Here is a 372477-nt window from a genome sequence, read left to right as displayed (position 1 = left end):
GTGGTGTGGAGTGTGTTGGGTACCGCCCACACTCTTTTACCCCCCCCCCCCCCCCCCCCCCCCCCCACCAAACCAAAACCGAAAATGGTAAACTAGAAGAAATGTGATGAAAAGAGGACGGAGGGACCTACCTTGATTAAGATTCTGCTTGTGGATGATCATGCGGTGGTGCGGCAGGGGCTCATGATGCTGCTGAACGCTCATCCGGATTTCGATGTAGCCGGGGAGGCATCGGAAGGTAACGAAGGGATTCAAAAAGCACTGGAACTCAAGCCGGATGTCGTCATCATGGATTTGAGCATGCCGCATGGCAAAGATGGGCTGTCGGCGACCTCTGAGTTAAAGAAGCAGCTTCCTGACTGTGCCATCTTGATTTTAACGATGCACAACGATGAGGAATATTTATTTCAGGCGATTCAGGCAGGTGCTTCAGGATGTATTTTGAAAAGTGCACCGCACGAAGAACTCATGGCAGCCATCCAGAGTGTCTATCATGGAAATGCTTATTTGAATCCGGCGGCTACCAAACGCCTTATGGAAGAATATTTAAATCATGTGAAACAGGGAACAACGGATACGTACAGGTTGCTGTCAGACCGTGAAAAGGAAGTATTGACCTTGATCGCCAAAGGCTATTCTAATAAAGAAATCGGTGAACAGCTGGTTATCAGTGTGAAGACGGTGGAGACCCATAAAGGCCATCTAATGGAGAAACTTAAATTGAAAACCAGGCCAGAACTGGTTGAATATGCTCTAAAAAAAGGACTCCTAGGGTATAAATAGCTCTTTTGAAAAGAGGGGATGAAAGTGGACCAAAAGGATATAGGGAGGAAAGGACAGATAATCATTGATTCCTCCGGTGCGGTTAAGTCAATGAATGAAGCGGCTCGAGATAGATTTGGATGGCCGAGTTTAGATGATGTTAAGATTGAAGAACTGGTTCCTGTCTTGAACATCGAGAAGCTGGAAGAGGAGAAATTGGTCCCCTGCTTTGGGAAAGAAAAGAGCGGCCGTGAATTTCCTCTTTTTATAAGAAAGAGTTCATTTGAGCTGGATGGGGGGACGTATTCTTTGCTGCTCCTTCAAGATATTGAGATCGAGGCAGAGGATGCTGCTGGCACTTATGCCCGCGAAAAGGAATTGGCCGACTTTAAATTTGCACTGGACGAGTCAGCGATCGTGGCGATTACCAACCGCAGGGGAATCATCACCTACGTGAATGATAAGTTTTGCAGCGTGTCCCAGTATCCGAGGGAGGAGCTGGTGGGCTGGGATCACCGTCTGATCAACTCGGGCTATCATCCTAAGGCGTTCATGCAGAACCTTTGGTCAACCATTTCAAGCGGCAAGGTATGGCGTGGTGAAGTGAAAAACCGGGCAAAGGATGGATCCTATTACTGGGTGGACACGACTATCGTCCCCTTTCTTGATGAAAGCGGAAGACCCTATCAGTACTTGGCCATCCGTTCTGAGATTACTGATAAAAAGCGGGTGGAGAAGGAGCTTCAGCATATGATGACTCGCTTGCTGGACGTACAGGAGGAAGAACGGAAGCGTCTGTCGCGGAATTTGCATGACGGCATCGGGCAAAATTTGTACAGTCACTTGATTACGATCAACCGGATGCGTTCGGAAAAGGAGCATCCACTGCTGGAGCAGATGCAGCAGGAGGCATCAGAACTGATTGAAGAAGTGCGCGATATTTCCTGGGAATTGCGCCCGTCCGTTCTGGACGATCTTGGACTTGTTCCTGCCATTCGTTCATTTTTGTCTCGTTTCGGTGAAAACTATGGGATTGACGTGAAGTTTGATTGCTCGCTTTTCGGAAGGCTGGGCATTGAAAAAGAAACGACAATTTACCGGGTTATTCAGGAGGCGCTAACGAATGTGCGGAAATACGCAGGTGTAACTGAAGCGGCGGTATCGATTCAGGGAACGGATACGGATGGGAGTGTCCATGTGAATGTGAGCGATAATGGCCGAGGGTTCGATGCTGAACATGATGAACCCGGTGTCGGTTTGTTCAGCATGGAAGAAAGAGCACGGGCTGTAGGCGGGACGCTGGAAGTTCATTCAGAGGTGGGAAAGGGAACAACGGTGTCGCTGGAACTGCCTGTATAGGAGTTTACATAATGGTGCCACTCTACTTGATGGTGCCCTTGATGGTGCCAGGCACCGCGTTTTGACATGTGTGTAAAAGGGGTGCCTGGCACCATAATCAAAACACCGAATAACTAAATCCCGCAACTGCGAGTCAATCGCAGTTGCGGGATTTTTATTTTTATATAGGAAACAGCCTATTGGTCTATGAACCGTAATCGGGCTTTACTCTAGAATAAGAACAGTCCCTTCGCCTGGGATTCTAGTAGAGGGCTTTAAGTTTATTGTTATATTAAAATTAATTTTCTTTTCGCATGAGGAATATATTGGGAAAAAGTTCAAGGGTTGGGGGGCTTCGTATGGTAAGAAGGATCCTATCAGAAGATGAAATGCTGAACGTGATCAGGAACGGGCTGAAACCTGCTGCAGCCCCAAAGAAAATAATAGTGGCCGGGGCTGGAATAGCAGGGCTGGTAGCAGGGACGCTGCTCCTGGATGCTGGCCATGATGTACGTATCCTGGAGGCGTCTCAGCGGGTCGGCGGACGAATTTACTCCGTCCGCTCACCCTTTTCGGATGGCCAGCATTTTGAGGCGGGAGCCATGCGAATACCCGAGACCCATAAGTTGGTGTTTGAATACCTCCATAAATTCAAACTGCCGTATAACCGGTTTATTAATGCCCTCCCGAATGATTTGTTTTACGTCAATGGAAGAAAGGTTCGATCCGATGTTTATGGCCGGCATCCGGATCTGCTTGGGTTCCCGGTTGCGGCGCATGAAAAAGGCCGAACGGCAGAGGACCTTTTGAGGTTTGCCATTCAGCCTCTCGTTGATTATGTGAATCAGGATCCTGTACGGCATTGGCCGGTGGTCATCGAACGCTTCGAAAACTACTCGGTCGATTCTTTCCTGAAACAGAATCCCTTCGGAAGGTCTTTATCTCCAGGTGCGGTAGATAAAATCAAGGTTCTCATTTCGCTGGAAGGATTTCCTGAGCTTTCTTTTCTTGAAACGTTCCGTGATATTCTGCTCATCTTTATTAAACCAGAGCTAAAATGGTATGAGGTTACAGGAGGAAATGATCAACTGCCGAAAGCTTTTGTGCCTAGGCTTGGTGAACGGCTGCAGATGGGTAAAAGATTGACCGGGATCATACAGAGCCCCAAAAATGTTATACTTTATACCGAAAATCCGTCCAGCAGAGAAAGAGAAACTTTTGAAGCAGACCGTGCCATCATCACCCTGCCTTTTTCAGTTCTGAACTTTGTGAGGATCGAACCTGAGCAATCGCTGTCCTATTATAAAAGAAGAGCGATCCGTGAGCTTCATTATGTGCCTTCCACAAAAGTGGGACTGCAATTTAAAAGGCGATTTTGGGAAGATGAGGGTTTGCGGGGAGGAAAAGCAGTATCTGACCAGGCATCACGGTTTACGTATTACCCGAGCCACTATCCAAACGGCAGCCAGGCTGGAGTGGTGCTTGGAAGCTATACGTGGGAGGATGATTCCAACCTTTGGAGCTGTCTGCCGAACAAGACAAGAGTTCAGGAAACCCTGCGGTGCTTGTCCTTTTTTCACGGATCTCAAGTGTTTCGGGAGTTTTTAACCGGTGCATCCTATTCCTGGACGAATAACCAGTATGCCGGCGGGGCGTTTACGATGTTCAAGCCATATCAGGAAAAAGAGTTCGGGGAGGCGATATCCTCACCAGAAGGGAGACTCCATTTTGCAGGAGAGCATGCGACCAAGACCCACGGCTGGATTCAAGGCTCAATTGAATCCGCTATACGTGCGGCTCACGAGGTGCACCAGGAGTTAACATAATGGTGTCAGGCACCGCGTTTTGACATATGTCAAAAGCCGGTGCCTGGCACCACTTTTTTCACGAAAATACTTCTAAATCGCACGGAACTTTCATATCCTCTGTACCATGTCCATCTTTTTAAAGGTGTAGTGGGACTGCCTTTCATTTGCATTTATTTTTATGATATGTATAATCTTTGTATAATTGCTGAATGACTTGATGGCCGTAAAGAAAGGGGGCTAATATGACAGCTGCTGATATTCTAAAGAAGCTCGCCAACCGCTTTTTTACGCTGAGAGTATATGATTTGTCTGCCCAGATGGCCTATTACTTTTTGATGTCTGTGTTTCCGTTTTTATTGGTGATTTATTCTTTATTGTCCTACATGCCCATACAAGAAGAAAACATCTTGGAACTAGCAAAACCATACGCTCCTGAAAATACGTATCACTTGATCGAGAAGACCCTGACGTACACCGTTACGAACCAGCAGGGAAATCTGTTGTCATTCAGTTTGATTTTCACCTTATGGCTCTCTTCCATGGGTTTTCAATGTATCAAACGTGTATTGAATGATGCCTATGTCATTGAGGTGAAAGAAAGTTTTATAAAACAAATACTAGAAGGAATCGTACTTACGATTGGCTTTATGATCGCAATCTTGTTCTCCGTTTTCGTTCCGATCATTGAACAGCTGATGAAGCATTATTTAAACGATGTTTTTTCATTAGATGGCTATCATAAATTATGGATTTTCATACAATGGGGATTAGGCAGTCTCTTCTTATTTCTATTCTTCATCGGACTCTATTATTTTGCACCGAACGTGAAGCTGAACGTGACGAAAGTGATTCCGGGCGCCTTTTTTTCCATGATCGGCTGGCAGCTCGTTTCCATGGGATTTGCCGCTTATGTCAGGGGAAACAACTATTCGGCGCTCTATGGCCAACTCGGCGGAATTGTCGTTCTGATGCTTTGGTTTTACTTGTCCGCCATGATCATCATCATTGGCGCCTTATTGAATACCATCGTCTATCCCATCAATGGACACAGAAAGGACTAAAGAATATGAAAGCACAAGGTTACTTGCTTTTTGGTTTGCTGTTCGCTGTGTTGATCGCCGTTTTTGCGGTCGTCAACGGCAATAATGTAGAATTTAACTATATTTTTGGAAGTGTCAAATGGCCGCTTGTTCTCATTATTTTAGGCTCTGCTGCCATTGGGGGACTGGCTGTTGGACTTCTTGGATTCATTAAGATCATTCAATTAAAAAATGCCGTAAAACGCCTGGAGAGGGAGCGTCCAGTGAAAGTGGAAACTGCAGAGGTGCAGCATCATTCACCTGTAGATACTGACGTAGACACATCCCGATCCCGTTTTCCGGAATAAAAAATTTGGACGCACTGGGTTCCTTGGATGGTAACTGAGCCAAATTCAGCGATAAATCCTTGAGATGAGCGGTTTTTAAATAAAAATAACTGACCGCTCCCTCCGCCAGCCTGAGAACCGCGGAATTTGACTTTAGCACAAAACGTATAGAAACCTGTTCGCGTTGCTGTGAATTCAGAAGCAAATACGTTAAATTCGTTGTTTCGGTCAAAAATTACGTCATTAAACGTGACGACATCGATAAAATTCGCCATGAATGGCTGCGGCGTTGTCTTTAAAGCTTGAAAATATGTGAATCCTGGCGGTCCAGGGTTCAACGGGATAATAGGGCCCGGATTGTTGCAGTTGATTCCCGGTTTGTTCCGGCTGGAACTGCTAGAACTGGAGCTTGAGCTGCTGCTCTCATGTTTTTTACTCATAATTTTCTCCACCATACATTATGAAACTAAACACATGATGTGCGTGTTCTAGCAGTATATGCGAACAAGCATAATCCGCTTGGGACAATCCCCAGTGAAAAGATAAACTCTAATGCACGATTGAAAGGCTAGAAATAAAGCTAGTTTGCAGTTTGATTATGAATAGAGTGGAAATCATTTCCTGCAACCAAGATCCTTGTGCTTTTCCCGGGAAATATGTCGAAATTATAGACATATGCATCCTGCAGAGACGCCTCATGACACTACAAGCGTGCAGGGTTTGTAAAGTCTAATGAAAAACCTATGAAGAGATTGCAACTACATAAACCGCCGTTTTTGCTGCAGCCTTGCAGTGTGTTCATTTTTAACTCTAGTTCGTAGAGCTATTTTAATAAACAAAGTGTAAAGGGGAGGGGTGAACTAGTTAAATCAATTAGCCATTAGTATTACAAGATGTTATTAAGTGGTGTTTAATAATGTTGAGGTATGATGAAATTTCATCTGTGCGGTGCCAGGCACCGCAGTCCAAATCCTCAAAAATAGTTTTTATGAACAAAACAGTTATGATATAGAATAAAAAATGGTAAACTATTATAATGTGGTAATAGAAAAATTAATTGTTATAGATAAGGTGGTTTCATGGATAATTTATTGGTAAATCTCTTGGAAATCCTCCTTATAAATATTGTGTTGAGCGGAGATAACGCGGTTGTTATCGCACTCGCCTGCCGTAACCTAGAGGAGCGGCACAGAAACAAGGCGATTTTCTTTGGTACGTTTGGGGCGGTATTTCTAAGGGTCGTTTTAACATTTGTTGCAGTATACTTACTGAAGATCCCTTTCTTGAACTTTGCTGGCGGACTGCTGCTTTTATGGATCGCCATCAGCCTTTTAAAGGGAGAAGAAGATGAAGACATTGAGGCAAATTCCAGCTTGTCCGGGGCCATCAAAACGATTATTATCGCTGACTTGGTCATGAGTCTGGATAACATTGTAGCCGTGGCGGGAGCAGCGAACGGAAACATTGTACTCATCATACTTGGTTTGATCATCAGTATTCCGTTAATCATTTGGGGAAGCCAGCTGCTTATGAAGATCATGGCGAAATTCCCAATCATCATCATCATTGGTGCTGCACTCTTAGGCTACACAGCTGGCGAAATGATGTTAAAGGACAAGGCTGTCGGTCATTACTTAGAGGGAGTTCATTTTAACCTTCATCTCGTCTTGCCGATTGCACTCGCTATTCTTGTTGTAGCGGTAGGCAAGTTCAGTGGCAGGCGCGCGAATAGCTAAAAATAACACAAATAGTGCCGAGTAAAATAAAGGGCTCTTTCTCATTGAGAAAGGGCCCTTTATTTTATATTGGCTTCCGCTTTTGAACTTTATCAAAGAGCGGTGCCTGGCACTGCCATACTACCAAGGACTTACACCACATGACATGATTAAATTTTTGTCAAAATGAGAGAAGCGAGCAAACCGATGGAGGCGAGCAGGCCAACGAGTGAGCCTCCTTCTTCAAAAGCTTCAGGCAGCATTGTCGAGCCGACCATGGTGATGATGCCGCCTGCTGCAAAGGAAGCGATGATAGCCATGAGTTCTTCAGAAGCACCTTCCAGAAATAGATATCCCGCCCATGAACAGAAGGCTGAGATCACCAGCACCGTAATCCAGAGGACGAGGATCTTCTGTTTGCTCACATTGCTATTCAGCATCCCGGACGTACTCGACAGCCCCTCAGGTATATTACTGATAAAGATAGCGATGACGAGCAGCCAGCTGACACTGTTATTTTCAATGAGACTGGCCCCGATAATAATGGATTCAGGTATGGCGTCCATCACGGTTCCGATAAAGATCGCAAGGCCGGAGCCGCTGGGTGCTCCATCCTGGCCGGCAGACCGTTTCCTTTTGTGTGCCCCTTTCCGGGAAACAATGAGATCCAGCACCGTAAACACAACCGCACCGGTTACAAATCCCATCGATGTTGGAAACAAACCTCCAGAATGAACGGATTCTCCCAGCAGTTCATATGTGGCTGCGCCGATCAACACACCCGTCCCAAACGCCATGATGAAGCCGATGATTTTCTTTTTGATGGGGAATGCCATAGCTGCTATAGCACCCAGTAAAACAGCAGAGCCGGAAATGCCTCCCCACATGGCTGCACTCCACATACAACAACCTCCCTTAAACGGTGCCTGACACCGCAATTACACAAGTATGTAACGCCGGTGCCTGGCACCGACTATGTGGCACCGGCTATGAAACTCTTCCCCGCCGCACCCTTGCATAAACCGCCACGACCAGACCGCCCGCCATGCCGAAGATGATATCGAGCATCGTGTCTTTGTTTCCGCCCATCTGCATCGTGTGGGTGAAGAACTGATCGCCCACGAACTCATAGGTCTCCCAAAACACGGTCGCAATCACGGGAAGGGAAAAGACGAAGAGAAAAAGCAGCCAAGGAGAGGCTTCCTGCCGTACCCGTCCCGGCAATAAAACGTGATATAACGTTATGGCGGCGAAACCGACATAAACTCCTTTATAAAGGTGAAGCGTCGAATCCCACCATTTGAAATGCAGATAAAAACTCGCAATAGAGCCCAAATACGTAGTACAAAAAAGAAACAGATAATATCCAATAATAAGGGCGGTATTAAAAGGAATCTGTTTTAACCGCAGCAGCAAAAGCGGCAGCGCACTAACCGCGACACCACCTAAAGCGACCTGCCAGCGAGACGAATCTCCCTTGATGAGGTAAACGATGAACAGGACAAGCATGAAGATCATAAAGAGTATGCTTAACACCCAGATAGTTTTTCGCCTCACAACCTCACCCCCTCATTTCTAGAATCCTTACCATTATGGCCAAAGAGAAGGGCGGCGAACCATTCGATTCTGTCATCCAAAGTCAAAGTACCATCCGCCCAGTCTTTTCATATACTGCCTAAGAAACATTACGCTCACTCATCCATTGGAGGAGGCAGAACATGAAGTTTACCGTGCAATACATCCCTCTGAGCAGCATCAAACCCGGCATCTCCATAAAAATAACGGAGCATTTAAAGAAGCTCCGTACAATCATGTGGGACTGCATGCATGTGCTCGTGGTCCAAAAGAGTAAAAAAGACGGTCATTATGTAGTGGTTAGCGGACAGGACCGGCTGGATTATCTGAAAAAACATACGAAAAACAAATACGCTCCGTGCATTATCGATGAACCATCCAGCCTCAAAACGTGGCTCACACGTTTCAGCGGCCGGCAGCCGATCGATGATTTTCCAATGCATCCGAAAAGCTGGTCCATCGTCCGATCTTTTTTAATGAAGGAACCTCGCTTTAAAAAACTGTCGCGGCCCCAGCAGATCAAAGTTTTGCTGCTTGCTGTCAAGTACAAGAAAACCGTCATCGCATCCATGCAAAACAGAGTCAGCCAAATCCTAAACAAGTAGAGCGGCGAATTGATTAAATTTCGTCGTTTTTTTTTGTGGACTATAATATCAAAAAATAGGGAATGAAAAAGCTGGTTATTGTTTCTATATTTTTACATAATAAAAAGTCATACAGCATACGATGGAACGATAAGGCATGTCCATACCAAACCTTAAGGGAGGAAAAATCCGGCATGAAAAAGGGCTTTCTAAAAATCGTAGTGATTCTATTGCTGGCCATCGGGCTCGTCACTTCTCTTTTTCCGTCCCAAATTGCGCAAGCCTCACCTGCAAAAATCGCCTATGTGGATGTTACATCAGGCAAGCTAAACGTCAGAAGCGGACCAGGAACACAGTATAAAGTGATCGGGTCCCATAAAGACAACACCAGGCTGACCATCTATTCCCAAACGAAAAGCGGATGGTCCAAGATCAAATAAATACAACAAGAAAAACGGCTATGTTGCCACAAAATACTTGAGGTTCTACCACACGATGTTCCGTACAGAAGCAAAAAACATCACAGACAAAGCCATCAGCCTGCAGAACAAGATAGCAAGCAACAAAGCGTATACGAAAAAGCAGATTCATCAGATACTGTCACCCACCCACACGTCTGCCTACATCGACAAACTCATAAAATATGACATGGCGTCCTACAAAAAAGATAAAAAAGGCAACAAACTCTATGAGTGGCTCGCGACAGACTTTCCAGCGTACAGAATCTGGGGATTTGACTGGAGCGGGAAAGAGGCGCCTAAAAAGCCTTCCGTTACGTATTATTCGAAGAACGGCAAGTGGTATTTGAAAGTCTATCAATATCACAAAGATGATATGAACACCTACCGCCAAGCTCTCTATCTCTCAAAATCCAGTTCCAAAGCCGCTTGGAAAATTTACAATTATAAATGGTAAAAGAAACCGCGAGCATCAGTGCTTGCGGCTTTTTTCATTATTAGTTATTCTTGTTGGAGTGTAATTAATTGGTAAACAAGTTAATTAAGTACAGGGGGGGGATACGTATCATGATCGTTAGCAAAAAAGAATTTCATGTTAAGGGGTTAGATTACACGATCAGGTCTGCAATGGATAAGGATGCAAAAGAACTCTCTGATTTAAGAGTGCAGATTGATGGAGAGACCGAAAATTTAGACAGAGAAAAAGGCGAGGCATTCATCGATGCATCAGGATTTGAACAAATCATTCAAACAGATCGTGAAAATAAAACGAGCTTATTTTTAGTTGCGGCAGTTGATGATCGAATCGTCGGGTTTTCAAGGTGCGAGGGAAATCCGTTAACTCGTTTCTCCCATAAAGTCGAATTTGGAATATGCATTTTAAAAGAGTTTTGGGGATATGGTATTGGAAGAAATCTTTTAAAAGAATCGATAGCCTGGGCGGACTCCAATGAAATTAAAAAAATCACATTGAATGTATTAGAAACAAATGAGAACGCCGTTCATCTTTATGAAAAACTTGGCTTTGAAATAGAAGGAGTATTAAAAAATGACAAGATCCTTTCTGATGGTAAATACTATAACACCATTATGATGGGAAGATTTAATGGCTGATTCCGTACAACCCAGCGTTGTATGGTTTCTTTTATCTTATTCCGTTTCCTTTCACCCTTTTTCACAGCGACTTTGTAAAAATCGTAAACATTTTCGTTTTTAGGATTAAACAAAGGATAGAAGAGGAAAGTAGCCCATAAAGAAGGAGGCCGACCCATGACAGAGAATTTCCCATTGCCCATCGGATCAGTGATCACCCTGGAAAACACCGACCGGCCGGTGATGATCTACGGAAGGCTTCAATCCGCCGGAGAAGGTGAAGTGCTTTTTGATTACATCGGTTGTTTTTACCCTGGCGGACATATCGACGGCAACAACACCATCTATTTTCAGCACCATAAAATCAACTCCCTCCTTCATAAAGGCTATGTTTCAGAGGAAGAAGAGGAGCTGCACAGAAAGCTGGCGGAAAAGAAAAGTGAGTTTCCTGAATAAATGAAGCTTGCAGTCCCGAATCAAAAGGGCTGCAGGCTTTTTTTATGTTGCGGGGTGTCGTTGATAAACCGTTCGATAATAAAAGTGGACTTTTCGATAATATATCGGTGTTTTCAATAATAAAATCAGAATTTCGATAATAAATTCCTGTTTTCGATAATAAAAAGATCTGGCAGAGCATTCTGCCTAAGTTTTTTGTGGAAATCAACGCAACCGGGAAGCAATAGGCTCTTTTATGAATGATTTTGAGTAAATTTTACCTCAGTGGTTACTCTTGCGGCGAAAGCGAGCACTGAATCGGCTCTTTTTACATGCGAAGTCTTCGCCCCAGATATTTTATTTTCAAATTTATAGGGTTTTTGTTCAAAAATGACTCATTTATTTTCAAACCGTTTATGAGCGACACCAAACGACAGGATTCGCCCCATTTATTTCAAAAGAACTGTGGAGCCAGTAAAGCTCTCCAGTCTGACAGTCCTGTCCTATTTACTCCTTCGAAAAGCAACGGTTTAACTGAAAAAGGCCGCCACGGAGATCTTCCCGGAGCGGCTTTCGTCATTATCTAAAATAGTACTGATCCTGGATACTGATCCACCAGTGATCGGGGGAGGACTCGGTAAAACGTACGAGGTAGTCCCCTCTAAGATAATCCAATGTTTTTTTCGATTGCTCGTTTGGCTTTTTTTCATAGCCTTTAGAATATCCTCACGCGTGCTGTCGTACTGGACCTGAATCCTTGAAACCCGGCGATTGAAGCCGGAAGAAAGGATAATCTGGTAACCGTCTTCTTTATAATAGTAGTCCGTTCGCTTCTCATATTCTTTTGTTTTTATGGGTTTGCCATATCCCCACTTTAGCGTGTCGCGATCCAAAAATGAACCAACATAATATAAATCCTTTACACCATTCATTTCCCCGTCTTCAAACCTGTCCAGAGTTTCTTTGTCCAATTCCACAATTGGAATCTTCACGACCGGCTTTTTCTGTGCGGCAGCGATTGCTTTTTTTTCCGTAAAATCATCAGAAAACTTGTGGACGGCAAAGTAACAAAAGACGACAGCAACAGCTACAATCACGATAGAAGCGGGATGGAAAAATTTCTTTCGTCCCCACTGAAGATCTTCGATTGCTTTTTTCAGCCCTTCCAGCATGAGGTTAACCCCAATAATGGCAACGGCAAAAAACACAACAGGGATAATGATAAGATACGGACGCAGCAGCATCTGTCGGTAATAGGAACCGATCAGTCCCGACCATTCGTTGGACATGGAAATCGGGATATAGTCGCCGCCCTGCATCGTATATTCTTCCAGAACCGTTCCCCCGAAGAACATTTGCAGAAGCCCAAGATGTGCGAACAAGATCAAGACGTACATGATCTGCTGGATGTAGATGAAAGAGAGCTTTGGCAGCATATGCGGGAGGAGATGCTTGTAAAAAACATGAAAACGGCCCCCGCCCAAAACACGCGCACTTGAAACAAATTCTTTATTGGAGATCAGCTCCAATTCTGAACCGATCATTACTGAAATAGCAGGCACTGCCACCAGAGTAAGAATCATGATATGGAACATGCCTTTTTGCCAAAATGTCAGTCCTTCAGAAAGTACGACCGGAAACAAAATGAAGTAGCAGAGCAGGGCAACAGGTACATAGTGGGTGGAATCGACTATACCTTTCAGCCACTCTTTAAACCTGGGATTCATCGCAAAAAACAGATAGCCGCCAGCAAACGAGAACAAGAGCCGGGTCAGACTGATGAAAAAGGCAAGCCCGAGCGTGTACTTCGCGCCTGACACGATTTTATACAGAAGTTCGCTGCCGAATTGATCGGTACCGAACCAAAACTGCGAAGAAGGCTCAAAGGGTGATCTTCCTAGAGCTGTAATTCCGTCCTTTGCATACAGCACTTGTGTTTTCGGAATCTCGTTATCAAACGCATAATTGTGAATCATACTCAGGGCGAGCAAGGACCCAATGATACAAAAACCGGTAACAAACAGTGGCTGAGCTCCAATATACCGAAGCGGGCTCACTATTCGCAGCAAAAAGCGCTTGATGATCAGCCAGTAGGGCTGGAAGCTAAAAGAAGATTGTACTGCGGCGGTGGCGGCCATTTCGTTTTGAACGGCCCATTTATTCGTCCACATGGAGCCAAGGACAAAAAAGGCATACATCGGGATGAACACCAGCATCGAAGCAATCGTAAAGACCGCAGGATTTCCGTGCCGGTAAACAAAATTCGTTATGCCGTAAATGTTAAATAATATCTCAATGACGAGCAGGTTGGAGAGCATGAACCAAAGAATCATCTTGGACTGATGAAAAAAGTGAACCAATGTGTTGGGAAGGACGTGATGCAGCAGTATGTATAGCCTTGTCAGACCTTTTGACTTTGCGTTTTCAATATAAGGCTCCTCCCATTCCTCCTCCATATGAAACAGCAAGATCCGCAAAGAGAGGATGATCGGCAATACGCTCAGACAGAGAATGGGCAGGGTATAAGGCTGCTCATTGCCCCAGGAAGCAATATTAAACAGCAAGATATTCGTTTTTTTATAAAACCAGATGATCAAGAACTGCACAAGAACTGCGATCAGAACATCGGGCAAAGATTCAAAGATAAACAAAACAGCTTTAGACGCTTTATACAGTGGCTTTGGAAGCAGTGAGATCAGGATGCTGAGGGCGAGCGCCACAATAATGGCGAGAAAAAGCGCTGAAAAAAGGACAATCATCGAGTAAATGTAGGGTTCTAAAATATCTGGGAAGAGGGTTCGTGATGTGGCTTCGGCTGGATACATGATATTAAAGGGATGGGTCAGGCTGCTGAGCAGCATCTTCAACCCCTCGCTGTATGACGAGATCTTAAACGATGTCCCGTTAAAAGCAAACGGGATGGCGCCCATCAGCAAAATGCCGAGAAGGGACGTGAATAAAGTTATGAAAATACGTTTCATCCGTTTTCAATGGCCTCCGATCAAAAGAAGAATAAATAAGGAGGCACATCTGGTACCTCATTACTACAATTTATTCCATAAATTTACATGTAAATCCTTCTTTTGACAGAAGTTCTTTAGGAAAGCTGTTTTCGTAACCTTTGTTGCTTTTGAGAGTGGTTGATTTCCGTTTCAGGATGCTCGCTTTCCGCGGGGCGGGCGGTGAGCCTTACCGGCGCCAGCGCCGGTGGGTCTCACCTGTCCCGCTAGTCCCACAGGAGTCTCGCACCTTGCACTCCAATCAACTTGTCAATGAAGCCTATTTACAAAAAGATTCCCAAAGCAACAATCTTTTAGAAAAGAGCCTTAGGGAAAGACCTATTCCGAAATACCTGGATCACGATACAGTTTCTCAAACAAGCTCAACAGGCATGGAAAAGCAAGTCGTTTTTTCGTTTCGCCAGTACGTCGTCAAAACCACTTGATTGCCTTTGTGTTCAGCTTCAAATAAGGCATTTTCTTCTTTATCCCGGACTTTAATGTAGCTGGTTCCGTTTCGTTTTTCTTTTTGTTTGTAGTCATAGTTTAAATGCATGAGAGGCACCCCTTTTGTAAAATATTTCTATATAAATAGTTTAGCATAAAAAAAGCAGCGACCCTCCTGCAAGGATCACTGCTGTCATCTTAAAGTTCGAGCTGTTCTTTTAACGTGGTTTGAATCTTGGTTTTCTCGTCTTCCGGCACGATGAGGTAGTAAATGCCGCCGATTCGCTGGCCTTGGCCTTTGATCTCGATGTTTTCTACATTTTTACGTGCGCCTTTATACTTCGATTGAATGTCTTTCATTTCGTCAAACGTCATGTTTGTTTTTACATTAGTGCCGACTACGTCCAGAATGTCGCCCATCTTTGTAACCGAAGAAATTTGAGCTCCTTCGTTGATGATTGCGCTGATCACCTGGCGCTGGCGTTCGTTACGGCCAAAGTCACCCTGTGGATCCTGTTTTCTCATACGGGTATAAGCAAGCGCTTCTTTTCCGGACAGCTTCAGCTCGCCTTTAGGGAACGAGTAGCCATCGTAATTAAACGCCAGACGTTCGTTATCTACAGTGACGCCTCCAAGGGCATCCACGATTCCTTTGAAGCTTTCCATGTTTACTTTTACGAAATAATCGACGGGCACGTCCAGGAAGTTTTCAACGGTCTTGATCGCCATTTTTGTTCCGCCAAATGCATACGCATGGTTGATTTTATCTTCTCGGCCTTTTCCAATGATATCTGTTCGAGTATCACGAGGGATGCTGGTCATAACCATTTTGTTCGTATTCGGGTTCACTGTGACAAGGATGAGTGTATCGGATCGGCCGCGGTCACCTTGCCGTTCATCGACACCCAAAATCAAGATGGAAAGCGGGTCCCCTTTAGAAGGAGTAAGCTCTTCCTTTCGTTTGGAGGAACCGTCCCACGCAGAATTATCATGCATTTTGTTGGCCGTATTTTTCACCGAACCATAAACATAGTAGAATCCGCCTGCTCCAATGAGCAAGAGAACTCCAAGTATAATCAGTGTAACTTTTAAGCCCGTGCGCTTTTTCTTGCGCTGCTGTTTTGCTGAACGTCTGTCCATTTCATCAACCTCTTCTTTATAATAAAAAGCCATTAATGATCGTATTTTATCCAATTTCAATATCTTTTTTAATATAACAGAAAATGACAGGTTTGTTTAAAAATATTTTAAAATTTACACATTCCTCAGGATTGGTTGGAGCCTAAGGTTGGGCACTTCATTAGGCTGGTTGCCTTCAATTTACAAGTTTCCACAAATGACATGCATTATTTGCCATTTATTTTCAGTATAAACCGAACATATATTCGCATATAATAGGGTGAGGAAGGTGATGAATATGCTTCGTGACCGCGGAAAGATGAAATGGCAAGGGATGTTTATGCCTGAGCATGTGAAGGGTTTAAGGGAGTTTGACTGGGATCAGAAAAAGAAGACAAAACCGGAACTGGATGAACAGCAATACGAGCTGATGGAAGAGACGATCTGTGAAGCGATGGCTGAGGATTTGGATCTGTGTATGACCATTTTTGAAAAAGGGGACTTTCATTTATTGATCGGGAAGGTCCATTATGTAGATTCCTATAAAAAAGAGCTGCGCATCGTAGATTTCCACCACGAGGTCCATCGAGTGAAGATGTCTGATCTGGTGGATGTGAAAGTAAAATAAGGGGGAGTAAATTTGGTGCCAGGCACCGCTCTTTGACATATGTCAAAAGCGGGTGCCTGGCACCAATTTTTTATTTCGTTAATGCGTTATAGATGTTGGCTTCTCCAGACCCGAATAGTGGATCCTGTCCCACTTTTCCGAGATCGACAGCTGTCTGGCGCAGCTTGGCCTGAACTTGTGCTGGCGAATATTCAGGATGCTGTGATTTGATGACCGCTGCGATACCGGCTACTTTCGGTGCAGCCATGGAAGTACCGTGAAGAAGGGCATAACCTTTTAAGTTTCCTGTTACATAGGGTGCCAGATAGGTTGGCCAAGTTGAGAATGCGCGGTACATAAAGTCACGCTTATCAAGATAGTTTCCTTTTGGATCCTGGCGATATAGGGCATCGTATTTCGGGCCGTTGTCACCGCCAGGAGCTGCTACATCAATCACACTTCCATAGTTGGAATAGAACGCAATTTTGTCCTTAGACCACTCGTTGGAAGAGGATACTGTTACGACTCCAGGAACCTGTGCAGGTGCTACACGGGATGGCCCTTTAATATCCAATCCGTACGTTTCCTTCCAGTAAGCTTGCATATCATGGATGTCGTTCAAGTTGCGGGAGTCATTGCCGGCAGAAACGACAACCGTCACACCTTTTTGCGTAGCGTACTGCATGGCACGGTGATAAGCAACCATGGAAGCGGAATCGCCTTTGTCGCCAAGATTGTTTGCCATCCAGCGCCATCCGCCAAGGCTCATGTTGATGACCTCAACTCCATCGTTCGCTGCAGACACGATCGCATCGATAATCCATGATTGCTGGGCACCGCCTGTAGCACCGAAAACCCGGTACGAACGTACGGTTAAGTTCGGGCCAACGCCGTATACTTTACCGTTACCAGCAATGGAACCGGCTACGTGTGTTCCATGGCCGTTTTGGTCCCGGGCATCTTTCGTGCCAGGCACAAAGGTTTTACTGCCGGCAAGATCTGCATTTTCTTTTAAATCAGGGTGATTGAAGTCCATTCCGGTGTCGATGATCCCGACGACCGTGTTATGGTTTCCTTTGTTGATTTTATAGGATTTAAAATCGTTCGTGATCTTCTTTATATCCCACTGGAGATCATGGTAGTTTTGGCTAGGATCGTTCCAGTCGGGCTGCGGAATGGATGTAATGGGTTGTCCGTCAGCTGGATTTGGATCGTCTTCCAAATAAACTTCCAATTCTTTGTCCGCGGCTTGTACATTTGAATCTGCCTTCACTTTGGCAAGAAAATCAGGGGAGGATGATTTGGCTTCTACAACACCAATTTCCTCAACGACACGTTCCACAGAACCGCCGGCTTGTTCAATTTTTGCAGAAAGGTTGGAAGGGACGTTGTTGCCTTTATACGTTAGAAGATAATGCACCTGTGAGGCTGATTCCTCAGCGCTGGCAGGCTGGGAAACAAGTCCCGAAAACAGTGAGAATGACAGGGCTGAGCACATTGAAAGTACAGCAAGCTTTTTCTTCAAATTTCTATCCCCTTTTCATCAATATTAGACTGCAGTTAATAATTTATCAAAAAATATCAGAAAATTGTGTCGAATTACTTTGTAATAAAAAATTTTATTTCGACAATACGAAAAGTGGGGTTACAAAATTGGTGCCTGGCACCAAAATATTATTTAGCAAATATATGATTGCCGATTCGGGTAACGCTTGGGCGTGAAAAGATCCAGTTGTTCGATGCAAGGTGAGGATTGTAATAGAAAATAGAACCGTGTGTAGGGTCCCAGCCTTTCATGGCATCAATGGCAGCACGATAGGCGGAAGAGTTAGGAGAGATATTATACTGTCCATCATGGACGGCAGTGAAAGCGTTGGTCTGGTAGACGACATTAAACGTATCTTTTGGAAAACGTGAATCTTCAAGGCGGTTTAGGATGACCGCAGCTACGGCGACTTTCCCAAGGTAGGATTCCCCGCGCGCTTCTCCGTTGACTACCCTTGCCATAATTTCGACATCGTTTAACTTACCGAATGTGCGCGGGCCGGCAACTCCGTCAGGTACAATGCCAGTGGCCAGCTGAAAATTAGCAACAGCATACTTTGTGAGAGGTCCATAATAGCCGGTAACAGGACCATGAAAGTAGCCTGCATTCTTCATGCGGCTCTGCAGGGTCTTGACCTCATTGCCTGTACTTCCCTTACCCAGCGTTTGTGCGTACGATAAACTTGGTGTTGCGGCTAGCGTGAATACCATAACAATCAGAATCAGCATTTTTTTTACCATCTTCATCAAAACACATCACCTCTCGCTATTTTTTGCACTACCATTTTACAGTAACAAACAAATAGGAAAATATTATCCATCAATGGGTTTATTTTATAGTAAGCAAGAAGTATGCTTTTTAAAAAATTGGTGCCAGGCACCACAAATTACACAAGTGTGTAATTGAGGTGCCTGGCACTGTTTACCGTTTACAGCATGATGCCGCTTTTTAGTTCCTGGACAATATTTGGAGGCTCGTTTCCGGTAACTGCAGCGACCAGGTTTTTGGCAGCGAGCATGGCCATATCGAACCTCGTCTGGTGAGTCGCTGAACCGATATGAGGCAGGGTCACCACGTTAGGAAGCTTCAACAGCGGATTGCTTGTTGAGACGGGTTCCTGGTCAAATACATCGAGACCGGCAGCCAGGATTTCTTTGTTTTGAAGAGCTTGGATCAAGGCGTTTTCATCGACCGTCTGTCCGCGTGAAGTGTTGATGAAGATGGCGGATTTTTTCATGAGTGCAAATTGCTCTTGACCCATAAGGTGCTTCGTCTCCTGAGTAAAAGGAACCATTAACAGTACGAAGTCTGAAGTTTGCAGCAATTCCTCCAGCGGGACATAGTCAGCATCCAGAATCTTTTCTGATCCAGGTTTCCTGTGCCGGTTATGATACTGAATGTTCATATTAAAGCCGAATTTGGCGCGCTTTCCAATAGCCTCGCCAATTCTGCCCATGCCGATGATACCCAATGTTTTTCCGTGAACATCGACACCGAAGAGCGGTTCATCGTCTTGATCCTCCCACTTCCCGTCCTTCACCAGCTTGTCCAGCTCGGGGATGCGCCGTGCTGCGGAAAGCATTAAGGCCAGAGCCAGATCAGCCACCGTTTCATTGAGAACATCAGGGGTATTCGTACCCATAATGTTCCTTCTTTTCATGGACTCAAGGTCAAAATTGTTATAACCGACGGAAATATTACTGATGACTCTTAGCTTTGGGGCATGATCCAGCAGTTCATCATCAATCTTTTCCCCGGTAATGAGCAGCCCTTCTGCATCCTCCAACCTTTCTAGCAGTTCACTTCTCGTTATCGGTGCAGAACCTTGCCATTTTTCGTATATGCAATGCTCTGAAATATACGCTTCTGCCTCAGCAGGGATAGGTCTTGCGAGAAAAACTTTCGGTTTCAATAGCGCTCCTCCTTATCCTTATTCTTGAATAGGATTCTTGACGATAAACCAATAACATAATGCCGCACAGCCTGCGATCAGACCGCCGGAGATAAAAGCAAGGGAGTAGGAGCCTGTAGCATCTACAATCATTCCTGCTATGACAGGGGAAAAGGCTCCTCCAAAATAGCCGCCGAAATTTTGAATGGCACCGACTGATGCAACCATGGAAGGCGGTGCGATATCACCCGCAAGCGCCCATGCACTTCCCGTCATTGCTGAAATAAAACAAAGAGCAAGCGTTAACAGTGTGAGCGTCATGGCAAGTCCTGTCACGAACGGAACGGCACAAACCACTATGGCCGCAGAGATGGCACTGATACTTATGAGAGCACGCTTTGCTTTAATGGGTGAAGTAACTTCTTTATCCACGAGCTTTTTCGTAAGGTATCCCCCGAAAATATTTCCGAAAATCCCGCCAAGCCATGGAATCCCGGCATAGATCCCCAGTTCTTTCAATGAGACATGATGGACGTTTGTTAAAAAGAGAGGAAGAAAGACAAGGAAGATATTCCAGATCCAAATGGTACAGAAAAAGCCAAGGATCATCCCCCAAACGCTTCGATACTTGAATAATTCTCCCCATTTAATTTTGGATGTTTGAATGCTATGTTCCGAACCAGCGCCTTCCGATTGTATATATTCCAGCTCCATCTCGGAAAGCTTGCGGCTTTTGTCCGGATTTTTATAAAAGATGAAAAATCCGATGGCAAAAACTATGCCGATGGCACCCGTGATATAAAAGAGGGCTCTCCAGCCAAAAGTTACCATGAGAAAAACGAGTAATGGCGGTGCTATAGCGGGTCCCCACTTGGAGGACGAGTCCCATATCCCAGTCGCAAGCCCTCTTTCCTTTTTCGGAAACCAATAAGAAGTAATCTTGGCCATGGTCGGAAAACATGGAGCTTCACCGACGCCAAGCAAAACCCGTGCCATGATAAAGGTAGACATTTTATGTACTGCCCCAGTCAGCATGGTAGCGCCGCTCCACCAAATCAATGCGATTGTATAGACCCTTTTCGTTCCGAAACGGTCGATCAGCCAGCCGGAAGGGAGCTGCATCAGCGCATAACTCCAAGAAAAAACGGTTCCCAGCAATCCGATGTCTGTGGCAGTAAGCCCGAGTTCTTTCATCATTTCTGGAGCTGCTATGGAAAGATTCGCCCGGTCAAGATAGTTGATGATACCCCCGATCAACAACCAAACAACAACCGTCCAGCGAAACTTCCGTGCGAAATTCACCGGCTTAGCTTGCTTTGTCTCAAGTCTTGCTTCCATACCCAATCCCTCCTTGTTTTTTATAAAACGCCAAAATGGCAGCGCTTTCAAAAGATAAAAAGTAGAGCGTAAAATCTGGCTTTTATGTATAAACAAAGAGGTAAATGATTTATTTGTTTTATAATATAAAACTAAGTTTTGGAATAGGAACAAAAAATAAACAGATAATTCTATCTATTCTGTCAGTTATCTTATTATGATGATGAGCTCTTGTCAATAGGGATAAAGTTTGGCAGTGAAAGTTTGATGTTAAAAGATTGGTAGGGTGTCGTTGATGTGGTGCCATTGATGTGGTGCCAGGCACCGCCTTTACATACTTGTGTAACGACAGTGCCTGGCACCTAAAAAAATTTCCCTTTGACATCTTAATTAGGAGGAATTATACTGTGTGTAACCGGTTACACAAGATTGACGATTTTTTATTACAACAGTATGTAACCGGTTACACATATGAGTAGACATTCAAAACATAACTTTCTTTATAAATAGCATTTTATCGGAGTGTTTGATTATGGCAACCATTAAAGACGTCGCGAAACAGGCAGGTGTTTCAGTTGCGACGGTGTCCAGGGTGATGAACAGCAATGGGTACGTGAATGAAAATACGAAGAAAAAGGTTGATGCAGCGATCCAGCAGCTGAATTACAAGCCAAACGCGGTAGCCCGAAGCCTTTACAAAAAAACATCGAAAACCATCGGGTTAATTGTGCCAGATATAGTTAACCCATTTTTCCCGGAGCTTGCTAGGGCAGTGGAAGACACGGCCCATAAGCTGGGCTATAACGTTGTCTTCTGCAATACCGATGAAAACGCAGAAAAAGAAGAAGACTATCTTGAGATTCTGCTTCAAAAGTATGTTGACGGCCTTATTGTCGCTTCCAATACGCTGACTGCTGAAAAAGTGAAACAGCTGAACATTCCGGTTGTTAGCATCGACCGTAAAATCAACGCAGACATTCCTACTGTAGTTGTTAAAAACAAAAGCGGTGCACAAAAAGCGGCTAGCTTTTTGAAGGGAATGGGATGTAAACGAATCGCCCATCTGAGCGGACCTGAGCATATTGATAACGCGATGGAGCGGCGTGCCGGATATCTCGAAGAAGTTGGAAGCGAACTGTGGTTCGACAGCAGCTATATCGAGGACGGCAACTATGATATGAAGACAGCGATTAAGGCGACACTTCAGCTGCTGAACCGCCACCCTGAGATCGACGGAATCTTTGCAGGCAACGATGTGATGGCCATCGGCGCGATCAAAGCAGCCCATCAGTTCGGAAAGAAGGTACCCGAGGAGTTGGCCATTATCGGCTTTGACGGTATTGCATTATCAGAAGCAACAACGCCAGAGCTGACCACTGTTGGGCAGCCGATTTACGACATGGGAACAATCGTTGCTGATCTTCTTGTGAAGCTCATTGAGAAAAAGCCAGTGGAAAATACCTTCTATGAATTGGATGTTGAACTAATCGAACGAGAATCAACGCGGAAGGTCTAGGATGGTGCCAGGCACCGAATCAATGACACCGAAACAAACACAATCAAACAAAAAGGTGGGCTAGCAATGGCAGCTAAGATTACGGTAGTGGGAAGCATCAACATGGATCTGGTGACGATTTCGAACAAGGTTCCGAAAATGGGGGAGACGCTCCTCGGGCAGGAGTTTAAAACGATTCCTGGCGGAAAAGGGGCAAACCAGGCGGTGGCTGCCGCAAGACTTGGAGCTGATGTCCGAATGGTGGGCTGTGTAGGTGACGATGTTTTCGGCTCTGAGCTTGTGAATCACCTTAATAAGCAGGGTGTAGACGTAACAGATGTAGAGCAGGTCTCCGGATCCACGGGAACAGCCACCATCCTTGTATCAGAAGGTGATAACAGCATCATCGTCGTGCCGGCCGCCAATCATCAAGTGACGCCTGAATTTGTCGAGAAGAAGCGTGAGATAATAGCCGGCAGTGATTTTCTCCTTGTTCAGCTTGAAATACCGCTGGAAAGCGTTCAGAAAGCAGTGAGCATCGCCAAGGAAAACGGCGTAAAGGTAGTCCTGAATCCTGCTCCTATTCAGGAGTTGCCTGAAGAACTCCTTCGGGAAGTCGACTACATCACACCGAATGAACACGAGCTCGAATTGCTGCTTCAAGGCCGCGATGAGCAGCTCATCAAGGAAAAGGTCATCGTAACGAAGGGCTCAAATGGCCTTACTTTTTATAAAGATGGAGAAGAAATCAACGTCCGTTCTTACAAGGTGGATGTTAAAGATACGACAGGTGCTGGCGATTCCTTCAACGGCGGATTAGCAGTTGGGTTAAGCCAAGGATTGTCACTGAAAGCAGCCTGTAAATTTGGCAATGCGGTTGCTGCCCTTTCGACAACAAAGCTCGGTGCACAGACCGGCATGCCAACCAAATCAGAGGTAGAGCAGTTCATCGCAGTTAACGGCTGAACCGGAATTTTTTCTAATCAAAAGACAGCATGAGGAAGAGGTGGTGCAGATGAAAAAACAAGGGATATTGAACAGCGAGATTGCTTCGGTTCTCGCACGAATGGGCCACACAGATACGATTGTCATCGCAGACTGCGGCTTACCGATTCCGGACGATGTTAAACGCATCGACATCGCCCTGACGATGGGTACACCAGGCTTTTTGGAAACGCTGCAGGCGGTCGCGGATGACATGCAGGTGGAGGAAGTAACGCTGGCTCAGGAATTGAAGGAGAACGAAGCGTATCTCAGCAAGGTCCTCGAAGCGGTGCCTGGCACCGCGCAAAATATGGTCTCTCATGAAACGTTCAAGGAATTAACGAAGAATGCGAAAGCGGTCATCCGTACGGGTGAAACAACGCCTTATGCCAACATCATTTTACATGCGGGGGTGATTTTCTAATGAGTGACAAGACACTTGTTCATTTAACAGGTATCTATAAATCATTTTCAGATGTTCATGTGCTGAAAAATGTGAGCTTTGACGTGCAGACTGGCGAAGTTCATGCTCTCATGGGAGAAAACGGCGCAGGCAAATCAACACTGATGAAAATTATGGCCGGCATCTATGAACGAGACAAAGGGACAATCACAGTAAAAGGGAAGGACGTACATTTCTCCAATCCGAAAGAGGCAGAGGAGATGGGGATCGGCGTCGTGCACCAGGAGCTGAATATCATTCCTTACCTGACCGTGACGGAAAATCTTTTCCTGGGAAAAGAGCTGACGTACGGCAAGACTGGCATTTTACGGACGTCCGATATGCGAAAACGAACGAAAAAAGCACTGCAGCAGCTCGGAGTGGAAATCAATCCTGATGCGGTTGCCGGCGAGCTTTCGGTCGGACAGCAGCAGATGATCGAGATCGCCAAAGTGCTTGAAACAAATTCGGACTGCATCATCATGGACGAACCGACAGCCGCACTTACCGACCGTGAAATCGAAGCGCTTTTTGCCGTGATTGAAAAGCTGAAAAAGCAAGGCGTCGGCATCGTCTACATCTCCCACCGGATGGAGGAAATCTTCCAGATGTGTGACCGGATCTCAGTTCTTCGTGACGGTGATTTTATCGGTACGAAAATCGTTAAAGAAACGAATTTTGATGAGATTGTTTCAATGATGGTCGGCCGACAGCTTGGCGAGCGGTTTCCTGAGCGGAAGGCGAAGATCGGCCCGGAACGGCTGAGAGTGGAAGGACTTTCTAGAAAAGAGCACTTCGAAGACATTCACTTTGATGTCAAACAGGGAGAAATTTTGGGTGTAGCAGGCTTGATGGGTGCGGGCCGGACCGAGATCATGGAAGCCATCTTCGGCTATAAGAAAAAGGATGGCGGCAGCGTTTATCTCGACGGCAAACCGATGAACATCTCGAAGCCATCAGATGCGATTGAGGCCGGATTGGCCTTTGTCACAGAGGACCGCAAAGATAAAGGGCTTGTTGTAGGGATGACCGTTCGTGAAAATTTCACGCTAACCAATTTGAAAGCGGTGTCAAACGGCGGTGTGATCTCCGCAAGTGCCGAACAGAAAGAAACGGAGCGGCTCATTAAAAAACTCCACGTGAAAACGTCCGGCGGGGAACAGATCGTCAAATCGCTGAGTGGTGGAAATCAGCAAAAGATCGTCATCGGAAAATGGGTGAACAATCAGCCGAAAGTGTTGATCTTGGACGAGCCGACCCGTGGTGTGGACGTTGGTGCGAAAAAAGAAATCTATCAGATTATGAATGAACTGACGGAGCAGGGAGTGTCCATCATTATGGTATCCTCCGAGCTCCCGGAAATTTTAGGAATGAGTGACCGGATCCTCGTCATTCATGAAGGAAAAATCAGCAGGATTCACAACCGCGAAGAAGCGGATCAGGAAAAAATCATGCATGCTGCAACAGGAGGGATGTAACATGTCAGCCTCAACACGAAAGATTAGTATATTTCAGAAGCTCGGTCCGCTCATTGGACTCGTCATTATCTTAATTGTTCTATCCATCTTAAGTCCGGAGTTCTTCACGTTAACGAATATCCTCAACGTGCTTCGGCAGGTCTCCATTAACGCGCTCATTGCGTTTGGACTGACGTTCGTCATCTTAACGGGAGGCATCGACCTTTCCGTTGGTTCGATGCTGGCACTGTCCGGAGCGATCACAGCCGGACTGATGGCTGGCGGAACAGACCCAGTTCTCGCAATGCTGGCAGGTCTGGCTGCGGGTACTGTAATGGGAGCCATCAACGGAATCATTATCAGCAAAGGGAAAGTGGCGCCGTTCATCGCGACACTTGCGACGATGACCATTTTCCGAGGTTTGACGCTCGTTTATACCGAGGGAAAACCGATCACCGGCCTCTCGGATGATATGAGCTTTGTCTTGATGGGACGTGGGTATTTCCTTGGAATTCCTTTCCCGGTCATCTGGATGCTGCTCGCGTTCGCGGTCCTCTGGTTCATCCTGAAAAAGACGACCTTTGGAAGAAGAACGTACGCAATCGGTGGAAACGAGGAAGCATCATTGCTTTCAGGTATTAAAGTCGGCCGAATCAAAGTCATGATCTACTCGCTGACAGGGTTGCTGTCCGCGTTTGCCGGCATCATTTTAACGTCACGTCTGAATTCTGCACAGCCAACGGCAGGTACAGCGTATGAACTCGATGCCATCGCAGCTGTTGTACTGGGCGGGACAAGCCTTTCCGGTGGTAAGGGATGGATTTTCGGTACATTAGTCGGTGCCCTCATCATTGGTGTACTTAACAACGGCTTGAACCTATTAAACGTTTCATCCTTCTATCAGCAGGTGGTTAAAGGCGGAGTAATTCTGCTCGCAGTGCTGATCGATCGGAAGAAGGCGGCTTAGATTATTCGAGGAGGTTCGGTGCCAGAGGTTCGGTGCCAGGCACCGCAATTACACACTTGTGTAACGCCGGTGCCTGGCACCAAACAAACTGCAAACAAAAAAAAGGGAGGATTTACGATGAAAAATATGTTTAAGGGTTTAATTATTCTCGTCATTGGGGCTTTGATGCTTACGGCTTGTTCCACAAAAGCGCCGGGAACAGATGACAACAAGAAAAAGGGCAAGGGTGATCTAAAGATTGGTCTTTCCGTTTCAACATTAAATAACCCATTCTTTGTTACGTTAAAAGAAGGGGCTGAAAAAGAAGCAAAGAAAGCTGGCGTACAGCTGAAAACAGTAGATGCACAGGATGATTCTGCCAAGCAGGTCAATGACATCGAAGATTTGATCCAGCAAGGCGTGGATGTGCTTCTAGTGAACCCAACAGATTCAGCAGCGATCTCTTCAGCGATTGAATCAGCGAACAGCGCCAACATTCCGGTCATCACGGTTGACCGCAGTGCAGAAGGCGGAAAAGTCGTTTCTCACATTGCATCAGATAACGTTAAAGGCGGCCAAATGGCCGGCGACTATATCGCGAAGCAGCTTAAAGGAAAAGGTAATGTAGTAGAGCTTGAAGGAATCTCTGGATCTTCTGCAGCGCGCGAGCGTGGAGAAGGCTTCCATAAAGCAGTCGATAAAGAAAAAGGCATTAAAGTTGTAGCAAAACAAACAGCAAGCTTTGACCGTGCTAAAGGATTGAACGTAATGGAAAACATCCTGCAAGGCAACAAAAAAGTAGATGCGGTGTTTGCTCATAACGATGAGATGGCGCTCGGAGCGCTTCAGGCATTGGAAGCGGCCGGTTTGAAAGACGTCGTTGTTGTCGGATTTGATGCAACGGACGATGCGCAAAAAGCAATCAAAGAAGGCAAGATGGCGGCAACTGTTGCACAGAAGCCTGACATGATCGGTTCCGAGGCGGTTCAAACAGCGGTCAAAGTGAACAAGGACGAAAAGGTAGAGAAGTTCGTTCCAGTCGATTTGGATCTAATTACGAAATAACAAAAAACGGTGCCAGGCACTCCAATTACACAAGTGTGTAATGGAGGTGCCTGGCACCACTACTTTTATCCCCAAACTTTTTCTCGCTATTTCCGGGGAAATTCCCCGAATTTTGCAGGAAAACAGTCCTTCATTTTCGTATATTACTATATTAGATGACATGGAAAGTGAGTGGGTTGTGTATGGCTATCGGGAGAATCATTTATTATCATCGCAGAAAACAGAACAAGACACAGGAACAGCTATGCCGGGGATCGGTTGTGCCTTTGCCGTCATAACCAGCTGACCACGCTTCAGAAAAAAGACGCTGAAGAATTCCTGCATTTGAGCAGCGGCCGCCTCAAACTCTGGAAGGCGATTGTTGAGCAATAAATATCGAAGCCCGCATAGTTCATACAAATAGATCATGTCCGTACACTGTATGTAATCCTTCTGCTTCTCCAGCACACTGAAGAGCTGATCGGCCGTGTCTTTTTGCAGCCGTTCCTTGTGCTGGCCGTCACTGATCAAGGTTTCTGCGATGTGTTTTGCAAGTAATCCTTGTGAAATCGCAAGTAAACTATGTCGAACCGCAAGTAACGGGGCCAATATCGCAAGTAAATTCCTCATTTTCGCAAGTAAAGCGTGTCGAACCGCAAGTAACCAAAAAGCCAGCCTGTCATTTACCCGGCTGGCCCCATATTTAATAAGTAAATTAGCTGCTGGCATCACTTTTAGACCTGAAAAGTTACTCATCTACTAAAATAACGAACTTTTGCTGCATCAATCCAAGCTATTTTAGCTTATTACTGCCCTTTAACAAGTTTCGCTCCAGCTTAAATGTCTTTCCTTCACTCTTAAACACTGCTGATTCAACAGCTGGCCGAATTACCAGGTTATCAAGAAGCAGTTCGTGTCCCTTAAATGGCACACTCAGCTCATGCACGCCCTTACTTACATAAAATGGAGTATCAAAGTTTACGAGAGTGAGGAAATCGCTGTCTGGAGAAGGTTTAACTGACGCTGCACTCACAGTTCTGCCATCAATCTTCGCTCCTAGCTTACCGGCATGACCAGCCTCTCTTACTAAAGCACTGGACAATAGAAAGACACCAGCCTTATCAACAGATATTTTCTTACTTACCACATCTTGATTATCCAGTTTCATCAGCTTCGCGCTATAAGAAGCATCACCGGTCCATGGACTTTCCGGTGTCACAATCTCCGGCTTACCCAATACAGACTCAAAACTCTCGGCTTCCTCAACAACCGCGGTATGTCTATCCACCGTCTTCGCATCCAGCAATTTCGCGGCCAATGGTATTTCATTTACCGTCTGAATCGCCATCAAGGCTTCAATGGTAGATTCCGCACCGGAGTTCCAGTTCACTTTTCCGGTCACGCCGTTCAAGCCATCATATCCACGGCCGGTCGCAGGATCATACATAACAGCGCCGGCATCATTATTCCCGGTGAACCACGAGGCGGTTAAGCCAGCATATTTCGCGTACTTCGGATCTTTCGTCGCATGGTACACTGCGGCGAACCCTTGCGTCAGCATGTTCACGCCATAAGCAATCTGTTCATCCTTTGCCATTGTCGGTGCCATTTCCTTGATCATGCCCGTAACGAGGAGGTGGGTGAAGAACTGATCGGCTTCCTGTTTGGCCGAAGCGATCCATTTCTTCTCGCCGAGAACCATGCCGGCTTTTGCCAGGGCGTAGGTTTGCCCGCTGCCGTATGCGTGCCAGAGGGTAGGGGAGCCTTCCCAATCCATGTGCGCGCCGTATGGATATTGAGTATACGAGCCATATTGGAACTCGTCCAAACCGCGGCCCACTTTTTTCATCGAATCTTTCACATCAGCTCTCGGCTCAACCTCATAAAACTCAGCCAGGCCCAGCAGTGCATTGGACATCGCATCAAAGCCGCCAATCCAGGCTGGTATTTTGTAACCGTGTACATTTTTGTACTCGCCATAAGGCTCGTTCACTTTATTCTGTAAAGCCTTGTTGGCAAGAAGGAAGCTGTCCTTCAATTCCTTCGCGTAAGCAGAATCAACATCCTTAAACACACCATATCCCTGGCCGAGCGACCACATCGCACGTGCAGCCCACCAGTCAAACGACTTCTTGCTCGTCGGTCCGTCCGTATTGATCGAGAGGTCCTTATTTACGAAGTTATAAAACTCGCCGTCATCTGCCTGCATGTGCATAACAAAATTCAACGCTTTCTTAGCGCTTTTCAACGATTGAGCGTTCTTATTCTGCTCATAATCGTTCAGATACACGACTGCTGCGCGGGCCACATCATCCACGCAGGCGATTCCTTCACCAGAAGCGTCCACCCATTTGTATACGGGGTACTCGGAGTAAATGTGGGTGATCAACATGTCCTTTCCGTCAATCGTAACATCCTCATTCAAAAAATCGAGGTGCTCCAGGTTAACCGGTGATTTTTCCTTTACCGGTGCCTCTGCATAAGCCGGCGTCATAAAGCAAAACATCAGAACAAAGGATAAAAGCATTCTTGCAGTCTTCATAATCATCCTCCTTTTTGTATATAAAATTGGTGCCAGGCACCGCAATTACACACTTGTGTAACGCCGGTGCCTGGCACCAAAAAGATGGCACCAAAAAGAACTACCTTTTTGCCGTCGACTCCCGCACAATCAACTCTGCCGGAAGCAGCAGCTCAATAATCGGTTCATTCTTATGCTGCATGCGCCATGTGAGCTGCTCGACGGCTTTCCGGCCATACAGCTCCAAATCAATATTCATCGTGGTGATCTTCGGGGTAGACAAGCGAGAAAGCATTCCGTTGTCAAAACTGCACACAGAAGCCTCACCCGGAACAGCAATGCCGTGCTGCTGCAGGGCAGACCTCACAAAAAAGCCAAACCCATCATTCACGCAAAACCAGGCACTGGGCTGAACATCCAGCCCCTGCATGAGCCTGGTCACATCCTGATCATCCTCAAGAACGTCACTAAACACAAACTCCTCATTAAGCTCGATCCCATGCTCCTGAAGCGCGAGCCTGTAGCCTTCCAAACGCTCCTGATAACTCGGTGACAGCCTGACGTTTCCAACATAGGCGATGTCCCGGTGGCCAAGCTCGATCAGATGCTTGACCGCGGTATAAGCGCCGAACCGGTTGTTCGTCAGGATGGCATCCGCCTGAATCAAGGGGTGGTGATGGTCAATAATGACCGTCGGAATACCGGTCGCGATGACGGCGTTACTATACTCTGTGCTGATGTGCGAGAGAATCAAGACACCATCGACCTTGCCCTCTGCTATAAAGGAAGGAAGGACTAGATTGTCACGCGCCACAGTATTGATCGACTGAATGAGCAGGTTCATCCCGCGTTCGGTCACTTCTTTTTCCACACTCAAATAAATTTCCCCGAAAAAGCTTTTCAGCGAGAAGGCATAATCCGAAGCGATCAGCCCGATGTTGCCTGTGCCGCCCCCTACCACACCAGCAGACACAGACGACTTCCTCACACTGTATCCCATCTCCTGGGCTGTTTTTTCAACAAGTAGCCGAGTTGCTTCACTTACACCCGGTTTCCCCGACAGCGCTTGGGAGACGGAGTTTTTCGATATATTCAATGCATCTGCAATGTCCTGCATGGAGACTTTTTTCGCCATTGTTATTCAAACCTTTCACATAAAATCATCATAAGGATTACACGTTATTTGTTTTGTCACGTTACAAATTAACTATAACCTAATCAATAACCCTCGTAAACCACAACAAGAAAATTATCCCTATTAATTTTCTGACAATGCTCTTTTCTATGCTTTGTGCTATTTTTGTAACTAGACTTCATTGATTGTTGATTGGAGTGCAAGGTGCGAGACTCCTGCGGGGGTAGCGTGACAGGTGAGACCCAAAGGCGCTTGCACCGTGGGGCTCAGCGCACGCCCCGCGGAAAGCGAGCATCCTGAAACAGAGATCAACTACTCTCAAAGGCAACAACGTTTGCGAAAACAGCTTCAGGCAAAAAGAATTGACAGAACTTTTGTAATGATGTAAAACTGTAATTGTAAAGTTATTAATTACATTACAAAGTTACAAATAGAATAAAATGTAATGTTTTCCATCCGAGCGAGCGTAAATTTTTTTTTGCAGGAAATGATAGCGCTTACTCAAACTATCGTATTGGGGGATATTGTGATGAAAATGAAGAAGGCCGCCTCACTTTTGCTTGGAGCATCATTAACAGTTTCTGCTCTGTCAGCTTGTTCGACCGGAAACCCGGCAAGTGAAGATTCATCCAAGAACGGAACGACCACGATCGAATTCTGGGCCGCACCAAACCCGCCGCAGCAAGCGTACTGGAAAGAAACAGCCAAAGCGTTTGAAAAAGATCACCCGAAAATCAAGATCAAAGTAAGCCCGATCAAGGAAAGCCCGACGTCTGAAGCGAGCATCCAATCCGCGATCGCCGGTAAGGAAGCACCGACGATGTCCGAGAACATCAACCGCGGATTCGCGGCACAGCTGGCGGAAAGCAAAGCTATCGAACCGCTGAACAAGCTGGATGGCTACAATGACATCATCAAATCACGCAATATGAACAACACGATCAAAGGCTGGAAGTTCTCTGACGGCAACCAATACGTACTGCCAATCTACTCCAACGCCATGCTGTTCGGCTGGAGACTCGATATCCTGAAAAAGCTGGGGTACAACGAGCCGCCAAAAACATACAGCGAAGTACTCGATGTAACGAAAAAACTAAAAGCGAAATACCCGGATAAATACTTGTGGGCAAAGCCTGACCTTGCCGATCCGACCGCCTGGAAGCGCTGGTTCGACTTCTTCATGCTTTATGACGCTGCGTCACAAGGCAACAATTTTATAGAAGGAAGCAAGCTTGTGGCTGACGATAAAGCCGGAGTGGATGTTCTGAACTTCATGAACGACATCCGCAAGGAAAAAGGCATCCTTACCAAGCAGTCGAAGGATCCGTTCGAAACAGGACTCGGCGTCTTCACTGACATCGGACCGTGGACACTTTCTTACTGGGCAGAGAAGTTCCCGGAGATGAAATACAATGAAACGTTCGCTTTATCTACACCGCCAGTGCCGGACGGAGCCAGCACAAAAGATGTATCCACGTTTGCTGATACAAAAGGTCTTGTGATCTATTCCTCCGCTCCTGAAAACGAGAAAAAAGCAGCGATGGAATTCATGAAATGGGTGTATTCGAAACCTGAAAATGATGTGAAATGGATGGAGAAAACGAACCTTCCGCCTGCACGCGACGATTTGGCGTCCAACGATTCATTCAAAGCGATCTTTGACAAGAATCCTGCGCTCAAGCCCTATGCAGAGGCCATTCCGAACGCCGTGCCGTCCATTGATAACGCGAAATACAACGAACTTCAAACCTATATTGGCCAATATGCCGTCAACCCTGTAGTAAAAGGGGAAGTACAGCCGAAGAAAGGCTGGGAAAAGATGAAGCAGGCCATTGAGGGGGATCTCAAGTAATGAGAACCAAGCATAATAACAGATTGGGCTGGCTATTCGCCAGTCCTTACCTTTTATATGGGCTGATCTTTTTCCTGATTCCGCTCGGCTGGTCGTTCTATCTGTCGATCACCGACTGGAATTTGATCGCTCCCGTTTTTCATCATGTCGGCTTTGACAACTTCATTAAAGCACTGCAAAGCCCCGGCGTTCATGCCGCATTCATTGTCACGTTCAAGTTCATGATCGTGTTCGTGCCGATGGTCATCGCGTCCTCATTAATCGTGGCGCTCGTCGTTCACGGTTTGCCGCGGTTCAAAGGCTTGTTCCTGATCGGCTTCTTCCTTCCGTACCTGGCATCCGGCGTTGTATCCTCCTTTATCGTCAAAGGATTTCTTTCGTACAACAGCCCGGTCAACACGTTCTTGCGCAGCTCGTTCGGCCTTGACGTAAACTGGCTCGGAACACCGTTTTCAGCCCTCCTGGTCGTTTCCATAATCATGGCCTGGAAGTTTACCGGCTACTACGCGCTCATCTTAACGTCAGGATTTGAATCCATCTCCAAAGAAATATACGAAGCGGCAGCCATCGATGGCGTAAACGGATGGCAGCGCTTTTGGAGAATTACCTTGCCGCTGCTCTACCCGGCTCTTTTCACAACACTCATCCTTTCAATCGGCGTGACCTTCGGGATTTTTACCGAGGTATACCAGCTGACAGGCGGAGGGCCGAACTTCGCGACCAACACGTGGCAGATGGAGATCTACAAGCAGGCGTTCCAGAATCTGTCCGCCGGCTATGCATCCGCCGTTGCGCTTATCGCGTCCGTCGTTACGTTCATCTCGATCTTTATCATTCGAAAATTTTTAGAAATGTGGGGGAAACGAAATGGTTGGACATAAGAAAAATACGCTCATCATCCGTTATATCATCGCGTTTCTGCTCTTGTTCGTCATGGTTTTTCCGTATCTCTATATGGTCCTGAACTCGTTCGCCGACTGGAACCAGGTGGACCGGACACTTATTCCGTCTCACTTCTCGCTCCGGTCATATGAATGGCTGCTGGGCGGGGGCCAGTCCGCTGAACCGCGTCCATGGATCCGTGCCTTTTTCAACAGTTTGATCGTTTCAACCGGCTCCACGGCTCTCATGATGGTGACCGGTATCATCGTGGCTTACTCGCTCGCCAAGCTTCAGTTCCGCGGGCGGAATTTCCTGAACAACGCCATCCTGTTTCAAATGTTTTTCCCGGCGATCATCCTGCTTGTGCCGACGTTCCTCATCATCCAGCGCTTGGGGCTGTACGACTCCTACTGGGCGATGATCCTGCCGAAAGCACTGAGTCTGTGGGCTGTCTTCATGTACACGAACTTTTTCCGGGCGATCCCCGACACGTTTATTGAAGCGGCAAAACTGGACGGCGCGTCCGACTGGCAGATCATCTTCCGGATCATCCTGCCGATGTCGAAGTCGATCACGATCGTTGTCTTTCTCTTCCTGTTCATGGAACGCTGGACCGAGCTCCTCTGGGACATGCTCGTCGTCAAAAGCGACAACATGCTGACCCTGAACGTGCTTCTGTCGCAGATGTTTGGGCCGTACGGCGGCTATCCGGGACCAATGTATGCGGCATCCGTGATCCTGACCGTGCCGATCATCATCCTGTTCCTGTTCTTTGCCAAAAAGTTTAAAGAAGGCATGCAATTCACACTGAAATAAGGAGGGACAATCCTTTGAAACTAGTTAAATCCAACGTAAAAACATGCAGCGAACTGCTTTCCGACTACGAGAAAAAAGATAAGCCCGGAGATCCCGAAAAACTGCTAATTGAGGGCGTCGGTGCAAAAGATGTCTACAACATTACCGCACCGTTTGAAGACGATGGCGAGCTGGTCATCGCCGGCAGAGTGGAGGCACGTGACAGTGAGAAATCGGAAGTTCATTTTTTCATAAAAGCAGGGGAGACATGGGTTCCGAGAGAGGGAGCACCGATCTATCAGCTTCAGGATCCATTCATCACACGCATCGCTGGCGATCTCGTCCTAGGCGGCGTGCAGACCTTTCCACATCCAAGTATCGAAAACGCCCTCGGCTGGCGGACTGTTTTTTATAAAGGAAGCAGCATCAATACTCTTCAAGAGTTCTTCAAAGGGCCGGATGGCATGAAGGACTTGCGGATCGCCGAGCTGTTGAACGGCTCCATCGCTGTTTTCACAAGGCCACAAGGCGAAAAAGGCGGAAGAGGGAAGATCGGCTTCACGGTTGTTCCCGCGCTTAGCGACTTAACACTAGAGTCCATCGAAAACGCACCGCTCTTGGAAAATCAGTTTACAGACGAGGAGTGGGGAGGGGCGAACGAGCTGCATGTCCTCTCCAGCGGATTGATTGGCGTGCTTGGCCACATCGCGAGCTTTGATTCGGAAGGCAACCGCCATTATTACCCGATGCGATTTGTCGTGAATCCGAAAACAGGAGCTTATTCCGATATCGAACTGATCGCCGTAAGAGATGACTTTTTGGAAGGAGCGTCAAAGCGCCCTGACCTGGTGGATGTGGTGTTCAGCGGCGGTTTGGTGCGGAAGGAAGACGGCACCGCTGACTTGTACGCCGGCATCAGTGACGCAGAGGCTCATAAGCTAACGATTCAAGACCCGTTCCTACCCTATGAGAGATAAGGAGACTGCAACATGAATGTATATCGATATGAACAGAACCCCTTAGTAACACCTAGTGATGTTAAACCTCACCGTCCGGACTTTGAAGTGATCGGTGCCTTTAACGCCGGCATCGCCCAGCACAAGGATGAAGTCATCATGCTGCTGCGTGTAGCCGAACGCCCGGTGAGCGAGGACCCTGAGATCGTGAAAGCTCCCGTTTTTAATTTGGAAAAAAATGAACTCGAGATCCTTGAGCTTCAGCTGTCTGATGAAAGGTATGATTTCGAAGATCCGCGTGTGATTCGGAAAGCCGGCTCGGAGCAATTTGTCTACTTAACTTCTTTATCCTATTTAAGGATTGCAAGGAGTAAGGACGGGCGGGAGTTCACCATCGATCCCGAGCCGTTCATCTATCCATCCAACGACCTCGAAACGTTCGGCATTGAAGACCCGAGGATCACAAAGATCGAGGACACGTACTACATCTATTACAGTGCGGTTTCACCTGTCGGAGTAGGAGAATCGCTCGTCTCTACGAAAGATTTTAAAAACGTGGAGCACCATGGCATGATCTTTGCGCCGGAAAATAAGGATGTCCTCATTTTCCCGGAAAAAGTGAACGGAAAATACTACGCCCTTCACCGCCCGGTACCTAAAAGCACAGGAGCGCCGGAGATTTGGATCGCTGAGTCGCCAGATCTCCTCCACTGGGGCAACCATAAATACTTGCTCGGATTGCGTGATGGCATGTGGGATGATGGACGAATCGGCGGAGGCGCCGTTCCGATCAAGACGGAAAAAGGCTGGCTCGAACTGTACCATGGCGCAACAACAGACAACCGCTACTGCATGGGTGCCGTTCTGCTCGACCTCAACGACCCGTCCAAAGTCATCGCCCGTTCAGAAACCCCTATCCTTGAGCCAGAAGCAGATTACGAAGTGAACGGCTTCTTCGGCAATGTCGTATTCTCGTGCGGGGCATTAGTGGAAGGCGACACCATGAAAATGTATTATGGCGTCTCCGATACCTCGATGGCGTGTGCGGAGCTCAGTTTGAGTGAGATTTTGGCATCACTAACTGAAGTGTAAAGTAAAAACGGCCCTGAAGATGTTCAGGGCCGTTCTTTCATTTAACGAATTTATACATAAGAATATCATCAACATAGTCGTTTTCATTCATCTTAAACTCTTTAATTTTACGGCCTTCTTCAAGGAACCCCATCTTTTTGTACAGTGAGATGGCCCTATGATTGGTTGAGAAAACCCCTAAACTTACCTTCTCGATCAAAGGATTTTTCTCCGCCCAGTCTAATAAAGCTTTCAGCAGCATACTTCCAATTCCCATTTCTCTGTAACCTTTACTGATCATCATCCCTAAAGCACCTGTATGAGACAATCGCTTTCGATTTGGGGCAGCTTGAAATACGATCCAGCCAACAACTTCACCATCTCTTTCAGCGACAATTAAGATTTCATTTACATTCTCCAATAGGCTCTGTACCCATTCTCTTTGTTGAGACAACGTTTTATTAAACTCTTCGGATAACGAAATTAGAAACTCGCCTTCGGATACGACGGATCTCTGTATGGTTAAAACGGCCTCGGTATCCTCAATTTTTCCAGTACGAACAACGTAACTAATATCTTTGGAAATGGACAACGATATCTCCCCCAAATAGAATATTTAGTTACTATTCCATCTCTCTTTATAAAATCCTTCCTGCCGAATTAAAATGCAAAAGCAGTAATTCTCGAACCTGAAGCAGAAGTGAACGGCTCCTTCGGCAACGCCGTATTACTATACTTTCGTGGGCTTCAGGAAATAAACAAAAGTAAATAAAAAGAAAATTTTCTTAATATAAGGTAATTCTTCAAAAATATGATTCACAAATGATAGTTTAGGTGTAAAATTATTCAGATACAATTTAATAGTCATCAGGGGGAATACAGACGATGTTTACTTTTTTTACAACCATTAGTGTTATGGTTGGAATATTATTTTTATTTTTAGCTATTAAAGCTTATATGGGTGACAATGGGTTTATGAAATGGGTAGGTTATATGATTCTATCCTTTGTTATTGCCTTCATTTTTTCATGTATGAGCATCAGTACAGTGCCGGTAAGTGGAACAGATCATAAACAGGCTTCCAAGAAAGAGGTGAAGCCTGTGAAAAAGAAAACTTTATATATAAAGCAAGAGCAGGTGACCTATGATAAAGTAAAGATACCGTTGTGTTTTCTGGAAAAACGAATTTGAATGACGGTACAGAGGTCGGTGTAGGTATTGAAGACAAAAATACGGATGAAAGTTATGGAGGAGGGGGGAAAGTTAAAGACGGGAAACTTGTTGTAAATATGGGAGAAGAATATTATCTGATTGAAAATGGAAACTATGAAGTATCGGCTACTGTTTATGTTGATACAGCAAACAACCTGAAGTTTCCGGAAAAATACGGTCATTACGATACATTCCATCAAAATTATCAAGTATCAAAGGGCGAAATTGTCCCTGATGGCAAGCACTATGATATCGAGTTTTATCATTTGGGTAAAATAAAAGTTACAAATGCCCATAAGAAAGAAGAAGTAGAAAAGTATGATGAAAACCTTAAAAAGCAGGAAGAGCAAGAAAGAAAGCAAAGTGCCAAAACGATACGGTACGGCGAACTGGAGAAGAATCCTGATGCCTTTAAAGGGGATTTTGTTAAATTCCAAGGTCAAATTGTTCAAATAATGGAGAAAGATGGCTCCACTGAGATCCGTTTAGCCGTTACGAAAGCTTCTTATGGATATGATATTAATGATATAGTCTATGTAACCTACTCGGGCACAACACCTTTTATAGAAGATGATACAGTTACAGTGTATGGGACGATTGAAGGTTCATTAACCTATAAATCCCAGGCTGGCTTTGAAATTACCGTCCCTCATTTAGAAGCTGAAACGGTTGAGTAAATTACTTAAAAAATGAAGGAGGCTGATCCTAATGCTCACATAAAATGAGTCTCGGGTGTCAGCCTCCTTTTAAGGATGTCTATTTAGCTTTAAACTAAATCAAGTCCCGCAATACGTCTTATAGCACTGCCCATCATCCGGCGGCAGGGTCGCGTACTCCGCCTGTTCAGCCGTGTGAGCATAAGGATCGGAAAGAACGTCAAGAAGCTTCTCCATCACGCTGTAATCCCTATGATTCACGGCAGCCTCCAGCGCTTCCTCCACTCGGTGGTTCCGAGGAATAACGGCAGGATTGCTGTCCTTCATCAACTGAAGGGAATCAGCCATTGATTCAGACTGCCTTTCCCGCCTCGCCTGCCATTTTTCCCGCCACTTAGTAAAGTCCAGGTGATTGAAAAGAGCATGATCTTCCTTCCGATCGAAGGTTAAAGCGAGGAACGTATTGGTGTAGTCCGCACGGTGCTTTTCCATTAGATGAAGCAATTCACCAATCAAAGCTTCATCCTGCTTCTCTTCACCGAACAATCCGAGCTTGGCCCTCATCCCGTACTGCCAGTGGTTATGAAACCAATCTTTAAATGTCGAAAGGGCATTCTCTGCCAGCTCGATCGCTTTCTCTTGCTCTTCATGCAGAAGGGGAAGCAGAGTTTCCGCAAAACGTGCAAGGTTCCATACGCCAATGCTCGGCTGATTGCCATAAGCATAGCGGCCTTGAATGTCAATCGAGCTGAAGACCGTATCCGAAGCAAAATCATCCATAAAGGCGCAAGGGCCATAATCGATCGTTTCTCCGCAGATGGACATGTTGTCGGTGTTCATCACGCCATGGATGAAGCCGGCCAGCTGCCATTGGGCGATCAGCTTGGCCTGGCGCTTGATCACTTCTTCAAGCAGGGTAAGATAAGTGTTTTCCTTTTTCTCGACCTCTGAAAAATGACGCTCCAGGGCATAGTCCGCCAATGCTTTAATGTCCGCAGGCATACCCCAGTGATACGCATATTCAAAAGTGCCCACGCGCAGATGGCTCGAAGCCACACGGGTCATGATCGCACCGGGCAGTTCGGTCTCGCGATAGATCGTCTCACCGGTCGTTACGACAGCCAGACTTCGGGTCGTCGGGATGCCTAGTCCGTGCATGGCTTCACTGATGATGTATTCCCGCAGCATCGGTCCAAGTGCCGCTCGGCCATCGCCCCCGCGGGAGTACGGTGTTCTGCCGGATCCTTTAAGCTGGATATCAAACCGCTCACCATTCGGAGTCAATTGCTCACCGATGAGCAAAGCCCGGCCATCCCCAAGACGAGTAAAGTTGCCGAACTGATGACCTGCATAAGCCTGGGCGAGCGGCAAAGAGCCTTCCGGTACCCGATTGCCGGCAAGTATATCAACTCCATCTTCAGCTCTTAGTGCATCAGCATTCAAGCCTAGCGATTCTGCCAGAGGTTGATTCAAAATGACAAGGTTCGGCGAGCGGACGGGATTCGGCTCGATCAAGGAAAAGAACAGCTCTGGCAGACGGGCATAACTGTTCTCCAAGTTCCATCCTGCTTTTTGATTCATCATAAAAAAACTCCTTTTTAGAAAGTGGCCATGGACTGTTCATGGCCATTATTTTAGGTTAGTTTCTTGATCACATTAATCCTCTCCAAATGCATGCCCTCATGATACAGGCAGCAGCTTAAAAACTCTTCAACAGTGGAGAGGTGCAGCCCCATGGATGTAGTATAGGGTTCTGTCTTTTCTTTTAACCGGTCCTTGAATGTGGATTCAATCCGGTCGATCTGATTTTCCATTAAATGCACGATCTCTGAAAGGTCTACCGGCATCCTTTGGCCGTTTTCCGGCTTTGTCCCAGGGCTGAACAACGACGGAAAGGACTCAGGCATGATCCAATCTTCCTTTTCCTTTACGAATTGAAAAGCATTCCTCTCGTGGATGAAATAAATATGTCCAAGATTCCATTTGATATGGTTGTTCAAGGGAGCTGGAATGATTTCGGAACGTTCATCCTCCAGACCTTCAACCAATTTCAGCGTGTTTGACCTGACAAAACGCAATTGATCAAAAAGATAAGAACTCATACAAACGCCTCCTCATGGAACGAGTTTTTCTTTTAGTCTAACACCAAAAGCCCGGGGACCATAACGTTAGTACTTAAATAATCGTTGTTTCGATCCAATGGTTTAGGTTTTTTCAAAAGGGGGTACTTTTTGTCCTAGGGAGGCTGATTTAATTGAATCCTAAATTTAAAATATTCCACAATGATGAACATTTGAGTGAATCGATTGACAAGCTTAGAAACAATGGAATTCGAGATGATGATATTTACATTCTTGCTCATGACAATGATCATGTCAGACGCGACAGGAAGGAAACAGATGCCAATAAGATTGGGGTTAACGTCACTGGGTTAGGCACTGCGACGAAAAATGTGTTCAAAAGCAAAGGTGATAAATTAAGGTCCAAAATGACGGAAATTGGATTTGACCAATCAAAGGCTGAACAACTAGAAGAAGAATTAGACAAGGGAAAAGCGTTATTAGTTGTAACCAATCAAGATGAAGTTCATTTTTAATGCATGAAATCTACCTCTGTTAGCAAGCAAAAAAGCAGAACTCCAATAGGAATTCTGCTTTTTTGTACCGAGTTCCAGTTGTTCTTTACGGGAACCTGGCACCATTACATTAGCACTAACAAAACCAAAATCCCTTATCGGCATGTAACGACAAATCTTTGGCTGTTTTTCTTGGGAAAATCGGATAAGCTAACCTCCATCATTCGACACTGAGATCTATCTATTTTCCCAATACATCTTTCCTAAATTATTAGCAAAAACGTCCGATATATAGATTATCAACCTTGATATAAGTTGATCTAAACGAGGTTACATATATTGAATTAAGGAATGGAGAAATGAGAGATGATAGAAGAAATCGGTTTTATTAAAGGTTGTATGTGGGGGCTGGGATTATCACTCCCGATATGGGCCTTAGTAATCATTGTTGCGATATACATCAATCGTGCAGCGGTATAAATTTTTGGTGAATAATTTACAGTAACGTCCGATAAATAGATTATCAAGGGAGTTTAAGGTGATGATCTAAATGAAGACATGCAAGATAAAAGAGTGTAAAAAAAAAGTTGCAGCCAGGGACCTCTGTCACATGCATTATAAAAGGTGGGCAAGACATGGAAATCCGGAGATAACAAAAGTTATTAATGTTTGCCAAATGATAGGCTGTGAAAAACCGCACTTTTGTAAAGGATACTGTGAGAACCACTACCGCCAGATGCGCAGGCAGGTCATAAAGCAGGCTGCTCCATAAAAGAACATAATAAAAGAAGGTGCGGCCAGGCACCTCCTAAACGTTTTATGTCAACTTCGTTTCATTCAGCGGTTAAATGGTAGTATTGGATTTAAAGATTCTTTTACTTCCACTTCTTCATTTTAGCTTTTAAGACATCTTTAATTTCTTCCGTTTCTGCATCACTCAAGCTTTCAAACTGACCCTGATATTTGGCAATAAAAAAGGTGCTGGCAGGCGCCTTTTTATTGTATGTAAGGTCGTAACCTTCATCAATGTTGCAAACAATTTTGTAATGTTGCCGATGAAAACTTAAGATATCGACTGGACCGCCTACGATTTCCTCAAACTGTTTCGTTGAATTGGGGATTGCAGTAATGTGCGGTCTTTTTTTGGGCATGATCATAACTACTTGTATATCCGGCATTATATGTCCTCCCATCGACCTAAAATTTGGAAAATAATTGTTTTGTCCATTAAACCATAGTCCCTATAAAAAGGGAATATATTCCCTAAAATAAGACAAAAAGTTACACAGACCGAACGATTTAACTACCTATCCTTTAGTAGTATAAAGCTTTTGCTAAATAATGAAAAGAGGAATACTAGTTTACTAGGGTTATCACCCATCACAAGGGATGAAATTATTTTCTATAGAGTATTTATATGTAACTGGTAACAGCAGTCTATAGACCCATAGTTATCTCAAAATAACATTAACTTATAAATTTTTACAAAAAATCTTAATTCATGTCTTTATCTGCCAAATTACTATGCTATAATACATCGTATGTAAATTTTTACTTTGGAGGGTGCCATGGAAGAAACGATTAGTTTAAAAGATATATATCAAACGATTAGAAAACGGCTGCTGATCATTGTATTCATTACAATCGTGGCTGTAGCCATAAGCGGAGTGGTTTCCTATTTTGTATTAACCCCTGTCTACCAATCTTCCACACAGATTCTTGTCAACCAAGAAAAATCAAATAAAAACGGTCCAGATTACAATCAGGTTCAAACGAATGTACAGATGGTCAATACCTATAGTGTGATTATTAAAAGTCCCGCCATTCTTTCTAAAGTGATCAATAACCTTAATCTAAATACAACGGTTGAAGGTCTCACCAATAAACTTACCATTAACAGTGAACAGGAATCACAGGTATTTAACGTAACAGTTCAAGACCCCGATCCGGCCATGGCGGTCAAAATTGCCAACAACATTGCTGATACCTTCAAGGATGAAATACCTTCCATCATGAATATAAATAACGTAAGTGTCTTGTCCAAAGCGGAACTGAAAGAGAATCCATCTCCAGTCAAACCAAATCCAATGCTGAACATGGCAATTGCACTGGTTGTCGGATTGATGACAGGTGTAGGACTTGCCTTCTTACTAGAATACCTCGATAACACGCTGAAAACAGAACAGGATATCGAAAATTTCCTCGAACTGCCGGTGCTAGGAACGATACCGAAAATGACCGTAAACGAAGAGAAAGATCCATCATATCGAAGAAAAGCAGTATAAATACTGTAGGAGGAACGACCATTGAGCCGTAAATTGCGTAAAACCATCAGTAATCTCACACAGAGAAGTTTAATCACTCACAATAATCCAATGTCGCCGATTTCTGAGCAATACCGCACAATCCGTACCAATATTCAGTTTTCATCCATTGACAAACAGTATAAAACGTTACTCGTAACATCTGCTGGACAGGGAGAAGGAAAGTCAACGACAGTAGCCAATCTTGCTGTTGTGCTCGCCCAGCAAGGAAAAAGGGTTCTCCTAGTCGATGGAGATTTACGAAAGCCGACCGTTCATTATACGTTCAGGGTGAGTAACATTCAGGGAATGACCAGTGTCCTGACGAAGCAACTCACTTTTGGGGATGCGGTTCAAAAGACAAATGTAGAGCATCTGTATGTATTGCCAAGCGGACCGATCCCGCCAAACCCTTCTGAACTGTTAAATTCCAAAGCGATGGAAGCTCTTGTAGAAGACGCGAACAGTAAGTATGATTATGTACTGTTTGATTCGCCGCCAGTACTAGCTGTAACCGACGCTCAAATCTTATCGAATCGCTGTGACGGAGTAGTACTTGTAGCAAGCAGTGGAAGAACGGAGAAAGAAGAAGCGTTAAAAGCGAAGGAACTGCTCGAAAATGCAAATGCAAAGATTTTAGGTGTCGTATTGAACGGAAAAGAAACGAACGATAGCAGCTATTACTACTATTACGGCAGTAAATAACAAAAAAAATTAATACATTTCGACAAAATAAGCCCCTTGATGGATTGTACAGTTATGCTACCATAGGAAACGTATTAGTTTTATGGTAAAAAGAACCAGAAGTGTGTACGTTGGTTCTTTCACCTTTTTTTATGAAGGGAGTGTAGGTATTTTGATTGATGTCCATAGTCACGTCTTACCAGGTATTGATGACGGAGCACCAGATCTGACTGCGAGTTTCGACATGGCCAAACGAGCAGTCGAAGATGGCATTACAACATTATTTGCAACACCTCATCACCGCAACGGTAAATATGAAAATAGCAAACAGGACATTCTGCTCCAAACGGAACGCCTGAACGAAGCGCTATTACACAATCAAATTCCTCTAACCATACTTCCAGGACAGGAAATACGCATCTATGCAGAATTTCTAGCTGATTTGGCAAACGATCAATTGCTGACGTTAAATAACCTGGGTAAGTACATACTGATCGAACTTCCATCCAACGCTGTACCCAACTACACCCGTCAAATAATTTATGAGTGCAAGCTTCAGGAGATCACGCCCATCATCGTTCATCCGGAACGCAATAGTGAATTAATCGAAAATCCACACCTTTTATACAACCTCGTCAAAGAGGGGGCTTTAACCCAAGTAACAGCCAATAGTATTATCGGCGGGTTTGGGAAGAATATTAAGTCTTTTTCACTAAAATTAGTAGAAAATCATTTAACACACTTTATAGCTTCTGATGCTCATAATATTTCGTCCCGTGGCTTTAATTTAAGGGAGGCGTTTGACGAAATAAGCAAAAAGTACGGTAATCATATGATCTATTACCTGCAAGAAAATACGCAGCTAATAGTTAACAATCAGAGCATTTATATAGAAGAACCAAAACCAATAAGGAAGAAGAAGCTTCTAGGTATTTTTTAATGAAAAATACTAGAAAAGGGGATGATAGGGATGAAAAAAGTACGAAAAGCAATTATACCAGCTGCGGGATTAGGGACCCGCTTCCTTCCAGCAACAAAAGCAATGCCAAAAGAAATGCTGCCAATCGTGGACAAACCAACCATTCAATACATAGTTGAAGAGGCAATCGAATCTGGTATTGAAGACATCATTATTGTAACCGGTAAAGGAAAACGTGCCATTGAAGATCATTTTGACCATGCATTTGAACTGGAACAAAATCTTTTTGAAAAAGGGAAAATCGATTTACTAAATAAGGTTCAGCAATCCTCCAAGATGGCAGATATTCATTACATTCGCCAAAAGGAACCAAAGGGATTGGGACATGCCGTATGGTGTGCACGCAAGTTTATTGGTGACGAACCATTCGCGGTATTACTTGGTGATGACATTGTTCAGGCAGACAAGCCTTGCTTAAAGCAGCTGATTGAGCAATATGAAGAGATTGGATCATCAGTAATTGGAGTACAGACCGTTCCCGAAAATGAAACACACCGTTATGGAATAGTAGATTCATCGTTTCAAGTAGGCAGGTTATATGGCGTAGAAAATTTTGTTGAAAAGCCTGCATTAGGAACAGCGCCATCAAACTTAGCGATCATGGGCCGTTACATTTTATCACCTGAGATCTTTAATTACTTGGATAAACAGGAACAAGGAGCTGGCGGTGAAATTCAACTGACAGATGCCATCCAAAAACTCAATCAGTACCAGCGAGTTTTTGCCTATGATTTCGAAGGTACCCGTTATGACGTTGGTGAGAAGCTCGGATTTATCATGACAACCATTGAATTTGCATTAAAAGACAAAGAAATTAGCCAACAATTACTACCTGAGCTAGAACGACTTTTAAAAGGAATAGAAATAAACCACTAGGCCGATAAAGTTTACTTTGTCAAAACTCAATGAAAAGAAGGGATAAATTTTGAGCTATCAAAAGCGAGTATCGATGTTGATTGTACTTGATTCACTTATTGTTTTAACAGCCATTTATATCGGTTATTTCACTCTTCATCCATACTTCAACATCTATACCTTAAAAACCATTGTTATCAGTTCTGTAGCCTTACTTGTTAGTCATCATGTCTTTGCCTTTAAATTCCGTTTATATCAAAAAGCATGGGAGTACGCAAGCGTAGGAGAAATCATCGGAATTTTGCGGGCGGTTACTCTATCCATTATAACGACAGGGATTATACAGCTTCTAGTCAACGGGAATGTCTACGTAAGAGTATTAGGGATTACTTGGATGCTTCATGTCCTATTGATTGGAGGTTCGCGTTTTTCTTGGAGAATGCTTAGAGATTATTATATACAGCCCCAACAGGAAAAGAAACGCACGTTAATCATTGGAGCTGGCTCAGCAGGTTCCATGCTTGTCCGTCAGTTAATCAAGAGCCGTGATACTGATCTAATTCCTGTGGGCTTTGTAGATGACGATCCTAGGAAATCGAAATTGCAAATTTACGGGGTTACTGTTTATGGGAAAACAGAAGATATTCCAAAAATTGCAACAAATCTGAACGTGGAAAACATTATTATTGCTATTCCTTCTCTTAGTAAGAAAGATGTTCAAAAGATCTACCAGGAATGCAGCAAGACGAACGCTAAAACACAAATTATGCCGATGATTGAAGATATTGTATCCGGAAAGGTATCAGTAAATCAGTTCCGGGATGTTCGAGTGGAAGACTTGCTTGGCCGTGAACCGGTTGAATTGGATATGGAAAGCATTTCTAAAAATCTAACGGATAAAACGATACTGGTTACCGGAGCGGGCGGTTCAATTGGCTCGGAAATCTGCCGCCAAGTAAGTAAATTCAAACCAAAAAAATTGCTCTTGCTGGGTCATGGAGAAAACTCCATTTACCTTATCGATATGGAACTAAAAAACAAGTATGGTTCTCAATTTGAAATTATTCCGATTATCGCCGATGTACAAGACCGAGATCGTATTTTTGAAGTGATGAGCCTCCATGCACCAGATGTTGTTTATCATGCAGCTGCCCATAAACATGTTCCGTTAATGGAATATAACCCAAAGGAAGCTGTAAAAAACAATGTAATTGGTACTAAATATGTGGCTGAAGCAGCAAATGTCTTTGGAGTCAAAACGTTTGTTTTAATTTCTTCAGACAAGGCTGTTAACCCTACGAACGTAATGGGATCAACCAAGCGGATAGCTGAAATGGTTATTCAACAACTAGATAAAACGAGCCTTACTAATTATGTAGCGGTTCGATTTGGAAATGTATTAGGCAGCCGTGGATCTGTTATTCCACTCTTTAAAAAGCAAATTCAAAACGGTGGACCTGTTACGGTAACCCATCCGGATATGACTCGTTATTTCATGACCATTCCAGAAGCTTCACGATTAGTCATGCAAGCGGGTGCGTTAGCTCGTGGTGGAGAAATCTTCGTATTGGATATGGGGGAACCGGTTAAGATTGTAGACTTAGCGAAGAACCTCATTCACCTTTCAGGTTATACGACTGATGAAATTGGAATTAAGTTTGCAGGGATTCGTCCTGGTGAGAAAATGTATGAAGAGCTGCTTGGAGAGAATGAAGTTCATAAGAAAGAGGTTTTTCCTAAGATTTTTATTGGGAAAACGGTGGCATTTGATTATGAAAGAGTAGCTAATCTTATTGCGAATCATCAGTCGTTTGATGGTGGTTATTTGTCGGATTATGTTTTGGGGTTAGCTAATAAAAAAGAACAGTTGTTAGTAAAAAGTGTAAATTAAATAGATAAGTGGGTCTCTTTTTTAAGGGACCCGCTTGTATGTTTAATGGTTAAAAGATATATATAACTCGCTTTTCTTAGTGGTTTATTAGTTGGTTAGAGAGATTTCTAATTAAGTCCTAAGCTACTAAAGTATTAACCTAACAGAGGAAGGAAGACTTGAAGATGGCAACAACAAAAGTAAACGAAAGAATTTTTCTTTCATCACCACACATGAGTGATGAAGGTTTTGAAATGGAATATGTTAAGGAAGCTTTTGATACAAACTGGATTGCCCCCCTTGGTGAAAACGTAAATGGATTTGAAAAAGAGCTTGCTGAGAAGGTTGGTTCTAAAGCTGCTGCAGCACTGTCTTCAGGAACAGCTGCCATTCATCTAGCTCTTAAAGCAGCAGGAGTCGGAGAAGGGGATATTGTATTCTGTCCAACACTTACTTTCTCTGCTACTGCAAATCCAATCATCTATCAAAATGCTATTCCTGTATTTATCGATAGTGATTATGAAACTTGGAATATGAGCCCAAAAGCATTAGAAGAAGCTTTTCAAAAGTATCCAGAAGTAAAGGCGGTACTGGTCGTTCATCTATATGGTTTGTCAGCAGATATGGACAAAATTATGGTGATTTGTAAGAGTCATAACGTAGCGGTTATTGAAGATGCGGCTGAGTCACTGGGTACTTACTATAAAGGTAAGCATACTGGAACTTTTGGTGATTATGGCATCTTCTCATTTAATGGAAATAAGATTATCACTACATCTGGTGGGGGGATGCTTGTTTCTAATAATGAAGAACGAATCGCTAAGGCTAGATTCTGGGCGACTCAATCGAGAGATCAGGCAAGACATTATCAACACAGCGAATTAGGGTTTAATTACCGGATGAGCAATGTGGTTGCTGGGATTGGTAGAGGGCAGCTTAAGGTATTAGATCAGAGAGTTGCGAAGAAGAATTATATCTTAGAGTTTTATAAGAGAGAGCTTGGTGGGCTAGAAGGTGTTGAATTCATGCCTAATAATGAATGGGATGAACCAAATTATTGGTTAAGCTCGATAACATTGTCTGGTAAAGTGAGACCAATCGATATATTTGATGCACTGGAAGCTGAGAATATCGAATCAAGACCGGTTTGGAAACCGATGCATATGCAGCCGTTCTTTGAGAAATTTGATTTTGTTGGAACGGATGTATCAGAGAAGTTGTTTGAGAATGGTGTGTGTTTGCCGTCTGATACGAAGATGACGGATGGGGACTTAAAAAGAGTTGTGAAGACTATTAAGGGGTTGTGGTTGAAGTAATGGGAAATTCTAAAGGTGGAATTTATAAAAGGTTTATAAAAAGACCAATGGATTTTTTACTTTCTTTGATTGCTATTTTAGTGCTTAGCCCAGTCTTATTGTTAGTAGCTATCCTTGTGAGAACTAAGTTAGGTAGTCCGGTACTGTTTAAACAAAAACGGCCGGGACTTAATGGGAAGATTTTTATGATGTATAAGTTTAGAACAATGACTGATGAAAGAGATGAGAATGGAGAATTGCTTCCAGACAGTGTTAGGTTAACTAAATTTGGAAGGCTACTTCGATCCACATCACTTGATGAACTACCAGAACTTCTTAATATTCTTAAGGGAGATATGTCAATTATAGGTCCAAGGCCATTATTGGTTCAGTATCTTTCTCTTTATAATGACCATCAAAAACGTCGCCATGAGGTTAGACCAGGTTTATCTGGCTTAGCTCAGATAAGTGGTAGAAATGCTATTAGCTGGGAAGATAAATTTAATCTAGATGTGAAATATGTAGACAATGTGAGTTTTATTAATGATTGGAAGATTATTTTTTCTACAAATAAGAAGGTTTTTGTTAGGGAAGGAATTAATTCAGATTCTGCGGCAACAATGGAGCCCTTTAAAGGAAATAAAAAGGAAAGATTAGAGCTATGAAATACAAACTTCTAATAATAGGTGCTAGTGGCCATGGTAAGGTCGTGGCTGATATAGCATTAAACATGAACAAATGGGAAAATATAGCTTTTTTGGATGATAATGAAACAATTCAGTCTTCTATGGGGATAGATATAATAGGAAAGTTAGAGGATGCATATGCTCTTAAGAATGATTACGATATTTTCGTTGCTATAGGGGATAACCTTATTAGAGCAAATGTTCAAGCTAAACTTGAAGCAGAAGGTGCAACAATTCCTACATTGATACATCCTACTGCTGCTATTGGACGTCAAGTAGAGCTTTCTCCTGGAACAGTCGTTATGGCTGGAGCTATCATAAATTGCTGCACAAATGTTTCCAAGGGTTGCATTATTAACACTGGCGCTACAGTAGACCATGATTCTTTTATTGAAGAATATGTCCATGTATCTCCTGGGTCTCATATTGCAGGTACGGTAAGGGTAGGACGAGGTACATGGTTAGGGGCTGGTAGTGTAGTGAGTAATAATATATATATCAAACAGTGGTGTATTATTGGTGCGGGTACCGTCGTTGTTAAGGATATAAATGAAACAGGAACTTATGTTGGTGTTCCTGCGAGAAAAATAGAAAAGTAAGTATAAGACTGGAGAGTTTAAAATTGAAGATATTATATGTATCAACCATTTCCAATACGGTGAATGCATTTTTAATCCCACATATAAAATATTTATTAAAAGAAGGTCATCAAGTCGATATCGCCTCGAACGTCATTCAGGAAGTAAGTTCAGAGTTAAGTAGACTTGGCTGTAATATCCACAATATTGAATTTCAAAGGTCTCCCCTAAAAAAAGAAAACTTTTCCGCATACAAAAAATTAAAGGATTTAGTTTTGTTTGGAAAGTATGACATAATTCATACACATACACCTATTGCGTCCTTCATAGCAAGAATTGCTTGTAGAAACATATCTAATATAAAAATACTATATACAGCTCACGGCTTTCACTTTTTCAAAGGTGCTCCTTTAAAAAACTGGTTAATATACTACCCAATGGAAAAGTTTGCTGCAAACTATACTGATGCAATAATAACAATCAATAGCGAAGATTATAATTCTGCTAATAAATTGAAAAACACAAGACTAAAATCAGTCTTTAAGGTGCATGGTGTCGGGATTGACTTTAAAAAATTCACATACAATAATTCTCAACAGAAAAATATCCTTCGTTCAAAATATGGTTATAATAGTGAAGATTTTATATTATTTTATGCTGCCGAATTAAATTACAATAAACATCAAGACCTGCTTATAGAAGTGATTAATAAACTAAAGACAAAAATACCTAACATAAAGTTATTACTTGCTGGGGAAGGCTCACTCAAAGAGAAATATGAAGAACAAGTAAATAAGTATGATCTAGGGACTAATATCGAATTTTTAGGTTTTAGAAATGATATACCAAACTTATTAAAATTATCAGATGTTGCTGTTTCAGCATCAAGAAGGGAAGGTCTCCCGGTAAATGTGATGGAAGCTATGGCAACGGGTTTGCCGCTTATTGTGACAAATTGTAGAGGAAATCGCGATTTAGTTACAAATGGTAAAAACGGGTACGTAACAGGGGTTAATAATATCGACGAGTTTACTAGAGTAGTAGAAGAACTTTACAATTCACATGAATTGAGAATTAAATTGAGTGAAAATAGTATTGAGTTAATCAAAGATTATTCAACAGAAAATGTAATAAAGGAACTGGAACAAATTTATTTGAATTATTTTAAATAACACTTTGGAAGAATAAGTGATTTTATGTCAAGGAGATAAGTGAGGACGGTTTTATAATGCCACGAGTATCAGTAATAATGGGTATATATAATACTAATAATGAAACATTAGTAAAGCCAGCAATTGACTCAATCCTAAATCAGACCTACACTGATTTCGAATTCATCATATGTGATGATGGATCAAATGATGGTACGTTAGAGTTAGTAAGAAAAATTACAAATCATGATAGTAGGGTGAAAATAATTGAAAATATCACTAATAAGGGGTTAGCATCAACTCTCAATAATTGTTTAGAAATTTCTAAGGGAGATTATATAGCAAGAATGGATGCTGATGATATTTCTTTGCCCCACAGGCTAGAAAAGCAAGTTGAGTTTTTAGATAATAACCTTGAATATGATTTAGTAGGTTGTAATGCAGTTTTATTTGATGAAAATGGTGATTGGGGTTATAGAAGAACAGAGGAATACCCTAAAAGAAATCACTTTTTGTTTGGTACACCATTTATTCACCCATCAATACTTATTAGAAGTGCCACAATAAAGGAGATGAATGGTTACAAAGTAGCAAAAGAAACTCTTCGCTGTGAGGATTATGAATTATTTATGAGACTATATTCAAAGGAAAAGAAGGGTTATAACCTTCAAGAACATCTTTTTAAATTCCGGGAAAACCAAGAAGCATATAACCGACGAAAATTAAAATTTCGTTTAGATGAAGCTAAGGTGAGATACAGAGGGTTTAAAATGCTAGATTTAATGCCAATTGGTTTAATATATACAATTAAACCTTTAATAGTGGGCCTTGTACCACAAAAAGTTTTAGCCTTTTTAAGGCAAGAAAGATAAAATATGAAGGCTAATAAAGCTTGTATATATTTGACTTAAGATAAATATTAAAATGATGAAGAATTAAAGGGGTGATTTTATTTAATATGAAGAAACCTTCTATTTTAATAATATCGTATTATTTTGCTCCCAAAAATGAAGTTGCTGCAATAAGATTGACTAAACTTGCAAAATTTTTAGTAAGAAACGGTTGGAAAGTAAGTGTCTTAACATTCGAAGGAAATCCCTTCAATTCATATGAAAATAAAAAGGATGAAACTTTATTATCTCCTGAGTTAGAGGAAATTGAAATTGAGTATGTAAATTTGCCCAAGCTGTGGTTAAAAGTTATTAGTATGAAAACTATGCTTAAAGCGAGGAAAATAAATAGGAATAGTAGTGAAGAAACTTTAGAATCACCTAAGGGCACTAAGTCGGGAGGCTCGATTAAAAAGAAAAGTGCAATTAAGAAACAGCTTTTTTACATGGCTTATTATGCTTATGATGTATTTTTTAACTATTTGCTCACTCAGGGAGCACGAAAACATATAGACAAGTTAATATATAATAACAATCCCGATGTTATCTTTTCTTCTTTTGGACCTATTTCTTCTGTTAACATCGGTAAATATGCAAAAAAACAATCAAAAAGCAGTCATTGGTTGTTGGACTTACGTGATTCTATTATAAGGTTATCAGATTATGAAGTGCCTCCTATCTACGGAATAAAAAAGAGGTTTGAAAGAAAAAATCTTATTAAAGCAGACTCTGTATCTGTAGTATCAAAAGGAATGAAGGAAGGCATACTTGATAGGCATAAGGATCTAAAGAATGAAATGATTGGCAAAGTCCAAATTTTTACAAATGGTTATGATTTAGAAGATCTAAATTTGGTGAATGACCGTGAAAAAATTATTGAAAAGGATAATAATTTGCATATATGTTACGTTGGGCGCCTTTATCCAGATAGGTCGAGGGTTCAGATGCTAGCAGAAGCAATTCAAGAATTAACACAAGAAAGGTCAATAGATTTAGACAGAATAAAAATACATTATGCGGGCTCAAGTTTTAGTATTTTCAAATCACAATTGGTTGAATACGGGATTAGTGATATCTTAATAAATCATGGGGTGATTTCTAGAAGCCAATCATTACAATTACAAAAAGAATGTCATCTTCTTTTGATGCTTACTTGGAATGATAAACATGATAAAGGCATAATAACCGGTAAACTTCTTGAATATATGATGACGAAACGCCCAATTTTAGCATTAGTTTCTGGAGATGTGAAAAATAGTGAAGCTAAAAGTATAATTGAGTCTTGTCGAATTGGAATGGCATTTGAGGAAGCAACTTATCATGATGATATTAAATCATTAAAAAAATTTATAGTTGATTCTTTTAATCAAGTAAGTACCAAAGGGGATATTTTATATAATCCAAATGAAGAAGAACTGGAAGCTTTTAACTATGAAAAAATAACTGACCGTCTCACTGAACATCTAATAAATAAGAAACTAATGTAATTCCTTATAGTAAAAACAAACATCATTGCGAACTTTGCGAATATATGTTTAGGAGGTGGAAAAACTGCTAGAGTTTGATCCAATCTATTTATTTATTATAGTAATGGGTACTTTCTTTATTTGGATTTTCACTAATATATTATTACGAGATTTATATAGTAAGCTTACAATACATGTTTTTACAATTGGATTTTTATTTTATTCGGGTATTGGACTTTCTTTAATATATGCTAATAAACAATATATAATATCGTATTTTACTTACTACTTGGCATTTTGTATAGTCATCCTCTCTATTTCACGAATTAGATTTAAAGATAATGTAAATGAATATGGGATTTTTGATGAAATAATTATAAAAAATTGGTCTATATTTAGAGTTTTGGGATTTGTATATCCATTTTCATTATTTCTATTGTTATTCTTTCCTAATATTCATTTAATAGATCTTTTTAAGCCCTGGATACTATTTTCGGACGCAAATTCTTTAGATGTATTTAACAAGCGTCTTTCTTTAAGTAATAATTATTTCTATATTATCATTGGATGGATAACAGTTCTTACAAGACCTTTTTACTTTATCTCTCTTTTTAAATATAAGAAAAAACCTTTTGTTTTTATATTGTGGGTTCTTGTACCATTCTACATTGATATTATAGCGAAAGGTAGTCTAGGTAGAGACGATTTTATTTTTCCGATAGTTTTAATTATTTTCTATTTATATACTGAGAAATATATAACTAAAACAAAGCTAATTGGATTAATAGGAATTTTTTGCATCATAGGTGTACCCCTTATGAACAAGTTATACTTTTTACGAAAGGGCGAAAGTTATGCTACAGCAACCTTTGGTGGGATGTTTAGTGAATTTCTAAATCAGGAAGCAACTTTTCCTCTTTACTATGATTTAACTGTAAATATTTCAAATTTTTTAAACCCAAGTGATTTTCTATTATGGTTATTTACACTACCAATACCTAATTTTTTACTACCAAATTATAACCCACCATTAGTAAATGAAATATACACATATGCTCGTCTTGGAATGGAAATGGGAGATCCCGGATATTATATAGTTGTACCTAGTTGGCTAGGTGAAGCTTTTATGTTCTATGGTGGTAATTTAAGTTGGTTACACGGTATTTTAATAGCTATTATCATAGGGATCTTTATTAAGTTCTTTAAAAGTAATTTAGTTCTTAAGTTTTGGTTTATTTATTTTCTGATTGATATGTTAAGGTATCTAAGAAGTGTTAGCCAAGAGTTTCTAGCACAGTCTATTAACAGTTCGATTTTGTTTTTTGCTGTTGTTTTTGCACTGGTAATAATAAGAAAACAAAAAATATTTGGTAGGGATAAGATAAACGTTAATGATGTTGAATTCTAATTTTTTAAAAAATTTGGTTTTGAGCATAAACTACCTAATGACTTCACCCCTTAAGGAGGTTGTATAATTGCTGAAAGTAAATCTGAACTCTTTTGATGATCTTGAATGCAGTGGCAAAAAAGATAGTCTAAGTTTCAAGGGGCATGTTTTTAAGGAATCAGGTAATGTTATGGCTAAGCATGAACTTAAAGAAGCTCTTAATAATTTAAAGTATGAAAATGATATAATTAGCTTTTTAAAAAGCTTAAATGGCTTCTTTTCAATAATAGTAGAAAATGAAAGATATGTCCTAGCATCAGTTGATAGGGTTCGTAGTACTCCTTTATTTTACTTTATTAATAATGAAAATATATATATTAGTGATAAAGCTCATTGGATAAGTTCACAAATAAGTTTTAGGGATAGAGATGAAAACGGCGGAATAGAATTTCTATTAACTGGTTATACAACAGAAAATAGAACGCTTTTTAAAAATATTAAACAACTTCAGCCAGGTGAATTTCTTCTAATTGATAAAGAAACTAACCTTGTTAAAGTATCCAATTATTTTACTTTTGAACATATTTCTCTCGAAAATAAGTCTATCGATGAACTTGTTCAAGAACTTGACGAAATAACACTGGCAGCTTTTAAACGATTAATAGGAATGCTAAATGGCAGGACTGCTATAATACCTCTGAGTGGAGGACAGGATTCTAGACTAATTGCTACAATGTTTAAACGCCTTAAATACCAAGATGTTATCTGTTTTACATACGGAAGTGAATCTGATGAAGAAGCAAAGATTTCGAAAGAAATCGCCCGTGAATTTGGCTACCCATGGTATTTCGTAGAGTACAATCCCACAAAGTGGAGGGAAATACGTAAAGATGGTTTGTTTGATGAATATATTAGGAACTCTGGAAACTATAGTTCACTTCCTCATATTCAAGATTTTTTAGCAGTAGCAGAATTGAAAAATAAAGAGATCATCCCTGATGATGCTGTGTTTATCCCGGGGCATGCAGGTGACTTTACAGCAGGAAGTCATATACCAGATTTTTTAGATAAAAGTAGAGAACCCACTTTAACTGAACTTTCAAATTATATTTTTAAGGTTCACTATACTCTATGGCCAACAAGTAAGAATAATTCTAGAAAGATGAAGGAATCTATATTAGAAAGTTTAAAAGTTAATAATCAATTACATCAAAGCAATATTTTAACTAGAGAAGAGTGGGCAAACCATTTAGAAAAATGGGTGTGGAGAGAAAGGCAGTCAAAATTTATTTGTAATTCAGTAAGAGTTTATGACTTTTTTGGTTATACATGGTCTTTACCTTTATGGGATAAGGATCTAATAGAGTTTTGGCTCAATATACCATTTGAGCTACGCTTGAAAAGAAGATTATATTTTGAGTACACAAAAATTCATGTGTACCCATATTTGGACGTTTTGGGTGACAATTTATTAGAAAAAGAGAAAGATAACTTTAGAATTAAAGATTATGCAGGCATTAACAATGTTAAAAAAAGCCCATTATTAATTCCGGTGAAATATCTTTACCATTTGTTTGCTTCTTTCCAGCATGTTTCCAAGAATAGGTTCAGTTTCTACTCATTATATAGTAGAAAGGATAAAGGGAAATATATAGTAAGCGGTGGAGGGAATATAAACTCCCTAATCGCTAAGGAATACCTTAAAGTATATAAGGAGTTATAGATTAACAGATTAACAAAGTAATTGTAGATAAGTTAAAGAAAGGAAATTATATATGGAGTTAACTATTTCGTGAATAAATTAAGGATATGGCTAGATAGAAAAATCCCTTCTGGGGGGTTTCTGAGAAGTGTTGTCACCTTAATGACTGGAACAACTTTTGCACAATTGTTGCTAGTAATTATTGCACCAATTCTAACAAGACTATATGAACCTGAGTATTTTGGAACATTTACAATGTTCTCTTCAATTTTAGCAATAATGGCGATAATTTCTTGCTTGAGGTATGAATTAGCTATCGTTCTTCCAAAAAGTGAAGAGGATGCTGCTAACTTATTGGCATTATCTTTTCTGATATGTAGTGTTGTAAGTATATTTTCATTCGTCCTAATAGTATTCTTTCGAGGACCAATTTCTGTCTTGCTTGGTGCACCAGAACTTAAATACTTACTATGGTTTATTCCTATAAGTATTTTAACATTAGGTTTTTTCCAAGCACTTAATTATTGGAACATAAGAGGAAAAAGATTTAATCGTTTGGCTATACGACAGATTACACAAAGTGGTGTTACGGCTTCAACACAGGTTTCTTATGGGACAATCATAAATGCTCAAGCTGGAGGGTTAATTGGAGGTCAATTTGCTGGCCAAATAGCAGCAACTGGTTGGCTTTTATGGCAGACTTGGAAAGAAAACGGGAAACAAATACTATCCTACCTAAGTACTCGGAATATTAGGAAAAATATAGTTGAATATAGAAACTTCCCTATATATTCTTTATGGTCGGGCTTACTTAATACAGCCTCGGTAATGATACCGCCGTTAGTCCTAGGGTATTTTTTTACACCTGCAGTTGTTGGATTTTATGCTCTTGGACAGAGGACAATTAATCTTCCAATGAGTATTGTAGGTGATGCGGTAGCTCAAGTGTTCTTCCCTTATGCAACTGAAGCGAATAGGAATGGTAATTTAGATAGTGTAACACTTGATGTATTTAAGAATCTATTATCTATTGCTTTGGTACCTATATCACTGATATCTTTAGTTGCTCCTGAGCTATTTTCATTTGTTTTCGGAGAAAATTGGTATGAAGCTGGACAATATGTAAGATGGATGAGTATTTGGCTTATTTTTGTATTTATTTCATCTCCACTTTCAAATTTATATTTAGTTATGGAAAGACAGCGGTTAGGATTATTCATTGATATCCTTTTATTTAGCAGTAGGTTAGCGGTTCTAATTATTGGTGGAATATTCGGGGATCCATTATTCACCATAGCGTTATTTGCAGTAGTAAGTGCTGTCTTATGGATGACAAACTGTACACTTATTCTCTTTCTTGCAGGTTTGTCCCTTTATAAAGTATTAAGAGAATTAGTTTTAGAAATTCTTAAAGCACTACCTTATACTGGGTTAACATTTTTCATATTATTTTCATATGACAATTCCTTTATATTAATCATGTCTGCTATATTATCAGGGATTATCTTTATATTACTTCAATATAAAAAAATTAAAAAAATATTTGCATGATATAATAAAATATTTAACAATAACTATTTTTAGCAGGCAGTCAAATAACTCTATTTGAGTAAGCAAGGTGAATACATGAAATGAATATACTAGTAACTGGTGGTGCAGGATATTCGAAGAGTGTCTTTTATTATCTATGAGAAGCAAGGAAGATGGTTCTAAAGGTGATTTACCAATTCTCCTCTAGATTCAAGGCTGTCATTAAAACTTTTTCATTATTATTCTGTAAAAACAAAGGAGAATTAAAGGCAATGCATGTTGATAAATTATTAAATATGTTTAAGAACAAAGAGGCAGTAATCGGAGTAGTAGGACTAGGTTATGTTGGATTACCACTTGCGGTTGAAAAAGCAAAAGCAGGCTATAAAGTAATCGGTTTTGACATTCAAGAAAGCCGTGTTGAACAAGTAAACATGGCTATTAATTATATTGGTGATGTAGTAAACGCTGATTTAGAAGAAATGATTAATAGTGGTCAATTACAAGCAACAACTGACTACGGTCGTATTGCCGAAGTTGATGCTGTAGCAATCTGTGTACCTACACCACTTGATATTTACCAACAGCCAGATACCTCTTATGTAAAAAGTTCTGCAATTGAAATTGCAAAATACGCACAGGAAGGTATGTTAGTTGTTCTTGAGTCTACTACGTATCCTGGTACGACTGAAGAAATCGTAAAACCTGCGTTAGAAGCAAAAGGGTTAATTACTGGTGAAACAGTATTCGTTGCTTACTCACCAGAACGTGTTGATCCAGGAAACAAGCAATTTAAAACGAAGAATACACCAAAGGTCGTTGGTGGTATTACTGCAAACTGTACGAAAGTAGCTGCATCTATGTATCGCTCTGTACTAGAAGGAGACGTTCATGAAGTTTCTAGCCCAGCGATTGCTGAAATGGAGAAAATTTTTGAAAATACATTCCGTCATATTAATATTGCACTAGCTAATGAAATGGCGATTCTATGTGAACGTATGGGAATCGATGTGTGGGAAGTTATTGATGCGGCTAAAAGTAAGCCGTACGGGTTTATGGCATTCTACCCTGGACCAGGTCTTGGCGGACACTGTATCCCTATCGATCCGTTCTACTTAACATGGAAAGCACGTGAATATAATTACCATACTCGTTTAATCGAGCTGGCTGGTGAAATTAATAATGCAATGCCTGAGTATGTAGTGAATCGTACAATGCACATTTTAAATGAAGATGGAAAAGCACTAAGAGGTTCAAATGTTGTTGTTCTTGGAGCAGCATACAAAAAAGATATCGATGATGTGCGTGAATCTCCAGTGTTAAAAATATTAGAATTATTTGGTGAGCAGGGAGCTACTTTCTCAGTTGTTGATCCTTATGTCAAGCATTTCCGTTTGTCTGATATTTCTATAGAAACGGTTGAGTTAACTGAAGAGTTATTAGAAAATGCTGATGTGGTGTTATTAACAACAGACCATTCTGATTTTGATTATGATTTCATTGCTCAGAACTCAGCGGTTATTTTTGATACAAGGAATGCATTTAAAGATGTTGCGAAGCCAAATAAATATTTCAAACTCTAACTAAAAGAACGCTTCCTTATTATAAATTTTGTCGATTTATCTGTTTTAGTTAATTTTTTAAGTCATTGATAAGAGTGTTCCACTTTAAAAATGTTACTATCTAAGCAAACTGTATCATCTATTCTGGAGCAAGGAGCGGTTTTAAACTAGCTCATAGAACATGCCATTATAAATGCGGATCATATAGTGATGAGTTGTGCCCCTTATACAGCAGTATACAAAGGCTATTTTAATACAAAAAATGCAAAGAAAGATAATAGAGAAAATAATTAGTTGCTGTAGAAAGGGTGCCAATGGGACCTCTTCCTTAATCAATTATTTCAAGGAAAAGATAAGGAGAAGTTATGATGCAGTATTTTGTACATGAAAGTAGTTACATTGATGATGATGTTAAGATTGGAGAAGGAACAAAAGTATGGCATTTTAGTCACATCCATTCTGGTGCGGAAATTGGAAAAAAATGTTCAATTGGACAGAATGTAAATATATCAAACAACGTGAAAATTGGTAACGGAGTAAAGATTCAAAATAATGTTTCAGTATATGAGGGTGTAGAATTAGAGGACTATGTGTTTTGTGGTCCATCTATGGTATTTACCAATGATTTAACTCCAAGAAGTAAATACCCTAAAGGTAGTGCTGCATATAAAAGAACATTAGTTAAATGTGGCGCTTCTATAGGAGCAAACGCAACGATTGTATGTGGCAATACCATCGGTTCCTGGGCTATGATTGCTTCTGGAGCCGTTGTAACAAAAGATGTTCTAGACTATGCATTAATGGCTGGAGTTCCGGCAAAACAAATTGGTTGGGTTTGTGAATGCGGTGTTCCTTTAAAGGAAGATTATAATTGTAAAGAATGTAATAGATCTTATGAATTAAAAGATGGTAATTTAATTGAAACTAAATAAAGGGAAAGAGGTAAAGTATGCAGTTTCGTGACTTAAAAGCTCAATATACTCAGTATAAATCAGCTATTGATGATGCTATTCAAAATGTGCTAAACACTGGCCAATATATAGGTGGGAAACCAGTAAATGAACTTGAAAAAGAATTAGCTGAATATGTAGGTGTTAAGCACTGTATTACATGTGCTAATGGAACAGATGCTTTGTCATTGGTTTTAATGGCTTGGGATGTAAAAGAGGGTGACGCTGTATTCGTACCTGATTTTACATTCTTCTCAACAGGAGAAGTAGTTTCCTTTAATGGAGCTACACCGGTTTTTGTAGACGTTGATGAAAAGACTTTCAATATAGATCCTGATAAGCTTGTAAAATCAATTGAAAAAGTGAAAAAAGAAAGAAAATTAAATCCTAAAGTAGTTATACCAGTTGATTTGTTTGGACTCCCGGCTAATTATAATGAGCTCGAGAAGATTGCTAAACAGTATGATTTGCTTGTATTAGAAGACGGTGCACAAGGGTTTGGTGGAAATATTAATGGTAAAATGGCCTGTAGTTTTGGTGACGCTGCAACTACTTCCTTTTTCCCAGCTAAGCCTCTTGGTTGTTATGGAGACGGTGGAGCAATCTTTACGAATAATGATGAAACAGCTGAATTGCTTCGTTCCTATAAAGTTCATGGAAAAGGTGTAAATAAATATGACAACGTTAGAATTGGTGTTAATTCCAGACTAGATACGATACAAGCAGCTATCTTGCAAGTAAAATTGCATGCATTTAAAGAACATGAGCTAGATGGAGTAAATAAAGCATATCAACTGTATAGTGAAAAACTGCAAGATATTGTAGAAACACCTTATATTCCAGAAGGTTATTATTCTAGTTTTGCCCAATATACAATCAAACTTAATTCAAAAGAACAACGGGATGCACTACAGGCCAAGCTGAAGGAAAATGAGATACCTAGTATGATTTACTACACTAAACCAATGCATCTTCAACTGGCATTCGCAGATCTACCATTTGTTGAGGAAGATTTTGCTGTTACAAACAAGCTTTGTGATACTGTTCTTTCACTCCCAATGCATCCATATTTAAAAGAGGAAGAAATTACAAAGGTATGTGATGTAATACAAGAATTTATGAATGCTTAAGATCAATATATGAAAAGGGAAGAGGTTTCGTTATGAATTTTGCAATTGTCGGATGTGGCTTTATAGCAAAAAAGCATGCAGCAGCAATTGATAAAATTGATGCTGCAAGGCTCGTTGCAGTCTGTGATAAAGTTCCGGCTACAATGGAATTTTACAAAGAAGAATATGATGCAGAACCTTATACTGATTTACAACAAATGCTTGAAAAAGAGGATATTGATATAGTTTGTATTTGTACTCCAAGTGGTTTCCATGCTTCCATTGCAGTTCAAATAGCGGAAGCAAAAAAGCATATTATTGTAGAAAAACCAATTGCGATGTCAATCGAAGATACCGATAAAATCATAGGTGCGTGTAACTTCAATAATGTGAAATTAGCGGTGGTTCATCCGAATCGTTTTAGACCGGTTGTTCAAGAGTTGAGAAAAATTTTGGACCAGGGCTTATTAGGAAAGATTAGCCATGCAAGCTGTATAGTGAATTGGAACAGAAATCAGGAATATTATGACCAAGCCCCTTGGAGAGGAACTAAACAGCATGATGGTGGAGTACTAATGAATCAAGCAATTCACAATCTTGATTTATTGTTATGGTTTATGGGAACTCCTAAACAAGTGTTTAGTATGGAGGCAACAAGATTTAGGCATATAGAAGCTGAAGACGTGTCTGTAGGAATAATAAAATTTGATTTAGGCGCACTTGGAACAGTAGAAGCTTCAACTACTGTGTATCCTAAGAACTATGAAGAGTCTATTACAATATTCGGTGAAAAAGGTACCGTGAAAATTGGTGGTACAAACGCATTATATTTCGAGCATCTTGATATAATGGATATGTCGGATAACGAAATAGAAGATTTGAAAGAAAGTATTAAAGCTGATCCTTGGGGAACCCCAGGTCACCAGTGGATTATTGAAAACATGGTTAATGCTATTAATGACGGTCGAGAGCCAGCAGTTACTGGCGAAGACGGTAAAAATGCTCTTAAGCTAGTATTATCTTTATACGAATCTGCTAAGTTAAACTGTCCAATTACTTATAGACGATAACGATAGTTATTCCTATTGTTTTTAATAAATTCATAATAAGAGCCTAGTTATTAAATGCATGAGGAGAGGGGCAACCTATGAACATACTGGTTACTGGCGGTGCTGGATATATAGGTTCACATACCTGTATTGCTTTATTGGAAGCGGGGCACTCAGTGATAATTGCTGATAATCTTTGCAATAGTAAGCGTGAGATGATTGGAAAGATTATGGATATTGCTGATAAAGAAGTTACTTTCTATGAAATTGATGTATCGAGTGCAGAAGCTGTTAATATAATTTTTGAAAATTATAAGGTTGATGGTATTATTCATTTTGCCGGTCTTAAGGCAGTAGGAGAATCTGTAGAAAAGCCATTGAATTATTACTACAACAACATTGTTAGCACCATGGTTCTTGCTAAAGTCTGTCAGAAATATGGTGTGAATCGGCTTGTCTTTAGTTCATCGGCAACCGTGTATGGGAATAATAAAGTGCCATTTGTAGAGACAATGGATCTCCTACCAACGACGAATCCTTATGGTGAAACAAAAGCCATAAGTGAGCGTATTCTAACGGATATTGCTATTGCAAATCCTGCTTATTCAGTATCACTTCTTCGATATTTCAATCCAGTAGGTGCACATGAAAGTGGTTTAATTGGTGAGGCACCTAACGGAATCCCCAACAACTTAATGCCGTATGTAACTCAAGTAGCAAAAGGTAAACTTGAGAAACTACGTATATTTGGAAATGACTATCCAACAGTGGACGGCACTGGGGTTCGTGATTATATTCATGTGGTAGACCTTGCTGAAGGTCATGTTGCTGCATTGGAAAACCTTACTGAGGGAGTCCATGTTTATAATTTGGGTACCGGAAAAGGTACTAGTGTACTAGAATTAGTGAAGGCGTTTGAAGAAGCAAATGCCATTGAAGTACCTTATGAAATCGTAGATCGAAGACCCGGGGATATTGCTTCATGCTACGCTGATGCTTCAAAAGCAAAGCGGGAACTAGGATGGACTGCTAAACGCGATCTTCTATCCATGTGCCGAGATGCTTGGCAATTTGAGAAGAAATATAAGGAATAGGAAATTTACCCGCTGGACTATTAGTGACTCGGGGGCATATTTGACTAACCTTTATATACACTTCAAAAATTGATCCCCATGATTTAATATGGAATTGGAAAAAGAATAATGTTCATGGTTTTAAAAAAGAAGTTATGAAATGAAGTTAGAAGGACAATAATGAATGCATGAATACTATTAAATTACTTTCTGTCATTGCCTGGGCTCTATTTTTAGGACTGCATACTTTTACAGACAGCCTGGAAGCTTTGCTTTATCATCAAAAAGTTAATTTCACTTGGGATGCTTCGCCAGACTTACTATCTTTTTTCAACCTATCGGATTTGACCATGATTCATCAATACTTCTACATTGTGAAGTTTGGCCATTTTGCTGGTTTTGCTATTATGGATCTGTTGCTTTTTTCATTATTGAGAAAGCATAGGCCAGCTCTGGTTCTTTCCGTTGGATTCGCTGTATTTACTGAGACTGTGCAGCTGTATATGGGAAGGGATGGCCGATTGTATGATGTTGTAATTGATTCCTTAGGGATTTTAATTGTATACCTCTTGCTGAAACCTTCGATGACGAATAAAGAATACAAGGAAAGCTCATACCTGTAAGTGTGAGCTTTTTTTGATGCCCCCATTTATTATCATTTCCAGTAGTGTTTAATGATTAAAAAACCTAAAGAAAAGAAGATACCAATGAAAAATAATACAACTGAAATCGCTCAGGCGATCTATATCCTGAACAAGCATGCCAAGAATGCTCCCGAGCTTTATGCGATGAAGAAGCGGGCTATTGAGAAGCTGATGAAGCAGGGAAAGGCGAAGAAGGTCGGGCTGAATTATTCTCCGAATCCGGGCAAGGCTTTGCAGCGGCTGGATGTTTTGATCCAGGTGGAAGAGTATTTGTTCCATTTGCCTTCCTCAAGGGGAGACCGCAAGACGCTGGAAATCCTGGAGTATGATGCGGACAGCCGCAATCCGAAAGTGATGATGCCTTTAAAAAGGGCAAAGGAAATTCTCGAGCAGTATGCCCCCTCACCTAAACCCACAGTACCCAACAAGCCAAAGCCGAAACCGAAGCCGCCCCAAAAATATGTTGGCCTGTCCTCCTATTTGAACGGCTCTCCGAAGAAATATTAAAGTCCTCGCTGGAGGGCTTTTTATTTTGGTTCAAAAAGTGGTTGATTTTGTAAAATAACTAAATAATATAAATCATTTTGCCGATTATATATATACGGAAAAGCTTTAGGAGGCAGATGAAACATTAATAAGTATAGCCGGCATTTGAATGAACTGTTAGTAAAGCTAGAGTATGTCAAGGACCGTGTGGACCCTATCAAAGATTTGGATTTGACGCGTTTGGAAAAGGCGAAAGAGAATCTTCTGGGCAATGATTATGTCATTTCCATAATGGGAGCCATGAAGTCAGGGAAGTCCACCTTTATTAATGCCTTATTGGGTGCCGACTTAATGCCGAATGAGAATGAAGCCTGTACCTTGACCACGACTGAGATTGTCCTTGGGGATCAAGCAAACCATATAGAAAAACGTTTTGAAGGTGGGTCTTCTGAAATCATTCAAGGCCCTGAATTAGCTGCTGAATTTTTGAAAGAAGTCAGGAAATCAAGAAGAGAAAAAATAAACAAGCATTTTACCTATCATTTATCTCATCCTCTTTATTCATTGGATATAAAAGATGGAATCTCTGAAAAGTCCTTGATCATCATGGATACACCCGGTATCAATGAAATGGAAAATGCCGGCGCTGATAAAGAAGTAATCATGAGCAGTTTCCGGCGTTCCGTTTTTCGGACGGATCTTCTGGTCTATGTCATTGATTATCAATACTTCAAGGCTGAAGAAAATGAGATGATCTTGAATCTGATAAAAGAGTTGAGGCCGCAGCTTCTTAAAAAGGCTGTTTTTGTTATTAATAAGATCGATAAGCATGGCCACAAGGACCATTCGATTGAACAGGTAACAGAGGATGTCCGTTCCGCATTACAGTACTGGGGAATTGAAGATCCGGAATTGTTTCCTGTCAGTGCGAAAAAGGCGCTTTTAGGGAGAGTGCTGAAAGCCGATCCCGAAGATGCAGAATATAAAAGTCAGATCGATCCTTACCTTAAAGTTTCTGAGATTGAAATTGGTGGTGTTTTATGTGCTGTCAAAGCCCACACTGAAGAAGCTTACGAAGAGGTTGTACAAGAAAGTGGCATTAAGCGGTTTGAAAAAGAAGTGCTTCTTGATTCCCATGATCACTTCGGCAGCCTACAGGAAAAAAAGCAAATAGATCGTGTAAAGGAAAACATAGATGAAGTGGTCGAGCAGTTGGACCAAAAAAAGATGGAAATGAAGGAAAGATTTGCGCTATTGCAAAAAGCCGCCGATCAGCTCAAAGGCCAATCCCGATCATTGGAAAAGCTGATGGATCACAATCTAAAACGGTTTGAGGAAGCCAACGTTTACCTTAAAAACAAATCTCAATTAGAGAAGCTGCTTCCGACGGACATGTTAGTGCCAGAAATCCCTTCTCTACATGTTGAGTCCGACAAAATAAAATACAAAAGTGAATATAGCGCAGAAAGAGCTGCAGGAAGCATTTTAGAAAGAGCTTTAAAAAGCGTTTATGCGAAAACAGCCAGCAGTATCTACGATCATTATTCCAAAGAGCTCATGTCAAATTCCACTCACCAATTCTATTATGCTGTCATTGAAAACATGAAGAAAAAAACGAAAATTATCAATCAAATGCTTGAGAAATACAATAATGAATTTCAGGGAAACTTGCAGCCGCTTAATGAAGAGTTTTTCTTTTCGCCGGGACATATCTCCAACAGCCAATCAACAGCATCAGCATTGGGTTTTAACGAAAAGAAACTTAAAAGATTCACCCGAAAAATCAAGCTGCATACCCACACGAAAACGGTAACTGAATATGTACTGCTCTTTTTTCCGACGACCAGCTATAAATATACATACTCTCAGGATTTTTCAAACGTAATCAAAGACTTCAAAGATATTTTTGCCAACGACGTGGATGACTATAATCAGGCTCTCTATAGAAAAGTGAACAGAATAAAATATGAAGATTTCCCCGAAGTTCTCTCAGGAATCTTCGCTCAGAAAGTCAAAGATTCCAATGTGCAGATCAAAGAACGGTATTTGCAAATCGGGAAAAAGATAAATAAAATTGAACATCAGCAAAAAAGGATAAAGGAACACCTGATTGAAGTTACCCTTTTGAGCCGGCTGCTTAGAGAACGGACCGATTTTATAACATTATCAAATACTGTCTTTCCTGAATCCCTTGATATTACTGAACAGTTATTGAAAAGCAAACCGGGAGCGACCATTGTTCTTTCAAAAGGTGTTTATGAAATTAAAGGTAATTTAAAACTGAACAAACCTATCTTCATAAAAGGAAATGGAGCAGATACCGTTATTTACTGTTATGGTTCTATAACACTTCCAGAGGCTCATTGTTTTATGATGGAAGGCGTTGTTTTCATCCAACATAACGATCAGTCTATTGAATTAAACAACCAGCTCTATATTTCACTATCAGATTGTGTATTTGAACGAAGCAGCATTTTAATTAGCGGGAGCCCGCTTGGCTCTATTCATGCTTGTTCTTTCTTGAATAGTAAAACCGCTTTGGAAATGGATACGTCCGACTTAATGGCCATAGAATCTAGCCGGTTTGAGAAAAACGAAATCGGCATCAAACTGATTAACCAATCTGGAACAAGAATTCTCAACAATTATTTTCGGCATCAAAAGTACGGAATTGTCAGCAGCGGCTTTTCGCGGGCAGACATTTCTGATAATGAGTTTGAGAATCATCATAATGCAGCTGTGTGGAGCATAAACAATGCCAGCCCGTACATAAAAAACAATCGCTTCTCTAATAACCATAAGGCGCTTATTTTCGATGACAGAGCTTCTGGTACTGCCTTTAAAAATACGTTTGATGGCAATTATGACGGTATTCTTTTATTGGGCGAGGCTTCCCCGGTTATTAAAAAAAACCGTATAGAAAGTTCATTGAACAACGGCATTCGGGTTGAGGATCATGCAGTGGCAAATATCACTCAAAATCATATTACGGGGTGCCACTCATCGGGACTCCAAATGTCACACAACAGTAAAATTGTTAAGTTAAACGGCAATTTCCTCAGCCATAACCAAGCACATGGTATTTCGGTGGATGATCAAGTAAACGGGCAGATTCTGAAGAATCACTGTACCCATAACCAAAAGTCAGGAATCCATGTGAACAGCAGTGAAGAGTTTCATGTTCTTTATAACCAATTGGAAAATAATGAAGAGCAAGGTGTTTTCCTTTCAGGCAATGGTGTATATAGGGTAAGCCAAAACAGCTGTTTAGAGAATAATAGCGGAATAGAGGTTAACGGCGATTCATTCGTGACACTTGAGAAGAATGATAGCAACCACAATCGTATGTACGGAATCACTCTTCATCGGTTGAACAGGGCAAAAATAGCAGGAAATGTGTCTGAACAAAACGGTTTGCTTTCCGTTTATTTTAAGACAGGATTTAACGCAAAGATGGCCGATAATCAGTTTGAAGAAAAACGGTTCGCTGTCTTTTACGCCCGATACTGGATCATGAAGATGAGACGATTTCAATCACATCGTATATATAAAAAGGGGATAAGGAAATGAGTAAAGATCAAATTCATCAAATGGCCAATCTGTCCAAAGAGCTGCTGGATTTCATTCAGGAGGACCATTTTTTACAGGATGACACCAAATCGAAGGAAATCCTCCATAAGACCATTACCAATTTGAATGAGCGCCGTTTTGTCGTATCGGTTATTGCAGCAATGAAAGCTGGAAAGTCAACCACATTCAACGCATTTCTGGGAAGAGATTTACTTCCCAATGAAAATGAAGCTTGTACAACAGCCATCACGGAAATCAAACATGCGCCAGAACCCGTTGAAGTGGTCCACAAGGTTTATAAAAATGGCGACATTGAAATGATAAGGGCAACGGATGAAGCTACTCTTGAAGAAAATTTTCATAAGAGCGTAAGGGAGACAAGAAAAAGAAATGAAGTTTCCGAACTTGAAAAATACTATTTGGAAACGCCGATTAAATCATTGGAAGAATCCGAATACGGTGAATTTGTTCAGAATTTCATTCTAGTGGATACCCCTGGGCCGAATGAAGCAAAGGTGGAGGAATTTGAAGTAGCAGAACTTCAGCGTGTTGCTTTGGAACAGCTGAAATACTCGGATGCCCTCATTATGCTGCTGGATTATCAAACGTATAAATCCGAAACCAATGCTGGAATCTTGAGAAGCATATTTGAGAACAGAGACGATTTGGCAGAGGATCAAGACAAGATCGTATTCCTTGTCAACAAGATCGATGCCATGACAGCGCGGGACGGTTCAGTGGAGGATGTTATCGAGCGGGTGAAACAATTGATCCGCACGTATGCTCCTGTTATCGAGGATCCAGAGGTGTATGCTTTTTCTGCAAAGCAGGCAATTCTATCGAGAGCCGTACTAAACGGAAACGCGACAGATGCAATGAAGCAGGAAATGAAGACCAATTACGGCGTCAATTTTCAAAAAGAAATTGTTCATGAAGGAATCAAGTATTCCGTCGTGCCCGAGCCGGAAATGTTTGCCGGGGACCTGCTGCAAACCAGCAAGATCACCGAAATTGAAAAGTCGATTATTGAAAAAATGTTTAACCAGGCGAGTGAAAAAATGATTCAAAACGGAGAGGAACGCTTCCGCCAGGTTGTACAAAATATCATATATGCGGCAGAAGCACAAATTGAGCTTTCATCCGAAAATGAACATGAGCTGATCAGCGCTGTAACCGAAAATAAAAAGAAGATTGATAAGCTTAGAAGAGAAGGGGAAGGGCTAAAAACATTTGCCCAAACCCACCTTGCCCAACTGCAGGATTCCACAAAAGATTTGATTGCAAACCTTCCGAAGGAGCTGGAGGCGATCATTTCCAAACATATTGGGGGAGAGGTTCTCGAAAGCCCGGATAAGGACGATTTAAAACGCCAGGCCAAAGAAATTCAATCGTTTATCATAGAAAATGTTCAAATGAAGATTAATCAGGAGTTTGATAAGATCCAGCGCCTCGTTATGAACAAACAGATCGAAATTAATTCAGGGCTTAACCAAAAGTTCTATGATCTGTCCGACAAAGCAAATGAAATTATTGGAAAGCGGTTTGCTATTCAGTTTCAGACATTTTCAATGGAAGATATCGCAGTGAACAAGTCGGATTTCAAACTGAATGAAGAGGCTTCTATTAAAGCGGATACGATCTCCGATGGATCCGACGATGATTTTGGCAGAATACTGAAGAAAACCCTGACAGCTGCCGGTACCGGATTCGGGGCAGGAGTCATATTGCCTGGAATCGGCAACCTGGCTGGTGCAGTAGTAGGAGGGATAGCGGGTTTCCTTAACGCTATATTTACTGAAGAGAGCGGAAAAACACAGGAATATTATACCCTGGACCTTAACTCGATGAAAAAGGACATGATCAAACAAGTGAAAAAGGATGTGGACTCTATCGTAAAAGATATGGATAAATCTTTGAATCAAGCAAGCAAACAGCATATGAAATTCATTGAAAACCAGATGGAAGCCTTTATCTCTAACCTGAAAGGACAGCTTGATCTAATTATCAAAGAATACCAAAAGAACAAAGGAAACATTGCTAAACATGTGGCTCATATGGAGGAAATTAAACACCAGATTAATGAATTCTCGGTAAGACAGGAGAATATTTTAAGGGTACAAGAAGAGGCAGCGTTAGTATAAAAACCGGAAAAGAGAGACTGGAGAATCCTCTTCAGTCTTTTTTTGAATTTGGACAAATTGTGATGACGAGGAGCCGTGTGAATGGGAACCATCAGAAAAATAAGCAAAGGATTTGGTCAGGCTAGCGGTGGTTTTATAGGAGGTACCGTAAAATATACAGGAAAAAAGCTGAATAATGAATGGGTTCAAGAGGTGGGTGAAAGTATTATAACAGCGTCCGCCTCAGCCATGGACAATGCAGGGCAAATGATCGATGGCACGGCAAAGGGACTCTATGGCCTCGTAACAAAGGATAAGAAGTATCAGCAGGAAGGACTTGATGATCTCAAGGATTCCGCAAAAAGAACGGTCAAAGGAATAGGAAGCACACTTATTTATACTGCCCAAAATGCCGGAACAACGGTAAAAGGAATGGCGAGCGGGAATAATGGCCAGACACTGCAAGGGCTGAAAAACCTTGGTAAAGTAGCCGCTGTTTCAATGCTGGCAGTGGGAGTGCTGGACTTTATAGACGGACCCGATATCGCTGAAACAGAAGACATCGATACACGAAATGCAGTGCTTGATGGTGCTGTCCATCCGGAAACGGGAGTGCCTTTTGAGGATAATGTGGTGATTCTCCCGAACGGTGATGTAGTGGAAGGAACCTTTCCTGTATTTAATGCAGCCTTTGAAGCGGAAATACCAGAAGAAAGCTATCTGGAGAGCGATCAATTTCAATTTTCGGTGGCCAATGAACAGCTTTATCAAGGGATAATGGCAAACCCTGAATTAGCAAATGAGCTGCATTTATCAACTGCGGATGTTCAGAGTCTCCTGCATGGAGAAACACCAGAAGGATACACATGGCATCACCATGAAGAGCCTGGGTTAATGCAGCTGGTTAACGAGGACGAACATAAAAACACCGGACATACAGGCGGCCGGGAAATCTGGGGTGGAGGGGCGGAACACCGTTAAATCAATACTGAAACTGGCTCATAACTTATTGGAAGTCCTCGCTGGAGGGCTTTTTTATTTCGCCTTAATCATTCAGCCAATCATACCCCAGGACGCTTTCATACCTCTCCCTGCGCCGTTCCACTGTCAGCACGCCGTAAACCGTGCCATAGAAGTATTGGGCAAAGCTTGTCCGGATCTTCCGCAGCTTGTACTGGTAGACGGTGATTTTGAAGGCTTGGATGACTTCTGCCAGGAGCTGCTCGAGTGGCCGGTCAAACTGCAGCTTCTTGTAGGCGGTCCGTGCTTTTTGCCAGAGGGAACAGATCTCTGCAGCGGTTGTGAAAAAAGGTTTGACAGCCTTGATGAAGTCTTGTGGAATGTATTCGGGAAGATATGAATAATCCAATGTGCTATATGGAACCTCTTCTTTACGCAGGATTTTGGTTTTTGTTGTTTTTATCGTTTTTAAAGATTCAGTTTCCGGCTCGTTTTTTGCCGGTTCTTCCTTAGGTACGGCTGGGGTTTCAGCGGAAGGCCGCTCTGTCAAAATTTCGCTTGGCGCTATGTCAAAACGATGGAAAACAAAAACATTGTGCGCGTAGCCGCCTTTGCTGCGGAGGGTATGATGGACGGAGAGGATCCCAAGTTTTCTTGCTTTGCGCAGCATGCGCTCCACCGTGGAACGGGAAATCCCGCCCTTTTTGTAGCACGCCGAAACAAGCGTGCCGATCTTCGCATTGCACACCCCGATCACTTTCACACTATACCGGGTCAGCTGTTGAAAAGCGACCAGCTCCCCCTTCGTAAACTCCTTCTTATGTACCTCCATGAACCGCTTATTCGACTCATTGAACTCCTTCACCGTCCCAAACTCACTCAGCTCTTTAAAACTCGTAATCCTTCCAGGCTCCATCTTCCCATTCCTCTCCATTCATAGAATCCTTCACACTATAAATAGAGAAAAATGGCGAAAAAGGGGCATGGGTAAAAAATATTTTTAAACGGTTGTTTAAGTAATCAAATTAGATATTGGAAAATGCGTCAACTGCAGGAGCTATCAAAATTCCTCATCTTGAAACAAGGCTTTATAACATTAAATGAACGGAAAAAAGCGACCCTTTTGTGGCTCGCTTTTTTATATGCTTTTATTAGATTCTCATGCTGGCATGTATAGCTGCTAGCTTGTTTTCTATCAGCAGCTTTTATCTTCCGCCAAGATATATCTTAACAATGCCATTGGTAGGTACTTCTCGGTAATTTAAATAGCCTTTCTCCCTTTTATTTCTGCCGCCATAACCGTAGCCCAGCTCTTTGAGAATATGATCCAGCCGAATTTCTAAAGGAGTATAATTTTCATTATTGAATTTCGCTAATTCAATCTTCCTTTTGACTATATGCATCTCTTCATGTAATCGCTGATGTGTTAATAATTGCTTCCGTAATTGAATAACTGATTGAACCATATCATCACTTAAATGAGCCAATTCTTTAATCACATTGTTCGGTTCCACCTGGTGAACTTTTAAAACCATCACTGCTGAAGGGTCTCTTAGCCCATTTGGCTTGCCTATGTAAATAGTATTTGGTTTTTTGACAGGGGTTTTGTTTTTCTGTTTCTTCCGGGTTGGTTCCTCTTTCATTTGTGCTGCCATTGCATCCTGTTTATTGGCAGTTCTGATTTGAGCTGCTAATAAGTTACCGCTTTTTTGAATGGAAATGCACAAGGCGGGAACCACTTTGTCTTCACTCGTTTTAACTAAATATATTTTTCCAATCATTGGATCCTCCGTTAGATTATAATATTCAATAAATAACCATATAAGGTAAATAATTATCCCTAATTAACATTATACACTTTAGAAAAGACGAGGGTGGTAAAGATCTGTCACCCGAATACTGGAAACTTATAAAAGTCCCTTATTCGGTTTTGTTGTGTTTGTTTTCGAAAAAACCACCAAAATATTCTTAACTGTAAATTTGTTCAAAAGCCAGGTATGGTTTTATTACAGACATCACTTACTTATATTTAAAGATTTCAGCGTAAAAGATGGGACAACCCATTAGTATATAGGATATAAGACCTTAGACCGTTTAAACGAGGCTTTTCGGTAATGGGCACCCTGAAGCTCTTTTGCATTCTGATCAAGGCGGCCATTATACACACTGGAAGTATCAAAGAAGAGTGAAAGAACTAGGCATTACTCAATTGATGTCAAGCAAAGGAAATTGCTTAGATAATACTTCGATCGAACCATTCTTTGGTCATTTCAAAGATGAAGTTGAGGATTAAATATTACAATTCTGCTCGCTATCAATGGGAATGAAAAAGGATGAATACCGTAGTCATCTTCTAGCTGATTAAAAGGTCCTTCTATAAACTGTCTAATATCTTGGTGATAGTTCACTAGGGCAAAAAGTAAGTAAGACAGGGTACGGTTCTCGCGCTTCCATATGTTTATGTTTTAAATTAACATTATTGAATTTTATTCCAATATATACATAAATAAGGTAAAATTGAATGGGGAATAAAAAAAAACTAGGATTTGATTTGGTATTTAAGACATTAATTAAAAACTATAATGTATTAGCTTCACTGTAAATACGGCTAAGAAGAAATTAAAGCATCAAGTTGTCACAATATATAAGAAAAATTGTATAAAAAGGAGAATGGTTATGGCTAGAAAAACGAGAAGTGATTGTACAGTAGGCACGTTTGAAAAAAAACATGGCCTACCTGCTGGCACGATAAGAAACTCTAATGGAAGAGATACTAGAAGTGATAAGAAAATAGGCACAATTAGAAAAGAAGCTGAATTAAAAAAATAACGAGTTAGGAAGCACGGGCCGGTTCTTGCGCTTCCTTTTTTGTTTTATCAGAGTTAAGTTGGTTTTTAATAGTAGTATAAAAATTTCTTGTCAACATAGAGAGTAACTAGGCTTATTAGCTTGAGTTCCTATCGTTTATATCGGTAAGAATTGTTATATGTAAATAGGTTACCTAAATAAATTCACCCCTCATGGCCAGCATTCAACCAATCATAAGTGTGAACCTCGGCATAGCGCTCTCTACTGCGCTCAACAGTCAGGATCCCATAAAGAACACCATAAAAATATTGCGGGAACGTTGATTTGATCTTTCGTAGCTTGTACTGGTAAACCGTGATCTTAAAGGCTTGAATCACAACTGGAACCAATATCTCCAGTGGTCGTTCCATCTGCAGTTTTTTATAGACGATCCTCGCCTTCTGCCAAAGTGAACAGATCTCTGCAGCGGTTGTGAAGAAGGGTGTGACCGCCTGAATAAAGTCCCTCGGTATGTAATCAGGAAGATAAGAATAATCCAATGTTGGCGAATACGCGGGCTGCTTACGTAGGATTTTGGTTTTTATTTTTTCTTTTGTTTCTATGTTTTTAGTTTCCGATGCCGGAATGTCGGGATTTTTCATAGAACTGCAAGTTGTTTCGGGGCTTTGCCGGTCCGTCAATTTTTCCTGGATCAGTCTGTCAAAACGATGGAACACAAAAATGTTGTGGGCATATCCGCCCTTGTTCCGGATGGTGTGGTGAATGGATATGATCCCAAACTTTCTTGCTTTGCGAAGCATGCGTTCAACCGTGGAACGGGAAATACCGCCTTTTTCATGACAGGCAGAAACAAGCGTACCGATTCTTGCATTGCATACGCCGATAACTTTGACACTATATCGTGTGAGCTGGTTAAAGGCGATCAACTCCCCCTTCGTAAACTTCTCCCCATGTACCTCCAAGAATCGTTTGTTTGATTCATTGAACTCCTTCACAGTTTGAAACTCACTCAACTCTTTAAAATTCGTAACCTTTCCAGGCACCATGTGGCTCTTCCTCTCTATAAAAAGCTCTTCACTCTTTAAATAGAGAAAAGAGGGGAAAAGGAGGCATCACTTTGTAAATTTTTGACCACGATTAAACGAATCTGCTATAAGCGCAGCTATTTAGCGGTTTTTTCCTTTTTTTGTGTCAATCGCTATAAAATATCTCTTATACTTATAAGGTGAGAAAAAAGAAAAAGGAATGCAACAACACTTACAATAATCCACTCTAAATAATACGGAGGTAACTTAATAATGAGCATTGCTACATACTCTAAATTTCAACAATATAAATCCATGATCCACTCTTCCCCTACTCTTCCATCTGAAGAATTTCTTAAAAGCGAAGAATTTTTAGTGGAGCGGGACGAAAAGAAAGGGCTCGATATCTATTATGCTCCATTCGAACACGTGAATGAAAAGGCTAAAGTAGTTATTGTTGGCATAACCCCTGGCCTGTTTCAAATGATGAAATCCTATCAGACGGTATACAATGCCAAAGACAGCGGATTATCTGATGAAGAGATCCTACAGCAAGTGAAGAATAATTCTAGCTTCGAAGGAACAATGAGAAAAAACCTGGTGTCAATGTTGGACCAGCTTAATCTTCACACGTACTTAAACCTCTCTTCTACACTCGAGTTATTCAGTACTGCGAATCATTTGGTTCACACCACCTCCGTGATTGCCTATCCTGTATTTTACAAGGGTAAAAACTACAGCGGCTCGACTCCGAGCATAGTAAAGACTCCTTTGCTCAATCACTATGTTCGGAACTGCTTTGTTTCAGAGCTTAACTCCCTTGAGCCGTCACTCATCATTCCTTTGGGGGTTAATGTGGGAAATGCAATCAACCAATTAGTTGATCGGCAGGTCCTTGATAAACACACCTTGCTTTCTGGCTTCCCTCATCCTTCTGGCGGGAATGGACATCGTGTAAAACAATTTGAAGCTCATAAAGAAAAAATGCGATCTGATCTTCAGCAGCACTTTAGCTCGCTCGTTACGCTCTAAATGATTTAAACACTCAATAAGGCTCTTGTTGAGTGTTTTTTGGTGTTTACCGTAATCTTGGTAAAAGGACATATCCTACACTTATTAATAGAGAAAATGTCGGGCCAATAATCGCATTTAAGAATAATAGAAGAATCAAGAGATTATTTAATAGATGAAGAGGTTTTTTTATTTGGAGTACTTTGGACGTTGCGTGTGTCAAAAGCCCTAGTTAACGATAGGAAGGTTGGTAAAAAGGATAGAGTTAAAGGTTTAACAGAATAAGGTAAAATATTATGGTGACTAACTTTTATAGGGATTTGTACGGTGAGGATCTAAGGACGAAAGGAGGATTCCTGCAATGCTTGGTTTTATGGACGGTGTACGTGTACAAAGGCAGTTTGAAAATATCAATCGGGATATACAGCAAATTAAAGAGGTACAGCAAGGGCTTCTTACCTTGCAAAAAGAGACAAATACGCTCTCGCAAAATATTGCGCGTGATGTGACACAGGAAACGCGAGAAGACCACTGGAAGGGAAAGAAGCAACAGGAATATAAGGAAATGTATGAGTCGTTGAACCAGACCTTCTCAAGTTTTAAAGGAGACATTGGGCAGCAAGTTTATTACATGGATGAGTGGATCTCTTATTTGGAGGGCGAACGGTCCAGGTTAATGGTGCTCCTCCAAGAAATTAAAGAAGCACTGAAGAAGCAGGAATCAACCAAATAAGGCAGGAGGGACTTCATGGAAATCAAAATAGAACCTAATCGGCTGGCGAACCTGTCCAAACGGATGCTGGAGCATCAAAACCGGGCGAAGAATCTTCAGTATAGTTTGGAAAGAGAAACTGGAAAAATCAGTTCTATTCTTGGTCAATCTGAATTTCCGCCGCCGTTTTCAGGACAACTTTCCGCCACGAATGATAGTATAAAGGAAACGAGCAAAACGGTTGTACGTACCCTCGAATACCAGGCGGCCTGGCTGTCTTATTTTGCCCACAAGGCCTCTGGTGCCGACAACGTTCCGCTCTCGCTCACTCAGGCCACGGCCATCCTTGCAAAGTACGATGACCGGTTTAAGGATTCTGGCAAAACAGACGGCATTGACGCAGGCAAGCTGGCAAAAGACGCTGCCGGAGAATTAACAGGAGTATACGATGCCCAGCGAGCATTAACAGGAATTGATCCCGCGACCGGAGAAAGAGTATCCGGATGGGGTAGAGTTCTTGCCAGCGGGATGTTTGTGTTTGGTCTTACCCCTCTCGGAAAGGGAGTAAAGGCATTCAAGCTAGTGAGAACGGCTGATAAAGTGATAGGGGTGGCGAAGGAAGGGCAGGCTGCGAGAAGGGTTATCAGGTCCACGGATGTTGTTAAGGGTGCGGATAATATAATTAGAGATGGAAGCCATATTGGTAAAAATGGTATATTAAAACCGAATCTAAGATACCAAACTGGTGAATATGATTATCATTACAAAACAGATCAACTGGGAAGACTTAATGACTTTAAAGCAGAGGATTTAAAATTAACAGAACGTAATAGTAGATTGCCACATAAAACTAATACACCTGGTAAAAAGCCTGGAGACCACGCAGGGCACTTAGCTGCAGACAGGTTTGGAGGATCTTCGGATTTAGATAACCTTGTGTCCCAATCAAGTAGTGTGAATTTGAGTAAGTATAAAAAGCTAGAGAACCAATGGGCTGCAGCTATAAAAGAAGGAAAAAAGGTTTCTGTAAATGTAAAAGTAAATTATGATGAAGCTGGTTTAAGGCCGGCGAGTTTTGAAATAAAATATGTTATCGATGGTGTTATGAAGAAAAGGGTTCTGAAAAATTAGAGGTGAAAATAATGAGTAAATTATTTGAAGATTATTTATCTGAACTTCAGACAGACATGGTAGCTATCTGTTTAGAGTACGTTGAAAATAAGGCTGAAGACATCTATATCTATTGTTCATATGAACCGGAAATGTATGCATTTGACGTATTTTATAGAATTAATGGTCAAGTTGTACTTAAAAACAATGTAAATACTGCAATTAATGAAGACGATACTTCTTATGATACATCAGAAGAAAGACAAGAAGCAGTTTTAGATATTGGGCTTAAAGATTTAGAAGAAATACATGCTAAGTGTAAAGAATATGGAAGAGATATGCCGACTGAAATAAAAATGCATTATAATGTACAGCAAAACAGTCTAAAAGCACAGTATAAATATGATTTGATCTATTCAGAAGACGAAGAGTTATTACCTGATGATATCTTTGATTTTTGGTTCGAAGAAATAAAAAAGAGTAGCTGAAAATTAACCTTGAATGGCATTGTGCTTTTCAAGGTTTTCTTATGTTAAATATTTGATAAGAACTATGAGTGGATAAAAACTTTTTAGAATCCTTTACTCTTTAATTAACCCCATTTTTTTGGAAACCTTCACCTTTCTTTGCCATCCTTGCCAACCAACATAAATACCAAGCAGCATGAACATCCCAATATGGGTTAATGCTGATTTTAAAAGGTGTTTGTCTTGAAAGTCGTCCGAAAAAATCCCGGTAACGTAGCCGACAAATACACCCCACGAAATAATTCCATACATGATAATATAATGGGCCTTTCCTTTCTCCCTTTGTTAATTAAACCATTTTCGCACCTGGTTTTCTGAAGAAATATTGCTTTCTATAAAACATAAAATGCCCACGCCTAACCAAATCAAAGCAGCTAAAATCCTCAACAGAGCGGGTAAAATTCCCTCATGAGTGACAACCGATTTATAATCAAATAGTGCAGCAAAGCCCAATGATAAGAAACCGAGTAAGATATTCACGGTTTTACGCATACATTTCACCTTCCTCTAGTGCCTCTTTTCCATCATTTCTTTATACAAACCTACTATGTTTTTTGTCTTTCCATTTGAAGAAGGGGAGTATATTTTTATTATATAAAATTTTCCAATAAAATGGAGTAATATATAATTGAACTAAATAACAAATAATGCTTATTGTTTATTAACATTATTTGATTTTGGGAGTGAGAAACAATGGCAGTTACCCTAATAACAGAAGATTTATTTGATCAGTTTAATGAACTGTTAGATACAACCGAAAAAGAAATAAACATAATATCTCCTTTTATTGGAAGGAAAACGTCATTACAACTGGCAAAATGGTTAACAATCAACAAAGGAATAAATTGTAATTTAATAACACGTTTCTATCGAGAAGAATTTATTGAAAATGTTAGCAGTTTATCTGGAATAGAAGTACTAATGAATGCTGGTGTGAACATTTATGCATTAGTTGACTTACATACTAAGCTATATGTATTTGATAATCATTCAGCAATAATTGGTTCAGCAAATTTCACTCAGGGTGGCTTTGTTTCAAATCATGAATTGTGCATATTACTTAATAATGAAAGAGAAATTGCCGAGCGTTCTAACAAATACTTTTATGATTTATTAGGTAGAATTATAGATATTGGAGAGGGCAAGGTTACCCAAGAATGGATAGAAACAGAAATAGAAATGGCTCGAAAAACTGCTCCTTTTAGAAAAGCAAAAAATACTACTTACACTAATGTCTTTAAAAGAGGGGCAGTACTTCCAAAGTTAAAAAAAGTAGATTTATTTGAAGAAATACTTGAAAACACTCCCACAAACAATATAGATTCGAATTCTTCCGCATGGTTCAAGTTTGAAGGTACGGGAGAAGATCGTATACCAAATTATATGAACTATCGAGAGATGAAAGGTGTAAGAAAAAGAGATTTAAATCAAACATTTTTTCCTAGAAGGCCAAGTGGTATAGAAAAGGGAGATATATTATTTTTAACCATAGTTAGTATGGATGATAAAGATGTCCCAACACCAATGATTGTAGGGTATGCAGAAACGGAAGGGTATATTGCTCAGAACATAGCGAATGCTAACGAGATAAAGGAAACTCCTTGGAAAGACCGTTTTCCTTATTTTGTTGAGTTTACGAGAGGGAAAGCTATAAATGCACCCATTAAGCGTGGTATAAGACTAATAGACTTATACAATAGTTTAGGAAAGGATACGTATCCTTCCCTTCAACAGAAGTCAGATATCAGTTTAAAAAACTTGCATACTATGCATTTTAGAAGATCTCACATAAGGATTACTCATGATGCAAAGAATCATCTCAAAAGTGAACTTGATAAGTTATTTGTTAAATATGGATCGATTGACTTGGGTTAGTGGGAATTTTAAAAGATGATCTCAGTTATCTGATATGCTCCCCTTAAGGTAAAACAGATTTTTTATTTAATCTGTCTACCTTAAGGGGAGCATTTTTTTATCTTTATTTAATTTGGGGGCAAAGACTTCCATTCATTAATTGTATTTATGTGAGAGAAACCAAATTTTGCTCCCCAACTATGAGTACTGTTTACAGAAATAATATTATTTGATTTTAATATTGGTCCACCACTCATTCCACCAGTTACATAAGAAGAGTGAATAATTGCGTTAGACTGTACATCTGTTATTTTCCCATAAGTTTTATATAGGTAGTAGTAACCGGTGGTTGCAAATTTGGAAATTACACCTACTAAGAAAGCCAAAACACTGACTATCGATTTGGATAAAGAGTAACTCTTTTGTTCTAATTTAACAAAGGAATGAATAAAAAACCAATGCCCACGCGCATTGGTTTTCTTATTTCTAATCTATACTTGTACAGGCAGCAAGGAAGCATAAATCGAACGAATCTCATCATCTTTAAAATGGTCAGGGCTAAAAAGGGGAAGATTTAGTTTTTCTCTATCCTCCAAATCATCACGGAAATAGCGGATTACTTCGTCTTTAAATCGGGCTTTTAATCTTTCTTCATCATCTCCCATGACATCCGTGAGAGTTCGTAAAAGCTCTTTCACCTGCAGGAACAATGGCCAATGCCAGAGGAACACGTTTGCCAGCCAATAAGGGAGAGGGAACGTCTCACCCCACGGCTTGATTAGTCCATGTGTAAGAATGGCACCGACAATCGATACCAGTGCAATGCCCCCTCCAGCCCATACCGCACCTGAATCCTGTAAACTTTGAAATAGTTCCTTTTCAGTTCCCAGCGGAATGCCTAGCAGTCATGCAATGCGGGTAATATCATAATAAGCGGGGGCAAGGATCGCCACAAGAGTCACCCATCTTCCCCAACGCATCGCAGTGCTTGTAGGCCTGCCGCTGCTCGAATTGTTCTTGCCCCCGCAATATTTGCAAGCATCTCTGGAATGGCGCTGGAAGGCCAAAGCCGCTGCTGCCCATAGGAAACCGCCTGTGAGACAAATCAACTGGTGTACCACCGGCCAAGTGATGAAATCGAAATAATGCAATGATTTTCCAAAAAGTGACCCAATCAAGCTTATAGGAGCGTAAGCGACCGCAATGAGTATGCGTGCGTCTGGAATAAAGAAGCAGAGAATCGCAGCTGCACTCCAAGCGTAAAAGCTCAGCAGAATTCGCATAAACCCTCGAACTTTGAACTTATACAGACAGAGCACGATTACGCCCAAAAAACAAAGACTAGCGATGCTTACGCCTCCAGCAATGGGGCCGTTCGATAAGCCTAAAGGATAACCTGGTCCCTCAAGCGACCAATACATCCCTAAAATGCCGTAGACGCACGTCCAAACGATCGCTGCGCATCTTACCCATTCCGGCCAGCGCCTCAACCAATTCAATGCGGAAGGCTTTGATTTATTTATTTCTGGATGGAATAGGGTATTCATATCATCACAGCTCCTTATACATTATTTTCTTTAGTATAAGGAGCTCAGGTAAGCAGGGGGTAAACGGATGACAAACATCCCCCTAACATTACGGCATCATCAGCTTGATAGAAAGACAAGTTCCTTCGTTCGGCTTGCTGATGATCGTCAACTCTCCGTTATGAGCTTCAATCAGCTGCTGGGCAATGAATAGTCCCAGGCCCGAACGTTCAGAGGTGGTTAGGGCTGAATTGCTTTTTATAAGCGTTTTGCTGAATCCAATCCCATTGTCTTCTATCCTGATCTCCATGACCCGGTCTTGAAGCTGCGAAACATGAACCGCAATCCTGGTGCCCTTAGGATTGTGCACGACGGCATTGACGAGCAAATTTCGAATAGCACGCGTCAGCAATTTCTGATCGCAGAAAACACGAATTTGGTCAGGCTTCGAATTCATGATGAAAACGTAATCGGCTGCCCAAGGGGCACTGCTGACATCTGCAACAGTTCTGCGCACGAGTTCAATGATATCTGCTTCCTTGGATTTAAGAGGAATTTCTCCCTCAATCGTTTCATTAAGGTCCTGTACCAGCTCTTGGAGATGAGCTGCTTTTTGCTGAATCAAAGATAGAAATTCCCTCTGTTCCTCTTTACTCCACCGATACTCGGCATTGATCAGCATCGTCGAATAACCGGATATATAGGTTAAAGGTGTTTTTAAATCGTGTGAAATCCCTTGAATCCATTCCCGTTTTGCTCTTTCAGAATTCTGAAGATCCTTTTCATTTTTTTGCAGTGTGTTACCAAGCAGCCTTAAATGCTCGAACAATTCCTTGTAGACCGAATACGGCATTTTTAATTTTTCTTTTTCGCGGGAGTGGATTTCGTGCCATCGTAAGGGGTCATCATATTGACCGCTTGCGAGGCGTCTGATCCAAACAACGATAAAATAAACGGGCTTTCCAAGATACCAGCCTATTAGAAGCAAGGTAAGAAGAAAAAGGACGGCGCACAAGATAACCGCATAGATTTCATAAGTTCCTGAACTTTTGCCATCCGTGATCATTTGCGGCCAAAATAACCATGCCGTTACGATAACAATCACTTGAATGCAGACAAACAAGAAAAAGAAAGCCAGAAGCAGCTGCAACGCTATACGAAGCATAAAGTTCATTGGCCTACTTCCCCGAGGATGGAACGAACTTGTACCCAATTCCTCTCAAAGTAACAATGAGTTTAGGATGGGATGGATCGTCCTCCAGTTTCTTTCTGAGTCTCGAGATATGGATGACTACCGTTTTCTCATCTCCTTGCACCATGGTGCCCCACACTTGCTCATATAATTGCTGCGCTGTAAAAACTCGGTTCGGATGTTTGCAAAAATAGAGCAGCAGTTCAAACTCTTTGGCCGGACAAGAAATAACAACATTATTGACGATAAGCTGCCCTGTGGTCCGGTTAGCCGTAAAAGTATCATATCGGTAGATCTCTTCAGTGCTTGAATCGTGTGATGCGTATAAAGAACTCCGTCTCAAATGCGCCTGTATACGTGCGACTACTTCCATCGGATTGAACGGTTTCGTTACATAATCATCACCACCTAAATATAGGCCCTGGAGTTTATCCAAATCACTGGAGCGGGCGGTAAGGAACAGAATAGGAGTACTTATCGTCTTGCGCATTTCCCTGCACAAAGAAAATCCGTCCATATCCGGAAGCATGACATCAAGCACTATCATTTCAAAGCATTTCGTTCGTACAGCAGTGAGCGCCTCAGCGGCAGATCCAGCTTTTGTTATATGGGAATACCCTTCATTGCGAAGTAGGCTGTCCAGCATATTCAGAATGCCCGCTTCGTCATCAACCAGCAATATCGATTCGTTCCGCAAATTATCGATCCCCTTTGAACATGAAGAAAAATAGGCCTCTGCCCTGTTTAACTAGAATAATACCATAATAGCCCATACAAACAACGCCGTTAAGAGAATAACAAAGCTTATAAAAAAGATGGCGATTCGTCTTATTACGGAGCGCGGCATAGAGGAGGCTTGCGCATAATGAAAGGCCGCCATACCGGCAAGAACGCCTATGACGATAAACCACGGCTCGTAAAACAACATATCCCACAAAATAAGACGGTGAACGTCGACGACCTCCCATCCCTGAAAATGAATGGTCATCATGCCCGCCAAATCGAGCGCTTTGGTGATGAACCCGCTGACGCCGTGCGCCACTGCGAATGCGCTGCCGAGGAGTGCAGGCACGAACAGAATGCCGGGCCGGACCCTCCGCCCTCCTATCCACGGCATCGACGCTGGAACGACCTTGCCCCAAGGCTTGACGAGCGCCAGCATGACAAAGCCGGCGAACAGGACTACGACACCTGCGACGTAACTTGCCATGTAGAACGTTTCCGGCTTCTCAAGCCGGCCAGGCAATCCGATCGTCCCGCCCGCAGCTTGATAAAATCTAACAAAAACCGCATATATCAACGCCCAAAGGAACCCGACATAACCCGGCCATGCCGGAATCGCTCTCTGTGCCCAAGCCTGCTGACGGTCTGCCGTCGTATTCATCATTCAATCAACCTCCTTCAAGTTATTCGCCTTGCTCGCCGCAATTCTTGCGGAACGGCTCGTTCGAATGCCGTAAGATAGAGCGGCCATGCTGATCGTTACTCCCCACGTAAGGAAGCCTCCATATACCGGAAGCAGCACCCATGGACTGAATTCCGGATTATCGGAAAAATCAACGGCGCCGACGATCAGCCAATAGAAAGTCACGAGACCGATGCCAATAAAAAATAAGCCGCCTAAACAGGACGGGATGAGCAATAGCCAGCGCGAAACCTTCCGCCCCCAATCCCGGACCAAGGCAAGCGCCAGCAAAGAGGCAATCAGCGCCAATAGAGCGGTAATGTCGATGCCGCAGGCATACAGAAATTTGCTGACGGGATCGGCTTCGGCGTTCATGGAGGCATGAAGCTCCGCGATGCCTTTACCGGAAGCGAGAAGGACGACTCCATTCGCCCAAAGCGTCTTTAAAATCGCATACGGAACGAGCGCCGCGGCTGCGGTATTGCCCCATTTTTTCGATAAAAGCCAGGGCCTCCTTCTGTTCATAGCAACCCTCCTTCCTGAACCGTCGTTACAGCTATTTTAGAAAACTCAAGTAAACAGAAGGTTGCCGGCCGATCAATTTCATCTTAACTTTTCGAAATATGGTTAGTAAGCGTGACTCGGTCCAGTGTCGTTCAGTTGAGCGGCGCGCATGAGCGAGAGCATGAAATCCATGAGAAAAAGAGCCGGTGCGCCACTTGAACAAGTAGCTTCCGGCTCTTATTTGTTTCATTGCGCTCGCTTGGCGGCTTGTTAGTTGCAGTTACTCCCAGTACGGAGTGCCAGAGAATAAGAATGGTTCTTCGCTGATATAATGCTTAAATTCTCTGCTATATATTCGGCAATAAGCAGTTGGAATAATTTTCTGGACATCTAGTTAGAGCTTCGTATAAAAATCGAATAGGTACTACCAATCGTCCCTCTCTAATTTCTCCATCAATAGTCCAATGAGGCATTTTTCTTCTTATCTCCATATGGAGGAAATTATAAGGAAGGCACGATATATGAACTGTTTACAGAAATCCTTTGGAAAGCTGGAATTTCCCATAGTGGAAGAGGACCGAGACTCCATGATTTAAGACATTCATTTGCCGTCCACTGTTAAAAAATGGGTCTTAAATGAAGATGATCCATTATTCGGTGACAGTTCAATTTTCCGAGGGGTTGTTTTTTAAAAGTAAAATATACAAAAAGTATCCAATTATATCTTAAACATAAAAATATCTAGATAGCTATAATTTTTGACTTGGTTTACTACATAAAAAGGATAATTTTGGAAAAATCGATTTCTATGTGCTAAGGAATCGATTTTTTTTATTTAAAGAGCGAATAATATTTTGGCTAATAACAAAAAATATTGCTGTTCAAAATAATTTAGGAGTGTGAAAGAGATGTCATTAATACCTTATGAGCCATTTAGACAATTATCTAATATGAGAAGAGATTTTGAGCGAATTTTTGCTGAATCCCCTTTTGATTTAGGAGCTGAAGGCGGGCACTTTGGAAACATACGAGTAGATATACATGAAACAGATAGTGAGGTAGTGGCAACTTGTGATATTCCTGGATTGGAGAAAAAAGAAGATATAAATATACATATTGAGAAGAATATATTAAGCATTAGTGGATCAATGAATAAAACACATGAAGTTAAGCAAGAGAATATGCATAGGAAAGAGAGATATAGCGGCAGCTTTCACAGAGCTATAACGCTTCCAGCTTCAGTGTCTAACGAAGGTGTAAAGGCTACTTACAAAAATGGTGTTCTTGAAATAACAATGCCAAAAACAGCTCAAAATAATACCAAGAAAATAGATGTGGAATTTCATTAAAAATGACAAATTATTATCTGTTATGAAAGAGTTTAACAGGAACTACCTTCAAGAAATTGCTGAAGTGCAACCTGATTTGGTAAATTTACTAATTTTAAGTTGTCACCTGCCACAGCAAAAAAAGAAAATGATTTTAAAACAATTGACAATGTATATTAAAGATCATATCAGCAGATTTGATAACAAAGTTGTTAGTTAGTGCATTACTTCTATTTGAGGTAATGCTTTTTCTTTGTTGATATAGGGCCCTTTTTTCGCTAAGATAATGTCCACTAATGCTTATTTCGTGATTTGGTTCCATTGCTACACAAACCCCAATTGTAAGTAAAGATTGAAGATAGTTTACATAATGGTAGTTCCCGGAACCCAGCCAGCAAAAAAAAACCTGAATTTGGCCAAATCAGCCGAAATTCAAGGTTTTGCGTTGTGCTAAAGAGAGGGAACACTTTGTACCCGATGCAGATATTATCTCGGCGAAAAAGACAGCTGTTGCGCGCTTAGCAAAACAAAAATCAAAAAGCCTTCAAACCTTTTTAAATCTATGTTGAAGGCTTTTTTTAAAATGTAACATAATGTGATTGTGTTACACTTTTGGGCTTGTTAACTTAGAATCAAGAGAGTTACACGATGCCTGTACACTCGCAATTGTTCCCGTCATCGTCGCAGCAACAAACTTCCCAGTTGCCATTCGTACCCAATTCAAAGCAGGTATCACGGGGCTGGGGTTCTTTATCCTGATTATTTTTCTTTTTCGGATCTTGTTCACGAGAGTCATTGTTGTTTAGTGTATTCACATATATTTCCCCCATTCTTTATTATGTCTGCGATACCGTAAGCGATTCTGTACGAATAAAAACAGACAATATTAGGGTAACCTGTTAAAGAGCAAAATAGATATTCCTATTTTTGGGTTCGATGTTGGTGTTCGTGCAATTATGTGTTATAAAAATCAAATGGAAGAATTGTACAAATTAAAAAATACAAATACGTACCGGTTTACCGGAACGCACGTGTACTATTTAAGGATAGCGAGAATAATAAAAAGAAGGTTACATGTGACTGTTGTCCATGATAAGCGCACTGTAGGGAGCATTTAGGAATGGACAACCTCTCAATCCCAGACCCTCTTGGTAATGAACAAACGACCGTTTGTTCCTGCCAACCGGAGAGGACGACCAGAAAAATCCGGATAGACGCGGGCATGTTGTATTCGTTCCTGATCACGTTAGACAAGCCGTTCTTTGATTCCTTGACAGCTGACGAGGAAAAGCGATTTTTCAAAGAAAGCCTGGCATTCTTTCAAGACCGGTATGGTACAGAAAACATCGTGTATGCGACGGTGCACAAAGACGAGAAAACCCCTCATATGCATGTCGGCATGATCCCCATCACCGAAGACGGCCGGCTGGCCGCCAAATCGTTTTTTGGCAAGAAGACCGAACTGAAACAAGTGCAGGATCAATTCCACCATCACCTCACTCGGGCCTGGTTTTCACTGGAACGGGGCCTCTCCAGCGACCGGAAGCATATCGAGACGGCCCGGTTCAAAGCCCAGACCACACGAGATGAAATTCAAGCCTTAGAATCGACCTTAACCGACAAACAGCACCAAAAAAGGGAATTGGAAACCACCATTCAAGAAATCGAGGAACGCTTGCGACCTGGAAGGCGATTTAAAACACGTTTCGGAACACGGACAACACCCTAAAAAACGAAAACAGCAAACTAAAGACCATGCTCAATAAAGTTCAACAATTCTTTAAGGAGCATGATCTCTTTTCAAAATTTGATGAATTTTTACAGCGTTTCTCAAAAGAAAAAGATCAAAAAATTGATCTTGATCGTTAACGGTTAAAGATCCTAGCCCAGAAACCTTTCTTATCACAGTGGCTACTCGCGGCCATGGCTTTTTTTTTGCTCTAAAAATTGCATCATAGATTCCATTAGTCGTTCATCCCGTTGCTTCAGCGTTTCTTCTACAAACCGCTTTTGTTCCACAACTTGTTTTCGAAGCTCCGTAATCTCTTCTTTTTGATCAGCCATAATCTGCATAGCATTCCCCATCTGCTCCATGGCTGTCTGAAGCTGCAGCGCATATTGATTAAGCTCATTATTTGACTGCTGTTGCGCTACTGCGATTGCTGCGGTTTCTTCGTTAACCTCAATATTCCTAGAAAAATCAAGGCTTAATCCGTTCTCAATCTCCGTTGCGGTTAAATCCTTCGCAATGAACCGCAACACTTCCACAGTTTCTGGACGATAACGTTTTTTCGTCCTTCGCCATTTCTTCAAGGGTTAACAATTTATTCATTGTAAAGCCTCCAGATCTTATCTGTTTCTACAAGTCTTCGCTAATTCCTATAGGATTCTGCTGTTGCGATTCACTGCTTATATATTGCGGTTTACTTCTTAACCCAGTAATAGCAAGGGTTCCAGTTACTGCGTTTATCTTGCGGTTAATACAATGGCTTCGCCAGGTCTCCACCAATTCCAATGAAAAAGTTCAAATTATCGCTTAAAAATTTAAATTCCCTCTTGTTTCAGAGGAAATTTAATGGCTGAATGGTGGGGGGATTTGGAAATGGCTGGAGGCAGACTTTTTCCCTTCTCACGCTCATTAAGTGATATCTAACAAGCATGAAAAGGGGGGAAGCTGCACGTTTTATGTATGTGTGTACTGAATGTAGGGTCAATTTGGGATCCGTATGTATGACCCTTCTTTAGCTTTCGATTATCCATCGTCCAGGGCTTTCTACATACAAAATCGCCCCTGTATGCGTATTCTCCCCTGGATCCCTGTGCCGAAGCACAACGATTACCACCCGAACCGTTTGCTTTCGTTGGAGTGCCAAAAAATCTTAGGAATTCCCTTTAAGAAGAGAGAAAAAAAGACAGTTGAATTTCTTCCACAGGAATGCCTGAAGTATATATTGGAAGTTCCTTTCCGTAAAAAATGGCTGGTTTTTTTAATGGTTATTTTACATCGGTTGCTCTTGTAAGAGGGATTGTTCCTGTAACCACTTTTCTGTTTCTTTCATTCGGTAAGAAGCTCCAATCATGTTGACAATGTAAGCCTGGTGAGTCAACCGGTCAATCATCGCAGCGGTCATGACGGGATCTTGAAATATCTCTCCCCATCTTTCAAAGGACAGGTTGGTAGTAATAATCGTTGATTTTTGATGCGCCCGCAAAGAGAGATGGGTAAATAATAATTCTGCCCCTTCTTTACCAAAAGAGATATACCCCAACTCATCGGCGATGACTAAGTCATATTTCTCATACCGATTCTGAAAAACACGAAGTGTTAACTTTTTGAACTATCGAGGCAGTTAAAGGAATTATTAACCATTTTAACGAATTGTTTAGTAAAATATCAGGCATTGATGTAGATGTGATAGGAAGAGGAGAGATTTTATAGTGAATAAAATTTCTAAAAGTAAGTTTAAAAAAACAAAAACATTCATAACTTCAAAAGGTCGAGAATTAGAACTTGCTCGGTTTGAATTTTCATTTGGAAATGGCAGCAAGGAAAATGTTATGACACAGCTAAAAACTTACCAAAACGAGGACGGTGGCTTTGGAAATGGTATAGAGCCTGATTTTTGGTTGCCGAATTCATCTCCAATGGCTACATGGGCAGCAGGACAAATTTTGATGGAAATAGGTGCAGATGCAAATGAACCAATGGTTAAGTCGATGATTTCTTATTTGATAAATACAAATGATATTGAAACAGGAATGTGGAATTCTGTACTACCTGAGAATAATGATTATCCACACGCACCTTGGTGGCATTGGCAAGAAGGTGTTCAGGAAAATTGGATGTTTAATCCTAGTGTAGAACTTGCTGCGTTTCTTGTGCATTGGTCTTCCGAGCAAAGCAAAGCTGGGGAAATAGGTTGGATTTCAATAGGAAAAGCAATAAATCATTTAATGAATAAGACTGAAATGGACAGGCATGAAATCAACAACTATCTGCAATTAATTAAAATAATAAAACCTAATGAATCCACTTTTAACACTAAACTTCAATATTCATTGAATAGCGTTTCTAAAAAAATTATGGTGCTAGCCGAGCAATGCGCGGATAAGGATATTTCTACTTGGACAAAAGGCTATAAAGCTCTTCCTTTAGATTTTATTGATAATCCCAAACACCCTCTTTGTGAAAGGTTTGGTCCATTAGTTGAACAAAATCTAGATCTTTATGTTGAACAAATGTCTGAAGAAGGTATTTGGGACATTTCTTGGAGTTGGGGGAGTTATCCAGAAGAATTTGAAGTTGCAAGAAGATATTGGAAAGGGATTCTTGCCGTTAATAGATATAAGCATCTAAAGGCGTTTGGCTATTTGGAATAGAAGCTCTATGCCTTTAAGTTGTAGTATTGTAAGACTATCGGTTTAGTGCAAAAAGTGAAAGCAGGTTCCTCAGCCCTTAATGATATTGCTAATCTTCCGTAATCGGGCACTTATATGTAATAAGCGGCTGCGTATTTTTTGCGGAAATAAGATGGAGTTGAACGCCTGATTTTGAAATAATTGGTATTAAGCAAACTTGGCCAAAATTTCTAGAAAATACAAGGAGGAATAACTATGATAAAAACAAATCAAAAAATCGTTCCGCATTTATGGTTTGACAAGGAGGCAAAAGAAGCAGCTGAGTTTTACGCTTCCGTATTCCCGGACTCAAAAATTACGAATGTAACAACACTCCACGACACACCTTCAGGCGACTCCGATTTGGTCTCTTTTAAGTGTTGGGGGCAGAAGTTCAAGGCAATCAGCGCAGGGCCTTTGTTCAAGTTCAATCCGTCGGTGTCTTTCATCGTTAATTTTTACCCATCGCGAGAAGTAGAGGCAAGAGAAAAAATAAATGAGGTTTGGAACAAATTGTCCGAAGGTGGCACAGTTTTAATGCAGCTTGATAAGTATCCGTTCAGTGAAAGGTATGGCTGGGTTCAAGATAAGTATGGTTTGTCTTGGCAGTTAATCTTTACCAATCCAGAAGGTGAAGAGCGGCCTACGATAGTGCCGTCGTTTTTGTTTGTCGGTGATAAATGCGGTAAAGCGGAAGAGGCGATTAATTTTTATTTATCAGTATTTAAGAACTCAAAGCAGGGACTTATTGCCCACTACCCTAAGGGCATGGAACCTGACAAAGAAGGAACAATCATGTTCACTGATTTCATGCTTGAAAATCAGTGGTTTGCCGCAATGGACAGCGCGCGAGAGCATAAATTCAGTTTTAACGAGGCAATCTCATTTATGGTGTATTGCGACACACAAGAAGAGATTGATTACTACTGGGAAAAGCTCTCTGCAGTTCCTGAAGCCGAGCAATGCGGCTGGCTGAAAGATAAGTATGGCGTGTCCTGGCAGATTGTGCCGAGTGAGATGGACGAGATGATAAGCAAGAGCACACCGGAGCAAATTGCACACGTAACGCAGGAATTTCTTAAAATGAAGAAATTTGATCTTGCGGAATTACAGAAAGCATATAAGGGACGATGAGAATATAGCCCCCTACTTGATCCTAAGGACACATTTAATAGCCCTTCTCCAAATGAGAGCTAAAGTTCAATAAATGTAAGCTGTCTTTAACAGTCTTTGATCTTTAACAATCGGGCGCCGATCGACTGACAGGTTATGGGGTTTGAAGTACAGGTAGATTCGGCAGAACGAAGGCTGAAGCCATTCTTTAAGAAAAGGTATGCCAACGGATATGCCGCACGGCTGAAAAACTAGACATAAAATCAATCTTAGCAACTGTGGCGGTTTTTTTTCTTCTTTTTACATTTAAAAATGAAACTTGATGAACTAGATAAACGTCTACGTTTTGAGGATCGATTAGAGGAACGCTTGTGATGAGAAGAGGAGCTTCTTTTTCTAGATCTTTTTGGCATGTGTCTTCCCTCCTTAAAAGAACAGAAAATATAGTAAGTTACTTATTCGGGTTTATAACAAAAAGGCATACTTATTCAGACAGGGAGATATAGAAATTTAGGAATGAATAAGAGCCTGGTCGTTATTGAAGATAGTGGGGAATACGCTTATTGTTTAGATACAACTCATATGAGAAATAATGAATGCCCGGTAATAGTGTGGAATAGACAAGGGGGGCTTGATGACGACAATACAGCAAAGAACTTTTAAATATTTCTATTTCTGAGGTTATTAGATGCGAAAGAAGCATGGGAAGAAGATCTTTAAGAGAGGGTTATTATGGACAAACAATATGATTTCATATACGAGTTTAAAGATGTTTTATATGGGATTTTTTACCAATATATTAACTCCCCTGAAGAGGCTTTAGATTACGAGCGCAATCCAATGCTTTAGAATTCCGCCCTAAAGCGTATACACAAATTATTCTCGCTCCTTTGGCCAAGAGCCTTGTTGTTTACGAATTAATACAATTTGTCCGATGTGGTACACATTGTGCAAGATTTGACGAGCCAGACCCCCAACAAGTTCCTCATCCAGCTGACTGTCATTCACTTGTGCCAGTGATTTACGCAAGTTTTCACAAATTAGGTGTGTTTCTGCCAAGGCTGCCTTCCATTTTTCAGAATCTGCTGGATCTCCGCTATCCCCAAAGGTATTCTCTGCCAAGATTGCCTGCCATTTAGAATTTGGTGGTTCTCCAATATCTCCAAATGTAGCTTTGTTATCAGATGCCTCTTTTTTAGACGTTGTATCATTGATTTTTCTAACAAGCAGGGCGTTGTAATAATTCAGATGGTTCACAGTTTGCCAAATTGTATTCCCTCCTCCAGGAGGTTGCCAGCTTGCATCTGTGGAATTTAAACCCTCAAGAGCAGATTCTAAAGGTAAAAACCAGGTCTCAGTATCCCAACTAAAGTCAAATTCCATGCGAAAAATATCCATCAGTTCTAGGTTCATTTGCTTTCTCCCTTCACCTCAAGTTATTTTAATATTTAATATTCAGATATCATTTTTATTTAACAGAGCCTTTCAATTAAGAATAAATCACCCTCATTAAAATATCCTGTGGATAATCACCTAATTGATTTCCAAACAGGTTGATCCCCCCAATGTTCGGAGCATCTGATTTAATACCAATCCTGAAATTCAGATGTTTTTGTTTATCGACAAGTATATCATTTAACGTAGTATTAGAAACCTGTATTTCATCTAAATAGCTTCCATCCTCGGTAATTTTCCATGATTTTAAAAGACCATACTGAGTGTGCCCCTCTGTCGGAAACCACACAGGGTTTAAATTCCCTTTCCTTTCACCAAAATCACCGGGACATGTCCACGTACAAATTTCTTGATCATTGATCCATATCGTAATATCTGAAAGCCAATTATGGTCATAGTGAGGTGCCTCTGAACAGAGTTCCATTGAAAATTGAACAGATTGAATTTTTGCATTGGACGGTAGTTGCAATGGGAATCGATAGTCGATATACCCCTTGCGAAACCAGATCAGTTGAGCATTCATTCTTTCTGGATGGTAAAATAATACAGGTTCATCCAAGGGATCCAGTACCCCATTCTTCGTAATGATTCCGCAGGTTGGCGAAATATTAGCATCAAAGTAATGACCAATCGGCATTTCCAGTTGATACATATTTTCTTTATTGCCATAACCCAGATCCATCCTTAAATCCATATGGATATCTTCAAAAACCCGCGAACAAACCTTCATTGTCCCCCTCGTTGCAGGAAGCAGTTCAGTATAAATGATCCCAGCAGTCTCTAAGACCCGTATGTTTAAAGCAATTGTAGAAACTGGCAGATTTAATTGTTCTGCAATTTCATTGATGTTCATTTTTTTCGCATTTAGTAATTTTAGAATATCGATTCTTACCTTTGAAGAGAGCGCGTGAGCTACCTTAATCAAAGCGTCTGATTCATCAATTGTGAGTTCTAGCAAGAAAATGCAACCCCTATCTTATTTTTATGAGGAGAACGTATGGTTTCATAATAAAGGAATATCTGGAAATGTAAAAAGATATTGACTTATCAAAATGAAAGCGTTATCTTAACAATTAATACAACAATACTGTTTCAAACATAATATTTGTATTAAATACTACAGTATTGGTTTCGAAAAAAACAGTATTTTTCTTAGAGCATCGGTGAGTAGTAACATAAATTTTCAGAATGTTTAAACTTTTTATCAGGAAGGAGGAACTATCGGTTTTAAGTGATCAAGCAGGTCATAGTTTTCTGTTTTTCCAACTGCCTTAACTAATTAACGAGGGGGAGATTCAAGATGTATAAGAAAATCAAGGTAATGATCAGCTGTATGATCATCGTTATTTTTATTCTTTCCTTGGGGGCGTGCAGCCAAAGTTCATCTTCTGATAAGGTGGGAAAAAATGAAATTGTGTTTTGGAATCCGTTTGTAGGTCCAGATGGCAAAAACATGCAGATGATGGTCGATGCCTATAACAAAACGAATCCGAAGTTTAAAGTGAGAAATATCTCACTAAAAGAAGCCGATATGTACGCAAAGATCCCTACAGTTGTCAATTCGGGCAGAAATATCCCTGATTTAAACATTGTTCATGCTGAGCGAATCAAACAATTTGTGGACAAAGACATGCTGATTCCAATGGATGATTCCCTTGCAAAATATCCTGAAATTAAAGCTGAAAATTATGTAAAAGCGGGCTGGGATATTGGCAGCCTGGACAATAAGCGATATAGCGTCCCTTTGGATGTGCATAGCTTTGTTATGTACTACAACAAAGATCTGGCAGCCAAATATGCGCCTCATGCCCTTGATGATCATATCGTTACATTTGATGAAATAAAAGAAGCAGGCTTAAAAGCGAAAAAAGATGGTATTATAGCGACCCCTGTTACTTGGATGAAGCCTGCCTTCTTGTCGGTGTACAGCCAAATGGGTGGAAGCATTACGAGTGATGGTACGAAGCCGACTTTAAACACGGAACAAGCTGTAGACACGTTAAAACTCTACAATGGTTTTGTAAAATCAGGCATCACCAATAAAGATGGCCAGGATGCTGGTCAAGTCTTTAAATCCGGAAAAGCGATCTTCTACCCCGAAGGAATCTGGATGCAAAATGATATTAAGAAGGCAAAAAATCTGAATTGGGGAATGACAAACTTCCCTCAGCTAAGTGATGACAAGAACAAAATGGTGAACTGGAGTTCTTCCCACCAATTTGTACTTCTTAAAAATCCTGAAAGAAACAAGAAGAAAACAGAGGGCGTCATAAAGTTTATTAACTGGGTAAGGGATAACTCCCTTCCATGGGCAGAAGCGGGTCAAAACCCGGCAGCATTAGCTACATTGGATAATCCTAAATATCAAAAGATGCCTCAATCGTTCTTGATTAAAGATGCGACAGAACAAAAATCGTTAAAAATCTTTGACTACAAGTACAACGGCTATATCTCTGAACAGCTGGACAAGATCGGCAACGATACGGTATTTGGAAAGCTCGATATTAAAAAGGCTCTAAAGGATTCCCAAAAAACCGTAGAGGATAAGATCGCTCAGGATAAGTAAGAGGAACCAGGTCTCCAGCAGAATGGATAGAAGGCAGTGGGAGCGATTTCTTCTATTGCCTTCTACTAAAAGAGAAGGAGAAAAAATATGGATCTTAAACTGACAGAAAAAAAGAGAGTAGACGTGCTTTCACCAGCCATGGGTAAGCCGCATCGGAAAGGAATCAATTTTTCGCCCATGATTTTTATCGGGCCGCATCTTTTGTTGTTTGCTCTATTTTTTCTTATCCCTATATTTTTTGGTGTGTACATTTCTTTTACGAACTGGGATTTGGTCAATACTCCCGAGTTTGTTGGGTTGGATAACTATAAGGAAATTTTATTAAATAAAGAATCAACGTTCTACACCCAGCTGCATACCGGACTGGGAAATACTTTTAAATTTGTTTCTTTTACGGTTCCTGCCTGCATCATTATCCCCTTGCTTTTAGCTGCTGCACTCCATGTGAAACCAAAAGGGATGAAGATCTTTCAAGCGATTTTCTACTTGCCCGTATTGTTTTCCATTTCAGCTGTCATGATTATCTGGTCCATGATGTTCAACGTTTCGTTTGGACCTATAAACCATTATTTCACTTCCTCACCCAACTGGCTGGGCACACAGCCTTACGCATGGATCGCACTCGTCGTTGTAACAGTCTGGTGGGGAATCGGCGGGAACATGATCATTTACCAGGCAGCATTAAACGGAGTATCCAAAGAATACTATGAAGCTGCGTCACTGGACGGGGCAGGCAGACTGCAAAAGTTTTTCCACATCACTCTTCCAAGTATAAAGAATCAGCTGCTGTTCACGATCGTCATTACAACCATCGCCCAGTTTAATATCTATGGACAGGCGCTCATGCTCACAAAGGGAGGTCCTTCCAGTTCAACCACCGTGCTACTTATGTATATCCAGCAGAATGCCTTTGGATCGGGTCAATCCATCGCAGGAATTGCGTCCGCAATGGCGGTTATCCTTGGTCTGTGTATCATGGCTGTCTCGGTTATTCAATTTTTCTTATTAAGAGAGAGGAAGTAGGAGGCGGGTACCATTGAAAAAAGTAAACATCTCCACCTTGATTTCATTCATTTTTCTGTTATGCATGACTTTAATTTGGATATTCCCTCTCGCCTGGTCACTTTTCACATCCTTTAAAGATGAGATTGATATCCAAACCTTTGGTTTTACGATGCTGCCCATCCACTGGGTCATCGCCAATTACCAGGACGTTCTTTTTAATAACACAAGTGCACCTGTAGCCAAGTGGTTTATGAATTCAATGATCATTTCTGTCACACAGACCATTCTTGTATTGGTTGTTGTTTCAATGGCAGCGTATGGATATACCCGGCTGCGATTTAAGGGAAGGGACTGGCTTTTTTCCTTTTTACTGGCAACCATGATGTTCCCTGCCGTTGTGAACCTGATTCCGTTGTATAAAATTGTTGATACCCTCGGCTGGGTCAATAGTTATTGGGCGGCGATCGTTCCAGGAGCTGCAGCGGTGTTTAATGTTTTTTTAGTAAGACAGTTTATGATCGGAATTCCGATTGAACTGGATGAATCGGCACGGATCGACGGAGCCAACGATTTTCAAATTTATACGAAGGTTACCCTTCCGCTTATCAAACCCGTATTAACCGTTGTGGCGTTATTTACATTTACGAGTTCATGGAATGACTTTTTGTGGCCTTCCATCGTGTTCAATGATATTGATAAAATGCCGATCACACCAGGGTTGCAGCTTTTGCAAGGAATGTATGTCACAGATATCGGACATGCGATGGCTGCCGCTATTATTGCGATCGTCCCAACCTTTATTTTGTATTTGTTTACTCAGCGTTATTTCTTACAATCGATGTCTTTATCTTCTGGAGTAAAAGGATAGGGGGGAAACGCTTTGAATAGAAAACTGGAAAGAAAACTGATCATCATCGGATCGGCATGGCAAATGCTTTCCGGTCTGCTTACCATCTTTGTCTATGGATCTTATATCAAATCTCAAAGTAACGGTATTCATGAAACGCAATTTGCACAAATGAAAGCGATGGAATCTTTGTTTGGCAGTTTATATAGCTTTGCTGTAACATTCGGCCTCTTTTTTGTAGCTATAGGGTTATTGAATCTTTATCTGGCAAGAAACTTTAAAGATGACAAGGTCGAAGTAAAACTATCATTCTGGTTTATTTTATTAGGTGCTGCCTCCTACTTTTTTATGGATTTTTTGAGTACTGTTCTTTTTCTTTCGGGCGGAATATTGGCCTTGGCAAAAAATAAAACGATTTCGAAGTTACATAGTCAGGCAGAGCCAACCCACTAATTTATCAAGGAGCTGTTGATCATGGAAGTGAACATTCGCAAGGAATATCCCAGACCGCAATTTGAAAGAAAAGAATGGTTAAATCTCAATGGAGAATGGGATTTTCAGTTCGATCAGACGAATGTCGGTGAAAAAGAGCAATGGTACAAACAAACAAAATTAAATCAAAAAATAAGGGTCCCCTTTACTTATGAAACCAAGGCCAGCGGTATTCATGAGGAAACCTTTTGCCCCTATATTTGGTATCAAAGGTTAGTTACTGTGCCTGAAGAGTATTCCCATAAAAAAACCATTCTGCACTTTCAAGCAGCCGATTATGTGACCAAACTATGGGTGAATGGTATTTTTGCCGGCCAGCATAAAGGGGGATATACGGCATTTTCCTTTGACATTACGAACTATATCAATGCAGGAAAAGAAAATAACGTAGTAGTCAAAATAGAAGATAGCCACAATGAACATCAACCAAGAGGAAAACAGAGATGGATCGATCAGAACTTTGGCTGCTGGTATGTACAATCCACCGGTATATGGCAGACCGTATGGCTGGAATTCTTAAATCAAACGAGTATTCATTCGGTTAAAATAACTCCAGATCTGGATACGGAGTCTGTAGAGTTTGACTATAAATTAGCGAATATTCAACAAGATCAAAAGGAGCTTTCGTTAAGAACTTCGATTACATTTAATGGCCAGCCTGTAAAGGAATTTAGCTTGAAGGCTGATCGTGAAAATGCAAGGATGAAAGTTAATCTGGCTAGTGAGATCCACGAATGGAAGGTCATGCAATGGAGTCCGCAGAATCCTCATTTGTACGATGTGGAATTCACCCTTTACCATGGGGAACAAGAGATGGATCGGGTACAGTCCTATTTCGGTATGAGAAAAGTATCGATAAAGAATGGCAATATTTTATTGAATAATGTACCCATTTATCAAAAACTGCTGTTAGATCAAGGATATTGGGAAGATTCCCATCTTACACCGCCTTCAGAAGAAGCGATCATTTTAGATATCGAGAAGACATTCGAAATGGGCTTTAACGGGGTAAGGAAACATATGAAAGTTGAAGATCAGCGTTTTCTATATTGGGCGGATAAGAAAGGCCTGTTAGTTTGGTCTGAAATGGCCGCAGCCTATCAGTTTTCGGATGAGGCGATCCAAAATTTCACGGAGGAATGGATGACCGTTGTCCAGCAGCACTATAATCACCCAAGTATTATCACGTGGACACCGTTCAATGAATCGTGGGGAGTAAAGAATATTTACACGAATGAACAGCAGCAAAAGTTTACGGAGGGAATCTATCATCTAACGAAATCAATGGATCCTATGAGGCCTGTCATCGTAAACGACGGTTGGGAACATACGGTTTCAGATATCATTACCCTTCATGACTATGTGGAATATGGTGACGAATTCCTAAACCGCTATAAGGAAAAAGAAAAAGTCGTGGATAATAAGATTGCCTTTAATAATTTTAAGCATGCCATGGCACAGGGATATGAGTATAAAGGCCAGCCGATTATTATAAGTGAATACGGGGGAATTGCATTTAACTCAGAAGAAGGCTGGGGATATGGGAACCAGGTAAAAGACGAGCAGGAATTTTTAGATCGTTATGAATCCATTACGAAAGCGATCATGAGCCTGGACTACATTTGCGGCTTTTGTTATACCCAAATTACCGATGTTCAGCAAGAAGTCAACGGATTGTTAACCGAAAGCAGAAAACCTAAAGTGAACCTATCTAAAATTAAACAAATTAATGATCATTAATGATTAAAGGAAAGCACCCATCCGGTTAGACTATAGGGTTCGTTTTGGGTGCTTTCTTAATAAATGACATAAGAAATGACGTATGAATGAGCATACGTCATTTTCTTTATTTGGAACCAACTATTTCCTTATCTAAATAATAGTCACAAAGTTTTAATCCTCTTATTTTAATTTTATTTTTGGGCCTTTTTTACCTTTTTTGTACGGGGAAAAAGAATTACTATATTAGTATAGAATTCTATATTATGTAATAAAGTCTAATATTTGGGGGATTACAGCTTGAGAAGTATGTGCATAAAGAGAAAGAGTTTTATTCTATCAACGGTTTTTGCTTTTTTATTTTCGGTATTCTTTATAGGTATTGAGGCCCAGGCCGCGGCAGGGGATAACACATTTATTAAGCCGGCAGAAGGAACGTTTACTTCTTATTTCGGACCTAGAAACGGTACGAATCACTATGGTGCAGATATCGCTAAAAGCGGATATGTTAAAGTCGTTGCATCAGCTCCAGGAACGGTCAGCAGATCCTACCTATCTAGTTCCTATGGAAATGTAATTTTTATTAAACATACGATTAACAGCGTGCCATACGAAACGGTTTACGCTCATTTGAATACTAGAAATGTAGGTGTTGGTGCTACTGTCTATCAGGGTCAAGTGATAGGATCAATGGGGAACACGGGGTCTTCGTCCGGACAGCATTTGCATTTTGAAGTTCACCAACCCTACTGGACATCTGCAAAAACATATGCGATGAACCCGATGAACTTTATCCCTACTTGGGAAGGGAAATATAGAACGGGCAGTTTCTTGTATAATGTAGGAACGGATACCATCTATCCAATCTCATATAATGGCGACAATGATATTATTGTAAAAGTAGATTCCACAAGTACAACGGTCGGGAAATACAAAGTATATCTGCAAAAAACCATAAATGGAGTCTGGACAAGTGTTGGACAAGCTGATGCTCCTAAAACAGGGGCTCAAACAGTCACTTTCACACAGGAGAACAGCAGCACGGCATTATCTCCATATACTCAATACCGGATTCTTTTAAAGAACTCTGATACCACCAGGGTCTACTACAAAGTTTGGTATAAATAAGAATCAATAGCCTATCTCTTTGATGAGACAGGCTTTTTTTGTAAGGAACGGTTAAAAGTTTGGTTAAAAAACAAACTGTGGCGAGTACTATAAATTGGGATATAGCTGCATGTGTTTTTGCGCTTTTTATAAATCCATTGCTGGCTATATCTCTCTCGTGTCAGTTTTAGGTGCAGGAATGCAGACGTGCCGAGCGCTCATTGAGCAAGGCTCAATTGGCCAGCCGGTTGCCGCCACGGCCTTTATGTTAAAGCGCGAACCTGAGAACTGGCATCCAAATCCTGCGTTCTTTTACCAGGTGGGCGGCGGTCCGATGTATGATATGGGACCTTACTATTTAACGGCATTCATTACGCTTATGGGTTCGGTGAAGCGGGTAACCGCATCTGCGGGCATTCCGTTTTTGGAACGGACGATCATGACGGGGGAGGATGCAGGAAAGAAGATTCCTGTACAGACTCCGACTCATATTTCCGGCAATGTGGAATTTGATAGCGGAGCAATCGGTACGATTATTACGAGCTTTGATGTGCAGGCAACCCGGACACCGTTTATTGAAATCTACGGTACGGAAGGATCCATTTCGGTACCGGATCCGAACACGTTTGGCGGGCCTGTGTTGTTGAATCGTAAGGGATCGGATGAATGGGTGGAGCAGGAGCTGTTCTCGGATGCGGTAGACAATCTGCGAGGCCTTGGTATTGCGGATATGGCGGATGCTTTATTAAATGGCCGGCCACACCGCGCGTCCGGAGATCTTGCCCTTCATGTCCTGGAAATAATGCATGGCTTTCATGAGTCGTCTTCTCTTGGCAAGCATTATGAGATGCAGAGCACCTGCAGCCAGCCTGCAAGGGTAAACGAAACACTATTTTCAGGAGGTAATTGAGAGATGAGTACATTGCGAGTTGGAGTCATCGGCTGTGGCAGCATTGCGAGAAAACGTCACCTTCCGGAATATGAAGCAAACGAACAGGTGGAAATTGTTGCGGTGTGTGATCTTATTCCTGAAAGAGCAGAGGAAACAGCCCAGCAATATGGAGCAGCGAGCTATACCGACTATGAAGAGCTGTTGAAAAATCCGGATATCGAAGCAGTTAGCGTGTGCTTGCCAAACTACCTGCACGCCCCCGTTACGATTGCGGCATTAGAAGCGGGTAAGCATGTGCTCTGCGAAAAACCGATGGCTACGTCCAAAGAGGAAGCAGAGGCAATGAACAAGGCGGCACAGGAAAATAGCAAAACCTTGATGATTGCGCATAACCAGCGCTTTGTAGCCTCACATGCCAAAGCGAAGCAACTGATCGACAGCGGCGAGATCGGTAAAATCTACAGCTTCCGGACGACCTTCGGGCATCCCGGCCCGGAACGATGGAGCATCGACGGCCGAAACAGCTGGTTCTTTGATAAAGAGAAAGCCTTCATTGGTGCGATGGGAGACCTTGGCGTACATAAAACCGACCTCATGCGCTACCTGCTCGGAGAGATTACTGAAGTCGGCTCGTTCATTGATACAAGCGCCAAGGAAAATACAGACGTGGATGACAATGCGGTTTGTATTTTAAAAACAGAAAACGGCGTCATCGGTACACTTGCTGCCAGCTGGTCCTATGTGTCAGGTGGCGATAATTCCACGGTGATCTATGGTGAGAAAGGGATTCTCCGCTTAGAGGATGACCCGAATTACTCTCTTGTGGTTCATTACAAAACCGGTGAAGTCGTCAACTACAAACTGGAACGAATACAGTCCAACGATAAAGGCGGCCAGACGAAGTCGCATGTCATTGACCATTTTACAGACTGTGTTCTGAATGGGAAAACTCCTCTCATTACCGGAGAGGAAGGCATGAAGTCGCTGGATGTCATCCTGGCTGCAATTGAGTCGAACAAGATGAAGCAGATTGTGAAGGTTGGGGTTAGTGAGGGAAAGGTAGGAGTGAATTAAATTCTCCAAAAGTTGAGGAGCTAACAATAAATTGTTAGCTCCTTTTCTCGTGTATCCTTTATTTGTCTTCCCTTAATAAATAATCATTGCCATCTTGATCTTTGAATGAAAACATGTTCCCAAAAGGCAATCTTAGCATTTCATCTACTTCCACACCACGTTGTTTCATTTCTTCATAAGCGGATTCTATATCAGTCGTACTGAATAAAACGGACGGATGTGCAACTTTAGATGGTTTTTGCTGTTCCATTGCTGCCTTTGAATAAAGAACTAAGGTGGTAAATTCGTCTTCACTTGGTCCCACTTCGATCCAAGATGCGTTTGGCCCCATAGGCTGGTCCGCTTTTAAAACAAAGTTCATTTTATTTAGCCAAAAATCTTTAGCTTCTTCTTGATCTTGGACATACACCGTTATTTTCCCAATTTTATTAATCATATAAATCTCCTTTTTATCAAATCGTTATATAAATTGAGTTTATCAACATTTTTAGTATATTCAAGAGAGTTTATACATCCTGTAGTTCAGCACGCAGTTTTATGAAAATGATGTGTTTTGCAAGTAAACCTTGTCGAACCGCAAGTAAAGTCCGACTTTTCGCAAGTAATGAAGGCAAAATCGCAAGTAATGAGAACATTTCCGCAAGTAAACCTTGTCGAATCGCAAGTAACGCCTCAGAAAGAGGAAAATGAGCCACCCTCTAAACATTTTTTTTGAAAGAATAAAATTAGTAGACTATTTTTCCCCCTAGTAAACATAGGATGTAAAGAGAGAATGGATTATTGGCAGAGTGTGGAGGGATCTATGGGTAAAAGAGAGCCTATAATCATTTTCATGTTGATGGTCGTGACGGGTTTATATGTTGGTTTTAAAGTGAATGATGCGCTGTTTGCAAAATACGTGCAGGCGGCACCGGTTTCATCAAATCTCGGACAAGAAAAGCCCTATGATTCAGTCAGCCAGCAAAGAGAAGCCAGAAACCAAACGAAAAAGGAGATAGAGTCAGCGTTTAATAAGTATATGTCCTACAACTTCGGAGACTTAAATCGGTATCACGCCGTTCTTGATACGCAAGCCATTATCGCGAAGGAAGAAAAGTTCTTTATCATTCAATCAAAAAAGGCTGCCTATAATCAACAGGTAAAGAGCTTTTTTGATGTATGTGTGGCGCAGCACTTCAGTGGTACAGAAAGTGATCCGGGGAGCCGAGTGAACCAAGTTTGGTTGGTAGACAAGGATTTTACGGTTCTTGAGAAGGATAGAGTGGACTAGTTAGGACGCTTTGCGTTGCTTGATTACCGCGTCCGGCAATTCCATTATTGATATAAAGCCGAAGCTGTCATTTTTGACAGCTTTTCCTATTGAGCCCTATACTTTTAACTAATAAATAGAAGAGGCAGGAGTGGTGTTTCATGTTCATAAAACAAGCGTTTGATCAATTTTTGGAGCTTGAGTATGAAAGAGTGGATCAGAAAACGGTTAAAGTGAGCTTACCCGTAAAATCGATGTATCGTAATAGTCTGGGAGTCGTTCATGGGGGCATTATCTCTTCATTGGCGGATGTAGCCATGTGCAATACGATTGAACCCAACGAAAACAATCAGCAAAAGGTGGTAACTGTCGACCTAAATGTTTCCTTTTTAAAAGGAGGAAAAGGTGATTTATTAGTTGCGCATGCACAGGTTGTAAAAGAGGGTAGAACACTGACCCATACCGAATGCCAAGTCTTTAATGATCAAAAGGAAATGGTTGCTAAAGCAAGTGCCGTCCTTTTTAATGTTGAAGGGACATAACATGTTCATTCAACATCCTTTTACCCTTTATCCCTGTAAAGGACAGGGATTTATGTTATAATGGAATTATGACGCTTTTTCAGGCAGCTGCTTTCTACATAAATAGGCTGACTACATAGTGCCAGACCCCCCCACACGAGTAGCGTTTGTGGAGGAGTCGGGCATTTTCTTTTTTAGAAAGCACCGCTGTGTTCTGTTGTTTTTCAGGAGTTTCATCATAGAAGAAAGCTGCACCAAGAATTTTGAGGAGGAAGCAATGTGATTTCAAAAAAACAGATTTTTCATACTCAATCCGTTTCTAAGCCTGGAGTATGGCTGCTCATCCTGGGCATCGTTTTTGCAGGTGCTAATTTAAGGGCACCGTTAACCTGTGTAGGTCCAATCATCGAAATCATTCGTAAAAATACTGGAATGTCCAATACATTAGCAGGAATGCTGACTACGCTGCCACTGCTTGCCTTTGCCCTGATCTCACCGGTCGCCCCAAAAATCGCCCGGAGGTTTGGATTGGAGCATACCCTGTTTGGAGCTTTACTTTTATTGGGAGCAGGTATTCTTTTGCGTTCTGTTCCTTTTACACCAGGTTTGTTCAGCGGGACGATTTTGCTCGGAATTGCCATTGCGGTGTGTAACGTATTGTTGCCAAGCTTAATCAAAAGAGAATTTCCAAACAAAGTAGGATTAATGACAGGTACTTATTCCGTTTCAATGAATATGTGGGCTGCTATTGCCTCTGGCGTCAGTATTCCGATTACAAAAGGGTTGGGGTATGGCTGGCGCTTTTCCCTCGTATGCTGGGCACTCATTTCTCTCGTATCCATTATTGTGTGGATCCCTCAGCTTCTTCAAAAACAGCATGTTCCTAAATCTTCTTCTTCAGGGACGCACCTTTGGGGTTCCGGGCTTGCATGGAAGGTTACCTTGTTTATGGGGCTGCAATCAACCGTCTTTTATGCCATCATTACCTGGCTCCCGGCTATTTTGCATCAACAGGGGGTTAACCCGACAAAAGCAGGCTGGCTTTTATCATTAACTCAATTTGCAAGCCTTCCGCCTACTTTTATTGTGCCGATTTTAGCAGGAAGAAGTGCTAACCAGCGAAAATTAGTAGCTTTCACTGTCATCTTTTTGCTCTTGGGCTATGCGGGTATTCTTAGTGGAATGACATGGCTCGCACCTGTTTATGTCATCCTGATTGGAATCGGAATCGGATCAGGGTTCGGCCTTGCTACCATGTTTTTTGTACTGCGAACGCAGAATGCTCATCAAGCTGCAGAGCTTTCAGGGATGGCACAATCTGTCGGGTATTTGCTGGCTGCCATAGGACCGGCTCTTTTCGGCTTCCTGCATGATCAGACCCATAGCTGGACGGTTCCGCTTATCATTTTAGTCGTTGCGGCCATACTTCTCTATGTAGTAGGGATGGGTGCAGGAAGCAACAGCTTTGTTAGAGAAGAAAATGAAAATGATAATGACAATTCCCAGCTTAAACAGAAAGCCTTATAAGCGATGGGTAAAAAAACAGGCTGTTAACCTCACAAGTTCAACAGCCTGTTTTTATATATAATTTTTTAAAATTCTTATGGCAATAAATACACCTCATAATGTGGATAATCGTTCAATTTCTCCCGTTTTAATCTCCCTTCATCCACCAGTGCATTCAGTCCCTGTTCAATTTCCATTGGCTTTACCCCATAGAGATCAGCAACCTTCACTGTGGATACCGCCATACATTTCGGCACTTTCGTAGATGAAACAATCATCGATTTGACATGCGAAAACAATGCGTCATTCTCCATCCATCTAACACTCCTTCTTGAATCCTGTCTATAAAAATAGTAACCAATCCTGCTATCTCATATGCAGTTTCCTTTTAATTACTTTCATTTTTGGAAATGCTATGCAAAGGAAATGAAATAATGAAAAGAGGGAAGACCATCCAATGGAAGAAAAAAATTTTTCAATAAAGATCAATGGCAAAGACTTTGCTGCCACTCAGGGAGAAACCATTCTGGAAGTTGCCAAATCTCAGGATTACGAGATACCGAGTATTTGTTACCATCCTGATCTTGGCACCATTCAAACATGCGATACCTGCTTTGTTCAAGTAGAAGGAGAGCTTGTACGGGCTTGTTCAACAAAAGCCAAGCCAGGAATGGAAGTAGATACGTTATCGAAGACGGTAAAGGATGCACAATATGAAGCGATGTCCCGGATCTTGAAAAACCATGAGCTCTATTGCACCGTCTGCGATAACAACAATGGTAATTGTGTGGTTCATAACACCGCGGAATATTTGGAGATTGAACATCAAAAATATAAATTCGAAGCAAAGCCCTATCCGCCGGATAACTCTCATCCCTTCTACCGCTATGAACCAGATCAGTGCATTTTATGCGGGAGATGCGTCGAAGCATGCCAGGATCTGCAGGTAAATGAGACGCTGACGATCGATTGGGAACGTGAAGCTCCGCGTGTGATTTGGGATAACGATGTACCGATCGATGAATCTTCATGTGTTTCTTGCGGTCATTGTGTGACGGTTTGTCCATGCAATGCGCTGATGGAGAAATCCATGCTGGGAGAAGCGGGTTATCTGACAGGGATTCCAGCAAACATGCTGGGGCCAATGATCGATCTTACGAAAGAAGTAGAACCGGGGTATAACGAAATTTTCGCGATTTCTGAAATGGAAGCAGCCATGCGGAAAGCCCGGATCAAAAGGACCAAAACGGTTTGTACGTATTGTGGAGTAGGCTGCAGCTTTGAAGTATGGACAAAAGGAAGGGATATTCTAAAAATTGAACCAAGTGAGGAAGCTCCTGTCAATGGCATTTCAACTTGTGTAAAAGGGAAATGGGGCTGGGATTTTGTCAACAGTGAAGAACGATTGACAAAACCTTTAATCCGTCAGGGAGAAGAATTTGTTGAAGCGACCTGGGAAGAAGCACTGAAATTAATCGCGAGCAAGCTGACAGAGATTAAAGATCAGCATGGTCCAAATTCCATTGGCTATATCGCCTCTTCCAAATGCTCCAATGAAGAGAATTTCCTTTTTCAAAAATTTGTGCGTGCCATCATGGGATCCAATAATGTGGACAACTGCTCAAGATACTGCCAGTCCCCAGCCACAGCTGGTTTAATGCGGACGGTGGGTATTGGCGGTGATGCCGGGACAATAAAAGATATCGCGGCCGCAGAGCTTGTGATCGTTGTCGGGGCCAATCCAGCTGAATCTCATCCTGTGCTGGCTACAAGGATCAAGAGAGCGCATAAACTGCACGGCCAAAAATTGATTGTAGCCGACCTGAGGAAAAATGAACTGGCAGAGCGGGCTGATATACACTTTCATCCAAAACCGGGTTCAGATTTGATTTGGCTTTCAGCGATTACGAAATATATCATCGATCAAGGATGGGAAGATCAAGAGTTCTTGAAAAACCGGGTGAATGGGCTGGACGATTATCGATCATCCCTGCAAAAATTCACGCTGGAATATGCCGAAGAAAAAACAGGCATAAAGAAAGATGAATTGATTCGAATCGCGACCACAATTCATGAGGCGAAATCCGTTTGTGCATTATGGGCAATGGGTGTGACCCAGCACATGGGAGCGACGGACACGAGTACAGCGATCTCCAATCTGCTGTTGATCACAGGAAACTACGGACGAACTGGGACCGGCGCCTATCCATTAAGAGGACATAACAATGTGCAGGGTGCTTGTGATTTCGGAACCATGCCTGCATGGTTTCCTGGGTATGAGCCTGTACAGGACAAGCAGGTGCGTGAACGCTACGAAAAAGCATGGGGAGTTACACTGTCCGAAGAGCCCGGGTTGGATAATCACCAAATGGTAGAGGCGATTCATAAAGGCACACTAAAAGCGCTCTATTTGTTTGGAGAGGATATGTCATTGGTGGATTCCAATTCAAATTTCGTGGATGCCGGCTTTGAAAAACTGGACTTTTTTGTGGTACAGGATATTTTCTTCAGTAAAACGGCACAATTCGCAGATGTCATCTTGCCTGCCGCGCCAAGTCTTGAAAAGGATGGAACCTTCGTGAATACCGAACGCCGCATTCAGCGGTTTTATAAAGTATTGGAACCGCTTGGACAGTCAAAGGCGGATTGGGAAATCTTTCGGGATCTTGCCAACGTTTTAGGGGCGAATTGGAACTATACTCATCCAGGTGAAATTATGGCAGAGGCAGCGAGCCTTGCGAAAATGTTCGCGGGTGTAAGCTATGAAAGACTGGAAGGGTGGAAAAGCCAGCTTTGGCCTGTGGCGGCAGATGGAACAGATTCTCCTCTGTTATACCAGGAACGGTTTGCATTTCCTGACGGCAAGGCGAGACTGGTCGCTGTTCAGTGGACAGAGCCCTTTAAACCGGGAGAAGAGTATGACCTGCATTTAAACAACGGCCGTTTGCTGGAGCACTTCCACGAAGGAAACATGACGTATAAATCGGATGGCCTGACACACAAAGTTCCTCATCCTTGGGTGGAAATTTCTCCTCAGCTTGCTCTTGAGCGAAAGATCGAGGACGGTGCGTTAGTCAGCCTGACTTCTCCGTATGGAAATGTGGAAGTACGGGCTATGGTTACCGACCGGGTAAAAGGCAATGAGCTTTATTTAACCATGAACACAAGGGAAGACATTGAAGCCGTTAATAAGCTAACGAGCAGCTACCATGACATTGTTACACATACACCGGCCTACAAAGAAATGGATGTCAGGATGGAAGTACTGGAGGCGTCAGGAGAACCGCCGCTTCCGAAAGTGAATCACCGTTTTGGCAACCGCATTCCCCAGATCAGTGTTCGCGTAGAAGGCAAGTGGAAGCGTTCGGATTTTACGCCAATCCAAGATTTAATAAGGGGGGACGAATATGGCGAAAGCAATCAAGCAAATTAAAAAGGACATCCGCAGTCGGGAAGAAGTGCAGGCAGAAGCGGTTTCAGGCATTGTCAATGAGCTTGCAAACAACAGCGAGGCCATTCTGACCATGATAGGAATCGTGAAAAACCTCCATGAAATGGGTGCCCTGGATACGCTTTCGGCACTGATTGAAAAACGCAATGATGTGGGAGTGATCGCCGTTCAACAATTGAATAAGCCTGAGATGCACAAGACGATAAAAAATGGAATCAACGCTTTTAATTTTTTAGGCACCTTAAACCCGGATCAACTGAAAACCATGCTGTCGGGACTCAGCAAAGGGCTGGAACGGGCGGCCGAATCCGTTGAAAAACAGGAAAAGCCAAGCCTCTGGGAATTAGGCAAAAGGATGAGAAACCCTGAAACGAGGGCAACGATGTCGATGATGACGGAGTTTTTGCAGGGCATGGGTGAAGGTATTTCGGATGTACCAAGACATAATAAATAAAGGGTGAAGCCAGGATTGGAAACAAAAATTATAAAAATCAATGATATCGTAAATGAACAGGATGCCGATAAAATTGCCCATGCGCTTCAGCACGTGTGGGGGATTGGACAGCTTGATGTAAATATAAAACGGGGAGAGGCAAGCATAAGTTTCGATGAAAAAATGGCTTCCTATGAGGACTTTGTTCAAGCCATCCATGAAAGCGGCTATGCTGTTGAAGATGGTGAGCTTCAATAATTCTGATAGGCTAAAGGAGAAGGCACATCATGAAGAAATGTGAAATCTGTGGAATGGAAGAACAGAGGGAAAACGACCAAACCAGTATTCCTGCTAAAATCCTGCACATATGTGAAAACTGCCAAAATGACCGTAAGCTGGATATGTATGATGGAATCGTATAAGAGCGCGATAAACGGGGCTGTCCAAGAAGTCTGTAAGCTGTTGATTTCCGTTCCAGGCTGCTCGCTTTCCGCGGGGCGTGCGGTGAGCCTCTTGGTGCAAGCACCGGCGGGAGTCTCACCTGTCACGCTAGTCCCGCAGGAGTCTCGCATCTTCCACTTCAATTAACTTTTCGTTGAAGATTTTTCAAGCCAAAAAGGGGCTGCCTGAAGGTCAATTTTCGACTTTCTGGACAGCCCCGCTTTTTTAGCATGTACCATACGTTTTTTATTCTTCCAAACTTAACGCCGTATTTACATCATCTAGTTAAGGCTTTTTTTATTTTCAACCTAATACTAACCTAATCCGATCAACCGTTAAAACCATTTGGATAAAACTGCATCTCCGGAACATAATAAAAAGCAGAAACTATCCGAGGAATTTGTCAGGTGGGATTTAATGATGTTTTGGAAAAAGAAGAAGGCAGCAACCAGCCAAGAAGAAAAAGAACAGAAGACGAGTGTTCCACATGAAGCCGTTACACTGGAAGCATTTAAAAAAATTACGGCAAAAATGGATGATGCCGAAATCGTTCAACGGCAAACCAACAGTGGCATTCCCTTTTCTCTTGTCTACATACAAACCTTAATCGATCATGAGAGGTTGAATGAATCAATCGTCAATCCGATCATTCATAGCACGAACAAACAATTTGTCCAATGTATCGCTACGTGCAAAGTAATAAAGATGAGTTCGATGGAAGAAGCAAAGAATCATTTGCTGATTGGGTGTGTCCTTGTCCAGGATGTGGAGAAGAACGAGTGGTGGGCCATTAAACTGGAGAACCCGTTAAGCAGGGCCATCGAAAATTCGGAAACTGAAACGATCATGTATGGACCGAAAGACAGTTTTACGGAAAGAGTTGAGCATAATCTATTCATGATCCGCAGGCGGCTGCCTCTGACTGAACTGAAGACAGAAAAATTTCAAGTGGGTTCCCTGACAAAAACACAAGTTCAATTGTTGTACATAGAGGGGATTGCCAATCCGGATATTGTAGATATTGCAAGGAAAAATATTTCGGAAGTGAATTTTGATCTTATTCTGGAGTCATCGAACCTTTCAGCTTTTATGGATGATCATACAAATAGCTTGTTTCCTCAGTTTATGCAGACGGACCGTCCAGATTCATGTGCTTATTCTCTCGGGCTTGGTAAACTCGTCATTTTGCTTGGCAATACACCATTTGCCCTCATTGCTCCCATTACTTTTTTTCATCTTTTCCAATCACCAGAAGATTATGTTCACCGCTGGGTCATTGCTAGTTTCTTAAGAACCCTTCGCTATTTAAGTTTCCTTATCGCCATTTTACTCATCCCGCTTTATGTAGCGGTAGCGACCCATCATTATCAGATGATCCCGCTCCAAATTCTATATGTGCTGATGGAATCGCGGACCAAATTGCCGTTTACTCCGTTTTGGGAAGCGTTGATCATGATAGTTATCATTGAAATCATTAAAGAAGCCAGTTTGCGGATGCCGACCAAAACGAGCCAGACGATCGGGATCATTGGCGGTATTGTTATCGGACAGGCTGCAGTAGAAGCAGGGTTTGCAAGTAAGGTATTGATTGTTCTTGTGGGAATATCTGCGATTGCTTCCTTTTTGGTGCCAAATTATTTAGTAACAAAAGCTACAACGGTCATACAATTCCTATTTCTAATTTTATCGTCGTTTATCGGTATTTTGGGAATTGCGCTCGGGTTAATTCTCCTATTGGCCCATCTGAATGGACTATCTTCCCTTAAACAGCCTTTTTTTGCTCCCGTTGCACCTCTTCATTGGAAGGATTGGAATGACCTTTTTGTTAGAATACCGTTACCCTGGATAAAGCAGCGGCCGCAATATTTACAGCCACTGCAAAAATGGAGGGTGAAAAGAAGGAGGGGATCGAATGAGCAGTAGGTTTGTCTTATTCGATAATACGGCCATCACGGGAACCGGCTATATATTTGCCATGGTGAACCGGATGCAAATGCTGTATTATATTATCATTTTGCCGAAACACTTAGTGCATCCCTATATGATTTTAGGAATTATCGGAGTGGGGATCCTTTCGCAGATTAACCTTTTGATCTTGTCTAACTATTTAAAATCAAACTATTCCTCTCAAGGTTATTTTGGCTTTGTACAGTTATTTGGTGAGAGGCTCGTCCGTTTGTTTGCATTTTTTGGTCTTTTTGTCATTTTAGTAAAAGTAATTGTAACAGCATTGGGCTATGTTGAGATTATTCACCAATTTATGTTTCCCTCCATGAAGACGAGCTGGCTCATTTTCTTCTTGATGGCCACAAGCTTTTACATTGCCTCTCAAGGAATGGAGAAGACCATCCGGCTTGGCCTTATTGCTTTTTTAGCAACGATCTGGATTATTGTCCTTTATGTCCCTTATTTCCTGCCTCCCATTGCCGAGATACATCACCTGTATCCATTGGTACCTGGAGAGATTTCGATTCATTCCTGGTATGGGTTTCTAATGATTTGGTCAGCTCTTTCCGGACCGGAATATTTAATCTGTTTAGGCCCATGGATTGGACCGAAGGAAAAGATTTTAAAAGGGTTAAGTATTGGGAATGCTCTCTCTGTCATTGAATATCTCATTCTATTTGTCGCTTGTTTTTTATTTTTTGGTTCTAATTATCTCGAGAAAATCAGTTTTCCTGTTGTAAACATGCTCCGCTATTTGCAGTCACCGGTGTTTGAGCGCATTGATCTGCTAATAATTTCTCTCATCATGATTTACGTTTTATTTTTGATCGCTCTCTTATTATTGTATTTCTATGGTGCAGTAAGAATTGCAGCAGGGAGAATAAAGGTTCCCACGAATCGTAAAGGCTTTTTGGGAAGTGCTGCCGCCATTTTTATTTGCATGCTGATTATTAATGGCTGGTACTGGAGGGAAGGGAAAGAGCTGAATATATGGACAACACTGCAGCTCTGGCTGGGTGCGATTACTTATTTTCTCGTGCCTTCATTCCTTCTTATTGCAATGAAATGGAAGAGAGGTAGCTCCTAGTATGAGATATATAAAGAGGGTTATTTTGTCGCTGCTTTGTTGTGTACTGGTTCTTTCGGGCTGCTCCTCACCATTTGTTGAGGATAATACGGTTGAAGAAGTTGCTCCGGTAACCTTTTGGTCGCTGAATAAAGGGGAAAATGGCAAATTGGAAATTACTACACTTGTTCCTCCCGTTATGAATGAGAAAAAGCGGCTATTTACACTGGATGTGGATTTATTAAAGCAGGGAAAAAAGGATTTCAACTTAAAGTTTTACCGGGAACTAAAGCTTGGTCAGCTCCGAATGCTGTTAATCAATGAAAATCTGGCGAAGAAAGAAGTCATTTCTTTAATTAACACCATCCTTTCAGATCCGGATGTATCCCCTCGTCTATACCTTGTGCTGGTCAAAGGGAACTTTGAGAAGTACTTAGAGAAGGAAAAGAACGAACAGAAGAACTTGGATTATTTTCTATATCGGATGTTCAGGCATTATGAAAGAAGAAATCAGGGAGAAATGACGATTGTCAATATTCATGAGTTTATGGAAAAGGTCTATTCTCCTTATTCGGATCCTGTGCTGCCGATATTTAAAGTGAATGAAAAAAAATTTACGTACGAAGGAACAGCCTTTTTTAAAAATAATGATTATGTGGGCTCCGTTAAGGATAGTGAAGATCAGATGTTCCAGCTGTTAGCCAACGACCATTACTTAAAAAATCTTCCTCTTTCTCCTTTGAAGGTTTCCTTAGGCCAAGTACGTTCGAGGGTTCATATGAAGGTGGACAGGAATTATAAAACGTTATCCATCAAGGTACATGTGAAAGGAAGAATAGATGAATACAGAGGACATCGAAATATACTCAGCAGCAGTGATATGAGAAAGCTTAACAAAGACATCGAGTCCTATTTGCAAGGACAATCAATGGATTTGGTGAAGAAAACACAAAAATTAAAGGCAGAGCCTCTTGAAGTAGGAGCACATACTCTTTCTCCATTGCTGCAGCCGATGAGCCGAAAAGAATGGCTGAATTATTATGAGAACATGAAAGTCAAAGTGGATTATATTGTGAAAATGGAACCGTTGAGTTTATAAAGCAACAGGAAGAGGAGGGCTAATAAAAAGACCCTTATTATTAAGAGAAATTCTTTGATTTTTAAGGATTTCTTTTTTTTGCATACAAAAATCTTAGTAAAATGGTAATTGACAATGATTATCATTAACAATATAATTTGAAAGTGAGTACTGATAATGAATTTCATTAACTAAAGATAGATAAAAGTTAGTTTATTGAGAAGTGAGGGGATTACAGTGAAGAATAAGTTTCAAATCATACTTGCCATACTTCTAGTTGGAGTCTTGATTATACCTTTACATAGCTTTGCGAAGGGTAATGCAAAAGGCGATATGACAGATGCAAACAAGTTGGTTACAGAAGCTATGAATGCATCTCAGCAAGGGGATATCACCAAGGCATCCAGCAAGTTCAAAAAGTTTTCAAGCACTTGGTTGTCCATTGAGGATGGAGTAAAGGATCAATCGACAACTGCTTATCATGATATTGAGGATGCGATGGGACAAGTTCAGTTCGCTCTCGCTCAACAGCCTGTAAATAAGAAAAATGTAACCGTTGGGCTGGAACAATTAAAGCAAACGAACCAAAAGTTCATCGACGGGAAGTTTCCTGCTGCATCCAAGGATAAAAAAAGCGGTTCAAGTAAAGAGGGAGACGTGGCTGGCCTAGTTTCCTTACTGGACCACTCATTGAAGAATATCGATCAAAACAATATTCAAGGGGCTAAAGCCGACATTGAAAGGTTTAGAAAATCCTGGTTAAATGCAGAAGGTGCTGTACTTACCCAATCTTCAAAAGTTTATAGCAGCGCTGAACGGGATATGGTTACTTCTTATGCCCAGCTATCATCAAACAATATAGACGGTGCTAAAAAAACCATTCAGGATATGCGGGATTATCTGGCTCCCATCGCCATGAAAACAAGCTATAACATGATGGATGCCACAACGATTCTGCTTCGTGAAGGACTTGAGGCTTTGCTGGTAGTAGTCGCACTGCTTGGTTTCTTGAAAAAAGCCGGGCACGAAGACAAAAAACAATGGATCTGGATGGGTGTAGGTTCAGGAATTGGCGTCAGTATTATCCTGGGTGTCATTGTGAATCTCCTCTTTTCAGCAGGAGCCTTCGGAAGCAATAATTTCTTGATTGCAGGCTGGACAGGAGTTTTTGCGGCTGCGATGCTGCTATACATGAGTTATTGGCTTCACAGTAAATCCAGTCTTGCGGAATGGCAGCGATATATTCGCACAAAAAGTACAAATGCACTGAACACTGGAAGTTTATTTTCACTAGCCGCCCTGTCTTTCCTTGCCGTTTTCCGTGAAGGAACAGAAACGGTATTGTTTTTCATAGGAATGGCGAATTCAATCAAGCTGCCTTCGTTATTAACAGGTATTGGTATTGGTGTCCTGGTTCTTGTTATCCTTTCTTATTTCATTCTTAAGCTAGGGTTAAGAATTCCGATGCGCCCGTTCTTCTTAGTATCCAGTGTTCTCATGTTTTACCTCTGCTTCAAGTTTACAGGTATGGGGATTCACGGATTGCAGCTTGCTGGATTATTGCCTGTGACACAAGTAAATTCTTTAACAACTATTGATTTTCTTGCGTTTTACCCAACGCTCGAAAGCATGATTCCACAGGCTTTTCTTATTTTGGTCGCCATAGTGGCAGCAATTTTGAATAGAAAAAAAGATATCAAATTAAAAATCGAACTCAAACATCAGGGGGAACTTCGAAATGCAAACTAAAAAATACATCGTACCTATCGTACTGGCAGCTTCTCTTACATTATCAGCTTGTGGAACTAAAGATAACGGATCAGAAAAACCGAAAGAACCGACGATCGCTGAAGGATCCAAAGAAATGAAACAAACACTGACCGACCTCAAATCACAATTAAAAGCGAACGAAGCAGATAAAGTGAAAGAATCTGGAGAACAATTAGAGGAATCATGGGGAAAATTCGAAGACGGCGTTAAAGAAAAAGACGCCGATCTTTATGAAAAAGTAGAAACGCCGCTGCACACAATTGAAGCGGGTGCAAAATCAAAGCCTTTGGATGCAAAGACTTTAACCAAGGCATCTGATGAATTAAATAGTGTATTATCAGAAGTTGAAAAACTGAAGTAAAGCAAAAAAGCCCATTGAATGATTACTCATTCTTGGGCTTTTTTTCATGGTTGGTTTTATTGAAGATGAAGAGTAAAAGCATAGCCGAAAGTATTGAAGCAACCCTTATCAACGTTTTGGACAGAAGCAAGTAACGATTTTAAGCCACTTTCTCTAAATGGAGGGTGGCTTATGGTGCAGTTCCTTTTTGGAAAGGGTGCCAGGCACCGGTTTTACACACTTGTGTAATCTCGGTGCCTGGCACCTATGTTCCTTTTTATTCCTTTTTAGCCTATAATGGTTAAAAATAAGGGGGGCTACAACATGCGAGAATTGCAGACCGAAAGATTATTATTGAGACCTTGGAAGGAATCAGACTTCAAGGACTTGTACGATTACGCGAAAAGTGACTTAGTGGGCCCGAATGCCGGCTGGAAACCGCATAAGGATGAGGAAGAAAGCAAAGAGATCATTCAAATGTTCCTTGAGAGCAATGATGTGTTGTATGCCATTGAACTTCTCTCTGAACATAAGGTGATCGGCAGTATCGGACTGCATGACCGAAAACCGGATGAAACCTTGTCCCACTTGAATCAAAAGGAAATCGGCTATGTTCTCAATCCAGCCTATTGGGGGAAGGGCTATGTTCCTGAAGCGGTAAACCGAGTACTGGAGCACGGGTTTGAAGATCTGAATTTAGATATCGTTTGGTGTGGACATTATGATTTTAATCATAATTCCAAGAGAGTGAATGAAAAATGCGGATTCAACTACAGATTTAGTGAAAATAAGATATTAGAGCGATTGGATGGGCAGGAAGTTGTCTGTCTGTACTATAGTATTTTGAAGTCGGAGTACCTTAATGGAAAGAATGTTACGGATGCATCTTGATAGAAAATGCCGTTGAGAGACGGTGTTTTTTTGTGGCGTTTTAACTGATTTTATAGGGCGAAGCATGATCTCGAAGTCTATGCTGGCGTGCAGTTTTTATGAAAATGATTTGTTTTGCAAGTAAGTGGTGTCGAACCGCAAGTAAAGTCGGAGTTTTCGCAAGTAATGCATGCAGAATCGCAAGTAACGAGGGCATTTCCGCAAGTAATTCATGTCGAATCGCAAGTAACAGCCAGCAGGAGGGTTTCACTACCCCAGAAACGGGTTATTGATGAAGGTTTGGACAAGCTGGAGGCCGGCTAAGCCCGAGAAACCAATATAATTAGTTAAATACAAGATCAATCGCGGGCTAGGATACATAATTTCAACTCATTTTTGCACCATGAGCAGGAAAATCCTTCCCGCAATTCGAATTTCCTTCTTATTAAGAAAGGGAGTTGATAGAATTTGATTGTAAAAGAACGAAAAGTTCCTATTTCGGTACGTAAATTGGAGGCTTTGCTGAGAAGGCTGCCTCCGGATCACCGTAAACGGCCCGATATTAGTGACCAATTAGCAAGGCGGATGGCGGGTTACAGAGGGGAGCTTGCCATAGACTATCATTTGGGTTATCTCCTCAAGAAAGACTACCTTATTTTTAATGATCTCCGGCTTACGGTTGGCGAACGCTTTTTCCAGATAGATACGCTCATCCTTTCTCCTCATTACTTTCTCATTTTAGAGGTGAAAAACATCTCAGGAACACTTGTTTTTGATCACAATTATAAACAGCTCATTCGTGTCTCTGGTGAAAAAGAGGAAGGCTTCGCAGACCCAGTTTTGCAGGTCGAACGTCATCGTGTACAGCTGCAGGATTGGCTATCTGCACAAAAACTCCCACAGGTTCCCATTGAAATGCTTGTTGTCATGAGCAACCCTAACACGGTAATTAAAAATACCCTCCTGAATTTGGATCCCTCCACATCCAAACGAGTCATTCATGGTGCAAATCTCCCCTTGAAAATAAAAATATATGAAAAGATGCATGCCAAAGAGCTCCTGAATCCCCAGCAAATAAAGAAGCTTTCTCGAAAATTAGTGAACAGCCACACTCCATCTGATCCTCAAATCCTTCAGCAGTTCCAAATCCCTAAAGAAGAAATTTTGACCGGTGTAGAGTGCCCGGAATGTTCCGCTCTCCCGATGGTTCGACTGCATGCGAAGTGGGTTTGCACATGGTGCGGTTCGTTTTCAAAGGACGCTCATTTTGCTGCCATTACCGATTATAAACTGCTTATCGGTCTCTCCGTCTCAAATTCCGAGCTTAGATCCTTTTTGCATCTGTCATCTGTTTCTGTTTCCTCTCGTATCCTTCAATCCATGAATCTCTCTTATACTGGCACATATAGAAATCGAAATTATTTGATGACATTAGATGAATGACGATTTATTAGGCTCGTTTTTTTGAAAATGATTTGTTGTGTAAGTAAGCTTTGTCGAACCGCAAGTAAAGTCAGAGTTTTCGCAAGTAACGAGTATAGAACCGCAAGTAAAGTCTAAGTTTCCGGGAGTAACCACAAAGAATTCGTAAGTAAACTCCCGACAAGTAACAAAAATCATGCAGGTCTCCCCGTTAAAACAGGGAATCTATATAAAAAGTCCTTTGAAAGGAGTGCCAGCTGTGAAAATTGTTATTTTGGGATACGGCTTTATCGGAAGCATCCACTTGAACGCGTATCTGCAGATGAAGGATGTGGAAGTAGCAGGGATTTATTCTACGACCCAAACAGGGAATATACAAGGGATTCCCGTTTATAACGATTTGGAGAAGTGCCTGGAGCTCGGGGATGTGGTTGACGTTTGTCTTCCTACATTTATGCACCGGGATGTTTTTGAAAAAGCGGTGGAGAAAGGCAAGCATGTTTTTCTCGAAAAACCGATGGCGCATACCGATGAAGACTGCCGGCGCATGCTGGAGCTGGAAAAGCGCTGCAGCTCAAAAGTGATGGTCGGGCAGGTGCTGCGCTATTTTCCTGAATACCGTAAGCTGAAGGAATGCATTGATCCGGATAAGCCTGCGTCCACTTTACTTTCAAGGCGCTCTCAATTACCTGTGGGCGCAAAAAACTGGTCTCTCGACCGCAGCAACAGCGGCGGGGTTATTTTGGATCTCAGCCTGCATGATATCGACTTCGCTCGGTGGGCGTTCGGGCCGGTAACGCGGGTTTTTGCACAGACGGATCCCGATTATTACTATGCTCTCATCACATTGCGCCACGAGAATGGGTCTATCAGCCGTATTGAAGGCAGCTGGAGATATGACGGCGGATTCGCGCAGGAAGTGGAGATCGCGCAGGAAAATGAACTGTTTACGTTTAACAGTCAGGAGGTTTCTCCGCTCTCTGTTCACCGGAGTATTTCGCTTAAAAAAGATTCCACAGAGGTTCCGCCAGTCCTGCTGCGGGATGACCCTTGGTCTCTCGAATTGAGAGATTTTATTGATAGCATTCGAAATAATGAGCCGGCTCCTGTCACGCTGCAGGATGCCTATGAGAGTACGAAACTTGGACTTCTGGCATTACAGTCTGCAGAGGAAAAGCGGCCGATTTCCTTAGAAAAGGAGCTGTACACACGATGAGAATCTCCATTTTATCAGCGGCTCATGTTCATTTAGATGCGTTTGCAGCTGCCGTGAAACTGTGTCCAGGCACAGAATTGGCGGGTATCTATGACGATGATGCTCATCGCGGAAAGAAGAAAGCAGCAGAGCATTCCACAATTTTTTATGATGATTTGGGAGCTGCGTTGAACGAATGTGAAGCGGTGATCGTCTGCTCAGAGAATGTCAAACATGATGAGTTGGTACTGGCAGCTTTAGAGGCGAACAAGCATGTCCTTTGTGAAAAACCGTTGGCTGTATCAACAAAAAGTGCCACCATCATGGCGCAAAAGGCTATTGAGCAGGATGTTGTTTTGGCCACTGCTTTTCCGTTGAGGTTCAATACGCCGGCTGTTCAAATGAAACGGGTCATCGATCAAAAACAAATTGGTGATGTTCTGGCTTTTCACGGCAAGAATCCGGGGCAATGCCCGAAAGGATGGTTTATTGATAAGAACCTGTCCGGCGGGGGCGCACTGATGGATCATATCGTTCATCTCGCAGATTTGATGCGATGGCTGACCGGAGCTGAAGTGACGAGGGTGTTTGCAGAAGCTGATTCCTTCTTGGTCCCGTGCATCACCATTGATGACGTCGGCCACGTGCAGCTGGAGTTTGAGAATGGAATCATCGCTGACATCGACCCGAGCTGGTCACGGCCGGTGGGCTATCCGACGTGGGGTGGCATTGATCTTCGGGCGACAGGAACGGAAGGGGCGATCGACTTAAAAGCGTATGCCCAGAACATCATTCAGCATAACAGCACGAAAACGATTCATCATAACTTAGGTGACTTTGAATATCTTCATATGATGAATGCATTTGTTGAGACGATACGGAAAAATCCGACAGAGCTGGCCACTGCTTGGGACGGGGTGGCGGCGACAAAGATTGTTGAAGCGGCGTATCTTTCGGCGAGGGAGCATGAGGTCGTAGAAATATGAAGGGAATGAGTAAGTCCTCAGAGGGGGCTTACTTTTTTATTAAAGAATTTAAAGGTATAAATTTTAACTTTTATTGTAATTCTTCTTAAAAGCTGCCCCTGATGGAAGCTTTTCTTTTTGAACGTAAATTTCATTTTCTTGAGTGCACCTTGTCCATTAAAAAAAAGATGCCCAACAGGACATCTTTTTTGTGCGTATTGCGGCGAGAGACAGCACTCCACATAGTGCATTGCCTTAAAGGCGCGTCAATCTCGTCTTATGCAAATTAGCTCATCGCTTAAATAGTATACCACAGTTCGTGTTGAAAGAGTAGTTGAAATCATAAGGGTTCAAAACGAAAAAATTATTTGAAATTGGGGGGTGATGCAAGTGCAAGATATAACAATTTATTAAATATTCTAAATTATAAAACAAGTTTAAAAGTGATATAATTTTAAGAAAGTGGACAAGGGAGTGAAATAAATGATTAATAAGGTCGGTCAAATTATGCTGTATGTAAATAATCAAGATGAGGCAGTGAATTTTTGGACGGAAAAAGTAGGATTTTGTGTTATTTCTGAAGAAGATAACGGTCAAGGAATGAGATGGATTGAAATTGCTCCAGCAAAGGATGCAGAAACAAGTATCATTCTGCATAATAAGGAATTCGTTGCAAAAATGTCGCCTGAATTAAATCTTGGTACACCTTCTTTAATGTTTTTCTCGGAAAATTTCGATCAATTACGTAGCGACTTATCAAATAAAAATGTCACTGTCGGAGAAATTGTAAATATGCCTTCTGGCAGAGTATTTAACTTTGCAGATAGTGAAGAAAATTACTTTGCAGTAATGGAAAAAAAGTAAATGACAATCATGCAGTTTAAGCACCATCCGTTGTTGGATGGTGTATTTCAATTTCCTGGTTAGTTGTAGAAGACAATACTTATCCAAATGCTTCTTTTATCACATAAAATGGCCCCTCTTAAAGAGGGACTGGATCACATCAAAAGTTCTCTAGCAAAGTCATCGATATTTCTCGATTAAACTAAATCCTCTTCTTAATCATGAAATGTTTGTCAAATATTAGCTTTTAAAGTCGCTTATGCCCCATTCAAATAGAATCTATGTTAAGGTTGATTCAAGATCTATTTAAGATCTATTTATCTAGGGATTTTCGACTTCTCTTAGTCACCCCTTTATAAGGGAAGGAGTCTGAAATGGGTAATATTAGCGTTTTCTTAGATGACTACCGGACTGCACCTGAAGGCTATGTTTTAACGGAGACGATTGACGAGTGTTTAGAGCTGCTGCGAAATTGCACTATCGAACATCTTTCTTTGGATCACGATTTAGTAAATAAAGACAGGAATGGATTAATGCTTGTTCAAATGATGGTGGAAGAAAAACGATTTGCTAACCGCATTACCATTCATTCTGCCAATTCAGTTGGCGGCAAAGCGATGTACAACTGTCTAAGACAGGCACAACAGGATTCGATCCTTTCCCCCTCCACCATTGTATCCTTAAGACCCCTGCCCCTGAAATATTTCCCGCCAAGGGTTCTGCAGCATTATTTAGACGTACAGTAGGCCCAACTGAAGAACAAACCTGTTCAGAAATCATTTTGATGGAGAGGTTCAGTTTATTACAAAGGTAATCTCAAATTGGGGAGTTGATGGTTATTAATGACTACAACTATGAACTAATGTTTGAGAACCAAAGAATTTTTGAAGGAAATGGACAAGCCCTGTCATTATTTGTTTCCAGCGAAGATATTACAATAGGACAAATCTTATATATAAACAGTTATGTTTATTTTATTAAAAGAGGAGAATTAATAAATAAGAAGAATGAAATGAATCTTATTAAGTTTTATCTAGAGGCATCTAATTAATTGGGTGCCTCTTTATTTTGGATAATAAAGGAATATGTATCCTTTTCCCATAGGTAATGCATTCAGAATCCCTTTTTTCCAGAAATATTTTCTCTCTTTACGATGTTTGCTCTTCATCGAGGTCCAAATCCCATCGTTCTTCCATCAATAACGTTTCGGTCCAATCTTCATTTGGTTTTTCTTCCGTTAATTTAAAATTGTATTTTTGGTAAAGGTAGCGAGCTGCGGCAAGTATATTTACTGTCCATAAGAAAATATGTTGATAGTGTTGCTCCTTACAAAACTTGATGGCTGTTTCCATAAGTTTCTTTCCTATGCCCATCCCTTGATAATGTTCATCTAAAATAAACCATCGCAGCTGAGCCAACGTATCAGAGGATTTAGTAATAGCAATGGAACCAACGATTTGCCCATTTACTTCAGCAACCCATAAATCTCCCCCATTGGTATTATTCATAAATTCCGTTAATCCCTTCATTACGTAATATTCAAACATCCGTCCAAACTTATAAGTTTCATCATAAAGTCGTCCATGAAGGTGTGCCACGAATCCAACATCACCCGGTTGAAAGGAGCGAATTGTTACTTCGGAATGAGAAGAATGATCCTTTGATAAGATGTCCTGTATGGTTGCCATGGAGGTTAGCAGCTTGGAAAGTAAAGGTTCCGGTATATCTTCAATCATTCTACCTACTTCCCGGCTCGCGTGTTCAACCAATCCATTATAGATTTCTTTACCATAATCCGTTAGGTAGAGCAAGTATTGACGTTTATCATTTGATGATTGCTTTTTAACGACAATATTTTCTTCTTCAAATCGCTGAACCATCCTACTCATATAACCTCGGTCAATACCCAGAGTTTCTCTGACTTCAGTCGCTGTACAACCACTTTTCGATTGAATTTCAGTGATTACGCGAGCTTCTGTTAAAGGAAAAGACTGGTTATAGATTTCTTGATCTATTCTTCCTAAGATGTTTGCATAATACCTGTTAAATTTTCTTATTTTGTCTATTTCGTTAAATGAACTCATAAAAATTCTCCTCCTTAGATAAATGTTGACTAAGTCAGCCATATTATAAAATCATATAGTTGATTGAGTCAACTATATGATTCAATCTTTTGTTCATACAAAGAGAAAAGGGGACTTGAAACCCATTTAAAACAAGTATTGGGTACACCTTCGAAATAGAAAAAGTGGGCTACTAATACCGCAGCCCACGAAAAAATCAACGTCTCGTCTTTAGACCTCCTCATTCGTTATCTCATAATCAATTTCATCTTTATTGGTAAACCATCCAATTCAAATAACGGGTACATTACTTGAAGATCCAGCTGCCAATTTGGGCAGCTTTTCTTATTGCGCTAAAGGGGAGGTTAGTTGAACAACGTGGTGAATTTCTAATAAGAATAAATTTAAACCTTAAAGCGGAACAATGTCAGGAGGATAGAATATGAAAGAATCTCTTTACGACCAAATGAATAAATGGGATAAAGATGATGACTTTTTTGTTCAATTGGTTAAAAAAATCAGACCAACATACATAGCTGATTTAGGCTGTGGAACTGGAAGAATAGCCTTGTATTTAGGGGAAGAAGGTTATGAAATATTGGGGATTGATCCAGATCCTAATGCGATAGAAACTGCTAAACAAAAAGATAAAAAACTATTAGTTGAATGGAAGATAGGAACTTCAGAAGAATTAATGGATGCATCTTTTGATTTAGTTATGATGACATCCAACGTAGCACAAGTTTTTTTAAAAGATATTGATTGGAATAAAACATTATTAGATATTTATAATTCATTAAATAATGGCGGATATTTAATATTTGATACAAGAAATCCTCTTCAGCGTGCTTGGGAACAATGGACAAAAGAGAAAACAAAAAAGTTTATTCAAGATCCGATAACAGGAAATCCGATGATGGTTTGGCATGAGTTTTTGGAAATAAACGAATCTGTGGTCAAATATAAAACAGTCTATCAAAATGAGAATTTACAAAATAATGTTGAAGAGAGTGCTTTGATTTTTAGAACAAAAGAACAAATTGGAAATGATTTGACCAAAGCAGGATTTATTGATATTAAAGTTTATGGAGATTGGGGATTTGATGAAGCGATTGAAAATGTGAATTCTTTTATATTTACAGCCAAAAAGAGATAATGAAAAATGAAAACTATCCTAAAACTGAAACTGATACATTAAGAGAACATAGATTTATGTGCTGTCAATCAAATTGGAACTAAAAGGGGTGCTAAGGGGGAATAGAAATGGTTAAAATGGTGGTTTTACTTTGTGGAATAGTTTTTATTCTAACAATTTATACCGCGATTTCACACAATTTCAAGGTTATTCCGTGTTCTCAATTTTTTTCGGGGTGCATGCTTTTTGTATTAGGAGTAGCATATAAAAGAGAAAAGGAATGGGAAATTTATTCTTTATTGCAGCTGGATTTACGCTTATAGCTGACATTATAACCAACCTTCTTTAACAATAGTGAAAATCCAAGAAACAAGTAAAGTTCCTGCATGTTGCAAAGTACAGCAAAATTACATATTCACAAAAAAAGTAACACTAAAGACTTGGTCCTTTGTGTTACTTTTTGTACTCGATATATCCAAATCTCAAAGCGGAGTCTTTTTGTTTTTTCGTTCGGGTCAGCGGTGGGAAGGCCAGGATCCTTGCATTTTTCTGATTTGAATAATTTGGCCTGTATGGTAAGCGTCATGAAGCATTATGTCCAGTAACTTTCCCTCAAGGGAATTTTGGTCAAGCTCTTCGACGGAAGTTTTACTCAGTATCTGTCTTAAACTGCGTTGTACGTTTTCGGCACGTTCAACGACTTTCTTCCATTCCTTATCGTCATTTGATTGTTCGGTGAGATAGAAGGTTTCATTACCGTCGAGATTATGTGTCCATTCACGGCCTTCCATGTTTGCTGCAAGTCTCTCTTTGTAATAAATGAGATGATTAACGTTCTCCCAAATTGTTTTAGTTGCCTCTCCAGTTGGTCGCCAGTTAGCCTGTTCTGCCGTGATTCCTTCTAATGCATGCTTGAACGGTGCATACCAACTCTCCTTGTCGAAGGTTGTATCCAGCACGTTTAGGAGCAAGCCAATTCGATTCAAAGTCATCTCCTCCTCGAATATATAATCTAAATTTATTGTTACATGGGAAGTGTATCATTACATAAAAGAATTTGGCAATATTTTCATGGGGGAGAGGCGATTTAGCTGCGGGGGTCTTTTCTCTTATCGATGTAAATTAACAGGTTTTACATTCCAATCTGTCTGTTGCTGTCGAATGATAAATGGTATAGTTTTAAAAAAGAAGCTCTGTTAGTCAATGTTGTTGTTTTCTAGTGGGGTGTGATTGAAACGCCTTGTGAAAAGCAGAAGGGTATAAGCAAGCTTACTCTCTTCTGCTTTTCAGGCGCTTCATTTGTTTCACAAAACAGCCGGATAAAAAACTTGAGGGCCTCTTTCAATCATCAGTATGCGATGCCCACTTGGAAAGAAAATCAACAATATGCTTTAGCAAAGCCAAAAAAGAAAGCGGTTTCAGGTAGTATCAAAGCTTGTGAGTGTTGACGGAGTCAATAAACCGAGTGTCTAACACTGGCACATCGTGAGGAGGATTTAACAATGTCTCAATCTATTGATCGCGCAAAGACGCGGCGCATTACGGGAAACATCTTCAAGGGTTCGGTTGGAAATCTGATCGAATGGTACGACTGGTACGTCTATTCTGCTTTTGCCGTGTATTTCTCTGCAAATTTCTTCCCTAAGGGAGACCCGACCAGCCAACTGCTCAACACTGCGGCGATCTTCGCCGTCGGATTCCTGATGCGGCCGATTGGGAGTTTGCTGATGGGCCGCTACGCCGATCGACATGGCCGGCGTGCAGCGCTGACGCTTTCCATCACCATCATGGCCGGTGGGTCTCTGATCATTGCCTGTACCCCAGGTTATAGTACTATTGGTATACTAGCACCTATTATTCTGATTCTCGCCCGCCTGCTCCAAGGGTTGTCGTTAGGTGGAGAGTATGGAACCTCGGCAACGTATCTGTCCGAGATGGCCAGCTCCGGTCGTCGCGGCTTCTACTCGAGCTTCCAGTACGTGACACTTGTTGCCGGACAGTTAGTGGCTCTGGGTGTTCAGATCATCCTCCAGCAAGTGCTCAGCGAATCCGATATGATGTCCTGGGGCTGGCGTATTCCGTTCGTCATTGGAGCAATGGGAGCATTGGCTGTATTGTGGCTGCGCCGCACGATGGACGAATCGGAGCAGTTCGAAAAAATGGGTTCTGAAAACCGGGCGAACGCAGGGACCGTTAAGGCTTTAATGAAACACCCCAAGGCGGTGCTGACAGTGGTAGGACTAACGCTCGGCGGAACCGTAGCCTTCTATACCTACACGACGTATTTACAGAAATTCATGGTGAATACTGTGGGCCTCCAAAAGGAGGTCGTCAGCTGGATCAACTTTATTGCTCTGCTGGTATTCGTCGTGCTTCAACCGCTCGCCGGCATGCTGTCTGACCGTATAGGACGGCGCCCTCTATTGATCAGTTTCGGTATCCTTGGTACATTGCTGACTGTGCCGCTGTTTATGATCATGGAGCAGATGAAGAACCCTATTGTTGCTTTCTTGCTCATGATGGTGGGTCTCATCATTGTCACCGGTTACACTTCCATCAATGCGATCGTGAAAGCCGAGTTATTCCCGACAGAAATCCGTGCCCTTGGCGTGGGTTTCCCCTACGCACTCACTGTCGCTGTGTTCGGCGGGACGGCGGAGTTCATCGCGTTATGGCTGAAGAGCATTGGAGCCGAGTCGCTCTTCTACTTCTACGTAGCTGCTTGCATTGCCGTAAGCTTCATCACCTACTGGCGTATGGGTGAGTCTTCGAAGGTCTCTCACATCGAAGCCGAGCTGGTCGGTGAAAATGACCAGCTGTCCGTGAAGGGCAGATCACAGCACTCTTAAGTATCATGAGTACAATGGAAAAGCATAATTAGGTGCAATACTTTAAGACCCAGCTGCCTTTTTAGGTGGCTTTTTTTATTGAGCTATCGGGCAGATTAGCTCAATAAAAAAACGCTATATATATTGTTAATCAAAGTGAATTTTTTTTGGCAGGGAGGGGAATAGTAATGGCTTGGTAGATGCCTGATGTATGGGTACCTGCTCGTAGGCTTTCTTCTTTACCAGGCAGTATAGTAAATTAGAGATTAAAAGATAGAGGAGCAAAAAAGCTTCTCTATTTTTATTGGATTTCTATTGGTTGCGCTTTCATAAAAAGAATATTCTAAATTTACAATAAATTTGTTGACGTGGCATTTTGAAGCTGTTAATCTTAGTTTTAAAATCTAACACGAAAGTCGATGACGAGAACAGTAGGATAATATTTTTGTTCCAAAGAGAGTCGGATGTGGTGAGAGCCGATGAACAAACATTATCTGAAAATCATCTCTGAGATACAAAGCTGAAATGAGAGTAAGCTTTGTCGGGTAGTCCGTTAACAAGTCTTTTTGACTAAAGTGCCGGAGTTTTTTGCTTCGGAACTAGGGTGGTAACGCGAGCTGACTCGTCCCTATTATGGGAGGAGTTTTTTTATTGGAGTAAAAAAATGAGATTTTTTTTATTGAAAAGGCTCTTTTCTAAAAGATTGTTGCTTTGGGAACATTTTTGTAATGAACTTCATCAACCACTCCCAAGAGCAGCAAAGGTTACGAAAACAGCCATTTTAAAAAAATGATTATAGGAAGGAAGAGGAACATGGAACAGGTACAGCAACAGCAAAAAACGGTGCTCGTCGAAGACATCATGATCGCCAATCAACGAATCAAAGATGTGGTCCTCCATACGCCGCTGCAGTTTAATCCGCTTTTGTCCGCGCAGTATGACTGTAAACTCTATTTGAAACGGGAGGACTTGCAGGTCGTCCGTTCCTTTAAGATCCGCGGTGCGTACAATCGGATCAAAAAGCTGAGCCAGCAGGAACTTGAGAACGGCATCACGTGTGCGAGTGCAGGAAACCACGCACAAGGTGTCGCTTATTCCTGTCATCTGCTGAAAAGCAAAGGGAAGATCTTTATGCCTACGACAACACCAAAGCAAAAAGTGAATCAGGTGAAGTTTTTTGGCGGAGAACATGTGGAGATCGTTTTAGTCGGGGATACATTTGATGATGCGTATGAAGAAGCGATCGTTTGCAGCCAAGCCGAAAATCGGACGTTCATCCATCCATATGATAATGAGGATGTGATCGCGGGTCAAGGCACTGTGGCAGTGGAGGTTTTAAACGACTGCGACGAGAACATTGATTATGTGTTTGTTCCGATCGGAGGCGGAGGACTTGCTGCCGGAATCGGAACGTATTTGAAGAGTGTTTCTCCGCAAACGAAGGTGATCGGTGCTGAACCAGCGGGTGCACCGGCGATGAATGAATGCATGCTTCAGGGAAAACATGTATGTCTCGACCGCATCGACCCGTTCGTCGACGGCGCGGCTGTAAAAAATGTCGGGGCGATCACGTACCAGATCTGTCAGGAGATTCTGGATGACATTGTTGTTGTACCAGAAGGAAAAGTATGTTCCACGCTGCTGGCGCTGTACAATCAAAACGCGATTGTCGCTGAACCGACCGGCTCTCTTTCTCTCGCTGCTCTTGATGAGTATGCCGATCAAATTAAGGGAAAAACAGTAGTATGTATCGTGAGCGGCGGCAACAATGATATTGGCCGTATGCAGGAGATCAAGGAACGTTCCATGATCTACGAGGGTTTGCAGCATTATTTCATCGTTCATTTTCCTCAGCGTGCCGGTGCGCTTCGTGAGTTTTTGGATGAAGTGCTCGGACCGGAAGATGACATCAACAGGTTTGAATATACGAAGAAAAATAACAAAGAAACCGGGCCGGTGCTGGTCGGCATCGAGTTGAAGCATAAAGAGGATTATCCGGAGCTGATCCAGCGCATGAACCGAAAGGGCTTTGCGTATCAGGAAGTGAATAAAGACAAGACACTGTTTCAGCTGTTGATTTAATGGTAAAGACGATGTGCGAGTGGGCACGTCGTTTTTTTTCGAGTTGCCTCAGCAACCCCTTTAGCAATAGGCCACAAATAACATAATTAAGTTAAAATTCAATACTGTTTTTTTAAGAAGATGTTCTATTATACAAAGAGGACAGCGAGAAATTGTTATCTGTCATAAAATATTTATGTGCTTGTCTTAAAAGAATGCTCAATTCAGAAGTTAAACGTTCAGAAGGGTATGCGCATACCGACAGTGTATTTTTCTGTAAGACAAATTCATCTGCGATTGTTTCAAAATCGTTGAGCAACTCAGCATCCGGTTCAGAGGTATACCATTCAACATGTGCCCAAGTCCGAATAGGTAAATTGCGATTCTTTAAAGCGGATAAATCACTTTCAAAGTGGTTCACTATTGTAGTTGTATTAAAATCTCCGTTTGAAAGGTAATAATCAAAATTATTAACCATTCGCACATATGTTAGTTTTTCTTTGGTTAATAACACGTTAAGCTTCTCTTTTAATTTGGGAAGAACTTTCATGTTTTCAATAACTAGAATAATTTGATGATTCTCTAAGCCAGAGAGTATATAAGATATTAAATTTTCTAGATAAGTATCTTCGTCATTAAAACTATAAAAAATATGTCCTTCGGTAATTTTTTCATCTGAATAGTTCATAAGTCACCTCTAAGTTTAAACTTATCAAACATTATATCAAAGGTACATAAATTCGAACTGTTTCAAGAACGAGAAGCATCCATAACGGCCAGCAGTGATTTGCAATACTTGTGCCGATCAGTCAGACCGTTGATATTCTTTAATTCAAGAAGAAAAGCGATTCTGATTAAAGAATCGCGACCAGTAGTTAAAGAAATAATATTACCACTGTACAGATTTCTCTTGATTGGCCTAAATAAATGGGACGTAGTCACTTTCCGTAAAAGCTGCCATGTTTAATTACGAACGAAAAGCAGAATATTTGAACTTTCAAAAACGACCCGAAAGTTATTTCTTAAAAGACAACTTTCAGCATGTACTACATCTTCCCCTATTTTTAGAAACTCCTTACATCGGCCTGCACTGCCGATGATGGCAAAATCAGAAATTCGAAATCGTCTCGTTCTTGGAACGCTTTCAAACACAATAAGGACTACATCATTTGTTCGAGGTGACAATAGCTTACCTCCTTATAGTTGATACATTATAGGATGCGGTGATCTGACGAACCGCAATGGACAAACATGGAGTATTATCAATTATATTATAGTGATTAGTCTGATTCGCTTCCTATGGCCAGACTGTTGATGAGTCACTAGTACAATCAATCAGCTTTAGGACTCACCTGCTGGACCTAAAGAAATTAAAAAAGGAGAAGGGCATATCCCTTCTCCTAAGAATTTTTTATTTGTACACAGACCTGGGTATGTCTACTGTTGGAGTTCCTGCTGCATAAGGGGCAACAGAATACTCCCCGAATTTTAAGGTAATGCCGTTAAAGTTAAAATAAAACTGGGCATCACGTTTTATGTTCACATCACTTTGGCTGGTTACATAAAAAATATCTTTATGCTTTTTCATATAGTTATACGCATATTTTTGTACGGCCTTGTATTTCGCATCACTTGTAAGAATGTTGTTCAGTTTCAATTCTTTGCCGTCGCTGATCGTAAAGTTATACCCTTCGAGGGATGACATTCCGTGTGCACCGCCGGTATATTCATAGTCTTGAAAAAGGATACTCAGCTGCTTGCCATCATTGTATTTTACGGAATAACTGGATGAGTAATCATAATCACAGGAAAAAGGATATTCCTTGCACATTTTATCTCCCTGAATTTCCTTTTCATCTTTCAGCAATTGTAAATATTCATTATACGATTCTTTCGCATGGCTCAGCAGAGCGGCGTTGATTTTATCCTGAGCTTTTTTGCTTTTTAGTCCCTTCACTTGAGGATAGGACACAGCCTTTGTATTTTTATACTGATGCTTACTGATCGTTACACCCGTGAAAAATTTAAGATACTTGGTAGAGACATAAGCCTTCTTGCTTTTGTAGCGGATTTCAGACCAGCCGGATTTGGTTTTTGAATAAACGGATACGGTGGCGCCGGATTTTAAAGAGCCGATGATTGTAGCTTTCTCACTTGGAGCATTTCTGACATTCAGCGATGTTTTAACATTTACAAAAGCTGTCAGTACGGATGCGGCCTTTGCTTCACTATTCACAAAAAATACGGAAGCAATCAAGGCAATAGCAATGGTAACCATGGTTAGGCGGAAAATTGATTTTTTCATAAAGACTCCTTTTCTTTTTTTGATTAATGATAGAATGCGAACTTTAGTCGGTCATTGATATGTTACATTTATGTTACAGTGATTACATTGAAATTACAACAGGTATTTTAGATTCATTTTCCAGAATAGCATGATCCATTATTACTCGGTCATTTGTCACAATAGAACACCTTAACGAAGGTTTCCTTAAGCAAACGTCAGGGTAGACCTCTTTTAGGGAAGCTTTACGCTCAAACCTTCGAATATTCCAACTAACACAAGGGATAATATGGAAGAGGGTTGAGGCAATAACTAAAAAGGAGACTACATAATGAAGAAAACCGTTGCTGATCTACTGGTCGATTCGTTGAGACATGCTGGAATTGAGCGGATCTACGGGATTGTGGGCGATTCACTGAACGCGGTGCTGGATTCCATCCGCCGTTCCGGAAAAATTGAATGGATCTCGGTCCGCCATGAAGAGGTAGCGGCCTTTGCTGCAGGTTCGGATGCGATTTTAAGCAATAGTATCGCCGTCTGTGCGGGAAGCAGCGGTCCAGGTAACCTGCATCTGATCAATGGATTGTACGACTGCCATCGAAATCGGATTCCGGTGCTGGCCATTGCGGCGCACATTCCAAGCAATGAGCTCGGCGGAGAATACTTTCAGCAGACCCGTCCGGAGATGCTGTTCAGGGATTGCAGCCATTATTGCGAGGTACTGACTCGTTCGGAGCAGATGCCGCGCATGGTTACGATGGCGATGCAGCATGCGATCGGCCGCAAAGGCGTTTCAGTGATTGTATTGCCGGGCGATGTGGCTTCTCTTCATGATGAACAGACTGTGCCGGAACAAGTCATACACGTGACAGAGCCAGTCATCCGTCCATCAGAAAACGAGCTGCAAAAGCTTGCTGATTACTTGAATAAAGGAAAGAAAGTAACGCTGTTGTGCGGAGCGGGGTGTGAAGGAGCACATACCGAGGTGATGGCTCTTTGTGATGCGCTCAAATCACCGATGGTCATCGCGCTTAGAGGGAAGGAGCATCTGGAGTACGACAATCCTTACTCTGTCGGACTGACGGGGCTCATCGGCTATTCGTCCGGTTATCATGCCATGATGGACTGCGATGTGCTGCTCATGCTCGGGACAGATTTCCCGTACCGCCAGTTCTTCCCGGAGAAAGCGGTTATTTTACAGGTTGATATCCGGGCCGAGCACCTTGGCCGCCGGGCTGCGTTAACGTATGGGCTATGCGGGGATGTGAAGCATACGGTGGAGTCGCTGCTTCCATTAATAAAAGTGAAGAAAAGCACGAGTCATCTGGACAAGCATGTGAAGGACTATGCGAAAGTACGGAAGGATTTGGACAAGCTGGCCACCGGGAAAAAAGGGAAGGCACCCATCCATCCGCAGTATTTAACAAAAGTGGTCAGTGACCTCGCAACTGAGGATGCGATCTTTACCTGTGATGTGGGAAGCCCAACCTTATGGGCGGCGCGTTATCTGGAGATGAACGGAAAACGCCGGCTGTTGGGATCGTTCAATCATGGCACGATGGCCAATGCGATGCCTCAAGCGATAGGGGCCCAGGTTTCAAAAAGAAATAAACAAGTCATTGCCCTTTCCGGGGATGGCGGGCTCTCGATGCTGATGGGTGATCTTTTGACCATCAAGCAGCATCAATTGCCGGTAAAAGTTGTCGTGTTCAACAATGAGGCACTTGCTTTTGTGGAGCTGGAAATGAAAGCGGCGGGATACTTGGAAACCGGTACGGGCCTTGGACAAACCAACTATGCCGCAATCGCCGAAGGCATGGGGATCCAGGGTATACGTGTTGAAGACCCGGGTGACCTGGAGGGTGCCGTTAAACAAGCGTTTAAACATAATGGCCCCGTGCTGCTTGATGTGGTCGTCAACCGTCAGGAATTAGCTCTGCCGCCAAAAATCGAGTTCGAACAGGCGCACGGATTTACGCTCTGGATGCTCAAAACCGTGCTCAACGGCAAGGGAGACGATCTGATCGATCTGGCGAAGACGAATCTATTTAGATAGCTTATATGAAAAGAAGTGACATGCGGTGTTAGCGCATGTCACTTTTTTTAATTTCATGAAAAAGATTCCCCATCAATAGAACAGGTAGAAATATCCAGAAATAGAGAGTGTAATCCAACGTTATTAATTATGTTGGAGTTGCAGTTTTCTGTCTTACTGTCCTTTTTCTTTATTATATTCAAACCTCGGCTTGATGCCAATTACAAAGCAGAAAAGCTTTACTATCAAATCAAAAAGCACCCGTTTGGATGAAGCAGATGGGTGCTTTGTTTGTTGGCTTTGTGGTGATACTCTTTTTTTGAAAATGACATGTTTTGCAAGTAAATCTTGTCGAATCGCAAGTAACGGAAGCATTTCCGCAAGTAATTGGTGTCGAACTGCAAGTAATGGATGAACTTTCGCAAGTAAACGATGTCGAACCGCAAGTAAAATTCCACCAGGGTATATCAATCACCGGGAAAGAGGGTCCTGAGAGGTCTTTTTTGAAGTTTGCTATAATAAAAGCAAAAACACAGAGGATTATCATGAAAAAACGAATAGGAATCACCGTGTCTGTACTTCTCGTTATCATTTTTATATTATTCGGCACCTATAAATTAATGAACGCCCGCAATTTCCAGTTGTTCGGCGGGCTGACAAGCCATGTTGAAACGAAGCAAAAAGCGGTCGCTGTCACGTTTGATGACGGTCCGACAAACAAGGTGGATAAGCTGTTGCCGGTACTGGAACGATACCACGCCAAAGGGACCTTTTTTCTGATTGGAAACGAACTTCGGAAGAACATGGAGGAAGGGAAGAAGCTTGCACAAGCTGGCCATCAGATCGGCAATCATACCTATTCCCATAAGCGGATGGTGTTCAAGTCGCCTTCCTTTATCAAGCAGGAACTGAAGAAAACGAATGCGCTGATCCGCCAGACGGGTTATGAAGGGACGATCGACTTCCGGCCGCCTAACGGTAAGAAGCTGATCGGACTGCCTTACTATACTAATAAATTGCACATGGATACGATCACGTGGAGCCTCGAACCAGATACGTACTATACGTCTGTTTCGGATAAGGTTCGTTATGTTACGAAAAATGTAAAACCGGGCTCGATCATTCTGTTCCATCCGATGTATGACAAAACCGGCAATGAGCTGGAGTCGATTGATAAAACACTGTCTGCTCTGAGCAAAAAAGGCTACAAGTTCGTGACGGTAAACGAACTTCAGAAATACGAGTAAAGAGCAATAAGGGGCTGTTCAAGAAGTCTGGTAGCTGTTGATCTCCGCTCCAGGCTGCTCGCTTTCCGCGGGGCGTGCGGTGAGCCTCTTGGCGCAAGCGCCTGCGGGAGTCTCACCTGTCACGCTAGTCCCGCAGGAGTCTCGCACCTTGCACTCCAATCAACTTTTCATTGAAGATTTTTCACGTCAAAGGAGCTGCCTGAAGGTCAATTTTCAACTTTCAGGACAGCCCTTTTCTATTTATTCAGTATTTTTATGGCAAGGTTTACTGTTTGGATTGGATAAGATGCGCTGTGCCTTCTCGATATTTGACACGTCCATATATAAGGTATTGTCTTCTCCGATATAAAAAGCATTAATGGTCACCCTGCACCACAGTAGATTATATACAGCGCTAAACTGGCCGGGTACGTCTGGTGTGAAAATAAACTGAATGACGGTTTTCTGCTTATAATATACACCAAGCTTTTTTAGTATCTTTTTCAAGGTGCGGAGATCATCGCTGTTTTCACCTTCATCATTTCCAATGACCAGCCTCACCGTATTCAGGAATGTCCGGTTTCCTGCCGCACGTGTCTGTTCAAAAGCCGTGATGTTTCCGCCTTTGTCAGCGAGTGCACTTAACATACAAGCAACGGTTTCGTCACTGGCGGCAAAAAGGAACTGTTCCCTCAATCGATAATTAAACATTTTGTTGTCCCCCCTAGGATGCTATAGTATATGCCAGCATTCAGAACTTGTCCTAGGACAGATCAACTAAAGAAAATCGGCCCCGGAGATGGGAGCCGATTTTTCAATTATGCTTGTAATTCAAACTGCTTGGAATACAGGTGCGCATACGCGCCACCGCGGGCAAGCAACGCCTCGTGTGTGCCTTCTTCCTCAATGCCATCCTCTGTTAAGACGATAATCCGCTCTGCATTGCGAATGGTGGAAAGGCGGTGGGCGATGACAATCGTTGTGCGCCCTTTTGCCAAGTATTCCAGTGAGTCTTTAATGATGCTCTCACTCTCGTTATCCAGTGCACTCGTTGCCTCATCCAAAATGAGAACGGGCGGGTTCTTTAAGAATACCCGAGCGATGCTTAGCCGCTGCTTTTGGCCTCCGGAAAGCATGACACCCCGCTGTCCGATTTCGGAGTGGTAGCCGTTGGGCAGACTCATGATAAAGTCATGGGCATTGGCATGTTTGGCTGCCGCCATAATTTCCTCATCACTCGCTTCTGGACTGCCGTAGCGGATATTATCCATCACGGTTCCCGCAAAGAGATATACATCCTGCTGAACGATACCGATCTGATTACGTAACGACTTCAGGTCAAGTTCCCGGACACTCCATCCGTCGAGCAGCACATCGCCGTCCGTCACATCATAAAAGCGGGGGATGAGCGAGCATAATGTCGTTTTTCCCGCGCCGGAGGGACCGACCAATGCAACATATTCTCCCGGACATACATGAAGCGACAGATTAACGAAGACAGGGTCCAGATGGCCTTCGTAACGGAAAGAAACGTGCTTGAACTCAATGTCGCCATGTACCTTTGTTAGTGTCAGGGCATCCGGCTTGCTTTCAATAGCCGGTTGTAAGTTCATGATTTCCATAAAGCGCTGGAAGCCGGTTATTCCTTCCTGTAACTGGGTACTCATATGGGTCAGCTTTTGAATCGGTTCGACCATATAACCGATATAGAGAAAAAACGTGATCAAATCCGCCAGATCCAGCGTGTGGTGGACGATACTGGCACTGCCGAAGACGATTACCGTGATCGTAATCAGCTGAATGAGCGTCTCAACGCCATCGTAATAGATGGCCTCAGCTTTGTACGTACTCTTTCGGCTTTCGAAGAACCGCTGATTTTCCTGGTTGAACTTCCTGACTTCTACATGTTCATTGGCAAACGATTTGACGACCCGGATTCCGGAAAGGCTATCCTCAACCTGTGCGTTCACGTCTGCGATCCGCTCTTTGTTTCTTTTAAATAACCGGTTAAGCTTTTTATTGAGAACCAAAGAAAAGATACCGATGACCGGCAAGAAACAGAAAACGGCGAGCGTTAATGGCGCATTGATCATAAACAGGATCACAAAGGCTCCAAGAAAACGGACGAGATACTTCATGTAGTCCTCAGGACCGTGATGGTACAGCTCGGAAAGCAGCAGCAGGTCGTTCGTTATGCGGGACATGAGCTGGCCTGTCTTTTCCTTATCGTAAAAGCTGAAGGAAAGCTTTTGCATATGCGCGAACAGCTCACTGCGCATATCACGTTCCATCCGGCCGCCGACTTCATGGCCCTTGTAGTCCACAAAGTAGTTTCCGATATTCTGAATGGCGGCTAAAAAGAGCATCAGCCCGCCGATCCAGTACACTTTACTCAGTGCAATGGACAAGTCTCCTTCGAGAACATCCTTCGTAATGTACCGAACGAGCAGCGGAAGAATCAGAGTCACAGCGGACGCGATAAAGGCACAAGCCAATACCGAAAGAAACAAACGTAAATACGGTCTGTAATAGGAGAGAAATTTTTTTATTGGAAAATGCATGATTTACCCCTTTGTGTTTTTAGCTAGGCACACATTAGGGGGCACGCCGTTTACATTTAAGAACGTGTTCCACCCTTATATGTTTGGAGTGTTTGAGTTCTCATGTTTTTCATTTGAATTCCTCCTTATTCTTAGTTGCCTTTATTGTAAGCGATTTCCTGAAAAAGTGAAATAGCTTGTCTGCCAGCTTGCAGTCATTTATTCTGAAAATATAGTCAATTTACATAAGGGGTGTGTTTGGTATGGAAATGAAAAATTTGAAAGATACGATGCTGGGAGCACTGGGAATTGAAATTGTGGAACTGTCCGACGACCAAGCGGTAGCCACCATGCCGGTGCACTCAGCGACCCATCAGCCGTTTGGTTTGCTGCACGGCGGGGCGTCTGTCGCACTGGCAGAAACGATCGCCAGTATCGGAACCTATCATTTTATCGATGAGGAAACGGAGATGGCAGTCGGAATGGAGATCAACGCCAACCATCTGCGAGGCAAGAGGGACGGGATCGTTACAGCTACAGCCACACCGTTGCATAAAGGCAGAACGTCCATGGTCTGGGACATCAGAATTACGGATGAGGAAGGGAAGCTTGTTTGTGTTTCCCGGTGTACGATGGCGATTATGAAGAAGAAATAGATATGATCAAAAAGAGGCTTCCTGGAAGTCTCTTTTTATTGATTTCAAGTTTAAAAAGTTGATAGAAAAATAATGATTGCATTTGTAAGGGTTTTCATTTAGAATTCTACTAAACCGGTTTACCAAACCGATTTAGTAATTTTTTAATACCCTTACAGCAAGCTCTTCTTGCCGTAATTAGAAAAAGAAAGGGGTATGAATTTGTCATTGAACTATGGAATCCTAACTTTAGGTGACGCAATGATCACCTTAAATCCAGCAAGCACTGGACCATTACGATTTGTTTCGACCTTTGAAAGAAAAGTAGGAGGGGCAGAACTGAACTTTGCCATCGGCTGTGCCAGACTGGATCTTCGTTCAAAATGGATCAGCCGGCTCGGAAAGGATGAGTTTGGAAGAGTTATTTATAACTTTGCCAAAGGTGAAGGGGTGGATGTGGATGATGTTGCCTTTGTGGAAGGGTATCCCACTTCTTTAAATGTAAAGGAAATCCGTGAAGATGGTTCAGGAAAAACCTTTTACTACCGCCATCAATCACCTGTTTTAACCCTTGAACCTGATGATATAAAGGAGGAAATGTTTGAAGACATTGATGTTGTTCACCTGACAGGTGTCTTTCTGGCGATTCACCAAAAAAATATGCATATTGTCCAAAAGGTGATCGCTATAGCCAAAGAAAAAGAATTACTGATTTCCTTTGATCCGAACATACGGTTAAAGCTGTGGAGCCTAGATGAAGCAAGAGCGGCGTATCAAACGCTATTTCCAGACATCGATATTTTGCTGACAGGCCGTGATGAGATCAAGAGCATTATCGGAAGTGATAAGGAAGAGGAATTAACCTCATTTGCTGAACGTTATTCCATCAGCCAGCTGGTCATTAAGGACGGAGCCCGTGGTTCGGCGCTTTATTCCAATCATCAATGGCTGCATCAGGAGGCATTCCCGGTAAATCCTGTCGATACAGTTGGGGCTGGGGACGGATTTGATGCCGGATATTTGTACGCTCTTCTTCATGGATTTGAACCGGAAAGACGACTGGAATTTGCCAATGCTGTGGGAGCTCTTGTCACCACGGTTTCCGGTGATAATGAAGGCTTGCCGCTATTGGAAGAAGTTTTTTCTTTTATCAACAAGGAAGCAGTGGTTGAACGCTAAATGACGAAAGGAGGAGAAAAGATGCTGCCAAAATACTCAGTTTTTCAGAAGCTGATGGAATCACAGGTCGTTGCAGTCATCCGCGGCAAAGATAGCCATGAAGCTGTACAAGTGTCTAAAGCGGCCATCGAGGGAGGAATTAGGGCTATTGAGCTTACCTATACGACCCCTCAAGTAGAAGAGGTATTTAAGGAACTAAGACAGTTGAATGTTCTATTGGGAGCAGGCTCTGTCATGGATTCAGAAACAGCTCGCCATGCCATTCTCTCGGGAGCTCAGTTTATTGTCAGTTCCCATTTCGTGAAAGAAATTGCAGCACTCTGTAACCGGTACAGTGTTCCATATCTGCCGGGCTGCATGAACATTGGAGATATGGCAAAAGCGCTTGAAGCTGGGTGTGACGTGCTAAAGCTGTTTCCGGCAAATGCTTTTGATCCTTCTTTTATCCGCTCGGTTAATGGTCCACTGCCGAATGTGCGCATCATGCCTACCGGTGGAATATCGCTGAACAATATGAATGAATGGCTCAATGCAGGAGCAGTTGCTGTCGGTGTTGGCAGCGATCTGACAAAAGCCTATCAGAAGGGCGGCTATGCAGAAGCTGTGTCGCTAAGCAGAAAGTATATCCATACATTAAATCAATTCTCGGAGGTGGCGGCGGATAGGTGAGACCCATCAAAATCCCCGATTGTAAAGCACTTTCAGGTGTCTTATAATGTTTGAATTGAATGAATAAGACAGGGATGATGACATGAAAAACATTACGATAGCTGATGTAGCCAAACATGCGGGAGTATCAAAAAGCACCGTATCTCAATTCTTAAATAACAGATTTGATTATATGAGTGAAAAAACAAAAAGAAAAATTGAAGCAACCATTGAAGAATTAAACTATCAGCCTAATATTGTAGCCCGAAGTTTAAAGCAAAAAGCAACGTTCACTGTCGGAGTAGTAGTTGCCAATATTCTTCACACCTTTTCCACGCAAATTATAAGGGCAATGGAAGATGCGTTTCACGAACAAGGCTATCAGATTATTGTGTGCAATGCAGACGACGAGCCGGAAAAAGAAAAGAAGTATATTGAGATGCTTCTGGCCAAGCAAGTGGATGGAATCATGATTTTCCCGACAGGCAGCAACCTCGATCTGTATGAACGAATGAAGCAAATGCAATTTCCGGTTGTTTTTGTGGACCGAACGATTAAGGATTTGAACATTGCCACGGTTATGCTCGATAACCATATGGCAGCAAAACTGGCTGTTGATCAATTGGTGAAAAATGACCGCAAGCGAATATCGCTGGTTACCACATCGATTATTCGCAGCATAACCCCGCGAATCGAACGCCTTGAGGGGTATAGGAATGCTTTGAATGCCCACGGCCTTCCGGTAAAAGAAGAGTATGTGAAGAGTGCAGCTGCCGATCAGCTGCCGGCAGTACTTGAGGAAATGTTTAACCTTCCTGCACCCCCGGACGCAATATTGGCCGGAAATGATATTGTCCTGAATGAAGTGCTGAGATTTATGAAGGGGCGGAACTTAAGCATCCCGGACGACGCAGCAGTGATTGGCATTGATGAAGTGCCGTTCGCAAGCTTTTTTACGCCTCCTATTACAACAGTAGCGCAGCCAGCGGTTGAAATGGCGGGAAAAGCCGTTGACCTGCTGCTGAGCCAGATCAAAAACAAAGACGAGCGGGATTTAGGGGTCTTTCGCTATAAGCCAAGTCTTATCGAAAGAGATTCAGACTGATCCCTCGGGTAAGGGGGAATATATGCAGAATGCCTTTATTACATTAAATTCCTTTCAGGCTGAAGAAGTCTTAGAGAAGGGACAGGGGCACTTCCTTCCGCTTATTGCTCAAGCAGGGGCCCACGGTGCGGAGATCAGAAGAGAACTTTTTACTGGCGATTCGTTCTCTTTGCAAGAACTTCGCACCCAATTGGAGGAGTATCATTTAACCTCCGTTTATTCGGCACCTGTTGAATTATTTAATGAGTCAGGATCGTTAAATAAAGAGGCGGTTGCATTGACTATTATGGAAGCGATTACAATTGGTGCCTCCATTGTGAAATTCTCACTCGGCCATTACAGCATGCAAACATCAAGGGTCATGGAGTTAAAAGTATGGCTTGCTTCATTAAAAATAGAGAATCTCGATTTGCAAATTACGATTGAAAATGATCAGACGGCACATGGCGGTTCCATTAAAAAAATCCACCATTTCCTTAAGGAATCAAAGACACTGCAGGTTCCTGTAAAAATGACATTTGATATTGGGAATTGGGCGTTTACAGGGGAAGACGTTTTGTCTGCCGCAAAATTACTATCTGAATATGTCGTCTATCTGCATTTTAAATACGTAGACCAACGGAATGATAGACTTGTAACCCTGCCATTGCCCAAGGATGATGCTTCCGAATGGAAGAACCTCATTCGGTATTTTTCAACTGATATTCCGAGAGCCATTGAGTTTCCTTTAACGGATGGTGATGAAGCGTTAAATTATACTTCTCTTCTTGCTGAAGCGTGAGGAACTTAACAAAAAATGACGATAAAGGAGTGTTTCCAATGATGAAGAATAGTGATCCATTAGCAAGTAGAAAGCGCTGGATGATCTTAATTCCAATCGCTTTTATTACCTATAGCTTAGCGTATCTTGATCGTGCGAACTATGGTTTTGGTGTTGCAGGTGGAATGGGTGAAGATTTGAATATTACGACCTCTGTTTCATCCCTCCTGGCTTCCTTATTCTTTTTAGGTTATTTCTTTTTTCAGATTCCCGGAGCGATCTATGCTGAAAAGAAAAGTGCAAAGAAGCTCGTCTTCTGGTCATTGATTCTTTGGGGAGGTCTTGCAACAGCTACCGGTTTTGCAACCCATGTCACCTGGCTTTATCCTATCCGTTTCTTTCTGGGGGTTGTTGAAAGCGCTGTTATGCCGGCGATGCTCGTCTTTTTAAGCGGCTGGTTCTTAAAGGCTGAGCGTTCTCGTGCCAACACATTTCTAATTTTAGGAAACCCGGTTACGGTTTTATGGATGTCTATTTTATCCGGTTATTTGTTAAAAGCGTTCGATTGGCGTACAATGTTTATTTTTGAAGGGGCTCCTGCCATTCTATGGGCGTTTATCTGGTGGAAACTTGTGAATGACCGTCCTAAGGAAGCGAAATGGCTGACGGCTGAGCAGAAAAAGAACTTGGAAACTGAGCTTCAAAAAGAACAAACAGGGATGAAACCTGTGAAAAATTACCGTGAAGCCTTTAAAACAAAGAAAGTCATTTATCTTTCTCTCCAATATTTCTTCTGGAGCATTGGTGTTTATGGTTTTGTGATGTGGCTTCCTTCCATTATTTCAAAAGCGTCCAAAATGGACATCGTGGCCACAGGCTGGCTTTCAGCTGCCCCTTATGTTCTTGCGGTAATTGGAATGCTGCTCGTTTCCTATTACTCTGATAAAACCCTCAATCGTAAAAGCTTTGTATGGGTTTCACTGCTGATCGGTGCCCTCGCATTTTATGGTTCCTATGCAGTAGGCACGTCAAACTTCTGGGTATCGTTTGGTCTCTTAGTGATCGCTGGCGGGGCAATGTATGCACCATATGGGCCGTTCTTTGCCATCATTCCAGAGATTCTGCCGCGAAACGTTGCAGGAGGAGCCATGGCCTTGATCAATAGCATGGGTGCTTTAGGATCATTTGTAGGCAGTTATTTTGTAGGCTACCTGAACGGAGCGACGGGCGGACCAAGCGCATCCTATATCTTTATGGCAGGTTCCCTTGTGCTATCGGTCATCTTTACGTTGCTTGTGAAAATCAACAATGAGCATAGCGTTCAAAAAATGGAGGCTCAGTCCCTGTGAATATTCAACTTGCTCTGGATCGGTTATCGATTGAAGAAGCTTTGTCCATAGCTGAAAAAGTGGAGCCGTATATCGACTGGATTGAGGTAGGCACTTCGTTGATTAAAGAATTCGGTATGGAAAGTGTACGGAGTTTAAAGGAAGCTTTTCCTCATAAAACGATCGTGGCAGACAGTAAGACGTTTGATAATGCCGTTTATGAATTTGAGCTTTGTTTTGCAGCAGGTGCCGATGTGGCAACGGTGCTCGGAACAGCCCCTCTTGTCTCTATTGAAGCCTGTATGGAGACCGCTAAAAAGCATGGCAAACAGGTCATGATTGATCTGCTTAACACATCAGAGGAACAAGTAAAGATGTGCAGTCAATTGGAGGATGCTATCCTTTGTACACATGTAAGTAAAGATCAGCAGGAAAGCGGAGAAGATCATGGCCGGTTGCATGTCCCGTCTTTTTCTGGCCAGCAAGTAAATACAGCGGTCGCCGGCGGGATTTCGATTGATTCCTTTTCTGACACAGCAAAATATGATCCTCACGTTGTCATTATCGGGTCTGGCATCACAAAGGCTGAGGATCCAGCGCTTGCTGCTAAAACCTTTTATGAGATGGCAAAACAGCATAAGGAGAATGCTCATGAATGATTTGAACAGCATATTGCTTGAGATACAAGGTGTGTTGAACCAGGTTGAGCCCAATCTCGTAGAGTCTGTTTCGGAGCAGATAGGATTGGGTGAACGTATTTTTGTAACAGGTGAGGGCAGATCAGGATTTATGGCGAAATCTTTCGCTATGAGATTAATGCATTTAGGCGCATCCGTTTTCGTGGTGGGGGAGACGATTACTCCGGCTTTGGAATCGGGTGATGTGGTTGTAGCAGTGTCCGGATCAGGAACAACCAAAAGTGTTGTGAATACGGCTGAAAAGGCAAGAGAGCTTGGATGCCCGGTCATTGCCATTACAACAAAAACGGATTCTGAATTAGCTGGGCATGCAACCCTTGTGGCGTACCTTCCTGCAGCTACAAAGTACAGAGGAGATAACGAAGCAGCAAGCATTCAGCCTTTGGGTTCTCTTTTCGATCAATGTGTACACGTTTTTTGCGACGCGGTTTGCTTGAGCTATGGAGCAAGGCAAACAGAAGATAATGAATCGGCTTTTATGCGTCATAGTAATTTGGAATAGTGCTGATTAAAACTAAATCGATTTAGTGAGTGTTTTGAACCTCGAAGTCTTGGTGACTTCGGGGTTCTTTTTTGTAAGGAGGGATTATTGCTTGTGCGGAGAAGTCTGAATTTTCAGACCGGAACAATTAATTGCCAGTTAGGCTCAATTATTTTGAATTAGAATCAATTAATTCTCCGTTAGACTCAATTATTTCAATTTCGGCTCAATTCCGTCCTCAAGCCACTCCAGATTCAGCTGAAATTTTCCAAAAAAACTGTATAGGACAAATTTGGTGCCGGGGAGACTGAAAATAAAGGAGGCGATGTTAATGAACACATTCGAAGTCATCTCGTTAATGCTTAGTTTTGGAATGTTTGTTATCGCTGTTCTCGATTTTCATAACCATGATAAGAAGTCCTAGTATGCTGCGGCGGAGAAACATAAAGGTAAAATAAAGATAGAAGCCGATTCTATGATAGAGTTGGCTTCTTTGGTTACGCTTTTCTCAATAACCGTTTTATAGAATCCTGAATATGGCTGGAAACAGCATTTTCTGCTCTTAAAACATCTCGCGTTCGAATGGCTTCGATAATCTCCAAATGTTCAGAAGGGGCCTCCCTTTGATCAACCTCACCTCTTACATAATAAAAACGGCCGATATGAAGATGACAATGCATTCCTTCGTATGCCTTGCACAGAAAATTGTTTCCGCCGGCTTCCATTAAGGCAATATGAAATTGTTGATCTAAATGCGTGAAGTCGAGTATTTTTTTATTGGGTATGTCCGAATGGATTGAAAACATTTGTTCAGTGAGCCTGGTCATTTCTTCCGCTACAGACAGATTATTGGTTCGGATAATGTTTTGGATGGCATGAGTCTCCATCAAAACACGTGCTTCTAACATCTTGGACATGTTGTCGTTATCTAGGATATCACTGACCCGATACCCTTTATTTGGTTCTAAAACGACTAATTTCTCGGAATGAAGGCGAGACAAGGCTTCTCTTAAAGGTATGGCGCTAATACTGATTTCCCGAGTTAAATTTCTAATGTTTATTTTTTCTCCAGGAGATAAACTCCAATCGAAAATTCTCTCTTTTAACAAATTATAGACATATTCCGTTGTCTCTCCTCGTTCTTTCTCTCTTATCATTGAAAGTCTCCTATCTTACTACATTTTCATTATATCAAGATTACCATTTTGTAATGTGTCACAGCAAAGTAATATAATATCTCATTAAAATTATATATTATTTTTTTGGCTAATTTCATTCAAGGGAATAAAAAATAATTTAGAAATATAATACTGCATTTTTGTAAAACTTGATTAAATCAGGATTTTTAATAGTCTAACTTAATTTATACTATTTTTTCTTATTTTGAATATTTACACAATAATATATTATGTGATATATTCTTAAAAAATAATATATTATTTAGAATGAAATCATCTTCAGTAAGAAAAAGAAATGAACATGTGATTTATTGTCCTGATGGAGCAACAGATTGATGGTAATTAAATTACATGTTATTTGAAAGCGCTTTATTTTTAAAATACGTCTTCTAGGAGGAATGGAAGTGAGAACAACAATAAATACATCAAGCGCATTTTTTGGACATTTTATAAATGGAGAATGGATTACTGATCAAAATACAATCCCTGTAGTTAACAAATATACGTATGAAGAGATTTCACGGATCGGCAGTGCATCCAGGAAGACAGTTACTGAAGCTGTTACTAATGCATTACATACTTTTCAGACAAAGAAACTGGATTCCAATCAAAGATATGAGATTTTAATGCGGGCTGCAGAAATAGTAAGAGAGAGAAAAGAAGAACTGGCTATGATTCTTGTAAGTGAAGTAGGTAAAGTATTAAAAGATGCCCGGGGGGAAATCGATAGAGGAATTCAAACGCTGATTACTTCTGCTGAAGAAGCTAAACGGATTGCTGGCAAAGGTGTGCCTTTAGGGCAGCCGGGAAATGAAAATAAAATGGCGTATACGATACGTGTTCCAGTAGGGGTTATTGGTGCTATAACACCGTTTAACTTTCCATTTAATCTAACTTTACATAAAGTTGCACCAGCGATTGCCGCAGGAAACACAGTAGTTTTAAAACCGGCTGAAGTAACTCCCCTTATTGTGTGCAAGATTACAGAAATACTAACAGAAGCTGGATTACCTGCAGGGTTTCTGAATGTTGTCAACGGACGTGGCCAAGAAACGGGCCAATATCTTTTAGAAGATGAGCGCATCGCAATGTATACATTTACAGGCAGTGCAGCCGTTGGGCGTCAAATTAAAAGTAAGACGGGAATCCGAAAGGTTACATTGGAGTTAGGTAACAATTCACCCAATATTATTCACAAAGATGTATCTGATATCGACAGAGCTGCAGATTTATGTATTACGAGGGGTTTTTCAAATGCAGGACAGGCCTGTATTTCCGTACAACGCGTCTATGTCCTATCGTGACATTTATCATTCATTTGTAGCAAAAGCTATAAAAGTTGCCGAGTCTTTGAAGATTGGGGATCCTGCCGATTCTGCGACCGATATAGGGCCGATGATATCAGAAAAAGAAGCAAGAAGAGCAGAAGAATGGATTCAGGAAGCCGTTCATCAGGGGGCAAAAGTGATATACGGCGGGGAAAGGCAAGGGGCTATTCTTAAACCAACCATTTTAGTAGATGTCACTGAAAAGATGAAGGTGGTATGTGAAGAGGTTTTTGCACCTGTCATAAGCATTATTCCTTTTGACCAAATTGAAAAGGCATTCGAACAAGCGAATCATTCGGCATTTGGCTTGCAGGCCGGTCTGTTTACATCCGATCTCCATTTAGCGATGCGAGCCACAAGGGAGCTCCATTTTGGCGGGGTCATTATCAATGATGTGTCTACATATCGCGCTGATGTTATGCCCTATGGTGGTGTAAAGGACAGTGGAATTGGTAAAGAAGGTCCTCATTTTGCTATTCAGGAAATGACAGATGAAAAGCTTGTTGTGATCAATTTGTAAGGAGGGGTGAAAGGTATGAGAACTACATGGGATTTTTATTCTACAGAGAGAATTGTATTTGGGAATGGGGCAATTCAGCAACTGGGTGAAATTCTTCAAAGGCTTGGAGCAAAAAATGTTCTGCTTATTTCTGATCCTGGAATTAAACAGGCCGGCATTGTTGATAAAGTTTTAGCTCTTTTAGAGCAGGCCAACTACCATGCTGTTGTTTATGATCAAGTTATACCAGAACCCCCAATAGATTCAGCCTTGGAGTGCTATGAGTTTGCCAAGTCACAAAATACCGATGCCGTTATTGGGTTGGGGGGAGGCAGCAGCATAGATATGGCAAAGATTGTTGCCCTTCTGGTCGCGCATGGAGGACATCCGCTTGATTATTATGGAGGGGAAAATCAGGTTCCAGGACCAATTGCTCCTTTAGTAGCAATTCCAACGACAGCCGGAACCGGTTCTGAGGTCACATCGGTTTCAGTATTGACTGATGTTAAGAACAATCTAAAAGTGGGAATTTCGGATAATTATCTTCGGCCCACTGTTGCGTTGCTTGATCCCGAGTTAACCATTGGCCTTCCTTCATACGTAACAGCTTGCTCAGGAATAGATGCCTTATCCCATGCCATTGAGGCATACACAGCTAACCATTTTCATTTATCCAAGCAGAAGGCCGTATTTTGTTTCAAGGTTCAATTCCCATTAGTGATGCTCTTGCTTACAGGGCAATTGAATTAATTTCCAAGAATCTTCCGCTCGCGGTACAGCAAGGGACAAATCTTGAAGCACGCTCAAATATGTTATTGGGCAGTCTGCTTGCTGGAATGGCTTTCTCAAATGCTGGAACTGCGGCAGCCCATGCGTTAGCTTATCCCATTGGGGGACTTGTAAAATCCCCACATGGAGAAGTGACAGGGCTCCTGCTGCCATATGTAATGGAATTTAATACGGCAGTAGAAACAGAAAAAATGGTGAAAATTTTAAAAGCTTTTGACATCAACCCTGATGGTTTATCCAGAAAGGAAGCGGCATTGGCTGCTTCAAAAGCTGTCTTTAACTTACTTGAGACGATTGGATTGCCTACACACCTTTCAGATATAGGAATAAAAGAAGAAGATGTTTCCGAAATTGCGGAGAAAACTTTGCAGATTGACCGTTTGGTCCGAAATAATCCGAGGGTCCCCACTCTCCATGGTTTGGAAGAATTGCTTCGAAAAGCCTTATAAAAGATCAAAGTGGCATTTGATTTAAGAAAGTGAAACAGAAAGGGGTTCAAACATTGTCGTTTACTTATTTTATGCCTACCCGAGTGGAATGCGGAAACGGTATGTCTAAAAAGACAGGAGAATTAGTTAATGAACTGGATGTTTCCAGGGTTTTAATTGTAACTGATAAAGGGGTAAGGTCAGCGAATCTGTTAGAAGGAATCATGAAGTCGCTCCATGCAGTTAATTTGGTATATGAAATCTATGATGAGGTAGAGCCGAACCCATCCGCTGACACTATTCGAAGAGGTACCGAGGTTCTTAGGCGAAGAAATTGTGATGCAGTACTTGGTGTCGGTGGCGGAAGCAGTATTGATACCGCAAAGGCAATAGCAGTAATGGCTGTGAATCCCGGTGATATCCTTGATTATGAGGGTGTGGGCATGATTAAGATTCCCCCACTGCCAATTATTGCGATCCCTACTACAGCAGGAACCGGCAGTGAAGCCACAAATTCGTCAGTAGTGACCAACAAAGAAACTTCCTTTAAGCTGGGTGTGCTAAGTTCCTATTTATTTTCAGATCTAGCGATACTTGATCCAGCTCTTACCCTCCAGCTGCCACAGGAAATTACAGCCTCGACCGGAATGGATGCTTTAACGCATGCCATTGAGTCTTATACATCTAAAACTGCTAATCCGGTTAGCCAGGGATATGCTATACAAGCTATTAAAATGATTGGTGAGCATTTGCCAAAGGCGTATTTTAGGGGAACGGATATTGAAAGCAGGGAAAAGATGCTTGTTGCTGCAATGCTTGCTGGAGTTGCGTTTTCCCAATCACGTCTGGGAAATGTGCATGCCATATCGCATACGCTGGGTGGCACGTTTGATATTCCTCATGGCATTGCAAATGCAGCATTACTGCCTTTTGTGATGAAATTTAACTTGCCGGCATGTGCTGCGCAATATAAAGATATTGCCATTGCTTTAGGTAGAGAAGTCAATGGTCTTCCTGAGATGGAGGCTGCCAAAGAGGCGATTGAAACGGTTATCAGAATGAATGAGTCAATGAATATCCCCCTCAATATAAAGGACTTGGGCGTTTCGTTACAATTAATGGAAAAGCTTGTGGAAGACTCAATGAGAAGCGGGAATGTACATGTGAATCCAAGGCTTACAAGGCCTGCTGATATTCAGGCGATCATTGAAAAGGCTTATCATGGTGATCTGGAAGACAGCTATAACGAACACAATAAAATGAGCGTACTTTGACTTAGTTTTTGGAAGCGTATTCAACTTATAAATGAAAAATAAGAGGTGAGCGTATGAAGAAAACGAATGGAAGATGGCTGGTAGTTGTCCTTCTTTTCATTGCTACAACAGTGAACTATATGGACCGGGCCATTCTGGGAATTGCAGGGCCTTCGATGATGAAAGATCTTTCTCTTTCAACCGTTCAATTTGGCATCTTAGGATCCGCATTTTTTTGGTCGTATGCTTTAATGCAAATTCCAGTGGGGATGATTGTAGACAAATTAGGGGCACGAGTAACGTATTCAATTGCTATTGTTTGGTGGTCTTTATGTACGGTATTCACGGGACTGGGCCGGTCTATCGGTACATTGATCGGAATCCGTGTCCTGATGGGAATTGGAGAAGCACCTGCATTTCCAACAAATACTAGAGTAATCTCTGATTGGCTGCCTGCGAATGAACGGGGGGTTGCAAACGGAATATTTAACTCAGGAACAGCAATTGGAATTGGAATTACAACTCCGGTACTGGCATGGATCATTGAAAAATGGGGCTGGCAGATGGCTTTTGTCGTCATCGGATCCATTGGGTTTATCTGGCTGGCGTTCTGGCTTTTCTTTTTCCGAAATCAACCAAGCCAAAGTGCCATTGCGAATAAAGCCGAGGTTAATTATATTGCAGCGGGACAAACAGAAACAAAAAGTGAGCTTGCTATTAAAGTCTCACCATTAAAATTTCTAAGGTATAGAAATGTATGGCCCATGCTATATGGCTTATTCGCACATAATTACTTGACCTATTTAATGATGACCTGGCTGCCTACTTATCTAGTAGTAGAAAGGCATATGACCCTGTTAAAGGCCGGATTTTTTACAATGCTTCCATGGATTATGTCTTTCCTGGGGAACATTCTTGGCGGTGTTCTATCTGACTGGTTAATCAGAAGAGGATGGAATTCTATTAAAGCCAGAAAAACGATTTTGGCGATCGGTATGCTTTTTCCGTTATTTATTATTCCGACCATATATACAAAAGATGCGATGACAGCACTTATCTTTATCTCTATTGCCATTGGCGGTGAGGGGTTGGCAGCGGGTATTTTATGGGCAACTGTTTCGGATGTCGCTCCGATTGGGGCTGAAGGAAAGCTGGCAGGATTGCAAAACTTTGTAGGAAATCTAGCTGGATGGCTCGCTCCTGTAGTAACCGGGCTGCTCATTTCTCAATTTAAAAATTTTACCATTGCGCTGATTATACCAATAGTCATTTGTGGAATTGCTTCATTAGCCTATACATTCATTATTAAAAATCAGAGAATATCGTTCAACGAAGAAAACACAGAGGAAAAAAATGTCGCAACCGGCATGTAACCCATTAATAAGAGGAGGATTTATATGTTAAAAGTAGACTCATTAGTTAACTTAAGTGAACTAAAAATGTTTATAAATGGGGAATGGACAAGCGCTCATGGCGGAGAAACGTTCTCAGTTACTAATCCATCCAACGGTCAAGTCGTCGCCCAAGTTCCAAAAGGAGGACGCTTCGAAACAAAGCAGGCCATCGAATCTGCTGGTGAAGCGTTTAAGTCTTGGTCGAAATTAACCGCAGGAGAACGTGGTAAATATCTATTGAAAATTCGTGATCTTATGCATGAATACAAAGATGAATTAGCTGAAATTATGAGCATGGAAATGGGAAAACCATTTAAGGAAGCACAGGGGGAAGTGTTCTTTGCGGCCAGTTATTTGGAGTGGTTTGCTGAAGAAGGACGCAGGATCTATGGGGAAACCATTCCTGCTTCCGCACCTGATAAAAGATTAATGGTGATTCGTCAACCGATCGGAGTAGTTGCTGCCATTACCCCTTGGAATTTCCCGCTAGCCATGATGACTCGAAAAATCGGCCCGGCGATGGCTGCAGGATGTACAGGGATTGTGAAGCCAGCCAAACAATCTCCTATCAGTGCCATAGCATTTGGTAAATTGGTGGAAATGGCGGGAGTTCCTCGTGGTGTTGTGAATGTGGTAACCGGGGATTCTGGTCCTATTTCAGACGAGATTTTTGATAATCAGGTGGTTAAGAAGATATCTTTCACAGGTTCTACTGAGGTGGGGAAACTTTTGGTCGCCAAATCTGCTTCCCAATTAAAGAGATTGTCACTAGAGCTTGGCGGGCATGCTCCATTTATCGTTTTTGATGATGCTGATCTGGAAGAAGCTGCTGCAGGGGCCGTTGCCAGTAAATTCAGAAACACAGGACAGACGTGTGTTTGTGCGAATCGGATTTATGTTCAGCGTTCAGTTATTAAGGAGTTCTCAAAACTATTGGTGGAAAAAACAAAAGCTCTTAAAGTCGGTAATAGCCTGGATTCAACCGTTGAGGTAGGGCCTCTGGTAAGCCGTGATGGGTTATCAAAGGTAGAAGAGCACGTACAAGACGCTTTAGATAAAGGAGCTCGTCTTCTTTGCGGCGGGAAAAGGCTGAAGGGGGAACTTTCCAATGGATTGTTCTATGAACCTACCATTTTGGATGAAGTAACGAATGAAATGCTGATTACCAATGAGGAAACATTCGGACCTGTGGCTCCCATTATACCTTTTGACACAGAAGAAGAAGTGATTCAACAAGCAAATAATACGGTTTATGGTTTAGCGGCGTACTTTTATACACAGAATGCCAGTCGGTCCGTCAGAGTTTCAGAAGCTTTGGAATTTGGAATCATTGGTATGAACGATGCAATACCGACTGTAGCCCAAGCTCCGTTCGGAGGGATAAAAGAGAGTGGAATGGGTCGTGAAGGCGGTCACCAGGGAATTGATGATTATTTAGAGGATAAGTATCTTTCGATGAAGATTCAAACCAAATAAAAAGTAGGCAGGGCAAAGGTCATGGTGATCTTTGCCCTCTTGTGCAAGTATGTAAAAGTGAACGGCCCAGCTCTACAATGGCGGGAATTAAAACCTAGCATCTAAATTACCATTAAAAAAGAGGGATATTATGTATGATTTTTCAATTGTAGGGGGAGGAATCGTTGGTTTATCAGCAGGCATGGCGCTTACGAAGCAATACCCAGGCTCAAAAATTATCGTCATCGAAAAGGAAGAGGACTTGGCCCATCATCAAACGGGTCATAACAGTGGGGTCATTCATTCGGGTATTTATTATAAACCAGGGAGTTTCAAGGCACGTTTTGCCCGTGAAGGGAGTAAAGCAATGGTGCATTTCTGCAAGGAACATGGAATTAAATATGATGTGTGCGGGAAAGTCATCGTGGCGACCGAACGGAAAGAACTGCCGTTGTTAGAGCATCTATATGAGCGGGGCTTGCAGAATCAGCTGGATGTTATGAAAATTGTGCCAGAAGAACTTCGGGAGATAGAGCCGCATGTAAAAGGAGTAGGTGCGATCCGGGTGCCAAGTACAGGAATTGTAGATTATAAAGGTGTATCCCTTACTTTTGCCCATATCATTGAAGAAGGTGGAGGCGAAATCCGTCTTGGTACGAAAGTGGAAAACGTAGCTGAAGAGAAGGAGGGTGTATCACTTGAGACAACCCGAGGTACGATAAAAGCACGCTTTTTAATCAATTGCGCGGGTTTGCACAGTGATCGCGTGGCTAAAATGGCCGATTTAAATACCGGTATGAAAATTGTGCCATTCCGAGGTGAGTATTATGAATTGACACCTGAAAAAAGGCATCTCGTAAAACATTTAATTTATCCGGTACCTAATCCTGATTTCCCATTTCTTGGCGTCCATTTTACTCGGATGATTAATGGGGATGTCCATGCAGGACCCAACGCTGTATTGGCTTTTAAACGTGAGGGTTATACTAAAAAGGACATTAATGTGAAAGAGCTTTTGGAGGTATTGACCTATCCGGGCTTCTGGAAGATGGCAATGCCTAATATGAAAGAAGGCCTGAAAGAGTACATGCGTTCCTTCAGCAAGCAGGCGTTTTTACATAGTTTGCAGCAACTGATTCCGGAGTTAACAGAAAAGGATATTGTTCCAACCCACGCGGGCGTTCGAGCACAGGCAATTAAGTATGACGGCAGCATGGTAGATGATTTTGCCATCTTCTCTGGAGTACGTTCATTGCATGTTTGCAATGCTCCATCTCCTGCGGCTACTGCATCCATTCAAATAGGTAACGCAATAGTTGAGCAGATTGCTAAACGTTTTGAACTAAATGGAAAACTCGCTTAAAGAAAATAGATGTGAGTAGAAGGGGGAGGTAAACTTCCCTTTTTATGTTTAGACAAATCACACTTCATTGGTTATTGGATGAAACGTGTGGTGGATATAGCAACAGCTTTATCATCTGTCAGAGTAATGGGACTCATCGTTTTATTTGATTAGCTGTCCTATCTTTTGAACGAAAAGGAAAATATAGATAGTTGGAAAATTTAAAGGGTTAGAATGGTTGTTAGTCAAGGAGGAACTATGAAATTCGTATTACTATTTGGTCCGCAGGCGGTCGGGAAGATGACCGTTGGACACGAATTAACTAAATTAACAGATTTAAAGCTGTTTCACAATCATATGACGATTGAATTAGTGCATCATTTTTTTGATTACGGTACGAAAGAGGGAAGCCGGCTCGTCCATTCTTTTCGGGAGCAGATCTTTGAGGAAGTAGCCAAAAGCGACTTGTACGGCTTGATCTTCACGTATGTGTGGGCGTTTAACGAGCAGGGTGACTGGGACTATGTGGAGAAGGTTTGCAGGATATTCGAGGCACAGGGTGCTGAAGTGTACTTGGTTGAGCTGGAGGCCAATGTGGAAGAACGCCGGGAGCGAAACAAGAGCGAGTTCAGGCTGGAGCAAAAGCCGACAAAGCGCAACCTGGAGTGGTCGGATAACGAACTTATCACTTCCATGGATAAATACCGGCTGAACTCTCTGGATGGCGAGATCAAGAGGAAGAACTATTTGAGGATCAATAACACACATCTGAGTGCGAAAGAGATGGCCCGGATGATTAAGGAGAAGTTTAGTCTTTAAAAAACTAGTTACGGAACCCACCCGGCAAAGGCCGTGTGGGTTGTTTTTTTACCTTGGAAGCAATTATTGTCCGAGGTGCAGGATTTACTGTCCAATCCACAATACTCATCCAAAAAAACCCTTCTTTTTACCTAGGAATATCTTCCAATGGATGATTGCAATATGATGTCGGTAAATATATCATTATCTTTAATATATTGTTAGAAAATTCAATTTATTGAAAAGAGGTGTAACTATTTGTCAGACAAAACCAACTCGGATTCAACTGGCCCATTGACCGATCAGCAAGACCCCTTACTCTCCCTATCCAACATCTCGCCGAACATTGAAGTGTATCCTTACTATTACCACATGAATCTGCCTGGATCAGAAAATGACTGTTTTTTGCGAAAAGGAACGGTCGAAAAACTCATCAAAGCAGCCAATTACTTACCTCAAAACTTAAAACTGGTCGTCCTCGACGGCTGGCGATCCTATGAAACTCAGCTGTCCATCTATCAAGCTATTAAAGCAGACCTTGAAGAACAAAACCTCACCCAGGAAAAAATCCAGGAAGAAATCTCAAAGTATGTAGCGATTCCGACTCGTGATCTTACGAAGCCTTCGCCGCACCTTACGGGTGGAGCGGTGGATTTGACGATTGCGGACGAGAACGGCTGGGTCGACATGGGGACGGACTTTGATGATTTTACTGAAAAGGCAGAGCTTGAGTGGTATGAAAAAAAGGATAAGCTGACTCAGCAGGAAGAAACCATTCGGGATAACCGCAGACTGCTGCGGAAGGTGATGGAGGAAGCTGGCTTTGTGTCGAATTCAGTAGAGTGGTGGCACTATGATTATGGAAATCGGAGATGGGCGAACGCCACAGGGAACAGCACCATCTATTTTGGTATTTTAAAAAACTAAGGGTTATGGAGGAGAACGATGAAAAAGAAACTTAGTTTGTTACTCATTGCTGTAATGATTCTTGCTTTGCTATCGGCCTGTGTGAAGAATTCAAACGCAACACCATCCAATGGTGAGGATTCGAAGGATTCAAAAGCCACAAGCGGAAAGGATGTCCTGACGATTGCGACGACTGCTGACCAAGGTACCATTGATCCCGCAGTAACAATGGATAATTCCGCATGGAAACTTACATATCCGGCATATGAACGCCTTGTGGAGTATGACGGAGGAAGCACGAAAGTAAAACCCGGACTCGCGAAGAAATGGAAAGTAAGCAAAGACGGCAAGACTTGGACGTTTACCCTGAACGAAGGACACAAGTTTGCTGACGGAATCCCTGTGGACGCACAAGCCGTCCAAAAAAGCTTTGAGCGCCTCAAGAAAATTGCAAAAGGCCCCTCAGAAGTTTACAGCCTCGTATCAGAAATTAAGGCAGAAAACTCTACAACCATCACGTTTAAACTGAAAGAAAATTTCCCTCCCTTTTTATCAACACTGGCAGCGAACTACGGAAGCATTGTAAACCCAAAAGTCATGGAGCATGAACAGAACGGTGACTCAGGGCAAAACTATCTTGCGACAACAACGATGGGAAGCGGCCCTTATAAACTCGCAAAATGGAAGAAAGGCGAGTATGTGAGACTGGATCAGAACAAGTATGCCGCTAAAAAACCAGCGTTTAAGAAGGTTTATTTTAAAATTGTTGCCGATCCATCCGCACAGCGTCTTCAACTGGAAAAAGGCGAGATTGATATCGCGGAGGGCATTCCTGTAGATCAAATCAACAGCGTGAAAAAGATGAAAAACGCCAAGCTGCTTCAGGAGCCGAGCCTGCTCGTGGAATATGTATATGTTAACTCCAGCAAAGGCAATAAAGCCCTTCAGAACAAGAAAGTACGTCAGGCTTTGAACTATGCTATCGACTACAATAAATTGATCGACGCGGTACAGCAAGGGTACGGAACGCAGATGCGAGGACCGATTCCTAAGGGATTATGGGGCCATGACGACCAAGCACAGCAGTACAAGTATGACAAAGCAAAAGCGAAATCGCTGTTAAAAGAAGCGGGTGTGTCCAACATAAGCCTTGATCTTCTGTATTCCGACAACAAAACCTGGTGGGAGACGGAGGCATTAACCATTCAGTCGAACCTGAAGGATATTGGGATTAAAGTGAACCTGAAAAAAGTAGCGTATGCGACCTCAAGGGAAATGATCGACAAAGGTGACTTTGATCTGGCGCTCGGTATGTGGAGCCCTGACTTCGGTGATCCGTACGCGTTCATGAACTACTGGTTTGATTCCAAGAACTTCGGGCTTGCGGGTAACCGTGCGTTTTACAAAAGTGATGCCGTCGATCAGAAGCTGAGGAAAGCGGCCACGTTAAACGATGAAAAGAAGCGTGAGGCCCTGTATCAGGAGGCTCAGAACATGGTCATTGATGATGCACCTTACATTCTTCTGTATCAGAAGGACTTCCTGCTTCCGATGAACAAAAACGTAAAAGGTTTCGTGTACAATCCGATGCTCGAGAGCATGTACAATCTTGCAGATATGTCCAAATAACAGACAAGTGGAGTGTTGAAACATGAAGAAGATGATTCTAAACCGAATGGGCCTCCTTCTCTTCGTCGTGTTTGGCGTCACTTTGGTCTCCTTTCTGCTGTCACACGTCATTCCGGGTGATCCTGCCCGGATGATGGTGGGTCAGCGGGCGAATCAGGAAACGCTTCAGCAAGTACGCCAGCAGCTCGGGTTGGACAAGCCCCTCTGGGTTCAATATGAAACGTACATGAAAGGGATATTGAGCGGTGACCTCGGCACATCGATCCGTACGCAAAAACCGGTCCTGGATGATCTGGAAGCCTTTTTCCCTGCCACGATGGAGCTGGCGGTGATTGCTTTTATCTTTGCTTTAGGCATCGGGATTCCGCTCGGCGTGCTGGCGGCTGTGAAAAAGAACAGCATCTGGGATCATGCCAGCCGAATCTTTTCTATCAGCGGGGTCTCTACACCGGTGTTTTGGAGCGGGCTAGTTATTATCTTGATTTTTTACGGCTATCTGGGATGGTTTCCCGCCAACGGACGTTTGGACATCAACATCCATCCGCCGACGCACATCACAGGCTTTTATCTTTTGGACAGCCTGCTGAGCGGAGATATGGTCGCACTGAAAAGCAGCCTTCATCATATTCTGCTGCCGGCCATCGTGCTGTCTTACGCGCAATTAGCGGTCATTACGCGGCAGGTGCGGGCAAGCATGCTTGAAATTATGGAGCAGGAATACATTCGTACAGCGATTGCCAATGGCATTCATGGGCCTTTCTTGTTCTTCCGTTACGCACTAAGAAATGCTTTGATTCCCACTATTACCGTCGTCGGCATTTCCTTTGGCTCACTCTTAGGGGGAGCCGTGGTGACTGAAACGATTTTTGGCTGGCCGGGCATGGGGAAATACGTGGTCGATTCGATCGCTTATCTTGATTTTCCGGCCATGATGGGCTTTACCCTGCTGATCGCCGTCGGATACGTCATCATCAATCTCATTGTGGATCTCACCTATTACGTGCTTGATCCGCAAATTAAAGGATAGGGGGGAGGACATGGAAACACCTCTGCACAGAGAAACCAACCAGATCCAGCCGGTTAAGGCGGTTCACCCTTTCTGGTACAAGCTGAAACAAAACCAGATGACATGGGTGGGTGTAAGTATTCTGGCATTCATCGTCATCTGTTCCTTGCTGGCGCCGGTCTTGACTTCCTATGACCCAACGCAAATTGATATCTCGCAAAAGTTTCAGGCCCCGTCTTTTCATCACTGGTTTGGGACGGATGAAGTAGGGAGGGATATTCTAACGAGGATCTTGTACGGAGCAAGGATCTCACTTGGCGTCGGGATCACCGTCATCATCATTGCGAGTATCATCGGAATTCTGATCGGAACCGTTTCCGGTTATTTTGGCGGCGTACTGGATTTAATCATCATGCGGATTATGGATATGGTCATGGCCTTTCCGACGTTGATCCTGGCGATGGCTCTTGCTGCTGCTCTTGGACCGAGCCTGCAAAACGCGATGCTCGCCATAGCGATCGTGAAGATACCAGTCTATGTCCGGCTTGCTCGGGGCGAGTCGCTCGTTATTAAGGAAAAATTGTTCGTGAAATCTGCAGAATCGTTCGGGATTAACCCATGGCGGATCATTGTGAAACACATCGTTCCAAACTCCGTGTCACCGGTCATCATTCAAGCGACTCTTGATGTCGGCGATGCCATCCTCATGATCGCTACGCTCGGTTTTCTCGGTTTGGGAGCTCAGCCACCCACACCGGAATGGGGCGCGATGATCAGCATTGGCTGGAAATACTTATTGGATTATTGGTGGTACCCGGCGTTTCCTGGATTGTTCCTCTTCCTGTCTGCAGGTTCGTTAAATTTAATCGGTGACGGGATCCGTGACATTCTGGATCCCAAGGCCGGACGTTAGGAGGGGTGCATCATGGTATTGGAGATGAAAGATTTATGTGTGGATTTTACAGGCATGAGAGGAAAGGTTCAGGCCCTCCGCAATGTCAGCCTTTCGATTGATAAAGGAGAAATTTTAGGGGTTGTGGGGGAGTCGGGTTCCGGTAAATCGGTGACCGCTCTATCCATTTTAGGGCTGCTCGGCTCCAACGCTCACATCTCAAACGGCGAGATCTCCTATCTGGGACAGAACCTTATGAGGCTTGGAAAAAAAGAGATGCAGAGCCTTCGGGGCAAGAAGATCGGCATGGTGTTTCAGGAGCCGATGACCGCCCTGCATCCAACGATGAAAGTTGGGAATCAGCTCGCAGAAGTGATGAAGCGCCATCGCGGCGTCTCGAAAAAAGAAGCGTACCGGCTGGCCGTTCAAGCCTTGCGTGATGTGCATATCCATGATCCTGAGTTTGTGGCTAAAAAGTATCCGTTTGAATTGAGCGGAGGCATGCGCCAGCGGATTGTGATTGCACTTGCGATGTCTGCACCACCCGATCTGCTGATCGCCGATGAGCCAACAACTGCCCTTGATGTTACCATTCAGCAGGAAATTTTACAGTTGATCAAGGAGCTGAATGCCAAAAGAGGGACGTCCGTCCTTTTGATCACGCATGATTTAGGTGTTGTGTCCAAGGTGTGCGAACGGGTCATGGTCATGTATGCCGGAGAGGTGGTGGAGGAAGGGAAGACAGATGAGGTCTTGAACGCGCCTTCTCATCCGTATACGGAAGCACTGCTTCACGCCCTTCCTGATCTGGCGGATCCCGGCCATCCGTTAAAAGCGATTCCAGGTGAAGTTCCAGATCTTCAGAACCGGCCGGCCGGCTGTGCATTTGCTTCAAGGTGCAGCAAAGCTATCGACATTTGCGGTGTTTCTGCGCCTGCTCTTGAACCGGTCTCAGATAACCGTTCAGCAGCCTGCTGGTTGAGGGGGACAAGCCATTGAGCACACTCATTCAATTTGAAAAAGTGGAGAAGTCGTTTTCTAAAGGGAAGCATGTGATTCAGGCGGTCAGTGACGCTAATCTTCGTGTTAAAAAAGGAAGTGTTCTCGGACTTGTCGGTGAATCAGGCTCCGGGAAGAGCACGCTCGGAAAGATGCTGATCGGCCTGGAAGTGCCATCAAATGGAATAATTCATTACCAAGGGAACCCTTTATGGAAAAAGAACAAATTTAAGCGTCCCCGACCGGGCGAAATCCAAACCGTGTTTCAGGATCCGCAGTCTTCACTCGATCCGCGAATGCGGGTGAAGGATATTATTCTCGAGCCGCTGCTGGCACTGGATAGCAAGCAGCGAAAAGAAAAAGGAGAGCGCTTGCGCCTTATTTCTCTGATGAAACGGGTCGGATTAAAAGCGGAGCACCTTGACCGCTATCCGCATGAATTCAGCGGCGGGCAGCGTCAGCGGATTGCGATTGCCCGTGCACTCATCACTGATCCTTCGTTTATCGTGCTGGATGAACCAACCTCTGCACTGGATGTCTCGGTTCAGGCCCAGGTGCTGAACTTGCTGAAGGAGCTGAAGAGAGAACGTAATTTAACGTATCTGTTCATTTCCCACAACATGTCTGTGATTCGATACATGTGTGATCAGATAGCGGTCATGTACAAAGGCAGAATTGTGGAGCTGGGCCCTTCAGCTGAGCTCTTTGAACGGCCGCGCCATCCGTATACAAAAATATTGCTTTCGTCTTTGCCGAGTATTTTTGAGTCAGAGGATGCGGAAAAGTTAAGTTTTGCACAGCCTGCTGAAGTGAAAGCGGGGAATGAGGCGTGTGTGTTTTATGATCGCTGTCCTTTCCGGATGGAAGTTTGCCTGAAGGCTCCCCCGTTTGAAAATAAGACAGAGGAGCATGGCTTTGCCTGTCATCTCCAAGAATAAGGAGGAATAGCTTTGATTCAGGGAGAGCGGCTTCGAGAACTGCGGAAGCAGCGCAACTTCACGCTGCAGGAATTCGCATTGCAAACCGGATTAAGCCCCAGCCTGCTGTCTCAGATTGAGCGAGGACTGGTCGATCCCACGGTCAGCACGTTTTGGAAAATCTGCAGCAGTCTGAGTGTTCCTCTGCATTACTTTTTTGAAGGTGTGGAAGAAGATGAGCTCGTCGTACGGAAACAGCAGCGCCGGTTGATCCAGCTTTCTGATGAAAAGGTAAAGTACCATGAGCTGACGCCAAACCGCGGTGGGAAACTCAATTTTCTGATGGTCGAGATCGAGCCGGGGGAAATGAGTGAAGCAGAGCTTGTTTCTCACCAGGGTGAAGAGTGCGGGATTGTGCTGAAGGGTGAACTGAAGGTTATTTTGGGAGAAAAAGAGATTCATCTTCATGAAGGAGACAGCATACATTTCTCTAGCACGACGCCTCACCGGTATATTAATTCTGGAGAGGGTGTGTCGGTGTCGATTTGGGCGATGACGTCGATGTAAGTAAATTAGGAAACCCACCCGGCTAAGGCCGCGTGGGTTGTTTTGTGATGTGTGAGGGAAAATACTGTCCGAAATACAGGATTTACTGTCCAGAATGAGAGAAATACTGTCCAAAGTGAAGGAAATACTGTCCAAACTCAGACATTTACTGTCCAAACCTCAATTATGGTAAACTACCAGCCGTCTTACTTCTTCAATATCCCCAAATATTCAATCCACGGCCCAACATCTGTCCTGTACCTTTCCGCCATCACACGCACGATTTGAGCGATGTGCGTCATATCATGAACGACCCACGTAGAAATGAGTTCCCGCGCTTTTACCGGTCCAAATGCAGGGTGGCTGCCTTTCGATTCAAGAAGAGATTCGTCTTGGATCAGTTTCTTCAGTTGGGTGATATTTTGTTCTCTAATCGTTTTAAACTCAGCCAGCTTTTGTTCAATCGGCGTCTCAGGTTCATCATTTATATGAGCATAGCGATCAAACGGGGGAAAAGGTTTACTTTCACCGTCCCTAAGAATCATCTCCAGCCTTGGGATCCAGTTGCTTTTCTCTCCCCCAATGAGATGATCGATTACTTCATCTGCATTGCACGTTCCTTCGCCTTCATTGCATTGCAGCCAGCCAGGCGATAAATCGGACAAAAAATACGCTAATGATTGCGGGGTGCGCTCCAGAATTTCTATCGCTTCTGTCATACTAAAATTCATCATGCCACTCCTTTCTGTAAATGAAATTCAACTAAACGATCAGAAAATCCTCTAGCCATAAAACCGCAAAAACCCCACCCTCCAGCCAGCAAACTAGCAAAAGGGCGGGGCTTCCTTATTTAATCAATCATCGGGCTCGCCGTTTTTTCTTCATAACGGCTTCTCGCGGCTTCATTTCTCTTTTTCAATAAGAAATAGGAAGCGATGACCGCTGCTGTTACGAGCAAGGTAAGGAGCAGCTGTGAGCGCATGGAGCTGATAAATGCCATCGACACGAGAATGACGACGATGCTTGCGATCACGAAGTACGATAAGCCCGGGAAGAGCCACATTTTCAATTCAAGGGCTTCGCCTTTAGCTTCTGCTCGACGCCGGATCACGATGTGCGAGATGGCAATCGCCAGGTATACGATCAAGGCGATGGCACCGGATGCGTTGACGAGGAACTGAAACAGCTTGTCCGGTGATACAAAGTTAAAGATGGCAGCGATAAAGGCAACGATGGTTCCTGCCCAAACTGCCCGGACCGGAACGCCTTGCTTGCTCAGCTTAAGGAATCCTTTTGGTGCATCTCCACGCTGAGCGAGAGAATAAATCATGCGTGAGTTCGTATAGAGTGCTGAGTTCAAACAGGAAAGCACAGACGTGAGGACGACGATGTTCATAATTAGTCCTGCACCTGGAATGTTGACCATCTTCAGCATCGTTACATACGGGCTTTCCAGCGCGGTTGTTGAGTTCCACGGCAGCAAGGTAACGAGAATGGCGACGGAACCGATGTAGAAAATGAGAATACGCCAGACAACACTTTTGATGGCGATCCGGATCGTCTTTTTCGGATCTTCTGATTCGCCTGCCGCAATGGCCGCAATCTCGGCCCCAAAGTAGGCGAAGATGACGGTTGCTACCCCAAGGAAAATAGAGCTTAATCCGTTCGGAGCAAAACCGCCTCTTCCGACCAGGTTGGCTGTGTCCGGAGATTTAATGCCCGGAAACAGATGGAAGATGATCGCCAATCCGATTCCCATAAATAGCGTGATGGCGACAATTTTGATCAATGCGAACCAGTATTCGAACTCTCCGAATGATTTGACGGAGAAGATGTTGGTCATGGTAAGCAAGACGGTTAAGATGAGGCTCCATGTCCAGATCGGAATGGAAGGAATCCATCCGTGAACAATCGCTCCGCCGGCTACAGCCTCGATGGCGATGACGATGACCCAGAAGAACCAGTAGAGCCAGCCGATGGTGTATCCTGCCCATGGCCCGATGGCTTCGCGGGCGTAGGTGGCAAATGAGCCGCTGTCCGGATTGCGGGCAGCCATCTCGCCAAGCATCCGCATTAGGAACACGACGAGTATGCCGGCAAATGCATACGACATGACGGCGGCCGGTCCGGTGGAGTTGATGACGGAGCCTGCGCCGACAAACAGCCCTGCTCCGATAATGCCTCCTAAGGAGATCATCGTGATGTGCCTTGTTTTAAGTTGTTTCTGCAGTCCTTCTTTATTCTTCAATCGTTTTCGCCTCCCTGACCTTTTTTAGTGAAAGTGTGGTTCAAGCAGTTACAAGCCGATGGAAACGTATTTCACTTCCAAATACTCCTCGATTCCAAAATGGCCGCCTTCCCGGCCCAATCCGCTTTGCTTCGTTCCGCCAAATGGTGCCTGAGCGACGGATGGCAAGGCATCGTTCAATCCGACGATGCCATACTCGAGCTCTTCGGAAAGGGTGAGTGCCTGGCTTAGGTTTTCTGTATAAACATAAGCTGCAAGGCCATAAGGTGTGTTGTTGGCCCGCTCGATGACTTCCTCTGCCGTTTTGAACGTGGCGATTGGTGCCAGCGGTCCAAACGTTTCTTCGTTCATGCAGAGCATGTCGTCGGTTGCGCTTGTGATGACGGTCGGCTCCATGAACAGGGAGCCCTCATGAGATGATCCGCCGCAAGCCAGCGTTCCGCCTTTCTCCAGAGCGTCCTGCACATGCTGCTGTACTTTTTCAACAGCGTTTAGATCAATTAACGGCCCGATATCCGTTCCGTCTTCCAGGCCGTTTCCTATTTTTAGCGCTGAAACAGCTTTTACAAAAGCGGTGCTGAACCCCTCAGCAATCGAATCCTGAACATACACGCGGTTTGTACATACGCACGTTTGGCCGGCGTTTCGGTATTTGGAAGCGAGCAATCCCTGTACGGCTTTTTCAATATTGGCATCCTCCATCACGATAAAAGGAGCGTGTCCGCCAAGCTCCAGGGAAATCTTTTTCACGGTATCTGCAGCTTTCCGCATGAGCAGCTTGCCGACTTCAGTAGAACCTGTAAACGAGATCTTTCGCACGCGTGTGTCTTCCATCCAGGCGTCCGAGATCTCAGCTGCTTCTCCGGTTACGACCTGCAGCACGCCTTTTGGTATGCCGGCTTCCACAGCAAGTTCAGCCAGCCGGATGGCCGTTAAAGGTGTTTGTTCCGCTGGCTTGACGACCGCCGTACATCCTGCAGCAAGAGCAGGAGCCACTTTTCTCGTAATCATGGCGGCCGGGAAGTTCCATGGCGTAATCGCGGCGATCACACCGACGGGCTGCTTCTGCACGAGGATTCGCTTGTCTGGATGGGAAGCGGGAATGGTTTGCCCATACACCCGTCTTCCTTCCTCCGCATACCAGGAAATGAAGCTGTTGGCGTAGGTGATCTCGCCGATCGCTTCTTTTAACGGTTTTCCTTGTTCACTTGTCATGAGTTCGGCCAGTTCCAGCTTGGATTCTTCAATGAGCTGGTGCCATTTCATAAGCAGGGCAGCGCGGTCTTCAGCGGTCCGTTTCGACCAGCTTTTAAACGCAATATAAGCGGCATCCGCTGACGCACGGGCTTCTTCTCGTCCTCCGTTCGGTACGGTATCGACTACGGCGTTTGTTGCCGGGTTGGTTACTTCGATCAGTGATAGCATGAAATCCCTCCTGTCGTTTCTAGTTAAATGTTGAAACGGCTTTGCTTTCTACCGCTTCGATCGCTTCGTTTAAAATCTGGATGAGTTCGCTGATTTCCTGTTTATTGATGATCAGCGGCGGTGCGAATACGAGCGTATCCTGGTTATCGAACGTAACAGAACGCATGATGAGCCCGCGTTTCGCCGCTTCTGCCAATACTTTTGGAGCGAGTGGCTCTGGGAATCGTTCGTTGGTATCTTTGTTCTTCACGAGTTCAACCGCTCCTATGAGGCCGAGTGCTCTGACGTCACCGATAATCGAGCGTTCTGACTGGATCTGTTTAAAGCCTTTCAGCAATTCTTCACCCATCACACGGGCATTATCGATTAAGTTCTCTCGTTCAAGGATCTCCAGATTCTTCAATGCAACGGCACAGGCCATCGGATGTCCGCTGTACGTGTAGCCGTGAAGAAGCGTTCCTTCTGACAGCTCGATAAAATCGTTGTGCATCGTTTCTGAGATCATGACACCGCCGAGCTGGGCATAGCCGCTTGTGATCCCTTTTGCGAAGCACATCATGTCAGGCGCAACATCATAATGGTCGATTCCGAAATACGTACCGGTACGGCCGAATGCAGTAATCACTTCGTCCGTGATAAAAAGGATGCCAAACTCGTCACAGATGCTTCTGATTTCTTTAAAATAACCATCCGGTGCGATATGAACGCCGCCAGCTCCTTGAACCGGTTCCGCGATATAAGCAGCAACCGTTTCAGGGCCCTCTTCCTGAATCTTGTCTCTGAGTGCTTGCGGTGAAAAATGATCCACATAATAAAAGTCCGGAGCCAAGGAGTTCGTGAAATCACGGAACGGCTTGAGGCCAGTCGCGCTTGTCGCTCCCATCGCTACGCCATGATAAGACTGTGATCGAGAGATGATTTTCTTGCGCTCCGGCTGGCCTTTTAAGATCCAATAGTGGCGTGCGAGCTTATAGGCCGTGTCGTTGGATTCAGATCCGCCTGATGTAAAGAAGGTCGCGGTCAGATTGCCTGGTGCGATTTCAGCCAGTTTTGCGGCCAGTTTGATCGCGGGCTCGTTGCTGAAGGTCGCAAAGCAAGAGCTGTAGCCGAGTGTTTTCATCTGCTCGTAAGCGACTTGAGCGATTTCCTCGCGCCCATGCCCGATGTTCACGTTCCAAAGAGAGGAGAGGCCGTCGATGGCGCTTCTTCCTTTTAGATCATAAAGGCGGATGCCTTCGCCCTTCGTTAAAATAAAATCAGGCCCAGTTGCCTGCTGCTGCTTGATTGCTGTTGTTGGATGCAAAAAATGCTTTTTATCAAGTTCTGCCAATTGTTCATAGGATTTTTGAGTTTCCATCATAACCACCCTTTGCCAGTATGTTTGCACTTTTCAGATTTATAAGCGCTTTCAAAAGATAGTTGCAAGTTCCGTGCCAAACAGTGATATAAGGTTTTGAACAAGTGTTTAATTCACTTGTGAATTAAACATTACGTATCTTGATTCGTTTCAGAATCAATGATTCGTTTTTGAATCGATATTGTATTTTTTAAGACGGCGAACGACAGTCGGCTGGCTCAGCCCCAGATAGTCTGCCATTTCATAGGTGGACTTGCAGTCTCGGCAGGCACGAAGCAGCCAGTTTCTTTCCACATGTTCCAACGCCTCCTGCAGGGAAGAGCTCTGTGCATCGTATTCTGGAACGCCATCTTCCTCCACTTTTTGCGTAAACGGCAGATGGTCAGGCAGGATCGTCTTGTTTTCGAGCGTGACGACGAGCCGTTCCATTAAGTTCTCCAGCTCTCTCACATTGCCCGGCCAATCATGCTGCCAGAAGGCTTTAAGCGCAGATGGGTGCATCGTTTTATCGGTATCATACTTTTCGTTGAATTTGTCCAAGAAGGTTTCAGTCAGCTGATGGATTTCTTCTTTTCGATCCCGGAGCGGGGGAATGCTGATCGGCACCACATTCAATCGGTAAAATAGGTCATCTCGGAAGGTACCGGCCTTCACCATCGCTTGGAGATCACGGTTTGTTGCCGCTACGAGCCGGAAGTTTACGGTGCGGCTCTTCGTGCTTCCCATTCTGGTTACCTTCTTTTCCTGCAGCACTTTGAGCAGTTTGACCTGAATGGAAAACGGCAGTTCTCCGACTTCATCTAAAAAGAGTGTTCCTTGATCGGCGAGTTCGATGAGCCCCATTTTTCCTTTGCTGGCCGCCCCGGTAAAGGCGCCTGCTTCATATCCAAACATCTCGGATTCAAAGAGGCTCTCAGGGATCGCCCCGCAGTTTACCTCGATCATCGGCTTGTCTTTCCGGTCACTTCCGTTATGAAGCGCTTTAGCGAATACCGTTTTTCCAACACCGGATTCTCCTTGAAGTACGACAGTGGCGTCACTTTTTGCGACCTTATGGACAAGTCCCCACACGGTTTGCATCGATTTGCTGTTGATGACCACATCCGATGGCACAATTTCACGGCCGCGAAGCTGTTCAATTTCGTTTTCATAACGCATCATCTTCAGCTGCAGTTTCTCGTATTCGCTTTTCAGTTCTTCAATTTCCGTCATATCATGTGAAAAACTGATGATCCTCTTAATCTCGTTTTCTTCATTAAAGATGGGTACACCGCGGGTCATGATGATCTTACCGGTGCCCGTTTTCTGCATGAAGGTGACCGGCTTTTTCTGCTGGATTACCCTTAGCGTCACGGACGGATTAAAGATTTTCTTCTGCTCGAGCTCTCTGACGGACGTTCCGACAAGCTCCTCGGACGAGATGCCGTACATCTCCTCGCTGTTTTTGACCGCACGCAAAATAAATCCCTCGCTGTCGGTAACGATGATATTCTCGCCAGATTCGTTGATGATTCCTTCGATTTCAAGCTCAAGCAGTTCTCTTTGATCTGTCATACCCACATCTCCCTAACTATCGCAACATAATTCTGATAATTAGGATAACATAGATCGGAAGAAATGAGCGAAGAGTGGCTTTAATTACCAGGCTTTTACACCTGTAATTTCGAAAAGTAACGATATATGTGACTTGGCTCACAACTTCTTTTGAGCACATGAATTAACTTAGAGACAGGACAAAAATAAAATTGGAGTGATAATTATGGAAATGACTAAAAATGAAAAAGCAGAAAGGCTGCAGCACGTGCTTGATGAAGCATTGCTACCTTTAAAACAGAGATTGGACGAAATGGAAAAAGAGATGATTTCTGTTCGTGAAAATCAAGAGGAGCTTATAAGATTATTGAGCAAAAGGGGCTGTCCAAGAAGTCTGTAAGCTGTTGATTTCCGTTCCAGGCTGCTCGCTTTCCGCGGGGCGTGCGGTGAGCCTCTTGGTGCATGCACCGGCGGGAGTCTCACCTGTCACGCTAGTCCCGCAGGAGTCTCGCATCTTCCACTTCAATTAACTTTTCATTGAAGATTTTTCAAGCCAAAAAGGGGCTGCCTGAAGGTCAATTTTCGACTTTCTGGACAGCCCCTTTTTTTATTTCTGGTTTAAACAAGTGTTTAACCAGAATGGTTCCTCCCATTCATTCATAGGTATAAGTAGCAGGGGTCTGGCTGAAAAGCCCTAACGTAAGAAATATTGTGCATTTTATGCTAATCTGTGGGTAGCGAAACGAAGAAAGGGATGTTATGAGTGGGAGTGGAACAAAAGGAAATTAAGCTTATTGCCCTGGATATGGACGGAACATTATTGAATGAACAGCTGGAGGTCTCTGAAGGGAACCGGCAGGCGATTCGAGAGGCTCAGGCAAAGGGCGTGCATGTTGTCCTTAGCACAGGCCGTTCGCTTTTGACGTGCCGGGACTATGCCAAATCGTTAGAACTTAATTCTTATCTTGTAACGGTAAACGGCAGTGAGGTATGGGACAGCAAAGGCAGCCTTGTCGAGCGGACTCTGCTTCATAACGATCATATCGAGGCAATGATGGAGTTAACGAAGAAACACGGTGCACAGTTTTGGGCCGTGTCGACGGATAAGGTATGGCGCGAAAATTTTCCGGAAGACTGCGCAGAGATGAAGTGGCTGAAATTCGGCTTCAACATTGCTGATGACGAGGTTCGAAAGCTTGTGCTCGAGGAACTCTCGAAGAACAAGGAGCTCGAGATCAGTAACTCAAGTCTCACGAACATCGAGGTTAACGCAGTTGGAATCAACAAAGCACGGGCGCTCAACCGAGTGTGCCAGGAGCTTGGCATCACGATGGATCATGTGATCGCGATGGGCGACAGCCTGAACGATATCGCAATGATTACGGAAGCCGGGGTTGGCGTGGCGATGGGCAATGCTCAGGACGTTGTAAAACAAGCCGCCGACTGGGTGACAGGCACCAACGTGGAAGATGGTGTCGCCCAGGCGATCAGGCATTGGGTGCTTTAGAATAGTGGAGAGACCATTCAGACGATGTCTGGATGGTCTTTTTTTGTGGGAACTTTAACTGGGCTGAGTAGGCGATCCTTTAACGCGTGTAATGAAGGCAATGTGAATGATTTTAGAGCTGTTTTTGGTGATAAAATGAGGATTTTCAAGTGATTTTTACTTCGTGAAGCTTTCACTCGCGTTTTAAGCAGCTTTAGGAGTGTTCAGGAGGTCATTTAGCACCTGATTTCAGAGGAAATTTAGTTTTTTTCTTCTGTGATTTGATGTTGCGGAAATTTTATTATCGAAAACACCAAATATATTATCGAAATTCTCGTTTTATTATCGAAAAAGTCAATATATTATCGAAACAGCTGATTTTATTATCGAACAGGATATGCCCGACGCTAATCGACTGTTTTCGACGCATTTGTCCCACAAAACCTGTAAATACGCCTCAAGTCGTATGTGGAAATACAGCCGGAGGACATTATGGAAAAATCGGCCAGCAAGTAAACTAATGTTATGAATTTTAAAGGTATAATTACTTTTTTTGGTTTATATTTCCTTAAAATGTAAGTATACTGTATATGGGCATTTAGTCTGCTTGAAGAATGTGAACAAATGAGGCAGACAGTCCGTCATACATAGAGGAGGATGAACAAACAAAGGGGTAGTTTGTTCTAACAGCTCTATAACAAATTAAATGGGGAATGGTGGGAAACGTATGCAGTTTATAACAAAATGGGCTTTTCGGAATAAAGCGCCGGTGACATTGCTTGTCATTATTGCGCTCATTATCGGGATGGTGAGCTATTTCCGTCTGCCGATGGAATTTCTGCCGGAAGCGGATAATCCGCAGGTAAGCGTCGTGACGCTCGGGCAGGGATATGATGCAGGATCCATGACAGACAAAGTAACCGAGCCAGTGGAACAGGCCGTTTCAGGGGTAAAAGGAAAGTCGTCAGTTCTTTCGACGACAGGGGACGGCTATTCTCAGATTACGATTAACTTTGATTCGAAAACAAATATGAAAGACGCAAAAAGAGAGGTTCAGGAGGCGGTCAGCGGACTGCAGTTTCCTGAAACCGTCGGCAAACCACTAGTATCACAGCTCAACACTTCCATGATACCGGTAGGGCAGATCTCCTTTACGTTTGCTGACGGACTGACCAAGGCAAATATGGAAAAGGCAAAAAAGACGCTGCTCCCTCTTTTTGAAAATAAGAAAAGCATTTCCCAAGCCAGTATTTTCGGGGAAAACAATTCCCGTGTAGAAGTGAAGCTGGATACGAAAAAAATGAAAGAGAAAAACATACCCGTCAATAGCGTGATGAGTGTTCTTCAAGGACAAAACGCCTCGGTAACTGCAGGCGGAGCAACGATTGACGGCAAGAAAAGTACGATCAATGTGACGGACAATCTAACATCCGTCAGTGCGTTGGAAAAACTGGTCGTTCCGGTTCAAGTGATGAATCCAAAAGCACCAGTCATCCATTTAAAAGATATCGCATCTATTAATCTGAAAAAAACCGAGAACACGGTGATGCGCATTAACGGAAAAGAAAGCCTGGCCATCACTGTTTTCAAAGACAACAGTGCAAGTGCTGTGACAGCCAGTAAAGATGTGAAGGCAACCGTGAAAAAAATCAATAAAGACTATCCGGGTGTAAAAGCCAGTACGGTATTTACGACCGGCGACATGGTGGAAAACTCCGTAAACAGTATGATGAAGGAAGTACTGCTCGGAGCATTGTTTGCGACTCTAGTCATTCTTGTTTTCTTGAGAAGAGTGAAGCCGACCCTCGTGACGATCGTATCCATCCCGCTTTCGCTGGCGATCACACTTCTCCTGCTCTGGCTGTCAGGGGTTACACTGAACATCCTGACTCTCGGAGGAGTGGCGGTGGCTGTCGGACGGCTTGTTGATGACAGCATCGTGGTCGTTGAAAATATTTTCAGACGAAGCCAAAGCAAAGCATTTACGAAAGAAAATGTCATGGCAGCAACGGCTGAAGTATCACGGGCCATTACTTCATCAACCTTGATTACAGTCGCCGTGTTCCTGCCAATGGGCCTCGTCAACGGCTCCTTAAAAGAATTTTTATTGCCGTTCGGTCTTACGGTGACGTATTCGCTGCTTGCTTCTCTTTTAGTAGCATTGGCCGTCGTACCGTTATTGAGCCAGGGCATGCTGAAGAAGATGAAGCTTCCTGCCCACTCCGAGCCAAAGCGTTATTTGAATGTATTAAAATGGTCGCTTAACCATAAATATGTTCCGATCATTATCGCAATTGTTGTACTTGTCGGCTCGCTTGGATTGTATGTTTCCTTGCCGAAGGGAGCTGTCAGTGCAGAGGATGCCAGCATGGTTGCCGTCAATATGGAGTTCCCGAGCAACACGCCGGCGGACGACATTAAAGATCGCATGGTTGCCTTTGAAGAGAAGCTGGCTGATATCAAGGGCTATGATTATTTGATCACTCAGTATGGAGCCAGTGAAGACGAAGCGAAATACGGACAGGTCAGCACCCCGGATACGGTCAAATTTACCGTCATCATGAAAGAAAAGGGCGGCGCCGATGATTACATCAAAAAGGTAAAAGAACTGAAGAAAGACGAAAACGGAGTAACCATTACCGCTTCTGCCGGATCAATGTTCGGCAGCGGATCCGGAGGTTCTGCCATCACGTATGATATCAGTGGAAATGATCCTGTTGAGCTCTTAAGCACCTCTAAAGAACTAATGAGTGTGATAAAAGATGTAGACGGAGTGAAGAAGGTCTCAAGCAACCAGGAAAAGACTGCTCCTGTCTATACCGTCAAAGTAGACACTGAAAAAATGAACACCCAGCAGGCTGCACAGCAGGTGGCTTCCCTTATTCAGCCAATGCCGATTGGATCCATTACGCTGGATGGGAAATCAACACCGGTGCTGCTGAATGCAGGAATCAACCCTTCACAGGCATCTGACCTGAAGGATCTTTCCATCCAGACAGCCCAGGGTATTCTGCCTCTTTCCAAAGTTGCTCAGATTACAGAGGAAGATAAACCAAGCACCGAGCTTCATAAAGACGGCAAACCGTTCATCCGCATTTCTGCGGAAGTGAAACCTGAAAAGCTGTCAGTTGTATCTGCAGCAATTGATAAGAAAGTGAAAAAAGTCGACTTGCCAAAAGGCGTCAGCCTGGAGCAGGGCGGAGCGGCACAGCAGCAATCCAGCGATTTTGCTGATCTTGGTCTGACGATGCTCGCTTCCATTTTAATCGTGTACCTCATTATGGTCATTACGTTTAAAACGTTCCGTGCGCCGCTCGCGATTTTAATGACGCTTCCGTTAGCTTCCATCGGTGCGGTTCTCGGCCTCCTGATTTCAGGCGTGCCAGCTGATCCGACTGCATTAATCGGCGGACTCATGCTGATCGGTATCGTCATCACGAACGCGATCGTACTTATCGACCGCGTGAAGCAGAACGAAGAAACCATGATCATTCGCGACGCGATCATCGAGGCGTGCGGTACACGCTTACGCCCAGTTATCATGACAGCGGTCGCTACGATTTTTGCGATGCTTCCGCTTCTGTTCTCTCAATCCGAAGACGGCAGCCTCGTTTCAAAATCACTTGCTGTCGTTGTTATCGGTGGACTGACAGGTGCAACCATTTTAACGCTTGTCATCGTCCCGGTCTTTTACGAGCTGCTTCATTTCAGAAAATCAAAACGCCAGCGGGTGAAGATGTCCCAGCAAGATAGCTTTCCACTGAGCCAGGATGCGTAATGAAGCAGGAAAAGAGAGTGTCCCATTTACATATGGGATACTTTCTTTTTTTTGAGTGGATGGAAGGCTAAAAATGGATGCCGCTAGATTATTTAGCTCAGCCGCCAAATTAATGGCTTCAGCCGCCAGATTATTCGGCTCTGGCGCCAGATTAATTACTTCAGGCGCCAAATTATTCAACCCAGGCGCCAGTTCTGCAGGGGTTGTCCTATAAGAATACACTACCATTAAATATCTTAGCTAATGACACAAAAAAAACCTGCCGCAGCAGGTTTTTTTAATTCTTAAGTTTGGACAGCAGGCGGAGCATTTCAAGATACAGCCAGACGAGTGTAAGCATTAACCCAAATCCTGCGTACCATTCCATATATTTTGGCGCTCTTTGTTCAACGCCTCTTTCAATAAAATCAAAATCAAGCACAAGATTGAGAGCGGCTACGCCGACAATAACCAGACTGATGATAATGCCGACTACACCGGTTTCATGAATAAAAGGCACATGAAGCCCGAAAAAGCGAAGAACAAAATCAATCAGGTAAACGATGGCAATCCCCAGAGTGGCTGACATGACGCCAAGCCTGAAATTTTTCGTGACTTTGATCAAGCCCAATTTGTATACGATCAAAAGCGCAAAGAGCACGCTGAATGTGAGTAAAACTGCTTGCGTGGTAATGCCTGAAAACTTTGCCTCATACATGGCACTTATGCCGCCAAGAGCCAGACCTTCCAGCATCGCATACAGCGGTGCTAAAAAGGGTGATGCCTTTGGAACAAAAATGGTGATCAGCGAAACAATGAAAGCTCCGATGACTCCTGCGAGCAGAAGCGGAGCCACCTGTTTTCCATCAAAATATTGATTCCATGTGTAAAAGGCAGTCGCACATAATAAGACGAGCAGGATGAACGTTTTATTAACCGTCCCCTGAAGTGTCATCGGATGCTCGATTCCTTGGCCTTTTAGCTGTGAAAACGTTGATTCTTTTAAACTAGGATTAGAACTCCTCATCACGTAACCTCCTTATTACTAAACTATACTATAGTTAAACCCTTCTTATGAAAAGAAAGGCTGTTTGGGGGCTGTGTTATGGCTTTTTTGAGGAAAACTATGCAATTAGACAACGATAAGGGTCATTTTTTTGAAAAAATGATATTGAGTAAATTCTGCTAGGCCGAACCGGAAAATCGGGGGTTTTTTAGCTTCTTCAAGCTGTTATGTGTGGATTGAAGGTGCTAAAGCTGTCCATTTTATCTGCAAAGTGGTTGACTCAGATTTTTTATTTTTAATTTTACAGGTTAATTGTTCAAAAATGCTGATTTATGTTCAAAAAATTGATTTTACGTTCAAAATCCCCTCATTTATGTTCAAAACGTTATACGCGACGATATGCGACATGATTCGACGCATTTAGTTCTAAGGAGAGGGGGAGTATTTACAATACTAGTTTATGACCAAAAATTGTCGAACGATTCCGCCCAAAACCGCCAACGTCCTGTGCTAAAATTTACCCAACACCTCTTTTTTTTACATTAAAAAACTTCAATTCCACCCATTCTACGATTTAAATTTAGCAAAAAAATATCTTAGACTTTCATAATATGAAATTACCTCATTGAGTTTAGAAAGCGCTTTCATCTATAGTGTGGACAGGCTATAGAAAATGAAGGAGGAAGTGCTATGGGAATCCGAACGGGAGCTCAGTATATCGACGGGTTAAAGTCCCGTCAGCCTGAGATTTGGCTGGAGGGCAGGAAAGTGACGGATATTGTCAACGAGCCTGTTTTGCGCCAGCCAATCCTGGAGATCGCGAAGCTGTATGATATGCAGCATGATCCTGATCAGCAGGAAAAGATCACGCATGTTTGTGAAGAGACGGGCGAGCGTGTATCCAACGCGTTTCTCGTGCCGCGCAAGCTTGAGGACGTTATGGCAAGGCGCAGCTTGTTTGAAGCATATGCTAACGCTACGTACGGTCTGATGGGAAGAACACCGGACTTTTTGAACGTCGTGGTCACCGGGATGGCGAGCAACTCCTGGTTCCTGGACAAGTACAATCCGGAATGGTCCGTTAACATTCAAAATTACTACCGATACATCCGGGATAACGACTTGTTCCTTACGCATGCGATCATCAACCCGCAAAATGACCGAAGCAAAACATCGCATGAACAAAAAGATACATTCACTCACCTTGGAGCAGTGGAGGAGACGCCGGACGGCCTGCTTGTTCGGGGAGCGAAAATGCTTGCGACACTTGCTCCAATTACAGATGAAGTCATCGTGTATTCGTTCCCAGGCTTCAAACCGGGAGATGAGCGGTATGCACTGGCATTTGCGCTTCCTATTGATACACCGGGACTCCGCATCATCTGCCGTGAGCCGATGCAGGACGGCAAACGTTCACTGTTCGACCATCCGCTGGCTTCCCGTTTTGAGGAAATGGATGCACTCCTTGTGTTCAATGATGTGCTTGTTCCTTGGGACCGTGTGTTTATCCACAATAACGTGGAAGCGGCGAACCTGCTTTATCCGAAAACAGGGATCGCCCAGCAGCCTGCCCATCAGTCAGGCGTTCGTGGGCTCGCCAAGCTGTCGTTCGCTGTGGATGTCGCCTGCCGTTTAGCGGATTCCATCGGGGTTGATGTGTATTTGAACGTACAGAACGATCTTGGGGAACTCATTCAAAGCGTGGAAACGATTCGTGCCTTGCTGCGTGTTTCTGAATATGAATGTGAGGTTACGCCTTCTGGCGAGTACATGCCGGCGGCCGCTCCGCTGGAGACCATCCGCGGCTTGCTGCCAACCTTTTATCCGCGTGCCATCGAAGTCATCCAGATCATTGGTGCCGGGGGATTGCTCATGTCACCGTCAGGCTATGATTTTGAAAATCCGGAGTTAAGAGAGGATATGGATCGTTACTATGTTGGACGTGAAGGCGTTTCGTCCATTGACCGTGTGCGCATCTTTAAACTCGCATGGGATCTGTCAGGAGAAGCGTTTGGACAGCGTGCACTGCAGTATGAACGTTATTACACGGGAGACCCGATCCGAAAGCGGGCCATCTTTTACAACAACCATAAACGCAAGAACGCATTCCCATTGGTGGACCAGGCTTTACATGAGGCAGACCGGGCCAGGGAAGCGGCAAAGGCTATCCATTCTGAAAAAGAGGAGGGGATCGCTGACGCTGATACAGTAATGCAATAAGAAATGGCCGGCAGCCCAGAGCTTACCGTTTTAAAGAAGCGAAGGGGGAAGACATGTGATTGGATCTGTTCAGAAGATTGCTAGAATCTTGAACTGTTTTACGGATGAAGAACCGGTGCTGGGGAACCTCGACATTGCTACAAAGCTTGATTTAAACCCGAGTTCTGTCCACCATCTGCTGCATACTCTGTGCCAGGAAGGCATGCTCATCAAGGACAGCCAGAAAAAATACAGGCTAGGATGGAAGCTGCTCGAATGGGGCAACCGGGTCATGTATCAGAAGGAAATGCTGAGCGGAGCTTTCCCAATTGTGGAAGGGCTCATCCGCCGTTTTAACGGGGCGGTTCATATCGGCATGTTTGATCAAGGAGAGGTCGTGTTCGTCCTGAAAGCCAGCCCTAAAGAAAGCCGGGAAATTCCGACGTATGTCGGTTCAAGAAAGCCTGCCTACTGCACGAGCTCAGGAAAGATTCTATTATCCTCAAACCCTCCCATGGTGAAGGTCACCGTGGAGAAGGGGCTTGTGCAGCGGGCTCCGAATACCATCACATGTGCGGCTCAGCTGCAAACCGAGCTTCAGGAAGTGAAAAAGCGCGGCTATTCCGTGAGCGATAACGAAAATGAACTTGGTTTGTACGGCGTGGCTGCCCCCATCCGCTCCTACTCCGGCCATACCATTGCGTCACTGAACATTGTCGGGGAGCCATTATGCAGGGCCGCGACAGCAAAGGGATTCTGGAGCATCTACTGCTCACGGCTAACACTCTATCAAAAGAGCTTGGATATATCGAAGTCTAGTATTTCTATTAAAAATTCGGGAGGAATACCAAATGACAAAGACGGCTGAACGACTGTTTTCTTTTAATCTGCTTAAATGGATCGAGGAAAATAAGGATGCGTTAAAACCGCCTGTGAACAACAAAGTGCTCTGGCAGGATTCTGAGTTCATCTGCATGATCATCGGCGGACCGAACCGCCGGCGCGATTTTCACGTCGACCCTTCAGACGAGTTCTTTTACCAGATCAAAGGCGACTGTTATGTCGAGTGCATTACGGAAGACGGAGCAAGAAAGGTCGTTACAGTAAAAGAAGGTGAAGTGTTCATGCTGCCTGCGATGGTTCCACATTCTCCTCACCGTGTAGCGGACACGTACGGACTCGTCATCGAGCGCAAGCGTGCAGAAGGAGAACTAGAGGATTTCGTCTGGTTCTGTGATGAGTGCAACCATGAGATGCACCGGGTGACCGTACAGCTGAACGATATTGAAAAACAAGTGAAAGAAGCAATCCATAGCTTTAATTCAGATGCGGAAGTCCGCTTGTGCAAGAATTGCGGCCACCACATGCCGGAAAACGTGGAGGAATGGAAGTGCGAATAGATTTTCACACCCATATCATTCCAGAGAGCTTTCCGGATTTTACGGAAAAATACGGCGGAGAGCGCTGGCCGGTGCTGAACCGGACGTGTGCGTGTGGTGCGTCCATCATGGTGGGTGGCAAAAATTTTCGGGATGTGACGGACCAGGTATGGTCGCCGGAAAAACGAATTCAGGACATGGACCGGGAAGGCGTTGATATTCAGGTGCTGTCCCCGATTCCGGTCACGTTCTCGTACTGGGCGAATCCGGAAGCCGCAACCGAGATGGCAAAGATTCAGAACGATTTTATTGCAGAAACGGTCGCAAAGCACCCGGACCGTTTTGTTGGCTTAGGGACGGTTCCGATGCAGGAGAGTGTAACCGCCGTCCGGGAGATGGAACGCTGCATCAATGAACTTGGGCTGCATGGCATTGAGATCGGAACGAACGTCAACGGCAAGAACTTGGATGATCCGTCATTTCTGCTATTTTTTGAGATGGCAGAAAAAAGGGAAGTGCCAATCTTCATCCACCCGTGGGAGACGCTCGGACGGGATCGGATGCCGAACCATAACTTCATGTATACGGTAGGCATGCCGAGTGAGACGGCGCTTGCAGCGGCCTCGCTCATCTGGAGCGGCATTATGGAGAAGCATCCGCGTCTGAAGATCTGTTTTGCGCATGGAGGCGGTTCGTTTCCTTACCTCATTCCAAGACTGGATCAAGGCTGGAACGTCTGGCCGCACCTCAGGCTGACGACTCATCCGCCGAGCCATTATGCCAAACAGTTTTATTTTGATTCGTTAAACTACGATCCGCTGAACATCAAATATATGATGGAGCGGTTTGGCTTCGAGAAAATTTTCATGGGTTCGGATTATCCGTTTTTGCTGCGTGAAATCAATCCTGGCAAGGTGATCTATGAAACGCTCGAGTTAACGGCGGAGCAGAAACGCGGCATGCTTGGTGAGAATGCAGCACGGTTTTTAAATTTGGAACTCGGGAAACGGGGTGCAGTCCTTGCAAACAGTGCAAAATCCGGAGAGTAAGCTGGAAGAGCTCGGGCTGACCCTCGCTCCTGTCCGGACGGCAGTCGGAAACTATGTGAGCTGTGTAAGAACCGGAAGCCTTCTTTTTACATCCGGTCAGGGTGTTGATCAGTATCATGGCAAACTGGGCCGGGAACTAACGATTGAAGAAGGATATTTGGCCGCCCAACAGTCGATGCTGAATCTTCTCAGTGTCGTGAAGCAGGAGCTTGGTGAGTTGAGCAGGGTGAAGCGTGTCGTGAAGATACTTGGCATGGTGAACTGTACAGAGGATTTCACCGCGACTCCCCAAGTGATGAACGGGGCGTCGGATCTGCTCGTTCAAGTGTTTGGCGAAAAAGGAAAACACGCGCGTTCAGCCGTCGGGATGGCGCAGCTTCCGAACAATACGGCGATTGAGATCGAGATGATTCTGGAGATCGAAGAGTAAGGAGGTTCAGAACATGACGAAAGAAATGACGGCTGATAAAAAAACACTGAAAGACGCGCTTCTTTTTATTGACGGCGAGTACGTAGAGGCCCGTTCCGGCAGCACGTTCGACTCCATCAATCCGGCGACCAATGAAAAGCTCGCAGCTGTTGCGAACGGAAGTCCGGAAGATGCGGAGCGTGCGATCGAATCGGCCAAGAAAGCTTTTGACAGCGGTGTTTGGAGCAAGATGCCGGTAGAGGAACGCTCTGATATTCTATGCCGGATGTCCGATCTGATCATGGAGAACGTGGACGAGCTCGCTATGGTCGAAACGCTTGATGTTGGCAAGCCAATCAAAGAAAGCCGTGGATTTGATATTCCGCGGGCCGCTTCCAACTTCCGCTTTTTTGCCGAGATGTCCAAATACATGGTTCACGAGCATTACGACAAGCACAATATCATGTCCTACGCTAAATATGCTCCGGCCGGGGTTACGAGCCTCATCATCCCGTGGAACCTTCCGTTCATGCAGATGACGTGGAAAGCGTCGGCCGCTCTTGCAGCAGGCAATACGGTCGTTGTAAAGCCGGCATCCTATACACCGCTAAGTGCGGTCATGCTCGGCGAGATTGCGAACGAAGCCGGGCTGCCGCCGGGAGTATTGAACATAATTACCGGTCCGGGCAGCACGATGGGCACGGCGATGACAACCAATCCGTCAGTCCGCAGGATCTCATTTGTGGGTGAATCGAATACAGGCAAAACAATCATGCGCAATGCGGCGGAAAACCTGATCCCTGTTTCATTGGAGCTTGGCGGAAAATCAGCGAATATCGTGTTTGAAGATGCCGACCTGGATGAAGCGGTACAAGGATCACTTGATGCGATCTACCGCAACCAGGGGGAGATCTGCTTAGCGGGGTCGCGCCTGTTATTGCAGGAAAGCATCTATGATCAGTTTTTGGAAAAGTTTACGGCGGCTGTTCAGAAAATTAAAGTCGGCGATCCGACCGATGAAACGACAGATATGGGCGCAGTTGTCTCAAAGAGCCATCTCGAAACGGTACATAACTATGTAGAGATCGGGCTAACTGAGGGGGCGAAGCTGGCATGCGGCGGCAAGCAGGTTAAAGGGCTGGAGCATGGTAACTTTTACGAGCCGACCGTCCTTTATGATGTGGACAACAGCATGCGGGTCGCCCAGGAAGAGATTTTCGGTCCGGTTCTTGTGGTTATTCCATTTAAAACCGAAGAAGATGCCATTCGGATTGCCAATGATTCAATGTACGGCCTTGCAGGAGTCGTCTGGACGAACGATATCCGCCGGGCACAGCGGGTGACGGCAGGTGTGGATTCAGGACTGCTCTGGATCAATTGCTGGTATATTCGTGACCTAAGAACGCCTTTTGGCGGCTCGAAAGCAAGCGGGATCGGGCGTGAAGGCGGCCGGCACAGCTTCGAATTTTATACCGAGGCAAAAACGATCACGATGAAATTATAAGGCTATTTTCTAAAAGATTTTGCTTTGTGAAGGCTTTTGTTCAAATTACTTCATTGCCAGGTTGATTGGAGTGGAAGGTGCGAGACTCCTGCGGGACTAGCGTGACAGGTGAGACTCGCGCAGGCGCTTGCGCCAAGAGGCTCACCGCACGCCCCGCGGAAAGCGAGCGGCCTGGAACGGAAATCACCCACTTCCAAGAGCAACAAAAGTAATTATAAAGACGAAAGGTGAATGATGCCTTTCGTTCCTTAGTTTATACAGAAGGGATGAAGCCCAAATGCAAAAAGTAATTGATCAGCTCGCAGGGGAACTGCTTGAGGCTGAACGCACAACCGTGCCGGTGGCTCCACTGACGGAACGCTTTGAGAACCTTACCGTGGAGGACGCCTATCAGATTCAGCTTGCGATCGCCAAAAGCAAGACAGAAGAAGGCCGAAAAGTGATCGGGAAGAAGGTCGGCCTGACGAGCAAAGCAATGCAGAACATGCTCGGTGTGACAGAACCGGATTATGGCCACTTGTTTGATGATATGGCTGTGAAAAATGGAGAGACCGTTAGAATTGACTCCATGATCAAGCCGAGGGTCGAAGCGGAAATCGGCTTTGTGCTGCGAGAAGAGCTGTTTCAGCCCAACGTGACGTTTTTAGATGTACTTATGGCAACCGATTATGTGGTTCCAGCACTTGAGATCATCGACAGCCGCATCGCCGACTGGAAAATCAAGCTCGTGGATACGGTTGCAGACAACGGATCATCGGCAAAGGTCGTCCTCAGTGACAAGAAGAAAACCATTGATGAGGTTGATTTTAGAAGTGCCAGCATGGTTTTATTCAAAAATGAAGAGCTGATTGCAACCGGGGCAGGAGCGGCAGCACTTGGACACCCGGCTCACGCGGTCGCCTGGCTTGCCAACAAGCTTTACGAGTTCGGCATTCCGTTAAAAGCAAACGAGCTCATTCTGCCAGGTGCTTTATCGGCCGCCATTGACGTTTTGCCAGGAGATACAGTGACGGCAGAATTCGGTCCATTGGGCTGGGTTTCCGTCCATTTTGCATAAGAAAGGAGAAAGGCTATGGAGAAGGTAAAAGCAGCAATCATCGGTTCGGGGAACATCGGAACGGACCTCATGTACAAGCTTGCACGAAGTGAATGGCTCGAACTGACTGCTGTCATTGGTATTGATGCGGAATCAGATGGTTTGAAGCGGGCTAAAGATGCGGGGTACACCACGTTTGATAACGGAATTCAGGGGTTGTTGGAAAACCCTGAGCTTGCGGACATCGTTTTTGATGCAACGTCTGCCAAGGCTCATGTGCGCCATGCAGAAGTGCTGAAGGATCTGGGAAAGTTTGCAGTCGATCTCACTCCGGCAGCACGCGGACCGTTCGTATGCCCCGCGGTAAACCTTGGCAGTTATCTTGATGAATCAAATGTAAATATGATCACGTGCGGGGGACAGGCGACGATTCCTATCATTCACGCGATCAACCGGGTGGCAGATGTTGAGTACGGGGAAATCGTAGCGACGATCGCCAGCAAGAGCGCCGGACCTGGAACACGGGCCAACATTGATGAATTTACGATTACGACCCGCAGAGGGATTGAAGAGGCAGGCGGGGCGGACCGCGGAAAAGCTTTGATTATCATGAACCCAGCCGATCCCCCGATTCTGATGAGAGACACGGTGTATTGTGAGGTTAAAAATATGGACGAAGAAGCAATCCGGCAGTCCATCTATGACATGGTTTCTCAAGTTCAAGCGTATGTGCCTGGCTATCTTTTAAAACAAGAGCCGTTGTTTGAAGACAACCGGGTCACTGTTTTTCTTGAGGTGGAAGGAGCTGGAGATTATTTCCCTCCGTATGCCGGCAACCTTGATATCATGACGGCAGCTGCAGTCCGGGTCGCGGAGCAATACGCCAAACACCGGATGGAACAAGGGAAGTCGCCGGAAAGGATGGGTACCTATGAAACGAAATAGCGAAAAGCCCATAAAATTGACCGAAGTTTGCCTTCGTGACGGCAGCCATGTCATGAAGCACCAGTTCACGGCAGAACAGGTGTGGAAGGTAGCAAAAGCGCTGGATGAGGCTGGCATGCATTACATTGAGGTAAGCCATGGAGATGGACTCGGCGGTTCAACCCTGCAATACGGACGTTCTCTAGTGGATGAGATGACACTGATCGAAACGGCTGTAGAAGCATGTACTTCTTCAACGGTAGCGGTTCTCTTAATTCCTGGAATCGGTACGGTTCATGACTTGAAACAGGCTCGTGACCTAGGGGCAGGCCTCGTTCGTGTGGCGACTCATGTTACAGAGGCTGATGTTTCTGCTCAGCATATTCACCTGGCACGAGAGCTTGGGATGGAAGCCTTCGGATTTTTGATGATGGCTCACTCTGCTCCCGTCGAAAAGCTGGTCGAACAGGCCAAGCTGATGGAAAGCTATGGCGCGCAGGCCGTGTATGTGACGGATTCCGCGGGTGCCCTGCTGCCTCACGATGTCCGTGAACGAATCAGCGCTCTTCGCCAGTCGCTGGATATCGAGATCGGGTTTCATGCCCATAACAATCTCTCAGTCGCCGTGGCCAATACACTGGTGGCTATTGAAGAAGGAGCGACCCGGATTGATGGCAGTGTCCGCTGTCTGGGGGCAGGAGCGGGGAATACGCAGACAGAGGTATTGCTGGCTGTGCTTGATCGCCTCGGTCTTGATGTGGGGATCGACCTCTATAAAATGCAGGACCTCGCTGAGGATATCGTAGCACCATTGCTGCCGCGTCCGCAGGAAATCAGTAAAGGCAGTCTTGTGATGGGGCATGCCGGTGTCTACTCGAGCTTCCTTCTGCACGCCGAACGGGCAGCTGCTCGTTTCGGACTGGATTCACGGGATATTTTAGTAGAGCTTGGCAAGCGAAAGGCAGTCGGGGGACAGGAAGATATGATACTTGATGTAGCGGCCGAGCTGGCCAAGACCAAACAGGAGGTGTGATTCGTGACGGTAACAAAAAGAGGACAGGATGAAATGGTAGACTATCTTTTGGGCGCAGAACGCGATATCCGTGAAGTCATCAAGCTGACGGACCAGAATCCGGACCTTGCCATAGATGAAGCATATGATATCCAGCAGCGTTTGATTGAAAAAAAGATGAAACAGGGAGCACGAAGAGCGGGGATCAAGCTTGGCTTAACGAGCAAAGCGAAGCAGGAGATGATGGGTGTTCACGAGGCAATCTATGGTTATCTGCTCACGGATATGCTCGCGTACGAATGGGAGCCTGTTCGGTTCAACCAGCTTATTCATCCAAAGGCCGAACCTGAAATCGCCTTTTTAATGGGTGAGGATCTGCAGGGAACGAACGTTACGGCTGAGGATGTACTGAAGGCGACCAAGTACATAGCACCTGCCATCGAGATCATTGACAGCCGATACAAGGACTTTAAATTCACGCTCGTTGATGTGGTGGCAGATAACTGCTCGTCTGCGAAGTTCATAGCCGGAAGCAAGTGGATCTCGCCAGACAAGTTGGATCTTGCCCATATCGGCATGGTTATGTCCAAAAACGGCGAAGTGGCCACAACAGGAGCTGGAGCGGCCGTGCTCGGGCATCCGGCAGCAGCGGTTGCCTGGTGCGTGAATAAGATGGGAGAGAGGAACGAAGGCCTTAAAAAAGGCGACATCGTCCTGAGCGGCGCTCTATCAGAAGCCATTGCATTTGAGCCGGGCGACACCATCATTGCCACGTTCGACGAGCTCGGCAGCGTATCGTTCTCCTGTAAATAGAGATGCCGATCATTCAGGTGCAGATCATTAAAGGCCGATCCGACGAGCAGATTCAGAACATGATTGCGAGTGTGACCGAATCGGCAGCCAGCACGCTGAACGTGAAGCCGGAGCAGGTCAGAGTGCTTGTTACTGAGGTTGAAGGGAAGCACTGGGCAGCTGGGGGAAAAGCGAAAGAGTAATAGATTAGCAGGGAGCCATTCAGCGGTGCTGGGTGGTTTTTTTGTGTGGTGGGTTGGATCAGGTGGGCGCATTTATGAAAATGATGTGTTTTGCAAGTAAACCTTGTCGAACCGCAAGTAACAGGAGCATTTTCGCAAGTAAACTCTGTCGAACCGCAAGTAACAGCCTCGTTTCCGCAAGTAAAGAGTGTCGAACCGCAAGTAACGGTCTGCCTAGAGTGCCTCCTAATCCACAGAAGAGGGTTATTGATGAGGGTTTTGACAAGTTGATCTCTTTTTCAACGCTTCCGCAGGTAAATTTATATGTCTAAATTCATTTTTTATCGTTCGTTACGGAGCCAAATCCCATAAGTACCGCTTGCAGGGGAGAGCTGTAGAACGACAGGAGTTCTATTAAGTAATGTCTAGTATTACTTAATATTTTATGAAAAGAAAAAGGAATATCGTATTTTAAGAGATATCTTAACTCTACTTGTTATATAACAGACTATGTTATAATAGACTAAAATTTCTAATTATTTAAGCTGTGGAGGGATCACTCGTTGAATGTGCCAATGCTGTTGCCTCAATTTCTTGATCGTGCGGTAAAGTTGTATGGAAAGAAAGCTGCGATAATCGGTGAAAAGCAAACCTATACATACAGTGAAGTGAATAACCGGGTCAACCAGCTTTCACGTGGGCTAATTGAAACTGGAGTTGGAAAAGGAGATCGTGTCGCTTATCTAGCTCCAAACACGTCCGAGATGTATGAAGGATTTTACGGCGTGCTGCAGCTTGGGGCTGTTATGGTACCGCTCAACACAAGGCTAAAGCCGGAAGATTATGTATACATACTGAATCACAGCGGATCAAAAGTACTCTTTGTTGACCATGAACTGGTGAACCAAATCGAGCCAATTCGAGAACAGTTAACGACGGTTGAAGCCATTATAGTGCATGGTCTTGAACGGGTAGGGAACGGTTTAATTCCCTATGAAAACTGGCTGGATCAGTTCGACACAGCACCTGTTGACCGTCCGGAGATGGATGAGAATGACCTGGCGACGCTTTTGTATACGAGCGGGACGACCGGCAAACCGAAAGGGGTTATGCTGTCACATCGGAGCAATTTTTTGCATGCGCTTACATCTATGCATCATCTGCGGGTTTCCGATCGTGATGTCCTGCTTCATGTGCTTCCGATGTTCCATGTGAACGGCTGGGGCTCGCCTTTTTACTTTACGGCGAACGGAGCGACACAGGTCTTCCTCAAAAAGGTAGTACCTGAAGAGATTTTTAGAAAAGTGAACGATCATGGAGTTTCGGTCATGCATATGGCTCCGACCGTCCTTAATGGACTTCTGCAGTATGCGGACAAGAAAGAGACCGTTAAAGAGGTTAGCAACCTCCGTATTGTCATTGCCGGTTCGGCACCGCCGCCAGCCTTCGTGAAGCGGGTTGAGGAAGAACTGCAGTGGGAGTTTATCCAGGTGTACGGCATGACGGAAGCCTCGCCGCTCATTACGACGTCCATCATCCGGGACACACAGGATCATTTGACGAATGATGAGAAATACCGATTGAAATCGAAAGCGATCACCCCGCTGTTCTGGAAGCAGCCGTTATCGCAGTCCCTCATGATAAATGGGGAGAAACACCGCAAGCCATCGTCGTGCTCCGGGAAGGGCACGAGGCTAGTGAGGACGAGCTGATCACGTTTGCCCGCAGCCGGCTTGCACACTTTAAGGCGCCGACCATTATCGTTTTCGTGGAAGAATTGCCGAAGACCGGCTCCGGAAAGATCCAAAAGGTGCATTTGAGGAAAGCCTACTGGAAGGACCAAGGGCGGCTTGTTAACTAGCGGGCTCTGACCGTGGCTGGTTATAAATACAAATGGTGTATTTCTCTGAAAATATGTATAATGGCACTTTAAGCGTTTAAAGCGTTTCATGGTAAACAATGCTAAAGGAAGGCAGGGGCAGCATGGAAAAAGATCAGCAGGATTTAAAAAAGGGGTTATTGCCGCGTCATGTTCAATTTATCGCCTTAGCGGGGATGATTGGAACGGGGATATTTAAAGGAAGCTCAGACACGCTCAGTTTGGCAGGGCCTAGTGTCGCTTTAGCTTATTTATTAGGCGGGGCATTATTATTCATTGTTATGACGGCATTGGCGGAGATGGCCATTGTCTATCCAAATTTAAATGTTCAGAATCTCGTTCACAAAGCATTTGGACATCGGATTTCATTTATCGTTGGCTGGCTTTATTGGGTGCAGTGGGGGATCGTCACGATTGTTGAAATATTGGCTGCGGGCAGCTTTTTGAAATACTGGTTTTCCTCAACGCCGCTATGGCTGCTAGCTCTTTTCTGTGCCATCTTCATTATTGGAATCAATCTGTTTCAAGTAAAGTACTATGGTGAGATCGAGTTTTGGTTTGCTGGAATTAAAATCGTTGCGCTGACGGCCTTTATCATTTTAGGAGCCTGTATTTTGTTCGGTGTGATTCCGAGCTCGATTGATCAGCCATTAAATAATTACACTGCTCATGGCGGTTTCTTTCCTAACGGGATCGGCGGTATGCTCAGCGCGTTCTTAATCGTTATGTTCTCCTATGGCGGAGCCGAGCTGATCGGAGTTGCGGTAACCGAAACGAAGGATGCACAAAAGGTACTGCCGAAAGTGATCAAAGGGACGGTAGGGAGAGTTGTTATTTTTTATATTCTTCCGATTTTGATCATCTGTGGTCTGATGCCTTGGAATAAAGTATCCCTTGTTGAAAGTCCTTTCGTCCAGGTTTTCGATATTACAGGAATCCCTGGAGCCGGGCACATCATGAACTTTGTTCTTTTAACAGCTGTGCTATCAGCGGCAAACTCAGGGATCTATGCGACGTCAAGAACCCTGTTCTCAATGGCACAAAGCGGAGAAGCGCCTAAAAAATTTCTTAGGGTGTCCAAAAACGGTATTCCGATCAACGGTATCATCATTACGTCCATCTGTATTTTATTTGGTGTATATCTTGCATATAGGACACCGGAAAAGATTATTGGGTATATGATGTCGATTCCTGGATTCACGATCCTTCTCATCTGGATCGCCATTTGTCTGGCCCAGTTAAAGCTGCGCCGCCATTATGAGGAAAAGCCATTCTTCCAAGTGAGGGGTTTTCCTTTTACGACGATTCTTGGTGCGGTGCTATTATCCGTCATTTTTATTTTCTTCATCTTCAATAAAGATAACATTATCGGCACAACGGTCTGTCTCGTGATCGTGGCCGTGATCACTTTGCTGGCTTTCTTGAGTAAAGTTCCAAAAAGAGATTCGATGGAATAGCGTTTTAGTAAGCTTTGGAAGTGGTTGATTTCCGTTTCAGGTGCTCGCTTTCCGCGGGGCGTGCGCTGAGCTTCCTCGGCGCAAGCGCCTGCGGATCTCACCTGCCCCGCATGTCCCGCAGGACAAGGAAGGCTTCGGCAGCGTTATATCGCACGAAGAAAATGTGAAATTCATTTTCGAGGAGTCTCGCACCTTGCACTCCAATCAACTTGATGAAGGTTCGAAACAGAAACATTTCCACAAACTTTAAGAGCATGTAGAAAAGAATTAAAAAAAGAAGCAGCTGGCCTTTTGGCTAGCTGCTTTTTCCTTTAGTCTGCTTCTTTTTGGCTCAAAAAGTAAAACATTCCCTGTGAAAAGAACAATAATCGCCAATGTTTTAATGTCGCCGCCGGCATCGGAAAATAAGATGCCCGCTCCTAAAACGATCGCAAATAATGCGAATCCCATGAAAAACTCACCACCGCCAGCTTTTCCTTCCGTTATATCTTTGCAGCAGCGGATTGTCAGCGAATGGAGATACGAAGAGATTTATTTACCACGATATTTTTCCAATATTTGTTTATAATGAGAAGGGTAAGGGGGTTATCCCATGAAAAGAAAGCATTACTTATGGGGATTGATGATTGCCGTTCTTTTATTTGTTCTTCCACCGATTCTGGCTCCTTCCATCCATGATGGTTCTTCTCAAAAATCGGCGATACGAGAATACTTGGTCAATGAGGGCTATCCCTATCAAAGCTTCCTCGCCCGTATTACAAGCAATGGACAGGATAAAAAATACGGGGAAAGATATGAGGTTGCCTGGAACGATTTCAACAGCGAGACCGGAATGACCCCAATCATTTTCTATGTGAAGAAAAATGATAAGGGATATTATGTGGACTCTGCCGGAACGGGCCCTTGATCTAACCACAAAAAGCAGCTGACACTCGTCAGCTGCTTGTCTCATACATTAGCTTTTGCTTGGCTGTATACGCCATGTGAAAGTATTTGCTCGCTTTTTGGTCGTTCTCTGTGTTGTAGAACTCGGAGGCGAGTTTTTCCGCGTAGTCCTGGACAAATCCCCAGAGCTGGACGGATTGAAAGTATGGAATGGCAGCGGCTGCTGTTTGTTCCAATTGTTCAGCTGAGGAGGACTGGTTGTACTCGCTCAGGATGGAGAAATGGTGAATGTATTCCTCGTTTTGTGCATCTCTTGCTATTTTCAGTCCCTGAATAATCCAGTCGTCGGCAATGTCATGATTCCTGAGCTTGACGTGTTCCCGGGCAATCAGGAAGGTCGTTTTGTAGTCGGTTGCTTTGTCTTCAAACACCTCGGTGAGCTGGGCAATCGCTTTTTCCGAGAGGTTTTGTTCGGCATATAAAAGGCCCAGATTGTAGCGGATCTTAAGTTCGAACGGTTCTTTTTTCAAATTGTATACACGAAGAATGTCCAGGGCGGTTAGAAAATGATGCTCGGCTTCCCGGAACTGTTTTAATGATGTTGAGGCAAGGCCGATGATATTTTCGCAGCCGGCAAGTTTCACTTCATAGCCGGATTTGTCTTCAAAGTATTCTTTTGCCTTTATGGCGTGGCGGACGGCAAGCAGGGGCTGACGGGTGTGATAATAAAAGGTCGCGACTTTGTAGTTGAATTCTGCTTTTTCGATATCATCAGGAAACTGGTTTAACATCTTTTCGGCCAGCTGATAGTGCAGCTTGGCTTCGAGATAGTTTCCAGTATCCGTAGCATAGATGGCTTTGAAGAAGTGAAAGTAATAGGATAAGAAATCGTCTGTTTCTCTTTTTTTCTCCACATCCAGTTTGTTCAGGGTGTACCGCGCTTCCCAAAGGTCATTGACAAGGAGCTGGTACCTGAAGCTTAACAAAGAGTAGTAGATAAAGAGAGTCTGTGTAGGGTCCATTTCCATGGTTTCAATCTTTTCATCGATTTCCAGCTTTAATCTGCGGGATTCTACGAGGTTTTGGGAGAGAATTTCACGATACCAGCCGTTTAATAGTTGAATCATCTGTTCCGTGCTCGTCAGCTCTACTTCCATAACGTACGCCCACCTTTTAGCATAAATTTACAATTTAACACAATATTAGCATATCCGGTCTACTTAACGATTGAGTAAATTGTCGTAATTACCTGAAAACTTAAGGGTAACTTTTCTACTAATTTTTTACTATACAAGAGAGAATAGTTGGCAACCCATAAAAAAAGAGGAAAGGAGATTGCTCTCTTTCCCTCTCTGCTGTTTATGTGAATGTCTGGGAGTACAAATCTGCAACCAGTTACCCATTTGTCGTAGAAAATGTCTTTCCGTGTTCCGCATTCGTTACCGCTGAATGATCCGCGATATAGACGCCAATCAACAAAGCACCAGCCAACGCAATACCTACAAGAGCACTTGCCATTTTCTTCATATTGACACCCCTCAATATTTATTTTTTTCTATGTCTTTGTTTCTGCTGAAGTTTCTCGGGTGCAGGACTTCGAATAATAAAAGCTCCCGGCCTCCTTTTCCTTCAACAATATCTTACAATTTACAACAATAATAGCAAATATTAATAGTTTTGAATTGGGTAAAATGTCGCAATTTACACAATTTTCTTACATAACTTTTTTACTAATTTTTCCTTTCTTAATTTTATCAGTATTGATAGTTGAAAAAATGCTCTGAAAGATAGGCTCATAGTGGTATAGACAACCTGTCGGCAGAATAATACCCTTTAAATGACATCTCAGGGAAGGAAAGGAATGTGAAATGAGAGGAGGAAGGAAAATGAAAAAGCTAGTAGTCTGTATGCTGCTGGTTATACTCTTCGCCGGGCTCTCTGCTCCTTTAGCCGCCAGTGCGGCTGATCAGGGAAATGGGCACAAAGTCAATATCCGCGTGATGAGCTATAACCTGCACTACGGAAACAGCATGGGGAACGTGTATGATCTGAATGCTCAGGCTGAAGTGATCCGCCAGTCGGGTGCCGAGATCATCGGGCTGCAGGAAGTGGATGTTCATTGGAGCAGCCGGAGTTTGTTTGAAGACGATATTAAACTCCTTGCTGAAAAGCTTCAAATGAATTATTTTTTCGCACCAATCTATGATCTGCCGCCGCTGAATGCCGGAGAACCGAACCGCCAGTTTGGGGTCGCTGTTTTAAGCAAGTATCCCATTCTGAAGGCAGAGAACCGTGAGATCACAAGACTGTCTACGCAAGTTCCCAACCCGGTTCCAGCTCCTGCACCAGGTTTTGCCCAAACCTTGATCAATGTTAAAGGGATCAAGCTTCATGTCTATTCCACGCACCTCGATTACCGAGCGGATCCAGCCGTCCGGTCCATGCAAGTGAACGATATGCTCTCTATCTTTTCCGAGAGCTCCCGCCAAAAGATTTTATTCGGAGACATGAACGCCCAGCCGAATGCACCGGAACTAAAGCCGCTTTTCAGCACTCTCCAAGATACATGGAGAAGCGGAGAACCAGGGAGCACGTTTCCAGCGAACAAACCTTCATCCAAGATCGACTTCATTTTAACCTCACCGCGGATCGAATCAAGATCTTCGTTTATTACCGACACACTCGCTTCCGATCACCGTCCGATTATTGCGGACCTGACCATTCCGCGCAGATAAAACATTAAGGAGGGAGTAAAATGACGAGCAAGTTTATTCGAGCGTTGTTCATTATTATGGCCATTATGCTGGTCTTTCCTCAATCGTCACTCGCCGCTTCAAGCCCGGTGAAAAAGGAGAAGGATGATGCCTGGCTGAAGCGTATTGTGAAACACATGACGGTTGAAGAAAAGGCAGGCCAAGTGTTTATCATTCATGTGTATGGAAAAACAGCTGAGGATCCTGCGTATGAACAAATCAATATCAAGCAAAAACGAGGAGCGAAAAACTTCGCAGAAGCGATTGAGAAGTACCATTTGGGAGGCGTCATTTATTTTAACTGGACCGATAATATCGGGATGCCGGTGGATAAAGCTCAAGTAAACGCCCTGTCTAACGGCATTCAAAAAGCGGCGATGAAACAAAGGATTCCAATTCCGCTGTTCGTTTCCACTGACCAGGAAGGGGGAGTTGTGGCACGGGTGACGGAGCCAGGCACCGTTTTCCCTGGGAACATGGCGCTGGCTGCTGCTCAATCCACAGACTATGCCAGACAGTCGGCCAGCATCATGGGACTTGAGCTGAAAAGCCTCGGAATCAATCTGAACTTTGCTCCTGATCTGGATGTGAACGTGAATCCTAACAATCCGGTCATCGGTGTCCGTTCATTTTCTGAAAATCCGGATGTCGTCGCGCGTATGGGAGTCGCCCAGGTGAAGGGCTATCAGGAACAGAACATGATGGCGACCGCCAAGCATTTTCCGGGCCACGGTGACACAGATGTGGATTCACATTCTGGTCTTCCCATCATCAACCATGATCTGAAGACATTGAATGAAGTTGACCTCAAGCCGTTTAAGGCTGCCATTAAATCAGGCATCGATGCGATCATGTCCGGCCATCTTGTCGTTCCTGCGCTTGATGATTCCGGTATGCCGGCTACGTTATCGAAGCCAATCCTGACCGGCCTGCTTCGTGAAAAAATGAAATTCAAAGGGCTGATCATCACGGACAGCCTGGGTATGTCGGGTGCCAATATCGTACCGCCTGACCGCGTGCCGGTAGAAGCATTTAAAGCTGGGGCAGACATTCTCTTAAATCCGCCGGATGTGGATGTTGCGTATAATGGGCTGCTGAATGCGGTGAAGAGCGGAGAAATCTCTGAAAAACGTCTGGATCAGTCCGTGATTCGAATTCTAAAAGCCAAAATTAAACGCGGCTTGTTCCACCAGCCGTTAGTAGATCCAAGTGCGATCAACCAGATCGGACTTCTAGAGAATCTTCAGAAAGCGGAAAATATGACGGATCGCTCGATTACCCTGATCAAAAATGACAACCATACGCTGCCTTTAAAAGAGGGAAGCAAGGTGCTCGTGACCGGGCCGTCTCTCGGTAAGCCGGCAGAGCTGGCCGCAGCTTTGAACGAAAAAGGAATAGCGGCGAGCGGGTATGCGACCTCAGCCAGTCCGACTGCAGCCGAGCTGGCGAGTGCTGTGAACCAAGCGTCCAGCACGGATCTCGTGGTGGTTACCGCTTATACGGCTAACACGAACAGTGCTCAGCAGAAATTCGTAAAGGCCCTGCAAGCGGCAGGTAAACCAGTGGTGCTTGCCTCCATGCGCAATCCGTACGACATTATTACCCTGCCGGACGTTACGTCCAATATCTTAACCTATGGAAATCAAAATGTATCTGTTAGGTCGCTTGCCAAAGCGCTTGTCGGCGAGATCAACCCGAGCGGAAAGCTGCCGGTTACGATTCCCGGGAAGTACGAGTTTGGGTTTGGGTTGAGTTACTAATTTTTTGAATCGAAAATGCTGTTTTCGTAACCTTTGCTGCTTTTAGGAGTGGTTGATTTCTTGGACAGCCCTCTTTTCATTTAAACGGTCGTTTAATTTTTTGCAATATATCCTTCTACTTTATTGACTCCGCCGCCGAACCAGCGTTTTCCGGTTCCAGTGTAGGTATAGCCGAAGCTGTCTTTTTGTTTGTAATGATTTACGGCTTTATCTAGGTCATGGAAGATCCGGTGCAGATAGAGCAGGGCTGTTCTATCTTTAGAGGCTGCCACATCCTGTGCCAGGTGTTTGGCGTTCTGCAAATCCCTCTCTACGTTTTCATTTTTTACCTGGAGCGTTTCAATTCTGGATACGAGCTGGCGTGCATGTTCCTGCTGATCATTCCAGTTGATGTGGTTATCGGCATCAAAGCAAAGGGTCCTGTTGTAATATTGATGGTAAGAAGAAATGATCGTTGAGTAGGATTCAGCAGAGGCTTGTCCTGTCCCGGAGGCTTCCACCTGTTCGGTTACGGAAGTGGTTGAGATATAGTACCAGGCCGATCCAGCAATGGTGAACAATAGAAGGGCAAGGACAGTGAGTGTTTTCTTTTGCCTAACGAATATGCTCATGAAATCACTTCCTTTTATTTTCTAATTATTCCGAATATTATACCATAATTTGGGCGATAAAAGTATTTTTTCTTTGTAACTTCTGAAGTGCGGTGACGACTAATGAATTGTAAATCACAAATGATTTATAAAAAAATGAGAGTCTAAAGGAGAGGGTCTTATTATGAAACCATGGAAAAAAGTTACGGCTTCAGTATTGACAGCATCAGCCTTGCTTATGGGAGCACCTTCAATTGCGGGAGCACAAGAAAAGCCCGATTATTCTATTTTTCAGCTGCCAAAATCAGGCGTGCTGAAAGCGGGAGACAGAGGAGAAAACGTTAAAGTTTTGCAATGGGCGTTAAATAAAGTAGTGGCTGCCGGTTTGAAAACAGACGGAATCTACGGTTCAAAAACAAAAAATGCCGTTATTAAATTTCAAAAGAGTACTAAAAATTTAGTTGTCGATGGCATTTATGGGAAGAAAACACATGCTGCCCTTTCGGAAAAAATCAATTCCTCTGGTTTTCCGGAAATTGTTTTGAAGGAAGGCAGCAAGGGGGAAGCGGTCCGCATTCTCCAGAAAGCGCTAAATGAAATTGGGTCTGCTCTTACAGTTGACGGAATCTATGGCCCTAAAACAAAAGCAGCTGTTCTTACGTTTCAAAAGAAATACCCTGAGGTAAAGGATACGGGTGTATTTGATGCAGACACAAGAATCCTACTTGATAAAGTTCTGCATGACTGATTCCTGTTCACAGAAAAAGCTTGCCAGTCTCATTAGAGGCCGGCAAGCTTTTTGCTTGTTGTCCTATTTCGTCACTAATACCGGGCAGTTCGCTTCGGAAAGCACTCTTTGGCTGACGCTTCCGAGCACCAAACGCTTTAATCCGCTTAGGCCGCGGCTTCCCATGATGATCAGGTCGATGTTATTTGTGCTGGCATAGGCACAGATGGAGCGAGCTGCTTCTCCTTCGAGCAGTTCTGTTTTTACGTTGATAAAATCCTTCGGAACAGCGTCGCTCGCTTGAGCTAAAAGCTCTTCCCCATGACTTTTTTCCAGGGTGGCTGCCTGTCTGACTTCCTGTTCGATCGAATCTTGATAAGCCGCCATCGAATACCCTTCTCCATAAAGCGGGTAAGCAGGCTCATTCAAGACATGAGCCAGCGTTAATTCGCTGCCCATGCTATTTGCCAGCTCAATTCCGTATTCCAGCGCCTGTTTGCTTCCTTCCGATCCATCCATGGCCACGAGAATTTTTCCATACTTCATGATCATTCTCCTCCTTTTTTCAAGTGAAAATAGCAGCGAGAAGCACTAGTGTATGTTCTACTCAATGGCTTAGTGTTAAAAGTAGTGTTTATACTTTTCAATAACCTAATGCTAGAGGTTTTAAACCCTTTTGCCGGCAAGCCCGATCGTCCGGCAGGTGCTGCCGACCGTAATTTTTTAAAACGCGCCCGTAAATAGATAAGAGCATATTCCAGGCATAAGCAAAAAATTAATCTGCTCCCTTTTCCTTTTTCTCCAAGATCCATATTGCCATTTGCAGGGTAAGGGCATCCTTAAAATTCCTGGGGTCATACCCTGTTTCTTCCTTTATCTTATTGAGCCTGTAGATCAGCGTATTACGGTGAATGTGAAGGTGATCTGCCGTTTTCTGCATGTTGAGATGATGTTCAAAAAATACCTGCAGGGTTTCAATCAATGGACGCAATGATCGATGGAGCACGCGCTTAATGAGTCTTGTGCCGGCTGCTGTTTCCGTTTGATAGATGAGCGCTTTTGCTTCAAGCTCGGCAAACGAGACAACTTTCTGATGAACATCACTGATTTCAAGTGCAAGAGAACAATCTTCATATGATTGATTAAACATTTTAAGGTCCATAAAAAGCGTGCTGTAAGCCAACCGGAAAGTCAGTCTTAGAAAATTCAGCACCTGATCGATCGCTTCTACCTTCTTTTGGATCATTTCATCTCCGATGCCGGAAAGGACAATGCATAAGCGGTTGGTGTTCACAAAGCCAATCAGGCAGCTGGATGCACCAGCTGCTTTTTCAAGCTGCTGAAGAATCATCGTATCGGAAAGAGAACGGTCCTCCAGCTGGATCACAACGGTATAAAAGGGAGGAGCAAGGCTGATGTGAAGGAGGCTTAGCCGGCGCTCGATATGTTCCATGGCGGGCACCTCTTTAAGCAGGTTTTCAATGATCATCTCCTTCGTTCGCTGCTGCCACTCCGCCTGTGTGGCCATGTAAGCCTGCTTGATCAGCAGTTCGGTTGTCATTTTTACCAGTCCCCCAAAATCCCTCATTTCCTCTGGATCTCCAGTAATTCCGATCACACCGACAATTTTATAATCAAAAACAATCGGCAGGTTAATGCCGGATTGAGCTCCTTTCCATTTTCCTTTGTGATTAATCGGAATGGTAAAAGGCTGTTCGGTTTGCAATACCTCTAATGCACCTTCATGCATGTGATACAGGCGGGAAGAGTCACAGGAAGCGATAATGATTCCTTTATTGCTCATGATATTGACGTTTCGGTTTAGGCGGGTAGATGTTTCTTTTACAATCATCTCAGCAATCTCTGTTGTAAGCATTATGGCCTCCTTTGTTAGAATCCTACAAAAATACAAAGTTTTTCACCTGATATTATAGTTGTTTCGACCATAGATTTCTAATTTTCAGACAAGTATAATATAAAAAAACGGAAACTGAAAGCGTTTTCTCAGGAAGGGGTTCTAATGATGAAAATTGTGATCGCTCCCGATTCCTATAAAGGAAGCTTGACAGCGGTAGAGGCAGCGGAAGCCATAGAACGGGGAGTGAAGAAAGCCGATTCCACGATCCAGACCATTCTCGTGCCAGCAGCTGACGGGGGTGAAGGAACGATGGATACATTGGTTGCTGCAACGGGTGGAAGGAAAAAAACGGTTCAGGTTACCGGTCCTCTTCACAGTGAGCTCAGTGCTGAATATGGCATATTGGGAGATCAAAAGACTTGTGTGATTGAGATGGCATCTGCCTCAGGCCTGTGCCTTGTTTCTCCTGAAGAGCTTAATCCTCTGACAGCGACCACATATGGCACGGGGCAATTGATCAAACAGGGGCTCGATGATGGTTTTCGTTCTTTTGTATTGGCGATCGGAGGATCCGCTACAAATGACGGCGGAGCGGGAATGCTGCAAGCTTTAGGTTTAGAGCTGCTGGATGATAGCGGACAACGTGTCCCGTTCGGAGGCGGTGAGCTTCATAACATAAAAGAAATAGACCTGTCCGGGTTCGACCCGAGAGTGAAAGAATGCACCTTTCTGATTGCCTCAGACGTGCAAAATCCGCTTGTCGGCAAGGAAGGCGCATCTGCTGTTTTCGGCCCGCAAAAGGGGGCGACAGAAGAGATGGTGAAACTACTCGATAAAAATATGGTCCACTGGGGAGATATGGTGGAGCAAGCGACAGGAATCAGGCTTCACGATATGCCCGGTGCCGGAGCAGCAGGCGGGATCGGCGGCGCGTTCCAGGCTTTCTTTCCGGCACAGATGAAAAGGGGAGTGGACGTTGTCACAGAGTATGCCGGTTTGCCGCAGGCTCTGGATGGAGCGGACCTCGTCATTACAGGTGAAGGAAGAGTTGATTTTCAGACCGCTTCAGGAAAAACGCCGATGGGTGTGGCACAGCGGGCCAAACAAAGCGGAGTTCCAACGATGATTCTTGCCGGTTCTGTCGGAGAAGGGATTGAAGTTCTCTATCAATACGGAGTGATCAGTATTACAAGTATGATCCAGCAGACATTAACACTCGAGGAAGCGATGCAGCGTGCGCCTCAATTACTGGAGTATAGTGCAGAACAGCTCGTAAGAACGTTTATACAGTGCAATAAAAAAACGGAAAGCGGGGTTTTACACTATGAAACTTAAACAAACGATTGAAAGAGTGCCAGGCGGATTAATGGTCGTGCCTTTATTGTTCGGTGCGCTGCTTAATACGGTGGATCAGCTTCATCTTCAACCTGTGATGAAATTTTTAAAATCACTTGGTGTGGCAAAGACACCCGAAGGCTATTACGAGTTTTTGAGGATTGGGGGATTCTCTCAGGAACTGTTTAAAGACAGTGCCCTTGTCTTGATTGCCCTCTTTCTCTTTTGCGCGGGCAGCCAGATGAATTTGCGTGTAGGAGGCGCCGCCCTAAAAAAAGGTGTGCTGCTCACTACTTCCAAGTATCTGACCGGGCTTGCTGTGGGATTGCTGTTCGGCTACTTCTCTGATCCAATGGATGGTTTGTTCGGCTTATCGACTCTGGCGATTATCGCGGCGATGACGAATGGAAACGGAGGAATGTATGCCGCGCTCACGGGCCAGTACGGCAACCGTTCTGACGTTGGGGCAGTAGCAGTGCTCTCCTTGAACGACGGACCTTTTTTCACGTTAATGTCATTGGGCCTTTTGGGATCCAGCTTTCCGATCATTGCTTTCATTGCTGTTCTCTTGCCGATCGCGATCGGGATGATTCTCGGAAATTTGGACGAAGATATTCGCGATTTTCTCAAGGCGGGAGAAATTCTGCCTGTTCCGTTCTTTGCCTTCGCACTCGGAGCCGGTATGAACCTGGCGAGTTTCTTTAACCCTTCAGTCGTTACTGCAGGTCTTACAATAGGAATTCTAACGACAGTTCTTACAGGATTCACTGGCATTCTCGTGTTTAAATTATTCAGGGAAAAAAGCTATATCGCACCGGTATCCGAAGCTTCCACAGCAGGGAACGCAGCCGGTACGCCTGCAGCCATAGCTGCTGCGGCGTCCGTTGCCGCAGGGTCGGGAATGATGAGTGCCGCTGAAGCACAGTCCTACCAGGATATTGTGAACATCGCCACCGCACAGATCTCGATTGCCACCCTAACAACGGCTCTATTATGCCCGATCGCAGTCATTTTGGTGGACAAGTATCAAAGAAGAAAAGGAATCAATGGCCGGCTAGAGAAGTTTGAGTTGGAGAGCGGCTCGAGCCAGGAAGAACGTGTTCCTTCAACTACTGTCTGATACAGAACATTCCTATACAAAAGGAGAGAGCGTAAATGGAATCGACCTTGTTATATGGAAAAGAAGGGCTGACGCTTCGTTTGCCTGATTCCGCTTTTATCGTGGAGCCAAACAATTTGCCGGGACTTGAAAAAGATGAGCAGGCTTTAATGGAGGCACTGCGGCATCCGATCGGTACACCTCCATTAAAGGAGATGGTAAAAGCATCAGATAAAGTGGCGATTGTCATCAGCGACATTACGAGGCCAACTCCGAATGACAAGCTTGTTCCTTTGCTGATCAGGGAACTGGAGCATGTGCCGCTTGAGAACTTTGTCATTATTAACGGAACAGGAACGCACAGGGACCAGACGAGGGAAGAATTTGTTCAGATGCTTGGAGAATGGGTCGTGGATAATGTCAGAATCATCAACAACCAATGCCATGATAAAGACTCTCTTGTAAATTTGGGAAGAAGCCAGTTCGGTTGTGATGTGTATTTGAACAAGGAGTATGCGGAAGCTGATTTCCGCATCGTTACAGGCTTTATTGAACCACACTTTTTTGCCGGTTTTTCAGGCGGTCCTAAAGGGATCATGCCTGGCATTGCCGGGATCGAGACCATCATGACGTTCCATAATGCAAGGATGATCGGAGACCCGCGTTCCACATGGGGAAACATGGAGGACAATCCTGTTCAGGAGATGACACGCGAAATCAACCGCATGTGCAAACCGCATTTCATGCTGAACGTGACGTTAAACCGGGAGAAGGAAATCACGAATGTGTTCGCCGGTGAGCTGTATGAAGCGCATGACCAGGGGTGTGCGTTTGCAAAAGAGCATGCCATGATCCAATGCGAAGAACGGTTTGATGTCGTCATTACCTCCAATTCCGGCTATCCGCTTGACCAAAATCTGTATCAGGCTGTGAAGGGGATGAGTGCTGCCCATAAGATTGTAAAAGAAGGCGGCACGATCATTATTGCTTCAGAGTGTTCAGACGGATTGCCGGATCATGGAAACTATTCGAAGATCTTTCAGTTTGCCCAAACGCCTCAAGCACTGCTGGAGCTGATCAATGATCCGGAGTTTAAGATGTTTGATCAATGGCAGGTGCAAAAACAGGCGGTGACCCAGGTATGGGCGGATGTGTATGTCTATTCAAAACTATCAGATGAACAGGTTAAAGGGGCTATTCTTAAGCCTACCCATGATATCGAAGGGACGCTTGAAGAGCTGAAGGAGAAGTACGGGCAGGATATGACTGTTGCGGTATTGCCGCTCGGTCCGCTTACCATTCCCTATGTAGAAGAACGGAGGGATCCAATTGCTGCAGGCTAAGTATGAGAAACTGCAAGAGATTCTAACCGGGATGAAGACAGTTGTTGTTGCTTTTTCAGGAGGGGTCGACAGTACCTTCCTGCTGAAAGTGGCTCTTGATACACTTGGCACAGAAAACGTGCTTGCGGTGACCGCCGACAGTGAAACCTATCCGTTTGAGGAGCTGGAGGAGGCCAAACGTTTTGCCGCCATTCTCGGTGCCAGGCACCAGGTCATTGAAACGTCAGAACTGAGCATTCCAGGCTACTCTGAGAATACCTCCAATCGCTGTTACTTTTGTAAAAAGAGCCTGTTTGAGCATTTGATACCGATCATGCATGAGCATGGCTATGCGAATATAGTGTTCGGTCTTATTGCCGATGATATGGGAGAACACCGGCCGGGCACAAAAGCAGCAAGAGAATATAACGTACGGGGACCGATTCAGGAAGCGGACCTGTATAAGAGCGAAATCCGTGAGCTTTCTCAAGAGATGGGTCTGCCCACCTGGGATAAGCCTTCTTTCGCCTGTCTTTCATCACGGATTGCATATGGCGAAGAGATTACGATGGAAAAACTCCGCAAGATTGACCGTTCAGAGCAGGCTATCCGTGCGCTTGGCATCCGCCAGGTGAGAGTGCGTACTCATGGCGACATGGCACGGATCGAAGTGGAGCCTCATGAGATGCAGCGGCTTCTTCAGCATCATGAGGAGATCACCTCCAAGCTGCAGGAGTTCGGCTATTCCTATGTGACGATGGATCTTACCGGCTATAAGAGCGGGAGCATGAACAAAGTCCTTGCCGAAACAAAAACGACGTGAGGAGAGGCGAATGGGATGAAAAAGTTTGAAGACTTAGGCTTCAGTAAAGTGGATCTGGATCGGGAGACGCGGACAGGCTATCCGGAAGTGATCTATGGAGAAGGAAAAACAGCGGAACAGATCCGTCAGATCATGGAACCGCTCATTGAGACCCATGGCAAGGTGATGGTGACGAGGCTTTCAGAAGAAAAAGCAGAAATCTTGACGGAGGCCTACCCTGATGCGCGTTATCATGCCGTCTCACGTATTTTGCTCTATGGTTCACCGAGGGAAAAATACGGCGGTGATGTGATGGTTCTATGCGCCGGAACATCGGATCTTCCTGTTGCTGAAGAAGCGGCAGTCACGGCGGACTGGATGGGCTGCAAGGTGAACCGCCTGTATGATGTCGGAGTCGCAGGTATTGACCGTCTGCTTGCTTATCGGGAGGAAATTAAAAAGGCCAGTGTGCTTATTGTCGTGGCGGGCATGGAAGGAGCGTTGCCCAGTGTTGTAGGCGGTATGGTTCAGCGGCCTGTTATTGCTGTTCCGACTTCTGTCGGCTATGGCGCTCATCTGCAAGGACTGACACCGCTTCTCGCCATGCTGACTTCCTGCGCTTCAGGGATGAGTGTCGTCAATATCGATAACGGATTCGGGGCTGCCTACCAAGCTGCGCTGATTCTTAAACTTGCCACAGAGGGGGTTCATCATGAAACAGCTCTATCTTGATTGCCAGTATGGCATTTCGGGTGATATGACCTTGTCTGCGCTCATTGACCTGGGGGCAGATCTTGCTTATATTACCGGACATCTAAAGAGCTTGCCAATCGATCCGTTTTCTATGGCGGTCAAGCGGGTCAATAAGAGGGGCATCTCCTCCAACCTGCTGGACCTTCAGTTTGCGGAAGCTGAATTGGCGGCTGTAGGGGCACAAGCTGACACAGACCATCACCATGAACACGATCATGAACATGAAGAAGAGGGCCATTCCCACCAACATGCCCACTCTCATCATGAGCACCACCATTCCCATCATCACGTACATAATCACCATCATCATGACCATGAACATCGAAAAGCATCCACCATTTTAGAGATGATTGAAACGAGTGATCTGCCTTTACGGGTAAAAGACAGGAGCAGAAGGGTCTTTGAAGTGATCGCCGAGGCAGAAGGAAAGATTCATGGGATGGATCCGAGAGAGGTTCATTTTCATGAAGTCGGTGCGATGGACTCTATTATTGATATTATTGGCGTGTGCCTTGCCCTTGAAAGTCTTGAGGTTGATAGAATAACAGCTTCTCCGGTACCAACAGGCCACGGGAAAGTGAAGATGGCTCACGGTCTCTATCCGATTCCAGCTCCTGCCACTGCGGAAATCCTGAGAGGGGTTCCTCTTGAAGATTTCCATGTAAGAGGTGAATTAACGACACCTACTGGGGCTGGCTTTCTAAAGGCATTGGCGGATGATTATGGCTACATGCCAGCGCTTGCGATCGATAGGATCGGCTATGGCGCCGGCAGGAAAGACTTCGAACATCCGAACGTGCTTCGTGCTATTTTATTTGAGTTGTAGTTTGCTTGATTGCGGCTGAGACTTACTTTTAAACTAAAAGCTCTGTTAGTCAATGTAACAAAGCCAGACTAAAAATAGTACATTATCATTAGTTTTCAGAAAAATTAAAAAACGAATTGACAGTCTTTGACACGATGTACTATGATTATCACAGAAATGAAAATACAGAACAGAGTTTTATATTATAAAACAACTAAGGCATTGCACCCAGAGAAGAACGTCCAACGCACATTCATTAAGGGAGCAATGTCTTTTCTTCGGTTAATAACAAGAACGGAGTTTTATAATATAAAACAAATTCAGTTTCTCCAGCGTACATACAAAATTTTTTGAACTGAAATGTTACCGCTTTCAAAACTAAACGAAAAGAAAGGATGAGCTCGATGAAATTGAAAAAAAGTTTAGGGATTTTAATGGGTACGGCTTTATTGTCGTCCGTATTATTAACAGGCTGCGGCAGCCAGTCTTCGTCTTCCTCCTCAGGAGAAAAGACAAAGACAATCAAAATAGCCAACTATTTTGCAAAAGACCATCCTCAGAACGTAGCGCTGAGAGAAAAGTTCAAGCCGATGGTAGAAAAGGAATCGGGAGGTACGCTGAAGGTTCAGATCTACGACAACAGCACGCTTGGTGCTGAAAAGGAATTTTATGACGGGGTGCGAAACGGCACAATTGAAATGGGGATACCCGGTCTGATCATGCAATCGGACATTGAGAAGATGGCGGTGCCTGAGTGGCCGTTCCTGTTTAAGGATTATGAGCATGTCAAAAAGGTTCTGAACGGACCAATCGGCAAGGAGCTTACGGAGGACCTTGAAAAGAAGCATGGAGTGAAGCCGCTGGCATGGAGTGCGAACGGGTTCAGGATGTTCTCCAGTAACAGGACGCTTCAAAGCATGGATGACCTTAAGGGATTGAGGATGAGAATGCCAAACATCCCTAACTATATCAAGCTTGGGAAGCTGCTGGGAATGAATGTAACACCAATGCCGATTTCTGAAGTGTTTTCTGCTCTCGAGCAAAAAGTGGTGGATGGCCAGGATAACCCGGTAGCTACTTTGCGGGCGTCCGGCTGGTATGAGGTTCAGAGTAATGTACTGGAATCCAAGCACATGTTCAGTCCGAATATTTACATCATCAACAGCAAGTTCTTCAATGGATTGTCCAAGAAACAACAAAAAATCATTGAAAAAGCATCCAAAACCGCTGCTGATTATGAATTTGATCTGATGGAAAAAAGCTATGATACCGATAAAAAGTTCCTGTCAGGGAAAAAGGTGAAATTTACAACGCCTGATGCAGCATATGAAAAGAAGATGGAAGATGCAGCAAAGCCTATGTACGACGAATTCTACAAGCAGTATGACTGGGCCGAGGATCTCGTTAAAAGGATAAAAGCTGAACAATAATACAGGCGGTAAATCGGGATGAAAGGCGGGAGAAAAAGATGGAGAAGGTCTCAAGGTTCTTGGAAAAACTGCTGAATATTTTTATGGCCGCAGCACTGGGGTTAATGGTCATTCTTGTATTTGGAAACGTGATATTGCGCTACCTTTTCAACTCAGGAATTACATGGTCAGAGGAGATGTCGCGTTACTTATTTGTCTGGCTGACATTTCTTGGAGCCATTGGTGCCTTTAAAAGCAAGGAGCACCTTGGGGTGGACATGCTGGTCAGGCGGCTGCCCAGGGGAGCAAAGAAAGCTGTCCTTGTGGTCAGTGATCTGCTTATGCTGTTTGTTCTCTTTCTGGTGATGGAAGGAAGCTGGAAGATGACCGTTATCAATATGGACAGTAAGGCACCTGCTACAGGCCTGCCGCTTTCGTTCGTTTATGGAACGGGGATTTTAGTCAGTTTAGCCATGGGATTAATACTTATCAACAATCTGTATAAAGTTCTGTTCAACAAGCTAAAGGATGAAGATCTGATCTTAATCAGTGATTCAGAAGAATTGGTAGATTATCAGGAAGGCAATTTAGGAAAGGAGGAAAAACAAGCATGATTGGAGTGTTTATTGGGTCTCTCCTTGGAACGATGGCACTTGGTATGCCTATAGCGTTTGCTCTGCTGTTAAGCGGGGTTGCTCTTATGTTCTTTCTCGGTATCTTCGACAGTCAGATCATCGCGCAAAATTTAATCAACGGAGCAGACAATTTTCCATTGATGGCCATCCCATTTTTTATGCTGGCTGGTGAAGCCATGAATGCCGGCGGCCTCTCTCAGCGTATCGTCCAGATGGCCATGTCCATGGTCGGACATATCAGAGGCGGCCTTGGTTATGTAGCCATCATTGCGAGTGTCTTGTTTGCAAGTCTTTCTGGCTCCGCTGTAGCAGATACAGCTGCACTGGGAGCCATCTTGATCCCGATGATGGTGAAGAGCGGCTACGATATTAACCGTTCGAGCGGTCTTATTGCTTCTGGGGGGATCATTGCTCCGATTATCCCGCCGAGTATTGGCTTTATCATATTCGGGGTCACGAGCGGTGTCTCCATCACTAAACTTTTCATGGCTGGGATTGTACCTGGCGTGATGCTGGCAGTGGGGCTTTGTGTGTCATGGGCCATTGTTGCCCACAAGGATAAGGTGCAGGTTCAGCCTCGTAAATCCATGAAAGAGATTTTGATTTCTGTAAGAAAAGGATTCTGGGCCCTTTTATTGCCGGTCATTATTATCGGCGGCCTGCGCGGAGGTATCTTCACACCGACTGAAGCGGCGGTAGTTGCGGCAGTTTATGCGCTGTTCGTCGGATTGGTGATCTACCGCGAACTGAAGGTGTCTGAGCTCTTTACCATCTTGGTAAGGGCGGCCAAGATGACGAGTGTGGTCATGTTTCTTGTGGCGGCAGCACTTGTATCCTCATGGCTGATTACGGTAGCCAATCTGCCTGCTCAAGTCATTGGACTGCTCGAGCCGCTCATGGGTCATCCGCTGCTCATTTTGCTCATGATCAACCTGTTAGTCATTCTGATCGGAACGGCTATGGATATGACACCAACGATTCTTATCCTTACCCCTGTTTTAATGCCTGTTATTCAGCAAGCGGGAATCGACCCGGTTTATTTCGGAGTTCTGTTTATTATCAATAATGCCATCGGTCTCCTGACTCCTCCGGTAGGTACAGTATTGAACGTAGTATGCGGAATCAGCAAGATCAGTATGGAAGACATTATGAAAGGAATATGGCCGTTTCTCCTGGTGGAAGTGGTCGTTTTGATCCTGCTGATATTATTCCCGTCCCTTGTCATGGTTCCGCTTGGATGGTTTACCTGATAAATAAGGAGTGAAAGAGATGAGCAAGTTTAAAGTTGTGGTAACAGACTGGGAATATGATGATCTGCGGTTTGAAGAAGCCGTTTTTCATCAATATCCCGAAATAGAACTGATTGCGGCTCAGTGCCGTACAGAGGAAGAGGTCATTGAGGCCTGTTGGGATGCGGACGCATTGATTAATCAATACGCTCCTCTCAGCAAAGCCGTTATTGAGAAGCTCGAAAAATGCAAAGTCATCACCCGTTATGGAGTGGGCGTCAACACGATTGATTTGGAAGCGGCAACAGCTAAGGGAATCTGTGTCGCCAATGTGCCGGATTATTGCATGGATGAAGTGGCCGACCACGCGCTGGCCCTTCTGCTTTCTGCGAAACGTAAAGTCGTGGCCGCCAACCAAAACGTGAAGAAGGGGCTGTGGGATTTTAAAGTCACCCAGCCGATCCACCGGCTGCGCGGGCAGGTGCTCGGACTTGTGGGATTCGGAAAAATCCCCCAAAGCCTCGCGGAAAAGGTCAAGCCTCTAGGATTTAAGGTGGTGGCTTATGATCCGTATTATCCTGTGGAAGAAGCTGAGAAAAAAGGCGTACAGCTCGCCAGCCTTGAGGAACTATGCCGGATATCAGACGTCATCTCCGTGCACGCCCCTTTGACTGAGGGAACAAGAGGAATGATCAATGCCTCACTGTTCTCTGTGATGAAAAGCACCGCCCTTCTGATCAACACTTCAAGGGGCCCGGTTGTGGATGAACAAGACTTAATTGATGCATTGGAATCAGGGGAAATCGGCGGGGCGGCTCTGGACGTGATTGAGGATGAACCGATTTCCGTCAGCCACCCGTTCCTCTCCATGGAGAATGTGATTTTAACACCGCATGTCGCCTGGTATTCCGAGGAAGCGGCGAAGGAGATGAGAACGAAAGCTGCGCTCGGAGCAGTGGATGTGCTGATCTGCAAGGAATTTCCGAAGTATCTCGTCAACGTTCAAGTCAAAGAGCAATCGCAGCTTAAGTCCAGTCAGCCTGAAAACCGTTATGTGATGAGTTAGCCAAATTATTCAAGGGGGAAAGAAAATGAAAAAATGGGTGAAAAAGCTGGCGATAGGGATTGTCATTCCGGGGATGTTGGTTCTAGGGGGCTGCGGTGCTTCCAAATCGGGAGGAACTGCTTCGGGTTCGGGGAAGAGCGGAATTCATCAACGGACGATTAAAGCGGGAATCGGTTTAAATGAAGATCATCCAGAAGGACAAGGAATGATTAAGTTCAAAGAGCTTGTGGAGAAGAAGAGCGGAGGGAAAATGAAAGTCCAAAACTTCTTCAGTGCCACTCTCGGTGATGATCAGAAGATGACAGAAGCATTGCAGGGCGGGCTTCAGGAGGTTACGGTTCCTTCTACGTCTCCACTTGTTGGAATGATCAAGGAATACGGTATTTTTGATTTTCCTTTCGTATTTAATACCGAGAAAGAGGCTTATGCTGTCCTTGATGGAAAAGTGGGGCAGGAGCTTTTGAAAAAACTGCCTGAACACGGTCTGGTTGGACTCGGATACTGGGAGAATGGCTTCCGTAACCTGACGAACAGTAAACATCCGGTGAAAACCGCGGCAGACTTTAAAGGGCTGAAAATCAGAACGATGCAAAACGAGGTTCACCTGGATGCCTTTAAACAGCTGGGTGCCAATCCTTCACCAATGGCTTTTTCAGAAGTGTTTACCGCCTTGGAAGGTAAAACGGTAGATGGCCAGGAAAACCCTCTCGCAACCATTAAATCAAGCAAATACGATGAAGTTCAGTCTTACTTAAGCATGACAAAGCACGTCTACACACCGTTTGTTTTTCTCGTCAGCAAAAAATTCTGGGACGGGCTGTCTAAAGAAGAACAGAAGATCATGAAAGATTCTGCGGTGGAAGCCGGTAAATATCAGCGCGACTTAAACCGTAAAGAAAATGAAAAAGCGTTGAAAGATCTTGAAAAAGCAGGCATGAAGGTCAATGAAGTATCTGATGCTGAAAAAGAAAAGATGAAAGAAATCATTAAGCCGGTCACCGATAAATACGCCAAGAAGTTTGGTGAAGACCTGGTCAAACAAATGACGGATGAAGTAGACAAAGTAAGAAACCAATAAAGAGAAGCACCAATTGAGGAGGAAGATGGATGGAAATCATATCACAGCTTCTTCATGACATACCCTTGCCAAAGATGATGAAAGTAAAGCAGGTCTTCCATGCCCCTGTGCTGGAAGACACAGCGGAGGAGGTTCGGAAAACCCTTAAGGATACCGGCCTTTTATCGAGAATATCTCCGGGAGACCGGGTAGCCATTGCGGTAGGAAGCCGGGGAGTTGCTGACCTTCCCATCCTTGTCAGGGAGACAGCAGCGGCGGTCGAATCCGTTGGAGGCTCTCCATTCATTGTTCCTGCCATGGGAAGCCATGGCGGAGCGACCGCTGAAGGGCAGCAGGAGGTTCTCGAACAGCTTGGTGTAACGGAAGCGTCAACAGGTGCACCTATTCTGTCGAGCATGGAAGTCGTGCAGACCGGCACTCTGCCAAACGGACTTCCGGTGTATACCGATAAACATGCCTATGAAGCAGATAAGGTCATCGTCATTAACCGGATCAAGCCTCATACTGCGTTTCGCGGTCCTGTTGAAAGCGGACTGATGAAAATGATCACGATCGGCCTTGGAAAGCAAAAAGGAGCAGAAGCCGCCCATGCCTACAGTTTTAAACACATGGCCGAGCATGTTCCAGAGATGGCTAAGATCGTCCTCTCCAAGGTTCCTGTCATTTTTGGGCTTGGAACGATTGAAAATGCCTATGACCGTCCCGCCAAAATCGTGGCGGTTCCAGCCGAAGAACTCGAACAGACGGAGCCCGGACTCTTGCTCGAAGCCAAGCAGCTTATGCCAAAGATCATGTTTGATCCGATCGATGTGCTGATCGTCGACGAGATTGGAAAAGACATTTCGGGTGACGGAATGGATCCAAACATTACAGGAAGATATGCTACCCCGTATGCTTTTGGCGGACCTAAAGTGTCCAGGATCGCCGTACTCGGCCTGACAGAGAAGACGCATGGAAACGCAAACGGGATAGGCATGGCGGACATGACGACAAGAGCATTGGTTGACAGTATCCATTGGGAAAAAGGGTATGCCAATGCCTTAACGAGTACGGTGATCAACGTCATCAAAGTGCCGATGGTTCTCGAAAGTGAGGAAATGGCGATCAAAGCGGCCATTAAAACCTGCAATGCGTATGATCTTACAAAAGCCAGGGTCGTCCGCATTAAAAATACGCTTGAATTAGAGCATATCTGGATCTCGGAAAGCCTGATGGAGGAAGCGGCGGGACAAAAGGAAATAGAAGTGCTGTCTGAACCGGCGGCAATGAATATATCTGGCGAAAAAGGGTGATATTACTCGCTGTTTACAGCATGATGGTTCTTTCCTATACGGTGAATCTGTTTTTAGACAGCGTCATGCTTGATGAAGTAACGGGTATTCTTGCCCTGCTTTCTCTCATTCTTTCCTTTCCCAAGGCGTCAGGCTTATACAAAACCACTGGAACGGTTTTCATGGTGATCGGCTTCTCTCTGTATCTCTATTTGCAGAAGCCGCTCCTTGAGCTTCCGCATTACATGAATTCAACGGTTGTCCTGCTCGTTATCTTTTATGTTCTTCCTTTTATCAACAGTATTATCATCGTCGGGCGGTACGATAAGAGTGTCAATAAACTGCTCAAGCGGCGCGTCGGCCATCTTGGGCAGCTCTATTACAGAAGCTCTCTTGCCAGTTTTCTGCTCGGCTCTTTTTTAAATATAGCGACCATCCCGCTCGTAGAATCGGTGCTGCGGCGCAATCTTCAGAAGGTAGAAGACCATGTCAGAGACCTTTTCATCAGCCGGGCGATGCTCAGGGGATATGCCCTTTGCCTGGCATGGAGCCCGATGGAAATCCTGGTGGCGATCAGTGTGGATATCACACACTCTGACTATGTTCACTTGCTGCCGTGGCTTTTCTTGTTTTCTACGATTCTCTTATTCGTTGACTGGCTGATCGGCTTGCGGTATCGGAAGTTCCGGGTGGAGCAGTCTGCAGCGGCTGAGGACGTGCCGCTGGATGCCAGAACCGTCAAAAAGGTAGCTGTCCTTCTTCTGTATCTGAGCGTATTTATTGCAGCGGTCATTTTGGCCAAGAGATGGCTGGGCGTGAATTTTCTCATGTCTGTCGCTCTCGTGATCCTTCCCTATTCCATCATCTGGGCGCTGCTGATTAAGAGGGCTAAATCATATGCATCTTATAGTTTAAGAGAATGGCGGCGCAGGGCCGGGTCGCAGCAAAATTACATCGTTCTGTTTTTGGCGGCCGGTTTTTTAATCAGCACCTTGAAAGAAACACCTTTTCTGGACTATCTGCAGCAGCCTTTTGCTTCCGTGCAGCATATGCCCTTTTATATGTTCGTTATGATCCAGATCATTTTTCTGGGGCTCGCCATGATTGGATTTCATCCCCTCGTGACCATCAGCATTCTGGGTGAAGTCATTCAGCCTTTGTTAGGACAGGTTAACCCTTTGAGCTTTGCGATCGTCCTTATTACATCTGGGCTGTCTACCGTTATGGCAGGGCCATATAACATTACCGTTTCCTTAACCGGAAGTTTGTTAAATCAGAATCCCTATCGCATTACATTCTGGAACATTGGCTTTGCCTTTCTATACAGCAGTGTAGGCACAATAATAGCCTTGCTGCTGCTGTAAAAATAGAGCAGTGCCAAAGAAGGAGGTCATATGACAAGGATTACAGGATTTCAGCTGTATAAAGTCGCACCCCGCTGGCTGTTTTTAAAAATTGAAACAGACGAAGGTATTTCGGGCTGGGGAGAACCAATCGTTGAGGGAAAAGCGAATACAGTGGAAGCATGTGTTAATGAACTCAAGTTTTATTTTTTGGGTAAGGATCCTCGCCGTATAGAGGATCATTGGCAGGTCATGTACCGTGGGGGCTTCTACCGGGGCGGACCAGTCTTTATGAGTGCGATCTCTGGGATTGAACAGGCCTTATGGGACATCAAGGGGAAATTATATAACCTTCCTGTTTACGAAATGCTGGGCGGCAAAGCCCGTGAAAAGATTAGAGTGTATTCATGGATCGGCGGAGACAGGCCAAGTGATGTAGCGGCTGAAGCAAAAATAAAATCAGAGCAGGGCTTTACCGCTGTAAAAATGAATGCAACAGAAGAAATGGATTATATTGATTCTTTTTCAAAGGTTGAAGAAGCCATAAACCGGATAGGGGCCGTTCGTGATGCGGTAGGAAAGGATTTTGGCATCGGAATCGATTTTCATGGAAGAGTCCACAAGTCTATGGCTAAGATTCTTGCCAAAGAACTGGAACCCTACCGCCCGATGTTTATTGAAGAGCCAGTGCTGCCTGAAAACAATGAAGCGTTAAGAGAAATTGCCAGATATACCACCGTTCCTATCGCAACAGGAGAGAGGCAGTATACAAGATGGGGGTTCAAGCAGCTGCTGACAGACGGGTATGTCGACATTATTCAGCCTGACCTTTCACATGCCGGCGGTATACTGGAATGTAAAAAAATAGCTGCCATGGCTGAAGCTTATGACGTTTCTGTTGCCCCGCATTGTCCGCTTGGACCTATTGCATTGGCTTCTTCATTACAGCTGGATGCCTGTACTCCTAACGCGACCATTCAGGAACAGAGCCTGGGCATTCATTACAACGCGGGCAGTGATTTATTGGATTATCTTGTTGATCCCTCTGTATTTAAGTACGACGATGGCTTTGTCGAGATCCCTGAGGGTCCTGGTCTTGGAATTGAAGTATGTGAGGAGAGTGTGAAAGAGGCTGCTGAACGGGGTCATGAATGGAGAAACCCGGTATGGAGAAATGCAGACGGCAGTGTGGCTGAGTGGTAAAAGAAAAAAGAGGCGGTGAAATAAAATGAAATATCCTTACATTCACAATACATATAACCCTTATCGTGACAATGTTCAGGGAAAGGCCAATGAGCCGATCTGTGTTGCAGGCCTCCTGGACCGGTCAAAGCAGATCATCGGACACTCTTATGAAGGAGAAGCGCCGGACTGGACCCTGGAGGAGATCTACAATCGTCTTCATGAGAATGCGCCGAGGATCGCTATCATTGGAGGTTCTTCAGACCATCCGGCACATATCATGGACTTTCAGACGTCTTCCAGAGCAGCTTTGCGGATATGGCAGAACGGCGGTGTTCCCTTCTATTTCTCAACCCCCGTCATGTGTGATGGAACGGCTCAAAGCAACCAGGGGATGAGCTATTCACTTCAAAGCAGAAATGCGGTGGCGGAAATGGTAGTGAATCAGATTGAGGCACATAGCTATCATGGCGCCTTTGTTATTCAGGGCTGTGATAAACAGCCGCTTGGGGTTGTAAGCGCCCTGGCTCATCTGGACCGCATCCGTAATTACAGGGGAGAGGCTCCTTTTTTTGCGACGTTCGCACCGGCTCATGTCTTGCAGGGGGGAACAATTCCTGCAGATTTATTTGAGGAGCTTGAATCAGTGGCAAAAACTGCAGAGGAAATGGGGGCTGAGGATATTGCCTTTGATCTTCGGGATGCCATGGCCTACATCCTTCAATGCTCATCCAACACTGCTTTTCAAGGAGTGCTTCAGCGGGCGAAAGAAAGAGGGTTCATAACCCAGGCGGCCCACGATGATTATGAAAAGCGCCTTGCGGTCAATACGTGTGACGGGCTCGGCGGCGTATGCGCCTTTAATGGAACAGGAAACAGCTCCCGTCATTTAGTAGCCGGGATGGGTCTGGTCCATCCAGAACTGGAGCTTCTGACCGATCCGCCTTCGCAGGAGCAGATTAATACGGCATTGGATGCACTTTCTGCCATGATCAATCAGCCGGCCTTTGGTGTTTCGAATATCTTGGCGGCAAATATCAAAAACGCAGTCCGTATTCACAGTGCTTCAGGAGGATCTACCAACCTGATGATGCATATTGTAGCGGGCATGCTGTATGGCGGCTACACGTTCAGTCTTCATGAACTGGACAGGATCCACCATGAAGTGCCGGTACCCGATTTGTTTGATTACAGCCTTACTCAGGGCAGGGATATTTTTGCCCTGGCGATGCAATGCTGCTCAGGCAACAGCCGGGGCATGGAGTCGCTGTTTTATGAACTGCTCCAGAACGGAGTTCCGATGGATGTGGATGCGCCGACTGTAACCGGAACAAGCTGGCGCGACCGGCTGGAGAAGGAAGGGAAGAGCCCAATCGAAAGGATTGCGCAGAACCCTGTCATCCTTTCTAAGCCGCGCCGCCCATACAGCGGAGTGGATGTACTGACCGGGAATTTTTTCGAAAGTGCCGTCGTAAAAATCAGCGGGATGACCACCCGGCAGCTCGATGAGTTTGATAAAAAGGCAGCTTTTGTTCTTTATTATGAAAATGAAGAGGATGCGAATCAAGGTCTGCTTGATGATGAATTGATTGAAAAGCTCCGAAAGGACCGGCTGTTTTCCCATGAAAACTTGATTGCGGTTCTGAAGCAGAACGCTCCAGAACGTTATTCAGCTTATGCAGACCTTTCCTATGACCCATTGTTTGATGCCCTGGTGGAAGAAAGTATTTTAAAACTCGCCGTTGTCGTATCGGGTCAAGGCCCTGTGGCTTTCGGCATGCCGGAGATGTTTACTCCGATGCAGCATATTAACGCCAGCAGGAAGCTGAAAAAGCTGGCGACGCTCATCAGTGATGGACGCTACTCAGGCGTAACATATGGAGCAGCTGTCGGCCACATGACGCCTGAAGCGAAGGAAGACGGCGGGATTCTTTACCTCCAGACAGGAGATGTTCTGTTCCTCGATTTTCGAGAACGAAACATTCAGTTCATGGAGGAAGCTTCTTTTCAAAAAGGTGAGCTGGTCTTTGAGTTTGATCACATACGGCAGCATCGGAAAGCCTTGGCTGAAAGCAGGATGGCAGCAATCCGCAAACGCCAGCGGATGGTTGCGGCGAGCAATCGACTGACTAGCCATACGGATGCAGCGCACGGAGTTGTCCCGCTGCAAGTATTTGAAGAAGCTGACCTTGATTACACCAAAGATGTAGTCTCCCTGAAACTGGCTAAACATTAAGTTCTTTACTAAAAACGGAAAGGCGGAATGCAGGTTGGAACAGACAAGAAACGCGATTGAGAAACTGGGGTTTCCAGGACGAGACTGTCATGAACTGCCGGATTCAACAAAAACTTTCCCTGATGGCGCACAGTATCGGGTGGAGATTCCAAGTGTGGAAGGGCCGGCTTCTTTTGAAGCAGTCGTTGAAGCTTGTGAGCAATATGAGGTGGACATTCACCGGATTTCACAGGGAAGCGGCATCATGCTGCTGACGGATGAAGAACTCGAACAGATGTCAGCCATCGGCAAGCGGGAAAACCTTGAGGTCAGTTTGTTTGTAGGGCCGAGGGGAACGTGGGATGTATCAGCCATGCAATGGGCAAGCGCCGGAAAAATAGCCGGCCTGCGCGTTCAGGGAATGGACCAGCTCGTTTATTCCATTGAGGATATAAAGAGAGCATGCAACGCCGGAATCAGGAGCATCCTGGTGGCGGATGAAGGATTGCTTTGGCTGGTGAACGAGTTTAAGAAAATGGGTGAACTGCCGGGAGACCTTATTGTGAAGGTTTCGGTACAGGTCGCCCAGGCTAACCCCGTTTCCATCCGGCTAATGGAACAGATCGGGGCCGGAACCTACAATGTTCCTACCGATCTCACGTTGTCCAGGTTAGCTGCGATCAGGCAGGCTGTTGATCTTCCGATTGATATTTATGTAGAGGTACCGGACGATGTAGGCGGGTTTATCCGGCACTATGAAATACCAGAAATCATCCGTGTAGCAGCTCCCGTTTATATCAAATTCGGCTTGCGGAACGCACCGAACATTTATCCTTCAGGTTCCCACCTTGAATCGACCTCAATCGCTCTATCAAAAGAGCGAGTAAGAAGAGCCAAGCTCGGACTTGAAATGATTAAGCGGTATGCTCCTCATTTAAAGGTTTCAAAAAGGGGAGCAGAAGGCATTGCCACCCCAGTGCACGGTGAAAAAGTATGGACGTCGTAACGTTTGGCGAAACGATGGTGCTCTTCCATCCATCATCAGCGGTCCCTCTCCGCTTTGCGGGACAATTTGAAAAAACGATCGGAGGAGCAGAATCCAATGTTGCCATCGCTCTCTCGAGGCTGGGACATCAAGCAGGATGGATAAGCAGACTGGGGAATGATGACTTTGGAATATATGTCCGGAATTTTATCAGAGGGGAAGGAGTGGACACCTCCAGAGTAGTGTTTGACCAAACAAGATCAACAGCCATTTTTTTTAAAGGAAAACGTACAGAACAAGAACCAAAGGTCTACTATTACCGTTCAGGTTCCGCGGCCAGCAGAATGTCTCCGGAAGACTTGGACGAAGAATATCTATCCAAGGCAAAGTATCTGCATGTAACGGGTATTACTCCGGCGTTAAGCGACAGCTGCCGAGATCTTGTTTTCCATGCCATTGCGATGGCAAAGCGGCACGGAGTTATGGTTGTTTTTGACCCTAATATCCGGTTGAAGCTTTGGAGTAAGGAACAGGCAAAAGAAACCTTAATGGAAATCGCTTCTCGATGTGATATTGTTCTTCCTGGAATAGAAGAAGGGATTTTAATGACCGGCAAATCTCAGCCTGAAGAAGCTGCCCGGATGCTTTTGAAGAATGGTAGCAAAGCCGTTGTTGTGAAATTAGGAGCTGAAGGAGCTTATTATGATAATGGCTGTGAAAGGGGATATATAGAAGGTTTCCCTGTTTCACGCATGGTGGATCCCATTGGGGCGGGAGACGGTTTTGCTGCAGGTTTTCTTTCGGGTCTGTTAAGAGGATGGACGTATCAGGAGGCTGTGAGGCTGGGGAATCGTGTAGGCGCCTATGCTGTAACCGTTTCTGGAGATGTGGAAGGCTACCCGTATTTTGACCAAATCATACGGGATAATGAGGAAATCCTTAGATGAGGAAAAAGGAGGCATCGCATGCTGCCAAAAGTGAAATTGCTTCAGGAATTAACGGAAAGCGGCATTATAGCAGTGATACGCCGAATGCCGAGAGGACAAATCATTCCTATCGCTGAAAGTCTAGTAGACGGAGGAGTCAGTGCCATTGAAGTAACGGTAGATTCTCCAGACGCTTTCCTTGTGATAGAGGAGTTGTCTGATCAGCTGAAAGGCCGTGCGATCGTTGGGGCGGGTACGGTGATTGACAGTGAATCTGCGAGACTCGCCATCCAAAGCGGTGCAGAGTTCTTATTTAGTCCATCCTTGCATGAGGAGGTTATCCGAATGGCGCTCCGCTATGGAAAAGTGGTGATGCCGGGAGTTATGACCCCTTCAGAAATGATTCAAGCCATTGAATGGGGAGCTGATATGGTGAAGCTGTTCCCTGCCTCTGTTTTAGGTGCTCAATATGTAAAAGACGTCAAAGCTCCTTTTCCGCACGTACCAGTCGTTCCAACAGGGGGAATCCACCTTGATAATGCAGCCTCCTATATCGAGGCGGGTGCTGCTGCAGTTGGGGTAGGAGGCAGCCTCGTCCATGCTGAAGCTGTTCAAACAAAAGATTATACCCGTATTCAGCGAACCGCTGAGCAATTTGTTTCCATAGTTAATGGTGCACGCCAATCACTCTCCCTCTCTGACAATATGCGTTAATTAGAGTCTTTCCAATATGAGGTATGTTACTATTAGGAAAAAGACAAACCTACTAAACTTCTTTTAAAGGGTGATTGAAAAATGCCAATTATTCAGTCCGTAGACCGTGCACTTCGAATCCTGGATCTTTTTGATGAATATGAGACCGAATTGAAGATTACGGATATCAGTTCAAGAATGAATCTTCATAAAAGCACCGTCCATTCGCTATTAAAAACATTGCAGCACTATCGATATATTGAACAAAACTTGGAAAACGGAAAATACAAGCTTGGGATGAAGCTGTTCGAACGCGGGAACTTTGTCATTCATAATCTGGACATCCGTTCTGTCGCTAAAAAGCATTTAATGGAACTTTCAATGCAAACGGGGAACACGATCCATCTCGTTATTTTAGACGGAAAAGAAGGCGTTTACATTGATAAGGTAGAAGGTTCTGCGGCTACTATTCTATACTCAAGAATCGGGCGCAGGATTCCTGTTCACTGCAGTGCTGTCGGAAAAGCGCTCGTCGCTTTTAAAGGCCAGGACGAGCTGGCATCTATCCTAAAAGATTATGAGTACATCAGCCAGACTCCGAAAACCATCACGAATGAAAAAGATTTCCTGGAAGAGCTGGTTAAAGTAAAAGAAGAAGGCTATGCCGTCGATAACCAGGAAAATGAAGCGGGAGTATCCTGCATTGCCGTACCGGTCAGGGATCACTCAGGGAACGTCATCGCCGCCATCAGCATGTCGCAGCCTGTTCACCGGATCAATAAAAAAGCGGTAAACGAGGTTGTCAGTATGCTGAAAGATACGGCAGATAAAATCTCACATGAGCTCGGGTTCGGTGTAAAAGCCTCTTCCAGCTGATCCTGTCGGCACTCCGTATTGCAGGAGTGTGCCTAATAACGAGAACAAGGTTTTATAATATAAAACAAAAGGAGAGCGACCAATGCGAATTTTACGTTACGAAAGAGAAAAAGGGACTTACACTCTGGCGGCGCTGGCAAATGATGAAAGAATCTATGATCTCCCTTATCCTGACTTTATGGATATGATCTATGCCTCTGAACAATCAGGGAAAACTCCGCTTCACTATGTTCAAGATCTGATCGCAGGGCAGGAGCCGATCGAAGAAACACTGGAGCAGCTCCAGCTGGCCGTTCCGATTACGGCACCGGAAGTATGGGCATCTGGTGTGACGTATGAGAAGAGCAAGGACGCCAGAAATTATGAAGCCACCGCAGGAAAATTGGATGCAGACACGTTTTACGACAAAGTATACGAAGCAGAACGCCCGGAAATCTTCTTTAAGTCAACGGCAGCAAGAACGGTTGGCCCTGGACAGCCCGTCTATTTGCGCAGTGATTCCGACTGGCAGATTCCTGAACCGGAGCTTGGGCTTGTGCTGAGCAAGAGCGGAAAGGTGCTCGGGTATACGGCCGGGAACGATATGAGCTGTCGTGACATCGAGGGTGAAAATCCTCTGTATTTACCCCAGGCCAAGGTTTGGAAGCATTCGTGTGCCATCGGTCCGGTCATCTTACTGGCTGATGCGGTAGACGATCCGTATTCCTTTGATCTCGCGTGCCGAATCTACAGGGCGGAGGAAAAGATAGTGGATGGAAAGGCGAATACGAAGCAGCTGAAGAGAAGATTTGATGAGCTGGTAGAGTTTCTTGCCCGTGACAACGACTTGTTTGACGGAACGGTTTTACTGACAGGTACATGCATTGTGCCTCCTAACGACTTTACCTTAAAGGACGGCGACCGGATTGAGATTGAGATTTCATCGATCGGTGTACTGAACAACCCTGTGAAAAAGCAGGAAAGCAAGATTGCAGCAGCTCGCTAGACCTTAAAAAGACTGAATTTTCAGGGAGGTCCCATTTGGTAATTGGCGTGTATTTCAATGAGAGTGGCGCGTATTTTTCCCAAAGTAGCGCGTAAATACCATGAACCTGCGCGTAAAGAGTTCCAGCGCTTAGCCGGGGCTTGCGTTTTTCTTAAAAGGAGGTATATGGCTATGAACTATAAAACGATCATGATGAAGCCGCTTGATCATGTGGCGATCGCCTTAATGGATCTTCCGCAAGGGGCATTGCTCCATGTTACATGTGAAGACACGGAGCAAGTGGTGGAACTGAAGCAGGACATTCGCTTTGGCCACAAATTTGCGGTGAAGGCTATCGGACAAGGTGATGAAATCATGAAATACGGTGAAGTCATCGGGCGGGCGGTTGCTGATATTGGAATAGGAGAGCATGTTCACGTTCATAATCTGGAAGGCATAAGAGGAAGGGGAGATAAAGTTGAATCCGGAGCTTAACAACGAACTGCTTGGATACAGGCGGCCGGACGGGAAAGTAGGCGTGCGCAATCATGTGCTGATCTTGCCTACGATTACGTGCGCCACCCAGGCGGCAAAACAAATTACGGAACTGGTGCAGGGAACAGTGAGCTTTATCCATCAGCACGGCTGTGCACAGGTGGGGGAGGATTATGATCAGACGTTTCGCACGTATGTCGGGATGGGGCTGAACCCGAACGTTTATGGCGTGGTGGTCCTTGGACTTGGCTGTGAGACCCATCAGGCAAGAAGTGTTGCCGGCGAAATTGCCAAGAGCGGCAAACCGGTGGAGGTTGTTTCCATTCAGGATCATGGGGGAACTTTGATGACGATCGCTGAGGGAGCAAGGGCAGCGGCAAGAATGGTTCAGGACGCCTCCGCACAGCGCAGGGAACCCTTTGATTTCAGTGAATTGATCATCGGCACCGAGTGCGGAGGATCGGACGCCTGCTCCGGCCTTTCAGCAAACCCTGCAGTCGGGGTGGTCAGTGACCTCGTTGTGGATGCCGGCGGAACAGCCATTCTGGCAGAGACGACCGAACTGATCGGGGCGGAACATTTATTGGCGAAAAGAGCCGTAAATGAAAAGGTAGCCAAGCGGGTGTATGAAGTGATTGAAAAGATGGAAAGCAGAGCCATCCTTATGGGAGTCGATATCCGAACCGGTAATCCCAGTCCCGGAAACATTGAAGGCGGCCTCAGTTCACTTGAAGAAAAGTCACTTGGAGCGTCCAATAAATCCGGCAGCAGGCCACTTCAGGAACTCATTGATTATGCGGAGTATCCGACGAAAAAGGGTCTTGTTTGGATGGATACCCCCGGACATGACATTGAGCAGCTGACAGGAATGGTCGCTGGAGGAGCACAGGTCGTTCTTTTTACGAGCGGACGCGGCACGCCGACAGGATCGCCGATTGCTCCAGTTATTAAGATTTCAACGAACACTGCCATGTTTGAAAAGATGAGGGACAACATGGACCTTAATGCAGGAACCATCATTGAAGGAGAAGAAACGATTCAAGCGGCCGGCAGACGGATTTTTGACGAGATCAAAGAGGTATCTTCAGGGAAACTGACAAAATCGGAAGTGCTGAAACAGCATGACTTTGGTATTTGGAGAATCGGGCCAACGTTTTAATAGGGCTGCTAGTCAATGGTGTTGTTTTTAGGAGGGGGTGATTGAACCGCCTTTTGAAAAGCAGAAGGGTATAAGCAAGCTTTTTCCCATCTGCTTTTCAAGCGATTCATTTGTTTCACCAATCAGCCGGCTCTTATCATCGCCAGCTGTCACCCCCCTTACTAAGAAGAAAAAACTTGAGGGTCTCTTTCGAGCATCAGTATGCGATGTCCAAAATAAAAGAATTCAGCTACATGTTTTAACAAAGCCTAAATAATAAAAGGGAGAGATGAACAATGACTGTACAAACACAAGTGAAAACCTTTCTGAACTATGTGAACGGTGAATGGGTGGAAGCGTCCACGAATGAAACGATCCCTTGCATCAACCCCGCCAATAAAAATGAAACAGTAGGCCGCGTTCAGCGTTCGGGGCAGGAAGATGTCGATCAAGCCGTAACTGCTGCCAAACGCGCACAAGCGGCGTGGAAGAAGCTTTCCGGAGCGGCACGCGGAGAATTCCTGTATAAAGCCGCAAGCATCATGGAAAGCCGGGCGGATGAAATCGCAGAGACGATGACGAACGAGATGGGAAAAACCCTAGCTGAGGCAAAAGGGGAAACGTTAAGGGGCGTTGCCATCCTTCGCTATTATGCAGGCGAAGGGATGCGAAAGACCGGTGATGTAATTCCTTCTAGCGACAGTGAAGCACTCATGTTTACGACGAGAGTGCCTCTCGGAGTTGTTGGCGTCATCTCGCCATGGAACTTCCCGGTCGCGATTCCCATCTGGAAAATGGCGCCTGGCCTCATCTACGGAAACGCGATTGTGATTAAACCGGCACAAGAAGCAGCTGTCACCGCCGTTAAGGTCATCGAATGCTTCGCTGAAGCGGGAATTCCTGCCGGAGTTGTAAACATGGTGACAGGCACCGGCTCTGTGGTCGGACAGGCGATCGTGGATCACCCTGATGTGAATGGGATTACTTTTACCGGTTCAAATGCTACAGGAAAAGCGATCGGACAGGCCGCGCTCTCACGCGGAGCCAAATATCAGCTTGAAATGGGCGGAAAGAACCCGGTTATTATTGCAGCAGATGCAGACCTTGATCTTGCCGTAGACGGTACGATCAGCGGCGGACTTCGCTCAACGGGGCAAAAATGCACAGCGACGAGCAGGGTCATCATCCACGAGGATGTCTATGAATCTTTCAAAGAAAAACTGCTGGCTAAAGTTAGAGAGCTCAAGGTGGGTCCTGGACTTGACGGAGAAACATGGATGGGCCCTTGTGCGAGCGAAAAACAGCTTGAAACCGTATTGTCATATATTGAAAAAGGCCAGGCAGAAGGGGCTTCGCTCGTTTATGGCGGACGTCAGCTTACCGAAGCTGATACAAAAGACGGCTTTTATGTGGAACCGGCTATCTTTGAAAATGTAGAGACGGGCATGGCCATCTCTCAGGAAGAAATCTTTGGACCTGTACTTGCATTAATTAAAGTAAGTACGCTGGAAGAAGCGATCGAGCTTGCGAACGATGTGGAATATGGCTTAAGTGCTTCCATCTACACGACCAACATCAGCCACATGCTCTCTTTCATCAATGATATGGATGCGGGTCTTGTACGGATTAACGCAGAAACGGCTGGTGTGGAACTGCAGGCGCCATTCGGTGGCATGAAGCAGTCAAGCTCTCATTCCAGAGAACAAGGACAGGCAGCCATTGAATTCTACACATCAATTAAAACCGTGTTTGTCAAAGGATAATAAAGATGAGGGTTACAGATATGTAACCCTCCTATTTCATTTAAAAAGGAGCATTGCAAATGAAAACATTAACGTTTAAAAAGGATGGAGAATGGACGCTTGGGGTTAAAACCGAGGGAGGCATATTGGACGTAAAGGAAGCCGTGCGTTTGAGGATGGCGGATACTGAAGGCATTCCAGTTACCGTTGATGAGCTGATTTTACAGGGAGAAAAGGGGAAAGAGGCTCTTCAAAGACTGGCAGATACGGAGCTTGCGTCTCGTGAAGGCGTGTTTTATCCCGAGGATTCCCTTACGCTCGGCCCTTGTGTCGTTTCTCCGCAGAAGATCATTTGTGTCGGACTGAATTATAAAAAGCACGCCGAAGAGTCCAACATGGCATTGCCTGAAACACCTATCCTTTTCAGCAAGTTCAGCAACGCCCTGGCGGGACATCTTCAGGAAGTGAAGATACCGGAGCGCTCTCTTCAGGTAGATTACGAAGTTGAACTGGGCCTGGTGATTGGGAAAACAGCCAGTAAGGTGGAAGTGGACGAAGCGAGAAATTATGTTTATGGCTATTGCACGGCCAATGACCTGTCGGCAAGGGATCTTCAGTTTAAAACAGGACAATGGCTGCTCGGTAAAACGTGTGATGGCTTCAGTCCAGCTGGGCCTTATCTTGTGAGCAGTGATGAGATAGAGGATCCTAATCAATTAGGGTTGAAAACGGTCTTAAATGGAACGGTACGCCAAGATTCCAATACGGCTGATATGGTTTTTTCCTGTGAAGAGATCATCAGCTATGTTTCACAGCATATGACCCTCTGTCCCGGCGATCTTATTTTAACGGGTACCCCTGAAGGCGTGATTATGGGTGAACCGGAGGGCGAAAGATTCTGGCTCAAGGACGGAGATGAGGTTACCGTAGAGGTAGAAGGGCTTGGTAAATTGACGACAATTATGAGAAAATAAGCAAAAAGGAGAATAGGAGATTACATATGGAGTTTACAACCATTTTAGTCATGGCACTGCTGCTCGGATTAAAGCATGCCCTTGATCCGGACCACATTGTGGCGGTGACGACGATCGTCAGTGAAAAGAAGAAAGCCCGGTTTTCCGCACTTGTTGGTGCCTGGTGGGGTATCGGGCATATGACGACCATCCTTGTGATCGGCAGCGCTATTATTTATTTCGACCTCCTAATCTCTCATTCTGTTGAAAAGCTCCTTGAGGGCATTGTAGGCGTCATGATCATTTACCTCGGAGTAAAGGCGTTCTACTCCTTGAGCTTGGGAAAGACACATGAACATGCTGCATCCCGTGAGAAAAACAGATGGATGCTGAGACCGCTTATTGTTGGTTTACTGCATGGCCTTGCAGGGAGTACCGGTGTCGCTTATTTATTCCTTAGCACGATTGAGGACAAGTATATGGGCTTTTTGTATCTACTTGTTTTTGGTACCGGAACACTCTTGAGCATGGTGCTCGCTACACTGCTGATCGGCATGCCTTATTCCTGGGCTTCAGACCATAAGAAGTTTAATCTGTTATTAACACGAAGCACCGGTATACTGAGCGTCATCTTTGGAATCTATTATCTCTGTGAGATCCTGTTCCTTTCTTAAAAGGACAGGATTTTTTTATTTGTTTTGGCTGATCGCGATGGATTTCGCCTCGTCATAAATCAGCTGCAGAGGGAGGTTGTGCTTTTCAGCAAGAGCCCTGCACTCCTCAAATTCGGGTGAAAACTTAATACGCTCTCCCTGATAGATTCCTATCTTGACAGAAACCTCTCCCCATTTCGTTTTTGCTTTGCAGAATTCCCTTCCGAGACGGTGGCAGGATACAGGAAAAAATCGAAGGCCAAAGCTGGTCGTTTCTTTAAAAATAATCTCTTCGAGTTCTTGCTGTTTGGTTGGGGAGGTAAGCACAGACAGTTTATACGCTGGGCGGTTTTTTTTCATATAGATGGACGTATAATACACATCATTGGCACCGGCAGCGAGCAGCTGGTCCATCGTATAAGCGAGAACTTCACTGCTGCAGTCATCTAAATTCACTTCGATCATGACCATTTCGTGATCGAGCTGTTCATGAGCGTGCTGGGACAAAAAATTATTCATATGGCCTGGCTCCTTTATTCTATGTACTGTTGTTTTTATTATAGCAATTAAACGACTGTTTAATAAAAGCATGTGGTCATGTTCTGGCAGGATAAGGTATGATGAGAAGGGACAAATGAAAGCGTTAACATGACAAAGGGGGATTTTGCATGCTGAACAAAAATGATCAGCCAGATGTGAATGCAACAAGCTCGGAGACGAACATCCATACGGATTTTAAAAATAATATGACCTACGGCGAATATTTGCAGCTTGATAAAATCTTATCGGCACAGCGCCGGCTGTCCGGCCACCATGACGAGGTGCTGTTCATCGTTATTCACCAGGTGAGCGAGCTGTGGATGAAGCTCATTCTGCACGAAATGCACTCGGCGATTGAAGCGATCACGAACGATGACTTGTCCAGTGCGTTCAAAAAGCTGGCGAGAGTATCAAAAACCCAGTCGCAGATCATTCAGGCGTGGGACGTGCTTTCCACAATGACACCTTCAGAGTACATGGAGTTCCGTGATTCGCTTGGCCAGGCGTCCGGCTTCCAGTCGTATCAATATCGGATGATCGAGTTCGCACTCGGTTATAAGACGCCGCATGTGCTGAAGATCTATGAAAAGGATCCTGAGCTGTTAGTTGAGTTGAAGAAGGCTTATGAAGCTCCGGGATTGTATGATGTGGCGATTCGGGCGCTGAACAAAGCGGGATTGGCGATTGATGAGGAAGTGCTGAATCGTGACGTGACGCGCACGTATCAAGAGAATGGCTCGGTCCACCAGGCATGGATCACCGTCTATCGTAATCCAAATCAATATTGGGATCTGTACGAGCTCGCTGAGAAACTCGTAGATATTGAAGACTGGCTTCAGCAATGGCGATTCCGCCACATGAAGACGGTTGAGAGAATCATAGGGTTTAAGATGGGCACTGGCGGTTCATCTGGTGTCGGTTATTTGAAGAAGGTGCTCGACCAGCGGTTCTTCCCGGAACTGTGGGATATTCGAACGGAGTTGTAGGGTTGGAAGCGGGTAGCTGGGGTGGTTTCGAGGGTATTTTCTGGAGGGGGGTTGGTGGTTTTGAGGGGGACATAGTGATTTTTCCGGGAGGGAAGATCGATGCCGCCAAAATAATGGATTCAGCCGCCAGAATATTGTGCTCAGGCGCCAAATTAATTGCCTCAGCCGCCAGAATATTCAGCTCAGGCGCCAAATTAATCTTCCCAGCCGCCTGATTCCCTGTTCAAGTCAAACTCCGTAAAGGGTAAAGCCTGCTGTGATGCGAATTTTAATAAAAAAGAAAGGATGTAATGTACGATTGATCATTAAAGAGTTAAAAAAGCCCATAATATTGCGTAAATTAGAGGCGTTATTATTGCGGTTGCCGGTGAATCATCCTAAACGAAGTGAAATTGAGGGGCAATTAGCGAATCGGTTCAAGGGATACAGAGGAGAAATGGCGCTGCACTACCCATTTAGTTATTTGACCAAGGATAAGTATCAAATTATGCATACTCTCAGGCTTTGGGATGGGGCGCATTTCTTTCAGATGGACACACTTCTTTTATCCTCAAATTACCTCCTCATTATAGAAGTAAAAAACATCTCGGGTACGATTATTTTTGATCAGAATTTTAAACAGATGATTCGTATTACTGCCGACAAAGAGGAAGCTTTTGAAGATCCACTCCTTCAAGTTGCCCGCCATAAACATCAGCTACAGGAATGGCTAAATCATAAAAAACTTCCCCGAATCCCCATTGAAACTCTCGTCGTCTTCAGTAATCCTCATACTTTGCTTAAATCAACAGGCCCCGGTCTCGGAAAAAAAGTGACCCACATTTCTAATCTCATACCACTCATTAAGGATTTTGAGAAGTATTATAAAAATGAAGTGATGACAAGCTCACAGTTAAAAAAGCTTGCTCGTCTAATGCTGAAAAATAATGATGCCGGTAATCCGGACGTTCTGAAGTGGTTTAAAATTCAAAAAGATGAACTAATTAGAGGTACACAGTGTCCAGTATGTTTGTATACACCGATGGCTAGATACCATCACGGGTGGAAATGCGTCCACTGTGAGCATTATTCAACCATCGCTCATCTTGCAGCCATTGAGCATTATGTCTTGTTAATTGGACAGGAGCTAACTAATAAAGATATAAAAGAATTTCTTGTTTTATCGTCCACTTCAGCTGCGAAACGAGTGCTGCTCTCCCTTAATGCTACGCATATCGGCACCACGAAAAGCCGCAAATATTTTATCCCCTTAGATTAGTTAAAAGACCCCTCCTGCCTAAACACCTCCGGATCCACATTAAAATGCCTGGAAACGACCTTTTGGAAGAACGCGGACTCACGCCTGATGGAGGGAAGGGTGGGGACAGGTTTAGGAACGCCGAAGATGGGTCCGCTGACGTTGATGGTGAAGCGCGCGGAACCGATGAAGCTTCCGGTCACACGGATCTGGTCGGCAATCAGGAGGATGGCGAGGCCGATGTCAATCACATCAATAAGAGTGGTGGCAGCCTGGTTGCCATTAATACCCTCCAGGCGTGTGTCTCCGGTTAATGGCCCCGCTAAAGATGGGCGAAAACCACCTGGTGTTACAAATACCCCGATGATCGTAATTTGTCCAGTCAGCAGCAAGGCCGCTGTTGCCAAATTCAATCCCCGCTGAAGCGCCCCTATAATTTGCAGCTCGTTTTCAATCTGTTCAGCTGTTTTCCCCATGTCGTCACACCTCACCTACTATCCTATTCAAGCAACTAGGCGATGGGAATTCGAGACAACCTGAAGTGAACATTTCTTTGAAAAAGTGTACGGATAACTTGTCTGCGCAATATAGTGGTATAGAATCTCCCAAAAAGGAGTGATAAGGTGGCTCTTTCATTAACGGATATTCCAACAGTTAAACCCTCTGCGACGGGTGTTTTCCTGCTGGCCCTGCCCTTAATTATCTTTATTTTTTTCTTCACACAGCCTAAAGCGAGTGATGAGCTGCAGTAGTCAGGAGAACGGGGGGCAGCGCAGCAATGTGCTGCCCGTAACTGATAGACCAAAAATAAAAAACTTAATGATTCAGCAGCCGTTTATTGTAGTTATGGGCTGCGGCGGCTCCCCAGATCATGCAGATGGGATGGGTGATCAACAAGCCGAATCCCAGTGTGAGGACACCGACAACTCCTTCAATAATCAGCATGATAATGGCACCTGCTATTGTAGAATAAAACATGCCGAGAGAGCCGAATAGAAAGGTTAGTACCAAGGACAAGCCGACACTTTTTGTACTGGCAACGACCACGGTATTTTGTTGTATTTTAAACGAGTGTTTAAGGAGTAATCAAGCATTTGTAAAAATATGCTAAACTGACATGGGGATCAGATTAGAAAGGGACGTGTTGTGGTGTACAGGGTAGTGGATTTGGCCTGGCTCGGGTCTGTGTTTTTGCTTTTATTTGTTGTGGTGGACATGTTTCTTCATAAGAAGAAGAGGCTGTTGCATCGGATTATTTTTTATTCCTTCCTTTTTTACATCATAAATGTACTTCAGCTGGTTACCGGAGGCATTGTTGTTCCCCGATCAGACCAGCCTTTTCAGCTTCTTTTGCAGTCTGTGCCTTTTCGCTTTTTGTCAGATTGGTACCAGGATTATAAGAATAATGGATTTGACTGGTTCTTTTGGAACTCGGTCAAGCTGTCATTTTTCAATGTGCTGCTGCTGTTTCCGATGGGCATCTACCTGCCTGTATTATTCAAGATGGGTTTCTGGAAAAGAATCATCGCCGGAGTATTTTTAACGAGTTTTTTCATCGAGTTGCTTCAGCTGACTTTAGGCTTTTTCAGGCTCCTTGAAATGAGCAGGAGCATTGATGTGGATGACTTAATCTTAAATACGATCGGCGGGTTGCTCGGGTTTGTGTGTTACAGGATTGGCAGGATGATGGTCCCGTTGAAGAAGAAGAAGGAGAAGCGTCTTAGCAGCTAGCTGCTTTTCCCGCCTAAATATTTAAACACTCGTTTAAACCTGCGCCCGCCTTTCATTTTGCACTATGCCCATTTTCCTGTTGCTACCAGAGAAAATGGGTATTTTTGTGTGCAGTAACTGAAGGCTGTATCGATACATAAGATAAAAATGGTTAAGTATCAGGGCGTTAGGGGGAGTACCATGAATGTCTTGTTTTTTACCGATTTAGGGATAGATGATGCGTTTGCTCTTATTTATGCGTTGAAGCATCCCCAGATCAAGGTGATCGGCATTGTTGCGGACTATGGGAATGTTTCAAGGGACCGGGCGATCCGGAATGCCCAATACATTTTAACGATGACGAACTCAGATCATATCCCGATTATTTCTGGCGCAAGCCGGCCTGTGCTGGGTACGGAGCCTGAATTTTTTCCTTATGTTCATGGAACGGAGGGCCTGGGTACGGTTATACCTGAGGAGATGCCTAAAGTCTTATATAATTTCAGCAATATTTTTACCGTTATTAAAGAATCGACGGAGCCTGTCTCGATCGTCAATATTGGCCGGCTTTCTTCGCTGGCGATGGCCTTTATTTTACATCCGGAGTTATTGAATCTGATTCAAAACATCTATGTGATGGGCGGTGCCTTTCTTGTACGGGGCAATGTCACACCATATGCCGAAGCCAATATTTTTGGCGACCCCACCTCAGCAAGTATCGTGATCAATCATACGAGTCCTTTAGCCGTAAGATTATTTCCGCTTAACGTGACGGAAAAAGCAATTGCTACTCCCCAATTTGTTCAATCTTTGATAAAAGGCTCTGAAGACTCTACGGGACATTTTCTTCGCCGGATTTATGAGTTTTATTATACCTTTTATAAAAAGGAGCGCCCCGGCCTGAGGGGAGCTCCAATTCATGACCTTGTACCCGTCAGTGCTCTTGTCAATCCGTCGATTTTTAAGTATGTCGAACGGAATGTCCAGATTGTTGAAAACTCGTCCATTTTCGGAAAAGGTATCACCGTTGCTGATTTTAGGGAGCATCCGGTCATTAATCCGAGTGACAATGATTTTTCCATTATTGCTTATGATATGGACTACGATGCGTTTTTAAAGGATGTTTATACCGTTATGCGGTCTTAAAGAACATAAAAATAGCTCCTGAACACTGGATGCCAAGAGCTTACAGGGGTTGAGGTTTTCTGTTTGACTACAAGCTGGTAATGTCCTTAATGCTTTTCAGTATATACTTTGGTTTGTACGGGGAGGTGGCTGCCATCTCTCTGTGGGAAATGCCGGTTAAGACGAGGACGCTGTTCATTCCGCTTTCATTGGCCATCTTAATGTCCGTTTCCAGCCGGTCACCAATCATATAACAATTCTCGTATTCAAGTAATAGTATCTTTTTCACGGCCACCTCCGCCAGATAGCTGGACGGCTTGCCGACGACCAGATCAATAGGTTTTCCTGTGGCTCCTTCCAATGCGCCGATCATGGCACCGCAGTCAGGCAGCTGCTGGTTATTTTCCATGGGACATGTCCGGTCAGGATTGGTCGCGATCACCTTTGCCTGATGAAGACTGGCCTGAAATGCAAGATTCAATTTTTCATAGTTAAATTCCCGGTCCCAGCCCAGCACTACATAAGCTGCCTCTGCAGGATTTTCGGTCAAAGGGATGACGAACTCCTGAAGTTCTGATAGGAGGGGAGCTTCCCCGAGAGCAAGGACCTTCTCTCCGGGAACAAGTACTTCATTTAAATACATAGCGGCAATGTAATTGGAATTGATGACTTCCTGCAACGAAACCTCAATGCCGAGTTTCCTAAGCTTCCTCACATAATCCTGACGTGTCGCGATCGATTTATTGGTTACGAACAATACTTTGTCGCCCCGCTTTTTCAGGTGGTGAATGGCTTCTGCCGAACCGGGAATGAGTCGGTCACCGAGATACACTGTGCCATCCAAGTCAAAAATATAGCCTCTCACCATGGCTATCACCTTCCTGCCGCAAATTTTCCTCATCAGACTTGGGATAGTATATGCACAGAACTGATTGAGCGTTTTTGCCCTGCTTCATAAAACCTTTACAGACTCTTAAGATGGATGAAATCAAATCTTTACCAAGGATTTATTTGTCTTAACAATTATCTGTTACTATTTTCCTAACTTGGTGTAATGGAGAAAAATTTTTCATTCCTTGAGGAGCTTCAATTTTTTTGGCTTTTAACTGTAATAAATTTACACCATGAGTAAAAATGCCCTTTTTTACAATTCACTTTCTCTGATACGATGCTAGCAGATTTCAATTTTTATCCAGTGATAGTTTGAAAGACTGTGAAAAAGAGAGGGGAAAGGGCAAGATGAAGGGAATTATGAGAACGATGGCATTGTCTGCTGCATTGATTGGAATGGGGTCGGGAGTGGTTACACAAGCGGAGGCGGCTGATCACAAAACGAAAGTCATAGACGTGGCCCATAGAGGTGGTTCAGGCTATGCACCTGAGCATACCATCACCTCGTATAGTATGGGCGAGAAGCTTCATGGAGATTACATTGAAATAGATTTGCAAATGACGAAGGACGGCAAGCTCATTGCCATGCATGATGAAACCGTAGACCGGACGACAGACGGAACGGGGCGGGTAAAAGATTTTACGTTGGAACAAATTAAGCAATTGGATGCGGGGTCTTGGTTCAATGAAAAGTATCCGCAATATGCCAATGTAGATTTTGCAGGACTAAAGGTTCCAACTTTAGAAGAGATTTTCAAGAGATTTGGCAAAGGAAGAAATTATTATATCGAAACAAAAGCTCCTGATATTTATCCAGGAATGGAGGAAGAGCTTCTTCGTCTCGTGAATAAATATCACATTAATAAAGATACGCTGCTGGTTCAATCGTTCAGCATGGAGAGTCTTCTGCGTGTGAAGGAACTGGATCCGTCGATTAAGCTGGTACAATTGCTGTCCTACAAAAAAGCAGCAGTCGCTACTGACGCAGATATCGCGGCATGGAAAGAATACGCTATTGGAATCGGGCCGAACTTTACCTATCTTGATCAAAATTATGTTCAAAAAGTAGTGAACAGCGGGCTTCAGCTTCATCCGTATACAGTGAACGAAACCGCTGATATGCAGCGCCTGATCGACTGGGGCGTAACGGGTATGTTCACGAACTTTCCGGACCGTCTTCACCGTCTTCTGAAACAGCTACCTTAATAAAAAAGAGCCGCTCATATGGGGGATGAGCGGCTTTTGTTATGTTTAGGCAGCCTTCCAGTTTTTTGCCTGTTTCGCTTTGGTTTTGACGAAGAGCATAACGATGGCGCCCATTAACGGACCGGCAGCAAGTGCCAGGAATCCATAGAAGTAGCTGGAAGTCGCATCCACCACCATGCCGACGACAAGCGGAGAGATGAGCGAGCCGAGCTGCCAGATGGCATTGACGAGCCCCATCGCCGTCCCAACGAGTCTTTCCTCCACCAGTTCACCGATAATGGCAGTCATCACCGGACTGTAGATAAACGCAGTAACGCCAAGTACAGCAGTCAGCGTAAAGAGAATTCCTGTGTGTGTATTCACGCCGAACCAGACCAAAACCGGCGCGAACAAGAATAAAGCCCAAAACGCGATCGTCTTTTTGTTCACGTAGTCCGACACGAATCCGATCAGCGGTTTGCACAAAAGACCAGCCATGCCATAAACCGCCATCATCCGGCCTGCTGAAACCAGCGAAAGATGAAGCGAATGGTTCAAGTATGCATTCGCCCAGGTTGCCGTTCCCCATGTGGCCCAAAGGCCTCCAAACCCCGCTATTCCTGCGAGGATGAGGTTTTTATTTTTCAGTACTGTGAGGATCTCACTCATGGATGAGACAGATTTCTTTGTTCCATGATCCCTCTTGCTCTCTTTTAGGAAAAAGAAGCTGAGCACGATGCCGGCAATCGGCAGGAGACCCGCAACAATAAAGGCAGAACGCCAGCCATGAGCGGCAGCGACTGTCGGAACAAACAAGTTAACGACAGTGACGCCAAGCGACGTTGTCGTCATAAAAAAACCGATCGCCACACCTCTTCTTTTAGGTGAGATGTGATCGAATAAAGCAGCCAGTGATGCGGAAAAGATGGCGCCTGAGCCGAGCCCTGCCAGCAGGCGGAAGACAAATCCCTGCTCAAAGGATTGTACCGTCGACATGGTGAGAGTAAAGATGCCCATCATAAAATAGGAACTGAGCAGTACTTTTCGATAGCCGAACCGGTCGGTCAGCACGCCGCCCGGGAACTGGGTGATCACATACCCTATGTAAAAAGCGGTCATGTAGCTTCCTGCATGCGCGGCCGTCAGTCCCATCTCTTTTGCAGCGAGCGGAATGACAGGCGGCCACGACAGCCTGTCCACAAACGAAAACATATACGTCATCCAGACAAGCACAACGACGGTCACTTGCCGGATCCAGGGTTTTTTCATAGAGATTACTCCTTGTATCGGTTTGTGATCAACGGCGATCTTCTTCGTCAGTACACTCCTCCTCTTCCTCATGTACGTCTAGGTACACTCCGGAGAGTCGTCGTTTGCTTCCTTGAATATCTTGTCGCTGACAAACCTTTTCAGTTTGAATTATTACACATTGTTAAATATAACAGACAAGGCCTTTTCATGCATAAAAAACCTTCTTGAAATGGAGATTCCAAGAAGGTTTATAAGGTGAAGAAGGTAAGCACGGATAAAAGAATTGAGGTCAATGCCATGGCAATCAACGGACGCAGCGCACGGTTTCTTAGTGCACTGAAGCTGACGTTCAAACCAAGACCGACCATCGCCATCGTGAGGATAAACGTGCTGAGGTTTGAGATGTCGTCCAGCACTTGTGATGGGATGGGAATGATGTCTCCCAGCACATAGCTGCCGATCAGGCTCGTGATGATGAATCCGATGAGAAACCACGGAAACTCTACTTTTGCGTTGTCGTCAGGCTTTTCCGGTGAGCGTTTTTTCATCCAATACATAAAGATGAAGCAGAGCGGGACAAGCAGGAAAACGCGTCCCAGTTTGGCAAGCAAAGCTACCGCGAGAGCATCCTGTCCGGCTGGTGCTCCCGCCAATGCCACATGGGCAATCTCATGCAGAGAGAGGCCTGCCCACGTCCCATAATCGCTGTCCGACAAGGGAAGCAAGGGCCAGAGTACGGTATAAAGGATGGAGAAAAGCGTCCCCATCAAGGCGATGATCCCGACGCTGATCGCCGTGTCTTCTTCCTTTGATTTTACGATTGGGGAAATGGCTGCGATAGCCGCTGCTCCGCATACTCCTGTACCGATGCCGAGCAGCAGGGAAATGGAAGCGTCCGCTTTCAGCCATTTGGACAATGCATACATCACAAGGATGGAGAAAGCAACGGTTCCGATACCCCGGACTAACAGAGGCAGTCCTTGATGAAAAATAACGTCGATGTTCAGTTTTAATCCATATAAAATAATCGCAAAACGCAGCAGCTTTTTCGCTGAAAACTCAATGCCTGATCGGAGTTTTTCAGGATAGCCGGAAACTTGCCGGTAAACAACGGCAATCAGGATGGCACTGGCAAGCGGTCCGATTTGATCGAATCCGGGCAGTTTGGATAAGCCTAATCCCAGCAATGCGATAAAAAAGGTAAAAGCGATGCCGGCAAGCCATTGAAGGCGCGGGCTTTTTACGATGTGAGTTGAAGTTTCAGTGTATTCCATAAGTCTTTCCTCCTGTGTACTTCCATGTTACTCTTGGTGGTAGTATAAGTAAAATCACTCTTTTGGATAGTGATGATAACTAATTTGTTATAAATGTGCCAAACTAGGATTTAAACAGATGTTTAAAAACCGGAGGGAAAGACAGTGGATCAGGAACTGCATGTATTTGTGACGGTCGTGGAAAAAGCCAACTTTTCGCATGCGGCGGAAGTTTTGCATATCACCCAGCCGGCGGTGAGCCGTTATATCAAAAACATAGAGAGTAAAATTAATGCGAAACTGCTTGAACGGAATAACAAGATGGTGCAGATGACGAAGGCTGGAGAAATTGTCTACCATCATGCCAAGGAAATCCTGTCGCTCTATGAAAAGATGAATGTGCTTGTCGCTGACTTGATGAGCGAGCCGAGCGGGAAGCTGAGCATCGGGGCCAGTTACACGTTTGGTGAGTATATTCTGCCTCACATCATTGCTACGATCCGTGCGGAGTTCCCGCAGATCAACCCGTCCATCATGATCGGCAACACCCGCGAAATTGTTCACCAAGTGGCATCCCGGCATATTGATGTGGGAATCATTGAAGGAAAGATGACAGATGAGCACGTGGCGATGGAGCGTTTTTCTGTGATAGTCTCGTGGTCGTTGTTTCAGCTGGACATCCGCTGGCTCAGAAGGAAGTGGTTTCGTTTTCTGATCTTGAGGATGAAACGTGGATCGTACGGGAGCAGGGATCCGGAACGCGTGAAGCAACAGAGCAGATGTTTGCTGACCATCGATTTACTCCAGGTTCAGTGATGGAGTTCGGGAGCACGCAGATCATTAAAGAGTCGGTCGAGGCGGGTCTCGGTGTTTCGTTTCTTTCCACATGGACGATACGGAAGGAGCTTGCTTTAGGAACGCTTAAGGTCCTTGATCTGCCGGGCTTTCCGGTCCAGCGGCAGTTCACGCTCGTGACACAGGATACGGAATTTCAGACGAAGGCAATGGAAGTGTTTTTGAGGGTTTTGAAGCAGGGGTGAGATTAAATTTTTGTGCGTTTCCCGAAAAAGTGTAGTACTATTCTACAAAAGAGCGATAGACCAAAGGAGGCTGCTGTTTTGCAGAAAAAATATGTGATCGGAATTGATTATGGAACGGAATCCGGGCGGGTTTTGCTTGTGGATGCTGCTTCCGGTGAAGAGATTGCCACAAGTGTTACCGCTTACAGACATGGTGTGATGGATGAAAAACTTCCTGGAGGTACAGCCCTTGAAGCGGACTGGGCCTTGCAGCATCCCGGGGATTATTTTGATGTTCTGCGTAAATCGGTGCCTGCTGTCCTTCAACAGGCTAAGGTAAGCGCAGAAGATGTTATCGGCCTCGGGATCGATTTTACTTCGTCTACGATTATGCCGCTAACTGCAGAGGGTGAACCGCTCTGCCTGCAGCCAAACTGGGAAGATAATCCGCACAGCTGGGTCAAGCTATGGAAGCATCATGCCGCACAGCCTGAAGCGGACGAACTCACGAGACTTGCAGAAGAGAGGAACGAAGGTTTTCTGAAACGATATGGAGGAATGGCTTCGTCAGAATGGATGTTTCCAAAAATATTGCAGATCTTGAGGGAGGCGCCTGACGTTTTTGAAGAAACGGACCTGTTTATGGAAGCGGGTGACTGGGTTACCTCACGGCTTGCCGGAAACATGGTCCGCAGCAGCAACACATGCGGCTATAAAGCCTTTTGGAATAAAGAAGAGGGTTATCCTTCCGCTGAATTTTTCAGCACGCTCGACACGCGCCTTGAAAACATTTTAGATACGAAAATGCGAGGGCCTGTTTTATCCATTGGTGAAAAAGCGGGAGAACTTACAGAAGAAATGGCTAGGCTAATAGGATTAGAACCCGGGATTGCCGTGGCGGTAGGGATTATTGACGCTCATGCAGGAGTTCCGGCAGTTGGCGCTGTAAACCCTGGCCAGCTTGTAATGGCGATGGGAACCTCAACTTGCCATATGCTGATTTCTGATGTGGAAAAACCGATTAAAGGTGTGTGCGGGATTGTAGAAGACGGTATTATTCCAGGCTGCATCAGTTACGAAACCGGGCAGGTTGCTGTCGGTGATTCCTTTGCCTGGTATGTTGACCAAGCTGTTCCCGATTATGTGAAAAAAGAAGCGGCCGATTCCGGAATGAACGTCCATCAATTACTGGAGAAGAAGGCAGCAGCCTGCAGGCCGGGTCAGTCTGGGCTTGTAGCGCTCGACTGGTGGAATGGCAATCGCTCTGTTCTCGTTGATGCTCATTTGTCCGGGGCGATTGTTGGTTTGACACTGGCAACAAAACCGGAAGAAATCTACCGGGCTTTGTTGGAATCAACGGCTTTTGGCACAAAAAAGATCATTGAAAGTTTCGTTGATGCCGGTGTGGCTGTTGATGAAATCTTTGCCGTGGGCGGACTGCCTGAACGGAATCACCTGTTGATGCAGATCTATGCGGATGTGACGAACCGCGAGATTAAAATCGCCGACTCACGCCAGACGACCGCACTTGGCGCTGCGATGTATGCGGCAGTAGCGGCAGGGCGTGAGGCAGGAGGCTATGATTCTATTTTTGAAGCAGCTGACAAGATGGCACGAGTGAAGGAAGAAACATTCAAGCCAATTCCTGAAAACGTGAGGAAGTATGAAGAGCTGTACCGCTATTATTTGGAGCTGCATGATTTTTTCGGGCAGGAGAAGCGTTCGTTGATGCATGGACTGAAGCGGCTGAAGTGTGGAGACGCAGAAGAAGTGCTGCAAAATGGCGTCCCGCTTTGATGAGCGGGGCTTTTTTTTGTGAGTGGATGTGGATGGGGTGTTTGGCATGTAACGTGCTGTGTTTGGCTTGTAAGCTGCGAAAAGTCGCACGTAAACAAGGAAAAGTGGACAGTAAGTTCCCTTAAGTGGACAGTAAACCAACAAAACCCGCACGTAACCAAAATAACGCACCCCAATTATTTCACTCACCGTAGCAGGAATCGCTCTCAATCAACGGGAATAACTACCAAAAAGAAAGGAGAGTAATAATTTGATCATAAAAGAACGGGCATACCCGCAATATATAACCGCTTTGGAGGCATTATTGCGGCGAATTCCCCAAAATCATCCTAAACGGCGGGAAATTGAGCTGGATTATGCCAAAAGGCTGGCTGGTTATCGGGGCGAACAGGCGTTGGACTATCCGCTGGGCTTTTTGCAGGAAAAGGAGTTCAGCATTTTCCATGATCTTAGGCTTCCTGACCGAAAACGGCACTTTCAACTCGATACTCTCATACTTTCACAAAGTTTTGCTCTAATTTTGGAAGTGAAGAACATTGCAGGTACCCTCATTTTTGATGAAGACTTCAGACAATTGATCAGAATTTCCAATGAAAAAGAGGAGGCGTTCGCGGATCCAATCCTTCAAGCTGAACTGCAAAAAGTACAGCTGCTCTCTTGGTTCTCACAACAAAAGCTGACTGCATTCCCCGTTGAATCCCTGGTTGTCATTAGCCATCCCAAAACAGTAATTAAAAACTCTCTTATGAAGCTATCCCCAGAATCCTCAAAAAAAGTAACCCAGAACAAAGACATTCCCTTCAGAATTGCAGCCTTCCAACGCCAATATACAAAAGAAATTCCCCAAAAAGAGATGAATAGAATTTCCCGTCAGCTACTCAAAGCCCACAGCCCTTTTACCCCTGACATTCTCTCGCTCTATGAAATTTCACCCAATGAAATTCTTAAAGGTGTGCACTGTCCAAACTGCAATCACTTACCGATGACAAGATTTTACGGAAAGTGGTTTTGCACAAGCTGCTCCCATTCTTCTAAAACGGCTTACCTTCCAGCACTCAATGATTATGTAGCGCTGTTCGGAAGTACTATAACAAACCGCGAGTTGCGCAACTTTCTTAACATAGCCTCGCCTTCTATTGCAGCGAAAATCCTCCATTCTATGAATCTCCCATCTTCAGGAGGTTATCGAAACCGTTCCTACCATCTAACTTCAGAAAACGAAATAAAACAAAAATAAAATTGACAAAACAAAAGTAAATGATAGAATTCTACATAACTTTTAGTTTAGGGAGGATATGTATGGACTATCAGCAGCTTTTTAGTTTAAAAGGGAAGACAGCTCTTGTTACAGGCGGAGGAAGAGGATTGGGGAAAGCGATGGCTGAAGCGCTCGCGCAGGCAGGCGCGAACGTAGTGATCGCCGATATGGACGAGGGCACGGCAAAGCAGAGTGCTGAAGAACTCAAAGCTCATCAGGTAAAAACGCTAGGTCTTAAACTGGATGTGACCCTAGAGGATGAAGTGAAAAGCTGTATCAACGAAATTGTAAGCGATTTCGGTGCCATCGATATTCTTGTTAACAACGCGGGAATCTGCCAGAAGATCACGGTGGAAGAACAGAGTTTAGAAGATTGGAAGAAAACAATGGACGTGAACGTGAATGGTGTCTTTCTGCTTTCCAAATATGCGGGAAAGGTTATGAAAGAAAATGGAGGAGGCTCGGTTATTAATGTTGCTTCCATGTCGAGTTTTATCGCCAACACAGAAGCGCAGTGCACGTACAATGCTTCAAAAGCGGCAGTAGCCATGATGACAAAGTGTCTTGCCTCCGAGTGGGCACCCTATAACATCCGGGTGAACGCCATCGCGCCAGGCTATATGAAAACGGAGATGACGAAGCCAATCTTTGCGCCGGGAGGGGAACTCGCGCATGTGCTTGATCTTGTACCGATGAAGAGGCTGGGAGAACCGCATGAACTTGGCGGGTTAGCGATCTATTTGGCATCGGACGCTTCCACCTTTGCAACAGGATCGACCTTTATTGTCGATGGAGGTTATACCATTTGGTAATAAAATAAGCAGCCGACATAATTGTGTCAGGCTGCTTTTCTTTATTCCGTTTCCACCGTTATCAATTCAACACCATGCTGCTCGAGAGCGGATTTATCGCTTTCTGCTTCACTGCTGTCCGTAATGATGATGTCAAGGTCATCGAGAGCGGCGAAGGATGCGATGGAGTTTTTGTGAAATTTGGAGTGATCGAGCAAGGCTACTACTTTCTTGCTTGCCTTTACCATCGCTTTTTTCAGCTCGACTTCATAGACGCTGAAATCGGTAAGTCCGGATTTAATGGAGAACCCGTTGGCAGAGGTAAACAGCAGATCAATATTAATCTGGCTTAGAATGTTGACCCCGAGTGTACCTTCTAGGGAGTGTGATCCTCGTTTTACGATGCCGCCCAATAAAATGACGGTAATGTCCGGATGTTCATTCAGCTCGAGAGCGGTGTTGATTCCGCTGGTAACAACAGTGAGCCTGATTTGCTTTTCCTTCAAGACACGGGCAAGTTCGAGGGCGGTGGAGCTGGCATCGAGCATGATGCACTGTCCGTTCTCGATCAATGCGGCGGCCTCTTTGGCAATCACTGACTTTTCGGTTTTGTTTTTCTTTTCACGGATGGAAAAGCTCGTTTCATTGTCATTTGACTCTGCCAAGACAGCTCCGCCATGGGTTCGTTTCAGCAGTCCCTCTTCTTCCATGCGTGTTAGGTCTGTCCGGAGGGTGGCTTCAGATACTTGAATCTCTTGAGCAAGTTCTTTGATGGAGACTCTCTGGCTTTCATTCAATCTATCAAGTATGGCTTTGCGTCGTTCTGGCACAAACATTTTTCCCAATAAAATCACCTACAAATCGATTAGTTATGTTTATCGTTTTGGTTGTTTTACTTTTATTATTCTATTACACCATCTTTCATAAACATTGTAAATCAATAATAAAACAAAATAAAATGAAAATAAAATATAAAAAAACCAAAAATTAATTGACTATTCAAACATAATGGTACTATAATGAACCCAATACCTCGCAATTACGAAAATAAACGATAAAAAAAGAAAGAATATAAAAATAAAAAGGAGGAAAGTCAGTTATTTTTTAAGAAAATGAAAGCGTTCTCTATAACTATCATACAAAGGGAGAGATATTGATGAGCATGAAGACGGTTGCTGAACAAGAGACGAAGAATGTGAGTATTCCGAAGACCATGAAGGCGGTTGTAGCATATGCGCCAGGAGATTACCGGTTTGAAACGGTTCCTGTTCCTGAGATTGGAGAAGGTGAGATTCTTGTAAAAGTGGAAGCGTGCGGAATTTGTGCCGGAGATTTAAAAGCGTTTGACGGTGCACCAAGCTTCTGGGGAGATGAAAAGCAGCCTGCTTATATTAAAGCTCCAATGATTCCTGGCCATGAATTTATCGGTCATGTAGTAGGTCTGGGTGAAGGGGTAACCGGGTTTGAGCTGGGCGAACGTGTGATTTCAGAACAGATCGTTCCTTGCTGGGATTGCCGATTTTGTAATCGCGGACAATACTGGATGTGTGAAAAGCATGATCTCTACGGATTTCAGAATAATGTAAACGGTGCCATGGCAGAATACATGAAGTTTACGAAGGAAGCCATCAATTATAAAGTGCCTGAGAACCTTCCGATTGAAAAAGCTATCTTGATCGAGCCATATGCATGTTCTTTCCATGCTGTACAGCGTGCGCAGATTCAGCTTGGAGATGTGGTTGTTCTTGCAGGTGCGGGAACACTCGGTCTTGGGATGATTGGTGCCATCAAGAAATCTGGACCTGGAAAACTAATCGTGCTTGACCTTTTTGAAGAGCGTTTAGAGCTTGCCAAAAAATTCGGAGCTGACATGGTGCTCAACCCGGCAAAGGATGACGTGAATGCCATTGTCAAAGAATTAACGGACGGTTATGGCTGTGACATTTATATTGAAGCAACAGGCGCACAGAAGTCGGTGGAGCAAGGACTGACCATGATCCGCAAGCTTGGACGTTTCGTGGAATTCAGCGTATTTAAGGAGCCGGTAACGGTAGACTGGAGCATCATCAGCGATCGCAAAGAACTGGATGTGCTTGGTTCCCACCTCGGTCCATACTGCTACGAGCATGTGATTAAAGGAATCTCCAACGGCGACCTTCCGACAGACGGTGTCGTGACGCATACACTGCCGCTGGAAGAATTCGAAAAGGGCTTCCAGCTTGTGAAAAACGGGGCAGAGTCCTTGAAAGTTGTGCTTGATCCGAATCTATAAAAACAATGGCTGCTGGTTGGAAGCTGGCAGCCTTCTTATTAAAAACCATCAGGCAAAGGAGGAATACAAGTGGATCGTCTTTTGGACAGAATCGGAATGGATCGGAAAATGGCTCTCGGTTATTTCGGGGTTTTGATTTTTATGATGGGTGATGGCCTTGAGTTAGGCTGGCTTTCTTCTTATTTAACAGACCATGGCCTAACGATGCAGGAATCCGCTCTTATTTTTAGTGTTTATGGCTTTGCTGTTGCGATAGCAGCGTGGCTGTCAGGTGTCCTGGCCGAAGTGCTCGGACCGAGGAAAGCGATGATGCTGGGGATGACGCTGTTTATAGCTGGTTCGGTAGTTTTCCTGACGTTCGGAATTACGAGCATGAATCTTGCTATTATGCTCCCAACCTATGCTTTACGGGGACTGGGATATCCGCTTTTCGCCTATTCTTTCCTCGTATGGGTGACTTATTATGCCCCGGCTGACAAGCTTGGAACAGCAGTAGGCTGGTTCTGGTTTGCTTTCAGCGGCGGATTAAACGTACTTGGCGCGTACTATTCAAGCTTTGCACTGCCGGTGCTGGGTGAAATGAAAACGTTATGGAGCGCACTTGTTTTCGTACTATTGGGAGCGACTGTTGCAATTTTTCTGAACAAAGACAAAGAACACAAAAAGAAATTTGAAAATAAAGGCGACGCTTTGAGATATCTATTAAAAGGCGTGACCATCGCATTTGAAAATCCGAAAATCGGCATGGGTGGAATCGTACGGACGATTAACACATCCGCTGCCTACGGTTTTGTAGTCTTCATGCCGGCGTTCATGATGGATCTTGGGTTTACTCGATCGGAGTGGCTGCAAATCTACGGCTCTCTCTGGACGAGCAACATCATCTTTAACCTTATTTTCGGCATTGTTGGTGACAAGCTGGGGTGGCGGAACACGGTCATGTGGTTCGGCGGCGTAGGCTGCGCTATTTTTACAGCAGCCTTCTATTATGTACCGCTCGCGGCCGGTCCTAATTACTTTGTGGCAACAGCAGTAGCTGCCTGCTATGGCGCATGTCTTGCAGGATTCGTACCCTTATCAGCACTAATTCCTTCGCTAGCTCCAGAAAACAGGGGTGCAGCGATGTCTATTCTTAACCTTGGAGCAGGACTGAGTACATTCGTCGGCCCGGCAATCGTAGGGGCTTTCATTGGAATGGTAGATACGGTAGGCATTATTTGGATCTACACAGGCTTGTATCTTGTGAGTGCTGTTCTAATGAAATTTGTAACTCTTTCCAAAAAGGAAGCGGAAGAAGCAGAACGGATCTCAATAGAGGAATTTAAAACAGCACAAAAGGCATAAGAGAGTTTGGAATTTAAAAAGATGAAAAGAACGTCTGTTGCGAGGCGTTCTTCTTTTTACCCCAAAACACAAAACGAAAATAAATGAAAATAAATAACAATAAACAATTGACATAAAACGAAATAAATGAAAAAATAAACGAAAGAAAACAATAATTAGAAAATTTCGTTATAAGACTAAAATAGAGAGAAAGGGAGTTGTATAATGAGGATAGGATTGGGTTCTGACCATAATGCCTTTGATATGAAAGAAAGTCTTAAAAGCTATATACAAGAGCTGGGCCACGAGGTAGTAGATTACGGCTGCCATTCGTGTTCTGAGGTCGATTATCCGGAAGTGGCGTTTGAGGTAGGAGAAGGAATCATTCAAAACAAACTGGACAGAGGAATCCTGTGCTGCGGAACAGGAATCGGAGTGGCGATCGCAGCAGGAAAAGTGCCAGGCATCCGCGCAGCCCTCTGCCATGATACGTATTCTGCAGAACGTGCCCAGAAAAGCAACAATGCTCAGGTGCTGACGATGGGATCGAAGGTTATCGGGATTGAGCTCGCCAAACAGGTGGTTAAAACCTATCTCGAATCTCATTTCTCAGGAGGAAATTCCGGAAGAAAAGTACAGCAGATCACAGATAAAGAACTAGAATTTCTGAAAGGGGATGCTGTTCATCATGAAAAAACTTATAAATAATCCGAATCATGTTGTAGAAGAAATGATTGAAGGTTACGCAAAAGCCCACCCACAGCATGTCAGAGTGCTGTCAGAAAACAGCCGCTCGATCGTAACGGCCCGGGAAACAGCAGATGGCAAAGTCGGCGTATTAATCGGCGGAGGATCTGGGCATGAACCTGCTTTTATGGGTTATGTCGGACCAGGAATGGCAGACGGGGTAGCGGTAGGAAACATTTTTGCTTCACCACCACCGGATCCGATTCTGGAAGCGACGAAGGCTATTGATAAAGGGGCAGGAGTCATTTATGTATACGGCAACTATGCCGGAGATCTGATGAACTTTGGGATGGCGGCTGAACTGGCAGAATTGGAGGCTGACATTCAGGTCGGCAAAGTCATCGTCACCGATGACGTCGCATCCGCTCCGAAAGAGGAAAAGGAAAAACGAAGAGGGATTGCTGGAGAATTTTTCGTAACAAAGGTGGCCGGTGCGGCTTCTGAAAAAGGCTACAGCTTAGAGGATGTCGTCAGAGTCGCCAATAAAGCAAACGATCAAACCCGTACGATGGGTGTCGGACTTTCTCCTTGTTCTCTTCCTCAGACTGGAAAGCCTAGTTTTGAGCTTGAAGAAAATGAGATGGAAATCGGCCTCGGACACCATGGTGAGCCAGGAGTAGAAAAAGGCGATCTGCAGCCGGCTGATCAGGTAGCAGACCGATTGGTTCACGATATTCTAGCCGATATGCCATTAGGTGAAGGGGAAAAAGTAGCTGTTCTTGTAAACGGCTTAGGTTCAACCACCAAGATGGAACTCTATATCGTTTTCCGCAGAGTGGAACAGATTTTAAATGAAAAAGGGATTCAGATCCACCGTTCTTTTGTAGGCGATTACAGTACGTCACTAGAGATGGGCGGCTGTTCGGTCACACTGATCAAGCTTGATGATGAACTTACAGAATTTGTGGATGCACCGGCAGATTGCCCGATGTATGTTCAACGATAAGGAGGAGACCACATGTCATTTACAGCGAAAGAATTGAAAGCCTTTTTACAGAGTGTTGTGGATATAGTCGAGGAAAATAAAGATTACTTATCCGAGCTTGACCGCAAATTGGGCGACGGAGACCATGGTGTCACGATGTCGATCGGCTGGCAGGCTGTTCAGGAAAAGCTCCAGGGTGAACTGCATGACGAAGAAGATTGCGGAAAGATCAGCATCACAGCAGGCCGTACGTTTTTAAGCGCGGTCGGTTCAACGGTCGGCCCTCTTTATGCGACAGGATTTTTGAGAGGCGGTAAGGAAGTTCAAGGCAAGACCGAACTTTCAGGGGAGGACCTATACAGCTTCTGGACTGCTTTTATTGAAGGAATTAAAGAAAGAGGACAGGCGGAAGTCGGCGATAAAACGATGGTTGATACTCTTCAGCCGGCTCAGGATACGCTGAAGCTGGAGTACGAAAAATCCGTGGACTTTACTGGCGCATTCACGAAAGCGGTTGCTTCGGCAAAAGAAGGCATGGAATCGACGAAAAATCTTCTTTCTAAAAAAGGGCGGTCCAGCCGGCTGGGAGAGCGGTCACTCGGCAACCAGGATCCGGGCGCCACTTCTTCCTACCTTATCTTATCCGCCTTTGAAAGCGTCATCACATCTGTACAAACCGTGTAATAGCTATATGCCGGAGGGCCGCTGAACTGAAAACAACCAGGAAGGCGGCCCTCTCTTTTTCTATGTCCAAAATCAGAAGGGGAGGGATCGTACATGAATATGAGCTTGGATAAAAAAGAAGACATTCAGACGCTGGCGCTGGATTTTCTAGCAGTTGCCCAGCAGGCAGCTATTGCTTCTTACCCGTGGGTCGGCAAGGGGAAGAAAAACGAAGCTGACGGGGCAGGTACTGAAGCGATGCGCACCCGGATGAACACGATCGGGATGGATGGAACAATCGTTATCGGTGAGGGAGAACTGGATGAGGCCCCTATGCTGTATATCGGAGAAAAGGTTGGTACAGGAGTTGGCCCTGCTGTGGACATTGCGGTCGATCCGGTGGAAGGCACGACCCTTATGTCTAAGGGACAGGACAATTCCTTAACCGTTATTGCTGTTGCTGAACGCGGCCATTTGCTGCACGCGCCTGATATGTATATGAGGAAAATTGCGGTGGGACCAAAAGCGAAGGGGCAAATTTACATTGAGGCCCCTTTGACGGAGAATATTTTGGCTGTTGCTGATGCATTGGGTAAAGATGTGAGTGAGGTTACGGTCATGATCCAAGACCGAACCCGCCATCATGATCTTATTCAGCAAGTGTTTGAAGCCGGAGCAAAAGTGAAGCTGTTTTCCGATGGAGATGTGACAGGAGCCATAGCTACAGGAATCGATGAGATTGACGTTGATCTGCTCGTGGGAACAGGCGGAGCGCCAGAGGGAGTAATAGCGGCTGCGGCTTTGCGAAGCCTGGGCGGTGATTTTCAGGCACAGCTGGTCTGCCAAAATGATGAAGAGTTTAATCGCTGTGTGACGATGGGATTGAGCGATCCGGGTAAAATCCTAAGAATGGATGATCTTGTGAAAAGTGACAGCTGTTTCTTTGTCGCGGCGGGCATCACGGACGGCATCCTCCTGGACGGTGTCCGCAAGAAGGAAGGCGGGGCTATGCTTACCCACTCGTTCATCACCATCGGAGGGAAAGGAAACTATTTTCAATTTATCGAGACTCGCCACTGAAATGGCGGGTTTTTTAATATAAGCTCTGTTGGTCCATGTTGTTGATTTTTGGTAGGGGGTGATTGAAGCGCCATCAGAAAAGCAGAAGAGTATATGCAAGCTTTTTCCCATCTGCTTTTCTGGCGCTTATCACCCCTTCTTATTGGGAAAAAACTCCCTCATAGCGGGGAGTTTTTGCTTTCAAAATTATGGGTTGAGGGGCTGTGAGGATTCGGGCTTAATGGGAAAGGTAAGTAAGAATACGGTTCCTTTCCCTACCTTGCTCTGGACCTTGATGGTTCCCCGCAGCGCGCGAACAATGCTGTAGACGACCATCATTCCGAGGCCTGTGCCTTTTGATCCTTTTGTAGAATAATAAGGTTCACCAAGGCGGTCGATCTGCTGTTTTGTCATGCCTACTCCTGAATCTTCAATTTTGACGATGGCATTTATGGGAGAAGCCGTTGATTCTATGGTCAGTACTCCACCGTTTGGCATCGACTCAATGGCATTTTTTACGATATTTAAAAAGCACTGGCGAATCTTTTGGCGGTCTCCATGAATGGAAGATACGGGTTCAAGTTTTTCTGTGATTTCTACTGAATATTGGTTAGCGAGCGGCTGAAGAATTTTAAGGACGTGATGAAGTTCCTCGTGAAGGAAGATATCACTTAAGGTTACTAGCGATGGTTTTGAGAACGTCAGATAATCCTGTATCACTCGTTCAGCAGATTCCAGCTCACTTTTAATAAGGGTCAAATATTCCGTTTGTTTTTCCTGAGGGGCATCATTTTCCTGCAGCAATTGAACAAAGCCTATGGCAGTGGTCAGCGGATTGCGGATTTCATGAGAAATGGCAGCCCCCATCTGTTCTACGGCTTCCAGTCTTTTGGTTCTTACGATATGTTCCTGCAGCACCAGGTTTTTATCAATGAGCTCCATAAAATAAACAATCATTCCGGCACCTAATGGAGGAATAACCATATAGGCAAACCAAACATCAAGCAGCTCCTTGGAAGAGAACATCATCTGGGTAAATATCATGGTTAAAAAGCTGATCAGCAGCGTAAAGAGACTGGCCAAACCGACGCGGCGGTTAGAAGAAAGCTTAAGGAACCACGGTGAGAGGCGCCATAGGGATATTCCGAGCACTGCATAGAGCACAATATTTAGGAAAAACCCGCTGTCGAATCCGTAAAAGGCTCTTAAAAGAACAGCGATCAAACAAAAGAGTGGAGCATACCCTGTATAAAATCCAGCGATGATGACTGGTATATTGCGCAGATCCAGATACATACTGCTGCTGAGTTTATATGAAAACAGATAACAAATCACCAAGGACACAATGAAATAAGCATAGAACATCATTCGGTACCGCTGCTGTGCATGAAATCTTCCAGTCCCCAGCAGGCAAAAAAAGAGCAAAACAATGAGCAGTGAGAGGTTAAACCAGAAATGCACAGTGATCTCCATCTGCATTTCACATCCTGTTAATTTTAGGTATATCTTACCTTTTAAAGATTTTTTAGTAAATAAGAATGAGGACTTTTTGCAATCAGTAAATCGAGGTAAAATATACCAATCGGGTAAAATAGTTTGCCGGATTGACATTTTCTTTATCTATCTGATATATTAGCATGGTAAAGTAATAAAACATTTAAACGTGGTGGTGACTCACCATGCGTTTTTTTATATTTAAAGGGGAATTGCTTAGATGAATACACCTACGAATACAACAAAAAAATGGGGGTTCTGGCTTTTAGCCGCCTTCGTTATCGGAAATATGGTTGGCTCAGGCATATTCATGCTTCCAAGTTCATTGGCTCAAACAGCCAGCCCGCTTGGAGTAACCGTTGCCTGGCTTGTCACGGGCTTTGGTGTCATGATGATTGCGCTGATCTTCAGTAAGCTGTCCATCCGCCGTCCGGACTTAACTGCTGGACCGCAAAGCTATGCACGCGCGATGTTTAAATCAGAGAAAAATGGAAACTTGGCCAGCTTCAGCATGGTATGGGGCTATTGGATAGCCAACTGGATCAGCAACGTGGCGATGGTCACAAGCTTTGCTGGTTACCTGTCTACGTTCTTACCCATTATGAAAGCACAGCATGTTGTTTTTTCTATAGGATCACAGGATATTCAACTCGGTAAAATCATTACGTTTGGAGTTTGTACGGTTTTGCTGTGGGGAATTCACTTTATTTTGGTGAGCAGCATGAACAGAGCTGGAAAATTGAATTTTGTTGCAACAGCATCAAAAGTGGCCGGTTTTGCACTCTTTATTGTGGCAGCACTTTTTGCATTCCAGTCATCCAATTTCGGTGAGTTCTATACACCTGTCGTTGATGAAGGCGGGACGTCACATGGACTGTTCAGCCAGGTGCAAATGGCAGCCATTTCTACGCTATGGGCGTTCATCGGTATTGAATCAGCTGTAATCTTATCAGGACGTGCGAAATCACAGCGGGATGTGAGCCGCGCTACGATCTTCGGACTGATTGTTGCTCTTGTGATTTACATGGCCATTACGCTTCTGACGATGGGAATCTTGCCTCCGGAAGTCTTAAAAGCCTCTGATAAACCTTTCGTTGATGCTCTTTCTGCCATAATCGGCAGTGCAGGTGCAAATGTAATGGCTATTCTCGCACTCGTTTCCTTATTTGGGGCAACGATAGGCTGGATTCTTTTAAGCGCAGAGGTTCCTTATCAAGCGGCAAAATCGGGAACTTTTCCTGCGTATTTTGCAAAAGTGAACAAAAAAGGAAGTCCAACCAGATCTCTTACTGTTACAAATGTGATGTCACAGATCTTAATTTTCTCTACGATTTCAGGAACCATCAGTCAGGCGTATACATTCCTGACGACAGCAGCAACGCTTGCTTATCTGATTCCTTACCTTGTTTCAGCAGCCTTTTTCCTGAAGCTCACCTTAAAAGGGAAAGCCAATGAAGGATCAAAAGGCTCGCGAGTCAAGGATGTCATCATTGCGGTATTAGCACTTATTTACTCCGTATGGGTGATCAAAACGGGGACAGCTGATCTTAAGACGTTTGGCCTCGGAATCGGCTTGTTCCTTGCCGGCTTTATCATCTATCCGTTGATAAATAAGCAGCGTCGAAAAAGCGATGTATCCTCGGTTTCTGTGGAGAATTAAAATATATATAAGAAAAATTAGACCAATCTGCTTAGCAGGTTGGTCTTTTTGATTTGGAAAATAATTCTATAAAAGACGGAAAAAGTTTGCTACATTAAAGGGAAAGGAGGGTTCGTTTTGTTAGCTGATATACATAACAAATTATCGACGACCGGAAGCAATTTATCTGACCGTTTGGAAGATTTATTGACAGGTAATTTCTTTGGCACCATCCGCTATTTGCCGTTTGAAGCCGCTCTGGGTCATATCCTGAAAAAGGCAATATTTGAACAGGACGATGAACATGTGCAGTGGAGCAACCTTATTGAAAAAGAGAGAGGTTTTGACGCGGTGTTTGAGTTCTGGCCAAAACATCACGAGGGAGAAATTGATCTTCGGCTCCAGCTAGGCGGGACCTTTGCAGGGATCGAAGTAAAATACTTGAGCGGGTTGTCGTCTGAGGATGATGGAGATGCCGTGGATTTGCAGATTGATTACAAAGAAAGCAGAAACCAGCTTGCCCGTTATGCGAGAATGCTGGCTGAAATCAGCGAAGGAAAAACGGCTTACCTTATTTTTCTGGCACCGTTCGTCACGATGAAGAGTGTGCAAGAGGCCATTCGGAGTCGCTCTATTATTGAACCGGGTGTTCACCTTGGTTTTTTATCGTGGGAAGATGTGCTGGAGACGCTTAATGAGCTGCCGTTTGGCGATCTTGATTTGGGGAGGAAGCAAATCGTTCAAGACCTGCAGGAGCTTTTACGGAAAAAAGGATTTGAACGCTTTACGGGCTTCTCCCAAAGATTATTGGCGCAAGAAGTGTCAGATGAACATTATCAGTTTTCGCCGGAATCACTCAATAACACGGTGAGCTGGAGTTGGAACACCCAAACAATAAAGGAGGAAGAGCACTATGTCTTCAACGCTTAAAACAAAAGGGGAAAATATTACGAATGCCGTTCAGGTTTTGCAGGAAACTTATAAAAATTTGGACCTATTGTTTGCTGAACTGGATAGGGTGGGGAAGGAAGAAGGGTTTGTCAGTTTGACGCCGAGGTTTTTGCGCTGGAAGTCGGATGCTTATCCAGAGGGCTGGCTTACTACCAATTTTATTAAGCTTTATCAAAAAGAAACAGACTCTCCTTTGCCGCAATTGGATGAAGTGCGAGAAGGGACCTTATATGGCATTGAAGTTGAGCTTCAGCCTGAAATTGGATATCCTATCATATCACTTAATGAGTACAGTTATGATTTTACTTACTGGAACCGTCTTCCTTCCATTTCGGATCACTGGCTATATCATAATCCTTTTTATTTGGAAAACGAGTTCAATATAAAAGAAGAAAACGGAAAATGGACGAGTACACCATTAGACAAATACAAAAAAAGATACTGGGGCCTGCTGAGTGCAACCGGCCAGGAATTCCCGCTTGCCGAAATTTCTTCACCTGAAGACATCCGCATCAAATTGTTCGTAAAGATATAGTCAAAAGGATAATTAAGATGGACAAACAAGAGGTTATTCAAAAAATTAAACAGGCGTTTAACCACACAGAAAAGCCGATAGAGATCCCCTTGTTAAAAGGAAACAGAACATTTAACGCAAAGTGCAACGAAGAAGGAATATACGTTTCCAATTTGCATAAATCTCCCTATTTTGCCGTGGGAGGTTTTTACGGAGACTGTTTCTCTGCTGGAAGAAAAGAACGGGCGTGCAATAAAAGGAGATGCAATGACCTGTAAACTCGGTGAGTCTGGCCTTCACGTTGATTCTGTAGAAGGACGAATTGCATACAAAGTCTATAAAAAGCAGTTAGGGAAATCTGTTTTTCGCCGTATTACCCCGGTTGCCTGCATATTAGAGTGGGCAGGTCTATGTGAGAACGGCAGAGGCGAATTACGTATTAAGAAATAAATACAGATATTGTAAAAGATAACATGGAAATCCGATAATAATGAGAACGAAAAAAATAGTAGTAAACTTATATAAGCTCCATTCATTATAAGTGAATGGGGCTTATTTGAATTTTTTCAATTTTTTGATAGAAATAATAAAAATTTATTGATATAATTTACCTAGGTAAATATTACCACTGTGAAATATGAATTAAATACTAAATTGTACTTGGGGGAAAAGGCTGTGGACAAAAAAGAGTTTGCTATTGAACAAGCTAATTTGGATGAAACAATAGAAAAGATTAAGAACCAGACATACTATGTTACAGACTTAATTAAGCGTAAGTCAAACTTAATGAAACAAGGCGAATCGTTATTGGGTGATGATATTTCCTACCTTAAAGGAATTAAGGACAAAGAAATATTGGAGGAAGCGATAGAGGAGCCTTTTTTTGGGCGAGTTGATTACGTAGAAGAAGGTGAAAGAGAAACCATATATATTGGAAAAAAAGGAATTAATAATAAAAATGAAGAACAAATTGTGGTTGACTGGCGGCGTCCAGTTACTAGTATTTTCTATAACTTCACGTCAGGAAAACCCAGACAAAGTTTTAAAATCAAGTTTAAAGACGGAAGGGAACAAAAAAACTTTGTGGAAGTCGTGCGAAAAAGAGATATTAAAATAGAAAATGGGAAAATCACAAGAATTACGCAGCAACTGGCAAATACAGATAGCAAGAACAATGCAACTTTTACTAATAAAGGAGAAACACTCGAGGTTACCGATGATTTCTTGCGAGAAATTTTAGAAAACAGTGAGACAACTGGATATTTAAAAGAAATTATTGCAACGATCCAAAAAGAACAAAATGAAGCGATTCGGCAACCCATTGAAAAGAATGTAGTTATTCAAGGCGTAGCTGGCTCAGGTAAGTCTTCTATAGCGTTGCATAGGCTGTCTTATCTATTGTTTAATAATGATCATATACAGCCTGACAATGTTTTAATATTAGGACCTACAAAATTATTTATTCAATCTTTTAAAGATTTGCTGCCTGAACTTGATCTTTCAGGGATACAGCAAGCTACAGTTCAGGACCAGTTTTTAAAGTATTTAAATCCATATGTGAGGAATATAAATTCGCCTCAAAAATATTATTTTGAAAATATCCTATTTAAAAACCAAATAACCTCTGACTTGGAAAAAAAGCAAATAGAATATAAGGGCTCGGAGGATTATGCACTTTTCCTTGATTTATATATAGACCAGTTAATCTCTCAATTTCCACAAAAATTTAAAAATATATCCATACTTCAAGAATATTTAGAAATACAGGATCAGCAAAAAATATATGATGGCTATGCCTACCTACCTTTTATGAAAAGAGTAGAGAAGTTTATACAGCATATTGAAAATCATTTTAAGAGTAAATTAGATGAAAAGAAAAACGAAGAAAAAGCGAAACTTGATTCTATCCGAGGCTTTTTAAGGAATGATGGGTTATCCTTGGAGGAAAGAAACCATCTTTTGAAACAGCTTGAGAAAGTATTAAAAAACAAGACTAATAGAATGGAGGTTGAATTTAAAGAAAAAATTACAGCCTGGAAAAAAAGGACAGAAGTAGCAGATTTACTCACCTTATATAAACAAAGTTTAAATGGAAATGTTCTAAATTCTTTTAAGGAAGAACTGGGTAATGCCGATGTCGTCCCTGAGATCTTTTCAAATTATAAATTAACAGATATTACTTATTTCGATCTTGCTCCCCTGCTCTACCTGTATATTATTTTAGAGGAGGTGCCTGAAAAGTTTTCTCATATAATTATCGATGAAGCACAAGATTTAAGTTATATGCATTTTGCGGTTATTAAAAAATTAACCAAAACTATGACTATACTAGGGGATATAGATCAAGGCATCTATATGGATTACGGACAGAATGACTGGTATAAGCTAGTTTCTTCGTTTTTTAATAATGACGATGATATGCTTTTAAAACTTAAAACAAGCTACCGTTCAACAAAAGAGATAGTGGAAGCAGCAAACATTGTACTATCTAATCAGTTTGGAGAGAAGCATGAGCCCATTACTCCACTAAATAGAAAAGGTGCAGAGCTAGTCTATCATAAGGTTGATTCTGGCGGGCAATTACTAGAGGACATTGTTCAAACAGTTGAAGACTGGAAACAAAAATATAAAAGAGTAGCCATTATTCATAAAGATGAGCAGCGAGCGATTAAGCTGGCAAAATACTTAAAGAATGAGTTTAAGAGTGATGTAGTTTATTTAAACCCCCACGAAGAGGCAGCACAACAGCCCATTTCGATCCTAACTTCCTATCATAGCAAAGGTATGGAATTCGATGCAGTAATATTGGTTAACATCAATAAAGAAAGTTTTCCACAAGATTCACTTCATGCAAAACTTTTGTATGTGATGCTGACGAGGGCTCAACAAGAAGTAAAGGTTTACTATCAGGACCAGCCTTCACCTTTACTTGATGGCCTAATACAAAAAGAGCTAGCTCCCACTATTTCTAGGTTTGACGATATATTATAAATACAAAAACCACGGATAATCCGTGGTTTTTTGCTATTTAGTGCTTTTGACCTCTGGCTTCACCCACAGCTTCCGAAAATCGGCCCACCCAAAGTCATTCAGCCGAACACCCTTCAGCAGTACAGGATAGTTCCACTCTTTGGCGATATGGTACATGTGGAGGAGGATCTTTTCGTCCTCCAAATATTTTTCGATTTCCTCCAGGATCAGATCCCGTTTCTCATAGCTTTCTTCCCCCGTGAACCGGGCTAAGTATTCATCCAATATCTTAATTTGTTCTTCAGACAGCAGGGTGCGCATGCTTCTTTCACTTTTTATAAAGGAAAGGAAGCCGTATTGGGTATCCCTCTCAAGCACTTCGCCTTTGGAGAGGATCTCTGCGTCAAGGGGCTGCTGATCCAGCAGAGAATAAGGCGACAGCTCCACAGAAATACCTGCTTCCGAGAATCTTTTCTGCAGCCATTCCGCTTCCCTCAATCCCTCGCTCGTATAATCCAAATACTTAAAGGTAAGGACCTCTCCCTGATAGGAGCTTTTGCTTAACAATGCAATGGCGCGATCCAATGATGTTGATGGATACGATGAGAGCTGGCTGCGCTCGGGCCAAAGGCTGCTGGCCGGGCTGTTCCGCCGTCCGCCAAGCTCGGCGATCATTCGGTTCCGGTCGATGAGCTCATCGACCGCTAGACGGAAGTAGAGATCATGGTGAGGGCCTTCCTTTTGAAAATTAAAGACTAAATAGTGAGAGCCGTTGTTGTTCACCTTCATGTGGCGGTTTTCTGTCGCCTCACTGCCAGGCAGCTCATAGTGGACAATCCGGTCAGCGTTCAGTTCCACGAACCACAGCTCCACTCGGTCGAGCAGTGCCCGTCCGTTGAAGTGCTCATCAAATGCTTCCAGAATAAACACCTTATCGCTATACTGTATCACTTTGAACGGCCCGGTCCCGATGAGTTCTTTGCCCGTAATGATCGGAACATCATGCGGCACAATCGGCGCGTGGTAGGAGCTGAGGTAATGCAAAAAGAACACATTCGGCCGTTTTAGAATAATCCTCACTGCGTAATCATTGAATGTTTGGATGGATTGGATCTCGGAAAACAGGTGGCGGTAAGGTGATTGCACCGAAGGATCCTGCAGCCGGTCCAGCGTATATTTTACATCCTGGGCAGTAAGGATCCTGCCGTGATGAAACCGCACGCTTTTCCGTAAATAAAAGGTCCATTCCGTTTTATCAGGATTGACGTCCCAATGGTGGGCAAGGTGCGGCTCGAACTTCCCGGTCACTGAGTTGTAGTTCACGAGCGTATCAAAGATCTGCCGTACAAAATGTGCTTCTGCTGCTGTATAGGAATGAGCGGGATCAAGGGCGGCAAGCGGGCGTCTCATCGGAATCTTCAGCAGGTCGACTGAGCTTGAGATAGTCTGTTTAACCTGAAGGCCGAAGTTGTCCTGAATTCGGGCTTGAAGCTTTTTCGCCAAGTGTTCAGGCAGAAGCGGCTGGTTCAGAAATTCTGCGGCTTCTGTAATTTGGTTCTTCGCCAGCAGTTTTGCAAAGTGAGCCTCAACCGCTTCTTCCAGGCTGTAATGAAAAAGGACCTTTGAACGGTTGCCGCGGCCTTTTCCAGGAATCCACGTGAGCCATTTTTCCTCGCCCATCCGTTTTAAGAGAAGGTTGACGTTTCGTTTTGTACAGTAGAATAAGGTTTCCAGCTGGCTGACGGTCACTTCTGCCGGGGTTTCATCGATCTTTTCGGGATGCTGCAGATGCAGGGTGATGTAGTAATCAAGGATTTCCATGCGGGTTTCCTCCATAAAAGGTGAAATTCTTTTCTGAATTTTACACTTTTTCTTCCCCTTTTACTAGAGGAAAATAAACAGCAGATAGAAGAAATGGTAAAAGGAGGGAGAAGTTATGTTTCGGGATTTGCATCCTAATATAAAGATAAGGATTATTACATCATTTATGACACGTGTGGTCGGAACGATGATTTTTCCGTTTATGGCGATCTACTTGTCTGCCAAGCTCGGGCAGGCGCTTGCGGGAATCATCCTGCTGATCAACGTGTTCGTATCCATCCTGGTCGGATTTTACGGAGGCTATGTGTCGGACCGGGTCGGGCGGAAAAAGGTGATGGTCGTTGGCCAGCTGATTACGGTCGTGGCGTTCGTGTTCATGACAGCAGCCAATTCCCCGTGGTACGATTCAGCTTGGCTCACTTCGTTCATGATGCTCATACAAAGCATCAGCTCGGGGCTGATGAATCCGGCAGCTGAGGCGATGCTGATCGACGTCAGTATGAAGGAAAACCGGAAGTTCATGTACAGCATCAACTATTGGGCCGTGAACCTGTCGATTGCGCTCGGTTCCATTGTCGGAGGATTCCTGTTTAAGTCTCACCGGTTTGAGCTGTTCATTGCCATAACTCTTGTCAGCATCTTCACGCTTTATCTGGTGGCTTATGTGATGAAAGAATCCTACACCCAGACGGCTGTTCCGCAAAAAGTGAATGTGTTCAAGGATATGGCAGGCAACTACAAAACGGTCATGAAAGATAAAATGTTTTTATGGTTCTGTTTAGCATCCACACTGATCGTGAGTATTGAATTTCAAACAGGGAATTATATTTCCGTACGTCTTGAGGAAGAGTTCACGTCCCGGCTTGTAACATTCGGCGATCTGTTTTCCTACCATCTTGACGGTCTGCGGATGATCAGCTGGATCCGGACGTTCAATACGGTGCTTGTTGTTGCAGGAACGGTTCTTGTCACACGCTGGATGAGCCGGTATTCGGACCAGAAAGTCATCTATACTGGCTTCTGGATGTATGCTGCAGGCTATGCGGTACTGGGCTACAGCAATTCAGCGGGATTGCTGCTCGTTTCCATCTTTATCGCAACAATGGGAGAGCTCATGTACGTTCCGGTCAAACAGTCCATGATGGCTGATATCGTAAATGACGATGCACGGAGTTCCTATATGGCTGTGCATGGCTTAACCTTTCAGATGGCAAAAATCCTGGGAGCTGCGGGAATCACGATCGGTTCCTTCGTTCCTTCCTGGGGCATGGCATTATCCTATCTCTTGTCCGGAATGCTCGGAATCTACTGTTTTACAAAAGTAACGGGGCCGCTGAACAAGGCGGTTAAAAAAGAAACGAAAAAAGTGGCAGCAATATAAAAGAAGGAGGCGTTTAATGTGCGCCTCCTTCTTGATAAAATATGTATCGTATTGTACGATATAAAAAGAGGTGAAGAGGATGAATGTTCAATTCATAAATGAGATATGGACCGATCTGTACTATTTATTGCATTACAAACACGAAGAACGGTTGACCCACCAAAATGTGAGATGCATGCAGGCGGTGAAAAAGAATAAGGATGCCACGGTTGCCTTTTTGGCAGATGTCCTGCAGATTACGCATCATTCCGCATCCGAGCATGTGAAGCGGCTGATCGATAAAGGCTATGCTCAAAAAGAACGATCAGCGACGGATAAGAGAGCGGTATATGTGAAGCTGACCGGGTTAGGAGAGGAAGTACTCAAACGGAACACCGAACTGGACGAAGAAAAACTGCAGAACGTTCTGGGCCGTTTGAGCAAAAAAGAGCAACAAGAGATTTTGGACGCGTTTGAGAAGCTAAGGACGGAGGCAAAGCATGTATACAGTCGTTAAAATTACAATTTCGGCGCTGGTGATCGGTATGATTACCGCCCTTGCCAAACATTCCCCTCGTTATGGAGGAATTATCGCGGCTCTTCCGCTGGTCAGCCTGTTAAGTCTGTTTTGGCTCTATACACAAGGAGAGCGGACCGATCACCTGAGCCAGTTTTTATATGGTGTTCTGTACGGGCTGCCGAGCACCATCGTCTTGATTTTTGTTGTCGCTTTTTCCCTTAAGCATTCCATGCCTTTTTTTCTGTCGATTGTACTCGGGATCGGCGGATGGGGGTTGTGTTTGGTCCTTCAAAAGCTCCTCCTTTCAGGGGCTCTATTGAATCTGCGGTAGTTTACGTCTCCGAACGGTATGTTTTTCCGAGCTCTTCTCCCAGACTGAAGTAATGGCGGAAATTATAGATTAAAGGATTCCATTTAGCAGGATCGATGTGATTTTCCCCCTTGATGATGCCGGTGTGGGCATGAACGCTGACAGCCTGGGTCTCCACAATCGCAAAGAACGGTGAGTACTCGGGAATCCGGATCTGCTTTACTTCGGCTTCAATCTGCAGAGGGCATTCTGTGATTCTTTCAGGCTGGACTGAAATAGATGAAGTGGAAGTGAAACCTGCTTCGGCAAACTTATCTTTTTTGTAGGTGAAGCCAAGCTCTTGTTTGTATGGTGGAACCGGATCTTTTCCTGTATAAGGAGCAAGTCTTTCAACTTGTTCCCAAAGCGAGGCGTCCGGAATATTCAGCACACATTCCGGTGTTCTCTCCAGGTTCTCTATGGCTTTTCCACCGAGTCCAATGCCTAATAGGATACAGTTGCCGAGTGCCCAGGAGGACGATATGGGGCTGATGTTGACCGTGCGATCCTCATTTAATGTGGTCAGCAGAACGACAGGTGTTCCGTAGTATAAAATTTTCGGTGTGATGCTTGAGGTGTTTGGCAGAGTCTTCATTTGTATGCTCCTTTATATTGGATTCGGATTCAGTATAAAGCAGGAATTCTTCGATGTTCATCGAAGTATGAATGTAAAAGGAGGCGATGAGATTGATGGCACAATCGAATGTGGCTGAAATTGCTTCGATCGTAAGCGAGTCTTCACGCGCGGCCATATTAACGGTATTGATGGACGGCCGATTTCATACGGCGAGCGAACTGGCCTGCATGGCCGGCATCAAACCGCAGACAGCAAGCTTTCATCTCTCAAAAATGCAGGAGGCCGGTGTGATCGCACAGGAAAAACAAGGACGGCACCGCTATTATGGCATTTATAATGAAGAGGTCGCGAAGGTAATGGAGTCCTTTCTTTTAATCGCCCCTCCTGTCAAAATCAAATCACTGAAACAGTCCTCACAGGACAAGGCGATGAGGTTTGCGAGAACGTGCTATGACCATCTGGCGGGCAGCGTCGGAGTTCAGCTGACCGATGCATTGTTGGAAGCAGGTTTTTTGGACGAAGATGAGGAGAATTTTATCGTAACGGAAGAAGGCGTTCATTTTTTCAATGGATTGGGCGTCGACCTTGAAACAATCAGCAAGAAACGCCGGTCCTTCTCCCATCGGTGCCTGGATTGGAGTGAGCGCCGCCATCATCTGGCAGGAGCGCTGGGCAATGCCCTTTTGGAACAATTATTGGAGCGGGGATGGATTGAGCGAGTTCCGCAGCACCGGGCGGTTAAGGTAACAGAAGAGGGGAAAAAAGGACTGAAGGAAACGTTCGGAATGGACCTTTTAAAGGAGGGAAAGTGAGGTGGCAAGCCATAAAGAAATCGTTTCAGAGACAGGCAAGCAGATGCTGCAGCAGGTCCGGGGAATTTGTATTGGTTTTCCGGAAGTAACGGAGCATGTCGACGGTTTTGGCCATACATCGTTCCGTGTGAAGAACAAGCCCTTCGTCATCATGGGAGAGAATGAACAGGGCACTTCATTGGCGATAAAAACACTGCCGGAAACTCAGGAAATTCTTCTTCAAGAGGAGCGGTTTTTCAGACCTGCTTACATCGGCCAGCACGGCTGGACCTCGATCTACCATTCAGGCGGGGTGAACTGGAAAGAGATTCATAGCCTGATTCTTGAAGCCTATCAGCGGACGGCGCCTAAGCATTTGGTGAAATTGCTGGAAGAAAACCAATAATTCGAAGAGGAAGGGAAGTACATACCATGAACGAAAAAGTAGAAGAGTACCTTGCAAGCAACAGAGATGCACATTTGAGCCAGCTGAAAGATTTTCTCGCCATTCCCAGCATCTCGACGCAGACAGAGCACAAGGGAGATATGGAAAAAGCAGCGGAATGGACCGCAGAATCCTTACGCCAGCTTGGCATGGATAATGTAAAGGTATATGAGACAAAAGGCCACCCGGTCGTGTATGGTGAATGGCTGAAAGCAGAAGGAAAGCCGACTGCCCTCATCTATGGCCATTATGATGTTCAGCCAGTTGACCCGGTCGAACTATGGAACAGCCCGCCTTTTTCTGCTGAGATTCGTGATGAAAAGCTCTATGCCCGTGGGGCGAGTGATGATAAAGGCCAGACCTTTATGCACTTTAAAGCACTGGAAGCTTTTTTAGAAACAACAGGTACACTGCCGTTGAACTTCAAGTTCTGTATTGAGGGCGAGGAAGAGATGGGAAGCCCCAACCTGCCTGCTTTTGCGGAGGAACATAAGGACTTATTAGCTGCTGATCTGATCGTGGTTTCGGATACAGGCATGATCGAAAAAGGAAAGCCGGCCATCACTTACGGACTTAGAGGATTGTGCGGCCTACAGATCGACTTGAAGGGACCGAGCGGAGATGTTCACTCCGGACTGTATGGCGGGGTGATTCAGAATCCGATTCATGCACTCGTTAAAATCGTAGACTCCTTCCATAGTGAGGACGGACATATTTTGGTGGATGGTTTCTATGATGATGTTTTGACGGTTACCGAAAAGGAGAAGGAAGAGTTTGCTTCCCTTCAGTTTAATGAGGAGGAAGTGAAGAAGGAATTAGGTGTGAATGAGTTATACGGTGAAGAAGGCTACTCTTACCTTGAGCGCACATGGACCCGTCCGACTCTTGAGGTGAACGGGATCTATGGCGGCTATCAAGGCGGAGGTTTGAAAACAGTACTGCCGTCAGAAGCCCATGCGAAAATTTCGTGCCGCCTTGTGCCGAATCAGGATCCTGATAAGATTGTTGAACAGCTCAAACAGCATATCACGAAGCATCTCCCAGCTGGAGTTGAAGTAGAAATGTCTCGCTTTGATCAAGGCCATCCTTACTTGACGCCGATCGATCATCCTTATGTTCAGGCAGCCGGCGAGGCTTATGAAAAAGTGTACGATGTGAAGACTTCCTATATAAGAAGCGGCGGTTCCATTCCGATCATCGCAACATTTAAACAGTTGTTTAACCTGCCGATTGTATTGATGGGATTCGGCCTGCCGAATGAAAACTTCCACGCACCAAATGAGCACTTCCATCTTGAGAATTTTGATAAAGGGATGCGCGTTCTGTGCCATTATTGGGAAGATATCGCGAAAATAGAGCTGTAAGAGAGAGTATAGTACCCAGGCTGATGTTGAGCCTGGGTTTTTTCGTGGGTTTGGGGCAGACGGAATCGGGCGGCAGGTAAAAACAATCATACTCCAATAAAAAAGGAGCTGTCCTGAAAGTCAAAATTTGACCTTTTGGCAGCTCCTTTTTGGCGTGAAAAATCTTCAATGAAAAGTTGATTGGAGTGCAAGGTGCGAGACTCCGGCCGGTGCTTGCACCAAGAGGCTCACCGCACGACCCGCGGAAAGCGAGCAGCCTGGAGCGGAAATCAACAGCTTCCAGACTTCTTGGACAGCCCCATTAAAAAGGAGCTGTACAGAAAGTCATCAACTGACCTTTTGGCAGCTCCTTTTGTTTAGAAATTCTTCGGTGGAAAGTTGATTGTAGTGGAAGGTGCGAGACTCCTGCGGGACGAGCGTGACAGGTGAAACCCGCAGGCGCTAGCGCCGAGGGGTTCAGCGCACGCCCCGCGGAAAGCGAGCAGCCTGGAACGGAAATCAACTGCAGCCAGATAGACATCCTTTTTCTTTTTCTATGCTAACGGCTTCTTGGACAGCCCCTTCTTTAAATCCATCAACTTGCCGGCACTTCTTCCCGGGTTTCTGTTTTCTGATTGCGGTTGCCCATCACATAGCGATCGCCTCCGACGAACAGGGCGACGATAAAACCAATGACACAAGCGATTAACGCGAGGTAAAACCCGTGGTGCAAAGCCTTTTCAACAGCTTCCCTCAAAAAGCTGACGATCTGAGGAGGAAGCTGGATGTTCTTTTGCATCAGGATTTCCGGCTTAGCCATCTGCTCCACTTTATCTGCTGGAAGCTGAGAGGATGCCGCAAATTCCTTCATCTTGTCTTTTAGATCATTGTTTACGATCGTAGCGGTAATGGCAGCCCCCATTACACCGCCGATGCTTCGCCAGAACCCGACGACAGAAGAGGCAATCCCGATGTATTTACGATCAACGGACTGAGCGACAGCGTTTTGTGAAACGCTCATGAGCGGCCCAAGAACGAGGAGGCCGAGTCCGATCATGACTCCCGTTACGACCCAGTTCGCCGTTTCGTGCGTAATGGTTCCGAGCAAGTAAGCTTCGATGATCCCAACACCCATCGCAAACGCCATGATTGTGCGGAAGCGTAATTTGGTACAAAGGAAACCAGCTGTTATAGCCCCAACCATGATCGGAAACATCATCGGCGTCAGTACGCTGTTTGAGTTTTCGTTCCCGATGACAGCCACCGAAAGAATAGGCAAGTAGGTGATGGCCGAAAACATGATTGCACCTTGGCAAAACACGACGATGCTTGTTCCGAGGACCATTTTATTTTTAAAGATGGAAAGCGGAAGGATCGGTTCCTGCGCTTTTCGTTCTACCAATAGGAATAGCGCAATGGATACTGCGGCTCCGGAAAACAGTCCGATGATCTGTGCTGAATCCCATGCATAATCTTTTCCTCCCCACTCCAGTCCAAGCAGAAGCAGGACGGTAGAGGAAACGAGCAGTAATGTTCCTAAGTAATCAACCTTAGGTTTAAAGTCAGATTTGGATTCTTTTAGAGCGATGGCCAGCGTAACAATCGAAAGCAAACCAAAAGGAACGTTCACGTAAAAGCACCATCTCCAGCCTAATAAGGAAGACTCGGAAATCCATGTGCCGATCTGCGGCCCCAGAACGGAGGAGATTCCAAAGATTCCTGCAAATATACCCGACATTTTAGCTGCTTGCTTCGGATCGGTTGAGACTGAATAGATAATCGTAAAAGAAATAGGAAAAATTGCACCTGACCCGATACCCTGAATGACACGGTAAAAGATCAGCTGGTCGATGTTCTGGGCGGTTCCGCAAAGAGCGGATCCAATCAAAAACATGCTGATACCAATCAAATAGAACAGCTTTCGTCCAAATAAATCGCTCATCTTCCCAAAAACGAGCATTGTACTGGTCGCTGACAGCATATAGGCTGTGAAAATCCAGCTCATTTTGTCAAAACCGCCGATGTCTTTGATCACTTGACTGATGCTGGATGAAACAATTGTGTTATCCAATGAAGACATGAAAAGCCCCAATGCCATTGCCAGCACGACGAACCCCATTCTTTTATCTTGAGCCATAACCTCACCACTTCCTCTTTATATTCAATAAATACCATTATTTAGAATACCATCATCAATGATGGCTGAACAGTTAATTTTTTATAAAGGAAAATAAGCCCCACGTACAAGCATTCCATTAAAATCATCATAGATTACTAGGAGGAGGTGATTAGTTTGCTGCGAATCAGATGCAACTGTTCAGCACAAAGACAGCATGCTTTACGTAAACCTGTAAACGTCATTACTTTTGGTGGTATAGGATGCAGAGGCTGTTGTTCACGTTAAGAAGAAAGATTAGGATGCTGTCGATTATTTTCCGGGAAATATGATGCGATATGTCGTTTAGATTCAATGTTTGGCGGATACACATAAGAGTAGGCGATGGAAAAATAAATGTAGACATATAATGCAGCCATCTACGACAACTTTTTTAACAAAAATAGACTAACCTAAACCCAGAAGGAACCAAAACAAAATTTCCTGTTAGAAAATATTACGAATTTCTATTTTATATAGCCATTTTTCCGTATAGTTGCATAAAGATATGTACTACAAGCCTGTTGAATAAAAAGGAGAGGCGTGTAAACCAATGGCTACCTATCACAATCAAGTATTTGTGTCTGTGCCGGAACACGAAGTCCGTGATAAATGTTCACCTATTTACTTTACCTGCATTCAGGAAGGTTTGATCGTGCGTGCCGCTTATACCGGAGAGGGCATACAATGCGGGACATTAGTCGGCATGGTTGATCATGAAGGGGAACTTCATTTTAAATACCATCATGTGAACAAGAACAATGAGCTGCGGAGCGGAGTGGGGAGGCTGGTGCCTGAATGGCTGCCAGATGGCCGCTTAACGCTGACTGGAACCTGGCAGGGAATGGACGGCTTACAACAAGAGAAAATGCAGTGCCATTCCTTTCAAGGCGCTTTTCAAGGTGCCAGGCACCTCAATTACACAAGTGTGTAATCGTGGTGCCTGGCACCGTTTCTTTTTTTAACGGCATAGCTGAAGCTGTGGCTGAGAAAGAATTCTTATGGCTTCCTTATTGTTTGAAACATCCAAAAAAATTTTTGTCTTCTCTCCCAGATAGATTGCTTCGATTGTCACTCTACACCACAATGCCCCATGGATCATTCCGATTTGTCCGGGTGCACCTGAAGCAATATCAAGGATTTGAATGACTTGCTTTTCTGTCCAATGCAAATGCAAAGGATAAAGAGTATTCCTGACGGCCTGAATTTCGTTCGGAATCTCACCTTCTGTACTTCCAACTACAAATCTAACGACATTTTGAGGACTGGTGGGATCTGGTTTCAATTGTTGGAAGCCATTGATGTTTATACCGTTCAGTGCAAAGTGCTTTAGTAATTTTGCAAGGGTCCGATCATCTGCTATTAATAGAAACTGGGTTCTCATTTTATAATTTAGTCCGTTAGGCATCGATTCCATTACTCCTTTAGTGGCTCTTATTTATATAAAAATATGTCATAGGAATAGTACTCATAACCAAAAACCAGAGGACACCCAACGCTATTTTTAAAACGTAAAAAGCCCCCCCTGGTAAATAAGGAGAGGGCTTCTTAAATTTAAATCTATTACTTGAAAATATCATACGAGACGGTTCCGCTTTTGATGGTGAGTGATTTTAGTTTTTGGTTTACTTCTGGGTTGGCTTTGAGTTCTCCCATGAATTTATCATAGGCTTCCTGGACAGAGGAGACCGTGTAAACCGCCCGCTGCCGTTTTTGGTCTGTTGAAGCTTCTACTAAAAAGAGATCAAACGTGTCTTTGTTCAAGAATCGCACCCCCATAGCTTTATGGTTATTATTTTCTGCAATAGTATTGAGAGTCCTGCCTATGGAGGGGCTGTTACAAAAAAGTAAAATTAACAGAGGAGTTGTAAAATAGCTTCTATTAAATGGATAGTTAAAAAACAGGCAGCAGTGAACGCTGTCTTTTTTTGTCCGGTTCAGAGGATAATGTCGCGATTTTGTCGCATAATTTATCATCCAAGATGTTCCAATATAGAGTAGAATAAGAGTGGGTGATCAAATTATGCTGAAAAAATTAATAAAGAATATGGATTATAGTTTAGTAGTGGCCACTGTTGGCTTATGTATATTTGGTTTAGTCATGATCTATAGCAGCAGCTATTGGGTCGCATTTAATTATGGTAGAGAAGCTGATTTCTTCTTTAATCGGCAGCTCATTTTTGTACTCGGAGGTTTTGTGATTTTTTGTCTCTCCTCTATCTTTCCATACAAAGCGTATATGAAACTAACCAAACTATTAATTACGGTGACGGTCTTTCTATTAATTCTTGTTTTTGTTTTGGGAAAGGTCGTTAATAATGCGCAATCGTGGATCAGTCTGGGAGGGTTTAACCTTCAGCCGGCTGAAGCGGCAAAAATCGCGATCATCATCTACTTGGCATCGATATTATCGAAGAAACAATCCTACATTTCCGACTTTAACAAGGCCATTGCACCACCGTTAGTTGTCGTTGGATTTATTGCCTTCCTCATTCTCATGCAGCCTGACTTCGGTTCGATGCTCATCCTGGTTTCCATTGCGGCATGTATCCTGGTTTGTGCGAAGATACGCTTTCGCCATGTTGCGATTCTTTCGGTATCGTCGGCAGTACTGATGATTGTTTTCTTCATGTTTGTGGCGAGTGATGAACAGCTTTCCCGTTTTAAGGGAGCCTACTCACCATTTGAACACCAGAAAGAGGGCTATCAGCTCATCAATTCCTATGTCGCCATTTCTGCCGGAGGAATGGAAGGGGTAGGGCTCGGGAACGGGCGTACAAAGTATGGATACCTGCCAGAGGGACAGACGGATTTTATCATCGCCAACGTCTCGGAGGAGTTTGGATTTGCCGGTGTTCTGGCCTCAATCACAGGATTATTTTACATCGTGATCAGAGGATTTATCATTGGCCTGCGCTGTAAAGATACGTTCGGCCGGCTGCTGGCGTTCGGTGTGGCCAGTATGATCGGGATCCAATCGTTCATTAACCTTGGCGCTGCCACAGGGCTCCTGCCAGTTACCGGTGTTCCACTGCCTTTTCTAAGCTATGGCGGGTCATCACTTCTGGTCATCATGTTCTCAATGGGAATTCTGACGAACGTTTCCGCGTTTGTGAACATGAAGCGAAACCCGGTTCATGAAGATGCTTTGGATAAAGATAAGCCTTTAACACCTCTTCACAAAAACACAGTTGCTGCGTTTCCTTATCAAAACAAAAAGAAACCAGCCCACTAAAAAAGGTTTGCAATCTCCGCTCTCATTCCGTCATGATGTAAGAAAACCGATAGAATGGGAGAGTGGAAAATGATCGATACGTTCGAAGTTGTCATCACGCCATTTCAGAGGAAAAGGAAGGTAAGGGTCTGCCTGCCGAATGGTTATGAAACAAGCGGAAAAACATATCCAGTCCTGTATATGCATGACGGACAGAACCTGTACTGTGATGAGGATGCGAGCTTCGGCACATCCTGGGGTGTAAAGGATTATATAGAAGAAAGCGGTCTTGAGCTGATTGTCGTCGGGATTGATTGTGCGGATGGAACTGACCGTCTGGATGAGTACGGTCCATGGGAGAATGCCGACATTGCAGACAAGCTGAACCTGGATAAAAATGCTTACGGCGGCGGGGGTGAAAAATACATCGATTATATCGTGCATGAACTCAAGCCCCTGATCGATCAAAAATACCGTACTCAGCGCAATGACACGCTGATGGCGGGAAGCTCGATGGGCGGTCTGATCTCGACATACGCAGCCTGCGCCTATCCGCTCATTTTCACTCGAGTAGCTTCTGTTTCGTCTGCCTATTGGTTCAACCAGCAAGAGATTGAAGTGCTGATCCGGGACAGCGACCTTTCCAGCGTGAAAAAATTCTACATGGACGTTGGTACAAAGGAAGACTCCGGGAACGTAAATAACCAGATGTATATCGATTCAAGCGACCGGGTGTACGAGATCATGAAGGATAAGGTGAGTGACTGCCGCTATGACGTAGTCGAAGGCGGGATACATAACGAAGCAGATTGGAAAAAACGCCTGCCGGAGATTTTGGGTTATTTGTTTAACTGAAATCAAAAAAGTTCCTATCCCAATACAATGGGATAGGAACTTTTTTGATTGTAAATTGTAATTTTATTACAAGTATCGGCATTCATTTTCCTCATAAAAAGAAAAAAGGGGAAATATAGTAAATAAAAGGTAGTCTTTTAGTCATATATCGGTATAATAAAAAAGTAGTAAAAAAGGAAGGCTTTGGGCTGATACATAAGGGGACACCGTCCTTGATTTTAGGACGCTATTCTATATATTTTAAAGGTGAAAAAGGGGAGAAAAATTTTATGTCAGATTTGCAGGCTAAGTTAGGGGATGGACTTACCAAAATTCAGGGCAGCCTCCAGCAGGGGAAGCAGAAGCTGCATACTGCCCAAGAAGTGGGACAGCTCAGGAAAACGGGAGCAGAAGCATCGGCTAAACGGCTAGAGCTTATCGTGGGATTAGGGGAAGAAGTCTATTCTTTGATCCGCAAAGGGGAGTTTGTTCCTGCTCATTTATCACGTATGGCAGAAGAGATTCAAGCTCAGGATACGGCGATTTTCCAGGTGAACAGAACCATTGAAGAGCTGAACCGTAAAAATACGGACGGCGGATATTCATGCTCATGCGGAGCACCTGTCAGTTCCGCTGACAAATTTTGCGGCAGCTGCGGAAAACCAGTTGTGATTCCAAACCAGAATAGCGAGCAATATACGCTTCAATGCCGTACATGCAGTGAAATGATTCCAAGCGGATCCGAGTATTGCGGATGCTGCGGAAATAAAACGGTTTAAGGGGGGACTTGCGTGTATTGCAGCAGTTGTGGACATTTAAATGATCCGAACATGAATTATTGCGCCAAAGACGGTGCGGCACTTAACCTTCCCAAAAAACCGAACGGCCTTTTCACAAGCCGGGACTCCAGGTTCTGCTCATCCTGCGGAACAGAAAATGACAGGCAGCAAAACTATTGCCGGTCATGTTCAGCGAGCTTGTTTGCATTAACCAAAGGGAAAGAAGATTTAACAGCCATTACAGGGGCAGCTCGTGATACGCTGAAAAACACGGTGAACAGCCAAACCCTGCAAAACGTGAAACAAACCGTTTTGAATTCAAAAAAAGTAAAATTCGCCCTTGGCGGAGCACTGATTTCTTTTTTAGTTGTACTTATTCTTTCATTTGCAATTAACGGGATTTTGAACAAAAAGGTAGAAACGCTTTTAGAAAATGATGAAATTAGTGAATTTAATGTAGGTTCCATTCTGTCAGAGATGGGCTCCCTTGGAGACGGGGTCGATGCCCCCGAGCCTGATTCGCTGGTAGGTGTGACAGATTGGATTCTTGCTTCGCATATGGTGGATTCGACCATTCACGCAGGGATCAAGGGAAGTGCAGGAGAAGAAACGCATTCAAGCAGCGCTGATTTTGAAACAAAGTCCGGTGTGCTTATTCTGCTTCTCATTCCGTTCATCGGCCTTGTGGCTGGGGGATATTTTTATGCTGCGAAAAACAAAAGTGAAGCATTGGCAAACCGCTTTAGCGCAGCTTTAATTATTGGTGCTGTATATGCACTGGTCCTTGCCATCCTGTCTTTCTTTGCAGGATTCTCCTATAATCTTTCTGTTAATGAAGAATTTATGAAAATGCATCTTTCCATCGATACGGATTATTCATTCTGGGGCTCATTGTTCAATGGCTTTGTAATCGGAACATTGTTCAGTTTCCTTGGGACTTTGCTCCATCTCGGTGCTTTCAAAACGACAGGGCATCTATCTTCACGCCTTTCCTATGGAGAGCCGATCCATCAGGCGGCAAGCACACTTGTACGCGGTGTGATTTTAACAACCTTGGTGCTCTTTATCGTCAGTGTAATCAAGATTAACGATGAGGCAGCTCCTTCTGAAGATGTACCTTGGACGGCCGTTTTCGTATTCATAACGCAGCTGGGTTTATATGTTTGGAACATTCTTAACTTCTCTACCTTCAAGTTCCAGGGTACAGCTGACGGTGATTCCGGGTCCTTGCATTTGTCCCTGTTCTCGGGAGCAGGCGGCACAGCTACAGATAACTCTATTGTATCCGGTTTTCGCTATGCGATTGAAGAAACACTGAACCTTGATGCTTACATGTATCTTGGGCTGCTCATTCCGGTTCTACTGTTTCTCTATGCCGGCTACCGCATTTATTTAAAATCACAGAATTTCAACAAAGATTTACTCATTTTCAGTGCGGTATACAGTGTGCTGCTCACGTTTATTATTACGGCAACACGTTTAGCGATTACGGTATCAGGTGACTTGATGAACCAAATGAGTATGGACGATATGGGAGGCATACATTTTTCTCTCGGTTTCTCCTTCTTCGGCACGTTGTTTGCCAGTCTGATCTTCTCCGCTCTGCTCGCCTATGCGGGAAGCTATATTGCACGTTTAAGACAACATTAAAAAGAGTTCGATATAAAAGAAAGAGGGGAAACCATGAATTTTTGCAAGGAATGCGGAACCCAGCTGCCTGGGGGCAGCGGATTCTGCAAAAACTGCGGAACTCCGTACAAAGGACAGGAACCAGTGCCAGCACCAGCTGAGCCGACAGGGAGCCGTTCTTCAGAAAAGAGCAAACGTCCCAACAAGCCGCTGATCATTTCAGTGGCTGCCCTGGTGGTCCTTCTCATTGCCGGTTTTACGGCTTATAAAGTGATAGAGGGCAAAACAGGTCCGTCTGCTACCGTGAAGAATTTTAAAGAGGCTATTGAAAACAAAGACACGGAAGCGGTAAAAGGCTTCATTAACGAAGGACAGTCTGAAATTGAAGCGGATGACAAGACTGTGAAAGACTTTATTGAATATGCCAGTAAAAACAACTCGTTTTCATCAGCGATAGATTCTCTGGAAAAACAGGCGAACGGGATGGACGGCGAGACACTTGCCCGTCCAATTACCGACGATAATGACAATGAATGGCTTCAATTGAAAAGAGACGGCAAACAATGGCTGTTCTTTGACCACTATGTGGTAGAGGTCAAACCGGTAACTGTTAAAGTGACTTCTAACTTTGAAGATTCATCCGTTTACCTGGACGGCAAGAAAAAAGGGATTCTGGATAAAGAGGACGGCATTGTAAAAGCAGGGGAAATCCTGCCGGGAAGCCATAATGTAAAAGTGGAATACAAAGGAGAGTACGCAACCCTCTCCGATAACGTGGACGTTGATGTGTCAGAAGCGGAAAAAAACCTGCTTGAAGTGGAGGTTCCTCTTGAAGGGAAATACGTTTACATCAATTCCAATTATGGTGATGCCAACCTGTTTGTCAACGGCAAGGACACTGGCAAAACAGTTGATGACATCGATGAATTCGGGCCAGTGGCTACAGACGGTTCTGTTACGCTTCACGCCGAAAAAAACTTTGACTTCGGAAAAATGAAAAGTGAATCGGTTGTGATCAACAACGATGAAGACGTGAGCCTGGACATTGACTATGACGAATCCGCTATGGCCGCAGGAGACGAAACAATGGATGACGATAGTGGATTATATAAAGATGAAGTTAAGAACTTTATGCGTGAGTACGTCAAACTGTCTGTAGAAGCGATGAACATCCATGATTTCTCGCTGATCTCCGATTATCTCGATGAAAGCGGAGATGCATACGATGAAACGAGCAAGTACATCGATTATGTGAACGAAAAAGGAATCACAGAAAAATTGGTGGATTATGAAGTGTTTGACGTTGAGCAGTTCGATGAAGAAATGATCCATGTTTCAGCATACGAAACCTTTGATATTACGTATGGCGATGGAGAAACAAAGAGAAAGAAATTCAAATCCCGCTATGCGGTATATGCTCCATACGATGGAGGCTACTATATTAACAAGCTGCTCGAAACCAAAGAAGTGAAATAATATCGTACAGAAAAAGGTGCCAGGCACCGCAAATTTGCGGGTGCCTGGCACCTTTTCAATTTATTTTGCATGTTTATCTTTCTTCATGCTCTTTGTAAGATAGCCGCCTTTGAAGCTTCGGATCTCGAATGATACGAGGAAGGCTTTTGGGGCGATCTCGTCAATGATGCGCAGGAGTTCTTTTTCACGGCTTCTCTTCGCCAGTACGTCCAGACGAAACCGGGCATTTTCTTCACGCCCTTCGCCTTGATACACCGTTACGCCGAATCCTTCTTCGCGAAGGCGGTTCACCAGTTTTTCTGACCGATCCAGCAGGTTGATCTGGTGGGTCACGTAGCCGATGGCCAATTTATTCTCAAGCACTCCGCCCAGCAGGAGTCCTACTCCAAATCCGAGAGCGTAGGCGACAATGTTCCAAATGTTCGACATATCCTGAAACACGATCCCGAGGGACAAGACGTTGATGGCTGCTTCAACCACCCCGATGACACTCGCTTTTCGTGTTTCGCCTTTAACAAGCAAGATGGTACGGACGGTCACAATCGGAAGTAGAGATAGCTGCATCAGGAAAATAATGAGGGGTTGCCACATGTGAGTTGGACCTCCTTGAACGTAGTTCTGTTATTCGTGACAGTGTAACACAGCATGGTTATTTTTTCTTGTTGCTGTGTTCCTATTTCTTTTCTAGCAAAATTGTCACACACTGTCGCATTATGTTTTTCCTTAAATAGGAGCAGTGAAACACGATATGTGAAAGTAAGCGCTTTCGAAAGTTATTTTTTTTAGAGAGGGAAAAAGCTAAGATACAAAGAATTAATATTTAACTATGAAAGATCAGGAGGCTTTTATTGAAAAAACCACTCATTATTTATACTAGTATTGCGTGCTTTATTACTGTCATATCCTTTGGAATTTATCATCAATCTCATATTCAAATATGGGATCAGAGTTTTACTAAAAATGATATAAAAGACATTATTTTTTATTCCAATGACAGAACATATAAAATATCTAAACCTAAAGAGGTGTTAACGATTGCTAAAGAACTATCAAAAATGGTAAGGGAGTCAAAAGTGAGCGGTGATCCTCTGCTAATTCATGCTAAACCAAAATACGATAAAATTCTCATCCAAATAGACAACCTTAAAACCTATGGCGGTTCACTGTCTATTGAAGGTGACAGAGTAATACAAAACGCAAGTGGATCCTATTGGTCTATGAATGATAAGGAATTAAGCCGTGCATTAAATGCAGCTATAAAGCATGCGGAAGTTTTGAACTAAAAACAGACGGCCTATTTCACCGTCTATTCTATAAGAACCGGGAGAGCAGGTTGGCAACTTGTTCCCTTCCTTTTTGAAGCAGAGGTCTCTTTTGGTAGCTTTCATAGGTAAGAAGTTCGGAACGCCGGATGTCCTCTTCAATCGATTCTTTTACCATGTTTATAAAAGAAGGGGTATAGAAGAACCCGTTCATTTCATCATTTAAATAGAAGCTTCTCTTGTTAAAGTTCCCTGAACCGATATTACACAGCTCATCATCCACGACAATGACCTTGGAATGGTAGAACCCTTGGTAGAAGCGATAAATCTTGCAGCCATGCGGCAAAAGCAGGCCATAGTACCTGAAAGCAGCTTCCTTTACGAGCGGGTAATCGGCCTGAAACGGCACTAGGATTTTAACATCTACTCCTCTTTTTATAGCATTAATGAGCTCATCGGTCAGTTCCTTTCCAGGAATAAAATAAGGGGTGCAGATATACAGCTCCTTTTTTGCATGTTTCACAAGGGCAAGGAAGATATCCTGCAAATGTGCTCCTCCGTTTGTGCTTTCAAAATGATGCTCGATTCCACCAGCTACCTTGACGTTCTCCTGCGGCAGATAGGTTTGCTTCTCTTGTGTGGCAACGTTCCAATCTCTGTAAAACTGATTCCGCAGGTCATCCACACTTTTCCCCTGAACCTTCAGATGGTAATCCCTCCAATAGCCAAGCTTCGGATTGTTTCCGAGATATTCTTCGCCCAAGTTAAATCCGCCGATATAGCCGATCGTCCCATCGATCACACTGATTTTCCGATGGTTGTGGGTAAGGGAGGTGAAAAGCAGGTAAGGAAGACGAGGCTTATTGGAAAAAGCCACTTTCACTCCTTTATCCCGGCAGAGTTTGATCTCTGCTTTCTTCACATTTTTTGAGCCATAATGGTCGAGCAGCAGCCGTACGGTAAGGCCTTCTTTTGCTTTCTGACGCAGGAGACTGAGAAATTCATTGCAGATCTTGTCGTCGCACATGGTATAAAACTGAATCTCCAATGACTTTTTTGCATTCCGAATGTCGTCAAAATAGCGGGTATACAGCTCCCTGCCGTCAATAAAGAGAGTTAGTTTGCCGCTGCGTTTTGGATATTGCTTTACGCCATGCATGTTCAGGTGTTTTTTATATCCGAGGTAATAGCTTAGCCATAGTAAAAATACGATTAGAATGAGAATGAGTACTGTTATGATCAGAGCGTACATCGTAAAGGATAACCTCCATAGGTTTATAATCAAGCCGTTTCCTTCACAGTTTTGCTCAATATAGGCAGATTCATTCAATCGATGCCTCTAGAAATTGCACGCTTTCCATAGTATATTGGCTTATATATATGTGAACGTAAGACAGGGGAAAGCCAGGTGTACTCATGAAACGCTTTTTATTTTATTGGCTGCCGGTCCTTTTAGCAGCCGGCGGTATTTTTTACTCTTCAGCCACGCCTTATGAAAAACAGGACATGCGGCCGACGCTCTCGCATTATTTGGACCACAAAATGATCGCAAACTTCTTCTCGTCCATCGTGTTTCAATATTCCGGTGAAGAAGTCAGTGTCCAGGCACTGGGCCCGGCTGGATTTGTAGAGTTCCTCATCCGGAAATTGGCTCATTTCTCAGTTTATCTTTTGTTAGCCTTTCTTTTGTTCAGAGTGCTGCGCTTTTATTTTCATAGAGGAAAGACGTTCATCCTGTCGTTTGTCCTGACAGTAGCCTATGCGGCATCTGATGAAATCCACCAGCATTTTACCGCGGGGCGTTCACCGCATGTGGAAGATGTTATGATCGATGCAACCGGTGGATTAGTGGGCATTATGATTGCGGTGCTGATTTACTGGAGGCATTTTAGAAGAAGACCCATAGGTAAAATTTAAACGAGGGTTTAATTTCCTGTTCATTTTGGATGGAATGACGATATATAGAGAAAAGACAACGAAAGAAGTACTGGAGGGTCAATCATGCTGATGTTCATCATAGGCTGTTTCGTCGGATCCATTATGACGGTCTTCATCATGAGTTTGATGTTTATGTCAAAGCGAGCAGATGAAGCGAGTGAGCGGCAGTATCGGGAAAATGAGAATAAAGATAAAGATTAAAATAAGGTGCCAGGCGCCGGTAATCCCGGTGCCTGGCACCTTTTCGTCTATTAACCCTGCTGCTGTCGTTTCTTGATCTCCTTCAGTGCGACCAGCTTTAAGGCTTCCATTTCTTTTGGGGAAAGCTTTTCGTTTAACGTGGCTTCAATCTCCCGGCGCTCTTCGGGTGATACGCCATCCAGCGCTTTGTTCTTCATGTCTTTTAAATCTTTCATACCCACTTTTTTAATGACGGTCTTTAGTGCTTCTTCTTTTGTATGAAACGGCAGGTCCTTCTGTTTGGCTAACGCATCAAGATCCCCGCCGTCCTTAACGTAGTGTTCTACTTCAGGGTCGTCCATTAATTTATCCACATCTTTGCTATCGACAATCTGTGCTGCTACCTGATCCACCAGTTTGTTGGCTCCGAAGTGGACGATTGTATTATAGGCAAAGTAACCGATTGTTCCGATAAGCAGTAAAAACACCACAACCCATTTCATCATCGAAAAAGCCCCCGTGTTTCTTTTTTTAGGTGCCAGGCACCACGATTATCGGTGCCTGGCACCAAATCTAAACCTTCTATTAATACATATCCTTCATTTGCTCTACGGTTCCTTGAATGAACACCGGGTTCTTCGCCGGATCCATCCACTTTAACAGCTTCACGACATTATCTTGAGATACTGCTGTACAGCCGGCTGTCGGTTTATCAGAAGCTCTCCAAACATGGAAGAAGATCGCGCTTCCTTTTCCTTTAACAATTGGATGCGTATTGTACTCGATGACTGCTCCGTAATGATAAAGCGGCTCAAGCTTCATTCTCTCAAAAGATTTCCAACGTGCATTTGGGTCTCCTTTATAAACGATCCATTTGTTGTAATCCTTGGATGTCACATCGTCTACCCAGTAGTCGTACTGATCCGTTTTTGTGTAAGGAAGGTCCACCCCGGAAGGCTTCTTAACGGTTCCAAAACTTCGGCCGATATCATAGATACCTGCAGGAGATTTGCCGTCGCCTTCCTTTTTCTTCGGGCTGATACCGTTTTTCCCGAGAACAGCGGGCATGGAGTATTTCTTCACCCATTTGCCTTTCACGTTCTCATAAGCCGAAATCTTAGCTGTAAATTTGTCTGCCTTGTCCGCTGTTACAAAAACAGCTTGTTTTGCTTTTCTGTCCTTATATACCTTTTTAAGCAAAGCTTTTTGGTGAGAAGGCATGGAAAGCGCATAAGTTGGAGTAAACGCACTTAACACGAACAGCCCAATAACTAGGAAACTCAGAAACTTTTTCATAAATCTTTCCTTTCTACACTGTTTTCCTTCATTATACAATTTATGCTAGGGCATAAAAGCGTTTTAAGGAGATTTGAGAACAAGAACCTAGTCGTAAAACGAGCTTTGTGTACTTCTTACTATAGAGGTGCCAGGCACCGCGATTACACAAGTATGTAACGAAGGTGCCTGGCACCTTTATTTGACAAAAAGATACGTAATTATCCTTATGTTCTGAATTATTCCTTTTCTAGTATAATTAGAGAGTTAGGGAAAAAACAAAAACTCCATAAAACAGGGGGAAAAGGATGAAAAAAACATTATTTGCTCTAGTACTGGCTGTTCTTGTCGGCCTGTCTGGCTTTAGCTTTACGCCATCGGCTTCGGCAGCCAGCTATGTTAACCCGATTCAGACGTATACATACTCCGAAATGACAACGGATATGAAGCAGCTTGCAAAAGCTTATCCGGATCTTGTTCAATACCGTGCACTCGGCAAAACAAAGTATGGCCGAACCGTCTATGCGATTAAGCTGGGAAAAGGGGACGCCACGGTATTCTACAATGCCTCTCACCACGCACGCGAATGGATCACGACGAACATCGCCATGGAAATGGTGGATGCCTACAGTGATGCCTACAAGAAAAATACAACCTACCAAGGCTACAACGTTCGCAATCTCTTAAATGATGTATCCATCTGGATCGTACCGATGGTTAATCCGGACGGTGTCACCCTTCAGCAATCAGGATTAAAAGAGTTTCCGAAATCCGCACACAGCGGCCTCATCAAAATGAACAAAGGAAGCAAAAACTTCAAGCGCTGGAAAGCCAACGCACAGGGTATTGACCTCAACCGCCAGTATCCAGCCGGCTGGTCTCAGATTCCGCGCAGCGAAGCACCAAAGCCTTCCTATCAAATGTACAAAGGAACAAAGCCGCTTGAGGCACCTGAAGTAAAGCTTCTCTATAACTTCACGTCCTATGTTAACCCGGAAGCGACCATCTCTTATCATACATCCGGACGCATTCTTTACTGGCACTACCTAAATAAAAAGGCAAACTACAACCGTGACTACGCGATGGCCAAGGAATTCGCGGCCATGACCAAATATAAGCTCGTTAAAGCGAACAACGATGAAAAAGGTGGAGGCTACAAAGACTGGTTCATTACGCAATTCGGCCGTCCAGGCTTAACACCGGAACTGAGTTATCATGTTGGTGAGACCAACCCGCCTGTTTCCGTTATTAATGAGGAGTGGAACCGAAACCGTAAAGCAGCTCTTTATGTAGCAAATGAAGGAAAGAAGCTGTGGGAGAAGAAGTTTACAAAAACAAACACAACAATTACAACGTTCGCGCCATTTAACCTTTACGACCGTCCAAGTTCCACTTACAAAACGAACACAAAGCTAAAAGCGCAAAAGCTGACGGCAATTGGTACAAAAGGCAGCTATTTTAGAATCAGCACGAAAGATTACGGAAAAAAGTGGATTCTAAAAGATAACTATGTAACAGGCACCGTCACTGATTTTCATACGAAGCCAAAAACATTCCTTGTAAAAGAAGCAACACCGCTTTATTATTCTCCGATTGCATCCAAGAAAACAACAAGCAAACTTTATGCAGGTGAAGTTCAAGCTATTAAATCATATGGCAGCTATTACGCGGTCAAGACGAAGTTCAATTATGACCTCTGGATCAAGAAGGACAGCAATACAGTGGATTTCAATCCGACAGCAGTGAACCAGCAAGTTGAGCTAAAAGCGGATACACCATTGTATTCCCTGCCGATCGAAGCAAAGAAAACGACAACCATCCTTAAGCCGCAAACGGTGAAAGCTTCGAAAAAATGGAGCAACTGGCTCTATGTAGAAGGAACAGAAGGCAAGGGCTGGATACAACAGAATCAATAGTATTAGGACTAAATAAGGACTGCCATTTGGCAGTCCTTATTTCTTTTTTTCGACAAATGGAAAAAAAGAATATTATTTTTTAAGAAAACTATTAATATCTGACAAAAACTGTCGATAATACTTTTGTAGCAAGTAAGGATAAGAAAATAGACTTGTACTTAATGTACTATTAATATTGTAATTTATGTTAATAGGTAGTAAAAAAATAACATTAAGTTTACAAAAAATACTAGCTTTTTATCGTAATTTGTTATATCATATGAAATGTATTACACAGTTGGAAGATTATTCCTATTTTAATATACTAAATACCTAATAGGTGATCTTGTCCGACAAAGGCTTTTGGTTTTAAAAATTAGTTGGAGCTGGCAATAGTTACATAGCTTCCTAGTCCGGAAGGTTTTGCTCTCTGATTAGTTTTTATAAAATAATTGTGATTTAGGAAGGGGAATTTCAGGTAATGGACAAAAAGAAAGCTCTTAAGATCGCGACAGCAACGACTGTTGCAGCAAGTGCATTCGTTTCTGTAGCACCAGCAACATTCGCTGCTTCTACATCTGCAGCAAGCAAGGCAGTAACAAAAGCAGAGGCAGATGCTAAGAAAGTAAAAGATCAATACAATGCAAAGAAACTTGCATTCAAAAAAATCGACACTAAAGCTGCTGTAAGCTCTTATAACAAAGCGGTTGCTGAAGTTAAAAAGCTTAGCAAAGGCAAAACAAAGTCTGCTCTAGAAAGCAAACTTAAAGCAGTTAAAGGCATTCACACTTATGCTGCTAACTACAACAAAGCTCTAGACCTTGGTGCTGCTCTTGCAACAGCTACTAAGAACGTAAACGACGAGCTTAAAAAAGCTTCTTTCGATCTTGCTGGAGCTAAAAAAGATCAAGCTGCTCTTAAAACAGCTACAACTAACTTCTCTAAGCATGTAGTAAAAGGTACTGTATACGGTGAAAGCCCACGTGCACAATTCACTGCTAAATACCTTACTCCAGCTAAAACAGCTGCAACTGCAGTAGACAAAAAAATCAAAGCTGTTGAAGCTGAACTTAGCGACGTTAAAATCGCAACTGCTGATGTAGTAGCTCTTGAGTCTGCTGTAAAAGGCCTTAAAGACGAAGCTACTGTAGCAACTGCAGAAAAACTTCTTACAGCTGCTAAAGCATCTTTTGCTAAAGTTGACACAGCTTCTGTAAAAACTGATCTTTCTAAAAGAATCTCTGCAGCTGAAAAAACACTTGGCGATTTCAAAACTGAGTGGAATGAAGTTAAAACAGCTACAGCTGACGTTGTAAAACTTGAAGAAGCTGTTAAAGCTCTTAAAGATGACGCTACTGTAAAAGCTGCTGAAGACGCTCTTGCAACTGCAAAAGCTTCTTACGCAAAAGTTGACACTGAGACAGTTAAAGCTGATCTTGGAAAACGCATCGAAGACGCTGGAAAAGCAATCGACGCTAAAAAAGCTGAACTTGCAGTTCCTAAAGTTGAGTCTGTAAGTGCGATTGCTGCTAAAAAAGTTGAAGTTAAATTCGCTAAACCAGTTGCTGAAGGTTCAAAAGCTTCATTTACTGTTAAAAAGGGTTCTTCTACTATTGGTGTAGCTAACATTGAATGGAATGAAGACAAAACTGCTGCTAGCTTAGAACTTTCTACAAAATTGTCAGCAGGAAAATATGACATCAGCGTAGCTGGATTAACAGATACAGCATTAACTGCTTCTCTAGAAGCACAAAATGAAAGAGCAGATGAATTAAAACCATTATCTTCTGACCTAGTATCTACAGATGCATCATATAACAAAGACGATATTAATACAGCAGTGGTTGGTTACCAACTTCTTAACCAATATGGAGAAGATATTACTAAAGAGGCTTCTTTAGGAAATGTAACTAATGGATTTGATGTTGTTGCTTCAACTGGTTCAGTTAGCTTTTCTAATGGTGTTTTAACTTGGAATGGTACTGGAACAAATGCAAACGCTGAAGCAAGCAAGGTAGTTCTTACTCTTGTAAATAAAGCTACTTCTAAATCATCTAATGTTACATTGAATCTTGCTCCTAAATCTTCTTTATCTACTTGGGAACTCGGTAATGTATTCCAATTAGATGGTAAATCTCCATCTGAAGATGATACTACTGGATTTAACCTACTACTTTCAGCTAAGGACCAATATGGAATAACCCTTACTGATGATGCTGACTTAGACAGCAAGTTTACTGTTGTTTCTTCAAATCCAAGTGTAGTATCAGTAACAAGCAACATTTTAGATAACATTCAAGTTGATAAGAGTGACTCTTCTAAAGTAGCAACAGGCGTAGCATTAACTATTGCTGGTAAAGGTGAAGCTACAATTACTGTAGTTGAAAACGCTACTGGAAAATCTCTTTCAAAGAAAGTTACTGTAGCTGAAGGCAAAAAAGTAGACGTAGTAAACATCGGAAACCCAGATGGAATTGTAGCTGGTCAAGAAACTATCAAGGTTCCTCTTGATGTTGTTACAAACAAAGGCACTGCTGTAGCTACTGAAGCTGAACTTGAAGCTGGACTTTCTGTAGTAGCTACTCAAAATGGTGACACTGTTACAATTGGTAACTCTGAAGTTAAATTTGAAGATGGTAAAGCATACTTGGAATTCACAACACTTTCTGTTGCATCTGGTGCTACTGAAAATTTAACACTTACTGTTACATCTGCTACTAACAAAGTAACAACAAAAACAATCCAAGTTAAAGCCGATGCTGTTCCAACTACATTAGTCGGACTAAAATCTACTGTAGCTAAGTCAATTTATAATACTGCAACATATGACATTTCTGATTTTGTAGTTGAAGACCAACATGGTCGTACAATGAATACTGATACTTTGTCTGGTTACAAAGTTACAGCTGCAGACTATGATGCTCCATTAACAGGAGCTATTGAAGTTTCTGATGATGCTACTGTTAATACCAATTCTAAAGGGTCTGAACTAGTTAAATTCACTTTGATTGGAACAGGAGCAGATGCTGAACCAATTTCTTCAGTAGATACTACTCTTAAGACCGTTGTTGCTAGTGATTTCGTAAATTATGAAGTAGCACCTGTTGAGACATTGTACTATGATGGAGATGCTAGTGGGGCAACTTACGGAGAAGACTTCGTTGTAAATGGTATTACTGCTTCTGGTGAGAAAGTTAAACTTTCTGAAGGCGATGATTATGAATTAAGCCTTCCAACAGGTGTTGCTTTAGCAGCAGATGGTAAGCTATATGCAACTGCAGCCAATGTAGGTGTGGACGCTGATAATTCAGATAACGCAAAACCTGAAACTGCTGACTTAGATGGAAAAGTAACTTTAAACATCAATGACGCTAAGGAACTTAACTTTAAAGTTAAGGTATCTGCTAAAGCTCCTGAAGTATCTTCACTTAAACTTCAAGATGCTCAAGAAAAAGCAATTGATACTTTAACAATTAGTGGTGGTACTGTTACAGATACAGATATTATTGAAGGAATTGAACCAATTATTGTTGCCGCTGACCAATATGGTGCTTCAGTAGTTGTTGCTACAACAAATACTGCTGGAAATGATATTAAATTAGCTAATGGTGAAGATGTTAACTTTACTTTCCGTGTAGTTTCACGTGAAGACAAAAATAATAACCTTCGAGTAACTGGTAACGGAACAGGAACTCTAAGTGTTGCGGGTCTTGATGATGAAGAATCAATTACTGTAGAAATCAAAACTGGTTCTGTTACAAAGACTGTTAAAATTAACGGATAATTAACTTTCAACGTCACAGGAACTTTCTTAGTTCCTGTGGAGGTTGTAACACCTTGTAATTGTTACGAATGCAAGCCCCTTCCAGCGTGCATAATCACAAGGTGTAAATAAAAAAACAGAGAGTTTCCTCTCTGTTTTTTTTGTTAATTGAATTGATGGAGAAAAAATAATTTGAAGGAGAATTGTAGAAAGAAACTATTCCTGTTAATGAGTTATCCTTTAAACCAAACAATAAATAAGCGAAGGTGCTTGGCACTCCGAAAGTAGGTGCAAAATTGCCGAAAGTTTATATAGTAAACACAAATCAAAGATTTAATAAGCAAAATGAATTAGAAATGAAGAATGAAAAGAAGGTAGCAGCATATTATTCTCCATGGAAGTATTACATAGATGAGATTGAAGCCAACGATATTGTGTTCCTTTATAGTAATGGTAAAGGGATTATTGCTAGAGGAGCTGCTACGGGTATTGTAGAGGCTAAGGATGTAGGTAAGGACATAGAACAAGAACATTACATGCATTTAAATCACTATAATGACCTTGAGAGTCCATTGGCTCCCTCAGAAATTATTCGCATTGCAAAGTCCATTACTGATGACGATTATAATATCAAATGGAATCAGACGATGATTCATGTACCGCACTTCATTGGTTTAAAACTGTGGCAGCATATAACGAAAAATTGCTTGTAATAGCTTGATGAAAGGTCCTGAGGAGAATCTCTTAGGGACCTTTTTTATATTATTAAAAGATAAATCCGACGGAACCATTCCACTCGCGCTATTATAGAAATAAGCCATACTTGGTATTTAATATATAAGATGTAATATTACATACATACGATATAAACACACTGGGGGGTGTTTTACAGGTTATTACGTATTCAATATGACGTAATATGCCTTAATACATATAGCCCCTGTAATACCCAATAAAAAGAGCCCTGGCAGCTAGCTAGCAGGACTCTTATTGCTTATAGATAAAGTAACTTGTTTAAGCGTTCATATTCCTCTTTATTTCTTCGAAAACCAGAAGTAGCTGCTCCTTGTTCCACTCCTATAATTGTATTATCTTCCACATAGATGCTCAGGTTACCATAGCGGTACTTAATAACTCCATTTTCCTCATCACCTTTTATGGCAAGTAAAATATTACGCGTAAGCTTACGTTGTGCGATTGAATTAGAAGTGTTTTTGTTATTAGTTTCCTTTTGATATTGAACAAAGGCTGCGTGGCTAAGGTTATATAAAGAAATCGAAAGGGATAATGGTTCAAAATGTCTCTTCTCACCTCTAGCAACAAAATGAGCGGGGTTATCTTTACTGGGTATACATTCACATTTTATTTTTAGTTGATTTAAAGTCCTGTTTAGCTTTCTTGCTCGGTTCTTAAAGTGTTCACTTTCGCCAGATAGAGAACGTTGTACAAAATCCGAATCAAAAAGGACTATACCGTTTTTTAACTTAAGGTGTATTATTTCTTTCACAAGATATTCTAGTGATAGAAATTCAATTTGGCTCGGACTATGTCGAAAATACTTTGGAGATAACTCAAATCTTTTTGTGTGTACTTCTTCAGTGGTTTTTATGAGTAAGCCTATAAATGGGTATTTATTTAAAATGGAGGCATCTGAATAAGCAATAAACATAGACTCTCCTACTCTTTTTTATATCGTGCAATGCTATAAATTAATCTTACATAGGTAACAGTCATTTGACAAATTTTTCACCTTAATGTATAATTTGGTTAATTAAACATTAAGTAACTAACTAACATTTAAGAACCTAAACATTTATAAGAAAATCAAAACATAATTATACGTGATTGACCAAGTATCAATCTGCGTTTGTTTGGATTTTCAATTTTTGTTTAGGAACGTGTATGTTAGTTTTTTTTATGCTTAAATATTGTATAAAAATATACAACTTAATTTTAATTATGTACAGATTTATACAAAAATTAGTGTTTTTAATTAAAATACTGTCTGAAAATAAACAGCCTCTAGACAGTATAAACATTAGAAAGAAAAACAATAAAAAAATACTATAAACATTAAACATATAGGAGGTTGAAAGAATAGGAGATGAATAAATGGGAGAATATTTTGTACAAATACCCAATAAGATGTTTGCCTTCGGAAGCGAATATTTTGTGACGAATGACGAGCTTCTAGTATATTATCACTTGGCAGTTAATGTCTCAGCAAGAGACACAAAAAAGGTTATTACCAATATAGAACTACTACATTCTATGATTGAATTAGAGAAGAGTAATAAAACTAGGGGTAAGAATAGAATTAGGGTAGCGTTATTAAATCTAAAGAACAAAGGATATATTCAATTTAACTGTTTAGATAGCGCACTCAAAAATACATCGTACCTTGAAGTTCGATTATTTAATACAGATAATTCAATATTCGTTGACAAAGTAAGGTGTAGCAACTGGACGTACTATGGGTTTACTGAAATAACACATGAATTTTATGTTAAAGCTAATAACCCTGAGCAATTTAAGGTCCTAATATATACAAAATGGCGTAGTTTTATTAATAGTGATAAGCCTTCTAATTATAGGATTTCATACGATGAATGGGAATCAATTCTAAATGTTTCCCACCAAACGGCTGTCAAAATTATCAAATCGTGCGTGGAGAATGGATTGATAATAAAAGAAAGGGGACAATACTATTTAGATAGTATTGGTAAGCCTAAGCAACAAACAAATAAATATACCCTCAATAAAGAATCTAATAATGGTAAAGGGAGTGCTTCTTTAGTAGAGGAAGTTAGCGAATCCACTGAAAATCGAAGTCATCAATGGTTTACTAGAAATTCAATCCTAAACGTTAATGATATGTATATATATTTAACAACAGATTGTGAAACACTAAAACAACTAGCTGCTAAAAGAATAGAGGGAATAAGTAAAAGTTCCAATGGAAAACAATCAATGGAAAAGCTAATGAATGAGGCACAAGCTAAAATTAATCGTGATGGGATAGATGCTAAATTAGTACAACTTCAAGAAGAGGAGCAACGGAAAGAAATAATAGAGGAACTGAGTCGTCCACAGTCTAAATACCAGAGTAAAGATACTAGGGACTATAGTTATTTTTTAGACGATAAACCTACAAATCAGAAAGAAGATGAATTTGGGTGGTGTGACGATGAAGACGATGAGACAACAATGATAAACAGTCTTGTCTCACAGAGTTCATCGCAACATAGTTTAAGTATCTAAGAGGGCGATAGCCCTCTTTTTATTTAAAAGCTATGTTAAATAATATTGTTGATAAATGACCATAAAAATAACGACCCGATTTGGGGTCCTTTGTTTTAAATCCATATTGAAGATTAGCCCCCTTTAGTTTAAGTGAAACTTTTCACAAGAAGAGGGAAAAAGTAACTATATACAGTGGTATTACTCTCTCATTTTTCAGTGAAGTCGATAGCTGAATAATTAAAAGCAAGGATGCTTTACACAAATGGTATCCTTGCTTTTGTTTATTCATATGGAATTAGAGTGAACTGGATGCCCGAACTAGCAACTCGGAAAGCAAATCGTAATCTGGCGAATCACCTTCACGAATTTTGAGCCATTTTCGTTCAGTAGGACCCTCAAAACCCACAGGGACATCCAGGTTAGAGGCATTCATAATCATAAAAGCAATTGCATCCTTGGAGGGAGAAATTACCGCCGCGTATTGCCCGTTCTTCAGGAAATGTGGCTTTTTGTATTGAATCCGCTCTTCGACTTCTGGTATCGTTTTATGGACTAGGTGGCGAAGTTGATTACAAACTTCTACCTTCCAGGGTTGATTAAGACTATCGATAAAAGAGGAGACCTCATGGTTCATTGAAGCACACGTCCTTTCACAAATAACTGTCTTCCTAAACTTAATTATTGAGCGTTTTTATCTGGTTGGAATATGCCAAACAAAAGTCCTTCGGGACCCTGACAGTATGCAACAAATCCACGTCCTGGAAGTGCCATTTTTGGATATATCGTTTCTCCGCCATTTTCTTGGACTTTTTCCAACGATTCTTCTAGATTATTTACTTCAATTGTATTAATTACACGTGCTTGACCATCGGGAGAGGGTAAGATTCCACCTGTTACTTCAACGCCTTCTTCATCCGTAGTTATAAAATTGTATCCGTAATCCCCAAACGGCTCTATCTTCCATCCAAAAATATTTTTATAAAATTCAATTGTCTTTTCTGTATTTGATACCTGCATTTCAAAGTGGGCTATACGGTTCATATATGTCCTCCTTTGGAATCATCATAATACAATTACCATTGTAATCAAAATGGAATAAATTTACAATACTATTATCGCATAGCTTTAACAACATTAACGTTTACCCTTAAGTGAAATCAATGCAGAAGCATAGATAATTGAACTCAATAATAAAAACGTTAAACCGATATTTATATTTTTTATAGTAAACTCTCCTCTATTAAACTAAACTGCCCGTTAGTTGAACAAGGAAGGTGAAACCCTGAATGTTGATAACCTTAATTTATCATAAGTAGCCACTGTCTGAAATAAGCAGCTATCGACAATCATCTCACTTACAGTTGTAGAGTTGTTTCGGAAACGGATTACATCCAGGAACAGAAACCAGCTCAGATAATGGTCGAGATACTTGGTAGCCACACCATTAAAACGGTTCATCCAGCCCTTTAAGCGGCTGTGATAGTTATTTACATTTTGGATATGGTAAAGCCCTTTGACCCTTTCTTTTCCATCGGATTTGAACGGGTAATGCTCAATTCCTTTTTCTTTTGCATAGGCTTTGAAGCCCGCCAAGCATCTGTACAAAGGGTATTCGTAGTGGAAACCTTAAAGCCGATTGCTTGTTCAAGTTTCGATTTAACAATGCGACCCTGTCCTAACACTTTTGAGAAAGTTTGCTTTTGGCGGTCTCTCGCAACTAAGACGCAGACCTGTTCCTTGCTAATGCCACGAAATTGGGAAGCACCACCACGCTTGCGAGCTTTACGTCCAATTATCTTCCGTTTCCCTTTTTCAGAGTACAGGAAATAGGTCTCGTCCATTTCAACGATACCTGAAAATTGGTCGATGTCCATCTGTTTCAAGGCGGATAATACTTTGTGCCGCCAGTAGAACAGGGTGACGTGATGAACACCGATTAGTTCTGATGCCTTCCGTAATGAATGCCCCTCAATCATACAATGGATAAAATCCAGCCATTTATGGGGAAGGTGGGTTCCCTTTAACGGGGTATTGGTTACATCCGTAAATGTTTTTCCGCAGTCCTTGCAGCGGTATCGCTGACGTTCAATAACTTTCGTTCCAGCTTTAATTCGATACTTCCCAAAGCGGACGGCGTTGGTTGAATAGCAATGTGTGCAGGTGTAGCCATCTTTATGTTTCTGTTCAGATATATCTTTAAAGATAGGCTCACTTGCGGAATAAGAGGCAAATGATTTTATGAAAAAATCTTTTAACTCTGCGGTGGTTAATTTTTGAATCTCTTTTATAATATCCCTCAGTGCCATTATGAACCACCCGCTTTTGTTCTTATACACCCATTATAGAACGAATGTTCGTTTATACAAATATCAACATAAATGTTTAACATAGCTTATTTAAAAAATTTTTTCCTTATGTTATTGCCAAAATAAATTCAGTTAATGTTTGCTTAAGTCAAATAACCGATAAAAGCACAGAGGATATTAATGCCAAGATAAAGAATATCCTGGAAATTACCCCCTTTGTTCATTCCTTTTTTAGATGTTATAAACATAAAAAAGGAGGAATTTTTATGGATAGACTTCAAGGAATAGAGGGCTTGCATGAACTCGATTTAGGTGAGGTAAGAGGGAAACTTTATAAGTACATTAAAAATAATGATAAAGGTATCTATTTTTTAAGTAACGCTGATAGAAGAATTCTATATATTGGACAATCAATGGTACTTAGACAAAGGATTCAAGCTCACCTAACAGAGGCTGATTACAAACATAATTACCAATTTATCCAATATATATTAGTTGAGGATGATATAGAAAGAGATGAAATGGAACGCGGTTTTATATATCACATTGACCCTATTTTTAACGAAAAAGGTAGAAGAGGTTTTGCAAAGTCTCAAAAAAAATTCTATAGACGAAAAAGGGAGAGAAAGTGACTACAAAAATTAAATAAAACCTGAATTTTATTTACATTTTCAATGAGCAGATAACTGCTCTTTTTTTCTTTTGGCTTCACAAAAATTAATGTCAATATTTAAAAAACTCTGATGCCAAATACTTTGTGTTCAAGCAAAGATATGTATGGTATATAATTACTTTAAATGGAATAAAAGGCAAGTTGTTTGTTTATATAATCGAAATAGCAAATGTGTAAATGTAAGAGGTGATGGCAAATCATATGAACGTTTAGAAAATATTCTAAAATAATTGGAGCTGAACATGAATTATAATGAGGCTATTTTAACTGAGCAATACCATACTCTTAAAGATTTCCTTTTTCATTATGCAAGTTTTAAATTTCTTCACGAAAAATTTGAAGACATTACAAGCTATGGCTCAACAGAATTTTGGGTATATACTATAAACTCACATTATTACCAAGCTATCAATCTCTGGTGCATGATATTTGGCACAGAGAAAAATGAAATTCACTGGCGTAAATTGGGGTTAAATATGGAGTTTACATCGATAATTATATCTGGATTAGGTATAGGGATAGAGGATTATCAATCATATTGGAAACAATTATTGGATTGGAGAAATCAATACTCTGCCCATAGAGTACCTGGTTATAGACAAGAAACTCCTGATTTAAAGTTGGCAAGAAAAGTGGCTCTTTTGTATGAAGAATGGGTTGCAACTAATATTGATGCTAGTGTTAGCTTTTCTTTAGAGTTGTACGAAGAGAACTTTAAAGATGAACTGCAAGAATCATTTCATAAGCTGCTTGTGAGGTAACTGGCCTCATTAGAGATTTGTTTGAAATAAAGATTAAATTGGGCATTAAGGAAAAGTAGAATGCTTCCTTTCGTGCTAAAGAAGGGGATTCCAAAGTGAGAAAAAACTTTATTATTTCAAAACAAAGTGACATTGAAAATTTTATCTCTTTTAAATGTACATTTTGTGGAGAAGAATTTAAATTACAAACTAGTGAAGTACAAGCGGATAACGTTCTAGAACTATTTTGTCCAAGCTGTGGAATTCCAAGTCCAATCAATACTTATTATACAGAAGATATTTTAGAACACGCAAAAACAGTTGCTAGGAATGAAGCAGTAAATATGATAAATGATATGTTGAAGGGATTTGAAAAAACTTCGAAAAGAAGTAAGAACATTACCTTCAAAAAAGGTCGACCTCTGCCCACTAATAAACCAAGAGTTCTTTATGAAAATGATGATTTGGAAAAAATCGAATTCAAATGTTGCGATAGAAGGGCTAAGCTTTCATTACTTTCTAAGAGAACAAACCCATTTTGTCCATATTGCGGGGTGAACTAAATGGAAAAGCTAATAGAAATAAAGGAGTTCAAACTACTATCCAGACAATTTAGAAGGTTTGCTGGGGATTTATTAAATTCTGAAGATACATATGAAGCAATGCGGTTGGCAAAAAGATTTATTAATTTTATTGATAGTGAGCCAATAATCAGTGATTTTATAAGCAAAAATTTCAAGCAAGATTATAATATTAGCCAAATTATTGCCGAACAAGAGTATTATGATAAATTTGAAATACCGCTAGAAATCAATGAAGAAGTTAGCTTTATTTATCAATTATTAAAGCACGTGACTGGTGAATTCGATAGATATGACACAATAACACGTTCTTATGCCATATATCGGGGAGCAAAGATATCTGATAGTATACGTGCATTCAATAGAGAAGTTGTGAAACTATTTGTTAATCATATAACAGATTATTTAGATGGGATGTCGATTGAATTGGGTATAGATGAAAAACCAAATGCGAAGTTTTTAGTACAAGGGAATGTTGGACAACTTAATTTCACAGAAACTGGTGACCTTCATGCTAACCAAATAAATAACCAGGCTAGTAATCAAGAATTACTAACAGTTGCGAAAGAGCTGATTACTCATTTAAAAAAGGCTGACATCGAAAATATTAATGACAAAGAAGATGCAATAGATTTTGTAGAAGAAGCAACTATTACTATAGAGTCGGGCAATATTCCTAAACCATCATTAATTCGTAGAGCAACTGAAGCATTAAACAGAGTTCGAACAGTTGCGGAAGATGGAACTTTTTTAGCTAGCCAGATAGATAAAGTTGTACATGGTTTTGTTAATATATTATAAATGGTTTAATGAATTCAAACGCACCAGGACGTTTCAGGAGGACCAATTTGGGTCCTCCTTAGTGTTTTAAAAAAGTTTCTAATTTAGAAATCCTGATTTCTCATGTAGTATGAATAATACATTTTCAAAATTGTTATCAATTTCATATGCTATCTCGCTAACAAGCGAAGTGTAGCGGGCTTCCAACCAATTGCGCTGCATTTCATCTTCACATAAAACCACAAGTGTGCTTCCGTCTATGTGACCAACCATTGTTGGTTTAAACCATTGGTTATATGCAGGTGCTGAGATTTTATCTTTAATCTCTTTTAATGTTAAGTCCCATAGTTCAATTGCTGTCATAATATCCTCCTTAGTTTGCATAGTTCCTCAGCTGGACATGCAGCGTATATAGACGAGACGATAGCAGATATATTAGGAAATTATTTAGTTAATACCTTCTTTTACTAGATAAGGCGAGTGGACTTTTACAGTCACTATTAAATTTACAATGTATGATTTACTTGGGTATATGTAATTAACGAGTAGGTTTCGATTGTAAACATAAAGAGAGGTAAAGACAAGTACCAGTAATTTAAAGTGGTTAAATAGCATTCCTTTTAATCTCTCTTTTTTGTATCTCTCTGTATAGAATTGATTTTGCTACATCAGTTTTCTTCTCTATTTCCTTAATAGTGTATTTGTTGGATAACCACAATTCAATTGCGTGTTCAACTTGTCCTTTTTTCTTTCCCTTTCTACCTAGTTTAACTCCGCGTTCTTTCGCTAGTTTTATGCCAGCACTACGTTTTTCAGCAAGTAGCTCCCTCTCATTTTCAGCTAGAGCAGATAATATGGTAAGAAATAGTTTACCGTTTCTATGAGTGGCTTCTATACCTAACTCAATAATAAAGAGTGTAATCCCTCTTATCTGTAATTTTTCTACTAATGTAAGTAGCTCTCGTGTATTCCTTCCTAGTCTATCTACTCTAGTAACAATTAATTTATCACCATCTAGCATTTTATTAAGCAGCTTATCCAGTTCTGGTCGTTTCAATGTTGCACCTGTATGTTTTTCTTCTACAATAACATCACACTTATAGGATTGTAGTTGTTGTATTTGTGTATCTAAGTTTTGCTCTTTGGTAGAAACGCGACAGTAGCCAAATATCAAAGTGTATGCACTTCCTTTTTATGTATATTTTTATTGATTATACCATCTTATTTAGGGAATGAAAATAGGGAATGAATTTGCACAATAAAATCAAGGGGTGTCTATGATTCCCGCTTCTTATACAAAACGGGAATAAATTAAATAATACCAATATGTAATTTTTATACTTTAAAGGTATTTGTTGTATGCTGTCGAAATATAATATATAAAAAGTTAAAGTGGGGTGACATCATGGCTGTTAGTATTACTTCCGCAATTTTTCGAAAGGACGGTAAGGAACAAGAATTAAAAGTAGTAGAAGTGGACTTGAAATCTTATCAAAGTACATACAAAAACAATTTATTTTGTACTACTCCAGATTGTAATGCAAAGTTGGCATTTGTTTTCCGCACAGCAAAACCTAGTTATTTCAGGACTTGGAAAAAAGAGAATCATACAGAAGAATGTTTATTTCATTTTGAACGCATAGCTGCGAGACTTGGAGTAAGCGCAGAACAGACTATTAGTGTAGTCTTAAGTTCAGAAAGAAAGAAAAATGCTTTAAAAGAAGCATATCGTCTAGCAAAAATGTCAGACGAAGAGAAAGAAAAGCAAAAAAACAAAACTAAAAAACCAAATAAAAAGAAACCAAAAACTATTGGTAAAAAAGAAGTCCCTGCCATTAAAATAGTTTCCACTAATGAAGAAGAAGATGTTGTAGAAGGAGAAAAGGTTAAACGTGGACCAAATATACTTAAAAGAACTGCAGATGCATTTAATGTTGCAGATATAGGGAAGCATCGGTTATTAATAGGAGAGATTAAAGACATAACTTTTTCAGAAAAAAGTGCTTTTATAACTACAATATGGAACCGTAGCGAAGTATTAGTGAAATTTGAAGAAGTATTTTTTGCCAATAGTCCTGAATATAATGGTCTCTTTCATAATATTGAAAGATATATTAATGAATACCAAAATGTAATTCTTACTGCTATAGGTGAAGTAAGAAGAAATAGGGAAAGTAGTGGATATGAATTAGTTGTTTTCTCTGGAGATGGATTTACCATTGAAGACATGAGTCTACAAGCGTTAGCTGCTCACTACTCTCGAAAATCCTTGGAATAAGAAATAAGAAAAGAATCAATAAAAACCGAGTTCATATGAATTCGGTTTTTTTCTATTCCCTGGTCATCCTAATTAAATCTTGGATTTCTACATTTAATGACTTACATAAGATTTCAACCGTACTAAGCTTAATTCCAGTCACTTTATTTGAACAAATGTCACTAATTGTATTTGGTCTTAATCCAGTTAGTTCTGAAAGCCTTTTTTGCGATATATTTTTTTCTATTAATAGCTCTTTTAATCCAAATCGTATCGACATTCAATTCCCACCTTTATTCCATCTTAAGTGTAGCCTAAGTTAATTCATCAGTAAAGATGATAAATATCTCTTGAAAATATCGGTAAACCGATATAGTATTTTATATATCGGTTTACCGATATTTATAGTATGCGTAATATTATAATTGGTATATGTAATATTATGTATTCAATATTAAGGGGGATATAATATGCAATATTTATTACATGATATTAATGAATTCATCTATGAACATCTACCAATGTTAGACCGAAGTAAGGAAACGATTAATGGGTATAAAAATGACCTATACATGTTTAATGATTGGTTGATGGATAACTCTGAAAGGAAGCCCACTTTGCAAGATATCCACCATAAATTAATAGAGAAATATCTATTCTATTTGAAGCGGCAGAAAAACTATGCGGATACTAGTAGGCTAAGACAATTACACTGCCTCAGTAGTTTCATGAATTATGCAGTAAGAGAAAATAAAATAAAAGTAAATCCTTGTACAAAGGTATCAAAATTCTCTGTCTCTAAAAAAGAAAGACATGCACTTACAGAAGAAGAAGTTTTACAAATGGTTCAAGCAGCAGGAGATAAAACCTTTTCTGGTGTGTTGATTTCAACGTTGTACTATACAGGAATGAGGATTAGTGAACTGTGTAATTTAACTTTAAATGATGTGAGTTTATCATCAAATACAATCCATATTAAAGAAGGGAAGGGGAAGAAAGACAGAATTATCCCTATAAGCCCAAAGCTTAAAGATATTCTTACTTTTTATTTAGATTCTCTAAGACCTAAAGTCTTTAGTAAAAGATTCTTCGCAACATCAAAGACAGGCAAGTTCTCTCAAGTATATGCTAGGTACTTGATAAAAGAGGTCGAGAGGAAGCTTGGTTGGGAGAAGAATATAACTTGTCATATTCTCAGACACTCCACAGCAAGCAATCTTCTTAGAAAGGGTGTTAGTCTTTTACAAATTCAGAAGCTATTAGGGCATTCATCTCTGCGAACTACGGAGATTTATTTACATACCAATGCAGAAGAATTACATGAAGCTGTAAGTAGATTATAAGGAGGAAAAGAAATGGATGGTGAGAAAGTAACTCAAATTATTACTCTGTTTAGTGAAGGGAAATCTTTAGAAGAAATCACACAGATAATCGGCTACGCCCAAACCAATAGTATATCGCGGTTTATGAGCAAATATGATTATAAATGGAGTAAAGAAAAACAGAATTATGTTTACATTGGAAGTAAAAAAACATCTCCTATACAAACGAATAGTCAGGTTTTAGTAACTGAAAGTAAACAAGCTACAGATGCACTGGACTTATTAGAAAATAAAGATGTGATTGAACTCCTTACTCAAGCAAAAAAGATATTAACATTACTTAAAGCCCCAACGCAACCAAATGATTCTACCCAGGACTTATGGAAAAAAGCTCAAAAGTACATGAAAAGTAACGAGCCATCCGTAAATAAGTCATTTAGGTTTCCTTTAGAAGTAGATAAGCAAATAAATAGGTTCTCAGATTCCACTAACTTAAGCCAAAAGCAAATATTGTGTATTGCCCTAGACGAATTCTTTGAGAAAAACCATATGTATTTTTAACTAAAAAGTTCTAAACGCATCGAAGACGCTGGAAAAGCAATCGAAGCTAAAAAAGCTGAACTTGCAGTTCCTAAAGTTGAGTCTGTAAGTGCGATTAACCTTAAACAGGTTCTTGTAACTTTCAATAAAGAATTAGATGCTGACTCAGCTGAATTAGCAGCTAACTATACTTATACTGGTAATACAACAATTGCTTCTCGTGAACTTTCAGCTGATAAAAAATCAGTTTTAATTACACTTACTGGTTCTGAAGCACAACAAGCATCTGCGACTTTGAAAGTTGAAAACGTTAAAGACGCTGCTGGAAAAGTAGTAGAAAGTACTACTAAAACCATTAGCTTTTTTGATGTAAAACTTCCAGAAGCAGTATCTACAAAAGTAACTGCTCCAAACAAAGTTCAAATCAAGTTCTCTGAGCCTGTTACTGCTACATCTCTTAACAACGCTGCTTTTTCTATCGATAACAATACTTATTCTTTAGGTTCCGCACCAGTTCTAGTTCCAGGTACAGTTGATACTATCGAACTTACGTTAGGTTCTATGCTTCCAGCAGGTGAGCATACAATTAAAATTAACCCTACTGGAACTTCTGCAGCTAACCAAATTAAAGATTTCGCAGGATATGTTTTACCAACAAGCGACATTAAATTTACTTATGCTGTAGACACTGTAGCTCCAGTTGCTACTTTGAAATCTGTAACTCCAACAACTGCTGTATTTGAATTCGATAAAGAAGTTTCATTTGCAGGTTCTGGCTCTTTAAATACAGATTTCACTGTATACCATACTGGTAACAACTATGGTAGCTACAAAGGTGTAACGTCACTTGGATCTGATAATAAAACATTAACTGTTAACTTTGCTGCTCCAATGCCAGCTGGAGATGTAAAAATCTTCTTAAACAACACTGATGATGTTACAAAGCAACTTCAAGATAAATGGGGTAACAAAGTTGCAAGCACATCTGTTACAGCAAATGTTAAGCTTGATACTACTGCTCCAACTGTTAGTGCAGTTAAATACGTAGATAGCACACATGTTGATGTTACTTTCAGTGAAGCAGTTACTGGTGTTTCTGCATCTGATTTTGCACTTAAAGATTCTTCTGATAATGCTGTTGCTGTATCCAATGTTGTTAACACAATTGGTAATACGTACCGTCTTACTACAGGTAGCTTAAATGGAGATACTTACAAATTAAGTATCGCTGCTGATTCTATTTCAGACTTAGCGTTAACTCCAAATAAGATTGCAGCTTATACAACATCAATCGTTGTTGCAGATACTGCTGCTCCATCTGTAACTTCTGCTTCTTATACTGCAGATACTAAAAAAGTATTTGTAAAATTCAATGACAAAATGGCTACTTCTGGTGCTGGATCTGTATTAGATGTTACTAACTATCGTTTAGCTTCAGTTACAGGTGCTAACCCTTCAGCTTTACCAGCTAATACGACTATTACATTGGCTGCTGATGGAAAAGGAGTAATTATCAACTTCCCGGCTGCAGTTGCTGGCCTTGGTTCTGGAAACCTTGCTCACCTTTTGGTTGGTCAAGTTCGCGATAACGCTGGAAACCCAACTTCTGCTTTATCAAATGATGTTGCACTTTCAGCTGCAGACTTAACTTCTGCAAGTATTAGCGAAGTTAAAGCTATCAGCCGTAACGTTATTACTTTCGAAGTTAACACAAACCTAAATGCTATTGATGTATCTAAGTTTTCTGTAGATGGAGTTTCTGCTACTGCTGCTACTTACGTAAATGGTGTTGGAAAAGCGACTGTTACAGTAACTGCTCCATCAAGCCAATGGGCTACTGATCTTTCTGACTTAGCTACAAACAATGTAGTAATTGCTGCTGGTGGTCTTACTACAGATCAAAGCATCTCTAACGGTTCTTCAGTTAATGTTACTGGTGCTACTGACAACATTTCTGCAACTATTGGTACTCGTACTATTGCTGACACGGATGCTGATGGTAAATTTGATCGCGTAGTTGTTAACTTCTCTGAGAACCTTCAAGCTAGCTCAATCTCATATGATAGCTTTGCAGTAGAAGGATATACAATTACTGACGTTAATACTTCTGGAAGCACTGTAACATTATCATTGGAAGAAAAATCCTCTTCTGATCTTACAGCTACACCTAAAGTACAACTAGTAAAATCAGTTCGTGATAACTCTGCTCAACGTAACGTTACTGCTGCTGAAACAACTGGCGTAGTTGTTACTGCTTCAGATGCAGGAGTAGTAGGTACTTTCTCAGTAACACGACAAGGTGCGGCTGAAGTTTTAGAAACCACTCCTGGAGCAAATGATGGAACACCAGCTGTGAGTGAACAAGGTACATTAGCTTTAACTCATGGTGCTACTAACTCTGGTACTGTTGCAGTAACTGTAAATGGTACAAAAACATTTGTAGCTGTTGTTGCTGGTGATACTGCTTCTCAAGTTGCAGCAAAAATTGCTGCTGCTGTAAGTGTAACAGGTTATACAGTAGCTGCTATTGGATCTAATGTTACTTTTACTGCTAACGTAGCAGGTGTAACTCCAGACCTTACAGTATCTGTTGAAAATCAAATCTAAGGATTTAATGAATTCCCTTCTTTAAATAACATAGTAATCCCGAGAGATAGACTGTAATATCTATCTCTTGGGATTTTATTGTTTCTATAGAAGGGAATTTTGTAGTGAACAAAGAACCGTAGAGGATGGTTCGTAATAAAAAAATCCCCTTTTTAGGGGGATTAACTTTTTACCGTCACAACCGTCATTACTGTCACTGTAATTTTCTTATTGAATTAATCTCTATAATTTTACCTAATATATTCAAATTTTTTTGTTCTACAACATCTATTTTATATTTTTTATGACTATACTTTATCAAATATAAGTTTTTATACCTTTGCAAACGCCCTATAATTGCAGGATTATTCTTGATTGTAAATACAGCTATATCCCTCATGAGAATATATATATGCTTGTTTTATAACGAGTAGTCGATCTCCTGTTAATATCCCATCGGCGGCCATTTTATCGTTATATGCCTCTAATATAAAAGCTTCTTGATCCTTCAAACGCTTTTTGTCCATCCTAACAATTTCAATTAAATCTTTTTCCTTATCATATTGATATTCAGAAAATATATATCTCAAAACGGGTACTTGAATGTGATCTTCTTCCTCAAACAAGGATACTTGGTCTAATGGTAGATCTTGTATTTCATTTTCTAACGCTACTTATTATAAGACGTGGCATATCAAATAATGGAAAACGTATCACTTTCTATAACAATAACATAGGGATTTTAACAGGAGCAATCTCCAAAACCATTGTTATAGATTTAGATAGTGAAGAAGCTGTTGTGTGGCTGAAATCAAAAGGAGAGGTGCCTACAACATGGTTAGCCAAAACGGGAAGAGGCTTTCATTTATATTTTAACTATAAACAAGGAGTACTTTCAGGAAAGTTACATAGTGTGCGTGAGGGTAAGATACTTTCTAACCCATGTGAAAGGGTGGCAAAGTTCTCAGTAAGAAAGTGAGAGAGTCTTTAAATGAGGAAGAAATGCAGCAACTCTTGGTGCATTCAAAAGGGTTAACTTATATTATCATTTCAGTTCTTTACTACTCAGGAATTAGGATTAATGAATTGTGTTTGTTAAAAACAACAGATGTGGATTTTAACAAGAATCAAATTAAAGTGTACGGCAAGGGTAAAAAAGAAAGAATTGTCCCAATCAGTAAGAAGCTAAAAGAAATACTGGTCCATTATCTAGAGAATGAAAAGCCTGATATAAAAACAGAATATCTTATTGCAACAAAGAAAAGTGGCAAAATCACGCAGGGTTATGCAAGGATTCTTATTAAAAATCAAGTAGAAAAGCTGGGATGGAATAAAAAGGTTAGCTGCCATAATATTCGTCATAGTTTTGCAACCAACCTTTTGAGAAATGGCGTTAGTTTAATTCAAATTCAAAAGCTGCTGGGGCATTCATCATTACGAACGACAGAGATCTATCTACATATCTTGAATGATGAACTCCATGATGCAGTGGATGTATTGTAGGGGGGAAGTATATGAATGAAATAGAGGTTAAGGTTCGGCATATCCTGCAACTATTTAATGAAGGACTTAAGGTAGAAGAAGTGGCTCCAAAAGTCGGTTATTCCCACCCTAAGAGCTTATCGAGATTTATGGCTCAACAAGGATATCGTTGGGATACTATAAGTATGAACTATGTACTTAATGCATCCTCAGCACCTCTGATTAGCAGATATAAATATTTTCAACTTTTGCAGAAAGAAATAGATGAACGAGACTCTTTTAAAGGAGTGAATAACGCTAAATTACGAATTTTCTAGCATTTAAAATAAGCTTAATAACTATAGTATACTTAATTTGTAATATTACTATTATATAGAGCTTAAATAGAAGGATAAAACCTTTATCATATAGAAAAGAGTATGTATTATGGAATACCAAATAATTGATGTTAGTTCATGGGAAAAAGATGAATTAGATAAAGGCCCCGGTGTTGGAGAACGCCAAAAAGAATGGATTAAGGATCCTATAACAAATAGAGTAGCTATGTTTAAAATTCCACGGGAAAATAGAGGAGAACATTGGGCTGAAAAGCTATGTAGTGAAATTGCTAATATTTTGGAATTTCAATGTGCAGAGGTTGAGATAGCAGTTAGAAATGGTGTAATAGGATGTTTGAGTTATTTTTTCTTAGAAGAAAAAGTAGGTTTTTCTCACTTTGATGGTGGTAAGTTTTTCCCATTTGATTATGATGATGAAAAAAATATTGGTTATAATATTCAACTTATCGATCAAGTATTAAGCCCATATAATTTATTTAAAGATTTTTTGTTTATAGTCGTATTTGATGCTTTAGTAGCAAATGGGGACCGTCACCAAGATAATTGGGGAATCACTAGACATGATAAAAAGGACGAAATAGCTATTTCTCCGATGTATGATAATAGCGCTTGTTTAGGTAGGGAGTTATCTGAAGAAAAAGTAAGGGATTATCTTCATTCACAAGGTGATTTTTTAAGATATATTTTCCGATCTAAATCAAAAATTGGATGGGATTCAGTTAAAAAGGAATACCATTTTTCTTTAGTTAAGAAACTTTGCTATATATTCCCAAATGAAGTTAAATCTCTAATAGACAAATTAAAAAGACTATCAGATAATGAAATAAAGAAATTAGTCGAAAAAATTCCAAGTTCAATAATAACAGATGAACATAAATTATTTATTATTAAGTATTTAAAAAAAAGAAGAGACATAATAATTAGAATTGGTGATAATATGGGGAAAAAAGTAGATAAATTACTATTGATCTGGAAAGATTCGGAATCTCGACAACGATTTACAGTAGGAGAACTTTCATATAGTGAAGAAGATGAAACATACCGTTTTCAATATAAAAATCCTCAACTTGATGATGCACTTTCCCATGGCTTTAAAGACTATCCAAATTTTCCTGATTTAAATAAACAATATGAAATTAAGGATACACTTTTTAAAAGTATAAAAAGCCGTCTACCTAAACAAAAACGACCGGATTATCAAGAAATACTTGACAGGTATGGTTTGGATCCAGATTGTACAGAACTAGAGCTATTAGAAGCTACAAGAGGGCGAATAGCAACTGACAATTTTGAATTTGTGAAAGCGATAACCTATTCTCCAGGTGAGCCGTTTAATATTACATTTGATTTAGCTGCAGCTCGCCATTACAAATTTCAAGATGTTGCTGATAAATTAAACATAGGTGATCCAATTAAATTAGAATTAGATACTGAAAATATTTATGATAAATATGCGGTTTCTGTCTTAACAACTTCCGGGGAAAAAATCGGTTTTATTCCAAAGTATTATTCCTATGAAGTTCATAAGTTATTAAAAGAAAATCATAATTATAAGGCTGTGTTAATTGAATTAGATAGTACAAATCAAAATCCTGACGAATGGGCAAAAATTTCTGTTGAGATTATTTTTGAGAAATAAAGGTCAATTAATAACGCATAGACGCTGAGACTCAGTGTCTTTTTTATTTACTTTGAGATATTTTAATTTTACACGTGAAAAAGAGGTGGAGGAAATTGTCATATATTAGATGTATTTTTACTATCGGTTGTATTTCATAACTACAATAATTTAATTGATTATTATTGTGTTGAAAATAGATTACTTGTAATATAAAAAATTTATTTGAAGTAATAATTTGGGTGGTCCAATTCAATATTTTAACATCTTTTAATAAAATTTTATGTGATTAATATAACTTAAATAATTAGTAAAGTATGGAGATTCATAAGTGGATTACCCGTACTGGTGTTACAGTTGTTATCCCAACACCTGATAAAGATATCGAAGGGTTTACATTAACCGTCCTTGATAACTCTGGGAAAGAAGTAGAAGTTGTAGCTTCGGATGTAGTAAAAGGTCAAAAAGAAGTATATTTGAAGTTTAAAACTTCTTTAACTACGGATCCTACAGGTGTTTGGACAGTCGGTGGAGCTAAATTCGACCTTGATTTGTTGAAGAAAATTCAAGATGTCGTTACGTATTCTTCTACTTATAATGAAGTAAAATTATATGATGCACTTTTAGCTGCTGGTATCCAAGGTGTAAATGTAGATGCACTAAGTGACTATGCAACTGAAATTGTAACTTCAAGTGCAGATACTATTACTGAAATTCAAGCTGCAGTTACAAAAGTAAATAACAGCAATGTAACTGTTGCAGATAAGGTAGCAATTCTAGGGAACTTATTTGATGCTCAAAGTAGTTCAGTAAAAGTACGTTCTGTATTAGTAGGAAGCCCATTTGAGAGAGTAAATCCTGATTGGGTTGCTGTAACAGGTTCATCTAACGATTACACAGAGGTTATTCAATCAGCGTTCTCATCAGCTAGTGTATCAGCAAAATCTGGTATCACAACTGGAAATGCAGCAGCTATTTTCACAGCAATTCAAACTGGAATTAACTCTGTAAATGCTACCAACATTGATACTTATAAAGGGACTGTTACAGATTTAACTAAAGCAACTACTTACAAAGGTTTAATTCAAACTTATGTTAAGAATGATGCAACTGGTGAAACTGCAAAAGCAACTAAATTAGCTTATGCAGACAAAACTATTGCGCTAGCTCAACTTAAGGTGACTACTTCTCCAGTTGAAGCTTACCGCTTACTAGTTTCACTATTAAATGTTGACACTACTGATAGCAACACTACAGCATTATTAAATGAATATAACAAGCAAGACTACTTTGTAGCATTGAATACTTATCAGTCTTCAATTGTTATTAACTCAGTGTCTTCAGATTCTCCTGTTTTAGATATCGTAACCAATGTAATTACAGCTGGTGATTCAGCTGCATTATCAACGGTAGTAACTGCAATCGCGAGTACTACTGACAATACAGCTGCAGTTGGAGCACCTGATAATGGTACTGATCTAACTACTGTAAAAGCTAACCTTCAAAAATTAGCGAATGTAACAAGCCATAAAACAGGTTCAGCTAAATTTGATATGACTATTGTTGACGATAGCAAATTAGCTGATTACCGTACAGCCTTAGTACCAGCTACTCCTTCAAGCACTGTAGCTAACATTACATCTCTCATTTCTGCTGTTAATACTCAAGCATCTCTAGGGGTGAATTTAGATACAATTTCTAAATCTAATGATGTAACAGCTGTAACAACTGCATTAACAAACCTTGCTAATGCATATAAATCTGATACGGATGTTGACGTAGCTGCACATGCAAAAGCGTTCTTAAATGCTAACAGCACTATTAAAGCTGAAGTTGCGGGTATTCTAGTTGCTCAACGTAATGATAAAGTAACTAATTATGTACCATCTGCAGCAAATCATGTATTCTCTAAAGTTGAATTGTTTGGTAAAGCTGCTGTTACTACACCTGCTACTCCTGCAGTTGATGGTGCATTAAAATTAGCAACTGACTTACATTCAACAAAAGTAGCATTATTCCAAGATCTTGGTGACTTAGGTGCTTCATCAGCTCCTACAACTACTGATGTGGTAGACGCAATTGACGCGTTCGTTAATGCAACAAATGACGCTCAATTGTATCCGAAATTATTAACATAAAACCGTTTTCAAATGAAACCGAACTACAAAATTTTATTCAAAATAGAGTTGGAAAGTTAAATTTCACCATTCAATCTATTTCAAGTATAAGTGATACTGAGACTATTATTAAGATCATTGATAGTATTGATGGCGATTTTTTAGTGGATTTCACTAATGATGAAAAAAATCTAATTGCAGAGAAAATTCAAAAGGAAAACAAATTCTTTTTTAATTATACAGAGTTAAGAACATTTGTTGAGCTTGTTAAGCAGGAGAATCTTTTAAATAAAATTAACAAAATAAACGCTAAATCTGTACTTGATGCTAAGGAAATCTATATGTATATCTCAACAATTTTACCTTTACGAAATGAGAGATTAAGTTCAATATAAACTAAGTAAATACATCTTCACGAAACAAATTAAAAATATATAAGTTTTCAACTATATTAAAATTAACAAAACTGGTCAAATAATCTAAATTCCAGTTGAAGTTGGTGATGCTGCTCTTCCTTTCCTTACTTAAAGTAGGTACTGAAGATGAGCATTTTTCAGTTTAGTCATCAGCATAGGTGGGTGATTTCAGAGGTTTCTCTGAGATCACCTTTTTAGTCCTTTCTGAGGAACCCCTTCTCCTTGCCAAAAATACTAGGGGAAAAGTTTTCTTCCAATTCAAGTGCAAATCGAGAATCACTTATTGGAGTATCCCTATCATTATTATCCCCCGCCTCCAAAACGAGGACCGAAGTCTTTTTGTCATCCGTTAGAGTCTTGGCAATAACCGCACCCGCAGGCCCAGTACCAACGACAATATAATCAAACCAATCATCATGTCCAGACAAATCCATTAGAACGTCTTTTTCTGGTTTATTTATCATATGAGTAAGGGAAGGAGACGAAATAGGTGAAAAACTATTTTTACGAATTTCGGATTTATAGGCTATTTGAGAGAGTAAAGAAATTAATTCATAGGGATAAAAGTGTTGCATCATTGACCATTGACGCGAAACTGACACAAAAAAAAGGTGCCCAAGCCAAATCACTTCAAGCTTTTAAAAGAAAATCCTCAAAAATTAATTTTTCTTAACTTCCCCCCTCCTGACATTTCCCTGACACATTCGCCCAGTAAAGTATGGTTATAAGGTTCAGCCAGCAACGATCCTTACCATATACTTAGGAGGAATGAAAATGAAAATGAAAAAGTCAGTATTAACATTTACCATTGCGGGTTCCGTTTTAGTCGGAGGTTATGCAGCATCCACTGCTTTCGCTGCGAATAACACTACAGCAAAAACAACGCAAAGCAGCACAGCAGCCAAGTCTGATTTTGGCGGCATGAAGCATAGTCCTGGAGGACATGGGGGATTCGGTGGACATGGCGGCCGTGGAGGCTTCTTTGGCGGAAATACAGACGAGCTTTTGGCTAAAGCAAAATCACTCGGCATTTCCACTTCCGGTAAAGATGCAGAAACATTAATGAAGGAAATCAGAGACCTTACCCTGAAACAAGAAGCGAAGAAATTTGGCATCAGTATTTCCGGCAAAAACATTGACAAGCTTGCTCAAGAGGTTCAGCTGAAAAAGCTTCAAAATGAGGCGGAAAAACTGGGTGTTTCCATAAAAGGAAAAACCGCCGAAACTCTGATGAAGGACATTCACTTGGCTGAACTGAAAAAAGAAGCCAAATCACTTGGCATTGCAACATCCGGCAAGAATGAGCAGACATTGAGACAGGATGTTCAAAAAGCAGCGCTGACCAAGAAGGCGAAAGAACTTGGCGTTGCCACTTCAGGTAAAGATCTGCAGACCCTGGGGCAGGATGTGTTCACAGCGCAGGTGAAGAAGGATGCGAAAACGCTAGGCATCTCCCTGACAGGTAAAGATATCCGCCAGGCCGCACAGGAAGTTCAGTCAGCGAAAGTAATAGCAGAAGCAAAAAAATTGAATATCACCATTGATGGCAAATCGATCGGACAAATTGCTTCTGAAGTGATGGATCAAAAAGTGCAACAGCTCGCGAAAGAACTGAACATCTCAACTAAAAATAAAACAACCAGAGATTTACTGGATGAAATCAAAGATAAAAATCCGGACAAATTGAAAGATGTGTTGGGAGACAATGAATTCGGCCTAAGAGGATTTGGCCACGGACCCGGATTTGGGGATGGCGGCTTCGGCAGAGGACATGGACACGGCGGACCAGGCCATGATCGAGATGGCGATGAAGACGGCGGCCCTGATCAAGGCCAAAACGGAACAGATTCAGCAGCGACAGGCGTTTAATGAGCAAAGATCCCTGGTATTTCTCGCCAGGGATTTTTCTTGTATAGTGAAGGGGATAGGAGGACGCCATGAATAAAACCATTTTAGTTGCTGAAGATGAGGAAACCATTTCTAGAGTCCTGACGGTTTATTTGAAGCATGAGGGCTACGAGGTGCAGCACGCATTTGACGGTCTTGAGGCTGCAGCCAAATTCAAAGAGCACACGCAGGATCTTGTTCTCCTTGATGTGATGCTCCCTGAGCTTGATGGGTGGGGTGTTCTGGAGGAGATCCGGAAAAGCAGCGCCTGTCTGGTCATTATGCTGACCGCTCTCGGTGATATTGACTATAAATTAAAGGGATTGAATCAGGGTGCTGATGACTACATTTCCAAGCCGTTTGTCGGAGAAGAAGTCATTGCGAGAATCAATGCGGTTTTGCGCCGGTCTTCGAACGTGCTGGAGTCTGATGACCAGAGGCAATTCGGAAACTTAAGCATTCATACAGAATCCCGCGTAGTGAAGGTTGACGGGGAATCTGTTTTTTTGACGCCAAAGGATTTGTCCCTCCTTCTCTTCCTGGCAGATAGGCCGAACCGCACATTTACACGAGACGAACTGCTTGCCCAGGTGTGGGGAATGGATTATGAGGGCAGCGACAGGGCCGTTGATCTTGCTGTAAAGCGGATAAGGCATGAACTTTCCGGATGGTCTCAAGAATATGGAGAGATCCGGACGTTCAGAGGATTGGGGTATCAGTTCAGTGTTTATGAAAAATAAAAAACGACAGAGTCTATTAACCTATTGGACGACCCGCTACCTGATTTCCCTCTGCATCGGCCTTCTCCTTCTTGGCATCGGCTCTTTTTGGTGGATACGGCATACGACAATAGAAAACCGCTTGAATCTCTTACAATATCTGGCGGAGGAGACAGCTGATCGGATCGCGCAGTCATCCGGAGGAAACGAATTTAATGCATTTGACAGGCGTTTTGACAACAGATCGCACGTGCTTGATATGGAGCGCCCACCCCTTTTGATTATTACCGATCTGAAAGGAAATGAGATCGGGCGCGGCGGAGGCCGCCGTCCGGGAAACGAAAACCGGCAAGGTCCTTTTCAGTTGAAGTTGCCAGCACGTATGATTTCAAATTCAAAATCGGTTCAAACGCTGGATGCTGATGGAAAAACCCTCTTTGCCGTAAAGGCGCCGATTAAAGAGGATGTCCAAAAAGGATGGGTGGTCGTTCTGCAGGATGAAGCGGAGCTTGCGAAAGTGAATCAGGAATACCGCCTTCTCATCATTTTGCTTGTCGGGCTTGGACTTCTCGGCTGGCTTGTCATCTACTTTCTTTCTAAAAAAATCGTAAAACCGATCCAGGAGGTTGCGATTGCAGCGAGCGGCATTAAAGACGGACAGTATGACGTAAAGCTGAACAGAGACGTAAAAGAACAGGAAATCTATGACCTGGTCACATCGTTTGAAGAAATGACCCAGCGTCTGACCCAGCTGGAGAAGCTGCGGGCAGAGCTATTGGCCGGCGTGACGCATGATCTGAAAACACCTGTCACTTCAATCAGCGGCCTGATCCAGGCAGTGAGGGACGGAATTGTAACAGGTGAGGAACGGCAGGAATTCCTCGATATCACGTTAAAAGAAATCGGCCGGCTCCAGACCATGATTGCGGATCTGCTCGACTTCAACTCCCTTTCTGCAGGTGCTTTTACGATTCATCCGGAAACCTGCAATCTGAACGAACTTATTCCTATTATCATTCGGGAGAGGAGCGTTACCCAGCAATCTGACATACAGTGCTCAGTCACTGTACCAGATGAACCCATCTACAAAAAAACCGACCCCCTCCGCCTGCAGCAGATTCTGATCAACCTGCTCAATAATGCGGCCCAGGCGATGAATGGAAAAGGCAGCATCACAGTAAATGTTTCCGAAAAAGGAATTGATGTGGCTGACACCGGCTCAGGCGTTCCTGAAAACGAGCAGCCCTACATTTTCGAACGTTTTTTCCGCGGCGAAAAGAAAAAGCTGAAGGTACGCGGCCTTGGTCTTGGCCTTCCTTTCAGCAGGATGCTTGCGAAAGCGCTTGGCGGGAATTTGGTTTTGAAGGAAAGCAGCCCGAATGGAAGCACGTTTTCGATGGTTTGGAATAGAGGAGGAGCTGACTCATAAGAAAAGGTTGAAGAGAAGTCGCTTATGACATCATTTAAAAAGAAGAAGACTTGGATAGTCTTCTTCTTTTAGGTTAAACAATGTGGTTGTTTCTCCCAAGAATGTTTTTATATGTTAAAGGAAAAGAAGGAGGATAACCTTGCCATCTACTCTTTTTTGTAAGACTCCTTCAGTTTCCCACTCTCAAGCATGCTGGCTCTGGTCAATGTTACATATACGTATCCTGCAGTTTTTCCGAGTTGCTTAACTGTAGCTGTAGTGGAAGTACCTGTTGATTTCTTTGTAGCGATCAATTTGTTTTTACTGTTGTATACCTTTACAACATCATCTTTCTTGATGCCTTTTACATAAATCGTGTCACTCTTTGATTTATAATTAGTTACCGTGACGTTTGATCCACCAAGAGTGGGGGTCACTTGTTTAAAAGCAAAATCATAAATGATTTTCCCATCGGAATCGATCCTCAAGTAATAAGTGCCAGCTGGCAAATAGAAGCGCCCAGTTTTATGTCCTGAAGCATATTGACCACTGTTGGTCGATAAATAAAACCTTTCGTTACCTCTTGAGTCTGTAATTTGATAATTCATATAATCTTCCTGATCGTTTAGAGCATTTAGTTGTAAATGGGTTCCCTTTGATAAGGTTAACTTGTAAAAATCATAATCACCATAACAAATGTATCCGTGGTAATAATGATCCAGGCTCAATGTTGTGGATGTGGGTACCGTATTATTATCTTCTTTCTCCCAAAAATCTGTGTATGTAGCATTTACTATGATCTTATATGTTTTATTAATGGAACTATCATATTCATCATTTGGCTGGGTGACTCTCACGTAATATTTTCCTTTTGGCAGCCCAGTAGTTAAAACAGTGTAACCAGAAGAATATTCAGAGTCATCCGTTGTATTATAAAACATATCAATCTTTTTGCCGTTTTTTATTGTGAACAACTCATATTTTTGATAAACATATGGAGCATTCGAAACCTTTATATCCGTAAATCCATCTTTAACTAGTGTGAATGAATAAAAATCATCATCATAATGACTGTTGACTGCAGCAGAGTAAACCTTGTTTAATTTTAGATCGGTAGCTTGTGTAACAACACCATTCCATTCTTTTTCCCATAAGTCACTAGGGGTAAAGTATGCACCAAGTTTATAGGAAAAGCCTTCATAATAATCATTGGAAACATGTTTGATATAATAAGTTCCTGCCGCCAATCCAATTTTTTGACTAGAATATCCAGATGCATATTGAGAATCATCGGTATAAATATAATCTGAATATTGCCCTCCGTTATCATCTATGACAGCAAAATGCTGGTCGTAGCCATATTCGTTGCTAACTTTTACTTCCAACATTCCATCTGAAGGAAGGGTTACTTTATAATAGTTATTTTCGTCGCGCTTGGAATATTGATTCATCGCGTTTAGACTAAGTGGGATAGCGTCCTTTATCGTTTGGTCAGCAAACGCTACGCTACCATTAAAACTGAAAACACTCAGAATTAGTGCAAGACTTAAAAACAAAATTGAAAATTTGTTATTCATTTAATTTCCCCCATATTAAGAATTTTTTACCAATTTAATTATAAAATCAGACACATGATTTAACAACTAAAATACTACGACTTTTTTCCTATGATGTTGTTTAAAAAAAGAACCAGTTGTCTTACTGGTTCTTTTATTGCCTGATCACTGGCCAAACTTCGCCAAAACCTCAGGATCATATTCAAATTGTGCCGTATCGGCATATACTCCGAAAGACGTGCTGTTCGCTTTGTCATGAAAACGGTATAAGGTCCGGTTTGCGTAGCCGGATCCATCGGCATAGGCTTCACTTCTATCGACAAAATCGGCTTGGTTGTCTATGCATATGTAGAAATGACATCCTATGATAAAATGAAGAACGGACATACATTAATACAGAAATGGGGCGGGGAATGGGATCTTGTCTATGAAGATGGCGAATGGAAACTCGATCAGGCCCATCTTGAAAAGCGGGATTCCAACTTACAATGAGAAGGCGAAAAAGAAAAAGCAGAAGACTTGCCTGGAGTATTTTATTCATCTTGGTCTGCCTGGCAGGTGCGGTCTACGTATTAAAAGGGCAGGATGAACAGAAGGCTCAGCCTGTAGAACAGCAGGATGAGGCGATGCCTTCTATGAAACCAATTAAAACTGACGAGAAACCAGCAGATCAACAAAAAGAAAAGCCAGAGGTTACTTTTTTTACACAAGAAAATCTTGATGAAAAAGTAAATCATCTGATAAAGAACATGACATTGAAAGAGAAAATCGGCCAGCTGATTGTGGTAGGGCTTCCTGGGCAGGAGGTAGACAGCGGCGTTACCGAGATGATCAGAGACTATCATGCCGGCGGAATCATTCTGTTCGACAGGAACATGAAGAACCAGCAGCAAGTGGGAGAATTGAACAGCCATCTGCAAAACCTGGCCATGAAAGATCCTCTGCAGATTCCACTCATGGTGAGTATTGACCAGGAAGGCGGACTGATTGTCCGCATGAGAGACCAGGTGGCTCCAAAAGCTTCTCAGCATGATTTGGGAGTGAAAAAGAACCCGCAAGCGGTCTATCAGCAAGCGTCCACTACTGCCAAAGAGCTGTTGAACATGGGAGTGAATGTAAACTTTGCGCCTGTTCTGGATATTTCGGATAAGGATTCCCGATCATTCGGATCAGATCCAAAGCTTGTCAGCAGCTATGGGGCGCAGGTCATTAAAGGCCTTACAGATGGGGGTATAACAGCCACAGTCAAGCATTTTCCCGGTAATGGGAGAAGCAGCATTGACCCTCATAAGGATACGTCTTCGGTGCAGGCGGATAAGAAAGAACTTGAAAGCAGCGACATTTACCCGTTTAAATCCATGATTGACCAAATGGATAACGATAAGTTTTTTGTAATGGTGACACACATCAAGTATCCTGCCTATGATCAGGAGAATCCAGCGAGCTTGTCTTCCAAAATCAAAATTGACCTATTGCGCAAGCAGCTCGGCTTTAAAGGAATTGTTGTGACGGATGACCTGGAGATGGGAGCTGTACATAAATATTACAGCAATGAAGATCTGGGTTATAAAGCGGTCGAAACAGGGGCCGACCTGCTGCTTGTCTGCCATACGCTGCAAAGCCAGAAAGAAGTGTACAACGGAATCTTATCAGCTGTGCAATCTCACAAGCTCTCAGAACAGCGGATTGATGAAGCTGTCGAGCGCATCTTGCGTTTTAAGCTGAAAAATGAAACGTTGAGGCAAAGCGGAATGCAGGAACTGAAGAAATAGAGGAATATGGTACTTAATCGCTGGAATACAAAAAGGAAGGAAGCAGGCCATAATAAGCCCTGCTTCCTTCCTTTTCTTTTTGTTCAAGCGTCATACCCAGTTGATTTATTATTTAATATTGATTTTCCAAGGTCCGTTGGCTTGAATACCGATGGCGTAAACGGAATCCTCTGGTATGTTTTCAACAGTGGAACCATGATAATTGCCAATTTCGTTGGCTAGCAGTACTGAGTCGTTGATCTTGACTATAAAATTTTCACTTCCAGAATGGGAGAGAGTAAAGGTACGCGCTCCAGAATCCATTTGTACAAATCGTACATCATCTCCAGAACCGCTAATTGTACCTTTTTCCTTTTTAGGAATCTCTTGACTGCCATGGATCGTCCAAGGTCCGTTGGCTTTGACGTTCAGCATGTACTTGCCGCCGTCCGGAATAGCAACCAGCCGTTTACCCTGGTAAGAGCCGATCGCATTGACCAATAGATCAACATCATTGCCGTTCTCGTCCAAAAGTTTAACAATGAAGTTTTCCGAGCCTGAATGTTTAGCCTGGAATACTACAAAACCAGGTTCAAGTTCAAACTGTTTTGTGGCCGTATCTCCCGTACCTGACATTTTTAGTGCATCAGCTTTACGCTTTGCTGCTGCTGCTGCCTTGGCTTTTGCTGCAGCTTCAGCTTTTTTCTTAGCTTCAGCAGCAGCCTTGGCTTTTTGTTTAGCTTCCGCTTTAGCTTTCGCTACTTCTTTTGCTTTTTGCTCAGCATCCGCTTTCTGCTTAGCTTCTTCCTTTGCTTGTACATCTGTGTTCTTAGTCTTTTCTTCCTTCGAAGCAGTATCTTTTTTTACTGCCTTGTCATCTGTACTGGCGGTCTGTGTTGTATCACCTGCTCCACTTGTAGACACAGCTACTATGAAAATCACAGCACAGATTCCGGCAATTACAAAATTCTTTTTAGCTTTTCCGTTCTTCTTCACCAGGCTAATAAGAGCTAATATTATAAAAACAAAAAGAGCAATTAAACTAGTAAATCCAAAAAACATTCCCATTATTATCTCCCTTTTTTAACTGCGTTTTGTAACACCACAAGAAAAGCTAACCACACAAAAGTGATTAGCTGTTGCTATTACGCTCCAACGTTCTGCCCGGCTGGAGTAGAAGTAATAATTCCTCGAGCTTGCAGCTCAGACTGTGTTTGCTCATCTGAAGGGCGGTATCCTTTTTCCAGCAGATCTTTTATATTGATTTTGTTATAAACGAAAGAAAAGATAATTCCAGGAATCCAAGCTCCAAACCCAAAGGTAAATACTGCAGCTAATGCTCCAGTAATGAACATGATGGCTGCCCATTTCAAATCTCCTCTGAAAAGAGCTGGAAAGAATCCGAAAAAGAAAGTTGTCCAGCTAAAACCAATTTTTACTTCTTTTACTACCCCTGCTTCATTTTTCAATCTTGCATGCATTAAAGCATCCCCCTTTTGACCCATGTAGAAATTACTAATTGATTATACCACTATATTAAAAAATATGAAGTATTTTACATGGGAAATAATTAACTTTATTTTAAATAAGTGTAAAATATAATAATTTCCTATCGAAATTATTACTCGCAAGATATATAGGAAAAAAATAACACTATTTTATAAATAAACATAAATATTAAGTAATGTTTAAACGAGTAAATTGTCCCTATATACGCTCCTAATATTTACAATTACGATGTGAAAGTTTGCACCCCCAATGTTAGACACAACAATCAATGGGAGGTGCAGTTTTTAAATTGCCAAGTATTCTTTGGAAACCAAATTAGCTGCGACGAACTAGTCAAAGCTGCTGAACCACAATAGATCGATTTTATGGCTTTTTGACATAACGGCGACTGATCTATAAAACTAGTACGAAATTACCATATAATAGTTATTTCTATATAAAAAACAGAAAATATGGTATATTTTTTCATGGAAAAACCTCGAAATTTTAGTAAATATATCGAATGATTTAGCGATATCTGTCAATAACACAGGGTTCAATTCTTGTTTGAAATTCAAATTCGTAAAAGAGGTGGCAGTATTGAAAGGTATTATTTTGGCCGGAGGTTCAGGCACGAGATTGTATCCGATTACAAAATCGATATCGAAGCAGCTTGTTCCAATATATGATAAACCTATGATCTACTATCCTCTGTCGGTATTGATGCTGGCGGGGATCAAAGAGATTCTGATCATTTCCACTCCTCAGGACATACGGCAGTTCAGGGAATTGCTTTCGGATGGAAGCGGTTTGGGTCTAACCCTTTCCTATGCTGTCCAGGAAGAACCAAGAGGGCTTGCTGAGGCATTCATCATAGGAGAAGATTTTATCGGTTCAGATAAGGTTGCGTTAGTCCTGGGAGATAATATCTTTTACGGGCAGGGGTTCTCTGAGACACTGTCACGAGCTGTATCGGTCAATGATGGAGCGGTTGTTTTCGGCTATTATGTTATGAATCCAGAAGACTATGGTGTAGTTGAATTTGACAGCAACGGTAATGCGGTAGCATTAGAAGAAAAGCCAATTAATCCGCGGTCGAATTATGCCGTACCGGGGCTGTATTTCTATGACAATGATGTTGTGAATATTGCAAAAAAGGTAGAACCCTCCCACCGCGGTGAATTAGAGATCACTTCGATTAATGAGGAGTATCTTAAGCAGGGCCGATTAAAAGTGCAGGTGCTCGGCCGGGGTATGGCATGGCTCGATACAGGCACACACAGCAGCTTGCTGAAGGCGAGCAATTTTGTAGAAGCTGTACAGAACCGGCAGGGGCTCTATATCGCGTGTATTGAAGAGATCTCTTACCGAATGGGCTACATCAATGAAGCGCAGCTTCTTGCCCTGGCAGAGCCTTTGAAAAAGACCGATTACGGAAAATATTTAATACGTCTTACCGATCGAAGCAGACACTTGTCGGAAATACAGTAAGGGGTTGTATGAAAAGATGAAAACGTATTTAGTTACTGGCGGTGCCGGGTTTATCGGCGCTAACTTTATCCATTATATGCTGAACAGGTATGACAGCATTAAGATCATCAATGTAGATAAACTCACGTATGCCGGGAATTTAGAAAATGTAAAAGAGTTTGAGGGAAATCCTAACTACCATTTTGTACAGGCTGATATATGCGATAAGAGTCTGGAGGACGTTTTTAACAAGTATGATATCGATTATGTCGTAAACTTTGCGGCTGAGTCCCATGTAGACCGAAGCATTGAAGATCCGGAAGTCTTTGTGAAAACGAACGTCCTGGGTACTTTGAATCTATTAAATCTTGCAAAGAAAAGCTGGTCTGTCGGTGATGATCTCTATAAAGAAGGAAAAAAGTTTCTTCATGTATCCACCGATGAGGTGTACGGTTCTTTAGGGGATGCCGGATTCTTCGAAGAGAGTACACCGATCGACCCGCATAGCCCGTATTCATCCAGCAAGGCATCTTCTGATCTGATGGTCAAAGCTTATTTCGATACGTACAAATTGCCTGTGAATATCACCAGGTGTTCCAATAACTACGGGCCGTATCAGTTCCCGGAGAAACTTATTCCGTTAATCATCAATAACTGTCTTAAAGGGAAGGACCTCCCTCTGTATGGCGATGGACTGAACATCAGGGATTGGCTTTATGTAGAGGATCATTGCAAAGCGATTGATATGGTGATTAACAAAGGAAATCTGGGTGAGGTGTACAATGTCGGGGGACACAATGAACGCACCAACATTGACATCATGAAGACCATTATTCACTATCTTCAAACCCATGTGGATGCTAATATCTCGGAAAAGCTGATCACGTATGTGACCGACCGCAAAGGGCACGATCGCAGGTACGGCATCAATCCTGAAAAAATCAAAAGGGAACTTGGCTGGGTACCGGATACGAACTTTGAGGACGGTATTGTTAAAACCATTGAATGGTACTTAACGAATCAAGTCTGGATCAAGAACATAGAGGACGGCAGCTATCAGCAGCAAACCTATGTAAACGTGCAGGAATAAAAAGGTGAAGGGGGTATTCTGTCTTACAGGGTAGCTCCTTCTAACGTATCACCGTCTTAACGATTGAAACGGTATAGGGGAGGAAGAATGATTGAAAGTCTTTGTAAAAAAGGCCATTAAAAAGTTAATGCTTGGCCATCGAATCAGGCATATTGAAATAGAAGACAACAGCAAGCTGAATGTTACGTTTGATCAGTTAAGCCAGCTCTCGGGAAAAAAATATTTGGTGTTAAAGGATAAAGCAACGGGCAGAAGGCTTCAGAGCAGAATTGAGCAGAACAAGACATCTATCGATCTGACAGAGCTGCATGAAATGTCCGACACCGGCAAGATTGATTTTTACCTTAAGAGCTATCTGTTCAACCGTACGCTGCAGACAAGGATTGCGCACAACCATGACGTTCCATTGTTTGAACATATCGATGAAGAACGAAAGAAGAAGTTCCGTTTTTATAAGACGATCAGAAATAATGTTTCATTGATGACGGAAAGAACGTCGTTCCGATGCACACTCCTTGAAATCAAGCCGATGGGAAGCAATTTTTATCTTTCAGGGGAAGTTGAACCTTTGGAAGATATGAAGCCGGCTTCGGTTGAAGTGGTGCTGGTAAGAAGGGATACACGGCAAGGCTTCGGATATAAGTTTGAACTCAAAAAACCAGGCAGTGACAACTTGTACACATTCAATGGCATGGTGTTTATTGAAAAGCTGAGAAGCGCCCTTGCGATGAACTCGCGATGGGATGTCTTTTTCCAGCTGAGAGATGATAAAAATAATCTGATCCACCGTGAAATCATGAACACGCAGGGCTTCAGAAGCTACGAGCGGGAAGAGTACAGGTACCTTGAAACGGCACAGCTGAATGATCAGCATGCGGCGGTCCTTTACGCTACGATGGGGAAAAACAGCCTGGCCCTCTGGTATACAGACATGAGCCAGTTTGCGAGAACCTATCAGATCGCCAAAGGAAAGAGCATTTTTAATGAAGTCAGCGAAAGAGAAAAACTCAACAGCAAGATGGTGTTCTTTGAGAGTTTCCTAGGGAAAAACTATTCTGGAAATCCAAAATATATTTATGAAGAGATGATTCAAAACAATAGATATAAAGACTTTATCTTCGTCTGGTCCTATTCAGGTTCAAATCCAGAATGCATACCGGGTAATCCGATCATCGTGAACCGGGAGTCTGAGGATTATTATAAGTATTTGGCGCGTGCGAAGTACTGGGTCAGCAACATCATCCTGCCGATCCACCGGAAGCGCGAAGGCAACGTTTATTTGCAGACTTGGCACGGTACCCCGCTGAAGAAATTGGGCTTTGATATTGAGATTGAAGGGCCGGAAACACTCGCTCGTGAAAACTTCTATATCGAGTCACGAAACTGGGATTATCTCGTTGCAGCCAACAAGTATTCAAGCGATATTTTTAAACGGGCGTTTAAGTTTGATAAGAAAGTACTGGAGGCAGGGTATCCTGCGAATGATATTTTTTATCAGGAGGATACTCCATCCAATGCACAGTCGCTCAAGGAAAAGCTTAATATTCCGGCTTCCAAAAAGGTCATCCTTTATGCGCCAACCTGGCGTGACAATGAGATGGCGAATTCATGGGACCATACATTTACACTGCCGTTTAACCTCGATGATCTGTATAACAAGCTGAGTGATGAGTATGTTCTCGTTCTGCGCATGCATCACCTTGTATCAGATATGCTGGAAATTGATCCGAAGTATAAGGATTTTGTCTATGATCTTTCCAAATATGATGACATCCAGGAGCTGTACACCCTATCAGATCTGTTGATTACGGACTATTCTTCCGTGTTCTTTGATTATGCCAATTCAAAAAAACCGATTCTGTTCTTTGCGTATGACTATGAAATGTACAAAGACAACATCCGCGGATTCTATCTGGATATGGCTAAGGATCTGCCGGGGCCGGTCATCCGTACGGGGCCGGAGCTCATTCAGGCGATTCAAAACATTAATTCCGTGAAAAGGCAATACGGACAGAAATATGAGGACTTCTATAAGGAATACTGTTCCCTTGAAGACGGGAATGCCGCGAAAAAAATAGCAGAACTCGTTTTCAAGTAAGTGAACGGGAACATTTTTCCAGAATATTCCTTAAAAAGTTGATTGGAGTGCAAGGTGCGAGACTCCTGCGGGAGTAGCGTGACAGATGAGACACGAAGGCGTTTACGCCGAGTGGCTCAGCGCACGCCCCACGGAAAGCGAGCAGCCTGGAACGGAAATCAACCACTTTCAAGAGCAGCAAAGGTTAAGAAAACGGACGTAAAAGAGGTGTCGGCGGTTTTGAAAAAGAATATCTTGGTTTTCCCTTGTGGATCAGAAATCGGTCTGGAGATCAACAATGCCCTGAAGTTTGTAAAGGGGTATAAGCTATTCGGAGGTTCGAGCGTTTCTGATCACGGGAAATATGTTTATCAGAATTATATTGATGGAATTCCAAACATTGATGCACCAGATTTCATCGATCACATCAATGAAGTTGTGAAGAAATTTAATATCGATTATATCTTTCCTGCCCATGACAGTGCGGTCCTGAAGCTCGCTCAGCATCAGGATGTACTGGGGGCGGAAGTGATTACCTCTCCAAAAGAAACATGTGAAATCTGTCGTTCGAAAAAGAAAACATACGAGTATTTTGCAGATTCTGCGTTTGTACCCGGAATGTATAGTTCGGTCGGCGACATTCCAGAATACCCGGTCTTTTTGAAGCCGGATGTTGGACAAGGCTCAAAAGGCGTTGCGCTTGCTAAAAACCGCAGCGAACTGGAGTACCATATAGAGAAAAACGCAGATCTGCTTACGCTTGAGTATCTGCCGGGCAAGGAATATACGATTGACTGCTTCTCCGATTTTAACCGTGAACTCCGGTTCGTCGGAATGCGCGAAAGAAAGAGGATCAAAAGCGGGATCAGTGTGAACTCGGCTTCACTGGAACCGACTGCTGTCATCCAGATGATGGCAGAAGAGATCAACAAGAAGCTGAACTTCCGCGGTGTATGGTTCTTTCAGGTGAAAGAAGACAAAAACGGAGAATTTAAACTTTTGGAAATCTCGCCAAGAATCGCCGGCACAATGAGTTTATACCGAAACAAAGGAATCAACTTTCCATTGTTAAGCCTGTTCGACCGTCAGGAGTACAAGCTGGATGTGATTGAGAACAATTTTAAAATTGAAGTCGACCGTGCCCTGATCAACCGTTTCACACTGGATTTTGAGTATGAACGGGTATTTATTGATTTTGATGATGCCATCACGAAGGATGAGAAGATTAATCCTATGGTCATGATGTACATCTACCAGTGCATTAACAAGGACATTGAACTCGTCCTCATCACCAAGCATGCAAGGGACATTAGGGAAACCCTGACTCATTTAAAAGTAGATCACAGCATATTCAGTGAGATCGTCCATATTACAAAAGAGGATGACAAACATAAATACATCAAGAATGATAAGCCATCTATTTTTATTGATGACTCGTACAGCGAGCGGAAGATGATGAAAGAGGTGACAGGGATGCCTGTTTTCGACCTGGATGCCATTGAATGTCTCATTGACTGGAGAAACTAATATGATTACTGAATTAAAAATTGAGAAACCGATCCATGTGACAAAGCCAAAGCTTCCGGACTTCGAAATCTACCAGGAGTATATTAAGGGAATCTGGGAGAACAAGTGGCTCACGAATGACGGACCGCTGCATGAACGTTTTAAAGAGAGCTTAAGAGGATACCTGGGTATTAATCACCTTGAGCTGTTCACGAACGGCCATCTTGCGCTGGAAACAGCGATCAAGGCACTGAATATAACAGGAGAAGTAATCACGACGCCGTTTACGTTCGCGTCCACGGTCCATGCGATCGTCAACTGCGGATTGACCCCTGTTTTCTGTGATATTGAGATGGAAAACTTCACGATCGATACCGATCAGATCGAAAAGCACATTACGAGCCGTACGAGTGCGATCATGGCAGTTCATGTTTTTGGGCTGCCGTGCAATCTTGAGAGAATTGAAGAATTGGCTCAAAAGCATAAACTGGCCGTGATCTATGACGCGGCGCATACATTCGGGGTCGAAGTGAACGGCAGAAGCATCGCCGATTACGGAGATGTATCCATGTTCAGCTTTCATTCGACGAAGGTGTTCCATTCGATTGAAGGAGGTTTGCTGTCGTTCCGGGATGGTGATTTAGCGCCAAAGCTAAAAGCCCTGAAAAACTTTGGGATTACTTCTCCTGATTCTGTTGACTATGTGGGGACGAATGCCAAGATGAATGAGTTTCAGGCGGCGATGGGGTTAAGCAACCTTCAGAACATTGATGAAGATATCCATAAACGAAAACTCGTTCACGATACCTACATCGAGCATTTGAGTTCGGTTGAAGGGATTAGGCATCTGCCGAATTCCATGGAGAATGTGAAGCATAATTATTCGTACTTTCCTATTCTGCTGTACGATCAGGAGACAAGAGATCAGCTGCATGAATCGTTAAAGAACTACAACGTATATACGAGGAAGTATTTTTATCCGTTGTGTACAGAATTCAGCTGTTATGCGGAGTATAAGCAGGATATGCCTATAGCTTCTTCCGTCAGTGAACGCATCTTATGTTTGCCGATGTATACGGAACTGGAAACAGAGATTGTCCATCAAATTTGCAGCATAATCAGATACGAGTTAGGTGAAGGAAGATGAATAACTACAAACTGAGTGTCGTCGTACTGGTCTATAATACGGAAGAGTTTTTACGAGATTGTCTGGAGTCCCTCGTGAATCAAACATTAAAAGGGATTGAGCTCATTCTCGTTAATGACAGCAGCCCGGATAACAGCCACTTAATCCTTGAAGAATACCGAGAAAAGTACGAAAACATTACGGTGATTCATCAGGAGAACAGCGGCGGTGCGGTTGCCGGCAACAACGGGATGAAGCGTGCGACCGGCGAGTATGTTACGGTCATGGATTCCGATGATATCGTTCCTTTGGATGCGTATGAAAAACTATATAAAAAAGCGAAAGAAACAGATTCCGATATCGTGATTGGGAAACCAAATATATTGGTCAATGGAATTCAAAAGGAGATTATCTATAAAAGGGAACGGGATGTTTGGAAGAGCAGCCGGGAAGTGAACCATCTTCTGGAGTTTCCCGATATCTTTTACGATGGTTTCTATTGGAATAAGATCTATAAGCGCGACTTCATGATTGATAATGAATGCTTTATGCCTCCGGGGATGCTTTATGCCGACCGGCCGATGGTTCATAAAGCCTTCACAAAGGCGAAGAAGATCAATATCATTACAGACACGGTGTATTTGTGGAGAAAACGTGAGGAAGAGACGGATAACAAATCCATTACCCAGATGAAGAATGATATTAAAAATTTTCTGGACCGCATGAGCTCTCTTCACCATCAATTGAATTACTTCGACAGCCTGCAGGATGAAGAACTAAGAACCGCTTTTCTGAAAAGAAACATCGACAGGTTATTCTTTCCGATCAAAGGGATCGCAGAAGATGAGGAATTCAGAGAAGTATATCTGCGTGAAGTAAAAGCCGTGTTAAGCAGCATAAAAGATGTTTATGACAACGACTTGGGTGTCCTGAGAAATCTTTATATCTACATGATTTTAAACAACCTGACAGAGGAATTGCTGTTTTATCTCTCTGAGGAACCGAATGGCCCCATCGTTGAGGAGAACAATCACTATTATTGGGCACTGCCTTTTTTTAGGGATGGCTCAGAACGAATTCCCGATGAATTTTATCGTATTAAAGTGCTGCTGGCGAATTTTGTTAAAATCAGAAGCATTCAGTATTCGGATCATCACTTAACCGTAAGCGGGTTAAGAATTCCGAACGTCTTTGACGTTGAAACGGCTACTGTTATACTCAGATCAAGAACAGACGTCACGGATCGTATTGTGATGCCGCTGGAGGAAAACGGCGATGGAAGCTTTTCTGCTGCTGGTGAAGTGGACCGGCGAAACGAATCAAGTATCTTTGATATCTATGTTGAGTTTATTGATATCAATGGGACCGAGAGTATGTTCCGTGTTTCCAGCAAGATGGTGGAGAGCACGATTGAAGACCAGAAAGCCAATAACAGGATTTATTTCACGGGCAAGGGGAACTTATCACTGCTGATTTCTAATCTTCGAATCTCTCAAGTCACTTGTGATGAACAAAGGATCCTCCTTGATGCGAAAGGGTGGAATACCAATATCGGTTTCTTTATGAGGGACAGGCGATCCAAGGAAAAGATCTTTTTTCAGAAGCTCGATGATTCACAGTTCCAGCTTCCATGGAAGTATTTTCTTGAGAAGCATGGCTCATATGATCTGTACTACCGGCTGGTCAATGATAATGTAAGAATCAGTGCCGCCCAGTTTGACCGTTTTGAACCTCAGCTTATCCGAATCGCTGACCGATACATTGATCTGTATAACACGGGTAATAACAACGTATCCCTTATGTCGTTTACAATGATCAACCGGATTACAGGGAAATTGAAAAAGCTAATAAAAATGAAGAAGTAATGCATAAATGAAGCATACCAACTAATGGTGAACTGTAATGCTTAAAAATGGAAAGTTTAATTGAGACATGACCTCGGTATTGTTCCGGGGTCATTCTTTCGATCACGTGCTGAATTGCAGTATTTCTTGTAACCTAATAGAAGCACGTTTTCGATTGTTTGGAATAGCGGAAGAGCTGACTCATAAAAAGCGAGGCAGCTCTTTTTTACTTTTCCCTGGGTTATTTCTAGTACGGAAGGGATTTCCATTCATTTATTGTATTAACATGAGTTGAACCGAACTTGGCACTCCAATTGTACGTACTATTAACCGATATAATTGAGCTCGATTTTAAAATTGGCCCACCACTCATTCCACTTGTCACATACGAAGAATGAATGATTGCATTGTATTGAACATCAGTTATGGATCCAGCACTTTTATATAAATAATTATATCCGGAACCCTCCCCTTTATCTGTGGGGTACCCATATGAAATGATAGAGTCTCCAATCCCGGAAGTCGAACTTATAGGCAGATAATAGGAATGGCTGGAGTCAATTTTTATGACTGCGTAATCATATTGTACATCTCTTAAATAGATTTCACCTTCGATAGGAGCAGTCGAGTTTATCCATCCGATCGGAGCATAAGCTTTGGTGGATGACCATCCGCCATAAGGGAGGACTGTACCATTATCGCCTTGATAGACAGACCAATAGGAATGGAATTTATGAGTATATGAATCAAATACACAGTGAGCTGCAGTAAGTACGGTTGTTCTGTTTAAAAAGGTTCCGGAACATACATACCAATCGCCGCTTGCATCTTTAAAATCAATTTGTGCCATAGCGTTGTAAGGACTTGTAGTCGTGTCCGTCACTTTCACTCTATGATCTTCAGCAAGTGCAGTAACATCAGAACTGGTAAAAGATATCCCGCTATTAAGAACTGGACTATCTTTTCCTTGTAGAATGTCTCCTTGTGAACTAACAGAAGCAAATTTATTTTTCATATTTTTTATTTTTTTTCGTTCACTTGCACTGAATTCTTTTATGGGCTTCAGTTTAGCGTTTTTAAGTTTTTCATTTAATCGCGAAACTTTGTCTTTTTCCAGTTTTAGCATATCGATGTTAGCATAGAGCTGACTCGGGCTTCTTAATTTTTCTTGTTGTAAAGGGGCTGACTTAAGGGGAGTTAACAGAGGAGCAACAATGAATAAACATAACAATAAAAAGCTAAGTTTCTTCATATTTCACATCACCTCCTAATACTTTAATGTAACCATCTAAAATAGGAAAAAAGGAGGAGTTATGCTGAAATACCTTATACGTATCTTGCTTGTCATTTTGTTAGCAAGTTGTTCTTCAACAGGAGGAAAGGACCATTTGAGGTCAAAGGAGATCACCTTGCAAATTGTTAATACACAGGAAAAAAATCAGCATTTCTTACTTACGGTTATAACTGTTGGAAAAGAAACAGATCAGGCCGCCGTATTACCAAAAAGTTTTATCATCATTACAAATGAAAATAAAGAAGCAAAAGTTAAGTTGGATTTGACGACTAAATACACCATTAAAGTAGCGAAGACCACTGTAAAAAACATTGATGAACTCCAAAATAAGAAAAAAAGTGGACAAAAAGTGGCAGGTCCCCTTTTAGCAAATGTTGAATTCACACCTACAAAACATTCAGAAACATTGAAAATAAAAATAAATAACGATAATCATAAAAAAGTATCCGAATTGCCAAATAGCGAATGATCGCTCAGAGCGAAGACAGCAGGCTTAAACGGCGAGAGACATATTTGATATGCTCTCTTTGGATGATAGGGTGAACGAAATAGTACATCTCCCTCCTTCTCTATTAAATGCAGATAGCAGAGAAGTGGATACGGACAAGTTGATTACTATTGAAAAAATAGGCCCTTAACTGGTAAACGCAAAAATAGCATCCCGCGAGATGCTATTTTTTATAGGGAATAAACCTCAATTTTATGTAAGCGCCCCGATCAGAATTAATAAAGCATATTTGGCTTGTGCCTGGTTGCTTTTTTGTTTTATTATTGCAAGAAAATTTCAACATTTACTCTTCCTGTTAACATTCGACAATTTTTGCCGTTAATACTAGAGTAGTAAATTTTAGTGAGTAAGGATGAATAACATGAAACGATATACAGTGATATTTGCAATAATTGCCGCGTTGCTCATTAACAGCGGCTGTTCGATGGAAAAAGCGCAGTCCGCTGCGGCTAAAAAAAGAGTGAAGATCGGCATCATGCTGTCGGATGCGGGACTCGGGGACCAGTCGTTTTCTGATGCAGGGTTTGCCGGTCTGGAAAAAGCACGTGACGAACAGGACATCGTCTTCAACTATCGCGAGCTTGCCACAAGCAAGAGCTATGAAGCCGGGATTGAGTCACTTGTAAAGGAAGGAAACAACCTGGTGATCGGACTTGGATTCTCCATGCAGAAGGACTTGGAAAAGGTTGCTCAAAAGTATCCAAAACAGAAATTTTTATTGATTGATTCTCAATCCAAGCTTTCGAATGTCTATTCCATTACCTTTAAGGAAGAAGAAGGATCCTACCTCGTCGGGGCGATTGCCGGAATGAAGACGAAAAGCAATGTGGCAGGATTCATCGGAGGTGTGGATGTTCCATTGATCCGCAAGTTTGAGAAGGGATTTATCCAAGGAATGAAAGCTTTGAATCCTAAGGCGAAAGTGATTTCGGAATTTGCGGGAACGTTTGATGATGACAAACTCGGCGAAAAAATCGCCAAAAAGATGATCGCTAAGGAAGCGGACTATATTTATCCGCCGGCTGGATTTACAGGAGTCGGGGCCTTGCTGGAAGCGCAAAAAGCAGGAGTTTATGCCTTAGGCGTGGATACGGACCAGTACTACCTTGCAGAAAAAGCGATTGCCACATCGATGGTGAAAAAAGTGGATGTTGCGATCTATCAAGCAGCAAAACAGATGGCCAAAACAGGACATCTAAAAGAAAAAGACAGCGTGCTCGGCATCAAAGAGGGCGGCATCGACATCGCCCCGATCCGTGTGATCCATCTAAACGCCAAGCAGCAAGCCAAATTGAATGAGTTAAAGGAAGGCATCTCACAGGGAACGATTCACATCGAGCTGTAGAGGCCAGAAGGAGTTTACACCATGAAATTGAAATCAAAAATTTTAATGATATCGATTGTGCCGCTGCTGCTGTCAGTGATCATCATCGGCTATAACATTTTCGGAATGACGAAACTGAATTCTTCGACTGAAAAGATAGTAAAGGTCTTAGTAGAGGTGGAAGAGCTGAACAGCTCCGCCAAGAGCCTTGAAAAATCATTAAGTGCCTACTCCCTGAACATTTCAGCGAGCAATACGAATGATGTGGCCAATGATTTTCAGACACTGAATTCTGATTACAATAAGATGAAAAAAGGGCTGACAGATAAAAAACAAATACAGCTGATTGCACGGATCGGCAGTAAATTCGATGAGCTGAAAAGCGAGTCTGATGTTGCTGTAAAAGAAGGTGACCAGGCAGAGATCAAACGCCAGTCCCTCAGGACAAAAGGATTAATCAATGATGTGTATCAGCTGAAGCAGCAGATCAATGATCAGTACGAATGGATGCAGGCGGATCTGAAGGAAAAGATTAAGGGCATGATTACTTTCTCAATGGTTGCTCTTATCATTTTGGTTCTCGGAAGCCTTGTCCTATCCATTATCATGACCCGCAGAATTGTAGATCCACTGAAAAGGATTACCGAAAATGCTGGGGAAGTGGCCAATGGGAATCTGGCTGTGCAAGGCGTAACGGTACGAACGAAAGATGAAGTGTATGAATTAAATCAGTCATTTGGGCAGATGATCGATAACTTAAGAGCGGTCATTACCCAAGTCGGAAACGGGTCCGGACAAGTCGCTGCCTCGGCAGAACAGCTTATGGCGAGTGCGGATGAGACGATGAAAGGAAGCGAATTGATTACCGCCTCCATTCAGCAGGTCTCAGAAGGGGCAGAAAACCAGACGAAAATGTCGGATGAATCCGTCCGGTCTGTTGAACACAGCAAGAACGCTGTTGAGCAGATCTCCGAAAACGCAGCCTTGGTGCTTGAACTGGCGGAGAATGCGAGCGAACAGACGCAGCAGGGCTCGGCGCTTGTACACGATACACTTCAGCAGATGGATTCCATTCATCACTCGGTGGCAGGAACCGACCAGGCATTGAATGACTTAAGCCAGCGTTCCGTGGAGATCGGTTCGATCCTGAACATTATCAATGATATCGCTGAACAGACGAATCTTCTTGCGCTGAATGCAGCGATTGAAGCGGCACGCGCGGGAGATGCGGGTAAAGGGTTTGCCGTCGTGGCCAATGAGGTCCGCAAGCTTGCTGACCAGACACGAAAATCTGTACTTGATATCTCAGCCATGACGAAACACATTCAGGAAGAAACTAAGAATACGGTCACATCCATCAATGATGTGAAGGAAAAAGTAGATTCAGGATTAGAAATCGCTCAAAAGACTAATGAATCGTTTACTACCATTTTAAATGCGATCGTTCAAGTAACGCAGCAAATCAAGGAAATTTCCGCTACCTCTCAGAAGATCAATGAGGAAGTGAGCCAGGTTTCCGGCCATGTTGCCGAGATGTCGAACGTAGCGGGTACAACTTCCGCAAGCGCCATGGAAGTGGTCGCGGCTTCAGAAGAACAGCTCGCATCCATGGAAGAAGTAAACGCAGCAGCCACATCTCTTACCAATCTTGCAGAAGAACTGCAGGATATTGTTTCGAAATTTAAATTGTAGAAAAATAATGGAGCTGTCCAGAAAGTCATAGACTGACCTTCTAGCAGCTTCTTTTGTTTAGAAATCTTCGATGACAAGTTGATTGTAGTGGAAGATGCGAGACTCCTGCGGGACGAGCGTGACAGGTGAAACCCGCAGGCGCAAGCGCCGAGGGGTTCAGCGCACGCCCCGCGGAAAGCGAGCAGCCTGGAACGGAAATCAACTGCTTCCAGATATCCGATCTAACAGCTTATTAGACAGCATCATTTTTTCTGTAAAAATTAGAGAGTTCTTCAAAAAAGTAAAAATCTACTAATCGTGTAGGTCATTAGACCGATAATAGGTATATAACTATCTTTTTTATGCAAACGACTAACTGGGAGACTTACTATCAACATGAACATGATTACTGAATACTATCGGCTGCCATTATTACTGCTTTCTATATTTATTGCCTGTGCAGCGTCCTATGCTGCACTCGATTTAGGAATTCGAATAGATAAAACAAAAGGAAGACTGCGCTATTTATGGCTTTGGGGCGGAGCATTCACGATGGGAATGGGTATTTGGTCGATGCAAGTTGCCCACTATCCAACCATTCAGGAGAAGCCTTTACTAAAAAAGCAGATGAAGCTTTATACTTAGCAAAACAAAACGGACGAAATCAGGTTCGGTTTACATAAAAACAAATAGAACAAGAATGGAAGGGAAATGAGACGTGGATCAGGTAAAGATTGAAATTGGACAAGAACTGTTAGACGATCTGTATTCCTCTAGCAATATCTTGCTTCTTCGAAAAGGTACAGTCATTAATGAAATTCATATGCGGCTGCTGGCCAAGTATGATGTGAAAACGATCAAAAGAGACAGCATCAGGCAGAAGCCTCTGTCAGAGGAAGAAAAAGTGAAAAAGGTATACCAAGAGACCCTTTCAAAGCTGAAAGAGCAGTATGCGTCCATTTATAAAAAGGAAGTCTTAACGAGTGAAGATGCCACCAGTATAAAAGAGGCCTTCTCAGGGTTGGTCACCAAGGACAACATCTCACTCATTCAGCTGAAGGAACAGCTCAGCCAGGATGAATATTTGTATCAGCACAGTCTGAATGTTGGTTTGATCGCAAGAAAAATAGGCCAGGTGCTGTATCTGAGCAAGAATGAACAAAACATGCTTGCACAGATGGGTATCTTTCATGATGTCGGCAAATTCAAGATCGACCCGGCGATTCTGAACAAACCAGGACGATTGACGGACGAGGAATTTTTGATCATGAAAAGGCATCCGCAGTATGGCTACAATCTTTTAAAAGAAGCGGGTATCCCTCAGGAAATTCTACTTGGTACACTGATGCATCATGAACGGCTGGATGGAACGGGGTATCCGAATAAAGTGTCTTCGCACATTCCATTTTTAGTCCGGATCCTGTCTGTGGCGGATACGTTTGATGCCATCTGCTCCAGAAGAGTTTATAAAGACAATCGGTCGATCTTTTTTGCCGTGGATGAGCTCATTAAGGATGCACGGGGAAATCGGCTGGATATTGATGTGGTCATACCGTTTGCCAACTACTTGATGGAAGCTCTGAAAGAAAGAAAAATTCCGCTGCGCAATGGGAAAACAGCGGAGATCCGCCATGTGTTCCCGGATAGGCCTAACCAGCCGATCCTCGAGGTAGAAGGCTACCTGCCGCTGAACTTGAAGGAGTCGGGGTTGACCCTTTTGCAGGTGGCGAGTGTATAATATTTGATTGCTCTTGCGTTTTGCGAGGGCTTTTTTTTATTTAAGAAGAATAATGGGAAGGTGCTCGTATTAAATAGATTAGTTCTATCATTAGTATGTTTGGAGGAGAATAAATGGATAACAAAGTTTTGCTGAAAAGGTTAGGTGAAATTCCCGAACTTAAAATTAATAAACATACAAAAACGAGCGATACAATGGTGAGAAGAGGCTATCAATTGGGTTATAAATGATATTCGGCGAATTAGTAAAGATTCTTAATATTAATAGGTTAACTTACTATTTTAGTAGCAATTGTACCTTTACGGAATAAGCTAGATATTGAATGATGCTGAAGTGCTGACATAGGAAAGGGGTAGCCGCTTATTGGACAAGCATGGCATTTATTCTCTATGTAACTTTTACGGTAAAGGGTTGGTAAGATGGGGAACATAAGTAATTTAAATAAATTAAGCAATTTAAGCAAAATGACGACAGAAGAGATTTTTGAGATCGGGGCCAATTGCTTGTTGGTGCTGGGCCATAAGTTTTTTCTTGTCATTGAAATTGAATCTGCTGTTCCAGATGTGGAGCTCAGTGTATATGTAATCGTTCGTACGGATGAAGTCACTGCACGGAAACTTCATGACGCTGGTCTTGATTTTTGTGAAGTAACACGAACAGTTCCGCGCGCGAGAAAAGGAATTACGGTAGAGTTTCAATGTGTGTTTATTGATGGCTGCAATGTTTTTGCTTTGTTTGATGTGGAAAATGATTTTGACAAAGCTGTATTCGTTAAGATCTCACTCGCTGAAGCGAAGCGTTTAATCCGCAGAGGCGCCATGCAATGCACAGTAATTGATGCTCGAAACCGCTAATTATTTTTAAAGGTGCCACCATTTAAAGGTGCCAGGCACCACTCATTACACAAGTGTGTAAGGGAGGTGCCTGGCACCTTATTGTTGTTTTAGATAAACACCATATGATTTTAATAGCTCCATGTAATTTGGAGGGGGATCTAGATCAGGTTTTCTTTGCCGCACCATTGCAATTGCCTGATCACGCTCTAGGTTAAATCTCTGCATAAAAAAGGCGGTTATAAAAAATCCCAAACGCTGATAGCCAGCTGTATCATGAACGAGAATACGGTACCCTGAATCAAGCAATTGGTTCATTTGGTTCATCATTTTTACTACCCACTGGATATCCGGAGCATAATATACCGTCAACGGAGCCCAAATCATTACACGTCCAGAAAAGTCAAACGGAGGATCATCAGGAGTTGTTCTTAAGTTAATAATGGCTGTGATATTCTGTTGAATAAATCCCCAATCTTCACTCCTGATTAGACCACCAATATACAGTTTACCTGGAATCATTTCTACCATTATTCATCTCCTGGTTCAGTCCTGTTAATGTATTTATATTGCAGGCGGCGGTCTTAGGGAACAAAGCTTTATTTATGGATTACACCGATATTATTAAATAAAATCTTAGGCTGGCCTTTAATATGGCCAGCCTTTATGTGTTCTCAAATTATGGGTATAGCAGCTATCTATGATTATAAATCTATGGCGGTCATAAAAGGGGATACAGTACTGTTTTTGCAGCACTTAATAGGTGATCGTACTATTTTAGTAGCACTTGTCCTCTATCTGAATATGCTAGACAGTGAAGGATGCAAGGTGGTTTTTCTACGGCCCTTTTCATTTTCAGAACAGGCCGGTTGGACAAGCGTGCATCCATTCGGAAATTAAAATTTTTATAGGAAAGTTAGGGATATAGATGTTCGATTATCAAATTAGCGATATGAATGTGATGAGCAATACGTGCAATTCATGCAATAGTGGCAATACGGGAACTATGGGCACCATGGGCACTATGGGTACTATGACAAATGAAGAGGTATTTGAAATTGGCGCCAATTGCCTGTTAGTACTCAAAAACCGCTTTTTTGCAGTAGTAGAAATAGAGTCGGCGGTTCCAAGTGTTGAGCTATCAGTATATGTGATCATTCGTATAGATCAGCAAACCGCTATGCAGCTCCACGATGCTGGATTGGAATTCTGTCAGATTCAAAATAGCATTCCGGTAGCAACAGAGGGTGTAAATGTAGAGTTTCAATGTATTTTTATCAATAAAAACCAGGCGTTTGCTTTGTTTGATGTTGAAGATAATTTTGACCGGGCGGTGTTTGTGAGAATTCCTTTTGATGAGGCGAAAAAAATGATCAGGAGGGGCGTACCACAGTGCACCGTTGTTGATGCTCGAAGCCATCATTAAAATGGTGCCAGGCACCACTCATTACACAAGTGTGTAATGGCGGTGCCTGGCACTTATTTTTAATTATTTCTTCGCTATGTCTACGATACGGCCCTCAACTTTAGGGTCCACTGTTTTGAGTTTAGCTACATAATCTCTTAGGTTTTCCCAATCAGAGAATCCTAGGTCGGTAACTTTACCGGCTTCGTAGGCTTTTTTGAACACTTCGAAGTTGTCTCCGCCTTTTGCGGTAAAGGCATTGGTAGCCACGACATATTCTTTTGCTGGGTCAAGAGCAGTGAATTGACCTTTTGTTTCCTCAACTTCAGCAGAAACAACGCGCTGTCCAGCAGGTTTGCTGCTGTCATATTTCAGTTTCATTCCTGACATATGAAGGAATGCGCCGCTCTCTTTCGGTGATTGGTCTACGCTGTGTTCAAGCGCTTGCTTGATTTCAGCTCCAGTCAGTTTCATTGTTGCCAGTGTGTTGCCGAAAGGGAGAGTTGTAAGTACTTCTCCTAGCGTGATGTAGCCTGCGTTAATTGCTTCACGGATTCCGCCGCCATTTTGGAACGCAATCATAGTTTTATCATTTAATTGTTTCGCTTTATCAAGCATGGCATCTGTGATTAGATTGCCCAGAGCAGTTTCGTTGCTTCGTACGCTCTCTCCGCCATCAGAAGAACGAGGATTTGGAAGGGCGTTTACCGCAGTTGCTCCTGTTGACGTGTTTTTCAAATCATTAATCTTTGAAGAGTATTTCTTAAGCATTTCCGCTGCTTCAGGATCATCCTTCTGGTCAGCGAGTTTAATTAGTTTGCCTTCTTCTTTTACTACTTTTCCGTCTTGGTCAAAATCAACATCCAATGTACCAAGGTTATCGCTGTATTGGCCCGTTTGAACGATAACAGTGGAGTCTTTATCCTTGCCGTCTTCGTCTTTGGATACAACAACTGGTGCATTAAGCTGTGTATGGCTGTGTCCGCCTACGATCACGTCAATGCCATCCACTCTTTTAGCAAGCTCAAGGTCATTGTCGTACGCAGGATTGTCGTCATAGCCGATATGAGTTACTGCGATGATCTTGTCGATACCTCGGTCTTCAAATGATTGTACTGCCTTTTGTGCTTGTTCCAAGTAGTTTTGGAATTGAACTTTTTCTGGGCTTGAGATGTCTTTCGTTTCTTCAGTGGTCAGCCCGAAGATTCCAACTTCCTCACCGTTTACTTCTTTAACAATTCCCGTGTAGATGTTTCCGTTTTGCGGCGCTGCACTGATCTTTTTCGTTTGCAGGCCATTAAACAGGCTGTCCTGCGAAAAGTCTACGTTTGCGCTGACAAAAGGAAAGTTTGCTTTTTTTACAAATTCGGATAACGCTTTGTGTCCCTCCGGGCTTGCGCCTAGATCGAATTCATGGTTCCCGAATGTCATTACATCGTATTTTGCAAGGTTCATAAAATCAAGGTCTGCTTGTCCTTTGAACTCGTTAAAGTAAAGGGTACCCGAGAAAACATCGCCTGCATCGATCAATAAAGAGTTAGGCTTTGCAGCACGCACGTCTTTGATCGCCGTGATGCGTTTTGCCACGTTATCAATGTGAGCGTGTGTATCGTTCGTGTGCATGATGGACAATTTGAAGTCCTCAGGTTTTTCACCTTTTAGGTTGTACTTGTAGATGCCGAAGCCTTTATCATCTGTTTTTCCAGTGTAAGAGATCTTGCTGTCCGGAGTAAGGTACTTTGCTCCGTTTGGAGAAGAAGTAAACGTAACGTCTGCGTCTCCTTGGATCGGTGCGATTGACCAGTTGCTGTCAGCCGTAGGAGTGATCTCCTTTTTCTCTGTGATGTAATCCATCAAGATTTGACGGTTTTCTTCTGTAGAGTCAATGACATACTCCGCACCTTTAATACCAGGGAAGTTTCCGCCGCCTGATGCGCGGTAGTTGTTTGTCACAACGATGAAGTCTTGGTCCGGATCGATCGACTTGCCGTTGAATTTCAGGTTCTTGATACGGCTGAAATCCGAAATTTTCACGCCTCTTACGTCATAGCGAGCTGGTTTTGTAACATCGATTTGATACGTTACACCGTCGATCACATCGAAGTTGTAAACAGGGAAAGTATCATTAAGCAGCTTTTGCTCTCCTGCTTTGTTCGGATCGATCGTGTTGAACTTGCCTGCTGACATTTCAAGCCATTGCTTGATGTCAGACCCTTTTACTTTAATTGCTTTAATGGTGTTGTCATAAAGATACAGGTCAGCGGCGCTGCGGATCGTCAAGTCGCCTTTGTTGATCTCTGTATATTCTTCCACACCGTTTCGTCCTGCTTTAAATGGTGCACCTACAGATAGAATTGGCAGGTCTTTGTATTGCGGTTTGTTGGCTGCGATGTATTTTTCCGCATACCATTTTTGCGCGTTCGTTACGACCTGTACGGAAGGATCGTCTTTTACAAGTGCGAAGTAGCTGTAGATATCATCCGTTGTTTTACCGATTGGCGTGTTGACGTATTTGATTGTTGCGTTTACATCTTTTCTTACCGCGTCAACGATTTCCGGATCTTCGTCAGCTTTGTACCCTGTGTTTTTATTGAAAATGGCTTTTGTGGAGGATTGCGTATTGTAGATCTTCCATTTTCCTTTTACTTTTTGTAGATTAAGATCGATGATTCCAAGGTTGCTTCCGCCATAGCCGGCTTGAACAGCAGCTACACCGTTAATCGTTCCTTTTGCGTTATCCACGCCAGGAAGGACATTTCCTTGTGCGTCTTTAAAAAGCGCATCCAGCGATTTTTCATCGGCTGCAGGGAAAACTTTGTGCGTATGAGAGAACGTAATTGCATCGACTCCAGACACTTTGCTCAAGGCATAAATCGTATCTTCGCTGTTCTTGATGTCGCCATTGAAACCAGAGTGAGCCATAACAACCACAACGTCTGCACCGGCTTTTTTCATTTGCGGTACAAATTTTTGTGCAGTTTCGACGACTCCTCGGGCAGTTACTTTGCCTTCAAGGTTGTTTTTATCCCAATCCATGATCTGCGGCGCTACAAGACCAAGGTAACCGATTTTTACAGTGGCTGTTTTACCGGTTTGGTCTTTCACTTTTTTCGTAACGATTTTATATGGAGTGAATTCGTTTTTATCATTATTCGGGTTGCTGTCTTTGTCTTTTTTATAGATGTTGGCATTGATGTAAGGGAATTTCGCACCCCTGACCGCATTTTGCAGGAAATCCAAGCCGTAGTTGAACTCATGGTTTCCAAACGTAGCAATGTCATAGCCCATGAGATTCATAGCTTTATAGACTGGGTGGACTGCACCCTTTTTAAGTGGGTTGACTTTCGCTGCATACGTTCCGAGTGGAGTTCCTTGGATCAAGTCTCCATTGTCGACAAGAACGTTATTCTTTACTTCATCGCGTGCTTCCTGGACGAGAGTTGCCGTTTTGGACAGGCCGACGACGTCAGATGGAGCGGATTTGTAATAATCATAAGCTACTAGATTGGTATGGATATCTGTTGTTTCCATGATGCGAAGTGTAGTAGGTGATGTTGATACCGGTGTTGCGAGGTTCGTGCCAAACTTGCTGGTGTTGCCGTTGTAATTCTTAACGACAAATACCTGTACCCAGTAGGTTGGGTTTTTTGAATCGAAATAAGCAGAAAAATTGGAGCTTTTCTTGATGTCTGTTTCTACTGCTGCTTGTGAAACGGGTGTTTTGCCTTTCATAAGCTGAAAAACGACAGCTTCTTTACCCGGGTTCCCTTTTTTAGGGGTAACCGTTACAGAAGCTTTCGTGCCTTTTGAGAAATCCACATATGGTGCAGATATTTCAAATGGTACTTTTGGAGCAGGTTTTTTAGCAGGTTTAGAAGCGGCGAGCGTTGGACTGGCTAATTGGGATGATACAAGTCCGACTGCAAGTGATGATGCCAATAACTTCTTGAACGAGCGTGTAAACGACATAGATTCACAGCCTTTCAATTTTTTGCACTGCTAGATTAATATATCACGAAAGACCTAGAAATTTATAGATTTTTTTGAATTATTTTGAAGATAAAAGAAAGTGCGGGGAGTGGTGCCAGGCACCCCTTTTTGACATATGTCAAAACGCGGTGCCTGGCACCAAAAACACAAAAAACAAATCAAAAAAGGATTCGACAGATTTTTGTGGAAATTAATGGGCTGAAAGAAAGTTCGGCCTAACGGGGTACCTGGCTGAGGAGGAGGATGCGGATGGAGAACACGCTGCCATGCAAGGGATGCAGAGGACTATGCTGCGGACCGGTTGCCATAACAGAAGCAGAGCTCAAAAAAATAAAAAAGAAAGTGAAGACCATGCCGCGGAAACTGCGGAGCGAGCTGGAGAACCAGAAACGCTACTACGGAACGTGCATCTTTTATGATCTGGAGCAGGACAAGTGCGGCATCTATTCGGCAAGGCCAGAAGTATGCCAAAAGTTTGGCTTTCATAAAAGCCTTGTTTGCTTTAAGAAGCCGGAGCTGGCGGTAAAGGAGGATCCTTCGCTGAATAGAAGGGTGCCAGCAGGTGTGCTGTCGGTTGATTATACGTGGAAGGATTTTAAATGAAGAAAGAGATGGAGAAGATCCATCTCTTTTTTATTTATAGGGGCCTAAGTTAATGGATTCCGGCGTAGAGGGGGCAGTTACATAATTGTAAATGTGGCAAGAGGTCCTTTTGAATAGGACCTCTTTAGTGATGGATTAATAGCCTTTCTTGTAATCAACAGCGTTAATGGAAGGTGTCTTTCCGTTTACATATTCCTTTATGTTAGGAATCAAGATGTCCTCGATCACACGCTGGTCGTAATATTGTGTGGATCCGGCGGTATGGGGAGTAATGATGACATTTTCCATCTCCCAAAGCGGGCTGTTATCTCCGAGCGGTTCGGTCTCGAACACATCAAGCCCGGCTCCGGCAATTTCACCGTTCTTCAGCGCTTCAATCATCTCTTCTTCGACCACGATATCACCGCGTCCTATATTAATGAAGAAAGAAGAGTTCTTCATGAGCTGAAACTCTTTTTGGCCAAGAAGGTGATGGGTCTTTTCTGTAAGCGGGAGCGTCACTGCCACATAATCACATTCAGGCAGCAGATCATGCAACTTATCAGATGTATACATTTTATCGATATATTCTTCGGGTTTTCCGGAGTGGCGCATACCTAGAACTCTCATGCCAAACGCTTTTGCAATCTTTGCCGTTTCTTTTCCGATCGCACCTGTACCGAGGATGCCGATCGTCTTTCCGTGAATTTCAAGCTTAAGATTGGAATGATCCCATGTTTTGGACTGCTGGTTGCGGACATACGTATGAATTTTGCGGGTCAGCCCGAGCATGAGAGCGAAAATGGTCTCAGAAATCGGGAAGGCATGAACCCCGTTGGCACTGGTCAGAAGCACATTGTTGCTGGATAGCTTGTCTAATGGAAGGCTGTTTACCCCGGCACTCCACGTTTGCACCCATTTTATAGATGAATTTTCACTGTCAAGGGTGTAATCCTCCATCCCTTTTTTCCATCCGGCAATCACTTCAGCATCGGGAGCTTCCTTCTGCCATACTTCCTTATCTTTGCCGGTCACAATGGTCCATTCCGGTATCACTTCCTGCACTTTTTCAACATAAGCAGCATCAACATTTTGAGCGATCAGCAGTTTTCGAGCAGTCATCGTATCCCATCCTATCTATGTATTTTCATTTTCATTAAGTTTACCAGAAGAAGGGAGATTTTTGTGGTGCCAAGACCTGTGAGGGTCCACTTTGATGGCCTTGATGGTGCCAGGCACCGCGTTTTGACACTTGTGTAATTGTGGTGCCTGGCACCATAATAAAAGGAAAAAGGAGGGAATGGGATGAAGGGGACGATCAATGGAACGATGAAGGCAATTGCGGTGACGAAATTTGGCGGGCCAGAGAACATGGAGCACCTGGATATGGATGTGCCTTCTATCAAATCCAAACAGGTGTTAATTAAGGTGAAGGCTACTTCTGTAAACTACGCAGACATTAAAGCGAGGCATCGGAATAAGGGAAAGGGAACTCTGCCATTCATTCCGGGTTTGGAAGCGGCTGGGGTAGTCGAGCTGGTGGGTGAAGACGTACAGAGCCTTCAAGTGGGGCAGCGGGTTCTTGCCTTTCCTCATAACGGTTCCTATGCAGAATACATAGCAGCAGACGAAAACCTGACATTCGCGATACCGGACAGCATGAGCTTTGAAACAGCAGGGGCTTGCGGAATCGTTTCGTTTCTTTCATACCATTATCCAAACGGCCAAGGATGCCGGCGCTCATCATGTCATTTGTTATGAGCAGGATAATGTTGCTCAAAGGATGAATGAGCTGACTAATGGAGGGGGTACTGACATCATACTTGATTCGGTCGGCGGAGATCTGACTGCAGCGAGTTTCAGCTGTCTGGCCAAATACGGCCGCCTCGTTGTTTTCGGAAATTCCAGTGGAAGCTATGGCAATATTCCGGCGGGTGAGCTGCATTCAAGCTGCCGTTCGGTGCTCGGCTTCAGCCTTGGTACGACAAGAAAGGAGAGGCCAGATGTACTGCAAAGAATCGCTCCTAAAGTGTTTCCGTTGCTGGAGGATGGCCGAGTGGAGATCAATATTGGACAGCAGTTTTCTTTAAAAGATGCAGCCCGTGCCCACGAATGGGTGGAAAGCAGAAAAAGCACGGGAAAAGTAGTGCTGATGGTGGGAGAGTAATAAGAAGAGCAAGAATGAGGCAAAATATCATTCTTGCTTTTTCTAATATTTTTCGCCGAATAGTGATGAAATTTTACAAATAGTATAAAAGACAGACAGGATTTTTACTTCGTTAAGATGAATATTTATTCAGTGTACTTTTAAAAAAGTAAATAGATTAACAGAGAAGGAGAATAAAATGAAAGCGTTATCTAATTTCTTCACTGCCCTTGTGCAGAGATTCTTGCCTGATCCATTTGTGTTTGCATTAATCCTGACGATTATCCTCTTTTTATCCGGTGTTATTTTTACGCATCACAGCCCCATCGAAATGGTAGGTTTCTGGGGATCGGGATTCTGGAACCTCCTGGCCTTTGCGATGCAGATGGCTCTCGTCCTGGTGACGGGGCATGCCCTAGCCAGTTCACCATTGATCAAAAAATGGATGGTTAAGCTCGCCGGAATTGCTAAAACTCCAGCTCAAGGGGTCATTTTAGTTACGGTAGGTTCTGGACTTGCTTGTTTTATCAACTGGGGGTTCGGGCTGATCGTTGGTGCCCTGTTCGCAAAGGAAGTAGCCAAACGGATTCCTGGCTCGGATTACCGTTTTCTGATCGCGTGTGCGTATATCGGTTTTCTTACATGGCACGGCGGACTGTCAGGTTCTATTCCGCTCGTGGCTGCCACTCCGGGAAATCCGATGGAAAAAACGGCTGGGCTGATTCCCCTGACGGATACCATCTTCACCAGCTATAACCTGTTCATTACGGTCGCACTCCTTATTATCCTGCCTATCATGGCCAGGCTGATGATGCCTACCGGAAAAGACGTGATCGGGATCGATCCAAAGATCCTGGCGGAAGACGAAGCCTCTGCAGCGATAGCGGTCGACCCAACTGAGGTTAAACGAACGTTTGCCGTTACGATGGAAAACAGCAGATTCCTCAGCCTGGCAATTGCGGTGCTCGGCTATTCGTACATCATCTATTACATAGCCACAAACGGTTTTAAAATCGATATCAATACAGTCAATTTGCTGTTCTTTACGACGGGACTTCTGCTGCACGGAACGCCGCTGTCTTATATGAACGCTGTCTCCAATGCGGCAAAAGGAACAGCTGGCATCTTGATTCAATTCCCGTTCTATGCGGGGATTCAAGGGATGATGGAGCTGTCCGGCCTTGGCGGGATGATCACCAACGCATTTATCTCCATTTCCAACCCATCGACGTTTCCGTTCTTTGCGTTCTTGAGCTCAGGATTCGTCAACTTCTTTGTTCCGTCCGGCGGAGGACACTGGGTCGTACAGGGGCCGTTCATCATGCCTGCTGCACAGCAGCTCGGCGTAGAACCCGGCATCGCAGCGATGGCCATCGCCTACGGTGAAGCATGGATGAACATGGCCCAGCCGTTTTGGGCTTTGCCGGCTCTCGCTATTGCTGGTCTCGGCGCACGGGACATCATGGGATACTGCGTCACCACCCTGCTAGTATCGGGTGTCATCTTCGCAGTTGGTTTGTCGTTTTTTTAGAGGGGGGTGGAGTAGAGAGGGGTGCCTGGCACCTCAAAAAAAGGCACCAAAAAATTCATTCAGAGGTAAAATCATGGTGAATGTTGATATTCAACAGGATTGGAATTTTTCAACTGTTGTCACGAGGCTTAGGGCAGCAGGCTGTGTTTATGCGGAGGATGAGGCTCGTTTGCTGATGGCTGAGGCGAAAACGCCAGTGCAACTGGCTGCTATGATAGACCAGCGTGCTGCCGGTTTTTCCCTCGAACAAATCATCGGATGGGCGGAATTCTGCGGCTTCCGGATCGAGGTAGACCCGGAAGTTTTTGTTCCTCGCCGACGTACTGAGTTTCTTGTCACCCAAGCGGTAAATATCATACGGCCGGGAGACATCGCCGTTGATCTCTGCTGTGGTTCAGGTGCGGTTGGCGCCGTGCTGGCTTCAACCCAAGAAAAGATTAAGCTGTATGCTGCTGACATCGATCCGAAAGCGGTAAAGTGCGCTAGCCGTAATGTGACGGCTAGGGGTGGCCGTGTCTACGAAGGTGACCTGTACGAGCCGTTGCCCAAAATACTTCTCGGGCGCGTCAACCTCCTAGTCGCTAACGCACCTTACGTCCCCACCGATGCGATTGGGATGCTCCCTGCAGAAGCCCGCCTTCACGAGGATCGAGTGGCACTGGACGGCGGTGAGGATGGACTTGACATCCAGCGGAGGATAGCCGCTGGTGCGGCGGCCTGCCTGGCGCCGGGTGGTCATCTGCTTGTTGAGACTAGCGAACGGCAAGCACTGCAGACTCTCGAAATTTTTAATGCTAACGGATTGTTATCACGTGTAGTCAGTTCCAGTGAACTGGACGCAACCGTCGTTATTGGCACTAGAACCGCTCTCTAAAAAAACTAAAAAAAAGCCGGATCAGCACAAACTGCTGATTCGGCTTTTAATTTTATCTCCACTATCTATCGCTGAGACTTCCGATAGCCTGCTTTTTGGGCTTCAGCCTCTGAGCAGAACATGACCTCGGCTTTCGTCCGATCGTAATATTGGCCGCCAGGCATGTGATAGATTCCGGATTGGTTACCTTTGATGTTGCAGCTTCCCTTTGGTTTTTCTGGCGTTTTCACCTGATTATTTTGCTTGTTGGCTTGTGAAGTCCCTCCGGAAACTGTTCCGTTTGCTGTGCTGGTTTTTGAATTGGCATGGAATCCATCCTGTTGGGCATAGTTTTCAATCGACCAAATGCCAATACCCGCTTTTTGAGCTTTTTCTTGTGTGGCGCGGAACTGATCGACGTATTTGGTGTTAGGCGGGTACACATAAGCCACACGGGCAAGGCCTTTTTCCAGAAGCAGCTGGTTAAAGTTTTGCTTGCCGATCCATATGTATGCGAGCAGCCTGCCGTATTTATCCCGTTCGGACACATCCAGCTCGACACCGACTTTTTTGCCCGTTAACTGGGTTTTTGTAAATTTGGAGCTTTCCGGCCCGAACGGCTGAACACCGAGCCTCGGATGTTTTGTCTCGGGTGTGTCGATAAGGAGCATGCGGATTCGCTCCGTTTTTCCGTTCTTAAACTTTACATCCAGTGTATCCCCATCGACCACATACGTAACAGTAGCCGGAATGCCTTTAACGGCAGTTGTCTGATCTGTGGATGGAGTGGTTTTGACATCATTTGAAGATGAATCTTCTTGTTTTGCAGCAGGTGAATCCGTTTTTTGTCCGGAATCCGTGCTTGATTGGCCTGTGCTAGGTGCCTGTGCACACCCTGTGATGAGCAAAGCCGTTAACAGCAATACAATCAGGCTAGTCAGACTTTTTCTGCGTTTTTCTCTCAAGTTGATCTCCCCTTAATTTTTAGAACGTTCAAGTTGGTTGCCTGGTAAGGGTAATGAAGTTTACGGCGACGCGTCCATAATAAAAATACAAAAGCTATTATACTACGATATTGAATGCAGAAGGGGACAATGTGAGCAAATTTTATGCGGCTTTCTTAATTGAAAGATCAAAATAGGGGTTTTTTACGTGAGAAGAGAATGTAATATTCTCTGGTTGTTATGTAGTTTAAGAAGATTGGTGGTTGGTGTGGGCTCTTTATCATAAAAGACCAAGCCCATTTGCTGTATCTTTCAAAGTGGAAAGAGATTCTGCAGCAGCTTAAAGACCACGAAGGTGCGGATTTTTTTAAAAAAGGAAGATGAAGAAGTGAAAAAATTAGTTGCGGCAGTCATCCTGTTGTTGGGAAGTTTAGTATATGTGTTAGCGCGGCTCACACAAAAAACATTGTATCTGGACAGATTTTCGGTAAATGCGAACAACCCGGTCAGTTTTCATTGGAACACCATCGCTATCAATACAGGTGCCAGGCACCGCTTTTACACAAGTGTCAAAAGCCGGTGCCTGGCACCATCAAATTGGAATCATTTATGAGCCAATCGGAGGTTACAGTGATCAGTTCATTGAAGTGCATGATGGATGAGAAGGTATGGTTGGCGCCTTTAATAAGCTGAATCTTGCTTTTTCCACATGATCTTTTTTGTGTATTCTCAAAGAATTCCCCGCAATAATGGGCTGGAATTTCTTTGTCGTCCGTTCCGTGAACGAGCAGCACATCACCGGAAAACTGTGATAGCTGGTCTAACGGATTGGAATTCTTGAGGGACTGCAGAAATTTTGTGGTCAGGGAATAACCTAAATGATCCACGAATCCTTTAATGAATAGATGGCTATATTCTTCTTCACCCACGATATTTACGATGTCATCAAACGGCCGTCCTACCGCAGACCAGAGGATTAACTGTTTAACCCTTTCGTCACGGGCCGCAGAGTGTACAGCGACTGCTCCTCCAAGGCTATGGCCAAGCAGGGTAATCTGGTCAGAATCAACGTTAGGAAGCTCCAAGGCAAAGCTAACGGCAGCGTATGTTTGGTCGATTAGATCTTCAAAGCTGTTTTCCCCATAATTCCCCTCACTCTCCCCGCAGCCCGAATAATCAAACCGAACTACAACAAATCCGTTCGAAGAAAGCTGCTGTGCCGTTTTAACAAACAATCGGTCCACACCAATCCGGTTGCTTGTAAATCCATGGCAAATAATAACGGCAGGGGATATCTTATTTTTGCTTAGCACGGATTTCGGATAATGCACGGTTGCGGTAAGCCTTTTTCCCTTCCAGTGTATACAGTCGTGTTTTTCCATATCACCAACTCCTCATTTAACGGTTATCATTTAAAATAACTATTCATATCTATTTAGTAGGAATTGATTCGATAAAAAACCCCTTCCTATGTTTATGGAAACATAAGAAGGGGTTGAAGAGACCGAAGAATGATCAACACAATTCTTATCTTCCAAGCAAAGAAGCTTGTTGAAATTGGCACAGTGCTCAAAAAAGAGTCTGTTGCCGAGGTTTCTCAGGGTCAATTCCCTCCACCTCTCTGGATAAGAATATTTAATTTCATTTAATGTAAAATAGAATTTATAGTTTGTCAATTAAAAAATCTGTTTTGGACAGCTATCTCAAATGAGTATGCATACATCCTATGCACCTGGCGGGGAGAGGGATTCAAAAATATACAATAGCCTGCGCCTTTTTTGTAGGGTGCCAGGCACCTGAATTACACAAGTATGTAATTGCGGTGCCTGGCACCGCAAACTTAAATATTTTATAATATAAATTAATATACTATTAGAGTAATAGACTCAGACGGAAGAAGGCTAATCGTGTTAGAAAAGTTAAACCACCAGCTGGAAAGATTTATGCCATTTATTACACCCGCAAGTGTGATCCTTGGAATTTTGCTTACGAGCGAACTAAAGGGTTTGCTTTTTTTAGTTCCTTGGATTTTTGCATTCATGACGTTTTCAGGTAGTTTAGGGTCTAATTTTACCCATCTGCGAAATACACTGTCCCGGCCAGTGCCCATCCTGACAGCACTCATCATCCTGCATATCATAATGCCGATCTGGGCGTGGGGAGTCGGGCACATTGCGTTTTCCTCGGATTCTCTTACCATAACCGGACTCGTATTGGCGATGGTCATACCGTGCGGCGTGACAAGCAGCATCTGGGTATCCATCTATCGGGGGAACAGCACCCTCGCGCTTTCCATTATATTGATTGATACACTAATATCGCCGATCGTTGTTCCTTACAGCCTATCACTGTTTGTCGGAGAAACCGTCTCCATTGATGAATGGTCCATGGTGAATGACTTGTTGATTATGATCGTGATCCCATCTGTCATTGGCATGCTGCTCAATCATTGGACGAAGGGAGAAATAAAGAACACACTCGGGAAAAGAATCTCTCCAGTTTCTAAAATTTGCATGAGTGCTGTGGTCGCCATCAATGCTTCGGTTGCCACCCCGTATTTGGTTCATGTGAACGGGAAACTTTTATTGATTGGTTTGTTCGTCCTGTTGATCGCGGCCAGTGGTTACTTAATGTGCTGGCTGACCGGCATGCTTTTTGGATGGGAGAGAGAAACGGTTGTAGCTCTCGTCTTCAGTGGAGGCATGCGGAATATCAGCGCTGGATCTGTTCTTGCGTTAACGTACTTTTCGCCGGCGACAGCTGTTCCCGTCGTGGTTGGAATGCTGTTTCAGCAGATTCTTGCGTCTATATACGGCCATCTGATAGCTAAACACTACGGCAGACATGAACAACTTACTTCGGAAAATAACGAAAAAGTTCCTGTTTAATAGTTTTGGTGCCAGGCACGCTTAATTGAAAAAAAAGGAGCCCTCCATGAAGGCTCCTTTTTTCTTACTTTCCTTTTTTTACGGACAGGATGAAACGTACCAGCAATGTTTCGAGCTGCTCATCCTTTATCTTCTTTGTGTTGAAATGCTGGTGAATGCGTTTTTTTAGCACTTCACTGCTCATCACCATTCTCCTTTCCTCTTTGTTTTCCTACTTTTTTCTTTCCTTTGAAGAATATACCTGCTAGTTGTCGAAAGAAGGGGTAATATGTCTTATGCGCTATATGTAATGGGCCCGATTTTTATGATTTTATTACCATGCTTGCTTGATAATATTTCCGGATTTTAGCAGATTGAAACGTGGAATTGGCAATAAAACGAAAATTCTGTTCGTATAAAGGGGAAATTGGATCCCTTCGCTTACTCTTTGATAAAAATCATGATAAACTTGGATTATACATTAATTGTAAATGGCGAGGGGGTTGGTTTGAAACGGCACTTATAAGTAAACGTCGTGCAATCTTTCAGTTTTAAGAGATTATGCAGAGTGCAAAAATCTTAAAACAAGGGAGAATGGATCAATATGATTTATGAATTGCCTCTAAAACGATACGATAAGGTAAGAAAACTTTTTAAAGAACAAAACGATCATCCAGTCATACAAGGAGTCATTTCAGGGATAAATCGCGGAAAGATCTTTGTTGATGATGTTGAATCTCCTTCAACTGCATTAATCTGGGCGGTTAATGAAATGTTTTATTTGGGAGGAGACCATACGAACCACACATTCAACTCCTTTCTGCAGCCATTCATAATAGAAAGAATAAAACCTGAAGCCCTTGAACTCGGCGAAAATGATTTTAATCTTGAAGTATATCCTCCTCAAGGCTGGCATGAAGTAATATCCTCGCTTTTTCCTGCAGGATTAAAAATAGGTGAACGAGTGCCTTTTAAGTTTAACCGTGAACATTTTTTATCTTCAAAATTAAACAATGCTATACCTGAAGAGTACATAGTATCGAGAATTACTCAAGATTTCCTTTTGAAGGATCCACTCCAGACGATCAATAAAGAGATTAAGAAATTCTGGGTCTCGGAGGAAAGCTTTTTAGAACACGGTCTAGGCTGGTGTGCCATGCATAAAAGCAAAGTCATCGGAACGTGCATCAGTGTGTTTGCGTGTGGGGGTGACGTAGAGATTGGCATAAATGTTTATGAAACAGAACATCGAGGCAGAGGGCTTGCAACGAGAATGGCCCGTGGTTTTATCAATGACTGCTTAAAAAGTGGCAGGAAACCCCATTGGACAACAGAAACCTTTAGGCATGATTCGATTGTAATCGCAGAAAAACTTGGTTTTGAAAGACTTCCCAATTATCAAGTATACTTTCTTCCTTTTCATGAGTTTAAGTAAAGTCAGTATTTAATGCTGGCTTTTTTTATAGACAAAAGATTGAGATATAAGCTATACTCAATATAAGAACAAATGTTCGATTAACTACTCTCATTATTCCTCAGAATCTCTCCTTTGTAAAGTGTCTAAAAAAAAATTTCCATCTTCACTTCTTAAACCCATACATAAATTATTAGGAAATTGTGTGAAATCAGCAGGAATTTCAATCTTCTTTGCAGTAATTGTGCTATCATCAATTGTTGAAGTCAGTGATCAAGCTGAAGGGAGCCTGCTTTTACATGAACATTCTGGTAGCGGAAGACGATTTGCATCTTGGAAAGCTGATTGTCCATATGCTGAAAAAGAATCAACATCATGTAGAGTGGGTGTCAAATGGAGAATATGCCTATGAGACCGCGATAGCATCTGATTTTGATATTGTGATCCTGGATTGGATGATGCCGGGGCAAACGGGATTGGAAGTTTGCAGGCTATTACGGTCTGGGGGCTATTCTCAAGCTATTCTGATGCTGACAGCAAAAGATTCAGTTCAGGACAGGATCCATGGACTGGATGCAGGAGCCGATGACTACCTTGTCAAACCCTTTGAAATTGACGAGCTTCTTGCAAGGCTTCGTGCTCTGTCGCGAAGGAATTTTGCTCCTATTGTTGAAGAAAAGGTCGTTCTTTATGATATTGTGTTGAATCGTACAAGTTATATAGTAAATTCAGCTAAGCGTGAGATACAGCTGACCCCAAGGGAATTTCAGCTGTTTGACCTTCTTGTGCGGAATAAAGGCCAAGTACTTCCGAGGGAAACCATCCTTGACCGGATCTGGGGTTTCGATGCAGATGTCTCGGCAAAGACTGTGGATGCCACTGTAAAATTGCTTCGGAAAAAACTTGGAAAGCTCACAAAAAAAGAAATTATTGAAAGTGTGCGCGGGGTGGGGTATCGCCTTGAAAACTAGCCTTTTTACCCGCTGGAATCTATTGAAAAACTTGAACCTGATCAGCCGTACACAGTGGCGGCTGACGATGATTTATACAGGCATTCTGATGCTGTTCTTAATTCTTTTTATGGTCATCGTTTATTTCTTGCTATACGGAGTGATTGTCAGCAGCCAGGAGGATCAGCTGAAGAAGCTCGTGGACCAGGAAGTAAGTGTGATCAAAGAAAAAATGATAAAAGGCAAAAAACCTTCCATACAAAACTTTGTCATGCTTTCTGACGAACAGTTCTTCTATTACGTCGTCGATGCCAAAGGAAAGCTTTTAACGGGTGATGAACTTTACCATCATCTCCGTCCGAAGCTGTATAAGAAACTAGAGGGCTGGAATCCAAATCCAAAAGAGATCCGGTATGAAAACTTAAGCGTCTCTTATTTTGTTCCGTGGCAAGAGGATTTGAATAAACGAAACATCGACCTCATGATGGCTGGCCGCAAAATTTATAAAGGAAATCAATTCATTGGCATTTTATATGTTGGGAAAAGCATATCTAATAGGGTGGAGCTATTTGACTGGCTATTGAATATTTTTGCCATCATGCTTATCATCTTTTCCTTTGTTTCCTTTTTTATCAGCTATTTTATGTCGAAGCGAGCCATGTCACCTATTATCAGGTCCTATATGAAGCAGCGGGAATTTGCCGCTGATGCTTCACATGAGCTTCGAACCCCGCTGAGTGTCATATTATCTTCTATTAATGCGCTGGAGATGGAAAAACAAGTGCAGGAAGATGAATTTTCACACTCTGTTCTATCTAATATGAAATATGAAGTAAAGCGGATGATAAAGCTTGTAGGAGATTTACTCACTCTGGCCCGTTCTGATGCAGAAAACACGGAAGTAAGAAAAGAAGTGTTTGATTTTCATCAGCTTGCTCAAAAAGCGGTTCATTCTATTGAAACGATTGCGGATGAAAAACGTATAACATTAAAGCTGAATGCGCCTGCCCAGCTTTTTGTGTATGGCAACCGTGAGCGTTTGGATCAGCTTCTTTATATTCTGCTGGAGAACGCCATCAAGTATTCTCCTGAAAATGCTGAGGTTAACCTTGAACTTTCGCTGAAAAAAGAAGAAAAAATTAAATTGCTGGTTATATTGGTTGAAGATCAGGGTATAGGGATAAAGCCTGAAGAACGCGAGCGGATATTTGAGCGATTTTACCGGACGGATAAATCCCGGTCAAAACAGCTTGGTGGCCACGGTTTGGGGCTTGCGATTGCAAAATGGATTGTGGATTCCCACGGCGGCTGGATCCAGGTTGCGGGCAAGTCCGGAAAAGGAAGCGTTTTTACAATCAAAATACCGCAATAATAAACGAAAACCATGGCTAGAGCTCGTAATTTTAAGGAAAAATAAACAAAAATAAAATTAAATCTTAGCTTTTCATCATATTTTCACTTTTGCTATTTATAATAAAATAGACTAAAATTTACAGGTGCGAATAAAAGTGATTAGACAATAAAGTTATAGAGGTACTAGAAGAGGTGAAAGAATTGAAAGGTCTTTTAAAAGCTGGCCAAAATGTTGTCCAAAAGCATCTTGGTTTTTTCATTTTAGCTGTTGTTCTTTTTTGGCTAAAAACGTATACAGGCTATCTTGTTGAATTTAATCTTGGTATAGAAAATGCAATGCAGAAGTTCTTGCTGCTGATAAACCCGATCAGTTCAGCCATATTCTTTTTTGGATTGGCACTATTTGCAAAAGGTAAAAGAGCGTATATCTGGACCATTGTCCTTAACTTTTTCCTTTCCTTTGTTTTATATGCAAATATCGTGTATTACCGATTCTTTAATGATTTCATTACGATGCCGACCCTGACTCAAACGAAAAACTTTGGAGATCTTGGAGGAAGCATCTGGGAACTGCTTAAACCTTATGACCCGCTGTATTTCATTGATACCATCATTCTAACTGTTCTCGTAGCTGCAAAATTCATCAAGCCCGAGCCGGTTCGCATGGCTCGTAAGAAAGTGCAGCTTGTGCTGGTTTCAGCGATTGCCTTGCTTGTCATTAACATCGGCTTGGCGGAAACAGATCGTCCGCAGCTTTTGACGCGTACATTTGACCGCAACTACTTGGTGAAATACCTCGGCACATACAACTATGTAATATATGATGCTATTCAAAGCATGCGTATTTCCGCGCAAAAGGCATCTGCAGATTCAAGCGATATGGGTGACGTCCTTAACTATAAAGACGCTAACTATGCAAAGCCTAACCCTGCTTACTTTGGCAAGGCAAAAGGCATGAATGTGATTTACATTCATTTAGAATCTTTCCAGAACTTTATGATCAATTACAAACTGAAGGGTGAAGAAGTTACACCTTATTTAAACTCATTCACAAAAGATAAGAATACGTTATACTTTGATAACTTTTTCCACCAAACAGGACAGGGTAAAACATCCGATGCAGAATTCATGCTGGAAAATTCCATTTATGGACTTCCGCAAGGCTCAGTATTTACCACCAACGGAAATAACACATTCCAAGCCGCACCTGCTATTTTAGGACAAAAAGGTTACACTTCCGCAGTATTCCACGGAAACTACAAAACGTTCTGGAACCGGGATGAGACCTACAAATCATTTGGTTATGACAAGTTCTTTGATGCGAGCCACTACCAAATGAAGGATGAAGATGTTGTAAACTACGGACTAAAAGATAAACCATTCTTTGAAGAGTCTCTTCCAATGTTGAAAACATTGAAAGAACCTTTCTATACGAAATTTATTACATTGTCCAACCACTTCCCGTATCCGATTGATGACGCGGAAGCAAGCATCGGACCAGATGATACGGGTGACGGATCAGTTGACCGTTACTTCCAGACAGCTCGTTACCTCGATGAATCGGTTAAGAGCTTCATGGATCAATTAAAAGCTTCTGGGCTGTATGACCGTTCTGTTATCGTCATGTACGGAGACCATTATGGTATTTCCGAAAACCATAACGATGCCATGGCTAAAGTATTGAACAAAGAAGCAATCACTCCTTATGACAATGCCCAGCTGCAGCGTGTTCCTTTCATGGTTCACGTACCTGGCATGAAAGGCGGAGTGAAGCATGAGTATGGTGGACAGATTGACGTTCTGCCTACGCTTCTTCACTTGCTTGGCATTGATACAAAAGAGTATGTCCAATTTGGAACAGATTTGCTGTCCAAAGATCATCAACAGGTTGTTCCATTCCGTAACGGAAGCTTTGTCAGTCCAAAGGTTACCGCTATCAATGGAAAATACTTTGATGCCAAAACTGGGGAACCGGTTAAAAAGAATAAAGAAATTCAGAAAGAACAGGAATTTGCTGAAAATTCTCTTCAACTTTCTGACAAAGTTGTTTATGGAGATCTACTTCGCTTCTATACTCCACGTGATTTTAAACCAGTGGACCGCTCGAAGTACGATTACAATAACCGTGATGAAGATAAAAATAAAGCAAAAACTGAAGATCAGACTAAACAGGAAGAAGCACCTGCTGCTGATCAAAAACAAGAACAGAACTAAACAAGTAAAGCATTGCCTGGAAACAGGCAGTGCTTTTTTTATTAAATAAAAAAAGCACCCTTCACATAGGGTGCTTTGCTGATTTTTACATTTTTATCTGGATAGGAGGTAATCAATGACTCGGTCTGAGGAATTGCCGTCATGCATGCCGCAGAATGTTTTATAAAAATCCTTATATTCAGGAGAGTTGTCTTTTAAGACTTTAGGCAGTGTTTGCAGCAATTCTTCTTCAGTGTAGCAAATCTCTCCTGCTCGCTGCTCACTTAATTCAAAATAAGCTCCTCGTACTGAGCAGACATATTGGTCGTAATCAGGGACATAATAAATAACGGGTTTTAGGCTGCAGTACCAGTCAAACACGATCGATGAGTAATCTGTTATGAGAACATCAGCTGCGCACATAAGTTCAATGGCATCGTCCCAGCCACTGACGTCAATTACACGGCCAGCGAGACTTGTTAATTTATCATCAGAGCTGCTCATATGATGAGAGCGGATAAGCAGGATAGCGTCTTCAGGAGCATGCTCTATAAATTTAAATGGATCTAGCATTAAATTGAATTCAAACATGGAGTTCCCAAGGTGTTTACCGTCCCGCCATGTTGGCGCATAAAGGTAGATGGGAGCATTGTTATTTTGCACTCCGAGTTTTGCTCTTATTTTTTCTCTGACGTTTGAGTACCTTCTTTTGTCATAGAAAATATCATTGGAAGGATAACCGTATTCAACGATTTCTCCTTCGTATCTAAAAGCAGATTGGAATATCTCCGTAGAATAATGATTGGGAGATAATAAGGCATCCCATTTGGTTGATTTCACATAAAATTCAGGCGTCGACCGTTTTTCTAATGGACGTGATGAAATGTCCCAGTGCAGTCTTTTGAACGGTGTGCCGTGCCATGTTTGAAAGTAGAAGGTCTCAGGCCGGTGGTACCAAAGCGGAAATGTTGTGTTATTAATGATAAACCGTGATCTGGCAAGAAAGTTATAGTATTCAGCGGATGCTCTATCAACAATAATTGGATCTCCGGGAATCTTTTCGTTGCCGGCATAGCACCAGACATATGTATAATTCGGATAACGTTCGATCATGCGTTCATAAATGTACCTTGGATTCCCGGTATACTGTTTGCCTAAGTTACTTTCAAAGAAGAACATGCGCTGATCAACTTTATGGGACTCTGCGGCTTTTTTGTATTGCCAAGGTATTCCGAATCCGCGTGACTGCGCAATTAAATTAAAGACTTCCGGATATTTAGGGAATACATCCTTCTTTAAGTCATCTTGAGAAATAGTCGAAAAATAGTCCAAAACAAAGGGGTTTAAATCCAAAGAATCAGTTTTCATTTCTCCACCTCCAGTGGCATTTGAAAAACATTTTTATCCATTGTTATCTTTTACCTATTATACAGTAAGCCTAAACATCCGCCAACGAAGTGTTCGAGGGATGAATGGCCGTAAAAAAACAGATGTCTTGGAGGGGACATCTGCTTTTGGGAGAAGCTATGCTGTTTTGACCAGTTTCGGAGATATCGTTTTTATTTTACGGTTAGTATTGCCTACCACATACGATCCAAACGGCAGTAAGGATATTACTTTTATGATCGCCATTGAAATTAAAAGCGTAATAAAGAATAGCGAAAATACTTGCAGATGGGTTTGGTCGAACCATTGAGCCGTATAGGGTGCAAGATAGCGCTGAACCTGCCAGTGGATGAGATAAATGCCAAAAGAGTAATTGCTGATCAAGTTCACGATTTTAATATTTGGCAGCAATTGGCCCCAAGCCAGAACGAGGAGACTAAGCGATACGGTTAATGGAAACAGATCTAAACGCTTCGATCCGACGCTGACATAACCTGATTTGTAAAAAATCAAGACAATAGCGAGACTCAGAACTGCCCCAAAGAGCGTGTGGTATCGGTATTCTTGCAGCTTGGCAGCGATCGCTTTGTAATTTTTTCCAATCGCATAAGCAATGGTAAAATACGCAAACCACGCCGTAAACGGAATTTTTAAATACGATAAATTCTCTTTGATCCAAGGGTGCTGGCCTTCCATCAATTTAAAATGAAGGCTCATAACAAGAATGCTGATTGGGATCAGCCAGTTCATCTTGATGTTGTATTTCGTGACAAAATAATGCAGGATATAAAATTGAAAAATGATCAGAACGAAGTATCCTTCGTAATTTCCTAGTAGATTGTTTTTAATCATAACAGCGATATCGATATTCGGGTTGAGATGATAGCTGACCAGTGCATCAATCACGGCAAAGGCGAGAAACGGAGCAAGAATCCACTTCACACGCTTTTTCCAAAAGTTTTTCGGAAGCTGATCGGGATAGCGGTTTGCAAGGATGATCTCAGACAGGATGACAAACGTCGGTGTGGCATAACATAGAGCGATACGCAGCAGGCTGTAAACCCCGGACGCAGGATAACCTCCGACAGAGACAGCTGTTAGCGATGTACTGTGCAGAAATACAATGCTTAAACAGGCTAGGGTGCGTAACAGGTTCCATTCTTTAATCAAGGGTATTTTCCCCCTTTCCTGAAAAATGTGGCGTTCCTAAGCAATTCATGAACACCATAACAATGAAGAAGGAAAGAGAGCAACAGAATTCGACATTCTTAATAATTATTTATAGAAACTTTATAAAATATTTAAAAAGAAACGTACTGAAAAGACGGCAGTTCCTTGATGGTTCAGGAGATTGCCGTCTTCTTTGCATGTTATTTTATAGGGACCAGAATGTCCATCTGTTTGGATTCAGGGCTTATGCTTCGTTCATCGTACAGCTCGATCTCAACTCCGCCGGCATGTTCGTAGCCGGAAGAAGGGAACCATTCTTTGAAAATGTACTGCCATGTCGCCTGAATGCTGTCGGAAAACTCGTTTTCTGCAACTTTCGGGGTAGTGAACACGGCATACTTGGTTTCTGGGAACGTCCTGGCCACAAGGCCTTCAGGAACGTTATTGGAATCCGTAACTTCAGAGCAGATCAGGTAACTGAACGAGCCGTTTTCCTGGTTAAAATCTGTGCAGATGCCGAGTTCCACTGAAGGGTCCTTCTTGTTGGGGATAGCTTCTCTCATCTTATTGTTTTGTAAATAGGTCTGCCAAAAGACAGGGATTTCATTTAGATTTTTACCATCTTCAGAAGTGGTTTTGAGTTCATAACCGATGACGTTAAATTCAGGCTTCATATAAATTTTCGGCTGCATAAATGGTCCTCCTACAATAGGTTTTTTGATGAGGGCGGCTTTTTCAGGAAGCGTAAAGGTGTACAGCTTCTCTTTTCGGAACTGTGTGGGTGTCACCGCGAATAGCTTTTTGAAAGCCCGGTTAAAGGATTCGTGGGAAGAAAACCCGCAGCTGAAGGCAATGTCCACAATCTTAAGCTCTGAATGGACAAGCAGGTCCGCTGCGTGTGCAAGTCTTCTTTTCCGGATGTAGTCCATCACCGGGTGGCCGACCAGCATCAAAAAGACGCGGTGAAAGTGAAAAGGCGAAAAGCAGGCAATCCTGGCGAGGTCCGGAAGCGTCAAGGGTTCTTCCAAGTTCTCCTCAATATAGTCAATCGTATTCTGAATGCTGTTGAAGTAATCCATACGTCCGCCTCCCTCATGACTCTATCTTAATGTGCAGCAGATAGTAATTCTTAACCTTTTTTGCTGTGTTTCGGAGTTTTGCTATTTTGGTGCCAGGCACCCGCGTTTTGACATGTGTGTAATCGTGGTGCCTGGCACCACATTCTTATTCGGCAAATGGGTGAATGAGGCCTTCTTTTCAGGAAGTAATGTTAAAATGAGGATAAGAATAGAAGACAAAATTGGGTGCCAGGCACCACGCGATGGCACCGTCAATGAAAGGGCGATGTACATGTTTTGCGATCTTGGAGATATTCAGGTTCATTATGAGGTACATGGGGAAGGGAAGCCCATCATCATGATTCATGGTTTCTCGCCGGATTACCGGTTGATGGAAGGCTGTATGGAGCCGGTTTTTAAAGACCGAAGCGGGTTTCAGCGAATCTATTTGGATCTGCCGGGGATGGGCCGGACCAAAGGGGAGTATTGGCTGACCGGGACGGATGATATGCTGGATGTTGTGTTGCGTTTTATTGAAAAAGTAATACCCGGACAATCTTTTTTACTTGCTGGTGAATCCTATGGAGGCTATCTGGCGAGAGGCGTCATGACTAAAATGGGGGATAGGGTAGAAGGCTTGCTCACGATTTGTTCACCGATCTACGCAGAACATGAAAAAAGAGAGCTGCCGGAGCATACGGTCATTAAAACAGATGAGCAGCTAATCGCATCCCTTCCGTTGGAAGAAGCCAGGGAGTTTGCGTCTATAGCAGTTGTACAGGATGAATATGTACTGAAACGAACGAGGGAAGAAATCATACCAGGTGTGATGCTGGCAGATCCTGTTTTTCTGGAAAAAATAAAGCAGAACTACGCTTTTACCTCTTCTATCGACTTACAGAAACCCTTTGAGAAGCCTGTTCTGTTTTTTACTGGCAGGCAGGATGCTGTTGTCGGCTTCAAAGATCATTGGGCCATCATGGATCAATTTCCTCGTGCATCTTTTGCTGTATTGGACCGGGCGGGGCACAACCTGCAGATTGAACAGCCCGCAGTCTTCAATGCTTTAGTTGCCGACTGGCTGGACCGATCAGAAGAAGCCCTTCACCTAAAAAAAGAGCATACTGCAAAATGACTTGTGATATAATGGCTTTTTCCAAAGAATAACTATTTTGCAAAAAGAATTGAAACAAAAAAGGTAAGGTGAAAGAGGCATGAGAATCGGAGAAATAAAAAAGGAAGCAAGGGTTGCCCTGGAAAACAAATGGGGCTTTGCGGTCCTATTGACGTTCCTTTTGGGAATCTTTACGTTTTTCCTTCCTAACTTGATTGATTTTTTTCTATTGGGAGGAAAGGACGAATTTAATGGAGCTGAACGAAATCTATCAGCATATATCTTTTCTTGGATTATTAACGGTTTTGTTTACCCAATCACGATTGGCTTTAGCTGGGTCTTTCTGAGCTTTATAAGGCGTGAGCCTCAAGAAGTGAAGAACATGTTTCAGCCTTTCTTGGACATCGGTACGTTCTTAAAGATTATTGGAACAACGATCCTGGTATGGATTTTCACAGTTCTTTGGACCCTGCTATTGATTGTTCCGGGTATTATCAAAGGGCTTGCTTATTCGCAAACATTCTATGTCTTGAAAGACAACCCGGGGATTTCGATTACGGGTGCCATCACCGAAAGCCGCAGATTAATGGACGGCTACAAGTGGAAGTACTTCCTTCTTCAGCTTAGTTTTATCGGCTGGGTGATCCTGGCGGTTGTGACACTGTTTATCGGGTTTCTTTGGCTGACGCCTTATATGTCCGCATCTTCAGCTGAATTTTACAATGAAATCCGCCAGGCTAAAAACAATGATTCTTTAGAGGCTTAAAATAAGAAAGGCATCTGTGCAACGAAGCACGGATGCCTTTTTTGTGATGAAATGGAGCCTTACTCTTTCAATAATAAAAATTCCCCTGTCTCGAGGTGGTTTCCGTAATGTTCCGCTTCTTTATGATCTACTCCTAGAAAGACGAGTCTCTCTTTTCCTGAGAGATTCTGTGAGAAGGATGAGTTGTCGGATTGGTCCAAAAAATGCTGTATGATCTCCTCGTTATCTTCTTTTTCTTCAATGGTCTCATAAGGCCCAACGACTAAAAATGTGCTGTTTTCGTTTTTCGGTTTCAGTTGATTTCGTTCTTCCACTGCTTCTTGTTCTGTCTTATAAACACCAACTACCTTAAACATTTTTCTTCCCCTCCCTTACAAGTGTGAAATATTTAAATGATGAAAATAACTTTCCAATCAATACCCGTAATGCTTCAATTTGTAACATTATGTCACAAAAAAATCCTCTTGGCAGCTTCAAGAGGATTGGTGAGGCGTTGTTTAGTTCTGCTTTTCTAAAGCGAGTTTCATGCCGAAGCCGATGAGTACCACACCCGTTACTCCCTGCATGACACGCTGAGTCGCCGGCCTTTTCATAAAGACACTGATCTGGTTGATCAAATAGACGTAAAAGAAAAACCAGGCCGCTGTCAGAAGTGTGTAGGTGAGACCCATAATGGAAAATTGCACAAAGGCGTTGCTGCCGCGTTCAAGAAATTGCGGAAGGAACGTTAGGAAGAAAAGTGCGACCTTTGGGTTTAGAAGATTTGTAAGGAATCCCTGTCTGAAACAAGATGAGGACTTTCGGATTCCGGGTGTTTGATCTGCAGGTTCCGCAGAATAGGCTGTTTCAATATTCCGGTCCTTTAATGACCAGAGCGACTTTATTCCGATGTAGATCAGATAGACCGCCCCAGCATACTTGAAAATAGAAAAAAGCATTGCCGATTTCACAATGATGGCAGACAGGCCTACAACAGCTGCTACGGTGTGAATGAGCAAGGCGCCGCATGTTCCAAGCATGGTTTTAAAACCGCCAGTCTTTCCTAGAGATAACGTGTTTTTCGTGGCAATGGCTGTATCAGGGCCGGGAAGAATAATCAGGCAAACCGCCATGACCACAAAAAGAAGAAAATGCTCCATCGTTTTATACCGCCTTCCCCTGTTAAATTTTATTCCAATGTACCACACCCTAATATCTGGTGCCAGGCACCCCAATTACACAAGTGTGTAATCGCGGTGCCTGGCACCATTTTCTTATTTCACTGTAAATATTTGTAATATATTGTATAATTGTAATTAATAGTAAATTATCAGGTTCTAAGTGTTCAGTCTCGCAGGTGTTTTTAGAGTTCAGGTATGATGATTTACCTATATTTTCTAAATTATGGAGGATGATACCCGATATAAAAATGGTAACACCGTTAAATCAAACAAGATGAAGAGAGGCAGCAGTGTGAAAAAGTACAGTCGTTTTATGGCAGGAGTTGCGTTGGCCAGTATTTTATTAAGTTCTTTTAGTACGTCAGCATCAGCGGATGATGAGAACTGGCAGCGAAGAAAGAAGTCTTTTCAACCGAGCAGCAAGATTCATTTAATGAGTAATCATTCTAATGATCACGTAAAAAACAGGCAGGCCATCGTAAAGACCACGCTGTCGAATGAGGAACTTGTAAAGGGGTTCGGTGTTACGATCGCGGACTCTTCTTCTATTTTAGGAAAAGAGAATCTTAAGGTGGTTCGAATTCCGAAAAAGCTAAATTATGAAGGAACTCTAAGAAAATTAAAGCGGTCAGCTCGCATAGAATCAGCCGAGCCAGATTATATGGTCAAGAAAATGTCGAACGATCCTTTTTATTCTTATCAGTGGCCGCTTCCCAAAATGAAAGTTCCAAACGCATGGCTTGGACTATCACCAAAGGCGAGGATAAAGGTGGCTGTTATCGACTCAGGTGTTGATTACACTCATCCGGATTTAGAAGGAAGAGTGTTATCTGGCTACGATACATACGATGAAGACAGCGATCCCATGGATTATGACGGCCATGGAACAGCTGTCGCAGGTGTCATTGTGGCTACTGTAAACAATGGCATAGGCATGGCTGGAATCAATCCGTATGCTGATATACTTCCAGTCCGTGTAGGGGATGAAGAAGGAATGTCAACGAGTGATTGCGTCGAGGGAATCTATTATGCCATTTCACAAAAAGCTGATGTGATCAACATGAGCTATGGCGGAAGTGAGTATGAGGACATTGAATATGATGTTATCCGTTCTGCTTATGAAAAAGGAATTGTGCTTGTTGCGGCATCAGGAAATGAAGATGATGCTGTAGGTTATCCTGCAGCCTATCCAGAGGTTCTAAGTGTAGGGGCGTCCACTCCTAACGACGGTATCGCTGATTTTTCCAATTACGGAGAATTACTGGACATCGTGGCTCCGGGAACAGATGTTTTAACGGCGGCAATCGATGGTGACTATGACTATTTTGATGGTACATCTTTTTCCGCACCGATTGTCAGCGGCCTTGCTTCGCTTCTTCTTGCTGAAGAACCTTCTTTATATCCTGATGATGTGGAGTATCTGCTTGAGAGCTCTGCCTATTTGCCTGCCAAATATAAAGGAAAATGGAATCAATATTATGGATATGGTCGGGCAGATGCTCTCAAACCGTTCTATACGAAGCTTCCTAGTTTAAAGAATGATGTGGGTGATCGGCGCTCAAAAGCGAAAAAAGTGACTGTTGGCAAGCTATATAGCGATAAGTTCGATACCCCGAGCGACGTTGATTGGTTTACATTCAAAGTTTCCAAGAAAACCAATGTCAGAGTCGATGTCAGCGGGGTAGCCGGCATTAACAGTACGGTATGGATTGATAAATACAGCAACGGCAGGGTCATCAATGAAAAACCTCATGATGCCCGAGGATTAAACGGAAAAGAGTCGTTCACGGCTTCATTGACTGCCGGTACGTATTATCTCACTGTTTACGACAACAACTACCATTGGGCTAAAGACCCTTATTCCATAAAAGTAACAGCAGGGAAATAAACCGGGTGCCAGGCACCGCGATTACACATATGTCAAAACGCGGTGCCTTGCACCTGAATTTTTAGTAGAATTTTGGTGGATTTTTCCGTCGATTTGCCGATAGAAATAGTAGAAAAAGATTAGTAGAAAAGATAGAAAGTGAGAAAGGGGGCTTACAGCATTTGAGAAAGATTACTTCACTGGCTCTCATCCTGGCATTCATTTTATCTCTTTTTACCACACATGCAGACGCTGCAGCGAGCCAAACAAAAGCAAAAGTTACAGCATCGATTCTAAATGTCAGATCGAAGCCCAGTACCAGCAGCAGTATTATCGATAAACTGAAAAAGGATGCAGCCGTTACGATTAAGGCAGAGTCTAACGGATGGTCTCAGGTGACTTTGAAAAAGGGGACAGGCTGGGTATCATCAAAATATCTGAAAAAAATCAGCGTATCCGCATCCTCTGCAACAAAAACAGGATACGTGACGGCTTCCTCTCTCAATCTGAGGGAAAAGGCCACGACCTCCAGCAAATCCGTTTTGCTATTGAAAAAAGGAAACAAGGTTACCATCTTAAAAACGTCAGGTTCTTGGTATTATATTCAGGCAGCCGGAAGCAAGAAAGGCTATGTGTCCAAGAGCTACATCTCTACGAAAGCTCCTGTGCCATCTTCAGCACCAAAAGCAAAAACAGTGTATGGCTATGTGAACGCTTCTTCTTTTTTAACGCTGAGAGAGAAGGCATCAACGACAAGCAAATCTCTGATGCAGCTGAAGAGAGGAACAAAGATTACCATCCTGAAAACATCAGGTTCCTGGCACAATGCAAAGGCTCCCAATGGAAAAACAGGCTGGGTTCTTAAAAGCTATGTAGCCAGCAGGGCCCCTGCCCCTGCCCCGGCTAAAACAGTTTATGCCTATGTTAATACTGGCTCTCTGAACCTAAGAGAGAAGGCAACAACCTCAAGCAAGTCGTTGATGACCTTGAAAAAAGGCCAGCAGGTAAAGGTTTTGGACCCGGGAAGCACATGGAGCTATATCCAGGCTTCAAACGGCACAAAAGGATGGGTGTCTAAAAAATACTTATCAGCGACTGCTCCGGTACCCGTACAGCCTTCTGTTAAAAAAGGATACGTCACGACGAATGATTTAAATGTAAGAGAAAACGCGGGTACATCTTTTAAGGTCGTAGCTAAGCTGAATACCGGAGCCGAAGTGCAAGTGTACTCAAGCAAAGGAGACTGGCTGAACATCAAAACATCCAGCGGAATAAAAGGCTGGGTACATAAAGCCTACATCACCTTTACCAAAATTAATGACAATAACCTTTCTCTCCCTTCAAGTTTCCCCAGCCTAAGAGGGAAGAAAATCATGATTGACCCAGGGCACGGCGGCTATGACGTAGGGGCTGTAGGTGCGGGCTACGGCACATATGAAAAAAATGTAACGTTATCCACCGCGCTTATTTTAGCTCAGAAGCTGCGAGCGGCAGGAGCCAAGGTCTATATGACACGCTCCACCGATACAGCCATCGCGTTAACTTCACGCCCGCAATTAAGCAATAATTATTTGGTCGATGCGTTTGTAAGCATTCACTATAATTCAGGGCCTTCTGCCGGAACAGGAATTGAAACGTTCTATCAGCCCGGTTCTGTATACAGCGGACTGGCTTCCCTTGTACAGCAGGGCGTTGTGAAATATACAGGATTTAAGAGCCGTGGAATCGCCGGGAAAAACCTTCAAGTTCTGCGTACCAACAAGCGTCCATGTGTGCTTGTCGAGCTAGGGTTCTTATCCAATAAAAGTGAAGAGCAGATCGTCCGAACATCCGCTCATCAGCAAAAAGCAGCCGCCGGCATTGCCGAAGGACTGAACAGCTACTTTAGATAACTATGGTGCCAGGCACCGCCTTTACACACTTGTGTAATCGCGGTGCCTGGCACCATATATTTTTTTCTTGCCTTAGGCAGGGAAGTGAGAAAGGCTGTAGAACATAATATTTTACCTCTTCGTTTTGCATCAATCTCTCCCCATCATTTAATCCCCCAATTCCTGAAAGGAGCCCCGTAATGCCGCGCAAACAACGAACCTGGTTTCCGGGTGCGATCTACCACATTACCTGCAGAGGAAACCGTAAAACACCTATTTTTCATGAACGTGAAGATTACCTCTATTACTTATATTTGCTGAGAAAGACAAACAAGCGCCATCCTTTTAACCTTCATGCTTATTGCCTCATGCCCAACCACACCCATCTCCTTCTGGAAACAACCGTAAGCCCCCCTGGTGAAGCTATGGGATACCTGAATACACAATATGCAAAGTACATTAATCGAAAATACGATCAGGTGGGACATGTGTTTCAGGGCCGTTATGGCGCTTCTCTCATTGATTCCATGATGTATTTAATTGATGTCAGCCGGTACATCCATCAAAACCCTGTAGCGGCTAAGATGGTATGCAATGCAGAAGATTACGAGTGGACGAGTTACAGGCACTATATCTCCGTGGGAATAGACCAAGGAGTAAAAGTGAAAACCGATTATATCCTCTCTCAATTCCCAACCCCTAAGCAGGACAATTATAAGAGTTTCATAGAAGGAGCAGAATATGGCGAGATCGTGAGAAGGACACCGGTGCTGTAACTTTTAGTTTGGTGCCAGGCACCGGCTTTTGACACTTGTGTAATCGCGGTGCCTGGCACCGCACATCATGGCACCGCACACCAACACCGTACACCAACAAAATTTCCAATATTTTTAAGATATTTCATTTTACTAGAAAAGAAAAATGATATAATAAAGCTTGCATAAAATTAGACAAAAGATGGGGAAGAGAATGAATACATTTAAACGAACGATGTCCATTTTAACCGCTGGATTGGTAGGTACAAGCCTATTAGGAACAGCTGTCCATGCGCAAGGAACAGAGCTTGCTAAAAGAAACCTATTCTTTAGCACACAAACGATAGAACAGCCGTCCGTATCCATAGATCTAGCTAACGTTAATAAAAGAGAAATTATTGTAAAAACGAAAGAAGGAAACGCGTTTGCACCTTCTTCATACGGCCTGGAAACCACCTCGGCACCTTCTATCCTGAAAGAAGAAGGAATCAGTGTTTACCAGGTTCCTAACGACAAAAACTATGAAAGAACACTGTCACAGATCAAAGCTGATCAAGCTGTGGAATATGCTGAACCGAACTACCTTTCAAAAAGAACAGCTGAGACGGTAAAGCCAAACGATAAACTGTATGACCAGCAGTGGGCATTAAAAAAGATCAACTGGGCAAAAGATCTAGTGAATCCGCCAGCAGGACAGAAACCGGTCATCGTTGCTGTTTTGGACACAGGAGTTAATGCTGCTCATCCCGACCTAAAAGGGAAGGTGCTCAAGGGCAAAGACTTTGTGAACAACCTTAAAACGGCCAATGATACGGTCGGCCACGGGACTGAGGTCTCCGGAATCATAGCCGCAGCGACTGACAACAAGATCGGCATCAGCGGTTTAAATAACCATGTTCAGATTCTTCCTGTACGGGTTGGCGGGAAAGTAAGCATTCCTAATTCAAGCGCGATCGCCGGTCTTCATTACGCCATTGATCACGGTGCGAAAGTCATCAATATGAGCTTTGGATCTGCCGAACCGAGCCAGGCAGAATATGATGCCATCATGGAAGCTGTCCACAAAGGAATTATTCTGGTAGCGGCTTCAGGTAACGAGAATCCAGTGTACGGTGTGAACTATCCGGCTGCCTATCCGCAGGTCATCAGTGTCGGTGCGACGAGATACAACGATGTTATCGCTCCGTTCTCGAGCAGAGGGCCAGAACTCGATGTTGTCGCTCCAGGAACAAACATCATGACGACGCTTATGAACGGAAAATACGGCTCACAGGATGTTTCAGGGACCTCATTTTCCGCGCCGATGGTTTCAGGACTGGCCTCTCTTTTACTAACGAAAAATCCAGCGCTGACACCTCAGCAAGTCGAATATATGATTGAAAAATCAGCATTCAAGCCTGATCGTGAGGGCTATAAAAACGCTGCCGGGCTGACTGATTTTTATGGATACGGAAGAATTGATGCAGCCAAAGCTTTAGAGACGAAATTTCCTTATCTTGCTGGAGATACAACGGATATTCCGGCAAAAGCCAAGTGGATGAGCAAGGGAACGGTTTACAAAGATAAGTTTGATGTTCCGTTTGATGGGGACATGTACCGTTTTAAATTAACGAAAGAATACAATGTGAAGATTGAAGTATCAGCCACCGCAGGCATGGATCCGGTCGTTGCCGTAGACAGAATCTCAGCTGATGGAAAGCTGACGTATGAAAAAATTGCTGATAAAAGCGGTGTGGGCAAAGCAGAAACATGGTATGCCAAACTGAAACCAGGCATTAATTATGTGACCGTTTATGAAGCGAACAACCACTGGTCAACAAAGCCTTACAGCGTTAAATTCACTACCTTCGAAGCTGTTGCTCCGGCTGCTCCCAAGGTAAACAAAGTCGATAGTAACGATAAATACGTTACCGGAAAAGCAGAAAAAAAATCAAAAATAGAAGTTAAAAAAGGGAAGACTGTTATCGGAAAAGCGGCGGCGAGCTCTTCAGGTGCCTACAAAGCTCCGATCAAAGCCCAAAAACGCGGAACGGTTCTTTATGTTACTGCGACTGATGCAGCAGGCAACAAAAGCAAATCTACTAAAATTACTGTAAAGTAACGAAATCCAATCATCAGCTTAAAAGCTCTCCGATTAGTATCCGGAGAGCTTTTTGTATGTGGTGCAATTGATTGGGTGCCAGGCACCGCAATTACACACTTGTGTAACGACGGTGCCTGGCACCATTTAACCATTTTTTGTAAAAATAGAGGAGTTTAGTAAATGCCGACGAATCGTAAGGTATGCTTTATGCAAAAGTGGGGTGGGAAAAGAAGAAACATGCAGCACGACATCGTTTTACTGTTTTTTATGCTGAATTTGGAGGATAGCACATGAAAAATTGGAAAAAGCAGATTGCGGCTGTAGGTCTGTCTGCCAGCATGCTGGCCAGCGGATATTCTGCCGTTCACGCTGAAGTCAAAGTCCCGTCAGTTTCAAAAAAATCGCTGGCGATGACTGAACTTGAAAACGTCACAAAAGGAAGCACAGCAAAAAGCAACAAGCCTTTATTCAGTGACGATACGCTCGTCATCAAGTACACAAAACCGCTGACGTCCACAGATCACAAGAACGCGGGAGCGACAGTGATCCGGTCGTACAGCCAATATAAATACACAGTCGTTCGAGTCAACAACAAGAAAAAATTTGAGCAAGCAATGAAAATCTATCAAAAATTGGGGAAGGTAGCGTCCGTTTCTCCAAGCATTCTTTCTAAAACGCTCTCTGCGCCAGACCCGAAAACGGGCAAGCAGTATCATCTGTCACTTTTACAGATCGCGAAAGCCCAGGAGCTTGCCGGCAAGCATGCGGTTAAGGTTGCAGTGATCGACCAGGGAGTGGACAGAAACCATCCTGAATTAAAAGGACAGGTCATTTCCAGCTATAACGCAAACGATCCGATGAACCAGGCGATGCCTGATTTCCACGGCACGCATGTCAGCGGGATTATTGCTGCTAAAAAAGGCAATGGGGTTGGAGGATATGGTGTGAATCCTAATGCTAAAATCATGTCTTATGACGTCTTTGACCGCGGTATGGGTGCGAGCGATTATACGATTGCCGATGCCATTTTAAAAGCGGTTCATGACGGTGCAAAAGTGATCAACATGAGCCTTGGCAGCTCTGCGCCTTCTCCGTTAATTGAAGACGCGGTGAAAACAGCCATCAAAGCGAACGTTACGGTTGTGGCTGCAGCAGGCAATAATGCTACTGATGCGGCGTTCTACCCAGCCGCTTTTGAAGGCGTCATTAGTGTAGGTTCTACAAACGCAAAAAACAAGCTGTCCTGGTATTCCAACTATGGGCCATCTGTTGACATAGTAGCACCAGGGGAGGCTATTTATGCACCGCTTTATGATTATGAAAAGAAATCAACGTTTGAGAAAATGAGCGGAACGAGCATGGCCTCTCCGGTTGTTGCGGGTACAGCTTCACTGCTGCTTTCCAAGTATCCTTCGCTCAAACCGGCACAGGTCGAATATGTACTTGAACATACAGCAAAAGACCTTGGTTCCAAGGGCTATGATACAAAGTACGCGCACGGACTTGTCCAGCCTGTCTCTGCCCTTAAGTTTAATGTCAAAAACATTCCTGCATCGGTTAAGCCGCTCCAAACGGAAAAAGAAATTAAAGACGCAGCGACTGAGATTTTCCCTATAAACAACAAAGACCTTGTAAAAGAAGGAAAAATCACGAAGGCCAATGAAGAAAAATGGGTCAAGTTTTACGTGAACAAAGGGGAGTACATTCAGACTTCTCTAAAAGGATCAAAAAACTATGACCTGAAACTGAAGCTTAACCTTTACGGAACGGACAGCACAACGATGCTTGACGTTAATAAGCTTCAGGCTAACGGAACGGAAGGCAAACTGTTCCAAGTGCCTTTCAGCGGCTATATGACGATCGGAGTGAAGGACGTCAACGGAAACTTTGATGATTCCAAGGCTGCTGCATCTCGATATACGCTTAAAATCAAACGTCTTCAAGAGCTTCCGGTTGATAAAAATACGATGGATAAGCCTGCTAACATCAGTACGTTCCCGTATCACGCAAAAGGAACCTTTACTGGTGAAAATGAGGATGAAGACTTCTATACATTCAAAGTGGACAAGCCTCAGCTCGTTAAAGTGAAAACGACTGGAGTTCCTGGCGTCAACAGCACGCTGAAGGTTTACGCGGAGGAGCAGGTCACGGATGAAGATCCTGGTGATGCAGAAGCGGTAAGCCAAATGGCGGGTGATGAGGACACAGGTGAGAAAATGGACGGACCTGAACCAATGTTTTATCAAAACGCCAACGGCTATGGTGAAGGCGAGACGATGGTCTTTGAAGCGGTTCCGAACGTTGACTACTTGATCAGCACGACGAATAAGTCTGAGATCGTTGACGGTATATTTGACTTCTTCATGGACTTCGATATGATCGATGAAGAGTCTCCCGAACCTTCTGCGATTTCCTACAGCCTTGATGTCGAAAGCAAGGTCACTCCTCCAGATGAGGACGGACTTCCTTTTGAAGAGGATTCACCAGAAGGAAAACTGGAAAACAAAGAATTTACGGTTAAAGATTATGTAGCTTTGAAACAAATAGAGCGCAAGAGAGCCCACGAGCAGGATGTAGAGATCATCATCATCATCAGTAATCAAGAAAATGATATTGATCCGCAGGATATCGTGGACAACGCCAACCCTTATGTTCTTGGGTCAAAAGAAACAGGAGTTCTGCAAAAGCAGATGGATGAAGACTGGTTCTCCTTCTCTCCAAAACAGGACGGCATCTATGATTTCAATCTTGGAAAAGGCCAAAAGCCGGCGATTCAAATTTATCAGCTGGAGAAGTATAAAGATGAAGACGGTGAATGGCAGCTGGACCTTGGAAGAGTTGGAGACAACTACAGCAATGACTGGTTTGATGGAACATTGGAAGACCACGCGATTGCTGGCTTAAGAAAAGGTCAAAAATATTTTGTCAGAATCGCCAATAATAAAATGAACGGATCTACACTCTATGATCCGTATGAGTTCAGCTCCAAGCTATTGGCGTCCAATCCTGATGACGCCAACGAGCCGAATGATATGATGGACCATTTCGAAGACCTTAAAAATAACAAAGCAACCGGCATGTTCTCAATGCCTGGAGATATGGACGCTTTCTATATGAAAGCCAAAGAGACGGGCATCTCTAATGTTTCTTTGACTAAAGGAGCAGTTACGAAAGAGTTGAAAGCAAAGTATCCTAGTGAACTGCTGAACGATTATTATGGTCTTGTTCTTGTGGGAGAAGACACGAACGGCAACCGCAGGGTAGATGAGTCAGAGCTAGACAAGCTGAAGGAAGTGTATAAGGGAATTGAAGGATCTGAAACAAGAGGTTCCTTCACAACGAAAAAAGGCAAAGGCTACTTTATCGTAGGAATCGGATTCTTCGATTATAAACCTGAGCTGTCATTTATCCCGTACACATTAAAAGTTGAGTCTGTGAATCGCAAGGATGAAGATGCAAAATCAGTCGTCAAAGGAAACAAACCATCCAAGCCGCTCAGCCTGAAAAAGGTCAGCAGCAAATCGTACAGCGGCACAGGCTATTTCAATATGATCAAGAACAAAACTGATGCAGACTGGTACAAATGGTCCCTCAGCAAAAAAGCAAACGTAAAACTTACGCTCGAAACGTCTGCAGATATTGACGGCGTGATCACTGTTTACAAGGACGGCAAGGAAGTGGCCAAGAGCAATTACTATGGTAATGGCGACTCAGAAGTGCTTTACACAACACTCGGCAAAGGCACGTATCACATTCAAGTAAAAGACCGTTACGGCAACGCCTCTGTCCATTCCTACAAGCTTAAAGCTGAGATTCGGTAAGAGCAGTGTGGATTGGTGCTACGTTGATTGGTGCCAGGCACCGCGATTACACAAGTGTGTAAAAAATCGAAAAAACGGTGCCTGGCACTAAAAAAAGCAAAGGATGGACACTCGTGTGACCATCCTTTGCTTTTTTTAAAGTTATTTAATAAGTGTGATGGGAACAACAATATCAGGTCCAAGTCCATTTAAATTGTTATCAAACGGCTGGCTGATCGACCACTTTAGATTTTTGATACTGCTTAAAGAGCTTTTAACTTCATAAATGACTTTTCCTTTTTTGATTACTTGTCCGTTAAATGTCCCCTCAACAAGGTCTGAATCAGGATGTGAAAATTCCACCTGTTCCTTCGTGTTCAGGTTGAGTGCCCCTTGGGCAGGATACCATTCAACAGTTTGTTTGCTGGTGTTCTCAACGGCAACATCCATCACCACAGCACGGACAGGTGAAGAGTAGCTGTCTTTTTTGAAGCTCGGATGCAGTGTAACCTTTGAAACGATGATTTTCATTGGCCCTGAAGTACCGGTTGCTTTTACATTGATGTCTTAACTTGGCTGTTTGCAGGATGATAATCTTTGGCTTTCACATAATACGTATGTTTTTTACTGTTGTAGCTGACCTTTCCGCCAAACAGTTTTGAGATGTCATTCAACGGGACATATGCTTTTTTGTTAATCATCCTTACATCGGTTTTGGTCGTTTTATCATTAAAGTTCAGGTAGTATTTGGTTGCGGCATAAGCACCTGTACTAAAAGAAAGCAGGGCAACGAAAACCACCGCCAGCGAAATTTTAAGCTTTTTACTCATTTCAGTTCTCCTCCTGGTAGTTAAAATTAACCAAAAATAATACTATCCAATAAATTCTAGTAAATAAAGACTTTTTAACTATAACAAGTATAAGGAGCTAGTTAAATAGTAAGAAAGTATTATAATATAAAAAAGTGTTACAAAAAGGGTGCCAGGCACCGCCGTTACACACTTGTGTAACGATGGTGCCTGGCACCCCTTATAATCAATTAGACCTAAGTCTCCTTCGTTCTACCCAAATATACAAAAAAGTTAAAAAATTAACTTGTCATCTGCCAGTTTCTTCCGATATATTTAGTAGTATATGGCACTTATGGTCGAATAAGGAGGGATACGCATTTGAAAAAGGGTAACACGAACGCGGTTAAAACTCTGGTCATTTCCTCTGCTTGTGCGGGGGCAATTCTGCTTCTTCCGTCCAAAGGAGAGGCAGCATTAGGAGATCAAGTGTTACGGAACGGGATGAAGCATCCGGATGTTAAGGAACTGCAGCGGGCGCTTTTGCATCAGGGCTATTTAAAGTCTTCACATGTTACAGGTTATTACGGACCGGTTACCACAAACGCGGTAAAAGAGTTTCAGAAAAAGCACCATCTTGTGATCGATGGCATAACAGGCAAGATGACCGTCCGGGCGATCACACAGAAACCAGTGGTCAAACCGCCTGCCAGTACTCCAAAAACGGTGAAAGCCACATATAAAACGCTGAAACAAGGCTCTCAAGGGAATGAGGTAGAGCGGCTCCAGCGGAAGCTGAAGGAGCTTAGGTACTTTAAATACCCTAAGATCACAGGTTATTTCGGCAGAGTGACAGCTGATGCTGTAAAGGCTTATCAGAAGGAAAAGAAAATTTCGGCAACGGGAATAGCGGATGATAAGACACAAAGATTACTCTTTAAGGCATCATCAGCATCTCCCGTAAAAAGCCAAAAGCCTGTCCCAGCTAAGCCGAAGCCGGCTAACGAGTCTTCGTTCATCCTTCGCTTGAATTCGGTAGGTTCCGAAGTCCATGAGCTCCAATCTGATCTGAAAGCTCTTGGTTTTTACAATTATAGCCTGGACAGGATTTTCGGAAAAAAGACAGAGGCAAGCGTCAAGTCATTCCAAAAAGCGTATAAGCTACCGGTTACAGGAGTGGCGGACAGCAAGACCCTCACGATAATCAGTGCCGAAGCAAAGAAAAAAGAAGATGAAACGGCACCTCCGCCATCTGCAGATCTGCGGCTGCATTCGGTAGGTCCCAAGGTTTATCAGCTTCAATCCGACTTAAAAGTGCTTGGTTTTTATACATATAAGGTAGATAACATTTTTGGAAAGTTGACAGAGACGAGTGTCAAATCATTTCAAAAAGCCTATAAGCTTTCCGTTACGGGAGTAGCCGACAGCAAGACCATTGAAAAAATCAAAGCTGAAGTAAAAAAGAAGGGGATTGAACCGGCTAAACCGCAAACAACGGCCAAGCCCTTCAGCGTTATTAATCTAGTAGGTGATGCAGCAGAGCTTGTCGGAACGCCTTATACGTGGGGCGGCGAAACGGTGGAAGAAGGCTTTGACTGCAGCGGGTTCCTTGTGTACCTGTTTAAAAAGCAAAATGTACAGCTGCCAAGAACGGTAGCTTCTATTTGGGATGCTGGAAAAACGGTAAGCCAGCCGAAAGTGGGAGACATCGTATTTTTTGAAACCTATAAAAAAGGGCCATCTCATGCGGGCATCTATATCGGCAATAATAATTTTGTCCACAGCGGCTCTCGCGGCGTAGCAGTCAGCGACATTAGGCTGTCCTACTGGACCGACCGCTATCTAGGGGCTAAACAACTTTATTAATCTATAAAATTGGGTGCCAGGCACCGCCTTTTGACATATGTCAAAACGTGGTGCCTGGCACCCTTTTTTGAACTTGAACTTGCTTTTTATTTCTTCATCCCGAGCATTTCGGGAACGGTGACAAAGGTGTATCCTTGCTTTTTGAGACTCTCGATGATTTTGGGTAAGGCTGCTGTTGTGTTGCTCATATTTTTATGGGGGATGGTGTGCTGGAGGATGATCGCTCCAGGGCGGGTCTCCTTTTTTACTGTATTCAGGATGGTGCCTGTAGAAACACCAGACCAGTCGCGGGTATCCACTGACCAGATGACGACTTTCATGTGGGCACGCTTCGCTTCAGAGATGACGAGATTGTTATAGCTTCCGTATGGAGGTCTCATAACGGCTGGCTGATATCCGATGAGGGGGCGCAGGAGCTGATTGGTCTTGGTTAGTTCAGATCGGATTTTGGTTTGGTTGGACTTGGTAAGGGAAGGATGGCTGTAGGTGTGGTTGCCGATATAATGGCCGTCTTTGTGGATCCGTTTAATGACTGACGGATAGGCTTTCACCTGTTTTCCGACAACAAAAAAGGTGGCTTTAACATGATATTTTTTTAAAATGTAAAGAATCTGATCGGTTGTTTTTCCATCAGGGCCGTCATCGAAGGTAAGGGCCGCTACCTTTTTCGTTTTTGGACCGGAAGTGTATACTTCAGATGATTTTGAGGCTGTAACGGATTGGTTTGGAAGGATGAAGGAGCTTGCGAGCAATAAAGCAAATAACCCTAAGAAAAATATCCCCTTTTTCATGTTTTGATCTCCCTTTTCTCAAATGAGTTGCAATGGACAGCAGGCCTTATAGGTACCTGCTGTCCGTGTTTACCATCATTCGTCCCTTCATAAGAAATGAGCTGCATTTATAAGATTAGACGGCGGATTTTCCGAAAGGTTTCATTGTCCAAATAAATTCATGAAATCTTTGAAAAATCGGTTGGAGAGTTATTGACTTTTTACCCATTCGTTACCATAATAGGAATATAGTACTCTATTTTTGGATAATAAATGGTAATATTATATTAATATACTACTGGAATATGTAATTGAGGGAAGGGTCCACACCATGAAGGCAGGGGCAATTGAAGTCCATGACTGGAAAAGTAATATTGTTCCTCATCAAACAAACGAATGGTACTATCATTCTTTTAAAACCTTGCTTGGATTGAGGATAAAAGGATATCAAAACCGCCATCGTAATTACTTTTCTCTATATAAAAAAAACATTCGAACATTATATATAACGAAGCATGCGGCTTACCGATGGAACATACGCATTGGTCCGAACATGAGTCTTGTTTCCCTGCAATCATTTATGAATACGTTATGGTGTGAACCGGAACGGATGGTGATCGTCGGACGGAATACCGCCATTATTGACAATGAGATCGTCTTTACCTTTGAAGTCGAGAACGACAGCATGATCGTTACGACTTTCTATGGAAGGATCTCTATTCTGCCTGCACTGCAAAGCATCACAAACCTGCATAAATTGAATGACTATCCTCATCAGCTGCTTGACCTTTATCTGCCGGAACATGTTTTGCGCCATCAGATGCTGCCGATCCTGCCAATGAATTCAATGATGTTCTCTGGCTCGCGTTTTTCGTATAAACTGGAGGAATTTCTGTTTGACCGCAATACTCAAAAATTGATAAGCGGGTACCGCCATTCCCTTGAAGGCTATGAACGAAAATGGTTCTTGTATACATTTATGAACAGCGGCCAGCTTACGGTAAAGGAATTAATACCGGGGCAAAAGCTGGGTAAAAGTGTGAACAGTGCGCTTCGTCTTTTAGGTCAGCCTCAGATGAAGCACAAGATGGAACTGCAGACGCAATAAATGAAAAAGGAGAAACCCAGCCGGGGTTTCTCCTTTTGTTTTATGATTGTGGAGGATAGACCTTCCACGCCGATAGATCAGGTGTTTTGTTAAGAAGCAGCGCCTCCGGAAAAATGAAGGTCCATGGCTTGCTCGTATTGGCCTTCACTTCAAAATCGGTAAGCTGGAATGCTCCTTTGGCGGTCAGCTCGCCGCTTGCGTCTTCAAAGCATAACGGCAGCTGCTCCACCTTGATGTCCTTGTCGCTTCCGTTGCGGATGAGCAGGGTAACAGACAGATCGCTGTTTTCACCGATACGGGCTTCGATTCCCATAAAGTTGATCTCACCGGCTGTAAGCGGAGGAAGGTTATTCACCATCTCATAGAGCCTCGTTTTCTGCATGTCATTCAAGCTGTTCTCCCAGCTTTCATGGAGCATGAGCTGGTGCTCAGACGGTGCTTTCTTCTTAAGTTCAAATGCAATTCTCCACTCTTCTTTGGCTGGAAAGCCGTTTCCGAGCAGGTCTTCTTCAGAAAACAGGAAGATCCACGGCTGGCAAGTGTTAGCCGGCAGATCGCCCATGAGCTCGAGGTCAAAGGTTTTCCGTGCGAAGACGGTCCCTTCAGTATCAAGAAGGAGCAATGTGACTTCCTCAAAACGGATGCTCTTTGACAGGGTGTTGCGGATAAACGCGTTCACCATAAAACTGTCGTCATCGGATACAACATCAATTTTGGAGATCGAAATCTGGTTCGGTTTTAATTTAGGCAGCTGGGCATGATGAAACTGATACACGTAGCGCTCCTGAACGGTGATATCCCATTCCGGATGGATGTGCAGTACAGTTTCAGCCTCTTCAGCAACGGGCTCCTGGCTGGCATCCGTATCTTGGACCGGCTCTACGACCGCCACGGATGCCTCGTTTGTATCTTTACTATTTGTGCTTTTTTTGAAAAAGGATAGCATTACTGTCCTCCGGTTAATTCCGTTTGGCTGTATTGAACAACAGGCGCAAACTGGATGGTAATTTCTTGGTTCCATTCTCTATGCATGTCCAAAAAGGCCTCGTACGCGTCTTTTTCAAACATGCGGTAAGGATCTTCCTGAGAATAGCTCTTCAGGTGCATGCCTTCTTTTATAAAATTCATCGTTTCGAGGTGGCTCAGCCAAAGGGTATCGAGAGACCGGAGGATAAAGCCTTTCACCTCATGGCCGCGCTCCATGTTCTCCTCTGCAGCCAAGCGTTCCATCAGGCTGTTCCTCTCAGCCAAAAACCCATCAACAACATCCTGGATCTCATCTTTTTCCATATCGTTAAACATAGAATCGGTCAACGTCTGTTCTGGGAAAATCTTTTGAAGGTCAGCACGTAAGCCATTAAGATTCCAATCCTCAAAAGGCAGTTCTTCCACACAATAGGTGTCGACCACATGTGTGGCATATTCCTTAGTACTGTCCTGGATGAGAGGGTAAACCGATGGTTCGTCCAGGATTCGGTTGCGCAGCGCATAAACGACCTTGCGCTGCTGATCGGAAACGTTATCCACCTTCAGCAGGTGTTCACGTGCGGAATAGAAGATTCCCTCAATGGAAAGCTGTACTTTGTTCACAAACTTAAGAGGGTCAGGCTTGATAACTTCCCCTGTACTGTTTGTTTCGGCTTTTTTAATCCATTTTTCAATTTCTTCTTTATCCATCTTGCTGAAGAGCTCGTCTTCAAGAGACAGAATGAACTGGGAGGAACCTGGGTCTCCCTGGCGTCCGGCACGTCCGCGCAGCTGGTTATCAATACGGCGGCTTTCATGGCGTTCCGTTCCAATAATATGGAGTCCGCCGAGATCAGATACGTCTTCACCAAGCAGGATATCGGTACCGCGTCCGGCCATGTTCGTCGCGATCATGATCGTTCCTTTTTGCCCGGCC

Annotated in this window: 343 protein-coding genes, 9 pseudogenes, 1 riboswitch and 1 other annotated feature (1 of these 354 running past the window's edge); of the genes and pseudogenes, 253 read left to right on the top strand and 99 right to left on the bottom strand. The window is 43.1% G+C overall.

Annotation, left to right across the window (positions count from 1 at the left end):
* The first annotated feature begins 132 nt into the window (after positions 1-132).
* The 5 genes from M1K46_RS03780 to M1K46_RS03760 all read left to right on the top strand — a co-directional run bounded on the left by M1K46_RS03780 (position 133) and on the right by M1K46_RS03760 (position 5295).
* The gene (locus M1K46_RS03780; RefSeq protein ID WP_053356593.1) at positions 133-783 is read left to right on the top strand and encodes a response regulator; all 651 of its coding nucleotides are present in this window, start codon (positions 133-135) and stop codon (positions 781-783) included.
* An 18-nt stretch (positions 784-801) separates the two neighbouring features.
* Positions 802-2121: a PAS domain S-box protein gene (locus M1K46_RS03775; protein ID WP_375162168.1), complete on the top strand. Its 1320-nt coding sequence runs from the start codon at positions 802-804 to the stop codon at positions 2119-2121.
* Positions 2122-2459: 338 nt separating this feature from the next.
* A complete protein-coding gene (locus tag M1K46_RS03770) occupies positions 2460-3926 on the top strand; it encodes a flavin monoamine oxidase family protein (protein ID WP_256224968.1) in 1467 nt (488 codons plus the stop codon).
* 224 nt (positions 3927-4150) lie between these two features.
* Positions 4151-4969 carry a YihY/virulence factor BrkB family protein gene (locus M1K46_RS03765; protein ID WP_256224967.1) on the top strand — a complete coding sequence of 273 codons (819 nt, stop codon included), beginning with the start codon at positions 4151-4153 and terminating at the stop codon, positions 4967-4969.
* A 5-nt stretch (positions 4970-4974) separates the two neighbouring features.
* Entirely contained in the window at positions 4975-5295 is a 321-nt protein-coding gene (locus M1K46_RS03760; protein ID WP_256224966.1) for a LapA family protein, read from the top strand.
* Here the strand turns inward: M1K46_RS03760 and M1K46_RS03755 are convergent.
* The gene (locus tag M1K46_RS03755) at positions 5241-5714 is read right to left on the bottom strand and encodes a hypothetical protein (RefSeq protein ID WP_256224965.1); all 474 of its coding nucleotides are present in this window, start codon (positions 5712-5714) and stop codon (positions 5241-5243) included. The two genes, M1K46_RS03760 and M1K46_RS03755, sit on opposite strands and share 55 nt — an antisense overlap.
* A 639-nt stretch (positions 5715-6353) precedes the next feature.
* On the opposite strand from M1K46_RS03755, the gene M1K46_RS03750 reads away from it, so the two are divergent.
* Positions 6354-7010 (top strand): TerC family protein, encoded by a 657-nt coding sequence (locus M1K46_RS03750; RefSeq protein ID WP_256224964.1) that lies wholly within the window; start codon positions 6354-6356, stop codon positions 7008-7010.
* 149 nt (positions 7011-7159) lie between these two features.
* Here M1K46_RS03750 and M1K46_RS03745 read toward each other — a convergent pair whose 3' ends face one another.
* On the bottom strand, positions 7160-7891 hold the full coding sequence (locus M1K46_RS03745; protein ID WP_256224963.1) for a ZIP family metal transporter: 732 nt from the start codon (positions 7889-7891) through the stop codon (positions 7160-7162).
* An 85-nt stretch (positions 7892-7976) separates the two neighbouring features.
* On the bottom strand, positions 7977-8546 hold the full coding sequence (locus M1K46_RS03740; RefSeq protein ID WP_256224962.1) for a membrane-spanning protein: 570 nt from the start codon (positions 8544-8546) through the stop codon (positions 7977-7979).
* Positions 8547-8707: 161 nt separating this feature from the next.
* Between M1K46_RS03740 and M1K46_RS03735 the strand changes: the two genes are divergently transcribed.
* The 5 genes from M1K46_RS03735 to M1K46_RS03715 all read left to right on the top strand — a co-directional run bounded on the left by M1K46_RS03735 (position 8708) and on the right by M1K46_RS03715 (position 11154).
* Positions 8708-9169, top strand: coding sequence for a hypothetical protein (locus tag M1K46_RS03735; protein ID WP_256224961.1), 462 nt, complete (start codon positions 8708-8710; stop codon positions 9167-9169).
* 173 nt (positions 9170-9342) lie between these two features.
* A complete protein-coding gene (locus M1K46_RS03730; RefSeq protein ID WP_256224959.1) occupies positions 9343-9588 on the top strand; it encodes an SH3 domain-containing protein in 246 nt (81 codons plus the stop codon).
* Between the two features lie 55 nt (positions 9589-9643).
* Entirely contained in the window at positions 9644-10063 is a 420-nt protein-coding gene (locus M1K46_RS03725; RefSeq protein ID WP_256224958.1) for a hypothetical protein, read from the top strand.
* A 110-nt stretch (positions 10064-10173) separates the two neighbouring features.
* On the top strand, positions 10174-10719 hold the full coding sequence (locus M1K46_RS03720; protein WP_256224956.1) for a GNAT family N-acetyltransferase: 546 nt from the start codon (positions 10174-10176) through the stop codon (positions 10717-10719).
* A gap of 156 nt (positions 10720-10875) precedes the next feature.
* Positions 10876-11154, top strand: a complete 279-nt coding sequence (locus M1K46_RS03715; RefSeq protein ID WP_053356604.1) for a DUF4176 domain-containing protein — start codon at positions 10876-10878, stop codon at positions 11152-11154.
* Positions 11155-11663: 509 nt separating this feature from the next.
* Here M1K46_RS03715 and M1K46_RS03710 read toward each other — a convergent pair.
* From M1K46_RS03710 to M1K46_RS03700, 3 genes are all read right to left on the bottom strand, one after another.
* Entirely contained in the window at positions 11664-14114 is a 2451-nt protein-coding gene (locus M1K46_RS03710) for an ABC transporter permease subunit (RefSeq protein ID WP_256224955.1), read from the bottom strand.
* A gap of 391 nt (positions 14115-14505) precedes the next feature.
* A complete protein-coding gene (locus M1K46_RS03705; protein WP_309144567.1) occupies positions 14506-14688 on the bottom strand; it encodes a hypothetical protein in 183 nt (60 codons plus the stop codon).
* 89 nt (positions 14689-14777) lie between these two features.
* Positions 14778-15719 (bottom strand): LytR family transcriptional regulator, encoded by a 942-nt coding sequence (locus tag M1K46_RS03700; RefSeq protein WP_256224954.1) that lies wholly within the window; start codon positions 15717-15719, stop codon positions 14778-14780.
* A 271-nt stretch (positions 15720-15990) separates the two neighbouring features.
* On the opposite strand from M1K46_RS03700, the gene M1K46_RS03695 reads away from it, so the two are divergent.
* A complete protein-coding gene (locus tag M1K46_RS03695) occupies positions 15991-16326 on the top strand; it encodes a YolD-like family protein (protein WP_256224953.1) in 336 nt (111 codons plus the stop codon).
* A 70-nt stretch (positions 16327-16396) separates the two neighbouring features.
* Here the strand turns inward: M1K46_RS03695 and M1K46_RS03690 are convergent, their stop codons facing one another.
* The 4 genes from M1K46_RS03690 to M1K46_RS03675 all read right to left on the bottom strand — a co-directional run bounded on the left by M1K46_RS03690 (position 16397) and on the right by M1K46_RS03675 (position 21080).
* The gene (locus M1K46_RS03690; protein ID WP_256224951.1) at positions 16397-17830 is read right to left on the bottom strand and encodes a S8 family serine peptidase; all 1434 of its coding nucleotides are present in this window, start codon (positions 17828-17830) and stop codon (positions 16397-16399) included.
* Positions 17831-17979: 149 nt separating this feature from the next.
* Complete coding sequence (locus M1K46_RS03685; protein WP_256224950.1) at positions 17980-18597, bottom strand: cell wall hydrolase; 618 nt, start codon at positions 18595-18597, stop codon at positions 17980-17982.
* A 182-nt stretch (positions 18598-18779) separates the two neighbouring features.
* A complete protein-coding gene (locus M1K46_RS03680) occupies positions 18780-19763 on the bottom strand; it encodes a 2-hydroxyacid dehydrogenase (RefSeq protein WP_256224949.1) in 984 nt (327 codons plus the stop codon).
* 18 nt (positions 19764-19781) lie between these two features.
* Positions 19782-21080, bottom strand: a complete 1299-nt coding sequence (locus M1K46_RS03675; RefSeq protein WP_256224948.1) for an MFS transporter — start codon at positions 21078-21080, stop codon at positions 19782-19784.
* Between the two features lie 511 nt (positions 21081-21591).
* On the opposite strand from M1K46_RS03675, the gene M1K46_RS03670 reads away from it, so the two are divergent.
* The 6 genes from M1K46_RS03670 (at position 21592) to rbsB (ending at position 27448) form a co-directional block, all read left to right on the top strand.
* Entirely contained in the window at positions 21592-22575 is a 984-nt protein-coding gene (locus M1K46_RS03670; protein WP_256224947.1) for a LacI family DNA-binding transcriptional regulator, read from the top strand.
* Positions 22576-22641: 66 nt separating this feature from the next.
* A complete protein-coding gene (gene rbsK / locus M1K46_RS03665; RefSeq protein ID WP_256224946.1) occupies positions 22642-23520 on the top strand; it encodes a ribokinase in 879 nt (292 codons plus the stop codon).
* A 49-nt stretch (positions 23521-23569) separates the two neighbouring features.
* Positions 23570-23962 carry a D-ribose pyranase gene (gene rbsD, locus M1K46_RS03660; RefSeq protein WP_062237193.1) on the top strand — a complete coding sequence of 131 codons (393 nt, stop codon included), beginning with the start codon at positions 23570-23572 and terminating at the stop codon, positions 23960-23962.
* Positions 23962-25458 (top strand): sugar ABC transporter ATP-binding protein, encoded by a 1497-nt coding sequence (locus M1K46_RS03655; protein WP_256224945.1) that lies wholly within the window; start codon positions 23962-23964, stop codon positions 25456-25458. Before rbsD ends, M1K46_RS03655 begins: the two co-directional genes overlap by 1 nt.
* Position 25459: 1 nt before the next feature.
* A complete protein-coding gene (gene rbsC / locus M1K46_RS03650) occupies positions 25460-26404 on the top strand; it encodes a ribose ABC transporter permease (RefSeq protein WP_062237196.1) in 945 nt (314 codons plus the stop codon).
* A gap of 117 nt (positions 26405-26521) precedes the next feature.
* Positions 26522-27448, top strand: a complete 927-nt coding sequence (gene rbsB / locus M1K46_RS03645) for a ribose ABC transporter substrate-binding protein RbsB (protein WP_091010161.1) — start codon at positions 26522-26524, stop codon at positions 27446-27448.
* A 198-nt stretch (positions 27449-27646) separates the two neighbouring features.
* Here rbsB and M1K46_RS03640 read toward each other — a convergent pair whose 3' ends face one another.
* From M1K46_RS03640 to M1K46_RS03630, 3 genes are all read right to left on the bottom strand, one after another.
* Positions 27647-28156 carry a hypothetical protein gene (locus M1K46_RS03640; protein ID WP_256224943.1) on the bottom strand — a complete coding sequence of 170 codons (510 nt, stop codon included), beginning with the start codon at positions 28154-28156 and terminating at the stop codon, positions 27647-27649.
* Positions 28157-28220: 64 nt separating this feature from the next.
* Positions 28221-29969, bottom strand: coding sequence for a hypothetical protein (locus M1K46_RS03635; RefSeq protein WP_256224942.1), 1749 nt, complete (start codon positions 29967-29969; stop codon positions 28221-28223).
* A gap of 100 nt (positions 29970-30069) precedes the next feature.
* Positions 30070-31083 carry a substrate-binding domain-containing protein gene (locus tag M1K46_RS03630; protein WP_256224941.1) on the bottom strand — a complete coding sequence of 338 codons (1014 nt, stop codon included), beginning with the start codon at positions 31081-31083 and terminating at the stop codon, positions 30070-30072.
* A 529-nt stretch (positions 31084-31612) separates the two neighbouring features.
* Here M1K46_RS03630 and M1K46_RS03625 point away from each other — a divergent pair.
* The 5 genes from M1K46_RS03625 to M1K46_RS03605 are packed head-to-tail and all read left to right on the top strand — an operon-like array spanning position 31613 to position 36660.
* Entirely contained in the window at positions 31613-32935 is a 1323-nt protein-coding gene (locus M1K46_RS03625) for an ABC transporter substrate-binding protein (protein ID WP_256224940.1), read from the top strand.
* Positions 32935-33816 (top strand): carbohydrate ABC transporter permease, encoded by an 882-nt coding sequence (locus M1K46_RS03620; RefSeq protein ID WP_053356625.1) that lies wholly within the window; start codon positions 32935-32937, stop codon positions 33814-33816. The genes M1K46_RS03625 and M1K46_RS03620 overlap by 1 nt, the downstream gene beginning before the upstream one ends.
* Positions 33803-34633, top strand: coding sequence for a carbohydrate ABC transporter permease (locus M1K46_RS03615; RefSeq protein WP_256224939.1), 831 nt, complete (start codon positions 33803-33805; stop codon positions 34631-34633). The genes M1K46_RS03620 and M1K46_RS03615 overlap by 14 nt, the downstream gene beginning before the upstream one ends.
* Positions 34634-34647: 14 nt before the next feature.
* Positions 34648-35589: an MTP-1 family protein gene (locus M1K46_RS03610; RefSeq protein ID WP_256224937.1), complete on the top strand. Its 942-nt coding sequence runs from the start codon at positions 34648-34650 to the stop codon at positions 35587-35589.
* 12 nt (positions 35590-35601) lie between these two features.
* Complete coding sequence (locus M1K46_RS03605; RefSeq protein ID WP_256224935.1) at positions 35602-36660, top strand: BtaManbiosPhlase; 1059 nt, start codon at positions 35602-35604, stop codon at positions 36658-36660.
* Between the two features lie 37 nt (positions 36661-36697).
* Here M1K46_RS03605 and M1K46_RS03600 read toward each other — a convergent pair whose 3' ends face one another.
* A complete protein-coding gene (locus M1K46_RS03600; RefSeq protein WP_256224934.1) occupies positions 36698-37231 on the bottom strand; it encodes a GNAT family N-acetyltransferase in 534 nt (177 codons plus the stop codon).
* A 293-nt stretch (positions 37232-37524) separates the two neighbouring features.
* On the opposite strand from M1K46_RS03600, the gene M1K46_RS03595 reads away from it, so the two are divergent.
* Positions 37525-37830 carry a hypothetical protein gene (locus M1K46_RS03595; RefSeq protein WP_256224933.1) on the top strand — a complete coding sequence of 102 codons (306 nt, stop codon included), beginning with the start codon at positions 37525-37527 and terminating at the stop codon, positions 37828-37830.
* Complete coding sequence (locus tag M1K46_RS03590) at positions 37827-38528, top strand: Slp family lipoprotein (protein ID WP_256224932.1); 702 nt, start codon at positions 37827-37829, stop codon at positions 38526-38528. The genes M1K46_RS03595 and M1K46_RS03590 overlap by 4 nt, the downstream gene beginning before the upstream one ends.
* A gap of 99 nt (positions 38529-38627) precedes the next feature.
* On the opposite strand, the gene M1K46_RS03585 is transcribed toward M1K46_RS03590, so the two are convergent.
* A complete protein-coding gene (locus M1K46_RS03585) occupies positions 38628-40091 on the bottom strand; it encodes a protein adenylyltransferase SelO (protein WP_256224931.1) in 1464 nt (487 codons plus the stop codon).
* A 50-nt stretch (positions 40092-40141) separates the two neighbouring features.
* Positions 40142-40609: a DinB family protein gene (locus M1K46_RS03580; RefSeq protein ID WP_256224929.1), complete on the bottom strand. Its 468-nt coding sequence runs from the start codon at positions 40607-40609 to the stop codon at positions 40142-40144.
* Between the two features lie 152 nt (positions 40610-40761).
* Here M1K46_RS03580 and M1K46_RS03575 point away from each other — a divergent pair, with 152 nt between their 5' ends.
* Entirely contained in the window at positions 40762-41103 is a 342-nt protein-coding gene (locus M1K46_RS03575) for a general stress protein (RefSeq protein ID WP_256224928.1), read from the top strand.
* 529 nt (positions 41104-41632) lie between these two features.
* Entirely contained in the window at positions 41633-41854 is a 222-nt protein-coding gene (locus M1K46_RS03570) for a hypothetical protein (protein ID WP_256224927.1), read from the top strand.
* A gap of 103 nt (positions 41855-41957) precedes the next feature.
* Here M1K46_RS03570 and M1K46_RS03565 read toward each other — a convergent pair whose 3' ends face one another.
* A complete protein-coding gene (locus M1K46_RS03565) occupies positions 41958-42260 on the bottom strand; it encodes a DUF3846 domain-containing protein (RefSeq protein WP_256224926.1) in 303 nt (100 codons plus the stop codon).
* A 390-nt stretch (positions 42261-42650) separates the two neighbouring features.
* Between M1K46_RS03565 and M1K46_RS03560 the strand changes: the two genes are divergently transcribed.
* From M1K46_RS03560 to M1K46_RS03445, 24 genes are all read left to right on the top strand, one after another.
* A complete protein-coding gene (locus tag M1K46_RS03560) occupies positions 42651-43367 on the top strand; it encodes a YveK family protein (protein ID WP_256224924.1) in 717 nt (238 codons plus the stop codon).
* 21 nt (positions 43368-43388) lie between these two features.
* The gene (locus M1K46_RS03555; protein WP_305583998.1) at positions 43389-44090 is read left to right on the top strand and encodes a CpsD/CapB family tyrosine-protein kinase; all 702 of its coding nucleotides are present in this window, start codon (positions 43389-43391) and stop codon (positions 44088-44090) included.
* A gap of 151 nt (positions 44091-44241) precedes the next feature.
* The gene (locus tag M1K46_RS03550; RefSeq protein WP_256224923.1) at positions 44242-45009 is read left to right on the top strand and encodes a tyrosine-protein phosphatase; all 768 of its coding nucleotides are present in this window, start codon (positions 44242-44244) and stop codon (positions 45007-45009) included.
* Positions 45010-45039: 30 nt separating this feature from the next.
* Positions 45040-45924, top strand: coding sequence for a UTP--glucose-1-phosphate uridylyltransferase GalU (galU, locus tag M1K46_RS03545; protein ID WP_256224922.1), 885 nt, complete (start codon positions 45040-45042; stop codon positions 45922-45924).
* Positions 45925-45973: 49 nt separating this feature from the next.
* Positions 45974-47794, top strand: coding sequence for a polysaccharide biosynthesis protein (locus M1K46_RS03540; RefSeq protein ID WP_256224921.1), 1821 nt, complete (start codon positions 45974-45976; stop codon positions 47792-47794).
* 164 nt (positions 47795-47958) lie between these two features.
* Positions 47959-49089 carry a DegT/DnrJ/EryC1/StrS family aminotransferase gene (locus tag M1K46_RS03535; RefSeq protein WP_256224920.1) on the top strand — a complete coding sequence of 377 codons (1131 nt, stop codon included), beginning with the start codon at positions 47959-47961 and terminating at the stop codon, positions 49087-49089.
* Positions 49089-49733, top strand: coding sequence for a sugar transferase (locus M1K46_RS03530; RefSeq protein WP_305583994.1), 645 nt, complete (start codon positions 49089-49091; stop codon positions 49731-49733). Before M1K46_RS03535 ends, M1K46_RS03530 begins: the two co-directional genes overlap by 1 nt.
* A complete protein-coding gene (locus M1K46_RS03525) occupies positions 49730-50353 on the top strand; it encodes an acetyltransferase (protein ID WP_256224919.1) in 624 nt (207 codons plus the stop codon). The genes M1K46_RS03530 and M1K46_RS03525 overlap by 4 nt, the downstream gene beginning before the upstream one ends.
* 23 nt (positions 50354-50376) lie before the next feature.
* Complete coding sequence (locus M1K46_RS03520; protein WP_256224918.1) at positions 50377-51504, top strand: glycosyltransferase family 4 protein; 1128 nt, start codon at positions 50377-50379, stop codon at positions 51502-51504.
* Positions 51505-51560: 56 nt separating this feature from the next.
* Complete coding sequence (locus M1K46_RS03515; RefSeq protein ID WP_256224917.1) at positions 51561-52355, top strand: glycosyltransferase family 2 protein; 795 nt, start codon at positions 51561-51563, stop codon at positions 52353-52355.
* A gap of 86 nt (positions 52356-52441) precedes the next feature.
* Positions 52442-53860 (top strand): hypothetical protein, encoded by a 1419-nt coding sequence (locus M1K46_RS03510; RefSeq protein ID WP_256224916.1) that lies wholly within the window; start codon positions 52442-52444, stop codon positions 53858-53860.
* Between the two features lie 55 nt (positions 53861-53915).
* Positions 53916-55247, top strand: a complete 1332-nt coding sequence (locus tag M1K46_RS03505) for a hypothetical protein (RefSeq protein WP_256224914.1) — start codon at positions 53916-53918, stop codon at positions 55245-55247.
* A gap of 67 nt (positions 55248-55314) precedes the next feature.
* The gene (locus M1K46_RS03500; protein WP_256224913.1) at positions 55315-56949 is read left to right on the top strand and encodes an asparagine synthase family protein; all 1635 of its coding nucleotides are present in this window, start codon (positions 55315-55317) and stop codon (positions 56947-56949) included.
* Between the two features lie 69 nt (positions 56950-57018).
* Complete coding sequence (locus M1K46_RS03495; RefSeq protein WP_256224911.1) at positions 57019-58479, top strand: oligosaccharide flippase family protein; 1461 nt, start codon at positions 57019-57021, stop codon at positions 58477-58479.
* A 251-nt stretch (positions 58480-58730) separates the two neighbouring features.
* Positions 58731-60041, top strand: a complete 1311-nt coding sequence (locus M1K46_RS03490) for a nucleotide sugar dehydrogenase (RefSeq protein WP_256224910.1) — start codon at positions 58731-58733, stop codon at positions 60039-60041.
* A 347-nt stretch (positions 60042-60388) separates the two neighbouring features.
* Complete coding sequence (locus M1K46_RS03485) at positions 60389-60952, top strand: N-acetyltransferase (RefSeq protein ID WP_256224909.1); 564 nt, start codon at positions 60389-60391, stop codon at positions 60950-60952.
* Between the two features lie 17 nt (positions 60953-60969).
* Positions 60970-62100, top strand: coding sequence for a DegT/DnrJ/EryC1/StrS family aminotransferase (locus tag M1K46_RS03480; protein WP_256224908.1), 1131 nt, complete (start codon positions 60970-60972; stop codon positions 62098-62100).
* A 32-nt stretch (positions 62101-62132) separates the two neighbouring features.
* Positions 62133-63149, top strand: coding sequence for a Gfo/Idh/MocA family protein (locus M1K46_RS03475; protein WP_256224907.1), 1017 nt, complete (start codon positions 62133-62135; stop codon positions 63147-63149).
* A gap of 77 nt (positions 63150-63226) precedes the next feature.
* Positions 63227-64222, top strand: a complete 996-nt coding sequence (galE, locus tag M1K46_RS03470; RefSeq protein WP_256224906.1) for a UDP-glucose 4-epimerase GalE — start codon at positions 63227-63229, stop codon at positions 64220-64222.
* 167 nt (positions 64223-64389) lie between these two features.
* Positions 64390-64824 carry a VanZ family protein gene (locus tag M1K46_RS03465; RefSeq protein WP_256224905.1) on the top strand — a complete coding sequence of 145 codons (435 nt, stop codon included), beginning with the start codon at positions 64390-64392 and terminating at the stop codon, positions 64822-64824.
* Positions 64825-64908: 84 nt separating this feature from the next.
* Complete coding sequence (locus M1K46_RS03460) at positions 64909-65352, top strand: YkyB family protein (protein WP_256224904.1); 444 nt, start codon at positions 64909-64911, stop codon at positions 65350-65352.
* Between the two features lie 144 nt (positions 65353-65496).
* Positions 65497-68901, top strand: a complete 3405-nt coding sequence (locus tag M1K46_RS03455) for a right-handed parallel beta-helix repeat-containing protein (protein WP_256224903.1) — start codon at positions 65497-65499, stop codon at positions 68899-68901.
* Positions 68898-71042: a dynamin family protein gene (locus M1K46_RS03450; RefSeq protein WP_256224902.1), complete on the top strand. Its 2145-nt coding sequence runs from the start codon at positions 68898-68900 to the stop codon at positions 71040-71042. The genes M1K46_RS03455 and M1K46_RS03450 overlap by 4 nt, the downstream gene beginning before the upstream one ends.
* 81 nt (positions 71043-71123) lie before the next feature.
* Positions 71124-72002, top strand: a complete 879-nt coding sequence (locus tag M1K46_RS03445; protein WP_256224901.1) for an HNH endonuclease — start codon at positions 71124-71126, stop codon at positions 72000-72002.
* 64 nt (positions 72003-72066) lie between these two features.
* Here M1K46_RS03445 and M1K46_RS03440 read toward each other — a convergent pair whose 3' ends face one another.
* Together M1K46_RS03440 and M1K46_RS03435 are read right to left on the bottom strand one after the other, a co-directional pair.
* Positions 72067-72897, bottom strand: coding sequence for a hypothetical protein (locus tag M1K46_RS03440; protein WP_256224900.1), 831 nt, complete (start codon positions 72895-72897; stop codon positions 72067-72069).
* A 289-nt stretch (positions 72898-73186) separates the two neighbouring features.
* Positions 73187-73762 carry a hypothetical protein gene (locus tag M1K46_RS03435; protein ID WP_256224899.1) on the bottom strand — a complete coding sequence of 192 codons (576 nt, stop codon included), beginning with the start codon at positions 73760-73762 and terminating at the stop codon, positions 73187-73189.
* Positions 73763-74057: 295 nt separating this feature from the next.
* Between M1K46_RS03435 and M1K46_RS03430 the strand changes: the two are divergent.
* A pseudogene (locus M1K46_RS03430) lies at positions 74058-74268 on the top strand (IS3-like element ISBsp3 family transposase); the annotation flags it as partial.
* 389 nt (positions 74269-74657) lie between these two features.
* A complete protein-coding gene (locus M1K46_RS03425) occupies positions 74658-74810 on the top strand; it encodes a hypothetical protein (RefSeq protein WP_256224898.1) in 153 nt (50 codons plus the stop codon).
* A 182-nt stretch (positions 74811-74992) separates the two neighbouring features.
* On the opposite strand, the gene M1K46_RS03420 is transcribed toward M1K46_RS03425, so the two are convergent.
* Positions 74993-75835: a hypothetical protein gene (locus tag M1K46_RS03420; protein ID WP_256224897.1), complete on the bottom strand. Its 843-nt coding sequence runs from the start codon at positions 75833-75835 to the stop codon at positions 74993-74995.
* Between the two features lie 252 nt (positions 75836-76087).
* Between M1K46_RS03420 and M1K46_RS03415 the strand changes: the two genes are divergently transcribed.
* The 4 genes from M1K46_RS03415 (at position 76088) to M1K46_RS03400 (ending at position 79135) form a co-directional block, all read left to right on the top strand.
* Positions 76088-76846, top strand: a complete 759-nt coding sequence (locus tag M1K46_RS03415) for a hypothetical protein (RefSeq protein WP_256224896.1) — start codon at positions 76088-76090, stop codon at positions 76844-76846.
* Between the two features lie 340 nt (positions 76847-77186).
* Positions 77187-77558, top strand: a complete 372-nt coding sequence (locus M1K46_RS03410; protein WP_256224895.1) for a hypothetical protein — start codon at positions 77187-77189, stop codon at positions 77556-77558.
* 15 nt (positions 77559-77573) lie between these two features.
* Entirely contained in the window at positions 77574-78668 is a 1095-nt protein-coding gene (locus M1K46_RS03405; protein ID WP_256224894.1) for a DNA/RNA non-specific endonuclease, read from the top strand.
* An 11-nt stretch (positions 78669-78679) separates the two neighbouring features.
* Positions 78680-79135 carry a DUF600 domain-containing protein gene (locus tag M1K46_RS03400; RefSeq protein ID WP_256224893.1) on the top strand — a complete coding sequence of 152 codons (456 nt, stop codon included), beginning with the start codon at positions 78680-78682 and terminating at the stop codon, positions 79133-79135.
* A 324-nt stretch (positions 79136-79459) separates the two neighbouring features.
* Here the strand turns inward: M1K46_RS03400 and M1K46_RS03395 are convergent, their stop codons facing one another.
* Complete coding sequence (locus M1K46_RS03395) at positions 79460-79666, bottom strand: hypothetical protein (protein WP_256224892.1); 207 nt, start codon at positions 79664-79666, stop codon at positions 79460-79462.
* A gap of 201 nt (positions 79667-79867) precedes the next feature.
* On the opposite strand from M1K46_RS03395, the gene M1K46_RS03390 reads away from it, so the two are divergent.
* Positions 79868-81049 carry a phospholipase D family protein gene (locus M1K46_RS03390; protein ID WP_256224891.1) on the top strand — a complete coding sequence of 394 codons (1182 nt, stop codon included), beginning with the start codon at positions 79868-79870 and terminating at the stop codon, positions 81047-81049.
* Between the two features lie 470 nt (positions 81050-81519).
* Here the strand turns inward: M1K46_RS03390 and M1K46_RS03385 are convergent, their stop codons facing one another.
* The 6 genes from M1K46_RS03385 to M1K46_RS03360 form a co-directional block, all read right to left on the bottom strand.
* Positions 81520-81759, bottom strand: coding sequence for a hypothetical protein (locus M1K46_RS03385; protein ID WP_256224890.1), 240 nt, complete (start codon positions 81757-81759; stop codon positions 81520-81522).
* A gap of 174 nt (positions 81760-81933) precedes the next feature.
* Positions 81934-82575 (bottom strand): hypothetical protein, encoded by a 642-nt coding sequence (locus M1K46_RS03380; RefSeq protein WP_256224889.1) that lies wholly within the window; start codon positions 82573-82575, stop codon positions 81934-81936.
* An 88-nt stretch (positions 82576-82663) separates the two neighbouring features.
* A complete protein-coding gene (locus tag M1K46_RS03375; protein ID WP_256224887.1) occupies positions 82664-83728 on the bottom strand; it encodes a sensor histidine kinase in 1065 nt (354 codons plus the stop codon).
* Between the two features lie 4 nt (positions 83729-83732).
* Positions 83733-84443, bottom strand: a complete 711-nt coding sequence (locus tag M1K46_RS03370) for a response regulator transcription factor (RefSeq protein WP_256224886.1) — start codon at positions 84441-84443, stop codon at positions 83733-83735.
* A gap of 51 nt (positions 84444-84494) precedes the next feature.
* The gene (locus M1K46_RS03365) at positions 84495-85133 is read right to left on the bottom strand and encodes a DUF3995 domain-containing protein (RefSeq protein WP_256224884.1); all 639 of its coding nucleotides are present in this window, start codon (positions 85131-85133) and stop codon (positions 84495-84497) included.
* Positions 85134-85676: a hypothetical protein gene (locus M1K46_RS03360; RefSeq protein WP_256224882.1), complete on the bottom strand. Its 543-nt coding sequence runs from the start codon at positions 85674-85676 to the stop codon at positions 85134-85136.
* An 887-nt stretch (positions 85677-86563) separates the two neighbouring features.
* Between M1K46_RS03360 and M1K46_RS03355 the strand changes: the two genes are divergently transcribed.
* Complete coding sequence (locus tag M1K46_RS03355) at positions 86564-87004, top strand: Hsp20/alpha crystallin family protein (RefSeq protein ID WP_256224881.1); 441 nt, start codon at positions 86564-86566, stop codon at positions 87002-87004.
* 620 nt (positions 87005-87624) lie between these two features.
* Here the strand turns inward: M1K46_RS03355 and M1K46_RS03345 are convergent.
* Positions 87625-87798, bottom strand: a complete 174-nt coding sequence (locus tag M1K46_RS03345) for a hypothetical protein (protein ID WP_256224879.1) — start codon at positions 87796-87798, stop codon at positions 87625-87627.
* A gap of 305 nt (positions 87799-88103) precedes the next feature.
* Between M1K46_RS03345 and mobV the strand changes: the two genes are divergently transcribed.
* The gene (gene mobV, locus M1K46_RS03340) at positions 88104-88712 is read left to right on the top strand and encodes a MobV family relaxase (RefSeq protein WP_256224878.1); all 609 of its coding nucleotides are present in this window, start codon (positions 88104-88106) and stop codon (positions 88710-88712) included.
* Positions 88713-88894: 182 nt separating this feature from the next.
* Here the strand turns inward: mobV and M1K46_RS03335 are convergent, their stop codons facing one another.
* On the bottom strand, positions 88895-89245 hold the full coding sequence (locus M1K46_RS03335; RefSeq protein WP_256224877.1) for a hypothetical protein: 351 nt from the start codon (positions 89243-89245) through the stop codon (positions 88895-88897).
* Positions 89246-89982: 737 nt separating this feature from the next.
* Positions 89983-90309, bottom strand: a pseudogene (locus M1K46_RS03330) (ATP-binding protein); the annotation flags it as partial.
* 112 nt (positions 90310-90421) lie between these two features.
* Between M1K46_RS03330 and M1K46_RS03325 the strand changes: the two are divergent.
* From M1K46_RS03325 to M1K46_RS03315, 3 genes and pseudogenes are all read left to right on the top strand, one after another.
* A complete protein-coding gene (locus tag M1K46_RS03325; RefSeq protein WP_256224876.1) occupies positions 90422-91363 on the top strand; it encodes a hypothetical protein in 942 nt (313 codons plus the stop codon).
* A gap of 234 nt (positions 91364-91597) precedes the next feature.
* Positions 91598-92515, top strand: a complete 918-nt coding sequence (locus M1K46_RS03320) for a VOC family protein (RefSeq protein WP_256224875.1) — start codon at positions 91598-91600, stop codon at positions 92513-92515.
* A gap of 471 nt (positions 92516-92986) precedes the next feature.
* Positions 92987-93157 (top strand): annotated as a pseudogene (locus M1K46_RS03315) (SMI1/KNR4 family protein); the annotation flags it as partial.
* Between the two features lie 213 nt (positions 93158-93370).
* Here M1K46_RS03315 and M1K46_RS03310 read toward each other — a convergent pair.
* Positions 93371-93907 carry a DinB family protein gene (locus M1K46_RS03310; RefSeq protein WP_256224874.1) on the bottom strand — a complete coding sequence of 179 codons (537 nt, stop codon included), beginning with the start codon at positions 93905-93907 and terminating at the stop codon, positions 93371-93373.
* 76 nt (positions 93908-93983) lie between these two features.
* Positions 93984-94907, bottom strand: a complete 924-nt coding sequence (locus M1K46_RS03305; RefSeq protein ID WP_256224873.1) for an ArsR/SmtB family transcription factor — start codon at positions 94905-94907, stop codon at positions 93984-93986.
* Positions 94908-95249: 342 nt separating this feature from the next.
* On the opposite strand from M1K46_RS03305, the gene M1K46_RS03300 reads away from it, so the two are divergent.
* The 8 genes from M1K46_RS03300 to M1K46_RS03265 all read left to right on the top strand — a co-directional run bounded on the left by M1K46_RS03300 (position 95250) and on the right by M1K46_RS03265 (position 103651).
* Positions 95250-96515, top strand: coding sequence for an extracellular solute-binding protein (locus M1K46_RS03300; RefSeq protein ID WP_256224872.1), 1266 nt, complete (start codon positions 95250-95252; stop codon positions 96513-96515).
* Positions 96516-96692: 177 nt separating this feature from the next.
* Positions 96693-97538, top strand: a complete 846-nt coding sequence (locus tag M1K46_RS03295; RefSeq protein WP_256224990.1) for a carbohydrate ABC transporter permease — start codon at positions 96693-96695, stop codon at positions 97536-97538.
* A 13-nt stretch (positions 97539-97551) separates the two neighbouring features.
* A complete protein-coding gene (locus M1K46_RS03290) occupies positions 97552-98388 on the top strand; it encodes a carbohydrate ABC transporter permease (protein ID WP_248254224.1) in 837 nt (278 codons plus the stop codon).
* 12 nt (positions 98389-98400) lie between these two features.
* Positions 98401-98820 carry a hypothetical protein gene (locus M1K46_RS03285; RefSeq protein ID WP_256224871.1) on the top strand — a complete coding sequence of 140 codons (420 nt, stop codon included), beginning with the start codon at positions 98401-98403 and terminating at the stop codon, positions 98818-98820.
* 21 nt (positions 98821-98841) lie between these two features.
* On the top strand, positions 98842-100599 hold the full coding sequence (locus M1K46_RS03280) for a glycoside hydrolase family 2 protein (RefSeq protein WP_256224870.1): 1758 nt from the start codon (positions 98842-98844) through the stop codon (positions 100597-100599).
* Positions 100600-100887: 288 nt separating this feature from the next.
* Positions 100888-101706: a M23 family metallopeptidase gene (locus M1K46_RS03275; protein ID WP_256224989.1), complete on the top strand. Its 819-nt coding sequence runs from the start codon at positions 100888-100890 to the stop codon at positions 101704-101706.
* A gap of 109 nt (positions 101707-101815) precedes the next feature.
* A complete protein-coding gene (locus M1K46_RS03270; RefSeq protein ID WP_256224869.1) occupies positions 101816-102595 on the top strand; it encodes a Gfo/Idh/MocA family protein in 780 nt (259 codons plus the stop codon).
* 3 nt (positions 102596-102598) lie between these two features.
* Positions 102599-103651 carry a Gfo/Idh/MocA family protein gene (locus tag M1K46_RS03265; RefSeq protein ID WP_256224868.1) on the top strand — a complete coding sequence of 351 codons (1053 nt, stop codon included), beginning with the start codon at positions 102599-102601 and terminating at the stop codon, positions 103649-103651.
* Between the two features lie 58 nt (positions 103652-103709).
* Here M1K46_RS03265 and M1K46_RS03260 read toward each other — a convergent pair whose 3' ends face one another.
* A complete protein-coding gene (locus M1K46_RS03260) occupies positions 103710-104087 on the bottom strand; it encodes a VOC family protein (RefSeq protein WP_062237305.1) in 378 nt (125 codons plus the stop codon).
* A 366-nt stretch (positions 104088-104453) separates the two neighbouring features.
* Between M1K46_RS03260 and M1K46_RS03255 the strand changes: the two genes are divergently transcribed.
* The 3 genes from M1K46_RS03255 (at position 104454) to M1K46_RS03245 (ending at position 106948) form a co-directional block, all read left to right on the top strand.
* The gene (locus tag M1K46_RS03255) at positions 104454-104921 is read left to right on the top strand and encodes a hypothetical protein (RefSeq protein WP_256224867.1); all 468 of its coding nucleotides are present in this window, start codon (positions 104454-104456) and stop codon (positions 104919-104921) included.
* A 140-nt stretch (positions 104922-105061) separates the two neighbouring features.
* Positions 105062-105442 (top strand): PaaI family thioesterase, encoded by a 381-nt coding sequence (locus tag M1K46_RS03250; protein ID WP_256224866.1) that lies wholly within the window; start codon positions 105062-105064, stop codon positions 105440-105442.
* A gap of 258 nt (positions 105443-105700) precedes the next feature.
* Positions 105701-106948: a CynX/NimT family MFS transporter gene (locus tag M1K46_RS03245; protein WP_256224865.1), complete on the top strand. Its 1248-nt coding sequence runs from the start codon at positions 105701-105703 to the stop codon at positions 106946-106948.
* 74 nt (positions 106949-107022) lie between these two features.
* Here M1K46_RS03245 and M1K46_RS03240 read toward each other — a convergent pair whose 3' ends face one another.
* Positions 107023-107241 carry a hypothetical protein gene (locus M1K46_RS03240; RefSeq protein ID WP_062237317.1) on the bottom strand — a complete coding sequence of 73 codons (219 nt, stop codon included), beginning with the start codon at positions 107239-107241 and terminating at the stop codon, positions 107023-107025.
* A gap of 143 nt (positions 107242-107384) precedes the next feature.
* Between M1K46_RS03240 and fdhF the strand changes: the two genes are divergently transcribed.
* The 15 genes from fdhF to M1K46_RS03165 all read left to right on the top strand — a co-directional run bounded on the left by fdhF (position 107385) and on the right by M1K46_RS03165 (position 123494).
* On the top strand, positions 107385-110360 hold the full coding sequence (gene fdhF / locus M1K46_RS03235; protein ID WP_256224864.1) for a formate dehydrogenase subunit alpha: 2976 nt from the start codon (positions 107385-107387) through the stop codon (positions 110358-110360).
* Complete coding sequence (locus M1K46_RS03230; protein WP_256224863.1) at positions 110335-110832, top strand: DUF1641 domain-containing protein; 498 nt, start codon at positions 110335-110337, stop codon at positions 110830-110832. Before fdhF ends, M1K46_RS03230 begins: the two co-directional genes overlap by 26 nt.
* Positions 110833-110847: 15 nt before the next feature.
* The gene (locus M1K46_RS03225; RefSeq protein WP_256224862.1) at positions 110848-111069 is read left to right on the top strand and encodes a heavy-metal-associated domain-containing protein; all 222 of its coding nucleotides are present in this window, start codon (positions 110848-110850) and stop codon (positions 111067-111069) included.
* A gap of 29 nt (positions 111070-111098) precedes the next feature.
* Positions 111099-111233 (top strand): hypothetical protein, encoded by a 135-nt coding sequence (locus M1K46_RS03220; protein ID WP_256224861.1) that lies wholly within the window; start codon positions 111099-111101, stop codon positions 111231-111233.
* A gap of 439 nt (positions 111234-111672) precedes the next feature.
* Positions 111673-113175 carry a spore germination protein gene (locus M1K46_RS03215; RefSeq protein WP_256224988.1) on the top strand — a complete coding sequence of 501 codons (1503 nt, stop codon included), beginning with the start codon at positions 111673-111675 and terminating at the stop codon, positions 113173-113175.
* Positions 113165-114286 carry a GerAB/ArcD/ProY family transporter gene (locus M1K46_RS03210; protein ID WP_256224860.1) on the top strand — a complete coding sequence of 374 codons (1122 nt, stop codon included), beginning with the start codon at positions 113165-113167 and terminating at the stop codon, positions 114284-114286. The genes M1K46_RS03215 and M1K46_RS03210 overlap by 11 nt, the downstream gene beginning before the upstream one ends.
* 1 nt (position 114287) lies before the next feature.
* Complete coding sequence (locus tag M1K46_RS03205; protein ID WP_256224859.1) at positions 114288-115364, top strand: Ger(x)C family spore germination protein; 1077 nt, start codon at positions 114288-114290, stop codon at positions 115362-115364.
* 216 nt (positions 115365-115580) lie between these two features.
* The gene (locus M1K46_RS03200; RefSeq protein WP_256224858.1) at positions 115581-117092 is read left to right on the top strand and encodes an FTR1 family iron permease; all 1512 of its coding nucleotides are present in this window, start codon (positions 115581-115583) and stop codon (positions 117090-117092) included.
* Positions 117082-117474 carry a hypothetical protein gene (locus tag M1K46_RS03195; protein WP_256224857.1) on the top strand — a complete coding sequence of 131 codons (393 nt, stop codon included), beginning with the start codon at positions 117082-117084 and terminating at the stop codon, positions 117472-117474. Before M1K46_RS03200 ends, M1K46_RS03195 begins: the two co-directional genes overlap by 11 nt.
* A 303-nt stretch (positions 117475-117777) precedes the next feature.
* A complete protein-coding gene (locus tag M1K46_RS03190) occupies positions 117778-118344 on the top strand; it encodes a GNAT family N-acetyltransferase (protein ID WP_256224856.1) in 567 nt (188 codons plus the stop codon).
* A gap of 447 nt (positions 118345-118791) precedes the next feature.
* A complete protein-coding gene (locus M1K46_RS03185; RefSeq protein WP_256224854.1) occupies positions 118792-119766 on the top strand; it encodes a nuclease-related domain-containing protein in 975 nt (324 codons plus the stop codon).
* 238 nt (positions 119767-120004) lie between these two features.
* A complete protein-coding gene (locus M1K46_RS03180; RefSeq protein ID WP_256224852.1) occupies positions 120005-120961 on the top strand; it encodes a Gfo/Idh/MocA family protein in 957 nt (318 codons plus the stop codon).
* Entirely contained in the window at positions 120958-121926 is a 969-nt protein-coding gene (locus tag M1K46_RS03175) for a Gfo/Idh/MocA family protein (RefSeq protein ID WP_256224851.1), read from the top strand. The genes M1K46_RS03180 and M1K46_RS03175 overlap by 4 nt, the downstream gene beginning before the upstream one ends.
* Positions 121927-122388: 462 nt before the next feature.
* Entirely contained in the window at positions 122389-122769 is a 381-nt protein-coding gene (locus M1K46_RS03170) for a VOC family protein (protein WP_256224850.1), read from the top strand.
* Between the two features lie 353 nt (positions 122770-123122).
* Positions 123123-123494 (top strand): cyclic-phosphate processing receiver domain-containing protein, encoded by a 372-nt coding sequence (locus M1K46_RS03165; RefSeq protein ID WP_256224849.1) that lies wholly within the window; start codon positions 123123-123125, stop codon positions 123492-123494.
* 402 nt (positions 123495-123896) lie between these two features.
* Here the strand turns inward: M1K46_RS03165 and M1K46_RS03160 are convergent, their stop codons facing one another.
* Complete coding sequence (locus tag M1K46_RS03160; protein ID WP_256224848.1) at positions 123897-124832, bottom strand: bifunctional helix-turn-helix transcriptional regulator/GNAT family N-acetyltransferase; 936 nt, start codon at positions 124830-124832, stop codon at positions 123897-123899.
* A 421-nt stretch (positions 124833-125253) separates the two neighbouring features.
* On the opposite strand from M1K46_RS03160, the gene M1K46_RS03155 reads away from it, so the two are divergent.
* Positions 125254-125967: a class I SAM-dependent methyltransferase gene (locus M1K46_RS03155; RefSeq protein ID WP_256224847.1), complete on the top strand. Its 714-nt coding sequence runs from the start codon at positions 125254-125256 to the stop codon at positions 125965-125967.
* A 107-nt stretch (positions 125968-126074) separates the two neighbouring features.
* Entirely contained in the window at positions 126075-126269 is a 195-nt protein-coding gene (locus tag M1K46_RS03150) for a hypothetical protein (RefSeq protein WP_256224846.1), read from the top strand.
* A gap of 192 nt (positions 126270-126461) precedes the next feature.
* On the opposite strand, the gene M1K46_RS03145 is transcribed toward M1K46_RS03150, so the two are convergent.
* Entirely contained in the window at positions 126462-126932 is a 471-nt protein-coding gene (locus M1K46_RS03145) for a DinB family protein (protein ID WP_256224845.1), read from the bottom strand.
* A 516-nt stretch (positions 126933-127448) separates the two neighbouring features.
* Between M1K46_RS03145 and M1K46_RS03140 the strand changes: the two genes are divergently transcribed.
* Both M1K46_RS03140 and ilvA read left to right on the top strand, forming a co-directional pair.
* Positions 127449-128795 carry an MFS transporter gene (locus M1K46_RS03140; protein WP_256224844.1) on the top strand — a complete coding sequence of 449 codons (1347 nt, stop codon included), beginning with the start codon at positions 127449-127451 and terminating at the stop codon, positions 128793-128795.
* Positions 128796-129184: 389 nt separating this feature from the next.
* Positions 129185-129407, top strand: a binding site (T-box leader).
* Positions 129408-129587: 180 nt separating this feature from the next.
* On the top strand, positions 129588-130856 hold the full coding sequence (gene ilvA, locus M1K46_RS03135; protein ID WP_256224843.1) for a threonine ammonia-lyase IlvA: 1269 nt from the start codon (positions 129588-129590) through the stop codon (positions 130854-130856).
* Between the two features lie 112 nt (positions 130857-130968).
* Here the strand turns inward: ilvA and M1K46_RS03130 are convergent, their stop codons facing one another.
* The 3 genes from M1K46_RS03130 to M1K46_RS03120 all read right to left on the bottom strand — a co-directional run bounded on the left by M1K46_RS03130 (position 130969) and on the right by M1K46_RS03120 (position 133140).
* Positions 130969-131523, bottom strand: a complete 555-nt coding sequence (locus M1K46_RS03130; protein ID WP_256224842.1) for an MEDS domain-containing protein — start codon at positions 131521-131523, stop codon at positions 130969-130971.
* Positions 131524-131798: 275 nt separating this feature from the next.
* Entirely contained in the window at positions 131799-132020 is a 222-nt protein-coding gene (locus tag M1K46_RS03125; RefSeq protein ID WP_248254183.1) for a hypothetical protein, read from the bottom strand.
* A gap of 226 nt (positions 132021-132246) precedes the next feature.
* Positions 132247-133140, bottom strand: coding sequence for a PdaC/SigV domain-containing protein (locus M1K46_RS03120; RefSeq protein WP_256224841.1), 894 nt, complete (start codon positions 133138-133140; stop codon positions 132247-132249).
* Between the two features lie 310 nt (positions 133141-133450).
* Here M1K46_RS03120 and poxB point away from each other — a divergent pair, with 310 nt between their 5' ends.
* The gene (poxB, locus tag M1K46_RS03115; protein WP_256224840.1) at positions 133451-135175 is read left to right on the top strand and encodes a ubiquinone-dependent pyruvate dehydrogenase; all 1725 of its coding nucleotides are present in this window, start codon (positions 133451-133453) and stop codon (positions 135173-135175) included.
* A gap of 524 nt (positions 135176-135699) precedes the next feature.
* Positions 135700-136401 carry a polysaccharide deacetylase family protein gene (locus tag M1K46_RS03110; RefSeq protein ID WP_256224839.1) on the top strand — a complete coding sequence of 234 codons (702 nt, stop codon included), beginning with the start codon at positions 135700-135702 and terminating at the stop codon, positions 136399-136401.
* 240 nt (positions 136402-136641) lie between these two features.
* On the opposite strand, the gene M1K46_RS03105 is transcribed toward M1K46_RS03110, so the two are convergent.
* Both M1K46_RS03105 and M1K46_RS03100 read right to left on the bottom strand, forming a co-directional pair.
* A complete protein-coding gene (locus M1K46_RS03105) occupies positions 136642-137091 on the bottom strand; it encodes a hypothetical protein (RefSeq protein ID WP_256224838.1) in 450 nt (149 codons plus the stop codon).
* Between the two features lie 107 nt (positions 137092-137198).
* Complete coding sequence (locus tag M1K46_RS03100) at positions 137199-138941, bottom strand: ABC transporter ATP-binding protein (protein ID WP_256224837.1); 1743 nt, start codon at positions 138939-138941, stop codon at positions 137199-137201.
* 242 nt (positions 138942-139183) lie between these two features.
* Between M1K46_RS03100 and M1K46_RS03095 the strand changes: the two genes are divergently transcribed.
* From M1K46_RS03095 to M1K46_RS03055, 9 genes are all read left to right on the top strand, one after another.
* Positions 139184-139576: a hotdog fold thioesterase gene (locus M1K46_RS03095; protein WP_256224836.1), complete on the top strand. Its 393-nt coding sequence runs from the start codon at positions 139184-139186 to the stop codon at positions 139574-139576.
* A gap of 201 nt (positions 139577-139777) precedes the next feature.
* Positions 139778-140734, top strand: a complete 957-nt coding sequence (locus tag M1K46_RS03090) for a sugar kinase (protein ID WP_256224835.1) — start codon at positions 139778-139780, stop codon at positions 140732-140734.
* A 21-nt stretch (positions 140735-140755) separates the two neighbouring features.
* Positions 140756-141403 (top strand): bifunctional 2-keto-4-hydroxyglutarate aldolase/2-keto-3-deoxy-6-phosphogluconate aldolase, encoded by a 648-nt coding sequence (locus tag M1K46_RS03085; RefSeq protein ID WP_256224834.1) that lies wholly within the window; start codon positions 140756-140758, stop codon positions 141401-141403.
* Positions 141404-141485: 82 nt separating this feature from the next.
* Positions 141486-142487: a LacI family DNA-binding transcriptional regulator gene (locus M1K46_RS03080; RefSeq protein ID WP_256224833.1), complete on the top strand. Its 1002-nt coding sequence runs from the start codon at positions 141486-141488 to the stop codon at positions 142485-142487.
* Positions 142488-142509: 22 nt separating this feature from the next.
* The gene (locus tag M1K46_RS03075; protein ID WP_256224832.1) at positions 142510-143268 is read left to right on the top strand and encodes a sugar phosphate isomerase/epimerase family protein; all 759 of its coding nucleotides are present in this window, start codon (positions 142510-142512) and stop codon (positions 143266-143268) included.
* 38 nt (positions 143269-143306) lie between these two features.
* Positions 143307-144596 (top strand): MFS transporter, encoded by a 1290-nt coding sequence (locus M1K46_RS03070; protein WP_091002491.1) that lies wholly within the window; start codon positions 143307-143309, stop codon positions 144594-144596.
* Entirely contained in the window at positions 144593-145234 is a 642-nt protein-coding gene (hxlA, locus tag M1K46_RS03065) for a 3-hexulose-6-phosphate synthase (RefSeq protein ID WP_256224831.1), read from the top strand. Before M1K46_RS03070 ends, hxlA begins: the two co-directional genes overlap by 4 nt.
* Positions 145227-145775, top strand: a complete 549-nt coding sequence (gene hxlB / locus M1K46_RS03060; RefSeq protein ID WP_091002495.1) for a 6-phospho-3-hexuloisomerase — start codon at positions 145227-145229, stop codon at positions 145773-145775. Before hxlA ends, hxlB begins: the two co-directional genes overlap by 8 nt.
* Before the next feature lie 310 nt (positions 145776-146085).
* Positions 146086-146178, top strand: coding sequence for a putative holin-like toxin (locus tag M1K46_RS03055; protein ID WP_231689193.1), 93 nt, complete (start codon positions 146086-146088; stop codon positions 146176-146178).
* Positions 146179-146251: 73 nt separating this feature from the next.
* Here M1K46_RS03055 and M1K46_RS03050 read toward each other — a convergent pair whose 3' ends face one another.
* Complete coding sequence (locus tag M1K46_RS03050; RefSeq protein WP_256224830.1) at positions 146252-146911, bottom strand: GntR family transcriptional regulator; 660 nt, start codon at positions 146909-146911, stop codon at positions 146252-146254.
* Between the two features lie 419 nt (positions 146912-147330).
* Between M1K46_RS03050 and M1K46_RS03045 the strand changes: the two are divergent.
* From M1K46_RS03045 to M1K46_RS02975, 15 genes and pseudogenes are all read left to right on the top strand, one after another.
* Positions 147331-148780: pseudogene (locus tag M1K46_RS03045) on the top strand (aldehyde dehydrogenase family protein).
* Between the two features lie 15 nt (positions 148781-148795).
* Positions 148796-149509, top strand: a complete 714-nt coding sequence (locus M1K46_RS03040) for an iron-containing alcohol dehydrogenase (protein WP_256224829.1) — start codon at positions 148796-148798, stop codon at positions 149507-149509.
* A complete protein-coding gene (locus tag M1K46_RS03035) occupies positions 149452-149997 on the top strand; it encodes an iron-containing alcohol dehydrogenase (protein ID WP_256224828.1) in 546 nt (181 codons plus the stop codon). The genes M1K46_RS03040 and M1K46_RS03035 overlap by 58 nt, the downstream gene beginning before the upstream one ends.
* A 53-nt stretch (positions 149998-150050) precedes the next feature.
* On the top strand, positions 150051-151250 hold the full coding sequence (locus M1K46_RS03030; RefSeq protein ID WP_256224827.1) for an iron-containing alcohol dehydrogenase: 1200 nt from the start codon (positions 150051-150053) through the stop codon (positions 151248-151250).
* 53 nt (positions 151251-151303) lie between these two features.
* Complete coding sequence (locus M1K46_RS03025) at positions 151304-152602, top strand: MFS transporter (protein WP_256224826.1); 1299 nt, start codon at positions 151304-151306, stop codon at positions 152600-152602.
* A 24-nt stretch (positions 152603-152626) separates the two neighbouring features.
* Complete coding sequence (locus M1K46_RS03020) at positions 152627-154099, top strand: NAD-dependent succinate-semialdehyde dehydrogenase (protein WP_256224825.1); 1473 nt, start codon at positions 152627-152629, stop codon at positions 154097-154099.
* Between the two features lie 130 nt (positions 154100-154229).
* Entirely contained in the window at positions 154230-155441 is a 1212-nt protein-coding gene (lhgO, locus tag M1K46_RS03015; RefSeq protein WP_256224824.1) for an L-2-hydroxyglutarate oxidase, read from the top strand.
* A gap of 237 nt (positions 155442-155678) precedes the next feature.
* Entirely contained in the window at positions 155679-156239 is a 561-nt protein-coding gene (locus M1K46_RS03010) for an AAA family ATPase (protein ID WP_256224823.1), read from the top strand.
* A gap of 237 nt (positions 156240-156476) precedes the next feature.
* Complete coding sequence (locus tag M1K46_RS03005; RefSeq protein ID WP_256224822.1) at positions 156477-157145, top strand: M15 family metallopeptidase; 669 nt, start codon at positions 156477-156479, stop codon at positions 157143-157145.
* Positions 157146-157163: 18 nt separating this feature from the next.
* On the top strand, positions 157164-158753 hold the full coding sequence (locus tag M1K46_RS03000) for an ABC transporter substrate-binding protein (RefSeq protein ID WP_256224821.1): 1590 nt from the start codon (positions 157164-157166) through the stop codon (positions 158751-158753).
* Between the two features lie 22 nt (positions 158754-158775).
* Entirely contained in the window at positions 158776-159780 is a 1005-nt protein-coding gene (locus M1K46_RS02995; RefSeq protein WP_256224820.1) for an ABC transporter permease, read from the top strand.
* 10 nt (positions 159781-159790) lie between these two features.
* On the top strand, positions 159791-160672 hold the full coding sequence (locus M1K46_RS02990; protein WP_256224819.1) for an ABC transporter permease: 882 nt from the start codon (positions 159791-159793) through the stop codon (positions 160670-160672).
* 12 nt (positions 160673-160684) lie between these two features.
* Entirely contained in the window at positions 160685-161650 is a 966-nt protein-coding gene (locus tag M1K46_RS02985; RefSeq protein WP_256224818.1) for an ABC transporter ATP-binding protein, read from the top strand.
* On the top strand, positions 161647-162588 hold the full coding sequence (locus tag M1K46_RS02980; RefSeq protein ID WP_256224817.1) for an oligopeptide/dipeptide ABC transporter ATP-binding protein: 942 nt from the start codon (positions 161647-161649) through the stop codon (positions 162586-162588). Before M1K46_RS02985 ends, M1K46_RS02980 begins: the two co-directional genes overlap by 4 nt.
* 12 nt (positions 162589-162600) lie before the next feature.
* On the top strand, positions 162601-163134 hold the full coding sequence (locus M1K46_RS02975; RefSeq protein ID WP_256224816.1) for a helix-turn-helix domain-containing protein: 534 nt from the start codon (positions 162601-162603) through the stop codon (positions 163132-163134).
* A gap of 185 nt (positions 163135-163319) precedes the next feature.
* On the opposite strand, the gene M1K46_RS02970 is transcribed toward M1K46_RS02975, so the two are convergent.
* From M1K46_RS02970 to M1K46_RS02950, 5 genes are all read right to left on the bottom strand, one after another.
* Positions 163320-163844 (bottom strand): DinB family protein, encoded by a 525-nt coding sequence (locus M1K46_RS02970; RefSeq protein WP_256224815.1) that lies wholly within the window; start codon positions 163842-163844, stop codon positions 163320-163322.
* 119 nt (positions 163845-163963) lie between these two features.
* The gene (locus M1K46_RS02965; RefSeq protein WP_256224814.1) at positions 163964-165361 is read right to left on the bottom strand and encodes an amino acid permease; all 1398 of its coding nucleotides are present in this window, start codon (positions 165359-165361) and stop codon (positions 163964-163966) included.
* A gap of 48 nt (positions 165362-165409) precedes the next feature.
* The gene (locus M1K46_RS02960) at positions 165410-166786 is read right to left on the bottom strand and encodes an NAD-dependent succinate-semialdehyde dehydrogenase (protein WP_256224813.1); all 1377 of its coding nucleotides are present in this window, start codon (positions 166784-166786) and stop codon (positions 165410-165412) included.
* Between the two features lie 19 nt (positions 166787-166805).
* Positions 166806-168146 carry an aspartate aminotransferase family protein gene (locus M1K46_RS02955; RefSeq protein ID WP_256224812.1) on the bottom strand — a complete coding sequence of 447 codons (1341 nt, stop codon included), beginning with the start codon at positions 168144-168146 and terminating at the stop codon, positions 166806-166808.
* A gap of 153 nt (positions 168147-168299) precedes the next feature.
* The gene (locus M1K46_RS02950) at positions 168300-169697 is read right to left on the bottom strand and encodes a sigma-54 interaction domain-containing protein (RefSeq protein WP_256224811.1); all 1398 of its coding nucleotides are present in this window, start codon (positions 169695-169697) and stop codon (positions 168300-168302) included.
* A 205-nt stretch (positions 169698-169902) separates the two neighbouring features.
* Between M1K46_RS02950 and M1K46_RS02945 the strand changes: the two genes are divergently transcribed.
* The 3 genes from M1K46_RS02945 (at position 169903) to M1K46_RS02935 (ending at position 174940) form a co-directional block, all read left to right on the top strand.
* The gene (locus tag M1K46_RS02945) at positions 169903-170076 is read left to right on the top strand and encodes a hypothetical protein (RefSeq protein WP_256224810.1); all 174 of its coding nucleotides are present in this window, start codon (positions 169903-169905) and stop codon (positions 170074-170076) included.
* Between the two features lie 405 nt (positions 170077-170481).
* Positions 170482-171183, top strand: coding sequence for a Cof-type HAD-IIB family hydrolase (locus tag M1K46_RS02940; protein ID WP_375162170.1), 702 nt, complete (start codon positions 170482-170484; stop codon positions 171181-171183).
* Between the two features lie 706 nt (positions 171184-171889).
* A complete protein-coding gene (locus M1K46_RS02935) occupies positions 171890-174940 on the top strand; it encodes an efflux RND transporter permease subunit (protein ID WP_256224808.1) in 3051 nt (1016 codons plus the stop codon).
* 277 nt (positions 174941-175217) lie between these two features.
* Here the strand turns inward: M1K46_RS02935 and M1K46_RS02930 are convergent, their stop codons facing one another.
* Positions 175218-175946, bottom strand: a complete 729-nt coding sequence (locus M1K46_RS02930; RefSeq protein ID WP_256224807.1) for a Bax inhibitor-1/YccA family protein — start codon at positions 175944-175946, stop codon at positions 175218-175220.
* A 669-nt stretch (positions 175947-176615) separates the two neighbouring features.
* Here M1K46_RS02930 and M1K46_RS02925 point away from each other — a divergent pair.
* From M1K46_RS02925 to M1K46_RS02865, 13 genes and pseudogenes are all read left to right on the top strand, one after another.
* A complete protein-coding gene (locus M1K46_RS02925) occupies positions 176616-178145 on the top strand; it encodes a 4-hydroxyphenylacetate 3-hydroxylase family protein (protein ID WP_053356782.1) in 1530 nt (509 codons plus the stop codon).
* A gap of 55 nt (positions 178146-178200) precedes the next feature.
* Positions 178201-178943: pseudogene (locus M1K46_RS02920) on the top strand (IclR family transcriptional regulator).
* 32 nt (positions 178944-178975) lie between these two features.
* On the top strand, positions 178976-179524 hold the full coding sequence (nbaC, locus tag M1K46_RS02915; protein ID WP_053356784.1) for a 3-hydroxyanthranilate 3,4-dioxygenase: 549 nt from the start codon (positions 178976-178978) through the stop codon (positions 179522-179524).
* Positions 179509-180552 carry an amidohydrolase family protein gene (locus M1K46_RS02910; RefSeq protein ID WP_256224806.1) on the top strand — a complete coding sequence of 348 codons (1044 nt, stop codon included), beginning with the start codon at positions 179509-179511 and terminating at the stop codon, positions 180550-180552. The genes nbaC and M1K46_RS02910 overlap by 16 nt, the downstream gene beginning before the upstream one ends.
* The gene (locus M1K46_RS02905) at positions 180524-180982 is read left to right on the top strand and encodes a RidA family protein (RefSeq protein WP_053356786.1); all 459 of its coding nucleotides are present in this window, start codon (positions 180524-180526) and stop codon (positions 180980-180982) included. Before M1K46_RS02910 ends, M1K46_RS02905 begins: the two co-directional genes overlap by 29 nt.
* A 13-nt stretch (positions 180983-180995) precedes the next feature.
* On the top strand, positions 180996-182465 hold the full coding sequence (locus M1K46_RS02900; protein WP_256224805.1) for an aldehyde dehydrogenase: 1470 nt from the start codon (positions 180996-180998) through the stop codon (positions 182463-182465).
* 277 nt (positions 182466-182742) lie between these two features.
* A complete protein-coding gene (locus tag M1K46_RS02895) occupies positions 182743-183522 on the top strand; it encodes a 2-keto-4-pentenoate hydratase (RefSeq protein ID WP_256224804.1) in 780 nt (259 codons plus the stop codon).
* Between the two features lie 15 nt (positions 183523-183537).
* Positions 183538-184446, top strand: a complete 909-nt coding sequence (locus tag M1K46_RS02890; RefSeq protein WP_091002532.1) for an acetaldehyde dehydrogenase (acetylating) — start codon at positions 183538-183540, stop codon at positions 184444-184446.
* A complete protein-coding gene (gene dmpG / locus M1K46_RS02885; protein WP_256224803.1) occupies positions 184433-185458 on the top strand; it encodes a 4-hydroxy-2-oxovalerate aldolase in 1026 nt (341 codons plus the stop codon). Before M1K46_RS02890 ends, dmpG begins: the two co-directional genes overlap by 14 nt.
* A gap of 33 nt (positions 185459-185491) precedes the next feature.
* A complete protein-coding gene (locus M1K46_RS02880; protein ID WP_256224987.1) occupies positions 185492-186250 on the top strand; it encodes a 2-keto-4-pentenoate hydratase in 759 nt (252 codons plus the stop codon).
* Between the two features lie 2 nt (positions 186251-186252).
* Positions 186253-186432, top strand: a complete 180-nt coding sequence (locus tag M1K46_RS02875; protein WP_091002536.1) for a 2-hydroxymuconate tautomerase family protein — start codon at positions 186253-186255, stop codon at positions 186430-186432.
* Positions 186433-186974: 542 nt separating this feature from the next.
* A pseudogene (locus M1K46_RS02870) lies at positions 186975-188272 on the top strand (AMP-binding protein).
* Positions 188273-188394: 122 nt separating this feature from the next.
* A complete protein-coding gene (locus M1K46_RS02865; RefSeq protein WP_256224802.1) occupies positions 188395-189747 on the top strand; it encodes an amino acid permease in 1353 nt (450 codons plus the stop codon).
* A 267-nt stretch (positions 189748-190014) separates the two neighbouring features.
* Here M1K46_RS02865 and M1K46_RS02860 read toward each other — a convergent pair whose 3' ends face one another.
* Entirely contained in the window at positions 190015-190197 is a 183-nt protein-coding gene (locus M1K46_RS02860; protein WP_256224801.1) for a hypothetical protein, read from the bottom strand.
* Between the two features lie 142 nt (positions 190198-190339).
* On the opposite strand from M1K46_RS02860, the gene M1K46_RS02855 reads away from it, so the two are divergent.
* A complete protein-coding gene (locus tag M1K46_RS02855) occupies positions 190340-190654 on the top strand; it encodes a hypothetical protein (protein WP_256224800.1) in 315 nt (104 codons plus the stop codon).
* Positions 190655-190682: 28 nt separating this feature from the next.
* Here M1K46_RS02855 and M1K46_RS02850 read toward each other — a convergent pair whose 3' ends face one another.
* Together M1K46_RS02850 and M1K46_RS02845 are read right to left on the bottom strand one after the other, a co-directional pair.
* Positions 190683-191789 carry a tetratricopeptide repeat protein gene (locus tag M1K46_RS02850; RefSeq protein ID WP_053356796.1) on the bottom strand — a complete coding sequence of 369 codons (1107 nt, stop codon included), beginning with the start codon at positions 191787-191789 and terminating at the stop codon, positions 190683-190685.
* A gap of 238 nt (positions 191790-192027) precedes the next feature.
* Complete coding sequence (locus tag M1K46_RS02845) at positions 192028-192159, bottom strand: Phr family secreted Rap phosphatase inhibitor (protein WP_256224799.1); 132 nt, start codon at positions 192157-192159, stop codon at positions 192028-192030.
* Positions 192160-192518: 359 nt separating this feature from the next.
* Between M1K46_RS02845 and M1K46_RS02840 the strand changes: the two genes are divergently transcribed.
* Both M1K46_RS02840 and M1K46_RS02835 read left to right on the top strand, forming a co-directional pair.
* A complete protein-coding gene (locus tag M1K46_RS02840; protein WP_256224798.1) occupies positions 192519-193367 on the top strand; it encodes an endonuclease/exonuclease/phosphatase family protein in 849 nt (282 codons plus the stop codon).
* A 20-nt stretch (positions 193368-193387) separates the two neighbouring features.
* The gene (locus tag M1K46_RS02835; protein WP_256224797.1) at positions 193388-195145 is read left to right on the top strand and encodes a glycoside hydrolase family 3 protein; all 1758 of its coding nucleotides are present in this window, start codon (positions 193388-193390) and stop codon (positions 195143-195145) included.
* Positions 195146-195237: 92 nt separating this feature from the next.
* Here M1K46_RS02835 and M1K46_RS02830 read toward each other — a convergent pair whose 3' ends face one another.
* On the bottom strand, positions 195238-195756 hold the full coding sequence (locus M1K46_RS02830; RefSeq protein ID WP_256224796.1) for a hypothetical protein: 519 nt from the start codon (positions 195754-195756) through the stop codon (positions 195238-195240).
* Between the two features lie 163 nt (positions 195757-195919).
* Here M1K46_RS02830 and M1K46_RS02825 point away from each other — a divergent pair, with 163 nt between their 5' ends.
* The gene (locus M1K46_RS02825; RefSeq protein ID WP_091002562.1) at positions 195920-196483 is read left to right on the top strand and encodes a peptidoglycan-binding domain-containing protein; all 564 of its coding nucleotides are present in this window, start codon (positions 195920-195922) and stop codon (positions 196481-196483) included.
* A 63-nt stretch (positions 196484-196546) separates the two neighbouring features.
* On the opposite strand, the gene M1K46_RS02820 is transcribed toward M1K46_RS02825, so the two are convergent.
* Positions 196547-197008 carry a universal stress protein gene (locus tag M1K46_RS02820; protein ID WP_175501751.1) on the bottom strand — a complete coding sequence of 154 codons (462 nt, stop codon included), beginning with the start codon at positions 197006-197008 and terminating at the stop codon, positions 196547-196549.
* Between the two features lie 229 nt (positions 197009-197237).
* The gene (locus M1K46_RS02815; protein WP_256224795.1) at positions 197238-198338 is read right to left on the bottom strand and encodes a CdaR family transcriptional regulator; all 1101 of its coding nucleotides are present in this window, start codon (positions 198336-198338) and stop codon (positions 197238-197240) included.
* A 147-nt stretch (positions 198339-198485) separates the two neighbouring features.
* Here M1K46_RS02815 and M1K46_RS02810 point away from each other — a divergent pair, with 147 nt between their 5' ends.
* The 25 genes from M1K46_RS02810 (at position 198486) to M1K46_RS02690 (ending at position 225310) form a co-directional block, all read left to right on the top strand.
* Complete coding sequence (locus M1K46_RS02810) at positions 198486-199655, top strand: glycerate kinase (RefSeq protein ID WP_256224986.1); 1170 nt, start codon at positions 198486-198488, stop codon at positions 199653-199655.
* Complete coding sequence (locus M1K46_RS02805) at positions 199645-200775, top strand: 2-keto-3-deoxygluconate permease (protein WP_256224794.1); 1131 nt, start codon at positions 199645-199647, stop codon at positions 200773-200775. Before M1K46_RS02810 ends, M1K46_RS02805 begins: the two co-directional genes overlap by 11 nt.
* Positions 200776-200810: 35 nt before the next feature.
* Entirely contained in the window at positions 200811-202097 is a 1287-nt protein-coding gene (gene larA, locus M1K46_RS02800) for a nickel-dependent lactate racemase (RefSeq protein ID WP_256224793.1), read from the top strand.
* A complete protein-coding gene (gene larE / locus M1K46_RS02795) occupies positions 202084-202899 on the top strand; it encodes an ATP-dependent sacrificial sulfur transferase LarE (protein WP_256224792.1) in 816 nt (271 codons plus the stop codon). Before larA ends, larE begins: the two co-directional genes overlap by 14 nt.
* A 15-nt stretch (positions 202900-202914) precedes the next feature.
* Positions 202915-203610, top strand: a complete 696-nt coding sequence (gene larB / locus M1K46_RS02790) for a nickel pincer cofactor biosynthesis protein LarB (protein WP_062237474.1) — start codon at positions 202915-202917, stop codon at positions 203608-203610.
* On the top strand, positions 203591-204457 hold the full coding sequence (locus M1K46_RS02785) for a LarC family nickel insertion protein (protein WP_256224790.1): 867 nt from the start codon (positions 203591-203593) through the stop codon (positions 204455-204457). The genes larB and M1K46_RS02785 overlap by 20 nt, the downstream gene beginning before the upstream one ends.
* 383 nt (positions 204458-204840) lie before the next feature.
* Positions 204841-205866, top strand: a complete 1026-nt coding sequence (locus M1K46_RS02780; RefSeq protein WP_256224789.1) for a TRAP transporter substrate-binding protein — start codon at positions 204841-204843, stop codon at positions 205864-205866.
* 38 nt (positions 205867-205904) lie between these two features.
* Positions 205905-206459 (top strand): TRAP transporter small permease, encoded by a 555-nt coding sequence (locus tag M1K46_RS02775; RefSeq protein ID WP_256224788.1) that lies wholly within the window; start codon positions 205905-205907, stop codon positions 206457-206459.
* Entirely contained in the window at positions 206456-207730 is a 1275-nt protein-coding gene (locus M1K46_RS02770) for a TRAP transporter large permease subunit (RefSeq protein WP_256224786.1), read from the top strand. Before M1K46_RS02775 ends, M1K46_RS02770 begins: the two co-directional genes overlap by 4 nt.
* Positions 207731-207749: 19 nt before the next feature.
* Positions 207750-208775 (top strand): C-terminal binding protein, encoded by a 1026-nt coding sequence (locus tag M1K46_RS02765; RefSeq protein WP_256224785.1) that lies wholly within the window; start codon positions 207750-207752, stop codon positions 208773-208775.
* Between the two features lie 25 nt (positions 208776-208800).
* Positions 208801-209853 carry a TRAP transporter substrate-binding protein gene (locus M1K46_RS02760; RefSeq protein WP_256224784.1) on the top strand — a complete coding sequence of 351 codons (1053 nt, stop codon included), beginning with the start codon at positions 208801-208803 and terminating at the stop codon, positions 209851-209853.
* A 29-nt stretch (positions 209854-209882) separates the two neighbouring features.
* On the top strand, positions 209883-211145 hold the full coding sequence (locus M1K46_RS02755; RefSeq protein ID WP_256224783.1) for a lactate racemase domain-containing protein: 1263 nt from the start codon (positions 209883-209885) through the stop codon (positions 211143-211145).
* Positions 211142-212488 (top strand): hypothetical protein, encoded by a 1347-nt coding sequence (locus M1K46_RS02750; RefSeq protein ID WP_256224782.1) that lies wholly within the window; start codon positions 211142-211144, stop codon positions 212486-212488. The genes M1K46_RS02755 and M1K46_RS02750 overlap by 4 nt, the downstream gene beginning before the upstream one ends.
* Before the next feature lie 30 nt (positions 212489-212518).
* Entirely contained in the window at positions 212519-213670 is a 1152-nt protein-coding gene (gene dgoD, locus M1K46_RS02745; RefSeq protein WP_256224781.1) for a galactonate dehydratase, read from the top strand.
* A 25-nt stretch (positions 213671-213695) separates the two neighbouring features.
* Positions 213696-215885 carry a dihydroxy-acid dehydratase gene (locus M1K46_RS02740; RefSeq protein ID WP_256224780.1) on the top strand — a complete coding sequence of 730 codons (2190 nt, stop codon included), beginning with the start codon at positions 213696-213698 and terminating at the stop codon, positions 215883-215885.
* Positions 215886-215919: 34 nt separating this feature from the next.
* A complete protein-coding gene (locus M1K46_RS02735; protein ID WP_053356817.1) occupies positions 215920-216870 on the top strand; it encodes a U32 family peptidase in 951 nt (316 codons plus the stop codon).
* Positions 216858-217796 carry a sugar kinase gene (locus M1K46_RS02730; protein ID WP_256224779.1) on the top strand — a complete coding sequence of 313 codons (939 nt, stop codon included), beginning with the start codon at positions 216858-216860 and terminating at the stop codon, positions 217794-217796. Before M1K46_RS02735 ends, M1K46_RS02730 begins: the two co-directional genes overlap by 13 nt.
* Positions 217797-217814: 18 nt before the next feature.
* A complete protein-coding gene (locus tag M1K46_RS02725; protein WP_091002604.1) occupies positions 217815-218489 on the top strand; it encodes a bifunctional 4-hydroxy-2-oxoglutarate aldolase/2-dehydro-3-deoxy-phosphogluconate aldolase in 675 nt (224 codons plus the stop codon).
* Positions 218490-218570: 81 nt separating this feature from the next.
* The gene (locus M1K46_RS02720; protein ID WP_256224778.1) at positions 218571-219344 is read left to right on the top strand and encodes an IclR family transcriptional regulator; all 774 of its coding nucleotides are present in this window, start codon (positions 218571-218573) and stop codon (positions 219342-219344) included.
* Between the two features lie 82 nt (positions 219345-219426).
* Positions 219427-220329 (top strand): fumarylacetoacetate hydrolase family protein, encoded by a 903-nt coding sequence (locus tag M1K46_RS02715; RefSeq protein WP_256224777.1) that lies wholly within the window; start codon positions 219427-219429, stop codon positions 220327-220329.
* Positions 220330-220494: 165 nt separating this feature from the next.
* Positions 220495-220803: a UxaA family hydrolase gene (locus M1K46_RS02710; protein ID WP_256224776.1), complete on the top strand. Its 309-nt coding sequence runs from the start codon at positions 220495-220497 to the stop codon at positions 220801-220803.
* On the top strand, positions 220787-221962 hold the full coding sequence (locus M1K46_RS02705; RefSeq protein ID WP_256224774.1) for a UxaA family hydrolase: 1176 nt from the start codon (positions 220787-220789) through the stop codon (positions 221960-221962). The genes M1K46_RS02710 and M1K46_RS02705 overlap by 17 nt, the downstream gene beginning before the upstream one ends.
* 275 nt (positions 221963-222237) lie before the next feature.
* Positions 222238-223704: an alpha-ketoglutaric semialdehyde dehydrogenase GucD gene (gene gucD, locus M1K46_RS02700; RefSeq protein WP_256224773.1), complete on the top strand. Its 1467-nt coding sequence runs from the start codon at positions 222238-222240 to the stop codon at positions 223702-223704.
* Positions 223705-223763: 59 nt separating this feature from the next.
* The gene (locus M1K46_RS02695; protein WP_256224772.1) at positions 223764-224657 is read left to right on the top strand and encodes a fumarylacetoacetate hydrolase family protein; all 894 of its coding nucleotides are present in this window, start codon (positions 223764-223766) and stop codon (positions 224655-224657) included.
* 26 nt (positions 224658-224683) lie between these two features.
* Complete coding sequence (locus tag M1K46_RS02690; RefSeq protein ID WP_256224771.1) at positions 224684-225310, top strand: cytochrome c biogenesis protein CcdA; 627 nt, start codon at positions 224684-224686, stop codon at positions 225308-225310.
* A 15-nt stretch (positions 225311-225325) separates the two neighbouring features.
* Here the strand turns inward: M1K46_RS02690 and larC are convergent, their stop codons facing one another.
* On the bottom strand, positions 225326-225808 hold the full coding sequence (gene larC, locus M1K46_RS02685; protein ID WP_256224770.1) for a nickel insertion protein: 483 nt from the start codon (positions 225806-225808) through the stop codon (positions 225326-225328).
* Between the two features lie 149 nt (positions 225809-225957).
* Between larC and kynA the strand changes: the two genes are divergently transcribed.
* Both kynA and M1K46_RS02675 read left to right on the top strand, forming a co-directional pair.
* Positions 225958-226815, top strand: coding sequence for a tryptophan 2,3-dioxygenase (gene kynA / locus M1K46_RS02680; protein WP_256224769.1), 858 nt, complete (start codon positions 225958-225960; stop codon positions 226813-226815).
* A gap of 298 nt (positions 226816-227113) precedes the next feature.
* On the top strand, positions 227114-228073 hold the full coding sequence (locus M1K46_RS02675) for a nuclease-related domain-containing protein (protein WP_256224768.1): 960 nt from the start codon (positions 227114-227116) through the stop codon (positions 228071-228073).
* Here the strand turns inward: M1K46_RS02675 and M1K46_RS02670 are convergent.
* Positions 228070-228543, bottom strand: coding sequence for a hypothetical protein (locus M1K46_RS02670; protein WP_256224767.1), 474 nt, complete (start codon positions 228541-228543; stop codon positions 228070-228072). The genes M1K46_RS02675 and M1K46_RS02670 overlap by 4 nt on opposite strands.
* 132 nt (positions 228544-228675) lie before the next feature.
* Here M1K46_RS02670 and M1K46_RS02665 point away from each other — a divergent pair, with 132 nt between their 5' ends.
* A complete protein-coding gene (locus M1K46_RS02665) occupies positions 228676-228804 on the top strand; it encodes a hypothetical protein (RefSeq protein ID WP_255357588.1) in 129 nt (42 codons plus the stop codon).
* Positions 228805-228868: 64 nt separating this feature from the next.
* Here the strand turns inward: M1K46_RS02665 and M1K46_RS02660 are convergent, their stop codons facing one another.
* The gene (locus M1K46_RS02660) at positions 228869-228997 is read right to left on the bottom strand and encodes a hypothetical protein (protein ID WP_256224766.1); all 129 of its coding nucleotides are present in this window, start codon (positions 228995-228997) and stop codon (positions 228869-228871) included.
* A gap of 204 nt (positions 228998-229201) precedes the next feature.
* Here M1K46_RS02660 and M1K46_RS02655 point away from each other — a divergent pair, with 204 nt between their 5' ends.
* Together M1K46_RS02655 and M1K46_RS02650 are read left to right on the top strand one after the other, a co-directional pair.
* On the top strand, positions 229202-229783 hold the full coding sequence (locus M1K46_RS02655) for a VanZ family protein (protein ID WP_256224765.1): 582 nt from the start codon (positions 229202-229204) through the stop codon (positions 229781-229783).
* A gap of 180 nt (positions 229784-229963) precedes the next feature.
* Positions 229964-230908, top strand: coding sequence for a nucleoside hydrolase (locus M1K46_RS02650; RefSeq protein ID WP_175501753.1), 945 nt, complete (start codon positions 229964-229966; stop codon positions 230906-230908).
* A 67-nt stretch (positions 230909-230975) separates the two neighbouring features.
* Here the strand turns inward: M1K46_RS02650 and M1K46_RS02645 are convergent, their stop codons facing one another.
* Positions 230976-231755: an HAD-IIA family hydrolase gene (locus tag M1K46_RS02645; protein WP_256224764.1), complete on the bottom strand. Its 780-nt coding sequence runs from the start codon at positions 231753-231755 to the stop codon at positions 230976-230978.
* Positions 231756-232126: 371 nt separating this feature from the next.
* Here M1K46_RS02645 and M1K46_RS02640 point away from each other — a divergent pair, with 371 nt between their 5' ends.
* Positions 232127-232984 carry a glycerophosphodiester phosphodiesterase gene (locus tag M1K46_RS02640; RefSeq protein WP_256224763.1) on the top strand — a complete coding sequence of 286 codons (858 nt, stop codon included), beginning with the start codon at positions 232127-232129 and terminating at the stop codon, positions 232982-232984.
* A gap of 45 nt (positions 232985-233029) precedes the next feature.
* On the opposite strand, the gene M1K46_RS02635 is transcribed toward M1K46_RS02640, so the two are convergent.
* Together M1K46_RS02635 and M1K46_RS02630 are read right to left on the bottom strand one after the other, a co-directional pair.
* Complete coding sequence (locus M1K46_RS02635) at positions 233030-234232, bottom strand: MFS transporter (protein WP_256224762.1); 1203 nt, start codon at positions 234230-234232, stop codon at positions 233030-233032.
* A gap of 230 nt (positions 234233-234462) precedes the next feature.
* Entirely contained in the window at positions 234463-235488 is a 1026-nt protein-coding gene (locus M1K46_RS02630; RefSeq protein WP_256224761.1) for a YeiH family protein, read from the bottom strand.
* A gap of 144 nt (positions 235489-235632) precedes the next feature.
* On the opposite strand from M1K46_RS02630, the pseudogene M1K46_RS02625 reads away from it, so the two are divergent.
* The 4 genes and pseudogenes from M1K46_RS02625 (at position 235633) to M1K46_RS02610 (ending at position 240353) form a co-directional block, all read left to right on the top strand.
* A pseudogene (locus tag M1K46_RS02625) lies at positions 235633-236507 on the top strand (LysR family transcriptional regulator).
* Positions 236508-236585: 78 nt separating this feature from the next.
* Complete coding sequence (locus tag M1K46_RS02620; RefSeq protein ID WP_256224760.1) at positions 236586-238283, top strand: ribulokinase; 1698 nt, start codon at positions 236586-236588, stop codon at positions 238281-238283.
* A gap of 250 nt (positions 238284-238533) precedes the next feature.
* Entirely contained in the window at positions 238534-239520 is a 987-nt protein-coding gene (locus tag M1K46_RS02615; RefSeq protein ID WP_256224759.1) for a nuclease-related domain-containing protein, read from the top strand.
* A gap of 62 nt (positions 239521-239582) precedes the next feature.
* Positions 239583-240353, top strand: a complete 771-nt coding sequence (locus tag M1K46_RS02610) for an SDR family NAD(P)-dependent oxidoreductase (protein ID WP_256224758.1) — start codon at positions 239583-239585, stop codon at positions 240351-240353.
* A gap of 41 nt (positions 240354-240394) precedes the next feature.
* On the opposite strand, the gene M1K46_RS02605 is transcribed toward M1K46_RS02610, so the two are convergent.
* Positions 240395-241168, bottom strand: coding sequence for a DeoR/GlpR family DNA-binding transcription regulator (locus tag M1K46_RS02605; protein ID WP_175501837.1), 774 nt, complete (start codon positions 241166-241168; stop codon positions 240395-240397).
* 326 nt (positions 241169-241494) lie between these two features.
* On the opposite strand from M1K46_RS02605, the gene M1K46_RS02600 reads away from it, so the two are divergent.
* The 6 genes from M1K46_RS02600 (at position 241495) to glpX (ending at position 247342) form a co-directional block, all read left to right on the top strand.
* On the top strand, positions 241495-242604 hold the full coding sequence (locus M1K46_RS02600) for an MDR/zinc-dependent alcohol dehydrogenase-like family protein (RefSeq protein ID WP_062238007.1): 1110 nt from the start codon (positions 241495-241497) through the stop codon (positions 242602-242604).
* A gap of 96 nt (positions 242605-242700) precedes the next feature.
* A complete protein-coding gene (locus M1K46_RS02595) occupies positions 242701-243948 on the top strand; it encodes an MFS transporter (protein ID WP_256224985.1) in 1248 nt (415 codons plus the stop codon).
* Between the two features lie 204 nt (positions 243949-244152).
* The gene (gene rpiB / locus M1K46_RS02590) at positions 244153-244635 is read left to right on the top strand and encodes a ribose 5-phosphate isomerase B (protein WP_091002641.1); all 483 of its coding nucleotides are present in this window, start codon (positions 244153-244155) and stop codon (positions 244633-244635) included.
* Positions 244616-245620, top strand: coding sequence for a dihydroxyacetone kinase subunit DhaK (locus M1K46_RS02585; protein ID WP_256224756.1), 1005 nt, complete (start codon positions 244616-244618; stop codon positions 245618-245620). The genes rpiB and M1K46_RS02585 overlap by 20 nt, the downstream gene beginning before the upstream one ends.
* 12 nt (positions 245621-245632) lie before the next feature.
* Positions 245633-246283, top strand: coding sequence for a dihydroxyacetone kinase subunit DhaL (gene dhaL / locus M1K46_RS02580; RefSeq protein ID WP_256224755.1), 651 nt, complete (start codon positions 245633-245635; stop codon positions 246281-246283).
* A 93-nt stretch (positions 246284-246376) separates the two neighbouring features.
* Positions 246377-247342 carry a class II fructose-bisphosphatase gene (gene glpX / locus M1K46_RS02575; RefSeq protein WP_375162167.1) on the top strand — a complete coding sequence of 322 codons (966 nt, stop codon included), beginning with the start codon at positions 246377-246379 and terminating at the stop codon, positions 247340-247342.
* 186 nt (positions 247343-247528) lie between these two features.
* On the opposite strand, the gene M1K46_RS02570 is transcribed toward glpX, so the two are convergent.
* Positions 247529-248794, bottom strand: a complete 1266-nt coding sequence (locus tag M1K46_RS02570) for an ATP-binding protein (protein ID WP_256224754.1) — start codon at positions 248792-248794, stop codon at positions 247529-247531.
* 241 nt (positions 248795-249035) lie between these two features.
* Here M1K46_RS02570 and M1K46_RS02565 point away from each other — a divergent pair, with 241 nt between their 5' ends.
* The 5 genes from M1K46_RS02565 (at position 249036) to M1K46_RS02545 (ending at position 254910) form a co-directional block, all read left to right on the top strand.
* Positions 249036-250475: an amino acid permease gene (locus M1K46_RS02565; protein WP_256224753.1), complete on the top strand. Its 1440-nt coding sequence runs from the start codon at positions 249036-249038 to the stop codon at positions 250473-250475.
* A gap of 117 nt (positions 250476-250592) precedes the next feature.
* Positions 250593-251384: a PD-(D/E)XK nuclease family protein gene (locus tag M1K46_RS02560; protein WP_256224752.1), complete on the top strand. Its 792-nt coding sequence runs from the start codon at positions 250593-250595 to the stop codon at positions 251382-251384.
* Positions 251368-251940 (top strand): hypothetical protein, encoded by a 573-nt coding sequence (locus M1K46_RS02555; protein ID WP_256224751.1) that lies wholly within the window; start codon positions 251368-251370, stop codon positions 251938-251940. The genes M1K46_RS02560 and M1K46_RS02555 overlap by 17 nt, the downstream gene beginning before the upstream one ends.
* Before the next feature lie 246 nt (positions 251941-252186).
* Entirely contained in the window at positions 252187-252369 is a 183-nt protein-coding gene (locus tag M1K46_RS02550; protein WP_256224750.1) for a hypothetical protein, read from the top strand.
* Between the two features lie 225 nt (positions 252370-252594).
* On the top strand, positions 252595-254910 hold the full coding sequence (locus M1K46_RS02545) for a HelD family protein (RefSeq protein ID WP_256224748.1): 2316 nt from the start codon (positions 252595-252597) through the stop codon (positions 254908-254910).
* A 33-nt stretch (positions 254911-254943) separates the two neighbouring features.
* On the opposite strand, the gene M1K46_RS02540 is transcribed toward M1K46_RS02545, so the two are convergent.
* Positions 254944-256710, bottom strand: a complete 1767-nt coding sequence (locus M1K46_RS02540; protein ID WP_256224747.1) for an ABC transporter substrate-binding protein — start codon at positions 256708-256710, stop codon at positions 254944-254946.
* Positions 256711-256825: 115 nt separating this feature from the next.
* Between M1K46_RS02540 and M1K46_RS02535 the strand changes: the two genes are divergently transcribed.
* The 3 genes from M1K46_RS02535 (at position 256826) to M1K46_RS02525 (ending at position 258921) form a co-directional block, all read left to right on the top strand.
* Positions 256826-258091: an MDR family MFS transporter gene (locus tag M1K46_RS02535; protein WP_256224746.1), complete on the top strand. Its 1266-nt coding sequence runs from the start codon at positions 256826-256828 to the stop codon at positions 258089-258091.
* Between the two features lie 79 nt (positions 258092-258170).
* Complete coding sequence (locus M1K46_RS02530; protein ID WP_082316118.1) at positions 258171-258587, top strand: MarR family winged helix-turn-helix transcriptional regulator; 417 nt, start codon at positions 258171-258173, stop codon at positions 258585-258587.
* Positions 258571-258921 carry a DUF3147 family protein gene (locus M1K46_RS02525; protein ID WP_053356850.1) on the top strand — a complete coding sequence of 117 codons (351 nt, stop codon included), beginning with the start codon at positions 258571-258573 and terminating at the stop codon, positions 258919-258921. Before M1K46_RS02530 ends, M1K46_RS02525 begins: the two co-directional genes overlap by 17 nt.
* Position 258922: 1 nt before the next feature.
* Here the strand turns inward: M1K46_RS02525 and M1K46_RS02520 are convergent, their stop codons facing one another.
* A complete protein-coding gene (locus M1K46_RS02520; RefSeq protein WP_256224745.1) occupies positions 258923-259534 on the bottom strand; it encodes a flavin reductase family protein in 612 nt (203 codons plus the stop codon).
* Positions 259535-259626: 92 nt separating this feature from the next.
* Here M1K46_RS02520 and M1K46_RS02515 point away from each other — a divergent pair, with 92 nt between their 5' ends.
* The 3 genes from M1K46_RS02515 to M1K46_RS02505 are packed head-to-tail and all read left to right on the top strand — an operon-like array spanning position 259627 to position 262116.
* Complete coding sequence (locus tag M1K46_RS02515) at positions 259627-260328, top strand: ArsR/SmtB family transcription factor (RefSeq protein ID WP_256224744.1); 702 nt, start codon at positions 259627-259629, stop codon at positions 260326-260328.
* A 1-nt stretch (position 260329) separates the two neighbouring features.
* Positions 260330-260713 (top strand): MmcQ/YjbR family DNA-binding protein, encoded by a 384-nt coding sequence (locus M1K46_RS02510; protein WP_309144554.1) that lies wholly within the window; start codon positions 260330-260332, stop codon positions 260711-260713.
* Between the two features lie 26 nt (positions 260714-260739).
* On the top strand, positions 260740-262116 hold the full coding sequence (locus tag M1K46_RS02505; protein ID WP_256224743.1) for a dipeptidase: 1377 nt from the start codon (positions 260740-260742) through the stop codon (positions 262114-262116).
* Between the two features lie 574 nt (positions 262117-262690).
* On the opposite strand, the gene M1K46_RS02500 is transcribed toward M1K46_RS02505, so the two are convergent.
* On the bottom strand, positions 262691-264232 hold the full coding sequence (locus M1K46_RS02500; protein ID WP_256224741.1) for an MFS transporter: 1542 nt from the start codon (positions 264230-264232) through the stop codon (positions 262691-262693).
* A gap of 571 nt (positions 264233-264803) precedes the next feature.
* Between M1K46_RS02500 and M1K46_RS02495 the strand changes: the two genes are divergently transcribed.
* Positions 264804-265184 carry a hypothetical protein gene (locus M1K46_RS02495; RefSeq protein WP_091002668.1) on the top strand — a complete coding sequence of 127 codons (381 nt, stop codon included), beginning with the start codon at positions 264804-264806 and terminating at the stop codon, positions 265182-265184.
* A 27-nt stretch (positions 265185-265211) separates the two neighbouring features.
* Here the strand turns inward: M1K46_RS02495 and M1K46_RS02490 are convergent, their stop codons facing one another.
* A complete protein-coding gene (locus tag M1K46_RS02490) occupies positions 265212-265658 on the bottom strand; it encodes a hypothetical protein (RefSeq protein WP_256224738.1) in 447 nt (148 codons plus the stop codon).
* A gap of 155 nt (positions 265659-265813) precedes the next feature.
* Complete coding sequence (locus M1K46_RS02485) at positions 265814-266014, bottom strand: hypothetical protein (protein ID WP_053356856.1); 201 nt, start codon at positions 266012-266014, stop codon at positions 265814-265816.
* Between the two features lie 259 nt (positions 266015-266273).
* Here M1K46_RS02485 and M1K46_RS02480 point away from each other — a divergent pair, with 259 nt between their 5' ends.
* From M1K46_RS02480 to M1K46_RS02460, 5 genes are all read left to right on the top strand, one after another.
* Complete coding sequence (locus M1K46_RS02480; protein WP_091002672.1) at positions 266274-267485, top strand: FtsW/RodA/SpoVE family cell cycle protein; 1212 nt, start codon at positions 266274-266276, stop codon at positions 267483-267485.
* Positions 267486-267554: 69 nt separating this feature from the next.
* Entirely contained in the window at positions 267555-268319 is a 765-nt protein-coding gene (locus tag M1K46_RS02475; protein WP_256224736.1) for an alpha/beta hydrolase, read from the top strand.
* Between the two features lie 269 nt (positions 268320-268588).
* Complete coding sequence (locus M1K46_RS02470) at positions 268589-269077, top strand: zinc ribbon domain-containing protein (protein ID WP_256224735.1); 489 nt, start codon at positions 268589-268591, stop codon at positions 269075-269077.
* A 12-nt stretch (positions 269078-269089) separates the two neighbouring features.
* Positions 269090-270727 carry a zinc ribbon domain-containing protein gene (locus M1K46_RS02465; protein ID WP_256224734.1) on the top strand — a complete coding sequence of 546 codons (1638 nt, stop codon included), beginning with the start codon at positions 269090-269092 and terminating at the stop codon, positions 270725-270727.
* Between the two features lie 33 nt (positions 270728-270760).
* The gene (locus tag M1K46_RS02460; RefSeq protein ID WP_256224733.1) at positions 270761-272182 is read left to right on the top strand and encodes a zinc ribbon domain-containing protein; all 1422 of its coding nucleotides are present in this window, start codon (positions 270761-270763) and stop codon (positions 272180-272182) included.
* Positions 272183-272242: 60 nt separating this feature from the next.
* On the opposite strand, the gene M1K46_RS02455 is transcribed toward M1K46_RS02460, so the two are convergent.
* Complete coding sequence (locus M1K46_RS02455; protein ID WP_062237578.1) at positions 272243-272773, bottom strand: DUF2179 domain-containing protein; 531 nt, start codon at positions 272771-272773, stop codon at positions 272243-272245.
* A 257-nt stretch (positions 272774-273030) separates the two neighbouring features.
* On the opposite strand from M1K46_RS02455, the gene M1K46_RS02450 reads away from it, so the two are divergent.
* Positions 273031-273465, top strand: coding sequence for a hypothetical protein (locus M1K46_RS02450; RefSeq protein WP_256224732.1), 435 nt, complete (start codon positions 273031-273033; stop codon positions 273463-273465).
* Between the two features lie 28 nt (positions 273466-273493).
* Here the strand turns inward: M1K46_RS02450 and cls are convergent, their stop codons facing one another.
* Complete coding sequence (gene cls, locus M1K46_RS02445) at positions 273494-274774, bottom strand: cardiolipin synthase (RefSeq protein WP_256224731.1); 1281 nt, start codon at positions 274772-274774, stop codon at positions 273494-273496.
* An 86-nt stretch (positions 274775-274860) separates the two neighbouring features.
* Here cls and M1K46_RS02440 point away from each other — a divergent pair, with 86 nt between their 5' ends.
* On the top strand, positions 274861-275361 hold the full coding sequence (locus tag M1K46_RS02440; protein WP_256224730.1) for a VanZ family protein: 501 nt from the start codon (positions 274861-274863) through the stop codon (positions 275359-275361).
* 84 nt (positions 275362-275445) lie between these two features.
* Complete coding sequence (locus M1K46_RS02435) at positions 275446-275583, top strand: DUF3789 domain-containing protein (protein ID WP_256224729.1); 138 nt, start codon at positions 275446-275448, stop codon at positions 275581-275583.
* Positions 275584-275633: 50 nt separating this feature from the next.
* Here the strand turns inward: M1K46_RS02435 and M1K46_RS02430 are convergent, their stop codons facing one another.
* Complete coding sequence (locus tag M1K46_RS02430) at positions 275634-276068, bottom strand: hypothetical protein (protein WP_256224728.1); 435 nt, start codon at positions 276066-276068, stop codon at positions 275634-275636.
* Between the two features lie 79 nt (positions 276069-276147).
* On the bottom strand, positions 276148-276858 hold the full coding sequence (locus tag M1K46_RS02425; protein WP_256224727.1) for a L,D-transpeptidase family protein: 711 nt from the start codon (positions 276856-276858) through the stop codon (positions 276148-276150).
* Positions 276859-277145: 287 nt separating this feature from the next.
* Here M1K46_RS02425 and M1K46_RS02420 point away from each other — a divergent pair, with 287 nt between their 5' ends.
* From M1K46_RS02420 to M1K46_RS02410, 3 genes are all read left to right on the top strand, one after another.
* Complete coding sequence (locus M1K46_RS02420; protein ID WP_256224726.1) at positions 277146-278753, top strand: M14 family metallopeptidase; 1608 nt, start codon at positions 277146-277148, stop codon at positions 278751-278753.
* Positions 278754-279213: 460 nt separating this feature from the next.
* Complete coding sequence (locus M1K46_RS02415; protein WP_256224725.1) at positions 279214-282516, top strand: hypothetical protein; 3303 nt, start codon at positions 279214-279216, stop codon at positions 282514-282516.
* Between the two features lie 275 nt (positions 282517-282791).
* A complete protein-coding gene (locus tag M1K46_RS02410; protein ID WP_256224724.1) occupies positions 282792-283208 on the top strand; it encodes a hypothetical protein in 417 nt (138 codons plus the stop codon).
* Positions 283209-283489: 281 nt separating this feature from the next.
* Here the strand turns inward: M1K46_RS02410 and M1K46_RS02405 are convergent, their stop codons facing one another.
* The gene (locus M1K46_RS02405; RefSeq protein ID WP_256224723.1) at positions 283490-284164 is read right to left on the bottom strand and encodes a hypothetical protein; all 675 of its coding nucleotides are present in this window, start codon (positions 284162-284164) and stop codon (positions 283490-283492) included.
* A gap of 443 nt (positions 284165-284607) precedes the next feature.
* Here M1K46_RS02405 and M1K46_RS02400 point away from each other — a divergent pair, with 443 nt between their 5' ends.
* Positions 284608-285756 (top strand): hypothetical protein, encoded by a 1149-nt coding sequence (locus tag M1K46_RS02400; RefSeq protein WP_256224722.1) that lies wholly within the window; start codon positions 284608-284610, stop codon positions 285754-285756.
* Between the two features lie 277 nt (positions 285757-286033).
* Here M1K46_RS02400 and M1K46_RS02395 read toward each other — a convergent pair whose 3' ends face one another.
* The 3 genes from M1K46_RS02395 to M1K46_RS02385 form a co-directional block, all read right to left on the bottom strand.
* A complete protein-coding gene (locus M1K46_RS02395; protein WP_256224721.1) occupies positions 286034-286372 on the bottom strand; it encodes a DUF1801 domain-containing protein in 339 nt (112 codons plus the stop codon).
* A 44-nt stretch (positions 286373-286416) separates the two neighbouring features.
* Complete coding sequence (locus M1K46_RS02390; protein ID WP_256224720.1) at positions 286417-286779, bottom strand: VOC family protein; 363 nt, start codon at positions 286777-286779, stop codon at positions 286417-286419.
* A gap of 446 nt (positions 286780-287225) precedes the next feature.
* Entirely contained in the window at positions 287226-288044 is an 819-nt protein-coding gene (locus tag M1K46_RS02385; protein ID WP_256224718.1) for an IS1595 family transposase, read from the bottom strand.
* Positions 288045-288310: 266 nt separating this feature from the next.
* On the opposite strand from M1K46_RS02385, the gene M1K46_RS02380 reads away from it, so the two are divergent.
* From M1K46_RS02380 to M1K46_RS02365, 4 genes are all read left to right on the top strand, one after another.
* Complete coding sequence (locus tag M1K46_RS02380; protein WP_256224717.1) at positions 288311-288676, top strand: GIY-YIG nuclease family protein; 366 nt, start codon at positions 288311-288313, stop codon at positions 288674-288676.
* Positions 288677-288959: 283 nt separating this feature from the next.
* Positions 288960-289478 (top strand): hypothetical protein, encoded by a 519-nt coding sequence (locus M1K46_RS02375; RefSeq protein WP_256224716.1) that lies wholly within the window; start codon positions 288960-288962, stop codon positions 289476-289478.
* Between the two features lie 95 nt (positions 289479-289573).
* The gene (locus M1K46_RS02370; protein ID WP_256224715.1) at positions 289574-290020 is read left to right on the top strand and encodes a hypothetical protein; all 447 of its coding nucleotides are present in this window, start codon (positions 289574-289576) and stop codon (positions 290018-290020) included.
* Complete coding sequence (locus M1K46_RS02365; RefSeq protein WP_256224714.1) at positions 290021-290839, top strand: hypothetical protein; 819 nt, start codon at positions 290021-290023, stop codon at positions 290837-290839.
* Positions 290840-290917: 78 nt separating this feature from the next.
* Here M1K46_RS02365 and M1K46_RS02360 read toward each other — a convergent pair whose 3' ends face one another.
* The gene (locus tag M1K46_RS02360) at positions 290918-291181 is read right to left on the bottom strand and encodes a DnaA N-terminal domain-containing protein (protein ID WP_256224713.1); all 264 of its coding nucleotides are present in this window, start codon (positions 291179-291181) and stop codon (positions 290918-290920) included.
* 241 nt (positions 291182-291422) lie between these two features.
* A complete protein-coding gene (locus M1K46_RS02355; RefSeq protein WP_256224712.1) occupies positions 291423-291992 on the bottom strand; it encodes a recombinase family protein in 570 nt (189 codons plus the stop codon).
* Between the two features lie 231 nt (positions 291993-292223).
* On the opposite strand from M1K46_RS02355, the gene M1K46_RS02350 reads away from it, so the two are divergent.
* Positions 292224-293096 (top strand): hypothetical protein, encoded by an 873-nt coding sequence (locus tag M1K46_RS02350; protein ID WP_256224711.1) that lies wholly within the window; start codon positions 292224-292226, stop codon positions 293094-293096.
* A 52-nt stretch (positions 293097-293148) separates the two neighbouring features.
* Here the strand turns inward: M1K46_RS02350 and M1K46_RS02345 are convergent, their stop codons facing one another.
* Positions 293149-293355: a helix-turn-helix domain-containing protein gene (locus tag M1K46_RS02345; RefSeq protein ID WP_256224710.1), complete on the bottom strand. Its 207-nt coding sequence runs from the start codon at positions 293353-293355 to the stop codon at positions 293149-293151.
* A gap of 190 nt (positions 293356-293545) precedes the next feature.
* On the opposite strand from M1K46_RS02345, the gene M1K46_RS02340 reads away from it, so the two are divergent.
* The 3 genes from M1K46_RS02340 (at position 293546) to M1K46_RS02330 (ending at position 297544) form a co-directional block, all read left to right on the top strand.
* Entirely contained in the window at positions 293546-294418 is an 873-nt protein-coding gene (locus M1K46_RS02340; protein ID WP_256224709.1) for a tyrosine-type recombinase/integrase, read from the top strand.
* Between the two features lie 12 nt (positions 294419-294430).
* Positions 294431-294958 carry a hypothetical protein gene (locus tag M1K46_RS02335; protein WP_256224708.1) on the top strand — a complete coding sequence of 176 codons (528 nt, stop codon included), beginning with the start codon at positions 294431-294433 and terminating at the stop codon, positions 294956-294958.
* 273 nt (positions 294959-295231) lie between these two features.
* Positions 295232-297544, top strand: coding sequence for a hypothetical protein (locus M1K46_RS02330; RefSeq protein ID WP_256224707.1), 2313 nt, complete (start codon positions 295232-295234; stop codon positions 297542-297544).
* A gap of 344 nt (positions 297545-297888) precedes the next feature.
* Here the strand turns inward: M1K46_RS02330 and M1K46_RS02325 are convergent, their stop codons facing one another.
* Entirely contained in the window at positions 297889-298149 is a 261-nt protein-coding gene (locus tag M1K46_RS02325; RefSeq protein ID WP_256224706.1) for a hypothetical protein, read from the bottom strand.
* Between the two features lie 14 nt (positions 298150-298163).
* Between M1K46_RS02325 and M1K46_RS02320 the strand changes: the two genes are divergently transcribed.
* From M1K46_RS02320 to M1K46_RS02300, 5 genes are all read left to right on the top strand, one after another.
* Positions 298164-298502, top strand: a complete 339-nt coding sequence (locus M1K46_RS02320; protein ID WP_256224705.1) for a bifunctional DNA primase/polymerase — start codon at positions 298164-298166, stop codon at positions 298500-298502.
* Positions 298499-299026, top strand: a complete 528-nt coding sequence (locus tag M1K46_RS02315) for a tyrosine-type recombinase/integrase (RefSeq protein WP_256224704.1) — start codon at positions 298499-298501, stop codon at positions 299024-299026. The genes M1K46_RS02320 and M1K46_RS02315 overlap by 4 nt, the downstream gene beginning before the upstream one ends.
* An 11-nt stretch (positions 299027-299037) precedes the next feature.
* Entirely contained in the window at positions 299038-299322 is a 285-nt protein-coding gene (locus tag M1K46_RS02310; RefSeq protein ID WP_256224703.1) for a hypothetical protein, read from the top strand.
* 109 nt (positions 299323-299431) lie between these two features.
* Positions 299432-300982, top strand: coding sequence for an HIRAN domain-containing protein (locus tag M1K46_RS02305; RefSeq protein ID WP_256224702.1), 1551 nt, complete (start codon positions 299432-299434; stop codon positions 300980-300982).
* A gap of 296 nt (positions 300983-301278) precedes the next feature.
* Positions 301279-303099: a hypothetical protein gene (locus M1K46_RS02300; RefSeq protein WP_256224701.1), complete on the top strand. Its 1821-nt coding sequence runs from the start codon at positions 301279-301281 to the stop codon at positions 303097-303099.
* Between the two features lie 590 nt (positions 303100-303689).
* On the opposite strand, the pseudogene M1K46_RS02295 reads toward M1K46_RS02300, so the two are convergent.
* Positions 303690-303928: pseudogene (locus tag M1K46_RS02295) on the bottom strand (NAD(P)-binding protein); the annotation flags it as partial.
* A gap of 340 nt (positions 303929-304268) precedes the next feature.
* On the opposite strand from M1K46_RS02295, the gene M1K46_RS02290 reads away from it, so the two are divergent.
* The 3 genes from M1K46_RS02290 (at position 304269) to M1K46_RS02280 (ending at position 307529) form a co-directional block, all read left to right on the top strand.
* Positions 304269-305363 carry a hypothetical protein gene (locus tag M1K46_RS02290; protein WP_256224700.1) on the top strand — a complete coding sequence of 365 codons (1095 nt, stop codon included), beginning with the start codon at positions 304269-304271 and terminating at the stop codon, positions 305361-305363.
* 68 nt (positions 305364-305431) lie between these two features.
* A complete protein-coding gene (locus M1K46_RS02285; protein WP_256224699.1) occupies positions 305432-306121 on the top strand; it encodes a response regulator transcription factor in 690 nt (229 codons plus the stop codon).
* On the top strand, positions 306063-307529 hold the full coding sequence (locus M1K46_RS02280; RefSeq protein ID WP_256224698.1) for a HAMP domain-containing sensor histidine kinase: 1467 nt from the start codon (positions 306063-306065) through the stop codon (positions 307527-307529). Before M1K46_RS02285 ends, M1K46_RS02280 begins: the two co-directional genes overlap by 59 nt.
* Positions 307530-307675: 146 nt before the next feature.
* Here the strand turns inward: M1K46_RS02280 and M1K46_RS02275 are convergent, their stop codons facing one another.
* Positions 307676-309085, bottom strand: coding sequence for a hypothetical protein (locus M1K46_RS02275; protein WP_256224697.1), 1410 nt, complete (start codon positions 309083-309085; stop codon positions 307676-307678).
* A gap of 333 nt (positions 309086-309418) precedes the next feature.
* Between M1K46_RS02275 and M1K46_RS02270 the strand changes: the two genes are divergently transcribed.
* Together M1K46_RS02270 and M1K46_RS02265 are read left to right on the top strand one after the other, a co-directional pair.
* Positions 309419-309556 carry a hypothetical protein gene (locus tag M1K46_RS02270; protein ID WP_256224696.1) on the top strand — a complete coding sequence of 46 codons (138 nt, stop codon included), beginning with the start codon at positions 309419-309421 and terminating at the stop codon, positions 309554-309556.
* A complete protein-coding gene (locus M1K46_RS02265) occupies positions 309553-310836 on the top strand; it encodes a glycoside hydrolase family 3 N-terminal domain-containing protein (RefSeq protein ID WP_256224695.1) in 1284 nt (427 codons plus the stop codon). Before M1K46_RS02270 ends, M1K46_RS02265 begins: the two co-directional genes overlap by 4 nt.
* A 108-nt stretch (positions 310837-310944) precedes the next feature.
* On the opposite strand, the gene M1K46_RS02260 is transcribed toward M1K46_RS02265, so the two are convergent.
* Together M1K46_RS02260 and M1K46_RS02255 are read right to left on the bottom strand one after the other, a co-directional pair.
* Entirely contained in the window at positions 310945-311883 is a 939-nt protein-coding gene (locus M1K46_RS02260; protein WP_256224694.1) for a hypothetical protein, read from the bottom strand.
* A 77-nt stretch (positions 311884-311960) separates the two neighbouring features.
* Positions 311961-312296 carry a hypothetical protein gene (locus tag M1K46_RS02255; RefSeq protein WP_062237617.1) on the bottom strand — a complete coding sequence of 112 codons (336 nt, stop codon included), beginning with the start codon at positions 312294-312296 and terminating at the stop codon, positions 311961-311963.
* Between the two features lie 607 nt (positions 312297-312903).
* On the opposite strand from M1K46_RS02255, the gene rfbA reads away from it, so the two are divergent.
* From rfbA to M1K46_RS02225, 6 genes are all read left to right on the top strand, one after another.
* Positions 312904-313794 (top strand): glucose-1-phosphate thymidylyltransferase RfbA, encoded by an 891-nt coding sequence (rfbA, locus tag M1K46_RS02250; protein ID WP_256224693.1) that lies wholly within the window; start codon positions 312904-312906, stop codon positions 313792-313794.
* A gap of 16 nt (positions 313795-313810) precedes the next feature.
* On the top strand, positions 313811-314863 hold the full coding sequence (gene rfbB, locus M1K46_RS02245; RefSeq protein ID WP_256224692.1) for a dTDP-glucose 4,6-dehydratase: 1053 nt from the start codon (positions 313811-313813) through the stop codon (positions 314861-314863).
* A 91-nt stretch (positions 314864-314954) separates the two neighbouring features.
* Positions 314955-316961: a CDP-glycerol glycerophosphotransferase family protein gene (locus tag M1K46_RS02240; protein ID WP_256224691.1), complete on the top strand. Its 2007-nt coding sequence runs from the start codon at positions 314955-314957 to the stop codon at positions 316959-316961.
* Positions 316962-317072: 111 nt separating this feature from the next.
* Positions 317073-318467 carry an ATP-grasp domain-containing protein gene (locus M1K46_RS02235; protein ID WP_256224690.1) on the top strand — a complete coding sequence of 465 codons (1395 nt, stop codon included), beginning with the start codon at positions 317073-317075 and terminating at the stop codon, positions 318465-318467.
* A gap of 1 nt (position 318468) precedes the next feature.
* Positions 318469-319593 (top strand): DegT/DnrJ/EryC1/StrS family aminotransferase, encoded by a 1125-nt coding sequence (locus M1K46_RS02230; RefSeq protein ID WP_256224689.1) that lies wholly within the window; start codon positions 318469-318471, stop codon positions 319591-319593.
* Positions 319590-321437, top strand: a complete 1848-nt coding sequence (locus M1K46_RS02225) for a glycosyltransferase (RefSeq protein ID WP_256224688.1) — start codon at positions 319590-319592, stop codon at positions 321435-321437. Before M1K46_RS02230 ends, M1K46_RS02225 begins: the two co-directional genes overlap by 4 nt.
* A 226-nt stretch (positions 321438-321663) precedes the next feature.
* Here M1K46_RS02225 and M1K46_RS02220 read toward each other — a convergent pair whose 3' ends face one another.
* Entirely contained in the window at positions 321664-322668 is a 1005-nt protein-coding gene (locus M1K46_RS02220) for a trypsin-like serine peptidase (protein ID WP_256224687.1), read from the bottom strand.
* A 61-nt stretch (positions 322669-322729) separates the two neighbouring features.
* On the opposite strand from M1K46_RS02220, the gene M1K46_RS02215 reads away from it, so the two are divergent.
* From M1K46_RS02215 to M1K46_RS02190, 6 genes are all read left to right on the top strand, one after another.
* Complete coding sequence (locus tag M1K46_RS02215; protein ID WP_256224686.1) at positions 322730-323179, top strand: hypothetical protein; 450 nt, start codon at positions 322730-322732, stop codon at positions 323177-323179.
* A 400-nt stretch (positions 323180-323579) separates the two neighbouring features.
* Positions 323580-324563 carry a BMP family lipoprotein gene (locus tag M1K46_RS02210; RefSeq protein WP_256224685.1) on the top strand — a complete coding sequence of 328 codons (984 nt, stop codon included), beginning with the start codon at positions 323580-323582 and terminating at the stop codon, positions 324561-324563.
* Positions 324564-324584: 21 nt separating this feature from the next.
* Positions 324585-326234 (top strand): methyl-accepting chemotaxis protein, encoded by a 1650-nt coding sequence (locus tag M1K46_RS02205; RefSeq protein ID WP_256224684.1) that lies wholly within the window; start codon positions 324585-324587, stop codon positions 326232-326234.
* A 375-nt stretch (positions 326235-326609) separates the two neighbouring features.
* Entirely contained in the window at positions 326610-326858 is a 249-nt protein-coding gene (locus M1K46_RS02200; RefSeq protein ID WP_256224683.1) for a hypothetical protein, read from the top strand.
* Positions 326859-326931: 73 nt separating this feature from the next.
* Positions 326932-327951 carry an HD-GYP domain-containing protein gene (locus M1K46_RS02195; RefSeq protein WP_256224682.1) on the top strand — a complete coding sequence of 340 codons (1020 nt, stop codon included), beginning with the start codon at positions 326932-326934 and terminating at the stop codon, positions 327949-327951.
* A 419-nt stretch (positions 327952-328370) separates the two neighbouring features.
* Positions 328371-328805 carry a hypothetical protein gene (locus M1K46_RS02190; protein WP_248253996.1) on the top strand — a complete coding sequence of 145 codons (435 nt, stop codon included), beginning with the start codon at positions 328371-328373 and terminating at the stop codon, positions 328803-328805.
* A 78-nt stretch (positions 328806-328883) separates the two neighbouring features.
* Here the strand turns inward: M1K46_RS02190 and M1K46_RS02185 are convergent, their stop codons facing one another.
* Complete coding sequence (locus M1K46_RS02185) at positions 328884-329315, bottom strand: dual specificity protein phosphatase family protein (protein WP_256224681.1); 432 nt, start codon at positions 329313-329315, stop codon at positions 328884-328886.
* A 397-nt stretch (positions 329316-329712) separates the two neighbouring features.
* Here M1K46_RS02185 and M1K46_RS02180 point away from each other — a divergent pair, with 397 nt between their 5' ends.
* Positions 329713-330210: a hypothetical protein gene (locus M1K46_RS02180; RefSeq protein ID WP_256224680.1), complete on the top strand. Its 498-nt coding sequence runs from the start codon at positions 329713-329715 to the stop codon at positions 330208-330210.
* A gap of 63 nt (positions 330211-330273) precedes the next feature.
* Here M1K46_RS02180 and M1K46_RS02175 read toward each other — a convergent pair whose 3' ends face one another.
* The gene (locus tag M1K46_RS02175) at positions 330274-334158 is read right to left on the bottom strand and encodes a bifunctional 2',3'-cyclic-nucleotide 2'-phosphodiesterase/3'-nucleotidase (protein WP_256224679.1); all 3885 of its coding nucleotides are present in this window, start codon (positions 334156-334158) and stop codon (positions 330274-330276) included.
* Positions 334159-334428: 270 nt separating this feature from the next.
* Here M1K46_RS02175 and M1K46_RS02170 point away from each other — a divergent pair, with 270 nt between their 5' ends.
* A complete protein-coding gene (locus M1K46_RS02170) occupies positions 334429-334782 on the top strand; it encodes a YkgJ family cysteine cluster protein (RefSeq protein WP_091002740.1) in 354 nt (117 codons plus the stop codon).
* 135 nt (positions 334783-334917) lie between these two features.
* On the opposite strand, the gene M1K46_RS02165 is transcribed toward M1K46_RS02170, so the two are convergent.
* The gene (locus M1K46_RS02165) at positions 334918-335883 is read right to left on the bottom strand and encodes a D-2-hydroxyacid dehydrogenase (RefSeq protein ID WP_256224678.1); all 966 of its coding nucleotides are present in this window, start codon (positions 335881-335883) and stop codon (positions 334918-334920) included.
* Between the two features lie 207 nt (positions 335884-336090).
* Between M1K46_RS02165 and M1K46_RS02160 the strand changes: the two are divergent.
* The 3 genes and pseudogenes from M1K46_RS02160 (at position 336091) to M1K46_RS02150 (ending at position 339312) form a co-directional block, all read left to right on the top strand.
* Positions 336091-336928 (top strand): annotated as a pseudogene (locus M1K46_RS02160) (quinone oxidoreductase family protein).
* Positions 336929-337106: 178 nt separating this feature from the next.
* Positions 337107-338438 carry a TIGR00366 family protein gene (locus M1K46_RS02155; RefSeq protein WP_062237646.1) on the top strand — a complete coding sequence of 444 codons (1332 nt, stop codon included), beginning with the start codon at positions 337107-337109 and terminating at the stop codon, positions 338436-338438.
* A gap of 73 nt (positions 338439-338511) precedes the next feature.
* Positions 338512-339312, top strand: coding sequence for a putative protein N(5)-glutamine methyltransferase (locus M1K46_RS02150; RefSeq protein WP_256224677.1), 801 nt, complete (start codon positions 338512-338514; stop codon positions 339310-339312).
* Positions 339313-339377: 65 nt separating this feature from the next.
* Here M1K46_RS02150 and M1K46_RS02145 read toward each other — a convergent pair whose 3' ends face one another.
* The gene (locus M1K46_RS02145) at positions 339378-340256 is read right to left on the bottom strand and encodes a thermonuclease family protein (RefSeq protein WP_256224675.1); all 879 of its coding nucleotides are present in this window, start codon (positions 340254-340256) and stop codon (positions 339378-339380) included.
* Positions 340257-340804: 548 nt separating this feature from the next.
* Positions 340805-341617 (bottom strand): alpha/beta hydrolase, encoded by an 813-nt coding sequence (locus M1K46_RS02140; RefSeq protein ID WP_256224673.1) that lies wholly within the window; start codon positions 341615-341617, stop codon positions 340805-340807.
* A gap of 142 nt (positions 341618-341759) precedes the next feature.
* A riboswitch (SAM riboswitch) is annotated at positions 341760-341867 on the bottom strand.
* A gap of 275 nt (positions 341868-342142) precedes the next feature.
* Between M1K46_RS02140 and M1K46_RS02135 the strand changes: the two genes are divergently transcribed.
* The 5 genes from M1K46_RS02135 to M1K46_RS02115 all read left to right on the top strand — a co-directional run bounded on the left by M1K46_RS02135 (position 342143) and on the right by M1K46_RS02115 (position 349033).
* Positions 342143-343123, top strand: a complete 981-nt coding sequence (locus M1K46_RS02135) for a bile acid:sodium symporter family protein (RefSeq protein WP_256224672.1) — start codon at positions 342143-342145, stop codon at positions 343121-343123.
* A gap of 583 nt (positions 343124-343706) precedes the next feature.
* Positions 343707-344537 (top strand): GNAT family N-acetyltransferase, encoded by an 831-nt coding sequence (locus M1K46_RS02130; protein ID WP_256224671.1) that lies wholly within the window; start codon positions 343707-343709, stop codon positions 344535-344537.
* Between the two features lie 278 nt (positions 344538-344815).
* Entirely contained in the window at positions 344816-345487 is a 672-nt protein-coding gene (locus tag M1K46_RS02125) for a response regulator transcription factor (RefSeq protein WP_256224670.1), read from the top strand.
* Complete coding sequence (locus tag M1K46_RS02120) at positions 345477-346838, top strand: sensor histidine kinase (protein ID WP_256224669.1); 1362 nt, start codon at positions 345477-345479, stop codon at positions 346836-346838. The genes M1K46_RS02125 and M1K46_RS02120 overlap by 11 nt, the downstream gene beginning before the upstream one ends.
* Positions 346839-347020: 182 nt before the next feature.
* Complete coding sequence (locus M1K46_RS02115) at positions 347021-349033, top strand: LTA synthase family protein (protein WP_256224668.1); 2013 nt, start codon at positions 347021-347023, stop codon at positions 349031-349033.
* Between the two features lie 93 nt (positions 349034-349126).
* Here the strand turns inward: M1K46_RS02115 and M1K46_RS02110 are convergent, their stop codons facing one another.
* From M1K46_RS02110 to M1K46_RS02100, 3 genes are all read right to left on the bottom strand, one after another.
* Positions 349127-350380 carry a CDP-glycerol glycerophosphotransferase family protein gene (locus tag M1K46_RS02110; protein ID WP_256224667.1) on the bottom strand — a complete coding sequence of 418 codons (1254 nt, stop codon included), beginning with the start codon at positions 350378-350380 and terminating at the stop codon, positions 349127-349129.
* Between the two features lie 156 nt (positions 350381-350536).
* On the bottom strand, positions 350537-351568 hold the full coding sequence (locus M1K46_RS02105; RefSeq protein WP_256224666.1) for an acyltransferase family protein: 1032 nt from the start codon (positions 351566-351568) through the stop codon (positions 350537-350539).
* A 200-nt stretch (positions 351569-351768) separates the two neighbouring features.
* The gene (locus M1K46_RS02100) at positions 351769-352647 is read right to left on the bottom strand and encodes an AraC family transcriptional regulator (RefSeq protein ID WP_256224664.1); all 879 of its coding nucleotides are present in this window, start codon (positions 352645-352647) and stop codon (positions 351769-351771) included.
* 271 nt (positions 352648-352918) lie between these two features.
* On the opposite strand from M1K46_RS02100, the gene M1K46_RS02095 reads away from it, so the two are divergent.
* Together M1K46_RS02095 and M1K46_RS02090 are read left to right on the top strand one after the other, a co-directional pair.
* On the top strand, positions 352919-353761 hold the full coding sequence (locus M1K46_RS02095) for an alpha/beta fold hydrolase (protein WP_256224982.1): 843 nt from the start codon (positions 352919-352921) through the stop codon (positions 353759-353761).
* 79 nt (positions 353762-353840) lie between these two features.
* Positions 353841-354506: a DUF975 family protein gene (locus M1K46_RS02090; protein ID WP_256224663.1), complete on the top strand. Its 666-nt coding sequence runs from the start codon at positions 353841-353843 to the stop codon at positions 354504-354506.
* Positions 354507-354565: 59 nt separating this feature from the next.
* Here the strand turns inward: M1K46_RS02090 and M1K46_RS02085 are convergent, their stop codons facing one another.
* Both M1K46_RS02085 and M1K46_RS02080 read right to left on the bottom strand, forming a co-directional pair.
* Positions 354566-354862 carry a hypothetical protein gene (locus tag M1K46_RS02085; RefSeq protein ID WP_062237676.1) on the bottom strand — a complete coding sequence of 99 codons (297 nt, stop codon included), beginning with the start codon at positions 354860-354862 and terminating at the stop codon, positions 354566-354568.
* Positions 354863-355003: 141 nt separating this feature from the next.
* Positions 355004-355645, bottom strand: coding sequence for a LysE family translocator (locus M1K46_RS02080; RefSeq protein ID WP_256224662.1), 642 nt, complete (start codon positions 355643-355645; stop codon positions 355004-355006).
* A 313-nt stretch (positions 355646-355958) separates the two neighbouring features.
* Between M1K46_RS02080 and M1K46_RS02075 the strand changes: the two genes are divergently transcribed.
* The 5 genes from M1K46_RS02075 (at position 355959) to M1K46_RS02055 (ending at position 366063) form a co-directional block, all read left to right on the top strand.
* Positions 355959-357554, top strand: a complete 1596-nt coding sequence (locus tag M1K46_RS02075) for a S8 family peptidase (RefSeq protein ID WP_256224661.1) — start codon at positions 355959-355961, stop codon at positions 357552-357554.
* A 161-nt stretch (positions 357555-357715) separates the two neighbouring features.
* Positions 357716-359425, top strand: a complete 1710-nt coding sequence (locus tag M1K46_RS02070; protein WP_256224660.1) for an SH3 domain-containing protein — start codon at positions 357716-357718, stop codon at positions 359423-359425.
* Between the two features lie 179 nt (positions 359426-359604).
* A complete protein-coding gene (locus M1K46_RS02065; protein ID WP_053356929.1) occupies positions 359605-360180 on the top strand; it encodes a transposase in 576 nt (191 codons plus the stop codon).
* Positions 360181-360373: 193 nt separating this feature from the next.
* Entirely contained in the window at positions 360374-362260 is a 1887-nt protein-coding gene (locus M1K46_RS02060; RefSeq protein WP_256224659.1) for a S8 family serine peptidase, read from the top strand.
* A gap of 272 nt (positions 362261-362532) precedes the next feature.
* Positions 362533-366063, top strand: coding sequence for a S8 family serine peptidase (locus tag M1K46_RS02055; RefSeq protein ID WP_256224658.1), 3531 nt, complete (start codon positions 362533-362535; stop codon positions 366061-366063).
* 141 nt (positions 366064-366204) lie between these two features.
* Here the strand turns inward: M1K46_RS02055 and M1K46_RS02050 are convergent, their stop codons facing one another.
* Both M1K46_RS02050 and M1K46_RS02045 read right to left on the bottom strand, forming a co-directional pair.
* A complete protein-coding gene (locus M1K46_RS02050; protein ID WP_256224657.1) occupies positions 366205-366573 on the bottom strand; it encodes a hypothetical protein in 369 nt (122 codons plus the stop codon).
* 23 nt (positions 366574-366596) lie between these two features.
* Positions 366597-366872 (bottom strand): stalk domain-containing protein, encoded by a 276-nt coding sequence (locus tag M1K46_RS02045; RefSeq protein ID WP_256224656.1) that lies wholly within the window; start codon positions 366870-366872, stop codon positions 366597-366599.
* Between the two features lie 339 nt (positions 366873-367211).
* On the opposite strand from M1K46_RS02045, the gene M1K46_RS02040 reads away from it, so the two are divergent.
* Positions 367212-368696, top strand: coding sequence for a peptidoglycan-binding protein (locus tag M1K46_RS02040; RefSeq protein ID WP_256224655.1), 1485 nt, complete (start codon positions 367212-367214; stop codon positions 368694-368696).
* 86 nt (positions 368697-368782) lie between these two features.
* On the opposite strand, the gene M1K46_RS02035 is transcribed toward M1K46_RS02040, so the two are convergent.
* A complete protein-coding gene (locus M1K46_RS02035) occupies positions 368783-369487 on the bottom strand; it encodes a polysaccharide deacetylase family protein (protein WP_256224654.1) in 705 nt (234 codons plus the stop codon).
* 310 nt (positions 369488-369797) lie between these two features.
* On the opposite strand from M1K46_RS02035, the gene M1K46_RS02030 reads away from it, so the two are divergent.
* Positions 369798-370574: a hypothetical protein gene (locus tag M1K46_RS02030; RefSeq protein WP_062237688.1), complete on the top strand. Its 777-nt coding sequence runs from the start codon at positions 369798-369800 to the stop codon at positions 370572-370574.
* Positions 370575-370614: 40 nt separating this feature from the next.
* Here M1K46_RS02030 and M1K46_RS02025 read toward each other — a convergent pair whose 3' ends face one another.
* Both M1K46_RS02025 and secA2 read right to left on the bottom strand, forming a co-directional pair.
* Complete coding sequence (locus M1K46_RS02025) at positions 370615-371520, bottom strand: accessory Sec system S-layer assembly protein (protein ID WP_256224653.1); 906 nt, start codon at positions 371518-371520, stop codon at positions 370615-370617.
* Positions 371520-372477, bottom strand: the 3' portion of a protein-coding gene (gene secA2 / locus M1K46_RS02020) for an accessory Sec system translocase SecA2 (protein WP_256224652.1). The gene runs 1421 nt beyond the window's last position; the window shows 958 of its 2379 coding nt (coding positions 1422-2379); its start codon lies off the right edge, out of view; it ends in the stop codon at positions 371520-371522. Before secA2 ends, M1K46_RS02025 begins: the two co-directional genes overlap by 1 nt.

The organism is Fictibacillus sp. WQ 8-8, from assembly GCF_024494405.1.
Lineage (GTDB): Bacteria > Bacillota > Bacilli > Bacillales > Fictibacillaceae > Fictibacillus_C > Fictibacillus_C marinisediminis.
This window is presented reverse-complemented; position numbering and strand designations above follow the sequence as displayed.

Bases quoted from the DNA above. Each gene is read 5' to 3' on its own strand.
- M1K46_RS03510 (WP_256224916.1), top strand. From the start codon at position 52,442: ATGAAGAAACCTTCTATTTTAATAATATCGTATTATTTTGCTCCCAAA.
- M1K46_RS02380 (WP_256224717.1), top strand. From the start codon at position 288,311: ATGGATAGACTTCAAGGAATAGAGGGCTTGCATGAACTCGATTTAGGT.
- M1K46_RS02530 (WP_082316118.1), top strand. From the start codon at position 258,171: ATGAATGTTCAATTCATAAATGAGATATGGACCGATCTGTACTATTTA.
- M1K46_RS03445 (WP_256224901.1), top strand. From the start codon at position 71,124: ATGGGAACCATCAGAAAAATAAGCAAAGGATTTGGTCAGGCTAGCGGT.
- M1K46_RS02400 (WP_256224722.1), top strand. From the start codon at position 284,608: ATGGGAGAATATTTTGTACAAATACCCAATAAGATGTTTGCCTTCGGA.
- M1K46_RS02360 (WP_256224713.1), bottom strand. From the start codon at position 291,181: ATGACAGCAATTGAACTATGGGACTTAACATTAAAAGAGATTAAAGAT.
- M1K46_RS03170 (WP_256224850.1), top strand. From the start codon at position 122,389: ATGATTAATAAGGTCGGTCAAATTATGCTGTATGTAAATAATCAAGAT.
- M1K46_RS03295 (WP_256224990.1), top strand. From the start codon at position 96,693: ATGATTTTTATCGGGCCGCATCTTTTGTTGTTTGCTCTATTTTTTCTT.
- M1K46_RS03710 (WP_256224955.1), bottom strand. From the start codon at position 14,114: ATGAAACGTATTTTCATAACTTTATTCACGTCCCTTCTCGGCATTTTG.
- M1K46_RS03230 (WP_256224863.1), top strand. From the start codon at position 110,335: ATGGCGAAAGCAATCAAGCAAATTAAAAAGGACATCCGCAGTCGGGAA.
- M1K46_RS03105 (WP_256224838.1), bottom strand. From the start codon at position 137,091: ATGTTTAATTATCGATTGAGGGAACAGTTCCTTTTTGCCGCCAGTGAC.
- M1K46_RS03110 (WP_256224839.1), top strand. From the start codon at position 135,700: ATGAAAAAACGAATAGGAATCACCGTGTCTGTACTTCTCGTTATCATT.
- M1K46_RS03640 (WP_256224943.1), bottom strand. From the start codon at position 28,156: ATGCCAGCAGCTAATTTACTTATTAAATATGGGGCCAGCCGGGTAAAT.
- M1K46_RS02260 (WP_256224694.1), bottom strand. From the start codon at position 311,883: ATGGGAATGTTTTTTGGATTTACTAGTTTAATTGCTCTTTTTGTTTTT.
- rbsK (WP_256224946.1), top strand. From the start codon at position 22,642: ATGGCAGCTAAGATTACGGTAGTGGGAAGCATCAACATGGATCTGGTG.
- M1K46_RS02550 (WP_256224750.1), top strand. From the start codon at position 252,187: ATGACCTGTAAACTCGGTGAGTCTGGCCTTCACGTTGATTCTGTAGAA.
- rfbB (WP_256224692.1), top strand. From the start codon at position 313,811: ATGAAAACGTATTTAGTTACTGGCGGTGCCGGGTTTATCGGCGCTAAC.
- M1K46_RS02130 (WP_256224671.1), top strand. From the start codon at position 343,707: ATGATTTATGAATTGCCTCTAAAACGATACGATAAGGTAAGAAAACTT.
- M1K46_RS03140 (WP_256224844.1), top strand. From the start codon at position 127,449: ATGTCTCAATCTATTGATCGCGCAAAGACGCGGCGCATTACGGGAAAC.
- M1K46_RS02435 (WP_256224729.1), top strand. From the start codon at position 275,446: ATGCTGATGTTCATCATAGGCTGTTTCGTCGGATCCATTATGACGGTC.
- M1K46_RS03250 (WP_256224866.1), top strand. From the start codon at position 105,062: ATGTTCATAAAACAAGCGTTTGATCAATTTTTGGAGCTTGAGTATGAA.
- poxB (WP_256224840.1), top strand. From the start codon at position 133,451: ATGAAGAAAACCGTTGCTGATCTACTGGTCGATTCGTTGAGACATGCT.
- M1K46_RS03095 (WP_256224836.1), top strand. From the start codon at position 139,184: ATGGAAATGAAAAATTTGAAAGATACGATGCTGGGAGCACTGGGAATT.
- M1K46_RS02820 (WP_175501751.1), bottom strand. From the start codon at position 197,008: ATGAAGTATGGAAAAATTCTCGTGGCCATGGATGGATCGGAAGGAAGC.
- M1K46_RS03635 (WP_256224942.1), bottom strand. From the start codon at position 29,969: ATGAAGACTGCAAGAATGCTTTTATCCTTTGTTCTGATGTTTTGCTTT.
- M1K46_RS03405 (WP_256224894.1), top strand. From the start codon at position 77,574: ATGGAAATCAAAATAGAACCTAATCGGCTGGCGAACCTGTCCAAACGG.
- M1K46_RS03720 (WP_256224956.1), top strand. From the start codon at position 10,174: ATGATCGTTAGCAAAAAAGAATTTCATGTTAAGGGGTTAGATTACACG.
- M1K46_RS02835 (WP_256224797.1), top strand. From the start codon at position 193,388: ATGACGAGCAAGTTTATTCGAGCGTTGTTCATTATTATGGCCATTATG.
- M1K46_RS03395 (WP_256224892.1), bottom strand. From the start codon at position 79,666: ATGCGTAAAACCGTGAATATCTTACTCGGTTTCTTATCATTGGGCTTT.
- M1K46_RS02290 (WP_256224700.1), top strand. From the start codon at position 304,269: ATGAAAATGAAAAAGTCAGTATTAACATTTACCATTGCGGGTTCCGTT.
- M1K46_RS02170 (WP_091002740.1), top strand. From the start codon at position 334,429: ATGGAGAACACGCTGCCATGCAAGGGATGCAGAGGACTATGCTGCGGA.
- M1K46_RS02470 (WP_256224735.1), top strand. From the start codon at position 268,589: ATGTCAGATTTGCAGGCTAAGTTAGGGGATGGACTTACCAAAATTCAG.
- M1K46_RS02850 (WP_053356796.1), bottom strand. From the start codon at position 191,789: ATGGAAGTAGAGCTGACGAGCACGGAACAGATGATTCAACTATTAAAC.
- M1K46_RS03255 (WP_256224867.1), top strand. From the start codon at position 104,454: ATGGGTAAAAGAGAGCCTATAATCATTTTCATGTTGATGGTCGTGACG.
- M1K46_RS02760 (WP_256224784.1), top strand. From the start codon at position 208,801: ATGAAAAAATGGGTGAAAAAGCTGGCGATAGGGATTGTCATTCCGGGG.
- M1K46_RS03280 (WP_256224870.1), top strand. From the start codon at position 98,842: ATGGAAGTGAACATTCGCAAGGAATATCCCAGACCGCAATTTGAAAGA.
- M1K46_RS02945 (WP_256224810.1), top strand. From the start codon at position 169,903: ATGGAAATGACTAAAAATGAAAAAGCAGAAAGGCTGCAGCACGTGCTT.
- M1K46_RS03210 (WP_256224860.1), top strand. From the start codon at position 113,165: ATGAGCAGTAGGTTTGTCTTATTCGATAATACGGCCATCACGGGAACC.
- M1K46_RS03300 (WP_256224872.1), top strand. From the start codon at position 95,250: ATGTATAAGAAAATCAAGGTAATGATCAGCTGTATGATCATCGTTATT.
- M1K46_RS02475 (WP_256224736.1), top strand. From the start codon at position 267,555: ATGATCGATACGTTCGAAGTTGTCATCACGCCATTTCAGAGGAAAAGG.
- M1K46_RS03530 (WP_305583994.1), top strand. From the start codon at position 49,089: ATGGGAAATTCTAAAGGTGGAATTTATAAAAGGTTTATAAAAAGACCA.
- M1K46_RS02995 (WP_256224820.1), top strand. From the start codon at position 158,776: ATGAAGAAGATGATTCTAAACCGAATGGGCCTCCTTCTCTTCGTCGTG.
- M1K46_RS03260 (WP_062237305.1), bottom strand. From the start codon at position 104,087: ATGATTAATAAAATTGGGAAAATAACGGTGTATGTCCAAGATCAAGAA.
- M1K46_RS02970 (WP_256224815.1), bottom strand. From the start codon at position 163,844: ATGAATTTTAGTATGACAGAAGCGATAGAAATTCTGGAGCGCACCCCG.
- M1K46_RS03265 (WP_256224868.1), top strand. From the start codon at position 102,599: ATGAGTACATTGCGAGTTGGAGTCATCGGCTGTGGCAGCATTGCGAGA.
- M1K46_RS03675 (WP_256224948.1), bottom strand. From the start codon at position 21,080: ATGGAAGCAAGACTTGAGACAAAGCAAGCTAAGCCGGTGAATTTCGCA.
- M1K46_RS02190 (WP_248253996.1), top strand. From the start codon at position 328,371: ATGGGGAACATAAGTAATTTAAATAAATTAAGCAATTTAAGCAAAATG.
- M1K46_RS02305 (WP_256224702.1), top strand. From the start codon at position 299,432: ATGGAATACCAAATAATTGATGTTAGTTCATGGGAAAAAGATGAATTA.
- hxlB (WP_091002495.1), top strand. From the start codon at position 145,227: ATGAATGATTTGAACAGCATATTGCTTGAGATACAAGGTGTGTTGAAC.
- M1K46_RS02950 (WP_256224811.1), bottom strand. From the start codon at position 169,697: ATGACAGATCAAAGAGAACTGCTTGAGCTTGAAATCGAAGGAATCATC.
- M1K46_RS03565 (WP_256224926.1), bottom strand. From the start codon at position 42,260: ATGCCGGATATACAAGTAGTTATGATCATGCCCAAAAAAAGACCGCAC.
- M1K46_RS03765 (WP_256224967.1), top strand. From the start codon at position 4,151: ATGACAGCTGCTGATATTCTAAAGAAGCTCGCCAACCGCTTTTTTACG.
- M1K46_RS03620 (WP_053356625.1), top strand. From the start codon at position 32,935: ATGAGAACCAAGCATAATAACAGATTGGGCTGGCTATTCGCCAGTCCT.
- M1K46_RS02365 (WP_256224714.1), top strand. From the start codon at position 290,021: ATGGAAAAGCTAATAGAAATAAAGGAGTTCAAACTACTATCCAGACAA.
- nbaC (WP_053356784.1), top strand. From the start codon at position 178,976: ATGACAAAGACGGCTGAACGACTGTTTTCTTTTAATCTGCTTAAATGG.
- M1K46_RS02455 (WP_062237578.1), bottom strand. From the start codon at position 272,773: ATGTGGCAACCCCTCATTATTTTCCTGATGCAGCTATCTCTACTTCCG.
- M1K46_RS03085 (WP_256224834.1), top strand. From the start codon at position 140,756: ATGCTGCCAAAATACTCAGTTTTTCAGAAGCTGATGGAATCACAGGTC.
- M1K46_RS02650 (WP_175501753.1), top strand. From the start codon at position 229,964: ATGAATGTCTTGTTTTTTACCGATTTAGGGATAGATGATGCGTTTGCT.
- M1K46_RS03695 (WP_256224953.1), top strand. From the start codon at position 15,991: ATGAATATGCTTCGTGACCGCGGAAAGATGAAATGGCAAGGGATGTTT.
- lhgO (WP_256224824.1), top strand. From the start codon at position 154,230: ATGTATGATTTTTCAATTGTAGGGGGAGGAATCGTTGGTTTATCAGCA.
- M1K46_RS03725 (WP_256224958.1), top strand. From the start codon at position 9,644: ATGTTCCGTACAGAAGCAAAAAACATCACAGACAAAGCCATCAGCCTG.
- rpiB (WP_091002641.1), top strand. From the start codon at position 244,153: ATGAGGATAGGATTGGGTTCTGACCATAATGCCTTTGATATGAAAGAA.
- M1K46_RS02730 (WP_256224779.1), top strand. From the start codon at position 216,858: ATGGACGTCGTAACGTTTGGCGAAACGATGGTGCTCTTCCATCCATCA.
- M1K46_RS02565 (WP_256224753.1), top strand. From the start codon at position 249,036: ATGAATACACCTACGAATACAACAAAAAAATGGGGGTTCTGGCTTTTA.
- M1K46_RS03730 (WP_256224959.1), top strand. From the start codon at position 9,343: ATGAAAAAGGGCTTTCTAAAAATCGTAGTGATTCTATTGCTGGCCATC.
- M1K46_RS03410 (WP_256224895.1), top strand. From the start codon at position 77,187: ATGCTTGGTTTTATGGACGGTGTACGTGTACAAAGGCAGTTTGAAAAT.
- M1K46_RS02715 (WP_256224777.1), top strand. From the start codon at position 219,427: ATGCGAATTTTACGTTACGAAAGAGAAAAAGGGACTTACACTCTGGCG.
- M1K46_RS02030 (WP_062237688.1), top strand. From the start codon at position 369,798: ATGAAGGCAGGGGCAATTGAAGTCCATGACTGGAAAAGTAATATTGTT.
- M1K46_RS02810 (WP_256224986.1), top strand. From the start codon at position 198,486: ATGAAAATTGTGATCGCTCCCGATTCCTATAAAGGAAGCTTGACAGCG.
- M1K46_RS02375 (WP_256224716.1), top strand. From the start codon at position 288,960: ATGAATTATAATGAGGCTATTTTAACTGAGCAATACCATACTCTTAAA.
- M1K46_RS02865 (WP_256224802.1), top strand. From the start codon at position 188,395: ATGGAAAAAGATCAGCAGGATTTAAAAAAGGGGTTATTGCCGCGTCAT.
- M1K46_RS02570 (WP_256224754.1), bottom strand. From the start codon at position 248,794: ATGGAGATCACTGTGCATTTCTGGTTTAACCTCTCACTGCTCATTGTT.
- M1K46_RS02100 (WP_256224664.1), bottom strand. From the start codon at position 352,647: ATGGATTACTTCAACAGCATTCAGAATACGATTGACTATATTGAGGAG.
- M1K46_RS02985 (WP_256224818.1), top strand. From the start codon at position 160,685: ATGGTATTGGAGATGAAAGATTTATGTGTGGATTTTACAGGCATGAGA.
- M1K46_RS02110 (WP_256224667.1), bottom strand. From the start codon at position 350,380: ATGAAAACTGATTCTTTGGATTTAAACCCCTTTGTTTTGGACTATTTT.
- M1K46_RS02930 (WP_256224807.1), bottom strand. From the start codon at position 175,946: ATGAGGAGTTCTAATCCTAGTTTAAAAGAATCAACGTTTTCACAGCTA.
- M1K46_RS03320 (WP_256224875.1), top strand. From the start codon at position 91,598: ATGATAAAAACAAATCAAAAAATCGTTCCGCATTTATGGTTTGACAAG.
- M1K46_RS03515 (WP_256224917.1), top strand. From the start codon at position 51,561: ATGCCACGAGTATCAGTAATAATGGGTATATATAATACTAATAATGAA.
- M1K46_RS02640 (WP_256224763.1), top strand. From the start codon at position 232,127: ATGAAGGGAATTATGAGAACGATGGCATTGTCTGCTGCATTGATTGGA.
- M1K46_RS02520 (WP_256224745.1), bottom strand. From the start codon at position 259,534: ATGAAGACTCTGCCAAACACCTCAAGCATCACACCGAAAATTTTATAC.
- M1K46_RS02895 (WP_256224804.1), top strand. From the start codon at position 182,743: ATGCAAAAAGTAATTGATCAGCTCGCAGGGGAACTGCTTGAGGCTGAA.
- M1K46_RS03195 (WP_256224857.1), top strand. From the start codon at position 117,082: ATGCAAACTAAAAAATACATCGTACCTATCGTACTGGCAGCTTCTCTT.
- M1K46_RS02405 (WP_256224723.1), bottom strand. From the start codon at position 284,164: ATGTTTATTGCTTATTCAGATGCCTCCATTTTAAATAAATACCCATTT.
- M1K46_RS02490 (WP_256224738.1), bottom strand. From the start codon at position 265,658: ATGCCTAACGGACTAAATTATAAAATGAGAACCCAGTTTCTATTAATA.
- M1K46_RS03760 (WP_256224966.1), top strand. From the start codon at position 4,975: ATGAAAGCACAAGGTTACTTGCTTTTTGGTTTGCTGTTCGCTGTGTTG.
- M1K46_RS03130 (WP_256224842.1), bottom strand. From the start codon at position 131,523: ATGAACTATTCAGATGAAAAAATTACCGAAGGACATATTTTTTATAGT.
- M1K46_RS03400 (WP_256224893.1), top strand. From the start codon at position 78,680: ATGAGTAAATTATTTGAAGATTATTTATCTGAACTTCAGACAGACATG.
- M1K46_RS03190 (WP_256224856.1), top strand. From the start codon at position 117,778: ATGCGAGAATTGCAGACCGAAAGATTATTATTGAGACCTTGGAAGGAA.
- M1K46_RS03465 (WP_256224905.1), top strand. From the start codon at position 64,390: ATGAATACTATTAAATTACTTTCTGTCATTGCCTGGGCTCTATTTTTA.
- M1K46_RS02935 (WP_256224808.1), top strand. From the start codon at position 171,890: ATGCAGTTTATAACAAAATGGGCTTTTCGGAATAAAGCGCCGGTGACA.
- M1K46_RS02415 (WP_256224725.1), top strand. From the start codon at position 279,214: ATGGACAAAAAGAAAGCTCTTAAGATCGCGACAGCAACGACTGTTGCA.
- M1K46_RS02200 (WP_256224683.1), top strand. From the start codon at position 326,610: ATGAACATGATTACTGAATACTATCGGCTGCCATTATTACTGCTTTCT.
- M1K46_RS03450 (WP_256224902.1), top strand. From the start codon at position 68,898: ATGAGTAAAGATCAAATTCATCAAATGGCCAATCTGTCCAAAGAGCTG.
- M1K46_RS02860 (WP_256224801.1), bottom strand. From the start codon at position 190,197: ATGGGATTCGCATTATTTGCGATCGTTTTAGGAGCGGGCATCTTATTT.
- M1K46_RS03205 (WP_256224859.1), top strand. From the start codon at position 114,288: ATGAGATATATAAAGAGGGTTATTTTGTCGCTGCTTTGTTGTGTACTG.
- M1K46_RS03460 (WP_256224904.1), top strand. From the start codon at position 64,909: ATGAAAAATAATACAACTGAAATCGCTCAGGCGATCTATATCCTGAAC.
- M1K46_RS03750 (WP_256224964.1), top strand. From the start codon at position 6,354: ATGGATAATTTATTGGTAAATCTCTTGGAAATCCTCCTTATAAATATT.
- M1K46_RS02605 (WP_175501837.1), bottom strand. From the start codon at position 241,168: ATGTTTGTGCCAGAACGACGCAAAGCCATACTTGATAGATTGAATGAA.
- M1K46_RS02265 (WP_256224695.1), top strand. From the start codon at position 309,553: ATGAGAAGGCGAAAAAGAAAAAGCAGAAGACTTGCCTGGAGTATTTTA.
- M1K46_RS03685 (WP_256224950.1), bottom strand. From the start codon at position 18,597: ATGAAGATGGTAAAAAAAATGCTGATTCTGATTGTTATGGTATTCACG.
- M1K46_RS02540 (WP_256224747.1), bottom strand. From the start codon at position 256,710: ATGGAAATCCTTGATTACTACATCACCCTGCATCTGCAGCATCCCGAA.
- M1K46_RS03770 (WP_256224968.1), top strand. From the start codon at position 2,460: ATGGTAAGAAGGATCCTATCAGAAGATGAAATGCTGAACGTGATCAGG.
- M1K46_RS02500 (WP_256224741.1), bottom strand. From the start codon at position 264,232: ATGGCTCAAGATAAAAGAATGGGGTTCGTCGTGCTGGCAATGGCATTG.
- M1K46_RS03080 (WP_256224833.1), top strand. From the start codon at position 141,486: ATGAAAAACATTACGATAGCTGATGTAGCCAAACATGCGGGAGTATCA.
- M1K46_RS02430 (WP_256224728.1), bottom strand. From the start codon at position 276,068: ATGATGAAATGGGTTGTGGTGTTTTTACTGCTTATCGGAACAATCGGT.
- M1K46_RS03480 (WP_256224908.1), top strand. From the start codon at position 60,970: ATGCAGTTTCGTGACTTAAAAGCTCAATATACTCAGTATAAATCAGCT.
- M1K46_RS02770 (WP_256224786.1), top strand. From the start codon at position 206,456: ATGATTGGAGTGTTTATTGGGTCTCTCCTTGGAACGATGGCACTTGGT.
- M1K46_RS03155 (WP_256224847.1), top strand. From the start codon at position 125,254: ATGAAAGAATCTCTTTACGACCAAATGAATAAATGGGATAAAGATGAT.
- M1K46_RS03165 (WP_256224849.1), top strand. From the start codon at position 123,123: ATGGGTAATATTAGCGTTTTCTTAGATGACTACCGGACTGCACCTGAA.
- M1K46_RS02155 (WP_062237646.1), top strand. From the start codon at position 337,107: ATGAAAGCGTTATCTAATTTCTTCACTGCCCTTGTGCAGAGATTCTTG.
- M1K46_RS02910 (WP_256224806.1), top strand. From the start codon at position 179,509: ATGGAAGTGCGAATAGATTTTCACACCCATATCATTCCAGAGAGCTTT.
- M1K46_RS02765 (WP_256224785.1), top strand. From the start codon at position 207,750: ATGAGCAAGTTTAAAGTTGTGGTAACAGACTGGGAATATGATGATCTG.
- M1K46_RS02635 (WP_256224762.1), bottom strand. From the start codon at position 234,232: ATGAAAAAACCCTGGATCCGGCAAGTGACCGTCGTTGTGCTTGTCTGG.
- M1K46_RS02060 (WP_256224659.1), top strand. From the start codon at position 360,374: ATGAATACATTTAAACGAACGATGTCCATTTTAACCGCTGGATTGGTA.
- fdhF (WP_256224864.1), top strand. From the start codon at position 107,385: ATGGAAGAAAAAAATTTTTCAATAAAGATCAATGGCAAAGACTTTGCT.
- M1K46_RS02205 (WP_256224684.1), top strand. From the start codon at position 324,585: ATGAAATTGAAATCAAAAATTTTAATGATATCGATTGTGCCGCTGCTG.
- M1K46_RS02395 (WP_256224721.1), bottom strand. From the start codon at position 286,372: ATGAACCATGAGGTCTCCTCTTTTATCGATAGTCTTAATCAACCCTGG.
- M1K46_RS02050 (WP_256224657.1), bottom strand. From the start codon at position 366,573: ATGAAAATCATCGTTTCAAAGGTTACACTGCATCCGAGCTTCAAAAAA.
- dmpG (WP_256224803.1), top strand. From the start codon at position 184,433: ATGAAACGAAATAGCGAAAAGCCCATAAAATTGACCGAAGTTTGCCTT.
- M1K46_RS03705 (WP_309144567.1), bottom strand. From the start codon at position 14,688: ATGCATTTAAACTATGACTACAAACAAAAAGAAAAACGAAACGGAACC.
- M1K46_RS03360 (WP_256224882.1), bottom strand. From the start codon at position 85,676: ATGAACAGAAGGAGGCCCTGGCTTTTATCGAAAAAATGGGGCAATACC.
- M1K46_RS03485 (WP_256224909.1), top strand. From the start codon at position 60,389: ATGCAGTATTTTGTACATGAAAGTAGTTACATTGATGATGATGTTAAG.
- M1K46_RS03375 (WP_256224887.1), bottom strand. From the start codon at position 83,728: ATGAACTTTATGCTTCGTATAGCGTTGCAGCTGCTTCTGGCTTTCTTT.
- M1K46_RS02175 (WP_256224679.1), bottom strand. From the start codon at position 334,158: ATGTCGTTTACACGCTCGTTCAAGAAGTTATTGGCATCATCACTTGCA.
- M1K46_RS03670 (WP_256224947.1), top strand. From the start codon at position 21,592: ATGGCAACCATTAAAGACGTCGCGAAACAGGCAGGTGTTTCAGTTGCG.
- M1K46_RS03605 (WP_256224935.1), top strand. From the start codon at position 35,602: ATGAATGTATATCGATATGAACAGAACCCCTTAGTAACACCTAGTGAT.
- M1K46_RS03000 (WP_256224821.1), top strand. From the start codon at position 157,164: ATGAAAAAGAAACTTAGTTTGTTACTCATTGCTGTAATGATTCTTGCT.
- M1K46_RS02780 (WP_256224789.1), top strand. From the start codon at position 204,841: ATGAAATTGAAAAAAAGTTTAGGGATTTTAATGGGTACGGCTTTATTG.
- M1K46_RS02140 (WP_256224673.1), bottom strand. From the start codon at position 341,617: ATGGAAAAACACGACTGTATACACTGGAAGGGAAAAAGGCTTACCGCA.
- M1K46_RS03735 (WP_256224961.1), top strand. From the start codon at position 8,708: ATGAAGTTTACCGTGCAATACATCCCTCTGAGCAGCATCAAACCCGGC.
- M1K46_RS02255 (WP_062237617.1), bottom strand. From the start codon at position 312,296: ATGCATGCAAGATTGAAAAATGAAGCAGGGGTAGTAAAAGAAGTAAAA.
- larA (WP_256224793.1), top strand. From the start codon at position 200,811: ATGGAATCGACCTTGTTATATGGAAAAGAAGGGCTGACGCTTCGTTTG.
- M1K46_RS02230 (WP_256224689.1), top strand. From the start codon at position 318,469: ATGATTACTGAATTAAAAATTGAGAAACCGATCCATGTGACAAAGCCA.
- M1K46_RS02690 (WP_256224771.1), top strand. From the start codon at position 224,684: ATGGAGTTTACAACCATTTTAGTCATGGCACTGCTGCTCGGATTAAAG.
- M1K46_RS03525 (WP_256224919.1), top strand. From the start codon at position 49,730: ATGAAATACAAACTTCTAATAATAGGTGCTAGTGGCCATGGTAAGGTC.
- M1K46_RS02280 (WP_256224698.1), top strand. From the start codon at position 306,063: ATGGAGAGATCCGGACGTTCAGAGGATTGGGGTATCAGTTCAGTGTTT.
- M1K46_RS02385 (WP_256224718.1), bottom strand. From the start codon at position 288,044: ATGGCACTGAGGGATATTATAAAAGAGATTCAAAAATTAACCACCGCA.
- galE (WP_256224906.1), top strand. From the start codon at position 63,227: ATGAACATACTGGTTACTGGCGGTGCTGGATATATAGGTTCACATACC.
- M1K46_RS03070 (WP_091002491.1), top strand. From the start codon at position 143,307: ATGATGAAGAATAGTGATCCATTAGCAAGTAGAAAGCGCTGGATGATC.
- dhaL (WP_256224755.1), top strand. From the start codon at position 245,633: ATGTCATTTACAGCGAAAGAATTGAAAGCCTTTTTACAGAGTGTTGTG.
- M1K46_RS02900 (WP_256224805.1), top strand. From the start codon at position 180,996: ATGACGAAAGAAATGACGGCTGATAAAAAAACACTGAAAGACGCGCTT.
- M1K46_RS02815 (WP_256224795.1), bottom strand. From the start codon at position 198,338: ATGCTTACAACAGAGATTGCTGAGATGATTGTAAAAGAAACATCTACC.
- M1K46_RS03580 (WP_256224929.1), bottom strand. From the start codon at position 40,609: ATGAGTTCTTATCTTTTTGATCAATTGCGTTTTGTCAGGTCAAACACG.
- M1K46_RS03390 (WP_256224891.1), top strand. From the start codon at position 79,868: ATGGCAGTTACCCTAATAACAGAAGATTTATTTGATCAGTTTAATGAA.
- M1K46_RS02585 (WP_256224756.1), top strand. From the start codon at position 244,616: ATGAAAAAACTTATAAATAATCCGAATCATGTTGTAGAAGAAATGATT.
- M1K46_RS03630 (WP_256224941.1), bottom strand. From the start codon at position 31,083: ATGGCGAAAAAAGTCTCCATGCAGGACATTGCAGATGCATTGAATATA.
- M1K46_RS02225 (WP_256224688.1), top strand. From the start codon at position 319,590: ATGAATAACTACAAACTGAGTGTCGTCGTACTGGTCTATAATACGGAA.
- M1K46_RS02480 (WP_091002672.1), top strand. From the start codon at position 266,274: ATGCTGAAAAAATTAATAAAGAATATGGATTATAGTTTAGTAGTGGCC.
- M1K46_RS02275 (WP_256224697.1), bottom strand. From the start codon at position 309,085: ATGAATAACAAATTTTCAATTTTGTTTTTAAGTCTTGCACTAATTCTG.
- M1K46_RS02960 (WP_256224813.1), bottom strand. From the start codon at position 166,786: ATGCTATCACTGATCGAAGTAACCAACCCGGCAACAAACGCCGTAGTC.
- M1K46_RS02630 (WP_256224761.1), bottom strand. From the start codon at position 235,488: ATGGAATACACTGAAACTTCAACTCACATCGTAAAAAGCCCGCGCCTT.
- M1K46_RS03160 (WP_256224848.1), bottom strand. From the start codon at position 124,832: ATGAGTTCATTTAACGAAATAGACAAAATAAGAAAATTTAACAGGTAT.
- M1K46_RS02035 (WP_256224654.1), bottom strand. From the start codon at position 369,487: ATGAAAAAGGGGATATTTTTCTTAGGGTTATTTGCTTTATTGCTCGCA.
- M1K46_RS02440 (WP_256224730.1), top strand. From the start codon at position 274,861: ATGAAACGCTTTTTATTTTATTGGCTGCCGGTCCTTTTAGCAGCCGGC.
- M1K46_RS03700 (WP_256224954.1), bottom strand. From the start codon at position 15,719: ATGGACAGACGTTCAGCAAAACAGCAGCGCAAGAAAAAGCGCACGGGC.
- M1K46_RS03755 (WP_256224965.1), bottom strand. From the start codon at position 5,714: ATGAGTAAAAAACATGAGAGCAGCAGCTCAAGCTCCAGTTCTAGCAGT.
- M1K46_RS03075 (WP_256224832.1), top strand. From the start codon at position 142,510: ATGCAGAATGCCTTTATTACATTAAATTCCTTTCAGGCTGAAGAAGTC.
- M1K46_RS03175 (WP_256224851.1), top strand. From the start codon at position 120,958: ATGAGAATCTCCATTTTATCAGCGGCTCATGTTCATTTAGATGCGTTT.
- M1K46_RS02210 (WP_256224685.1), top strand. From the start codon at position 323,580: ATGAAACGATATACAGTGATATTTGCAATAATTGCCGCGTTGCTCATT.
- M1K46_RS03560 (WP_256224924.1), top strand. From the start codon at position 42,651: ATGGAAGAAACGATTAGTTTAAAAGATATATATCAAACGATTAGAAAA.
- M1K46_RS02320 (WP_256224705.1), top strand. From the start codon at position 298,164: ATGGTAGATCTTGTATTTCATTTTCTAACGCTACTTATTATAAGACGT.
- M1K46_RS03570 (WP_256224927.1), top strand. From the start codon at position 41,633: ATGAAGACATGCAAGATAAAAGAGTGTAAAAAAAAAGTTGCAGCCAGG.
- M1K46_RS03040 (WP_256224829.1), top strand. From the start codon at position 148,796: ATGAGAACTACATGGGATTTTTATTCTACAGAGAGAATTGTATTTGGG.
- gucD (WP_256224773.1), top strand. From the start codon at position 222,238: ATGACTGTACAAACACAAGTGAAAACCTTTCTGAACTATGTGAACGGT.
- larB (WP_062237474.1), top strand. From the start codon at position 202,915: ATGAAAAAGTTTGAAGACTTAGGCTTCAGTAAAGTGGATCTGGATCGG.
- M1K46_RS03715 (WP_053356604.1), top strand. From the start codon at position 10,876: ATGACAGAGAATTTCCCATTGCCCATCGGATCAGTGATCACCCTGGAA.
- M1K46_RS03440 (WP_256224900.1), bottom strand. From the start codon at position 72,897: ATGGAGCCTGGAAGGATTACGAGTTTTAAAGAGCTGAGTGAGTTTGGG.
- M1K46_RS03625 (WP_256224940.1), top strand. From the start codon at position 31,613: ATGAAAATGAAGAAGGCCGCCTCACTTTTGCTTGGAGCATCATTAACA.
- M1K46_RS02125 (WP_256224670.1), top strand. From the start codon at position 344,816: ATGAACATTCTGGTAGCGGAAGACGATTTGCATCTTGGAAAGCTGATT.
- M1K46_RS02710 (WP_256224776.1), top strand. From the start codon at position 220,495: ATGGCTATGAACTATAAAACGATCATGATGAAGCCGCTTGATCATGTG.
- M1K46_RS02495 (WP_091002668.1), top strand. From the start codon at position 264,804: ATGGCTACCTATCACAATCAAGTATTTGTGTCTGTGCCGGAACACGAA.
- M1K46_RS02880 (WP_256224987.1), top strand. From the start codon at position 185,492: ATGGTAGACTATCTTTTGGGCGCAGAACGCGATATCCGTGAAGTCATC.
- M1K46_RS03435 (WP_256224899.1), bottom strand. From the start codon at position 73,762: ATGATTGGAAAAATATATTTAGTTAAAACGAGTGAAGACAAAGTGGTT.
- M1K46_RS02215 (WP_256224686.1), top strand. From the start codon at position 322,730: ATGCTGAAATACCTTATACGTATCTTGCTTGTCATTTTGTTAGCAAGT.
- M1K46_RS02335 (WP_256224708.1), top strand. From the start codon at position 294,431: ATGGATGGTGAGAAAGTAACTCAAATTATTACTCTGTTTAGTGAAGGG.
- M1K46_RS02830 (WP_256224796.1), bottom strand. From the start codon at position 195,756: ATGAGCATATTCGTTAGGCAAAAGAAAACACTCACTGTCCTTGCCCTT.
- M1K46_RS02065 (WP_053356929.1), top strand. From the start codon at position 359,605: ATGCCGCGCAAACAACGAACCTGGTTTCCGGGTGCGATCTACCACATT.
- M1K46_RS02505 (WP_256224743.1), top strand. From the start codon at position 260,740: ATGAACGAAAAAGTAGAAGAGTACCTTGCAAGCAACAGAGATGCACAT.
- M1K46_RS02085 (WP_062237676.1), bottom strand. From the start codon at position 354,862: ATGTTTAAGGTAGTTGGTGTTTATAAGACAGAACAAGAAGCAGTGGAA.
- M1K46_RS02090 (WP_256224663.1), top strand. From the start codon at position 353,841: ATGAGAATCGGAGAAATAAAAAAGGAAGCAAGGGTTGCCCTGGAAAAC.
- M1K46_RS02955 (WP_256224812.1), bottom strand. From the start codon at position 168,146: ATGATGGAAACTCAAAAATCCTATGAACAATTGGCAGAACTTGATAAA.
- M1K46_RS02660 (WP_256224766.1), bottom strand. From the start codon at position 228,997: ATGCTGATTATTGAAGGAGTTGTCGGTGTCCTCACACTGGGATTCGGC.
- M1K46_RS03100 (WP_256224837.1), bottom strand. From the start codon at position 138,941: ATGCATTTTCCAATAAAAAAATTTCTCTCCTATTACAGACCGTATTTA.
- M1K46_RS02785 (WP_256224790.1), top strand. From the start codon at position 203,591: ATGAAACAGCTCTATCTTGATTGCCAGTATGGCATTTCGGGTGATATG.
- M1K46_RS02350 (WP_256224711.1), top strand. From the start codon at position 292,224: ATGGCTGTTAGTATTACTTCCGCAATTTTTCGAAAGGACGGTAAGGAA.
- M1K46_RS03365 (WP_256224884.1), bottom strand. From the start codon at position 85,133: ATGATGAATACGACGGCAGACCGTCAGCAGGCTTGGGCACAGAGAGCG.
- M1K46_RS03535 (WP_256224920.1), top strand. From the start codon at position 47,959: ATGGCAACAACAAAAGTAAACGAAAGAATTTTTCTTTCATCACCACAC.
- M1K46_RS02925 (WP_053356782.1), top strand. From the start codon at position 176,616: ATGGGAATCCGAACGGGAGCTCAGTATATCGACGGGTTAAAGTCCCGT.
- M1K46_RS03595 (WP_256224933.1), top strand. From the start codon at position 37,525: ATGTTTACTTTTTTTACAACCATTAGTGTTATGGTTGGAATATTATTT.
- M1K46_RS02610 (WP_256224758.1), top strand. From the start codon at position 239,583: ATGGACTATCAGCAGCTTTTTAGTTTAAAAGGGAAGACAGCTCTTGTT.
- larC (WP_256224770.1), bottom strand. From the start codon at position 225,808: ATGAATAATTTTTTGTCCCAGCACGCTCATGAACAGCTCGATCACGAA.
- M1K46_RS03020 (WP_256224825.1), top strand. From the start codon at position 152,627: ATGTTAAAAGTAGACTCATTAGTTAACTTAAGTGAACTAAAAATGTTT.
- M1K46_RS02300 (WP_256224701.1), top strand. From the start codon at position 301,279: ATGGAGATTCATAAGTGGATTACCCGTACTGGTGTTACAGTTGTTATC.
- M1K46_RS02805 (WP_256224794.1), top strand. From the start codon at position 199,645: ATGAAACTTAAACAAACGATTGAAAGAGTGCCAGGCGGATTAATGGTC.
- M1K46_RS02725 (WP_091002604.1), top strand. From the start codon at position 217,815: ATGCTGCCAAAAGTGAAATTGCTTCAGGAATTAACGGAAAGCGGCATT.
- rbsC (WP_062237196.1), top strand. From the start codon at position 25,460: ATGTCAGCCTCAACACGAAAGATTAGTATATTTCAGAAGCTCGGTCCG.
- M1K46_RS02740 (WP_256224780.1), top strand. From the start codon at position 213,696: ATGAAATATCCTTACATTCACAATACATATAACCCTTATCGTGACAAT.
- M1K46_RS02600 (WP_062238007.1), top strand. From the start codon at position 241,495: ATGAAGACGGTTGCTGAACAAGAGACGAAGAATGTGAGTATTCCGAAG.
- M1K46_RS03475 (WP_256224907.1), top strand. From the start codon at position 62,133: ATGAATTTTGCAATTGTCGGATGTGGCTTTATAGCAAAAAAGCATGCA.
- galU (WP_256224922.1), top strand. From the start codon at position 45,040: ATGAAAAAAGTACGAAAAGCAATTATACCAGCTGCGGGATTAGGGACC.
- M1K46_RS03275 (WP_256224989.1), top strand. From the start codon at position 100,888: ATGTGCATAAAGAGAAAGAGTTTTATTCTATCAACGGTTTTTGCTTTT.
- M1K46_RS03120 (WP_256224841.1), bottom strand. From the start codon at position 133,140: ATGAAAAAATCAATTTTCCGCCTAACCATGGTTACCATTGCTATTGCC.
- M1K46_RS02990 (WP_256224819.1), top strand. From the start codon at position 159,791: ATGGAAACACCTCTGCACAGAGAAACCAACCAGATCCAGCCGGTTAAG.
- M1K46_RS02095 (WP_256224982.1), top strand. From the start codon at position 352,919: ATGTTTTGCGATCTTGGAGATATTCAGGTTCATTATGAGGTACATGGG.
- M1K46_RS02460 (WP_256224733.1), top strand. From the start codon at position 270,761: ATGAATTTTTGCAAGGAATGCGGAACCCAGCTGCCTGGGGGCAGCGGA.
- M1K46_RS02890 (WP_091002532.1), top strand. From the start codon at position 183,538: ATGGAGAAGGTAAAAGCAGCAATCATCGGTTCGGGGAACATCGGAACG.
- M1K46_RS03585 (WP_256224931.1), bottom strand. From the start codon at position 40,091: ATGATGAATCAAAAAGCAGGATGGAACTTGGAGAACAGTTATGCCCGT.
- M1K46_RS03310 (WP_256224874.1), bottom strand. From the start codon at position 93,907: ATGAACCTAGAACTGATGGATATTTTTCGCATGGAATTTGACTTTAGT.
- M1K46_RS02270 (WP_256224696.1), top strand. From the start codon at position 309,419: ATGACATCCTATGATAAAATGAAGAACGGACATACATTAATACAGAAA.
- M1K46_RS03420 (WP_256224897.1), bottom strand. From the start codon at position 75,835: ATGGTGCCTGGAAAGGTTACGAATTTTAAAGAGTTGAGTGAGTTTCAA.
- M1K46_RS02775 (WP_256224788.1), top strand. From the start codon at position 205,905: ATGGAGAAGGTCTCAAGGTTCTTGGAAAAACTGCTGAATATTTTTATG.
- ilvA (WP_256224843.1), top strand. From the start codon at position 129,588: ATGGAACAGGTACAGCAACAGCAAAAAACGGTGCTCGTCGAAGACATC.
- M1K46_RS03615 (WP_256224939.1), top strand. From the start codon at position 33,803: ATGGTTGGACATAAGAAAAATACGCTCATCATCCGTTATATCATCGCG.
- M1K46_RS03010 (WP_256224823.1), top strand. From the start codon at position 155,679: ATGAAATTCGTATTACTATTTGGTCCGCAGGCGGTCGGGAAGATGACC.
- M1K46_RS03055 (WP_231689193.1), top strand. From the start codon at position 146,086: ATGAACACATTCGAAGTCATCTCGTTAATGCTTAGTTTTGGAATGTTT.
- M1K46_RS02025 (WP_256224653.1), bottom strand. From the start codon at position 371,520: ATGCTATCCTTTTTCAAAAAAAGCACAAATAGTAAAGATACAAACGAG.
- M1K46_RS02285 (WP_256224699.1), top strand. From the start codon at position 305,432: ATGAATAAAACCATTTTAGTTGCTGAAGATGAGGAAACCATTTCTAGA.
- M1K46_RS03655 (WP_256224945.1), top strand. From the start codon at position 23,962: ATGAGTGACAAGACACTTGTTCATTTAACAGGTATCTATAAATCATTT.
- glpX (WP_375162167.1), top strand. From the start codon at position 246,377: ATGAATATGAGCTTGGATAAAAAAGAAGACATTCAGACGCTGGCGCTG.
- M1K46_RS03240 (WP_062237317.1), bottom strand. From the start codon at position 107,241: ATGGAGAATGACGCATTGTTTTCGCATGTCAAATCGATGATTGTTTCA.
- M1K46_RS03415 (WP_256224896.1), top strand. From the start codon at position 76,088: ATGAGCATTGCTACATACTCTAAATTTCAACAATATAAATCCATGATC.
- M1K46_RS02420 (WP_256224726.1), top strand. From the start codon at position 277,146: ATGAAAAAAACATTATTTGCTCTAGTACTGGCTGTTCTTGTCGGCCTG.
- M1K46_RS03355 (WP_256224881.1), top strand. From the start codon at position 86,564: ATGTCATTAATACCTTATGAGCCATTTAGACAATTATCTAATATGAGA.
- M1K46_RS03050 (WP_256224830.1), bottom strand. From the start codon at position 146,911: ATGATAAGAGAGAAAGAACGAGGAGAGACAACGGAATATGTCTATAAT.
- M1K46_RS02080 (WP_256224662.1), bottom strand. From the start codon at position 355,645: ATGGAGCATTTTCTTCTTTTTGTGGTCATGGCGGTTTGCCTGATTATT.
- M1K46_RS02150 (WP_256224677.1), top strand. From the start codon at position 338,512: ATGGTGAATGTTGATATTCAACAGGATTGGAATTTTTCAACTGTTGTC.
- M1K46_RS02645 (WP_256224764.1), bottom strand. From the start codon at position 231,755: ATGGTGAGAGGCTATATTTTTGACTTGGATGGCACAGTGTATCTCGGT.
- mobV (WP_256224878.1), top strand. From the start codon at position 88,104: ATGGACAACCTCTCAATCCCAGACCCTCTTGGTAATGAACAAACGACC.
- M1K46_RS02425 (WP_256224727.1), bottom strand. From the start codon at position 276,858: ATGAAAAAGTTTCTGAGTTTCCTAGTTATTGGGCTGTTCGTGTTAAGT.
- rbsB (WP_091010161.1), top strand. From the start codon at position 26,522: ATGAAAAATATGTTTAAGGGTTTAATTATTCTCGTCATTGGGGCTTTG.
- M1K46_RS02555 (WP_256224751.1), top strand. From the start codon at position 251,368: ATGTCTTCAACGCTTAAAACAAAAGGGGAAAATATTACGAATGCCGTT.
- M1K46_RS03215 (WP_256224988.1), top strand. From the start codon at position 111,673: ATGTTTTGGAAAAAGAAGAAGGCAGCAACCAGCCAAGAAGAAAAAGAA.
- M1K46_RS02755 (WP_256224783.1), top strand. From the start codon at position 209,883: ATGGAAATCATATCACAGCTTCTTCATGACATACCCTTGCCAAAGATG.
- M1K46_RS03380 (WP_256224889.1), bottom strand. From the start codon at position 82,575: ATGAATACCCTATTCCATCCAGAAATAAATAAATCAAAGCCTTCCGCA.
- M1K46_RS02165 (WP_256224678.1), bottom strand. From the start codon at position 335,883: ATGACTGCTCGAAAACTGCTGATCGCTCAAAATGTTGATGCTGCTTAT.
- M1K46_RS02525 (WP_053356850.1), top strand. From the start codon at position 258,571: ATGTATACAGTCGTTAAAATTACAATTTCGGCGCTGGTGATCGGTATG.
- M1K46_RS02310 (WP_256224703.1), top strand. From the start codon at position 299,038: ATGAATGAAATAGAGGTTAAGGTTCGGCATATCCTGCAACTATTTAAT.
- M1K46_RS02535 (WP_256224746.1), top strand. From the start codon at position 256,826: ATGTTTCGGGATTTGCATCCTAATATAAAGATAAGGATTATTACATCA.
- M1K46_RS02340 (WP_256224709.1), top strand. From the start codon at position 293,546: ATGCAATATTTATTACATGATATTAATGAATTCATCTATGAACATCTA.
- dgoD (WP_256224781.1), top strand. From the start codon at position 212,519: ATGACAAGGATTACAGGATTTCAGCTGTATAAAGTCGCACCCCGCTGG.
- M1K46_RS03745 (WP_256224963.1), bottom strand. From the start codon at position 7,891: ATGTGGAGTGCAGCCATGTGGGGAGGCATTTCCGGCTCTGCTGTTTTA.
- M1K46_RS03150 (WP_256224846.1), top strand. From the start codon at position 126,075: ATGGTTAAAATGGTGGTTTTACTTTGTGGAATAGTTTTTATTCTAACA.
- M1K46_RS02875 (WP_091002536.1), top strand. From the start codon at position 186,253: ATGCCGATCATTCAGGTGCAGATCATTAAAGGCCGATCCGACGAGCAG.
- M1K46_RS03775 (WP_375162168.1), top strand. From the start codon at position 802: ATGAAAGTGGACCAAAAGGATATAGGGAGGAAAGGACAGATAATCATT.
- M1K46_RS02825 (WP_091002562.1), top strand. From the start codon at position 195,920: ATGAAACCATGGAAAAAAGTTACGGCTTCAGTATTGACAGCATCAGCC.
- M1K46_RS02345 (WP_256224710.1), bottom strand. From the start codon at position 293,355: ATGTCGATACGATTTGGATTAAAAGAGCTATTAATAGAAAAAAATATA.
- M1K46_RS02940 (WP_375162170.1), top strand. From the start codon at position 170,482: ATGGACGGAACATTATTGAATGAACAGCTGGAGGTCTCTGAAGGGAAC.
- M1K46_RS02720 (WP_256224778.1), top strand. From the start codon at position 218,571: ATGCCAATTATTCAGTCCGTAGACCGTGCACTTCGAATCCTGGATCTT.
- rbsD (WP_062237193.1), top strand. From the start codon at position 23,570: ATGAAAAAACAAGGGATATTGAACAGCGAGATTGCTTCGGTTCTCGCA.
- M1K46_RS02840 (WP_256224798.1), top strand. From the start codon at position 192,519: ATGAAAAAGCTAGTAGTCTGTATGCTGCTGGTTATACTCTTCGCCGGG.
- M1K46_RS02180 (WP_256224680.1), top strand. From the start codon at position 329,713: ATGTTCGATTATCAAATTAGCGATATGAATGTGATGAGCAATACGTGC.
- M1K46_RS03425 (WP_256224898.1), top strand. From the start codon at position 74,658: ATGGCTAGAAAAACGAGAAGTGATTGTACAGTAGGCACGTTTGAAAAA.
- M1K46_RS02845 (WP_256224799.1), bottom strand. From the start codon at position 192,159: ATGAAGAAAATGGCAAGTGCTCTTGTAGGTATTGCGTTGGCTGGTGCT.
- M1K46_RS02220 (WP_256224687.1), bottom strand. From the start codon at position 322,668: ATGAAGAAACTTAGCTTTTTATTGTTATGTTTATTCATTGTTGCTCCT.
- kynA (WP_256224769.1), top strand. From the start codon at position 225,958: ATGCTGAACAAAAATGATCAGCCAGATGTGAATGCAACAAGCTCGGAG.
- M1K46_RS03490 (WP_256224910.1), top strand. From the start codon at position 58,731: ATGCATGTTGATAAATTATTAAATATGTTTAAGAACAAAGAGGCAGTA.
- M1K46_RS03025 (WP_256224826.1), top strand. From the start codon at position 151,304: ATGAAGAAAACGAATGGAAGATGGCTGGTAGTTGTCCTTCTTTTCATT.
- M1K46_RS03220 (WP_256224861.1), top strand. From the start codon at position 111,099: ATGAAGAAATGTGAAATCTGTGGAATGGAAGAACAGAGGGAAAACGAC.
- M1K46_RS02045 (WP_256224656.1), bottom strand. From the start codon at position 366,872: ATGAGTAAAAAGCTTAAAATTTCGCTGGCGGTGGTTTTCGTTGCCCTG.
- M1K46_RS02695 (WP_256224772.1), top strand. From the start codon at position 223,764: ATGAAAACATTAACGTTTAAAAAGGATGGAGAATGGACGCTTGGGGTT.
- M1K46_RS02185 (WP_256224681.1), bottom strand. From the start codon at position 329,315: ATGGTAGAAATGATTCCAGGTAAACTGTATATTGGTGGTCTAATCAGG.
- M1K46_RS02595 (WP_256224985.1), top strand. From the start codon at position 242,701: ATGGATCGGAAAATGGCTCTCGGTTATTTCGGGGTTTTGATTTTTATG.
- M1K46_RS02390 (WP_256224720.1), bottom strand. From the start codon at position 286,779: ATGAACCGTATAGCCCACTTTGAAATGCAGGTATCAAATACAGAAAAG.
- M1K46_RS03270 (WP_256224869.1), top strand. From the start codon at position 101,816: ATGTGTTTTTGCGCTTTTTATAAATCCATTGCTGGCTATATCTCTCTC.
- M1K46_RS02055 (WP_256224658.1), top strand. From the start codon at position 362,533: ATGAAAAATTGGAAAAAGCAGATTGCGGCTGTAGGTCTGTCTGCCAGC.
- M1K46_RS02855 (WP_256224800.1), top strand. From the start codon at position 190,340: ATGAAAAGAAAGCATTACTTATGGGGATTGATGATTGCCGTTCTTTTA.